370 protein-coding genes, 1 tRNA gene and 1 riboswitch (1 of these 372 cut by a window edge) are annotated in these 413,342 nt (G+C 70.8%); of the genes, 201 read left to right on the forward strand and 170 right to left on the reverse strand.

Going from position 1 to position 413,342, the window contains the following annotated elements; genetic code table 11:
• The 4 genes from ybaK to ACFPQ9_RS12460 all read right to left on the reverse strand — a co-directional run.
• A protein-coding gene (gene ybaK / locus ACFPQ9_RS12445) for a Cys-tRNA(Pro) deacylase (RefSeq protein ID WP_380851351.1) crosses the window boundary here: on the reverse strand, positions 1-166 show its start. Its footprint begins 341 nt before the window's first position; 166 of the gene's 507 nt are visible here — the first part of the coding sequence; its start codon is at positions 164-166; the stop codon falls past the left edge of the window.
• Positions 167-193: 27 nt separating this feature from the next.
• A complete protein-coding gene (locus ACFPQ9_RS12450) occupies positions 194-931 on the reverse strand; it encodes an LON peptidase substrate-binding domain-containing protein (protein ID WP_380851354.1) in 738 nt (245 codons plus the stop codon).
• Positions 932-942: 11 nt separating this feature from the next.
• Positions 943-1,989, reverse strand: a complete 1,047-nt coding sequence (locus ACFPQ9_RS12455; RefSeq protein ID WP_380851357.1) for a hypothetical protein — start codon at positions 1,987-1,989, stop codon at positions 943-945.
• Positions 1,990-2,165: 176 nt separating this feature from the next.
• Positions 2,166-3,755, reverse strand: a complete 1,590-nt coding sequence (locus ACFPQ9_RS12460) for an oxidoreductase (RefSeq protein WP_380851360.1) — start codon at positions 3,753-3,755, stop codon at positions 2,166-2,168.
• 202 nt (positions 3,756-3,957) lie between these two features.
• Between ACFPQ9_RS12460 and hisD the strand changes: the two genes are divergently transcribed.
• Genes hisD through hisF form a run of 8 tightly spaced genes read left to right on the forward strand, consistent with a single transcriptional unit; the run spans position 3,958 to position 9,696 of the window.
• Positions 3,958-5,307 (forward strand): histidinol dehydrogenase, encoded by a 1,350-nt coding sequence (hisD, locus tag ACFPQ9_RS12465; RefSeq protein ID WP_380851363.1) that lies wholly within the window; start codon positions 3,958-3,960, stop codon positions 5,305-5,307.
• The gene (locus ACFPQ9_RS12470) at positions 5,304-6,410 is read left to right on the forward strand and encodes a histidinol-phosphate transaminase (protein ID WP_380851366.1); all 1,107 of its coding nucleotides are present in this window, start codon (positions 5,304-5,306) and stop codon (positions 6,408-6,410) included. The genes hisD and ACFPQ9_RS12470 overlap by 4 nt, the downstream gene beginning before the upstream one ends.
• On the forward strand, positions 6,407-7,000 hold the full coding sequence (gene hisB, locus ACFPQ9_RS12475) for an imidazoleglycerol-phosphate dehydratase HisB (protein WP_380851369.1): 594 nt from the start codon (positions 6,407-6,409) through the stop codon (positions 6,998-7,000). The genes ACFPQ9_RS12470 and hisB overlap by 4 nt, the downstream gene beginning before the upstream one ends.
• Positions 6,997-7,161, forward strand: coding sequence for a hypothetical protein (locus tag ACFPQ9_RS12480; protein WP_030951297.1), 165 nt, complete (start codon positions 6,997-6,999; stop codon positions 7,159-7,161). The genes hisB and ACFPQ9_RS12480 overlap by 4 nt, the downstream gene beginning before the upstream one ends.
• The gene (gene hisH, locus ACFPQ9_RS12485) at positions 7,152-7,796 is read left to right on the forward strand and encodes an imidazole glycerol phosphate synthase subunit HisH (protein WP_380851372.1); all 645 of its coding nucleotides are present in this window, start codon (positions 7,152-7,154) and stop codon (positions 7,794-7,796) included. Before ACFPQ9_RS12480 ends, hisH begins: the two co-directional genes overlap by 10 nt.
• Positions 7,797-7,800: 4 nt before the next feature.
• A complete protein-coding gene (gene priA / locus ACFPQ9_RS12490; RefSeq protein ID WP_380851375.1) occupies positions 7,801-8,523 on the forward strand; it encodes a bifunctional 1-(5-phosphoribosyl)-5-((5-phosphoribosylamino)methylideneamino)imidazole-4-carboxamide isomerase/phosphoribosylanthranilate isomerase PriA in 723 nt (240 codons plus the stop codon).
• Between the two features lie 16 nt (positions 8,524-8,539).
• A complete protein-coding gene (locus ACFPQ9_RS12495) occupies positions 8,540-8,944 on the forward strand; it encodes a RidA family protein (protein ID WP_380851378.1) in 405 nt (134 codons plus the stop codon).
• The gene (hisF, locus tag ACFPQ9_RS12500) at positions 8,941-9,696 is read left to right on the forward strand and encodes an imidazole glycerol phosphate synthase subunit HisF (RefSeq protein ID WP_380851381.1); all 756 of its coding nucleotides are present in this window, start codon (positions 8,941-8,943) and stop codon (positions 9,694-9,696) included. Before ACFPQ9_RS12495 ends, hisF begins: the two co-directional genes overlap by 4 nt.
• Before the next feature lie 2 nt (positions 9,697-9,698).
• Here hisF and ACFPQ9_RS12505 read toward each other — a convergent pair whose 3' ends face one another.
• Entirely contained in the window at positions 9,699-10,334 is a 636-nt protein-coding gene (locus ACFPQ9_RS12505; RefSeq protein ID WP_380851385.1) for a TIGR03085 family metal-binding protein, read from the reverse strand.
• Positions 10,335-10,417: 83 nt separating this feature from the next.
• Between ACFPQ9_RS12505 and hisI the strand changes: the two genes are divergently transcribed.
• The 11 genes from hisI (at position 10,418) to lgt (ending at position 19,233) form a co-directional block, all read left to right on the forward strand.
• Complete coding sequence (hisI, locus tag ACFPQ9_RS12510; RefSeq protein WP_380851388.1) at positions 10,418-10,834, forward strand: phosphoribosyl-AMP cyclohydrolase; 417 nt, start codon at positions 10,418-10,420, stop codon at positions 10,832-10,834.
• Between the two features lie 11 nt (positions 10,835-10,845).
• On the forward strand, positions 10,846-12,333 hold the full coding sequence (locus ACFPQ9_RS12515; protein ID WP_380851391.1) for an anthranilate synthase component I: 1,488 nt from the start codon (positions 10,846-10,848) through the stop codon (positions 12,331-12,333).
• A gap of 70 nt (positions 12,334-12,403) precedes the next feature.
• Positions 12,404-13,042 carry a TIGR02234 family membrane protein gene (locus ACFPQ9_RS12520; RefSeq protein WP_380851394.1) on the forward strand — a complete coding sequence of 213 codons (639 nt, stop codon included), beginning with the start codon at positions 12,404-12,406 and terminating at the stop codon, positions 13,040-13,042.
• A 139-nt stretch (positions 13,043-13,181) separates the two neighbouring features.
• On the forward strand, positions 13,182-13,433 hold the full coding sequence (locus tag ACFPQ9_RS12525; protein WP_380851397.1) for an HGxxPAAW family protein: 252 nt from the start codon (positions 13,182-13,184) through the stop codon (positions 13,431-13,433).
• Between the two features lie 78 nt (positions 13,434-13,511).
• Complete coding sequence (locus tag ACFPQ9_RS12530) at positions 13,512-13,958, forward strand: DUF2752 domain-containing protein (protein ID WP_380851400.1); 447 nt, start codon at positions 13,512-13,514, stop codon at positions 13,956-13,958.
• 135 nt (positions 13,959-14,093) lie between these two features.
• Entirely contained in the window at positions 14,094-14,903 is an 810-nt protein-coding gene (gene trpC / locus ACFPQ9_RS12535) for an indole-3-glycerol phosphate synthase TrpC (RefSeq protein ID WP_380851403.1), read from the forward strand.
• Positions 14,904-14,924: 21 nt separating this feature from the next.
• The gene (gene trpM / locus ACFPQ9_RS12540) at positions 14,925-15,092 is read left to right on the forward strand and encodes a tryptophan biosynthesis modulator TrpM (RefSeq protein WP_351926813.1); all 168 of its coding nucleotides are present in this window, start codon (positions 14,925-14,927) and stop codon (positions 15,090-15,092) included.
• Between the two features lie 108 nt (positions 15,093-15,200).
• Positions 15,201-16,484 carry a tryptophan synthase subunit beta gene (gene trpB, locus ACFPQ9_RS12545; protein WP_380851407.1) on the forward strand — a complete coding sequence of 428 codons (1,284 nt, stop codon included), beginning with the start codon at positions 15,201-15,203 and terminating at the stop codon, positions 16,482-16,484.
• Positions 16,481-17,299 carry a tryptophan synthase subunit alpha gene (gene trpA, locus ACFPQ9_RS12550; RefSeq protein ID WP_380851410.1) on the forward strand — a complete coding sequence of 273 codons (819 nt, stop codon included), beginning with the start codon at positions 16,481-16,483 and terminating at the stop codon, positions 17,297-17,299. Before trpB ends, trpA begins: the two co-directional genes overlap by 4 nt.
• A gap of 127 nt (positions 17,300-17,426) precedes the next feature.
• Entirely contained in the window at positions 17,427-18,200 is a 774-nt protein-coding gene (locus tag ACFPQ9_RS12555; RefSeq protein ID WP_380851413.1) for a DsbA family protein, read from the forward strand.
• 76 nt (positions 18,201-18,276) lie between these two features.
• The gene (gene lgt, locus ACFPQ9_RS12560; protein WP_380851416.1) at positions 18,277-19,233 is read left to right on the forward strand and encodes a prolipoprotein diacylglyceryl transferase; all 957 of its coding nucleotides are present in this window, start codon (positions 18,277-18,279) and stop codon (positions 19,231-19,233) included.
• A gap of 67 nt (positions 19,234-19,300) precedes the next feature.
• Here the strand turns inward: lgt and ACFPQ9_RS12565 are convergent, their stop codons facing one another.
• The 7 genes from ACFPQ9_RS12565 to ACFPQ9_RS12595 are packed head-to-tail and all read right to left on the reverse strand — an operon-like array spanning position 19,301 to position 27,478.
• A complete protein-coding gene (locus tag ACFPQ9_RS12565) occupies positions 19,301-20,155 on the reverse strand; it encodes an HpcH/HpaI aldolase/citrate lyase family protein (RefSeq protein WP_380851419.1) in 855 nt (284 codons plus the stop codon).
• On the reverse strand, positions 20,152-21,354 hold the full coding sequence (locus tag ACFPQ9_RS12570) for a CaiB/BaiF CoA transferase family protein (protein WP_380851422.1): 1,203 nt from the start codon (positions 21,352-21,354) through the stop codon (positions 20,152-20,154). The genes ACFPQ9_RS12565 and ACFPQ9_RS12570 overlap by 4 nt, the downstream gene beginning before the upstream one ends.
• The gene (rbsK, locus tag ACFPQ9_RS12575) at positions 21,351-22,244 is read right to left on the reverse strand and encodes a ribokinase (RefSeq protein ID WP_380851425.1); all 894 of its coding nucleotides are present in this window, start codon (positions 22,242-22,244) and stop codon (positions 21,351-21,353) included. Before rbsK ends, ACFPQ9_RS12570 begins: the two co-directional genes overlap by 4 nt.
• Entirely contained in the window at positions 22,241-23,743 is a 1,503-nt protein-coding gene (locus tag ACFPQ9_RS12580) for an ADP-ribosylglycohydrolase family protein (RefSeq protein ID WP_380851428.1), read from the reverse strand. The genes rbsK and ACFPQ9_RS12580 overlap by 4 nt, the downstream gene beginning before the upstream one ends.
• Positions 23,731-24,906 carry an ADP-ribosylglycohydrolase family protein gene (locus ACFPQ9_RS12585; RefSeq protein ID WP_380851431.1) on the reverse strand — a complete coding sequence of 392 codons (1,176 nt, stop codon included), beginning with the start codon at positions 24,904-24,906 and terminating at the stop codon, positions 23,731-23,733. The genes ACFPQ9_RS12580 and ACFPQ9_RS12585 overlap by 13 nt, the downstream gene beginning before the upstream one ends.
• A gap of 8 nt (positions 24,907-24,914) precedes the next feature.
• The gene (locus ACFPQ9_RS12590) at positions 24,915-26,414 is read right to left on the reverse strand and encodes an ADP-ribosylglycohydrolase family protein (RefSeq protein ID WP_380851434.1); all 1,500 of its coding nucleotides are present in this window, start codon (positions 26,412-26,414) and stop codon (positions 24,915-24,917) included.
• Positions 26,411-27,478 carry an ADP-ribosylglycohydrolase family protein gene (locus ACFPQ9_RS12595; RefSeq protein WP_380851437.1) on the reverse strand — a complete coding sequence of 356 codons (1,068 nt, stop codon included), beginning with the start codon at positions 27,476-27,478 and terminating at the stop codon, positions 26,411-26,413. The genes ACFPQ9_RS12590 and ACFPQ9_RS12595 overlap by 4 nt, the downstream gene beginning before the upstream one ends.
• Before the next feature lie 271 nt (positions 27,479-27,749).
• Here ACFPQ9_RS12595 and ACFPQ9_RS12600 point away from each other — a divergent pair, with 271 nt between their 5' ends.
• The 3 genes from ACFPQ9_RS12600 (at position 27,750) to ACFPQ9_RS12610 (ending at position 34,929) form a co-directional block, all read left to right on the forward strand.
• Entirely contained in the window at positions 27,750-28,481 is a 732-nt protein-coding gene (locus ACFPQ9_RS12600) for a VIT1/CCC1 transporter family protein (RefSeq protein ID WP_380851440.1), read from the forward strand.
• 402 nt (positions 28,482-28,883) lie between these two features.
• Positions 28,884-33,476, forward strand: a complete 4,593-nt coding sequence (gltB, locus tag ACFPQ9_RS12605; protein WP_380852362.1) for a glutamate synthase large subunit — start codon at positions 28,884-28,886, stop codon at positions 33,474-33,476.
• On the forward strand, positions 33,469-34,929 hold the full coding sequence (locus tag ACFPQ9_RS12610) for a glutamate synthase subunit beta (protein WP_126901498.1): 1,461 nt from the start codon (positions 33,469-33,471) through the stop codon (positions 34,927-34,929). Before gltB ends, ACFPQ9_RS12610 begins: the two co-directional genes overlap by 8 nt.
• 114 nt (positions 34,930-35,043) lie before the next feature.
• Here ACFPQ9_RS12610 and ACFPQ9_RS12615 read toward each other — a convergent pair whose 3' ends face one another.
• Together ACFPQ9_RS12615 and ACFPQ9_RS12620 are read right to left on the reverse strand one after the other, a co-directional pair.
• On the reverse strand, positions 35,044-35,952 hold the full coding sequence (locus ACFPQ9_RS12615) for a chitosanase (protein WP_380851443.1): 909 nt from the start codon (positions 35,950-35,952) through the stop codon (positions 35,044-35,046).
• Complete coding sequence (locus ACFPQ9_RS12620) at positions 35,949-36,902, reverse strand: rhomboid family intramembrane serine protease (RefSeq protein ID WP_380852365.1); 954 nt, start codon at positions 36,900-36,902, stop codon at positions 35,949-35,951. Before ACFPQ9_RS12620 ends, ACFPQ9_RS12615 begins: the two co-directional genes overlap by 4 nt.
• A gap of 145 nt (positions 36,903-37,047) precedes the next feature.
• On the opposite strand from ACFPQ9_RS12620, the gene ACFPQ9_RS12625 reads away from it, so the two are divergent.
• Entirely contained in the window at positions 37,048-37,770 is a 723-nt protein-coding gene (locus ACFPQ9_RS12625) for a vWA domain-containing protein (RefSeq protein WP_380851446.1), read from the forward strand.
• A 90-nt stretch (positions 37,771-37,860) separates the two neighbouring features.
• On the forward strand, positions 37,861-39,513 hold the full coding sequence (qcrB, locus tag ACFPQ9_RS12630; protein WP_380851448.1) for a cytochrome bc1 complex cytochrome b subunit: 1,653 nt from the start codon (positions 37,861-37,863) through the stop codon (positions 39,511-39,513).
• On the opposite strand, the gene ACFPQ9_RS12635 is transcribed toward qcrB, so the two are convergent.
• Together ACFPQ9_RS12635 and ACFPQ9_RS12640 are read right to left on the reverse strand one after the other, a co-directional pair.
• On the reverse strand, positions 39,488-40,456 hold the full coding sequence (locus ACFPQ9_RS12635) for an acyl-CoA dehydrogenase family protein (protein WP_380851451.1): 969 nt from the start codon (positions 40,454-40,456) through the stop codon (positions 39,488-39,490). The genes qcrB and ACFPQ9_RS12635 overlap by 26 nt on opposite strands.
• A 136-nt stretch (positions 40,457-40,592) precedes the next feature.
• Positions 40,593-41,732, reverse strand: a complete 1,140-nt coding sequence (locus tag ACFPQ9_RS12640; protein WP_380851454.1) for an acyl-CoA dehydrogenase family protein — start codon at positions 41,730-41,732, stop codon at positions 40,593-40,595.
• Positions 41,733-41,800: 68 nt separating this feature from the next.
• Between ACFPQ9_RS12640 and ACFPQ9_RS12645 the strand changes: the two genes are divergently transcribed.
• From ACFPQ9_RS12645 to ACFPQ9_RS12655, 3 genes are read left to right on the forward strand one after another with little or no spacing between them, the layout of a single operon-like run.
• Positions 41,801-42,586 carry an SDR family oxidoreductase gene (locus ACFPQ9_RS12645; protein ID WP_380851457.1) on the forward strand — a complete coding sequence of 262 codons (786 nt, stop codon included), beginning with the start codon at positions 41,801-41,803 and terminating at the stop codon, positions 42,584-42,586.
• 15 nt (positions 42,587-42,601) lie between these two features.
• Positions 42,602-43,213 carry a TetR/AcrR family transcriptional regulator gene (locus ACFPQ9_RS12650; RefSeq protein ID WP_380851460.1) on the forward strand — a complete coding sequence of 204 codons (612 nt, stop codon included), beginning with the start codon at positions 42,602-42,604 and terminating at the stop codon, positions 43,211-43,213.
• A gap of 26 nt (positions 43,214-43,239) precedes the next feature.
• Positions 43,240-44,397 carry an acetyl-CoA C-acetyltransferase gene (locus ACFPQ9_RS12655; protein WP_380851463.1) on the forward strand — a complete coding sequence of 386 codons (1,158 nt, stop codon included), beginning with the start codon at positions 43,240-43,242 and terminating at the stop codon, positions 44,395-44,397.
• A 99-nt stretch (positions 44,398-44,496) separates the two neighbouring features.
• Here ACFPQ9_RS12655 and ACFPQ9_RS12660 read toward each other — a convergent pair whose 3' ends face one another.
• From ACFPQ9_RS12660 to ACFPQ9_RS12675, 4 genes are read right to left on the reverse strand one after another with little or no spacing between them, the layout of a single operon-like run.
• Complete coding sequence (locus ACFPQ9_RS12660) at positions 44,497-45,543, reverse strand: NAD(P)H-dependent flavin oxidoreductase (protein ID WP_380852368.1); 1,047 nt, start codon at positions 45,541-45,543, stop codon at positions 44,497-44,499.
• Positions 45,543-46,289 carry a CoA-transferase subunit beta gene (locus tag ACFPQ9_RS12665; protein ID WP_380852371.1) on the reverse strand — a complete coding sequence of 249 codons (747 nt, stop codon included), beginning with the start codon at positions 46,287-46,289 and terminating at the stop codon, positions 45,543-45,545. The genes ACFPQ9_RS12660 and ACFPQ9_RS12665 overlap by 1 nt, the downstream gene beginning before the upstream one ends.
• Positions 46,286-47,131, reverse strand: a complete 846-nt coding sequence (locus tag ACFPQ9_RS12670) for a CoA transferase subunit A (protein WP_380851466.1) — start codon at positions 47,129-47,131, stop codon at positions 46,286-46,288. Before ACFPQ9_RS12670 ends, ACFPQ9_RS12665 begins: the two co-directional genes overlap by 4 nt.
• A complete protein-coding gene (locus ACFPQ9_RS12675; protein ID WP_380851469.1) occupies positions 47,132-47,890 on the reverse strand; it encodes an enoyl-CoA hydratase family protein in 759 nt (252 codons plus the stop codon).
• A gap of 55 nt (positions 47,891-47,945) precedes the next feature.
• Between ACFPQ9_RS12675 and ACFPQ9_RS12680 the strand changes: the two genes are divergently transcribed.
• Together ACFPQ9_RS12680 and ACFPQ9_RS12685 are read left to right on the forward strand one after the other, a co-directional pair.
• Positions 47,946-48,686, forward strand: a complete 741-nt coding sequence (locus tag ACFPQ9_RS12680) for an SDR family oxidoreductase (RefSeq protein ID WP_380851472.1) — start codon at positions 47,946-47,948, stop codon at positions 48,684-48,686.
• Position 48,687: 1 nt separating this feature from the next.
• A complete protein-coding gene (locus ACFPQ9_RS12685) occupies positions 48,688-49,593 on the forward strand; it encodes an SDR family oxidoreductase (protein WP_380851475.1) in 906 nt (301 codons plus the stop codon).
• Positions 49,594-49,690: 97 nt separating this feature from the next.
• Here the strand turns inward: ACFPQ9_RS12685 and ACFPQ9_RS12690 are convergent, their stop codons facing one another.
• Positions 49,691-50,587: a hypothetical protein gene (locus ACFPQ9_RS12690; protein ID WP_380851478.1), complete on the reverse strand. Its 897-nt coding sequence runs from the start codon at positions 50,585-50,587 to the stop codon at positions 49,691-49,693.
• Positions 50,588-50,747: 160 nt separating this feature from the next.
• Here ACFPQ9_RS12690 and ACFPQ9_RS12695 point away from each other — a divergent pair, with 160 nt between their 5' ends.
• On the forward strand, positions 50,748-51,545 hold the full coding sequence (locus tag ACFPQ9_RS12695) for a S1 family peptidase (protein WP_380851481.1): 798 nt from the start codon (positions 50,748-50,750) through the stop codon (positions 51,543-51,545).
• A gap of 21 nt (positions 51,546-51,566) precedes the next feature.
• Here the strand turns inward: ACFPQ9_RS12695 and ACFPQ9_RS12700 are convergent, their stop codons facing one another.
• Entirely contained in the window at positions 51,567-53,345 is a 1,779-nt protein-coding gene (locus ACFPQ9_RS12700; RefSeq protein WP_380851484.1) for a glycoside hydrolase family 35 protein, read from the reverse strand.
• A 132-nt stretch (positions 53,346-53,477) separates the two neighbouring features.
• Between ACFPQ9_RS12700 and ACFPQ9_RS12705 the strand changes: the two genes are divergently transcribed.
• From ACFPQ9_RS12705 to ACFPQ9_RS12740, 8 genes are all read left to right on the forward strand, one after another.
• Positions 53,478-54,377 carry a helix-turn-helix domain-containing protein gene (locus tag ACFPQ9_RS12705; protein ID WP_380851487.1) on the forward strand — a complete coding sequence of 300 codons (900 nt, stop codon included), beginning with the start codon at positions 53,478-53,480 and terminating at the stop codon, positions 54,375-54,377.
• An 11-nt stretch (positions 54,378-54,388) separates the two neighbouring features.
• Positions 54,389-54,736, forward strand: coding sequence for a chorismate mutase (locus ACFPQ9_RS12710; protein WP_380851490.1), 348 nt, complete (start codon positions 54,389-54,391; stop codon positions 54,734-54,736).
• Positions 54,737-54,874: 138 nt separating this feature from the next.
• On the forward strand, positions 54,875-55,411 hold the full coding sequence (locus tag ACFPQ9_RS12715; RefSeq protein ID WP_380851493.1) for a response regulator: 537 nt from the start codon (positions 54,875-54,877) through the stop codon (positions 55,409-55,411).
• 56 nt (positions 55,412-55,467) lie between these two features.
• Positions 55,468-57,975, forward strand: a complete 2,508-nt coding sequence (pepN, locus tag ACFPQ9_RS12720; RefSeq protein ID WP_380851496.1) for an aminopeptidase N — start codon at positions 55,468-55,470, stop codon at positions 57,973-57,975.
• A 192-nt stretch (positions 57,976-58,167) separates the two neighbouring features.
• Complete coding sequence (locus ACFPQ9_RS12725; protein WP_380851499.1) at positions 58,168-59,700, forward strand: pyridoxal phosphate-dependent decarboxylase family protein; 1,533 nt, start codon at positions 58,168-58,170, stop codon at positions 59,698-59,700.
• A complete protein-coding gene (locus ACFPQ9_RS12730; protein WP_380851502.1) occupies positions 59,697-61,157 on the forward strand; it encodes a lysine N(6)-hydroxylase/L-ornithine N(5)-oxygenase family protein in 1,461 nt (486 codons plus the stop codon). The genes ACFPQ9_RS12725 and ACFPQ9_RS12730 overlap by 4 nt, the downstream gene beginning before the upstream one ends.
• Before the next feature lie 336 nt (positions 61,158-61,493).
• Entirely contained in the window at positions 61,494-63,152 is a 1,659-nt protein-coding gene (locus ACFPQ9_RS12735) for a hypothetical protein (RefSeq protein WP_380851505.1), read from the forward strand.
• 4 nt (positions 63,153-63,156) lie between these two features.
• Positions 63,157-63,537 (forward strand): hypothetical protein, encoded by a 381-nt coding sequence (locus tag ACFPQ9_RS12740; protein ID WP_380851507.1) that lies wholly within the window; start codon positions 63,157-63,159, stop codon positions 63,535-63,537.
• 56 nt (positions 63,538-63,593) lie between these two features.
• Here ACFPQ9_RS12740 and ACFPQ9_RS12745 read toward each other — a convergent pair whose 3' ends face one another.
• Positions 63,594-65,402 carry a bifunctional metallophosphatase/5'-nucleotidase gene (locus tag ACFPQ9_RS12745; protein ID WP_380851510.1) on the reverse strand — a complete coding sequence of 603 codons (1,809 nt, stop codon included), beginning with the start codon at positions 65,400-65,402 and terminating at the stop codon, positions 63,594-63,596.
• Positions 65,403-65,540: 138 nt separating this feature from the next.
• Here ACFPQ9_RS12745 and ACFPQ9_RS12750 point away from each other — a divergent pair, with 138 nt between their 5' ends.
• Both ACFPQ9_RS12750 and pyk read left to right on the forward strand, forming a co-directional pair.
• A complete protein-coding gene (locus ACFPQ9_RS12750; RefSeq protein WP_380851513.1) occupies positions 65,541-66,257 on the forward strand; it encodes an SIMPL domain-containing protein in 717 nt (238 codons plus the stop codon).
• Positions 66,258-66,400: 143 nt separating this feature from the next.
• Positions 66,401-67,837, forward strand: coding sequence for a pyruvate kinase (gene pyk, locus ACFPQ9_RS12755; RefSeq protein ID WP_380851516.1), 1,437 nt, complete (start codon positions 66,401-66,403; stop codon positions 67,835-67,837).
• 73 nt (positions 67,838-67,910) lie between these two features.
• Here the strand turns inward: pyk and ACFPQ9_RS12760 are convergent.
• Positions 67,911-67,985, reverse strand: a tRNA-Leu gene (locus ACFPQ9_RS12760).
• A gap of 101 nt (positions 67,986-68,086) precedes the next feature.
• Here ACFPQ9_RS12760 and ACFPQ9_RS12765 point away from each other — a divergent pair.
• Complete coding sequence (locus ACFPQ9_RS12765) at positions 68,087-68,743, forward strand: ANTAR domain-containing response regulator (RefSeq protein WP_030949406.1); 657 nt, start codon at positions 68,087-68,089, stop codon at positions 68,741-68,743.
• 67 nt (positions 68,744-68,810) lie between these two features.
• Here the strand turns inward: ACFPQ9_RS12765 and ACFPQ9_RS12770 are convergent, their stop codons facing one another.
• The 8 genes from ACFPQ9_RS12770 to ACFPQ9_RS12805 form a co-directional block, all read right to left on the reverse strand.
• On the reverse strand, positions 68,811-69,527 hold the full coding sequence (locus ACFPQ9_RS12770) for an ABC transporter ATP-binding protein (RefSeq protein ID WP_380851519.1): 717 nt from the start codon (positions 69,525-69,527) through the stop codon (positions 68,811-68,813).
• Positions 69,524-70,396, reverse strand: a complete 873-nt coding sequence (locus ACFPQ9_RS12775; protein WP_380851522.1) for an ABC transporter ATP-binding protein — start codon at positions 70,394-70,396, stop codon at positions 69,524-69,526. The genes ACFPQ9_RS12770 and ACFPQ9_RS12775 overlap by 4 nt, the downstream gene beginning before the upstream one ends.
• A gap of 5 nt (positions 70,397-70,401) precedes the next feature.
• On the reverse strand, positions 70,402-72,213 hold the full coding sequence (locus ACFPQ9_RS12780) for a branched-chain amino acid ABC transporter permease (protein ID WP_380852374.1): 1,812 nt from the start codon (positions 72,211-72,213) through the stop codon (positions 70,402-70,404).
• 23 nt (positions 72,214-72,236) lie between these two features.
• On the reverse strand, positions 72,237-73,166 hold the full coding sequence (locus ACFPQ9_RS12785) for a branched-chain amino acid ABC transporter permease (protein ID WP_380851525.1): 930 nt from the start codon (positions 73,164-73,166) through the stop codon (positions 72,237-72,239).
• A gap of 113 nt (positions 73,167-73,279) precedes the next feature.
• Entirely contained in the window at positions 73,280-74,509 is a 1,230-nt protein-coding gene (locus ACFPQ9_RS12790; RefSeq protein ID WP_380851528.1) for a branched-chain amino acid ABC transporter substrate-binding protein, read from the reverse strand.
• A gap of 481 nt (positions 74,510-74,990) precedes the next feature.
• Entirely contained in the window at positions 74,991-75,395 is a 405-nt protein-coding gene (locus tag ACFPQ9_RS12795) for a hypothetical protein (protein ID WP_380851531.1), read from the reverse strand.
• A 92-nt stretch (positions 75,396-75,487) separates the two neighbouring features.
• The gene (locus tag ACFPQ9_RS12800; RefSeq protein ID WP_380851534.1) at positions 75,488-75,976 is read right to left on the reverse strand and encodes a hotdog fold thioesterase; all 489 of its coding nucleotides are present in this window, start codon (positions 75,974-75,976) and stop codon (positions 75,488-75,490) included.
• 52 nt (positions 75,977-76,028) lie between these two features.
• Positions 76,029-78,308, reverse strand: a complete 2,280-nt coding sequence (locus ACFPQ9_RS12805) for an FdhF/YdeP family oxidoreductase (protein WP_380851537.1) — start codon at positions 78,306-78,308, stop codon at positions 76,029-76,031.
• 181 nt (positions 78,309-78,489) lie between these two features.
• On the opposite strand from ACFPQ9_RS12805, the gene polA reads away from it, so the two are divergent.
• The gene (gene polA / locus ACFPQ9_RS12810; RefSeq protein ID WP_380851540.1) at positions 78,490-81,216 is read left to right on the forward strand and encodes a DNA polymerase I; all 2,727 of its coding nucleotides are present in this window, start codon (positions 78,490-78,492) and stop codon (positions 81,214-81,216) included.
• A gap of 803 nt (positions 81,217-82,019) precedes the next feature.
• Here the strand turns inward: polA and ACFPQ9_RS12815 are convergent.
• Entirely contained in the window at positions 82,020-82,910 is an 891-nt protein-coding gene (locus ACFPQ9_RS12815; protein ID WP_380851543.1) for a DUF4184 family protein, read from the reverse strand.
• A 317-nt stretch (positions 82,911-83,227) separates the two neighbouring features.
• Between ACFPQ9_RS12815 and ACFPQ9_RS12820 the strand changes: the two genes are divergently transcribed.
• From ACFPQ9_RS12820 to pgfA, 3 genes are all read left to right on the forward strand, one after another.
• Positions 83,228-84,961: a lytic transglycosylase domain-containing protein gene (locus ACFPQ9_RS12820; RefSeq protein WP_380851546.1), complete on the forward strand. Its 1,734-nt coding sequence runs from the start codon at positions 83,228-83,230 to the stop codon at positions 84,959-84,961.
• Positions 84,962-85,109: 148 nt separating this feature from the next.
• Positions 85,110-85,244, forward strand: a complete 135-nt coding sequence (locus tag ACFPQ9_RS12825; RefSeq protein WP_107438846.1) for an SPW_0924 family protein — start codon at positions 85,110-85,112, stop codon at positions 85,242-85,244.
• A 28-nt stretch (positions 85,245-85,272) separates the two neighbouring features.
• Positions 85,273-86,265 carry a cell envelope lipid trafficking protein PgfA gene (gene pgfA, locus ACFPQ9_RS12830; protein WP_380851550.1) on the forward strand — a complete coding sequence of 331 codons (993 nt, stop codon included), beginning with the start codon at positions 85,273-85,275 and terminating at the stop codon, positions 86,263-86,265.
• Here the strand turns inward: pgfA and hrpB are convergent.
• Positions 86,255-88,819 (reverse strand): ATP-dependent helicase HrpB, encoded by a 2,565-nt coding sequence (hrpB, locus tag ACFPQ9_RS12835; protein WP_380851553.1) that lies wholly within the window; start codon positions 88,817-88,819, stop codon positions 86,255-86,257. The two genes, pgfA and hrpB, sit on opposite strands and share 11 nt — an antisense overlap.
• A gap of 4 nt (positions 88,820-88,823) precedes the next feature.
• Positions 88,824-89,651: a class I SAM-dependent methyltransferase gene (locus tag ACFPQ9_RS12840; RefSeq protein WP_380852377.1), complete on the reverse strand. Its 828-nt coding sequence runs from the start codon at positions 89,649-89,651 to the stop codon at positions 88,824-88,826.
• A gap of 373 nt (positions 89,652-90,024) precedes the next feature.
• Between ACFPQ9_RS12840 and rpsA the strand changes: the two genes are divergently transcribed.
• The 4 genes from rpsA to ACFPQ9_RS12860 all read left to right on the forward strand — a co-directional run bounded on the left by rpsA (position 90,025) and on the right by ACFPQ9_RS12860 (position 93,822).
• Positions 90,025-91,521: a 30S ribosomal protein S1 gene (rpsA, locus tag ACFPQ9_RS12845; protein WP_380851556.1), complete on the forward strand. Its 1,497-nt coding sequence runs from the start codon at positions 90,025-90,027 to the stop codon at positions 91,519-91,521.
• 237 nt (positions 91,522-91,758) lie between these two features.
• Positions 91,759-92,697, forward strand: coding sequence for a PAC2 family protein (locus tag ACFPQ9_RS12850; RefSeq protein WP_380851559.1), 939 nt, complete (start codon positions 91,759-91,761; stop codon positions 92,695-92,697).
• A gap of 58 nt (positions 92,698-92,755) precedes the next feature.
• A complete protein-coding gene (gene coaE, locus ACFPQ9_RS12855; RefSeq protein ID WP_380851562.1) occupies positions 92,756-93,391 on the forward strand; it encodes a dephospho-CoA kinase in 636 nt (211 codons plus the stop codon).
• Positions 93,392-93,441: 50 nt separating this feature from the next.
• Positions 93,442-93,822, forward strand: a complete 381-nt coding sequence (locus tag ACFPQ9_RS12860) for a tetratricopeptide repeat protein (protein ID WP_380851565.1) — start codon at positions 93,442-93,444, stop codon at positions 93,820-93,822.
• Positions 93,823-93,900: 78 nt separating this feature from the next.
• On the opposite strand, the gene ACFPQ9_RS12865 is transcribed toward ACFPQ9_RS12860, so the two are convergent.
• On the reverse strand, positions 93,901-94,239 hold the full coding sequence (locus tag ACFPQ9_RS12865; RefSeq protein ID WP_380851568.1) for a DUF6343 family protein: 339 nt from the start codon (positions 94,237-94,239) through the stop codon (positions 93,901-93,903).
• Positions 94,240-94,289: 50 nt separating this feature from the next.
• Here ACFPQ9_RS12865 and ACFPQ9_RS12870 point away from each other — a divergent pair, with 50 nt between their 5' ends.
• Entirely contained in the window at positions 94,290-95,201 is a 912-nt protein-coding gene (locus ACFPQ9_RS12870; RefSeq protein WP_380852380.1) for an acyltransferase domain-containing protein, read from the forward strand.
• A gap of 88 nt (positions 95,202-95,289) precedes the next feature.
• A complete protein-coding gene (locus ACFPQ9_RS12875) occupies positions 95,290-95,751 on the forward strand; it encodes a DoxX family protein (protein ID WP_380851571.1) in 462 nt (153 codons plus the stop codon).
• A gap of 166 nt (positions 95,752-95,917) precedes the next feature.
• On the opposite strand, the gene ACFPQ9_RS12880 is transcribed toward ACFPQ9_RS12875, so the two are convergent.
• Positions 95,918-96,493, reverse strand: a complete 576-nt coding sequence (locus ACFPQ9_RS12880; RefSeq protein WP_380851574.1) for an RNA-binding S4 domain-containing protein — start codon at positions 96,491-96,493, stop codon at positions 95,918-95,920.
• Between the two features lie 50 nt (positions 96,494-96,543).
• On the opposite strand from ACFPQ9_RS12880, the gene ACFPQ9_RS12885 reads away from it, so the two are divergent.
• Complete coding sequence (locus ACFPQ9_RS12885; RefSeq protein WP_380851577.1) at positions 96,544-97,233, forward strand: uracil-DNA glycosylase; 690 nt, start codon at positions 96,544-96,546, stop codon at positions 97,231-97,233.
• A 27-nt stretch (positions 97,234-97,260) separates the two neighbouring features.
• Here ACFPQ9_RS12885 and ACFPQ9_RS12890 read toward each other — a convergent pair whose 3' ends face one another.
• Entirely contained in the window at positions 97,261-97,953 is a 693-nt protein-coding gene (locus tag ACFPQ9_RS12890) for a GntR family transcriptional regulator (RefSeq protein WP_380851580.1), read from the reverse strand.
• A 184-nt stretch (positions 97,954-98,137) separates the two neighbouring features.
• Between ACFPQ9_RS12890 and ACFPQ9_RS12895 the strand changes: the two genes are divergently transcribed.
• Both ACFPQ9_RS12895 and ACFPQ9_RS12900 read left to right on the forward strand, forming a co-directional pair.
• Positions 98,138-99,628: an NCS1 family nucleobase:cation symporter-1 gene (locus tag ACFPQ9_RS12895; protein WP_380851583.1), complete on the forward strand. Its 1,491-nt coding sequence runs from the start codon at positions 98,138-98,140 to the stop codon at positions 99,626-99,628.
• A 5-nt stretch (positions 99,629-99,633) separates the two neighbouring features.
• Entirely contained in the window at positions 99,634-100,368 is a 735-nt protein-coding gene (locus ACFPQ9_RS12900) for an aspartate/glutamate racemase family protein (protein ID WP_380851586.1), read from the forward strand.
• Here the strand turns inward: ACFPQ9_RS12900 and ACFPQ9_RS12905 are convergent.
• The 4 genes from ACFPQ9_RS12905 to ACFPQ9_RS12920 all read right to left on the reverse strand — a co-directional run bounded on the left by ACFPQ9_RS12905 (position 100,356) and on the right by ACFPQ9_RS12920 (position 110,644).
• Complete coding sequence (locus ACFPQ9_RS12905) at positions 100,356-100,823, reverse strand: GNAT family N-acetyltransferase (protein WP_380851589.1); 468 nt, start codon at positions 100,821-100,823, stop codon at positions 100,356-100,358. The genes ACFPQ9_RS12900 and ACFPQ9_RS12905 overlap by 13 nt on opposite strands.
• On the reverse strand, positions 100,820-101,248 hold the full coding sequence (locus ACFPQ9_RS12910) for a RidA family protein (RefSeq protein ID WP_380851592.1): 429 nt from the start codon (positions 101,246-101,248) through the stop codon (positions 100,820-100,822). Before ACFPQ9_RS12910 ends, ACFPQ9_RS12905 begins: the two co-directional genes overlap by 4 nt.
• Before the next feature lie 388 nt (positions 101,249-101,636).
• The gene (locus ACFPQ9_RS12915) at positions 101,637-103,865 is read right to left on the reverse strand and encodes a UvrD-helicase domain-containing protein (protein ID WP_380851595.1); all 2,229 of its coding nucleotides are present in this window, start codon (positions 103,863-103,865) and stop codon (positions 101,637-101,639) included.
• Positions 103,862-110,644, reverse strand: coding sequence for a DEAD/DEAH box helicase (locus ACFPQ9_RS12920; protein ID WP_380851598.1), 6,783 nt, complete (start codon positions 110,642-110,644; stop codon positions 103,862-103,864). Before ACFPQ9_RS12920 ends, ACFPQ9_RS12915 begins: the two co-directional genes overlap by 4 nt.
• A gap of 208 nt (positions 110,645-110,852) precedes the next feature.
• Between ACFPQ9_RS12920 and ACFPQ9_RS12925 the strand changes: the two genes are divergently transcribed.
• Both ACFPQ9_RS12925 and ACFPQ9_RS12930 read left to right on the forward strand, forming a co-directional pair.
• A complete protein-coding gene (locus ACFPQ9_RS12925) occupies positions 110,853-111,947 on the forward strand; it encodes a beta family protein (protein ID WP_380851601.1) in 1,095 nt (364 codons plus the stop codon).
• 39 nt (positions 111,948-111,986) lie between these two features.
• On the forward strand, positions 111,987-113,549 hold the full coding sequence (locus ACFPQ9_RS12930) for an NnrS multi-domain protein (RefSeq protein WP_380851604.1): 1,563 nt from the start codon (positions 111,987-111,989) through the stop codon (positions 113,547-113,549).
• Here ACFPQ9_RS12930 and ACFPQ9_RS12935 read toward each other — a convergent pair.
• The 5 genes from ACFPQ9_RS12935 to ACFPQ9_RS12955 are packed head-to-tail and all read right to left on the reverse strand — an operon-like array spanning position 113,546 to position 121,321.
• Positions 113,546-117,355 carry a DEAD/DEAH box helicase gene (locus ACFPQ9_RS12935; RefSeq protein WP_380851607.1) on the reverse strand — a complete coding sequence of 1,270 codons (3,810 nt, stop codon included), beginning with the start codon at positions 117,353-117,355 and terminating at the stop codon, positions 113,546-113,548. The genes ACFPQ9_RS12930 and ACFPQ9_RS12935 overlap by 4 nt on opposite strands.
• Before the next feature lie 2 nt (positions 117,356-117,357).
• Positions 117,358-118,305, reverse strand: a complete 948-nt coding sequence (locus ACFPQ9_RS12940) for a hypothetical protein (protein ID WP_380851610.1) — start codon at positions 118,303-118,305, stop codon at positions 117,358-117,360.
• A 43-nt stretch (positions 118,306-118,348) separates the two neighbouring features.
• Entirely contained in the window at positions 118,349-119,473 is a 1,125-nt protein-coding gene (locus ACFPQ9_RS12945; protein WP_380851613.1) for an AAA family ATPase, read from the reverse strand.
• Positions 119,470-120,777 (reverse strand): DUF262 domain-containing protein, encoded by a 1,308-nt coding sequence (locus ACFPQ9_RS12950; protein ID WP_380851616.1) that lies wholly within the window; start codon positions 120,775-120,777, stop codon positions 119,470-119,472. The genes ACFPQ9_RS12945 and ACFPQ9_RS12950 overlap by 4 nt, the downstream gene beginning before the upstream one ends.
• A gap of 40 nt (positions 120,778-120,817) precedes the next feature.
• Entirely contained in the window at positions 120,818-121,321 is a 504-nt protein-coding gene (locus ACFPQ9_RS12955; RefSeq protein WP_380851618.1) for an ATP-binding protein, read from the reverse strand.
• Between the two features lie 169 nt (positions 121,322-121,490).
• On the opposite strand from ACFPQ9_RS12955, the gene ACFPQ9_RS12960 reads away from it, so the two are divergent.
• On the forward strand, positions 121,491-122,321 hold the full coding sequence (locus tag ACFPQ9_RS12960; RefSeq protein WP_380851621.1) for a helix-turn-helix domain-containing protein: 831 nt from the start codon (positions 121,491-121,493) through the stop codon (positions 122,319-122,321).
• The gene (locus ACFPQ9_RS12965) at positions 122,318-122,524 is read left to right on the forward strand and encodes a DUF397 domain-containing protein (protein WP_380851624.1); all 207 of its coding nucleotides are present in this window, start codon (positions 122,318-122,320) and stop codon (positions 122,522-122,524) included. The genes ACFPQ9_RS12960 and ACFPQ9_RS12965 overlap by 4 nt, the downstream gene beginning before the upstream one ends.
• Before the next feature lie 50 nt (positions 122,525-122,574).
• Here the strand turns inward: ACFPQ9_RS12965 and ACFPQ9_RS12970 are convergent, their stop codons facing one another.
• From ACFPQ9_RS12970 to ACFPQ9_RS12990, 5 genes are read right to left on the reverse strand one after another with little or no spacing between them, the layout of a single operon-like run.
• Positions 122,575-123,192 (reverse strand): hypothetical protein, encoded by a 618-nt coding sequence (locus tag ACFPQ9_RS12970; protein WP_380851627.1) that lies wholly within the window; start codon positions 123,190-123,192, stop codon positions 122,575-122,577.
• 14 nt (positions 123,193-123,206) lie between these two features.
• Complete coding sequence (locus ACFPQ9_RS12975) at positions 123,207-124,433, reverse strand: AAA family ATPase (RefSeq protein WP_380851630.1); 1,227 nt, start codon at positions 124,431-124,433, stop codon at positions 123,207-123,209.
• A 10-nt stretch (positions 124,434-124,443) separates the two neighbouring features.
• A complete protein-coding gene (locus ACFPQ9_RS12980) occupies positions 124,444-129,546 on the reverse strand; it encodes a DNA methyltransferase family protein (RefSeq protein WP_380851633.1) in 5,103 nt (1,700 codons plus the stop codon).
• A gap of 28 nt (positions 129,547-129,574) precedes the next feature.
• Positions 129,575-132,409 carry a helicase-related protein gene (locus ACFPQ9_RS12985; RefSeq protein ID WP_380851636.1) on the reverse strand — a complete coding sequence of 945 codons (2,835 nt, stop codon included), beginning with the start codon at positions 132,407-132,409 and terminating at the stop codon, positions 129,575-129,577.
• Positions 132,410-132,467: 58 nt separating this feature from the next.
• Positions 132,468-133,580: a serine/threonine-protein kinase gene (locus ACFPQ9_RS12990; protein ID WP_380851639.1), complete on the reverse strand. Its 1,113-nt coding sequence runs from the start codon at positions 133,578-133,580 to the stop codon at positions 132,468-132,470.
• A 729-nt stretch (positions 133,581-134,309) separates the two neighbouring features.
• Here ACFPQ9_RS12990 and ACFPQ9_RS12995 point away from each other — a divergent pair.
• Both ACFPQ9_RS12995 and ACFPQ9_RS13000 read left to right on the forward strand, forming a co-directional pair.
• A complete protein-coding gene (locus ACFPQ9_RS12995) occupies positions 134,310-135,089 on the forward strand; it encodes a nucleotidyltransferase domain-containing protein (protein WP_380851642.1) in 780 nt (259 codons plus the stop codon).
• Between the two features lie 194 nt (positions 135,090-135,283).
• A complete protein-coding gene (locus tag ACFPQ9_RS13000; protein WP_380851645.1) occupies positions 135,284-137,182 on the forward strand; it encodes an FUSC family protein in 1,899 nt (632 codons plus the stop codon).
• A 50-nt stretch (positions 137,183-137,232) separates the two neighbouring features.
• Here ACFPQ9_RS13000 and ACFPQ9_RS13005 read toward each other — a convergent pair whose 3' ends face one another.
• Positions 137,233-138,195: an endonuclease/exonuclease/phosphatase family protein gene (locus tag ACFPQ9_RS13005; RefSeq protein WP_380851648.1), complete on the reverse strand. Its 963-nt coding sequence runs from the start codon at positions 138,193-138,195 to the stop codon at positions 137,233-137,235.
• A 173-nt stretch (positions 138,196-138,368) separates the two neighbouring features.
• On the opposite strand from ACFPQ9_RS13005, the gene ACFPQ9_RS13010 reads away from it, so the two are divergent.
• From ACFPQ9_RS13010 to ACFPQ9_RS13020, 3 genes are all read left to right on the forward strand, one after another.
• Positions 138,369-139,733, forward strand: a complete 1,365-nt coding sequence (locus tag ACFPQ9_RS13010; protein ID WP_380851651.1) for an amidohydrolase — start codon at positions 138,369-138,371, stop codon at positions 139,731-139,733.
• A 43-nt stretch (positions 139,734-139,776) separates the two neighbouring features.
• Positions 139,777-140,964 carry a cytochrome P450 family protein gene (locus ACFPQ9_RS13015; protein WP_380851654.1) on the forward strand — a complete coding sequence of 396 codons (1,188 nt, stop codon included), beginning with the start codon at positions 139,777-139,779 and terminating at the stop codon, positions 140,962-140,964.
• Positions 140,965-141,061: 97 nt separating this feature from the next.
• A complete protein-coding gene (locus ACFPQ9_RS13020) occupies positions 141,062-141,247 on the forward strand; it encodes a hypothetical protein (RefSeq protein ID WP_030948256.1) in 186 nt (61 codons plus the stop codon).
• Positions 141,248-141,269: 22 nt separating this feature from the next.
• Here ACFPQ9_RS13020 and ACFPQ9_RS13025 read toward each other — a convergent pair whose 3' ends face one another.
• From ACFPQ9_RS13025 to ACFPQ9_RS13035, 3 genes are all read right to left on the reverse strand, one after another.
• On the reverse strand, positions 141,270-143,132 hold the full coding sequence (locus ACFPQ9_RS13025) for an ABC transporter ATP-binding protein (RefSeq protein ID WP_380852383.1): 1,863 nt from the start codon (positions 143,130-143,132) through the stop codon (positions 141,270-141,272).
• Between the two features lie 189 nt (positions 143,133-143,321).
• Positions 143,322-143,756 carry a hypothetical protein gene (locus ACFPQ9_RS13030; RefSeq protein WP_380851657.1) on the reverse strand — a complete coding sequence of 145 codons (435 nt, stop codon included), beginning with the start codon at positions 143,754-143,756 and terminating at the stop codon, positions 143,322-143,324.
• Entirely contained in the window at positions 143,747-144,322 is a 576-nt protein-coding gene (locus ACFPQ9_RS13035; RefSeq protein ID WP_380851660.1) for an ATP-binding protein, read from the reverse strand. Before ACFPQ9_RS13035 ends, ACFPQ9_RS13030 begins: the two co-directional genes overlap by 10 nt.
• Before the next feature lie 292 nt (positions 144,323-144,614).
• Here ACFPQ9_RS13035 and ACFPQ9_RS13040 point away from each other — a divergent pair, with 292 nt between their 5' ends.
• From ACFPQ9_RS13040 to ACFPQ9_RS13050, 3 genes are all read left to right on the forward strand, one after another.
• Positions 144,615-145,475 carry a helix-turn-helix domain-containing protein gene (locus ACFPQ9_RS13040; protein WP_380851663.1) on the forward strand — a complete coding sequence of 287 codons (861 nt, stop codon included), beginning with the start codon at positions 144,615-144,617 and terminating at the stop codon, positions 145,473-145,475.
• Entirely contained in the window at positions 145,476-145,730 is a 255-nt protein-coding gene (locus ACFPQ9_RS13045) for a DUF397 domain-containing protein (protein ID WP_019757219.1), read from the forward strand.
• 101 nt (positions 145,731-145,831) lie between these two features.
• Complete coding sequence (locus ACFPQ9_RS13050) at positions 145,832-146,620, forward strand: SAM-dependent methyltransferase (RefSeq protein ID WP_380851667.1); 789 nt, start codon at positions 145,832-145,834, stop codon at positions 146,618-146,620.
• 43 nt (positions 146,621-146,663) lie between these two features.
• Here ACFPQ9_RS13050 and ACFPQ9_RS13055 read toward each other — a convergent pair whose 3' ends face one another.
• The 4 genes from ACFPQ9_RS13055 to pdxR all read right to left on the reverse strand — a co-directional run bounded on the left by ACFPQ9_RS13055 (position 146,664) and on the right by pdxR (position 152,672).
• The gene (locus ACFPQ9_RS13055; RefSeq protein ID WP_380851670.1) at positions 146,664-147,368 is read right to left on the reverse strand and encodes a fused DSP-PTPase phosphatase/NAD kinase-like protein; all 705 of its coding nucleotides are present in this window, start codon (positions 147,366-147,368) and stop codon (positions 146,664-146,666) included.
• Positions 147,369-147,503: 135 nt separating this feature from the next.
• Positions 147,504-148,424: a hypothetical protein gene (locus tag ACFPQ9_RS13060; RefSeq protein ID WP_380851673.1), complete on the reverse strand. Its 921-nt coding sequence runs from the start codon at positions 148,422-148,424 to the stop codon at positions 147,504-147,506.
• Entirely contained in the window at positions 148,421-150,763 is a 2,343-nt protein-coding gene (locus tag ACFPQ9_RS13065) for a PEP/pyruvate-binding domain-containing protein (RefSeq protein ID WP_380851676.1), read from the reverse strand. The genes ACFPQ9_RS13060 and ACFPQ9_RS13065 overlap by 4 nt, the downstream gene beginning before the upstream one ends.
• Before the next feature lie 385 nt (positions 150,764-151,148).
• A complete protein-coding gene (gene pdxR / locus ACFPQ9_RS13070; RefSeq protein ID WP_380851679.1) occupies positions 151,149-152,672 on the reverse strand; it encodes a MocR-like pyridoxine biosynthesis transcription factor PdxR in 1,524 nt (507 codons plus the stop codon).
• A 47-nt stretch (positions 152,673-152,719) separates the two neighbouring features.
• On the opposite strand from pdxR, the gene ACFPQ9_RS13075 reads away from it, so the two are divergent.
• Complete coding sequence (locus ACFPQ9_RS13075) at positions 152,720-153,253, forward strand: carboxymuconolactone decarboxylase family protein (protein WP_380851682.1); 534 nt, start codon at positions 152,720-152,722, stop codon at positions 153,251-153,253.
• Positions 153,254-153,478: 225 nt separating this feature from the next.
• Here the strand turns inward: ACFPQ9_RS13075 and ACFPQ9_RS13080 are convergent, their stop codons facing one another.
• From ACFPQ9_RS13080 to ACFPQ9_RS13090, 3 genes are all read right to left on the reverse strand, one after another.
• Entirely contained in the window at positions 153,479-154,966 is a 1,488-nt protein-coding gene (locus ACFPQ9_RS13080; protein ID WP_380851685.1) for a glutamate synthase subunit beta, read from the reverse strand.
• Between the two features lie 104 nt (positions 154,967-155,070).
• Positions 155,071-155,550 (reverse strand): anthrone oxygenase family protein, encoded by a 480-nt coding sequence (locus tag ACFPQ9_RS13085; protein WP_380851688.1) that lies wholly within the window; start codon positions 155,548-155,550, stop codon positions 155,071-155,073.
• 541 nt (positions 155,551-156,091) lie between these two features.
• Positions 156,092-156,787 (reverse strand): DUF2293 domain-containing protein, encoded by a 696-nt coding sequence (locus tag ACFPQ9_RS13090; RefSeq protein ID WP_380851691.1) that lies wholly within the window; start codon positions 156,785-156,787, stop codon positions 156,092-156,094.
• Between the two features lie 300 nt (positions 156,788-157,087).
• Here ACFPQ9_RS13090 and ACFPQ9_RS13095 point away from each other — a divergent pair, with 300 nt between their 5' ends.
• The 3 genes from ACFPQ9_RS13095 to ACFPQ9_RS13105 all read left to right on the forward strand — a co-directional run bounded on the left by ACFPQ9_RS13095 (position 157,088) and on the right by ACFPQ9_RS13105 (position 158,781).
• On the forward strand, positions 157,088-157,729 hold the full coding sequence (locus tag ACFPQ9_RS13095; RefSeq protein ID WP_380851694.1) for a nucleoside/nucleotide kinase family protein: 642 nt from the start codon (positions 157,088-157,090) through the stop codon (positions 157,727-157,729).
• A gap of 58 nt (positions 157,730-157,787) precedes the next feature.
• Positions 157,788-158,201 carry a PPOX class F420-dependent oxidoreductase gene (locus tag ACFPQ9_RS13100; protein ID WP_380851697.1) on the forward strand — a complete coding sequence of 138 codons (414 nt, stop codon included), beginning with the start codon at positions 157,788-157,790 and terminating at the stop codon, positions 158,199-158,201.
• Between the two features lie 142 nt (positions 158,202-158,343).
• Complete coding sequence (locus ACFPQ9_RS13105) at positions 158,344-158,781, forward strand: CBS domain-containing protein (protein ID WP_380851700.1); 438 nt, start codon at positions 158,344-158,346, stop codon at positions 158,779-158,781.
• Between the two features lie 84 nt (positions 158,782-158,865).
• On the opposite strand, the gene ACFPQ9_RS13110 is transcribed toward ACFPQ9_RS13105, so the two are convergent.
• Both ACFPQ9_RS13110 and ACFPQ9_RS13115 read right to left on the reverse strand, forming a co-directional pair.
• On the reverse strand, positions 158,866-158,997 hold the full coding sequence (locus ACFPQ9_RS13110) for a hypothetical protein (RefSeq protein ID WP_380851703.1): 132 nt from the start codon (positions 158,995-158,997) through the stop codon (positions 158,866-158,868).
• Complete coding sequence (locus ACFPQ9_RS13115) at positions 158,988-160,115, reverse strand: magnesium and cobalt transport protein CorA (RefSeq protein ID WP_380851706.1); 1,128 nt, start codon at positions 160,113-160,115, stop codon at positions 158,988-158,990. The genes ACFPQ9_RS13110 and ACFPQ9_RS13115 overlap by 10 nt, the downstream gene beginning before the upstream one ends.
• A gap of 348 nt (positions 160,116-160,463) precedes the next feature.
• Between ACFPQ9_RS13115 and ACFPQ9_RS13120 the strand changes: the two genes are divergently transcribed.
• Positions 160,464-161,258: a methyltransferase gene (locus ACFPQ9_RS13120; protein WP_380851709.1), complete on the forward strand. Its 795-nt coding sequence runs from the start codon at positions 160,464-160,466 to the stop codon at positions 161,256-161,258.
• Positions 161,259-161,550: 292 nt separating this feature from the next.
• On the opposite strand, the gene ACFPQ9_RS13125 is transcribed toward ACFPQ9_RS13120, so the two are convergent.
• Positions 161,551-162,495: a carbohydrate kinase family protein gene (locus ACFPQ9_RS13125; RefSeq protein WP_380851712.1), complete on the reverse strand. Its 945-nt coding sequence runs from the start codon at positions 162,493-162,495 to the stop codon at positions 161,551-161,553.
• A complete protein-coding gene (locus ACFPQ9_RS13130; protein WP_380851715.1) occupies positions 162,492-163,400 on the reverse strand; it encodes a pseudouridine-5'-phosphate glycosidase in 909 nt (302 codons plus the stop codon). The genes ACFPQ9_RS13125 and ACFPQ9_RS13130 overlap by 4 nt, the downstream gene beginning before the upstream one ends.
• A 100-nt stretch (positions 163,401-163,500) precedes the next feature.
• On the opposite strand from ACFPQ9_RS13130, the gene ACFPQ9_RS13135 reads away from it, so the two are divergent.
• Positions 163,501-163,929 (forward strand): VOC family protein, encoded by a 429-nt coding sequence (locus tag ACFPQ9_RS13135; protein WP_380851718.1) that lies wholly within the window; start codon positions 163,501-163,503, stop codon positions 163,927-163,929.
• A 63-nt stretch (positions 163,930-163,992) separates the two neighbouring features.
• Here the strand turns inward: ACFPQ9_RS13135 and fdhA are convergent, their stop codons facing one another.
• The 4 genes from fdhA to ACFPQ9_RS13155 form a co-directional block, all read right to left on the reverse strand.
• On the reverse strand, positions 163,993-165,219 hold the full coding sequence (gene fdhA, locus ACFPQ9_RS13140) for a formaldehyde dehydrogenase, glutathione-independent (protein ID WP_380851721.1): 1,227 nt from the start codon (positions 165,217-165,219) through the stop codon (positions 163,993-163,995).
• A gap of 162 nt (positions 165,220-165,381) precedes the next feature.
• Positions 165,382-166,677, reverse strand: a complete 1,296-nt coding sequence (locus ACFPQ9_RS13145) for an MFS transporter (RefSeq protein WP_380852386.1) — start codon at positions 166,675-166,677, stop codon at positions 165,382-165,384.
• 105 nt (positions 166,678-166,782) lie between these two features.
• On the reverse strand, positions 166,783-167,337 hold the full coding sequence (locus tag ACFPQ9_RS13150; RefSeq protein WP_380851724.1) for a methylated-DNA--[protein]-cysteine S-methyltransferase: 555 nt from the start codon (positions 167,335-167,337) through the stop codon (positions 166,783-166,785).
• A 56-nt stretch (positions 167,338-167,393) separates the two neighbouring features.
• Complete coding sequence (locus ACFPQ9_RS13155) at positions 167,394-168,263, reverse strand: glycerophosphodiester phosphodiesterase (protein WP_380851727.1); 870 nt, start codon at positions 168,261-168,263, stop codon at positions 167,394-167,396.
• A 278-nt stretch (positions 168,264-168,541) separates the two neighbouring features.
• Between ACFPQ9_RS13155 and ACFPQ9_RS13160 the strand changes: the two genes are divergently transcribed.
• The 7 genes from ACFPQ9_RS13160 to ACFPQ9_RS13190 all read left to right on the forward strand — a co-directional run bounded on the left by ACFPQ9_RS13160 (position 168,542) and on the right by ACFPQ9_RS13190 (position 177,301).
• Positions 168,542-169,408, forward strand: a complete 867-nt coding sequence (locus tag ACFPQ9_RS13160) for an MHYT domain-containing protein (protein ID WP_380851730.1) — start codon at positions 168,542-168,544, stop codon at positions 169,406-169,408.
• A gap of 39 nt (positions 169,409-169,447) precedes the next feature.
• A complete protein-coding gene (gene uvrB, locus ACFPQ9_RS13165; protein WP_380851733.1) occupies positions 169,448-171,595 on the forward strand; it encodes an excinuclease ABC subunit UvrB in 2,148 nt (715 codons plus the stop codon).
• A gap of 154 nt (positions 171,596-171,749) precedes the next feature.
• Positions 171,750-172,328, forward strand: a complete 579-nt coding sequence (locus ACFPQ9_RS13170; RefSeq protein ID WP_380851736.1) for a TerD family protein — start codon at positions 171,750-171,752, stop codon at positions 172,326-172,328.
• 64 nt (positions 172,329-172,392) lie between these two features.
• Entirely contained in the window at positions 172,393-174,414 is a 2,022-nt protein-coding gene (locus ACFPQ9_RS13175) for a TerD family protein (protein WP_380851739.1), read from the forward strand.
• Positions 174,415-174,639: 225 nt separating this feature from the next.
• Positions 174,640-175,641: a TerC family protein gene (locus ACFPQ9_RS13180; protein WP_380851742.1), complete on the forward strand. Its 1,002-nt coding sequence runs from the start codon at positions 174,640-174,642 to the stop codon at positions 175,639-175,641.
• 141 nt (positions 175,642-175,782) lie between these two features.
• Positions 175,783-176,085, forward strand: coding sequence for a hypothetical protein (locus ACFPQ9_RS13185; protein ID WP_380851745.1), 303 nt, complete (start codon positions 175,783-175,785; stop codon positions 176,083-176,085).
• 115 nt (positions 176,086-176,200) lie between these two features.
• On the forward strand, positions 176,201-177,301 hold the full coding sequence (locus tag ACFPQ9_RS13190; RefSeq protein ID WP_380851748.1) for a calcium:cation antiporter: 1,101 nt from the start codon (positions 176,201-176,203) through the stop codon (positions 177,299-177,301).
• Between the two features lie 23 nt (positions 177,302-177,324).
• On the opposite strand, the gene ACFPQ9_RS13195 is transcribed toward ACFPQ9_RS13190, so the two are convergent.
• Positions 177,325-178,599 carry an MFS transporter gene (locus ACFPQ9_RS13195; RefSeq protein WP_380851750.1) on the reverse strand — a complete coding sequence of 425 codons (1,275 nt, stop codon included), beginning with the start codon at positions 178,597-178,599 and terminating at the stop codon, positions 177,325-177,327.
• A gap of 98 nt (positions 178,600-178,697) precedes the next feature.
• Positions 178,698-179,744, reverse strand: coding sequence for a S66 family peptidase (locus ACFPQ9_RS13200; protein ID WP_380851753.1), 1,047 nt, complete (start codon positions 179,742-179,744; stop codon positions 178,698-178,700).
• Between the two features lie 103 nt (positions 179,745-179,847).
• Here ACFPQ9_RS13200 and aroQ point away from each other — a divergent pair, with 103 nt between their 5' ends.
• Positions 179,848-180,321, forward strand: coding sequence for a type II 3-dehydroquinate dehydratase (gene aroQ / locus ACFPQ9_RS13205; protein ID WP_380851756.1), 474 nt, complete (start codon positions 179,848-179,850; stop codon positions 180,319-180,321).
• A gap of 50 nt (positions 180,322-180,371) precedes the next feature.
• Here aroQ and ACFPQ9_RS13210 read toward each other — a convergent pair whose 3' ends face one another.
• From ACFPQ9_RS13210 to ACFPQ9_RS13230, 5 genes are all read right to left on the reverse strand, one after another.
• Positions 180,372-181,100, reverse strand: coding sequence for an amino acid ABC transporter ATP-binding protein (locus ACFPQ9_RS13210; RefSeq protein WP_380852389.1), 729 nt, complete (start codon positions 181,098-181,100; stop codon positions 180,372-180,374).
• Between the two features lie 50 nt (positions 181,101-181,150).
• Positions 181,151-182,068 (reverse strand): amino acid ABC transporter permease, encoded by a 918-nt coding sequence (locus tag ACFPQ9_RS13215; RefSeq protein ID WP_380851759.1) that lies wholly within the window; start codon positions 182,066-182,068, stop codon positions 181,151-181,153.
• Positions 182,065-182,949, reverse strand: coding sequence for an ABC transporter substrate-binding protein (locus ACFPQ9_RS13220; protein ID WP_380851762.1), 885 nt, complete (start codon positions 182,947-182,949; stop codon positions 182,065-182,067). Before ACFPQ9_RS13220 ends, ACFPQ9_RS13215 begins: the two co-directional genes overlap by 4 nt.
• Before the next feature lie 341 nt (positions 182,950-183,290).
• Complete coding sequence (locus tag ACFPQ9_RS13225; protein ID WP_380851765.1) at positions 183,291-183,947, reverse strand: MBL fold metallo-hydrolase; 657 nt, start codon at positions 183,945-183,947, stop codon at positions 183,291-183,293.
• A gap of 43 nt (positions 183,948-183,990) precedes the next feature.
• Positions 183,991-184,677, reverse strand: a complete 687-nt coding sequence (locus tag ACFPQ9_RS13230) for a maleylpyruvate isomerase family mycothiol-dependent enzyme (RefSeq protein ID WP_380851768.1) — start codon at positions 184,675-184,677, stop codon at positions 183,991-183,993.
• Positions 184,678-184,928: 251 nt separating this feature from the next.
• Here ACFPQ9_RS13230 and uvrA point away from each other — a divergent pair, with 251 nt between their 5' ends.
• Positions 184,929-187,985, forward strand: coding sequence for an excinuclease ABC subunit UvrA (gene uvrA, locus ACFPQ9_RS13235; protein WP_380851771.1), 3,057 nt, complete (start codon positions 184,929-184,931; stop codon positions 187,983-187,985).
• Between the two features lie 177 nt (positions 187,986-188,162).
• On the opposite strand, the gene ACFPQ9_RS13240 is transcribed toward uvrA, so the two are convergent.
• From ACFPQ9_RS13240 to ACFPQ9_RS13250, 3 genes are all read right to left on the reverse strand, one after another.
• Positions 188,163-189,074: a carbohydrate kinase family protein gene (locus tag ACFPQ9_RS13240; protein WP_380851774.1), complete on the reverse strand. Its 912-nt coding sequence runs from the start codon at positions 189,072-189,074 to the stop codon at positions 188,163-188,165.
• Complete coding sequence (locus ACFPQ9_RS13245; RefSeq protein ID WP_380851777.1) at positions 189,071-190,120, reverse strand: LacI family DNA-binding transcriptional regulator; 1,050 nt, start codon at positions 190,118-190,120, stop codon at positions 189,071-189,073. Before ACFPQ9_RS13245 ends, ACFPQ9_RS13240 begins: the two co-directional genes overlap by 4 nt.
• Positions 190,121-190,501: 381 nt before the next feature.
• On the reverse strand, positions 190,502-191,458 hold the full coding sequence (locus ACFPQ9_RS13250; RefSeq protein ID WP_380851780.1) for a hypothetical protein: 957 nt from the start codon (positions 191,456-191,458) through the stop codon (positions 190,502-190,504).
• A gap of 592 nt (positions 191,459-192,050) precedes the next feature.
• On the opposite strand from ACFPQ9_RS13250, the gene uvrC reads away from it, so the two are divergent.
• The 13 genes from uvrC to ACFPQ9_RS13315 all read left to right on the forward strand — a co-directional run bounded on the left by uvrC (position 192,051) and on the right by ACFPQ9_RS13315 (position 208,898).
• The gene (gene uvrC / locus ACFPQ9_RS13255) at positions 192,051-194,267 is read left to right on the forward strand and encodes an excinuclease ABC subunit UvrC (protein WP_380851783.1); all 2,217 of its coding nucleotides are present in this window, start codon (positions 192,051-192,053) and stop codon (positions 194,265-194,267) included.
• Positions 194,264-195,280 carry an RNase adapter RapZ gene (gene rapZ / locus ACFPQ9_RS13260; protein ID WP_380851786.1) on the forward strand — a complete coding sequence of 339 codons (1,017 nt, stop codon included), beginning with the start codon at positions 194,264-194,266 and terminating at the stop codon, positions 195,278-195,280. Before uvrC ends, rapZ begins: the two co-directional genes overlap by 4 nt.
• Complete coding sequence (locus tag ACFPQ9_RS13265; protein ID WP_380851788.1) at positions 195,277-196,344, forward strand: gluconeogenesis factor YvcK family protein; 1,068 nt, start codon at positions 195,277-195,279, stop codon at positions 196,342-196,344. Before rapZ ends, ACFPQ9_RS13265 begins: the two co-directional genes overlap by 4 nt.
• Positions 196,335-197,324: a DNA-binding protein WhiA gene (gene whiA, locus ACFPQ9_RS13270; RefSeq protein ID WP_062719176.1), complete on the forward strand. Its 990-nt coding sequence runs from the start codon at positions 196,335-196,337 to the stop codon at positions 197,322-197,324. The genes ACFPQ9_RS13265 and whiA overlap by 10 nt, the downstream gene beginning before the upstream one ends.
• Positions 197,325-197,475: 151 nt before the next feature.
• Entirely contained in the window at positions 197,476-200,430 is a 2,955-nt protein-coding gene (locus ACFPQ9_RS13275) for a M14 family metallopeptidase (protein ID WP_380851792.1), read from the forward strand.
• Positions 200,431-200,659: 229 nt separating this feature from the next.
• Entirely contained in the window at positions 200,660-201,667 is a 1,008-nt protein-coding gene (gene gap / locus ACFPQ9_RS13280; protein ID WP_190070618.1) for a type I glyceraldehyde-3-phosphate dehydrogenase, read from the forward strand.
• Positions 201,668-201,809: 142 nt separating this feature from the next.
• Complete coding sequence (locus ACFPQ9_RS13285) at positions 201,810-203,021, forward strand: phosphoglycerate kinase (protein ID WP_380851795.1); 1,212 nt, start codon at positions 201,810-201,812, stop codon at positions 203,019-203,021.
• Between the two features lie 4 nt (positions 203,022-203,025).
• A complete protein-coding gene (tpiA, locus tag ACFPQ9_RS13290; RefSeq protein WP_380851798.1) occupies positions 203,026-203,802 on the forward strand; it encodes a triose-phosphate isomerase in 777 nt (258 codons plus the stop codon).
• A 129-nt stretch (positions 203,803-203,931) separates the two neighbouring features.
• The gene (gene secG, locus ACFPQ9_RS13295) at positions 203,932-204,162 is read left to right on the forward strand and encodes a preprotein translocase subunit SecG (RefSeq protein WP_380851801.1); all 231 of its coding nucleotides are present in this window, start codon (positions 203,932-203,934) and stop codon (positions 204,160-204,162) included.
• A gap of 201 nt (positions 204,163-204,363) precedes the next feature.
• Positions 204,364-204,699 (forward strand): RNA polymerase-binding protein RbpA, encoded by a 336-nt coding sequence (locus ACFPQ9_RS13300; RefSeq protein WP_003976875.1) that lies wholly within the window; start codon positions 204,364-204,366, stop codon positions 204,697-204,699.
• A 183-nt stretch (positions 204,700-204,882) separates the two neighbouring features.
• The gene (locus tag ACFPQ9_RS13305) at positions 204,883-206,151 is read left to right on the forward strand and encodes an MFS transporter (protein ID WP_380851811.1); all 1,269 of its coding nucleotides are present in this window, start codon (positions 204,883-204,885) and stop codon (positions 206,149-206,151) included.
• A gap of 52 nt (positions 206,152-206,203) precedes the next feature.
• Positions 206,204-207,859 (forward strand): glucose-6-phosphate isomerase, encoded by a 1,656-nt coding sequence (gene pgi, locus ACFPQ9_RS13310; RefSeq protein ID WP_380851814.1) that lies wholly within the window; start codon positions 206,204-206,206, stop codon positions 207,857-207,859.
• Positions 207,860-207,950: 91 nt separating this feature from the next.
• On the forward strand, positions 207,951-208,898 hold the full coding sequence (locus ACFPQ9_RS13315; RefSeq protein WP_380851817.1) for a hypothetical protein: 948 nt from the start codon (positions 207,951-207,953) through the stop codon (positions 208,896-208,898).
• A 53-nt stretch (positions 208,899-208,951) separates the two neighbouring features.
• On the opposite strand, the gene ACFPQ9_RS13320 is transcribed toward ACFPQ9_RS13315, so the two are convergent.
• Genes ACFPQ9_RS13320 through ACFPQ9_RS13330 form a run of 3 tightly spaced genes read right to left on the reverse strand, consistent with a single transcriptional unit; the run spans position 208,952 to position 212,598 of the window.
• A complete protein-coding gene (locus ACFPQ9_RS13320; protein WP_380851819.1) occupies positions 208,952-211,234 on the reverse strand; it encodes an ABC transporter permease in 2,283 nt (760 codons plus the stop codon).
• Between the two features lie 51 nt (positions 211,235-211,285).
• Positions 211,286-212,086 carry an ABC transporter ATP-binding protein gene (locus tag ACFPQ9_RS13325; RefSeq protein ID WP_380851822.1) on the reverse strand — a complete coding sequence of 267 codons (801 nt, stop codon included), beginning with the start codon at positions 212,084-212,086 and terminating at the stop codon, positions 211,286-211,288.
• A complete protein-coding gene (locus tag ACFPQ9_RS13330) occupies positions 212,083-212,598 on the reverse strand; it encodes a PadR family transcriptional regulator (RefSeq protein WP_380851825.1) in 516 nt (171 codons plus the stop codon). The genes ACFPQ9_RS13325 and ACFPQ9_RS13330 overlap by 4 nt, the downstream gene beginning before the upstream one ends.
• A gap of 126 nt (positions 212,599-212,724) precedes the next feature.
• Here ACFPQ9_RS13330 and ACFPQ9_RS13335 point away from each other — a divergent pair, with 126 nt between their 5' ends.
• The 5 genes from ACFPQ9_RS13335 to ACFPQ9_RS13355 all read left to right on the forward strand — a co-directional run bounded on the left by ACFPQ9_RS13335 (position 212,725) and on the right by ACFPQ9_RS13355 (position 219,369).
• Positions 212,725-213,993, forward strand: a complete 1,269-nt coding sequence (locus ACFPQ9_RS13335) for an ABC transporter substrate-binding protein (RefSeq protein WP_380851827.1) — start codon at positions 212,725-212,727, stop codon at positions 213,991-213,993.
• Between the two features lie 156 nt (positions 213,994-214,149).
• Positions 214,150-215,775 carry a glycoside hydrolase family 13 protein gene (locus tag ACFPQ9_RS13340; RefSeq protein ID WP_380851829.1) on the forward strand — a complete coding sequence of 542 codons (1,626 nt, stop codon included), beginning with the start codon at positions 214,150-214,152 and terminating at the stop codon, positions 215,773-215,775.
• Between the two features lie 49 nt (positions 215,776-215,824).
• Positions 215,825-217,162 carry an ABC transporter substrate-binding protein gene (locus tag ACFPQ9_RS13345; protein WP_380851831.1) on the forward strand — a complete coding sequence of 446 codons (1,338 nt, stop codon included), beginning with the start codon at positions 215,825-215,827 and terminating at the stop codon, positions 217,160-217,162.
• 6 nt (positions 217,163-217,168) lie between these two features.
• Complete coding sequence (locus ACFPQ9_RS13350; protein WP_380851834.1) at positions 217,169-218,533, forward strand: ABC transporter permease subunit; 1,365 nt, start codon at positions 217,169-217,171, stop codon at positions 218,531-218,533.
• Positions 218,530-219,369 (forward strand): carbohydrate ABC transporter permease, encoded by an 840-nt coding sequence (locus tag ACFPQ9_RS13355; RefSeq protein ID WP_380851837.1) that lies wholly within the window; start codon positions 218,530-218,532, stop codon positions 219,367-219,369. The genes ACFPQ9_RS13350 and ACFPQ9_RS13355 overlap by 4 nt, the downstream gene beginning before the upstream one ends.
• Positions 219,370-219,421: 52 nt before the next feature.
• On the opposite strand, the gene pgl is transcribed toward ACFPQ9_RS13355, so the two are convergent.
• The 5 genes from pgl to tkt are packed head-to-tail and all read right to left on the reverse strand — an operon-like array spanning position 219,422 to position 226,174.
• Positions 219,422-220,204, reverse strand: a complete 783-nt coding sequence (gene pgl, locus ACFPQ9_RS13360) for a 6-phosphogluconolactonase (RefSeq protein ID WP_380851840.1) — start codon at positions 220,202-220,204, stop codon at positions 219,422-219,424.
• Complete coding sequence (gene opcA / locus ACFPQ9_RS13365; RefSeq protein ID WP_380851843.1) at positions 220,201-221,394, reverse strand: glucose-6-phosphate dehydrogenase assembly protein OpcA; 1,194 nt, start codon at positions 221,392-221,394, stop codon at positions 220,201-220,203. The genes pgl and opcA overlap by 4 nt, the downstream gene beginning before the upstream one ends.
• On the reverse strand, positions 221,391-222,929 hold the full coding sequence (gene zwf / locus ACFPQ9_RS13370; RefSeq protein ID WP_380851846.1) for a glucose-6-phosphate dehydrogenase: 1,539 nt from the start codon (positions 222,927-222,929) through the stop codon (positions 221,391-221,393). Before zwf ends, opcA begins: the two co-directional genes overlap by 4 nt.
• A gap of 4 nt (positions 222,930-222,933) precedes the next feature.
• A complete protein-coding gene (tal, locus tag ACFPQ9_RS13375; RefSeq protein WP_380851849.1) occupies positions 222,934-224,052 on the reverse strand; it encodes a transaldolase in 1,119 nt (372 codons plus the stop codon).
• Between the two features lie 34 nt (positions 224,053-224,086).
• Positions 224,087-226,174 (reverse strand): transketolase, encoded by a 2,088-nt coding sequence (gene tkt / locus ACFPQ9_RS13380; RefSeq protein ID WP_380851852.1) that lies wholly within the window; start codon positions 226,172-226,174, stop codon positions 224,087-224,089.
• Between the two features lie 376 nt (positions 226,175-226,550).
• Here tkt and ACFPQ9_RS13385 point away from each other — a divergent pair, with 376 nt between their 5' ends.
• From ACFPQ9_RS13385 to ACFPQ9_RS13395, 3 genes are all read left to right on the forward strand, one after another.
• Positions 226,551-227,519 carry a heme o synthase gene (locus tag ACFPQ9_RS13385; protein ID WP_380851855.1) on the forward strand — a complete coding sequence of 323 codons (969 nt, stop codon included), beginning with the start codon at positions 226,551-226,553 and terminating at the stop codon, positions 227,517-227,519.
• Positions 227,520-227,577: 58 nt separating this feature from the next.
• Positions 227,578-227,868 carry a hypothetical protein gene (locus ACFPQ9_RS13390; protein WP_190070636.1) on the forward strand — a complete coding sequence of 97 codons (291 nt, stop codon included), beginning with the start codon at positions 227,578-227,580 and terminating at the stop codon, positions 227,866-227,868.
• An 80-nt stretch (positions 227,869-227,948) separates the two neighbouring features.
• Complete coding sequence (locus ACFPQ9_RS13395) at positions 227,949-229,055, forward strand: amidohydrolase family protein (protein WP_380851858.1); 1,107 nt, start codon at positions 227,949-227,951, stop codon at positions 229,053-229,055.
• A 13-nt stretch (positions 229,056-229,068) separates the two neighbouring features.
• Here the strand turns inward: ACFPQ9_RS13395 and ACFPQ9_RS13400 are convergent, their stop codons facing one another.
• From ACFPQ9_RS13400 to ACFPQ9_RS13415, 4 genes are all read right to left on the reverse strand, one after another.
• On the reverse strand, positions 229,069-230,070 hold the full coding sequence (locus tag ACFPQ9_RS13400) for a COX15/CtaA family protein (protein ID WP_380851861.1): 1,002 nt from the start codon (positions 230,068-230,070) through the stop codon (positions 229,069-229,071).
• Between the two features lie 64 nt (positions 230,071-230,134).
• On the reverse strand, positions 230,135-230,851 hold the full coding sequence (locus ACFPQ9_RS13405; protein WP_380852392.1) for an ABC transporter permease: 717 nt from the start codon (positions 230,849-230,851) through the stop codon (positions 230,135-230,137).
• Between the two features lie 68 nt (positions 230,852-230,919).
• Positions 230,920-231,843 (reverse strand): ABC transporter ATP-binding protein, encoded by a 924-nt coding sequence (locus ACFPQ9_RS13410; protein ID WP_380851864.1) that lies wholly within the window; start codon positions 231,841-231,843, stop codon positions 230,920-230,922.
• Between the two features lie 69 nt (positions 231,844-231,912).
• Positions 231,913-232,710 carry an AAC(3) family N-acetyltransferase gene (locus ACFPQ9_RS13415; protein ID WP_380851867.1) on the reverse strand — a complete coding sequence of 266 codons (798 nt, stop codon included), beginning with the start codon at positions 232,708-232,710 and terminating at the stop codon, positions 231,913-231,915.
• A gap of 161 nt (positions 232,711-232,871) precedes the next feature.
• Here ACFPQ9_RS13415 and ACFPQ9_RS13420 point away from each other — a divergent pair, with 161 nt between their 5' ends.
• From ACFPQ9_RS13420 to ACFPQ9_RS13455, 8 genes are all read left to right on the forward strand, one after another.
• The gene (locus tag ACFPQ9_RS13420; RefSeq protein ID WP_380851870.1) at positions 232,872-233,624 is read left to right on the forward strand and encodes a helix-turn-helix transcriptional regulator; all 753 of its coding nucleotides are present in this window, start codon (positions 232,872-232,874) and stop codon (positions 233,622-233,624) included.
• Positions 233,621-235,045, forward strand: coding sequence for a Fe-S cluster assembly protein SufB (sufB, locus tag ACFPQ9_RS13425; RefSeq protein ID WP_107907192.1), 1,425 nt, complete (start codon positions 233,621-233,623; stop codon positions 235,043-235,045). Before ACFPQ9_RS13420 ends, sufB begins: the two co-directional genes overlap by 4 nt.
• Positions 235,046-235,131: 86 nt before the next feature.
• A complete protein-coding gene (sufD, locus tag ACFPQ9_RS13430) occupies positions 235,132-236,316 on the forward strand; it encodes a Fe-S cluster assembly protein SufD (RefSeq protein ID WP_380851873.1) in 1,185 nt (394 codons plus the stop codon).
• Positions 236,313-236,630, forward strand: a complete 318-nt coding sequence (locus ACFPQ9_RS13435) for a bifunctional 3-phenylpropionate/cinnamic acid dioxygenase ferredoxin subunit (RefSeq protein WP_363158301.1) — start codon at positions 236,313-236,315, stop codon at positions 236,628-236,630. Before sufD ends, ACFPQ9_RS13435 begins: the two co-directional genes overlap by 4 nt.
• Positions 236,631-236,637: 7 nt before the next feature.
• Complete coding sequence (gene sufC / locus ACFPQ9_RS13440) at positions 236,638-237,402, forward strand: Fe-S cluster assembly ATPase SufC (protein WP_380851876.1); 765 nt, start codon at positions 236,638-236,640, stop codon at positions 237,400-237,402.
• Positions 237,399-238,655 (forward strand): cysteine desulfurase, encoded by a 1,257-nt coding sequence (locus ACFPQ9_RS13445; RefSeq protein ID WP_380851879.1) that lies wholly within the window; start codon positions 237,399-237,401, stop codon positions 238,653-238,655. Before sufC ends, ACFPQ9_RS13445 begins: the two co-directional genes overlap by 4 nt.
• Before the next feature lie 20 nt (positions 238,656-238,675).
• Complete coding sequence (sufU, locus tag ACFPQ9_RS13450; RefSeq protein ID WP_380851882.1) at positions 238,676-239,143, forward strand: Fe-S cluster assembly sulfur transfer protein SufU; 468 nt, start codon at positions 238,676-238,678, stop codon at positions 239,141-239,143.
• Positions 239,140-239,472, forward strand: a complete 333-nt coding sequence (locus ACFPQ9_RS13455) for a metal-sulfur cluster assembly factor (protein ID WP_380851885.1) — start codon at positions 239,140-239,142, stop codon at positions 239,470-239,472. The genes sufU and ACFPQ9_RS13455 overlap by 4 nt, the downstream gene beginning before the upstream one ends.
• Before the next feature lie 68 nt (positions 239,473-239,540).
• Here ACFPQ9_RS13455 and ACFPQ9_RS13460 read toward each other — a convergent pair whose 3' ends face one another.
• Positions 239,541-240,377 carry an AbfB domain-containing protein gene (locus tag ACFPQ9_RS13460; protein ID WP_380851888.1) on the reverse strand — a complete coding sequence of 279 codons (837 nt, stop codon included), beginning with the start codon at positions 240,375-240,377 and terminating at the stop codon, positions 239,541-239,543.
• A 158-nt stretch (positions 240,378-240,535) separates the two neighbouring features.
• Positions 240,536-241,387 (reverse strand): LysR family transcriptional regulator, encoded by an 852-nt coding sequence (locus ACFPQ9_RS13465; protein WP_380851891.1) that lies wholly within the window; start codon positions 241,385-241,387, stop codon positions 240,536-240,538.
• A gap of 97 nt (positions 241,388-241,484) precedes the next feature.
• Here ACFPQ9_RS13465 and ACFPQ9_RS13470 point away from each other — a divergent pair, with 97 nt between their 5' ends.
• Positions 241,485-242,384 carry an MBL fold metallo-hydrolase gene (locus tag ACFPQ9_RS13470; RefSeq protein ID WP_380851894.1) on the forward strand — a complete coding sequence of 300 codons (900 nt, stop codon included), beginning with the start codon at positions 241,485-241,487 and terminating at the stop codon, positions 242,382-242,384.
• 88 nt (positions 242,385-242,472) lie between these two features.
• Positions 242,473-243,357, forward strand: coding sequence for an endo alpha-1,4 polygalactosaminidase (locus ACFPQ9_RS13475; protein ID WP_380851897.1), 885 nt, complete (start codon positions 242,473-242,475; stop codon positions 243,355-243,357).
• A 19-nt stretch (positions 243,358-243,376) separates the two neighbouring features.
• Here the strand turns inward: ACFPQ9_RS13475 and ACFPQ9_RS13480 are convergent, their stop codons facing one another.
• Positions 243,377-243,784 (reverse strand): RidA family protein, encoded by a 408-nt coding sequence (locus ACFPQ9_RS13480; RefSeq protein WP_380851900.1) that lies wholly within the window; start codon positions 243,782-243,784, stop codon positions 243,377-243,379.
• A gap of 131 nt (positions 243,785-243,915) precedes the next feature.
• Between ACFPQ9_RS13480 and ACFPQ9_RS13485 the strand changes: the two genes are divergently transcribed.
• The 7 genes from ACFPQ9_RS13485 (at position 243,916) to ACFPQ9_RS13515 (ending at position 248,803) form a co-directional block, all read left to right on the forward strand.
• Entirely contained in the window at positions 243,916-244,305 is a 390-nt protein-coding gene (locus tag ACFPQ9_RS13485) for a winged helix-turn-helix transcriptional regulator (RefSeq protein WP_380851903.1), read from the forward strand.
• 54 nt (positions 244,306-244,359) lie between these two features.
• Positions 244,360-244,680, forward strand: coding sequence for a DMT family transporter (locus tag ACFPQ9_RS13490; protein ID WP_380851906.1), 321 nt, complete (start codon positions 244,360-244,362; stop codon positions 244,678-244,680).
• Entirely contained in the window at positions 244,680-245,216 is a 537-nt protein-coding gene (locus ACFPQ9_RS13495; RefSeq protein WP_380851909.1) for a TetR/AcrR family transcriptional regulator, read from the forward strand. The genes ACFPQ9_RS13490 and ACFPQ9_RS13495 overlap by 1 nt, the downstream gene beginning before the upstream one ends.
• A gap of 100 nt (positions 245,217-245,316) precedes the next feature.
• Positions 245,317-245,910 carry an RNA polymerase sigma factor gene (locus ACFPQ9_RS13500; protein WP_380851912.1) on the forward strand — a complete coding sequence of 198 codons (594 nt, stop codon included), beginning with the start codon at positions 245,317-245,319 and terminating at the stop codon, positions 245,908-245,910.
• A gap of 11 nt (positions 245,911-245,921) precedes the next feature.
• Complete coding sequence (locus ACFPQ9_RS13505; protein ID WP_380852395.1) at positions 245,922-246,878, forward strand: CU044_5270 family protein; 957 nt, start codon at positions 245,922-245,924, stop codon at positions 246,876-246,878.
• 480 nt (positions 246,879-247,358) lie between these two features.
• A complete protein-coding gene (gene dapD / locus ACFPQ9_RS13510; protein ID WP_380851915.1) occupies positions 247,359-248,348 on the forward strand; it encodes a 2,3,4,5-tetrahydropyridine-2,6-dicarboxylate N-succinyltransferase in 990 nt (329 codons plus the stop codon).
• 215 nt (positions 248,349-248,563) lie between these two features.
• Complete coding sequence (locus ACFPQ9_RS13515) at positions 248,564-248,803, forward strand: hypothetical protein (protein ID WP_380851918.1); 240 nt, start codon at positions 248,564-248,566, stop codon at positions 248,801-248,803.
• 22 nt (positions 248,804-248,825) lie between these two features.
• On the opposite strand, the gene dapA is transcribed toward ACFPQ9_RS13515, so the two are convergent.
• Positions 248,826-249,740: a 4-hydroxy-tetrahydrodipicolinate synthase gene (gene dapA / locus ACFPQ9_RS13520; RefSeq protein WP_380851921.1), complete on the reverse strand. Its 915-nt coding sequence runs from the start codon at positions 249,738-249,740 to the stop codon at positions 248,826-248,828.
• Between the two features lie 166 nt (positions 249,741-249,906).
• Between dapA and ACFPQ9_RS13525 the strand changes: the two genes are divergently transcribed.
• From ACFPQ9_RS13525 to ACFPQ9_RS13550, 6 genes are all read left to right on the forward strand, one after another.
• A complete protein-coding gene (locus ACFPQ9_RS13525; protein ID WP_380851924.1) occupies positions 249,907-250,047 on the forward strand; it encodes a hypothetical protein in 141 nt (46 codons plus the stop codon).
• Entirely contained in the window at positions 250,044-250,736 is a 693-nt protein-coding gene (locus ACFPQ9_RS13530; RefSeq protein WP_380851927.1) for a hypothetical protein, read from the forward strand. The genes ACFPQ9_RS13525 and ACFPQ9_RS13530 overlap by 4 nt, the downstream gene beginning before the upstream one ends.
• Before the next feature lie 53 nt (positions 250,737-250,789).
• Positions 250,790-251,209, forward strand: a complete 420-nt coding sequence (locus ACFPQ9_RS13535) for a phage holin family protein (protein WP_380851930.1) — start codon at positions 250,790-250,792, stop codon at positions 251,207-251,209.
• Positions 251,206-251,688 carry a DUF3618 domain-containing protein gene (locus tag ACFPQ9_RS13540; protein ID WP_380851933.1) on the forward strand — a complete coding sequence of 161 codons (483 nt, stop codon included), beginning with the start codon at positions 251,206-251,208 and terminating at the stop codon, positions 251,686-251,688. Before ACFPQ9_RS13535 ends, ACFPQ9_RS13540 begins: the two co-directional genes overlap by 4 nt.
• Before the next feature lie 186 nt (positions 251,689-251,874).
• The gene (locus tag ACFPQ9_RS13545) at positions 251,875-252,486 is read left to right on the forward strand and encodes an ArsR/SmtB family transcription factor (RefSeq protein ID WP_380851936.1); all 612 of its coding nucleotides are present in this window, start codon (positions 251,875-251,877) and stop codon (positions 252,484-252,486) included.
• Between the two features lie 16 nt (positions 252,487-252,502).
• Positions 252,503-253,246 (forward strand): SRPBCC family protein, encoded by a 744-nt coding sequence (locus tag ACFPQ9_RS13550; protein WP_380851939.1) that lies wholly within the window; start codon positions 252,503-252,505, stop codon positions 253,244-253,246.
• A gap of 13 nt (positions 253,247-253,259) precedes the next feature.
• Here the strand turns inward: ACFPQ9_RS13550 and ACFPQ9_RS13555 are convergent, their stop codons facing one another.
• A complete protein-coding gene (locus ACFPQ9_RS13555; protein WP_380851942.1) occupies positions 253,260-255,086 on the reverse strand; it encodes an endonuclease/exonuclease/phosphatase family protein in 1,827 nt (608 codons plus the stop codon).
• Between the two features lie 323 nt (positions 255,087-255,409).
• On the opposite strand from ACFPQ9_RS13555, the gene ACFPQ9_RS13560 reads away from it, so the two are divergent.
• From ACFPQ9_RS13560 to ACFPQ9_RS13585, 6 genes are all read left to right on the forward strand, one after another.
• The gene (locus ACFPQ9_RS13560) at positions 255,410-256,843 is read left to right on the forward strand and encodes a hypothetical protein (RefSeq protein WP_380851945.1); all 1,434 of its coding nucleotides are present in this window, start codon (positions 255,410-255,412) and stop codon (positions 256,841-256,843) included.
• A 155-nt stretch (positions 256,844-256,998) separates the two neighbouring features.
• Complete coding sequence (locus ACFPQ9_RS13565; protein WP_380851948.1) at positions 256,999-258,447, forward strand: alkaline phosphatase PhoX; 1,449 nt, start codon at positions 256,999-257,001, stop codon at positions 258,445-258,447.
• Positions 258,448-258,804: 357 nt separating this feature from the next.
• On the forward strand, positions 258,805-260,421 hold the full coding sequence (locus tag ACFPQ9_RS13570; protein WP_380851951.1) for a TROVE domain-containing protein: 1,617 nt from the start codon (positions 258,805-258,807) through the stop codon (positions 260,419-260,421).
• A gap of 209 nt (positions 260,422-260,630) precedes the next feature.
• The gene (locus ACFPQ9_RS13575) at positions 260,631-261,224 is read left to right on the forward strand and encodes an endonuclease domain-containing protein (RefSeq protein WP_380851954.1); all 594 of its coding nucleotides are present in this window, start codon (positions 260,631-260,633) and stop codon (positions 261,222-261,224) included.
• Between the two features lie 12 nt (positions 261,225-261,236).
• Positions 261,237-262,253, forward strand: a complete 1,017-nt coding sequence (locus ACFPQ9_RS13580) for a 1-aminocyclopropane-1-carboxylate deaminase (protein ID WP_380851957.1) — start codon at positions 261,237-261,239, stop codon at positions 262,251-262,253.
• A 120-nt stretch (positions 262,254-262,373) separates the two neighbouring features.
• Positions 262,374-263,420, forward strand: coding sequence for a LacI family DNA-binding transcriptional regulator (locus ACFPQ9_RS13585; RefSeq protein WP_380851960.1), 1,047 nt, complete (start codon positions 262,374-262,376; stop codon positions 263,418-263,420).
• A gap of 103 nt (positions 263,421-263,523) precedes the next feature.
• On the opposite strand, the gene ACFPQ9_RS13590 is transcribed toward ACFPQ9_RS13585, so the two are convergent.
• The 7 genes from ACFPQ9_RS13590 to ACFPQ9_RS13620 form a co-directional block, all read right to left on the reverse strand.
• Entirely contained in the window at positions 263,524-264,723 is a 1,200-nt protein-coding gene (locus tag ACFPQ9_RS13590) for a TerD family protein (RefSeq protein ID WP_380852398.1), read from the reverse strand.
• Positions 264,724-264,814: 91 nt separating this feature from the next.
• Positions 264,815-265,804: a zinc-dependent alcohol dehydrogenase family protein gene (locus ACFPQ9_RS13595; protein ID WP_380851963.1), complete on the reverse strand. Its 990-nt coding sequence runs from the start codon at positions 265,802-265,804 to the stop codon at positions 264,815-264,817.
• A complete protein-coding gene (locus ACFPQ9_RS13600) occupies positions 265,801-266,649 on the reverse strand; it encodes a carbohydrate ABC transporter permease (RefSeq protein ID WP_380851966.1) in 849 nt (282 codons plus the stop codon). Before ACFPQ9_RS13600 ends, ACFPQ9_RS13595 begins: the two co-directional genes overlap by 4 nt.
• Positions 266,646-267,584 (reverse strand): carbohydrate ABC transporter permease, encoded by a 939-nt coding sequence (locus ACFPQ9_RS13605; RefSeq protein ID WP_380851969.1) that lies wholly within the window; start codon positions 267,582-267,584, stop codon positions 266,646-266,648. Before ACFPQ9_RS13605 ends, ACFPQ9_RS13600 begins: the two co-directional genes overlap by 4 nt.
• Positions 267,581-268,951 carry an ABC transporter substrate-binding protein gene (locus ACFPQ9_RS13610; protein WP_380851972.1) on the reverse strand — a complete coding sequence of 457 codons (1,371 nt, stop codon included), beginning with the start codon at positions 268,949-268,951 and terminating at the stop codon, positions 267,581-267,583. Before ACFPQ9_RS13610 ends, ACFPQ9_RS13605 begins: the two co-directional genes overlap by 4 nt.
• Before the next feature lie 118 nt (positions 268,952-269,069).
• Complete coding sequence (locus ACFPQ9_RS13615; protein WP_380851975.1) at positions 269,070-269,840, reverse strand: DeoR/GlpR family DNA-binding transcription regulator; 771 nt, start codon at positions 269,838-269,840, stop codon at positions 269,070-269,072.
• 261 nt (positions 269,841-270,101) lie between these two features.
• Positions 270,102-270,911, reverse strand: a complete 810-nt coding sequence (locus ACFPQ9_RS13620; protein WP_380851978.1) for an NAD-dependent epimerase/dehydratase family protein — start codon at positions 270,909-270,911, stop codon at positions 270,102-270,104.
• Between the two features lie 170 nt (positions 270,912-271,081).
• Here ACFPQ9_RS13620 and ACFPQ9_RS13625 point away from each other — a divergent pair, with 170 nt between their 5' ends.
• Together ACFPQ9_RS13625 and ACFPQ9_RS13630 are read left to right on the forward strand one after the other, a co-directional pair.
• The gene (locus ACFPQ9_RS13625) at positions 271,082-272,035 is read left to right on the forward strand and encodes a 5-dehydro-4-deoxyglucarate dehydratase (protein WP_380851981.1); all 954 of its coding nucleotides are present in this window, start codon (positions 271,082-271,084) and stop codon (positions 272,033-272,035) included.
• On the forward strand, positions 272,032-273,195 hold the full coding sequence (locus ACFPQ9_RS13630) for a hypothetical protein (protein ID WP_380851984.1): 1,164 nt from the start codon (positions 272,032-272,034) through the stop codon (positions 273,193-273,195). Before ACFPQ9_RS13625 ends, ACFPQ9_RS13630 begins: the two co-directional genes overlap by 4 nt.
• On the opposite strand, the gene ACFPQ9_RS13635 is transcribed toward ACFPQ9_RS13630, so the two are convergent.
• Positions 273,132-274,370: an MFS transporter gene (locus ACFPQ9_RS13635; protein ID WP_380851987.1), complete on the reverse strand. Its 1,239-nt coding sequence runs from the start codon at positions 274,368-274,370 to the stop codon at positions 273,132-273,134. The two genes, ACFPQ9_RS13630 and ACFPQ9_RS13635, sit on opposite strands and share 64 nt — an antisense overlap.
• Positions 274,371-274,571: 201 nt before the next feature.
• Here ACFPQ9_RS13635 and ACFPQ9_RS13640 point away from each other — a divergent pair, with 201 nt between their 5' ends.
• The 16 genes from ACFPQ9_RS13640 to ACFPQ9_RS13715 all read left to right on the forward strand — a co-directional run bounded on the left by ACFPQ9_RS13640 (position 274,572) and on the right by ACFPQ9_RS13715 (position 291,659).
• Complete coding sequence (locus ACFPQ9_RS13640) at positions 274,572-275,024, forward strand: DUF6010 family protein (protein ID WP_380851990.1); 453 nt, start codon at positions 274,572-274,574, stop codon at positions 275,022-275,024.
• 220 nt (positions 275,025-275,244) lie between these two features.
• Positions 275,245-275,838 carry a TIGR03086 family metal-binding protein gene (locus ACFPQ9_RS13645; RefSeq protein ID WP_380851993.1) on the forward strand — a complete coding sequence of 198 codons (594 nt, stop codon included), beginning with the start codon at positions 275,245-275,247 and terminating at the stop codon, positions 275,836-275,838.
• Positions 275,839-275,932: 94 nt separating this feature from the next.
• Positions 275,933-276,136 (forward strand): DUF6368 family protein, encoded by a 204-nt coding sequence (locus ACFPQ9_RS13650; RefSeq protein ID WP_380851996.1) that lies wholly within the window; start codon positions 275,933-275,935, stop codon positions 276,134-276,136.
• Between the two features lie 214 nt (positions 276,137-276,350).
• The gene (locus ACFPQ9_RS13655) at positions 276,351-277,019 is read left to right on the forward strand and encodes a GntR family transcriptional regulator (RefSeq protein WP_380851999.1); all 669 of its coding nucleotides are present in this window, start codon (positions 276,351-276,353) and stop codon (positions 277,017-277,019) included.
• Positions 277,016-277,924: a dihydrodipicolinate synthase family protein gene (locus ACFPQ9_RS13660; RefSeq protein WP_380852002.1), complete on the forward strand. Its 909-nt coding sequence runs from the start codon at positions 277,016-277,018 to the stop codon at positions 277,922-277,924. Before ACFPQ9_RS13655 ends, ACFPQ9_RS13660 begins: the two co-directional genes overlap by 4 nt.
• Complete coding sequence (gene araD, locus ACFPQ9_RS13665; protein ID WP_380852004.1) at positions 277,921-279,651, forward strand: L-arabinonate dehydratase; 1,731 nt, start codon at positions 277,921-277,923, stop codon at positions 279,649-279,651. The genes ACFPQ9_RS13660 and araD overlap by 4 nt, the downstream gene beginning before the upstream one ends.
• Positions 279,652-279,732: 81 nt before the next feature.
• On the forward strand, positions 279,733-280,668 hold the full coding sequence (locus tag ACFPQ9_RS13670; RefSeq protein WP_380852007.1) for a carbohydrate ABC transporter permease: 936 nt from the start codon (positions 279,733-279,735) through the stop codon (positions 280,666-280,668).
• Positions 280,665-281,561, forward strand: coding sequence for a carbohydrate ABC transporter permease (locus ACFPQ9_RS13675; RefSeq protein ID WP_380852010.1), 897 nt, complete (start codon positions 280,665-280,667; stop codon positions 281,559-281,561). The genes ACFPQ9_RS13670 and ACFPQ9_RS13675 overlap by 4 nt, the downstream gene beginning before the upstream one ends.
• A 50-nt stretch (positions 281,562-281,611) precedes the next feature.
• The gene (locus ACFPQ9_RS13680) at positions 281,612-282,772 is read left to right on the forward strand and encodes a Gfo/Idh/MocA family protein (protein WP_380852013.1); all 1,161 of its coding nucleotides are present in this window, start codon (positions 281,612-281,614) and stop codon (positions 282,770-282,772) included.
• A complete protein-coding gene (locus ACFPQ9_RS13685) occupies positions 282,772-283,617 on the forward strand; it encodes a DUF6807 domain-containing protein (RefSeq protein WP_380852016.1) in 846 nt (281 codons plus the stop codon). The genes ACFPQ9_RS13680 and ACFPQ9_RS13685 overlap by 1 nt, the downstream gene beginning before the upstream one ends.
• Positions 283,614-285,122, forward strand: a complete 1,509-nt coding sequence (locus ACFPQ9_RS13690) for a glycoside hydrolase family 43 protein (protein ID WP_380852019.1) — start codon at positions 283,614-283,616, stop codon at positions 285,120-285,122. The genes ACFPQ9_RS13685 and ACFPQ9_RS13690 overlap by 4 nt, the downstream gene beginning before the upstream one ends.
• A 105-nt stretch (positions 285,123-285,227) precedes the next feature.
• Positions 285,228-286,577: an ABC transporter substrate-binding protein gene (locus tag ACFPQ9_RS13695; RefSeq protein ID WP_380852022.1), complete on the forward strand. Its 1,350-nt coding sequence runs from the start codon at positions 285,228-285,230 to the stop codon at positions 286,575-286,577.
• Positions 286,578-286,711: 134 nt separating this feature from the next.
• Positions 286,712-287,512, forward strand: a complete 801-nt coding sequence (locus ACFPQ9_RS13700; RefSeq protein ID WP_380852025.1) for a rhamnogalacturonan acetylesterase — start codon at positions 286,712-286,714, stop codon at positions 287,510-287,512.
• Between the two features lie 28 nt (positions 287,513-287,540).
• Positions 287,541-288,854: a pectate lyase family protein gene (locus tag ACFPQ9_RS13705; protein WP_380852027.1), complete on the forward strand. Its 1,314-nt coding sequence runs from the start codon at positions 287,541-287,543 to the stop codon at positions 288,852-288,854.
• Positions 288,855-289,034: 180 nt separating this feature from the next.
• On the forward strand, positions 289,035-290,168 hold the full coding sequence (locus ACFPQ9_RS13710; protein WP_380852030.1) for a pectinesterase family protein: 1,134 nt from the start codon (positions 289,035-289,037) through the stop codon (positions 290,166-290,168).
• A 321-nt stretch (positions 290,169-290,489) separates the two neighbouring features.
• The gene (locus ACFPQ9_RS13715; protein ID WP_380852033.1) at positions 290,490-291,659 is read left to right on the forward strand and encodes a DUF6777 domain-containing protein; all 1,170 of its coding nucleotides are present in this window, start codon (positions 290,490-290,492) and stop codon (positions 291,657-291,659) included.
• Positions 291,660-291,698: 39 nt separating this feature from the next.
• On the opposite strand, the gene ACFPQ9_RS13720 is transcribed toward ACFPQ9_RS13715, so the two are convergent.
• Positions 291,699-293,867, reverse strand: coding sequence for a sensor histidine kinase (locus tag ACFPQ9_RS13720; protein ID WP_380852036.1), 2,169 nt, complete (start codon positions 293,865-293,867; stop codon positions 291,699-291,701).
• Positions 293,864-294,538 carry a response regulator gene (locus ACFPQ9_RS13725; protein WP_380852039.1) on the reverse strand — a complete coding sequence of 225 codons (675 nt, stop codon included), beginning with the start codon at positions 294,536-294,538 and terminating at the stop codon, positions 293,864-293,866. The genes ACFPQ9_RS13720 and ACFPQ9_RS13725 overlap by 4 nt, the downstream gene beginning before the upstream one ends.
• A 181-nt stretch (positions 294,539-294,719) precedes the next feature.
• Here ACFPQ9_RS13725 and ACFPQ9_RS13730 point away from each other — a divergent pair, with 181 nt between their 5' ends.
• Together ACFPQ9_RS13730 and ACFPQ9_RS13735 are read left to right on the forward strand one after the other, a co-directional pair.
• Entirely contained in the window at positions 294,720-295,118 is a 399-nt protein-coding gene (locus tag ACFPQ9_RS13730) for a hypothetical protein (protein ID WP_380852042.1), read from the forward strand.
• A gap of 59 nt (positions 295,119-295,177) precedes the next feature.
• Entirely contained in the window at positions 295,178-295,759 is a 582-nt protein-coding gene (locus tag ACFPQ9_RS13735; protein WP_380852045.1) for an RICIN domain-containing protein, read from the forward strand.
• Between the two features lie 97 nt (positions 295,760-295,856).
• Here ACFPQ9_RS13735 and ACFPQ9_RS13740 read toward each other — a convergent pair whose 3' ends face one another.
• The 3 genes from ACFPQ9_RS13740 to ACFPQ9_RS13750 all read right to left on the reverse strand — a co-directional run bounded on the left by ACFPQ9_RS13740 (position 295,857) and on the right by ACFPQ9_RS13750 (position 298,197).
• Positions 295,857-296,687 (reverse strand): pectate lyase, encoded by an 831-nt coding sequence (locus tag ACFPQ9_RS13740; protein ID WP_380852048.1) that lies wholly within the window; start codon positions 296,685-296,687, stop codon positions 295,857-295,859.
• An 86-nt stretch (positions 296,688-296,773) separates the two neighbouring features.
• Entirely contained in the window at positions 296,774-297,631 is an 858-nt protein-coding gene (locus ACFPQ9_RS13745) for a hypothetical protein (protein WP_380852051.1), read from the reverse strand.
• Positions 297,628-298,197, reverse strand: a complete 570-nt coding sequence (locus tag ACFPQ9_RS13750) for a SigE family RNA polymerase sigma factor (RefSeq protein ID WP_380852054.1) — start codon at positions 298,195-298,197, stop codon at positions 297,628-297,630. Before ACFPQ9_RS13750 ends, ACFPQ9_RS13745 begins: the two co-directional genes overlap by 4 nt.
• A gap of 259 nt (positions 298,198-298,456) precedes the next feature.
• Between ACFPQ9_RS13750 and ACFPQ9_RS13755 the strand changes: the two genes are divergently transcribed.
• The gene (locus ACFPQ9_RS13755) at positions 298,457-299,908 is read left to right on the forward strand and encodes an NCS2 family permease (protein WP_380852057.1); all 1,452 of its coding nucleotides are present in this window, start codon (positions 298,457-298,459) and stop codon (positions 299,906-299,908) included.
• Positions 299,909-299,977: 69 nt separating this feature from the next.
• Here the strand turns inward: ACFPQ9_RS13755 and ACFPQ9_RS13760 are convergent, their stop codons facing one another.
• From ACFPQ9_RS13760 to ACFPQ9_RS13785, 6 genes are all read right to left on the reverse strand, one after another.
• Positions 299,978-301,420 carry a peptidoglycan D,D-transpeptidase FtsI family protein gene (locus ACFPQ9_RS13760; protein ID WP_380852060.1) on the reverse strand — a complete coding sequence of 481 codons (1,443 nt, stop codon included), beginning with the start codon at positions 301,418-301,420 and terminating at the stop codon, positions 299,978-299,980.
• A 55-nt stretch (positions 301,421-301,475) separates the two neighbouring features.
• Positions 301,476-302,138: a response regulator transcription factor gene (locus ACFPQ9_RS13765; RefSeq protein WP_380852063.1), complete on the reverse strand. Its 663-nt coding sequence runs from the start codon at positions 302,136-302,138 to the stop codon at positions 301,476-301,478.
• Positions 302,135-303,391, reverse strand: coding sequence for a sensor histidine kinase (locus tag ACFPQ9_RS13770; RefSeq protein ID WP_380852066.1), 1,257 nt, complete (start codon positions 303,389-303,391; stop codon positions 302,135-302,137). Before ACFPQ9_RS13770 ends, ACFPQ9_RS13765 begins: the two co-directional genes overlap by 4 nt.
• Positions 303,388-304,392, reverse strand: coding sequence for a hypothetical protein (locus tag ACFPQ9_RS13775; protein ID WP_380852069.1), 1,005 nt, complete (start codon positions 304,390-304,392; stop codon positions 303,388-303,390). Before ACFPQ9_RS13775 ends, ACFPQ9_RS13770 begins: the two co-directional genes overlap by 4 nt.
• 80 nt (positions 304,393-304,472) lie before the next feature.
• Positions 304,473-304,943, reverse strand: coding sequence for a GNAT family N-acetyltransferase (locus tag ACFPQ9_RS13780; RefSeq protein ID WP_380852072.1), 471 nt, complete (start codon positions 304,941-304,943; stop codon positions 304,473-304,475).
• Positions 304,944-304,947: 4 nt separating this feature from the next.
• A complete protein-coding gene (locus ACFPQ9_RS13785) occupies positions 304,948-305,721 on the reverse strand; it encodes an IclR family transcriptional regulator (protein ID WP_030956770.1) in 774 nt (257 codons plus the stop codon).
• A 140-nt stretch (positions 305,722-305,861) separates the two neighbouring features.
• On the opposite strand from ACFPQ9_RS13785, the gene ACFPQ9_RS13790 reads away from it, so the two are divergent.
• A complete protein-coding gene (locus ACFPQ9_RS13790; protein WP_380852077.1) occupies positions 305,862-307,391 on the forward strand; it encodes an aldehyde dehydrogenase (NADP(+)) in 1,530 nt (509 codons plus the stop codon).
• Positions 307,392-307,535: 144 nt separating this feature from the next.
• Here ACFPQ9_RS13790 and ACFPQ9_RS13795 read toward each other — a convergent pair whose 3' ends face one another.
• Positions 307,536-308,198 (reverse strand): response regulator transcription factor, encoded by a 663-nt coding sequence (locus tag ACFPQ9_RS13795; protein WP_380852080.1) that lies wholly within the window; start codon positions 308,196-308,198, stop codon positions 307,536-307,538.
• A gap of 92 nt (positions 308,199-308,290) precedes the next feature.
• On the reverse strand, positions 308,291-310,012 hold the full coding sequence (locus ACFPQ9_RS13800; RefSeq protein ID WP_380852083.1) for a sensor histidine kinase: 1,722 nt from the start codon (positions 310,010-310,012) through the stop codon (positions 308,291-308,293).
• A gap of 218 nt (positions 310,013-310,230) precedes the next feature.
• Here ACFPQ9_RS13800 and ACFPQ9_RS13805 point away from each other — a divergent pair, with 218 nt between their 5' ends.
• Together ACFPQ9_RS13805 and ACFPQ9_RS13810 are read left to right on the forward strand one after the other, a co-directional pair.
• Positions 310,231-310,824, forward strand: a complete 594-nt coding sequence (locus tag ACFPQ9_RS13805; protein WP_380852086.1) for an LURP-one-related family protein — start codon at positions 310,231-310,233, stop codon at positions 310,822-310,824.
• Between the two features lie 52 nt (positions 310,825-310,876).
• Positions 310,877-311,488: a DUF1349 domain-containing protein gene (locus ACFPQ9_RS13810; RefSeq protein ID WP_380852089.1), complete on the forward strand. Its 612-nt coding sequence runs from the start codon at positions 310,877-310,879 to the stop codon at positions 311,486-311,488.
• On the opposite strand, the gene ACFPQ9_RS13815 is transcribed toward ACFPQ9_RS13810, so the two are convergent.
• Positions 311,448-312,851 (reverse strand): MFS transporter, encoded by a 1,404-nt coding sequence (locus ACFPQ9_RS13815; RefSeq protein ID WP_380852092.1) that lies wholly within the window; start codon positions 312,849-312,851, stop codon positions 311,448-311,450. The two genes, ACFPQ9_RS13810 and ACFPQ9_RS13815, sit on opposite strands and share 41 nt — an antisense overlap.
• 70 nt (positions 312,852-312,921) lie before the next feature.
• Between ACFPQ9_RS13815 and ACFPQ9_RS13820 the strand changes: the two genes are divergently transcribed.
• The 6 genes from ACFPQ9_RS13820 (at position 312,922) to ACFPQ9_RS13845 (ending at position 318,105) form a co-directional block, all read left to right on the forward strand.
• Complete coding sequence (locus ACFPQ9_RS13820) at positions 312,922-313,917, forward strand: GlxA family transcriptional regulator (protein WP_380852095.1); 996 nt, start codon at positions 312,922-312,924, stop codon at positions 313,915-313,917.
• Entirely contained in the window at positions 313,914-314,432 is a 519-nt protein-coding gene (locus ACFPQ9_RS13825) for a GNAT family N-acetyltransferase (protein WP_380852097.1), read from the forward strand. The genes ACFPQ9_RS13820 and ACFPQ9_RS13825 overlap by 4 nt, the downstream gene beginning before the upstream one ends.
• A 91-nt stretch (positions 314,433-314,523) precedes the next feature.
• On the forward strand, positions 314,524-315,240 hold the full coding sequence (locus ACFPQ9_RS13830) for a DsbA family oxidoreductase (RefSeq protein WP_380852100.1): 717 nt from the start codon (positions 314,524-314,526) through the stop codon (positions 315,238-315,240).
• A gap of 95 nt (positions 315,241-315,335) precedes the next feature.
• On the forward strand, positions 315,336-316,385 hold the full coding sequence (locus ACFPQ9_RS13835) for an aminotransferase class V-fold PLP-dependent enzyme (RefSeq protein ID WP_380852102.1): 1,050 nt from the start codon (positions 315,336-315,338) through the stop codon (positions 316,383-316,385).
• 40 nt (positions 316,386-316,425) lie between these two features.
• The gene (locus tag ACFPQ9_RS13840; protein WP_380852105.1) at positions 316,426-317,031 is read left to right on the forward strand and encodes an RNA polymerase sigma factor; all 606 of its coding nucleotides are present in this window, start codon (positions 316,426-316,428) and stop codon (positions 317,029-317,031) included.
• Positions 317,032-317,103: 72 nt separating this feature from the next.
• The gene (locus ACFPQ9_RS13845) at positions 317,104-318,105 is read left to right on the forward strand and encodes a maleylpyruvate isomerase family mycothiol-dependent enzyme (protein WP_380852108.1); all 1,002 of its coding nucleotides are present in this window, start codon (positions 317,104-317,106) and stop codon (positions 318,103-318,105) included.
• An 18-nt stretch (positions 318,106-318,123) separates the two neighbouring features.
• Here ACFPQ9_RS13845 and thpD read toward each other — a convergent pair whose 3' ends face one another.
• From thpD to ACFPQ9_RS13875, 6 genes are all read right to left on the reverse strand, one after another.
• Positions 318,124-319,026 (reverse strand): ectoine hydroxylase, encoded by a 903-nt coding sequence (thpD, locus tag ACFPQ9_RS13850; RefSeq protein WP_380852111.1) that lies wholly within the window; start codon positions 319,024-319,026, stop codon positions 318,124-318,126.
• 7 nt (positions 319,027-319,033) lie between these two features.
• Positions 319,034-319,438: an ectoine synthase gene (locus ACFPQ9_RS13855; protein ID WP_380852114.1), complete on the reverse strand. Its 405-nt coding sequence runs from the start codon at positions 319,436-319,438 to the stop codon at positions 319,034-319,036.
• A gap of 101 nt (positions 319,439-319,539) precedes the next feature.
• The gene (gene ectB, locus ACFPQ9_RS13860; RefSeq protein WP_380852117.1) at positions 319,540-320,811 is read right to left on the reverse strand and encodes a diaminobutyrate--2-oxoglutarate transaminase; all 1,272 of its coding nucleotides are present in this window, start codon (positions 320,809-320,811) and stop codon (positions 319,540-319,542) included.
• Positions 320,812-320,841: 30 nt separating this feature from the next.
• The gene (ectA, locus tag ACFPQ9_RS13865) at positions 320,842-321,348 is read right to left on the reverse strand and encodes a diaminobutyrate acetyltransferase (protein WP_380852120.1); all 507 of its coding nucleotides are present in this window, start codon (positions 321,346-321,348) and stop codon (positions 320,842-320,844) included.
• A 305-nt stretch (positions 321,349-321,653) separates the two neighbouring features.
• Positions 321,654-322,208, reverse strand: a complete 555-nt coding sequence (locus tag ACFPQ9_RS13870; protein ID WP_380852123.1) for a DinB family protein — start codon at positions 322,206-322,208, stop codon at positions 321,654-321,656.
• A gap of 308 nt (positions 322,209-322,516) precedes the next feature.
• Positions 322,517-323,620: a pyridoxal-phosphate-dependent aminotransferase family protein gene (locus ACFPQ9_RS13875; protein WP_380852126.1), complete on the reverse strand. Its 1,104-nt coding sequence runs from the start codon at positions 323,618-323,620 to the stop codon at positions 322,517-322,519.
• Between the two features lie 204 nt (positions 323,621-323,824).
• On the opposite strand from ACFPQ9_RS13875, the gene ACFPQ9_RS13880 reads away from it, so the two are divergent.
• From ACFPQ9_RS13880 to ACFPQ9_RS13900, 5 genes are all read left to right on the forward strand, one after another.
• Positions 323,825-324,673 (forward strand): transporter substrate-binding domain-containing protein, encoded by an 849-nt coding sequence (locus tag ACFPQ9_RS13880; protein ID WP_380852129.1) that lies wholly within the window; start codon positions 323,825-323,827, stop codon positions 324,671-324,673.
• Positions 324,674-324,678: 5 nt separating this feature from the next.
• The gene (locus tag ACFPQ9_RS13885) at positions 324,679-325,512 is read left to right on the forward strand and encodes an amino acid ABC transporter permease (protein WP_346183037.1); all 834 of its coding nucleotides are present in this window, start codon (positions 324,679-324,681) and stop codon (positions 325,510-325,512) included.
• On the forward strand, positions 325,509-326,303 hold the full coding sequence (locus ACFPQ9_RS13890) for an amino acid ABC transporter ATP-binding protein (protein WP_380852132.1): 795 nt from the start codon (positions 325,509-325,511) through the stop codon (positions 326,301-326,303). Before ACFPQ9_RS13885 ends, ACFPQ9_RS13890 begins: the two co-directional genes overlap by 4 nt.
• A gap of 21 nt (positions 326,304-326,324) precedes the next feature.
• Entirely contained in the window at positions 326,325-327,416 is a 1,092-nt protein-coding gene (locus ACFPQ9_RS13895) for an amidohydrolase family protein (RefSeq protein WP_380852135.1), read from the forward strand.
• 255 nt (positions 327,417-327,671) lie between these two features.
• Positions 327,672-328,580, forward strand: a complete 909-nt coding sequence (locus ACFPQ9_RS13900) for an SCO1860 family LAETG-anchored protein (protein WP_380852138.1) — start codon at positions 327,672-327,674, stop codon at positions 328,578-328,580.
• A gap of 180 nt (positions 328,581-328,760) precedes the next feature.
• On the opposite strand, the gene cobC is transcribed toward ACFPQ9_RS13900, so the two are convergent.
• From cobC to ACFPQ9_RS13965, 13 genes are all read right to left on the reverse strand, one after another.
• Positions 328,761-329,822, reverse strand: coding sequence for an Rv2231c family pyridoxal phosphate-dependent protein CobC (gene cobC, locus ACFPQ9_RS13905; protein WP_380852141.1), 1,062 nt, complete (start codon positions 329,820-329,822; stop codon positions 328,761-328,763).
• Positions 329,812-330,732, reverse strand: a complete 921-nt coding sequence (locus ACFPQ9_RS13910; RefSeq protein ID WP_380852144.1) for a sirohydrochlorin chelatase — start codon at positions 330,730-330,732, stop codon at positions 329,812-329,814. Before ACFPQ9_RS13910 ends, cobC begins: the two co-directional genes overlap by 11 nt.
• Complete coding sequence (locus tag ACFPQ9_RS13915; RefSeq protein ID WP_380852146.1) at positions 330,729-331,319, reverse strand: precorrin-8X methylmutase; 591 nt, start codon at positions 331,317-331,319, stop codon at positions 330,729-330,731. The genes ACFPQ9_RS13910 and ACFPQ9_RS13915 overlap by 4 nt, the downstream gene beginning before the upstream one ends.
• The gene (cobJ, locus tag ACFPQ9_RS13920) at positions 331,316-333,007 is read right to left on the reverse strand and encodes a precorrin-3B C(17)-methyltransferase (RefSeq protein WP_380852148.1); all 1,692 of its coding nucleotides are present in this window, start codon (positions 333,005-333,007) and stop codon (positions 331,316-331,318) included. The genes ACFPQ9_RS13915 and cobJ overlap by 4 nt, the downstream gene beginning before the upstream one ends.
• Positions 333,004-334,242 carry a precorrin-6y C5,15-methyltransferase (decarboxylating) subunit CbiE gene (cbiE, locus tag ACFPQ9_RS13925; RefSeq protein WP_380852150.1) on the reverse strand — a complete coding sequence of 413 codons (1,239 nt, stop codon included), beginning with the start codon at positions 334,240-334,242 and terminating at the stop codon, positions 333,004-333,006. The genes cobJ and cbiE overlap by 4 nt, the downstream gene beginning before the upstream one ends.
• Positions 334,239-335,057, reverse strand: coding sequence for a precorrin-4 C(11)-methyltransferase (gene cobM, locus ACFPQ9_RS13930; protein ID WP_380852152.1), 819 nt, complete (start codon positions 335,055-335,057; stop codon positions 334,239-334,241). The genes cbiE and cobM overlap by 4 nt, the downstream gene beginning before the upstream one ends.
• Before the next feature lie 77 nt (positions 335,058-335,134).
• Positions 335,135-335,866 carry a precorrin-2 C(20)-methyltransferase gene (cobI, locus tag ACFPQ9_RS13935; RefSeq protein ID WP_380852154.1) on the reverse strand — a complete coding sequence of 244 codons (732 nt, stop codon included), beginning with the start codon at positions 335,864-335,866 and terminating at the stop codon, positions 335,135-335,137.
• Entirely contained in the window at positions 335,863-337,338 is a 1,476-nt protein-coding gene (locus ACFPQ9_RS13940; RefSeq protein WP_380852156.1) for a cobyrinate a,c-diamide synthase, read from the reverse strand. Before ACFPQ9_RS13940 ends, cobI begins: the two co-directional genes overlap by 4 nt.
• Complete coding sequence (gene cobO / locus ACFPQ9_RS13945; RefSeq protein WP_380852159.1) at positions 337,338-337,937, reverse strand: cob(I)yrinic acid a,c-diamide adenosyltransferase; 600 nt, start codon at positions 337,935-337,937, stop codon at positions 337,338-337,340. The genes ACFPQ9_RS13940 and cobO overlap by 1 nt, the downstream gene beginning before the upstream one ends.
• Complete coding sequence (locus ACFPQ9_RS13950; protein WP_380852162.1) at positions 337,937-339,925, reverse strand: putative cobaltochelatase; 1,989 nt, start codon at positions 339,923-339,925, stop codon at positions 337,937-337,939. The genes cobO and ACFPQ9_RS13950 overlap by 1 nt, the downstream gene beginning before the upstream one ends.
• Entirely contained in the window at positions 339,922-343,578 is a 3,657-nt protein-coding gene (gene cobN / locus ACFPQ9_RS13955) for a cobaltochelatase subunit CobN (protein WP_380852165.1), read from the reverse strand. The genes ACFPQ9_RS13950 and cobN overlap by 4 nt, the downstream gene beginning before the upstream one ends.
• Positions 343,575-345,086, reverse strand: a complete 1,512-nt coding sequence (locus tag ACFPQ9_RS13960; RefSeq protein WP_380852168.1) for a cobyric acid synthase — start codon at positions 345,084-345,086, stop codon at positions 343,575-343,577. The genes cobN and ACFPQ9_RS13960 overlap by 4 nt, the downstream gene beginning before the upstream one ends.
• On the reverse strand, positions 345,083-346,024 hold the full coding sequence (locus ACFPQ9_RS13965; RefSeq protein WP_380852170.1) for a cobalamin biosynthesis protein: 942 nt from the start codon (positions 346,022-346,024) through the stop codon (positions 345,083-345,085). The genes ACFPQ9_RS13960 and ACFPQ9_RS13965 overlap by 4 nt, the downstream gene beginning before the upstream one ends.
• 99 nt (positions 346,025-346,123) lie before the next feature.
• Positions 346,124-346,269: riboswitch (cobalamin riboswitch) on the reverse strand.
• 195 nt (positions 346,270-346,464) lie between these two features.
• On the opposite strand from ACFPQ9_RS13965, the gene ACFPQ9_RS13970 reads away from it, so the two are divergent.
• Positions 346,465-346,821 carry a CU044_2847 family protein gene (locus ACFPQ9_RS13970; protein ID WP_380852173.1) on the forward strand — a complete coding sequence of 119 codons (357 nt, stop codon included), beginning with the start codon at positions 346,465-346,467 and terminating at the stop codon, positions 346,819-346,821.
• Positions 346,790-351,091: an nSTAND1 domain-containing NTPase gene (locus ACFPQ9_RS13975; RefSeq protein ID WP_380852176.1), complete on the forward strand. Its 4,302-nt coding sequence runs from the start codon at positions 346,790-346,792 to the stop codon at positions 351,089-351,091. Before ACFPQ9_RS13970 ends, ACFPQ9_RS13975 begins: the two co-directional genes overlap by 32 nt.
• 39 nt (positions 351,092-351,130) lie before the next feature.
• Here ACFPQ9_RS13975 and ACFPQ9_RS13980 read toward each other — a convergent pair whose 3' ends face one another.
• The 3 genes from ACFPQ9_RS13980 to ACFPQ9_RS13990 form a co-directional block, all read right to left on the reverse strand.
• Entirely contained in the window at positions 351,131-351,352 is a 222-nt protein-coding gene (locus ACFPQ9_RS13980; RefSeq protein ID WP_380852179.1) for a hypothetical protein, read from the reverse strand.
• A gap of 35 nt (positions 351,353-351,387) precedes the next feature.
• On the reverse strand, positions 351,388-352,623 hold the full coding sequence (locus tag ACFPQ9_RS13985; protein WP_380852182.1) for an inorganic phosphate transporter: 1,236 nt from the start codon (positions 352,621-352,623) through the stop codon (positions 351,388-351,390).
• Positions 352,624-352,776: 153 nt separating this feature from the next.
• The gene (locus tag ACFPQ9_RS13990) at positions 352,777-353,523 is read right to left on the reverse strand and encodes a lysozyme (RefSeq protein WP_380852184.1); all 747 of its coding nucleotides are present in this window, start codon (positions 353,521-353,523) and stop codon (positions 352,777-352,779) included.
• Positions 353,524-353,729: 206 nt separating this feature from the next.
• On the opposite strand from ACFPQ9_RS13990, the gene ACFPQ9_RS13995 reads away from it, so the two are divergent.
• The 3 genes from ACFPQ9_RS13995 to ACFPQ9_RS14005 all read left to right on the forward strand — a co-directional run bounded on the left by ACFPQ9_RS13995 (position 353,730) and on the right by ACFPQ9_RS14005 (position 357,824).
• Positions 353,730-354,458: a class II aldolase/adducin family protein gene (locus ACFPQ9_RS13995; RefSeq protein WP_380852187.1), complete on the forward strand. Its 729-nt coding sequence runs from the start codon at positions 353,730-353,732 to the stop codon at positions 354,456-354,458.
• Positions 354,459-354,831: 373 nt separating this feature from the next.
• A complete protein-coding gene (locus ACFPQ9_RS14000; protein WP_380852190.1) occupies positions 354,832-355,947 on the forward strand; it encodes an alpha/beta hydrolase in 1,116 nt (371 codons plus the stop codon).
• A gap of 473 nt (positions 355,948-356,420) precedes the next feature.
• Positions 356,421-357,824 carry a hypothetical protein gene (locus ACFPQ9_RS14005; RefSeq protein WP_380852193.1) on the forward strand — a complete coding sequence of 468 codons (1,404 nt, stop codon included), beginning with the start codon at positions 356,421-356,423 and terminating at the stop codon, positions 357,822-357,824.
• A 13-nt stretch (positions 357,825-357,837) separates the two neighbouring features.
• Here the strand turns inward: ACFPQ9_RS14005 and ACFPQ9_RS14010 are convergent, their stop codons facing one another.
• Entirely contained in the window at positions 357,838-358,251 is a 414-nt protein-coding gene (locus tag ACFPQ9_RS14010) for a VOC family protein (RefSeq protein WP_380852196.1), read from the reverse strand.
• A 258-nt stretch (positions 358,252-358,509) separates the two neighbouring features.
• Between ACFPQ9_RS14010 and ACFPQ9_RS14015 the strand changes: the two genes are divergently transcribed.
• From ACFPQ9_RS14015 to ACFPQ9_RS14025, 3 genes are all read left to right on the forward strand, one after another.
• Positions 358,510-360,108 carry an ABC-F family ATP-binding cassette domain-containing protein gene (locus ACFPQ9_RS14015; RefSeq protein ID WP_380852199.1) on the forward strand — a complete coding sequence of 533 codons (1,599 nt, stop codon included), beginning with the start codon at positions 358,510-358,512 and terminating at the stop codon, positions 360,106-360,108.
• Between the two features lie 335 nt (positions 360,109-360,443).
• Complete coding sequence (locus ACFPQ9_RS14020) at positions 360,444-360,665, forward strand: helix-turn-helix domain-containing protein (protein WP_004002281.1); 222 nt, start codon at positions 360,444-360,446, stop codon at positions 360,663-360,665.
• A 131-nt stretch (positions 360,666-360,796) separates the two neighbouring features.
• Positions 360,797-361,600, forward strand: coding sequence for an enoyl-CoA hydratase/isomerase family protein (locus ACFPQ9_RS14025; RefSeq protein ID WP_380852207.1), 804 nt, complete (start codon positions 360,797-360,799; stop codon positions 361,598-361,600).
• Positions 361,601-361,610: 10 nt separating this feature from the next.
• Here ACFPQ9_RS14025 and ACFPQ9_RS14030 read toward each other — a convergent pair whose 3' ends face one another.
• Positions 361,611-362,333 (reverse strand): nucleopolyhedrovirus P10 family protein, encoded by a 723-nt coding sequence (locus ACFPQ9_RS14030; RefSeq protein ID WP_380852210.1) that lies wholly within the window; start codon positions 362,331-362,333, stop codon positions 361,611-361,613.
• 88 nt (positions 362,334-362,421) lie between these two features.
• Between ACFPQ9_RS14030 and ACFPQ9_RS14035 the strand changes: the two genes are divergently transcribed.
• Genes ACFPQ9_RS14035 through amaP form a run of 5 tightly spaced genes read left to right on the forward strand, consistent with a single transcriptional unit; the run spans position 362,422 to position 364,800 of the window.
• Positions 362,422-362,898 (forward strand): Asp23/Gls24 family envelope stress response protein, encoded by a 477-nt coding sequence (locus ACFPQ9_RS14035; protein WP_380852213.1) that lies wholly within the window; start codon positions 362,422-362,424, stop codon positions 362,896-362,898.
• Between the two features lie 45 nt (positions 362,899-362,943).
• The gene (locus ACFPQ9_RS14040; RefSeq protein ID WP_380852216.1) at positions 362,944-363,135 is read left to right on the forward strand and encodes a hypothetical protein; all 192 of its coding nucleotides are present in this window, start codon (positions 362,944-362,946) and stop codon (positions 363,133-363,135) included.
• Positions 363,132-363,539: an Asp23/Gls24 family envelope stress response protein gene (locus tag ACFPQ9_RS14045; protein WP_380852219.1), complete on the forward strand. Its 408-nt coding sequence runs from the start codon at positions 363,132-363,134 to the stop codon at positions 363,537-363,539. Before ACFPQ9_RS14040 ends, ACFPQ9_RS14045 begins: the two co-directional genes overlap by 4 nt.
• Positions 363,536-364,216 (forward strand): DUF6286 domain-containing protein, encoded by a 681-nt coding sequence (locus tag ACFPQ9_RS14050; RefSeq protein ID WP_380852222.1) that lies wholly within the window; start codon positions 363,536-363,538, stop codon positions 364,214-364,216. Before ACFPQ9_RS14045 ends, ACFPQ9_RS14050 begins: the two co-directional genes overlap by 4 nt.
• Complete coding sequence (amaP, locus tag ACFPQ9_RS14055) at positions 364,213-364,800, forward strand: alkaline shock response membrane anchor protein AmaP (protein ID WP_380852225.1); 588 nt, start codon at positions 364,213-364,215, stop codon at positions 364,798-364,800. The genes ACFPQ9_RS14050 and amaP overlap by 4 nt, the downstream gene beginning before the upstream one ends.
• A 12-nt stretch (positions 364,801-364,812) precedes the next feature.
• On the opposite strand, the gene ACFPQ9_RS14060 is transcribed toward amaP, so the two are convergent.
• From ACFPQ9_RS14060 to ACFPQ9_RS14080, 5 genes are read right to left on the reverse strand one after another with little or no spacing between them, the layout of a single operon-like run.
• Complete coding sequence (locus ACFPQ9_RS14060; protein WP_380852228.1) at positions 364,813-365,568, reverse strand: SDR family oxidoreductase; 756 nt, start codon at positions 365,566-365,568, stop codon at positions 364,813-364,815.
• Between the two features lie 5 nt (positions 365,569-365,573).
• A complete protein-coding gene (locus ACFPQ9_RS14065; RefSeq protein ID WP_380852231.1) occupies positions 365,574-367,361 on the reverse strand; it encodes a glycoside hydrolase family 15 protein in 1,788 nt (595 codons plus the stop codon).
• A 34-nt stretch (positions 367,362-367,395) separates the two neighbouring features.
• Complete coding sequence (locus tag ACFPQ9_RS14070) at positions 367,396-367,710, reverse strand: hypothetical protein (RefSeq protein WP_380852234.1); 315 nt, start codon at positions 367,708-367,710, stop codon at positions 367,396-367,398.
• Positions 367,707-368,267 (reverse strand): sigma-70 family RNA polymerase sigma factor, encoded by a 561-nt coding sequence (locus ACFPQ9_RS14075; RefSeq protein WP_380852237.1) that lies wholly within the window; start codon positions 368,265-368,267, stop codon positions 367,707-367,709. The genes ACFPQ9_RS14070 and ACFPQ9_RS14075 overlap by 4 nt, the downstream gene beginning before the upstream one ends.
• Positions 368,264-369,802 (reverse strand): sodium:solute symporter family protein, encoded by a 1,539-nt coding sequence (locus ACFPQ9_RS14080; RefSeq protein ID WP_380852240.1) that lies wholly within the window; start codon positions 369,800-369,802, stop codon positions 368,264-368,266. The genes ACFPQ9_RS14075 and ACFPQ9_RS14080 overlap by 4 nt, the downstream gene beginning before the upstream one ends.
• A 169-nt stretch (positions 369,803-369,971) precedes the next feature.
• On the opposite strand from ACFPQ9_RS14080, the gene ACFPQ9_RS14085 reads away from it, so the two are divergent.
• Positions 369,972-370,190 carry a DUF3311 domain-containing protein gene (locus ACFPQ9_RS14085; RefSeq protein ID WP_380852243.1) on the forward strand — a complete coding sequence of 73 codons (219 nt, stop codon included), beginning with the start codon at positions 369,972-369,974 and terminating at the stop codon, positions 370,188-370,190.
• Positions 370,191-370,237: 47 nt separating this feature from the next.
• Positions 370,238-372,364, forward strand: a complete 2,127-nt coding sequence (locus tag ACFPQ9_RS14090) for a carbon starvation CstA family protein (RefSeq protein ID WP_380852246.1) — start codon at positions 370,238-370,240, stop codon at positions 372,362-372,364.
• Positions 372,365-372,622: 258 nt separating this feature from the next.
• On the opposite strand, the gene ACFPQ9_RS14095 is transcribed toward ACFPQ9_RS14090, so the two are convergent.
• The 3 genes from ACFPQ9_RS14095 to ACFPQ9_RS14105 all read right to left on the reverse strand — a co-directional run bounded on the left by ACFPQ9_RS14095 (position 372,623) and on the right by ACFPQ9_RS14105 (position 374,779).
• On the reverse strand, positions 372,623-373,411 hold the full coding sequence (locus tag ACFPQ9_RS14095) for an SURF1 family cytochrome oxidase biogenesis protein (protein WP_380852249.1): 789 nt from the start codon (positions 373,409-373,411) through the stop codon (positions 372,623-372,625).
• Between the two features lie 49 nt (positions 373,412-373,460).
• Positions 373,461-373,694 carry a hypothetical protein gene (locus tag ACFPQ9_RS14100; protein WP_037873332.1) on the reverse strand — a complete coding sequence of 78 codons (234 nt, stop codon included), beginning with the start codon at positions 373,692-373,694 and terminating at the stop codon, positions 373,461-373,463.
• 80 nt (positions 373,695-373,774) lie between these two features.
• A complete protein-coding gene (locus ACFPQ9_RS14105) occupies positions 373,775-374,779 on the reverse strand; it encodes a DEDDh family exonuclease (RefSeq protein WP_380852252.1) in 1,005 nt (334 codons plus the stop codon).
• Positions 374,780-374,975: 196 nt separating this feature from the next.
• Here ACFPQ9_RS14105 and ACFPQ9_RS14110 point away from each other — a divergent pair, with 196 nt between their 5' ends.
• Entirely contained in the window at positions 374,976-375,686 is a 711-nt protein-coding gene (locus ACFPQ9_RS14110; RefSeq protein WP_380852255.1) for a VIT1/CCC1 transporter family protein, read from the forward strand.
• 112 nt (positions 375,687-375,798) lie between these two features.
• On the opposite strand, the gene ACFPQ9_RS14115 is transcribed toward ACFPQ9_RS14110, so the two are convergent.
• The 3 genes from ACFPQ9_RS14115 to ACFPQ9_RS14125 all read right to left on the reverse strand — a co-directional run bounded on the left by ACFPQ9_RS14115 (position 375,799) and on the right by ACFPQ9_RS14125 (position 379,880).
• On the reverse strand, positions 375,799-376,743 hold the full coding sequence (locus tag ACFPQ9_RS14115; protein ID WP_380852401.1) for a CopD family protein: 945 nt from the start codon (positions 376,741-376,743) through the stop codon (positions 375,799-375,801).
• Between the two features lie 216 nt (positions 376,744-376,959).
• On the reverse strand, positions 376,960-378,327 hold the full coding sequence (locus tag ACFPQ9_RS14120) for a CoA transferase (protein WP_380852258.1): 1,368 nt from the start codon (positions 378,325-378,327) through the stop codon (positions 376,960-376,962).
• 23 nt (positions 378,328-378,350) lie between these two features.
• Positions 378,351-379,880, reverse strand: coding sequence for a S8 family peptidase (locus ACFPQ9_RS14125; RefSeq protein WP_380852261.1), 1,530 nt, complete (start codon positions 379,878-379,880; stop codon positions 378,351-378,353).
• A 387-nt stretch (positions 379,881-380,267) separates the two neighbouring features.
• Here ACFPQ9_RS14125 and ACFPQ9_RS14130 point away from each other — a divergent pair, with 387 nt between their 5' ends.
• The 3 genes from ACFPQ9_RS14130 to moaA all read left to right on the forward strand — a co-directional run bounded on the left by ACFPQ9_RS14130 (position 380,268) and on the right by moaA (position 383,378).
• Positions 380,268-380,624 carry a DUF485 domain-containing protein gene (locus ACFPQ9_RS14130; RefSeq protein ID WP_380852264.1) on the forward strand — a complete coding sequence of 119 codons (357 nt, stop codon included), beginning with the start codon at positions 380,268-380,270 and terminating at the stop codon, positions 380,622-380,624.
• Positions 380,621-382,240 (forward strand): solute symporter family protein, encoded by a 1,620-nt coding sequence (locus tag ACFPQ9_RS14135; protein WP_380852267.1) that lies wholly within the window; start codon positions 380,621-380,623, stop codon positions 382,238-382,240. The genes ACFPQ9_RS14130 and ACFPQ9_RS14135 overlap by 4 nt, the downstream gene beginning before the upstream one ends.
• Positions 382,241-382,388: 148 nt before the next feature.
• A complete protein-coding gene (moaA, locus tag ACFPQ9_RS14140; protein ID WP_380852270.1) occupies positions 382,389-383,378 on the forward strand; it encodes a GTP 3',8-cyclase MoaA in 990 nt (329 codons plus the stop codon).
• Here the strand turns inward: moaA and ACFPQ9_RS14145 are convergent.
• Together ACFPQ9_RS14145 and ACFPQ9_RS14150 are read right to left on the reverse strand one after the other, a co-directional pair.
• Positions 383,361-383,585: a hypothetical protein gene (locus tag ACFPQ9_RS14145; RefSeq protein WP_380852273.1), complete on the reverse strand. Its 225-nt coding sequence runs from the start codon at positions 383,583-383,585 to the stop codon at positions 383,361-383,363. The two genes, moaA and ACFPQ9_RS14145, sit on opposite strands and share 18 nt — an antisense overlap.
• 213 nt (positions 383,586-383,798) lie before the next feature.
• A complete protein-coding gene (locus ACFPQ9_RS14150; RefSeq protein WP_380852276.1) occupies positions 383,799-384,197 on the reverse strand; it encodes a DUF3099 domain-containing protein in 399 nt (132 codons plus the stop codon).
• Between the two features lie 245 nt (positions 384,198-384,442).
• Here ACFPQ9_RS14150 and ACFPQ9_RS14155 point away from each other — a divergent pair, with 245 nt between their 5' ends.
• Positions 384,443-384,724 (forward strand): GlsB/YeaQ/YmgE family stress response membrane protein, encoded by a 282-nt coding sequence (locus ACFPQ9_RS14155; RefSeq protein WP_380852404.1) that lies wholly within the window; start codon positions 384,443-384,445, stop codon positions 384,722-384,724.
• A 139-nt stretch (positions 384,725-384,863) separates the two neighbouring features.
• Here ACFPQ9_RS14155 and tyrS read toward each other — a convergent pair whose 3' ends face one another.
• The 3 genes from tyrS to ACFPQ9_RS14170 are packed head-to-tail and all read right to left on the reverse strand — an operon-like array spanning position 384,864 to position 389,102.
• Positions 384,864-386,132 carry a tyrosine--tRNA ligase gene (tyrS, locus tag ACFPQ9_RS14160; RefSeq protein WP_380852279.1) on the reverse strand — a complete coding sequence of 423 codons (1,269 nt, stop codon included), beginning with the start codon at positions 386,130-386,132 and terminating at the stop codon, positions 384,864-384,866.
• A gap of 55 nt (positions 386,133-386,187) precedes the next feature.
• Entirely contained in the window at positions 386,188-387,582 is a 1,395-nt protein-coding gene (locus ACFPQ9_RS14165; RefSeq protein ID WP_380852282.1) for a metallopeptidase TldD-related protein, read from the reverse strand.
• Positions 387,579-389,102 carry a TldD/PmbA family protein gene (locus ACFPQ9_RS14170; RefSeq protein WP_380852285.1) on the reverse strand — a complete coding sequence of 508 codons (1,524 nt, stop codon included), beginning with the start codon at positions 389,100-389,102 and terminating at the stop codon, positions 387,579-387,581. Before ACFPQ9_RS14170 ends, ACFPQ9_RS14165 begins: the two co-directional genes overlap by 4 nt.
• 241 nt (positions 389,103-389,343) lie before the next feature.
• On the opposite strand from ACFPQ9_RS14170, the gene fabG reads away from it, so the two are divergent.
• The 3 genes from fabG to ACFPQ9_RS14185 all read left to right on the forward strand — a co-directional run bounded on the left by fabG (position 389,344) and on the right by ACFPQ9_RS14185 (position 391,346).
• Positions 389,344-390,048 carry a 3-oxoacyl-[acyl-carrier-protein] reductase gene (gene fabG / locus ACFPQ9_RS14175; RefSeq protein ID WP_380852288.1) on the forward strand — a complete coding sequence of 235 codons (705 nt, stop codon included), beginning with the start codon at positions 389,344-389,346 and terminating at the stop codon, positions 390,046-390,048.
• A gap of 5 nt (positions 390,049-390,053) precedes the next feature.
• Entirely contained in the window at positions 390,054-390,821 is a 768-nt protein-coding gene (gene fabI / locus ACFPQ9_RS14180) for an enoyl-ACP reductase FabI (protein ID WP_380852291.1), read from the forward strand.
• A gap of 162 nt (positions 390,822-390,983) precedes the next feature.
• Positions 390,984-391,346 (forward strand): hypothetical protein, encoded by a 363-nt coding sequence (locus tag ACFPQ9_RS14185; protein ID WP_380852294.1) that lies wholly within the window; start codon positions 390,984-390,986, stop codon positions 391,344-391,346.
• On the opposite strand, the gene ACFPQ9_RS14190 is transcribed toward ACFPQ9_RS14185, so the two are convergent.
• Entirely contained in the window at positions 391,324-392,016 is a 693-nt protein-coding gene (locus ACFPQ9_RS14190; RefSeq protein WP_380852297.1) for a FadR/GntR family transcriptional regulator, read from the reverse strand. The genes ACFPQ9_RS14185 and ACFPQ9_RS14190 overlap by 23 nt on opposite strands.
• A gap of 70 nt (positions 392,017-392,086) precedes the next feature.
• Between ACFPQ9_RS14190 and ACFPQ9_RS14195 the strand changes: the two genes are divergently transcribed.
• The 4 genes from ACFPQ9_RS14195 (at position 392,087) to ACFPQ9_RS14210 (ending at position 394,537) form a co-directional block, all read left to right on the forward strand.
• A complete protein-coding gene (locus ACFPQ9_RS14195; RefSeq protein WP_380852300.1) occupies positions 392,087-393,388 on the forward strand; it encodes a CynX/NimT family MFS transporter in 1,302 nt (433 codons plus the stop codon).
• Between the two features lie 48 nt (positions 393,389-393,436).
• Positions 393,437-393,553, forward strand: a complete 117-nt coding sequence (locus ACFPQ9_RS14200) for an SGM_5486 family transporter-associated protein (RefSeq protein WP_380852303.1) — start codon at positions 393,437-393,439, stop codon at positions 393,551-393,553.
• A 192-nt stretch (positions 393,554-393,745) separates the two neighbouring features.
• Positions 393,746-393,952, forward strand: coding sequence for a hypothetical protein (locus tag ACFPQ9_RS14205; RefSeq protein WP_380852306.1), 207 nt, complete (start codon positions 393,746-393,748; stop codon positions 393,950-393,952).
• Between the two features lie 66 nt (positions 393,953-394,018).
• The gene (locus ACFPQ9_RS14210; protein WP_380852309.1) at positions 394,019-394,537 is read left to right on the forward strand and encodes a SixA phosphatase family protein; all 519 of its coding nucleotides are present in this window, start codon (positions 394,019-394,021) and stop codon (positions 394,535-394,537) included.
• Between the two features lie 94 nt (positions 394,538-394,631).
• On the opposite strand, the gene serB is transcribed toward ACFPQ9_RS14210, so the two are convergent.
• The gene (serB, locus tag ACFPQ9_RS14215; protein ID WP_380852311.1) at positions 394,632-395,843 is read right to left on the reverse strand and encodes a phosphoserine phosphatase SerB; all 1,212 of its coding nucleotides are present in this window, start codon (positions 395,841-395,843) and stop codon (positions 394,632-394,634) included.
• A 224-nt stretch (positions 395,844-396,067) separates the two neighbouring features.
• Positions 396,068-397,984: a streptophobe family protein gene (locus ACFPQ9_RS14220; protein ID WP_380852314.1), complete on the reverse strand. Its 1,917-nt coding sequence runs from the start codon at positions 397,982-397,984 to the stop codon at positions 396,068-396,070.
• Positions 397,985-398,223: 239 nt separating this feature from the next.
• On the opposite strand from ACFPQ9_RS14220, the gene ACFPQ9_RS14225 reads away from it, so the two are divergent.
• Positions 398,224-400,755 (forward strand): ABC transporter ATP-binding protein/permease, encoded by a 2,532-nt coding sequence (locus ACFPQ9_RS14225; protein ID WP_380852318.1) that lies wholly within the window; start codon positions 398,224-398,226, stop codon positions 400,753-400,755.
• A gap of 87 nt (positions 400,756-400,842) precedes the next feature.
• On the opposite strand, the gene ACFPQ9_RS14230 is transcribed toward ACFPQ9_RS14225, so the two are convergent.
• The 3 genes from ACFPQ9_RS14230 to ACFPQ9_RS14240 all read right to left on the reverse strand — a co-directional run bounded on the left by ACFPQ9_RS14230 (position 400,843) and on the right by ACFPQ9_RS14240 (position 404,089).
• Entirely contained in the window at positions 400,843-401,619 is a 777-nt protein-coding gene (locus tag ACFPQ9_RS14230; RefSeq protein WP_380852321.1) for a transglycosylase SLT domain-containing protein, read from the reverse strand.
• Positions 401,620-401,918: 299 nt separating this feature from the next.
• Positions 401,919-403,391, reverse strand: coding sequence for an S-adenosylmethionine:tRNA ribosyltransferase-isomerase (locus tag ACFPQ9_RS14235; RefSeq protein ID WP_380852324.1), 1,473 nt, complete (start codon positions 403,389-403,391; stop codon positions 401,919-401,921).
• The gene (locus ACFPQ9_RS14240; RefSeq protein WP_380852327.1) at positions 403,388-404,089 is read right to left on the reverse strand and encodes an SDR family NAD(P)-dependent oxidoreductase; all 702 of its coding nucleotides are present in this window, start codon (positions 404,087-404,089) and stop codon (positions 403,388-403,390) included. The genes ACFPQ9_RS14235 and ACFPQ9_RS14240 overlap by 4 nt, the downstream gene beginning before the upstream one ends.
• A gap of 240 nt (positions 404,090-404,329) precedes the next feature.
• Here ACFPQ9_RS14240 and ACFPQ9_RS14245 point away from each other — a divergent pair, with 240 nt between their 5' ends.
• From ACFPQ9_RS14245 to chpE, 3 genes are all read left to right on the forward strand, one after another.
• Positions 404,330-405,475: a GAF domain-containing sensor histidine kinase gene (locus tag ACFPQ9_RS14245; protein WP_380852330.1), complete on the forward strand. Its 1,146-nt coding sequence runs from the start codon at positions 404,330-404,332 to the stop codon at positions 405,473-405,475.
• Entirely contained in the window at positions 405,468-406,109 is a 642-nt protein-coding gene (locus ACFPQ9_RS14250) for a response regulator (RefSeq protein ID WP_126390802.1), read from the forward strand. Before ACFPQ9_RS14245 ends, ACFPQ9_RS14250 begins: the two co-directional genes overlap by 8 nt.
• A 168-nt stretch (positions 406,110-406,277) precedes the next feature.
• Positions 406,278-406,523 (forward strand): chaplin ChpE, encoded by a 246-nt coding sequence (gene chpE / locus ACFPQ9_RS14255; protein ID WP_380852333.1) that lies wholly within the window; start codon positions 406,278-406,280, stop codon positions 406,521-406,523.
• A gap of 197 nt (positions 406,524-406,720) precedes the next feature.
• On the opposite strand, the gene ACFPQ9_RS14260 is transcribed toward chpE, so the two are convergent.
• Positions 406,721-407,509: a hypothetical protein gene (locus tag ACFPQ9_RS14260; RefSeq protein ID WP_380852336.1), complete on the reverse strand. Its 789-nt coding sequence runs from the start codon at positions 407,507-407,509 to the stop codon at positions 406,721-406,723.
• A 146-nt stretch (positions 407,510-407,655) separates the two neighbouring features.
• Between ACFPQ9_RS14260 and ACFPQ9_RS14265 the strand changes: the two genes are divergently transcribed.
• The 3 genes from ACFPQ9_RS14265 (at position 407,656) to ACFPQ9_RS14275 (ending at position 410,079) form a co-directional block, all read left to right on the forward strand.
• Positions 407,656-408,453 carry an ABC transporter ATP-binding protein gene (locus ACFPQ9_RS14265; RefSeq protein ID WP_380852339.1) on the forward strand — a complete coding sequence of 266 codons (798 nt, stop codon included), beginning with the start codon at positions 407,656-407,658 and terminating at the stop codon, positions 408,451-408,453.
• Positions 408,454-408,545: 92 nt separating this feature from the next.
• Complete coding sequence (locus ACFPQ9_RS14270) at positions 408,546-408,977, forward strand: NfeD family protein (protein ID WP_126903003.1); 432 nt, start codon at positions 408,546-408,548, stop codon at positions 408,975-408,977.
• A 145-nt stretch (positions 408,978-409,122) separates the two neighbouring features.
• Positions 409,123-410,079, forward strand: coding sequence for an SPFH domain-containing protein (locus ACFPQ9_RS14275; RefSeq protein ID WP_062725676.1), 957 nt, complete (start codon positions 409,123-409,125; stop codon positions 410,077-410,079).
• 132 nt (positions 410,080-410,211) lie between these two features.
• Here the strand turns inward: ACFPQ9_RS14275 and ACFPQ9_RS14280 are convergent, their stop codons facing one another.
• The 3 genes from ACFPQ9_RS14280 to ACFPQ9_RS14290 form a co-directional block, all read right to left on the reverse strand.
• The gene (locus ACFPQ9_RS14280) at positions 410,212-410,718 is read right to left on the reverse strand and encodes an HNH endonuclease (protein ID WP_107907322.1); all 507 of its coding nucleotides are present in this window, start codon (positions 410,716-410,718) and stop codon (positions 410,212-410,214) included.
• 145 nt (positions 410,719-410,863) lie between these two features.
• Entirely contained in the window at positions 410,864-411,403 is a 540-nt protein-coding gene (locus ACFPQ9_RS14285; RefSeq protein WP_380852344.1) for a YbhB/YbcL family Raf kinase inhibitor-like protein, read from the reverse strand.
• Positions 411,404-411,446: 43 nt separating this feature from the next.
• Positions 411,447-412,229, reverse strand: coding sequence for a sporulation protein (locus tag ACFPQ9_RS14290; RefSeq protein ID WP_380852347.1), 783 nt, complete (start codon positions 412,227-412,229; stop codon positions 411,447-411,449).
• A 139-nt stretch (positions 412,230-412,368) separates the two neighbouring features.
• On the opposite strand from ACFPQ9_RS14290, the gene ACFPQ9_RS14295 reads away from it, so the two are divergent.
• Positions 412,369-413,019 carry a DNA-3-methyladenine glycosylase gene (locus tag ACFPQ9_RS14295; protein ID WP_380852350.1) on the forward strand — a complete coding sequence of 217 codons (651 nt, stop codon included), beginning with the start codon at positions 412,369-412,371 and terminating at the stop codon, positions 413,017-413,019.
• Positions 413,020-413,342: the final 323 nt, after the last annotated feature.

Raw genomic sequence — 413,342 nt, forward strand, 5'->3', positions numbered from 1 at the left:
GGTCGGGGGACACGCCCATCGCCTCGGCGGCCTCCTCGCCGTACGAGGGGTGCGCGGGGTCGTGGTCGTAGGAGTGGACGGTGTAGGCGACGCCCGCGGCCGTCAGGGCGACCGTCGCGGGAGTGCCGCCCGCTTGCTGCTGGTTCTTCTTCGACTTCTTCGCCATGGTGGCCGGTTCCCCAGTGGTCGTGCGTCAGTTGAGGCTCGTCGGGCCGCGCGTCAGGTCCGACGACGGCAGCGACGGCAGGCTACGGATGATCGAGGTCTCGGTGCGAAGGAGTTTCAGCTCGTCGCGCAGCCGGGACGCGGTGTCCGGGGCCTGGAGCAGGCGCTGCTTCGTGGGGGTGTCCAGCATCATCGCGGCCGCCACCAGGTAGGACACCACCGAGGGCTGGTCGGGCAGCTCGGCCCCCGTGGACAGGGAACGTTCACGGGCGCCCGCCAGCCGCTTCTGGTACTGCCGGAACGCGCGTAGCACGCCCTCAGCCAGCGCCCCCGCCTCGTCGCCGGGCTCCTCCTCCAGCTCTTCCAGCTCCGCCGTCAGGAAGGGGCCCGAGGCGTCCACCGACGTCAGCCGCACCCGCGTCGTGCCCGTCGCCAGCACCTCGAAGGTGCCGTCGGCCCGCTCCCGGATCGTCGCCGCGTCCGCCACACAGCCCACCCCGTGGAAGGACTTGACCGGGTCCGGGCCGAAGCCCGCGGCGGGCCCGCGGTCGGGCAGCGCCGTGGGGTCGGGCATACCGGGAGCGCTCGGGGCCACCTCGTGGCCGTCGCGGATCGCCACGACGGCGAAACGGCGCGGCTCCTCCTCGGGGGTCTTCAGCAGCTCGCGCATCATGGCGCGGTACCGCTCCTCGAAGACGTTGAGCGGCAGCACGAGTCCCGGGAACAGCACCGAGTTCAGGGGAAACAGCGGAAGGCGGACGGTCACGGCGCCAAAGCCTAGTGGTCGCCGGAGTGAACGCGTCCTGCGTGCCCACTCCGTGGATGTCCGCCGACGGCGCCCCGCGCGGCGGAGCCGGCCGCCCGGCGCCGTACCTCGTCGCGCATCTCCAGGAACCGGCCCAGTGGATCCTCCGAGAGCCTGCTCCACGGGAACGAGGTGGCGTACGGCCCGATCAGGGTGAGCTGCTCCAGGGCGTCCTGCCAGCGGCCCAGCCGTACCAGCACGTACGTCAGCTTGTTGCGGATCGCGGCCGGCCACAGATCGGCCGCCGGGAACCGGGCGGACAGCGCGACGGCCCGGTCGGCCGCCTCGTCCAGCCGCTCGCGCGGCACGCCCGGACCGCAGTCGTCGTCCAGGTAGGCGAGGACGGCCCGCGTCGGCAGCGCCTGTACGAGGGAGTCGGCGGGGGCGTCCTGCGCGGCCCGGTCGGCGAAGTCCAGGCACTCGCGGTGGGAGCCGTGCCAGGAGGAGGCCAGATAGCGCAGGGCGGCCACATGACAGCCGTAGTGGCGCGGGGCGCGGCGCAGCGCCGCCTCCCACAGCTCCCCGAAGTAGGTGTGGCCGGCGCGGGAGCCGCGGGCGTGGTCCAGGGCGATCCGCCAGGGCACCGGGTCGCGGTCGTCGGTGCGCGCGGCGGCGGTGATCAGCGGGCTCACCCCGCGCAGCACCTCGGCCCTGGCCGGCGAGCCCCAGGCGTGGTCCACCGCGAGCTGTGCCCTGATCAGCAGCGCGTCCGGGTCCTGCGGGGCGGCCGCGTACCAGGTCTGAAGCCACTCCGGGCGCGAGCGCGCGAAGGCCGCCAGGTGCAGCGTGTAGCGGTCGCGGTGCTCCCACGCGGTGTGCCGCCGCGTGTGGGCGAGCAGGTCCGCGGCGGGTTCGTACTCGCCGCGCCCGGCCGCGACCAGGGCGGGACCGAGGCGGTCGTCGGGCGCGTCGAGCAGCACCTCGTCGTCGGCGGGCAGTGCGACGGCGGGGTGCTCTGCGGTCTTTGTCGTCCGGGACGCACGGCCGAACGGAAGCATCAGAGCCATGGTGTCGACCATTGAAAGACCGCTGGTCACGCCGCGCCAGAGGGAACGGCCAACATGTCGAAAGTTGTACGCCGAGAGGTCAAGAACGGGTAAAGGTCAACAGTTCAACAACTGTCCGACATCTGCTTCTTCGCCTCAGCGGTCCCACAGGTCCCACAGGTTCCACCGGCCCCAGCGGACCCGGCGGGTCAGTTGCGCCGCAGCATGCGCGTGGCTCCCGTGGCCACGGTCGTCGCCAGGATCCAGCCGAGCAGGATCATCGCCGCGGCCAGCCACTGCCAGGCCCCGCTCAGCTGCCAGAACCCGACCTGGCCCAGATCGATCACGGGAAGCAGCAGGTCGAGAGCGAACAGCGGCGGATTCCAGGTCGGATGCTCGCCGCCCTTGATCGGCGGATGGTCGGCGTGCGCGAACGCCACCGAACTCGCCGCCCACAGCACCGCCATCCACACGGCGGCCCGGCCGGGCCGATATCCGTAGGCGACCATCCAGTCCTGGGCGTAGCCCCACAGCTTGGCCGCCGGCGGCAGCGTCTCGCGGCGGCGGCGCTGCTTGGCGAGCAGCACCTCGCGCGCGTCCTCGTCCTCGCCGCCGGCCCGCAGCACGGCGGCGAGCCGCTCGTACGGCTCCGGGTTGTACTCCGCGGTCGCCGCGGCCACCCACTCCAGCCGCCGCTCCAGCGGGAACGGCCCGCGCGGCACGAGGTTCTCGTAGGTGAAGCCGCTCATGTGCAGCAGCCCGGGGTCCGGCCAGGCGTCCGCGCGGTCCATCAGATTGACGATCCGCGCCCCCGACAGCACCACCCCGCCGCGCTCCGGCCGCTCCCCGAGGAAGCGCAGCTCGGGCGTCTGGATGCGGCGCAGCGACAGCTCCTGCTCGTCGGTGAAGGTGAACCGGGCCCGCTCCAGGTCCACCGCGTCCCCGAACCGCCCGTCGTCGAGGCGCACCCCGCCCTGGCACGCGAACCGCTGGATGCGCGTCCCGCGCGCGGGAGTACGGCCGCTCAGCAGCGAACTGCCGACGCCGGCCGGGGTCATGTACAGCGTGCGCCCGACGGTCAGCTGCGGCGCGTTCAGTGCGAGCCTGGTGTACGGGTTGACCAGCCGGGCGCCGCGCAGGCTCAGCGACACGCCGATGCTCGCGCCGCGCAGGCTCAGCTCGCCGTGCGACTCCAGCATCTCGGCCTGGAGGTCCTGGCCGACGCTGATGCCGTCCGCGGCGATCGAGCGCCCGCTGCGGTCGCGGTAGACGATCGCCTGGTTCAGCAGCAGATCCGTGCCGATATGGGCGTCGGTGAGCCGTACGCCGTTGTGGAACCGGCAGCGCGGCAGATGCAGATCGCCCTCGGTGTGCACCCGGGCCGCCTCCAGACGCGGCACCGAGCAGTCCACCAGCCGTACGGTCGTGAAGCGGGCCTCCGGCAGCCGGACCTCCCGGTCGAAGCGGCAGCCGCGCAGCTCGACGTACGGCACCACCGTGCCGCCCGCGAGGTCCATCGGGTCGCTTATCCGCACGCCGACCAGCTTCAGCGAGGACACCCGGCCCGCGAGGGCGGGCGGCCCGTCCAGCAGCAGCCAGCAGATGATCCGCGCGCGCACGGTCCGCTCCGGGCCCCAGGGATGCCCGCCGTGCGGGTCGTCGACGACCGTGTCGCCGCTGCTCAGGTCGTACACGCTGCCGTTGCGGAAGGCCTGCCACATGCCGAGCTCCGCGGCGGTCAGGTCGTTCGGCAGGTCGTCCGGCAGGTCCCCGTCGCGGAGACCGCCCCGTTCGGTCACGTTGCGCCCATCCCCCTCAGCTACTCGCGGGTTTAGTACAACCGTTCATGCCCGCTGGGTGACGTCCCGAACGCTGGACGTGCTGTGCTTTGTGGGGGGACACCCCCCACACCCCCCTGATCTTCCGGGTTCCGGCAGTGTTCTGTATCAGCCATTGATACGCGCGGACGACGCCGGACCCGGGTCTGAGAGAATTGCACCCGTGATCTCCCGAATCGATCTGCGCGGCGACGCCCTCCCCGAGGGCCCCGCCCTGCGCGACCTGCTGCCCCGAGCCGACTTCGACGTCTCGGCCGCCCTGGAGAAGGTGCGTCCGATCTGCGAGGCCGTGCATCATCGGGGCGACGCGGCGCTGATCGACTTCGCGGAGAAGTTCGACGGGGTCAGGCTCGACCAGGTGCGGGTGCCCGCCGAGGCGCTCACCAAGGCGCTCGACGAGCTCGACCCGGCCGTGCGCGCGGCCCTGGAGGAGTCCATCCGCCGCGCCCGTCTCGTGCACCGCGCCCAGCGCCGTGAGACCCACACGACCCAGGTCGTGCCGGGCGGCTCGGTGACCGAGAAGTGGGTGCCGGTCGACCGCGTCGGGCTGTACGCGCCCGGCGGACGCTCCGTCTACCCGTCGTCCGTGATCATGAACGTCGTCCCGGCCCAGGAGGCCGGCGTCGAGTCCGTCGCGCTCGCCTCGCCCGCGCAGGCCGAGTTCGGTGGCCTCCCGCACCCGACGATCCTCGCCGCCTGCGCGCTGCTCGGCGTCGACGAGGTGTACGCCGCCGGCGGCGCCACGGCCGTCGCGATGTTCGCGTACGGCACCGAGTCCTGCCCGCCCGCGAACATGGTCACCGGCCCCGGCAACATCTGGGTCGCCGCCGCCAAGCGCTACTTCACCGGCAAGATCGGCATCGACGCCGAGGCCGGCCCGACCGAGATCGCGATCCTGGCCGACGCCACCGCCGACCCGGTGCACGTCGCCTCCGACCTGATCAGCCAGGCCGAGCACGACCCGCTGGCCGCCGCGGTCCTCGTCACCGACTCCGTCGAGCTCGCCGACGCCGTCGAGAAGGAGCTGGAGCCGCAGGTCGCGGCCACCAAGCACATCGACGACCGGATCGTCCCGGCGCTCAAGGGCAGGCAGTCCGCGATCGTCCTGGTCGACGGCGTCGACGAGGGCCTGAAGGTCGTGGACGCGTACGGCGCCGAGCACCTGGAGATCCAGACGGCCGACGCCGCCGCCGTGGCGGACCGCGTCCGCAACGCCGGCGCGATCTTCATCGGCCCCTGGGCGCCGGTCTCGCTCGGCGACTACGCCGCCGGCTCCAACCACGTCCTGCCCACCGGCGGCTGCGCCTGCCACTCCTCGGGCCTGTCCGTCCAGTCCTTCCTGCGCGGCATCCACATCGTCGACTACACGAAGGACGCGCTGGCCGAGGTCGCGCATCACGTGGTCACGCTGGCGGAGGCGGAGGACCTGCCGGCACACGGCGCGGCGGTCAAGGCGAGGTTCGTCGGAGACGAACAAATGTCGCGTGGCTGGAAGGTACCCGGAAGCAAGTGACTGGCATCGACGATCTCCCCGTACGGGACGAGCTGCGCGGCAAGTCCCCCTACGGCGCGCCCCAGTTGGACGTCCCCGTACGGCTGAACACCAACGAGAACCCTTACCCGCTGCCCGAGCCGCTGGTCGAGCGGATCGCCGAGCGCGTCCGCGAGGCGGCCCGCGACCTCAACCGCTACCCGGACCGGGACGCGGTCGAGCTGCGCACACAGCTCGCCAAGTACCTCACCGACACCTCCGGCCACGAGGTCGGCCTGGCCAACGTCTGGGCGGCCAACGGTTCCAACGAGGTCATCCAGCAGCTGCTGCAGACCTTCGGCGGTCCCGGCCGCACGGCGATCGGCTTCGAGCCGTCGTACTCGATGCACGGGCTCATCTCCCGCGGCACCGGCACGGGCTGGATCTCAGGGCCGCGGCGCGACGACTTCACGATCGACGTCGAAGCCGCCACGAAGGCGATCACCGAGCACCGCCCCGACGTCGTGTTCATCACGACGCCCAACAACCCCACGGGCAACGCGGTCCCGCGCGAGACCGTCCTCGCGCTGTACGAGGCCGCGCAGGCCGCGAAGCCGTCGATGGTCGTGGTCGACGAGGCGTACATCGAGTTCAGCCACGGCGACTCGCTGCTGCCGCTCATCGAAGGCCGGCCGAATCTCGTCGTCTCCCGGACGATGTCGAAGGCCTTCGGCGCGGCGGGGCTCAGGCTCGGCTATCTCGCGGCGCACCCCGCCGTCGTGGACGCCGTCCAGCTCGTACGGCTGCCGTACCACCTGTCGGCCGTCACGCAGGCGACCGCCCTGGCCGCCCTGGAGCACACCGACACGCTGCTGAAGTACGTCGAGCAGCTGAAGTCCGAGCGGGACCGGCTGGTCGCCGAACTGCGGGCCACCGGATACGAGGTCGTCGAGTCGGACGCGAACTTCGTGCAGTTCGGACGGTTCGAGGACTCGCACACGACCTGGCAGAAGATCCTCGACCGGGGCGTCCTGGTCCGGGACAACGGCATCCCGGGATGGCTGCGGGTGTCCGCAGGAACTCCCGAAGAGAACGACGCGTTCCTCGACGCGGTACGTGAACTGAAGAAGGAGCAGAGCACATGAACCGCGTAGGACGCGTGGAACGCGTGACGAAGGAGACCTCGGTCCTCGTCGAGATCAACCTCGACGGCACGGGCCAGGTCGATGTGGCGACCGGCGTCGGCTTCTACGACCACATGCTCGACCAGCTCGGCCGGCACGGTCTGTTCGACCTGACCGTGAAGACCGAGGGCGATCTGCACATCGACTCCCACCACACCATCGAGGACACCGCCCTCGCGCTGGGCGCCGCCTTCAAGCAGGCCCTCGGCGACAAGGTGGGGATCTACCGCTTCGGCAACTGCACGGTCCCGCTGGACGAGTCCCTCGCCCAGGTCACCGTCGACCTGTCAGGACGCCCCTACCTCGTGCACACCGAGCCCGAGAACATGGCGCCGATGATCGGCGAGTACGACACCACGATGACCCGGCACATCCTGGAGTCCTTCGTCGCCCAGGCCCAGATCGCGCTGCACGTGCACGTGCCGTACGGGCGCAACGCCCACCACATCGTGGAATGCCAGTTCAAGGCGCTCGCGCGGGCGCTGCGGTACGCGAGCGAGAAGGACCCGCGCGCGGCCGGCATCCTGCCTTCCACGAAGGGCGCGCTGTGAACGGGCTGTCCACCGTCCTGATCGTCGTCGGCCTCTTCCTCGTCGGCGGCATCATCTCCTTCGCCAAGCAGGGGATGCCCAAGAGCCTCATCACACTGCTCTCGATAGGCGCCGCGATGTGTCTCCTCGCGGGCGTCCTGAGGCTGGAGGTGTGGAATTGAGCGGCAAGAAGGTCGTCGTCTTCGACTACGGCTTCGGCAATGTGAGGTCGGCCGAACGCGCCCTCGCGCGCGCGGGCGCCGACGTCGAGATCACCCGTGACTTCGACAGGGCCATGAACGCCGACGGGCTGCTGGTGCCGGGCGTCGGCGCCTTCGCGGCCTGTATGAAGGGGCTCACCGAGGCCCGCGGCGACTGGATCATCGACCGTCGGCTGTCCGGCGGACGCCCCGTGATGGGCATCTGCGTCGGCATGCAGATCCTCTTCGCGCGCGGCATCGAGCACGGCGTCGAGACCGAGGGCCTCGGCGAGTGGCCGGGCTCGGTGGAGCCGCTGCAGGCCGACATCGTGCCCCACATGGGCTGGAACACCGTCGAGGCCCCGGGCGACTCCGAGCTGTTCGCCGGCCTGGACGCCGACGCGCGCTTCTACTTCGTGCACTCCTACGCCGTCCACGACTGGGCGCTGGAGGTCCACAACCCGACGATGACCGCGCCCAGGGTCACCTTCTCGACGCACGGCAAGCCCTTCGTGGCCGCCGTGGAGAACGGCGCCCTGTGGGCCACGCAGTTCCACCCCGAGAAGTCCGGCGACGCCGGAGCGCAGCTGCTCACCAACTGGATCGGAACCCTGTAGAGACATGGCCAAGCTCGAACTCCTCCCCGCCGTCGACGTCCGCGACGGCCAGGCCGTGCGCCTCGTGCACGGCGAGTCCGGCACCGAGACCTCCTACGGCTCCCCGCTGGAGGCCGCGCTGGCCTGGCAGCGCTCCGGCGCCGAGTGGCTGCACCTGGTCGACCTGGACGCCGCGTTCGGCACCGGCGACAACCGCGAGCTGATCGCCGAGGTCGCGCAGGCCATGGACATCAAGGTCGAGCTGTCCGGCGGCATCCGCGACGACGCCTCGCTGGCCGCCGCCCTCGCCACCGGCTGTACCCGCGTGAACCTCGGCACGGCCGCCCTGGAGACCCCGGAGTGGGTCGCCAAGGTCATCGCCGAGCACGGCGACAAGATCGCGGTGGGCCTGGACGTACGGGGCACCACGCTCCGCGGCCGCGGCTGGACCCGCGACGGCGGCGACCTCTACGAGACGCTGGAGCGCCTCAACAGCGAGGGCTGCGCCCGCTACGTCGTCACCGACATCGCCAAGGACGGCACGCTCCAGGGCCCGAACCTGGAGCTGCTGAAGAACGTCTGCGCGGCGACCGACCGCCCGGTCGTGGCCTCCGGCGGTGTCTCGTCGCTGGACGACCTGCGGGCCATCGCCGAGCTGGTACCGCTCGGTGTCGAGGGCTCCATCGTCGGGAAGGCCCTGTACGCGAAGGCGTTCACCCTGGAAGAGGCCCTGGAGGCCACGTCTTGAAAAGGGACACAGTGTCATGACGTCCGATGCCGTACGGCGTGTGCAGAGCGGTAGCCCCTGGGAAGAGTCCTTCGGGTTCGCACGCGCCGTGGCGGCGGGCGACCGCGTCCTGGTGGCGGGCACCACGTCCTTCAAGGGGCAGGTGCTGTACGGGGAGGGCGACCCGTACGAGCAGGCCAAGGTGGCCTTCACCAGCGCGCTGGAGGCGATCGCCGGGTTCGGGCTCGGTATCGAGTCGGTGATACGGACCCGGATGTACCTGAGCCATCAGCGGGACGTGGACGAGGTGGGCCGGGCCCACAAGGAGATCTTCGACGCGGTGCGACCGGTGTCCACCCTGCTGGTCGTGGAGGGTTTCGTCGACCCGCGCATCCTGGTCGAAGTAGAGCTAGAGGCATACAGAGGAGCCGTGGATTCATGACCCTGGCGGTCCGAGTCATCCCCTGCCTGGACGTGGACAACGGCCGGGTCGTCAAGGGCGTCAACTTCCAGAACCTGCGCGACGCGGGCGACCCCGTCGAGATGGCCAAGGTGTACGACGCCGAGGGCGCCGACGAGCTGACGTTCCTGGACATCACCGCCTCGTCGGGCAACCGCGAGACGACGTACGACGTGGTGCGCCGCACGGCCGAGCAGGTGTTCATCCCGCTGACGGTCGGCGGCGGCGTCCGTGCGGCCGAGGACGTGGACAAGCTGCTGCGCGCGGGCGCGGACAAGGTGGGCGTCAACACCGCGGCCATCGCCCGCCCCGACCTGATCCGTGAGATCGCCGAGCGCTTCGGACGGCAGGTGCTGGTCCTCTCGGTCGACGCGCGGCGCACTCCCGAGGGCACCTTCGAGGTCACCACCCACGGCGGCCGCAAGGGCACCGGCATCGACGCCGTCGAGTGGGCCCACCGGGCGGCGGAGCTGGGCGCGGGCGAGATCCTGCTGAACTCGATGGACGCCGACGGCACCAAGGACGGCTACGACCTGGAGATGATCCAGGCCGTACGCAAGCACGTGACGGTTCCGGTGATCGCGTCCGGCGGCGCCGGGAAGCTCGCGGACTTCTCCCCGGCCATCGAGGCGGGGGCGGACGCGGTCCTGGCCGCGTCGGTGTTCCACTTCGGCGATCTGCGGATCGGAGAGGTGAAGGACGCGCTGCGCGGAGCGGGCCACCCCGTCCGCTGACCTCAGATGCCGAGCTGCTTCGACTCGTGCAGCTTGGCGATCGCGTTCTCGTCGCCGTCCAGCTCGACCTTGGCGGCGTTCTGCCGGCCGTAGGCGAACATCAGCAGCTCGGACGGCTCGCCGGTCACCGTGACGACCGGCGTGCCCTTGTGGGCCACCGCCGTCTGGCCGTCGGGACGCCGCAGCACCAGGCCCGTCGGCGCGGTACGGCCCACCAGACGCGCGGAGCGCTCCAGACGGGACCACAGGGCGTCCTGGAAGACCGGGTCGAGCTCGCGCGGCGTCCAGTCCGGCTGGGCACGGCGGACGTCCTCGGTGTGGACGTAGAACTCGATCGTGTTCGACGCCTCGTCGATCTGCTTGAGCTGGAAGGGCGAGAAGCGCGGCGGGCCGGTGCGGATGAGCTGGATCAGCTCCTCGTACGGCTTCGCCGCGAACTCCTCCATCGCCTTGTCCAGGCGCGGGGCGAGCGGCTTGATCAGCAGACCGGCGGCGGCGTCGGGGCGGCGCTCACGCACCACCACGTGCGCGGCCAGCTCACGGGTCTGCCAGCCCTCGCAGAGGGTGGGGGCCTCGGGGCCCTCGGCCTCCAAGAGGTCGGCGAGCAGAAGTCGTTCACGCTGGGCGAAGGTCGACATACAGTCAGCCTACGACCACCCCCCAGGTCCGCCCAGTGGACAGCGGACGGTCGCTGTCAGTCGCGCGCGGCACAATGGCAGGTATGACCACGAGCACGCCCCGTCGGCCCAGCCGGCTGGACCCCGAGATCGCCGCGCGCCTCAAGCGCAGCGCGGACGGGCTCCTGCCCGCCATCGCCCAGCAGTACGACACCCAAGAGGTGCTGATGCTCGGCTGGATGGACGACGAGGCGCTGCATCGCACGCTCACCACCGGCCGCTGCACCTACTGGTCCCGCAGCCGCCAGGAGTACTGGGTCAAGGGCGACACCTCAGGTCACTTCCAGTGGGTGAAGTCCGTCGCCCTGGACTGCGACGCCGACACCCTCCTCGTCCAGGTCGACCAGGTGGGCGCCGCCTGCCACACGGGCGCGCGTACCTGCTTCGACGAGGACGTACTGCTCAAGGACGGCGCCGATTCCGGCACACCGGCCTCGGGTCAGCCGGCCTCGGATCAGTAGGGTCAGCCGCCATGGACCTTGAGACGTTCCGCAAGCTCGCCACCGACCGCCGGGTCATCCCGGTCACCCGCAAGCTCCTCGCCGACGGCGACACCCCGGTCGCCCTCTACCGCAAGCTCGCCGCCGAGCGCTCCGGCACCTTCCTGCTGGAGTCCGCGGAGAACGGCCGCTCCTGGTCTCGCTACTCCTTCGTGGGCGTCCGCTCGGCCGCCACGCTCACCGCGCGCGACGGCCAGGCCCACTGGCTCGGCACCCCGCCCGTCGGCGTCCCCGTCGAGGGCGACCCGCTGGCCGCCCTGCGCGCCACCATCGAGGCCCTCCACACCCCGCGCGACCTCGCCCACGACCTGGGCCTGCCGCCCTTCACCGGCGGCATGGTCGGCTACCTCGGCTACGACATCGTGCGCCGCCTGGAGAAGATCGGCCCCGGCGAGCGCGACGACCTGAAGCTGCCCGAGCTGACCATGCTGCTCACCAGTGACCTCGCCGTCATGGACCACTGGGAGGGCTCGGTCTGGCTGATCGCCAACGCGATCAACCACAACGACCTCGACACCGGCGTCGACGAGGCCTACGCCGACGCCGTCGCCCGTCTGGACGCCATGCAGGCCGACCTGACCCGCCCGGTCGCCCAGCCCCCGGCAGTCCTCCCGCCCTCCGAGCTGCCCGAGTACTCCGCGCTGTGGGGCGGCGAGGACTTCCAGGAGGCCGTCGAGGACATCAAGGAGCGCATCCGGGCCGGTGAGGCGTTCCAGGTGGTCCCCTCCCAGCGCTTCGAGACGCCGTGCACGGCGAGCGCGCTGGACGTCTACCGGGTCCTGCGGGCGACCAACCCCTCGCCGTACATGTACCTGTTCCGCTTCGACGGCTTCGACGTCGTCGGCTCCTCGCCGGAAGCGCTGGTGAAGGTCGAGGACGGCCGGGCCATGGTCCACCCCATCGCCGGCACCCGCTGGCGCGGCGCCACCCCGCAGGAGGACCAGGCCCTCGCCGACGAACTGCTCGCCGACCCCAAGGAGCGCGCGGAGCACCTGATGCTGGTCGACCTGGGCCGCAACGACCTGGGACGGGTCTGCGAGCCCGGCTCGGTGGAGGTCGTCGACTTCATGTCCATCGAGCGGTACTCCCACGTGATGCACATCGTCTCCACGGTGACCGGCCGCGTCGCCCCGGGCCGCACGGCCTTCGACGTCCTCACGGCCTGCTTCCCGGCCGGCACCCTCTCCGGCGCCCCCAAGCCCCGCGCGATGCAGATCATCGACGAGCTCGAACCCTCCCGGCGCGGGCTGTACGGCGGCTGTGTCGGCTACCTCGACTTCGCGGGCGACTCCGACACCGCCATCGCCATCCGTACGGCCCTCCTGCGGGACGGCACCGCCTACGTCCAGGCGGGCGCGGGCATCGTCGCCGACTCCGACCCGGTCGCCGAGGACACCGAGTGCCGCAACAAGGCGGCGGCGGTCCTGCGCGCGGTGCACACGGCGAACCGGCTCGGGTGAACCCGCGCGGGACTTCGTAGTCCGTCTCACATGAACCCCGGGTGACTGATCGCCCGGGGTTCGGGCGATAGTGGAGTACGTGACTGCCGTACCGCACCCCCGTTCCGAAGCCCCCGGCTCCGCCCGGGCCGGCCGTATGAGCCTCGCCGTAGCCCTGCTGTGCGGGGCGGTCGGCGCGGCCGTAGCGCTGCTCGCCACCCGGCAGCGCTGGTCGGAGGGCACCGCCACGGTGGCCGGCGGCCCGTTCCCCCTGACCGTCAAGGGCAGTGACGTCACCGGCGTCCCCGCGGCCCTGGCCATAGTGGGGCTCGCCGCGCTCGTCGCCGTCTTCGCCGTCCGCCGCGCGGGCCGCTTCATGGTCGCCGGTCTGCTCGCGCTCTCCGGCGCCGGCACCGTCGCCGCCGCCCTGCTCGGCGCCTCCGACAGCACCGCGCTCGACGAGAAGGCCGCGCAGGCGTCCGGCGACACCTCGGCCAGTGTCGAGGCCCTCACCCACACCGCCTGGCCCTACGTCGCGGCCGTGGGCGGGGCCCTGCTCCTGCTCGCCGGACTGCTGGCCCTGCGCTACGGCCGGCTGTGGCCCGGTATGTCCGGCCGCTACGAGCGAAACGGCACACCCCGGCCGCGCCGCAGGGCCGAGGCCGCCGGTGACCCCGACCGCCCCGAGGAACTCTGGAAGGCACTGGACCGGGGTGAGGACCCGACGTAGCGCTCCGCGCCCCTTTGGGGCGCGGCCCCACTCGGCGTCGAACCACTCGGGCTACCCCCGATCACCGCAGCCGTACGCGTGCGGGACAATGACTGCGAGCGTCCGGCTCGACACGTACTTCAGCAACGAGGAGCAAGCAATGGCGGGCAGCAGCCACGGTCACACCCCGGCCGCCTGGACCGGTGTCACGATCGCCTTCATCGGTTTCTGCGTGGCGGGCGCCTTCATGGTGATGGACCAGCCCGCGGGCTTCTGGGCCGGCATGGGCGTCGTGGTCCTCGGCGGCATCATCGCCTGGATCATGAGCGCGATGGGCATGGGCCAGCCCAAGGACGCTCACAAGGCGCTGCTCACCACGCAGCAGAGCGAGGCGGCGAGCGCCAAGGGCTGAGTCCCGTACGACTTCGCTGAGGGGCGACCCGGCACCGATGGGTGCCAGGGGGCGCCCCTCACGCGTGTGCGGGGCACAATGCATGACGTGAACGCCGACAGTCAGAGGGTGACACAGCCCCCTCCCGGCACCCTGTGGGGGCGCCTTGCCGTCCCGGCGGGCCTGCTCGCGGCCGTGGCCGGTGCCTTCGCCTACGTCGGCGCCGTGGACCCGAACGAACCCGGCCACTACCCGGCCTGCCCCCTCCTCCAGTACACCGGCATCTACTGCCCCGGCTGCGGTGGACTGCGCAGCGCGCACGCCGTCGTGCACGGGGACTTCGCGGCGGCGCTCCAGGACAACGCGCTCGCCGTCGCCGGCTACGCGGTCTTCGCCGTGGTGTGGACCGTCTGGGTGGTCCGCACGGTGCGCGGCCGGCCGCTGCGGATCGATCTCGGGCCGGTGCAGCTGTGGGCCGCGGGCTTGTTGCTGCTGGTCTTCACCGTCGTCCGGAACCTGCCGTTCGGTGGCTGGCTGCACCCTTGATCGACTGAGGAACGTCCAGGTATTGGGACCGGCGTCAACCGGATGTGAGGCCTACGCCCTGCTCCGGATACCATCGCAGTGACCACCGGTTTCGTACCGCTTTCACAGTCAACCGTCTGAAAGGGGGCCGCTCGCGTGAGTGTGCTCGACGAGATCATCGACGGAGTCCGTGCCGACCTCGCGGAGCGGCAGGCGCGCGTCAGCCTCGACGAGCTCAAGGAGCGCGCGGCGAAGGCTCCCGCGGCCAAGGACGGAGTGGCCGCGCTCAAGGGCGACGGCGTCAAGGTCATCTGCGAGGTCAAGCGCTCCAGCCCCTCCAAGGGCGCGCTGGCCGCGATCGCCGACCCGGCCGGGCTCGCCGCGGACTACGAGGCGGGCGGCGCGGCCGTCATCTCCGTCCTCACCGAGCAGCGCCGCTTCGGCGGCTCGCTGGCCGACCTGGAGGCCGTCCGCGCCCGCGTGGACATCCCGGTCCTGCGCAAGGACTTCATCGTCACGTCGTACCAGCTGTGGGAGGCCCGCGCGTACGGCGCCGACCTCGCGCTGCTGATCGTGGCGGCCCTGGACCAGCCCGCTCTGGAGTCCCTCATCGAGCGCGCGGTGTCCATCGGTCTGACCCCGCTGGTCGAGGTGCACGACGAGGACGAGGTCGAGCGCGCCGTGGACGCGGGCGCGAAGATCATCGGCGTCAACGCGCGCAACCTGAAGACCCTGGAAGTCGACCGCGGCACGTTCGAGCGGGTGGCCCCGGAGATCCCCGACACCCTCGTCAAGGTGGCCGAGTCCGGCGTCCGCGGCCCGCACGACCTCATCGCCTACGCCAACGCCGGCGCCGACGCGGTCCTGGTCGGCGAGTCCCTGGTGACGGGCAAGGACCCGAAGTCCGCCGTCTCCGACCTGGTCGCGGCGGGCGAACACCCCGCACTGCGGCACGGCCGCGGCTGATCACCCGATAGGGTTGACCCGATGACGCTCACGACGACGACCACGGACAGGTACGCCCGCCTCGCGCGCGGCTGCCGCCCCCGTGGCTGCCGCGCGCCCGCACGCCGGGTGCACGGCCGTCGAGTCCGTTACGTCATCGGAGACGAACCCGGGCAGGTCAACGGCCGCCGATGGCAGCGCGCCCCTTAGGGGCGCGGGGAACTGCGCGAGCAACCACACACGGCCCGCAGCCAGGCGATAACCCCCCGCCCCACGGCGAATAGTGTCTTTTCCACGCACTCACCGTGAGGTACACGCATGCCCAGCGACTTCTTCATCCCCGACCCGGAGGGTCAAGTCCCCAGCGCCGAGGGCTACTTCGGCGCGTTCGGCGGCAAGTTCATCCCGGAGGCCCTCGTCGCCGCCGTGGACGAGGTGGCCGTCGAGTACGACAAGGCCAAGCACGACCCCGAGTTCGCCCGCGAGCTCGACGACCTGCTGGTGAACTACACCGGCCGCCCCAGCTCCCTCACCGAGGTGCCCCGCTTCGCCGAACACGCTGGCGGCGCCCGCGTGTTCCTCAAGCGCGAGGACCTCAACCACACCGGCTCGCACAAGATCAACAACGTGCTCGGCCAGGCCCTGCTCACCAAGCGCATGGGCAAGACCCGCGTGATCGCCGAGACCGGCGCAGGCCAGCACGGCGTCGCGACGGCCACGGCCTGCGCCCTGTTCGGCCTCGAATGCACCATCTACATGGGCGAGATCGACACCCAGCGCCAAGCCCTCAACGTGGCCCGGATGCGCATGCTCGGCGCCGAGGTCATCGCCGTGAAGTCGGGCAGCCGCACCCTGAAGGACGCCATCAACGAGGCGTTCCGCGACTGGGTGGCCAACGTCGACCACACCCACTACCTCTTCGGTACGGTCGCGGGACCGCACCCCTTCCCCGCCATGGTCCGCGACTTCCACCGCGTGATCGGCGTCGAGGCCCGCCGCCAGCTCCTGGAGCGCGCCGGCCGCCTCCCCGACGCCGCCGTGGCCTGTGTCGGCGGCGGCTCCAACGCCATCGGCCTCTTCCACGCCTTCATCCCCGACACGGACGTACGCCTCATCGGCTGCGAGCCGGCGGGCCACGGCGTGGAGACCGGCGAGCACGCGGCGACCCTGACCGCCGGTGAGCCCGGCATCCTGCACGGCTCCCGCTCCTACGTCCTGCAGGACGAGGAGGGCCAGATCACCGAGCCGTACTCGATCTCGGCCGGTCTGGACTACCCGGGCATCGGACCCGAGCACTCCTACCTCAAGGACAGCGGCCGCGGCGAGTACCGCGCGGTCACCGACGACGCGGCCATGCAGGCCCTGCGCCTGCTGTCGCGCACCGAGGGCATCATCCCGGCGATCGAGAGCGCCCACGCGCTCGCCGGAGCCCTGGAGGTCGGCAAGGAACTGGGCAAGGACGGCCTGATCGTCGTCAACCTGTCCGGCCGCGGTGACAAGGACATGGACACGGCCGCGCGCTACTTCGGCTTGTACGACACCGACGCCGAGGTCGCCGCCGATGCGAACGGCGCCGCGGAGATCCAGGGGGACGCCAAGTGAGCGGCAACATCCAGCTGTTGACGGACACCCTCAAGGCCGCCAGGGCCGAGGGCCGCTCCGCGCTCATCGCCTACCTCCCGGCCGGGTTCCCGACCGTGGACGGCGGCATCGAGGCGATCAAGGCCGCCCTCGACGGCGGCGCGGATGTCGTGGAGGTCGGGCTGCCGCACAGCGACCCCGTCCTCGACGGCCCGGTCATCCAGACCGCCGACGACATCGCCCTGCGCGGCGGCGTCAAGATCGCGGACGTCATGCGCACGGTCCGCGAGGCGCACGAGGCCACCGGCAAGCCGATCCTCGTGATGACGTACTGGAACCCCATCGACCGCTACGGCGTCGAGCGCTTCACCGCCGAGCTGGCGGAAGCGGGCGGCGCGGGCTGCATCCTGCCCGACCTGCCCGTCCAGGAGTCGGCGCTGTGGCGGGAGCACGCCGAGAAGCACGGCCTCGCGACGGTCTTCGTCGTGGCGCCGAGCAGCAAGGACGAGCGGCTCGGCCAGATCACCGCGGCCGGCAGCGGCTTCGTCTACGCCGCCTCGCTGATGGGCGTCACCGGCACCCGTGAGTCCGTGGGCGCACAGGCCCAGGACCTGGTGGAGCGCACCCGGGCCACCGGCACCGACCTGCCCGTCTGCGTCGGCCTCGGTGTCTCCAACGCCGACCAGGCCGCCGAGGTGGCCGGCTTCGCCGACGGCGTGATCGTCGGCTCGGCCTTCGTCAAGCGGATGCTGGACGCGCCGGACGACGCGGCCGGGGTCGAAGCCGTGCGCGCGCTCGCCGGTGAGCTGGCGAAGGGCGTGCGCCGCCAGGCGTAGCTCTGACCTGCTATGACCCCCCTGAGCAGGGACATCTTCAGAAGAAGGGCCTTCCGTACGAGTCGCTCGAACGGGTGGACCTGAGGCCGGGGAGGCGCGCTGCGCCTCCCCGGTTCGTTCTGCGGGTGTGAGCGAAAAGAATCGTGAGGGAAAGCGGACCGCCCGTGAGCGGCTGGCGGTCGAGCGTGAGAAGCAGAAGGCCGCCGACAAGCGGCGTCGTGCGCTGATCGTGGGCGCGAGCGTCGTCTGCGTCCTCGGACTCGCGGCGGTGATCGGAGTCGTCGCGGCCAACGCCGGCAAGGACAGCGGCAGCGACGCCGGGCCCGTCGTGGGGCCCTCGGGGGCACAGGGCAAGGACGGTCTCGCGATCCCGGTCGGCCAGGAGAGCGCCAAGTCGACACTCACGGTCTGGGAGGACTTCCGCTGCCCGGCCTGCAAGTCCTTCGAGGACGCGTACCGGTCGACGATCCACGAGCTGACGGACGCCGGCAGCCTCAGGGTGGAGTACCACCTGGCGACGATCATCGACGGCAACATGGGCGGCACCGGCTCGCGCAACGCCGCGAACGCGGCGGCCTGCGCCCAGGACGCCGGGAAGTTCACGCAGTACCACGACGTGCTGTACGAGAACCAGCCGCCGGAGGTCGACGACGCCTTCGCCAAGAACAGCAAGCTCTTCGAGCTCGCCGGCAAGGTCAAGGGCCTGGACACACCCGCCTTCCGCAAGTGCGTCGAGGACGGCACGCACAACAGCTGGGTGGAGAAGTCCAACGACGCGTTCAAGAGCGGCGGCTTCACCGGTACGCCGACGGTCCTGCTCAACGGCAAGAACATCTACCAGGACCAGACGATGACTCCGGCCAAACTGAAGCAGATGGTGGAGGAAGCCGCCAAGGGCTGAGTCCGGCGCCTGTTATGGACCCGTAGCCGGGCTGCCCGACATCGGTAGCGCCCGGCAGGGTAGCGTCGACCTTGCCATGGAACTTGCCTACATTCCCAGCCCGTCGCGCGGGGTCATCAACCTCGGGCCCATTCCGCTGCGCGGCTACGCCTTCTGCATCATCATCGGTGTCTTCGTAGCCGTCTGGCTCGGCAACAAGCGCTGGATCGCCCGGGGCGGGCGGTCCGGCACGGTGGCCGACATCGCGGTCTGGGCCGTCCCGTTCGGACTGGTCGGCGGGCGCCTCTATCACGTGATCACGGACTACGAGCTGTACTTCAGCGAGGGCCGTGACTGGGTGGACGCCTTCAAGATCTGGGAGGGCGGCCTCGGCATCTGGGGCGCCATCGCGCTCGGCGCGCTGGGCGCATGGATCGGCTGCCGCCGCCGCGGCATCCCGATGCCCGCGTACGCCGACGCCGTCGCCCCCGGTATCGCCCTGGCCCAGGCGATCGGACGCTGGGGCAACTGGTTCAACCAGGAGCTCTACGGCCGCGAGACCGATCTGCCGTGGGCGCTGAAGATCACCTCCTCGACGGACGGCCGGATGCCGGGCACGTACCACCCGACGTTCCTGTACGAGTCGCTGTGGTGCATCGGTGTCGCGGTGCTGGTGATCTGGGCCGACCGCCGCTTCAAGCTGGGACACGGGCGCGCGTTCGCGCTGTACGTCGCCTCGTACTGCGTGGGCCGGTTCTGGGTCGAGTACATGCGGGTCGACGAGGCCCATCACTTCCTCGGGCTGCGGCTGAACAACTGGACCGCGCTGATCGTGTTCCTGCTCGCGGTGGCCTACATCGTGATCTCGGCGAAGAAGCGGCCGGGGCGGGAGGCCGTGGTCGAGCCGGGCGCGAGTGCCTCCGGCGGTGAAGCCGACGACGAGACGGATGCCGACTCCGACGCCGACGCGGAGGCGAAGGACGAGGACGGCACCAAGGCCGAGGCCGAGGAAGACATCAAGGACGAGGCCGGGTCGGCGACGAAGAAGACCTGAGGTTCGGCTCTACGACGACGAGGGCGCCCGGATTTCCGGGCGCCCTCTGTTGTGGGAAGGCCCGGGGTCAGGTGCGGCGGGCCAGTGCCAGGGTCCGTTGTGCCGCCGTCACCACCGCCGCGTCGATGAACGTGCCGTCCTGGAGGGCCTGGGCGCCCTGTTCCGTGGAGGCCGCCTTGATGATCGTCTCCGCCTGTTCCAGTTCCTCCTCCGTGGGGAGGTAGGCCCGTTCGATCACCGGGAGCTGGCGCGGGTGGATGGCGGCCCGGCCCAGGAGGCCGAGAGTACGGCCGTGGGCGCAGGAGGCCGCCAGGCCCTCCAGGTCGCGGATGTCGGGGTGGATCGACTGCGCGGGCGGGGGCAGGCCCGCCGCACGTGCGGCCACGACGACACGCGAGCGGCACCAGTCGAGGCCGGCGTCGCCTCGTACGCCCAGGTCGGTCCGTAGATCCGCCTCGCCGAGGGAGATGCCGCGCAGGGCGGGGTGGGCGGTAGCGATGGCGTGGGCGCGTTCGATGCCCAGGGCAGATTCCAGCAGGGCGTGCAGCGGGGTGGTGCCCGGAGCGGTAGGTGGGGTGGTCTGGGCGAGGCGGATGATCTGCTCGGCCGAGGTCACCTTCGGCAGGCGCAGCGCGGCCAGACCGGGGAGGGCGGCCAGGACCGCGAGGTCCTTCGCGGCGGGCGGGGTGTCCAGGGCGTTCACCCGGACATGGACGGGGACGGGGTGCTCCGGGTCCGCGAGCAGGTCGGCCGTGGCCGCCCGGGCGTAGTCCTTGCGGTCCGGGGCGACGGCGTCCTCCAGGTCGACGATGACGACGTCGGCGCCGGACAGGAGGGCCTTGGCCACCACGTGCGGGCGGTCGCCGGGGGCGTACAGCCAGGTCAGGGGGTAGGAGGCGGCGGTCCTCGCCCGGACGGTCACAGGGCGCCTTCCTCGCGCAGGGCCGCCAGGTCGGCGGCCGTCAGACCCAGGCCGGTGAGGATCTCCTCGGTGTCCGCGCCGTGCGGGCGGCCGGTCCAGCGGATCGTGCCGGGGGTGGCGGAGAGGCGGAACAGGACGTTCTGCATGCGCAGCGGGCCGAGTTCCGGGTCGTCGACGGTGGTGAAGGTGTCCAGGGCCGCGTACTGCGGGTCCGTCATCACCTCCCGTACGTCCTGGATCGGCGCCACCGCCGCCTCCGCCTTCTCGAAGGCCGCGAGGACGTCGGCGCGGGTGTGGCGGGCGATCCAGCCGCCGACCGCCCGGTCGAGGACGTCGGCGTGCCGGGCCCGGTCGGCGCCGGTCGCGAACCACGGCTCGTCGATCAGATCCGGGCGTCCCACCAGGTGCATCACGCGCTCGGCGATGGACTGGGCGGACGTGGAGACGGCGACCCAGGTGCCGTCCGCGGTGCGGTAGGTGTTGCGCGGGGCGTTGTTCGCGGAGCGGTTGCCGGTGCGTTCCTGCACATAGCCGAGCTGGTCGTACCAGGTGGCCTGGGGACCGAGGGCCAGCAGCATCGGCTCGATCAGGGCCAGGTCGACGACCTGGCCCTCGCCGGTGCGCTCGCGCGCGGCCAGGGCCGTCATCACCGCGTAGGCCGTCGCGAGGGCCGCGATCGAGTCGGCCAGGCCGAACGGAGGCAGCGTCGGGGGCGCGTCCGGTTCGCCGGTGAGCGCGGCGAAGCCGCTCATCGCCTCGGCGAGCGTGCCGAAGCCGGGGCGGTGGGCGTAGGGGCCGAACTGGCCGAAGCCGGTGACCCGGGTGAGGATCAGACGGGGGTTGGCGGCGGAGAGCTCCGGCCAGCCGAGGTCCCATTTCTCCAGCGTGCCGGGGCGGAAGTTCTCGATGACGACGTCCGCGGTCGTGGCCAGGCGCAGCAGGGTGGCGCGGCCGCCGGGCTTGGACAGGTTCAGGGTGATCGTGCGTTTGTTGCGGCCGAGGACCTTCCACCACAGGCCCACGCCGTCCTTTGATGGGCCGTGGCCGCGCGACGGGTCGGGCCGGTCGGGGTGCTCGACCTTGACGACCTCGGCGCCGTAGTCGCCGAGCATCGTGGCGGCGAGAGGGCCCGCGAAGAGGGTGGCCAGGTCGAGGACGCGCAGGCCGGTCAGGGGCGCTGCCCGGTCGGTCCCGGTCATGACGCGTACGCCTCCTCGATCTCGGGGCGGTACGGCATCGCCACCGAGGCGCCCTCCCGCTGGACCGACAGCGCGGCCGCCGCGGCCGCCCATTTCAGGGCGTCCGGCATGGGGCGTCCCTCGCCGAGCGCCACCGCGAGCGCGCCGACGAAGGTGTCGCCGGCGCCGGTGGAGTCGACGGCGGTGACCTTCGGGGCGGGCACCGTCAGGGGTTCGGCGCCGCGGGAGACGTACAGACTGCCGGCGGCGCCCAGGGTGACGACCACCTCGGGCACCAGGTCAAGGAGCGCGGTGGCCGCCTCCAGCGGATCGGTGCGGCCGGTGAGGGCGGTGGCCTCCAGCTCGTTGGGGACCAACAGGTCGACGGTGGCGAGGAGTTCGTGCGGGAGCGACTGGGCGGGGGACGGGGTGAGGACCGTACGGACGTCGTGGCGGTGGGCCGCCGTGGCGCCGGCGAGGACCGCGGGGAGCGGGATCTCCAGCTGGAGCAGCAGGGTGCCGGCGGCCGCGATGACGCCCTCGTCGCCGGGGCTGAGGTGGTCGAGCGTGCCGTTCGCGCCGGGGATCACCACGATCGCGTTGCCGCCCTCGTCGTCCACGACGATGTGCGCGGTGCCGGACGCGCCCTCGGCGGTGCGCAGGTCGTCGGTGTCGACGCCGGAGTGTTCGAGGTTGGCGCGCAGCCGGGTGCCGAAGGCGTCGTTGCCGACCGCGCCGATCATCGAGACCATGCCGCCCGCGCGGGCCGCCGCGATGGCCTGGTTGGCGCCCTTGCCGCCGGGGATCGTGCGGAACTCCCGGCCCGTCACGGTCTCCCCGAGCTGCGGGGCCTTCTCGACGTAGGTGACGAGGTCCATGTTCGTGCTGCCGAGCACGACGATGTCGGTCATGGGCGAGCTGCCTCCCGGGGGGTGTGCTGGTGGGTGAGGTCGTGGGTGAGCCGGGCCAGCGCGTCGAAGCCGGTGCCGTTGAAGTCGGCGACGGACGTGGCGAGGCGGTTCTTCAGGGGCGCCGTCCAGCGGTCGGGGAGCGCGGCCGGGGTGCCGGCGAGGAGGGCGGCGACGCTGCCCGCCGTCGCGCCGGCCGAGTCGGTGTCCCAGCCGCCCGACACGGCACGGCAGATGGAGCCGGTGAAGTCGCCGTCCGCGTGGGTGAGGGCGGCGGCGATCAGGGCCGTGTTGGGGATGGCGTGGACCCAGTGGTGGGTGTCCGCGTGGGTGGCGTGGAGTTCGTCGACGACCGTGTCGAAGTCCTCGTGGACACGGGCCAGTCGGATCGCGTGCATGACGGCTTCCGCCAGCCGGGACCTCGGCGGGATCACCGTGAGGCCGGTGCGCAGACACGTGTGGATGTCGTCGGGGGCCGTCGCCACCGCCGCCTGTGCGATGACCGCGGCCGTGAACATCGCCGCGTAGACGCCGTTGGCGGTGTGCGTGAGGGTGGCGTCGCGATGGGCCTGCTCGGCCGCGGCGCCGGGGTCGCCCGGGTTGGTCCAGCCGTGCACGTCCGCGCGGATCAGGGCGCCGATCCACTCGCGGAAGGGGTTGCGGTGGCGGGCCGTGTGCGGAGGCTCGATGCCGAGGAGGAGGTTGCGGTACGCGACCCGCTCGGCGGTGAAGGTGCGGCCGGCCGGGAGCTCGTCCAGCCACAGGCGGGCCACGTCGGTCGTGGTGAAGTCCCGGCCGTGGCGCTGGAGCAGGAGCAGGTCGAGCAGGGGGTAGTTGAGGTCGTCGTCCTCCGGCATGCCGTCGATGTTCTCGGCGAGGGAGGTAAGGGCGGAGCGACGGTTCCAGGGGTGGGCCGCGAGGAGTTCCGGGGGGACGCCCCTGGCCGTGAAGTACGTGTTCAGGGGCCGGTTGCCGGTGGCCGCGGCGAGCCTGCGGATCGCTTCCAGGGGGAGCTTCTCGACGGGCTTGCCGAGCAGACACCCGACAGCCCGGCCGAGCCAGGCGGCCTCGTAGCGGGATACGGGCGGCGCGGCGGGGCGTGGGGCGGGTCGGGATGCGGGCGGTTCGGCCGGGGGTGGAGCCGGTCGGGATGCGGGCGGTTCGGCCGGGGGTGGGGCCTGTCGGGATGCGGGCGGTTCGGCCGTAGACGGGGGCGGTGCGGGCCAGGACGGGCAGCTCGCCTTGATTCTCGCGAGGTCGGTGGGCTCGCTGTCCGCCAACCTGCTCGGCAGGTCCGCCAGTTCGTCCAGCAGGTCCTCGGCGAGGGTCCGCAGATAGCGCGACGTCGGCTCCGGTGACGCCCCCGCGCGCAGCGGTGCCTCCCGGCCGCCGGCCGCCCGCCATCTCGCCGCGATCCTCGACGGCTCCCGGCCGTCCAGGGCCGCCTGGCGCAGCTCGTGGCCGATCAGGTCCTCCGGCTGGACCCAGGTCAGTCGGAGCACGGTCGGCCCTCCAGCGCTGCGAACGCCGCCTCCTGGGCGCGGCGCCGGCCTACGTCCCGGGCGTGGATCTCCCGTGTGACCTCGGTCAGGGTTCGGGGCGGTTCCCACAGGTCCAGGCGGCTGGCCTCCGCGACCGCCTTCGACCAGTCCTCGGGGACCGGGGAGCCGAGGGCGCCCGCCAGGGCACCGGCCATCGTCGCGATCGAGTCGCAGTCACGGCCGTAGTTCACCGCGCCCAGGACCGCCCGACGGTAGTCGCCTTCGGCGATCAGCAGCATGGCGAGCGCGATGGGGAGTTCCTCGATGGCGTGCAGGCGGGAGGGACGGCGCGCGCCGAGGGAGGGACGACGGTAGTCCGGGCCGACGGTGTCGTACGGGGCGACCGCCTCCCGGAGGGGGACCAGCGCCGACTCGAAGTCCCGGTGGGCGCCCGCGACTTCGCAGACCTTCTCGATCGCCGTCCGCGTGCCGTCCTTCGCCGGAGACAGACAGGCCGCGACGACCGAGTCCGGTGACGCGCCCGGTGCGCAGGCCGCCGCGACCGCCGCCGCGAAGACGCCCGCCGCCTCACGGCCGTACGACGACTGGTGGGCGCCCGCGATGTCCAGGGCCTCCGTGTACGCGGCCCTCGGGTCGGCCGCGTTGACCAGGCCGACCGGGGCCATGTACATCGCGGCACCGCAGTTGACGATGTTGCCGACGCCGGCCTCACGAGGGTCCACATGCCCGTAGTGCAGGCGGGCCACGAGCCATTTCTCCGCCAGGAAGACCCGGTGCAGGGGCAGCGCCTCCGCCTCCAGCTCCGGGATCCAGCGCGGGTTCGTCATCAGGTCCGGGACCAGGTGGTCGGCGATCGCGTACGCGTCGAGGTGGTCGCGGACGGATCCGTAGACCCGGACCAGGGCGTGCGTCAGCAAGGTGTCGTCGGTGACGTGCCCGTCGCCCTTGTGGTACGGCGCGATGGGGCGGGCCGTGCGCCAGGCGTCGCCGTTCCAGGGGCCGACGATGCCGTGGACCCGGCCGCCGTGGCGCTGAAGGATCTGGTCGGGGGAGTAGCCCTCCACCGGGCCGCCGAGGGCGTCGCCGACCGCCGCGCCGACCAGGGCGCCGGTGATCCGCTCGTCCAGACGCGGGCCGCTGCTTTCTTCTGCTTTGGGCGTCATGCCCCGAATCATCCTCCTGGTCGGGCCGGTTGTGTGGCTTCCAGGAGTTCGGCGAGTTCCACCAGGTCGGTGCCGGTGAGGCGGGGGAGTACGCAGCCGGAGAGGATGCGGCAGGTGTCGCGCCAGGACGCGGGGATCGACGTACCGCCGCCGAGTGCGCCGGTCAGCGCGCCCGCCAGCGCCGGGGCCGAGTCGGCGACCCGCGAGAGGCACGCGGCGGCGGGGACCGCCTCGGCGATACGGCCGTCCGCGGCGACCGTGAGGGCGAGGGCGACCGGGACCGTCTCGGCGGCGGCGATGCCGTAGCTGTAGACGTGGTCGACGATCTGGTGTTCCAGGAGGGGGATCAGGGCGAAGGCGCTGTCGGCTGCGTGGGCGAGGTGCAGGGCGTGCCGGGCGTTGCGGCCGATCTCCGTCTCCTCGGGGAGTTCGGCGAGGGCGGCCGTCACGCAGGCGGTGGCGTTCGCGCCGGCCAGGGCGAGGGCCACGGCCGCGGCCATCGCCCTCGCGCCGTGCACGCCGTCGCCGTCCTGGGTGTAGCGGGCGTCGAACTCGGCGAGGTCGGCGGCGCGGTGGGGGTCGCCGGGGTGGGCCACGGCGAGGACGCAGGCGCGGACGCAGGCGGCGTCGTCGAAGTAGTGCGGGTTGTCGTGGCCGGTGGCGGGTGGGCGCAGGCCGGTGGCGAGGTTGCCGAGTCCGGCGCGGACGGAGATACGGGCGCGCAGGGGGAGGATGGCCGACTCGATCTCAGGGGCGCGGTCGGCTGCGGCGGCGACCTCGCTGGCGACGGCGTTCCAGGTGAGGTCGATGGCGGCTCGGGTACGGCGTTCTCTGCTGAGGTCGCCGAGGGCGGTGTCGTCGCCGGCGCGTAGTACGGCTTCTGCCGCGAAGGTCGCCCATTCCGCGTCGTCGGAGGGGCCGAGGCGGAGGGGTTCGGGGGGTTGGTTGAGGGCGATGGGGACGGGGAGGGTGGTGGTCGCGTTCTGCTCGGCGAAGGTGTCGAGTTCGCGGGTGAGGCGGCGGGTCCATTCCGGCATGCGGGCGGCTCGGTGACGGGCGGCGGGCCAGCCGGCGGCGTCGCCTGCGGCGAGGCCGAGGAGGAGGCCGAGGACGCGTTGACCGGCCTCGGCTCCGCCTTCGGCCTGCTGTCTCCCACCCGCACCACGCGTGCGACTTTCGTCGTCGACCGCGGGTGGCCCCACCGGCACTCCCTCGCCGTCGGCGGCTGCGGGTGCGTTCGGGGGCGTGAGCGGCTTGGTTTCGGTTGCCGTGGGGTGGTTCGGGGCGGCGGGTGGCGGGGGCGCGATGTCCGTGGGGTCGTGCGGCGCGGTGCGTGGCATGGGGCCGCCGTCCGCGGGGCCGGGTGATTGTGTGCGCGGAGTCGGGGCGGTGTCGGCAGGTGCGTTCGGGGCCGCCGTGGGGTCGGGGGAGTCGGTGAGGAGCGTTGGGTCGGGGGGTGGTGGGGGTGGGGTCGGGGATTCCTCGGTCCAGGGGGTCGGGGGGGTCATCGGGTCGCTCCTTCGCGTGGTGTCGGTGGCTCGGGTGGGGTGAGGCCGCCCGTGACCCACTTTCTGTCCTCGCCGGGGACCAGTAGTTCCGCCACGTCCAGTACGTGATGGCCGGCCATCGACGGCAGGCAGCTTCCGCGGGCCGGGCCGATCGCCGCCGCCCAGTCCGCCGGGATCGCCGACTCGCCCTGGGTCGCGCCCGCCAGTGCCCCCGCCACCGCGGCCGTCGTATCGGCGTCGCGGCCCATGTTCACCGCCGTGAGGACCGCCTGGACGACGTCGCCGTCCGCCGCCGCGTACGCCCCGAAGGCCAGCGCGACCGCCTCGGGGGCCAGGTCGGTCCACGGGTAGCCGCCGATCACGACCGCGGAGCGGACCGCGCGTTCGCCCCGGTGGGCCACCGCCACCGCCCGGCGCAGGGAGCGGGCCGTCCAGGAGTCGTCCGGGACCACCGCCAGGGCGGAAGCGACCACCGCGATCGTCGGCGCTCCCGCCATCGCCGCCGCCACCCCGGCCGCCACCGCCTGACCGCCGTAGATGCCCTCGCCGTCATGGCTCACCGAGCCGTCGATCGCCACCAGGCGGGCCGCTTCGGCGGGGCGCCCGGCCGCGAAGACCCCGAACGGCGCCGCCCGCATGGCGAGACCGTCGCTCCAGGCGTGCCGGTGCTGCGCGGAGATGGGGGCAGCCAGGCCCCGGCGGAGGTTCTCCAGCGTGCCGCGCTCGCTGAAGCCCGCGCCCCTGAAGGGGCCCTCGGCCCGGTCCGCGATCCACTCGTGCCAGGCGGCCTCCACATGGCCCGGTGTGAGGGCCGAGCCGTGCCGGGCGAGGAGGAGGCCCGAGAAGATCGCGTACTCGGTGTCGTCCGTGCCGCAGGGGTTGTCGGTGACGAACCCCGTGACACGACCCCAGCGGGCGCGGATCTCGGAGGGCTTCATGTTCTCCGCGGGGGCGCCGAGCGCGTCGCCGACCGCCAGGCCCAGCAGCGCGCCGCGCGCCCGTCGGCGCAGTTCGGCGGCGTCCCCGGGCGCCGGAACCGAGGGGATGCAGGCGATCGATGCCATACGCGGCCTCTCCTCCGGGGGCTCCACCCAGGGCGCGGAGCCCTTTGCGGATGTGTCCCACCGTCGGCGGTTGACCTGAGCCTCGGAAGCCTCAGAGTCACCCGGTCGACATCTGTGCGCACCCTTACACGAATGAGCGTTCTAGGTAAAACCGCAGGTTAGACGAGCCTTTCCTTGCTGGCGGGAGGGAATGTCACGGCGTAGATTTGGCGTTGTCGAAGAGTAGAACGTGTCTAAAGACAGCCTTACCTGAGTCAGCTGGGGGACCTTCATGGCCATCATCGAAACCGAGGCCGCGCTCCACGAGGCGCACCGTGACAATCACACGCACCGCGATGTCAACGGCGGCTGGCTGCGCCCCGCGGTCTTCGGCGCGATGGACGGTCTGGTCTCCAACCTCGCTCTGATGACCGGTGTCGCGGGTGGTGCGGTGGGTCAGCAGACCATCGTGCTGAGCGGGCTCGCGGGCCTTGCCGCCGGCGCCTTCTCCATGGCCGCCGGCGAGTACACCTCCGTCGCCTCGCAGCGCGAGCTCGTCGAGGCCGAACTGGACGTCGAGCGCCGGGAGCTGCGCAAGCACCCGAAGGACGAGGAGGCAGAGCTCGCGGCACTGTACGAGGCCCGAGGCGTCGAGCCCGAGCTCGCGAAGGCCGTCGCCGAGCAGCTCTCCCGTGATCCCGAGCTGGCCCTGGAGATACATGCCCGCGAGGAACTCGGCATCGACCCCGGCGATCTGCCGTCGCCGCTGATCGCGGCCGTCTCGTCGTTCGGCTCGTTCGCGCTGGGCGCCCTGCTGCCCGTACTGCCGTATCTGCTCGGTGCGACCACGCTGTGGCCGGCCCTGCTGCTGGCGCTCCTCGGGCTGTTCCTGTGCGGTGCGGTCGTGGCCAAGGTGACCGCGCGGAGCTGGTGGTACAGCGGATTGCGGCAGCTCGCGCTGGGTGGTGCCGCCGCCGGTGTGACGTACGCCCTGGGCAGTTTGTTCGGAACGGCCGTAGGATAGCTCGGCTGGAACTTATGCGATGGGCCGCATAAGTAGCCGTTACTCGCTGGTTTCGGATGCGTGACCACCGGGCATGAGCCGTAAGCGCTGTGGGCAATGACGCCTGGGGCGCACTCGCGGGGTCGGCGACGACGCCTCCTCCGCCCCCTGGATCGTCGGACATGGACCTGTCCTGCTCGGTCCCCACATACTTTGAGCCACGTGCGCGGAACCCTGCCGCAGCCCGTGGTGTCCGCATGGTGGAACGGATTATCCCGCTTCCCGAGAACCGCCCCATCATGTAACCTGCACGAAATTTTGCACTCACGCAGAGGGCCAACGTCGTCCCTCGGCAATTTGCTCCCCCAGAGCCTTAAGGGCCTGGGAGGTGCCCCCAGCCAAATGACGACGACGGGAGAGCCGATGCGTACACCGCGCCAGCCGTCCCAGCACTCCGCGAATGGCCAGAACTGGTCGTTCATGGATGCTCGCCCTGCTGCGCAGGGTATGTACGACCCCCGCAACGAGCACGACGCCTGTGGCGTCGGCTTCGTGGCCACCCTCACCGGTGAGGCGAGCCACACGCTGGTCGACCAGGCGCTCACCGTTCTGCGCAATCTCGAACACCGCGGCGCCACGGGCTCCGAGCCCGACTCGGGCGACGGCGCGGGCATCCTTTCCCAGGTGCCGGACGCCTTCCTGCGTGAGGTGGCCGGATTCGAGTTGCCCGAGGCCGGTGCGTACGCCGTCGGTATCGCCTTCCTGCCGGAGGACGGGACCCAGGACGCCGTCTCGAAGATCGAGACGATCGCTTCCGCCGAGGGCCTGACCGTCCTCGGCTGGCGAGAGGTCCCCGTCGCCCCTGAACTGCTCGGTGCCACCGCCCGGTCGACCATGCCGGTCTTCCGTCAGGTCTTCGTCGCGGACGGTTCCTCGAAGGACATCGCCCTCGACCGCAAGGCCTTCGTGCTGCGCAAGCGCGCCGAGCGCGAGGCCGGGGTCTACTTCCCGTCGCTGTCGGCCCGCACCATCGTCTACAAGGGCATGCTGACCACCGGCCAGCTGGAGCCCTTCTTCCCGGACCTGTCCGACCGCCGCTTCGCCTCGGCCGTCGCCCTCGTCCACTCGCGCTTCTCGACGAACACCTTCCCGTCGTGGCCGCTGGCGCACCCGTACCGCTTCGTCGCGCACAACGGTGAGATCAACACCGTCAAGGGCAACCGCAACTGGATGCGGGCGCGTGAGTCGCAGCTGGTGTCCGACCTGTTCGGCAGCAAGGACCTGGAGCGCATCTTCCCGGTGTGCACGCCGGACGCGTCCGACTCCGCCTCCTTCGACGAGGTGCTGGAGCTGCTCCACCTCGGTGGCCGCTCGCTGCCGCACTCCGTGCTGATGATGATCCCGGAGGCGTGGGAGAACCACGACTCCATGGACCCGGCCCGGCGCGCCTTCTACCAGTTCCACTCCACGATGATGGAGCCCTGGGACGGCCCGGCCTGTGTCACCTTCACCGACGGCACCCAGGTCGGCGCCGTGCTCGACCGCAACGGCCTGCGCCCCGGCCGCTACTGGGTCACCGACGACGGCCTCGTCGTCCTCGGCTCCGAGGTCGGCGTCCTCGACATCGACCCCGCCAAGGTCGTCCGCAAGGGCCGCCTGCAGCCCGGCCGTATGTTCCTCGTGGACACCGCCGAGCACCGCATCATCGAGGACGACGAGATCAAGGCCCAGCTCGCCGCCGAGCAGCCCTACGCGGAGTGGCTGGAAGCCGGCGAGATCGAGCTCTCCGACCTGCCCGAGCGTGAGCACATCGTGCACACCCACGCCTCGGTCACCCGCCGCCAGCAGACCTTCGGCTACACCGAGGAGGAGCTGCGCGTCATCCTCGCGCCGATGGCCAAGGCCGGTGCCGAGCCGATCGGTTCGATGGGCACCGACTCGCCGATCGCCGCGCTCAGCGAGCGCCCGCGTCTGCTCTTCGACTACTTCACCCAGCTGTTCGCGCAGGTCACCAACCCGCCGCTGGACGCCATCCGCGAGGAGCTCGTCACCTCGCTGAACTCCTCGCTGGGCCCGCAGGGCAACCTGCTCGACCCGACGGCCGCCTCCTGTCGCAGCGTCACCCTGCCCTTCCCGGTGATCGACAACGACGAGCTGGCCAAGCTCATCCACATCAACGCCGACGGCGACATGCCCGGCTTCAAGGCCGCGACCCTGTCCGGTCTGTACCGGGTGCACGGCGGCGGTGACGCGCTGGCCGCGCGCATAGAGGAGATCTGCGCCGAGGCCGACGCCGCCATCGAGAACGGCGCCCGGCTGATCGTCCTGTCGGACCGCCACTCCGACGCCGAGCACGCGCCGATCCCGTCGCTGCTGCTCACCGCGGCCGTCCACCACCACCTCATCCGCACCAAGCAGCGCACCCACGTGGGCCTGCTGGTCGAGGCCGGCGACGTCCGCGAGGTCCACCACGTCGCCCTGCTCATCGGCTTCGGCGCCGCGGCCGTCAACCCGTACCTGGCCATGGAGTCCGTCGAGGACCTGGTCCGCGCGGGCACCTTCCTCTCGGACATCGAGGCCGAGAAGGCCATCCGCAACCTGATCTACGCCCTCGGCAAGGGCGTCCTGAAGGTCATGTCCAAGATGGGCATCTCGACCGTCGCCTCCTACCGCGGCGCGCAGGTCTTCGAGGCCGTCGGTCTCGACGACGCCTTCGTGGAGAAGTACTTCAACGGCACGGCCACCAAGATCGGCGGCGTCGGCATCGACGTCATCGCCAAGGAGGTCGCCGCCCGGCACGCCAAGGCGTACCCGGCGAGTGGCATCGCGCCCGCCCACCGCGCCCTCGAGATCGGCGGCGAGTACCAGTGGCGTCGCGAGGGCGAGCCGCACCTGTTCGACCCGGAGACGGTCTTCCGCCTCCAGCACTCGACGCGTGCCAACCGCTACGACATCTTCAAGAAGTACACGGACCGGGTGAACGAGCAGTCCGAGCGTCTGATGACGCTGCGCGGCCTGTTCGGCTTCAAGTCCGACCGCCCCTCGATCTCCATCGACGAGGTCGAGCCGGCGTCCGAGATCGTCAAGCGCTTCTCCACCGGCGCCATGTCGTACGGCTCCATCTCCAAGGAGGCGCACGAGACCCTCGCCATCGCCATGAACCAGCTGGGCGGCAAGTCCAACACCGGTGAGGGCGGCGAGGACCCGGAGCGCCTGTACGACCCGGCCCGCCGGTCGTCCATCAAGCAGGTCGCCTCCGGCCGCTTCGGTGTCACGTCCGAGTACCTGGTCAACGCCGACGACATCCAGATCAAGATGGCTCAGGGCGCCAAGCCCGGCGAGGGCGGCCAGCTGCCCGGCCACAAGGTCTACCCGTGGGTCGCGAAGACCCGTCACTCGACCCCGGGCGTCGGTCTGATCTCGCCCCCGCCGCACCACGACATCTACTCCATCGAGGACCTGGCTCAGCTGATCCACGACCTCAAGAACGCCAACCCGCAGGCCCGCATCCACGTGAAGCTGGTCTCCGAGGTCGGCGTCGGCACGGTCGCGGCCGGTGTGTCCAAGGCCCACGCGGACGTGGTGCTCATCTCCGGCCACGACGGCGGTACGGGCGCCTCCCCGCTCACCTCGCTGAAGCACGCGGGCGGCCCCTGGGAGCTCGGCCTCGCCGAGACCCAGCAGACCCTGCTGCTCAACGGCCTGCGCGACCGCATCGTCGTGCAGACCGACGGCCAGCTGAAGACCGGCCGTGACGTCGTCATCGCCGCGCTGCTCGGCGCCGAGGAGTTCGGTTTCGCGACCGCGCCGCTCGTCGTCTCCGGCTGCGTCATGATGCGCGTCTGCCACCTGGACACCTGCCCGGTCGGCATCGCCACCCAGAACCCGACGCTGCGCGACCGGTTCACGGGCAAGGCCGAATACGTCGTGAACTTCTTCCAGTTCATCGCCGAGGAGGTCCGCGAGATCCTCGCCGAGCTGGGCTTCCGCACCATCGAGGACGCCGTCGGCCACGCCGAGACGCTGGACGTCACGCGTGCCGTCGACCACTGGAAGGCGCAGGGCCTGGACCTGGAGCCGCTGTTCCACGTGCCCGAGCTGCCCGAGGGCGCGGTGCGCCACCAGCTGATCGAGCAGGACCACGGCCTGGAGAAGGCGCTCGACAACGAGCTCATCAAGCTCGCCGCCGACGCGCTGGCCGCGGACTCCGCGACCGACGCCCAGCCGGTGCGCGCCCAGATCAAGGTCCGCAACATCAACCGCACGGTCGGCACCATGCTCGGCCACGAGGTGACGAAGAAGTTCGGCGGTGCCGGTCTGCCCGACGACACCATCGACATCACCTTCACCGGCAGCGCGGGCCAGTCCTTCGGCGCCTTCCTCCCGCGCGGTGTCACGCTCCGCCTGGAGGGCGACGCCAACGACTACGTCGGCAAGGGCCTCTCCGGCGGCCGTGTGATCGTCCGCCCGGACCGGGCCGCCGACCACCTCGCCGAGTACTCGACGATCGCGGGCAACACCATCGCCTACGGCGCGACCGGTGGCGAGCTGTTCCTGCGCGGTCGCACGGGCGAGCGGTTCTGTGTCCGCAACTCCGGCGCGACGGTCGTCTCCGAGGGCGTGGGCGACCACGGCTGCGAGTACATGACCGGTGGCCACGCGGTGGTCCTGGGCGAGACGGGCCGTAACTTCGCGGCCGGTATGTCCGGCGGCATCGCCTACGTCATCGACCTCGACCGCGACAACGTCAACGTCGGCAACATCGGTGCCGTCGAGGCCCTCGACGACACCGACAAGCAGTGGCTGCACGACGTGGTCCGCCGCCACCAGGAGGAGACCGGCTCCACGGTCGCCGAGAAGCTCCTGGCCGAGTGGGACACCGCCGTCGAGCGCTTCAGCAAGATCATCCCCAGCACGTACAAGGCAGTGCTCGCCGCCAAGGACGCCGCCGAGCGAGCCGGTCTCTCCGAGACCGAGATCACCGAGAAGATGATGGAGGCGGCGATCAATGGCTGACCCGAAGGGCTTCCTCAACCACGGGCGCGAGGTCGCCAAGTCCCGCCCCGTCGACGTACGCCTGAAGGACTGGAACGAGGTCTACGTCCCCGGCTCCCTGCTGCCGATCATCAGCAAGCAGGCCAGCCGCTGCATGGACTGCGGCATCCCGTTCTGCCACAACGGCTGTCCGCTCGGGAACCTCATCCCCGAGTGGAACGACTACGCCTACCGCGAGGACTGGGCCGCCGCCAGCGAGCGGCTGCACGCGACCAACAACTTCCCGGAGTTCACCGGTCGCCTCTGCCCCGCTCCCTGTGAGTCGGCGTGTGTGCTCGGCATCAACCAGCCGGCCGTCACCATCAAGAACGTCGAGGTCTCCATCATCGACAAGGCGTGGGACAGCGGCGATGTCGAGCCGCAGGCCCCGGAGCGTCTGTCCGGCAAGACCGTCGCCGTCATCGGCTCGGGCCCCGCGGGCCTGGCCGCCGCCCAGCAGCTCACCCGGGCCGGCCACACGGTCGCCGTCTACGAGCGCGCGGACCGCATCGGAGGCCTTCTCCGCTACGGCATCCCCGAGTTCAAGATGGAGAAGCGGCACATCAACCGCCGTATCGAGCAGATGCGCGCGGAGGGCACCCGCTTCCGTACCGGCATCGAGATCGGCCGCGACCTCAAGGCGACCGACCTGAAGAAGCGGTACGACGCCGTCGTCATCGCCGCCGGTGCCACCACCGCCCGTGATCTCCCCGTCCCCGGGCGGGAGCTCAAGGGCGTCCACCAGGCGATGGAGTACCTGCCGCTGGCCAACAAGGTCCAGGAGGGCGACTACGTCACCTCCCCGATCTCGGCCGAGGGCAAGCACGTCGTCGTCATCGGCGGCGGCGACACCGGCGCCGACTGCGTGGGCACCGCCCACCGCCAGGGCGCGGCCTCCGTGACGCAGCTGGAGATCATGCCCCGTCCGGGCGAGGACCGTGCGCCGCACCAGCCGTGGCCGACCTTCCCGATGCTCTACAAGGTCACCTCGGCGCACGAGGAGGGCGGTGAACGGGTCTACTCCGTCTCCACCACCCACTTCGAGGGCGACGAGGACGGCAACGTCCAGTGGCTGCACCTCACCGAGGTGGAGTTCATCGACGGCAAGCTGACCCCGAAGCCGGGCACCGAGCGCAAGATCCCGGCCCAGCTGGTCACCCTCGCCATGGGCTTCACCGGCACCGACCGGGAGAACGGCGTGGTCGAGCAGTTCGGCCTGGACCTGGACGAGCGCGGTAACATCGCCCGTGACGCCGACTTCCAGACCAACGTCCCCGGTGTGTTCGTCGCCGGTGACGCGGGCCGTGGCCAGTCGCTGATCGTGTGGGCCATCGCGGAGGGCCGCTCGGCCGCCCGCGGCTGCGACCGCTTCCTGACCGGCGCCAGCGACCTGCCGGCCCCGATCAAGCCGACGGACCGCTCGCTGATGGTCTGATCCGGAGGATCACCGAAAACGTCCCGTACAACGGCGTACGGAACACTGACGGCGCCTGCCCCTTGTCCCCGACCGGACGAATGGGCGGGCGCCGTCGCCTTTCCCGGAGGCCGCTCAGGGCACCTGGTACGTCTCCCCGTACACCTGCCACCGCAGCGGTGTCCTCAGCTGGAGATTCCCGTCGTACAGGAACTGCCGCTGGGCCGTGTCGATGCGGCTGGTGTCGGTGCCGGGACGCTTCTCCTTCATGGCCTTGCGGCGGATGTCGAGGAAGATGTCCAGGTACGCCTTCTCGGAGCCGCCCTGGGACGGGGAGTCCGCCTCGCGCAGGGCACGCTCGCGCAGGACGTAGAAGCCGTCGTCGTCGATGCCGGGGCCGTGGAAGACCATCGCGTCGAAGTAGATGAACTGCCCCAGCGTGCCGAGGCCGTCGAGCTTGGCGAGGCGGACCGCCGGTTCGAAGTAGGAGCGGTCCCGCTCGGCGAGCTGGGCCTCCTGGAACGCGGGCCGCTCGGCCTCCGCCTTCCACGCGGCCGTGAAGCCGGGGTCGAGGCCCTCGTGGGAGTCGGTGCCGTCGACCGCGCGCAGGGCGGGCAGGTACTTGGCGAGCCCGTTGTCCGGATGCTGGTCGGTGTAGCGCTCGACCAGCGTGCGCAGGTCGTTCGTGCCGGTGCAGAAGCCGATGACGCCGGCCGTGTAGCCCTGCCCGTCGCCGATGTCCTCGATGTAGCCGAAGGTGTCACGCCAGTTCAGGGTCGAGTTCTCGGCGCTGGACACCAGTTGCTGGGCCAGCGTCCGCATCGCCGGGGTGGCCAGGCCCGGCGGCCGGCTCGCGATCAGCTTGTCGTCGGCCGCCCGCTCCTGCTCGGCACGGCTCTTGGCCTCCTGGCGGGAGGAATGCTCCGTGGTGACGACGGACGGCTCGGCCGGGCTGTCGGCGGAGTCGGTGGGGACGAGGAAGTAGGCGGCCGCGGTGATCGCCACGGGGACGGCCGCGAACAGCAGGATGCCGGTACGTCTCACTGGGCCACGCCTCCACCGGTCAGCTCGGACACCTTGGCGAACGCGACCGCCGCCAGCAGCACCAGCACGCCCACACAGGCGGCCGTCTGGATCAGGGCCTGCCGCGGTCCGCGCGGGGCGTACGCGTAGGCGAACGTCACGGCCGCACCGGTCAGCAGGCCGCCGAGGTGCCCCTGCCAGGAGGTCAGCCCCGCCGACAGCAGCAGCCACAGCAGCAGGAAGACCATGAACCGGTTGACGGACCGCATGTCGGCGCCGATCCGGCGGGCGAGCACGTAGTACGCGGCGCCGAGGCCGAAGATCGCGCCCGAGGCACCGACCGACTCCACGTTCACCTCGGTGAGCAGCAGCTCGAACACCGAGCCGCCCAGGGTCGCCAGCAGATACAGGGCGACATAGCGGATCCGGCCCAGCATGGGCTCCACGACCCGGCCGAGCTGCCACAGCGAGAGCATGTTCATCACGATGTGCAGCAGCCCGAACGTGCCCTCCGTCGGCGGCAGATGAAGGAAACCGCCGGTGAGCAACCGCTCCCACTGCCCGGCGACGAGGCCCTCGGCGTGGAAGTCCGACGGGTACCCGGGCTGGTAGAGGTAGAAGCCGCCGTCCGGCCCGACCAGCCGGGCGCTGAGCATCGAGAACCGGTCCAGGATCTCCGGGCGCACGACCTCGGCCAGATAGGCGAGGACGTTCAGCCCGATGAGCACCGAGGTCACCAGCGGTGTCGCGGCGATCCGGCCACCGACGAGGGTCCGCGCCTGCCGCACCGACCGGGCACCTTCCCGCACGCACTCCACGCACTGGTGGCCGACGGCTGCCTCACGCATGCAGTCCGGGCAGATGTACCGGTCGCAGCGGGTACAGCGGACGTGCGACTCGACCTTGGGATGGCGATAGCAGGTCGTGACGGTGGGCTGGGCGGACTCGGACTGGGTGGGCTCGGGCTCCACAGCCGGCTCCTCGGTGGACTGGACGAACGGTGAGCCGGTGGGGGCGGCGGCGAACAAAATATCGAACACCTGTGGACGGAGGGAGAGGCGGGGCCCATGGTGTCGTAATCTCGGCAGCCAGTGTGACGCGCGAGGGGGAAAGCATATGGCGGCGATCAGTCTCAGCAAGGTGGAGGAGACCGCGCCCGCGCTGGTCAGCCTTTACAAGAGCGCCGGGGTGTCGCTCCACAAGCACGGGCTCGACGGGGTGCGGGCCGCGGTCTATCTGGTGGTCGACTACTCCGGTTCGATGAAGCCGTACTACAAGGACGGCAGCGTGCAGGCGCTCGCCGACCGGGTGCTCGGGATGTCGGCGCACTTCGACGACGACGGCACGGTTCCGGTCGTCTTCTTCTCCACCGACGTCGACGCCGTCACCGACATCGCGCTGAGCGACCACCGCGGCCGGATCGAACGGATCGTGGCCGGGCTCGGGCACATGGGCAAGACCAGCTACCACCTGGCCATGGACGCCGTCATCGACCACTACCTGGACAGCGGCTCCACGGACCCGGCCCTGGTCGTGTTCCAGACCGACGGCGGCCCCATCAACAAGCTCGCCGCGGAACGCTATCTGTGCAAGGCCGCCCGGCTCCCGCTGTTCTGGCAGTTCGTCGGCTTCGGGGACCCGACCAGCAAGCAGTTCGACTTCCTGCGCAAGCTCGACGACCTCGCCGTACCGCAGAAGCGGGTGGTCGACAACGCCGGCTTCTTCCACGCGGGCGCCGACCCGGGCAAGGTCTCCGAGGCCGAGCTGTACGACCGCCTGGTCGGGGAGTTCCCGAAGTGGCTGGTGGCCGCGCGGGCGCAGGGGATCGTACGGCCGTAGGGAGCGGACTTTCCGGCCTGTCCGCACCGTTGGCCGCGCCCGTACCGCCGTGTCACCCTGTGAGGTGATCCGACGGGAGGGCGACGATCTATGGACGGCGCGGGATCGGGGAACGGTGCGGCGGCCGGGGCTCGACGGGCCGCGCCGCCGGGGAAGGGCGAGCGGGTCGCGGACTGGGCGGACGGGCGGCTCGGGCTGTACGCGCTGGCCAAGGCCAATATGCGCAAGGTCTTTCCGGACCACTGGTCGTTCATGCTGGGCGAGGTCTGCCTCTACAGCTTCCTGGTGCTGATCCTCACCGGCGTCTACCTCACCCTGTTCTTCGAGCCGAGCACCGCCGAGGTCGTGTACAACGGCACCTACGAGCCGCTCAACGGCGTCCTGATGACCCGGGCCTACGAGTCCACGCTAGACATCAGCTTCGATGTGCGCGGCGGCCTGCTCATCCGGCAGATCCACCACTGGGCGGCACTGGTCTTCGTCACCGGCATGCTCGTGCACATGATGCGGGTGTTCTTCACCGGCGCCTTCCGCAAGCCGCGCGAGCTGAACTGGGTGTTCGGCTGGACCCTGCTGATGCTCGGCATCATCACCGGCCTGACCGGCTACTCGCTGCCCGACGACCTGCTCTCCGGCACCGGACTGCGGTTCGCGTACGGCGCGATCCTGTCGGTGCCGATCGTGGGGACGTATCTGGCGTTCTTCCTCTTCGGCGGGGAGTTCCCCGGCGAGGACTTCATCGCCCGGCTGTACCCGGTCCACATCCTGCTGCTGCCCGGGATCATGCTGGGCCTGGTCGTCGCCCATCTGATCCTGGTCTTCTACCACAAGCACACGCAGTACCCGGGTCCCGGCCGCGACCAGAAGTCGGTCGTCGGCATGCCCTTCCTGCCGGTGTACATGGCCAAGGCGGGCGGCTTCTTCTTCCTCGTGTTCGGTGTGCTGGCGCTCATGGGCGGCGTCGCCAGCATCAACCCCGTGTGGGCGTTCGGGCCCTACCGGCCCGACCTGGTGACCACCGGCGCCCAGCCGGACTGGTACCTCGGCTTCTCCGAGGGACTGATCCGGGTGATGCCGGGATGGGAGCTCAACGCCTGGGGCCACACCCTGGAACTGGGCGTCTTCATCCCCTTCTCGCTCTTCCCGCTGATCCTGCTCGCCCTCGGTCTGTATCCCTTCCTGGAGGCGTGGGTCACCGGCGACAGACGGGAGCACCACATCCTCGACCGGCCGCGCAACGTACCGGTGCGCACCGGGCTGGGCGCCGCCTGGCTGAGCCTTTACGTGGTGCTGCTGATCGGCGGCGGCAACGACATCGTCGCCACGCATCTGCATCTGTCCATCAACGTGATCACCTGGTTCGTGCGGATCGCGGTGTTCGTGGTGCCGGTCCTGACCTATGTCGTGACCAAGCGGATCTGTCTCGGACTGCAGCGCCGGGACCGGGACAAGGTGCTGCACGGCCGGGAGACGGGCACCGTCAAACGGCTGCCGCACGGCGAGTACATCGAGGTCCACGAGCCGCTCACCCAGGGCCAGCTGTTCACCCTCACCCAGCACGAGCAGCATCCGCCGTACGAGATCGGGCCGACGGTCGACGCGAACGGCGTCCGGCGCCGGGTCACTCCCGCCCAGCGGATGAGGGCCGGGCTGGCGCGCGTGATGTTCGGGTCGGCGGCGCGGATCGAGAAGCCGACGGTGGCGGAGTACCGCGAGGTCACCAGCGGCGATCACCACCACTGAGCACCGCGGCTCGGCACTCCTGCGGGCTGCCCCACGCGGTGCGCAGGACGCGGGCCTTGGTCAGCCACAGCGACAGGTCGTACTCCGCCGTGTAGCCGATCGCGCCATGCAGCTGGAGCGCGGTCCGGGCGGTGGCGTACGCGGCCTCGCAGGCGGTGACCTTGGCGGCGGCGACGTCGGCAGCGTCCATGGTGAGGGCGGCGCCGAAGAGGAGGGGCCGGGCGAACTCCAGACCCACCTTCGCGTCCGCGAGGCGATGCTTGACGGCCTGGAAGGAGCCCACGGGGACGCCGAACTGAGTGCGCTGCTTGACGTACCCGACGGTCCTGTCGAGAAGGGCGAGACCGACGCCGAGGGCCTGGGCGGCCGTGGCCAGACGGGCCCATATGAGGGCCTCGGCGGTGGGCGGGTCGGGGCTGAGGAGTTCACCGCCGGCTTCCAGCGGGGTGAGACGGCGGGCCGGGTCCAGGGAGAGGCGCACCGGGCCATGGCCGGGGGAGAGGTACAGGCCCTCGGGGGTGAGCGCGAGGCGGGTCGTGGCCACGTCGCCGTCCAGGGCGTACGGCGTCCGCCACGCCAGCGTCGCCATGGCGTCCCCCGCCGCCAGCGCCGGCAGGAGCCGCTTGGCCGGGCCGGGGTCCGGCAGGCCGGCGAGCAGCGCCGCCGCCGCGACCGTCTCCACCAGCGGCCCCGGCACCGCGTGGCGGCCCAACTCCACGAACGCGACGGCGAGTTCGACGGGCCGCAGGCCCAGCCCCTCGTGGGCCTCGGGAACCGCCAGCGCGAGCACCCCCGCTTCGGCGACCCGGGACCACAGCGCCCGGCCCCTCGTCTGCTCGCCCCGGCTCCACGCCCGTACCACCGACGGTGTGTCCGCCGCCGTCAGCATCGCGTCCAGCGAGCCGGCGAAGGCACGCTGCTCGGCGTCGAGGAGGAACCTCATCGGCGAGGTCCCTTCGGAAGCGGCGCGGTTGCCGTCGGCGTCCGAGTCGGTCCTGCGGACGGGGCCGGCGCTCGCTCCGGCATGAGTACGGCCCTCCCTGCAGCCGAGGCATTCCCGTCGGCGGAGCCCTTGCGCATCAGCGGCGCCCCTTCGGCAGGCCGAGCAGCCGCTCGGCGATGATGTCGCGCTGGATCTCGTTCGTCCCGGCGTAGATGGGTCCGGCCAGCGAGAAGACATAGCGCTCGGACCAGTCGGTGTCGGCGGCCTCGCCTTCGGCGCCCAGGAGGTCGAGGGCCGTCTCGTGCAGCGCGATGTCGTACTCCGACCAGAAGACCTTGTTCAGGCTGGACTCGGGGCCGATCGACTCGCCGTCGAGGAAGCGGGAGGCGGCGGCGTAGGTGAACAGCTGGTAGGCGCGGGCGCCGATCAGGGCGTCGGCCACGGCGTCGCGCGCGCTCTGCGGGCATCCCTGGGCCTGCCACAGGCCGTGCAGACGGTCGGCGCTCGCGAGGAATCGGCCGGGGGAGCGCAGCATCAGACCGCGTTCGTTGCCCGCCGTCGACATCGCGATCCGCCAGCCCTGGCCGGGCCCGCCGATCACGTCCTCGTCGGGCACGAACACCTCGTCCAGGAACAGCTCGGCGAAGGCGGGCTTGCCGTCGAGGCGGGCGACGGGGCGGACCGTGACCCCGGGGGCCCGCAGGTCGAACATCAGATAGGTCAGGCCCTCGTGGGGTCTGGGGGTGTCCGGGTCGGTGCGGAACAGGCCGAACGCGCGGTCGGCGAAGGCGGCGCGCGAGGACCAGGTCTTCTGACCGCTGAGCAGCCAGCCGCCGTCCGTGCGCACGCCCCTGGACCGCAGCGATGCCAGGTCCGAGCCCGCCTCCGGCTCCGACCACGCCTGCGCCCAGATCACCTCGCCGGTGGCCATGGACGGGAGCACGCGCGCGCGTTGCTCCGCGGTGCCGTGGTCGAAGAGGGTCGGGGCCAGGAGACTGACGCCGTTCTGATTCACGCGGCCCGGCGCACCCGCCGCGTAGTACTCCTCCTCGAACAGCAGCCAGCGCGGCAGCGAGGCGTCCCGGCCGCCGTACTCGGCCGGCCAGCTCACCACCGACCAGCGGTCCGCGGCGAGTTCGGCCTCCCAGGCCCGGTGCGCCGCGAAACCCTCCTCGGTCTCCAGGGAAGGGAGCGGATCGGGCGGCACACGCGCGTCCAGCCAGGCACGGGCCTCGGCGCGGAACGCCTCGTCGGCGGCCGAGTGACGAAGATCCACGGTCGCGCTCCCTCCCTACGGGCCTTACCGTCTTCCCTAACAAGTGTTTGGTAGGTTAGCGTGCTGCTATGACAAACGTCGAGGCGCCGACGTACGTTCCCGGGCACGGACTGCTCCGCGGGCGCACGGCCGTCATCACCGCGGCGGCCGGTGCCGGCATCGGCGGGGCGACCGCGCGCCGCTTCCTCGAAGAGGGCGCGCAGGTACTGATCAGCGACGCGCATGCGCGTCGGCTGAAGGAACACGAGGCCGAGCTGGCGCGGGAGTTCGAGGGCGCGGTGAGCTCCGCGGTCTGCGACGTCACCGACGAGGCACAGGTGCGCGCACTGTTCGACACCGCCGTGCGGGAGCACGGCCGGCTCGACGTCGTCGTCAACAACGCCGGTCTCGGCGGGACTTCTCCCCTCGCCGACATGACCGACGAGCAGTGGTCGAGGGTCCTCGACGTCACCTTGAACGGCACCTTCAGATGCACCCGTGCCGCCCTGCGCCGGATGCGGGAGACCGGCGGCGGCGTGATCGTCAACAACGCCTCCGTCGTCGGCTGGCGCGCCCAGGCCGGGCAGGCGCACTACGCGGCCGCCAAGGCGGGCGTGATGGCGCTGACCCGGTGCGCGGCGATCGAGGCCGCCGGGTACGGCGTGCGGGTCAACGCGGTCTCGCCGTCCCTCGCCATGCACCCGCACCTCGCGAAGGTGACGACCCCCGAACTGCTCGGCGAACTGACCGCGCGCGAGGCGTTCGGACGGCACGCCGAGCCCTGGGAGGTGGCCAACGTGATCGTCTTCCTGGCCTCGCCCTACTCCTCGTACATGACCGGAGAGATCGTCTCCGTCAGCAGCCAGCACGCCTAGGACGACAATGGACCCGTGCCGACCAAGAAGAAGCCCCAGGTGACCGCCGCGGCCGCGCGGCGCCGTGAACTCCTCGAAACAGCCGCCGAGGTCTTCGCCGAGCAGGGCTACAACGCCACCACCGTACGCAAGATCGCCGACCACGCGGGCATGCTCGCGGGCAGCCTCTACTACCACTTCGACTCCAAGGAGTCGATGCTCGAAGAGATCCTGCGGTCGTTCCTCGACGAGCTGTGGAGCGGCTACGACTCCGTCCTGGAGGCCGAGCTGGGCCCACGCGAGACGCTGGAGGCCCTGGTCACCGAGTCGTTCCGGGAGATCGACCGGCACCGGGCCGCCGTCGCGATCTACCAGAAGGAGAACCGCCAGCTCGTCGCGCAGGAGCGGTTCGCGTTCCTCGCCGAGTCGCAGCGCAAGTTCGAGAAGGCGTGGCTGTCCACGCTGGAGCGCGGGGTCGCCGCCGGGGCCTTCCGGTCCGACCTCGACGTCCGGCTCACCTACCGGTTCGTGCGCGACACGGTGTGGGTCGCCGCGTCCTGGTACCGGCCCGGCGGACAGCACAGCCCCGAGGAGATCGCCCGGCAGTACCTGTCGATGGTGCTGGACGGGATCGCCGTACGCACATAACCCACTGTTCCCACCGGGGAGTTGCCATGGCCGAGGCCTACATCGTCGAAGCGGTCCGTACGCCTGTCGGGCGGCGCGGAGGAGGGCTCAGCGGGGTCCATCCGGCCGATCTGGGCGCGCATGTGCTCAAGGCGCTCGTGGAGCGGGCGGGCATGGATCCGGCGGCCGTCGAGGACGTCGTCTTCGGCTGTCTGGACGCCGTCGGACCCCAGGCCGGGGACATCGCCCGGACCTGCTGGCTGGCGGCCGGGCTGCCCGAAGAGGTGCCGGGCGTGACGGTGGACCGGCAGTGCGGGTCCTCGCAGCAGGCCGTGCACTTCGCCGCGCAGGGCGTGCTCTCCGGCACCCAGGACCTGGTGGTCGCGGGCGGTGTGCAGAACATGTCGATGATCCCCATCGCCTTCGCCACCCGGCAGGCCGCCGAGCCGCTCGGACTGACCGCGGGGCCTTTCGCGGGGAGCGAGGGCTGGCGGGCGCGGTACGGGGAGAAGCCGGTCAATCAGTTCGTCGGTGCCGAGATGATCGCCGGCAAGTGGGGGATCACCCGGCAGGACCAGGAGGAGTTCGCCCTGCGCTCGCACCGGCGGGCGCTGCGCGCGATCGACGAGGGCCGATTCCAGCGGGAGACCGTGGCGTACGGCCAGGTCGGCGTCGACGAAGGGCCGCGCCGGGACACCTCGCTGGAGAAGATGGCCGGGCTGAAACCGGTCGTCGACGGCGGCACGATCACCGCCGCGTGCTCCTCACAGGTCTCCGACGGCGCGGCGGCGATGCTGCTGGCCTCGGAGCGGGCGGTGCGCGAGCATGGGCTCACGCCCCGGGCCCGGGTGCACCACCTCTCGGTGCGCGGTGAGGATCCCATCCGCATGCTCACCGCCCCGATACCCGCCACCGCCCATGCCCTGAAGAAGACCGGGCTGTCGATGGACGACATCGACCTCGTCGAGATCAATGAGGCGTTCGCGCCGGTCGTGCTGGCGTGGCTGAAGGAGACCGGGGCGGATCCTGACAGGGTCAATGTGAATGGTGGGGCTATTGCGCTGGGGCATCCGTTGGGGGCGACGGGGGTGAAGCTGATGACCACGTTGCTGCATGAACTGGAGCGGACGGGCGGTCGGTTCGGGCTTCAGACGATGTGTGAGGGCGGGGGACAGGCCAACGTGACGATCATTGAGAGGGTTTGAGGGCCGGTGCGGCGCCGTTGTGGCTGGTCGCGCCCACGCGGCGGAGCCGCATATCGATACAGCCCCGCGCCCCTTGAGCCGGCTGCCGAACCCTGAATGCTAGAGGCACCCGAGTCGCTCTCGTGTCTCCTCCGCCTCCTTCATGATCCGTTCCACCAGTTCCGCGCACGACGGCAGGTCGTCGATCACCCCGGCGACCTGCCCGGAGGCCATCACGCCCAGGTCCGTACGGCCGTCCACCATCGACGCCTTGAGCAGCATCGGTGTGTTCGCGGCGAGCAGGACCTGGCTCCAGGTCAGGTCCTTGCCGTGCCGCAGAGCCCGGCCGTCGAGGAGCATGCGCAGCCGGCTCGTGCCGGACAGCTTCCGGTAGTCCGCCGCCCGGCGGACCGCTTGCAGGAGGGTCCTCGCTCGGCCCGAGCGCTCCAGGGACTCCACCAGGTCCGTGCGCAGCATGCGGTGGGGCAGCCCGTCCACGGCCGTGGTGACCGTGACGTCCCGTACGGTCGCCGCCAGATACCGCGCCTTCACCGCGTCCGGCACCGTCGAGTCCGACGTCAGCAGGAAACGGGTGCCCATGGCGACACCGGCGGCCCCGTAGGACAGCGCCGCGACCAGTCCGCGCCCGTCGAAGAAGCCGCCCGCCGCCACGACCGGTATGTCCACGGCGTCCACGACCTGCGGCAACAGCACCGTCGTCGCCACCTCGCCGGTGTGCCCGCCGCCCTCCGCGCCCTGCACGATCACCGCGTCCGCACCCCAGGCCGCGACCTTCTCGGCATGCCGCCGGGCGCCGATCGAGGGGATCACGACCACGCCCGCGTCCTTGAGACCGATCATCAGCTCACGGGACGGCGCGAGTGCGAAGGACGCGACCCGCACCCCCTCGTCGATCATGACGCGGACCCGGTCGCCGGCGTCCGAGGCGTCCGCCCGCAGATTCACGCCGAACGGCGCGTCCGTACGGGACTTCACCTCCCGGATCGCCTCCCGCAGCCGGTCGACGGTCATCGTCGCGGAGGCCAGGATGCCGAGCGCCCCCGCGTTCGCGGTCGCCGACACCAGCCGGGGCCCCGCCACCCAGCCCATCCCCGTCTGCACGACCGGGTGGCGCACCCCGACCAGCCGGGTCAGCGGTGTCTCCATCACGCGGCGACCTCCCTGGCGCGGGTGTTCCCCGGGTCGATCACCTCACGGATGAGCCGCAGCTCCTCGGCGGTGGGCGGACGGGTCGTCGGTACGTCGTCCGGGACGGCCAGGTCGAAGGACGTCGCCTCCATTACCTGCTCCACGGTGACGCCCGGGTGCAGGGAGGCGAGCCGCATCGAGTGGTCGGGCGTGGCGAAGTCGAAGACGCCCAGGTCGGAGACGACACGCGGGATGCGGTGGTGGCGGGCGTCGGCCGCATGGTCGTATCCGACCCCGCACACCATGTCGACCTTCTCCACGAAAACCCGCCGGGAGTGGCGCGGGATCCAGTAACTGGTCGGGTTGTTGAGGGTGTTGACGGGCGCGCCCCGCACCCCGAGCAACTGCCTCTTCGGCTTGGCCCAGTCACCGATGCAGGAGATGTTCTGGTTGCCGTACCGGTCGATCTGGCTCGCGCCCATCATCACGTGTCGACGGCCGCTGGTCACCAGGGTCAGGTGTTGGCGGTACGGCAGCCATCCTTCGACCGTGCCGTCCGGGGCGACGATCATCGCCTCGCCGTCGGTCAGCAGCAGGTCCGGCGAGAAGGTGCGGCGGGCGAGCCGGGCGCCGATGGACGGGATCAGGCCCATGGGGCTCGCCAGGATCTCCCCCGCGTCCCGCCATGCCTCGGCGCAGGCGATCACGCAGGTCTCGGCGCGGGTGGCCACCGCCGACTCGGTGCTGCCGCCTGTCTCCGTCATCCCTGCCACGTCCCCTCCCTGACCGCCGACTGGTACGCCTGCTCGTCCCCGCCCAGGAACCGCGCCGCGAAGTCCGCCCAGGGCGTGGTCGCGTACGCCTTCTGTACGCCCTCGTCCCGGCCGTAGTCGGGGGCGCAGGACGTGAAGTGCGCGCCGTTCGGCGCTTCGATGACTCCCGTCACCGTGTGCCGCTTGATCAGCAGCGACTGCGGGGGCGCCTCCTTCGTCAACTCGGCGGTGTCGACTACCCGTTCGCACGAGACGTACGCCGTGTCCGCGGCCTCGCAGAACAGGTCGTCGAAGTAGGGGTCGGGGCCGAGATACTGCCCGTTGCCCAGCCGGTCCGCGCGGTTCACATGCACCAGGGCGGCATCAAGCCGCAGCGCGGGCATGGCCACGAATGTCTCCCCGTCGTCGTACGGCGAAGTCACCGTCCGCAGTCCCGGGTTGACCCGCATGACGTCCGAGCCGAGCCCCGCCCGCACCGGCAGGAACGGCAGCCGGTTCCCGGCGGCGTGCAGTCCCCACATGAACATCGCCTCGTCGATCTCCATGAGCTCGAAGGCGCCGCGCTCACGGGCCGCGCGGTAGTGCGGTTCCAGCGGGATCGAGTCGAGGGTGACGAAGGGGGCGATCAGTTTCCGTATCCGCCCGGCTGCGGCCAGCATGCCGACGTCCGGGCCGCCGTACGAGACGATCGTGAGGTCCGTGACGTCGGAGCGCAGCAGCGCGCGCACCAGGGCCATCGGCTTGCGGCGCGAGCCCCAGCCGCCGATGCCGAGCGTCATGCCACTGCTCAGTCGCGCCGCGACCTCGTCCGCGGTCGTGGTCTTGTCGCTCACTCAGCCACCGTCCCTTCCGAAGGTGTCCCGGACCCGGTCGGCCACCCCGCTGAGGCCGGCCTCGAAGGTGAAGCCCTGCTCGAAGCGGTAGCTACGGCGGACGTCGACCGGGTCGATGCCGTTGATCGCGGCCTTGGCCAGGCGCAGCAGCCGCCCGTCCTTCGCGGCGATCTCACGCGCCAACTCCAGGGCGGCGGCGCGTAGTTCCACGCGTGGCACCACCCGCCACACCGAGCCGTGCGCGTGCAGCTCGGCCGCGGTCGCCGTACGCGAGGTGTAGTACAGCGCTCGCATCAGGTGCTGGGGGACCAGGCGGGCCAGATGGGTGGCCGCGCCCAGGGCGCCCCGGTCCAGCTCGGGCAGCCCGAAGGTGGCGTCCTCGCTCGCCACGATCGCGTCCGCGTTGCCCACCAGGCCGATGCCGCCGCCCAGACAGAAGCCGTGCACCGCCGCCACGACGGGCACCTCGCAGTCGTAGACCGCCGCGAAGGCGTCCGCGCAGCCGTGGTTGACGCCGATCAGCGCGTCGTTCCCGCCCCGCTGGAGCTCCTTGATGTCCACGCCGGCGTTGAACCCGCGCCCCTCCGCCGCGAGGACCACACACCGGACCTCCGGGTCGCGGCCCGCCGCCCGCACCGCGTCGGCCAGGGCGAACCAGCCGTCCACCGGCAGGGCGTTCACCGGTGGGAAGTCGACCGTGACGACGGCGATTCCCTCTTCTTCGGACCCCTTTTCCGGGGACGAGGTGGAGACACCCATGGCCGCATCAGCTACCTTTCCACCAAACGTTTGTTAGGTGGAAGGGTAGCCGCCAATGGGGCTGGACGGGAAGGTCGTTGTCGTCACGGGGGGTACGCGCGGCGTCGGCGCGGGGGTGACGAGGGCCTTCGCCGAGGCCGGCGCGCAGGTCGTGGTCTGTGCCCGCAGACCCCCCGAACTCCCGCTCCCCGGTGTCGAGTTCAGGTCTCTGGACGTGCGTGACCCGGATGCCGTACGGGCCTTCTTCGGCGCTCTGCCCCGGCTGGACGTGCTCGTCAACAACGCGGGTGGCACACCGTACCGGCGGTTGACGGACGCGGACGCCGAGCGGCACGCGCGCGTGATCGAACTGAACCTCGTCGCCCCGCTGACGGCGTCCCTGGCCGCGTACGAGCACCTGGAGCGGTCGCGGGGGTCCGTCGTGATGATCGGCAGCGTCAGCGGCGGGCGGCCCTCGCCCGGGTCGGCGGCGTACGGCGCGGCCAAGGCGGGGCTGGAGAACCTGGCCCGCTCGATGGCGGTGGAGTGGGCGCCGCGGGTGCGCGTCAACACGCTCGTCGTCGGCATGGTCCGCACCGAACTGTCCCACCTGCACTACGGGGGCGAGGACGGCATCGCCGCCGTCTCGGGCACCGTCCCGCTCGGCCGCCTCGCCGAACCGGCCGACATCGGCGCGGCCGCCGTCTTCCTCGCCTCCGACGCCGCCGCCTACATCAGCGGGGCGAGCCTTCATGTGCACGGCGGGGGCGAGAAGCCCGCGTTCCTGGACGCCGCAACGGTCAACAAGGAGGCCTGACATGAGCCGGATGTGTGAAGGACGGGTCGTCGTCGTCACCGGTGCGGGCCGGGGACTCGGCCGCGCGCACGCGCTCGCGTTCGCCGCCGAGGGGGCGAAGGTCGTCGTCAACGACCTCGGCGTCGGCCTCGACGGCACACCGGGCGCCGACGGCCCCTCCCTGCGCGTGGTCGAGGAGATCCGCGCGCACGGCGGCGAGGCGATCGCGCACGGCGGTGACGTGGCGACGAGCGCCGGGGCCGCCTCCCTGGTCGCGGCCGCCCTGGAGACCTACGGCCGGCTCGACACCCTCGTCAACAACGCCGGGTTCCTGCGCGACCGGATGCTGGTCAACCTGGACGAGGACGACTGGGACGCCGTCGTACGCGTCCACCTCAAGGGACACTTCCTCCCCCTGAAGCACGCCGCCGCGCACTGGCGGGCGGAGACGAAGGCGGGCCGCACCCCGGCCGCCCGGATCGTCAACACCAGCAGCGGGGCCGGGCTGCTGGGCTCCGTCGGGCAGTCGAACTACAGCGCCGCGAAGGCCGGGATCGTCGGCCTCACCCTGGTCGCGGCCGCCGAACTCGCCCGCTACGGCGTCCAGGTCAACGCGATCGCCCCGGCCGCCCGCACCCGCATGACGGAGCACACCTTCGCCGACACGATGACCGCCCCCGAGTCCGGCTTCGACACCATGGCCCCCGAGAACGTCTCCCCCCTGGTCGTCTGGCTGGGCGCGGAAGCGAGCGCCGGCGTCACGGGCCGCGTCTTCGAGACGGAGGGCGGCAGGATCACGGTGATGGAGGGCTGGAGGGCAGGGCCGACGGCGAACAGGGGGGCACGATGGACACCGGAGGAGGCGGGACAGACGGCAAGGAAGTTGCTGGGAGAGGCGGAGGCGCCGGGTCCGATCTACGGGGCCTAGCGTCGACGCCCCTCGTTCAGGGGCGCGGGGAACTGCGCGACAAGCCACAACGAACCCGCAGCCGCCCACGGACCGAACCCCCCACCCCATTGGGCGCTCAGGTATCACATTCGAGCACCGTCCGGCACAACCCACACCGCGCCCGAACCCGCCCCTTAACCGGCACCCGAATCCGCTGCTGACACGTAGGACACGGGAACGACACCCGCAACGGCCCACGCCCGTCAGGCGTGAACGCATACCCCACCCCGGCCTCAGAACCGCCCCCGTGCCGCTCCTGCGCATGCCGCCGATCGCGGGCGTACCGGCGCCGCCCCGCCCAGCCGGCCGCCGTCAGCGGAGGCTGCTGCTCGTCGCGCCGGGCCTGCGCCACGCCCTTCCCGTACGCCGTGTACGCCTGCGGGCTGGTGAACCAGATCGACGGGTCCTCGTCGAAGACCTGCGCCCGCTTGGCGAGGACGTACCCGAACTCCTCCGGGGTCAGATACCCCAGCTTCTGCGAGGACGCCGCGTCCTCCCGGTACGCGTCGAGCAGCAGCCAGCCCGCACCCAGATAGGTGGTCACCGTGTCCGTGAGGATCTCGTTGTCGCGGGTGCCCGGGAAGGACAGGTCGAGGCGGTGCAGATACACATGCGTCACCTCGTGGGCGAGCGCCGCGCCGACGTCCCGGCGATGGGTGCGGAAGCGGTCGTTCAGCTCGACGAAGTACTCGGGCCCGGCGGCGAGTTCGACGTTCGCCGCGTGGGTCATCTCGCGGAACCCGACGATCAGCCGGGCGTCCGGCAGCCGGAAGTGCCGCACCAGTTCGCGGGCCACCCGCTGTGCGCCCAGATGCAGATCGTCCGTGTCGCAGAAGGCCACGTCGGCCGGGGCCACGCTGGCCGCGAAGGTCCGCACGGTGTCGTACGACAGCCGTCTGTAGAGCGCGGTGATCGAGGCCCGCACCGTCTCCAGGTGCGGGAAGCCGTGCTGGACCGGTCCGCCGTTCGCCACGCCCGTACCCCCAAGACGCCTGGAAACCGATTCCACTCTACGGGGATGTGAGGGGATTTTCCCTGGTGAGGTTCCATCGCCGGGACGTGAGATCCGTCCTTGTCATGGACGCCCCTCGATCTTCATACTCCGGGTCGCTCAACCCCCCACGAAAGGACGAATGTTGAGCCATCACATATCCCGGAGAACCGGCATCTCCCTGGTGAAGAGAGCCGCCGCGGCCGGCGCCGTCGCGCTCGCCGTCGCCTCCCTCCAGCCGGTCAGCGCGCATGCCGCGTCCACCCGTATCGTCGGTGGAACGCCTGCCGCGCAGAACGAGTTCCCGTTCATGGTCCACCTCTCCATGGGCTGCGGCGGGGCGCTCTACAAGAAGGACGTCGTGCTGACCGCGGCCCACTGCATGGAGGGCTCCGGCAACAACACCAGCATCACCGTCACCGCGGGTGTCAACGACCTCAACTCTTCGGCCGCGATCAAGGTGAAGTCGAAGAAGGTCAAGGTCGCCCCGGGCTACAACGGCACCGGCAAGGACTGGGCGCTGATCAAGCTCGCCCGGCCCATCGACAAGCCGACGCTGAAGATCGCCACGACGGACCAGTACAACCGCGGCACGTTCACGATCGCGGGCTGGGGCGACACCGAGGAGGGGGCCGGCACGGGCACGACCAAGCTCCGCAAGGCCAACGTTCCCTTCGTCGCCGACCGCGTGTGCAAGCGCCACTACGGCAACCGGCTGGTGTCGAAGGAGGAACTGTGCGCCGGCTACCAGAGCGGCGGCATCGACACCTGTCAGGGCGACTCCGGCGGTCCCATGTTCCGCAAGGACGACGCGGGCAAGTGGATCCAGGTCGGCATCGTCAGCTGGGGCGACGGCTGCGCCCGTGCCGGGGTGCCCGGTGTCTACACGGAGGTCAGCCACTTCGCGAGCGACATCGCCCGCGCGGCGTCCGCGCTGTAGGCAGCCGCCGCGGCACGGTCGTCAGACGGCCCGCAGGATCGGGGTTCCGGCCTCGCCGGACCCGGCCCTGCGGGCCGTCCCTTCCAGCTCCAGCACCCACAGCTCGTTGCCGCCCTCGCGCAGTACGGGCCCCGGCACGAACAGAGTGCGCTGCGGGCCCGCGGACCAGTAGCGGCCCAGACCGAAGCCGTTGATCCAGACGAACCCGCGGGTCAGGCCCGGCAGCTCCAGCCGGGCGTCACCGGCGCCCCGCACCGTGACCGTGCCCCGGTAGAGCCCCGGGGCACCGTCCTCGGGCAGCTCCCGCGACGCCACCGCCCGCACCGCCTCCACGTCGTCCAGCGCCTCCAGCCGCAGTCCACGCGCGCGTACGCCGTGCAGGAACTGCCGCTCGTGCAGGACGCCCCCGGTGATCCCCTTGGACTCGCCCAGCCGCGGCCCGTAGTTGACCCGGCCCAGGGACTCCACCCACAGCTCCACGCGTGCGTGCCCGGCGACGGGCTCCTTCAGGCACGGGTCCTCCTCGGTGAGCACCCCGGCCGGCACCCCGTCGACGTACACCACGGCGTGGTCCCGCAGCCCGCGCACCGTCAGCGGATACGGCCCGCGCGGCCCCGGCACCGTCACCTCGTAGCGCACCAGGCCCCGCTCGACGCCCAGTTCCTCGAAGGTCGGCGGGACGGGACCGCAGGCCCCCGCCCCGCCCAGCGACTCCAGTACGTCCGTCAGGGGCGCCCAGCCGGTCAGAGCCGCCTCGGCCGGGGCCGCCAACGCCACGGGCGGGGGCGGGACTTCGGGCAGCGGGCCGTCGGCGTACTCGGCGAGGATCTCGCGGAAGGCCCGGAACTTCGCGGTGGGGCGGCCGTACTCGTCGATCGGGGCGTCGTAGTCGTACGACGTCACATCGGGCTCCAGCGGCCCGTCGTGCAGCGCTCCGCCGCCCCGGTTGGCGCCCGCCCAGCCGGCGAAGCTCGTGCCGCCGTGGGCCATGTACAGGTTGACCGAGGCTCCGCAAGCGAGGATCTCGCGCAGGGCCTCCGCCGCGTCCCCGGCGTCCCGTACGGCGTGCTCGCCGCCCCAGTGGTCGAACCAGCCGCACCAGAACTCCATGCACATCAGCGGCCCTTCGGGGCGGTGCCGGCGCAGCGCATCGAACGCCACACGCGCGTGGGAGCCGAAGTTCACCGTCACCAGGACCCCTGGGACCGAGCCGGCGGAGAGCATGTGGTCCTCGGGGCCGTCGGAGGTGAACAGCGGGACCGTGACACCCAGTTCGCGCAACAGATCGGCCAAACTGCGCAGATACTCCGCGTCCGAGCCGTAGCTGCCGTACTCGTTCTCGACCTGCACCATGATCACCGGTCCGCCACGGTCGATCTGCCGGGGCACGATCTCCGGCAGCAGCCGCCCGAACCAGTCCGACACGTGCCCCATATAGCGCTCGTCACGGGTACGCGCGCGTGCGCCCACCTCGGCCGTCAGCCAGTACGGCAGCCCGCCGTTCTCCCACTCGGCGCAGATGTACGGCCCCGGGCGCACGATCGCCCACAGGCCCGCCTCCCGGGCCGCGTCCAGGAACCGGCCCAGCGCGGCCACGTCCCGGGTCCGCCCCGGCGCGGGCTGGTGCAGGTTCCACGGCACGTACGTCTCCACGCAGTTCAGGCCCATCGCCCGCAGCATCGCCAGGCGGTGCCCCCACTGCGCCTCGTGCACCCGGAAGTAGTGCAGCGCGCCGGACAGCAGCCGTACCGGCCGCCCGTCCAGCAGAAAGTCCTCGTCCCCCACCCCGAACTCGCTCATGCGCCCACCCTCGCCTCTGGCGAAGGTCAGGGTCCATGGACAAAGATCGGCGCTGCTTGGACCGAAGCGACCGGAGCGACCGAAACAACCGGAGCGATCGAAACAGCCGGAGCGACCGACGGGAGGTACGGGATGTACCGCACCTGGATGCGGTTCTTCACGCCCGGCCCCGCCCACCACCGCCTCGGCCTCGTCTGCCTCGGCGTCGGCCTCCAGTACGGCGCCCTGCCCACCGTCGGACCCCGGGTCCTGGACCACCACGTCGCCGTCGTCATCAGCACCGGCACCGGCTGGTACGCCGACCCCGACGGCCGCCGCACGCCCGTCACCGCGCCCGCGCTGCTCTGGCTCACCCCCGGCGTCCCGCACCACTACGCGCCCGACCCGGGCACCGGCTGGGACGAGGGCTTCGTCGACTTCGCAGGGCACGCAGCCGCCTCGTACACCGAACTCGGCTACATCCAGCCGGACCGCCCCGTCGTGCCCCTCTCCGACGCCGCCGGGCCACGCGCCGTCATCGGGCGCATGGCCCGCGCCGCACGCCCCGACAACCCCCTCCTGGAGGTCGAGACCGGCGCCGCCGTCCACGAGCTCCTCGTCGCCCTGCGCCGCGCCCGCGCCGACCTCGCCCCCGACGGCGAGGCGGTCCTCAAGGCCCTCGCCCGCGACGCCTGTCTGCCGCTGAGCGTCGCCGACCACGCCGCCCGGCACGGCATGACCCCGGCCGAACTGCGCACCGCCGTCCGCAGGGGCGCCGGATGCAGCCCCAAGGACTATCTGCTCGGCATCCGCCTCGGCCGCGCCAAGGAACTCCTCGCCGCCACCGACCTGCCGGTGGCCGCCGTCGCCCGCCGCGTCGGCTACGACGACCCCGCCTACTTCTCCCGCCTGTTCACCCGGCGGGTCGGCATGCCACCGGTCCGCTTCCGCGGCCGGCAGAGCCGCACCGTCCCCGGCGGCTGGAGCGACCAGGTACCCGATCCCGCCGATCCACCCGTGATCGGCCGAACGACGACCTGGAGGGCCCCGTAGGCTGAGCGCCCATGACCAGCAACACGTCCCCAGGCGACATCGACCCCGCCGTCCGCGAGGAGCTCGCCCGGCTGCGCGACAGCATCGACAACATCGACGCGGCGGTCGTCCACATGCTCGCCGAACGCTTCAAGTGCACCCAGCAGGTCGGCCACCTCAAGGCCCGCCACCGGCTCCCGCCGGCCGACCCGGCCCGGGAGACCCGCCAGATCGCCCGGCTGCGCACCCTCGCCGAGAACGCCAAGCTCGACCCGGCGTTCGCCGAGAAGTTCCTCAACTTCATCATCGCCGAGGTGATCAGGCACCACGAGAGCATCGCCGAGGACGCCGTCAACGGCGCTGCGCCGACGGCGAACTGACGCCTGCCGGCCGGCCGGGGGGTGACACGGCGGCCCGCGCGGGGCATGCTGCGCTGTGCACCGCATGCCAGCTGACGAACACGCTCCGTCAGCACCCCCGGACATACCTGTATGTCCACGCGGGAGGGACGTCGGGCCATGCCGTCGGATGCCAAGATCCTCATCGTCGACGACCACGAGGAGACGCTGTACGCCCTGGAGAGCGCCCTGGCCCCGCTGGGCTACCGGCTCGCCCGCGCCACCAGCGGGGACGAGGCGCTCAAGCAGGTGCTCCGCGGCCAGGTCGGCCTGCTGCTCCTGGACGTCCGTATGCCGGGCGTCAGCGGACTGGACGTGGTGCGGTACATGCGGCGGGTGGAACAGACCCAGAACATACCGGTCATCCTCCTCACGGGCTTCGGCGCGGACCAGGAACTGACCGCCACCGCCTTCGGGCTCGGCGTGGCCGACCTCGTGATGAAGCCCACCGACCCCTGGGCACTGCGCACCAAGGTCCGCTACCTGTACGACGCCTACCAGCGCCACCGTGCCCTGGAGGAGGAGGTCCGTGAGTTGCGCGCCCTGGTCAAGGGCCACACCGACGCCCCGAGGCCCCCCGCACGCCCGGCTCGGCCCCACTCCGACACACGCGTCCCGCCCCAACGCGACAGCCCCGCCGCAAAGAATCGGACATAACGTACGTAGCGATCCGCCCCTGTGCCTGGTCAGCGGCATCAGGCAGCATGTCGTGCATGTCCGTACTCACGCGCGACGAAGCGCAGACTCGTGCCCAGCTCCTCGACGTCCACCGCTACACGATCGAACTCGACCTGACGACCGGGGACGAGACCTTCGACTCCCGTACCGTCATCGCGTTCACCGCGCGCACCGGCGCGGACACTTTCGTCGAGGTCAAGCCGGCCGAGCTGCGCTCCGTGACGCTGGACGGCCGTCCCCTGGACCCGGGGACCCTGGACGGCAACCGACTGCCCCTGAAGGATCTGGCCGCCGGTGAGCACGAGCTGCGTATCGACGCGGCCATGCGCTACTCCCGCACCGGCGAGGGCATGCACCGCTTCACCGACCCCACCGACGGCGAGACCTACCTGTACACCCAGCTGTTCATGGAGGACGTCCAGCGCGTCTTCGCCGCCTTCGACCAGCCCGACCTCAAGGCCGTCTTCGAGCTGTCCGTGACCGCCCCCGAGGGCTGGACCGTCCTCGCCAACGGCCGCACCGAGCACACCGGCGACGGCCGCTGGCAGGCCGCGCCCACCCCGCTGATCTCCACCTACCTCGTCGCGGTCGCGGCCGGCCCCTGGCACTCGGTGCGCACCGAGCACCGCGGCCTGCCCTTCGGCATCCACTGCCGCCGCTCCCTGGCCCCCTACCTGGACGCGGACGCCGACGAACTCTTCGAGGTCACCCGGCAGTGCTACGACCGCTACCACGAGAAGTTCGACGAGCCCTACCCCTTCGACTCCTACGACCAGGCGTTCGTCCCCGAGTTCAACGCCGGCGCCATGGAGAACCCCGGCCTTGTCACCTTCCGCGACGAGTTCATCTACCGCTCCGCCGTCACCGACACCGAGCGGCAGACCCGCGCCATGGTCATCGCCCACGAGATGGCCCACATGTGGTTCGGCGACCTCGTCACCCTGCGCTGGTGGGACGACATCTGGCTGAACGAGTCGTTCGCCGAGTACATGGGCTACCAGACCCTCGTCGAGGCCACCCGCTTCACCGACACCTGGACCGACTTCGGCGTCGCCCGCAAGTCCTGGGGCTACGACGCCGACCAGCGGCCCTCCACCCACCCCGTGGCCCCCGAGGCCGTCGACGACACGGCCTCCGCCATGCTCAACTTCGACGGCATCTCCTACGCCAAGGGCGCCTCCGCACTGCGCCAACTGGTGGCCTGGCTCGGCGAGAAGGACTTCCTCGCCGGCATCAACACCCACTTCGCCCGGCACAAGTTCGCCAACGCCACCCTCGCCGACTTCATCGACTCCCTCGCCTCCGCCACCGACCGCGACGTCCACGCCTGGGCCGACAGCTGGCTGCGCACCACCGGCGTCGACACCCTCACCCCGCACGTCGCACGCGGCGACAACGGCACCTACAGCCTCACCGTCGACCGCGCGGGCAGCCGCCCGCACCGCGTCGCCGTCGGCCTGTACGACCTGGACCTGGGCGACGACGAAGGCCGCCACCTCACCCTGCGCGACCGCCTGGAGATCGACGTCCCGCAGAGCGACCCGCGGCCCATCGGCAAGCGACCGGCGCTGCTGCTGCTCAACGACGGAGACCTGACCTACGCCAAGGTCCGCTTCGACGCCGAGTCCTTCGCGACCCTGAGTGAGCGGCTCTCCGGCCTGCCGGACCCGCTCACCCGCGCGGTCGTCTGGAACGCCCTGCGCGACGCGGTCCGCGACGGCGAACTGGCCGCCACCGCCTATCTGGAGGCGGCCCGCGCACACCTGCCCCGGGAGACCGATCTCGCCATCGTGCAGGGCGTCCTGGCCTTCGCCGCCGGCCAGATCGCCGACCGTTACCTGCCCGCCGAGGAGCGGCCCGCCGCCCTGGCCACCCTGTCCGCCCTGTGCCGCGACCTGATCCGCCGCACCGAGGACGGCGACAACCCCGGCCTGCGGCTGATCGCCGTACGCCACTTCATCTCCGTGGCCGCCCACCCCGACACGATCGCCGCCTGGCTCGCCGACGGCACGGTGCCCGGCGGACCCGAGCTCGACCCCGAGCTGCGCTGGCGGGTCCTGGGCCGCCTCGCCGTCCTCGGGGCCGTCGACGAGGCCGCCATCGCCGCCGAGCTGGAGCGCGACCCGAGCGCCACCGGCCAGGAGGGCGCCGCCCGCTGCCGGGCCGCCCTGCCCGACGAGGACGCCAAGGCGCGGGCGTGGGAGGCGCTGTTCGCCACCGACGAGAGCAGCGACCTGTCCAACTACCTCTTCACCGCGACCGCCCAGGGCTTCTGGCAGCCCGAACAGGCCGACCTCGTGAGCCCGTACGTGGCGCGCTTCTACAAGGACGCGGTCGCCCTCGCCGCCCGCCGCGGCCCCGCCATCGCCGAAGCCGCCGGCCGCTACGCCTTCCCGGTGCACGCGGTGGACGCCGAGGCCCTGCGACTGGGGGAGGAGTGTCTGCGCGACGGCGAGCCGATCCCGGCGCTGCGCCGTAAGCTGGCCGACCAACTCGACGACCTGGCGCGGGCGTTGAGGGTGCGCGAGGGCCAGAAGTCCTAGTACGTACGACGTAGGGGGCGCCCGTTCACCCGGCCGCCCCTTACTCCGCCGAAGTCCGCACACCGCATCCGACACGCTTTCCTCGCACGGAAGTACCCCCTTTCGGGTTCCGGTCATTGGGCTTTTCGGGCGCCGTCGTCCATCCGGGTACAAGCTGGAAGTCCTTCTTCGCCCAGCGCCCGGGAGGACACGATGAGCACGCCTGCGTCGCTCGCGTCAGGCCCCGAAGGTCCGCACGCCCTGCGGCCGTTGCTGGACACCGTGCTCGACGCGCTGGACGAGGGCGCGCTGCTGCGCCGGGGGCCACTGCCCGCGGGCGGGCCGGACGCGGTGGCCGCGCGGATGCGGGCCGCGGTCGGGGACGTCCTGCCGGACCGCGGCGACCCGAACGCCCTGCACACCGTCGTCCGGGCGCTCGCGGAGACCGCCGCCGACCCCGCCGACCCCTTCTGCACCGCACACCTGCACTGCCCGCCCCTCGCCCTGGCCACCGCCGCCGACCTCGCCGTCTGCGCCCTCAACCCCTCCCTCGACTCCTGGGACCAGGCCCCGGGGGCGTCGGAGCTGGAGGCACTGGTCACGGGCGCACTCGCGCGCGAGGTCTTCGACGTGCGGGCCGGCTCCCCGCGGGAGGCAGCCGATGCCGCGGGGCGCCCCGCGCGGGAGGCCGTGGGCGATCGGGCGGCGCCGGAGGCCTTCGACGGCGCCGGCGCACTGGTGCCGAAGGCGTTCGCCGGGGGTGCGGCCAGGAGGCGAGACGGTGATACGGCCCGGCAGGCACCCGCCGCCCTCATCACCACCGGCGGTACCGAGTCCAACCAGGTCGCCCTGCTGCTCGCCCGCGAGGCGCGCGGGGCCGGGGTGCGCCTGGTGCACGGGGCCAACGCCCACCACTCGCTGCAGCGGGCCGCGTGGCTGCTCGGGCTGGCCGAACCCGTCGTCGTGCCCGCCCCGGCCGGTGCCCTCGACCCCGCCGCCCTCGACGAGGCCCTCACCGCGCTGCCCGGCCCGCACCTCGTCGCCGCCACCGCCGGCACCACCGACGCCGGGATCGTCGACCCCCTCCCCGAGATCGTGGCCGTGTGCGCGGCGCACGGCGCCCGGCTCCACGTGGACGCCGCCTACGCCGGTGGCCTGCTCTTCAGCGACCGCTACCGCGACCTGCTGGCCGGCCTGGACGCCGCCGACACCGTCACCCTCGACCTGCACAAACTCGGCTGGCAGCCCGTCGCCGCGGGCCTCCTCGCCGTCCGTGCCGCGGCCGATCTCACCGTGCTCCACCACCGCGCCGACTACCTCAACGCCGACGACGACACCGAAGCGGGCCTGCCCGATCTGCTCGGCCGCTCCCTGCGCACCAGCCGCAGGCCCGACGCCCTCAAGATCGCCGTCACCCTCAAGACCCTCGGCCGCAGCGGACTCGGCCGGCTGGTCGAGCAGGTCTGCGACGGCGCCCGCGGGTTCGCCGCCCTCGTCCACGACCACCCCGGATTCGAACTCCACGACCGGCCCACCCTCAGCACGGTCCTGTTCCGGCCCGCGCACGCCGCCGACGACGCCGTCGCGGCCGTACGCCGAACACTCCTCACCGACGGCCGAGCCGTCCTCGGCCGGGCCCGCATGGACGGGCGCCTGTGGTTGAAGGTGACCCTCCTCAACCCCCGTACGCGCCCGGACGACCTGGCCGCCCTCCTGACACTGGTGGAAGGAAACACCCCCCGATGAGCCCGCAGTCGAACCCACCTGCCGACCCGCACCCCAACCTCCCGGGCCAGGACCCCGACACGCCCCGAGACCTCGTCGGCATCGGCATCGGCCCCTTCAACCTCTCGCTGGCCGCCCTCGCCCAGCCGCTCGCCGAACTCGACGCCGTCTTCTACGAACAGCGCACCGCCTTCTCCTGGCACCCGGGGCTGCTCATCGACGGCTCCCGGCTCCAAGTGCCCTTCCTCGCCGACCTGGTGACGCTCGCCGACCCCGCCAGCCCCTGGTCGTTCCTGAACTACCTCAGGCACCGCGACCGGCTCTTCCCCTTCTACTTCGCCGAGCGCTTCCACATCCAGCGCGCCGAGTACGACGCCTACTGCCGCTGGGTCTGCGAGAACCTCACCGGGCTGCGCTTCGGCCACCAGGTCGACGCGGTCCGCTTCAACCCCGAACGCGATGTCTTCGAGGTCGACTTCACCCAGATCGCGCCCGACGGCGAGGCCGAGGCGCTCGGACGCACCTACGCCCGCAACATCGTCCTCGGCATCGGCACCGAGCCGTACGTCCCCGACCCGCTGCGGCCCCTGGTCGAGGCGCCCGCCGTGCCCGTCATCCACGCCGCCGACTATCTCGACCACCGCGAGAGACTGCTCGCCGCCGAGCACATCACCGTCATCGGCTCCGGACAGTCGGGTGCCGAGATCTTCCTGGACCTGCTCCGGCACCGCCCCGCCGGCCGGGAGAAGCTGCACTGGCTCGGCCGCACCGAGGCCTTCGCGCCGATGGAGTACTCCAAGCTCGGCCTGGAGCACTTCACCCCCGACTACACCCGCTACTTCCACGCCCTCGCCGAACCGGTCCGCGACCGGCTCCTCGACTCCCAGTGGCAGCTCCACAAGGGCATCGACGCCGCCACCCTCGCCGCGATCCACGACGAGCTCTACCGCCGCACCACGCTCGGCGGCTGGCCCGACACCGTCCTCACCCCGGGCGTCCGGGTGCGCACCGCCGGCCGGATCGCCACTACCAAGGTCGAGCTCCATCTGGAGCACGTCCAGCAGAACACCCGCTCGCGCATGACCACCGACGCGGTCGTCCTGGCCACCGGCTACCGCGAGCGTTCCCTCGACCGCATCCTCGCAGGACTCGACCCCTACATGCGCCGCGACAGCCGGGAGCGCCCCCGGATCGACGACCGGTACCGCCTGGTCCTGGACCCGTCCGTCACCGGCGCCGGCTGCCATGTCTACGTCCAGAACGCCGAGCGCCACACCCACGGCATCGGCACCCCGGACCTCGGTCTCGCGGCCTGGCGCAGCGCCGGCATCCTCAACTCCGTCACCGGCAAGGAGACCTACGCCCTGCCCGGCCGCACCGCGTTCACCACTTTCGGCCTCGAACAGCAGCCGCGTATCCCGGCCGCACGCCAGGCGCCGGTGCTCACGCCGCTGGTCGAGAGGCGGACCCACGCATAGTCCCGAAGTGTCACTCCCGTCGCTTCCACAACAGGCTGGCGGGTAACTGTGCGACCGGGGTGAAGAATTGCGGAAGGGGGCGCGGAAAAGGCACCCGGATATCCCCGTTCCCTCCCGCCCGCCCGGGCGCGCTGATACCTTCGGCCCCGGCAACCCCGCTGCTCCACGCATCGCGCCCCACCTCGGAAGCGTCCCTCGCCGTCTTTTCCGCGAGCGGATGTCCGACCACCGGAAATGGCCGATTTCCATCGCCGTCGGAAATCCGAATGACGCCGCCGCTCTCGAAACGGACGTGCACCACCAGAGCCCGAAAACCGAGAGGAGGAAGAAAAAGCCATGACCACTCCCACCCTCAAATGCCCGCGCTGCCAAACGGACAACGACCGCGACTACACCACCTGCGTCAACTGCGGCCTCTTACGCGGCGCCGACCCGGCCAAGGGCCCGAGCCCGACGCCGCCCACCATCCCCGCCGTACCGGCACAGCCCCCGGCGGACGCCAAACGCGCCGCCCCCGCCCCGGACGCGCCCCCGAGCACCCGCTTCGCCCCCGACATCACCCGGTACCTGTGCACGGCCGTCCACACGGACACCAAGTTCGCCCGCCGGGCCGTCGAGCAGATCGTGGAGGAGCCGCGCCGCGCGGTCGCCTCCTCGCCCGGCGTCGACCTCGGCTGTGTGCTCCGGCACGCGCTGGCCGCCCGGCGCCGCCAGGTGGGGCGGGACGTCCTTCTCGCCGTGCTGCTGCTGATCGTGGTGATCATGCTGCCGAGTGCCTTCGGCTCGGCGGTCGTCCTGGGCTGGCTGGTGGCCTGGATCATCGTCGCCGTCGAGTCCCTCACGGTGCACTACGGCGTGGTCGCCAAACAGCTCAGCCGGGAGAACTTCGCCCCGGACAAGGCCCCTGAGCCGGCCCGCCCGGAGAACCGGCGGCGCATCCAGGAGATCGAGCGGCGCGACCGCGGCAACGTCGTCGTCTCCTCGATGTACGCGCCCTTCGTCGGGTACGGAGAGACGACGAGCACCTGGTCGTTCGCGCTCGACACGGCACGCCCCGCCGAGGGCAAGCAGGTCGTGCCGTTCACGGTGCACGAGCTCAACGCCCATCTCGCCGCCCGGGTCGGGGACCTGAAGCTGCCCGGCGTCCACGTCGAGGACCTGCTGCTGGTCAACGGCAAGGACCTGCAGTACGCGGTGGACGACCGCAGCCGCTCCGAACTGCTGCCGAACTCCGCCGGACCGCCCAGCGCGAGAGTCTCGCCGGAGCTCCTCGACACGCTGCGCGAGGACGGCAAGGGCCGGGCCCGCCCCTATCTCGCCATCCGGGTCACGGGCTGGAGCGGCGAACTGGCCATCACCTTCTTCCTGCGGTGCGCGCTGCTGTCCGACCGCAAGATGCTCTTCATCGAGGGCAGCAGTTCCCTGCTCGCCCCGGTGCGCGAGCGCTACCGCATCGCGGACCAACTGCTCGACTCGCCGACCTTCCGCCAGTGGTGGGCCCTGGTGGCCCAGGCCGGCCTGCGCGCGCCGCTGCTGCTGGTCGGTTCGCCCTTCTCCGTCGCCGCCGGCCTGCTCGGGCCGTTCAACCAGCACGGCAAGCAGCGTCGCCAGGCACAGGAGATCCGCCACCGCACCTTCGACTACGGGGCGTCCTTCAGCATCAGGGACGCGGCCAGCGACCGGCTCTACTACCGCTACTTCCAGCAGCTCGACCGGGAGTTGTACGCCAAGACCGTCGAACACCGCGTACTGGACGCCCTGGTGGAGTTCCTGGAGGACCACGACATCGACACCAACGAACTGATCCAGCGTCAGACCACCATCTACAACACCGGTTTGTACGCGGGCGGCGACGTGACCCTCAACGGCTCCGCCGTCGGAGTCGGCGGCAGTGTCGCCGGTGTCTTCCGGCGCGGCCAGGCCACGGGGGCGGCAGGGCAACCGGCGCCCGCCCCATCTCCGGGCGCCGCCCCGCCCGCCAACCGAGGAAGGTGACGACATGACAGGGACCGGCGCCGGCGACAACAGCGGCATCCGGGCCGGCGGCGACATCCGCATCGACAGCAGCGCGGTCGCCGTCAACCGCTCTACCGCGACCACCGGAGCCCCGGCCGCGGCCGACCGCGAGGCGGCCGTCGCCGAACTGCGCGCCGCCGCACGGCTGCTGCTCGAACAGGTACGTACCCACCAGGACGAGTACGAGGACGGCGAGGAACTGGTCGAGGCCGCCGAGCGCGTCGAGGCAGAGCTCGCCCAGGACGAGCCCCGCCGGGGCGTCCTGCTGCGTTGGCTCGGCTTCCTCGCCCCCGGCGTGGCGGCCACGGCCGCCGTCGCGGGCGATGTGGCGGCCATCCAGGACAGCGTGGCAAGCCTGTTCTGAACGGAGGGGAAGGCCACGGCCGTTCGAGCCGTCGGTCTTCCCTGCCCGGCTCGGCTCTAGAAGACGGGCGTGCCGTTGCGCGTCAGCTTCCAGTCCACGGACGCGAAGTCCTTCGGGTCCAGCACGCCCTTCGCGGTCACCCACTCCGCGATCCGGGTGCGGATCTCCGTCGACTCCGACCACAGCTCCTGGGCCGCCGCCACATGCGGGAACGCGCCACCGCCGTTGGCCCGGTAGTTGTTCACGGCGAACACGAACTTCTGCGCGTCGTCGAGAGCGGCACCGTTGTACGTCACGTTCTTGATCCGCGAACCGGCCGCCTGCGCGATGTCGATGTCGTACGACAGCCCGGAGACGTAGTCGTAGTTGTAGTCGGGGCGGTTGCCCGCGTTCGTCAGCTTCTCGACGTCGACGGCTGCGTCGGGGGCGGTCTGCACGAAGTACTCGGCCGAGTACTCCAGGTACGCCTTGAGCTGAGCGCCCGTCATCAGCTTCGCGACCAGCGTGTTGTCGTACACGTACAGGCTCGACAGATCCCGGATCGTCACCTCGCCGGCCGGGATCTCCGAGGTCCGAGAGAACGGCGACGCCTGCGCGATGACCGGCAGCGAGGCGTGCTCCGTGCCCGCAAGGGCCGCCTTGACGACGTCCTCCTGGACCTTGGTGATCAGGTCGATGATCGGGGCGTCCTTGTAGCGGGCGTCGACCGTGGTCAGGGTCGCGGTCGCGGTGCCGACGACCTGGTTGACGTACGCGACGACCTTCTCGTGCTCGTCGGAGAGCAGCTTGGTGATCTTCGGGTCGTCCTCGACCGTGTTGGAGTTGAGGACCGACGCGGCGACCTTCTCGACCGTCCAGCGGCCCTTGGCGAAGGTCAGCTCGATGTCGAACAGCGACAGCCGCTCGGCGAAGCACAGCGGCTCCGAGAGCACGACCGTCCTGCCGGTCTTCTCGTTGACGACCTTCAGCTCCGGGATCTCCACGTGCGCGTGGCCGACCAGGATCGCGTCGATGTCCGGCACCTGCTGCGCCACCAGTGCCGCCGAGTTCTCGACGTAGGGCAGCTGGTCACCGTAGGACGAGGTGCCCGAGGAGCCGGAGTGCGCCGAGACGATCACCACGTCCGCGCCCATCGCCTTCAGCTTCGGCACCCACTTGGCCGCCTGCTCCTCCAGGCCGGGGAAGGTCAGCTTGCCCTGCACATAGGCCTTGTCCCAGATCGCGATGCCGGGGTTGGTCAGACCGAGCACGGCGACCTTCACGGGCGGGGCGCCCGGCACCCGGAAGCTCTTGATGAAGTACGGCGGGAAGGCGGGCTTCAGCGTCTTCGCGTCCAGCGCGTTCGCGCCGAGGAGCGGGAAGTGGCACTGCTCCTCGAACTTGCGCAGTGTCTCGATGCCGTAGTTGAACTCGTGATTGCCGAGCGCCACCGCGTCGAAGCCGATGGCGTTCATCGCCTGCGCCATCGGGTGCACCGGGCCGCCCTTGGCGGTGATCGGGTCCACCTTGGCGTAGTAGTACGTCAGCGGGGTGCCCTGGATCGTGTCGCCCGCGTCGATCAGCAGCGTGTTGCGCCGGCCGCGCTCCGCCCGGATCCGGTTCACCAGCGTCGACACGCGCGCGAGGCCCTGCGCGTTGCCCTTGGCGTCGGTGTACTCCGCGTTCTTGAAGTAGTCCCAGTTGAAGACGTGACCGTGCAGATCGGTCGTCCCCAGCACCGTCAGCGCGTACCGCTTCTCGCACTTCTTCGCCGTCATGGCCTCTGCTTCCGCCGCCTGTGCCGTCGGCGCCGCCGCGCCGGCCAGTGCCACCCCCGCCCCGGTCACGGCGGACTTCTTCAGGAACTTCCGGCGGTTCAACGGCATGAGTGCTTCTCCCGTGGGAATGGTCGACAACGCGCGTAGATTCTGACCTGCTCATGGCGAGCGGCAACAGACCTGTGAGGTTTCGATCTGGTGACCCGCGGGGGCCGTAACCCAGCAAGCGATGACAGAGTGGGACGTATGACCGTGCCCTCAGAGGAACTTCAGCCGGCCGTCCCCTACGGCACCCCCGACGCCCCGCGGATCGCCGTGCGCGGCGAGGCCCGTCTGGAGGTCGACCCCGAGATCGCCCGCATCGGCATCACCGTCGCCTCCCGCGGCAAGGACCGCCGCGCCGCGCTCGACGACCTCACCCGCCGCAACGCCACCGTGCTCGACCTCGTCAAGACCTACGGCGACGCGGTCGAACGCCTGGAGACCGGCGCCTTCTCCATCAGCCCGGAGCTCAAGGACAAGGGCCGCGGTGAACGCGTCCACGCCTACCACGGCCGCGTCCACATCACCGCCGTCCTCACGGACTTCACCGCGCTCGGCGAACTGACCACCCGTCTGGCCGACTTGGATCTCACCCGCGTGGACGGACCCTGGTGGGCCCTGCGGCCCGACTCGCCGGCCCACCGCCAGGCGCGTCAGCAGGCGGTACGGGAGGCCGTGCAGCGCGCGCGGGAGTACGCGGAGGCGCTGGGGGCGTCCCTGGCGGCGCTGGTGGAGCTCGCCGACATCGGCGCGGAGAACGCCGCGCCGCCCTATCCGCAGGCGCCCGGCGGACGGATGCGCTCGATGGCCTACGGCGCCGCGGAGGACGCGGCGGCGGCCCCGCTCGATCTGGAGCCCCAGCGCCAGCACGTCCACGCCCAGGTCAATGCCCGCTTCACCATGACGCCGCCGCAGCTGTGAATTGCCGCGGCGGGGTGTTTCGAACGCTCATCGGAGCGCCCCGCCGCACAATTCAACACTTGTCAATAGCCCTTCACGCAAAGGTTGTTGAGTAGTCACGCTGGGCCAATTCTCTACCCGCCGGTAAGTCATAGAGTCGAAACATGCGCCGAGCGAAGATCGTCTGCACCCTGGGCCCCGCCACCGACTCGTACGACCGGATAAAGGCACTGGTCGACGCCGGAATGGACGTCGCCCGATTCAACCTCAGCCACGGCGGTTACGCCGATCACGAGGAGCGCTACCAGCGCGTGCGAAAGGCCTCCGACGAGACCGGCCGCAGCGTCGGCGTGCTCGCCGACCTTCAAGGCCCGAAGATCCGCCTCGGCCGTTTCACCGAAGGACCTGTACTCCTTGAACGCGGCGATTCCTTCGTCATCACCGTCGAGGAGGGCGCGGAAGGCGACCGGCAGCAGTGCGGCACCACCTACTCGGGCCTCGCCGCCGACGTCACCGCCGGTGAGCGCATCCTCGTCGACGACGGCAAGGTCTGTCTGGAGGTCACCTCCGTCGACGGCCCCCGTGTGCACACCGCCGTCGTCGAGGGCGGCATGGTCTCCGACAACAAGGGCCTGAACCTCCCCGGCGTCGCCGTCTCCGTCCCCGCTCTCTCCGAGAAGGACGAGGCGGACCTGCGCTGGGCGCTGCGCACCGGCTTCGACGTCATCGCCCTGTCGTTCGTCAGGAGCGGCCGCGACATCGAGGACGTGCACCGGATCATGGACGAGGAGGGCCGCAGGCTCCCCGTCATCGCCAAGGTGGAGAAGCCGCAGGCCGTGGACGCGATCGACGACATCGTGGCCGCCTTCGACGGCATCATGGTGGCCCGCGGCGACCTGGGCGTGGAGATGCCGCTCGAGCAGGTCCCGATCGTCCAGAAGCGCGCCGTCAAGCTGGCCAAGCGCAACGCCAAGCCGGTGATCGTGGCGACGCAGATGCTCGACTCGATGATCGACAACTCCCGCCCGACGCGCGCGGAGGCCTCGGACGTCGCCAACGCCGTCATCGACGGCACCGACGCGGTGATGCTGTCCGGCGAGACCAGCGTCGGCAAGTACCCCATCGAGACCGTCCGGACGATGGCGAAGATCGTGGAAGCGGCCGAGGAGGACATCCTCGCCAAGGGCCTGCCGCCCCTGACCGAGCGCAACAAGCCCCGCACCCAGGGCGGCGCGATCACCCGCGCGGCGGCCGAGATCGGCGACTTCCTGGGCGCGAAGTTCCTGGTCGCCTTCACCCAGTCCGGCGACACGGCCCGCCGGCTGTCCCGCTACCGCTCGCCCATCCCGCTGCTGGCCTTCACCCCGGAGCCGGCCACGCGCTCGCAGCTGAACCTCACGTGGGGCGTGGAGACGTTCCTGGGCCCGCACGTCGATTCGACGGACGCGATGGTCGACCAGGTGGACGAGCTGTTGCTGAAGTACGGCCGTTGCAAGAAGGGCGACGTCGTCGTCATCACCGCCGGATCACCGCCCGGCGTTTCCGGCTCGACGAACATGGTCCGCGTCCACCACATCGGCGAGGACGACAGCCCCCGGTAGAAAATCCCGGAAAAGCTTTAGGGCCCCTCATACCGGAGGGGCCCTCATTGCGACCTTGAAATCCAAGGAAAAGTGCCCCGGGTCGGACTCGAACCGACACTGTACGGGTTTTGAATCCGTTGCCTGCTGCCAATTGGGCTACCGGGGCTCGAAGAATCCAAGGTTTCCCCTGACCCTCCGCGCGTCCACCATACCGTAGCTAGGTAGGCTCTTGTCAGCAGCACCCCTGCCCCTGAACGAGGAGCCTTCGTGACCGCCCCCGAGTCGCCCCAGCCCGTAGACGCGCCCGACGACGACAAGTCGCACGTGCCTCCGCTGACGACCCGCGTCGTCATTGCCGAGGACGAGGCGTTGATCCGGCTCGATCTCAAAGAGATGCTCGAAGAAGAGGGGTACACCGTCGTCGGTGAGGCCGGTGACGGTGAGCAGGCCGTGGAACTGGCCCGTGAGCACCGGCCCGACCTCGTCATTCTCGATGTCAAGATGCCCAAGCTGGACGGCATTTCGGCGGCCGAGAAGATCGCCGAGGAGAGCATCGCCCCGGTGCTGATGCTGACGGCGTTCTCGCAGCGCGACCTCGTCGAGCGGGCCCGGGACGCCGGTGCGATGGCCTATCTGGTCAAGCCGTTCAGCAAGAGCGACGTCGTACCGGCGATCGAGATGGCCGTCTCGCGGTTCACCGAGCTGAAGGAACTGGAGAAGGAGGTCGCCGACCTCACTCTGCGCCTGGAGACCCGCAAGCTGGTCGACCGGGCGAAGTCCATCCTCCAGACCGAGTACGGACTGACGGAGCCGGCCGCGTTCCGGTGGATCCAGAAGACCTCCATGGACCGCCGTATGTCGATGCAGCAGGTCGCCGAGGCCGTCATCCAGGACGCCGACGAGAAGAAGGCCGCCAAGGGCTGACGTACCCGGGAACACGAACGAGGCCCGTGCCCCTGACCGGGGGGCACGGGCCTCGTCGTTGAGGTGATCAGTCCTCGCCGAGGTAGGCCTTGCGTACCGACTCGTCGTGCAGGAGGTCCTGCCCGGAGCCGGAGAGGACGATCTTGCCGACCTCCATCACATGGCCGTGGTCGGCCAGCGAGAGCGCGGCCTGGGCGTTCTGCTCGATGAGCAGAATGGTGGTGCCCGCGGCCTTGAGCTCCTGGATGGTCGCCATGATCTTCTGCATCATGATCGGCGACAGACCCATGGAGGGCTCGTCGAGCATGAGCAGCTTCGGCCGGGACATCAGCGCCCGTCCCATGGCGAGCATCTGCTGCTCACCGCCGGAGAGGGTGCCCGCGGCTTGCTTGCGGCGCTCTCCGAGGATGGGGAAGAGGTCGTAGGCGCGCTGGATGTCCTTCTCGATGCCTTCCTTGTCGGAGCGCAGGAACGCTCCGAGGCGGAGGTTGTCCTCGATCGTCATGCGGGGGAAGATGTGCCGCCCCTCGGGGGAGTGGGCGAGCCCCAGCGAGACGACCTTGTGGGCGGGGATCTTCTTCAGCGACTTGCCGTCGAACCTGATCTGGCCGGACAGCGGCTGGAGCAGACCCGACAGCGTGCGCAGGGTCGTGGTCTTGCCGGCGCCGTTGGTGCCGATGAGGGTGACGACCTCGCCCGCGTTCACCTTGAACGAGATGCCCTTGACGGCCTCGATCTTGCCGTAAGCGACCCTGAGGTCCTCGACCTCGAGCAGTGCGGTCACTTGTCATCCCCTTCCGTGGTGCTCTGCGCCTCGGCCTCGGCGGCCTCGACCTCGGCCGCCTCCGCCGCGCCGGGCGCACCCTCGAAGGGCGTGCCCAGGTAGGCGGCGATGACGCGCTCGTCGGCCTGGACGACCTCGGCGGGGCCCTCGACGATCTTCTCGCCCTGGACCAGCACGGCGACCCGGTCGCAGAGGTTCATGATGAACCGGATGTCGTGCTCGATGACGAGGACGGCGATGCCCTGGTCCCGGATGGCGAAGATGAGCTCCTCGGCCGCCCGGGTCTCCTGCGGGTTCATACCGGCGGTCGGCTCGTCGAGGAGGAGCAGACCGGGCTCGCTCGCCAGCGCCCGGGCGATCTCCAGCTTGCGCTGCTCGCCGTAGGGCAGGTTGCGGGCGAGGTGGTCGGCCTTGGCGGCCAGACCGGTGAACTCCAGGAGTTCCATGGCGCGGGCCCGGGACGCGTCCTCGGCCTTCTTGAAGCCGGGCAGGCGCAGGAGCGCCGACCAGAGGCCCTCCTTGGTCCGGGTGTGCCGTCCGACCAGCACGTTCTCCAGAACGGTCATATTGGCGAAGAGCCGGATGTTCTGGAACGTACGGGCGATGCCGGCCTGGGTGACCAGGTGCGGCTTGGGCGGCAGGACCGTGCCCTTGTAGGCGACCTTGCCCTCGGTCGGCACGTACAGGCCGGTGAGGCAGTTGAAGAAGGTCGTCTTGCCGGCGCCGTTGGGGCCGATGAGGCCGACGATCTCGCCGGAGTTCACGGTGAGGTCCACGTCGCGTACGGCGGTCAGACCGCCGAAGCGCATGGTGACACCGCTCGCGTCGAGCACCGTGGTCGTGCTGGGTGCGGTTGTGGTGGTGGTCATGGCGGTCACGCCCCTGCCTTCGCGACGCCGGTCGCGCCTTCGGGCAATGGCTTGTCCTCCGGTACGTCGAGCTGTCCGGTCTCGTGGAATTCGAGCTGCTTCCTGCGGTCGGCGACCAGGCCCTCGGGACGGAAGCGCATCAGCAGCATCAGCGCGATGCCGAAGAGCAGCAGCTGGTACTCCGCCATGAACTGGAGCTTGGCCGGGATCAGGTAGAGCAGCGCGGCGCCGATCAGCGGGCCGCTGATGGTGCCCATGCCGCCGAGGATGACGGCGGCGAGCAGGAAGGCCGAGTTGGGCGGCACGGAGCCGGCGAACTGGTACTGCTCGGGGGTGACGCTGTAGGACACATGCGCCTGGACGGTGCCCGCGAGACCGGCGAGGGAGGCGCCGAGTGCGAAGGCGAGGAGCTTCAGGCGGAAGCCGTTGATGCCCATCGCGGTCGCGGCGGTCTCGTCCTCGCGGATGGCGACCCATGCGCGGCCGATACGGGACTCCGCCGAGCGGCGGAAGACCATCACGACGACCGCCGTGAACACCAGCATCAGCAGGTAGTAGTTGGCCGAGCGGGTCAGCTCGTGGCCGAGGACGTTGTGCGGGACTCCGAGGTTGAACCCGAAGATCTCCAGGTCGGGGATCTGCGGGATGCCGTTGGAGCCGTTGGTGACGTCCGGGCCGCTGTTGCCGTTCAGGTTGTTCATCGTGATGCGGAAGATCTCACCGAAGCCGAGCGTCACGATGGCGAGGTAGTCGCCGCGCAGCCGCAGGGTCGGGGCACCGATCACCACGCCGAAGATCAGCGAGGCGCCGGCGCCGGTGAGAACGGCCGCCCAGAACGGGAACTGCACGCCGATGGTCGACGACGGCGAGCCGGAGACCAGGGCGGCGGCATAGGCGCCGACGCCGAGGAAGGCGACGTAGCCGAGGTCGAGCAGGCCGGCGAGGCCGACGACGACGTTGAGACCCAGGGCGACCGTGGCGAAGATCAGGATGTTCGCGCCGATGAGGGCGAACTGGTCGTTGGTCTGGGTGAAGGGGAAGCAGATCGCCGCCGCGAACGCCGCACCGAGGGTGACGTTGCGGTGCTTGGCGGTCAGGGCCGACAGCCGCTTGAGCAGACCGGCGCGGGTGACGGCGGTGAAGCCGAACGCCGCGATGATCAGGAAGCCGATGAACAGCTCGGAGTACTCGGTGGCGATGCCGTAGGTGAAGACGTACAGACCGATGCCGAAGCCCGCCGCGATGATCAGGATCTCCGCCCAGGAGGGCAGTTCCTCGGCCCGGCCGGGGTCGGGCGCGGTGAGCGAGTGGCGGATACGGCCCCACAGATTGGGGGTCGGGTCGCCCGCGTCGTAGGGCTGGTCGACGGGGAGGCCGAGGGCACCGATCACGGCGACGAGGGCGCCGATGCCGGAGACCCAGGCGCCGGGCTCCAGGTTGACCAGGCCGCCGAGCTCCTGGGTGATCGCGCCGATGGCGTAGCCCGTGGTGGCGAACACGCCGAGGGAGGCGAGCAGCACGGGGCTGTTCTTGCCACCGGGGGTGAGCCAGCCCAGGCCGCGGATGCCGTAGCCGGAGAGGGCGAACAGCAGCGTCAGCAGGGAGCCGAAGAGGGTGAGGACCTGAAGGCCGCCGGGGTAGCCGGTGACGGTCAGGTTGCCCGGGAAGTCCTCGGTCCAGGTCCAGGCGAGGAACGTGCCCACGAGGGCGACGGCGGAGCCGGCGACCGTCACTCCACGGGCCAGGGCCTGCGGCAGCGGGACGATCGGGGTGGCTTCGGCCGGGGACACCTTGGCGGTGTCGGTGGTCTTGTCCATGGGGATCTCGGTGGTCATGGGTATCACGCCCGATCCGCGACGCGTTCGCCGAGCAGACCCTGTGGCCTGAACAGCAGGACGAGGATGAGGAGGGCGAAGGCCCACACGTCCTTCCAGGCGCCGCCGCCGAAGAGGTCCATGCCCGGGATCTCACCGATGTAGCCGGTGGCGAGGGACTCGGCGACACCGAGGACCACACCGCCGAGCATGGCGCCGTAGATGTTGCCGATGCCGCCGAGGACGGCCGCGGTGAAGGCCTTGAGGCCCATCAGGAAGCCCATACGGAAGCCGACCTGGCCGTTCTTCAGGCCGTAGGCGACGGCTGCGATGGCGGCGAACGCGGCACCGATGGCGAACGCCATGACGATGATGCGGTCGGTGTTGATGCCCATCAGCTTGGCGGTGTCGGGGTCCTGGGCGGTGGCCTGCATGCCGCGGCCGGAGCGCGTCTTGGTGACGAACAGGCCGAGGGCGATCATGCACAGCGGGGCGGCTATGAGGACGAAGAGGTCACCGCGCTGGACGTTGGCGCCGAGGATGTCGATGGGGCCGCCGTGGAACTGGGGGAAGGGGACGTCCTTCTTGGCGTCCGGGAACCACATCCACACGGCCTGCTGGAGGACGATGGACAGACCGATGGCGGTGATGAGTGGCGCCAGTCGTGGCGCGCTGCGCAGCGGGCGGTAGGCGAACCGTTCCGCCGCCGTTCCGACGGCGACCGAGACGAGGACGCCACCGATGATCATGAGGGGTACTGCGGCCCCGAGGCCGAAGCCGTCGGGGAGGACCAACCAGACGGTGAGGGCCCCGAAGCCCCCGACCATGAAAATCTCGCCGTGGGCGAAGTTGATGAGCTGGACGATGCCGTAGACCATCGTGTAGCCGATCGCGATGAGTCCGTACATCGCGCCGAGGATGAGTCCATTGGCCAGCTGTTGCGGCAGTTCGTTCACCGCAGGGCCTCCGTGGAGTGGTTCGGATATGGCGCCGCGCGGGGAGCGCTGGTGGGCGCTTCCCGCGCGGCCTGGATCAATGTGTGAGGTGGGGAGTCTCTACTCGTCCTTCGTCAGCCGAGCTTGGGTTCGCCGCTGAACTCCGGCGCCCACGCGTTGCTCTTGACCTTGTACGCGGTCATCGTGTGGTTCGTGGTGTCACCGAACTCGTCGAACGAGATGGTGCCGGTGACGCCGTCGAACTTGACCTTGGCCATGGCGTCCAGGACCGCCTTGCGGCCGTCGGACGGAACCTTGCCGTCGTTGCCCTCGACCGCCAGCTTCACGGCCTCGATGATCGACCAGGTGGCGTCGTAGGTGAGGCCGCCGTAGGCCTCGTAGTCGTCCTCGTAGCCCCCGGCCTTGTAGTTCTTGATGAACGTCTGGGCGGAGTCGAGCTTCTCGACGGGCTCGCCGACGGAGGTCGCGAGGTCGCCCTCGGCCTTCTTGTTCAGCTTCGGGAACTCACCGGAGTAGATGCCGTCGCCGCCCATGAGCGGGATGTTCTGGCCGCTGTCCTTGAGCTGCTGGCTCAGCGGACCGGCGGCCGGGTACTCGCCGCCGTAGTAGAGGGCCTGGGCACCGGTCTTCTTGATCTTGGCGACCACGGCGTTGAAGTCACGGTCGTCGGGGTTGATGTGGTCCGTGCCCACGATCTGACCACCGAACTTCGTGAAGTTCGCCTTGAAGGAGGCGGCGAGACCGGCTCCGTAGGTCTTCTGGTCGTCGATCAGGTAGACCTTCTTCAGCTTCGCCTGGTTGTACAGGTAGTCCGCTGCGAAGGCGCCCTGGATCTCGTCCGTGGTGGCCGTACGGAAGAAGGTCTTGAACTGGCGGACCGAGTTGCCGGTCTTCCAGCCGTCGCCCTGGGTCAGCTCCGTACCGGTGTTGGCCGGGGAGACCTGGGTGAGGCCGGCGTCGTTGAACGGCTTCTGCATCTGCTGCGAGACGCTGGAGTTCAGCGGGCCGACGACGCCGAGGACGTCCTTGTTGTTGATGAACTTGACGGCGTTCTGCTGGCCCACGGTGGGCTGCGCCTGGTCGTCGAGGGCTTCGATCTTGAACTCGACGCCCTTGACGTACTCCTGCTTGTTGGCCGTCTTGGCGGCCAGGTCGGCGGAGTTCTTGATGCCGAGGCCGAGGGCCGACAGGTCGCCGGTCAGCGGGGCGTCGACACCGATCACAACAGTGGTCTTGTCGCCGTTGCTGCTGCCGCCGTCGTCGTCACGCGACCCACAAGCCGTGAGTGTCAGCGATCCCGCCGCGAGCGCGGCGGTTATGGCGATGATCGAACGTTGACGCACGAATCAGGTCCTTTCCCTGGCACGGCGGCTCCCCATGGAACTCGCCGAGTCGAGCGCTGGGCCGAAGTGACTTCGAATCCGATGGCGCGGTGACTGGCGGTGACTCTAAGCGCGGGTGGGGAACATGGAGGAGGCTCTGACCAAGGCTGTGACGCTCTTGTTATGACACGGGGTAACACAGAGCGGTACTCCGTGGGGGGAAGAGCGGATTTCCGGCCGATTCGCCCTGTCCGCATTGTGAGAACTCGCAGCGTTCGCGCGTAGCTTCTTCACGAGTGTTCACGCGTTTCGGTCATTACCGAGGTCGTTGCTGGAGGCTGCCGGAGGGTCTCGGGTGCCTTGTGCGAATGTCGATCACCACAGGGGGAGCGTTGGTTCGCATTGCACCCGTATTACACAGAGTTACGAATGTGAAAGGTGTTCGGCGCCCCGGCCTTTTCCGTGCATAGGGCAACGAAAATGGAATTGCGGAATGCGGCCCTCAGCCCCATGGGCCCCCGGTCGGTTCGCCTTCGCGGTACCGCGCCGCGCACAACTCCCGTGCCCTGCGGTCGATCAGCCGCTCCGCCGCCCGTTCGTCCGCGCGCTCGGCCCGCGCGGCATCGACGACCTCGCGCAGGATCTCGTACTGGCCGTCGGACAGGCCCATCGACTGGTAGTCCCCGTAGGTGTCGCCCGTCAGGGACCGGCGCGCCCAGTAGCCGATGAGGTGCGCGCACAGCTGGGCGGGCGGAGTCGCCGGCGGGGAAGGGGAGTTGGCGCTCACCCGGGGCTCGGCCGTCTCGCCCCCGGCGCCGGGGGCGGCCCCGCAGCCGGCCGTCGATACGGCGGCCAGCAGCGCCAGTCCGAGCGCGGCCCCCTTGCGGCGGTGCCCTCCCGTCGTCATGCCCCTGACGTTATGCCGTCGGGAGCCGGTGTTTCAACGGTCGGCGGGCGCAAGGGGGTTGTGGTCACATCGTTGTCGTCGAGGCGTCGGCGTCAGTTCGCCGACCGGAGGTGCTCCCCGTCGCCCGGGTTCACGTCCCGCAGCAGACAGGTGAGCCGCGCGGTGCACACCCGCCGCCCCTGCTCGTCACTGATCGCGATCTCGTACGTCGCCGTCGAGCGGCCCTGGTGCAGCGGCGTGGCCACGCCCGTCACAAGTCCGGAGCGCGCACCCCGGTGATGGGTGCAGTTGAGATCGACGCCGACCGCGATCTTGGAGCTCCCGCCGTGCAGCATCGACCCCACCGACCCCAGCGTCTCGGCGAGCACCGCCGAGGCACCGCCGTGCAGCAGCCCGTAGGGCTGGGTGTTCCCCTCCACCGGCATGGTCCCGACGACCCGCTCGGCGGACGCCTCCACGATCTGCACGCCCATGCGCGTGCCGAGGTGCCCGGCGGAGAACAGGGCGGGCAGGTCGACGCCGAGCGCGGCGTACTCGTCTATGACCTCTTGCGGGAACTTCACGTGCTGCTGCTCGCCCATGGGGTCGGCTCCGTTCGGGGTGCTCGGTCGCTGGGGACGACTGAGCAAACGCTCAGTCGGTCGCCGATTGTTCCAGACGGACGACGACGGACTTGCTGGCCGGGGTGTTGCTGGTGTCCGCGGTGGCGTCCAGCGGGACCAGCACGTTGGTCTCCGGGTAGTACGCGGCCGCGCAGCCGCGGGCCGTCGGGTAGTGCACCACCCGGAAGCCGGGCGCCCGCCGCTCGACGCCGTCCTTCCACTCGCCGACCAGGTCGACGTACGAGCCGTCGGCGATCTTCAGGCGCTGTGCGTCCTCCGGGTTGATCATGACCACCCGGCGGCCGTTGCGGATACCCCGGTAACGGTCGTCGAGGCCGTAGATCGTGGTGTTGTACTGGTCGTGCGAGCGCAGCGTCTGCAGCAGCAGCCGCCCCTCGGGGACCTCCGGGTACTCGACCGGGGCCGCCGTGAAGTTGGCCTTGCCCGTCGCCGTCGGGAAGCGGCGCTCGTCGCGCGGGCCGTGCGGGAGCGTGAAGCCGCCGGGGCGGGCCACGCGCGCGTTGAAGTCCTCGAAACCGGGGACCACGCGCGCGATACGGTCGCGGACCGTCGCGTAGTCCTTCTCGAACTCCTCCCACGGCGTGACGCTGCCCTCGCCCAGCACCCGCCGCGCCAGACGGCATACGATCGCCGGCTCCGACAGCAGCTGTGTGCTCGCCGGCTCCAGCCGGCCGCGGGAGGCGTGCACCATGCCCATCGAGTCCTCGACGGTCACGAACTGCTCGCCGCTGCCCTGCAGATCGCGCTCGGTGCGGCCCAGCGTCGGCAGGATCAGCGCGCGGGCGCCCGTGACGGCATGGCTGCGATTGAGCTTCGTCGACACATGCACGGTCAGCCGGACCCGTCGCATCGCCGCCTCGGTGACATCCGTGTCGGGCGTGGCCGCCACGAAGTTGCCGCCCATCGCGAAGAAGACCTTCGCCTCGCCGTCGCGCATGGCCCGGATGGCCCGTACGACGTCGAAGCCGTGCTCACGCGGGGGCGCGAAGCCGAACTCCTTCTCCAGGGCGTCCAGGAAGGCCGGGGCCGGCCGCTCGAAGATGCCCATCGTGCGGTCGCCCTGCACGTTGGAGTGACCGCGCACCGGGCACACGCCCGAGCCCGGACGGCCGATGTCGCCCCGCAGCAGAAGGAAGTTGACGACCTCGCGGATCGTCGGCACCGAGTGCTTGTGCTGGGTCAGGCCCATCGCCCAGCACACGATGGTGCGCCGCGAGGCGAGGATCATCGACATGGCCTTGTCGATGTCCTCGCGCGTGAGGCCGGTCGCCGTCAGCGTCTCGTCCCAGTCGGCGGCGCGGGCGGCCTCGGCGAACTCCTCGTAGCCATGGGTGTGTTCGCGCACGAACTCCTCGTCGACCGCGTCCTCGGTCTCGAGGATCAGCTTGTTGAGGAGACGGAACAGGGCCTGGTCGCCGCCGATGCGGATCTGGAGGAACAGGTCCGTGAGCGCGGCGCCCTTGAGCATGCCCTGCGGGGTCTGCGGGTTCTTGAAGCGCTCCAGGCCCGCCTCGGGCAGCGGGTTGACGGTGATGATCTTCGCGCCGTTCGCCTTGGCCTTCTCCAGGGCGGACAGCATGCGCGGGTGGTTCGTGCCCGGGTTCTGCCCGGCGACGATGATCAGCTCGGCCTTGTACAGGTCGTCGAGCAGGACGCTGCCCTTGCCGATGCCGATGGTCTCGGAGAGGGCCGACCCGGACGACTCGTGGCACATGTTGGAGCAGTCCGGCAGGTTGTTCGTGCCGAGCTCGCGTGCGAAGAGCTGATAGAGGAACGCGGCCTCGTTGCTGGTGCGGCCGGAGGTGTAGAAGACGGCCTCGTCGGGGGAGCCGAGGGCGGCGATGTCCTCGGCGACGATGTCGAAGGCCCGCTCCCAGGTGACCGGCTCGTAGTGCGTGCCGCCCTCCGGGAGGTACATGGGGTGAGTCAGCCGGCCCTGCTGTCCCAGCCAGTAGCCGCTGCGGGTCGCGAGGTCGGCCACGGAGTGCGCGGCGAAGAACTCCGGGGTGACCCGGCGCAGGGTCGCCTCCTCGGCCACCGCCTTCGCGCCGTTCTCACAGAACTCCGCCTTGTGCCGGTGGTCCGGCTCCGGCCAGGCGCAGCCCGGGCAGTCGAAGCCGCTCTTCTGGTTGACGCTGAGCAGCGTCAGCATCGTCCGCTTCACGCCCATCTGCTGCTGCGCGATACGCAGGGTGTGCCCGATGGCAGGCAGCCCCGCCGCCGCATGCTTCGGCTCGGCGACCTGCGGCGCGTCCTGAACCGGATCACCCTTGGGCGGCTTGGTGGCCATCGCGCACTCCTCTTCACGTACACGTGTGAGCTACATCTCCGATCCTCGCATGCGGGACCGACAACGCGGTGGGGGGTCCCGGCACCTGAGATCTCCCGCCCCACGGGCCCGCACAGCCCCTCCACAGGGCCGCACCCCCGATGGGGACCGACTGTCAGTGGGGCGTGGCAGGATCGGGGGCGTGGCAGAGACAGCATCGAAGAAGACCGAGACCACCCCCGGCGGCAGCCGGCCCCGCCTGATGCTCATGGACGGGCACTCGCTGGCCTACCGCGCGTTCTTCGCGCTCCCCGCGGAGAACTTCACGACCGCGACGGGCCAGCCGACGAACGCGATCTACGGCTTCGCGTCGATGCTGGCCAACACGCTGCGCGACGAAGCGCCCACGCACTTCGCCGTGGCCTTCGACGTGTCCCGCAAGACCTGGCGCTCCGCGGAGTTCACCGAGTACAAGGCGAACCGCTCCAAGACACCCGACGAGTTCAAGGGCCAGGTCGAGCTGATCGGCGAGCTCCTCGACGCGATGCACGTCTCGCGCTTCGCGGTCGACGGCTTCGAGGCCGACGACGTGATCGCCACCCTCGCCACCCAGGCCGAGGCCGACGGTTTCGACGTGCTGATCGTCACCGGCGACCGTGACTCCTTCCAGCTGGTCAGCGACCACACCACGGTGCTGTACCCGACGAAGGGCGTCTCCGAGCTGACCCGCTTCACCCCGGAGAAGGTCTTCGAGAAGTACGGACTGACGCCCGCCCAGTACCCCGACTTCGCGGCCCTGCGCGGCGACCCGTCCGACAACCTGCCGGGCATCCCGGGCGTCGGCGAGAAGACCGCCGCGAAGTGGATCAACCAGTTCGGTTCGTTCGCGGAGCTGGTCGAGCGCGTCGAGGAGGTCAAGGGCAAGGCCGGCCAGAACCTCCGCGACCACCTGGAGGCGGTCAAGCTCAACCGCCGCCTCACCGAGCTGGAGCGCCGGGTCGAGCTGCCCAAGACCGTCACCGACCTCGCGCGCGAGCCGTACGACCGCAAGGCCGTCTCGATGGTCCTGGACACCCTGGAGATCAGGAACCCGTCCCTGCGCGAGCGGCTCTTCGGCGTCGACCCGGGCGCCGAGGAGGCCGAGGCCACGCCGATCGCGACCGACGGCGTGGAGATCGACGGCGCGGTGCTCGGCACCGGCGAGCTGGCGCCCTGGCTGGCGGAGCACGCGGGCGAGGTCCTCGGCGTCGCCACCGTCGACACCTGGGGGCTGGGCACCGGCTCGGTCGCCGAGGTGGCGCTCGCGGCGGGCGACGGCGCGGCGGGCTGGTTCGACCCGTCGCAGCTGGACGAGGCCGACGAGCAGGCGTTCGCGGCCTGGCTGGCCGACGCCGCCAAGCCGAAGGTCTTCCACAACGCCAAGGGCGCGATGCGCGTCTTCGCCGAGCACGGCTGGAGCATCGAGGGCGTCCGCATGGACACCGCGCTCGCCGCCTACCTGGTCAAGCCGGGCCGCCGCTCCTTCGACCTGGACGCGCTGTCCCTGGAGTACCTCCACCGCGAGCTGGCCCCGGCCGCCGCGGCCGACGGCCAGCTGGCCTTCGGTGCGGACGACGGCGCCGAGGCCGAGGCGCTGATGATCCAGGCCCGCGCGGTCCTGGACCTGGGCGAGGCGTTCGAGAGCCGTCTGGAGGAGGTCGGCGCCGCTGACCTGCTCCGGGACATGGAGCTGCCGACGTCCGCCCTGCTGGCCCGCATGGAGCGGCACGGCATCGCGGCGGACCGGGCCCACCTGGAGGCCATGGAGCAGATGTTCGCGGGCGCCGTCCAGCAGGCCGTGAAGGAGGCGCACGCCGCGGCCGGGCACGAGTTCAACCTGGGTTCGCCCAAGCAGCTCCAGGAGGTCCTCTTCGGCGAGCTCGCGCTGCCCAAGACGAAGAAGACGAAGACCGGCTACACCACGGACGCCGACGCCCTGGCCTGGCTGGCCGGCCAGACCGAGAACGAACTGCCGGTCATCATGCTGCGCCACCGCGAGCAGGCGAAGCTGCGGGTGACCGTCGAGGGCCTGATCAAGACGATCGCGGCGGACGGCCGTATCCACACGACGTTCAACCAGACCGTCGCGGCAACCGGTCGCCTCTCCTCCACGGACCCCAACCTCCAGAACATCCCGGTCCGCACCGACGAGGGCCGGGCGATCCGCAGGGGCTTCGTGGTCGGCGAGGGCTTCGAGTCCCTGATGACCGCCGACTACAGCCAGATCGAGCTGCGCGTGATGGCCCACCTCTCCGAGGACGAGGGCCTGATCGAGGCGTTCACCTCGGGCGAGGACCTGCACACCACGGCCGCCTCACAGGTCTTCGCCGTGGAGCCGGCCGCGGTGGACGCGGAGATGCGCCGCAAGATCAAGGCGATGTCGTACGGCCTGGCATACGGCCTCTCGGCCTTCGGCCTCTCCCAGCAGCTGAACATCGACGCGGGCGAGGCGCGTGCCCTGATGGACGCGTACTTCGAGCGCTTCGGCGGCGTACGCGACTACCTCCGCCGCGCGGTCGACGAGGCGCGGGCGACCGGCTACACGGCGACGCTCTTCGGCCGCCGCCGCTACCTCCCCGACCTCAACAGCGACAACCGCCAGCGCCGCGAGGCGGCCGAGCGCATGGCTCTCAACGCGCCCATCCAGGGCACGGCGGCGGACATCGTCAAGATCGCCATGCTGAACGTGGACCGGGCCCTGCGCGAGGAGAACCTCACCTCCCGCATGCTCCTCCAGGTCCACGACGAAATCGTCCTGGAAATCGCCCCCGGCGAACGCGAGGCGGCCGAGACCCTGGTCCGCCGCGAGATGTCCGACGCCGTCCACCTCAACGTCCCCCTGGGCGTCTCGGTGGGCGACGGCACGGACTGGGAATCGGCAGCGCACTAGCGCCTCCGGCGTCACAGCCATGCGATGTGCCGGGGTCGGGCTGTCACCCGCCCCCGGCACACCGCGCCCCACCAGGGGCGCGGGGAACTGCACGACGAGCGACGACGCACCCGCGGCCGTGAACGAGGTCGCAACCCGGCAGACGCAGCGCCCTTCAGGGGCGCGGGGAACTGCGCGACCAGCCACAACGCACCCGTGGCCGCGGACGAGGGCGCAACCCGGCAGACGCAGCGGGCTTCTCAGGGGCGCGGGGAACTGCGCGACCAGCCACAACGCACCCGTGGCCGCGGACGAGGGCGTAACCCGGCAGACGCAGCGGGCTTCTCAGGGGCGCGGGGAACTGCGCGACCAGCCACAACGCACCCGTGGCCGCGGACGAGGGCGCAACCCGGCAGACGCAGCGGGCTTCTCAGGGGCGCGGGGAACTGCGCGACCAGCCACAACGCACCCGCAGCCCCGGACGAAAGCGCAACCCGGCACACGCAGCGGCCCCGGCCCACCCCCGGAGGGACCCGTCACTCGCGTGGCCCCCGCAAACACGCTCCCGCCACCCACCGCCCGTAAGGATGCGGGCATGGGTATACACACGCTCCACCGCCGGACGGCCCCGGCACCGGCGAACGTGAACAGCGAGGACGCCCCCTCCACAAAGCCGCCCTCGGCCCCGCCCTTCGCCGCCGACGCCGGCACCGCCCGCCTCCCGGCCGACCTCACGGCACCCCTGCGGCGGACGGCGGCAGCCCTGAGCGGCCGACTGGCCCTCGCCCGCGCCGCGCTCCTGCGCTACCGCCCCGTCCGTGTCATCACGATGTTCCTCGCGACCGCCCGAGCTCTGAGCGAGCAGCTGGACGGCTCGGCTCCCGCTCGGCCCCACCGGCACCCGCACTGCCCGGGCGCGGAACCGGACGCCACACCCTGACCCCGAGGGCGTACAGCACCAGCCCGAGGACGAGCCCCGCGCCCGCGCCGAAGCACAGCGTGGGAATCAGCTCCCAGTACTTCGCGGTCGACCCCCAGTACGCCCACCACCGCGACGCCCGCTGCACGGCGGCCACCGCGGCCAGGCCGCCGATCACCGCGCCGGCCAGCCACCGGTCCCGCACCGAGAGGGCCGCAACCCCGACCGACGCGGCCGGAACCGTCCGCCGCAGGGCCACCACCACGAACGCGGCGATGACGACCGCCGCCACCGCCGAACCGCCGTACTGGAGGTACCAGTACAGCGGCGACCCCGCGATCTCCTCGCCCAGCACGGGAAACAGCCGCATCCCCCAGCGGTCGAGATGCGTGAACGCGTCCCACACGACATGCGTCAGAGCTCCGATCACGGCCGAGACGTACCAGCGCGCCGCCACCGACGGCCGGACACGCGCGCGTGGCGCCCCGCAGCGCAGCAGCGTCGCCACCCGCGCCTGCCGCCGCACCGGCAGCAGTGCCACGAGCGGTTCGCGCAGCAGGAGCCACAGCCCCACCAGCGCCCAGGCGACCACCACATCGACCGTGAACACACCCGCGAACGAGTGCGTGACGTCGCCGAACTCCATCGCCCCGGGCAGGACACCAGCCGCGTAATAGGTCATGTCGGGAGCGAAGGAACCTGCCACCAGCACGGCCGGTACGAGCGTGCCGCGGCCGGATCCGTCGGTGCGGACGGCCGGCAGTACGGCCGCCGCGTGGCTGAGCGTGAACGGCAACGGGGCTCCTCGTGCGGGGTGTTGCGGGACCGGTCCATCCAGGCCGTCAAAGTAGCCGGTATGGCGGGCGTACGACGAACAGCTCTCACATGACCAAGGGGTAAAAATCGGGCACCAACGGGTGACCCTGCAAAGGAAGTTGTCGTAGGGTCGCCTGGGTCGCCGCCGCAAGGGTATGCGGTCGAACAGATGAACAGCGAAGAAGGCGCGCGGCGGGGGCAACTGTCGCGGCCGGTCGATCGTCACTACAAGGGCGAGCACGGCGGCTCGACAGACAGAGATGGGCGCGCAAGGCGTCCGCGGGAGGGGTCCAATCCATGGCGGCGCAATTCGGCAGGCTCCGCAAGGGCGCGGTGAACACCACGGTCGCCGCGGTCGTGGTCGCGGCACTGGCCGCGTCCCAGGCTCCGGGAGTGACGACCGACGACGCCGGCAGAAAGGTCACCACCGGCACCCAGCCCTCCCCGGACACGCCCGCCGAGGACAGCGCGACCGGCAACTCCCCGTACTACACGGACCTGCCGCCCCTCAACAGCCCCAACCCCTCGCCCACCACCGGCACCCCCGCCAACCAGGGCGCCGGCGAGGCGGGCATCCCCGCGACCGTTCTCGACGCCTACAAGAAGGCCGCGACCGCCCTCCAGGACGCCAAGCCCGGCTGCAACCTCCCCTGGGAGCTGCTCGCCGCCATCGGCAAGGTCGAGTCGGGCCAGGCCCGCGGCGGCCGGGTCGACGCGAACGGCAACACGCTCTCCAAGATTCTCGGCCCGCAGCTCAACGGCAACGGCTTCGCGAGCATCAGCGACACCGACGGCGGCGCCTACGACGGCGACAGCGCCTACGACCGTGCCGTCGGGCCCATGCAGTTCATCCCGTCCACCTGGGAGTGGGCCGGCCGCGACGGCAACGGCGACGGCAAGAAGGACCCCAACAACGTCTACGACGCCGCGCTCGCCGCCGGCCACTATCTGTGCCGCTTCGGCTGGGACCTGTCCACCAAGGCGGACCTCGACAGCGCGATCCTCAGCTACAACAACTCGCAGGACTATCTGAACCTCGTCCTGAGGTGGCTGGAGTTCTACCGCAAGGGCACCCACGAGATCCCGGACGGCACGGGCACCCTCCCGTCGGACCGCAGCGACGACACGGCGGGCGCGAGCCCCACGCCGACGAGTCCCGGCACACCGACGACACCCGCGTCGCCGAGCACCCCCAGGCCCGGCGGCGGCAACGACGGTTCCACGAGCCCCCGGCCGACCCCGCCGCCGAGCACGACGCCGCCCGCCACGCCGTCGCCCACGCCGACCCCCACCCCCACCGACACCGTGCACCACCTGGAGGACGCGGGGACCGCCAAGCTCAGCGCGATGGCGGGCGACACCTTCACCGAGAAGATCACCGCCCGCGCCGAGACCGAGGCCGGCAAGGCCGTCGCCAAGGTCCGGATCCGCTTCACGATCATCGGCGACACCGACGCCGCCTTCAGCACCGGCGAGAAGTACGCCACCGTTCTCACCGACACGGCCGGCAAGGCGCTGGCGCCCGCGCTCAAGGCGGGCGAGGACACCGGCGAGTTCGTCGTACGGGCCACCGTGGTCGGCCGCATAATCGCCGGCCTCGACTACACGGCCACCGTCACCGAGCGCGCCGCCGACACCCTCGCCCGTACCGCCGACACCGCGCTGACCTGCATCCCGGGCGGCGAGTTCGCGGACCAGGTCGAGGTGAAGGCCACCTACAAGGGCGCCGTGGCGGACAAGGTCGCGGCCACCGCCACCCTCATCAAGTCGGCGGACGACGCGACCGAGAACGACAAGGGCCCGTACTTCAAGGACGCCGACGGCAAGACGGTGCGCACCCTGAGCGGCCTGACGACTGACGCCGACGGCCTGCTCAAGCTGCCCAAGCTGTACGCGGACGACACCACCGGCACGTTCCTGCTCCGCATCAACACCGCGGGCGGCGCGACCCTCACCGTCGAGCTGAAGGTGGCGCCGGCCGAGACGTCGCCCGGCGCGACCCCCTCGGACTCCGCGAGCCCGTCCGCCTGAACCCCGCACGATCCGACGAGGGGCGCCCCTCCGCCACGGCGGACCGGTCGCCCCTCGTCCGTGTGCGCAACGTGTTCTCATCTCGCCCGCCCGTTGCTACGGTGCCGGACCTGACGATGTATCAGTTCCCATTGGCAGGGAGGCAGGCATGCGCGCCCTGATCGCCGCCGCGACCGGTCTCGCCGTCGCGCTCGCCCTGGTCCTCGCGCTCACCGCGATGGGCTCACCGGCGGGCGAGACCTCCCCGAAGCCGCTGCTGACGACGGTGCCCGCACACCCGTAGAACCGCCCCGTCCGGGAGGGAGGCCGAGATGCGCCGCAAGGCCAGTCTGATCCTGCTCGCCCTTGCCGTGTTCTTCGCGGCCCTGTCCCCGCTGCTGCGCTGGTACGCCTTCCCGCGCCTGGCGAAGATCCCCGCGAACCAGTACCAGGACATGGTCCTGGAGGCGAAGGACGCGACACTCCTCGACTACGGCACGATGAAGGCCCGCAAGGTCCCCAAGGTCACCATCGTGCAGACGCTGAAGGGCAACGTCGAGGAGTCGGAGAAGATCGAGAGGACGGCCGGCAAGGACGTCGTCGTCTGGGACGGCCTCTCCTACGTCGTGGGCCCCGACGGCAAGATGGTCTCCAGGATCCCCGAGCGCTACATCTTCGACGCCCACTCCCAGGAACCCGTCCACGCCACGGGCGAGATGGTCGACGGGGATCCGGTGAAACGGCAGGGCATCGAGTTCAAGTGGCCCTTCCTTACGGAGAAACGGGACTACGAGTACTTCGACGCCCAGGCGCGGATCACCGCCCCCATCCACTACAAGGGCACCCAGGACTTCCGCGGGGTCGAGGTCTACTACTTCGAACAGACCATCCCGTGGACCAAGGTGAAGTTCCCCCGGACGATGCCCGTCGAAGGCATCACACCGGAGTCGGTCGCCAAGACCGGCACGACCCGCTGGTACACCACCGTCCGCAAGTTCTGGGTCGAACCCCTCACCGGCGCCCCGGTCTACGGCGAGGAGATCCACAAGGAGGAACTGCGCGGCGGTACCCTGCTCGGCGACCGCGACAAGGTGACGGCGTTCGCGGGCCACGTGAAGATGCGCGAGGACTACATCGACTACACGGTCGACCTCGTCAGCTCCAACCGCACCCTGGTCCTGCTGCTGACGTCGTACCTGCCCTGGGGCTTCCTCACCCTGGGCGTCCTCCTCCTCGCGCTCTCCCTCTACCTGGAGGCCCGCAGCCGCCGCCCCGGCGACCCGGAACCGACGAAGGACGCCGAGCCCGAACCGGTCACCGCCTGAGCCGGGCGTTCGTGTGCCGGGTCGGCTCGGCGCTCGCCGGATCCTCCGGCCAGGGATGCTTCGGATACCGCCCGCGCAACTCCGCCCGTACGCCCCTGTAGCCGTCCTTCCAGAAGGAGGCGAGGTCCGCGGTGACGGCCGCGGGCCGCCCGGCGGGGGAGAGCAGATGGACGAGCAGCGGCACCCCGGCCACGGCCGGCGACTCCTGCAGGCCGAACATCTCCTGCAACTTCACGGCGAGAACGGGCTGCTCCGGATTGCCGTAGTCGATCCGGATTCTGGACCCACTCGGTACGGTGATCCGCTCCGGCGCCAGCTCGTCCAGCCGCCCGGCATCTCCGGACGCCCACGGCAACAGCCGCCCGAGCGCCTCCCCGGCATTGATCCGGGCCAGGTCACTCCTTCGCCTCGCCCGCCCCAGCTCGGGCTCCAGCCACTCGTCCACGCGCGCGTGCAGCGCGTCGTCGGAGACATCGGGCCAGGGCTCCCCGACCTGCAGCCGCAGAAAGGCGAGCCGCTGCCGCAGTAGGCCGGCATCGGCCGACCAGCGCAACAGGCCGAGCCCTTCCTGCCGCAGCCCTTCGAGCAACGCGTCGCGTACGAGGCCGGCGTCGGCGTCCTTCAGGGGCCGCACCGCCAGCTCGATCGCCCCGAGCCGCTCGACCCGCCGCGCGACGACGTCCCCGTCGGCCCAGTGCACCTCCTGGCCCGAGTGATACAGCGAGGCCGCCGCCGAACGAGCCGTGTCCTCGTCCACCACGGCGGCGAGCTGCACACGCGCGTGCCCCTTGCCCACCGGCCGGTCCGCCACAGCGACAGCGATCCACGGCGCCCCCCGCAACGGACTGCCCTCCCGCAACTCGGCCCGCGTCCCGGAGGCCATGAGACAGGACCCACCGTCGACTTTGGCAACACGCTCGGGGAAGGCAAGGGCGGCGACCAGCCCCGCAGCGCGCTCATCTCCGAGGTGCGCCGCACTGCGGTCACCCCTGCCGCCGGCCTTCGTGCGCTCGTCCCCGCCCTGCGCCGCGCGGCCGGCGCCGTCACCGTCGCCCGGCCTCTGTCCGCTCACGCTGTTCGCTCGCAGGCGTCGTACCTCCGCGCGCCAGCGTCCCGCGTAGGCGTCGGTGCCGTGCCGGGCCGCTCGTAGTGCCGCGGTCAGGTCGTCGCCGTAGTCCCTCGGGGGTTCCTCGCTCAGCAGGGCCACTGCCTCGGCGCCCTCGCCGGACGTGTCCAGCAGGGCCCGGCCCAGTCGGGGATGCAGGCCCAGGCGGGCCAGGTCGGTGCCGCGGGGTGTGGCCCGTCCTGCGGTGTCCACCGCTCCGATGGCCGTCAGGACGCTTCTCGCCGCCGCCATCGCGCCGCCCGGCGGCGGGTCCAGCAGGGCCAGCCCGGTGGCCTCCGGGTCGCCCCAGCACGCCGCCTGCAGGGCGAAGGCCGTCAGGTCGGCCACCTTGATCTCCGGCGACGGGAACCGCGGCAGCCGCGCGTCCTCGGCCTCCGCCCAGCAGCGGTACACCGCGCCCGGCGCCTCACGCCCGGCACGACCCGCCCGCTGCCGCCCGGCGGCCTGCGAGGCCCGTACGGTCGTGAGCGCGCTCAGCCCGCGTGCGTGGTCGACGCGCGGCTCCCGCGCCAGCCCGGAGTCGACGACCACCCGCACCCCGGGGACGGTCAGCGAGGACTCGGCCACGGAGGTCGCCAGAACCACCCGGCGCCCCGCCCCGGGCGCCAGCACCGCGTCCTGCACGGCCGCCGGAGCCCGCCCGTGCACCTGGAGCACCTCGACGTCCCCGAGATCCCCCAGCTGCCCGGCCACCCGCGCGATCTCGCCCGCGCCGGGCAGGAAACAGAGCACATCGCCGGCCCGCTCGGCCAGCGCCCGCCGCACCACCGACGCCACATGCGTCAGCAGCGCCGGGTCGACCCGCATGCCGTGCGGCGGCCGTACGGGACGCGTCGGCGGCGCCCAGACCACCTCCACGGGGTGCGCGGCGCCCTCGGCCTCGACGACCGGCGCGTCGCCCAGCAGCCGCGCCCAGCCCTGCGCGTCCGTCGTCGCCGACGCGGCCACCAGCCGCAGCTCCGGCCGCAGGGCCTGCCGTACGTCCCACAGGAAGGCGGCGGTCGTGTCCGCGTCCAGGTGCCGTTCGTGGCACTCGTCGAGGATCACGACGTCCACACCCGCGAGCTCCTGGTCGCGCTGCAAGCGCTGGAGCAGCACACCGGTCGTGACGACCTCCACGCGTGCGTGCCGCCCGACGACCCGTTCACCGCGCACGGTGTAGCCGACGCTCCCGCCGACCTTCTCGCCCAGCAGCCACGCCATCCGCCGGGCAGCCGCCCGCGCGGCGATCCGCCGGGGCTCGGCGACGACGACCCGCCGCGCCGACCCCTCACCGAGCAGCCCCGCCAGGGCCAGCGGCACCAGCGTCGTCTTGCCGGTGCCGGGCGGCGCGACCAGCACCGCCGTGCCGTGCCCGTCCAGGGCGTCGGTCAGACCGGGCAGGGCGGCGCGTACGGGCAGCGCGTCCAGGGCGTCGTAACGGATCACGCTCTCAGTCTCGTACGCATACGAAGATCGCCGTCCCCGGGATCAGGTTCCCGCGCAGCGGCGACCAGCCGCCCCACTCGGAGGTGTTCCAGGACGGCCACTCCGGCTCGACGAGGTCCACCAGCCGGAACCCGCCGGCGACGATGTCCCGCACCCGGTCGCCGACCGTGCGGTGGTGTTCGACGTAGACCGCGCGGCCTTCCTCGTCCTGCTCGACGTACGGCGTCCGGTCGAAATAGGAGGCGGCGACGGACAGACCCGCCGGGCCCGGCTCGTCGGGGAAGGCCCAGCGGATCGGATGGGTGACCGAGAAGACGAAGCGGCCGCCCGGCCGCAGCACACGGCGCACCTCCTTGAGGACCAGCACCGGGTCGGCGACGAACGGCAGCGCGCCGTACGCCGAGCACGCCAGGTCGAAGGAACCGTCGGCGAAGGGAAGGGCGCCCGCGTCGGCGCACACCAGCGGGAACGCGCCCCCGATGCGCAACGAGTGCTGAAGCTGCCGGTGGGAGAGGTCCAGGGCGACCGGACGGGCCCCCTGCGCGGCCAGCCAGCGCGAGCACTGCGCGGCGCCGGCGCCGATCTCCAGGACGTCCTTGCCCTTGAGGTCCTCCGGCGGTCCGAGCAGCTCGGCCTCCACCTCGTCCAGTCCCTCGGGGCCCCACACGAAGCGGTCGTCGCCGAGGAAGGTGCCGTGCTCGATCTGGTACTCGTCCGCGTTGCGGTCCCACCAGCCCCGGTTGGCCCGGGAACTCTCGGCGACGTCGGCCTGCCGCCGCGTGGCCTCCGGCTCGGCGGACTCGATCTCGGGCGATACGGGCTCTTGGATGATCGGCTCCCTCGTCGTACTCTTCCGTCACCTGAATGGCGCGGCCCCTCCCGGCGGTGTCACGAAAGGGACTGCCCAAGGCCCACGTGGCCTCAAGAGACAGGTTTTGTGCCGGGTATGGGGCGATCCGCCCCGGGTGTGCGGCTTCGCGCATTGACCCTGTCCGGCTGCCCCCGTATGCTACAAGTTGCGCTGCGGGCCTGCGCACCTCAGACGTAGCAGGCTGCGCTCGCATCTGTTGTATGTCCCCTCGGTTGTCGAGGCGCCACCGGAATTCTGTGGCGCTTCCTTGGCTGTCCGGCTTCTTCAGAGCGATACGGGCTCCCGGCGTAGCAGTACCTACGACTTCAATGTCCGTACCGGAGCCCTTTCCCACATGACGAGCAGCACCGAGACCACCGCCACCACCCCGCAGGTTGCGGTCAACGACATCGGTAACGAGGAAGCCTTCCTCGCCGCGATCGACGAGACGATCAAGTACTTCAACGACGGCGACATCGTCGACGGCGTCATCGTGAAGGTCGACCGGGACGAGGTCCTGCTCGACATCGGTTACAAGACCGAAGGTGTCATCCCGAGCCGCGAGCTCTCGATCAAGCACGACGTCGACCCCAACGAGGTCGTCGCCGTCGGTGACGAGATCGAGGCCCTTGTTCTCCAGAAGGAGGACAAGGAAGGCCGCCTGATCCTCTCGAAGAAGCGCGCCCAGTACGAGCGTGCCTGGGGCACCATCGAGAAGATCAAGGAAGAGGACGGCATCGTCACCGGTACCGTCATCGAGGTCGTCAAGGGTGGTCTCATCCTCGACATCGGCCTCCGCGGCTTCCTCCCGGCCTCCCTGGTCGAGATGCGCCGTGTCCGCGACCTCCAGCCGTACGTCGGCAAGGAGCTCGAGGCCAAGATCATCGAGCTGGACAAGAACCGCAACAACGTGGTCCTGTCCCGCCGTGCCTGGCTGGAGCAGACCCAGTCCGAGGTCCGCCAGACGTTCCTCACCACCCTCCAGAAGGGTCAGGTCCGTTCCGGCGTCGTCTCCTCGATCGTCAACTTCGGTGCCTTCGTGGACCTGGGTGGCGTCGACGGTCTGGTCCACGTCTCCGAGCTGTCCTGGAAGCACATCGACCACCCGTCCGAGGTTGTCGAGGTCGGCCAGGAAGTCACCGTCGAGGTCCTCGACGTGGACATGGACCGCGAGCGTGTCTCCCTGTCGCTGAAGGCGACCCAGGAAGACCCGTGGCAGCAGTTCGCCCGCACCCACCAGATCGGCCAGGTCGTGCCCGGCAAGGTCACGAAGCTGGTTCCGTTCGGTGCGTTCGTCCGCGTGGACGAGGGCATCGAGGGTCTGGTCCACATCTCCGAGCTGGCCGAGCGCCACGTGGAGATCCCGGAGCAGGTCGTCCAGGTCAACGACGAGATCTTCGTCAAGGTCATCGACATCGACCTCGAGCGCCGTCGCATCAGCCTCTCGCTGAAGCAGGCCAACGAGGCCTTCGGTGCCGACCCGGCCACGGTCGAGTTCGACCCGACCCTGTACGGCATGGCCGCGTCCTACGACGACCAGGGCAACTACATCTACCCCGAGGGCTTCGACCCCGAGACCAACGACTGGCTCGAGGGCTTCGAGGCTCAGCGCGAGGTGTGGGAGAACCAGTACGCCGAGGCGCAGCAGCGCTTCGAGCAGCACCAGCAGCAGGTCATCAAGAGCCGCGAGGCCGACGCCGCTGCCGCCGCCGAGGGTGGCGACGCCGCGGGTGCGGCTCCGGCCGCGTCCGGTGGCTCGTACTCCTCCGAGGGTGCGGACAACAGCGGTGCGCTCGCCTCGGACGAGGCGCTGGCCGCTCTGCGGGAGAAGCTGGCGGGTGGGCAGAGCTGAACGCTCGCCGCTGAGGCTTAGCCATTGACTGAGGGGCCGTACCTTTCGAGGTGCGGTCCCTCAGCCGTTTCCGGTCGTTCTCCGGCCGCGGGCCGGTGGGGGCTGGTCGCGCAGTTCCCCGCGCCCCTAAAAGCGGGGCGTTGTCCGTGCCGTTCTCATGATCTTGGCCTCCTCCTTCGGGAATGCCGCCGCCCGTAAGGGTGTTGTCACCAACGGACACGAGGAGGAGCGGTCACAGTGCTTGATCCGCAGGGTTTGTACGCATGGGAGCCGAAGGGCCTCGCCGTGGTGGACATGGCGCTCGCCCAGGAGTCGGCCGGTCTTGTCATGCTCTACCACTTCGACGGATACATCGACGCGGGTGAGACCGGCGACCAGATCGTCGACGGGCTCCTCGACTCACTGCCCCACCAGGTCGTCGCCCGCTTCGACCACGACCGGCTGGTCGACTACCGCGCCCGCCGGCCGCTGCTGACGTTCAAGCGCGACCGCTGGGCCGACTACGAGGTGCCCTCCATCGAGGTGCGGCTCGTCCAGGACGCCACCGGAGCGCCCTTCCTGCTGCTGTCCGGGCCCGAGCCCGACGTGGAGTGGGAGCGCTTCGCCGCGGCCGTCAAGGAGATCGTGGAGCGGCTCGGGGTGCGTCTGTCGGTGAACTTCCACGGCATCCCCATGGGCGTCCCGCACACCCGCCCGGTCGGCCTCACCCCGCACGGCAACCGCACCGACCTCGTCCCGGGCCACAGCAGCCCCTTCGACGAGGCACAGGTGCCCGGCAGCGCCGAGTCCCTCATCGAGTACCGGCTGATGGAGGCCGGGCACGACGTCCTGGGCGTCGCCGCGCACGTTCCGCACTACATCGCCCGCTCCCCGTACCCGGACGCGGCCCTGACCGTCCTGGAGGCCGTCACGGCGGCGACCGGGCTGGTCCTGCCCGGCATCGCGCACTCCCTGCGCACCGACGCCCACCGCACGCAGAACGAGATCGACCGCCAGATCCGCGAGGGCGACGAGGAGCTCACCAACCTGGTCGAGGGCCTTGAGCACCAGTACGACGCCGTCGCCGGCGCCGAGAGCCGCGGCAACATGCTCGCCGAGCCGGTGGACATCCCGTCGGCGGACGAGATCGGCCGGGAGTTCGAGAAGTTCCTCGCAGAGCGGGAAGGCGACGGCTGACGGGGCAGGTGCGGTCCTGCCCGGTGCGCTGTCGGTGGCAGGACCTAAGCTGTCGGTCATGCTGAAGGTGGGCCTGACCGGCGGTATCGGCGCCGGAAAGAGCGAGGTGTCACGGCTGCTCGTGGAGCACGGGGCCGTGCTGATCGACGCGGACCGGATCGCCCGGGAGGTCGTCGCGCCGGGCACGCCCGGGCTCGCCGCCGTCGTGGAGGCGTTCGGCGAGGAGGTGCTCGCCGCGGACGGCAGCCTGGACCGGCCCAAGCTGGGCTCGATCGTCTTCGCGGACGCCGACAGGCTCGCCGCGCTCAATGCGATCGTGCACCCCTTGGTCGGCGCCCGCTCACGCGAGCTGGAGGAGGCCGCCGCCGAGGACGCCGTCGTCGTCCACGACGTCCCGCTCCTCACGGAGAACGGCCTGGCGCCGCTGTACGACGTCGTGGTCGTCGTGGACGCCGGTCAGGACACCCAGCTCGACCGGCTGGTCCGGCTGCGCGGGATGACCGCGGAGGACGCACGCGCGCGCATGGCCGCGCAGGCGACGCGTGAGCAGCGCCGGGAGATCGCGGACATCGTCATCGACAACGACGTACCACTGGAGGAGCTTCAGCGGCGCGTGAAGGACGTATGGGACGAGCTCGTGCGGCGAGCGCACGAGGCTCATGAGGAGCAGTCGTCCCGCTCGGCACAGGAATAGCCCTGTTGCGTTCGCGCGTTGAACCCTCGCAGTGAGGGAAGGACTCTGCCGTGCCCGAGACCAGCGGTTCGACCGGACGTACTCCGGAGACGCATGTCATCGACTTCCGTGCCGCCGAGCAACTGCTCGCCGCGCGGGACCCGCGGGGCGCGGTGAAGCTGCTCGACGAGGTCATCGCCGCGCACCCGGAGAACACCGCCGCCCGGCTGCTGCGCGCGCGTGCCTTCTTCGCCGCCGCACAACTGCGGCCCGCAGAGCTGGAGTTCACGATCGTCCTGGAGCGCGAGCCGGACAACGCGTTCGCGCACTTCGCGCTCGCCCGCACCTACGAGCGCCGGGGCCGGGCCGGCCAGGCCAAGCGCCATTTCCGGCTGGCGGCCGCACTCGACCCGAACCCGCAGTATCTGAAGGCGGCGCGGTTCGACGGGTGAGCGTCGGCGACCGGGTGACCTTGCCCGGCGCGGCCGAGGGCGACGATTCTCCGCCGGCGACCGCCGTTCCGCTTGGATCTACGGCGGCGGGCGGTCCGGGTACCTCTGCGTCGGCGGTGCCGGAGGTGTTCCCGGTGGGGGCCGCGGTGGGCGGTAGGGGCGGTTCTCGGGCGGGCGGTACGGCGGAATGTCGTGGCCCGGCTGGTAGTGCGGCCCCTGCCGGATGTGCCGCAGGATCATGGTCATGTCGATCGTGATCACCAGCCACAGCACCCCGCAGGCCACGGCCCAGCCGGGGCGCCCCGCCAGGGCGAACGCGGCGGTGCCGAAGATCGCCCAGAGCACGCCCCACACGCACAGCCAGAAACGGACCCGCAGTGCACTGCGTGCCGTCGTAGGCTCACTGCCCGTACGCATCGGATCACCACTCCTTCTTGAAACGTACTCCTTTTGCAGGGGGCTCAGTGCTGCTGCCGGACACCGATGAACTCGCCGAGGTGCTCCTCGACCTCTCCGTACCCCACGAGGACGTCAACGACCTCGTCCGGATGGGCCGACGGGTGACGGACGACCCGGAGCTGCGGCGGTTCCTTCAGCGGTCCGTCGACGAGCTCGTCCGGGGAATGGGCGAGGTCGGCGGCCCGGTCGACCTGCCCGACCTCGACTGGCCCGCGGGGCCCCTGCAGCGCTGCTTCTCCGTGTACGTGTTCGTCGCCGCGCTGCCGTACACCCGCGCCTACCACCGTGAGCGCGGCATACCGGCCGACGTCTCCCGGCGTACCCTCGCCGACCTCGGGCGGAACATGGCCGTGCACCGAAGGCGGCACGGCCGGGCGGGGGTGCAGGCGCCGTGGTGGCTCATCCATCACTTCCGGGGCGAGCTGTACCAGCTCGGCCGGCTGCAGTTCGAGCGGGCGCGGCTCGGGCAGCGCGCCGGGACACGGCTGGCGGCGACGGGCATCGACGTGGGCCCGGACTCGCTCTGCCTCAATGTGCACATACCCGACTTCCGCGGGCCGATGTCCCCGGCCGTGGTCGACCGTTCGCTGGCGCTGGCCCGGCAGTTCTTCGCACAGCACTTCCCGCAGGAGCGGTACCGGGTGGCGACCTGTCACTCCTGGCTGCTGGACGAGCAGCTCAGGAAGTACCTGCCCGGCGACTCCAACATCGTCCGCTTCCAGGAGCGATTCCACCTGGCCCGCGAGGACCGGGAGCCGGCCGACACCGAGCCGGTCCAATTCGTCTTCGGCGACCCGGAGTTGCCGATCGAGAGCCTGCCGCGCGGTACGGCCGTGGAGCGGGCCGTCGGGGATCATCTGCGGGCGGGCGGACACTGGTACATCGGGCACGGCTGGCTGCCGTTCGAGGAGAACGGCTGAAATTCCCTTCGTACGGCGATGAGTTCGCGAGGGAGCGCCGGTCTACCTCTGTGACAGCAACACGGACCGCTGAACACAGGAGACCCCCATGTCCGAGGCCACCGCTTCCGTCACCACCACCGCATCCGTCGACTCCCGCCCCGTCATCGCCGAGTCCGCGACCCCGCGCGGGCGCCGCGCCCGGATCGCCCTGCGCGGCCTGCAGATCCTGCTCGCCCTCTTCTACGCCGTCGCCAGCGCCCTGCCCAAGCTGATCGCGCACCCTTCGGCCGCCGAGGGCTTCGACGAGCTCGGCTGGGGCAGTGCGGGGATGTACACCATCGGCGCGCTCGAACTGGCCGGTGCGATCGCCCTGTTGATCCCGGTGCTCCAGTCGGTGGCGGCGATGGCGCTCAGCGCGCTGATGGTCGGCGCGTTCGTCGTCACGATCACCGCCTTCGGCGGCGAGAACGCGGCGACGCCGCTCATCCTCATCGTGCCGCTCGCCCTGATCGCCTGGGCCCGGCGGAGTTCGAACGCGGACCTGCTGCGGCTGGTGCGACGCGCTTGAGCCGACGGTGGGGTGCGGCCCGGTGGGGGCCGTTCGCGCAGTTCCCCGCGCCCCTGAGTAGGCCTCACGGCCGCCGACTCAGGGGCGCGGGGAACTGCGCGATCAGCCACGTGCGGCCCGCACCCGCCGGCGCACCCGGGAGCCCCGAGCTCTCGGGCGACGCAGGTCAGCGCTCGCGCGGCCGTCCCGCGCCGCCGCCCATCATGCCGCGCAGGCGTTCCATGTCGCGGCGGTCCCGCTTGGTCGGGCGGCCGGTTCCGCGGTCCCGGACGCCGGCCGGGGCGACGGCCTCGCGCGGCGGGGGAGGGGGCGAGTTGTCGACGTAGCACTGGGCCGCGACCGGCGCGCCGACCCGCTTGCGGATGAGCCGCTTGACGACGACGATCCGCTCCCGGTTCTCGTGCCGTACCCGGACCTCGTCGCCGATGCGCAGGCTGTGCGAGGGCTTCACGTTGTGGCCGTTCACGCGCACGTGCCCGCCCTTGCAGGCGGTGGCTCCCATGGAACGGGTCTTCACCAGGCGTACGGCCCAGATCCAGCTGTCGACGCGCACGGATTCGCCGTTGTGGGCACCGGCGGCCTCTGCCGCCGCCACGGCGTCGGCGATCTTGGGGTCGGAGATCTTCGGGTCGACGGGCTGCTCGGCGCTCGGTGAGCCGGCGGCCTGCTCGGGAGCCGTCGCGTCCGGGTGCCGTCCCTCGGCCGCGTGGCCGCCTCGCTGCTCGTCATACTCCGCTGCCATGCCTCGACCTTAGTCCCCGTACGGACCGGCCAAGGCCGTACGGTGGAGCTGTGGACGCCCTCGACGATCTCGACCTGCGGGTTTCGGGCTGCCGGGCCTGTCCGCGGCTGGTCGACTGGCGCGAGGAGGTGGCCCGCACCAAGCGTGCCGCCTTCGCCGGCCAGACGTACTGGGGCCGCCCGGTACCCGGCTTCGGCCCGCCGGACGCCCGACTGCTCATCGTCGGGCTCGCGCCGGCCGCGCACGGCGGCAACCGCACCGGACGGATGTTCACCGGCGACCGCTCCGGCGACGTGCTGTACCAGGCCCTGTACGACATCGGCCTCGCCTCGCAGCCCACGTCGGTCGCCCTCGACGACGGCCTGGAGCTGTACGGCGTCCGGGTCACGGCCCCCGTGCACTGCGCCCCGCCCGCCAACAAGCCGACCCCCGGCGAACGGGAGACCTGCCGGCCCTGGCTGGTCCAGGAGCTGAGACTGCTGCGGCCGACGGTGCGGGCGGTCGTCGTACTCGGCGCCTTCGGCTGGCAGGCGACACTGCCGGCGTTGGCGGAGGCGGGGTGGCGGGTGCCGAGGCCGCGGCCCGCGTTCGGGCACGGGGTCCGGGTCGAGCTCGATGGGCTCGAACTCTTGGGGTGCTTTCACGTCAGCCAGCGCAACACCTTCACCGGGAAGCTCACGCCCGCGATGCTGCGCGAGGTGTTGAGCACAGCCGCACAGGCGGCGGGCCTCGGAAGGTGATGGGACGCCGTCGACGTGGCGGCTTCCTCACGCCTTGCCGCCCTCACCTGCGCCACCGACGTTGTTCTCGTCCTCGTCCTCGCCGAAGAGGTGGCGGACCGTCGAGCGGTAGTTGGCCTGCACGTGGGTGAGCGTGTGGGTGCGGGCGCGATCGGGGTCGCCGGAGGCGATGGCCTCGTACAGGTCCTGGTGTTCGGTGAGGAGTTGGGGCCACTCCTCGTTCTGCCGGGTGAGCCAGCGCAGGCGGCCGTCGACCGGTTCCATGACCGAGGTCAGCAGGCTGTTGCCGGCCATGGCCAGGATCCGGTCGTGGAACCGGGTGTTGATGTCGGTGATCTTCTCGGCGTCCCCGGCCTCGGTCGCGCTCGCCGCCGCCCGCAGCAGCTCCCGGAGGTCGGCCAGGTCTTCCGGCGTCGCCCGTGACGCGGCGAGGCCGGCCGCGTAGACCTCCAGCGCCTCGCGCAGCTCGAAGAGTTCCTTGACGTCGGCGGGGCTCAGTCGCCGTACGACGGTCCGGCGGGGCGTCTCGAAGTGGACGAACCCCTCGGCCACCAGCGCGCGGATCGCCTCGCGGACCGGCACCCGGGAGACCCCGAAGCGGTCGGCCAGCTCGCGCTCGACCAGGCGATCGCCCGGAAGCAGACGGCCCGCGATGATGTCCTGCCGCAGCGTGGCCAGGACGCGCTCGCGGATCGCCCCGAGCGGTTCGATCTTCGTCATGGGGCCATCTTCGCCGACTCCGGGTGTGTTTTACGGAGCGTTAACAGCAGCGATATCTGTCAGAACGGTTGACGGGAGGACCATGGGCGCAGTTTGGTATACCAAACTTGTTGCTCAGTGACCGGAAAATAGCCAAGCGACCGGAAAGCAGCCCTCCTTTCGTCCCCTCCCTCCTGGAGGCCCCGTGTCCCTCGCCGACCGTGCCGAAGCCACCACCGGCACATCAGCGTTCGTCCCCGATCCCCGGCTCACCAACGAAGACCTCGCGCCTGCGGACAAGCGCAACTGGAAGGTCTTCGACCTCTTCGCCCTGTGGATGTCCGACGTCCACAACCTCGGCAACTACACGTTCGCGGCCGGCCTGCTCGTCCTCGGCATGAACGTGTGGCAGGTCTTCACCTCCCTGCTCGTCGGCTTCGTGCTCATCTACGTCGGCATGAACTGGATGGGGAAGATCGGCCAGCGCCACGGCGTGCCGTTCCCCGTCGTCAGCCGCATCAGCTTCGGCGTCTGGGGCGCCAACATCCCGGCGCTGATCAGGGCGGTCATCGCCATCATGTGGTACGGCATCCAGACGTATCTGGCGTCGGTCGCCGTGAACGTGATGCTGCTGGCCGCCTGGCCGGGCCTGGAGTCCTGGACCCACAGTTCCTTCCTCGGCCTGCACGCGCTCGGCTGGGTCTCCTTCCTCTCCCTCTGGCTCATCCAGGCGCTGATCATCAGCCAGGGCATGGAGTCGGTGCGCAAGTTCCAGGACTTCTGCGGCCCGGCGATCTGGGTGGTGATGATCGCGCTGGCGGTCTGGATCCTCGCCAAGGCCGGCTGGACGATCTCGCTCACGTCCACCCCGCACCCCGTGTCCGCCGGTGAGCAGTGGCGTCAGTGGTTCGGCGCGATCGGCCTGATCCTCGCCACGTACGGCACGCTGATGCTCAACTTCTGCGACTTCTCGCGCTTCGCGCCCGACTACCGGACCGTCCGCAAGGGCAACTTCTGGGGCCTGCCCATCAACTCGACGGCGTTCGTGGTCGTGTCTGTGATCGTCACGGCCGGTTCGCTGGAGGTGTTCGGCGAGGCCATCACGGATCCGGCGGAACTGGTGGCCAAGGTCGGCAACACGTGGGTCCTGGTGCTGGCGGCGCTCACCTTCGCCATCGCCACCATGGGCGTCAACATCGTCGCCAACTTCGTCTCACCGGCGTACGACCTGGCCAACGTCTGGCCGCAGAAGATCACCTTCAAGGTCGGCGGCATGATCAGCACGGTCGCGGCGCTGGTGGTGACACCGTGGAACCTCTTCTCGAACCCGACGGTCGTCAACTACTTCCTCGGCGGCCTCGGCGCCTTCCTGGGCCCGCTGTTCGGCGTGATCATGGTCGACTACTACCTGGTCAAGCGGGGCCGGGTGGACGTGAGCGAGCTGTTCGACGCCACCCCCGGTTCCCGCTACTACTACCGCAAGGGCGTCAACCCCAAGGCGCTGTGGGCGTTCCTGCCGGCGGCGGGGGTCGCGGCGGTGCTGGCGCTGGTGAAGACCTTCGGTGCTGTGGCGCCGTACTCGTGGTTCATCGGGACGGCGATGGCGGCGGGTGTGTATCTGGTGCTGTGCCGCGAGGAGCGGGCGGCCGGGTCCGCCGCTGCCACCACATCTGCCTCTTCGGCACGGGAGGTCTGAAGGACGTGCGGATCGTCGTCACCAACTGCAACACCACGCAGGAGATGACCGAGGAGATCGTACGAGGTGCCCGGGCCGCCGCAGGCCCGGGCACCACCGTGCTCGGGCTGACCCCGGGGTGGGGGCCGGAATCGGCGGAGGGCTGGCTCGACAGCTACCTCTCGGCGGCGGCGGTCATGGACGCGCTGCGCACCTACGAGGGCCCGGCGTACGACGCGGTCGTCATGGCCGGCTTCGGCGAGCACGGACGGGAGGGCGTCCGGGAGCTGGTGGACGTACCGGTCGTCGACATCACGGAGGCCGCCGCACATCTGGCCTGCCTCCTCGGTCGGCGCTACGGCGTGGTGACCACACTGGAGCGCTCGTGCGGACAGATCGAGGACAGCCTGGAGCTGGCGGGGGTCGCGCGGAACTGTGCCGCCGTGATCGGCACCGGGCTCGGCGTGCTGGAGCTGGAGGACGCCGAGCGCACGGAGGCCGCCTTCCTGACGGCCGCCGAACGGGCCCGGGACGCGGGCGCCGAGGTCCTCGTGCTGGGGTGTGCCGGGATGACCGGTCTGCAGCAGGCCGTGTCGGAGAAGCTGGGGGTTCCGGTGGTCGACGGGGTCGGCGCGGCCGTCAAACTCGCCGAGTCGCTGGTGGGGTTGGGGCTGCGGACGAGTCGGGTCGCGGGGTACGCGACGCCGTTGCCGAAGCGGCGGGGATGGGGCCGCTCCGGCGGGGGCGCTCAGGCCGATTGAGCGGGCCCCGGCTGCCAGACGTAGCGCACGTCCGGCTCCCGCTCCTCGTTCCCGCTCCCGTCGGTGTGCTCGACGGCGACGAAGCCGTGGCGCTCGTAGAAGCCGTGGGCGGGCCTGTTGACCTGGAAGGTCCACAGGCTCAGCCCGCCCGGGCGTCGCCGCTTGGCGAGGTCGACGAACCGGTCACCGATACCGCGCCCGCGCCAGTCGGGGTCGAGATAGAGCTGCGAGAGCAGCTCGCCGTCGAGCACCATGACCCCGACGACCCGGTCGGCGGCCTCGGCCACCCAGGTCTCCCGCAACAGCACCACGACCTCGCGGAAATACGTCCGCACCTCGTCGTCGGAACGCGGCCGGACGACGGTCGGCAGCGCGGCGGCGAAGGACCGCAGCCAGACGTCGGCGACGGCACCGGCGTCGGTGGGCAGGGCGCGGCGCAGCGCTACGGCGGTCACGCCCTCTCCGCACTCTCGCCACTCTCGTCGGGAACGACGGCGGTGGCCGTGATCTCCACCAACTGGCCCGTGTATCCGAGGCACGCCACCCCGAGCAGCGTCGACGAGTGAGGCCCGACGCTGAGCCCGGACGCCTCGACGACCTCCCAGACGGCGGACAGCACGGCGGTGTCACCGCTCACGACGTACACGTCGGTCGACAGCACATGCGCCAAGTCACTGCCGATCGCGCCCAGTTGTACTTTGAGGTTGGCGATGACCTGCCGGGCCTGCCGTACGGGATCCCCCTCCCCGACGAGATTCCCGTCGCCGTCGAGCGGCACGGAACCGGCGAGAAAGGCGACCCTCGTGCCGGCCTCCACGACCGAGGCGTGGGAGTAGGTCGGGGGAGGGAAGAGGGCGGGGGAGGTGACGCGACGGATCATGCGGGCTCCTGACGGGTGAGCGGACAACCAGCCGATCATCCGAGCCCCCGCCCACGCCCGCATCCGATTTTTCCTGCCCCGGCTCCGTCAACCTCTTCAAAATGGCGCCGATCTTGTATGCGTTTCCGGCGACGAGGAGCGGGATCATCGGCCCCTCGGCGATGGCCGCGCTGACCCGGTGTCGCAGCGGCTCCCGCGCCGCCGCGTGACCGGTACGGCCGGACAACCGTCGAGGACCTCGTAGGAGCAGGTCAGCCGATGGTGCAGGTAGTCGACGCTCCAGCGGCGGAGTGTCCGGAGTCCGGCCGCGGAGAGTTGCGTACGCGATTTATCCGGTCGCTCTCCGCGTCGCCTCTGGGACTGTTCTCAACGCGACGCAGCAGCAGCGTCATGCGGCAATCAGTGGAACGAGGAATCGGCTGGGCTTCCCGTGCCAGAAGATGGCGAGCGCGTCGCGGGAGCGCGTCGCGGCGACGAAGAGCAGGGAGCGAGCGCGTTGGAGTTCGCGTCGGTACCGCAGGGCGTCGCTGTGCTGCAGCCCGATCACGGTGTTGCGTGGTACCAGGCCTTCGCTGACACCGGCGATGATCATGCGCTGGTATTCGAGCCCTTTGAAGCGGAACATCGTCCCGATGTGGACGCCCTCGTCGCCCCGTGGTCCGTCCGGACCGATTTCGACGGCCCTGATCCCCGACTGGGCCAGGGTGAACGCCACCTCCTGCGCCATGGCATTTGTGGGGACACAGATCGCGATCTGCTCAAGGGGAATGTCGTTCCAATCGGAGATCAGCTCGGCGATCTCCTCGCGTTCGGATTCCCAGTCCGGGCTCGAGTGGAGGGCCGGCGGCGCGCCGGTGAGCACGGACCGGTAGCCGGCCAGGGTTTCCTGGTTGCCGTCCAGGTCGTCGAAGGACTCGCCTTCGAGCACGCCGAGCGCTGAGCCGAGGATCTGACGCGTGGTGCGGTAGCTGAGGGTGAGCCTGGCGGACCGGCCTCGGATGTTGACGCCGAGGCTGCCCAACGTCACCTGGTTGTTGTAGATCCGCTGATGTGTGTCACCTACCAGGAAGATGTCGTTCCGGTCGCGGTCGACCATGGCTCGCAGCATCTTCCAGTGACCCGGCCGAAGGTCCTGAGCCTCGTCCACCACGATGTGCCGGTAGCGGTGGCGCAGCCACCCGGCGGAGCCGTCCTGGAGATGGATGTTGTCCAGGCCGCCGGCCTCTTCGCGCTGTCGCTCGACGGCACGGATGCGTTCTTCCCGCTCCATTTCCAGTCGGGCGGCCCGCTCGGCCACCTGGGCCCACGTCTGGCGCCCCAGCCGGTCCAGTCGCTGCGTGAACTTCTCCGCCAGCTGCCAGATCTCGGCCCGCTCGGCTCGCGCGATGTTGCGCCCCCGGCCGGCTCGGCGTGCGCGGAAGTACTCCGTGCGGGAGGCGACCGCCTGGCCGAGGATGACCTGCGTCCACTCGTCATGGAGGAAGTCCGCGTCCCAGGTCGTTTCGCCTAGCTCATCCAGCATCGCGCGCCACTCGCGCAGTACCTGGTTGTCATCAGCGGTCTGCTTGGCGTTGCCGGGTTCGGCCTCCCGCACCACTCGCAGGGCCAGCTGGTCGACGTGGCTGATCTCCACGCGGGACAGGAGTTCCTCGCCTCCCAGCTCCAGAAGACGAGTCCGGAGGTCGGCCGCGAGGTTCTTGTTGTACGTCGTGAGGAGCACGGGCTTGTTGCGCCCCGGCGGAAGCCTTTCGACCAGGTGCTTGACCCGGTGGAGGGCGACGATCGTCTTGCCTGTGCCTGGGCCACCGCCCACTCGGGCGGGACCGGAGTAGTCGCGCTCCACGAGCTTGGACTGTGTGGGATGCAGGAAGACCTTCCAACGCCCGAAGTCCTCACCTTCCAGCGCCTCACGAAGTGCTTCGTCCGTGGTCGTCACCATGGTCGCCGGACGTTCGGCGGCAGCCTGGAAGTCCTCCGTGTCGACGGGTTCGGGCGCGGCGACCGGAGCGGTCACCTGCTCCAGGACCTCGTCGTAGGACTTGCCGTCGAACAGCGAGAGCAGGATCTCGCCGGTGAGCTGCGGGGCGTACTCCACGAGCCCGAGCAGCTGCTCCTCCGTGGTGAGGGTCCGGACCACCGGGATCAGTGGTTCCGCCACACCGAGGTCGGTGAGCTGCTCGTCCGTGAAGCGCGTGAACAGACGTTCCGTCCGTGGCCGGGGCTGCTCCGGCACAGCTGGGCGGGCGGGCGAGACGCGCCGCAGCACGCTCTCCTCGACCACCTGGAGGTCGACGTACTCGATGGCTCCGGTGACCTGGTTGATGCCGTAGGAGAGCCGGTCGAGGTTCTCGTAGACCTCCTTGCGGTGCTTGAGCGAGACGATCAGCCAGTCGGTGTCGGCCAGGCGCAGCAGCAGCGCGCGGTACTCGTCGTTGACGCGTGCGGACCAGAGCCTGCTGTCTCCTTTGAGCTGCTTCAGCTGAAGACCGGTGGCCTGCGGGTTGGTCTTGAACTTGTGCTGGAAGTCGTAGAGGGCGCCCTTGACCGCGCGAGGGAGCTTGAGGATCTCCTTGTCGGCCTTGTCCAGCAGACGCAGAGTCACACTCGCGTTGTTCATCGGTGGGGCTCCCCCTGAGTCGTTCCGTCGTTCTTCACCTGTGCGTCGAGCCGATGGGCCAGCTCTTCCGCGGTCCAGGCGCTCGCGGGCCGTACGTCCCATCCGGCGGCGGCGAAGGCCCGGTCCCGGTCCTGAGCCTCGTAGTCGGGTTCCGGTTCCGCGGACCCGGGTGCGAGAACCACACCCACCTTCTGGTCCGGCCAGGCGAGCTCGGCCATCCAACCGTTCTCGTCGAGTTCGAACCCGTCGACGGGAGCGGGTACGCCACGAGTCGCCAGGGACACCGCCAGGAGCTGGAGGCCGGGTTCGTCGGGATCCAGGTACTCGAGTACGGCGTTCCAGTCCCCGCCCTGCGCGACAGGGGTCTCGACGACGGGCTCCGCGTCCTCTTCCTGCCCCACCGCCTCCAGGTCGACACGTGTGGACGCGAGCCACCCCGACCCACCCGTGACCGCGAGCGTCTCCGGCGAAAAGGCGTCGAGCTGACTGGTTGTCAACTGTGCGCTGTCCCCGCCCCCACGCTCCAGGAACTGCAGCAGATTGCTCCAGTACAGCCAGGCACGCCACCGCTCCTTGTGCGATGCGGAGTCAGTGACGGCGGCCGTGCTGTCGTCCAGGACGGTGAGAGCCGTCCACGCGGGAGGCTTCTGCCGTCCGTCGGCGACCGCGACCACACGGCACCCCGATCGGTCCGTTGCGTCGAGAATCCGAACAGGACCGCTCTGCCCGGTCAACGGTGTTCCGCGCAGGGCTGCCGCGAGTTGCGCACTCACGGCATCTCCCGGGACCGCCGCAGACCGCGGCCGCGTCCCGGTGAGCCCCGCGACGGCCGCCTCCGCACGGGCCAGCCACCGGTCCGCGTCCGGGGAACGGAGATGGGCGAGCAGCGTGTCGGCCGGATTGACCCAGACGCTTTCGGCGAGTTCGCCGGGCAGAGCGCCCCTCACCTTGGTGTAGTAGTCGCGTGCCTGTCGTCGGCCCTGGTCGTCGTAGGGCTGCCACACCGGATCGGCCGGGCCGGCCGCCGCATAGCCGGTGTCACGCACGCGCGTGCGCCACTCCTTGACGTCGTAGTACGTGAGTTGGAACACCCTGAGTCCCTCGGCCCGGAGCCGTGTGCGCTTGGCGGCGTCGTCGGCGAGACGGTTGTGCCGAGCCGAGGCATGGAACTCGTACCCGTCGAGATAGAGCGCCAGACGCGGTCCGGGCGCGTCGAGCCGTTCGAAGAGCACGTCCGGACGCGTGCCGTCGAGAACGCGCTGTTGGGACACCCGCCAGCTCAGCGTCTTTCCGGACGGGTTCGTCAGCCGAAGGTCGAGGGAGTAGGTGCCCGCGGTGGTGGTGTACGCGTCCGCGCTGGCCAGCGCCGCGGGCTGGCGCGCCCACTCCTTGAGCGTGTCGATGAACATGACCTCGAGGTCGCTCTCGGCCTGGCGCTCCATGGGAATGGCCTGCGTCGCGGCGACGGGTGAGGTCTTCCAGGCCTCACCGCCCTTGCCGAGCAGCTCGTCCAGCATCTGCCGCACTTCGTTGCGGCTGACCTTGTCGTAGTCGGTCGCCGGGACGCGGCGCAGCAGGCAGCGGTGGCAGCCGTCAAGACCCTTCTCGATGCAGGGGCAGCTCTCGATGGCCTCCCTGGCCCTGAGCAGCACCTCCCGGAAGCCGTCCGCGGAAGCGAGGCGGTGCAGATACCCGGTGCCGCCCGGCAGCCGGTCGTACACCACGAGGAAGCGCCGTGGCCAGTTGGCGTCCCCTCCGTCGGGCATGGAGGCGGCGGCGATGTCGATGTGGTCCGGGTCTCCGCCGTAGCGGGCCGCGATACCGACGAACAGGGCCGCGGTGAAGGAGGCGAGTCGCTCCTTGGCGCGGGCGACGGACGCCGGGAGCAGAATGCGCACCGCCTCCGTGACCAGCTCGTGGGCGAGCAGCAGCGGAATGTCCTGGCCCTTGCCCTGTCCGTCACCGGTCGACCGTGTCTTACGGCGGGGGCACCACAGCAGATGGTGGGCACTGGCCCTGGTGGAAGCGGCGAGCGATTCGGTGAGGCCGTCCTGGGCCTGGTCCACGACAGGACGCCCGTCGGCGGTCGCGCCACCGCAACTGGTGCACACGTAGAAGGGGTTGAGGCGAACGTCCTCACCGGCGACGGGCGCGGTGCTGCTGCCGTCCTGCCGGTCGAGCCCCAGGTTCAGGGTTCTGATGACGGCACGCCGGGTGAAGTCGACGCCGAACACGGCGGTGTCGTGCCGCCAGGAACCGGGCGCGAGCTGCGCGGGGTCGATGTCGACCGTGGTGAGCATGGAGTAGCGGCGACGGTCCCGCTCGTCCTTGTCGTCCCGGACGCGGGCGTCGTCGCGCTTGTCGCGGGCGATCACCCGCCGGGGCTCGAGCACATGCTGGACACACCCGGCGTCGGCGATCTCCCGGCTGCCGCAGCGCGGACAGGGCGAGGTGTCCGCCTTGGCGTTCTCCGCGCGGGTGTAGCCGCACGCCGGGCACAGCCGCCACACCGACCAGGCGCGGCGGTCGGGGCTGCCGATGTCCAGGGCGCGCACGACGTGCTTGTAGCCGTTGACGTAGAAACTGTTGCCCGGGGCGAGTTCGGCGAGCGAGAGCCGGCGCGAACGCTCGTAGTCGCGTACCTCGCTGCGATAGGTCTTCTTCGCACCCTCGTCGCCGGAGTCCTGCTCCTCCGTCCAGTAGAGCGTGGCCTCCAGCTGGGTCGTCGTGTCCGTGAGGCTGTAGTTCGGCAGCAGACCCAGATCGACCAGCGCGCCGTGTGCGCTGGTCTGGCTGAGCTCGCGCAGCAGATCCCCGGTCGTGCGGCGCTCCGCCAGCAACTCCCGGTGCTCCCGGTCCTGTTCGGGGTCGGAGCGCACCAGGCCGTCCATCGCCGTGTCGATGGCCGCGATCCGTCGGCGCAGCTCCTCGCGCCGCGCCATCCAGTCCTCCTCTGCTTCCTGGAGAGTGCGCACGATCCCGCCGGTCGCGTACGCCCGCAGCTCCGCGGCGGCATGGTCGGTGACCCCCGCGAAGAGGGCCAGGAAGTCCTCGACCAGGCGCGCGCCATGGGTGAGTGCCGCGTCCGCGAGGTCCTGGCACCAGCCCGTGGTGCCGAAGAGCGCGGACACCAGCCGGGGCGCGGGCTGGAGCCGCTCGCCGTCCGCGGTGGCCAGCGCTCCCCGGGCCGCGAGATCGAGCAGATGCGCCGTGTACTGGCGACGCAGGATCTCGACCGCGGACAGATAGCAACCCGGCGGGACGATGTCCCCCGCGATCATCTCGCGTGGCTCGTCCAGGTAGTACAGGTCACGGGCGCGCCGCCCGCCGAAGGCCACCACCAGCGCGTTCCCGGTCCTGCGTCCGGCGCGGCCGGCCCGCTGCACGTAGTTCGCCGGTCCCTTCGGCAGCGAGCCGAGGAGCACGGCCGACAAGTCACCGATGTCGATGCCGAGTTCGAGCGTGGGTGTGCACGACAGCACGTTCGGGTCGGTGTAGTGGGTGCCGTCGCGGAACGTGCGCTCGACGCGCTCGCGCTGTGGCCGCGTGAGCATGCCCGTGTGCTCGGCCGTCACCACGCGGAAGGTGCCACCGGTCAGATACAGCCGCCGGTAGTAGTCGCCGACGTAGTCACGCTCGCGTGACCCGCCGAAGCTCCCGGACGTGCTGGTGACACTCACCGAGACGTCGTCCTGAGGCGGCCGCAGCACCCCCTGGCAGCGGTAGCGCGGACACGGATGCCCGTACCAGCGGGTACGGCGCTCCGGCAGGACGACCTGCTCCCATCCGCAGTCCGGGCAGCTGACGAACGCCTTGTTGACCGATGTGTCGTCCAGCAACCGCACTTCGACGTGCCCCGGCTGCAGCCCGTACACCTTCGTCGTCCGGTCCTGTGCCGCGCGGACCGCCAGCACATGCTCCTCCGCGAGCACCGGCAGCAGCCGCCGCAGATACTCGTTGGCGCCCGCGCCATCGAGGCCGAGGCAACGCCGGGTCCAGTCCTGGTACCAGCCGAGCCGGCCGGTGGCCGCGTCGAACGTCGACTTCTCCTTGGGGGCGTCCAGCAGGAACCGCGGCGCGGGAACTCCGTCGGGGAACGCGGGCATACCGTCGGGCCGTCCGCCCCACACCTTGAATCGCGTGACTCCGGCGTCCCGCATCCACGGCTCCAGCCACCGGTGCCGTACGCCACCACGCAGCCTGATGCGCTCCAACAGCCCGCGTACGAACGCCAGATAGCGGTCCGGCGTGGGCAACTCGCCCACCGCCACCAGTTGGCCCGGCAGCGACAGATGCAGATCGCGGGCGAGCGCAGTGACGCGGTCCGGCTCGCGCAGGGCGACCTCGGCCGCCACGGTGCGGGTGAGCTCCAGCGTGCGCCCCTGCCGGGATCGCAGGCCGAACTCCATCACCGTGGCGAACGCAAGCCGCTCACCGATCAGCTTCCAGCTACGGGCATCCCCCGTGCCCCGCCCGGACAGCAGGCGGTCCACGCCGGGCTCGTCATGCAGGTCGGGCGGTACCACGGCCGCCAGGGCCTGAGTGTCGTCGATGGAGTCGAGGACATTGCCGATCAGGTCGTTGAGCGGCAGCGGTTCCGGCGAGTCGGTGAGGGCGTGGGCGAGGAGCGAGCGTAGCGAGAACTTGTACGAGGCGTTGGCGACGTACCCCGCACGGTGCGCGGCGTCCTGCGTCGAGTCATTGAACAGCAGCGTCTTGCGCTCTTCCGGTACGAGCGCGATGTCCCCGCCCGTGAACAACTGCGTGACGGTCGCCGAGGCCAGGGCCGCCAGCGCCGTACCGAGGAAGCGGATGCCGTTGTCGGTGTTGCAGGCCGGGCAGCGGTCGTCGACGGCCGCCCGGTCGGCCGACTTCTTGTCGGTGATGGCCAGCGCGAACCATCCGTCCTGCAGTTCCTCGCGGTCGGCGGGCGTCGGCAGGCGGTAGGTGCCCTGCGCGCCGTCGAGGACGACCACGGAGAGCGGATCGACGCCGCTGCCCTTGCCCGAGGACGGCTTGGCGCCGGTCAGCGCGTTCAGCGCCTCGTCCCGCTCTGCCGCGGTGGCGGCGATGAAGTACCGGATCCGCCGCTTGTCTCGCCCCACGCCCGCGCGCCAGACCCGGTCCTGGGCCATGACGAGCTGCTGCGGGTCGGCTTCCGGGGACAGTGCGGCCCAGCCCGACCGTCCGCAGGTGCGGCAGTAGACGGCGGGCAGATGTACGGCGGCGGGCCGGACCGCGGTGTCCGCCCCCGGCTGTGCCTGGGCGCGCCGGGCATCACCGGACGGCCATCCCCCGGACGAACGCTCACCGTCGGCGCCCTCGAAAACCTCCGCATCGGCGGGCGGCGCGGCGAGCGCGGAACGACGTGCGGCGGTGCGGTCGTCCTCGTACCACCGGAACTCGGGGTTCGGGCTCACCCCGCGCAGCACGCGTGTGACGGGCCGCACCCACAGATGAGCCTCGATATGCAGCAGCGGCCGGGGCCGCTTCGCCTCCGACTCAGGGTCCCGGGCGGCGGACAGCAGCGCCACGAAACGCGAGAGTGCCTGAAGCACGAGCCGCGGGTTCTCGCGTGCGGTACGCCCCCATGCATACCCGAACCGGCTCATACGGTCCCGCAGTTCCCACTCGCTCAGCGGCTCGCCGTCGAGCAGCGACAGGACGCCGTGTGTGAAGTCGTGTCGCTTCAGCAGCCTGCCGATCCGGAACGCGTCCAGCCCTCTGCGCCCGAGCAGCCGCTCCGCTAGCCCGTCGAGATCGAGCAGGTCGGGCCGGGCCTCGATACCGGGACCGCCGGAGCAGTCGATGACCTCTTTCGGTGTCGGCGGCTCGGGCAGCTCGTAGTCGATCTCGCCGGTGAACTGCTCCGCGGACATCCGCTCCTCGCCGATCACCGTGTCGGCCGGGAAGGGCATGCCGAAGACCTGCTCGGCCACCTCCAGGATCCCGCCGTCGGGAGTGGCGCCCTCGCCCAAGGTTGCGGACGTGGCAACGGGACAGATCGCCCCTAGCGGTCGCCCCGGCCGGCTCTTGCCCGTCGCCGCCGCGAGCCGCCGCAGCAGCATCGCGACGTCGGTCCCCTGCGCCCCGTCGTACGTGTGGAACTCGTCGAGCACCACGTACGTGATGTCGGCACCGTCCCACAGGGGCTGGTCCTCGCCTCGCTGCAACAGCAGGTCGAGCATCTTGTAGTTGGTGATCAGCACGTCCGGCGGGGAGACCCGCATCTCCTCGCGGCGGGTCATGACGCGCCGGAAGTCGGTGTCGGGGCGGTCACCGATGTAGAGCCCCGCGGTGACCTGGGCAAGCTCCGGCTGTGCCAGAAACTCGCCGATACGCCCCGCCTGGTCGGTGGCGAGAGCGTTCATGGGGTAGAGGAGCACGGCCTTGACGCCGGCCCGCCCGGCAGCCCTCTCCCGTCGGCAGTGGTCGAGCACAGGCACGAGGAAGGACTCCGTCTTGCCGGACCCGGTGCCGGTGGTGATCAGCGTCGGCCGCGCGGGCCCTCGCAGGGTGCTGAGCCGCTCCCACGCCTTCGCCTGATGCCGGTACGGAGGAAAGCCGGGAGTCCATTCGAGGTGCTGCCGCCAGCCGTCGTCGGCGGTGTGGAACGGCGTCCGGATGCGTAGATACGGCCCCCGGAAGATCCCGGTCTCGGGGTGATTGAGAAACCGCTCCAGGGCGAGGCGGGTGTCGGAGTCGGTCAGTGCGTACGTCGTCGTGAGGTACTGGGTCAGACTGCCGCGCACCTGCGCGGCGGCCAGGGTGGGCCGCACGACGTACTCCTTCGTCCCAGGTCAGTGTAGGGATCAACCGTTCAGCCCAACCGTATAGGGGCGAACCGACCGCGTCCCCCGAATCACGACTCGCACCAGTCGTTTCAGGTTCGAATCTGGCCGGAATTGCGTTCTTTCGCAATGAAGGATGCCCACTCACCCTGTGACCAGGGCTGATGGGTGATTCGGCGGGCGAGGGGGAGCCGCGATGACCGAGCCGATGTATGTACCCGTACTGCCGACACGACCGCGTGCCTGGGACGCCTACGGGCTGCTGGATTCCCGATTACGGAGACGCGTCGCACCACTGTGGACGATCGTCCCGCGCACCGGCACGGAGCGGACCCGAGGGGAACGGGCCGTCCCGGAGCCGGACGACGAAGGGACATTGACGGAGCGCTGGCTCACCCCGCTCGTGGACCGACTGATCAAGGTCATGGACGGCGCGCCCGGTTGGGTCGACGCCGCCCATGCGGAGAGCCATGTCCGGGGATCCGCCGCGGCCCTGTGGCGGTTGGCGACCAGGAGCGCTCTGAGGCTGGTCACCGGCCCGGAACGGGACCACACGCTGCAGCGCCACACGGCCGATCTCGCGTTCCTCAGCGGCCGGGGGCTCGGCTTACGGCTCCTCGTCGACGAGCAACCGGACGAGCGGTGCTCGATCGAGCTGCTGGCAATGGTCGCCCGCCTCTGCCTGGTGCCGTCACGGACCGACCTCATCCTGGACATGGGCGCGGCCACGGAAGGCGACGAGACGGCAAAGAGGGCGATCACCGCGCTGGATCTGCTCGGCACCCTGTTGCCCTGGCGCACGGTCGTGCTCGCGTCCGGAGCCTTTCCGCGTTTCCACGACCAGCCGGGCGGGCCGTTCGAGTACAGCGTGCGGCGCTATGACCGCCGGCTCCACCAGACGGTTCGTATGGCCCGGCCCGCGTTCCCCAGGGCGCTGGTTTACGGCGACTACTCCTCGGAGCACGTCGCCGCAGCCAACATTCCTCCCGGCAACGGTCGGTACGGTCCACCGTGGGGCCTGCTGCGCTACACCACACCGGACCGGTTTCTCATCGCCCGTGTACCGACCCGGGGGAGCGGGCACGTCGACCGGGTCCGTGCCATGGCCCGTTGGATCCAGGAGTCCGAGGACTTCCGTGGCGCCGACTGCAGCGAGGGCGAACGCTGGCTGCACGAGTGCGCGGCGGGAGAGGGGGCCAAGGGCTCCGGCACGCCCGAGACGTGGATCAAGATGGGGCACGTCCAGCACATGAATTTCGTCGTGAGCCGGCTCATGGGCGCTGTGGAATGATCCATCGGCAGTCAGCACACGCCTATGGGGGAGGCACGCGTGCCTGTCCGGTACGACCAGCGAGCACTGGCACTTGTCGAGGTGCGCGGTGGGCCCAGGGACTGGGAAAAGGCCGAGAGCGAGTTCACGCAGCGCGACTGGCCGATCGTCACCTCTTTCGCCCGGGGCGAGGGTCCTTCGGCGGGAGTACTGACGCCGGACGGTGACTCGCGGTTGTACGGCGTGGAAGTGCACCTCTTCGGTGCGCGCAACAACAGGACCGAGCAGGCGGCGGCATGGCGGGTTCAGCGTCTCGCACAGGCAGCCAAGCTCGAAATGTACGTCAGGCGCTGTGACGTACTGGACCGAGACCGGGAACAGCTCACCGAGTGGCGGACCCACACCGTCGCGCACCGGCCACCTCTGCGCCCGCCCCTGCGCGCGTTGCCCCCTGTCGCGAAACTGCGCCGGATCTGGGCCGTCCTGCGTACCCGTGCCGCCGAGCGACGAGGCCACCACGACACCGGAACGTACGTGACGGGCACGGCCTCGGAAGCCAGGAGGCTCGCCCGCATGGGCATGCCGACGGGAGCACCGGCCCGGAGCGATGTCGACGTAAGGGCCCTGCAGGGACGGGACCGCGGTCACATCGTCCCCAGGCGTGAGGAGGACGGCAGCCGTCAGCGCAACCGGCTCGTAGGTTGGTTGCTGGCGATGTCGTTCTGCGCGGTCGTCGCCAATCACCAGTCCGGCCCCAGCGTGTGGTTCTGGGGGATCCTCGCGGTGGCCTGCTTCGCCGGGGCGCTGCGCAGCGGTACCAAGATCTTCCTCTCCGGCGGGCGCGGGCTGAGTGTCTTCATCGTCTGCGCGGCGGCGTTGATCCTTGTGGCGGGACCCCTTGGTCGGATCGGTTCCGAGAGCGATCCCGTGACGCCGCGGCAGATGCTCATATGGCTGGCCGTCCTGTTCACCTTGAGGGGCATCTGGCTCCTGGTACGGCAGTGGACCTGGGGCGAGTGGCTGGCCTGGATGGCCCCGCTGGTGTTCACCGTGGGGGTGTCCTTCGTGGTGGCCTCCGGGTCGGTGCTCCACGCTCTTTACGCCGATGCGCTCGGCCTTGATCCCGAGGATCTGGATGTGCCGGGGATCTGGCAGGTGATGGCCGCGGGCAAGCTGTTGGCTTTCCTGAGCCTGGCGCTGTTCGTACCGGCGGCCTGGGGCATGGCCAAGCATGCGCATTCGTCCTTCGTCCGCCCGGGCGAGACCATGAACGGGACGCTGTACGCGGCGGCGCAGGTCATGGTGATCGGGCTGGTCACGCTCCTGGCCATCGACTCGGCGGACGACGCCGTCAGAGCTGTGAGGACGGCCGCCGAGGAACGGAAGACCGCGCCGCCCTACTTCGGCGTCGCCCCCGAATGGACCTGCGTCGAGCCGACGATCGCCATAAACCGGGTAAACGTTCAGGGCGCCGAGCTCCACCCCACGCGCCCCTACCTGTCGTTCGGCGTGTCCGGTGACGACGTCGTGCTGTGGGACACGGCCACCGCGGCACCGTTCAAGGTGCCCACCGGTCAGGTCCGTCTGCTCCCGGCGAAGGACCCGCGCAAGGCGTGCGACTAGAGGGCTTGGCGCGCGGCCCACACCCGCCGCGGCAGCCGCGCGGGGTCCGCGAGCAGGTCGAAGTAGGGCTCCTTGCGCCAGCTCTCCTGATGCCCGATGACGAACAGCCGCCGCTTGGCCCTGCTCACGGCCACGTTGAGGAGGTTCGGTTTCTCGGCGGCCCAGGCACGGGCGTGCGCACCTTCCCGCGGATGGGTGCCCAGGACCAGGATGACCACGTCCGACTCCTTGCCCTGCATGGTGTGAACGGTGCCGATGTGGTCCTTCACGAAGGCGGAGACCTGTTTGCGGTAGGACTCCGCAGTCACGCCCGCCGGTACGGCCTCGCCCAGGCGCATGCCGCGCACCGTCCTGACGCAGCCGGCGACCACCTCGCGGAACGGGCTGAGAACGCGTACCCGGTCCAGCTCGATGCCCCACTGCCGATGCAGCACGGTGAGCATCCGTTCCAGGGCCGCGCCCTCCTCCGGAACCCATTTGCCGGCGGTCTCGCCCGCGACCACGTCCACCCAGCAGCTGAGGGGATAGGCACAGGAGAGGCAGCCGCGCCTGTCCTCGGTCACGCACTCCGGGCAGAACTCCGGCCCGGGGAACGGCTTCTCCGCCGTTCCGTAGACCATCAACCCTTCGTACGCGATGTCGTTGCTGAGCTCGAACATCGTGTGCTCGCACCGCCGGTGCACACGCAGCGGCGCGCCCACCCAGACCGGATCGATCTCGCCGTCCGGCTGACGGGACTCCACCGTCGTACCCCAGCGGTTGGTCCGGTCCGCGACCCGCTGGGCGGAAGTCGCAGAGGGGAGCCACGCCTCGTCGACGCCGTACGCCTCCCGCAGCCGCTCCTGCACGGACATCGGGAGCGGGACGACGGGCTCCAGCTGCAGCGGATCCCCGACCAGTACGGCGCGCCGGGCCCGCCACAGGGCTCCGACCGCCGCCTGGGGCGCTGCCTGGCCGGCCTCGTCTATCAGCACCCAGCCCAATGCGTCCTGACCGAGCGGCCCGAAGAGGCGCCCGCAGGACGAGAAGGTGGTGGACACCACCGGCATCGCCAGGAACAGCGACTGCCAGACCGCCAGCGCCGCGTCCTGTGGCGCGACTCCGGCGAACACCTCTTTGAGCAGCAGCAGGTTCAGGCGCAGGGTACGGGCATTGGCGACGATGAAGGCACGGTGCAGATTCAGCGCGGCGAGGAACACTTGGGTACGCGCGGTACTGAACTCCTCGTCGGACCACGGTGCGGACAACTCGCGCCGTGTGTCGCCGAGTTGATCCCAGTCCTCAGGAACGCGCTCGCCCCAGTCGGCGCGCGCCTGTTCCAGAACGCGCCGCGCTTCATCGGCGGCGTCACGCGCAAGCCCCAGCCGATCGAGCGCGTGCCTGCGGATCTCGACACGTTCGTCCAGCGCACGTTCCGCGGCGAGTGCGTGATTCCGGGCCGCCCCGCACCCGAGGTACGTCCGCTCCACCTCCGCCTGGAACCAGCGCTCCCGTTCCTGCCACTCCACGTACGTGCTCCCGGTGCCCAGCATGCCCCGCAGACCGCCGGGCCGGCCTTGCGCATGGCTCTCGGCTCCTTCGCGCGCGTCCTGGTACGCCGCAGACGCCTCCCGCAGCGCGGTGTACGCGGACTCGACCGCTTCCGCGGCCTGCTCCTCGTCCTGGCGCGCCCGCCGCTCCGCCGACCGAGCGGACACCACGTCCATGCCGAGCCGCTCTACGTCGCGCAGCGCACGTGCCGCGGCCGCCCGCGCGGCACGCAGGCTCTCCGCGTGCCGTAGCACACGGTTGAACTCGGCCTTGGCGGCGGCCCAGCCGTCCACGGCGGCGGTGCCCGCCGGTACCGGGGCAGGCCCGTTCGCCTCGCGGCCGGCCTGGTGGGGAAAGCGCACGTCGGCAGGAGGGTCGTACAGCGACTCACCGCGTTCCAGGCGTTGCAGCAGCGCCTGCATGCCGTTCGACGGCGGAGGACCGTCGGCACCCTCCCGCCGGTTTCCCGCGCGGCTCCGGGAGTCCCGCTTGGGCCTCTCGCCCCACCACCAGCGCTCCATGAAGTCCTTGCGCTTCTCGGCCTTGCCCAGCGGCGCGGCGACGGCGCCCCAGGCCGGAGCGCCGCCCAGCAGTGACACGGCCTGGTCGAGAAAGTACGACGCCTCCGATCGCCACTCCTCACCCAGCGCCTCCAGCGCGGGCAGCTCGGTGGTGATGTTCTGCACGGCCCCGTTGTTCGAGGAGGCCACGACGATCTCATGACCGGTGAGCTCGGGCCGGAGCAGGGTCACCGTGCGGCGGGAACCTTCCGAGATCCACTCGAACCGTCCGCTGAACCCGTCCGATGCCCGCGTGAGCGCGGTCAGACGCACGGCTCGTTCCACCACGATCGCGGCGATCAGGTCACGGAGCATCGTCGTCTTCCCGGTCCCGGGCGGCCCGTTGACGGAGAACAGCCCGCTACCGCCGGACAGCTCGGCCGTGATGGCGTTGACCGCGAACTGCTGGCTCAGCGCGAGCGGATGCCCGACCGGAGCCGGCCACCGCCCCAGCGGCGTCACGTCCGGTGCCACACCTTCCAGAACCGCTTCCGGCCGGTCGCGTACGTCGATCCGGTCCCACGCCCGTACGGCCGCGGGGCCGGTCAGGTAGGCGGTCAGCGCAGCCCCGTGCCCGTCCGCCTCCGCGACCCGCTCCAGATCCTCCGGCAGCAGGCTGTTGAGGAACGCGGGATCCGGGTCGGGAAGCGAGCCGTCCTTCCGCCTGCGAACCCGCTGACTGTGGATGCGGATGCTCGCCGGGGACAGCAGATCGCCCACCCCGCACAGATCGGCCACGTGCGCGGCGAACGCCACCAGGTCGGGCAGCTCCAGCGGTCGCCCGGGCTGCGACTCGGGCTCGACCGCCTCGTCCGGAGTGCCCTCCGGCGCCACCTGCGGCTGAACGGTGCCGTCCCCGTGGTCGGGTGTCACCTCAGCACGCCCGACAGGAGGCGGATGACCCGTCCCGGTACCGTCGTCCGTACGCCGCCGGCCCTGCCCGACCCGCCGCACGACGGGCCGCAGGGCCCCCGCGACGGCACCGGCCCCGAAATCCCCGATCAACGCGCCGAGTGCGCCGACCGCGGCCGAGCCGAGAATCTCCCGCACCAGGCCGCGCCAGTCACGCGAGCGGGCACGCGCGGCGCCGCCGGTCGTCGTGACCTCATCCGGGACCAGCGGGACAGGATCGGGGACAGGACCTGGAACGGGATCCGTGGGTGCGGGGATTCGGAGATAAGGAATGTGATGCCGGGTGAGCATGCTGATGGCCTGCAGGCACGCGGACTCGGTCTCCTCGAATCCGTCGAGCCAGCCCGGTGCGTACGGCCCCGGATCACGGACGCGCCCGGTCGCCCACGCACACGTCGAGAAGGCCGACCCGCCGTCCAGCAGGATGCCATCGGCGTCCACGGTGATGGAGAAGACCGCGGTCTCGCCCTTCTGCCGCCGGACACCGGCGTGGTCCTCGCCGTCCGCCCCGAAGTGCAGCTCAAGAGCGTCGCGGACGGCGGACAGCGGGAAGACACCGCCGTAGACCGTGTGGCGCCACACTTCCTTGCGGGTGTCGATCCGCTCGCGCCGCAGCGGATGAGCCGCCTCCCACGGCAACGCGGGCCACGGCTCTCCGGGACGGACGTCCACCTGCTGGATCCACTCGCGCTCCGACACCCGGGCCGCGCGCCGGGGAGGGGACGGCAGCTGAGGCGGGCTGAAGAGCTCCACTGCCCGCCAGTACTTGACGACTTCGGCGCGCCGCCGCTGCTCCGATCGCATCGTCAGTTGGACAATCGGTCGCTGCCGGGCTTGTCACCGACGTAGCCCAGACGGAAGGACTTCCGCTCGGGTACCAGCCGGAAGTAGAGCCTTCCCTTGCCCGGTGTCATGCGGCCGTGCCAGGAGAAGCACGCGTCCTTGCCGTCGAGATCCGGGTCCGCGAACGTGCACAGGTGACGCCGGGACTGCGACTCGGGCGTGATGTGCGGGTTCTGCCAGTCGGGCTCGGGGGAGCGCGCGAGGTCCCAGTGGTCGGCGGCCGTGGACTGGAGGTCGGCGAGGAGGTCGCGGACGGGCAGGAACCACTTCGGGTCGAGGGAACGCAGGTCCCGGTCGAAGCGAGGGAGGCGCTCCAGCCTCGGGAAGAACTCGTCCCAGGCGTCGAGGAGTTGGGACGAGCGGGTGAGGGAGCTGAGCCCGGTGCCGCGCGCCCACGTCTCGTGCTCGTCGGCGTTCTGCGGGGTGGAGCAGTGCCTGACCTTGTCCTGGAACGTCTCGATGTCGTCCTCGCCGACGCGGTTGATGTCGACGTCGAGCCAGGAGGCCGCCCACTTCGGGCTGACCGGGAGGCTGATGGCCATGCCGTCCACCAGGTGGGCGGCGCCGATGCCGATGGCGCGGCGGCCGTCGTGGAAGTGCTCGACGTCGGCCGGGGCGTGCCCGGCCGCTTCGAGTACGCCGCGCAGGGCGCCCGGCGTGCGGTCGCGCAGCCTGAGGATGTAGCGGTGCCGCTCCCTGTTGCGGGGCGTGGCGTTCACCCATTGCTGGTAGACGTAGCCGCGGGCGAGTTCGGCCGGCTGGAGCGGGCTTTCGGTGACGAGCTCGACGTTCTGCCCCCAGCTCTTGAGGTGCTTCAGGGTGGCCACGAACGTGGCCATGGCTTCGTCGACGTGTCTCGGACCGGCGTCGGACTGGCAGGAGAGTTCGTTCAGGAATAAGGACAGCGGCACTACGGCCCCCCAATCGTGGTACGCGACGGTCGACGGACGACGGTCAGTCGAGGAGCTGTTCGAGGGAGTTCTCCCACTCGTCGAAGAAGCCCTCCGGCCAGTCGGAGAGGGAACCGTCCTCGTGGATGCGCGGGGTGATGATCTCCGCCTGCAGCCCACGCCGGCGGAAGTAGTGGACGGCGGTGTCCGAGGCGGGGATGGCGCCGTTCTTGACCGCCAGGCGCAGGCCGTTCAGTACGTGGTCGGAGTGCGTCTCCACGATCAGCTGAGCCCCGGCCGACGCGGCGGCGGCCAGCAGCGCGGCCATACGGGACTGGCCGCGCGGGTGGAGGTGGGCCTCCGGGTTCTCCAGCAGGATCAGGCTCCCCGGCCCCGCCGACAGGCACGCCACGACGATCGGCAGGGCATAGGTGAGACCGAAGCCGACGTTCGTGGGGCGGCGGCGGGCGGAGGAGTCAAGGCCGGCGGTGCCGTCGAAGCCGTAGCTGAGGCGGACTGCGTCGATGCCGGGGATCTCCGTCGCTTCCAGGTTGACCCCCGGACACAACTCCTGCATCCATGCCACGACATGGTCGAGGAGGTTGTTCGTGGACACATCCGGGTGCCGCAGGGCCTTGCCGCCCAATGGGCGCTGAGCGTGGTGCCGGAGGTAGTTGACGGTGTGTTCGCCGCGCGAGCCGAGGAAACCGAGGCCGATCGCCTGGTGATGGGACTTGGGGTAGCTGGTGGCGGGGGCGATGCGGTCCGCTTTGAGGTACTGGAAGCGGCGGCGGCTGAAGACCGCTTTCGTCCGGTCGGCGTCCGAGGCGGCGTGCAGGGTCAGCACGTCCTGCTCGGCGGCGAACAGCGCGGACCAGGTGAAGGTCTGCCCCTCGCGCGTGCGCAGCGCGATGCCGATGAGCGGAGCGGGTGCCTCAGGTGTCTGCAGGACGTCCTCATGCAGGACGTCCAGTCCCGTTCCGAGCTCCACCAGATCACCGTTCAGGAGAAGTCCGCCGTCCGAGGAGTACAGGGTGGACGAGTCATACGACTGCCGCAGGAGGACGAACGCCTGGAGGACCGAGCTCTTGCCGGACGAGTTCAGTCCGGTCAGCAGCGTGACCGGGGCGAGCGGGATGTCGGCCGACCTGAACGCCTTGAAGTTGGTCAGCGACAACTGGTCGATCACTGCGCACTGCCCCCGTTGCTGTCCAGAATGGTGCGGAAGAGGTCACGGACTCTGGCGAACCGAATCTGGACCCTTGCCCGGTCGCCGGTGCTGACGGACACCGCGGTCTCGAAGTACGGGTCGTGCATGAGCTGTTGGTACCCCTCCACCACTTTCTGGCGGGACGCTACCAGCGTGGCTCGCTGGGAGTGCGTGAGATCGGCCAGGTTGACTGTCACTGTCTCGAAGAGGGCCTTGTTGACGGGATTCCGCCACTCCTGCCCCGGATACAGCTTGCGGAAGGCGTGTTTGTCGAAGATCGCCTCCGCTGTGGTCATAGCCCGCTTGAAGTGAGTGGCAAGCGCGACCCGTGCCTCGTCCGGCAGCCGGTTGATCTGCCGCATGGTGTGGGCGAGGAACTGATCGAAGTCCGGGGCCTTGAAGGACTCGGGGTCGGTGAGCATGAAGGCCAGGGCACGCAGCACCATCTCCCGGTCGGCCATGCGCGAGACGCCGACGCTGCGGGTGGTCGCCGAGAGGAACTCCGGTGACTCGGCCAGCGAGGACAGCAGGGCGCGGGCAGGTCCCGGAATGAGCGCGTGCCGGATCTCCTGCCGGGTCAGGGGCAGCCCGCCGGTGTTGATACGGGCGAAGATGTTGAACTTGACCTCGTCCGGAGTGCCGGGCCGGATGACATGGACGACGACCTGCGTCTCGTTCAGCCGGATCTGCAACCGCCCCGTGAGGTCCTCGTACCGCTTCCCCTCAAAGTCGTTCTTCAGATACTCCAGCCCGCGCAGCCGCAGCGGCCCCGCCTTGATCCCCGCCACGTCGGCCAGTGCCTCGGGCGCGATGAAGCGGGCGATGGCGGTGAGCCGCTGGATGCCGTCGACGATGGCCCATGAGCTGTCGGTCGCCCAGTCGCTGTCGTCGAGTTCGGCCGCGTAGAAGGACGGGATCGGGATGCGAAGCAGCAGCGACTCGATCAGCCGGCTCTGCTGTTCGTCCGACCAGATACCGGCACGCCGCTGGAAATCCGGCGCGAGGTCGATCATCCCGTTGCTCAGCCGGGACATGAGCAGGTTGATGGTCGGGTTGCTGGTCTGGATCTCGATCTTGGAGGGGTCGTACGGCGCGGTGATGCGGTCCGCGGAGTCCTCGCCCTCGCCGTCCCCGACCTCCAGTTCCACATCGATCGCCCGCCCGTCGGCACCGACCTCGACCCGGAACGCGCCGCTGTCCTCGGCGTCGTCCATATAGCGGCTGAACAGTGACGCCTGTTCCCGCGCCGCCTTGCGACTGCCGATGCTGTCCTCCTGCGACATGTGCCCTCGCGTCCCGTTCCGTGGCCGAATTGACTGCGTATCACGTCGGTGTCGATTCTGCCTGACTTCGTACGGCGACGGGCGGCGGCGGTTCGAGCAGCTCCGCCCATACGGTCTTGCCGGGAGCCGCTCGGCGAGGGGTGACGCCCCAGTCGTCCGCGAGGGTGGCGACCAGGAGGAGGCCGCGGCCGGATTCGGCGTCGGGGGCGGCGAGGGCCGGGGGTGTGGGGGAGGGGCGCCTCTCGGCCCGGGTGTCGGTCACCTCGATGCGGAACGTGTGCGCCGTCAGGGAGAGTTGGAGGTGGAAGTCGCGGCCGGGGACGTGGCCGTGGCGTACGGCGTTGGCGGTGAGTTCCGCCGCGATGAGGGTGAGCGTCTCGTTGGTGGGGGTCGTGTACGGGTGGCCCCACTCGTTCAGGCGGTGCGAGACGAGGCGGCGGGCGAGGCGGGCGCCGCGGGGCGTTGAGGTGAACCGCATGGCGAACTCGCGTTCGGGTGCGGTGGGCTGCGGCATATGCCCGTTCGTGGGAGTTGCTGACTTCATGAGGTGAACGGTTGCGGACTGTGCGTAGCGTTGAACAGGAGTGATGCGCTGACGGGTGTGGGCTGTACGCGTCGGCGGTGAGCTTGTGTGCGGTGTGGGGCGTGACCGGTTCCCGGGCCGTGCGTTGGGTGGAATCCGGTGGCTGGGGCGGTACGGGAGGAGCGGCGGCGTGAGTGACGAGGTTCAGCAGCCGGAGTACGAGTTCGGGGCAGGGATTCTCTGTGTGTTCGGGCGGCAGTTGAAGCTGTTCCGGGAACGGGCGGGGATGGACCGGGCGAAGTTCGGGTCGCTGACGGGGTATTCGGCCTCGACCATTGCGTCGTTCGAGCAGGGGAGGCGGATTCCGCCGCCGAAATTCATTGACGGGGCGGATGAAGTGCTGGGTGCGGGTGGGGTGTTGAGCGCGAGTAAGAAGGAGGTGGCTCGGGCTCAGTATCCGGCGTTCTTCCAGGATGCGGCGCGGTTGGAGGCCAAGGCGACAGCCCTGCATGTGTACGCGACCAAGGCTGTACCAGGGCTGTTGCAGACGGAAGAGTACGCACGGGCGGTGTTCTCCATGTGGCGCCCGCTGCTGGATGAGGAGGTCATCACTCAACGGGTCGCCGCTCGCCTGGCACGCCAGGAGATCTTCTCCCGGACACCGCTGCCCACGATCAGCTTTGTCATCGAGGAGTTCGTGCTGCGGCGGCCCCTTGGTGGACGGGCCTCGATGCAGGGACAGTTGGAGCAGATCCTGCTTCACGGCCACCGACGCAACGTGGAAATCCAGGTGATGCCGATCGAACGGGAGGAGCACGCTGGGTTGGATGGCCCCTTCACCTTGATCGAGACCAAGGAAGGGCAGAGGATCGCGTACGTGGAGGCGTACAAGGACAGCCGTCTCTACACGGAGCGGAAGCAGGTGCGGGAGATTGAGGAGCAGTACAGCATCCTCCGGGCCCAGGCTCTCACTCCGCGCGAGTCGCTGGCCCTCATCGAGAAGTTGCTTGGAGAGAGATGAACGCCCAACAGCCCATAGCGCCGGTGCCTGAGTCGGCCTGGTTCAAGAGCAGTTACAGCACGGGCTCCGGCGGCGAGTGCGTCGAAGTCGCCGCATGCCCCGGCAGGGTTCACGTCCGTGACTCCAAGGACACGACCCGTTCCGCACTGGCCGTGGAGCCCACGGCGTGGACCTCGTTCGTCGGGTTCGCGGCTCGCGGCTGACGCCCGGTGCCCTGCGGTCTACGTGAGGTGGACCGCAGGGCACCGACGTGTCACGCGCGAGGGGTCCAGCGTCCGAAGTCGGTGAGTAAGTCGGTGTGTGAGCGGTTGTGGCCCACGGGGGCGGTGAGCAGGCCGTGCTTGGCAGCCGCTGCCGCGATCAGCGGGCCGTCGCTCTCGCGGAATGACGGCGACTTGAGCTCTCGCTTCAGCTTGCCCTTCGGGTCGTCTATCAGCCCCGTGTCCTTGCCGCGCAGCTGTGCGGGGATCTTCCACTTAGGGCGGACGTGCGGAAACGCCTCCGGGAAGAGGAGCAGCCACCCCTCGGACTCCCACGCGGCGAGAGCGTACGCGGAGTCGGCCGGGCACTGGCGGTTCAGCTCGGCGGCTATGGTCTTGCGAACGGCCCGATAGCGCTGGTCGGTATAGCCGTCCAAGTCCTCGTGGACGGCGAAGGCGGCAAGCGGTCCTTTCTGCTGGAGCGCTTTGCCCTTTGCCTTGCCGACCAGGGCGCGCACGCTGCTCGCCAGGTCCCCGCCGGTCTTCTTCTTCAAGCGGACCGGATCGTTGATCCGTACGATCCTGGAGTTTCCGAGGCCCGGATGGTGGGCTCGGACTAACTCGGCGAGGATCTTGCAGTCGTTCTCGTCCTCACCGGCCAGAACGATCACTCCGCGTCCCGGCCTCACATCTCACCTCCGGTGAGGTCGCCGCCGAGAACGCCGGAGAACCACAGATCACCCAAGGGCTGGTCCCCGCTCTCTTCGACAATCGCCTTGACCTCGTCGACGGTCAGCGCGGGAATGAGGGACGCGCCCTCGTCATCGCGCTCACAGATGACGATCTCCTCGGGCAGGAGTCGGTCCACGAGGGCCGGGGAGTGCGTGGCGACCAGGAACTGGCTACGGCTCGACGCCTCGCGCAGGCGTTTCACGATGAGGGCGAGAGCCTGGGGGTGCAGTCCGTGGTCGATCTCCTCGATGCAGGTGAGCGCCGGGGGATTCGGGTCGTAGAGGAGGGCCAGCAGACCAAGGAGGCGGACGGTGCCGTACGAGGCGAAGGCGAGCGGCGTCGGCCGGCGCAGACCGCTCTCGCTGAGCAGGACGGTGACCTGGTCGGAGGCGCCGCCAAGGTTGGCGAGCTCGATGTCCTCCAATTGCGGCAGGACGGTCCGCGCATCGGCGACGAGGGACTCCCAGACCTCTTCGTCCATGTGGAGGTGCATCAGGAACTCGGCGAGGTTGTCCGCGTGCGGGGACAGATCGACAGTGCCGTGTCGGGCTCGACGCACTCGGGAAGGCAGGCGGGCCGCCGCCACGTCCACGTCGAAGACTCGGAAGGAGGACAGTTGTTGGGCGAACCGTGAGACCTCCTCGCCGCCGTCGGAGGTCCCCAGGCGGGGGAGTGTCGACAGTCCGCTGCTCAGCCGTTGGATGCCGAAGCTGCCGCTGTCGTCCTCCATCCCCGTCTTCGTCGTGTCGACAACCTCAGCGGACTCACCGGTGATGGTGATGCGCCGCCCTTTCCCCTGGGTTCGCTTGAAACTGAAGGACTCGCTGCGCGAGAGACTGTCGTCTCCGGACTTCAACACCCGCCGACGGATGGTCAGTTCGTATTCGTCGGGTGTCTTCTCGTTCGCGTGCGTGGTCCACGTCGCCTTGAGGCCGATCTTCAGCGTGGTGGGTGGCTTGGGGCCGCCCCAGAACGCGATTTCCGTGAAACCGTCGCGGGAGTCCAGCGCGGGTTGGAGATCCGTACGGATGACGTCGGCGAGGAAGTCGAACACTTCGAGGAAGTTCGATTTGCCGGTCGCGTTCGGCCCGACGAGCACGGTCAGTGGGCCTAGGGGGACGGTCACTTCGCGCAGGCTGCGGAAGTTCTCCACGTGGAGTTCGAGCAGGCGGCCAGGCATGCGGGGCAACCTATCGGTCGGTGCGGGGTGGGAGGGCGGGGGGCGTCCACCGGCCGAGGGCGATCTCCTCGTCCAGACGGGCCTGGAAGTGGGCGTGCGCTGCGCGCATCTCGGCTTCGCGGTCCGCCTTGTAGAAGGGGGCCTCGTAGCCGGCCGGGGGTGTGTGCGCCGAGTCTTCGAGGTGGGCCATGAGGTCGAGGTAGTCCTGCTTGGTCTGGCCGTGGCCATAGGTGTTGAAGTCGGCGGCGATCTTGCGGCCGTTGGCGTCGAACCAGGTTGCGGATTCGTAGTCGTACAGCTGGGGGTAGCGGGACTTGAAGATCGCGGCGAGTTGGTCGGCGGTGATGCCGAGCCATACGGCGACCAAGGCGTCGAGTTCTACGAGGGCGGCTCGGCGTTCGTGTTCTGTGCGGAGGGGGGTGGTGTATTCCCAGGTGGGGGTGAGGTTGGCGGCGAGGGGGTTCAGGGCGGGCCAGTCGGGGTTGGCCCAGTCTTCGTAGGCTGCCCAGCGGGGGTCGAAGAGTTCTGACCAGAGGGGGGCGTAGTGGGTGGTTAGAGCGTTTAGGCGGAGGGTGCGGAGGAGTAGGGCGGGGGCCAGGGGGTGCTTCGGGTCGGGGGCGGGCATCTGGCGGGCCTCAGACGGTTGGAGATGAGAGCGTCCGGTGATGCGCAGCAGGTAGTCGAGAGGAAGGGTTGACCAGAAGCCTGCGTTTAGGGTCGTCAGACGCTCATTTGCCAGGGCCATCGAGTGCACGTTGTGGATGTGTGCGGGGCCGGGCGGGATGAGTGCGGCGTGCAAGCTCCGGCTGCCATGGAAGGGGATCATGACTCGCCAGGCCAGCCGGAAGAACGAGGTAAATTTCTTGCCGGACCAAGAGTCCTGCGCTGCCAGGTACGTTGCTTCGTCCGTGGCTCGTACGTAGTTGGTTACGGGGATGCATGCCTCGGCCAATTCCGTCGGCGCCAGTGAGTTCCAGTCTCTATTGCTTCTGCACGGAATCCTTGGCTCCTTCGAGAAGGGTAGGGCCGAAGCGAAGTGTGGCCCTTGGAGGATGACATCCGCGAGTTCGGAGACAGCTTGGTTGCCCCAGCGAATCAGGCCGTCCTTCTTAGCGTTAGTCTCGTTGTATCCACCCGAGATAAGCGGGTGGAAATCGACGAGGCCGCAATCAAAAGCGGCAAGCGCCTCGATCGCCCCTTGCTCGCCCACAAGGACCGGGTATAGCAGCGGGGTCTCTGCTACCCCACCTGTTGAAGTTGTCAATGCATGCCAACTGGACAGCAAAGCTGTGTCCACATGCACTACGCGCTCACTGTGCGGCCGGATGTCCCACGAACCGTTGTGCTTGATGCCGGGCGCTGGGCCTCGTCCATCGTGAGCTAGCGAATCCGGCAGGATTTCGGCGTCTCGGAGCTCGCTGAGGTGCAGGAAGTTGGGCTCCCGCGATGGGCCGTAGATGTGCATTCCGAATTCCTGGGCACGGTCCAGGTCTTCAAATGCCCAGTTTGCTGAGTTCACAAAGTGTGCGTGAATCCGGAGATGCCGGTACGTGGCGGCTCGGATGGCACCCTCGCGTACACCGCCGAAGTGCGTGTCCGGGTGGATCAGCCCTGCGCTGCCGTGAGGTGCGATGTGCTGCCAGACCCGAGCCATGAAGGCACGGTACAGATCACCTCGGGTACCGACGAGCAGCGGATAGGCGGCCGAGCTAGTCAAGACGGCAACGGCTCCTGCGACCCTGGTTAGCTCGCCGAGGACGAAGTTCGAGCCGTCGACACCGTGGTTGAGCAAGTCCTCCTTGCGGAGTCGCCACTCTGACGCACTCGGTTTCTCGGCCAGCATGAACCAAGGTTCCAACTCCGCCAGAACCTGATCCTCCTGCCACTGGGGCCTCACCCAAGGCGGATTCCCCACCTGCAAATCAAACCCACCCGCCCGCGCAAACACCTGCGCGAACTCCAACTCCCAATGAAAGAAACCCTGCTGCCCCGCAATATCCCGAGCAACCCCCGCCCACGGATACCGCCCCTCCAAATGATGAGCCAGATCCATCCCCATCAAATCCGGCAACGCATCCTCATACGGCTCAAGCTCATCCAGCCGCTCAAACTCAGACACCAACGAGTCCGCCGGAACATCCCGCCGCCCCAGCAACGACTCCGCGAAGTCCAGCCAGTCATCCAGCTCGGCCAAGGCCACAACCGCCCGCCGCTGCTCGCTCACTGCCTCCTTCCGCCGCCCGGTCCGCCGCTTGTCCAAGTTCTCCCGAGTCAGCGAAAGCTGCTTCGCCTCAACCCCGAACCCAGGCAGCGCATCGGCCTCCCAGGCCATGAGCACACCGTCGTCCTCAGCCCCGACAGCGCCTTCCGCCAGACCGGCGAACGCCCCGGACTCCTCAACCACCGCAGCAGCCCGCCGATACCCCTCATCACTCCCGTCCAGCAGCCCAGCCCGCTGCACAGGCCAGAACCACAACGCACACCACGCATCCATCAGCGTCTTGAGCCGCCAATAAGGCGTGTCAACGGCCTCAAGATCCGCCAGCACGTCATCCCGCTGCACGGCAACCTCAGGCGCCCGCAGCCACCCATCCTCCGCACCCCAGACCTCGATCCGCCGCGAGATGTCCCGCTCGGAGATCTCAAGACGCCGTACGACAAGCCCCCACAGGTACTCCACCCGCCGAGCCAGCCCCTGCAACCGATCCGTCTGCTTCTTCGACGGCGACTTGGTGACGGCCTTCCGCCAGGCGGCCAGCGCCTTCGCCGCCTCCGGAGCCAGCGCCTTCGCCTCCTTCTCCCCGGCGACCGCACCCCACTCCTTCGCGGGCAGCAGGAAGTGATGCACCGCCCCCTCCGGAAGCCCCCGCCCCGGCGCCCCCGCCACCACCTCCGTCAGGGGAAAACGCTCAGGCGTGGCCCCCAGCCAGCCACCCTTCTTCAGCCTCTCGGCGGCATAGACCTCCCGCCGCCCCCCGATCAGCGAATTACCCCGCCGCAGATGCAGCCCGAACCACGGCGCCTCCATCCCCGGATGCATCGTGTTCAGCCACAGCGACACCTCCGCCAACTCCACGGCCGTCGAATTGAGGTCGACGCCATAGGAGTTGTGCAGCGCGATGTACGCCTTGACCTTCTGCAACTCGACGGCGTACTTCTCGGTGTCGACGGGAGCGCCCAGCTCGACGCCCCGCCGCCGCAGATACTCCGCCGCCACCTGATTGATGGCCTCGTTCAAGAACGCGCCCGACCCGAGCGCGGGCTCGCAGATCTTCCAGTCCAGCAGTTCCCGGGCCGGCGTAATCTCACCGTCCTGGTCCAGCCGCTGCTGAAGCGCCAGCTGCACGGTCACCTTGGTCAGCGACTCGGGCGTGTAGTACGACGCCGACGTCTGCCGGTCACGCCCCGACAGCCGGTACACGAACGACCCCGGCCGATACCGGACCCGTACCTCCTCGCCCGTCTCCTCGTCCTTCCGCCGGACGAACACCGCGTCCGGGTACTCGTCCGCCTTCGACGCCGGAACCAGCCACGACCCGTCCTTCGAGTACCCGCCCTTGGCGACCTCGTACAGCTCCTCGCCCGCCACGAAGCCCGAGTAGGACATCAATCCCTCGTACACGGCGCCGAGTTGGTTGATGCCGAGCTGCGCATAGGAGATGAATCCTCCGCGCTCGCCCTTCCTGCCCCGCGTGAGCATCAGCAGCCGCAGCACGCGGTACAGGGTCGCGTTGCGCAGCCGCGTGTCCACGTACCGCGCCTCGCCGGTCTCGTCCTCGTCGAAGCGCGGATCCGCCACCGACCGCCGTCCGATCAGCCGGATCGACCCCGCCTCGAACAGCTTGGAGTGCAGCGGCTCGAAGCGCAGACCGATGTCCTCCGACCCAACAGGCTCCGCCGGCTCGCCGTGGGTCCGGCGCGGCCGGTAGCCCTCCTGGACCATCCGGAACAGCAGGTCCAGCGAGTCGTACAGGTACGTACCCTCACGTGCCTTCTCGCCCACCAGGTCCCGCTCCGCCACCAGCTCGCCGAGCCGTCCGAGGCCGTAGCCCTGGTGGTACTCGGGGTAGTCCGACGGCAGGATGCCCAGCTCGGGGCGGGCCTCCGCGTACAGCAGGAACAGGATCCGGTACAGGTAGCGCAGTGACTCCCGCGTCAACTGCCGTGACAGTTCCGGGAGTTCGGCGACCTCGTCCGGGCGGACGCCCGCGGCCCGGATCCGGTCGAGGACCTCGTTCGCGATCAGCTCCACCGACAGGCGCAGGCCGTCCCGCAGATCGCTCGACACGCCCACCGCGTGCTTCGTCGACTTGTCGACCAGCCCGGCGAGGGGGTTCTCGCCGCCCTCCTCCGGCGTGCGGAGCGAGTCCGCACCGAACAGGGCCGCCAGCGTGTCCAGTTCGCCGCCCGCGCGGGTGTCGTTGCGCTCCAGGGCCGCGTCCAGAGCGGCAGCGAGGTAGCGGCCCTCCCCCCACGCCGCGTGGTCGGCCAGCACGACCACGCCGCCGACCAGCAGCAGCACATATCGCGGAGCGTCCTCGCAGGCGAACAGGAACGACGCCAGCTTCGAGCCCGTCGTCACCTCGTTCGAGCCGTCGAGCGGCAGGCGGTGGAGGAGACGGCCGGGGCCGGACGGGTCCAGCGCCGCGTCCGGTTCGGCCGCCCAGCCGCAGTCCAGGGCCACCAGGCCTGGCTCGGCGTGGGCGACCTGGACCTCGTAGGTGTGGTCGGCGCGTTCGACGGTCAGGGTCTGCGGCTTGGCGTCGTAGCCGAGGGCCCGCAGGACGTGCGCGTTCAGCGCAGCCGCCCGCTCACGCCAGGCCGGCGCCTCGTACGTCGTCGCGTCGTCCGGCTCGGCCGCCGCCTCCGCGAAGAACGCGCGCGCCTTGAAGTACGGGCGCCGCAGCTCACGCAGCCCCACCCGCGGGGTCACCGGCAACGCGTCCGCGGAATCCCCGGCGTCCCCGAGGTCCTCGCTGTCCGTGCCGCGTACCGCCTCCTCCCGCTCCTTCCAGGCCGCGAGCAGTCCCGACTTGAGGTCCTTGGGGAAGACCTCGGCCAAGTAGTGCGCGGAGAAGTAGTCGCCGCGGTTGACGAGAGAGTCGTACGACATGACGGAAGGACCTCGGGGATCGGCGGGATCAGCGGGTGTGGTCGAGGACGGCGAGCACCCGGAGCATCGGGCGGCCGGTGGTGAGGAGCGAGTCGGCCAGGTCGGCGAGATCGGACTTGGTGCGTTCGCCCGCCAGGGTCGGCTGTTCCCAGTCGCCCAGGCGGCGCTTGTAGTCGTCGATCGGTCCGGCCAGCGCCTGGTCCCACTCGCTGCTGTGGCGGCGCAGGAAGCGTTCGGCCGCCTCCAGGGCGCCGGGGATGCCCGAACTCAGCAGGTCGAGGTCGTGGCGGTGCAGCGGGTTGGCCATGGTGGGGCCGACGCCCGCGCGGCGCAGTATGCCGACCATGTCGTCGGTGACCTCGCCTCCGCTCACGGCCATCCACTTCACCACGGTGGGGCGGCCCAGCGCGTTGGAGTAGATGCCCTGGACCAGGTACGTCGGCGCTTCGACGTCCGCCGTGATCACGGGCGCCTCCTGACGGCCCAGACGCACCAGCACCTTGTCCGTCAGCCACTCCACGACCGGGTGCAGGTCGGTGAGGAGCGAGATCTCCGGCCAGCTGGACGAGGACGACTCCCTGGCGCGTACGAGGGAGAGGTCGGCGAGCTTGCGGTTCAGCGTCACCAACAGGCGCTCGTGCAGGCGCTGTTCACGCCGGTAGTCCGGCGGCAGGGACTTCATGCGGTGGGTGAGGTCGGACGGCGGCTTGAAGGAGATCAGGCCCGTCTCGGGGTCCTGGTCCAGCTCCAGCTGCCGTTGCGGGTCCGGGAAGACCTCGCGGATCGCCTCGTCGATGAACTCCCGGGTTCCGGTGAAGAGGCGCGGCACGTCGGCGGGGGCGGGCGGGGCGTCGGCGTCTGCGTCTTCCGGGTCGGTGCCGGACGCGTCCACCGCGCCGAAGAAGTCCGCCAGGAAGTCCGTGCCGGAGTCCTCGGTGGCGGCCGCCCGGGCTGTGCCCTCCAGGGACTCGTCGACCGTACGGCCGCGCAGCAGATCCTGGATCAGGGACTTCTCCTCCGCCTCCGCGCGATAGAGGCCGGAGACCGCCTCCGCCGTACCCAGGCTGCGGTGCGCCTCGTCCTCGCGCTCCAGCAGCCGCTCGGCCACCGTACGGTCGTCCTTCGCCCCGTCGACCTCGCTGGTCAGGATCAGCGCGCGGAACTGGGGCCGGTGTGCCTGGCCGTAGCGGTCGATGCGGCCGTTGCGCTGCTCGATGCGGATCAGGGACCAGGGCACGTCGTAGTGGATGAGCTGGTGGCACTGGCGGTGCAGGTTGACGCCCTCGGAGGCCACGTCGCCCGTGAACAGCAGGCGTACGGATGTGTCGGCCAGACCGAAGTCCTCGACGCACTGCATCTGTTGTTCGTCGGAGAGGCCGCCGTGCATGACGCGAGCGGCCTCCTGGAGCGCCTTGCCCTTGAAGCCGAGGGCCGCCGGGACCGCCTTGCGCAGCCACTCCAGGGTCTGGACACGTTCGGAGAACACGACCACGCGGGTGTCGCTCTTCGGGCCGACGCCGATCGCGCGCAGCTGCTCCACCAGGGCCTGGAACTTCGCCGAGTCCGTCTCGGACATCACGAAGGTGAGGTCGTTCAGGCGCCGGAGCGCGGCCAGCTCGGCCTCCGCCCCCGCGTCGTCCTTCGCCTTCAGGGTCCTGATGCGGGTATCGACCGTCGAGGCGAGGGCCATGTGTGAGGACAGGAAGGACTTGAGGAGGGTGTAAGGGAACAGGCGGCTCTCGCTCACGGACGACTTGTCCGGGTTCTGCGGGAGCCACACCTGCGCCAGCTCCTCGAAGATCTTCTCCTCGGCGGGGGTCGCGGCACAGTGGACGGATGTGCTCGGGCCCCGGTCCGCCCACTGGCCCTTCATCTGTTCGTGGACCTCGGGGCTGACCTTCGTACGCCTGATGAAGAGATGCTTGATGTCGTCCGCCGCGTACCGCTCGGGGTCGCGGATCGCGGCCGGGTCGAGGAGGGAGATCAACTCGGCGAAGGAACGGGCGTCGCCGTTGTGCGGGGTCGCGGAGGCAAGGATGAGTGCGTCGGTCTGCGGGGCGAGGAGCCGGGCCAGCTGGTTGCGCAGGGAACCGCGGTTGATGAGGTTGTGGGACTCGTCGATGACGACCGCGTCCCAGGTGATGCGCTCCAGGTGGTGCTTGTACTGGTCGGTGTTCTTGAGCGTGTCGATGGAGACGATGACGCGCTTGAAGTAGGTGAACGGGTTGCGGCCTGCCGGAATCTCACGCTGGATGCGCTCGATGCCGACCGAGTCGAGGCGGATCAGCGGAATCGCGAAACGGGTCCACAGCTCGTGCTGGAACTGTTCCAGGACATGCTGCGGGGTGACCACCAGGATGCGCTCGCCCCGGCCGCGGCGGATCAACTCGGCGAGGGTCAGGCCGATTTCGAGGGTCTTGCCGAGACCGACCACATCCGCGATGAGCATGCGCGGGCGAAGGTTTCTGCCCGAGAGCGCCAATTGCGCGGGCCGGTGCTGGTACGGCAGCGAGTCGAGCAGGAAGCTGTCCGCCAGGGCCAGACCGCGCTCCGACTGGGGGAGGGGGGTCTTACGGAGGATGGCTTCGAGGAACAGGCGGCTGCGCCGGAAATTAGCGGAGTCGTCGCACGTCAGCTTGGTCCGGCGTGGGTCCATCAGCTGGACGTCGTCCAGCTTCGTGAAGAAGACGGCTTCCTGGTCCCGTACGAACTCGGACACACCGACCGCCTCGATGCGGTCACCGTCGTGTTTGGTACGTCCCACGTTCCGTACGAGCCATTCCTCGTCGCGGACCTCGATCTGCGAGCCGGGCGGGTACTTGGCGTCCCCCGGGTTGGTGGTGCCGGCTTGCTCGACGGTCACGGGGGCTGCCTCCTGTAGGGCGGAACCCGGGTGTCCCGGGACATTACGGTGGTTCGGGTCAGAACTTCGCACGCTGAGCGTAGGTCTCCCGCAGCTGTTGGGCCACACGCCTGGCCTGGGCGGAATGCCTGACCTGAGGAGTGCGTGCCGGTCGCCGCACGGGTACCGCGGGGTCGGCCTTCACGGTCGTCGGCGTGTGCGTGGCCGGGGGTGGGTCCGCCGCAGGACCGGGGGAGAGGGCTGGAGCCTTCGGTGCCGGCGTCACATCCTGAGGTGCCGGCTCCTGTGGTGCGGTCGCCGCCGTGTGGGACGTGAGCCGGCGGCGGGCCTGGGCGACCTTGAGGCCCTGCCCCTCGATCACGGCGCGGCACTGCTGGACGACGCTCTGCAGCGTGGGGCGGGTGGCGGCGTCATACGCGAGCATCGCCGTCAGCAGGGGTACCAGCTGCTCCGGGGCACCGGTCAGGTCCGGTTGGGCCTCGGGCTTGGTGATCAGGTGGAAGAGGGCGTGGATGTTCTCGGCCTGGAACGGATAGTGGCCGGTCGCCGCGAACAGAAGGACGGCACCAAGTGCGTAGACGTCGACGGGCGCCAGGAGCGGTTTGATGCCGTTCGCCTGCTCCGGGGCCATGCAGGCCGGAGTGCCCAGAACCGTGTTCGGGGCGGTGAGGGAGGCACTGGACTCCGTGAACACGGCAAGGCCGAAGTCGATGATCTTCGGACCGTTCGGGCCGAGGAGGATGTTGGCGGGCTTGAGGTCGCGGTGCAGCAACCCCTGCTTGTGCACTCCGGAGAGAGCCTCGGCGAGTGTCGCGCCGAGCGAGGCCACGAGGACGGTCGGCAGCGGTCCGCAGGTGTTCACCTGCTTGCGCAGATCCGGGCCGTCGACGTACTCCGTCGCCAGCCAAGGCTGGATCGCATCCGGGTCCGCGTCCATGAAGGCGGCTATGCGCGGGCCCCAGACCGTCTTGAGGACCTCGATCTCCTGGGCGAAGCGCAGCCGGGTCTCCGAGTCCACCACCGACGGCTTGATGACCTTGACCGCGGCGGGCTCGCCGCCTGGTGACTCGCCGAGATAGACCTGCCCCATCCCGCCGTGGCCGATCCGGCCGAGCAGCTCGAAGTCGCCGAGTTCGGTCGGATCCTCAGGGCTCAGAGGCGCCGCGTTCACCTGGGTCTCGTCCCTTCGCCCTGGTCATCCGGTATGTGCAAGGCGTAACGGTAGTCGACTGAGGGCGGGGTCGTGACGGGTCGGGCAGAAGTGCTCAACCTGTACTGGCCGACCGCCCGGTCTGCGTCGCCTGCGCTGCCTGCCCCATGATCGGGTCCGTCCGCTCGCGCGGGCGTTGCGCGACGGCCGGCTGCAGGTGTTCGGCGACGGGTCATGGTGGTCAACCCGGAGGCCCATGATGCCCACCGATTCCGGTGTACGACGCCGACCGCTGGCCGCCCCGCAGCCGCGCCCCGACTTCCTGGGCCGTCTCTCCGAGCCGCCGAAGGCGACGTCAAGGACCCCGTCGTACAGGAGGTGGACTCGGCGGAGGAGGACCCATGGCAGCGGTCAGCGGGTCGGACGCATGGCCGCCTACGGCAGTCACGTCGAATGCACGTACACCGTCGGACTGGAGCGTGGGGCGGGGAAGAGGAAAGGGTGCCGACGCTCCAGAGTCTGGAGTACATGCTGATCAACGACACCATCCGCCCCTGAGCGTTGTTGGCTGAGGCGGATGCGATGAGGGGAAACCGGCGGCCCTGCGTGAGCCATTGCTGCGGGTCGCCGAGGCGCTGGGCGGAATCTCGGGAGCGGTCTTCGGGACTGCGGCGACGGGGTGGTGAGGCCGCCGGGCGGCCGACCGTAATTGCGTAGAGCCGTACCCCACCCTTCCGTACGCTGCCCCGCATGCCCACCCCCGACGACGCCGCCTTCCTCGCCACCACCGCCGACCGCCTGGCCGCCCTCCCCACCGTCCGGGCCGTCGCCCTCGGCGGTTCCCGGGCCCAGGGCACGCACCGGCCCGACAGCGACTGGGATCTCGCCGTCTACTACCGCGGCCCCTTCGACCCGTCCGACCTGCGTGCCCTCGGCTGGGAGGGCGAGGTGTCGGAGGTCGGCGGGTGGGGCGGTGGCGTCTTCAACGGGGGAGCGTGGCTGACGATCGAGGGGCGACGGGTGGACGTCCACTACCGCGATCTCGACGTGGTGGAACGGGAGTTGGCGGAGGCGGAGGAAGGACGGTTCCGGGTGGAGCCGTTGCTGTTCCATCTCGCCGGCATTCCCACCTACCTGGTCGTCGCGGAACTGGCGATCAACCAGGTGCTGCGGGGCGAACTGCCCGGGCCCGCCCATTACCCGGCGAAGCTGCGCCGCACGGCGAGCGAACGCTGGCACGGCACCGCGCGGGCCACCCTCGCCTACGCGAAGACCAACCACGCCCCCGCCGGCCGCGTCACCGAGGTCGCCGGCGCCGTCGCCACGGCCGCCGTGCAGGCCGGACACGGAGTGCTGGCGGCGCGTGGGGAGTGGGTGACCAATGAGAAGCGGTTGCTGGAGCGCGCGGGGCTGCGGGGTGTGGACGGGATCGTCGAGAGACTGCGGCCGCAGCCGGCGGCCCTGCGGGAAGCGATCACCGACGCGGAGACGCTGATCGACAAGAGCCACGCGGATCAATTGCGTTCATAAAGCACGCGGATCAATTGCGTTCATAAAGAACGTGCCGTTTTCAAGCATCGTCACTTCCCCGAAACCCGAACGTCCCGTCCTCACCGCGATCCCGCTCTACCGTGGACACCGCAGGCCGCACCCGTGACGGCCGCTCCATCGCCCGGCCACCGTCGCCCGAAGGCCCCCCTTGCCCTCGTTTCGACAGGAGCCCCGTGTCCCGCCCCGCACGTCCGGTCCTCGCCCTTCCGCCCTGGCTCGCCCACGCTCTCCGCGCCCAGCGCGGTCCGGTTCCCTGGAGTGCGGTCACGCGCGGGGCGTTGGCCGCCGGGCCGTTGCTTCTCGTCGCCGTGCTCGCCGACCGCACCTCCCTCGGTGTGGTCGCCGCGATCGGCGCCATGTTCGCCGGCATCAACGACAGCCCCGGAAGCCGTCGTTCCGCCATCCGTCGGCTCGGGATGCCCGCGCTGGCCGGTGCGGCCGGGATGTTCGTCGGGACATACGCCGGAGATCACCTCGGGGCCGTACCGCTCACCGTCCTGCTGACCTGCCTCGGACTGGTCGCCGGTGCCATCAGCGCCGTCGGGTCGGTCGCCTCCGGGGCCGGGACGCAGTTGCTGGTCGCCGCTGCCGTCGGGGCGGGGATGCCGTTGCCGGAGAGCGGGTGGCTGCGGGCGGTCGCCTATCTCGCGGGTGCGGTCTGGTTGCTGGGGCTTCGCCTCGTGCTTCCCACGCCCGGGTCCCTCGTCGGCGACTTCCGGTTCGACGGGGAGCGGGACGCGGTGGCGAGGGTGTACGACGCCGTCGCCGAGTTGCTCGACGCCGTCGGGACCGACCGGGCCACCGCCCGGCGTGCCGCTCTCACCGCCGCCCTCGATCACGCGCAGGACAGCCTCACCGGGCCCCGGCTGCGGCGGTACGCCTCCTCGTCCGCCGAGCGGCGGCTGCACGCGCAGTACGCCGCCGCCCTGCCGCTCGGCGAGGCCGCCACCGCGATCGCCTGGGCCGGGGAGGCGGTGCCGGAGCGGGCCTCCGAAGGGCCCCGGCTGCTTGCCGCCGCCGTGCGCGGCAACACCCACACCGGACCGCTGCCCGCGCCCTCCCGATCCGCGCCCGCCCTGCGCGCCCTCGACGACGCCCTGCTGCACGCCGCCGAGGCCTTCGACCGGGGCAGGGCGAACAGGGACCTGCACACCCGGCGTCGTACCGGCAGGCATGTGATGAGTGCCGTGTTCGGGGCCGGCGGCAGGGAGTACGGGCTGCGGGTCGCCCTCTGCTTCGGGGCCGCCGCCGCCCTCGCGCAAGGGCTGTACAGCGCCCAGTGGTACGGCCGGCACGAGCACTGGTACTGGCTCCCGGCCACCGCCGTCTTCCTGGTCAAGCCCGACCTCGGGCCGCTCGTCTCCCGGGTGCTGTGCCGGGCCGCCGGCACCGTGCTGGGAGCCCTGCTGTTCGCCGGGTTCGCGGCCGTGCTGCCCCGGCCGGAAGGGCTCATCGCGCTGGTGGCTCTGAGCGGCGCCCTCATTCCGGTCGCCACGCGGCACTTCGCCGCCCAGACCGCCGTCGTCACCGTCCTCGTGCTCGCCCTGGTGATGGTGGGCGGCGAGCCGCAGGCCTCCGTGAGCAGGATCGGGGAGACGTTGCTCGCGTGCGCGATCGTGCTCGTCGTGGGGCATCTGCCGATGCCGGGGCAGCGGGGTGGGGGTGTGCGGGCCCGGCTGGGGGCGGCGGGGCGGGCCGCGTACGGCTACCTCGATCATGTTCTTCGCGAGGCCGACGGAGCCGCGCAACGCGGGGCCGACACCCGTGCCCTGCGCTGGACCCTCCGTCGCGAGGCCTACCGTGCGCTCGCCGAGGCCCGTACCGCCATCGCCCTCGCCGCCGCCGAACTGCCCGCGCTCGCCCGGCACACCCAGGGCGCGGACGACGTCGTCGCCACCCTCGAACGGCTCGTCGACACGACGACCGCGTGCGCCGTCCACCTGGACGACTCGGGGCGGCTCACGCCCTGGCACCTCGCCCAGCTCAACGAGCTGCTCGACGAACTCGCCGAGGAACGTGACCGGGTGGGGCTACGGATACCCGACGCCCCCGAGGTGCCCGTCGCCGGGTGATGCCGGAGCCGGGGCACCACGGGGGCCCGACGGGAGCCCCTCGGCACCTCCTAGTCCCCGACCCGCACCCAGACCGGCGCGTGGTCCGAGCCCGCCTCACCCCGCCGTTGCTGCGGATCCGGCCCTATCGACGGCAGTTCCGGCGCACCGGCCGCTCCGGGCACCCCTGTCCCCGCCGCCGTCACCCGGCGGACCATGCGGTGGCTGCACAGTATGTGGTCGATCAGCTCGCGCCGACCGGAGTTGACGCGCGAGAAGCGGTGCTCGGCCGGGATCAGCGGCGCCACGTTCCACAGGCGGCCCGCGTCGCCCTTGTCCTTCACCTCGAAGCCGGGCGTGCCGATCTCCGAGCCGGGCGGGCCCAGCAGGATCTGGGTGGTCGCCGCCTGCACCTCGTCGTTCAGATCGCCGACGACCGCCACGTCCCGCGCGCGTCCGTCACCCGCCAGAAGTACGTCCGCCAGTGCGCGCAGCGCCGTCGCCTCGGCCGCCCGCCGGTAGAGGGCGTAGGCGCCGTAGCGGGCGCGTTCGCCCTCGTCGCGCGGGTTGAAGCGGCCCCCGGGGTACGACAGCAGTTTCGACTTGAGGTGGGCGACCGCCACCCGCAGCGGCCCGCCACCCGCCTCCGGTTCCGTCTCCACCGCGACAAAGCCCCGGCCGGAGCCCGAGACGGTGTCGCCGTCGTCGTCCGTCTGCACCGGCCTCAGCCCCTGCGGGAAGGCGGTCGTGTCGTGCAGGACACGGAGCGGGGTGCGGCTGAGGAAGCCGACCCTTATGCCCCGGCCGTCCGGGTGCTCGGAGAGCGCGATGTGCCAGTCGCCGGCCAGCATCCCGGCCAGGTCGCTCAAGCCCTCCGGGTCCCCGACCTCCTGCACGCCGAGCAGTGCCGGGTCGAGTTCGGTGACGACCGCCGCCAGGGCCGCGAGCTTCGTCTCGTACGCCGTCTTGTCCTTGGGGCCGAACTCGCCGCCGGGCCGGTAGAGGTTCTCGAGGTTCCAGGTGCCGAGGAGCATGCCGGGCTCCTTCCAGAAGCCGTGGGCCGCGATGCCGCCGGAGGGCCGTGGTGCGGCCGTCGGGCAGGCCGTGACGGGGCCAGCCTGCCCGCGCGCCGGTCCGTGCGACAGACCCCCGACCGGATGCGCGGTTCACCTCACGCGGCCCGACGACGGCGTCGTACGTTGGCATGATGACGCCTTCTCCCGCAGAAGCTCCCGCCGACCTCATCATCACCGGATGCACCGTCCTCGTGCACGACGATCAAGAGCGGATCGGGTTCGAGGAGGACGCCGCGATCGTCGTCTGTGACGGAGTCGTCGATTCCGTCACGTCCGCCGAATCCGTGCGCGGGCGGGACGCCGTCGAGCGGATCGACGCAGCCGGGCAGGTCGCCCTTCCCGGTCTCGTCAACTGCCATACCCACGCCCCGATGGTCGCCCTGCGCGGTGTCGCCGAGGACCTGCCGATCGAGGAGTGGTTCAACGACGTCGTATGGCCGATCGAGTCCAACCTCACGGAGAGGGACGTGGAGTTGGGGGCGCGGCTCGCCTGTGCCGAGATGATCCGTGGCGGGGTGACCTGCTTCGCCGACCACTACTTCTCGATGGACGCCGTCGCCGCCGTCGTCGAGGAGTGCGGGATCAGGGCGCACCTCGGCGAGGGGTACTTCTCCTCCCAGGGTCCCCAAGGGCGGGAGAAGTCGCTGGAGTTCGCGCTGCGGCACCGCGGCGGCGCCGGCGGCCGTATCACCACCGCCCTCGCCCCGCACGCCCCCTACACCGTCGACGACGCCGACCTCGCCGCCACCGCCGACCTCGCCCGCGAGCACGGCCTGCCGGTCCATCTCCACGCCGCCGAGAACCGCGACCAGGCCGAGACCAGCCTCGCCCGGCACGGCGTCACCCCCATCGAGGTGCTCCGGCGCACCGGCATCCTCGACACCGACGTCCTCATCGCCCACGGCACCGGCATCCTCGACAGCGACCTGCCGCTCCTCGAAGCCGCCGAGGGCAGTACGGCCGTCGCCACCGCCCCGCGTGGCTATCTGAAGTTCGCCTGGCCGACCACGACACCCGTGCGCGCCCTGCACGACATCGGCATTCCCGTCGGCCTCGCCACGGACGGCGCCGCGTCCAACAACTCCCTGGACGTATGGGAGGCGATGGCCCTGACCGCGCTCATCCAGAAGTCGAGCACCGGCGACCCACGCTGGCTGACGGCACGTCAAGCCCTGCACCATGCCACGCTCCAGAGCGCCCGCGCGATCGGACTCGGCGACCGCCTCGGCACCCTCGCACCCGGCCGACGCGCCGACATCGTCCTGGTCGACCTGAGCGGCCCGCACACCCAGCCGGTGCACGACCTCGCCGCGACCCTCGTGCACAGCGCCCGCTCCTCCGACGTGCGCACGACCATCGTCGACGGGCGGATCCTGATGCGCGACCGTGAGCTGCTGACCATCGATGTGCCCGCGGTGGTAAGGGAGTTGGGGGAGCGCATGCCCGCCCTCCTCGACCGCGGCCACGGCAGGCGGATCCAGGACTACGACACCTGAGACGGCCCCTGGGCTGATCCCCACGGCCCCTAGGCTGATCCCCATGGATCCCGCCGACGGCCTCATCGACCACCCCCACGACGTGTACCGGCGCCTGCGCGACACCGCGCCGGTGCACCGCATCGCCGGCACCGACGGCAACCCGGCCTGGGTCGTCACCCGGTACCAGGACGTGCGCGACGCACTGACCGACCCACGGCTCTCGGTGGACAAGCGGCATGCGAAGGAAGGCAATTACCAGGGCTTCTCGCTGCCGCCCGCCCTGGACGCCAACCTCCTCAACATGGAGGCGCCCGACCACACCCGCATCCGCCGACTCGTCGTGCGGGCCTTCACCGCGCGCCGCGTGGAGCAGCTGCGCGCGCCCATCCGCGAGACCGCCGACCGGCTGCTCGACACGCTCGGCCCGCACGGCACCACCGATCTGATCGCCTCCTACGCCGCGCCCCTGCCCATCACGGTCATCTGCGACCTGCTCGGCGTCCCGGACCGGCACCGGCGCGACTTCCGGGTCTGGACCGACACCCTGGTCGCCCCCGACCCGGCCCGCCCGCAGGACGCGAAGGCGGCGGTCGTCGCCATGCTCGGCTTCTTCGGCGAACTCCTCGCCGACAAGCGCAAGGAGCCCGCCGACGACCTGCTCTCCGACCTGATCACGGTCCGCGACGAGGGCGACCGGCTCAGCGAGGACGAGCTGATGTCCCTCGCCTTCCTCATCCTGTTCGCCGGCTACGAGAACACCGTGCAGCTCATCGGGAACGCGGTGCTGGCACTGCTCCAGCACCCCGAACAGCTCGACGCCCTGCGCCAGGACCTCACGCGCGTCCCGGCCGCCGTGGAGGAGTTCCACCGCTTCGAGGGGCCCGCGCTGCTCGCCATCCGCCGCTTCCCCACCGAGGACATGACCATCGGCGGTGTCACCGTGCCGGCCGGCGAGACCGTCCTGCTGTCACTCGCCGCCGCCAACCGCGACCCCGCCCGCTTCCCGGACCCCGACCGCCTCGACCTCGCCCGCGACGCCTCCGGGCACCTCGCCCTCGGCCACGGCGTCCACCACTGCCTGGGCGCGCCGCTGGCCCGCGCCGAGACCGAGATCGCCCTGACCGCACTGCTGGAGCGGTTCCCCGAACTCGCCCTCGCGGACGAGGACCCGCGGTGGCGCCGCTCCCTGCGCGCGCGTGGCCTGCTCGCGCTACCGGTTTCGTACACGAGTGCTCACACAGAGCGGTGAACGAGTGTCAACTACGTCTCAGTCCCGTCACTGAGCGAGGCGATTGACCCCCGGCAGGCGTTTACTCCTACAAGTACGACGCTTATCGGAGGTCAGGATGGTGAACGGGCGAACCGTGCTCGAACGCTTTCCCGCGGGCGGGCCGCGAGGATCGTGGCCGGCGGAGGAGTTCGCGCACGCGCGGCGCATGGAGGGGCTGCCCGCCGAGGTCGTGATGGACCTCGCGACGGACGCGTTCCTGGTGATCGTCCGCGGCGACGGAGCGGTGGACGCCGCCGCCTGAGCCCCGGGCAGGGGCGTGCCGGTCAGCCCGCCTTCGGTGCGGGCACCCGCGTCGTGAACTGCTCGGCCTGGAGCGAGTACAGCTCCGCGTAGACACCGCCGGTGGCCAGCAATTCGTCCGGAGTGCCGGATTCCACGAGCCGGCCCTGGTCGAGGACGTGCACCAGATCGGCATGGCGGACGGACGCCAGCCGGTGGGTGATGAGGACGACCGTCTGGCCGGTGGAGGCCAGGGCACGGATCTTCTCGAACACCTCCAGCTCGGCCCGGGCGTCCAGGGCCGCCGTCGGCTCGTCCACGATCAGGATGCGGCCCCGCCGGTAGGCCGCCCGCGCGATCCCGAGCCGCTGCCACTGCCCGCCGGACAGCTCGTGCCCGCCGTTGAACTGGCGGGCCAGCAGGGTGTCCAGGCCGCGCGGCAGATCCGCCACCACCTCCTCCGCGCCGGCCTCGGCGACCGACGTGGCCAGGCGTTCCTCGGTGAGCGGCGCGGAGGAGCGGCCCACGGCCACATTGACCCGGGCGGTGAACGGCCAGCGCTTGAAGTCCTGGGCCACCATCGCGATGCGCTCGGCGAGTTGGTGCCGGTCGGCGCCGGCCGCGTCCACGTCGTCCCACAGGATGCGGCCCCGGTCCGGCGTGTAGAGCCCGGCGAGCAGCTTGACCAGGGTGGTCTTGCCGGAGCCGTTCTCGCCGACCAGCGCGATGATCCGGCCGAGGGGGAGGGTGAGCGTGACGTCGTCGAGGGCGGGGCGGGCGGACTCGCCGGGATAGCTGAAGCTGACGTTCTCGAAGCGGATCTCGCGGGGGTCCTCGGGCAGGGCGGCGCCGCCGACCGGGATCGCCCGTTCGGCCGCCTCGACGTAGAGCCGTTGCAGATCGCCCACGAACAGCGCCTCCTCATGGAGCGCGTTGACCTCCAGGACGAGGCTGTCCAGGCTCGACGACCCGGTGCGGATGGCGATCACGGCCGTACCCGCCACGGACAGCGCCATCGCGCCGGCCAGCAGCAGCCCGCCCAGCGTCGCGTACGTCGCGACGGTCGCGAGCCCGGTCCAGGCGGCCGCGATGAGCCCGGTGCGTGCGGCGAGCCGGGCGAGGCGGGCCTGCTCCGCCTCCGCCGTCTCCGACATCGCCCGGTAGTGGCGCAGCAGGAAGGGCCCGACGCCGTGCACCCGGATCTCGGGCGCGGCGGCGGGCTCGGTCAGCAGCCCGCTGATCAGATGGCCGGCCCGGGCGTGCTGCACCCAGGTGTGGAAGGACTCGTAGCGGCGCCGGGCGTTGGTCAGGGCGCTCCAGGCGCTGGGCAGCGTCATGGTGGCGAGGAGGGGCAGCAGGGCGGGGTGCAGCACCGCGAGCACACCGGCCGCGGCGATCAGCGAGATGGCCGCGTTCACCACGCGGGCGCTGTAGGAGATCATGCGGCGGGCGGACGAGGCGCCGTACTGCGCGGTGTCCAGCAGTTTGTGGAAGGCGTGGTCCTCGATCGCGGCCAGCTCCACGGCCGCCGCCCGCTCCAGATACAGCTCGGTCGCCACCCGCTCCACCTTGGGCTCCAGGCGCCCGGTCGCGTACGTCGACGCGGCCCGCAGCAGCGTCGAGACCACCATCACGGCGGCCATGGCGAGCAGCGCGGGAACGGCGCCTCGCAACCGCTCCGCCAGCTCCCCGGGCTCGATCAGCCGCCCCAGCACGCTGTTGACGGCGAGCAGCCCGACCGCCTGCGCCAGACCCCGGCCCACCTCGGCCGCCAGCACGGTCCGCGCGGCCCGTCGGTCGGCCTGCCAGGCGAGCCGGAAGCTCGACCCCAGCAGGGACGGCAGCCGCGTCACCATGGCCCGCAGGCTCAGCTCCAGGAACGCGTCATGGTGCTGGTTCCAGCCCATGTCGTACCGCAGCGGACCCCCGAAGAGCAGCCGCTCCGACTCCGAGACCCGGGCCTCACCGGCGCCCTGTTTCTTCCCCACCGCACATCCTCCCCCGGCCGCCCTCGACGACGGAGGGCCACTATGGCGGGGCGGGCGCGTTCGGGGGAGGGCGTAGGTGCCGGTGCGGGGTGCACGCGGGCGTGCGCCTCACGCGGTGATGTGCCTGGACCAGGTCGGGGTGGTCCCCATGACCCTGCACAGCGTCAGATACAGCGGAATCGGCGGGGTGTACGGCACCGTCCCGTCCGGGCGGTGGATCAGCCGCGGGGTGTCCATGACGACCGCCCCCGTGCTGTAGCGCACCGACGGCGGCCACTCCAGCGCGTAGTCGGAGTCGGACGGCACGATCCACCACCAGTGCACGTCGTCGGCGTACACGCACCCCACGCGCGGCAGCCGGGGCAGGACCAGGGGACCGAAGCGGGCGGGAACCGCCACCGCGTCGCAGCCCAGGGGAGCCGTCATCCCCTCCGGAACGGGCAGGCGGCGCGGGGCGGCGGATGTGCGCATGCCGCGGCGGAAGCGGACCAGCGAATCCAGGTTCAGCACCTGACCGCCGCCGGACACGCCGCTCACAGCCATGCGGATCCCGTTCCCCTGTCGTGTCGCGCCTCGGCCTCGTCGTCACCCGGTACGCCGGGCGGGCCCGGCTTGGGCCGGGACCCCCAGCCGAGGTCGTTGCGGGGTGCGCGGTCGGCGCGCGGCAGATCGGCCCAGACCACCAGTCCGGACCCGTGTTCCAGTGCCCCCCAGGCGTGGGACAGGGCGTCTATGAGAAGCAGTCCTCGCCCGTGCTCGTCCTCTGGACGTGCCGCCGACGGGTGGGGCTCACCCGGCGCGCATCCCTCGTCGCGCACGGCTATGCGCACCAGATCGGTGCCGTCGTGCAGCTCGCACACTATGTGCTCGCTCGCGGTGTGCACGATCGCGTTGGTGACCAGTTCGGACACGACGAGAGCCGCCGTGTCGCAGGTGTCCTCGCACACCGACCAGCCGTTCAGCCGCGCCCTGGTCAGGCGTCTGGCCTGGGCGGGAGAACCCGGATGCGCGGCCAGCTCGAAACGGAACCGGCGCTCGGCGCCGACGCCCCGCTGGGGGACCACAGTGGCGTCTGTTCCTAAGGGCGGGGACGGAATCACGCTTGCCACTATCGCCCCGCCGTGAACACTTGGCAAGAGTCACTCTGAAAAATGCAGAGTGCTGTGTGACTCTCTGGAAGGCCGTGGCACACTGCTCGCAACAGCATGTCGAACGGCGCCAGTTGGGATCACCGAAGATCCACCGCGATCTTCGAATAGGTCTTCGAATGGCGCCGTCGTCCTGTCGGCGTTCAGTTGATCTGCCGAGAGTCGGTCCGTCTGTCTATATTCAGTCGGTCCGACCCGGTCGGTCTGTAGGGATGCGTACGGATTCATTCGTGTTCATTCGTGGAGGTGGAGCGTGAGCGAGCCGCGGTCCGCGCCGACGGTCGGCCAGGTCGTCCTGGGTCGGCGCTTGCTGGACCTGCGGGAGCGTGCCGGGCTCAAGCGCGAGGAGGCCGCCCGCGTCCTCCGTGTCGCCCCCGCGACGGTCCGCCGTATGGAGATGGCCGAGGTCGCCCTCAAGATCCCGTACCTTCAGCTGCTCCTGAAGGCCTACGGCATCTCCGAGGAGGAGGCCGAAGCCTTCGTGCTGCTGGCCGAGGAGGCCAACAAGCCCGGCTGGTGGCAGCGGTTCCACGACATCCTGCCCGGCTGGTTCTCCATGTACGTCAGCCTGGAGGGCGCCGCAGCCCTCATCCGGTCGTACGAACCCCACTTCGTGCCCGGTCTGCTGCAGACCGAGGACTATGCGCGCGGAGTGCTGAGGTCGGGTGCCATCGGCCAGACCAGCCCCGACGAGATCGAGGGCCATGTCGCCCTGCGCATGCAACGCCAGCAACTGCTCACCCGTGAGGATGCGCCCCGGCTGTGGGTCGTGATGGACGAGACCGTGCTGCGCCGCCAGGTGGGCGGTCCGGAGGTGATGCGGGCCCAGATCGACAAACTGCTCGAAGCCACGAAGCTGCCCAACGTCACGTTGCAGGTGGCCCCGTTCGCGAACGGACCGCACCCCGGCACGTACGGGCCCTTCGTGCTGTTCCGATTTGCCATGTCAGAACTGCCGGACATGGTCTACAGCGAGTACCTGACCGGCGCCGTCTACCTGGACGCGCGCGCCGAGGTGGCGACCCATCTCGAGGTCATGGACCGCATGGCGGCGCAGGCCGCTACGGCACATCGCACGAAGGAGATCCTACGGGATCTCCGCAAGGAGCTGTGAATGGATCGCATCAAACCGCGCATACGCGTCTACAACGGCATGCCCGCGCGGGACTTGGGCAGTGAGGGCTGGCACAAGCCGTGGAGCGGGGGCAACGGCGGCAACTGTCTGGAGGCGATGAAGCTCGCCGACGGCCGTATCGCCGTGCGCCAGTCGACCGACCCGGACGGGCCGGCGCTGATCTACACCACCGACGAGATGACGGCGTTCATCGAGGGCGCCAAGGCGGGGGAGGCCGACTTCCTGCTGTCCTGAACCATTTGTCTGCCTCTTCCTCTTCCTTCTTCCCTCTTTCTCGCACAACTCCCTTGATTTGGTGCTTAGTTGATAATCCATTGCGTGTTACGGAGTGCCGTATGACCGAGATCGACACCAGCAAGCCGCATCCCGCGCGGATGTACGACTGGTATCTCGGCGGGAAGGACAACTACCCCGTCGACGAGGCCATGGGGCAGCAGATGCTCGCCCTCGACCCACGCGTCCCCGTGATGGCGCGGGTCAACCGGGCGTTCATGCACCGGTCCACCCGCTGGCTCGCCCGGCAGGGCGTACGCCAGTTCCTGGACGTCGGCACCGGTATCCCGACCGAGCCGAACCTCCACCAGATCGCGCAGCGGATCGCCCCCGACGCGCGTGTCGTCTACTGCGACAACGATCCCATCGTGCTGGCCCACGCGGCGGCCCTGCTGCGCGGCACGGAGGAGGGCGTCACCGAGTATCTGCAGGCCGATGTGCGCGATCCGGACGCCATCGTCGAAGGTGCCCGGAAGATCCTGGACTTCAGCCGTCCGGTGGCCCTCTCGCTCGTCGCGCTGCTGCACTTCGTCTCCGACGAGGACGGCGCGCACGAACTGGTCGGCCGGCTGCTGTCCGAACTCCCCTCGGGCAGCTATCTGGTGGTGACCCACGCGACCGCCGACTTCACCCCCGAGGAGTCGAAGGCGGCGACCGAGAAACTCAAGGCGGCGGGCGTGACGCTGGCCCTGCGCTCCCGCGCCGAGTTCACCCGCTTCTTCGACGGCCTCGAACTGGTCCCGCCGGGCGTGGAGGTGCCGCACCAATGGCACCCCGACCTGGGGGACCCCGTACCGGGGCAGGACGACGGGGTCATTCCCGGGTACGGAGCCGTGGGGCGCAAGCCGTAGAGCGGCTACAGCCGCGAACAGGGGCTACAGGTACGAACAGGGGCTACAGGTACGACATGATGCGCCGCGGCGCGTCCACCAGGCGGCTGATGATCGTCACCGGCAGCGGCGCCTGCTCCGCCCTGGCCGGGCTCAGGTTCAGCCCGTACCAGATCTGCTCGATCGACGGCGGTCCGACCGCGAGGTTGCGCCGGACCGCTGCCGACGGCGACTCCTCACCGGTGTTCACGAGGTACGCGGCGGACATCGCGCCGGTACGGCCGACACCCGCGCCGCAGTGCACGAACACCGGGCCGGACGCCGCCGCGACGACGTCGAGGAAGCGCTGGACCTGCTGCGGCGACGGCGTCTGACCGTCACGGATCGGCAGACGTACGACCTTCAGCCCCGCCTCGCCCGGTTCGGCCAGCTCGGCCGCGCTCATGTCCTCGGCGCGCAGGTCGACGACGGTGGTGATGCCCCTGCCCTCCAGGGCCCGGTAACCGGCCGGGGAGGGGGCGGAACCGCGCCACAGCCGGCCCTCGGAGTCCACCGGCTGGAAGTGGTTCACGCCCTGGACGGTACGCGTTCCGGCGGGTGCGGCGGTCTCCGCACGGGTCAGGTAGGACAGGCCCAGGATGCCGCCGGCGCCTGCTGCCCACAGCACGAGGTAACCGATCAGGATGCCGACGACGACCCGCAGCGCGCGCTGGGAGAGGGGGCGCTTGCGGAGGGCAGGGCGGGGCAGGGTGGCGGAGAGGACAGCCATGGGCGACCCGGGGGACTAGGGGACGGTGGGCGCCTAGGCAGGGTACCCCGGGGGTTGCGATCAATGGGTGGTAAGTCCGATTTTGTGTAGTACATCTCACTTGTCATGTCCGGTTGACCGCACGGTCCCATCCGGTCAGCGTGAGTCGTCGCCGGACTCGACGTCGTTGACGGCCACCACCGTGAGGTGCGCGCGCTCCAGGGTCGCGTCCTCCAGGCAGCCGCGCAGCCGCATGAGGTCATGGTCGCTGAGGGCGGGGCGTACGACCCCGGCGAACATGCCGTTCCCCAGGTCGCCGAGGGGCGCGTGCCGCAGTGGCACGGAGGTGGAAGCCCGGCAGCCCTCCCAGATCTGCTGCGCGGCCAGCGCCCGCCGGCCGGTCGACAGGTCCGTGCCCCGCAGATCGACCTGGACGAGGACCGAGGTCGCCTCGTGCTCGTTGGTCTCCTCCGCGCGGGTCTGCGTGAGGTCGGCGAGGGCCACGATCAGCACGGCGAGCAGCGCGACGGAGAGGGCGCCGAGGGTGGCCACGCGGGCGGTACGACGACCGGAACCCGTGCCCGGCGCCGGCAGGTCCTCCAGATCGCCGGAGGTCGCCGGATCGGGTGCGGAGAGGACGGCCAGCCGTCCGGCCAGACGCCGCTCGGCGGGCCCGGCCGTGCTCGACGCGACCTTCTGCACCACCCAGGCCAGCCCGGACAGCACCACCCCGGCGACCATCAGGACCGGCACGAAGACGTACGACCGGTCGGCCGGGTCCTCCAGCCAGCGGAACCGCCTGTCCTCCCGTGTCGTGGCCGGCTCGCGCAGCCGGGTCAGCACATCCTCCTGGCGGGCGTCCAGTTCCCGCTGCCGCCGGTCGGTGTCGCGCAGCCGCTCCTCGATCCGGTTCAGCCGCCCCAGCGTCACCAGGCCGAACAGCATGATCTCGACGACCAGCAGCAGCACGCCGCAGATCATCGCGCGCTGCCACTGCCACCGGTAGAGATAGACGATCAGGTAGGTACCCGCGCCCGTCGCGGCGAGCGCAGCGAAGACGTAGGCGATCTTCCTCATGGTGCGTCCCCCGGTCGTGCGTCCGGTCGTGGATCCAGGGGTACGTCCGGTCGTACATCCGGTCGTAGAGCCAGTGGTACGTCCGGTCGTGCTTGCGGTCGTCCGTCCGGTTGCGCAGCCGCTCGCGCGTCCAGCCGTACGTCACCGGCGGTCCCGTCGACCGCGAGCCGTGAGCCGGGCGGGAAGCGGCGGACGGCGTCCACCGCGCCGACGACCGCAGGAAGCCCGAACTCCCGCGCCAGGACGGCCAGATGCGACAACGGGCTGCCGGTCTGCGCCACCAGGCCGGTCAGGCCGGGCAGCAGCGGGGCGAGCGCGGGGTCCAGGGTGCGTACGACCAGCACGGCGTCCGCGGGCCTGGGCCCGGACCCGTCCCACACGGTTCCGACGGCACGTCCCGCGGACACGCCCCGTACCCCGTCGTCGCCCCGGCGGCGGACGTCGCGTTCGGCGGGGACGACCTGACCGTCCGCGAGCCGGAACTCGTCCGGCAGCGGGGGAGAGGCCGGTTGCGGCACGCGCGCGTGGAGGTCGGCGGGCAGGGGGCCGCCGTCCAGTACATGCGCCAGTTCCGCCCACCGCAGCAGGCCGATGCGCTCGGCGTCGATGTCCAGTCGCAGGGCCACCTCGCGGACGAGCCGTACCTGGAGTTCCTGCACCCAGCGGATGCGCAGGCGCAGGGCCTCTCGGGGCGGGAGGGTGGCTACGAGGGGGTGTGCGGGTGGGGTGGCTCTGCGGGTGGCGGTGCGGGTGCGCGTGGGAGTGGGGGTTGTGCGGGTGCGGGTGGAAGTGGGGGTTGTGCGGGTGGCGGGGGTGGTGCGGGGGCGTGCGGCGGGCACGGAGACATCCGGCAGCGGTCCGTGGCCGCGCAGGCTCGGTGCGGTGAGGGCCAGGACGACGGGGTCCGAGGCGATCACCTCATCGTCGGGAACGCCCCGGGCGCGGGCCTCGGCCAGGGCGGTGAGGGCCGTGCCGGCCGCCGTACGGCTCTTGGGCGGTTCGCGCAGGAGGGCACCCGCCAGGGCCTCCTGGGCGTGCAGCGAGACCAAGACCCGGCGGGTCCAGCGGAGCTCGGCGGCCAGGGCGGTGCCGGAAAGGGCCGCGGGGGACGGGATCTCGGCGAGCCGGCGGTCGGCGTCGGCGACCAGGTCGGTCGCCAGACCCGGCAGGGAGGCGATGAGACGGCCCATCCGCCAGGCCGCGCCGAGCCTGCGCGCTCCGGGCGCCGGATTGAGCAGCGCCAGCCAGCGGTGGCGCGGCGGCACCGTACCGAGGAGGCGCAGATCGGCGGCCGCGCGCCCGCCGACCGTCATGACCACCGGCACCGATTTGAGCAGCCGGCGCGGCGCGGTGCCCCCGATGTCGAGCGAGGTGGCGAGGCCACGGGCCATCGGTGCCACCCACAGGTCCTCCTCCAGCGGCACCAGCTGCTCGGGCAGCGTCTCCGCCACCGGACCGGGCCCGAGCAGTCGTGCCCCGCGCTCCGGCCGGGCCGCCATCGCGGTGATGGGCCTGCTCTGGAACAGCCACAGCCGCCCGGCGTCGTCGAACCCGAACTCGACGTCCTGCGGCCCGCCGAAGACCTTCCGTACCCGCCGTGCGAGCCGCGTCAGCCGGAACAGTTCGGCATGCGTGAGCAGCGGGTCGGCCGGGTCCGACGCCGACGCCGAGGCCAAGGGGGTGCCCGCCGCGGATTCAGTCCGCGCCTCCTCGGCCGCCTCAGTCCGCAGCAGCCGTCCATGTGTGCTGAGCCAGTAGCCGGTGCCGGTCCGCGTGCCGTCGACCAGGCTGTCCGGCCCGCCGCGCACCGCGCTGACCAGCACCCGGTCGGACCGCCCCGCCACCGGGTCGGCACCGAACATCACCCCGCCGACCCGGGCAGCCAGCATGGGCTGCACCAGCACCGCCATCGGCGCCGTGGACCCGTCGGGCCGCTCGGCCGAGTCGAGCACGCTCTGTACGGCCGCGAGGAAGTCCCGCCAGCCGCGCACGTCCAGCACCGAGGTGAACCGGCCCGCCAGCGACGACTCCTCGGTGTCCTCCTGCGGCGAGGAGGACCGTACGACGAGGGGGAGAGTGCCGCCGTCGGAGAGCTCGTCCCAGGCGCGCCGCAGGGCGACCATGTCGAGCATGTCGTCGCCGGTGCGGTGCGGGATCACGAACCCGGGGAGTACGGGCAGCCCGGCGCCGGCCGCGCGGGCGAGGTTCGCGGCCTTGGAGCCCATGAGCCGGCGGAGTTCGGTGCCGGGCCGGTCCAGCGGGACCACGGCCGTCGGGACCGGCGCAGGGCCGGGTGTCTCGCGGGCACCTTCTCCATGACGTTCATCCAGCGTCGTCATCGAACACCCTCCAGGACCGGCCGCCAACAGGGGGGACGCGCTGGGGTGGCCCTGCGCCTGACGACGGAACGAAGGATCTCCTGCTCCGATGATCCCACTCCTGTTTGGCCGTATGTAGCCCGGAAGCCACTTTTCGGACAGATAGAAGAACAAATCCGAATGCGGCAGTATGCCGGGCCCGGCCGACTCGTCCGGCGGCAGCAGACCGCGGCTCGTTCGCGGGCAGGAGACGGCGTGCGCGACTCCTTCGTGGGCAGGAGGCGGGTCGGCTCCCTCAGGCGTCCGGTGTCGGTTCCGGTGTCGGCTTCGGTGTCGGCTTCGGTGTCGGTTCGGGTGTCAGTGCCGGTGCCGGTTCGGGTGTCGGTTCCGGTGTAGGCCCCTCCGTTTACTCGTCCGGTGCCCGCCCAGGGGGCAGCACCCCGCACAGTGCTTCCAGCGCCGCCCCGTACGCGTGCTCCGAGGGCGTGGCATAGCCGACGACGACGCCGTCGCGGGCCGGCATCTCCCGCTCGGTCGCGTCCGGGTGCCGGAACTCGGCCAGGCCGTCCAGGGCGACGCCCTGCCAGGTGGCCGCCTTCACCGTGGACCGCTCGGTGCCGGGCGGCAGCCGCAGCACCGCGTGCAGCCCGGCGGCGACACCCGTCACCTCGACGTGCGGCGCATGCTCGGCGAGCGCGGCCACCAGGCGGTCGCGGCGGCTCCGGTAGCGCTGCCGCATACGCCGTACATGGCGGTCGTACGCCCCGGAGACGATGAAGTCGGCGAGGCTCAGCTGATCGAGGACGCTCGCCCAGGCCTCGCGCTCGCCCTTGGCCGCGAGCACGTCGCCGACGTACCGCTCCGGCAGCACCATCCACCCCAGCCGCAGCGCCGGCGACAGGCTCTTGCTGACCGAGCCGATGAAGATCACCCGCTCCGGATCAAGTCCCTGGACGGCTCCGACGGGCTTGCGGTCGTAGCGGAACTCGCCGTCGTAGTCGTCCTCCAGGACCACGCCGCCACGCGCGCGTGCCCAGTCGATCACGGCGGCCCGCCGCTCGTGGTGCAGCGGGCCGCCGGTCGGGAACTGGTGCGCGGGCGTGAGCAGCACGGCCCGCTCGCGCGCCAGCCGGTCTACGCGCGCGCCGTCCTCGTCGAGGGGGAGCGGTACGGTCCGTACGCCCGCGGCGGCGAGCAGTTCCCGGTGGAAGCCGAGCCCGTACGCCTCCACGGCCAGCGGCCCGCGCAGCACGCCGCCGCCTCCGCCTTTGTCCTGGCTGAACAGCAGCCGCAGGGCGTGCGCGAAGCCGGAGCAGATCACGATTCGGTTCGGCTCGGTGCGTACGCCACGCGCGCGTGCCAGGTACTCGACGAGCGCCTCGCGCAGTTCGACGCGTCCGGCGGGGTCGCCCGGCCCGAAGACCTCGTTCGGCGCCTGCTGAAGGGCCCGCCGATAGGAGGCCAGCCAGGCGGCCCGTGGGAACGCCGACGCATCCGGCGTGCCCTGCCGCAGGTCGTGCCGAGGGCCACGCGCGCGTGGCGGCGCCTTGCGGGGCACCCGCTCGGCGCGCCGCAGCGGCTCGGCACGCTCGGCCACCCTCGTCCCCGACCCCTGCCGGGCGGTGAGCCAGCCCTCGGCGACCAGTTCCGCGTACGCGTCGGCCACGGTGTTGCGGGCGACCCCGAGGTCAGCGGCGAGTGAACGGTACGGCGGCAGCCGGGTTCCCGGCGCGAGCCGTCCACCGCGCACGGCGTCGCGCAGCGCGCGGGTCAACATGGCCCGCCGTCCGCCGGGCCCGGACGACTCCGAGAGGTCCAGGTGCAGGTCGGCGCCGACCACCCGCGCCTCGTCGACCCATGCATCGAACCCTGGGCCGCCCGCTGGGTCGTCCCCTGAATCGACTGCTGAATTGACCCATGAATCCGCCATGGAAATGCACCCTACAGCCGGTCTTTATGGCCCGTAGGTTGGTCCACATGACGACGAACACGATCGAGAACAACACCGGCCTCGGCATCGGCATCGACCTCGCCGGGGCCATCACCGAGGCCGAGGCCGCCCGCACCCGACTGGACTTCGCGAAGTTCGCCCCCAAGGTCTTCCGCGCGATCGTCGGCTTCGACGCCGCCGCCCGGGAGGGCCTCGACCCGGCTCTCGTCGAACTGATCCAGATCCGCGCCTCGCTCCTCAACCAGTGCGCCTACTGCCTCCACATGCACACCAACGACGCCCGCAAGGCCGGCGAGAGCGAGGACCGGCTGCACCTGGTCGCCGTCTGGCGCGAGGCCCGCCACTTCTTCACCGAGCGCGAGCAGGCGGCCCTGGCCCTCACGGAGGCGGTGACCCTGGTCGCCGACGGAGGCGTTCCGGACGAGGTCTACGCACAGGCCGCGGCCCACTTCGACGACACGGAACTGGCCCATGTACTGGCCCTGATCATGACGATCAACACATGGAACAGGGTGGCGCTGGCCACGGCGAAGGTGGCGGGGACGGACGAACGCCGCTGACGAGCCATCGCCCTCGGCGTCAACCGGAGCCATCGGGCCCCCGACATCAAGCGGAGCCATCGGGCCCCCGACATCAAGCGGAGCCATCGGCCCTCGGCATCTAGCGGAGCCATCGGCCCTCGGCATCTAGCGGAGCCATCGGCCCCGGCCTCAAGCGGAGCCATCGGCCCCGGCCTCAAGCGGAGCCATCGGCCCCGGCGCCAGGTGAAGCCATCACTTCCGGCGTCAAACGGCCATGGGTCGGTCGAACGGCGAGATCGGTGCCGGCAGCCTCGAACTCCCGGTCAGGTGATGATCGACGGCCGCCGCCACCGCTCGCCCTTCGGCGATCGCCCACACGATGAGCGACTGCCCCCGGGCGGCGTCCCCGGCGGCGAACACGCCCGGCACGTTCGTCGCGAACCCGGCGTCCCGCGTGATCGTGCCGCGCGGCTGCATCTCCAGCCCCAACTGCTCGATCAGCCCGTCGGTCCGGTCGGGCCCGGAGAAGCCGAGGGCGAGCAGCACCAGGTCGGCAGGCAGCGTCCGCCCGGTGTCCGGCATCGGACGGCGCTGCGCGTCCACCTCGACCAGGTGCAGCGACCGTACGTTCCCGTCGGCGTCGCCCGTGAAGCGGAGCGTGGACGCCGCGAACAGGCGCGCGTCCGCGTCCGCCGCCGGCGCGGTCTCCAGGTCGCGCGCCTCCTCGTGCGCGGCCGAGAGCCGGTAGATCTTCGGGTACGTCGGCCAGGGCTCGGCGTCGTCGTCCCGTTCGGCGCCCGGCTGGGCGTAGATGTCCAGCTGGGTCACCGACGCGGCACCCTCGCGCACGGCGGTGCCCAGGCAGTCGGCGCCCGTGTCCCCGCCGCCGACGATGACGACATGCTTCCCGGCCGCGGACATGGGGGACGACTCCAAGTCACCCTCGCACACCCGATTGGCCAGCGGCAGATACTCCATGGCCTGCTGGATTCCGCTCAACTCCCGCCCAGGCACGGACAGTTCACGCCACGCCGTCGCACCGGTGGCGATCACGACCGCGTCGTAGCGCGACCGCAGCTCCGCCGCCCCGATGTCCCGCCCGACCGCCGTCGACGTACGGAACTTCGTCCCCTCGGCCCGCATCTGCTCGATCCGTCGCTCCAGATGGTGCTTCTCCATCTTGAACTCGGGGATGCCGTACCGCATCAGGCCGCCGATCCGGTCGTCCTTCTCGTACACCGCGACCGTGTGCCCCGCCCGGGTCAGCTGCTGCGCCGCCGCGAGCCCCGTGGGCCCCGAGCCGATGACCGCCACCGTCCGCCCCGACAGCCGGTCCGGCGGCCGGGGCGGAGCGAACCCCTCCTCCCACGCCCGGTCGCCGATGGCGCACTCGACGTTCTTGATGGTGACGGCCGGCTGATTGATCGCCAGCACACACCCCGCCTCGCACGGCGCCGGGCACAACCGCCCCGTGAACTCGGGGAAGTTGTTCGTCGCGTGCAGCCGGTCCGCCGCCGCCCGCCAGTCCTCCCGTGACACCAGGTCGTTCCACTCGGGGATCAGATTCCCCAGCGGACAGGCGTCGTGGCAGAACGGGATGCCGCAGTCCATGCAGCGATCGGCCTGCTTGCTGATAATCGGCAGCAGAGCCCCCGGGACGTACACCTCGTCCCAGTCCCCGACCCGCTCCTCGACGGGCCGGCGTGGCCAGTCCTGGCGGGGGGTGGTCATGAAACCCTTGGGATCGGCCATGGCCGTCTTCCTCGCGTGCGCGTGCGGCACTCTCCCGGCCACGATACGTCTCACCGGTCACGTGCGCAGAGTGGAGGGACAGCGCTTTCTCGGGGGTATCGCCGTCAACTGACCGCCAGCACGTACGACACCGTCGCGGCGGCCGAGGCGACTGTCCGGACGTGGTTCCACGCCGTCCACTCCCGCACGTACGTCGACCAGTAGGCGGCCGCCTCCTGGGTGCCCGCGTCCAGCTTCATCAGCGCGTCGTTGCGGGGCACGTTCGCCACCATGGTCACCCCGAACGAGCCGAACAGATACAGCGCGCTGCCCAGCAGCAGCTCCACGGTTCCCTCGTCCGGCCAGAGCACGAACGTCACCACGGCGATCACCGCGCACAGCACCGCGGTCCCGATGAACACCAGCATGAACGCCGGCATCAGCGCGGTCACATTGATCGCCTTCATCGCGGCGACGCCCTGCGCGGGCGGCAGCGAGGCGAGCCCGCGCATCACGAAGGTCGAGAAGGCGCAGAAAACGCCGGCCACGAGGCCGGTGCCGACCACCCCGATCACGATCAGTACGAAGTACGGCCCATCGATCATGTCAACATCAACTCCCGCATCCCGCCGGGATCCTGCCCGGCGCCCGTCCGTCACTTCAAGTGAAATCCTGTACGAGATCAGTGACCATGGCCGAACGACGCGACCGCATGCGCGAACGTCCAAGGTGGGTGGTGCTGGCGCTGGGTGGTGCCGGGGTGGTGTGGGGAGGCGGGCGGAGGCGAGAGAGGCGGGGGGTGTGGGAGACGGGGGAGGCGGGGGTGTGGGAGACGGGGGAGGCGGGGGGTGTGGGAGGCGGGGGAGATGTGAGCCCGTCGCGCGCCTCTGGGACCGAGCGCGTCGCCTGCCGGGTGCGCGAGGTTGTCGTGGGTGGGGAGTGGGAGCTTCGGCTGGGAGCGGGGGTTGCGGGGTGGGGGGCGTTGGGGATGCGAGCTCGGTCGGTGTCGGGAGGCGAGTTCGTCGGGAGCCGGGCGCGGGAGCTTTGTGGGTCGGGGCGCCTGCCGGGAATCACGAGCTTTCGCGTCCCGGGAACATGACCCCTCGCGTGCCGCGAAACCGCCCCGCGCATGCCGACGCTCCACCGTCAGCCGGCCTCGGACACCCCCGCCCGCCACGCCCCCAACGTCGTCTCCACCACGGCCCCGATCCGTCGCCGTGCCTCGTGCCGCGGCACACCGCCCATGAGCAACCGGTCATACGGCGTGTCCATGTGCCGCACGGATGCCACGACCGCCGACGTCACCGCCACCTCCGTCAACGCCCGCCCCGCCGCGCTCCGCCCCACCCGACCACTGCCCCGAACCGACGCATGCCCGGCGATGTCCCGCGCCCGGTCCGCCGGGCACCCCGGGAACAGCCTCCGTATCTCCGCCGCGAACACCTCCGCAAACCGCACGTCCTCCTGAGCCCGACGCCGCGCGTCCCGCATCCGTCGCCGTCGCCGGGCCTCCGCGTCGGCCAGGCACCGTTCCTCGGCCCGGGCCAGCCCCGCCTCCTCGACGAGAACACCCTGCCGCTCATAGCGCCCCTTGCGCCGGTTGAACCGCACCACCACCGCCGACAGGGCGCTCTCCTCCCGCGACCGACGCGTCAACGCCGTGTCGCCGCGCGGCAGGAACACCAGGTGCCCGAGATCGGCACAGTCCAGACACCGTGGCGCACCGTCCTCCAACACAAGCATCTGCAACGGCCCCGCATGACACTCCCCGCAGTGCCGCCGCTTGAGGGGTTGAATCACGAGAAGTCCGGTGCGGTGCGGGGGAGTTGTGAGGGGTGCCATACCGGGTTCATTCCCCTCGTATCGAGGTCGAGGAACTCGCCGACGGCCGTCGGGGCCGCCCGACGGGGCCGCCTGATCGCCGGGGATGTCGCGTTCGGCCGGGAGTAACCAGCTGACCGGGCCGAACACGCGGTGCGGCCGACCTTCCACCTTTCTTGGGCTCACCCCCCCCGCCCGGCCGAACGGTCCTGCCCCCGAACGGTCCTGCCCCCAACCCCACCGCGCCCGTGCCCGCCTCACCTTCGCAACGGATCTCTTCACCCCGGACCGCAACGCACCCCGCCCGCCTCCTGTCGCATCATGGGCCGTGTGCGACTGGAAGCGATCACCTGGGACCGGCTCGGCGAGCATCTGGCCGAGCGGCTGCTCGATCTGAAGCCGGCCGACGGCAGCCCTTGGCCGCGCATCGCCTTCGACGGTGCCCCGGCTGCCCGTCCCGGCGACCTCGCCGAGCGCGTGGGCGAGGCGCTGCACATACGCGGCCGTCCCTCGCTCACCGTCGGCACGGAGGGTTTCCTGCGCCCCGCCTCGGTCCGCCTGGAGTACGGCCACCGGGACGTCGAGGCGTACTACGACGGCTGGGTCGACACCGGCGCCCTGTGGCGCGAGGTCTTCGGCCCTCTCGAACCCGGCGGCGACGGCCGCGCCCTGCCCGACCTGTGGGACCCGGTGATCGACCGAGCCACCCGCAGTCCTCACGTCCAACTCCCGCCCGGCGGCTTCCTGTTGCTGCACGGCCCCCTCCTGCTGCGCCACTGGTTCCCCTTCGACCTGACCGTCCACGTCCTCCTCTCACCCGGCGCCCTGCGCCGCCGTACCCCCGAAGCCGAGCACTGGACCCTCCCCGCGTTCGAGCGCTACGCCCAGGAGACCGACCCGGCCGCCACCGCGGACGTCCTGGTGCGTGCCGACGACCCACGGCACCCGGCGTGGAGCGGATGAGGAGATCGGAATCGCTAAAGGACTTCTATATGCACGTGCATTTAAATATCCTGTTGGCATGACGACCTCCGCACATGATCCGATCTCCTTCGACGACTCCGTCCGCACGCTGCTCGACGGCAAGAACTTCGCCAGCGTGGCCACCCTCGGCCCCGACGGCGCTCCTCAGAACTCGGTGGTCTGGATCAAGCGCGAGGGCGACAGCGTGCTCTTCTCCTCGGTCGACGCCCGTCAGAAGGTGCGCAACCTCCGTCGTGACCCCCGCATCAGCGTCTCCGTCTACGACCTCACCAACCCCTACTCCTCCGTCGAGATCCGCGGCATCGCCGAGATCGTCCCTGACGAGGCCAAGCGGCTCCCGTTCGAGCTCTCGCACAAGTACCTCGGCATCGACCCGCCCGCCGAGAAGGACGACGAGACCCGCGTGATCATCCGCGTCGTCCCGCGGAAACTCATGCGCTTCTCGGCCTGATCGCCGCCCCTTCGCCCGCCGCCGATGGCCGTTACCACTCGGTTCCGGGTGCATGGGCCGGACGCCACGGCGAGAATGAAGGGCGCCGGGACTAGCGGTGCGTCCCGCGCCGCGCCGGCCGTCCGGCATCGGGAGGTAGTCCATGACCACTGCCGGAGACATCATGCACCGAGGCGCCCAGTGGATCCCGGCCCACGAGACCCTGGACCGCGCCGCCCAGCTGATGCGTGAGCTGGGTGTCGGAGCCCTGCCCATCAGCGATCAGAACGAACGGCTCTGCGGCATCCTCACCGACCGCGACATCGTCATCGGCTGCGTGGCCATGGGCCACGACCCGAGCACGATCACCGCCGGCGAGATGGCACAGGGCACCCCGCGCTGGATCGACGCGAGCGCCGACATCAGCGACGTGCTCCGGGAGATGAAGGATCACCAGATCCGCCGGCTCCCCGTCATCGAGAACAAGCGCCTCGTCGGCATGATCAGCGAAGCCGATCTGGCCCGGAGCCTGCCGGAGGACGAGATCGGTCCATGGGCCGAGAGCGTCTATGCCATGAGCGGGCCGCCCAGGACGCGTTGACCCAACGCCGCCGTGAGAAGGCGACGCCCTGACAAGACAGCACACCCGACAACGCGACTCGCTGACTCGGCGAACCCCCGCACCTCACGGGTCGTCCTCGTTCGGCCGGCCGTGCTGGCCGTGCTGGCCGTGCCGGACGAGGGCGCGTCGGAGTTCGAGGGCGATACCGCGGGCAGCACGCCGGTCGGTGACCGGTGTTCCCCGTGTCAGAGCCACCCGTTGCGCCGGAAGCCGCGGTACAGCACCACGCACGCGACCGATATGACGCCGATGACCAGCGGATAACCGAACGTCCAGCGCAGTTCCGGCATGTAGTCGAAGTTCATGCCGTAGACACCGCACACCATCGTCGGGATGGCGATGATCGCGGCCCAGGCGGTGATCTTCCGCATGTCCTCGTTCTGCGCGACGGTGACCTGTGCCAGATGCGCCTGGAGGATCGAGTTGAGCAACTCGTCGAAGGCGAATATCTGTTCCTTGGCCCGCAGCAGATGGTCGGAGACGTCGCGGAAGTAGGCCTGTATCTCCGGCTCGACCACCCGTATGGGGCCCGTGGCGAGCTCCTCCAGCGGACGGCTCAGCGGAACCACGGCTCGCTTCAACTCCAGCAGCTCTCGCTTGAGCTGGTAGATCCGCCCCGGGTCGGCCCGCGCCCCGTTCTCCGCGAACACGTCCGTCTCGACCTCGTCGATGTCCTCCTGCACCGAGTCGGTGACGCTCAGATAGTCGTCGACCACGTGGTCCGCGATGGCGTGCAGCACCGCCGCCGGGCCCTTGGCGAGCTGGTCGGGGTCGGACTCCAGCTCCTCGCGCAACGGTCCCAATGAGCCGTGCCGTCCATGGCGCACCGTGATCACGAAGTCCCGGCCGACGAACACCATGATCTCGCCGGTGTTCACCACTTCGCTCGTCGCCGTGAGCTTCTCGTGCTCGACGTAGCAGACGGTCTTGAACACCGCGAACAGCGTCTCGTCGTAGCGCTCCAGCTTCGGCCGCTGATGTGCCTCGACCGCGTCCTCGACCGCCAGCGGGTGCAGGTCGAAGAGTTCGGCGATGCCCGCGAACTCCCCGTCCGTCGGCTCGTGCAGGCCGAGCCAGACGAATCCGCCGCCCCGCTTGCGCACTCTCTGCACGACGTCGACCAGATCACCGGTCTCCGGGACCCTCGCCCCGTCCCGGTATGTCACGCAGTTCACCACGGAGGAGCCCAGCGGGGACCTGGCGGGGTGGCTGAGGTCGACGCGGGGGCGCCGTCGAGCCAGCCGTGCCACCTTGCGCAGGCCGCCGACCCTGTCCAGGCCCGTGACCTTCCGCAGATTCCCTGCCATGGACATCTGGATCTCCTCGTGTGGTTCCTTCGCGCCACATCTCTGCGCCTTGGCCTGCCAGTTTGCCAGCCGTCGGTGAGTGCCGGGTAAGCCTGTGGGCATCACCGATTCCGCTTTGTTCCCGCCTGTGGACAACGGGCCTGCCCAGGTAGGACGCAGCCTTCCCCGGGCTGGATGCACCACTCCGCCTCGGTGTGGGCCCCGCTCCCACCGTTTCCCACCGATTCCCCTGTCATGCCGACCCGCCTGCCATCGGCCACGAACCCCGCCCTCGCCGGGCCCGGCGTCCGCCATCTCGTCGTAGGCGCCGCGTCGCCCCCTCAAGACGAGTGGCGCAACTGGAATGATCGCTGCATGACGCGAAACGACGGATATCTCCTCGACAATCGGCAGACCGAGGCGGGCGAACGTTTCGACGCTTTCGCCACCCTCTTCGACCCCACGACCCTCCGGCACATCGAAGGATTCGGCATCGGACCCGGCTGGCGCTGCTGGGAGGTCGGCGCCGGCGGTACGTCCGTGGTGTCCTGGATCGCCAAGAAGGTCGGCCCGACCGGCAGGATCGTCGCGACCGACATCGACACCTCGCAACTCGCCTCCGCCGCCCGGCCGCCCGTGGAGGTCCGGGTCCACGACGTGAGCGCCGACGAACCGCCGGGGGAGGGGTTCGACCTGGTGCATGCCCGGCTCGTCCTGGTCCATGTGCCGGACCGGGAACGGGCGTTGCGCACGATGATCGAGTCCCTGCGTCCTGGCGGGCGGCTCCTGATCGAGGACGCCGACCCCACCCTCCAGCCCCTCATCTGCCCCGACGAGTACGGCCCCGAGCAGCAGCTGGCCAACCGCCTGCGCCACGGCTTCCGCAAGCTCCTCGCCGACCGCGGCGCCGACCTCTCCTACGGCCGCAGACTCCCGCGGCTGCTCCGCGAGGCAGGTCTGAACCACGTGACGGCCGATGCGTACTTCCCGATCACCTCGCCCGCCTGCGCCGCCCTGGAGTCCGCCACGGTCCGCCAGATCCGCGACCAATTGGTCGCGGAGGGCATCGCCACGGACGAGGACATCGACCGCCACCTCGCGAACGTCGCCTCCGGCACGATGGATCTGGCCACGGCCCCGCTGATCTCGGCATGGGGCCGCAAGCCATAGCGAAGAGCCCGCGATCCCCTCACCCCATCTCATCGGCGACGCCACCCGCCAGCGCCGGCCTCCCGCCCCACCCGTTTCCCGTCCCGTCGGTGACGCTTCTCGCCCACGGTGGCCTGCCCGCGATCCCTCATCCCGTCGGCGACGCCCCGCGCCCCGTCGGCTTCCCCACCACCCACACCCTCGTCCCGTCGGTCACGTCCCCCACCGCCAGTGCGCTCCCCGCCGGCCTGTTCCCGTCCCGTCGGCGACGCCGCTCGCCCGTCGGCCTCCCCACCACCCGTCCCCCGCCCCGTCACCCACCCCTCGACGGCCTCCCGCCCACCCGTTCCACCGCCAGTGCCCCCGCACGGCACCCCTCCATTGCCGCCTTCTCCGGGGTGGCGCCGGTGAGCAGGGTGGTGAGGAAGGCGCCCGTGAAGGCGTCGCCCGCACCGGTGGTGTCCCTCGGCTCGGCCGGCACGGCGGGGACGTGGGCGATGACCGTGCCGGACCGGGCCACCAGCGCGCCGTCGGCGCCCTGCTTGGCGACCACCAGCGGGACATGGCGGCTCAACTTGGCGGCCGCGTCCGCAGCGTCCGGCAACCCAGTGAGCAGGCATGCCTCGTCACGGCTGGGCAGCAGGACGTCCACGCCCTCCACCAACGCCAGGAATCGGTCCACGCCCAGTTCCACGAGGAAGCCTGCCGACGCAGGATCCAGGCTCACCTGCACGCCACGCGCGCGTGCAGAAGAGAGAGCCTTCGTCACCAGCACTCGGCTCGACGCGGAGAACAGCAGGTAGCCCGACAGGTGCAGCCAGGCGACACCGTCGAGGAGCGCGTCCGACCAGTCGCGTGGCTCCAGCCGCAGGGACGCGCCGCTGTCGGTCAGGAACGTCCGCTCGGCAGCCGCACCCGTGTCGACCAGGCAGATCACCGTCCCCGTCGGCGCCTGCGGATCGACGACGAGACAGGGCCGCACCCCGCTCGCCGTCAGCTCCCGCTCGTGCCACTCGACGGCGTCCGCGCCCACCCGCCCCAGCAGCCGTACCTCACGAGCGCCCCGATGCGCGGCCCAGCAGGCCACATTGGCGCCCGCGCCACCCGGCATCGTCCGGATGGCCGCGGTTGTGTCCGTGCCCGAGGCGAGCGGCCCCCGATGCCGGGCGATGACGTCCGTCACCACATCCCCGACGACCAGCAGCGCGCCGTCCCGAGGGCTCAGGACGCCCGGAGCGCCGGACGGCGTCGCGCTCACGCCCCCGCCCAGGCCGCCGCGATCCGGGCCGCCAGTCGTACGTTGCCGCGCACTGCCGCCAGGTTCGCGCTCAACGAGGCCCCGTCGGTGTGCCGTACCAGGTAGTCCAGCAGGAACGGCGTGACTGCCTGCCCGGTGACGCCGTGCTCCTCGCATGCGTGCAGCGCGTCGGCGAGCACACGCGCGTGCAGCTCCGGATCCAACTGTTCCGCCTCAGGCACAGGGTTGGCGACGATCAACGCCGACTCGGGCCCGTCGAGCCGGTCCTGAGCGCGCATCACCTCGGCCGCCTCCTCCGGTGACCGGAGCGTCCAGTCCACGGGGTGACCCGAGTCGGAGAGGTAGAAGCCGGGGAAGCGCTCCGTGCGATAGCCGGCCACCGCGACACCCAGCGTCTCCAGCCGCTGCAGGGTCGCCGGGACGTCCAGGATCGACTTCACCCCGGCGCACACCACCGTGATCCGGGTACGCGCGAGCAGCCCCAGGTCGGCCGACTCGTCCTGCGTCACCGTCCACTCCCGATGCACACCGCCGAGCCCGCCCGTCGCGAACACCCGCACGCCCGCCAGGGCCGCCAGCAGCGCCGTCGCAGACACCGTGGTGGCCCCGCTCGCCCCGGTGGCCACCGCGAGCGGCAGGTCCCGGTGCCCCAGCTTGCGGATTCCGTCCTCGTTCGCGACCCGCTCCAGCTGATCCTTGTCCAGGCCGACATGAGGGCGCCCGTCCAGCACGGCGATCGTCGCCGGAACGGCGCCCTCCCGCCGTACGACGGCCTCCAGCTCCAGCGCCACCTGAAGATTGCGCGGGCGCGGCAGCCCGTGCGCGATGATCGTGGACTCCAGGGCCACCACGGGTCGACGCGCGTCAATCGCTTCCCGTACCTCTTCCGACACCACCAGCACCACGCGCCCGCCTCCTGTCCGTCGGTACTCCCTCATCTCTGGCGGGCGCCGTGCCCGATCAAACCCCTTGCGGCCTGTGGTGCACGACACCAGCCTTGGCTGCATGAACGATCACACTGCACGTCTCGACCACGTCGTCCTCTGGGTACGCGACCCCGAGGCGTCGGCCGACTTCTTCGAGAAGGCGGTCGGCATGGAGCCGGTCAGGCTCTCGGAGTTCTCCGCCGGGGCGGCTCCGTTCCCCTCCGTACGTCTCAACGAGGAGACCATCCTCGACCTCATGCCGCTCACCATGGCGGAGCGCATGAAGATGCTGCCGGGCGCCACCGAGAGCTCCGGGCACCCGGTCAACCACGTCTGCGTGGCGCTGCCCGGCGACGACTTCGACACCCTGCGCGCCCGCCTGGAGGAGCACGGCGCACCGATGTCGGACATCTCCCGCGACTCCTTCGGCGCGCGCGGAAAGGCCACACGCAGCTTCTACTTCCGCGACCCCGACGGCAACGTCTTCGAGGCCCGCCACTACGACTGACGGCCGCGAATGGGGGCCACGCGTGCGTGGCCCCCTCGCAGGCGCCTGCGCGCGTCGTTGACGTCAGACCGGCTGGAGCCCGTCCAGCACCCCGTGCGGGTTCAGCACGTACTTGCGGCTGACGCCCTGATCGAACTCGGCGTAGCCCCGCGGCGCGTCCTCGATCCCGATCACGGTCGCGTTGACCGCCTTGGCGATATGCACCCGCTCGTGCAGGATCGCCATCATCAGGCCCCGGTGGTACTGCATCACCGGGCACTGTCCGGTCGTGAAGCGGTGACTCTTGGCCCAGCCGAGGCCGAGCCGCACCTTCAGCGTCCCGGACTTCGCGTCCTCGTCGATCCCTCCGGGGTCGTCCGTGACGTACAGGCCGGGGATGCCGAGCGCGCCGCCCGCGCGCGTGATGCTCATCAGCGAGTTCAGGACCGTCGCGGGCGCCTCCTCGGCGTTGCGGCCGTGTCCGCGCGCCTCGAAGCCGACCGCGTCGACCGCGGCGTCCACCTCGGGCTCCCCGAGGATCTGCGCGATCTGCTCGCCCACATCGCCCTGAGAGACATCGACGGTCTCGCAGCCGAAGCTGCGCGCCTGGGCGAGACGCTCGGCGTTCAGATCGCCGACGATGACGACCGCGGCCCCCAGCAGATGCGCCGAGGCCGCCGCCGCGAGCCCGACCGGCCCCGCCCCCGCGACGTACACCGTCGAGCCGACGCCCGCACCGGAGCTGACCACACCGTGGAAGCCGGTGGGGAAGATGTCCGACAGCATCGTCAGGTCGAGCAGCTTCGCGCGCGCCTGGTCCCGGTCGGGGAACTTCAGCAGATTGAAGTCCGCGTACGGGATCATGGCGAACTCGGCCTGCCCGCCGACCCAGCCGCCCATGTCGACATAGCCGTACGCCGCCCCCGGCCGCGCCGGGTTCACGTTCAGGCAGATGCCGGTCTTGCGTTCCTTGCAGTTACGACACCGCCCGCAGGCGATGTTGAACGGTACGGAGACGATGTCGCCCACCTCGATGGTCTCGACGTCCGGCCCCCGCTCGACGACCTCTCCGGTGATCTCGTGTCCGAGGACCAGCCCTTCCGGCGCGGTCGTACGCCCGCGCACCATGTGCTGGTCACTACCACAGATGTTGCTCGCCAGGACCTTGAGGATCACCCCGTGCCGGCACTTGCGGCCGACGTTGTCGCGGGCGACTCCCGGTCCGTCCTGAAGCTCGAGCGTCGGAAAGTCGATGGTCCTGACCTCGACCGTGCCCGGCTTGAGATACGCCACTGCCCTGTTTCCGCTCATGCGTGATCGCCGTCCCTTCGGCTCCGTGTCTTCCGGATGCCAGTCGGATGCCAGCGGCTGTGCGCACGGCGGAGTCTGCTACCGGCGCCCCCTTCCGGCCACCCTTCGCGCGGCTACCGGAGACCACGGCCTCCGGCTTCCCCGGCGGAGCGGGACGTAACGTCAGTCGGCCGCCGGAACGTCCTGCGCCCGCCTGACCCGCGTGAACAGCGCCAACGCCGCCAGCGGGAGCAGCAGGCACGCGGCGGTGAGGTTCAGCCAGCCGTAGCTCGCCTTGGCGACCACGAGCCCGGCGACCGCTCCGCCGACGCCGGCGGACGCGTTCATGATGAGGTCGGACAGGCCCTGCGCGGCGGCCCGCGCGGGCTGCGGCACCGAGTCCGTGAGCAGCGCGGAACCGGAGACCAGTCCCGCCGACCAGCCGAGACCCAGCACGAACAGACCGACGGCCGTCTGCCCGTGACTGCCGCCCGCCGTACCGGCGAGGAACACCGCACCCGCCAGCAGCCCGACGGCGAGTCCGATCCCGGACAACCGCCCCAGCCGGTCCGACAACCGCCCCATCAGCGGTGCGAACGCGTACATGCCCGCGATGTGCCCGCTGATCACCAGCCCGATCAGATCGATCCCGGCGCCGTGGTGAGCCAGGTCGACCGGGGTCATCGACATCACCGACACCATCGCCGTGTGCGCCACGGCGACCGTCACCACCGCGAGCCGGGCCCGCGGCGAAGCGGCCACGGCGGCCATCCCGGCGCGCAGCGAACGGGCCGCGGGCGACCCTTCCTCGGCCGGCGCCAGCGCACGCGCCGTCAGCAGCGGGTCCGGCCGCAGCAGCACGGCCACCACGAGCGCCGATATCAGGAAGATCCCGGCCGCCCACAGGAACGGCCCCGCGGTCGCCGGTATCCCGAGGCCCGTGACACTGCGACCGGCGGGCGAGGCTATGTTCGGGCCGAGCACGGCCCCGATGGTGGTCGCCCACACGACGAGCGAGATCGCCCGCGCCCGATGCTGCGGCTCGGCCAGATCCGCGGCGGCAAAGCGCGCCTGCAGGTTCGCCGACGACGCCGCTCCGAACGCGGCCATCCCGCACAGCAGCAGCGGAAAGCTCCCGAGGCGGGCCGCGACCACCGTGACGCCGGCGCCCACAGCCCCGATGAGATAGGCCAGGACCAGCCCGGGACGGCGCCCGCGCGCCGTCATCAGCGCGGCCAGCGGCATCGAAAGCACCGCGGTACCGGCGACGGTGGCGGTGGGCGCGAGCCCGGACAGCGACTCGGTGCCGCTGACCTCCTTGGCCAGCACGGCGGCGAGTGCGATGCCGGTGGCGACGCCGAGCCCGCCCAGGATCTGTGTCGTGATCAGTACGGCCGAGATACGGCGCCGCAGGGCCGGCAGCCGGTCGGCCGGGACCGACACGACGACCTGCCGCTCGACGGCCGTCACGCCGCGCATCCGTACGTGGCCGTGCATCCGTACATGTGGGTGAAAGGTGTCGTCACAGGCGCAGTCTTCCCCCTCTTCTCCCGCCTGCCCACCCCGCGAAAATTCGGGGAGCCCTCAGAACAGGGGCTCCGGCAGTACCCCTTCCAACGCGAGCAGCTTCCGCTTGGTCTCCAGACCGCCCCCGAAGCCGCCGATGCCGCCGTCGCTCTCCACGACCCGGTGACAGGGCACGACGACCGGCAGCGGGTTGGCGCCCATCGCCATGCCCACGGCCTGGGCCGCACCCGGCTGCCCGACCCGCCCGGCCAGATCGCCGTACCCGACGACCGTGCCGTACGGGACGCCGGACGCCAGCTCGCGCAGCACCTGCCGGTTGAAGCCGGAGATCAGCGACCAGTCCAGCGGCAGCTCGAAGTCCCGCCGCGCACCCGCGAAGTACTGCTCCATCTGGCGTATCGCCTCGGCCAGCAGCGGGGAGTCGGGCGCCTCGACCGGCTCGGTGCCCAGCCGGGAGGCCAGGCGGTCGAGCATCGTCTCGCGCACCTTCTGCGTGGCGTGGAAGACGACGCTGACCAGGCCTTCGCCGGTCGCGGCAAGCATCAGCGGACCGATGTCGGTGCCGACGACGGCCCACACGACCTGCTGCTCGTACTGCCCATGGCTGTCCATGCGCCCACCGTACGACCCACCACTGACAACGCCCCGGGAGCGGGCGCCTGCGGTCCTCACTCGGTGGGAAAGGCGTCCCGCACCACGTCGGGGGTGTTCGTGATGATGCCGTCGACGCCGTACCCGGCGACCAGTCGGGCGGTGCTCGCGTCGTTCACGGTCCAGGTGAAGACCTCCAGCGGCCTGCCGTGCGCCCCCTCGATCGCGTGGACGGACGCGACGTAGCTCGTGGAGATGGAGCCGTAGGAGGGGTTGATCTGGTCGGTGAAGGCCGCGTAACGACCCAGGTCGGCTACGGCCGGTGTCCCCAGCAGACCGGTCTTCACACCGGGGTTCAGCTCGTGGACGGTCCGCACGCTGTCGGCGCTGAAGCTCTGCACGATCAGCCGGCCATCCAGGTGCGGCCCGTCGAGCCACCCCTCGTTGTCCAGGACCTTGAGGGTCTGCTGCTCGATGCCCGGGTACAGTTCCGGGTTCTTGATCTCCAGCAGCAGTTCCTGGTGGTGCAGCTCCACACGGTCCACGAACTGCTTCAGGGTCGGCACGCGTGCGTCGGCGTACGCGGGGTCGAACCAGCTGCCGGCGTCCAGCCGGGCGATCTCGGCGGCCGTGAAGTCCTTCACCTTCCAGGGCGCGCGGTCGGGGAAGACCTCCTCCACGTCCGTGGTCCTCCTGAGGTTGTCGTCGTGGACGACGACCAGCTCGCCGTCCTTGGTGCGCTGGACGTCGTTCTCGACCCAGTCGACGCCCAGCTCGGCGGCCTTGTCGACGGCGTCCAGCGTGTTCTCGGGGGCATAGGCGGAGGCTCCCCGGTGGGCGATGACCGTGGGCCGGTCCGAGCCGGCCCGGGCGTCGGGGGCGGGGACGAGCAGAGCGGCGGTTCCCAGGAGTGCGGTAGCCGTGGCGGCTACAGCGCGCGCGTGCATGCGTACTCCTCGCGTCGGACGGTCACGAACAGCTCAACTGTGACAGCAGAGGGTCAACGGCGGAGGAGTACAGAATGACCACAGATTGAATGGAGTTGCCTGTGTCCGCTCACCCGTGCGGCACAACTGGGGCAAGGCCGTGTTTCTTTGCCGGAAAATCGTTCGACCATTCCGGTGGGGGTTACCCTCTGCCTCAACCCTGACCGCTCGGGCGGTCCTGGGAGGGGGGCGCATTTCACGGAGTTCCGGGACGTAAATGGGCGGAAGGGCAGCCGCGTATGCAGGGCACGATCGACGGATTCAGCTACGGACTCGTCACACCTCTGGTGGCTTACCTCATGGCCTGCCTCGGCGGTGCGCTCGGCCTTCGCTGCACCACCAGATCGATGCTCGTCTCACGCTCCTGGCGCCCCGGCTGGCTCGCCCTGGGATCGGCGGCCATCGGCTCCGGCATATGGACGATGCACTTCGTCGCGATGATGGGGTTCACCGTCAAGGAGACACCGATCCACTACGACAAGGCCATGACGTTCGCGAGCCTCGCTGTCGCCATCGTCATGGTCGGTGTCGGGATCTTCATAGTCGGCTACCGGGGCGCCCGCGGCGCGGCCCTGTTCACCGGCGGCACCATCACCGGCCTCGGCATAGCGTCGATGCACTACCTCGGCATGGCCGGCATGCGGCTCGACGGCAAGCTCGAATACAACACGTTCACCGTGGCCGTCTCCGTCGTCATAGCCATGGGAGCGGCCACCGCCGCCCTGTGGGCGGCCGGGCAGGTCAGAGGGCTCCTGTGGAGCGTGGGCGCGAGCCTCGTCATGGGCCTGGCCGTCAGCGGGATGCACTACACGGGCATGGCCGCCCTCGACGTCCATCTCCACGGCACGGGAGCGGCCGCCACCGGTGACTCGCCCGCCGCCCTGCTGGCCCCGATGCTGGTCGGCCCGCTCGCCTTTCTGGTCCTGGCAGGCGTCGTCGTGCTTTACGACCCGAAGATGATCATGGGTAGGCCGGCCGGTGCCCCTGTGGAGCACAAGCCGGGCGTCCCGGCCCACCCCACCGTCCCGCACCAGGCCCGCCGCCCCGCACTGCGGACCCGCCGCACCACCGGAAGCCGAGGCCCCAGGACCCCGCAGAACCACTGATCGGACCGCGTTGTCAGTGGGGGGTCGTACGGTGGATCCATGCGGCCCGTTTCCAGCATCGAACGCACGGTGGCGCCCTTCGAGGTCGTCAGCCCCTACCAGCCCAACGGCGACCAGCCGACGGCCATCGCCGAGCTCGCCCGGCGCATCGAAGCCGGTGAGAAGGATGTCGTCCTGCTCGGCGCGACCGGCACAGGCAAGTCCGCGACCACCGCGTGGATGATCGAGAAGCTCCAGCGGCCCACCCTGGTGATGGCGCCGAACAAGACGCTGGCCGCCCAGCTGGCGAACGAGTTCCGCGAGCTCCTGCCGAACAACGCCGTCGAATACTTCGTCTCGTACTACGACTACTACCAGCCCGAGGCCTACGTCCCGCAGTCGGACACCTACATCGAGAAGGACTCCTCGATCAACGAGGAGGTCGAGCGCCTGCGTCACTCCGCGACGAACTCGCTGCTCACCCGCCGTGACGTCGTCGTGGTCGCCTCGGTCTCGTGCATCTACGGCCTCGGTACGCCGCAGGAGTACGTGGACCGCATGGTCCCCCTGAAGGTCGGCGAGGAGATCGACCGGGACCAACTGCTGCGCCGTTTCGTGGACATCCAGTACACGCGCAACGACCTCGCCTTCACCCGCGGCACCTTCCGGGTGCGCGGCGACACCATCGAGATCTTCCCGGTCTACGAGGAGCTCGCCGTCCGTATCGAGATGTTCGGTGACGAGATCGAGGCCCTGTCCACGCTGCACCCGCTGACCGGCGAGATCATCAGCGACGACGAGCAGCTGTACGTGTTCCCGGCCTCCCACTACGTCGCGGGCCCCGAGCGCATGGAGCGGGCCGTCAACGACATCGAGAAGGAGCTCGGCGAGCGCCTCGCCGAACTGGAGAAGCAGGGCAAGCTCCTGGAGGCCCAGCGATTGCGGATGCGAACGACCTACGACCTGGAGATGCTCCGCCAGATCGGCTCCTGCTCCGGCGTCGAGAACTACTCGATGCACTTCGACGGCCGCTCGCCCGGATCCGCGCCGAACACCCTGCTGGACTACTTCCCCGAGGACTTCCTGCTCGTCATCGACGAGTCGCACGTGACGGTGCCGCAGATCGGGGCCATGTACGAGGGCGACGCCTCCCGCAAGCGCACCCTGGTCGACCACGGCTTCCGCCTGCCCTCCGCCCTCGACAACCGACCACTGAAGTGGGAGGAGTTCCAGGGGCGCATCGGGCAGACCGTCTACCTGTCGGCGACCCCCGGCAACTACGAGCTCTCCCGCTCGGACGGCCAGGTCGAGCAGATCATCCGCCCCACCGGCCTCGTCGACCCTGAGGTCGTCGTCAAGCCCACCGAGGGCCAGATCGACGACCTGGTGCACGAGATCCGCACGCGCGTCGAGAAGGACGAGCGCGTCCTGGTCACCACCCTCACCAAGAAGATGGCCGAGGACCTCACGGACTACTTCCTGGAGCTCGGCATCCAGGTGCGCTATCTGCACAGCGACGTCGACACCCTGCGCCGTGTCGAGCTGCTGAGAGAGCTGCGCGCCGGCGAGTTCGACGTCCTCGTCGGCATCAACCTGCTGCGCGAGGGCCTCGACCTGCCCGAGGTGTCCCTGGTGGCGATCCTCGACGCCGACAAGGAGGGCTTCCTGCGCTCCGGGACCTCCCTCATCCAGACCATCGGCCGTGCGGCGCGCAATGTCTCCGGCCAGGTCCACATGTACGCCGACAAGATCACCCCGGCGATGGAGAAGGCCATCGACGAGACCAACCGCCGCCGGGAGAAGCAGGTCGCGTACAACAAGGCGAACGGCATCGACCCCCAGCCGCTGCGCAAGAAGATCAACGACATCGTCGCCCAGATCGCCCGCGAGGACGTCGACACCGAGCAGCTGCTCGGCACGGGCTACCGCGCCAAGAAGGACGGCCGGGGCACCAAGGCCCCCGTGCCCTCCCTCGGCGACAAGGCGGCCAAGGGCGCGAAGACGGCCAAGTCCGCCAAGGGCAAGGCCAAGGAGACGGTGCCGACCGACCGGCCGGCGGCGGATCTCGCCGAGCAGATCGAGGAGTTGACGGAGCGTATGCGCGCCGCCGCCGCGGATCTGCAGTTCGAGATCGCGGCACGGCTGCGCGACGAGGTGTCCGAGATGAAGAAGGAACTGCGTCAGATGAAGGAGGCGGGACTGGCCTGACGGGACCCGTCCGCAGGCTTCCCGCACGCGCTGTGTTGCAAGACCGACACAAAGTGGGGACCGGGGTACGTCACTGTCAGTGCCCCTGCGTAGGGTTCTCGTCATCCGCGGACTCCGCGGCCAACAGGGGACAGTTCGAGAGGGGAATCAGCACGTGACCGTCAACATGACCAAGGGTCAGGCAATCAGTCTGCAGAAGAACGACGGAGGCAGCCTGACCGCGGTGCGCATGGGTCTCGGCTGGCAGGCGGCTCCCCGGCGCGGCCTGTTCGGCTCGCGTACGCGGGAGGTCGACCTCGACGCCTCGGCCGTTCTGTTCGCGGACAAGCAGCCGGTCGATGTCGTCTTCTTCCGCCACCTGGTGAGCGACGACGGCTCGGTGCGTCACACCGGTGACAACCTCGTCGGCGGTGTCGGCCAGGGCGGCGACGACGAGGCGATCCTCGTCGACCTCGCCCGCATCCCGGTCCACATCGACCAGATCGTCTTCACCGTGAACTCCTTCACGGGCCAGACCTTCCAGGAGGTGCAGAACGCGTTCTGCCGCCTGGTCGACGAGACCAACGGCCAGGAGCTCGCCCGCTACACCCTCGCGGGTGGCGGCGCCTACACGGCCCAGATCATGGCGAAGGTGCACCGCAACGGTCCGGGCTGGACGATGACGGCCCTCGGCACGCCGGCCAACGGCCGTACGTTCCAGGACCTGATGCCGGCGATCCTGCCGCACCTGTAGGACACACAAGGCGGCCCGGCGGGCGGCACACGACACGACAACTGACAAGCAGGGGGACGAAGGCATGACGGCCGAGCTGGTGCGGGGGCAGAACCACCCGCTCTCCCAGGCCCGTCTGGAGATCCGGGTCTCGGCCGGCGCTCCGATCGTGGCCGCCGCCACGCTCGGCGACGAGCAGGGCAGGATCCACGGCGTCGATTGGGTGGCCCACCCCGGCACCCCGACCCTGCCCGGCCTCGAGGTCTCCCGGCAGGCGGCCGCCGACCATCGCCTCGCGGTGGACCTGGACGCCATGCCGGAGGCCGTCCACCGTGTCAGTGTGCTGCTCGCCCTTCCGACGGGGGTCGGGGGTCCGACGCGCTTCGGCGCCGTCCCCACCCCGTTCGTCGCGGTCACCGGCCTCGACGGCGCCGAGGTCGCCAGCTACACCGTCGCCGGCCTGGAGTCCGAGTCCGCCGTCGTCGCCCTGGAGCTCTACCGCCGCCAGGGTGCCTGGAAGGTGCGCGCCATCGGCCAGGGGTACGCCGGCGGGCTCGCCGACCTCTTCAACGACCAGGGCCTGGCCCAGGCCCATCAGCTCGCCGGCAGCATCAACGAAGCGGTGGCCCAGGGCGTGGCCCGCTCGATCCCGGCGCCCCCGCCGCGTACGGACGGCGACCGTTCCCGGCAGACGGCCGCGCCCGCCATGGGACCGGACCAGTCGGGCCCGGCCCAGCAGGGCACCTCCGGTGCCACGGCACCGCAGCCGACGTCGCCCTACGGCACCCAGACGCCCGGCATGCCGGGCCAGTCCACGCCGCACCCGTCGTACCAGGGCGGAAACGGCGCGACCGACCCCGCCCAGCCGTCCGCCCCCACATCCGGCGGACCCATCGACTACAGCCACCCGCGTCGGCAGAACGCGGCTCCGCCGCCGCCCCCGCCGACCGCGCCCCCGGCACAGCCCGGACAGCCCGCGCAGCCCGTCGCGGGCGACGCCACCGGCTGGTCCATGGAGGAGCGGCTCTACAACCAGGTGTGGGGCATGTTCGAGGACCTGGCCCGCACGACCGCCGCCTATCGCAGCGCGGTCGACTTCGCCGAATCGCGCATGGAGAAGGAGCTCGACCAGGTCCTGTCGGACCCGCGCAGCCGGATCGGCGGACAGGGCGACGCCGCCCGGGACGCGGCCCAGGCCAAGCACGCGGAGCTCGTCAACCAGGCCAGGGCGACCCTCGACCGGGACCTCGCGCAGCTCACCGCGGAGTCCCAGGTCGTCGAACCGGCGCTGCCGCCCGCCTTCGCCCGCTGGGACAACCCGGTCTGGCACGGCTACCGAGTACCGATGGAGATCCCCATGGCCCTGCGCCTGGGCGAGCTCCACCTCCCCGAGAGCGCCGAGCTGCGCATCCCGATGCTGGTCCGGCTTCCGCTGGAGCGCGGCCTGTGGATCGACAGCGGACGCAGCGGATCGCTCGACGGCTCCTTCACCGACTCCCACGACCTGCGCCGCCTCGCGATGGAGACGGCGGTGGCACACGCGGCCCGGCTGCTCGCCGTCTATCCGGCGGGCGAGTTCACCGTGCACGTCATCGACCCGGCCGGTTCGGGCGCCCAGGCGCTGGCACCCCTGGTGCAGACCGGTGTGCTCGCGGCCCCGCCCGCTGTGGGCGCGGCCGGAGTCGCGGAGGTCCTCGCGCGGCTCACCCAGCGCGTTGATCTGGTGCAGATGGCGCTGCGCGGCGGTGCGCCCGACTCCCTGCCGCCCGGCTTCGACACCTCCCAGCAACTGCTGATCGTCAACGACTTCCCGCACGGCTTCGACGACCGGGCCGTGAACCAGTTGCGCTACCTCGCGGACGAGGGTCCCGCCGTCGGGGTCCACCTGATGATGGTCGCGGACCGCGAGGAGGCGGCCGCTTACGGCCCGCTGCTCGACCCGCTGTGGCGTGCGCTGCTGCGGCTGACCCCGGTGGCCGACGACCACCTCGCCGACCCGTGGGTCGGACATGCCTGGACCTACGAGCCCTCGCCCGTGCCGGCCGGCAGCCAGGTCCTCCAGCAGGTGCTCACACAGGTCGCGGCAGCCCGGGCCAAGCACTGGTAAAGGGCCTCTGACCAGCTAACTTGGTACTTCTTTTGCCAATCGCTTTACCTTTCCTTGGTGATTGGGGTACTGTTTGTCGCACGGAGGGGAGTACTCCCTGTCTGCTGCGACGTACCCGTCAATACGGATCCGGCCAGATCCCGGGGCGTCGGCCCATCGTGGGTGGAAGAGACCTCCGGCGCGCGACGACGCTGACATCTGCCGTTACGTACTGCCGGAGGCGCAGTGGAAGTTTCCACGACCCTGTGGGTCCTGACCATCGTGGGCCTTGCCGCCCTGATCGCGGTCGATTTCTTCATCGGCCGCAAACCGCACGACGTATCCATCAAGGAAGCCGGAATCTGGACGATCGTCTGGATCACCCTGGCGGGCCTCTTCGGGCTCGGCCTGCTGATCTTCGGCGGCGGACAGGCCGGCGGCGAGTTCTTCGCCGGCTTCATCACCGAGAAGTCACTGAGCGTCGACAACCTCTTCGTCTTCGTTCTGATCATGGCGAAGTTCGCCGTGCCGTCCCAGTACCAGCAGCGAGTGCTGCTGGTCGGTGTCCTCATCGCCCTGGTGCTGCGGGCCATCTTCATCGCCGCCGGTGCCGCGATCCTCGCCAGCTTCGCGTGGGTGTTCTACATCTTCGGCGCCTTCCTGATCTGGACCGCCTGGAAGCTCATCCAGGAGGCCCGGGCCGACGGCGACGACGAGGAGTTCGAGGAGAACAAGCTGCTGAAGGCGGCCGAGCGCAGGTTCGGTGTCGCCGACCGCTACCACGGCACCAAGCTGTGGATCCAGGAGAACGGCAAGCGGGTCATGACCCCGATGCTGGTCGTGATGCTCGCGATCGGCACGACGGACGTGCTCTTCGCCCTGGACTCCATCCCGGCGATCTTCGGCCTGACGCAGGACCCGTACATCGTGTTCACGGCCAACGCGTTCGCGCTGATGGGTCTGCGGCAGCTGTACTTCCTCATCGGCGGTCTGCTGAAGAAGCTGGTCCACCTCAGCTACGGCCTGTCGATCATCCTCGGCTTCATCGGCGTGAAGCTGGTACTGCACGCGCTGCACGAGTCCGGGGTCCATGTCCCCGAGATCAGCATTCCGGTCTCGCTCGGCGTGATCTGCTCGGTCCTGGTCGTCACCACGATCACCAGCCTGAGGGCCTCCAAGAAGCAGGCGGCGGCCGAGGCGGCGCAGGAGCGGAGCGATGGCGCTCCGAAGGACAGCATCGACGTCTGACCATGTCGGACGTAGGAAGAACCATCACCGGGGGTGGTGCTCGGCGAATTGCCGAGCACTGCTCCCGGTGCTTCTTTGGGTGCTGGATGTCCTCGCCGGGGGACACCACGGCCGGGGGTGGAGGCACCTGTGGACGCACCCATGAAGTTCGTACAGATCATCGACTTCGAGACCGAACGCATCGATGAGATGCGAGAGCTGGCCCGGGAGACGGAGCAGCGCCTGGCGGACCGCAGCGGCGGCCCCACGCGGCGGCTCGTCATCAAGGACAGGGCGCAGACCAACCGCTACCTCGTGGTGGTCGAGTTCGACTCCCACGAGGACGCGATGCGCAACAGTGACGACCCCGAGACGACCAAGTTCGCGGAGCAGATGGCCGCGCTGTGCACCAGGCCGCCGTCCTTCACGGACTGCGACGTACAGGAGATGACCGATTTCGCGTAGCGACACAAGAAACACAGCGGCCCCGCATCCCGAGGGTGCGGGGCCGCCTGACCACCGTCCCGACAACCACCCGGACCGGAATGCGAACCCCCAACCCCTCTGCGACGATCGCTCCATGATCGACAGGCTCAGGTCGCTCACGACGGGGTGGACGTACTTCGTCCCCGTGCTCGCGGTCGTCCTGCTGGCCTTCACCTGGGGCCGGGATCTGCCCGTCGCGGTCGTCGCGGTCGTGACGCTGGTCCTCGCGGGTTCCGTCCTGGCCGCGGTACACCACGCCGAAGTGGTCGCGCACCGCGTCGGTGAACCCTTCGGCTCACTCGTCCTCGCCGTCGCCGTCACGATCATCGAGGTCGCCCTGATCGTGACCCTGATGGCCGACGGCGGCGACAAGAGCTCCACCCTCGCCCGCGACACCGTCTTCGCGGCCGTGATGATCACGTGCAACGGCATCGTCGGCCTGTGTCTGCTCGTGGCCTCGCTGCGGCACCGTACGGCGGTCTTCAACCCGGAGGGCACCGGTGCCGCCCTGGCGACCGTCGCCACCCTGGCCACACTCAGCCTGGTGCTGCCCACGTTCACCACGAGCAAGCCCGGCCCGGAGTTCTCCTCGGTGCAGCTGACCTTCGCCGCGGTCTCGTCGCTGGTCCTGTACGGCCTCTTCGTGGCAACGCAGACCGTGCGGCACCGTGACTACTTCCTCCCCATCACCCGGCAGGGCGACGTGATCACCGGTGACGACCACGCCGAAGCGCCCTCCGTCCGCACGGCGTTGGTGAGTCTCGGGCTGCTCGGCCTGGCCCTCATCGGCGTGGTCGGCCTGGCCAAGGGGGTGTCGCCCACCATCGAGGACGGAGTGGCGGCCGCCGACCTGCCCCATGCCGTCGTCGGCGTGATCATCGCCCTGCTGGTGCTGCTCCCCGAGACGATCGCCGCGCTGCGCTCCGCCCGCCGTGACCGGGTGCAGACCAGTCTGAATCTCGCGCTCGGCTCGGCGATGGCCAGCATCGGACTGACCATCCCGGCGGTCGCCCTGGCCTCCGTCTGGCTCACGGGCCCACTGGTCCTCGGCCTCGGGGCCACGCACATGGTGCTGCTGGCCCTGACGGTGGTGGTGAGCTCGCTGACGGTCGTACCCGGGCGGGCGACGCCGCTCCAGGGCGGCGTCCACCTGGTGCTGTTCGCGGCGTACCTGGAGCTCGCGCTCAATCCGTGAGCGCGCCACGGCTGCGGAGCCCGTCACCCGGTGGCGGGCTCCGCAGCCGTGGCAGGCACCGGACGCGTCTCGGGCAGCAGTGCGAAACACCCCAGACTCAGCAGTGCGACCCCGGTCAGATAGGCCCCCACACCCCACGGCACCCGGCCGCCGCTCTGCTCGACCAGCGCTGTCGCCACGATCGGCGTGAGCGCGCCCCCGATGACACCACCGAGGTTGTAGCCCACCGCGGCACCCGTGCAGCGCACCCGGGGTTCGTACAGCTCCGGCAGATAGGCGGCGATCACCGCGAACATGGTGATGAAGGCGAGCATCGCCCCGAGGAAGCCCAGGAACATCAGCAGCGGCTGACCCGTGGCGAGCAACGCGACCAGCGGGAACATCCACAGAGCGGACGCCGCGCACCCGATGAGGCACAGGGGACGCCGTCCGTACCGGTCGCCGAGGATCGCCACCACCGGTGTCAGCGAGCCCTTCACCACCACCGCGCCCATGATGCAGGTGAGCATCACGCCACGGCTCACACCGAGCCGTTCGGTGGCGTAGGCGAGGGACCAGGTCGTCACGGCGTAGAAGATCGCGTACCCGATCGCGAGCGCTCCGGCCGTCAGCAGCACGAGCCGCCAGTGGCCGCGTACGACCTCGGTGAGCGGCACGCGCGCGTGGTCGTCGATCTCGAGGAACCGGGGACTCTCGGCGAGCGACGACCGCAGCCACAGCCCGACCAGCGCGAGCACTCCCGCCGCCCAGAACGGCACGCGCCAGCCCCACGAGGCGAACTGCGCGTCCGACAGCGTCGCCGACAGCCCCAGCACCACACCGTTGGCGAGCAGGAAGCCCAGCGCGGGCCCGACCTGCGGAAAGCTCGACCACAGACCGCGCCGGCCGGGCGGTGCGTGCTCGACGGTCAGCAGGACGGCCCCGCCCCACTCGCCGCCCAGCCCCAGCCCCTGGAGAAAGCGCAGCACGAGCAGCAGCAGGGGAGCGGCCACCCCGATGGACTCGTACGTCGGTACGCAGCCGACCGCGACCGTGGACGCGCCGGTCAGCAGCAGTGAGGCGACGAGGACCGGCCGGCGTCCGTGCCGGTCCCCGATGTGCCCGAACAGCACCGACCCCAGGGGACGTGCCACGAAGCCCACCCCGAACGTGGCGAAGGCGGCCAGGGTTCCCGCCACCGGCGAGAACGTCGGGAAGAACAGCGGCCCCAGGACGAGCGCCGCCGCGGTCCCGTAGACGAAGAAGTCGTAGAACTCGATGGCCGTCCCGGCGAGCGAGGCGACCGCGAGCCGCAGCATGGACGGGGGTCCCTTTACGGTGCGTACATCGTGCATGCTGCGTCAACTACCCACGGTGATCGCGGGTTACGGGGGCGTACGGGGGCGCTCGGCCCTCGTCAGTACGTGACGGTGATGCGCCGGGCGGGGCCGTCGACGCGGACGAAGCCGCCGTAGGGGATCACGAGTTGTGGATCGGTGTGGCCGAAGTCCACGTCGAAGACGATCGGTGTGTTGGGGGCATATACACGCATGGCTCGCAGCACGGCTTCGCGCTGCTCGGTGGCATAACGAGCGGCCTCCTCGGGGCCGTTGGGGCGCTCGAAGGACCAGGTCTTCGCCCGGCCCATCAGCAGTGCGGAGAAACGCTGGAGCAGCCCGCGCTCGCCCATGTTCCGTAGGGTCCAGAAGACCTCGCTCGCGCTCGGCATCTCCTCCGACGTCTCCAGCAACAGCACACCGCCGTCGTACTCCGAGAGGTCGCGCGCGATCTCCCGGTCGGCCATCAGCAGCCAGCCGACGATCTCCAGACAGCCGCCCCAGGTGCGGCCCTCCACCACCCGGTCGGCGTTCACCCAGGTCCATCCGTTGCCGGGCCTCGTCTCGGGCTCCGCGTCGAAAGTCGCGGGGTCGGCCCAGTCACGGTTGACGTCGTTCCAGCGCTCGGCGGGAGCGAGTTCGTACTCGCCGGAGGTGAACAGCGCGGCCCGCAGCGAGTCGGCGGTCCGCGGGTGCATCGCACCGGGGCGGCCCAGCTCGCACATCACGGTGGCGCCGTGATAGCCGACGATCCCCGTGTTGCGCAGGAACATCAGCAGGTTCGTGTTGTCGCTCATCCCGAAGAACGGCTTCGGGTTTGCTCGGATCAACTCACGGTCCAGCAGCGGCAGCACGGTGATCTGGTCGTCGCCGCCGATCGAGGCGATGACCGCCTTGATGTCCGGGTCGGCGAAGGCGGCGTGGATGTCGTCGGCCCGCTCCTGAGGCGTCGAGCCCATCTTGCGGGTCGCCGCGTACTCGACCGGTTCGAGCCCGTACTCCTTGCGCAGCCGCTCCAGGCCCAGTTCAAAGGGGCGCGGGAGGAGTCCGGGCAGGCCCGCGCCGGGCGAGATGACGGCGACGCGGTCGCCGGGGGACGGCTTGGGAGGGTACGAGAGAGTGGTCATGCCCGGAGGCTATGGCGAGTCACGTGGTCCACGCACCGTGATAAACCGGGTCTGAGCAGCGGTCATCGACGGACCGCCCCACCCCGAACGGACCGGAGGAACCGTGCCCCGCACCCTGGCCAACGCCCCGATCATGATCCTCAACGGCCCCAATCTGAACCTGCTCGGCCAGCGCCAGCCGGAGATCTACGGCTCCGAGACCCTCGACGATGTCAGGGCCCTGTGCGCCAAGGCGGCGGCCGCGCACGGCGGCACGATCGACTTCCGGCAGTCCAACCACGAGGGCGAGCTGGTCGACTGGATCCACGAGGCGCGGCAGAACCACTGCGGGATCGTGATCAACCCCGGCGCCTATTCACACACGTCGGTCGCGATTCTGGACGCACTCAACACCTGTGACGGACTGCCCGTGTTGGAGGTGCACATCTCCAACATCCACAAGCGCGAGTCGTTCCGGCACCACTCCTACGTCTCGCTGCGTGCCGACGGGGTCATCGCGGGGTGTGGTGTCCAGGGGTACGTCTTCGGTGTCGAGCGGGTCGTGGCGCTGGTGGGGGCGGGACAGGCGGACACGTGACGTCGGCAGGCGGGGCGGTTGTAAGTGGCGCCGTCCATGGCGGGCGGTCCTTACAACCGACCGGCCTCCACGATCCGCCGCAGAAAGCGCCGCGTACGCTCCTGCTGCGGATCACCGAAGATCTGCTCTGCCGTGCCGCGCTCCAGCACCACCCCTCCGTCCAGAAAACAAACCTGGTCGGCGACCTCGCGGGCGAACCCCATCTCGTGCGTGGCCAGCACCATGGTCATCCCGTCCGCCTTCAAGTCACGGACGACGGCGAGGACTTCGCCCACCAGCTCGGGGTCGAGGGCGGCGGTGATCTCGTCCAGCAGCAGCAGTCGCGGACGTACGGCCAACGCGCGGACGATCGCGACCCGCTGCTGCTGCCCGCCGCTCAGCCGGTCCGGGTACTCGCCCGCCCGGTCGGCGAGCCCCAGCCGCTCCAGCAGCTCACGCGCGTGTGCCTCGGCCTCGGTGCGCGACTGCCCGTGCACCCGGCGCGGGGCGAGGGTGATGTTCTCCAGCACCGTCATGTGCGGGAAGAGGTTGTACGCCTGGAACACCACGCCGATACGGCGGCGTACGGTGTCCTGGTCCACCCGTGGATCGGTGATCTCCTCGCCGTCCAGCCAGATCGCGCCGTCGTCGATCTCCTCCAGCAGATTCGCGCACCGCAGCAGCGTGGACTTGCCGGAGCCGGAGGCCCCGATCAGAGCGGTCACCGTGTGCGGGGCGACCTCCAGGTCGACGTCACGCAGCACCACCGAACCGCCGAAGGTCTTGCGTACGGACTCCATGCGCAGCACAGGTGCGTCGCTCAGAGGCTCGTCATGCACAGACGCGTCGCTCACAGGGCACCTCCTTGGGCGCGCCGGCGGTCCATCCGGGCCGTCACCCAGTCCGTGAAGCGTGTCATCGGAATGGTCAGCGCCACGAAGATCAGTCCGGCCACGATGTAGGGCGTGTAGTTGAGGCTGCGGCCCACGATGATGTCGGCGGCCCGTACGGCGTCCACCGCGCCGCCGATCGACACGAGCCCGGTGTCCTTCTGCAACGACACCAGGTCGTTGAGCAGGGGCGGCACCTGACGGCGTACCGCCTGGGGCAGGACGACGTGGCGCAGCGCCTGCCGGTTGGTGAGCCCGAGCGAGCGTGCCGCGGCGCGCTGCGAGGGGTGCACGGACTCGATGCCGGCCCGGAACACCTCGGCCACGTAGGCCGAATACGTCAGCGTCAGAGCCGTGCCGCCCAGCAGCACCGGATCGACCGTCACGCCCTGGAGCCGCAGCGCGGGGACGCCGAGGACGACGATCATGAGGTTAATGATGAGCGGAAGGCCACGGAAGAAGTCCGTGTAGGCGGCCGCCAGCACCCGCAGCGGGAAGAACACCGGGCCGCGCAGCGTGCGGGCCACGGCGATGAGCATCCCGAGGACCAGTACGCAGGCGCCGCAGATCAGCAGCAGCCGGACGTTGAGCCACAGTCCTTCGACGACCTTGGGGAACGCCTCGCGCGCGTACTCCCAGTCGAAGAATGTCTCCTTGGTACGCGGCCAGCCCGGGGCGTTGACCACGACCAGATAGAGGACGACACCGGTGACCAGGGTGGAGAGGGCGCCGATGGCCGTGGCGCGGCGGGCGCGGGCACGCTTGTAGCGCTCGCGGTCGAGCCGCCGCTGCGAAGGGACGTAACCGTCACCCGCGGCGGACATGCCGCCGTCGCCGTCCGCGCCCTCCTGGCCGGACTCCTGCTTCGTCAAGGTCACTTGAGCACCGGGGCGTCGACGGCGTCGGACAACCACTGCTGTTCGAGCTTGTCCAGGGTGCCGTCCTCGCGCAGGGCGTCCACGGCGTCCGTCACGCACGACGTCAGCGCGCTGCCCTTGTCGAGCACGAGGCCGAACTGCTCGGGCGTACCGCCCTGGTTCTCGAACTGGCCGACGATCGTCGCGTCCGTCACCTCGGCCGCGGTGATGTAGAAGGCGGTGGGCAGGTCGACCACGATGGCGTCCACCTGCCCGTTCTTCAGCGCCGACTTGGCCTGGTCGTTCTTGGCGTACGCGGCGGGCTCCTGGGTCGGCTGCACCACGTCGTCGATGTAGTCGAGGCTGGTGGTGCCGACCTGTGCGCCCAGCTTGAGGCCCTTCAGATCGGCGACGCTCTTCGCCTTGGCGGCCTTTCCGTCCTTGAGCGCGATGACGGCCTGGCGGACGTCGTAGTAGCCGGAGGAGAAGTCCACGGCCTTCTTGCGCTCGTTGCTGATCGACACCTGGTTGATGACGAAGTCGAAGGTCTTCTCGCCGGGCGCGAAAGCCTTGTTGAACGGAACGCTCTGCCAGACGACGGCACTCTTGTCGTAGCCGAGCTGCTTCGCCACGGCGTACGCGACCGCCGACTCGAAGCCTTCACCGTTGGCGGGCTTGTCGTCCTTGAACCAGGGCTCGTACGCCGGCTCGTCGGTGGCGACGGTCAGTTTGCCGACGGTCTCGGTGGCCAACTTGCCCTTGGCGCAGGTGTTCCCGGCCGAACCCGACGGCGCGTCGGCGGCCTTCTCGTCCGGCTGCGGGGCGCAGCCCAGAGCGGTGGCGAGCAGGGCGGTCGTTGCGACGGCGACGGCGCGGCGCAGCGCGCGGGGGGCAGGGTGCATGGCGCGAGATTGACAGTACATCGTCGACTTTGTCGAGATCGCAACGCCGGAAGTCCGCATATTGGGAACGGGTGTTGCGTTCTTGTGAACACATCCGGCGAGAGATCGCCGGGGCCGCCGGTCGAGGGCGGGGATTGAGGGACCGGCGGCCCTTTCCGCTCAGGAGCCGTCATCCTTCGCGGGGCTGCTTCCAGTTGACTGCGCAACAACGCGCGACGGGAGCGCGCGCAGGACTCCGGCGTGTGTGAACGGTTCACACGGGGCGCGTGCGCGGGGGCGCGTAGTCATTGATCTCGCGCCCTTACCTGCTCTCGGTCACCGGCCACACAACCGGTTCCCGCTCACCAGCCCCGCGCGTGCCACTCCGGCAGATGCGGCCGCTCGGCCCCCAGGGTCGTGTCGTTGCCGTGTCCGGGGTAGACCCATGTCTCGTCGGGCAGCGTGCCGAAGATCTTCGTCTCCACGTCGTGGATCAGGCTGGCGAACGCCTTCGGATCCTTACGGGTGTTGCCCACGCCGCCGGGAAAGAGGCAGTCCCCGGTGAACACATGCGGATGCCCGTGCGGGTCGTCGTAGACGAGGGCGATCGAACCCGGCGTGTGCCCCACCAGGTGGCGCGCGGTGAGCTCCACGCGCCCCACCCGGATGGTGTCGCCGTCGTCGACCAGGACGTCGGTCGGCACCGGGATGCCGTCGGCGTCGTCCCGCCCGGCGTACGTGCGCGCGCCGGTGCCCTCGACGACCGCGGCGAGCGCCTGCCAATGGTCGCCGTGCTGGTGCGTGGTGACGACGGACGCGATGCCGTCGTCACCGATCATCCCGAGCAGCGTGTCCGCGTCGTTGGCGGCGTCGATCAGCAGCTGCTCGTCCGTGGCCCGGCAGCGCAGCAGATAGGCGTTGTTGTCCATCGTGCCGACCGCGATCTTGGTGATCATCAGGTCCTTGAGCTCATGCACGTCGGCGGGGCCGCCGACCGTCACCTGTCCGCTGTACGTCATGTCGGCAGCCTATAGCGGCAGGGCGGCCGGTGGCCCCCTGGCGCTACAGCGGGGGAAGCGACGGCAACGCGCCGCCCTCCGCGGTCAGCCCGGCCCCGTCGCGGCGCCCGGCGAGCCACCCGAGCAGGTCGGGTGCGCTGCCTCGGACGGTGACCTCGGGGGCGTCCGCCTCCCGGCCCGTGCTCCACGCGTGCGTGCCGTCCGTGAGCCGCGTCGGCGGCACGTCGGCGTGCCCGGTGAACCGGTCCGCGAGGAAGTCGATCTCCCGCTCCACGAACTCCGCCGGCAGGTCCTCCAGCTCGTACCCGATCCCGAGATCGACGTGGTGCAGCTCCACCTCGACCCACCGCCGGAACGGCACCCGGGCCGCCACGTCGGTGACCCCGTTGCGCAGCTCCACCGTGCGCGCCCAGTCCGCGGGCACGGCGCCCGCTTCCTGGAAGCGGCTGCCGCTCTCACGCACATCCGTCAGCTGGGCGTCGAGGGGGCGCGGGGCGTCGCGGTCGATGTCCGCGTCCCGGGCGGTGGCGGAGACGTACATGGGGCGCCCTTCGAGGACGTTCACGAGGGCGTCCGCGTTGCGGGCGATGTGGGCGAGGACGTGGCCGCGGCTCCAGCCGGGGAGCCGTGACGGCTCGGCCACCGACGCGTTGTCCAGTTTTGCCGCTGCGGTGAGCAGCCGATCGGTCGCTTCACGTACAGACACCAGGTCACGAGCGTGATCAATCATGGTGCTGACACTAGCCCCGCCACACCTTTGGGTGAAGGTGGTGAACGAGTGCCGTAAATCGAATGCGCGTGCTATAGGGTCGGTCGTGGCGTCGGGCATGCTGGATGGCCGGGGTTTGTTGACGCATCCGGGAATCCGACCGGCGTTGTCAGTGGCGCCCCCTAGTCTGAAAAAGCACGGGGGACTCGACTCCGAGAACACACGGGGGCCTCGCCCCCATGTCACTTCTCTCAAGAAAGGTGCGGACCGGCGTGGCCGACCGTCTCATCGTCCGTGGCGCGCGCGAGCACAATCTGAAGAATGTCTCGCTCGACCTGCCGCGCGACTCGCTCATCGTCTTCACGGGCCTGTCGGGGTCGGGCAAGTCCTCGCTGGCCTTCGACACCATCTTCGCCGAGGGACAGCGGCGCTACGTGGAGTCGCTGTCGTCGTACGCCCGGCAGTTCCTCGGCCAGATGGACAAGCCGGACGTCGACTTCATCGAGGGTCTGTCCCCGGCCGTCTCCATCGACCAGAAGTCGACCTCGCGCAACCCGCGCTCGACGGTCGGCACCATCACCGAGGTCTACGACTACCTGCGTCTGCTCTTCGCGCGCATCGGCAAGCCGCACTGCCCCGAGTGCGGCCGGCCGATCTCCCGCCAGTCGCCGCAGGCCATCGTCGACAAGGTCCTGGAGCTGCCGGAGGGGAGCCGCTTCCAGGTGCTGTCGCCGCTGGTGCGCGAGCGCAAGGGCGAGTTCGTCGACCTCTTCTCCGACCTCCAGACCAAGGGCTACTCCCGCGCGCGGGTGGACGGCGAGACCATCCAGCTCTCCAGCCCGCCCACGCTGAAGAAGCAGGAGAAGCACACCATCGAGGTGGTCGTCGACCGCCTCACGGTGAAGGACTCCGCCAAGCGCCGGCTCACCGACTCGGTGGAGACCGCCCTCGGCCTGTCCGGCGGCATGGTCGTGCTCGACTTCGTCGACCTCCCCGAGGACGACCCCGAGCGCGAGCGCATGTACTCGGAGCACCTGTACTGCCCGTACGACGACCTCTCCTTCGAGGAGCTGGAGCCGCGCTCCTTCTCCTTCAACTCGCCGTTCGGCGCCTGCCCCGAGTGCACCGGCATCGGCACGCGCATGGAGGTCGACCCGGAGCTGATCGTCCCCGACGAGGACAAGTCCCTCGACGAGGGCGCCATCCACCCCTGGTCGCACGGCCACACCAAGGACTACTTCGGTCGTCTGATCGGTGCCCTCGCGGACGCGCTGGGCTTCCGGACCGACATCCCCTTCGCGGGCCTGCCGCAGCGCGCCAAGAAGGCCCTGCTCCACGGTCACAAGACGCAGATCGAGGTCCGGTACCGCAACAGATACGGCCGTGAGCGCGTCTACACGACGCCCTTCGAAGGCGCCGTCCCCTTCGTCAAGCGCCGGCACAGCGAGGCCGAGAGCGACGCCAGCCGGGAGCGCTTCGAGGGCTATATGCGCGAGGTGCCCTGCCCCACCTGTGAGGGCACGCGACTGAAGCCGATCGTCCTCGCGGTCACGATCATGGAGAAGTCGATCGCCGAGGTCTCCGCGATGTCGATCAGCGACTGCGCGGAGTTCCTGGGCGAGCTGCGGCTCAACGCCCGCGACAAGAAGATCGCCGAGCGCGTGCTGAAGGAGGTCAACGAGCGGCTGCGGTTCCTGGTCGACGTCGGCCTGGACTACCTCTCGCTCAACCGCGCGGCCGGCACGCTCTCCGGCGGCGAGGCCCAGCGCATCCGCCTGGCCACCCAGATCGGCTCCGGACTCGTCGGAGTGCTGTACGTCCTCGACGAGCCGTCCATCGGTCTGCACCAGCGCGACAACCACCGGCTGATCGAGACCCTCGTCCGGCTGCGCGACATGGGCAACACGCTCATCGTCGTCGAGCACGACGAGGACACCATCAAGACCGCCGACTGGATCGTCGACATCGGCCCCGGCGCCGGTGAGCACGGCGGCAAGGTCGTGCACAGCGGCTCCCTGAAGGAACTGCTCGCCAACGCCGAGTCGCAGACCGGCCTGTACCTGGCCGGCAAGAAGGCGATCCCGGTGCCCGACATCCGGCGACCGCACGACCCGTCGCGGCTGCTCACGGTGCACGGCGCCCGGGAGAACAACCTCCAGGACATCGACGTCTCGTTCCCGCTGGGCGTGTTCACCGCGGTCACGGGCGTGTCCGGCTCCGGCAAGTCGACGCTGGTCAACGACATCCTGTACACGCACCTGGCCCGCGAGCTCAACGGCGCCCGCAACGTCCCCGGGCGGCACACGCGCGTGGACGGCGACGACCTCGTCGACAAGGTCGTGCACGTCGACCAGTCGCCCATCGGCCGCACCCCGCGCTCGAACCCGGCGACGTACACCGGCGTCTTCGATCACATCCGCAGGCTGTTCGCCGAGACCACCGAGGCGAAGGTCCGCGGCTATCAGCCCGGCCGCTTCTCCTTCAACGTCAAGGGCGGCCGCTGCGAGAACTGCGCGGGCGACGGCACCATCAAGATCGAGATGAACTTCCTCCCGGACGTGTACGTCCCGTGCGAGGTCTGCCACGGCGCCCGGTACAACCGGGAGACCCTGGAGGTCCACTACAAGGGCAAGTCCATCTCCGAGGTCCTGAACATGCCGATCGAAGAGGCCATGGACTTCTTCGAGGCCGTCCCGGCGATCAACCGTCACCTGAAGACGCTGAACGACGTCGGTCTCGGCTACGTCCGGCTCGGCCAGTCGGCGACCACTCTGTCCGGCGGTGAGGCACAGCGCGTGAAACTCGCCAGCGAGCTCCAGAAGCGCTCCACCGGCCGCACGGTCTACGTCCTCGACGAGCCGACCACCGGTCTGCACTTCGAGGACATCAGCAAGCTGCTGAAGGTCCTCTCCGGCCTGGTCGACAAGGGCAACACGGTCATCGTCATCGAGCACAACCTCGACGTGATCAAGACCGCCGACTGGCTAGTGGACATGGGCCCCGAGGGCGGCGCCGGCGGTGGCCTGGTCATCGCCGAGGGCACGCCAGAGGAGGTCGCCGCGGTGCCCGCCAGCCACACCGGCAAGTTCCTGCGCGAGGTCCTCGGCGCCGACCGCATCAGCGACGCGGCCTCGGTGAAGGCCCCGCGCAAGGCTGCGGCCAAGAAGACGGTCGCGGCGAGGACGGCAGCGAAGAAGACGGCGACGGCCAGGACCACGAAGGCGGCCAACAACAAGGCCACCGACAAAGCGGCCGGGGCCACGAAGAAGGCGGCCGCCGCGAAGAAGACGACTCCCGCCAAGAAGACGACGCGGGCCCGCAAGGCCTGAGCCGGGCGATCGGCGAGTCCGACCAAATCCTGAAAACGGGCGGCGCCCCGCGGGAACTCCCCGCGGGGCGCCGCCCGTTGGATCATCAGCGGCCCGAGCCGGGCGGCCGCGAGGAACCTTGACTCCTCAACAGTGGAATGCCTCGCCAGTGGAATGAAGGAGCGCACGAAACGCCTCCTAGAAGTCCCCCAGTTCGGAGGCGAACGGCGGTTCGGCACCCGCCCGGGAGCAGGTGATCGCGGCAGCCCGCGCCGCGAATCGCAGCAGCCGTGTCCAGCCGTCGGCATCGAGCCCCACGAGGGCCTCGGCGGACAGGGCGTCCTGGGCCGCCAGCCCGTGCAACAGGGCCGCGTTCACGGTGTCGCCCGCACCGATCGTGTCCACGACGTCGACCTCTTCACCGGGTACGGAGTACACCGCGCCGCTCCGCGTGAAGACAGTCAGCCCGTCGCCGCCCTGGGTGATCACGACGGCCGCAGGTCCCGCGTCCAGCCACTCACGCGGTGTGCCGCCCAGCCACTGCGCGTCCTCCTCGGAGAGCTTGAGCAGCGACACCGACGGCAGCCAGCTCTTGAACCGGGCCCGGTAGCCATCCGGGTCGGGGATCAGTCCGGCCCTGATGTTCGGGTCGAGCGCCGTGAACACCCCTTGCGCGGCCGCACTCCGCATCAGCTCCTCATACGCGCTCGCCCCAGGTTCCAGGACGAGCGAGCAGGTGCCGAAGGAGATCGCGCGAACCTGTGCGGGCAGCTCCGAAGGCGCCGTGAAGAGCCGGTCGGCGGTGCCCTCGACATAGAAGGAGTAGGCGGCCGACCCCTTCTCGTCGATGGTCGCGACCGCGAGTGTCGTCGGCTCGATCCCGCGCTGCACGGCCGACACGTCCACCCCGGCCGCCCGCAGCCCGTCGAGCAGGGCCTCACCGAACGCGTCGGAGGAGGTACGGGAACAGAAGGCGGTGGGGGAGCCGAGCCGGCCGAGGGACACGGCGGTGTTGTACGGGCCGCCGCCGAGGGCCGGCTGCAGACCCGCGAGGGCGCCCGTGCCCTGCGGTACCAGGTCGATCAGGGCCTCACCGGCGACGACGATCACGAGGCGGTTCCTTTCACGGACATCAGGGACTGTTCGGGACAGCCGCACGAGGTGCGGTGCACGAAATCGCAGGGGAGACGCACCGTCCGGGCAGGCCGGTCAGGTGAGGCGAGACGGTCCAGCAGCACACTCACCGCCTGGGCGCCGATGTCCCTGCTGGGCTGGGCGATCGCGGTCAGCCTGGGTGAGAACAGATCGGCCCAGGCGAAGTCGTCGAAGCAGCACAGCGCGATGTCATCGGGCACGGACAGCCCGTGGTCGCGCAGACTGCGCAGGGCGCCCATGGTCATCGCGTTGTTGGCGGTCACGAGCGCGGTGGGCGGCTCGGTGAGCGACAACAGTGTCGCGGTGGCCTGTTCGGCGCCGGGGGACTCGGAGTTGCCGTGCACGACGAGCCCGTCGTCGTACGCGAGCCCGGCGGCCACCAGACCGTCCCGGTATCCGGTGAGCCGCTCGCTGGTGGTGCTGAGTCCCGGGAGCCCGGCGACGAGGCCGATCCGCCGATGGCCGAGGCCTGCGAGATGGGTGACCAGCTGTGCCATGGGCTCGGCGCTGTCGGCGCAGACCTGGTCGAACCCCGTCGCCCCGTCCGCCGGGGTGCCCACCACGCGATCGAGGAGGACGGTCGGCACCTTGTGGCGCCCCAGATAGGCGAGGAGCTCCCGCGGGTCGGCGGAGGGCGCGACGATCATGCCGTCCACACGGCGCTCGTGCAGAAGCTGTACGACCTTGCGTTCATGCTCCGGATCGTCGTGGGGGTCGGCGATGAGCAGGCCGTAGCCGTGCTCCAGGGCCGCGGTCTCGACACCCTGGAGGATCTCCGTGAAGTACGGGTTGCTGATGGCGGACACAGCCAGCCCGATCGACCGGGTGCGCGAGGTCACCAGGGAGCGGGCGAGCGTGTTGGGCGTGTAGCCGAGCTCCTCCATGGCATCGAGCACCGCCTGCCGGGTGTGGGGCAGCACGGGCCGGGTCTCGTTCAGCACATGCGAGACGGTCGCCACGGACACGCCGGCGCGCCGCGCGACGTCGGTCATGGTCGCCATCGGATCCCGACCCCTCTCTGTCCCTCCCGCTGTGCCTCGTCCCCGGCCGCTGCGGTCTCCTCTGGCCGGGAAGGTATCTCATCCGAAGCCAGACGTAAACGCTTGCGCAATCGCTTACGTCTCGCGGTCTGTCCTCCGGGGCGAATCGCACGCGCCCAGGGAACCTTCGGAGCGGCGAGTGCGCAGGCGCGCCAAGGCGTCCCGGGGTCAGAAGCCGACGCCGGCGGCCGAAGGCCGGCCAGGCTGAGGGCTGAACCAGGCTGAGGGCTGAACCAGGCTGAGGACTGACCAGGCTGAGGACTGATCAGGCTGAGGACTGACCAGGCTGACGGCCCGACCGGGCTGAGGCTGATCAGGCCGAGGGCAGGCCGACGCGGGCGTTCACTCCCATTCCCACCCGATGCCCACGATCCCGGTCCGCACCCGTGGCTCGACGAGGTGGACGGACCGGTGGAGTCCGCTGATGGCCAGTCCCTGGCGGCCGCTGCGAGGTGCCGCCGCCGAGTGCTGGGCGAATCGGTGGCAGCGCGCCGGGAGGGCGTTCTCGGCGAAGCGGACCTGGAGCGCGTACTGGCCACCCGCGAGGGGGAAGCCGCGGGCGTACTCGCGGGACACGTCGGCCGTGCCGTCCTCGACGCCGTACCGGAAGAGATAGGTGTCGCCGGCCCGCAGGCGCGTGCCGAAGAGCAGCTCGGCGACGAGGACACCGGTGTCGTGGTGCCAACGGACCCGGCCCGTGCGGCAGTTCTCCAGAGCGTGCACCGTCATGCGCTCCGGCGTGCACCCCGGGTCGCCGTGGTGGACGGCCACAAAGCGGTCCACGCCGTCCTTGTGGGCGCGCACGATGTGGTGCGACTCGCGTCCCGCCAGTTCACGGCGCGCCCCGATTCGAACCTGCTCATGGTGGGCGAGGGTGTGCAGGCCGCCGTCGACCGGGCAGTCCAGTTCGGCCAGCAGCCGCTCCAGCACGCCCGAGGCCTCCACCAGGGAGCGATAGGAGCGGGCGGCGGGCTGCTGGAGGACGGAGTGGTCGTCGGCCTCGGACAACAGCCTGATCAGGGACTCCTCAGGCAACTGGAGGATCTCCTCCAGCGCCCGCACCGCCCGCAGTGACTCGGGGCGCTGGGGCCGCCGTGCCCCCTGCTGCCAGTAGCTCAGGCTGGTGACGCCGACCTTCACACCGCGACGGGACAGATGGTGCTGCACACGCTGCAGAGGCAGTCCCCGGGCGGCTATCGCTGCGCGCAGGGCGGCATGGAAGGGGCCGCCTCGCAGGGCCGTGTCCAGTTCCGCGGAGGCGACGGCGGCGATGTCCGCGTGCTGTGTGGCGTGCGGCATGCAGGGGCCTTTCTGTGGTTGTTTCACAACGGCTGGTCAGACCGTTCACGCGGCTGATCGGGGCCACCCCGTCGGGGCGTCGGGGGTGTTCACATCCGTACGCCGCGGTTCAGTTCCCCGAGTTCCCCCGCATTGAAGCGTGTTGACCAAGTCCCGACAACACCTGATGCCCAACAGCAGCCCACTCCTGGCCGAGTCGCGATACGTCCACATCAAGTCGCCGTGCCCATCTCGGTGTTGCCGAGCACGCCACTGACGGCATGCGACGGCAGGACCGACTACTGCGGGAGAACACGCCGGAGTGCGGCGACGGGCACCTGGTGGATTGTGGAGATCGACCTACGGCTCCCGGCGCAGTCCGCCCGTCCACGCCCGCGACCCCAGGGTGCGGGCCCAGGGCGCCCGCACCCGGGAGCCCCCGCCGCGAGGGTGAGGCCATTCCTCCCCGTGCACAGTCCGACGCCGCAGGTCACCGAGGGGGAGGCGGATCCCCGGTGCGGGTCGTGCTCCCCTTCCCGGGGATCCGCCGACCGTGGCGGAGGTTATCCACAGCCTCGCCGGACTGTCACCGGGCGCAAGTAGGGTGTGAGACATGGCCGACCCCTCCAGCTACCGCCCCAAGCCGGGACAGATCCCCGACTCTCCCGGGGTGTACAGGTTCCGTGACGAGCACCGCCGGGTGATCTACGTCGGAAAGGCGAAGAGCCTGCGTCAGCGCCTGGCGAACTACTTCCAGGACCTGGCGGGCCTCCACCCGCGCACCCGCACGATGGTGACCACGGCCGCGTCCGTGGAGTGGACGGTGGTGTCCACGGAGGTCGAGGCCCTTCAGCTGGAGTACTCCTGGATCAAGGAGTACGACCCCCGGTTCAACGTCAAGTACCGCGACGACAAGAGCTACCCCTATCTCGCGGTGACGATGAACGAGGAGTTCCCGCGGGTGCAGGTGATGCGCGGTCACAAGAAGAAGGGCGTCAGGTATTTCGGCCCGTACGCGCACGCGTGGGCCATCCGGGACACCGTCGACCTCCTGCTGCGCGTCTTCCCGGTCCGCACCTGCTCGGCCGGCGTGTTCAAGAACGCCTCCCGCACCGGCCGCCCCTGCCTCCTCGGCTACATCGGCAAGTGCTCGGCCCCCTGCGTGGGGCGCGTCTCCGCCGAGGACCACCGTGAACTCGCCGACGAGTTCTGCGACTTCATGACCGGCCGCACCGGCACCTATCTGCGCCGCCTGGAGAAGCAGATGATGGAGGCGGCCGAGGAGATGGAGTACGAGCGGGCCGCCCGCCTGCGCGACGACATCGAGGCCCTGAAGAAGGCCATGGAGAAGAGCGCGGTCGTGCTCGCCGACGCGACCGACGCCGACCTCATCGCTGTCGCCGAGGACGAGCTGGAGGCGGCCGTGCAGATCTTCCACGTCCGCGGCGGACGTGTACGCGGCCAGCGCGGCTGGGTCACCGACAAGGTCGAGGAGATCACCACCGGTGCCCTCGTCGAGCATGCCCTCCAACAGCTCTACGGCGAGGAGACCGGGGACGCGGTGCCCAAGGAGGTGCTCGTCCCGGCGCTGCCCGACCCGCTGGAGCCCGTGCAGGAGTGGCTGTCCGGGCGCCGCGGCTCCAATGTCTCGCTGCGCATCCCCCAGCGCGGCGACAAGCGCGCCCTGATGGAGACGGTGGAGCGCAACGCCCAGCAGGCCCTCGTCCTGCACAAGACCAAGCGCGCCTCCGACCTGACCACCCGCTCCCGCGCGCTGGAGGAGATCGCCGACGCCCTCGACCTGGACAGCGCCCCGCTCAGGATCGAGTGCTACGACATCTCCCACCTCCAGGGCGACGACGTCGTGGCCTCCATGGTCGTCTTCGAGGACGGCCTGGCCCGCAAGAGCGAGTACCGCCGCTTCCAGATCAAGGGCTTCGAGGGCCAGGACGACGTCCGCTCCATGCACGAGGTGATCACCCGCCGCTTCAAGCGTTACCTCGCGGAGAAGGAGCGCACCGGGGAGTGGGCCGACGGTGAGAACACCCTCACCGACACGTCGACCGACTCTCTCGCCGCCACGTCCTCCGACTCTCTCGACGACGCGTCGCCCACCCCGCCCGGCGAGCCGTCGCCCACGCCGCCCGGCGAGCCGTCCGCCACCCCACCCGGCGCCACGTCGGCCGACCCCCTCACCACCACCTCCCCCGACGCCCTGACCAACGGCCTCAAGGACGACGACGGCCGTCCCAAGCGTTTCGCCTACCCGCCCCAGCTCGTCGTCGTGGACGGCGGGCAGCCGCAGGTCGCGGCCGCCAAGCGGGCCCTGGACGAGCTCGGTATCGACGACATCGCCGTCTGTGGCCTCGCCAAGCGCCTCGAGGAGGTCTGGTTGCCCGGCGACGACGACCCGGTCGTCCTGCCGCGCACCAGCGAGGGCCTGTATCTGCTCCAGCGCGTCCGTGACGAGGCCCACCGCTTCGCGATCACCTACCAGCGCACCAAGCGCGCCAAGCGCTTCCGGGCGAGCCCCCTGGACGACGTCCCCGGCCTCGGTGAGACCCGCAAGCAGGCGCTGATCAAGCACTTCGGTTCGGTGAAGAAGCTGCGAGCTGCGACCATCGACCAGATCTGCGAGGTCCCCGGCATAGGCCGCAAGACGGCCGAGACCATTGCCGCGGCCTTCGCCCAGGCGGCCCCGGCCGCGCCCGCCGTGAACACGGCGACTGGAGAGATCATGGATGACGAGGAATCCGAAACGACGGCGGAGACCTCGGGGGAGCCCGTGTCCGCGGGCGCCCCGGACGAACGACGGGGGCAGGAGAGATGAGCGAGCACCACACACAGCCCACAGGCGAGCGAGATCAGCAGGCCCAGGAAGAGCACAAGAAGACCGGCGAGGATCTCACCCGGCAGGACGCACTCCAGAAAGACGGAGCACAGGTGAGTACGGGTAGCGACACGGCCGGGGCCCCCGAGGCGGCCATCCCCGAGCTGGTGATCATCTCCGGCATGTCCGGGGCCGGCCGCTCGACGGCGGCCAAATGTCTGGAGGACCTCGGCTGGTTCGTCGTCGACAACCTCCCGCCCGCGCTGATCCCCACCATGGTGGAGCTCGGTGCCCGTTCCCAGGGCAACGTGGCGCGGATCGCGGTGGTCGTCGACGTTCGCGGCCGTCGCTTCTTCGACAACCTCCGCGACTCCCTCTCCGACCTCGACACCCGGGGTGTCACCCGCCGGATCGTCTTCCTGGAGTCCTCCGACGACGCCCTGGTGCGCCGTTTCGAGTCGGTGCGCCGCCCGCACCCCCTCCAGGGCGACGGCCGGATCGTCGACGGCATCGCCGCCGAGCGGGAGCTGCTGCGGGAGCTGCGCGGGGACGCCGACCTGGTGATCGACACCTCCAGCCTCAACGTGCACGAGCTGCGGGCCAAGATGGACGCCCAGTTCGCCGGCGAGGAGGAGCCCGAGCTGCGGGCCACGGTCATGTCCTTCGGCTTCAAGTACGGCCTCCCGGTCGACGCCGACCTGGTCGTGGACATGCGCTTCCTGCCCAACCCGCACTGGGTCCCGGAGCTGCGCCCCTACACCGGCCTCAACGAGGAGGTGTCGGCGTATGTCTTCAACCAGCCCGGCGCGAAGGAGTTCATCGACCGCTACTCCGAGCTGCTCCAGCTCGTCGCGGCCGGATACCGTCGCGAGGGCAAGCGGTACGTGACCATCGCGGTCGGCTGCACCGGCGGTAAGCACCGCTCGGTCGCCACCTCCGAAAAGCTCGCCGCCCGCCTCGCCTCCCAGGGCGTGGAGACGGTGGTCGTACACCGGGACATGGGACGGGAATGACGGCACGTACACCGCGGCTGAGCAGGTTGCGCCGGGCGATGCCCGAGTCACGCGCGAGCCGGCCCGCCGAGGCCCGCGGCGGCCGACCACGGCGCCGGGGCACCCAGCCCAAGGTCGTTGCCCTGGGCGGCGGCATGGGTCTGTCCGCCTCGCTCGCCGCGCTGCGCCGGATCACCGGCGACCTCACCGCCGTCGTCACCGTGGCCGACGACGGCGGCTCCAGCGGGCGGCTGCGCGACGAGCTGGGCGTGCTGCCGCCCGGTGACCTGCGCAAGGCCCTGGCCGCGCTGTGCGGCGACGACGACTGGGGCCAGACCTGGTCCCGCGTCATCCAGCACCGCTTCCACTCCCAGGGCGACCTGCACGACCACGCGGTCGGCAATCTGCTGATCGTCGCCCTGTGGGAGCAGCTGGGCGATCACGTCCAGGCCCTCGACCTGGTCGGCAAGCTGCTCGGCGCACACGGGCGGGTGCTGCCCATGTCCGCCGTGCCCCTGGAGCTCCAGGCCCTGGTCAAGGGCCACGACCCGGAGCGGCCCGAGGACGTCGACACCGTCCGCGGCCAGGCCACCGTCGCCCTCACTCCCGGCGAGGTGCAGTCGGTGCACGTCGTGCCGGCGGACCCGCCGGCCGTCCCGGAGGCCGTCGCCGCCGTCCGGGACGCGGACTGGGTGGTGCTCGGCCCCGGGTCCTGGTTCTCCTCGGTCATCCCGCATCTGCTCGTGCCGGAACTCCTGGACGCGCTGACCGAGACGAAGGCACGCCGGGTACTCTCCCTGAACCTCGCCCCGCAGCCCGGAGAAACCGAGGGGTTCTCCCCGCAGCGTCATTTGGAGGTTTTGGGACGACACGCCCCTAAACTCGCCCTGGACGTGGTGCTGGCCGACGAGGCCGCCGTGCCCGACCGCGATGTGCTCACCGAGGCCGCGAAGCGGCTCGGTGCGGCGGTCGAGCTGGCCCCGGTGGCCCGGACGGACGGGACGCCCCGGCACGACCCGGAGCTCCTCGCCGCCGCGTACGACCGTATTTTTCGGATGCATGGAAGGATCGGCCCATGGCGATGACGGCAGCGGTGAAGGACGAGATCTCCCGACTCCCCGTCACCCGGACCTGCTGCAGGAAGGCGGAGGTCTCCGCCATTCTGCGGTTCGCCGGCGGCCTCCACCTGGTCAGCGGGCGCATCGTGATCGAGGCGGAGCTGGACACCGCCATGGCGGCCCGCCGCCTCAAGCGGGACATCCTGGAGATCTTCGGCCATAGTTCCGAGCTGATCGTGATGGCCCCGGGCGGGCTGCGCCGCGGCTCGCGTTACGTCGTACGGGTGGTCGCGGGCGGTGACCAGCTGGCCCGCCAGACCGGTCTGGTCGACGGGCGGGGCCGCCCGATCCGCGGCCTGCCCCCGCAGGTCGTGTCCGGGGCCACCTGTGACGCCGAGGCCGCGTGGCGCGGCGCGTTCCTGGCGCACGGCTCGCTCACCGAGCCCGGTCGCTCGTCCTCCCTGGAGGTGACCTGCCCGGGCCCCGAGGCCGCGCTGGCGCTGGTCGGCGCCGCCCGCAGGCTGTCGATCGCCGCGAAGGCCCGCGAGGTGCGCGGGGTCGACCGGGTCGTCGTCCGGGACGGTGACGCCATCGGCGCCCTGCTCACCCGCCTGGGCGCGCACGAGTCCGTGCTCGCCTGGGAGGAGCGCCGGATGCGCCGCGAGGTGCGCGCCACGGCGAACCGTCTCGCCAACTTCGACGACGCCAACCTGCGCCGCTCCGCCCGCGCGGCCGTCGCCGCCGGTGCTCGGGTCCAGCGCGCCCTGGAGATCCTCGGCGAGGAGGTCCCCGAGCACCTCGCCGCCGCCGGACGTCTGCGCATGGAGCACAAGCAGGCCTCCCTGGAGGAGCTGGGCGCGCTCGCCGACCCGCCGCTGACCAAGGACGCCGTCGCCGGCCGTATCCGCAGGCTGCTGGCCATGGCCGACAAGCGGGCGCAGGACCTCGGCATCCCGGGCACCGAGGCCAACCTCAGCGAGGAGCTGGCGGACAACCTCGTCGGGTGACGTGACTGATCGTCAACGTCTCGGTGCCGACGTCCACTTGGGACGTCGGCACCGGTATTTGTCGGTCTTTGCGGCACTCTTGACTGGAACATGAAGTGGCATGAGCCTGGCAGTCATTCGTCACTGTGGCGAAACACTGCTAGGGGGGTACATGAGACCCAGAGCGAGATCGATCCTCGCTGTCGGCGCTCTCCTCATAGGTGGAGCGAGTATCGCACCCATCGCCCAGGCACAACCGGGCAGTTCACAGGATTCGGACCCGAGCGAAGTGAAGGTCTTCCGGGCCGAGGTCACCAAGAAGCAGGTACCCCTGCTGCTGGCGGCCGGTCAGGACGGCCATGAACTCAGTGAGCAGGCGCCCGCGAAGGGCACGGCCACCGTCGAGGTCTACCTCACCGACGACCAGGCCGCGAAGCTGAAGAAGCAGGGCGTCGAGCTCAGCGAGCACGACCTCTCCGCCAAGGCGGAGGCCCGTACCGAGAAGGCCGCGGAGGGCGTCTTCCGCCCCTACAGCGGCGCTGGGGGGCTCAAGGAGGAGATCGTCCGGACCGCGCAGGAGAACCCGGGCCTCACCAAGGTCGTCTCCATCGGCAAGACGATCAAGGGCCAGGACATCCTCGCGCTCAAGCTCAGCAAGAACGCCAGGAACACGAAGGACGGCGCCAAGCCCTCCGTCCTCTACATGTCCAACCAGCACGCACGCGAGTGGATCACGCCGGAGATGACCCGGCGTCTGATGCACCACTACCTGGACAACTACAAGACGGACAAGCGCGTCAAGAAGATCGTCGATTCGACCGAGCTGTGGTTCGTCCTCTCGGCCAACCCCGACGGCTACGACTACACCTTCCAGGACGCCGCCAACCGTCTGTGGCGCAAGAACCTGCGCGACATCAACGCCGACGGTGTCATCAGCACCGGCGACGGCGTCGACCTCAACCGCAACTTCTCCTACAAGTGGGGCTACGACGACGAGGGTTCGTCACCCAACCCCACCAGCGAGACCTACCGCGGCGCGGCACCGGCCTCCGAGCCCGAGACCAAGGCGATCGACGCCTTCCAGAAGCGCATCGGCTTCACCTACGGCATCAACTACCACTCCGCCGCCGAACTCCTCCTCTACGGAGTCGGCTGGCAGGTGGCCACCAACACCCCCGACGACGTCCTGTACAAGGCACTCGCCGGCACCCCGGACAACTCCGCGATCCCCGGCTACCGCCCGCAGGTCTCCTCGGAGCTGTACACGACCAACGGCGAGGCGGACGGTCACGCCTCGAACGTCAACGGCCTGGCGATGTACACCCCCGAGATGTCGACCTGCCAGACTGCGTCGAACATCGACCCGAACGACCAGTGGAACGCGGCCGACTGCCAGTCGGTGTTCAACTTCCCGGACGACGAGAAGCTGATCCAGGACGAGTTCGCCAAGAACGTGCCGTTCGCGCTGTCCGTCGCCGAGAGCGCCGAGCGTCCCGACCAGCCCGTCTCCTCGCTCGGCCTGAAGGCCGCCGACTTCACCCCGGCGCCGTTCACCACGTCGTACTCCCGTGGCGCGGACCAGGAGGTCTCCGTCGTCGTACGCAAGTCGGTGCGCGACAAGGAGCTCAAGTACCGCGTCAACGGCGGCCGTACGCACGACATGGCGCTGCGGCCCTGGAAGGGCGGCGAGACGTACGGCGGTGAGGACAACCTCTACTTCGACGAGTACCGCGCCAAGGTCGCCGACGGCGACCGGGGCGACAAGGTCGAGGTGTGGTTCACCGGCGAGACCCGCAGCGGGAAGAAGGTCTCCAGCGAGCACTTCACGTACACCGTGGCCGAACGGCCGCGCGCGGACGTGCTCGTGGTCGCCGAGGAGGGTGCCGGCGCCGCCCACGCGCAGAAGTACGTCGACGCGCTGAAGGCCAACGGCCACCGGGCGATCGTCTGGGACGTCGCCGTGCAGGGCGCGCCCGACGCGCTCGGCGTGCTGGGCCACTTCGACACCGTCGTCCACTACACGGGCGCGAACGTCCCGGGCAACGCCACCCAGCTCCAGCTGCGCGCCTATCTCAACGAGGGCGGCAGGCTGATCGAGGCGGGCGAGCAGGCAGGCGGCAACGTCGACCTCGGCGACGGCACCCTGTCGAACGACTTCAGCCAGTACTACCTGGGCGCCTACTCCCGTACGTCGCTGCCCGGCGCCACCGGCTTCACCGGCTCGGGCAGGCTCGGCGGCTTCACCGGAGCGCTCGGTGACGCCACCGGCAACCCGCTGGACAAGGCAGGGAGTTACAGCGTCACCTCGGACCAGCTGGCCGTCGACAAGTACCCGCAGTTCGCCAGCGCGGGTGCGGGACAGTTCGCCGGAACGGTCAACCCGTACGGCCCCTACGCCGGTTCGTGGATGGCGGCCGCCGTGCACAACGACGACGCCTACAAGCGGCTCACCAGGACCGTCGACCTCTCCGGCGTGACCGCGGCACAGCAGCCGACCCTGCGCAGCCAGCTGCTGTGGGACGTCGAGCCCGGCTACGACAACGTCCTGATCGAGGCCCACACCACCGGGGCCGAGGACTGGACGACACTCCCCGAGAAGGGCGGCGCCACCAGCACGGCCGTCCCGGCGGAGTGCGAGGCCGGCTTCTACATGGCCGAGCACCCCTGGCTCGCGCACTACCTGACGCACTCGACCGCCGGCTGCACCGCGACCGGCACCAGCGGCCAGTGGAACGCTCTCACCGGTGCGTCCGCGGGCTGGAAGCAGGTCGAGTTCGACCTGAGCGCGTACGCCGGCAAGTCGGTCGAGATCTCGATCAGTTATGTCACCGACCCGGGCTTCGGCGGTCGCGGCGTCCTCGCCGACCAGACCTCGCTCGTCGTCGGCGGCACGGCCACCGAGACCGAGGGCTTCGAGACGTCGCTCGGCGCCTGGAGCGTGACCGGACCGCCCGCGGGCAGTCCGGCCGTGCTCAAGGACTGGGCGCGCACCGGAGCACTGTTCCAGACGTACGGCGCGATCACCACGCACGACACGGTGCTCCTCGGCTTCGGCCTGGAACACGTCACCGCGGCGGCCGACCGTACGGCGCTCATCGGAAAGGCCCTTTCCTCACTTGAGAACTGACACGCCGAGGTCAACCGCGCACAACGCACGGTGACCAAAACGAGTGATCCGGGCTTCCCGGCGGGGCGGTCCGTACCCCTACTGGCGGGTACGGACCGCCGTGCCGTCTATGAGGCATCTGGATGTCACCACCGAGGCCACAGAGAGGTAGGGTCGTAGGCGGTCGGGGACATCCCAAATAGAGCTCGCCGGCACCGCATGGCCGGCGTACCAACGAGGAGATCGGTTCGTGACGATCCGCGTAGGCATCAACGGCTTCGGTCGTATCGGTCGCAACTACTTCCGCGCGCTGCTGGAGCAGGGTGCAGACATCGAGATCGTGGCTGTCAACGACCTGGGTGACACCGCGACCACCGCCCACCTGCTCAAGTACGACACCATCCTGGGCCGTCTCAAGGCCGAGGTGTCGCACACCGCCGACACGATCACCGTCGACGGCAAGACCATCAAGGTTCTGTCCGAGCGCAACCCCGCCGACATCCCGTGGGGTCAGCTGGGCGTCGACATCGTCATCGAGTCGACCGGCATCTTCACCAAGAAGGAAGACGCCGCCAAGCACCTCGCCGGTGGCGCGAAGAAGGTCCTCATCTCGGCTCCGGCCAAGGACGAGGACATCACCATCGTCATGGGTGTCAACCAGGACAAGTACGACCCGGCGAACCACCACGTCATCTCCAACGCCTCCTGCACCACCAACTGTGTGGCGCCGATGGCGAAGGTCCTCGACGAGAACTTCGGCATCGTCAAGGGTCTGATGACCACGGTGCACGCGTACACCAACGACCAGCGCATCCTGGACTTCCCGCACAAGGACCTGCGCCGCGCCCGTGCCGCCGCCGAGAACATCATCCCGACCACCACGGGTGCCGCGAAGGCCACCGCGCTGGTCCTGCCGCAGCTCAAGGGCAAGCTGGACGGCATCGCCATGCGCGTCCCGGTCCCGACCGGCTCGGCCACCGACCTCGTCGTGGAGCTCTCGCGCGAGGTCACCAAGGACGAGGTCAACGCCGCCTTCAAGAAGGCCTCCGAGGGCGAGCTCCAGGGCTTCCTGACCTACACCGAGGACGAGATCGTCTCCTCGGACATCGTCAGCGACCCGTCGTCCTGCACCTTCGACTCCTCCCTGACCATGGTCCAGGAGGGCACGTCGGTGAAGATCCTCGGCTGGTACGACAACGAGTGGGGCTACTCCAACCGCCTCGTCGACCTGACGGTCTTCGTCGGCAACCAGCTCTGATCGGCAGAGCGGCACCTTGATGTGAGGGCAGGGCCCGTGCGGCGCAGGGACGCGCCGCCCGGGCCCTGACTCACGTGCAGACCAGGCCTTTTAGGATCACTGGCGATCCGAGCATACGAACCCTCCTCGGGAGTCCCCTTCCATGAAGACGATCGACGAACTCCTCGCTGAGTCAGTCGCGGGCCGGCGGGTCTTCGTCCGCGCCGACCTGAACGTGCCGCTGGACGGCACCACCATCACCGACGACGGCCGCATCCGCGCCGTGTTGCCCACCGTCAAGGCCCTGGCCGAGGCGGGCGCGCGCGTGGTCGTCGCCTCGCACCTGGGCCGTCCCAAGGGCGCCCCGGACCCCGCGTTCTCCCTCGCGCCCGCCGCCGCGCGCCTCGGTGAACTGCTCGGCGCCGACGTGGCTTTCGCGACCGACACGGTCGGCGAGTCCGCCCAGGCGGTCGTAGCCGGGCTGGCCGACGGCCAGGTCGCCGTCGTCGAGAACCTGCGCTTCAACGCCGGCGAGACCAGCAAGGACGACGCCGAGCGCGCCGCCTTCGCCGACCAGCTCGCCGCCCTCGCCGACGTCTACGTCGGTGACGGCTTCGGTGCGGTGCACCGGGGGCACGCGTCCGTGTACGACCTGCCGGCCCGCCTGCCGCACTACGCCGGCTACCTCATCGCGACCGAGGTCGGCGTCCTCAAGAAGCTCACCGAGGACGTCAAGCGGCCCTACGTCGTCGCGCTCGGCGGCGCCAAGGTGTCCGACAAGCTCGCCGTCATCGACCAGCTGCTCGCCAAGGCGGACCGGCTGCTCATCGGCGGCGGCATGGCGTACACCTTCCTCAAGGCCAAGGGCCACGAGGTCGGCATCTCCCTCCTCCAGGAGGACCAGATCCCGGCCGTCACCGAGTACCTGGAGCGCGCCGAGAAGAGCGGCGTCGAGATCGTCCTGCCCGTGGACGTCCTGGTCGCCGGCGAGTTCCCGGACCTGAAGACCAAGGCCCCGGCCAACCCCACGACCGTCGCCGCGGACGCCATCCCCGCCGACCAGGAGGGTCTGGACATCGGTCCCGAGACCCGCAAGCTGTACGCCTCGAAGCTCGCCGACGCCGGCACCGTCTTCTGGAACGGCCCCATGGGCGTCTTCGAGCACCCCGACTACGCCGAGGGCACCAGGGCGGTCGCCCAGGCCCTCATCGACTCCCCGGGCTTCACCGTGGTGGGCGGCGGCGACTCCGCCGCGGCCGTCCGTACCCTGGGCTTCGACGAGACCGCATTCGGCCACATCTCGACCGGTGGCGGCGCCTCCCTCGAATACCTCGAGGGCAAGACGCTCCCCGGCCTCGCCGCACTGGAGGACTGACCCGATGAGCACGCGCACGCCGCTGATGGCGGGCAACTGGAAGATGAACCTCAACCACCTCGAGGCCATCGCGCACGTCCAGAAGCTCGCCTTCGCCCTGGCCGACAAGGACTACGACGCCGTCGAGGTCGCCGTCCTGCCGCCCTTCACCGACCTGCGCTCCGTGCAGACCCTGGTCGACGGCGACAAGCTGAAGATCAAGTACGGCGCCCAGGACATCTCGGAGCACGACTCCGGTGCCTACACCGGCGAGATCTCCGGCCCGATGCTGGCCAAGCTGAAGTGCACGTACGTGGCGATCGGCCACTCCGAGCGCCGCCAGTACCACGCGGAGACCGACGAGATCGTCAACGCCAAGGTCAAGGCCGCCTACAAGCACGGTCTGACCCCGATCCTGTGCGTCGGCGAGGAGCTGGAGGTCCGCGAGGCGGGCAACCACGTCTCGCACACCCTCGCCCAGGTCGAGGGCGGTCTGAAGGACCTCACGGCCGAGCAGGCCGAGACGATCGTGATCGCCTACGAGCCCGTGTGGGCCATCGGCACCGGCAAGGTCTGCGGCGCCGACGACGCCCAGGAGGTCTGCGCCGCGATCCGCGCCAAGATCGCCGAGCTGTACACGCAGGAGCTGGCCGACCAGGTCCGCATCCAGTACGGCGGCTCCGTGAAGTCGGGCAATGTCGCCGAGATCATGGCGAAGGCCGACATCGACGGCGCCCTGGTCGGCGGTGCCTCGCTGGACGCCGACGAGTTCGTCAAGATCGTACGCTTCCGCGACCAGTGAGTAGGTCGTAGCGGCGATCCGTCGTACCCTTGCGGGGGCATGGTAACTGCATCGATATGCGGCTCCGCCGCGCGGCTACCGTGCCCCCGTCGTCCATCCGAGTCCGAGAGAGTTGGTCCAGCCGTGGTTTTGGGGTTCTCGATCGCCCTGATCGTCTTCAGCGGGTTGCTGATGCTGCTGGTGCTGATGCACAAGGGGAAGGGCGGCGGCCTCTCCGACATGTTCGGCGGTGGCATGCAGTCTTCCGTCGGCGGCTCCTCCGTCGCCGAGCGCAACCTCGACCGGATCACTGTTGTGGTCGGTTTGCTCTGGTTCGCGTGCATTGTCGTGCTCGGCATCCTGATGAAGGTCAGCAACTGACGAGCACGCACATTCCGCACGCAAGGCCCCATGTTCGGTACGCGCAGCTGAGCGCGGCCTATCATGGGGCTTGCGTCTTGGTGGAGGGGCTCTGTAACTCGAATCACTGGACGCGCGTTGGGCCTTACGTAGACTGAGGCGCTCGCAGCGAAGCGAAACGCCGACTCGCTTTGCGGCACCATCACGCAGGGAGTTACGACCGTGGCAAGTGGCAACGCGATCCGAGGAAGCCGGGTCGGGGCGGGGCCGATGGGCGAGGCCGAGCGGGGCGAGTCCGCGCCCCGGCTGCGCATCTCCTTCTGGTGCTCCAACGGGCACGAAACGCAGCCCAGCTTCGCCAGCGACGCGCAGGTTCCCGAAACCTGGGACTGCCCGCGCTGCGGCTTTCCCGCCGGACAGGACCGGGACAACCCCCCGGACCCGCCGCGCACCGAGCCCTACAAGACGCACCTCGCGTATGTACGGGAGCGGCGCAGTGACGCGGACGGCGAGGCGATCCTCGCCGAGGCGCTCGCCAAACTGCGGGGCGAGATCTAGGAATTGAGGACCGGCCGGGTACCCATGGGTGCCTGGCCGGACCTGTCTGACGCGCTGCCCGGACCTGTCCGACGGCGCGCTGCCCGGACTCCGCTCCGAGCCGGTTGTCAGTGGTGCCCTCTACGGTTTGTGTATCGATCTTTCGCATCGGATCGAGGCATCGACGGGCCGGGAGGGGGAGCTGTGGCGACGGCTGAGACGGTGGGCGTGCGCGCGCCGGCATGGCGCGGTGCGTTCGGGCGGCTGTGGAGCGCCGCCGTGCTCTCCAGCGTCGGAGACTCCCTGCGTACGGCCGCCCTGCCGCTCCTCGCCGTCACGCTGACGGACCGGCCGCTGCTGATCGCCGCGGTCACCGCCTGCGGCACTCTGCCGTGGATCGTCTTCGGGCTGCTCGGCGGCGCCGTCGCCGATCGGGTGGACCAGCGGCGCGCGATGTGGACGGTGGACGCGTTACGCGGACTCCTGGTCGCCGCGTTCGCTGTGGCCGTGGCGCTGGGGCACGCCTCGATCGGCCTGCTCATCGCGCTGGCCTTCACCCTGACCACGCTCCAGACCCTGTTCGACAACGCCTCCACCGCCCTGCTCCCCGCCCTGGTCGGCCGCGACGCACTCGGCAGCGCGAACGCCCGGCTGATGACCGGGCAGCGCATCGCGGGTGGACTGATGGGCGGGCCGCTCGTGCCGCTCCTGCTGGCCGCGGGGGCCGCCGTCCCCTTCGCCGCCGATGCCGCCACCTTCCTGGTCGCGGCCGCGCTGGTGGCCTCCCTGCGGATCAAGGCACCCGAGCGGACGCCGGCCCCGGCGGGCAGCACCCTGCGGCGGGAGATCGGGCAGGGGCTGCGCACCCTGTGGCGCGACCGGGCCCTGAGAGGGCTGTGCGCCGCCACCGCCCTGTGCAACATCGGCATGGGCGCCCAGCTCGCCACCTTGGTTCTCCTGGTCACCGGGTGGCTGGACGCCGGGGCCACGGGGTACGCGGCGGCGGGAGCGGCGTTCACCGTCGGGGGTCTGGCCGGGGGAGTGGCCAACGGCTGGATCGTGAAGCGGCTGGGCCGGGTGCGGGCCGTGCTGGTCGCGGGCGCCGTGCAGACCGGGGCCCTGATCGTCATGGGCACCGTGCGCAGCCTGGCCGTGCTGATGGCGGCACTGATCGTCTTCGGGATCATGGGCATGGTGTGGAACGTCAACACGACGACGCTCATGCAGCAGCGCAGCCCCGTCGAGCTGCTGGGCCGGGTGGCCTCGGCCTTCCGGACCCTGGCCTTCGCCGGGGTGCCGCTCGGCGCCCTGCTGGGCGGTGCCGTCGCCACCGTCTGGGGCCTGAACACTCCGCCCCTGCTCACGGCGGCCTTCTTCGTACTCGCCCTCATCGCGCTGATACCCGCGGGCAAGCAGGACGTACCTGTTGTTGCGCCGGACGACGACGCCAGGACAGCTCGTGTCCCGCGCTGATCAATTAGGTTGGAACCGCTGGGACAGGCACGAAAGAAGGCTGAAGTCGGACATGAACGCAGACGGCCGTACCAGGCTCAACCAGACGCCCGAGTGGACCGCGCTGGCAAAGCACCGCGAGGAGCTCGGCGAAGTGCGGCTGCGGGAGCTGTTCGCCGCCGACGCGGGCCGCGGAGCCAGGTACACCCTGCAGGTCGGCGACCTGCACATCGACTACTCCAAGCACCTGGTCACCGATGAGACGCTACGGCTGCTGCGCGAGCTGGCCGCCGCGACGGACGTGTTCGGACTGCGGGACGCCATGTTCCGCGGCGAGAAGATCAACACCACCGAGGACCGTGCGGTGCTGCACACCGCGCTGCGCGCCCCGCGCGAGGCGGTCGTCGAGGTCGACGGGGAGAACGTCGTCCCGGGTGTGCACGCCGTCCTCGACAAGATGGCCGGCTTCGCCGAGCGGGTCCGCTCCGGCGCCTGGACCGGCCACACCGGCAAGCGGATCAAGAACGTCGTCAACATCGGCATCGGCGGCTCCGACCTCGGCCCGGCGATGGCCTACGAGGTGCTGCGCAGCTTCACCGACCGCGACCTCACCGTCCGCTTCGTGTCGAACGTCGACGGCGCCGACCTGCACGAGGCCACCCGGGACCTGGACGCGGCCGAGACGCTGTTCATCATCGCCTCCAAGACGTTCACCACGATCGAGACGATCACCAACGCCACGTCCGCGCGGAACTGGCTGCTGGGTGAGCTGAAAGCCGATCAGGACGCCGTCGCCAAGCACTTTGTCGCCTTGTCGACGAACGCCGAGAAGGTCGCCGACTTCGGCATCGACACGGCCAACATGTTCGAGTTCTGGGACTGGGTCGGCGGGCGGTATTCGTACGACTCGGCGATCGGGCTGTCCCTGATGATCGCCATCGGCCCGGACCGCTTCCGGGAGATGCTCGACGGTTTCCGGATCGTCGACGAGCACTTCCGCACCGCGCCCGCCGAGGCCAATGTGCCGCTGCTGCTGGGCCTGTTGGGCATCTGGTACGGCAACTTCCACGATGCCCAGTCGCACGCGGTGCTGCCGTACAGCCACTACCTGTCCAAGTTCACCGCGTATCTCCAGCAGTTGGACATGGAGTCCAACGGGAAGTACGTCGGCCGGGACGGGCGGGAGGTCGACTGGCAGACCGGGCCGGTGGTGTGGGGCACGCCGGGCACCAACGGTCAGCACGCGTACTACCAGCTCATCCACCAGGGCACCAAGCTGATCCCGGCGGACTTCATCGGCTTCGTGGAGCCGGTCGCCGAGATGAGCGACGGGCTCAAGGCGCAGCACGACCTGCTCATGGCGAACTTCTTCGCGCAGACACAGGCGCTGGCGTTCGGCAAGACGCCGGAGGAGGTGCGCGCCGAGGGAGTGCCCGAGGAGCTGGTGGCCCACAAGACGTTCAAGGGCGACCACCCGACGACCACGATCCTCGCGCGCGAGCTGACGCCGTCCGTGCTGGGCCAGCTGATCGCGCTGTACGAGCACAAGGTGTTCGTACAGGGCGCGGTGTGGAACATCGACTCCTTCGACCAGTGGGGCGTGGAGCTCGGCAAGGTCCTCGCCAAGCGGGTCGAGCCCGCGCTGACCGACGGTGCCGAGGTCCCGGGTCTTGACGCGTCGACGAAGGCGCTCGTCACCAAGTACCGGGAGCTGCGCGGCCGGCAGTGACCACGGACACGGAAAGCGGGCGGCGCGTGGCCGTCCGCTTCCCGTAGACTCCCTCGGTGATCATGACAACGATCACTCGGGGGAGTGTAAGTTGACGTATCCACAAGGGAGTTGGACCGGCGGCACACTGACCGCGCGGTCGTTCCTGAGGCCTCATCACGTGGCCCGGGCGGTGTTCCACCCGACGTGGATCCCGCAGTCGCTGGATCCTTCGGTGGACGCCCTCAAGAAGGCGCGGGTCATCGCCGGCGCGGTCGCGGCGTTCGGTGTCTACACCTTCGTGGAGGGCGGGTTCGCCTTCGACGAGATGCTGGACAACGCGGCGACCGCCTGTCTGGTGCTGCTGTTCATCACACCGCTCACGGTCGGTGTGATGCTCTACTTCTGGCAGCGTTCCGGCGCCGGAACGGTGGCGCAGCTGAAGGAGCCGCTCGTCCGGTCGCTGAAGTTGCTGCTGCTGTTCATCGGCTCGGCGCTCGGGACGGTGCTGATCTTCCAGTTGGGCGGCTCCCTCGGGGCCCTCGGGAGCATGCTGGTCAGCCTTGTGGGGCTCTGGATGGCGTTCTTCGTGATCGCCGGCGCCTACCGGATCTCGGGGAACTTCTTCGGCACCGCCGTCGTGCACCGCTGTCTGCCGCCGCTGCTGGCCACGGTGACGACATGGCTGATGGCCGTTCCCGATCTCGTCACCGGTGACCTGCACGGCCTCAGCCTCGCCATGGGCGTCTTCTTCATCCTGGGTGCTCCGGTGACGGTCACGGCCATCGCGATGCTGGAGATGGGCCGCCTCAAGAGCCGCTACGGCATCCGGCTGGCGGACCACCCGGCAGTCCTGCCGCCGGTGCCGGCACCCGCGCCCGGTCCGACGCCGACCCCGCCGCCACCGTCGTACGCCCCGAACGGCTTCGTGCGGCCGCAGGGCAACCCGTACGCCCCGCAGCCGCCGCAGAATCCGTACGCCCCGCAGCCGCCGCAGAATCCGTACGCCCCGCAGCCGCCGTACAACCCGCCGGTGCCGCCCCCGTACAACCCGCAGTAGCTCCGCGGGCACCGGTCGGGCGACCGCCTCGGGCGCCCCCCTCAGGCGAGCGCTCAGGCGACCGCGCTAAGGGTGTCCGCCAGGCGGTGGCGGGCCGCGCGGTGGGCGGGGAGGGCGGCGAGGGCGGCCGCGCCCGTGACCGCCGCCGTGCCGAGCAGGAGCAGCAGCGCGGGGGACGGGCTCTGGGCGATCCCGGCGCCGATGCCGCTCGACCGGCCCTGGGTGTCGATCAGCCAGTGCGCGAGGGGTGCGCCCAGGGCCGTGCCGATGACGACCGCGGCCAGCGCGGTGCAGGCGGTGGACGTGACGGTGATCGCGGTGATCTGCCGTGGTGAGAGGCCGATGGCCTTCAGGGCCAGCAGGTCGCGCTCGCCCTCGCGGACGGTGCCGCCGATCGCGGTCAGCAGCTCGATGAGCCCGATGAGGGCCAGGACGGCGATCAGGCCCACGACGACTCCGCGCAGGGGCGAGAGCCCGTCGGCCGGGTTCGGCACGGCGTGTATGTCCAGGCGTCCCTGCCCGGCGTCGGACAGCCGGCCGGCGACCTCGGCGGCGTCCGCGCCGGGGCGCAGCCGCAGCTCGTAGAGGGTCGGGCCGAGGCCGGGGTCGTTCTCGCGCAGAGTGTCGAGAGAGGTGGAGATCACCCGGCCGGCGTTCTCCGGTTCGATGCTGCGGCCCACGATGTGCAGGATCTGCGGCTGGTCGCCGACGGTCATCCGCACCCAGTCGCCGACCTTCGCGTTCAGCAGATCCAGCAGCCCCTGACCGGCGACCGCCTCGTCGCGGCCCTGGGCGGCGCGGCCCTCCGCCAGGGCGTACGGGTAGGGGTCCTGGTCGGAGCCGAGGCCGCGCAGGGCGATCGTGGCCGTCTGGCCGGGGACCAGGGCGGCCACCTCCACGCCCGGGTAGGCGGCGGCGACCTGCGGGTCGCGTTCCAGCAGCGTACGGGCGTCGCCGTCGGCCAGGCCGGAGTCGGCGTGGACGGTCAGGGAGGTCGGCAGGCCGATCTGCTCGGGCCGGCTGTCGAAGCGGTCGATGGTCGTCCACGCGCTCATGGCCACCACGATCAGCAGCAGCGGCAGCGCCAGCCGTGCGACCGTGGCCAGTGACCGGGGGCGCCGATTGAACGCCCGGTGCCAGCCCAGGACCAGCGCGGGCGGCAGCCGCAGCCCCAGCGCCTGCCGGGCCGCACCCGAGAGCCGCCCGCCCAGCGGAGCCGCACGACGCGGCACCGGCACCGGCGGCACCCGGCCCGCCCGCCAGGCCGCGAGCCCCGTGGTCGCGCCCATGAACAGCACCGCCCCCACCGGCACCACGAACAGCGCCACCGTGTGCCCGGGCAGCCCCTGCCACACGCCGACCGCGTCCCCGAGCCGACCCGGTATACGGCTGCCCAGGGCCTGGATGAGGGACGCGGCGGCCACGGCGCCCAGCAGCGCGAAGGCGAGATGCTGGAACAGGAAGACGCGGACCACCTGAGCCGGGGTGAAGCCGATCGCCTTCAGCACCGAGATGTCCCGCAGATGGCCGCGGATACGGGTGCCGATCGCCCCGTGCACGGCGAGCCCGGCGGCGACCAGCGCGCCGAGACCGAACAGCCCCAGCACCTGCCCGAGCAGCCGGTAGTCGCCCTGTGCCTCGGCGCGGGCCTGCTTCCAGGTGGAGACCTCGCTGACCGCACCGGCACCCAGCACCGTCACGGCGCGCTGGACGGCGTAGTCCGTGTCGTCGGGGTCGGTCAGACGCAGCCCGATCACCTGCCCGCCCGGGTTGCGCACGGCGGACGGCGGCGCCCAGACCAGGCCCGCCTGCTCGCCCGCCCGGTAGCGCGGCTCGGCGCTGTCGGCGATGCCGAGGACGGTCAGGGTCCGGCCGGTGCCGGGCAGGGTGAGGGTGTCGCCGGGGGCGGCCAGCAGGGCGCGGGCCAGTCGGCTCTCCAGGACCACGCCGTCGGGGTTCGCCGGGTCCAGCCAGTGGCCCGAGGCCAGCAGCGGGCGGCCGACGGTGGGGCGCTCGGGCGTGCCGCGCAGCTCGACGGAGGCGCGGGTGCCGCGGGAGGCGAGTGTGGTGGACGCGGTGGGGTAGGGGCCCGCGACGGATTCGACGCCGTCGAGTGCGGCCAGCTTCGCGGAGTCGGCCGCGGCACCGGTGTGCAGCCAGACGTGGGCGCCGCGCGCCTGGGTGAAGACGCGCTGCCAGGGGTTGGTGGCGTAGCCGAAGAGGGCCGTGGCCAGCAGCAGCGAGACGACGATGCCGGCCGTGGCCAGGACGAGGAACAGCGCCTCGCCGCGGTGCGTGCGCAGATCGGAGTGCGCCCAGCGCAGGGTGGCTCGCACGGGCCTCAGCCCCTCGGCCCGGGATCGGGGACGTGCTCGGACGTGCGCATCTCAGTCCCTGAGCTCCAGCTCCAGCACACCGGAGGTGCCGGCCCGGCGCGGCGGCGGGCCGCCGTCCAGCTCGGCGTCGTCGGCTATTCGGCCGTCGAAGAAGCTGATCACCCGGTCCGCGGCGCTCGCCAGCCGGGCGTCATGCGTGACCAGCACGATCGTCTGGCCCCGCTGGTGGAAGCGGGACAGCAGCCGCATCACCTCGCGGGTGCCCTTGCTGTCCAGGCTGCCGGCGGGTTCGTCGGCCAGCAGCAGCGGCGGCCGGTTCACCAACGCCCGGGCCAGCGCGACCCGCTGCTGCTCACCGCCGGACAGCTCGCCCGGCATGCTGCGCTCCTTCTCGGCGAGTCCGAGCTCCTCGAGCAGTTCGGTCCGCTCGACGCGGGCCCGCTTCGGCGGGACGCCGGCCAGCAGGGCGGGCAGCTCGACGTTGTCGGCGACGGACAGGTTGGAGACCAGGTTGAAGAACTGGAAGACGATCCCGATGCGTTTCCTGCGCTCCACCGACCAGCGGGCCTCGCTCCACCGGTCCGCGCACTCGCCGTCCAGCCAGACGGCGCCGGCGTCCGGCCGCTGCAACCCGCCCAGCAGATGCAGCAGGGTCGACTTGCCGGCACCGGACGGACCGGTGACGGCCACGAACTCGCCGCGTCGCACGGAGAGATCGACGCCGCGCACGGCATGCGCCGGGGCACCCTCGCCGTAGTGCGTCTTGGTCAGGGCCTCGGCACGCAGGACGGGACGCTCGTCGGCCTCCGCGGGGCCGTCGGCGCGCGGCACAGGAGCGGAATCGTCGCTCACTCCAGCTCCTCCAGCTCTTCCTGGCACCGCTCCAGCCAGTCGAGGTCGGCTTGAAGGTGCAGCATCGCGCCCTCGATCAGCAGATGGGCGATGCGGTTGTCCCGGTTCTCGGCGGCGGCCAGCTTCGACAGTTGACGCATGGTGTTCAGATACTGGCGCCGCTGTTTGTTGATGAGGGCGATCCGGTCGGCGAGACCGGTCTGCGGGGCGACGGCCAGTTTCATGAAGAACTCGTCCCGCACCCGCGGCTCGTCCTCGGTCTCCTCGAACCAGGCGCGCAGCGCCTCACGCCCGGCTTCGGTGAGGTGGTAGACCTTCTTGTTGGGCCGACTCGACTGCTCGACGTCCTCGCCCTCTATCAGCCCCGATTTCTCGAGGCGGCCGAGGGTCACATAGATCTGGCCGACGTTCGGCTGAGGGTACGCGGAGCCCAGCATCTGCTCAAGGTCCTGCTTCAGCTCGTATCCGTGGGCCGGGCCACGCGCCAGCAGGGCCAGGAGAGACAGCCGCACTCGTGCTCTCCTCCCGTATCCCGAGCTAATGTGCCGCAGGCTCTAGTATCCCGCATACCTAACAGGTATACATGGCCTCTGACCCCGGGCAAAGATGCCCGGTGCCAGCTGTACAGGGAGGAACCTATGCGGTGGATCCACACCGCCGGTAGGGGCCTTCTCGTCCTCGTCGTGATCCTGACCGGCTATGTCGCCTCCGGCGCCCGTGCCGACGAGGGGACCGCGGGTGGCAGGGGGCCGTTGACCCTCGCCACCGCCGGAGACCTCACCGGCTATCTCGGCTCCGTGCTGGAGGGCTGGAACCGCACTCACCCCGACGAGAAGGTCACCCTCGTCGAGCTGCCCGACTCCGCCGACGAGACACACGCGCAGATGACCACGGATCTGCGCGGCGGCGACCGCAGCCGCTTCGACATCCTCAACATCGACGTCAACTGGACCTCGGAGTTCGCGGCGCACGGCTGGATCCGCCCGCTCGCGCGCGACCGGTTCCCGCTGGACACATTCCTGCCGCCGGTCGTGGACACGGCGACCTACGACGGACGGCTGTACGCGGTCCCGTACGTCACCAACGCCGGCCTGCTCCTGTACCGCAAGGACATCCTCGCCAAGGAGGGCCTCGACCCGCCGCGCACCTGGGCCGAGCTGGAGAAACAGGCCAAGACCGTCGCGCCTGAGTACGGCCTCGACGGCTACGCGGGCCAGTTCCTGCCGTACGAGGGCCTCACCGTCAACGCCGCCGAGTCCGTCTACTCGGCGGGCGGCTCGATCCTCGGCGACGAGGGCGAGCGGGTCACCGTGAACTCGACGGCGGCCCGCGACGGCATCGACTTCCTCGCCCGGGGTGTGCGCGAGGGCTGGATCCCGAAGCAGGCGCTCACCTACAAGGAGGAGGAGTCCAAGCAGGCTTTTCAGGACGGGCGTCTGCTGTTCCTCCGCAACTGGCCGTACGCCTACGTCGGCGCGTCGGCCAAGGGGTCGCCGGTCGCCGGGAAGATCGGCGCCGTGCCGCTGCCGGGGCCGGACGGGCCCGGGACGAGTGTGCTGGGCGGTTCCAACCTTGCCGTCAGCAGCCACGCCGAACACCCCGACTCGGCCGCGCGGCTGCTCGCGTATCTGACCAGTGAGCGCGTCCAGCGACAGGTCCTCACACGCGGCGCCCTGCCGCCCGTACGGGCCGACCTGTACGAGGATCCGGATCTGATCCGGGAGTTCCCGTATCTGCCCACCCTGCGCGAGAGCGTGCGCACGGCCGCGCCGCGTCCCAAGAGCCCGCGCTACGACCAGGTGAGCCTGGTGGTGCAGGCGGTCGTGCACGACGCGATGACCGGGCGCCAGACGCCCGAGGCTGCGGTGCGCCGGCTGGCGCGCGAACTCGACGCCGTCGCGCGCTGAGCATTCACTCCGGCTGACTAGTTACTTGTTAGGTAACGGCAGCGTCTCATCCTCTCCCTTCTCGCCCCATTATGTCCGAGTTCGTCGGGCCAACTGTTCGGTAGCTTGCGTCCAGTTCATTGACACCCTCCGGAAACGGCTACTTAACATGCATGCATGCTGAGTAAGTACCACTGGTGGCGTGACGCGGTGATCTACCAGGTCTACGTCCGCAGCTTCCTCGACAGCACCGGCGACGGTGTCGGCGATCTCGCCGGGGTCCGCGCGGGGCTGCCGTACCTCAAGAAGCTCGGGGTCGACGGGATCTGGCTGAGCCCCTTCTATCCCTCCCCGCAGGCCGACCACGGCTACGACGTGGCCGACTACTGCGATGTCGACCCGCTCTTCGGCGACCTCGCCGAGTTCGATCTGCTGGTCGCCGCCGCCCGGCGACTCGGGATCAAGGTGCTGCTCGACATCGTCCCCAACCACTGCTCCAGCGAGCACCGCTGGTTCGAGGAGGCGCTGACCGCCGAGCCCGGCAGCGCGGCCCGCGCTCGCTTCCACTTCGCGGACGGCCGGGGCGCCGACGGCTCCGAGCCGCCCAACAACTGGCACGCCATGTTCGGCGGCCCGGCCTGGAGCCGGGTGACCGAGGCGGACGGGCAGGACGGCCAGTGGTACCTGCACATGTTCACGCCCGAGCAGCCCGACTGGAACTGGCGCAACCCGGAGGTCGGCGCCGAGTTCGACCGGGTCCTGCGGTTCTGGCTCGACCGGGGTGTCGACGGCTTCCGTATCGACGTCGCCGCCGGCCTCTACAAGCACCCGGAGCTGCCCGACTCCGACGACCCGGAGGTCGACGCCCGCACCCGCGACTCGGTCAACCCGCTCGCCTGGAACCAGCCCGAGGTGCACGCGGTGTGGCGCCAGTGGCGCTCCATATGCGAGGAGTACACCGCCCGCGACGGCCAGGAGCGCCTTCTGGTGGGCGAGGTCTCCGTCCCGACCGCCCGCGAACACGCGCTGTACGTCCGCTCCGACGAACTCCACCAGGCCTTCTTCTTCGACCTGCTCAGCGCCCCCTGGGAGGCCGGCGCCTTCCGCAAGGTCATCTCCGAGGCCATGCAGGACATAGCCGGCACGGGCTCGACGGTCACCTGGGTGCTCAACAACCACGACCAGGTCCGCACCGTCACCCGCTACGGCGAACCCGCCACCGAGGGCAGCGGCCTCGGCGCCGCCCGCGCCCGCGCCGCCGCGCTGCTGATGCTGGCGCTGCCCGGAGCCGCGTACATCTACCAGGGCGAGGAGCTCGGTCTGCCCGAGGTCGTCGATCTGCCCGACGACGTGCTCACCGACCCGATCTTCCGCCGCACCGGAAGCCGGGCCCGGATCCGCGACGGCTGCCGGGTGCCGCTGCCGTGGTCGGGCCAGGCCTCGCCCTTCGGCTTCACCTCCGGCGCCGAGAGCGCCAAGCCGTGGCTGCCGCAGCCGGAGTACTTCGCCGAGTACGCCACCGACCGGGCGCTGGCCGACACCCGCTCCTTCTGGCACCTGTACCGCGACGGCCTCCAACTGCGCGCCGGACTCCCGCAGTTGGGCGAGGGCTCGCTGCGCTGGCTGGACAGCGCGCCCGGCGTTCTGGCCTTCGAGCGCGGCGACGGCGTGGTCTGCGCCGTCAACTTCGGCACGGCGCCCACCCCCGCGCCGGTCTCCGGCACCCCCCTGTTGTCCAGCGGTCCCTGCCCGGCCGGGGTACTGCCCGGCTCCACCGCCGCCTGGTGGATCAACGACCGCTGACTTTTCCCCCGACCTCCGTCAACTCCCCATCCCCGAAGGGACATCAACGATGATGCGACGACGTACCACCCTGCTCACCGGCTGCACCGCACTCGTCCTGGCGCTCGGCGCGACCGCCTGCGGTGGCGGCGACGTCTCCGCCGGCGGCGGCGACAAGGCGCTGAGCGGCCAGACGGTCACCGTGGCCGGTGTCTGGTCCGGCAGCGAGCAGAAGAACTTCCAGAAGGTGCTCGACGCCTTCACCGAGAAGACCGGCGCCAAGACCCAGTTCACCTCCACCGGCGACAACGTCTCCACCGTCGTCGGCAGCAAGATCGAGGGCGGCAACGCCCCCGACGTCGTGATGGTCCCGCAGGTCGGCGTGCTCAAGCAGTTCGCGCAGAGCGGCTGGCTCAAGCCGCTGTCCGGCGCCGCCCAGAAGTCCGTGGACACCAACTTCGCCCCCGTGTGGAAGAACTACGGCAGCGTCGACGGCACCCTCTACGGCCTCTACTTCAAGGCCGCCCACAAGTCGACCGTCTGGTACAGCCCCGACGCCCTCGCCCAGGCCGGCGTCGAGGCGCCGAAGACGTACGACGAGATGCTGAAGGCGGGGCAGACCGTCTCCGACTCCGGCCTCGCCGCCTTCTCGGTCGCCGGACAGGACGGCTGGACGCTCACCGACTGGTTCGAGAACGTCTACCTCTCCCAGGCGGGACCCGAGAAGTACGACGCGCTCGCCGCGCACGAGCTGAAGTGGACCGACGCCTCCGTGGTCGAGGCGCTCACCACCCTCGGCAAGCTGTTCAAGGACAAGCAGCTGATCGCGGGCGGCCAGAAGGGCGCCCTGAACACCGACTTCCCGGGCTCGGTGGAGAAGGTGTTCGGGCCGAAGCCCGAGGCGGGCATGGTCTACGAGGGCGACTTCGTCGCGGGCGTCGCCAAGGACCAGTTCGGCAAGAAGATCGGCGAGGACGCCAACTTCTTCCCGTTCCCGGAGGTCGGCGGCGGCAAGGAGCCGGTGGTCAGCGGCGGTGACGCGGCCGTCGTCCTGAAGGACGGCAAGAACCAGAAGGCCGGCATGGCGCTCCTGGAGTACCTGGCGACGCCGGAGGCCGCGGCGGTGTGGGCGGAGGCCGGCGGCTTCCTGTCCCCGAACAAGAACGTCGACCTCGCCTCGTACGGCGACGACGTCACCCGTGCGACCGCCAAGTCCCTTGTCGCGGCGGGTGCTTCCGATTCGGTCCGCTTCGACATGTCCGACCAGGCCCCGGCGGCGTTCGGCGGCACCAAGGGCGCGGGCGAGTGGAAGCTCCTCCAGGACTTCCTGCGCGACCCGTCCGACCCGAAGGGGACGGCGGCGAAGCTGGAGGCCGCGGCGGCCAAGGCGTACCAGGGCCAGGGCTGACCCGATATGACCGCCACTCTCCTCAAGGAGGCGGGCCGGGGGGCCGCCGTGAGCCCGGGCAGGGAACGTGCCCGGCGCTCGCGGCGCCGCGCGCGGATCGTCGCCCTCCTCTTCGTCTTCCCGGCGCTGCTCCTGCTCGGCGCGCTGGTTGTGTATCCGGTGCTGTTCTCGATCGGCCGTAGCTTCTTCGACGCCTCCGGAAGCCGGTTCGTCGGCGGCGAGAACTACACGGAGATGTTCCGCGACCCGGCCACCCTCAAGGCCATCCGCAACACCACGATCTGGGTCGTCGTGGCCCCGGCCCTGCTCACCGGCCTGGGTCTGATCCTGGCCGTGCTGGTGGAAAAGGTCCGCTGGGCGACGGCCTTCAAACTGCTGCTGTTCATGCCGATGGCGGTGTCCTTCCTCGCCGCGGGCATCATCTTCCGTCTCGCCTACGACGAGGACCCCGACAAGGGCGTGCTGAACGCGGCCGTCGTCTCCGTGCACGACGCCTTCCAGGGCACGTCGACCTATCCCACGGCCCGGGCACGCGACGGGCAGGGACTGACGAAGGACCCGGACGGCTCGTACCGCACCAGCGCGAGCGTGTCCCCGGGTGACGCGCTCACCCTCGGCCTGGTCGGTGTCCTCCCCGACGACCTGCCCGGCGGCACCGAACCTGCGTACCCGGCGGCGGGACAGAAGGCCGGCCCCGGTGAGCTGCGCGGTGTCGTGTACCTCGACTTCACGCCCGGCGGGGGAGGGGAGCAGGGCAAGGTCGACCGGCGCGAGAACGGGCTGCCGGAGATGACGGTCGAGGCGTCGCGCGCCGGGGAGACCGTCGCCACGGCGACCACCGCGTCCGACGGCTCCTTCCGCTTCGAGGGACTGGACGACGGCTCGTACACGGTGAAGCTGCCGGCCTCGAACTTCGCCGCCCCCTACGAGGGCATCTCCTGGCTCGGGCCGACGCTCGTCACACCGGCGATCATCGGGGCGTACCTGTGGATCTGGACCGGCTTCGCGATGGTCCTGATCGGCGCGGGACTGTCGACGCTGCCACGGGACGCGCTGGAGGCGGCGCGGATGGACGGCGCGAACGAGTGGCAGATCTTCCGGAAGATCACGGTGCCGCTGCTGGCGCCGGTCCTCACGGTCGTCTTCGTCACCCTCGTCATCAACGTCATGAAGGTCTTCGACCTCGTCTACATCATCGCGCCCGGTCCCGTGCAGGAGGACGCGACCGTGCTCGCGACGCAGATGTGGCTGGTGTCGTTCGGCGGCGGCAACAACCAGGGGCTCGGCAGCGCGCTGGGCGTGCTGCTCCTGCTGCTGGTCATCCCGGCGATGGTCTTCAACGTCCGCCGCTTCCGAAGGAGTCAGCGATGAACGCGGTCAGGCGGGGCCTGGGCAATGGAGTGGTCCAGGCGTTCCTCGTGGTGATCGGGCTGGTGTGGCTGACCCCGCTGGCCGGGTTGTTCCTCTCCTCCCTGCGCTCCGCCGAGGAAACGGCGAGCGGCGGCTGGTGGACGGTGTTCACCAGCCCCGGCCAGCTGTCCTTCGACAACTACTCGGCGCTGCTGGGGAACGCCGGGATCAGCCAGGCCTTCTGGAACACCGTGCTGATCTCGGTGCCGGCGACCCTGCTCGTGGTCGTCCTCGCCGCCCTCGCCGGATACGCCTTCGCCTGGCTGGACTTCCCCGGCCGGGAGGCGCTCTTCCTGGTCGTCGTGGCGCTGCTCGTGGTGCCGGTGCAGATCGGTCTGCTTCCGGTCGCCAAACTCTTCGGCCAGCTGGGGCTGTTCGGCACGATTCCCGGCGTTGTCCTCTTCCATGTGGCGTACGGGCTGCCGTTCGCGGTGTTCCTGCTGCGGAACTACTTCGCCGAGATGCCGAAGGAGATGCTGGAGGCGGCGCGGATGGACGGGGGGAGCGAGTGGCGGATCTTCACGCGGCTGGTGCTGCCGGTGGGGCGTCCCGCCATCGCCTCGCTGGCCATCTTCCAGTTCCTGTGGGTGTGGAACGACATGCTGGTGGCGCTGCTGTTCGCCGACAGTTCCGCGCAGCCGCTGACGGTTGAACTCCAGTCGCAGATACGGCAGTTCGGCAGCAATATCGATGTGCTGGCGCCCGGGGCGTTCGTGTCGCTGGTGGTGCCGGTGGTCGTGTTCTTCGCGTTCCAGCGGCACTTCGTGCAGGGGGTCATGGCGGGTTCGGTGAAGTAGCGCATACGTTTCGGGCCCTCACTTCGCGGTGAAGTGAGGGCCCGAACGGCGTTCAGGGTGACGCCGGTGGATACAGCGACCGCGGCAGCTGTGACGCCGCCGCCGCGTCCAGCAGCCACAGGGTCCTGGAGCGCCCACGCGCCCCGGCCGCCGGCGCCTGGATCTCACCCGCGCCCGACAGCGCGATCGCCGCGGCCTGGGCCTTGTCCTCGCCCGCCGCCAGCAGCCACACCTCACGCGCCGCCCGGATCGCGGGAAGCGTGAGAGTGACCCGGGTCGGCGGCGGCTTGGGCGCGCCGTGCACTCCGACGACCGTGCGCTGGGTCTCCCGAACCGCGGGCAGTTCCGGGAACAGGGAGGCGACATGGGTGTCAGGACCCACGCCCAGCATCAGCACGTCGAACGTGGGGACCGAGCCATGGTTCTCGGGACCCGCCGCCTTCGCCAGCTCCTCCGCGTAGGCGGCGGCCGCCGCCTCCACGTCCGAGCCGAACGGCCCGTCCGAGGCGGGCATGGCGTGCACCCGCTTCGGATCCAGCGGCACCGAGTCCAGCAGAGCGTCGCGGGCCTGCGTGACATTGCGGTCGGGGTCGCCCTCGGGGAGGAACCGCTCGTCGCCCCACCACAGGTCGAGGCGGCCCCAGTCGATCGCGTCCCGCGCGGGGGCCGCCGACAGCGCGGCCAGCAGGCCGTTGCCGTTGCGGCCGCCCGTGAGGACCACGGACGCCGAGCCCCGGGAGGCCTGTGCGTCCACGATCTTCGTGATCAGGCGGGCCGCCGCGGCCTGGGCCATCAGCTCCTTGTCGTGGTGCACGACGAGCTGCGGAGTACTCACTTCGCCGCCGCCTTCTTCGCGTCCTGCGCCGTCACTTCCTGCGCCGCCGCTTCCTTCCCGGATGCTTTCGCAGCTTCCTGGGCGGGCTCTCCGGCCGGTTCTCCTTTGGCCGGGGACACCCTCTCGGCCTGCTCGGCCCCGGCTGTTTCCCCCTCAGCCGCCTCTGTCGGCTCCCCGGCCCGGGCCACGGCGGCCTGGGCCAGTGCCACGGCCTGCTCCGCCTTGGCCACGGCCGCCTCGGCGCCCCTGACCGCGGAGACCGGTACCGAGCTGAGCCGGTCCACGCCGAACCGCAGTGCCGACGCGTAGGTGTCGTCCGGGTCGAGCCGGCGCAGCTCCTCCGCGATCAGCTCGGCCGTCTCGCGCCGCTTCAGCGCCACCGCACGGTCCGGCTGGCCCTGGATGGAGAGGGTCGCCAGGGAACCGTCCGCACGGTCCAGGACTATCGGGCCGCAGTCCGTGTCCATGCGGACCGCCGTCAGGCCGGGGCCCGACGACAGCGACCGTTTCACGGGGACGTCCAGCCGGTCCGCGAGCCACATCGCCAGCAGCTCACAGCTCGGGTTGAACTCCTCGCCCTCCACCTCGACGGCCTTCACCTCGCAGACCACCTGGTCCAGCGCCGCCGCGAGCATCGAGCGCCACGGCGTGATCCTGGTCCAGGACAGGTCGGTGTCGCCCGGCGTGTAGGCGTCGGCGCGGGACGACAGCTCCCGCACCGGCTGCTCCGAGGCATAGGTGTCGGTCACCCGGCGCTGGGCCAGCGCGCCCAGCGGGTCGTTCGCCGGGTCGAGCGGCGCGTTCACCGGCCACCAGACCACCACCGGGGCGTCCGGCAGCAGCAGCGGGAGGACGACGGACTGGGCGTGCTCGGACACCTCGCCGTACAGCCGCAGGATCACCGTCTCACCGGTGCCGGCGTCCGCGCCCACCCGTACCTCGGCGTCCAGCCGGGACGTCGTACGGTCACGGGGTGAGCGCGAGACCCGCTTGATGACCACCAGCGTGCGCGAGGGGTGCTCGCGCGAGGCGTCGCTGGCGGCCTTGAGCGCGTCGTACGCGTTCTCCTCGTCCGTGACGATGACCAGCGTGAGCACCATGCCGACGGCCGGTGTGCCGATGGCCCGCCGCCCCTGCACCAGCGCCTTGTTGATCTTGCTGGCCGTGGTGTCCGTGAGGTCTATCTTCATGGCCGGCGCCAGCTCCGTCCCTCTCGTGCGAGCATTTCGTCCGCCTCGACGGGCCCCCAGGTACCGGACGGGTACTGGGCGGGCTTGCCGTGCGTGTCCCAGTACTCCTCGATCGGGTCGAGGATCTTCCAGGACAGCTCGACCTCCTCGGTGCGCGGGAAGAGGTTGGAGTCGCCGAGCAGGACGTCGAGGATCAGGCGCTCGTACGCCTCGGGGCTGGACTCCGTGAAGGACTCGCCGTAGGCGAAGTCCATCGACACGTCCCGGATCTCCATGGAGGTGCCGGGCACCTTGGAGCCGAAGCGGACCGTGACGCCCTCGTCGGGCTGGACGCGGATCACGATCGCGTTCTGGCCCAGCTCCTCGGTGGCCGTCGTGTCGAAGGGGGAGTGGGGAGCGCGCTGGAAGACCACCGCGATCTCCGTCACCCGGCGGCCGAGGCGCTTGCCGGTGCGCAGATAGAAGGGGACACCCGCCCAGCGGCGGTTGTCGATCGACAGCTTGACCGCGGCATACGTGTCGGTCTTCGACTTGGGGTCGATGCCCTCCTCCTGGAGGTACCCGACCGCCTTCTCGCCGCCCTGCCAACCGGCCGCGTACTGCCCGAACACCGTGTCGCGGCCCAGGTCCTTGGGGAGTCTGACCGCCCCGAGCACCTTGGTCTTCTCCGCCGCCAGCGCGTCCGCGTCGAAGGAGGCGGGCTCCTCCATGGCGGTCAGCGCCATCAGCTGGAGCAGGTGGTTCTGGATGACGTCACGGGCGGCGCCGATGCCGTCGTAGTAGCCGGCCCGGCCGCCGATGCCGATGTCCTCGGCCATGGTGATCTGCACATGGTCCACGAAGGACCGGTTCCAGATCGGCTCGAACATCGTGTTGGCGAAGCGCAGCGCCAGGATGTTCTGCACGGTCTCCTTGCCCAGGTAGTGGTCGATGCGGAAGACCTGGTCCGGGGCGAAGACCTCGTGCACGACCTTGTTGAGCTCCTCGGCGGAGGCCAGGTCGTGGCCGAACGGCTTCTCGATGACCGCGCGGCGCCAGGAGCTCGGCGTCTGGTCGGCGAGGCCGTGCTTCTTCAGCTGCTGGATGACCACCGGGAAGGAACGCGGCGGCACCGAGAGATAGAAGGCGAAGTTGCCGCCCGTGCCCTGGGCCTTGTCCAGCTCCTCGATCGTCGAGCGCAGCCGCTCGAAGGCATCGTCGTCGTCGAAGGTGCCCTGCACGAAGCGCATCCCCTGGATGAGCTGCTGCCAGACCTCCTCGCGGAAGGGCGTGCGGGCATGTGCCTTGACCGCGTCGTGGACCTCCTGGGCGAAGTCCTCGTTCGCCCACTCGCGGCGGGCGAACCCGACCAGCGAGAAGCCCGGCGGCAGCAGACCCCGGTTGGCGAGGTCGTACACGGCAGGCATCAGCTTTTTCCGTGACAAATCGCCCGTAACGCCGAAGATCACCAGGCCCGACGGCCCCGCGATACGCGGGAGCCGTCGGTCGGCGGCGTCACGAAGCGGGTTCGCTTCAGTGACGTTGAAGGGTGGCAAGGGATCAGCCCTCCGAGGGGGCGAGGCGCTCCAGCTCCGCCTCGGTCGACTTGAGCAGGTCGTTCCAGGACGCCGCGAACTTCTCGACGCCCTCGTCCTCCAGCAGCTGCACCACGTCGTCGTACGAGATCCCGAGCTTCTCGACCGCGTCGAGGTCGGCGCGGGCCTGCTCGTAGGTGCCGGCCACGGTGTTGCCGGTGATCTCGCCCTTCTCCTCCGTGGCCTGGAGGGTGGCCTCGGGCATGGTGTTGACCGTGTTCGGGGCGACCAGGTCGTCGACGTACAGGGTCGGCTTGTAGGCCGGGTCCTTCACACCGGTCGACGCCCACAGCGGACGCTGCTTGTTGGCGCCCGCGTTCTCCAGCGCGCTCCAGCGGTCGGAGGAGAAGACCTCCTCGTACGCCTGGTAGGCGAGGCGCGCGTTGGCCACACCGGCCTTGCCGCGCGCGGCCTTGGCCTCGTCGGTGCCGAGGGCGTCGAGCCGCTTGTCGATCTCGGTGTCCACCCGGGACACGAAGAAGGACGCGACGGAGCGGATGAGCGAGAGGTCCAGCCCGCGCTCCTTGGCCTTCTCCAGACCGGCCAGGTAGGCGTTCATGACCTCGCGGTAGCGCTCCAGCGAGAAGATCAGCGTGACGTTGACGCTGATGCCGAGGCCGATGACCTCGGTGATCGCCGGGAGACCCGCCTTGGTGGCCGGGATCTTGATCAGGGTGTTGGGGCGGTCGACCAGCCAGGCCAGCTGCTTGGCCTCGGCGACGGTCGCACGGGTGTTGTGCGCGAGCCGCGGGTCGACCTCGATGGAGACCCGGCCGTCCTGGCCGCCGGTGGCGTCGAAGACCGGGCGCAGGATGTCGGCGGCGTCCCGGACGTCCGCCGTGGTGATCATGCGGATCGCCTCTTCGACCGTCACCTTGCGGGCGGCGAGGTCGGCGACCTGCGTCTCGTACCCGTCACCACTGCTGATCGCCTTCTGGAAGATCGTCGGGTTGGTGGTGACACCGACGACGTGCTGCTGGTCGATCAGCTCGGCGAGGTTGCCGGACGTGATGCGCTGGCGCGACAGGTCGTCCAGCCAGATCGCGACGCCTTCCTCGGAGAGGCGCTTCAGTGCGTCTGTCATGGAAAATCAAACTCCTACGTCTCGTATATGAGCGTCAGCGCTGGGCCGCGGCGAGGGATTCCCGCGCGACGGCCGCCACGTTCTCGGCAGTGAAGCCGTACTCCCGGAAAAGGACCTTGCCGTCCGCCGAAGCACCGAAGTGCTCCAGGGAAACGATGCGACCCGCATCCCCGACGTACTTGTGCCAGGTCAGACCGATACCGGCCTCGACCGCCACCCGCGCCTTGACGGCCGGCGGCAGAACGCTGTCCCGGTACCCCTGGTCCTGCTCCTCGAACCACTCCACCGAGGGCATGGACACGACCCGCGTCGGAACCCCGGACGCCTGGAGCTGCTCGCGCGCCTCGACGGCGATGTGCACCTCGGAGCCGGTCGCGATGAGGACGACCTGCGGCTCGCCGCCGTCGGCCTCGAACATCACGTAACCACCGCGGACGGTGTCCTCGTTGGCCTCGTACGTCGGCACACCCTGACGGGTCAGCGCGAGCCCGTGCGGGGCGCCCTTGCCGAACTCCTTCGTGTAGCGCTTGAGGATCTCGCGCCAGGCGATCGCGGTCTCGTTGGCGTCCGCCGGGCGGACCACGTTGAGACCGGGGATGGCGCGCAGGGACGCCAGGTGCTCGACCGGCTGGTGGGTGGGGCCGTCCTCACCCAGACCGATGGAGTCGTGCGTCCAGACGTACGTCACCGGCAGGTGCATCAGCGCCGACAGCCGGACGGCGTTGCGCATGTAGTCGGAGAAGACGAGGAACGTACCGCCGTAGACACGGGTGTTGCCGTGCAGGGTGATGCCGTTCATCTCCGCGGCCATGGAGTGCTCGCGGATACCGAAGTGGATCGTGCGGCCGTACGGGTCCGCCTCCGGCAGCGGGTTGTCCGCCGGCAGGAACGACGACGTCTTGTCGATCGTCGTGTTGTTGGAGCCGGCCAGGTCGGCCGAGCCGCCCCACAGCTCCGGGATGACCGCGCCGAGCGCCTGGAGCACCTTGCCGGACGCGGCACGCGTCGCGACGCCCTTGCCGGGCTCGAAGACCGGGAGCTTCTCCTCCCAGCCCGTGGGCAGCTCGCCCTTGCTGATGCGGTCGAACTCGGCGGCGCGCTCGGGGTTGTTGTCCCGCCACAGCTGGAAGGACTTCTCCCACTCGGCCTTCGCCTGGGCGCCCCGCTCAAGGGCAGCCCGGGTGTGGGCGATGACCTCGTCGGCCACCTCGAAGGACTGCTCCGGGTCGAAGCCGAGGACGCGCTTGGTGGCCGCGACCTCGTCGTCGCCGAGCGCCGAGCCGTGGGCGGCCTCGGTGTTCTGCGCGTTCGGGGCGGGCCAGGCGATGATCGAGCGCATCGCGATGAAGGACGGCTTGTCCGTCACCTTCTTCGCGGCCTCGATCGCGTTGTAGATGGCGTGCGGGTCGAGGTCGCCGTCCGGCTTCGGGGCGATCCGCTGCACATGCCAGCCGTACGCCTCGTACCGCTTGCAGACGTCCTCGGAGACGGCGGTCTCGGTGTCGCCCTCGATCGAGATGTGGTTGTCGTCCCACAGCAGGACCAGGTTGCCGAGCTGCTGGTGACCGGCCAGCGAGGACGCCTCCGCGGAGATGCCCTCCTGGAGGCAGCCGTCACCGGCGATGGCGAAGACGAAGTGGTCGAAGGGGGAGGTGCCCGCGGCGGCCTCCGGGTCGAACAGACCGCGCTCGTAGCGCGCGGCCATCGCCATACCGACCGCGTTGGCGACACCCTGGCCCAGCGGGCCGGTCGTCGTCTCGACGCCCGTGGTGTGGCCGTACTCCGGGTGGCCCGGGGTCTTCGAACCCCACGTCCGGAACGCCTTCAGGTCGTCCAGCTCCAGACCGAAGCCGGCCAGGTACAGCTGGGTGTAGAGGGTCAGGGACGAGTGGCCGGCGGACAGCACGAAGCGGTCGCGACCGACCCACTCGGCGTCCGCGGGGTCGTGCCGCATCACCTTCTGGAAGAGGGTGTAGGCGGCGGGGGCCAGGCTCATCGCCGTACCCGGATGGCCGTTTCCGACCTTCTGTACGGCGTCGGCGGCCAGGACGCGGGCGGTGTCGACGGCCCGCTGGTCCAGCTCGGTCCACTCGAGGTCTGTGGTGGTCGGCTTGGTGCTCACCCTGGGTCAGGGCTCCTCTCCACATGTCGGTTGCCGGTGTCACGGGCGCATACGCCCACCGGCTGCCGGCGTACTCGGCGTCGGCCGGCCGTTGTCGAGCCTACCCCCGGAAGTACGTGCGTTTTTTCGACTCATTCCAGACTGCCGGGCGTCGCCGGGATGTGCCTCCCGACTGGGTCGTTCCACATTCGACACGTGAATACGGAGCCGCTCATCCGGGTGCTCAATCGAGCTTCCGCGCGCCCGTCGGACGGCCCCTCGGACCACCCCCTCCAACACGACCCCACCCCCGCGAATGTCCGGGTCTGGGCAACGTCTACAGTGGCGTGGTACGCGCGAGCCTTTACCGGGACTTCACACGGGGAGGCTTGCTGGGATGTCTCTGTCAGGGGTGTGCGTGACGGCCGTTGAATCCCGTCCAGCGGGGATTGTCGGGGCGAGCCAGAGCCCGATCCGGCGGCCGGTCAGGGCCCGGGTCCTGGGGTTCGTGGCGCTTACCAAGCCGCGGATCATCGAGCTGCTGCTCATCACCACCGTGCCGGTGATGTTCCTGGCCGAGCGGGGCGTGCCCGACCTCGGTCTGGTGCTGCTCACCTGCGTCGGCGGCTACCTCTCCGCCGGTGGCGCCAACGCGCTGAACATGTACATCGACCGTGACATCGACGCGCTCATGGACCGCACCTCGCAGCGCCCGCTGGTCACCGGGATGGTCAGCCCGCGCGAGTGCCTGGCCTTCGGCATCACCCTGGCGGTCGCCTCGACGCTGCTGTTCGGTCTGACCGTCAACTGGCTGAGCGCCTGGCTCTCCCTCGGCGCACTCCTCTTCTACGTCGTCGTCTACACGATGATCCTCAAGCGCCGTACGTCGCAGAACATCGTGTGGGGCGGCATCGCGGGCTGCATGCCGGTGCTGATCGGCTGGTCCGCGGTCACGAACTCGCTCTCCTGGGCGCCGCTCATCCTCTTCATGGTGATCTTCTTCTGGACGCCGCCGCACTACTGGCCGCTGTCCATGAAGGTGAAGGACGACTACGCGCGCGTGGGCGTGCCCATGCTCCCGGTCATCGCCTCGAACAAGGTCGTCGCCAAACAGATCGTCATCTACAGCTGGGTGATGGTCGCGGTGTCGCTGCTGTTGACGCCGCTCGGCTACACGGGCTGGTTCTACACCGCGGTCGCGCTGGGCGCGGGCGGCTGGTGGCTGTGGGAGGCACACGCCCTGCAGAACCGCGCGAAGGCGGAGGTGACGGGCGGCAAGCTCAAGGAGATGCGCCTGTTCCACTGGTCCATCACCTATGTGTCGCTGCTGTTCGTCGCAGTCGCGGTGGACCCCTTCCTGCGCTGACGTAGGTCACACGGCCCTGCTCTCGCCAGCTGATCTACCCGCGAGTAGCATCCTGGCCATGGCAGACAAGGTGGCCAAGCTGGCCAAGCAGATCAACTCCTTCGCGAAGTCGCACGGCGGCGCTGAGGCCCAGGTCGCGTACATCGGACAGCGCGGCGCCCGCATCGTGCTCGTGGGCGAGGACGGCGGCTGGGGCGACCTGGTCGCACCGTCGTACGAGCTCGCCGAGCAGGCGGTGGAGAAGGCCGGGATCACCCGCCACGAGTCCTTCGACGGCGAGTTCGCGGCGAAGGTGGAGACCGGGCCCTACGAGTGGAAGCGCATGGCCGGCATCCAAATCGGCGGCTGATCGGTCCCCTTTTCGCAACACCAAGTCCCCGGTTCACCCGTTAGGACGTGTAGGACACGTCCACTCACGGGGAGAGCCGGATGATCGACACGCCGTCCCTGGTGGACCAGTACTGCCACGGCGTACTGCGCACCGAGCTGGGCCTCGGCACCTTCGAGGCCCAGCTGGCCCGTACCGAGGGCCCGCCCGCGCCCGGCACCACCCTCTTCGACACCCAGACGGGCTTCGCCGTACGACGCTGGTGCCCCCCTCTGCTGGGCCTGGAACCGCACTGCCCGCCCGCCCGCTATCTGGCCCGGCGCCGTGAACTCGGCGTACTGGAGGCGGCCCGGCGTCTGCTGCGGGGCAGCGGCATCACGACCTACCTCATCGACACCGGCCTGCCCGGCGACCTCACCGGGCCCCCGGAGATGGCGTCCACCGCCTCCGCCCGCGCCCACGAGATCGTGCGCCTGGAGCTCCTCGCCGAACAGGTCGCCGACACCTCGGGCACCGTCGAGTCCTTCCTCGCCAACCTCGCCGAGTCGGTGCACGGCGCGGCCGTGAACGCGGTGGCCTTCACCTCGGTCGCGGGCGTACGGCACGGTCTCGCCCTCGCGCCCGAACCGCCGGGGCCCGGGGAGGTGCGCGGCGCGGCGGGGCGCTGGCTCGCGGGACGCAGGGTCGGCGGCGAGCTGAGCGACCCCGTGCTGCTACGGCATCTGCTGTGGATCGCGGTCGCGTCGGGACTGCCGCTGCAACTGCACGCGGGACTGGGGGCGCCGGGCCTGCGCATCGACCGCACCGACCCGGTGCTGCTCACGGACTTCGTGCGCGCCACGGCCGGCCTCGGCACCGACCTGGTCCTGCTGCACGGCTACCCGTACCACCGCCACGCCGCCCATCTGGCCGGCGTCTTCCCGCACGTCTACGCCGACTCCGGCGCCGCCCTCGTGCGCACCGGCGCCCGCGCCGCCACGATCCTCGCCGAGATCCTGGAACTCGCCCCCTTCGGCAAGATCCTCTTCTCCAGCGGCGCCCAGGGCCTGCCCGAACTGCACGTCGTGGGCGCCCGCCTCTTCCGCGAGGCTCTCGCCAGGGTGCTGGGCGGCTGGGTCGCGGAGGGGGCGTGGTCGCTGACGGACGCACAGCGGGTGGCGGGGATGGTGGCGTCGGGCAACGCCAGGCGGGTGTACGGGCTGGACTGAGCGGCCCGGACGACTATGCGCGTGTGCCGACCGTGGCCTCGGCGACCGGCTCCGGGATGCCGATCTCGTCGTGCGGCCGCTCCCGAAGGGCGAGCAGCACCCGCAGTGTGGCGATCCACACCAGGGCCGAGCCCAGCATGTGTGCGCCGACCAGGAGCTCCGGGAGGTCCGTGAAGTACTGGACGTAGCCGATGGCGCCCTGGGCGAGGAGGATCAGGAAGAGGTCGCGGGTGCGGTTCAGGGGGCCCTTCGGGGCGTCGACCGCCTTGAGGACGAACCAGAGCGCGAAGGTCAGGGTGACCACGACCCACGCCAGCACGGCGTGCAGCTTGGTGACGTTCTCCCAGTCCAGCGGCATCCGCTCGACCTCGCTGGAGTCGCCCGCGTGCGGGCCCGCGCCGGTGACGACGGTGCCGACCAGGATCAGCAGCACCGAGGCCGCGACCAGCACCCACACCAGCTGCTGTACGGCCTTGCCCACCAAAGGGCGGGCCGCGCTGTCGCCCTCCCGGGTGCGCTGCCACATCACCGTGGCGACGGCGATGAGCGCGGACGTCGCCACGAAGTGCGCCGCGACCGTGTACGGGTTGAGGCCGACGAGCACGACGATGCCGCCGAGCACGGCGTTGCTCATCACGATCCAGAACTGCGCCCAGCCCAGGCGGGTGAGGTCCCGCCGGTACGGCTTAGTGGCGCGCGCGGCGATGATCGCCCAGCCGACCGCGGCGCACAGCACATACGTCAGCATGCGGTTGCCGAACTCGATGGCGCCGTGCAGGCCCATCTCGCTGGTGGCGGTGAGCGAGTCGTCGGTGCACTTGGGCCAGGTCGGGCAGCCGAGCCCGGACCCGGTCAGGCGTACCGCGCCGCCGGTGACCACGATGATCACCGACATCACGAGCGCGGCGAGCGCCGCCCGTCGGACCGTCCTCGGAGTGGGAGTCCAGCGTGCGGCGATGAAGGCGAGCGGGTTGCGCACGGCCGCTACGGCGTCGGCGCGGGTCACGTTTGGCACGGGCCCTATCGTAGGCGGCCGCTTGTGCACGCTTTCACGAGGGTCCGCCCGAGGGCCTGGAGCCCTACTCCCAGCGGAAGAACCTGCCGGCCGCCGCCAGCCCGAGGACCGCCCATACGGCCAGGATCCCCAGGTCGCCCCAGGGCATCCCGGCCCCGTGCCGGAGGACGTCCCGCAGGCCGTCGGAGAGCGCGGAGATGGGCAGCAGACCGAGCACGTCCTGGGCGGCGTCCGGGAACTTGTCCAGCGGCACGATGACCCCGCCGCCGACGAGCAGCAGCAGGAACACGAGGTTGGCGGCGGCCAGGGTCGCCTCGGCCTTGAGCGTGCCGGCCATCAGCAGGCCGAGCCCGGAGAAGGCGGCCGTGCCGAGGATCAGCAGGAGCAGGACGGCGAGCGGGTTGCCGTGCGGCGACCAGCCGAGCGCGAAGGCGATCACCGTCAGCAGAACGATCTGCAGCACCTCGGTGACCAGCACCGACACCGTCTTCGCCGTCATCAGGCCCCAGCGGGGCAGCGGCGAGGAGGCCAGTCGCTTCAGCACGCCGTACCGGCGCTCGAAGCCCGTGGCGATGGCCTGCCCCGTGAACGCCGTCGACATCACGGCGAGCGCGAGGATGCCGGGGGCGAGGAAGTCGACGGCCTTTCCGGCGCCGGTGTCGACGATGTCCACCGCGCTGAAGAGCACGAGCAGCAGGGTGGGGATCACCACCGTCAGGAGCAGCTGCTCGCCGTTGCGCAGCAGCATCTTCGTCTCCAGGGCCGCCTGCGCCCCGATCATGCGGGGGAGGGGGGCGGCTCCCGGCTTCGGGGCGTACGTACCCGTACCCGTGCCTGTACCTACGGCGGTCACGCGCGCAGCTCCTTACCGGTCAGCTCCAAGAAGACGTCCTCCAGGGTGTGCCGCTCGACCGAGATCCGGTCCGGCATCACCCCGTGCTGCGCACACCACGACGTCACCGTCGCGAGCAGTTGGGGGTTGACCTTGCCGACGACTCGGTACGAGCCCGGCGTCAGCTCCGCGGCCGAGCAGTCGGCGGGCAGCGCCTTGAGCAGGGACCCCACGTCGAGGCCGGGGCGGCCGGTGAAGCGGAGGGTGTTCTCGGCGCCGCCGCGGCACAGGTCCTCGGGGGAGCCATGGGCGATGACGCGGCCGGCGTCGATGATCGCGACGTCGTCGGCGAGCTGCTCGGCCTCGTCCATGTAGTGGGTCGTGAGGATCACGGAGACGCCGTCGGCGCGCAGATCGCGGATCAGATCCCAGGTGGCCCGGCGGGCCTGCGGGTCCAGACCCGCGGTCGGCTCGTCCAGGAACACCAGCTCCGGGCGCCCGACCACGGCCATGGCGAGCGCGAGCCGCTGCTGCTGGCCGCCTGAGAGGCGGCGGTAGCCGGTCCGGCCGCAGCTGCCGAGACCGAGCCGCTCGATGAGCGCGTCGACGTCCAGGGGGTGGGCGTGCAGCTTCGCGACATGGCGCAGCATCTCGTCCGCCCGCGCGCCCGAGTAGACGCCGCCGGACTGGAGCATCACGCCGATCCGGGGCCGCAGCGCGCCGGACTGCCGTATGGGGTCGAGGCCCAGGACGCGCACCGTGCCGGCGTCCGGCTTCCGGTATCCCTCGCAGGTCTCCACCGTCGTCGTCTTGCCCGCGCCGTTGGGTCCGAGTACGGCGGTGACACCGGCCCGGGCCACCAGGTCGAGGCCGTTGACCGCGGTTTTGCCGCCGTACCGCTTCACCAGGGCCTGGACCTGGAGCACGGGCTCAGTTCGCATGGCTCCAGAGTCTAGGTAGGCGATCCGTCCCCCATACGGCCGGGTTCACATCTCCTCATACGGCCGCCCTCATATCTCCTCCGCGCGGGGCCGGTGGATGCCCAGCCACCGCACCGCGTACGCCACCGCGTCCACCACCGGAAACAGCCGTACGTCGGCCGCGCCCACCTTTCCCCGTACGACAGGACGGTCCCGCTCGAAGTCATGACCGAGCTCGTCGAACCGGTCCGAGGTGATGGACACCTCGGTCACCACCTCCCACCCCGTGGGCCCCGGTCGCCCCACCTTCACCAGGGGTGACGGGATCCGGTACTCGGCCAGATGGAAGCCGGTGCAGGCGTCGTAGCCGGCGCCGAGCAGCAGCACGCGCGCGTGGAGTGCCTCCAGGCGGGCCAGCGGGCTGCGCTCGCCGAGCCGGCAGTCGAGGGCGTGGCCTGCGACGATCTCGCCCGCGCGGGGGCCGACAGCGGCGAAGGACGTCTGGGGGTGCGCGCTGCGCAGGGCGCCCGGCCAGGTCCGTACGGTCTCCGGGATCACGCCGACCCCGCGCGTGGGCGTGACGGCCGGGTCGTAGGCGGGCATGGTCGCCCGAATGGTCTCCCACCACTCCTCGGGAACGGGCGGGTCGCTCCACACCGCAGGATCCGAGAGATCGCCGGTCTGGGTGGGGACCACCAGCGTGCCCTCCGGGCCGAGGGCGTCGAGCAGTCCCTGGACCACCGCGACGGGACCTCCACAGACCCAGCCGAGAGAGCTGAGTGAGGAGTGCACCAGGAGCGTCTCACCGGTTCGGACGCCTAGCTCGCGCAGTTGTGCGGCGAGGGTGCCGCGAGTGACAAGAGGGCCGGTCGGAGGGGGTGTGGGCATGGTTCGGGAGTGTTCCGGAAGGCGCCAGGGGACGCCACCGAATTGATCGATCAATGATCGTTTCCGCAGGTCAGATTAGGTATGCCTAAGTGACGCAGGGCACCGTCGAGGGAGTCGGACGCGGCTTGCCCGGTCCTGAGGAATTACGCAACAATGGCGTTGTGAAAAACGTCGGCGAGGCTCGGGAGACCCCCACGGGGGCCCCTCAGGAGGAGCTCGCGACCGGGGAGCGCTCCACGCGCAACCGGGTCGCGCGGTCCATCCTGGACCACGGCCCGTCGACCGTCGCCGAGCTGGCCGGCCGACTGGGGCTCACCCAGGCAGCCGTACGCAGGCATCTGGACGCGCTGGTCGCCGATGACGTCGTGGAGCCCCGGGAACAGCGGGTGTACGGCACGCGCACGCGTGGCCGACCCGCCAAGGTCTTCGCGCTCACCGACTGCGGCCGCGACGCCTTCGACCAGTCGTACGACAAGCTCGCCGCGGACGCCCTGAAGTGGATCGCCGAGCGCGAGGGCGGGAGCGAGGCGGTCGCCGCCTTCGCCCGCGCCCGGATCGCCGCCCAGGCGAGCGCCTACCGCAAGGCGATCGAGGCCGTCGGCCCCGGTGAGCGGACCGAAGCCCTGGCCAAGGCCTTGAGCGTCGACGGGTACGCTGCTACGGCGCGCAGCGCGCCCCTCCCTCAAAAGGGCGAGCAGCTCTGCCAGCACCACTGCCCGGTCGCCCATGTCGCGGAGCAGTTCCCCCAGCTGTGCGAGGCGGAGACGGAGATCTTCGCCGAGCTGCTCGGAACGCACGTCCAGAGACTGGCGACGATCGCGCACGGCGACGGCGTCTGCACGACGTTCATCCCCAAGATTTCCCAGAACACCGATAACGCATCTGCAAGCACGGCCGGGAGGAACCCCGCATGACTCTCCCCATCGAGGAGACTGCCCACCCTGAGCTCGAGGGCCTGGGCAAGTACGAATACGGCTGGGCCGACTCCGACGAAGCCGGCGCCTCTGCGAAGCGCGGTCTGAGCGAGGACGTCGTCCGTGACATCTCCGCGAAGAAGAGCGAGCCGGAGTGGATGACCAAGCTCCGTCTCAAGGGTCTGCGGCTGTTCGACAAGAAGCCCATGCCGAACTGGGGCTCGGACCTCTCCGGCATCGACTTCGACAACATCAAGTACTTCGTGCGCTCCACGGAGAAGCAGGCGGAGTCCTGGGAGGACCTGCCCGAGGACATCAAGAACACGTACGACAAGCTCGGCATCCCCGAGGCGGAGAAGCAGCGCCTCGTCGCCGGTGTCGCGGCCCAGTACGAGTCCGAGGTCGTCTACCACCAGATCCGCGAGGACCTGGAGGAGCAGGGCGTCATCTTCCTGGACACCGACACCGCCCTGAAGGAGCACCCGGAGCTCTTCAAGGAGTACTTCGGCACCGTCATCCCCGTCGGTGACAACAAGTTCGCCTCCCTGAACACCGCCGTGTGGTCGGGCGGCTCCTTCATCTACGTGCCGAAGGGCGTGCACGTCGAGATCCCGCTCCAGGCCTACTTCCGGATCAACACCGAGAACATGGGCCAGTTCGAGCGGACGCTGATCATCGTCGACGAGGACGCCTACGTCCACTACGTCGAGGGCTGCACGGCCCCGATCTACAAGTCGGACTCCCTGCACTCCGCGGTCGTCGAGATCATCGTGAAGAAGGGCGCCCGCTGCCGCTACACGACCATCCAGAACTGGTCGAACAACGTCTACAACCTGGTCACCAAGCGCGCCGTCGCCTACGAGGGCGCGACCATGGAGTGGGTCGACGGCAACATCGGCTCCAAGGTGACCATGAAGTACCCGGCCGTCTACCTGATGGGCGAGCACGCCAAGGGCGAGACCCTGTCCATCGCCTTCGCGGGCGAGGGCCAGCACCAGGACGCCGGCGCCAAGATGGTCCACATGGCCCCGAACACCTCGTCCAACATCGTCTCGAAGTCGGTGGCGCGCGGCGGTGGCCGTACCTCCTACCGCGGTCTGATCGAGATCGGCGAGGGCGCCCCGGGTGCGAAGTCCAACGTGCTCTGTGACGCTCTGCTCGTCGACACGATCTCCCGCTCGGACACCTACCCGTACGTCGACGTCCGCGAGGACGACGTCTCCATGGGCCACGAGGCGACCGTCTCCAAGGTCTCCGAGGACCAGCTCTTCTACCTGATGAGCCGCGGTCTCTCCGAGGACGAGGCGATGGCGATGATCGTGCGCGGCTTCGTCGAGCCGATCGCCAAGGAGCTGCCGATGGAGTACGCCCTTGAGCTCAACCGGCTGATCGAGCTGCAGATGGAAGGTGCGGTCGGCTAACGCCCCCACCACCGAAGCAGCAGGCGGCCCGCCTCTCCGGGGCGGGCCGAAGATCGCAAACGTAGGAAGAGAGCAGACCCACAGCCATGGCTGAGGCCCAGAACATCCCGGTGGGCAGCACCACCGCCGGCTCGATCGCGGTGGCCGCCGAGTCGACCGTCGCCACGCGCATGAGCGCGCCCCCGTCCTTCGACGTGGCGGACTTCCCGGTACCGCACGGCCGCGAGGAGGAGTGGCGGTTCACCCCGCTGGAGCGCCTGCGCGGGCTGTACGACGGCACCGCGACCGCCACCGGCGACGGCGTGAAGGTCGACGTCCAGGCCCCCGAGGGCGTCACCGTCGAGACCGTCGGCCGTGACGACGCCCGGCTCGGCAAGGCCGGCACCCCGGTGGACCGTGTCGCCGCCCAGGCGTACTCCGCCTTCGAGAAGGCCGGCGTGGTCACCGTCCCCAAGGAGACGGTCCTCACCGAGCCGATCCGCATCGCCGTGCACGGCGAGGGCGGCACCCGCTTCGGCCACCAGGTCATCGAGCTGGGCGCCTTCGCCGAGGCCGTCGTCGTCATCGACCACACCGGTGACGCGGTACTCGCCTCCAACGTCGACTACATCCTCGGTGACGGCGCCAAGCTGACCGTCGTCTCCGTCCAGGACTGGGACGACAAGGCCGTGCACGTGGCCCAGCACAACGCCCTCGTCGGCCGCGACGCCTCCTTCAAGTCCGTGGTCGTGACCTTCGGCGGCGACCTCGTACGGCTGCACCCGCGCGTCTCCTACGCCGGCACCGGCGGCGAGGCCGAGCTGTACGGCCTGTACTTCACGGACGCCGGCCAGCACCAGGAGCACCGCCTGCTGGTCGACCACAACACCCCGCACTGCAAGTCGAACGTCGCCTACAAGGGCGCGCTCCAGGGCGACGACGCGCACGCGGTGTGGATCGGTGACGTGCTGATCGAGGCCAAGGCCGAGGGCACCGACACCTACGAGATGAACCGCAACCTGGTTCTGACCGACGGCGCCCGCGTCGACTCCGTGCCGAACCTGGAGATCGAGACCGGCGAGATCGTCGGCGCCGGCCACGCCTCGGCCACCGGTCGCTTCGACGACGAGCAGCTCTTCTACCTGATGGCCCGCGGCATCCCGGAGCACGAGGCCCGCCGCCTCGTCGTCCGTGGCTTCTTCGCCGAGCTGGTCCAGCAGATCGGTGTCGCGGACATCGAGGAGCGCCTCATCGCCAAGATCGAAGAGGAGCTGGAGGCGTCCGTCGCATGACGTACGTACGCGCCTGTGGGCTGAGCGAGCTGGAGGAGGACACCCCGAAGCGGGTGGAACTCGACGGCACGCCGGTCTCGGTCGTGCAGACCGAGGGCGAGGTGTTCGCGATCCACGACATCTGCTCCCACGCGAACGTCTCGCTCTCCGAGGGCGAGGTGGAGGACTGCCAGATCGAGTGCTGGCTGCACGGCTCCAGCTTCGACCTGCGCACCGGTAAGCCGTCCGGCCTCCCCGCGACGCGCCCCGTCCCCGTATACCCCGTAAAGATCGAAGGGGACGATGTTCTCGTCTCCCTCACCCAGGAGTCCTGAGGCACCCATGGCAACGCTTGAAATCCGAGACCTGCACGTCACCGTCGAGGCCGACAACGCCACGAAGGAGATCCTCAAGGGCGTCGACCTCACCGTGAAGCAGGGCGAGACGCACGCCATCATGGGCCCCAACGGCTCCGGCAAGTCGACCCTCGCCTACTCCCTGGCGGGTCACCCGAAGTACACGATCACCTCCGGCACCGTCACCCTCGACGGCGAGGACGTCCTGGAGATGTCCGTCGACGAGCGCGCCCGCGCCGGCCTGTTCCTCGCGATGCAGTACCCGGTCGAGGTCCCCGGCGTCTCGGTCTCCAACTTCCTGCGCACCTCCGCCACCGCCATCCGCGGCGAGGCCCCCAAGCTGCGCACCTGGGTGAAGGAGGTCAAGGAGGCCATGGCCCGCCTCAACATGGACCCCGCCTTCGCCGAGCGCAATGTCAACGAGGGCTTCTCCGGCGGTGAGAAGAAGCGCCACGAGATCCTTCAGCTGGAGCTGCTCAAGCCGAAGGTCGCGATCCTCGACGAGACCGACTCCGGTCTGGACGTCGACGCCCTGCGCGTCGTCTCCGAGGGCGTGAACCGGGTCCGTGAGACCGGCGAGGTCGGCACCCTGCTGATCACCCACTACACGCGCATCCTGCGCTACATCAAGCCCGACCACGTGCACGTGTTCGCGAACGGCCGTATCGCCGAGTCCGGCGGAGCGGAGCTCGCGGACCAGCTGGAGGCCGAGGGTTACGACAAGTACGTGAAGGGTGGCGCATCCGCGTGACACAGCTGCCGGGCCTCCTCGACACCGAGGCGCTCCGCAAGGACTTCCCGATCCTGGACCGTGTCGTCCACGACGGCAAGAAGCTCGTGTACCTGGACAACGCGGCGACCTCGCAGACGCCGCGCCAGGTCCTCGACGTGCTCTCCGAGTACTACGAGCAGCACAACGCCAACGTCCACCGTGGCGTGCACGTCCTCGCCGAGGAGGCCACGGCGCTGTACGAGGGCGCGCGCGACAAGGTCGCGGAGTTCATCAACGCGCCCTCGCGCGACGAGGTGATCTTCACCAAGAACGCCTCCGAGTCGCTGAACCTCGTGGCCAACATGCTCGGCTGGGCCGACGAGCCCTACCGCGTGGACCACGAGACCGAGATCGTCATCACGGAGATGGAGCACCACTCCAACATCGTGCCGTGGCAGCTGCTCGCGCAGCGCACGGGCGCGAAGCTGAAGTGGTTCGGCCTCACCGACGACGGCCGTCTCGACCTGTCCAACATCGACGAGATCATCACGGAGAAGACGAAGATCGTCTCCTTCGTGCTGGTGTCGAACATCCTGGGCACGCTCAACCCGGTCGAGGCGATAGTGCGCCGCGCGCAGGAGGTCGGTGCGCTGGTCTGCATCGACGCCTCGCAGGCGGCGCCGCACATGCCGATGGACGTGCAGTCCCTCCAGGCCGACTTCGTGGCCTTCACCGGCCACAAGATGTGCGGCCCGACCGGCATCGGCGTGCTCTGGGGCCGCCAGGAGCTGCTCGAGGACCTGCCTCCGTTCCTCGGCGGCGGCGAGATGATCGAGACCGTGTCGATGCACTCGTCGACCTACGCTCCCGCCCCGCACAAGTTCGAGGCGGGCACGCCCCCGATCTCCCAGGCGATCGGGCTGGGCGCGGCGATCGACTACCTCAACTCGATCGGCATGGACAAGATCCTCGCCCATGAGCACGCGCTGACGGAGTACGCGGTCAAGCGTCTCGGCGAGGTCCCCGACCTGCGGATCATCGGCCCGACCACGGCCGAGGACCGGGGCGCCGCGATCTCCTTCACGCTCGGCGACATCCACCCGCACGACGTGGGCCAGGTCCTCGACGAGCAGGGCATCGCGGTCCGGGTCGGCCACCACTGCGCGCGGCCGGTCTGCCTCCGCTATGGAATTCCTGCGACCACGCGAGCGTCGTTCTATCTGTACTCCACGCCGGCCGAGATCGACGCTCTGGTGGACGGCCTGGAGCACGTCCGGAACTTCTTCGGCTGACGGGACGGGACGAGCGACGCATGAAGCTGGATTCGATGTACCAGGAAGTCATCCTGGACCACTACAAGAACCCGCACGGGCGGGGCTTGCGGGATGGCGACGCCGAGGTGCACCACGTGAACCCGACGTGCGGCGATGAGATCACCCTGCGTGTGAAGTACGACGGCACGAAGATCGAGGACGTCTCGTACGAGGGCCAGGGCTGTTCCATCAGCCAGGCGAGCGCGTCCGTGCTGAACGAACTCCTCGTCGGCAAGGACCTCTCCGACGCGCAGAAGATCCAGGAGACCTTCCTGGAGCTGATGCAGTCCAAGGGGAAGATCGAGCCGGACGACGCGATGGAGGACGTACTGGAGGACGCGGTCGCGTTCGCCGGTGTCTCCAAGTACCCGGCCCGGGTGAAGTGCGCCCTCCTCAGCTGGATGGCGTGGAAGGACGCGACGGCCCAGGCCCTGGGCGGAGCCGACGCCGAAAGGAAGACGGCATGAGCGAGACCGTTGAGATGAAGCCGGCCTCGGAGGAAGAGGTCCGTGAGGCGCTGTACGACGTCGTCGACCCCGAGCTGGGTATCGACGTCGTCAACCTCGGCCTGATCTACGGCATCCACATCGACGACGCGAACAACGCGACGCTCGACATGACCCTGACCTCGGCGGCCTGCCCGCTGACCGACGTCATCGAGGACCAGGCCAAGTCCGCCACGGACGGTCTCGTCAACGAGCTGCGCATCAACTGGGTCTGGATGCCGCCGTGGGGCCCGGACAAGATCACGGACGACGGCCGCGAGCAGCTTCGGGCGCTGGGGTTCAACGTCTGAGACACCCCGCTCACACAGAAGCGGCGGCACCCGTCGGGTGCCGCCGCTTTCCGGTACCCGGGCCGGGCTCAGGCCAGCCCGGATACGAGCCGGAACGACGAGTCCGCAAGATACAGGGAGCTGTGCTCGTAGCGTTCGAGGCGGACGACGAAGTTCTTGTGGCGGAGGTAGAAGCCCGGGTAGTTCACCGACTCCAGCATGGTCGCGTCGGAGGAGTGGGCCGAGTCGCGCGGGCAGAACGTGGCGTCCTGGGTGAACAGGGCGGAGCCGTCGTTGCGTTCGGCGCGCAGGACGAAGTCGCGGTGGCGCAGGTACCGTCCGTCGCGCGTCGCGAAGGAGTAGCAGGAGCTGTTGGCCAGGCCCCTGACCTGCTGGAAGGTGGAGTCCTCGCGGGACTCGGAGCCACGGACCCTGTCGAGGCCCACCCGGCCGTCGCTCATATGCCAGTAGCGGTCGGGGTAGTTGACCGAGCGGATGGAGCGCCAAGTGGTTCCGGCGGCCGGGGGCTTCGGGGCCTTCGTCGGTGAACCGGCCTCGTCGGCGGGGGACTTGGAAGGATCCGGTGCCGGCTCAGGCGTGCCGGCGTTCTGCCTTCGGGGCGCCTCGGTCGTCGGCTTCTCGCTCGACAGGCCGCTCTTGCCCTTCGGGGGAGCCGTCCCCGAGGGGGAGGCGAAGGAGATCAGACCGGGGACCGTCGCGTCCGCCGCGGGAGTCGACGCTGCGGCTGAATCGCCGTCAGATTCCCTTTCCGACAGGGCTATCGCCGTGACACAGGCGATGATCGTCGCCATCGCCATCCCGCCCGCGAGCCACAGGCGGCGCGTACCCGGCGCCCGTGAGGTGTCCGGGGCCCAGCCGTTCTCCCAGGGTTGGTCCTGAGGCGGCCGGGACTTGTTTTCAGGCATGCGGTGTTCCTCCAGCGGCGTCATGAGACGACCGCCGCGGCTGCGAAGGACCGGTATGTGAACGGTAAAACACTAGTGGACCCAGTGGTGCGCGAGCAGCTGTTTGGAACGAGCCGTATCCAGATCGATTCGCGGTGCGCCCCGGCGGCCGGACACCGTCAGACGCGGTACGCGGCCGTCGCGATCCCGACCAGTGATCTGATGAGAGGGTTCGTGTCGCCCTCCTGCCACACCACCAGCACACGGCTCGGCGCCATGTCGACGACCGGGACGACGGCCAGCTCCTCGGGCATCTCGTGCCCGAGCGGTGCCATCCCGACCGTGCCGTTCCACAGCACGGCCTGCACACACTCCTGGACGCCGCGCACCACGGGACCCTCGCGGCGCTCACCGCCGTTCCAGTACGCCTGCCAGAGCGGGTCGGTGCCCGCCGGGAACCGGAACCAGCGCCGGCCGGCCAGGTCGGACAGCGTCAGCCGGTCGCGGCGGGCCAGCGGATCGTCGGTGCGCAGTACGGCGCCCACCGGGTCGGCGCGCAACTCGTGCACCGTCAGACCCGCCTCGTCGAACGGCCCGCGGGTCAGGGCGACATCGACAAGTCCGGCGCGCAGCCCGCAGGTCGGATCCGTCAGGTCGGTCTCGCGGACGCGCACCTCCACGCCGGGGTGACGTCCCCGGTACGCGGCGGCCAGCCGCCGCGCGCCCCGGTCGGTGCTGTCGCCCAGGAAGCCGACGGTGAGGGTGGTGGCACCGGCCGCCGTCGCCACGCGTACCCGTACCCGGTCGGCCTGGTCGAGCAGGGCACGTGCCTCGTCCAGCAGCGCCGCCCCGGCCGCGGTGAGCGTGACGCCCGCGGAGGAGCGGTGCAGCAGGGCGGCACCGACGTCGGACTCCAGCTGCTTGATCGCCCGGCTCAGGGGCGGCTGGCTCATGTGCAGACGGGCGGCGGCCCGGCCGAAGTGGAGTTCCTCGGCGACGGCCACGAAATAGCGCAGGGTGCGCAGCTCCATGAACAGCGACGATACCCGTACGGTATCGAGTGCACCGAATGGGTCTTGGACGGTCGGTGCACATCGGCGTTGGACTCGGAACATGACCGGGAAATCGATGTCCGAAGAGCCCCTGCCCGACCCCGCCGTGCGTACGGCGGGCGCCGAGGAGATCGCCGCCGATGTGCTGGTGATCCCGAACCGAGGGGTCCCGCTGGTGCCCAACATCGGTGTCATCGGCGGAACCCGGGCCGTGCTCGTCGTCGACACGGGCCTCGGCACCGCCAACGCCGAGCAGGTTCTCGCGTTCGCCACCGAGGTCGCCAACGGCCGGCGGCTCTACCTGACCACGACCCACTTCCACCCGGAACACGCCTTCGGCGCCCATGTCTTCGCCGACGAGGCCACCTACCTCGTCAACCGCGCACAGGCCGACGACCTCGGCGCCAAGGGAACGGGCTACCTGGAGATGTTCCGGGCCTTCGGCGGGGAGATCGCCCGCCGCCTCGAAGGCGTCCGGCCGCCCGGCCCCGACGTGGTCCACGACGGCGGTCACGACCTGGACCTGGGCGGCCGGATCGTACGGCTGCGGGCCACCGGACCGGGCCACACGAAGGGCGACCAGGTGGTCGAAGTGCCGGACGCCGGGGTGCTGTTCACCGGTGACCTGGCCGAGACCGGGCAGTTCGCCATCTTCCCGTGGTTCCCGCCGTACGACACGGATGTCTCCGGCGTGCGCTGGCTGGCGGTGCTGGACCGGCTGGTCGCGGGCCGGGCCCGGGTGGTGGTCCCCGGGCACGGCGACATCGGCGGTCCGCGGGTGCTCACCGACGTCCGGGACTATCTGCGCGAGCTGCGCGACGAGACCTGGCGGCGACGGGACTCCGCGATGGGCGAGGACGAGATCGCCGCCGAGGTGAAGGCGCTGCTGATCGAGCGGCATCCGGAGTGGGCCGGCCGGGAGTGGATCGAGCGGGGCGTGGGGTGTCTGTGCGCCGAGCACCGCGGGGAGCCGTAGAGCAGGCTCCTGCGAACTCGGGCCCTTCGAACAGGGCATCATGGCCGGGCAGCACCGCGGTTCACGCACCGACAGGAGCCCCCGGATCATGGTCCACCGCGTCACCCGTGCCCTTCGCCGAGCGCCGGCGGTCGTGGCGCTGTGCGGTGCGCTCGCCCTCGCCGTCGGCGGTTGCACGGCGTCCGACGGGGAGGACGGCGCCGCGCCGGACCGTCCCGCCGCACCCTCGACCACGGCCCCTGGCGGCGAGGGCGAGGTGCAACTGCCCGATCCGGGCATCGACTTCGACTACCAGATCGGCGGCGCCTACCGGCCGCCGAACGGTGTGGAGGCGGTCTCCCGCGACCGCACCGTCAAGCCCGCGCCCGGCGTCTACAACATCTGCTACGTCAACGCCTTCCAGGCCCAGCCGGACGCGGCCCAGTGGTGGGAGGAGCACGCCCCCGACCTGCTGCTGCGTGCCGACGACGGCACCCCGGTCGTCGACCGGGACTGGGACGAGATCCTGCTGGACATCTCCACGCCCGCCAAGCGCGAACGGCTCGCCGGGATCGTGGGGAAGTGGATCGACGGCTGCGCGGACGCCGGCTTCCAGGCCGTCGAGGCGGACAACCTCGACTCCAACGAGCGGTCCGACGGGCTGCTGACCGCCGCCGACAACGTGGCCTTCGGCAAGCTGCTCGCCGCCCGCGCCCACGCCGCCGGTCTGGCGATCGGCCAGAAGAACGCCGCCTCCCTGGCCCGGCGGGGCCGCGACCTGGGCTTCGACTTCGCGGTCGCCGAGGAGTGCGGCCAGTACGAGGAGTGCGGCGCCTACGCGGACGCCTACGACGACCGGGTCTTCGTCATCGAGTACCGCGCGGACGGCCTGGCCGCCGCCTGCGAGGAGTGGGGCGACCAGCTGTCCGTGGTCCTGCGCGACCTCGACGTCGTGCCCGTGGGGGAGGCCGGCTACCGCCGCCGCACCTGCTGACCCCGCTCGGCGGGCCGGGTCAGTCGAGTACGGCCGTGGCCTCGATCTCGACCAGGTGCTCGGGCACGTCGAGGGCCGCGACGCCCAGCAGCGTGGCCGGCGGGACGGGGGCGCCACCCAGCCTGGCGGCGGCCCGGGTGATGCCCTCCATCAGCAGGGGCATCTTGTCGGGAGTCCAGTCGACGACATGGACGTTCAGCTTCGCCACGTCCTCGAAGGAGGCTCCGGCCGCGGCCAGGGCGGTGCCGACGTTGAGGTAGCACTGTTCGACCTGTGCGGCGAGGTCGCCCGGACCGACCGTGACACCGTCCGCGTCCCAGGAGACCTGCCCGGCGACGAAGACCAGCTTCGAGCCGCCGGCGATCGCCACCTGGTGGTAGGCGTCGACCTCCACGAGTCCGGCCGGGTTGATCAGGGTGATGGCCATGGTGTCCGCTCCTTGCGCGCGGGGCCCGAGCATCGCGCTCCGAGCTCCGTAGTCACTTGTGGTTACTCAGGAACCATAGGAGAGTGAGTGCTGACGTGGAAGAACGCACTTTTCAGTGACTGGGGAACCTCATGGGTACCAAGCAGCTCAGCGACTCGGTCGACCCGGCGGACGTGACGCGCGCCGATTCCCTGGCCCGGGAGATCTTCACGGACATCGCCAACAAATGGGCGCTGCTGATCATCGAGGCGATCGGGGAACGCACCCTGCGCTTCAGCGAACTGCGCGACGAGGTCGACGGCATCAGCCACAAGATGCTCACCCAGAACCTGCGCATGCTGGAGCGCAACGGCCTGATCGAGCGCACCGTGCACCCCACGGTGCCGCCGCGCGTCGAGTACACCCTCACCGAGCCGGGCCGGGCCCTGCGGGTGACCATCGACGGCATGTGCGACTGGACCCACCGCTACATCGGACACATCGAGCAGGCCCGCGACCGATTCGAGGCGGCCAGGCCGTAGCACGCGGGACGGTTTTGTGTACGACCGTACGCATCGTTGTGTACGCTTGTACACATGGGATACCTGCTGCTCGCCGGAGCCATAGCGGCCGAGGTGGCCGCCACGACCGCGATGAAGTACAGCGAGGGCTTCAGCCGACTCCTGCCCTCGCTGCTGACCGCCATCGGTTATCTGCTCTCCTTCACGCTGCTCGCCCAGACGCTGAAGAGCGTCTCGGTGGGTACGGCCTACGCGATCTGGGCCGGCGTCGGCACCGCGGCCATCGCCACCATCGGGATCCTGTTCATGGGGGAGGGGATGACGGTCACCAAGGCCGCCGGCATCGCGCTGATCATCGTCGGCGTGGTCGTGCTGAACCTGGGCGGTGCGCACTGATGGCCCGGCGCTACGACCCCGAGCGGCGACAGCGGATCATCGACGCCGCGATCCGGGTCGTTGGGGAGAAGGGCATCGCCGGACTGAGCCACCGCACCGTCGCCGCCGAGGCGGACGTGCCGCTCGGCTCGACGACGTACCACTTCAAGACCCTCGACGACCTCCTGGTCGCCGCGCTGCGCCAGGCCAACGAGGGCTTCGCCAAGGTCATCGCCTCACGCGGCGGCCTGGAGGACCCGGCGACCGACCTCGCCGCCGAACTCGCCGGCTGGATGGGCGAGTGGCTCGCGGGCGACCGCACGGGCGTGGAGCTGGAGTACGAGCTGTACCTGGCCGCCCTGCGCCGCCCCGCCCTGCGCCCGGTCGCCGCCGAGTGGGCCCATGACCTCGCCGACCGCCTGTCCCGGTGCACCGACCCGGTCACGGCACGGGCGCTGGTGGCGCTGATGGACGGAATCTGCCTGCAGGTGCTGCTCACGGAGACGCCGTACGACGAGGGATACGCGCGTGATGTCCTGCGCCGTGTGATTCCCTGACGGACCCGGATGTCCGATGCCCGACCTGTCGTGAACTCTTTGCCGCCCTGCGGGGAACAGGGGGTGACACGCTCAGTACGACACGACAGGGGGAGGCCTTGTGAGCGGACCACCGCCGCCGGCGGCAACGGTGGCGAACGACGCCGAGGTCGTGGCCGGATCGCTGGAACAGCCCGAGCTGTTCGCCCGGCTCTACGACCGCTACGCGCCCGACATCCACCGGTACGCGGCCCGGCGACTCGGGGAGACGGCGGCCGACGACATCACCGCCGACACCTTCCTGACCGCCTTCCGCATCCGCGCCCGCTACGACCGCACCCGCCCCAGCGCACGCCCCTGGCTCTACGGCATCGCAGCCAACCTCATCGGCAAGCAGCGCCGCGCCGAGGTACGGGCACTGCGGGCGCTGGCCCGCACGGGGCACGATCCGGTCGCCGCCTCCTGGGTGGAGGACACCGACAGCCGCGTCGCCGCGCAGGGCCCGCTCGCCGACGCCCTCGCCTCGCTCTCGGCGGGCGACCGGCATGTGCTGCTCCTCGTGGCCTGGGCCGACCTCACCTACCAGGAGGTCGCCGAGGCGCTGGACCTCCCGGTGGGGACGGTCCGCTCCCGGCTCAACAGAGCCCGGCGCAAGGTACGTACGGCGCTGGGCGCCGATCCGGCATTCGTGAGCGACACGGCGGAGGTGGCTTGACCGTGGACGAGATGACCCAGGTACGGGAACTGCGCGCCGACGCCCCCGTCGCCGACCGGGCGCGGCTGGCCCCGGGGCGGGCCCGGCTGGTCGAGGCGGCCGTGACGGCACGGCGGAGCCGGGTGACATGGGGACGGCGCCCGCTGGTGATCGCCGCCGTCTTCGCCGCCGTGACGGCGGTCGTCGTCACCGCGACCCTGCTGGTCCAGGCGCACCGGGGGGAACGCGAGGGCACGCCCGCCGTGGCGCCGGGCCTCGATCTGAAGGGGATGAGCGTGCGAGAGTTCCTGGAGTTCGCGGCGCGGACGGTGGAGGAGCAGCCGCCGGTCGCCGAACCGCGCGCCGAACAGTGGATCTACGCCAAGGAGACCCAGGAGGGGGACGACGACGCGGACTTCGCGCTGGAGAAATGGCTCCGCTACGACGGCGCCGAGCTCGCCTCCTACCCCAGGCCCGGGGCCGAGGACCCCGGGGACCTGGAGACCACTGAGCTGAACCTCGAAGGCCTCGGCGACGAGTACGACGACCGTTCGCCCCGCCAGATGTACCGCTTCCTGTCCACCCTGCCGTCCGACGGGGAAGGCGCGCTCAAGGCGCTGCGCGAGGAGAACGCCCTCGTCGACGACAAGAACCTGACCCAGGCCGGGAACGACTACACCGAGATCTCGGTCCTGCTCGACGCCTATGTCCAGCCCCCCGACGGCCTGGCCGGCCTGTACCGCGCCCTGGCCACGATGCCGGGCGGCAAGCTGGTCGACCACCTGGTCCAGGACGAGGCCGGCCAGTACGCCGTGGCCATCAGGTTCCCCGAGCCCGGCGGCGAGGGCGCCGAGCGCGCCGACGAGTGGCTGCTCGATCCCGTGACCTTCGAGGTCGTCGGCGAGCGCACGGTCGAGGACGGCGAAGTGGTCGGCGGCAACGCGTACGTGGTGAAGGCGGTGGTGAACGAGGCGGGCAGGCGGCCCTGACACCCGGACGACCACGCCGGCCCGCGCCACGGGGGTGCGAGGGCCGGCGTGGTCGGGCAGGGCGCCCGTGTCTTCGCAGCACACGAAGGAACCCGGCACCGTACGCGCCCGCCCCGTACGCGCCCCCTCCGCAGCGCCGCGCCGTACCGCCGCTTCCGTATGGCCGCTTCCGTACCGCCCCTTCCGCAGCGCCGCTTCCGTAGGGCTGCTTCCGTACCGCCCCCTCCGCAGCGCCGCTTCCGTATGGCCGCTTCCGTACCGCCTCCTCCGCAGCGCCGCTTCCGTACCGCCCCTTCCGCAGCGCCGCTTCCGTAGGGCTGCTTCCGTACCGCCCCCTCCGCAGCGCCGCTTCCGTACCGCCGCTTCCGTACCGCCCCTTCCGTACGGCCCCGCACCGCCCCTCCACCCCTGCGGCTCGCACCCTGAGACGCCCCCTGCCCGAGTTCGCCCCGACGTGCCCCGGCCGGTTAGGTTGCCCTCATGACCGACACGACTGCTCCTCGCACCACCGGCGCCGCGGCCGCCGGCCTCGCCACGATCGCCGCCGACGGCACTGTTCTCGACACCTGGTTCCCCGCGCCCGAGCTCATCGCCGAGCCCGGCCCCTCCGGCAGTGAGCGGCTCTCCGCCGAGAGGGCCGTCGAGCTGCTCGGCGAAGGCGCCGCGAAGGCGATCGGTCCGGACGCCCGCCGAGGCGTCGAGGTCGTCGCGGTCCGCACGGTCATCGCCTCGATCGACGACAAGCCGATCGACGCGCACGACGTCTATCTGCGCCTGCACCTGCTCTCGCACCGCCTGGTCAAGCCGCACGGCCTGAGCCTGGAGGGCCAGTTCGGCTTCCTCGCCAACGTGGCCTGGACCTCGCTCGGCCCGGTCGCCGTGGACGACGTCGAGAAGGTCCGGCTGAACGCCCGCGCCGAGGGCCTGCACCTCCAGGTGACGTCGGTCGACAAGTTCCCCCGCATGACGGACTACGTGGCGCCGAAGGGCGTCCGTATCGCCGACGCCGACCGGGTCCGCCTGGGCGCGCACCTCTCCGAGGGCACCACGGTCATGCACGAGGGCTTCGTCAACTTCAACGCCGGCACCCTCGGCACGTCCATGGTCGAGGGCCGTATCTCCGCGGGCGTCGTGGTCGGCAACGGCTCCGACATCGGTGGCGGCGCCTCGACGATGGGCACGCTGTCCGGCGGCGGCAACGTGATCATCTCCATCGGCGAGCGGTGCCTGATCGGTGCCGAGGCCGGCGTCGGCATCGCGCTGGGCGACGAGTGCGTCGTCGAGGCGGGCCTGTACATCACGGCCGGCACCCGCGTCACCATGCCCGACGGCCAGATCGTCAAGGCCCGCGAGCTGTCCGGCGCGTCCCACATCCTCTTCCGCCGCAACTCCGTCACCGGCACCGTCGAGGCCCGCCCGAACAACGCGGTGTGGGGCGGCCTGAACGAGGTCCTCCACAGCCACAACTGACCGACTCCGACAGCCGTAAGGCACCGGTCATGACCGAGCGCCCTCCCGCGACCCGCACAGGTCCGTGGGAGGGCGCTCGCGTGATCGTGGATCGTGCGGCGCGCCACGCTCACGTACGGGTTACACGTCGTGACCTCCCGGCGGTCCGGGCAGATGAACCGGTGGACGCAGTTTCCGATCACACGCCGAAACGACGAGATGAGGGCCGAGGGCTGATGACGGGTCGAGTGGAGACGAGCGAGCGGGGCCGGACCGCGCTGCGACTGGTGGTCGGGGTGCTGGCAGCGGGGGCGGCCTGCTGGCTGCCGGCCGGGAACGCGTACGCCGACGAGACCAACACGGGCTCGCACAACGGGCCGCGGATCGGGCTGGTCAACGTGGGGCAGGTGGACGATCCCATGGAGGATGTGCTGGAGCACTTCCTGCTCGTCGGCGACGGGTACACCTGGGGCTGAGCACACCCGGATCAGGGGGTGATCAGTCGGCGGTGACGGCCTCGTACGCCGTCAGCAGCCCGTCGACCGCCTCGCGGCCGGCGGGCCGCAGCGGTGCGCGGACCGGGCCCGCGGGCAGACCGAGTTCGCCCAGGACGGCCTTGGCGGTGACCGCGCCGGGCAGGCCCGCCGACATCATCGACTCGATCAGGGGCGTGGCCCGCTGCTGCAGCCGGGCCGCGCCCGCGGTGTCCCCCGCGTCGAACGCGTCGAGCACGGACCGCAGATGACGGGGGATCACATTGGCGACGGTGCTGACGTACCCCGCCCCGCCCACCGCGTACAGCGCGAGATTGTGCTCGTCGCAGCCCGCGTAGAACGCCAACTCCGTACGGCCCAGCACCTTCTGGGCGCCGAGGAAGTCGTACGAGCAGTCCTTCACCGCGACGATCCGGGGGTGCTCGGCGAGCCGGATCAAGGTCTCCGGTTCGATCCGGGTGCCGGTGCGGCCCGGGATGTCGTACAGCGCGATCGGCAGCCCCGCCGCGTCGGCGATCTCGCGGAAGTGCGCCTCCACGGCGTCCTGTGGAGGCCTGCTGTAGTAGGGCGAGACCACCAACAGGCCGTCGGCGCCCGCCTTTTCGGCCGCCAGGGCCAGTTCGACGGTGTGCCGGGTGTCGAAGGTGCCCACGCCCGCGACGATCGACGCCCGCTCGTCCACGGCCTCCCGGACGGCCCGGATCAGATCCGACTTCTCCGTGTCCGTCGTGGTCGGCGACTCGCCCGTGGTGCCGGAGAGCACCAGACCGTCGCAGCCCTCGTCCACCAGCCGGGCGGCGAGCCGCTGCGCGCCGTCGAGGTCCAGCGACCCCGCCTGCGTGAAGGGCGTGATCATGGCGCACAGGGCGCGGCCGAACGGCGGGCGCGAGGGGGTGGCGGAGGCGTCGGCAGTCGTCATGATAATAGTCTCGGCACGGCGACCTTGTAGCTCCACTTAATTCTTCTACGAGGTATTGGTTAGGAGTGCTGCGACATGGTGGGGCGTGTAGGCCCTATGTCCAAATCCGGGCGTCATGGGTCACCATGGCCAGGACGGTCAACGACCCCTGGTCATGGGAGGCGTCATGAAGCTCGGCAAGGCACTCGCCACCGGCGTCGCTGAAGAGCGGCCGCAGACTCACGACGACGAAGCCGAACTCGCCGACAGGATCGAGGACATCGAGACACCCGCGTCCGCATCCGAAGAGGTCCCGGCCGCCCGATGAGGCTGCGGCTGCCCGAGGAACGCCCGACGGAGCCGCCGACCGGATACAAGATCGCCCACCCGATGCTGTCCCAGGACGGCACCCGGGCCGGGTTCACCGGTGTGTCGCTGGGCGGCGCGCTGCCGTACGGAGTCCTGGCCGAGGCGTCCTGCGTCTACGGCCTGCGGCACCGGGCGCCGAACCGCCACTGCGACTGCGGCTTCCACTGTGTGCACGACCGCACGGCGGCCGAGGCGCTGCTGTGCACCGCCGAACACCGGGCGGCCGTACTGCTCGACGTGACCGTGCTCGGCCGCTACATCCGTTTCGAACGCGGCTACCGTTACGCCCGTCAGCGGGTGCGTACCGCAACGGTCGGCCCGTGCGTCTGCGGCACGGTCGCCGCGGCGCTGGCCGACACCGGCTGGGGCCGCCCCGGCTGGCGGGCACTCGCCCCGTCCTGCGGGGGCTGTCTGCGCGGCCGTACGTCCGTCTCGCTCGCGGGATTCGCCCGGCTGGCGGGGGAGGGGCTGCGGGTGGTCGCGGGCAGGGCGGTGTCCGTGCCGCCGGGCGATCTCGGGACCGCCGAGGAGCTAGGGGTGCCCGAACTCACCGCGGAGGCGGCACTGTTGCAGGCCCGCCTCGACTGGTTCCAGGCCCAGCTGGCCCGGCTGGGCGAGCGCGGACCGGGCGGCCGACGGGAGGGATAGCGGGGGCAGGTCCGGGTACCCGGGGTTTCCGAACCGAGAGGAGGCGGAACACCGTGACCGGGACCATGGCCCCCGAACCGGTGCGCGAGGAGCACCACTCCGTGGGCGAACTCGTCGCACAGGCAGGCGAACAGCTCTCCCGACTCGTACGACAGGAAGTCGCCCTCGCCAAGGAGGAGCTGGCCGAGAAGGGCCGGCGGGCCGGTCGCGGCGGCGGCCTGCTGGGCGCGGCGGGCGCCGTCGCGTACGCCGGGCTGCTCTTCCTGGCCGCGGCCGCCACCGCCGCCCTCTCGCTGACGCTGTCCCTGTGGGCCGCCGCGCTCATCGTGACCGGGGTGCTGTTCGCGATCGCGGCCGTGCTGGCGGCGACCGGCCGCTCCCAGTTGCGCCGGGCCGCACCGCCCACGCCCGAAGAGGCTCTCGGCAGTGTCAGGACGGACGTCGAGGAGATCAAAGGAAGGGCGCACCGATGACGGACAGGACTGCGGGGGAGACACACGGCGCGGCCGCGAAGGAGGCCGCCGAGGGGGCCGAGGTGCTGCGTGACCGGATCGAGCGGACGCGCGGCGAACTCGGCGACACCGTGGCCGAGTTGGTGGAGAAGGCCGATCTGAAGGGCCGTGCCATGGCCCGCGCCGCCGACCTGCGGGACAAGGCGGGCGCGATGACCGTGCAACTGCGCAGCAGCGCCGCCCAGGCCGGCCATGCGATGCAGGACGGCGCGACACGGGCGGGGCATGTCGTCCAGGACAAGGCGACGCGGGCCGGTCACAGGGTCCAGGACAAGGCGACCGAAGCGGGCCGCACGGTGGAGCACGGCGCGCCGCGCCCCGTCCGCACGGTCGTGCTGGCCGGCCTGCGGCACCCCCGACCGGTGCTCGTGGCCGGCGCGGCGGTCGGAGCGCTGGTCGCGGCCGGGATGCTGCGGCGCCGGCGCGGCGGGCGCCGCTGAGACGGCGGCTCCGCCGGGTCCGGTCGGGACGCCGGCCCGGCGGGGTCGCGATCGTGCGGGAGCGGTGGCACGCGGCAGGGCCACCGCTCCCGCACTGCTGTGTGCCGGCCCGGCCCCCCGGCCGACCCGGCCACCGAAAACTTCAGCCTCCTGGACAAAAAAAGTTTTCGGTGGGAGGGTGGACCCATGCTGGACGTCACCGTGATCGAGGACCCCGAGGCCGCAGCCGTCTCCCTGGACCCCATAAGGGCCCGGCTGCTCGCCGAGCTGGCGGCCGGGCCCGCGTCGGCCGCCATGCTGGCCGGCAAGGTCGGGCTGCCCAGGCAGAAGGTGAACTACCACCTCAAGGCCCTGGAACGGCACGGCCTGGTCGAGCTGGCCGGCGAGCGCCGCAAGGGCAACGTCACCGAGCGGCTGATGCGGGCGACCGCCGCGTCGTACGTGATCTCACCGCTCGCGCTCGCCTCGGTGCAGCCGGACCCGGACCGCTTCCGTGACCAGCTCTCGGCCCGCTGGCTGCTCGCGCTCGGCGCCCGCCTCGTGCGGGACGTCGGCTCGCTGATCACCGGCGCGACCAAGGCCCGCAAGCGACTGGCGACCTACGCGCTGGACGGCGAGGTCCGCTTCGCCTCGGCCGCCGAACGGGCGGCGTTCATCGAGGAGTTGACGGTCGGCGTGAGCGCGCTGATCCGCAAGTACGACGCGCCCGGTGCCGAGGGCGGCCGCGATCACCGGATCGTCGTCGCCGTACACCCCACGGTCAAGAACCAGCAGCCCGCCCCCGAACCGAACCAGTAGGACCCAGGAGCCCACCATGTCCAAGGAATTCGAGATCGCCCAGGAGTTCGAGGTCGACGCCACGCCCGAGGAGGTGTGGGAGGCCGTGACCGCCGGCACCGGCGGCTGGCTGTGGCCGATGGAGGCGCCCGAGCCGCACGTGGGCGGGAAGGGCCCCTTCGGTTCCGAGGTGACCGCCTGGGACCCGCCGCACCACTACACCAACCGCGTCGAGGACGTCGACGGCATCTCCGAGCAGACCCTCAACCAGCTCGACTACACCATCGAGCCGCGCGACGAGGGCCGCCGCGCCTGGGTGCGCTATGTGCACAGCGGCATCTTCGTCGACGACTGGGACAACCAGTACGACGGCGCCAACCGGCACACCGAGTTCTATCTGCACACCCTGCGCCAGTACCTCACCCGCTTCCGCGGCCGCCCGGTCACCGCGTTCGCCACCTTCGACGGCCCCGAGGCGTCCAAGGCCTCCGACGCGTTCGTCACCGTGGGCCGGGCGCTCGGCCTCGCCGACGACACCGAGCAGGGCGCGCGGGTGCAGGTGCGCGGTCCCCAGGGGCAGGTCCTGGACGCCGTCGTCGACTTCCGCAACCCCTACTTCCTCGGGCTGCGCACGGACGACGCGCTCATCCGCTTCTTCGGCCGCAACCACTGGGGCCACATGGTCGGCATGTCGGTGCACGACTTCGCGCCGGGCGCCGACGCCGCGGCGGACGAGGAGATGTGGAAGGGCTGGCTGAACGGCGTGTTCAGCCAGCCCTGAGCCGCACCGGAGGTTACGGGCGGAAGCGCAGCACCTGCGGGTCGTGGTCGCTGATCTGGTCGTTGAACTCCGAGTTGATGTGCACGCTGTCGTACTCGAAGTCGCAGCCGCGCCGGATCGACGGGCTGACCAGGATCTGGTCCAGCGTCTGGGCGTTGCCCTGGTAGACGTAGGAGTAACGCTCGCTCCTCGGCAGCGACTTGATCGCCGACCACAGCTCGCCGTCACCTTCGAGGATCTTCACCGTGTCGGAGAACTCGAAGTCGTTGATGTCGCCGAGGGCGATGACGTCCGCGTTCTTCTGGGTGTCGAGGATGTCCTTGACGAAGCCGTGGATCGCCGTGGCCTGCGCATGGCGCTGGACCTCGGAGCTGCGGCTCGGCGGCTGGTACTGCGCCGTCAGACCCTGGTCGCCACCCTTGGAGTTGAGGTGGTTGGCGATCACGAAGACGGTCTTGCCGCGGAAGACGAACTCGCCGGCCAGCGGCTTGCGGCTGTTGCCGAAGGCCGCGTTCGCCGGGTCGATCCGGCCCGGGGAGACCGTGAGGGCCGCCTTGCCGCGCACCTTCGTCACACCGGCGGCGGTCGTGGCGTCGCCGCCCGCACGATCGGTGAAGGACACCCGCTCCGGGTTGAACAGGAAGACCTGGCGGATGTTGCCGCCCGGCTCGCCGCCGTCGGCGTTGTTCACCGGGTCGATCGAGCGCCAGTCGTACTTGGGGCCGCCGGCCGCGACGATCGCGTCGGTCAGCTTGGCCAGCGTCTGGTCGGCGGCGACCGTGCCGTCGTTCGTCGCGCCGTTGTTGTCCTGGATCTCCTCCAGGGACACGATGTCGGGCGACTGGAGGCTGTTCACGATCGCGGACGCGTGCTCCGCGAACGTGCCGTCGGACGGGTCCAGGTTCTCCACGTTGTACGTGGCGACCGCCAGCTCGCCGCGTGACTGTTTCCGCGTGGCCTCCTTCTTCAGACCGGCGCTCTTCAGGGTGCCGAGCTGGTTGGCGACCAAGGTGTAGCCACCGAACTGGTTGTAGTCCAACGGGCCCGCGGTGGCGCCCTGGAGGACGTCGCCGACGTTCGCGGTGGGGAAGTCGGCCGTCTTGCCAAGGGACTGGATCTGGAGCCGGCCGGTGTTCTGGGAGTCGTAGGAGCCGTAGACCGTGCCGCCGCGGCGGTTGCGGTTCTCCCACGGCTTCACCGTCACCCACAGCTCGGTGTACGGGTCGGTGGCGCCGACCACGCGGGTGTCGGCGACCTGGACGTTCTCGCCCTCCAGGGACTCGTAGTAGTCCAGGGCGTACTGCTCCGGCCGCAGGGCCAGGCCGTTGACCGAGCCGCCGGCGGCGGTGTCGCCCTCGGGGCTGTAGGTGCCCGGCACCGACTTCGCGTCGATCACCTTGGCGGCCGGGACCGCGTTGCCGCTGGAGACGACGGTGATCACCGGCTTGGTGATCTCGGTCAGCGACTGGTTGCCGGAGGAGGCGCCGCCCGGGACGTACTCGGAGACCGTGCCCGAGACCAGGACCGAGTCGCCGACGGCGACCTTCGGGTTGGAGCTGGTGAAGACGAAGACGCCCTCGCTGGTGGCCGGGTTGTCGTCCGGGGTCGGGTCCTGGATCCAGAAGCCTCTGGAGGACCCGTAGGTGCGTACGCCGGTGACGATTCCGGCCACGTCCGTGACCTGCTTGCCGGCGTACGGGGATATTCGGGTACTGCCCTGGACGTCATGGATGCGCACGGAGTCGGCGTGCGCCGGCGCGGTCAGTACGACGGTGGACGCCGCGGAACAGACGGCGGCGACGGTGAGCGCGGCGAGACGCGCGGACTTCTTGCTCGGCAACGGGATCCCTCCGGGGACATGCGTGGGTGCCGGGACGAGGGTGAAAAGCGGGATGGAGCGTGCGACCGGTCGGTCGGTGGCCGGTCAGACTGCAACGCGCGTAGAAAATACAGTGAACAGATGTCCGCCAAATTTCTACGCGCGTAATCTCCTGCGTGGTCACGCCACTTGTCAAGGTTTCGGCCATGTACACCGGCCGACAGGGAGATGAACCGGGCGGCATGGGTGGAAATCCGTCTAGGCTGAGCGACTGAGCCGCGATGTGCAGCGGCTGATGAGCCGTGCTGCGTACGGCCGTGCAAAGCGTCTAGGAGAACCATCCGATGTCAGACAGCGCCCCCTTGCCGCCGGTACGGCTGCACCCCGAAGCGGAGCTGGCGCGGGACGCGCTGTCCACGCCGTTGCTCTCCCGCGCCGCGCGGCTGGCCCGCTGGGCCGGGCCCGACACCCGCATCGACGCCGGGGGCGGCCTCGTCGACGAGCAGGTGCCGGCCGCCGCCGCGGAACTCGGCCTCGGCGGGGACGACGCCGCCGCGTACGCGAGTGAGGCCTGGCGGGTCGCCGTCGACACCGGTCTGGTCGAGGTCGTCGACGAGGACGAGGGCACCGTCACGGCCGGCGCGGATCTGGCGCTGCTGACCGGCGGTGCGCCACAGGACGTGCTCGCCGTGTGGCTGGCCGCGCTGGAGACGGTGCTCGCGGACGCGAGCGTGCCCGACCTCGACGACCTGGTCGACGCCATGGACGAGGGCGGCGAGGTCGACCTCTCCCAGCTGGACTGGGACCCCGACGCCGAGGCGGAGTTCCTCGACGGCGTGCTCGGCAACCTCTATCTGCTGACGGTCAGTGAGGACGGTCCTGGCGACGGGCCCGTACCGCTGCCCGCCCTCGCCGCGTCGATGATCGTCCCCAGCGACATGGGCGAGCCCACCAACGACGTACTGGAGCAGGTCTCCGACGCCATGATGCGCCTGGACGACCAGTTCCGGCTGCTGGACCCGGTCGGCCTCGTCGAGTACCAGCCCGTGGACGAGGCGCTGATGGCCGACGCCGAGTCCGCCGACGAACTGCCGGGCGGCATCGACGACACCGACGTCTCGCGCTACGGCATGGTGCGGCTGACCCCGCTCGGGCTGTACGGCATGCGGGCGCGGCTGCTGGAGGCCGGGTTCGAGGCACCCGCGGTCGGCGACCTCGTGGACAAGGGCGCCGACGCACTGCTCGACGGGACGGCGCTGTTCCCGCAGGCCGCCGCCCGGATCGAGACCGAGCAGTGGCTGGCCCGGCGCGAATCCCTCGCCGCGGCACGGGAGTTGCTGGCGGCGGCACGTGGCGGCGACCCCGGGGCACCACTGCGGCGGCTGCGCTGCCAGCAGGCGCTGTCGCTGGTGGGCGCGGAGGCCGAACCGGCCCTGCGGGAGGTCCTCGACGACCCCGAACTGGGCGGGCTGGCACGCGTGTGGCTGACCGAGGCCGGGTTCTCGGACGTGCCCGCGCCCTCCCAGGACCTGGTGTTCTGGCTGACCGTCGACACGGTTGCCGCGCAGCTGGCGGCCGAAGGGAACTCCGAGGAGCTGGAGGCCTTGGTCGAGGGGCTTGCCGCGCAGCACAGCGGGTTCTTCGCGGCGGCCTGGCGGGTGGATCATCCGGACACGGCGGATGTGCTGGAGGCGATGGGGCGGTTGCATCCGGACAAGAAGGTGGCGAAAGAAGCGCGGAAGGCGGCGTTCAAGGCGCGGTCGCAGCAGGGGGGCTGAGCGCCATCGGCGGGTGCGGGCTCGTCGTGGTTGCTCGCGCAGTTCCCCGCGCCCCTTAGGGGGTTGTTCAACTGGCGTTCAGACATGGGCGGAATTGTGGCGGCGTCGCGCAGTCCGCCACCCTCCACGGCACTCCCTCTGTCACAGGAGACACCATGTCGCTCACCCGCAGGGACTTCGCCAGAACATCCGCGGTCACCGGTGTCGCGCTGGCAGGCAGCGCCGGCGTTCTCGCCACCGCACCGAACGCGCTCGCCTCCACCGAGTCCGAGATCGCGAGCGAGGAGTCCGCGGACGCCCGCCATGGCGACGGTGTCGGGTACGGACCGCTCATCGCGGACCCCAAGGGCCTGCTCGCGCTGCCCGCCGGATTCAAGTACCGCGTCATCACCTACAGCGGCAGGACCAAGCTGGAGTCGGGCGAGTTCACCCCCTCCAACCACGACGGCACGGCCGCCTTCGACGGACCGCGGGGCACCACCCTCCTGGTCAACAACCACGAGCTCGGCGGCCCCCGCGCCCAGTGGCCCCACCCGGTTCCGCTGACCGAGGGCCTCGTCTACGACCCCGCCGCGTCCGGCGGCTGCACGGTCGTCGAGGTACGCCCCGACGGCCGCGTCGCCGAATGGGTCGGCATCGCCGGCACCGCCACCAACTGCGCCGGCGGCAGCACCCCTTGGGACACCTGGCTCACCTGCGAGGAGACCGAGGACAGGGCCGGCGCCAACGGCATGACCAAGGACCACGGCTACGTCTTCGAGGTCGACCCCGCCGACCGCCGCGCCAACAAGAACCCCAAGCCCATCAAGGCGTTCGGCCGCTACGCCCACGAGGCCGTAGTCATCGACCCCAAGCGCGGCCACGCCTACCTCACCGAGGACGCCTCCAACCCCAACGGACTGCTCTTCCGCTGGACCCCGCCCGAGCACTTCCACCACGGCCGCGGCAAGCTGCGCACCCTCGCCGACGACGCCGGCACGCTCCAGGCGTTCAAGTGCTTCGACTCCGGCGGCAAGTTCGTCGACGACCTCTCCCGCGCCACGAAGATCGGCACGGTGTACGGGGTCGACTGGATCGACGTGCCCGACCGTGACGCCAGGACGACGGCCGTGCGCAAGCAGTTCACCGCCGGCCAGGTCACCCGCGCCCGCAAGCTCGAAGGCATGTGGTGGGGCGACGGCGGCGTGTACATCGTCTCCTCCTACGCCCGCGCGGAGAGCCCCGGGCAGCCGCACGACGGCTCGGTCTGGTTCTACGACCCCAAGCGCCGCACCCTGACCCTGAAGGTCCTGATCGGCGTCAACCCCGACCCGTCCAAGGATGGCGCCTTCGACGGCCCCGACAACATCACCGTCTCCCCCTACGGCGGCCTCGTCATCGCCGAGGACGGCGAGGGCATCCAGCACCTGTTCGGCGCCACCGACAGCGGCCGCACCTACCCCATCGCCCGCAACGAACTGAACATCGGCAGCGACGAGGAGCCGGAGTACAGCGAGTTCACCGGCGTCACCTTCTCCTGCGACGGCCGCACCCTCTACGCCAACATCCAGACGCCCGGAATCATGCTCGCCATCACCGGGCCGTGGAAGCGGCAGCGCCGGTAATACACCTACACCGGCCATTAATTCGATAGCCCGGCCGGAGCTGCGCCTCCTACAGTGAGATCACAACGTCACGCACCTCCCGGTGCGATGGCAGCGGCTACTTCTTTCCAAGAGAATCCCTTGCCGCGGCCGACTTGATCTCGGGAGGCGCAGCTCATGGTGGGTGCCCGGTGCGCAGGCAACGGTTACTTCATTGGATCTGGCGGTTGCGGGTTCGAATCCCGTCATCGACTTCGGGTCGGTGTAGCTCAATTCGGTAGAGCACCAGGCTAAGTCCGTCGCCGACTCCTGATCTCGGGCACCCATCTTCTGCTGCGCCTTCCTCCGAAACACGAACGAATTCGGGGGGAATTCATCATGGCGCGATTCAACACGCGCGCCGCCAAGGCGCGTCCCACCTCGCGGGTCACCTCGACGGGGCGGGTTCTGCGTACGTACGAGGGCGGCCGCGGCCGTGAGCGCGACGCGCGCTCCGAGCTCTTCCTGCTGTCCGTCTCCAACTTCGTCTCCCAGCAGACCTTCTACGAGACCGGCGCCGACCGCGACGACCGCTTCGCGCGGCTCGTGCGCGAGCTCGCCGTCACCGACCCCGAGTGGACGGCCGGCCTGCTCGGCTGGCTGCGCGGCGAGGGCAACCTCCGTACGGCGTCGATCGTGGGCGCCGCCGAGTACGTCAAGGCCCGTCTGGACGCCGGCGCCACCGACGGCCCGTCCAACCGGCAGGTCATCGCCTCCGTGCTCCAGCGGCCGGACGAGCCCGGCGAGCTGCTCGCGTACTGGACGGCGCTGTACGGCCGTAACGTCCCCAAGCCCGTCAAGCGCGGTGTCGCCGACGCCGTACGGCGTCTGTACAGCGGTAAGTCGCTGCTGAAGTACGACACCGCGGCCAAGGGCTACCGCTTCGGCGACATCCTCAACCTGGTGCACGCGGCCCCGGACCCGGACAAGCCGTGGCAGGGCGAGCTCTTCCGGTACGCCCTCGACCGCCGGCACAACCCGGACACCGCGGTCCCGCCCGCGTCGAGCGACGTCCTGACCGCACACCGCGAGCTGATGGCGCTGCCCGCCGAGCAGCGGCGAGCGGTCGTCACGTCGGACGGCGGTGCCGAGCGGCTGGCGGCGGCCGGTATGACGTGGGAGGCGCTGGCGGGCTGGCTCCAGGGGCCGATGGACAAGGACGCCTGGGAGGCCGTGATTCCGTCGATGGGCCCCATGGCGCTGGTGCGGAATCTGCGGAACTTCGACGAGGCCGGTGTCTCCGACGAGGTCGCCGCCCAGGTCGCCGCGCGGATCAGCGACCCGGCTCAGGTCGCGCGCTCGCGGCAGTTCCCCTTCCGGTACCTCGCCGCGTACCAGCACGCGCCCTCGCTGCGCTGGTCGTACCCGCTGGAGCAGGCGCTCGGCCACTCGCTGGCCCATGTGCCCCGGCTGCCGGGCCGCACGCTGGTGCTCGTCGACCGCTCCGGCTCGATGTTCTGGTCGCGGCTGTCCGACCGCTCGCAGCTCAACCGGGCCGACGCGGCGGCGATCTTCGGCACGGCGCTCGCGCTGCGGGCGGCGGACGCGGACCTCGTGCAGTTCGGCTCCGACAGCCGCGGGATCGGCTTCCGCAAGGGCGAGTCGGTGCTGAGGATCCTGGAGCGCTTCGGGGACCTCGGCGGCACCAACACCACCGAGGCCGTGCGCCGCCACTACCGCAGGCACGACCGGGTGCTGATCGTCACCGACGAGCAGTACGCCCCCAGCCACCACGGCGACCCGACCGAGCAGGTCCCGGCCGACGTACCGGTCTACACCTGGAACCTCGCCGGCTACCGGGCGGGCCACGGCCCGTCGGGCAAGGGCAACAGGCACACCTTCGGCGGCCTCTCCGACGCGGCTTTCCGGATGGTGCCTTTGCTGGAGCAGGGGAACTCTGGCCATTGGCCATGGCTTGAGCAGCATCTCGAGTCACCTTATGTTCGTCCGTCATGAGTGATATCTGTTCCATCGCCGGTTGTAGCCGTCCCCGAAAGGCGCGGGGCTGGTGCAGTGCCCACTACCGGCGATGGAGCATCTACGGCGACCCGAACAAGAAGGTGAAAGCCTGGACGCCGAGAGGAACGCCGTGCGGCTTCGATGGTTGTGAGAGAGATCGCAGAGGGGGAGCGCGGGGGTATTGCCGCAAGCACTACGCTTTGCTGATGCGTCGAGGCGAACTGACCGCCATCCAGGGACGCCACGGGGGCGGCGGGGAGATGCGGTTGTGCAAGCGCGATGACTGTGGAAAACGCTTCAATGTTCCCGCTTCCTCGAACAAGCGCTACTGCTCTCCCGGCTGCAGATGGGCTTGTCCGGAGCTGCGGAAACTGCTCAAGCCGACTTCAGCGAAGCATCGGCTGTCGGATGTCGACGAGGTGGCGCGCACGGCGAACTGCGCCATCTGTGGCCCTACGCCAATCCGGCGCCGCAAGAGTTCGTCCGGACGCTCTGACGCGCAGATGGGGTGGCGTTGTCGCACCGCTGAAAGGGCCAGGGAATGGGCTCGGCAATACGGGCTGGATGCGGCGACGGTGCTGGAGATGCTGGAAGGGCAACAACGTGCCTGCGCAATCTGTGGGCGGCACATCGCAGAGCGGTTCTACATCGATCACTGCCACGCAACGGGCGTGGTCCGTGGGATCCTTTGCTCAAACTGCAACACCGCGCTGGGCCTTCTCGGTGAGGATGTGACGCGCATGGAAGCCGCGATCGCCTACCTGAACCGTACACGTGCGACCTGGTCGGACGTGCAGTGAGTGGGAGGACCCATGTCCCTTTCCTCGTACGAGCGTTACCCCCTGCTCTTCGGCCCCTCACCGGTCCACCCCCTGGAGCGCCTCGCCGCCCACCTCGGCGGTGCGTCCCTCTGGGCCAAGCGTGAGGACTGCAACTCCGGTGTCGCGTACGGCGGCAACAAGACCCGCAAGCTGGAGTATCTGGTCGCCGACGCGCTCGCGCAGGGCTGTGACACGCTCGTCTCGATCGGTGGCGTGCAGTCCAACCACACCCGCCAGGTCGCGGCCGTCGCCGCCCGCGCCGGGCTCAAGTGCGTGCTGATCCAGGAGAGCTGGGTCGACTGGCCCGACTCCGTCTACGACAAGGTCGGCAACATCCTCCTCAGCCGCCTCGCCGGAGCCGACGTACGGCTCGTGCGGGCCGGGTTCGGGATCGGCTTCAAGGAGAGCTGGGAGCAGGCGCTGCGCGAGGTCGAGGAGTCGGGCGGCAAGCCGTACGCCATCCCGGCCGGCGCCTCCGACCACCCGCTCGGCGGGCTCGGCTTCGCCGGATGGGCGTACGAAGTCGCCGAGCAGGAGCGGGAGTCGGGCGTCTTCTTCGACACGGTGATCGTCTGCTCGGTGACCGGCTCCACCCAGGCCGGCATGGTCGCCGGTTTCGCAGCACTGGAGGAGGCGGGCGGCCGACCTCGCCGTGTACTCGGCATCGACGCCTCGGCCAAGCCCGCCACCACCCGCGAACAGATCGCCCGGATCGCCCACAACACCGGCCAACTCATCGGTGTCAAGCGCGAGTTGACTCAGGACGACATCGAACTCGACGAGCGCTACCACGGGGGCATATACGGCATCCCGGACGAGACGACCCTGGAGGCGATGCGCCTTGCGGCCCGGACGGAGGGGATGATCACGGACCCGGTGTACGAGGGCAAGTCGATGGCCGGGATGATCGACCTGGTGAGGCGGGGGGAGATCGGGAGCGACTCGACGGTGCTCTACGCCCACCTCGGCGGCCAGCCGGCCCTGAACGCGTACAGCGCCCTCTTTTAAGGGGCGCGGGTTCGACAGCGCCCTTCTTTGAGGGGCGCGGGGAACTGCGCGACCAGCCCCCGCTGAGCCGCAGCCGAAGAACTACACGGTGTGGCACTTCTGTAGCGGCGGCCGGATAGGGTGCTCTGCGTGTTGGCCGACGATCAGCCGCGGCAGCCGAGTGCCGCCCACCCCGGCGACGCCTCCCGCCGGGCCACGATCCACGACGTCGCCAAGCTGGCCGGGGTGTCACGTCAGACGGTCTCGCGTGCGGTGAACGACAAGGGCGAGATCGACCCGGGAACCAAGGAGCGCGTCCTGGAGGCGGCGCGGCTGCTGGACTACCGGCCCAGCCGGTTCGCGCGCGGCCTGGTGCGCAAGGGGACCGTGACGGCCGGGCTGGTGATACCGGACCTGATGAACCCCTTCTTCCCGGAGGTGGCCGCCGGTGTGCTGGAGGCCGCCGAGCAGCGCGGCTGGCAGGTGGTCGTGTGGGACTCGCGCACCGACGAGGCCAGGGAGCGGGAGGCGCTCGACGTGCTCTCCCACCAGGCGGACGCGGTCGTGGGCTACTTCAGGAGCCCGGACGAGGAACTGGCCCGCCACCTCGGCGGCGTACCGCTGGTGCTGCTGGAACGCGGCCCGCAGCAGACCCGGTTCGCGGCCGTGGGCATCGACGCCGCGGCCGGTCTGGAGCAGGGCATGGCCCATCTGGTCGGTGCGGGACATCGCCGTATCGGCATGCTGGACGGCGTGCACGGGCCCGTCCCCAGGCGGCAGGCCTTCCTCGCGGAGGCCCGGCGCCATGGGCTGTCCGTGGGCGACGGCTGGATCGCCATGTGCGCCGAGCACAGTGTGGCGGGCGGCGAGGAGGGCATGGAGCGGTTGCTCGACGCACAGCCCGAGCTCACGGCGGTGTTCGGCTTCAACGATCTGATAGCGGTGGGCGCGATGCGGGCGGCCCGGCGCCGGGGCCGTCGGGTGCCGGACGAGCTGGCCGTGATGGGTTTCGACGGACTGTCGCTGGGCGAGTTGGTCGATCCGGGTCTCACCACCCTGCACATCGACAAGCGTCGGCTGGGCCGGCTGGCCGTGGAGCAGGTGGCGCGGCTGCGGGCGGGGGAGGAGCCGATGAACGGGGCCGATGCCTGGGTCGTTCCCGAACTGGTGGTGCGGGCCTCGGCCTGACGCGCCCCTGCCGGTCCGCTGACGGCCCTCGGCGGGCGCCAGGAGGATCTGACGTCGCCGGGCGCCCCCTGGAGTGGGGGCGCCCCGCACGTCGTACGGCCGGCTACAGCGCCTGTGCCGCCGGCTTCACCATCCCTCGCACGGTCCGGGACTTCACGAAGTCGCCCATCGCCGTCATCTCCCATTCGCCGGAGAACTGGCGGATGAGCTTCGCCATCAGCACGCCCGTCTGCGGCTCGGCGCTGGTGAGGTCGAAGCGGACGAGCTCCTCGCCGGACAGGGCGTCGATCAGCCGGCAGTAGGCCTTGGCGACCTCGGTGAACTTCTGGCCGGAGAACGAGTTGACCGTGAAGACCAGGCCGGTGACGTCCTGCGGCAGCCGGCCGAGGTCGACGGTGATGACCTCGTCGTCCCCGCCGCCCTCGCCGGTGAGGTTGTCGCCGGAGTGGCGGATGGCGCCGTTCACGATCTGGAGCTTGCCGAAGTAGCAGCTGTCGATGTGGTTGCGCTGCGGGCCGTAGGCGATGACCGAGGCGTCCAGGTCGATGTCCTTGCCGCGGTACGCCGGCTCCCACCCGAGGCCCATCTGGACCTGCGAGAGCAGCGGACGGCCGCCCTTCATCAGGGAGACGGTCTGGTTCTTCTGGAGGCTGACGCGGCCCTTGTCGAGGTTGATCTTGCCGGCGCCGGGTGCGGGCGGGGCGGGCGGCGCCGCGGGGGCCGGGGGAGCGGCGGGAGCGGACACCGGCGGGGCGACCGGCGGCGCCATGGTGGGCTGCGGCGGGGCCACGGGTGCGGCCGGGGCGGCGGGTTCCTCGACCGTGACACCGAAGTCGGTGGCGATGCCGGCCAGGCCGTTGGCGTAGCCCTGGCCCACCGCGCGGGCCTTCCAGGCGCCGTTGCGCAGATAGATCTCGACGACCACGAGTGCCGTCTCGGCGCCGAGCTGCGGGGGTGTGAAGGTGGCCAGGACGCTGTTGTCGTCGGCGCTGCGGATGGTCGCCGTCGGTTCGATGCCCTGGAAGGTCTGCCCGGCGGCGTCCGGGCTGGCGGTGACCACGATCTTCTCGATGCCGGGGGGTACGGCCGTCGTGTCGACCGTGATCGCGTCGGGGGAGGTGCCGCCGCCCGAGCGGTAGGTCACGCCCGGGCCGCTGGGCTGGTTGTAGAAGATGAAGTCGTCGTCGGAGCGCACTTTGCCGTCGGCGGTGAGCAGCAGGCCCGATACGTCGAGCCGCACCGGGGCGGCGACGTCCACCGTCACGCGCGCGGTGGAGAGAGGGATGTTCGAGCCGGGGGTCATAGCTGTCATGCCCGGTGAACGAGCGGGGGCGCTTTACCGTTCCCTTACCCGGCAAACGGGTGGCACGGGTGCGGCGCCCCCGCCCGTCGGCCTACGGCACGACCACGATCTTGCGGCCCACGCCGGACGCGAACTGCTCCAGGGCCTGCGGATACCGCTCCAGCGGGATGCGGTCGCTGATGAAGATCTCGGGGTCGAGGACACCGTTCGCGAACAGCTCCGCCGCCCGCTCGAAGCTGTGCAGGACGGCCATCGAGCCGGTGATGGTGATCTCCTGGTTGTAGATGCGGTACGGGTCGATCGTCACCCGCGTCGCGTAGTCCGCCACACCGAACTGCAGGAAGGTGCCCGCTTTCGCCACCCGGTCCAGGCCGTCCTGGATGGCCGCCGCGTTGCCGGTGGCGTCGACGACCAGGTCCCAGCCCTGGGGGCGGTCGAGCTCGTCGGGGTTCGCGGCCGACGCCGAGACGCCGAGCCGGCGGGCCGTCTCCAGGCGCTGCGGGTTGACGTCCACGACGTCGACGCTGGCCGCGCCGGTCCGCTTGGCGAGCTCCAGCATCATCAGGCCCATCGTGCCGGAGCCGTAGATCAGGACGTGGGCGCCGAGGCGGGACTTCAGGACGTCGTAGCCGCGCACCGCGCAGGACAGGGGCTCCACCAGGGCCGCGTCCTGGGTGCTGACATGCTCGGGGAGCTTCACGCAGTTCGCCACCGGGGCGACGGCGAACTGCGCGGCGCCGCCGGCCGTGGTGACGCCGATCGCCGCCCAGCGTTCGCAGAGGTTGTTGTGGCCGGTACGGCAGTAGCGGCACTCGTAGCAGTACAGGGACGGGTCGACCGCGACCCGGTCGCCGACCGCCACCTCGGTGACCTGGGTGCCGACCCCGACCACCTCGCCGGCGAACTCGTGCCCGGGCACGATCGGCAGCTTCGGCGCGAACTCGCCCTGGAGGATGTGCAGATCGGTGCCGCACAGCCCGCAGGCCGCCACTTCGACGACGACCTCGCGCGGCCCTGGCGTCGGGTCCGGGACCTCGGCGACGACGGCCCTGCCCACGGACTCGATGACGGCGGCCTTCATTTCACGGCTCCCAACGACAGGCCCTGGACCAGCTTGTCCTGGGCGGCGAACCCCGCGGCGAGCACCGGCAGGGAGATGACGAGCGACGCGGCGCACACCTTCGCCAGGAACAGGCCCTGGCTGGTGATGAAGCCGGTCAGGAAGACGGGCGCGGTCTCGGCCACCACGCCGGTCAGGACTCGGGCGAACAACAGCTCGTTCCAGCTGAAGATGAAGCAGATCAGGGAGGTCGCGGCGATGCCGGGCAGCGCGATGGGGGCCACCACGCGCGTGAGGATCGTCGGCAGTTTCGCGCCGTCCACCCGTGCGGCCTCGATGATCGCGACCGGGATCTCGGAGAGGAAGGAGTGCATCATCCACACCGCGATCGGCAGGTTCATGGAGGTGTAGAGGATGACCAGCAGCCAGATGTTGTCGAGCATGTCCGTGTTCTTCGCGAACAGGTATAGCGGCAGCAGGCCCGCCACGGCCGGCAGCATCTTCGTCGACAGGAAGAAGAACAGGACGTCGGTCCACTTCTTCACCGGGCGGATCGACAGGGCGTAGGCCGCCGGAAGGGCGAGGACCAGGACGAACAGCGTCGAGGCGACCGAGGCCACTGCCGAGTTGATCAGCGCAGGCCAGGGGCTCGCGCCGCCGGCCGCGCCGAAGAACTCGCGGTAGCCGTCCAGTGTCAGGGACGCGGCGAAGGACGGCGGATTGGTCGCCGCGTCCGCCTCGGAGTGGAAGGACGTCAGCGCCATCCACGCGATGGGCAGGAAGAACGCGATGCCGAGCAGCCAGGCCACCAGGCCGAGGCCGGCTCCCTTGCGGCGGCTGCGAAGTCGTACGGCCACGGCACTCATGCGCGCGACACCTCCTCGCGGAACAGGGACGACACCACGCGCAGCGCGAAGGTCGCGATGATGATCGAGCCGATGACCACCAGGACGCCCGCGGCCGAGGCGAGGCCGTTCTCATGGGCCTGGTAGAAGCTCTGGTAGACGGTGTAGGGGAGGTTGGCGGTGCCGAGGCCGCCGGATGTGATCGTGAAGACCGCGTCGAAGTTCTGGACGATGTAGATCGAGCCGAGCAGGGCGCCGAGTTCGAGGTAGCGGCGCAGGTGCGGGAGCGTGAGGTGGCGGAAGATCTGCCAGTCGCTCGCGCCGTCGACGCGGGCCGCCTCGATCTGCTCGTGGTCGCGGCTCTGCAGGCCGGCCAGCAGGATCAGCATCATGAACGGCGTCCACTGCCACACCAGGGAGGCTTCCACCGCGAGCAGCGGGGTGTTGGAGATCCAGTCGGGCTGTGGACCGCCCACATAGTGCAACAACCCATTGAACAGGCCGTACTCGGGGTTGTAGAGCACATGCTTCCAGAGCAGGGCCGCGGCCACCGGGACCACCAGGAACGGTGCGATCAGCAGGGTGCGGACCACTCCGCGGCCCTTGAACTTCCGGTCGAGCAGCAGCGCGAGCACCAGGCCGATGACCAGGCTGGCCAGCACCACCGCGACCGTCAGGAGCACGGTCGTCCACACCGAGTGGCGCAGGTCCGCGTCGGTGAGGACCTCCCGGTAGTTGTCGATGCCGGCGAACTGGCGGGCGTCCGGGTAGAGGGCGTTCCAGTCGAAGAACGAGATCACCAGCGTGGCCACGAACGGCAGCTGGGTCACCACGATCATGAAGACCAGCGCGGGCAGCAGGGGGGCCCGGGTCGCCCAGGCGCGCAGCCGGGCGGAGGGCGGACGGGTCGTACGCACGGGAGTAGTGGCCACGGGGGCCGTTGTAGTCGCTGTCATCGCCCCTCGTACTCCTCGGAGATCTCTTCGGCGAGTTGCTGGGACTTCTTCAGGGCCGAGTCGACGGACTGGCGCCCGGCGATGGCCGCGCTGATCTCCTGGGAGACCTTGGTGCCGAGGTCGGTGAACTCGGGGATGCCGACGAACTGGATGCCGGGCGCGGGGCGCGGCTGCACGCCGGGGTCGTTCGGGCGGGCGCCCTCGATGGCTTCCTTCGTCATCTCCTGGAAGGCGGCGGCCTCCTGGCGGTACGCCGGGTTGGCGTAGGTGGAGGCACGCTTGCCGGCCGGCACGTTGGACCAGCCGATCTCGTCGCCGACCAGCTGCTCGTACTGCTTGCTCGACGCCCAGGACACGAACTTCCAGGCGTTGTCCGGGTTCCGGGAGGCGTTCTGGATGCCCCAGGCCCAGGTGTAGAGCCAGCCCGAGGACTCCGTCTTCTCGACGGGGGCGGGCGCGTAGCCGACCTTGCCCTTGACCGGGCTGTTCGCCGCCTCCAGGGAACCGGCCGCGGAGGTGGCGTCGTACCACATGGCGACCTTGCCCTGGGTCATGTTGTTCAAGCACTCGGCGAAGCCGGACTGGGCCGCTCCCGACTCACCGTGGTCGCGGACCAGGTCGACATAGAACTTCGTCGCCTTCTCCCACTCGGGGGAGTTCAGGCGGGCCGTCCAGTCCTTGTCGAACCAGGTGCCGCCGAAGGTGTTCACCACGGTGGTGAGCGGGGCCATCACCTCGCCCCAGCCCGGCAGACCGCGCAGGCAGATGCCCTTCATGCCCGACTCGGCGCCGTCCGCCTTCGCGGCGAGGTCCGCCACCTGCTGCCAGGTGGGGTGCGCGGGCATCGTCAGGCCCTCCTTCTCGAAGATGTCCTTGCGGTACATCAGGAAGGACGACTCGCCGTAGAAGGGCTGGCCATAGAGCTTGCCGTCGTCGCCCGTCAGGGACTGGCGCATCGGCTTGAGGACGTCCTGCTCGTCGTACGACGGGTCCTTGGCGACGTAGGAGTTCATCTCCTTCAGCCAGCCGTTGCGGGCGTAGATCGGGATCTCGTAGTTGGAGAGCGTGGCGACGTCGTACTGGCCGGCCTGGTTGGCGAAGTCCTGGCTGATCTTGTCGCGGACGTCGTTCTCGGGCAGGACGGTGAAGTTGACCTTGATGCCGGTCTCTTCGGTGAAGCGGGGGGCGAGCTTTTGCAGCTCGGTCATCTGGGGGTTGTTGACCATGAGGACGTTGATCGAGTTGCCGCCCGACCCCGCCCCGCCTGCGCCGACCCAACAGCCGGAGAGCAGCGGGGCGAGCAGCGTCCCTGCGGCGGCCATGGCGAGCGTGGCTCGCTGGGGCCGTCGTCGGCTCGGGAATCGCATGGATCGCTCCTGGACGTATGGGGGGATGAAAAGGGAGGAGATGGATGTGGAGGTGATGTATGCGGAGATAAGGGGCACTGAAGGGCGTGTGTGTGCCCCGCAGAGGTGGGTTCGGCTGTCAGACGCGGATGACCTGGGGTCCCAGGAGGGAGTAGCGGTGTGCCTCGGCCGCCGGGAGCAGGGTGCTCGTCACGATCGTCTCCAGCGTGCCGATGTCCGCGAACCGGCAGAAGCTGACCGCGCCGAACTTGGTGTGCACGCCGGCGAACACCGTGCGGCGCGCGGCCCGGATGGCCTGCGCCTTGACCTCGCTGACGGCCGGGTCGGGGGTGGTCAGGCCGTGTTCGCGGGAGATGCCGTTGGCGCCGATGAACGCCAGGTCGATGACGAAGCCGGCGAGCATCTTCGTCGTCCAGTGGTCGACGGTGGCGAGGGTTCCGGGGCGGACCCGGCCGCCGAGCAGCAGCACGGAGGCGTTCTCGGACTCGGCCAGCGCGCCCGCGACCGGCAGGGACGCGGTGACCACGGTCAGCGGCCGGTCCAGGGGCAGGGCCTCGGCGATGAGCTGCGGGGTGAAGCCCTCGTCGACGAAGACCGTCTCGGCGTCCCCCAGCAGCTCGGCCGCGGCGGTCCCGATCCGGCGCTTCTCGGGGACATGGCTGGTGGCGCGGAAGGCGAGCGTCGTCTCGAAGCCGGCGCTCTCCACGGGGTAGGCGCCGCCATGGGTGCGGCGGAGCAGTCCGTGGTCCTCCAGGACGCGCAGATCCCGCCGTACGGTCTCCTTCGCCACGCCCAGCTCGATGGCGAGCGCGGTGACGTCCACCGAGCCGTCACGGCGTGCGGCCAGCACGATCTCGCGTTGACGTTCTTCCGCCGTTCTCGTGCTCATGCCGACACCTGCCTTCCGCTTCGCTGCCCGTTCGGGCCCGATGGGACCCATGCAGGAAGTTCTACAGCGGGTGTCCGGCACTGACCAGCCCTGTTATGGGTTCGATGCTGCCCGTGTATGCCCGTTCGCAGTGCGGTGTGCCCGTCTCGGACCTGCGTGGTTGTGGTAGGAGAGGTGAGATCGGGCGCGCATGGTGCCCGAATGTAAGGGCGGGTGAGCCCGTTCGGTGCCCGTCTGCCCTTTTGTGGGAATCCGTTTCGGTCAGTACGGCCAGATCGGCGGGTCGCTCACGAAGTGGCCGCCCAGGTAGGCGTGCGCGATGTTCTCCGGGTCGAGCTCGCCCTGCTCGGCGATCAGCTTCTCGGCGTACGGCTCGGAGTCGTCCTGGGGGACGTAGCCGAGGGAGCGGGCGGAGGTCAGGTCCCACCACAGGCGGGTGTTCGCGGAGGAGCCGTGGACGACCGTGTGCTCGACGTTCTCCGCGGTCAGGGCCGCGTGGAAGAGGCGGGCGCCGTCGGCCGGGCTCATCCACACCGAGAGCATGCGCACGCTGGTCGGCTCGGGGAAGCACGAGCCGATACGGACGGACACCGTCTCCAGGCCGTGCTTGTCCCAGTAGAACTGCGCGAGGTCCTCGCCGAAGGACTTGGACAGGCCGTAGAAGGTGTCGGGGCGGCGCGGGGTGTCGATGGGGATGAGGGGGTCGTCGCCCTGAGGGCGGGGCGTGAAGCCGACCGCGTGGTTGGACGAGGCGAAGACGATCCGCTCGACGCCCTCCTGGCGGGCGGCCTCGTACAGGTTGTACGTGCCCTCGATGTTGGCCCGGAGGATGTTCTCGAACGGGGCTTCCAGGGAGATGCCGGCGAGGTGGATGATCGCGTCGACGCCCCGCACGGCCTCGCGCAGCGCCTCCCGGTCGGCGAGATCGGCGACGATCGCGTCCGGCGCGCCGTCGATCGGGCGCAGGTCGAGCAGCCGCAGCTCGTAGCCGTACGCCGGGAGCAGGTCCCGCATCAGGGTGCCGAGGCCGCCGGCGGCGCCGGTGAGCAGAACGGTGCGGGGGGCTGGCATCCTCGGTTCTCCTTGAGTCCAGGGCCGTATGCATGCACGGTATTCACATTCATGGACAAGCTAAGGATCAACGACCTTACCCGTCAAGGGTGGTGCGACGTGCGTTCATAAACGTAAACTCTGATCAGGATCCTGTATGTGGTCGTCCTCGTTCGATCTAGGGAGAGCCCGTGACGCCAGCCCCTCTCGCCGCACGCCTGAGCATCCCCGGCGGGCCGCTGTTCTTCCCCGTCACCGCCTACGGCGCCGACGGCTCGCTCGACCTCGACACCTACCGCACCCATGTGCGCCGCGGCGTCGAGGCCGGGGCCGCCGCCGTGTTCGCCTGCTGCGGCACCGGCGAGTTCCACGCCCTGACGCCCGAGGAGTACGAGGCATGCGTGCGGGCGGCCGTCGAGGCGGCGCGGGGCAGGGTACCGGTCGTCGCCGGCGCCGGGTACGGCACCGCCCTCGCCGTGCGGTACGCGCACCTCGCCGAGGGCGCCGGCGCGGACGGGCTGCTCGCCATGCCGCCGTATCTCGTCGTCGCCGGGCAGGAGGGGCTGCTGCGGCACTACCGGGAGGTCGCCGCGGCCGCCGCGCTCCCCGTGATCGTCTACCAGCGCGACAACGCCGTGTTCACCCCGGAGACCGTCGTCGAACTGGCCCGCACGGATGGTGTCATCGGCCTCAAGGACGGCCTCGGCGACCTGGACCTCATGCAGCGCGTCATCAGCGCCGTACGCACCGAATTCCCCGGCGAGTTCCTCTACTTCAACGGACTGCCGACCGCCGAACAGACCCAGGTCGCCTACCGCGCCCTCGGCGTCACGCTGTACTCCTCCGCGGTGTTCTGCTTCGCCCCGGAGATCGCCCTCGCCTTCTACCGGGCGCTGGAAGCGGGTGACGACGCCACCGTCCACCGCCTCCTGGACGGCTTCTACCGCCCGTTCGTCGAACTGCGCGCCCAGGGCCGCGGATACGCCGTCGCCCTGGTCAAGGCGGGCGTACGGCTGCGCGGACTGGACGTGGGGGAGGTCCGGCCCCCGCTGCACGAGCCGAGCGAGGACCATGTCAAGCAGCTCGCGCAGGTGATCGAGCGCGGTTACGCGCTGCTGGAGCAGGACCCGGAGGACGCCAAGTGAAGGCGTCGGCGTTCGTCTACCCCTGGGACGTCAACGGAGATCCCGAGGCAGCCGGCAGGATCGCCGCCCTCGGTGTGCGGCAGGTGACGCTCGCCGCCGCCTACCACTCCACCCGCGCCCTCACCCCCCGCCACCCGCGCCACCGCATCGTCACCGCCGAACACGCCGCCGTGCTGTACCCGACGGACGGCCGGTGGGAGGGGCGGGCGCTGCGCCCGTACCCCGCCGGGGACTGGGCGCCCGGCGACGCCTACGGCGAGGCCGCCGCCGCGCTCGCCGACGCCGGTCTGGAGGTGCACACCTGGGTCGTCCTCGCGCACAACTCCCGTATGGGCGCCGACCATCCGGACACCTCCGTCGTCAACGCCTACGGCGACCGCTACCCGTGGGCGCCCTGCATCGCGCAGCCCGCCACGCGCGCGTACCTCGTCGACCTGGCCGCCGAGGCCGCCGTACGGCCCGGGGCGCGCGGCACCGAGCTGGAGTCCCTCGGCTGGTACGGCCTCCAGCACCTGCACGCCCACGACAAGACCGCCGGGGTCCCGCTCGGCGACGCCGGGCACTACCTGATGGCGCTCTGCTTCTGCCCCGTCTGCAAGGAGGGCTACGGCTCCCAGGACCTGGACCCCGACGAGCTGGCGGCCGACGTACGGGACGCCCTGGAGCCGCTGTGGCGGGGGGCGCCGGACGACGGGGGCTGGGCCGGCGTCGAGAAGCTGCTCGGGGCGCGGACGGCGGCGGCCACGCGCGCGTGGCGGGACGAAACCGCCCGGACGCTCCAGGAGGCGGCCGTCCGCGCGGTCCGCGAAGCCGCCCCCGACGGCTTCCAGGTTCTGCTGCACGCGGATCCCGTGAGCTACCACGTCGGCGCCAACGCCGGCGTCGACCCCGCGCACATCCTGTCCGTCGCGGACGGCGTGGTCGTGCCCTGCGCGGCCGGCCCCGGTCTGCTGACACCCTTCGCGGAACAGGGGCGCGCGGACACGGTCGTCGCCGCCAACCTCGGCGTGGTCTCCGGGATGGGCGGCAGCCCGGGCACGCTCGCCTCGGACGCGGCACGCGCGCGTGAGCGGGGCGCCACCGAGATACGGCTCTATCACGCGGGGTTGGCGTCGGACGGCGACTTGGCGGCGGTACGGGAGGGCCTCGCCGAACTCTGAAGCAGCGGTACGGCGGTCAGCAGCCACGCCGGACCCAGCACGGCCAACAGCAGCCGGACGTCAAGCAGTTCGACGAGCGCCGCGCCCGCCGCGAGGCCGACGACGTTCGGCGTGAAGACGAGCGTGTTGGCCGTCGCAGCCGTACGCCCGAGGACCGCGTGGGGTGTCTCGCGCTGCACGGCCGTGAGCGCGGCGATCAGGACGCAGGGCAGGCCCACGCCGCTTGCCGCGCTGCAGACCAGGGCCACCGGGTCGGACGGGATCGCGCGCAGGCCCGCCGCGACGGCCGTCAGGGCGATGCCGCACCCGGCGAAACGGCGTTCGCCCAGGCGACGCAGGGCCGGCCCCGACAGCAGCCCGATCGCGACCGAACCGGCGCCCTGGACGGCGTACAGCACACCGGCGTACGCGGGGGTGTGCCCGAGGCCGTCGATGACGGCGTAGATCAGCGCCCCGCTGAACCCGGCGCACAGCATGGTGGTGCCGCCGGCCAGGACCAGGGGACGCAGCCGGGGGTGCGCCCACAGGAAGCGGGCGCCCTGAGCGGTCTGCTCGCGCCAGCCGCCCGCCGGGGGCTCCGGCCTGCTCTCCCGCACCCGCAGGCAGGCGTACAGGCCGGTGGCGAGCAGGAACGTGACCGCGTCGAGCAGGGCGACGCCCGGTCCGCCGTACGCCGCGTAGAGGCCGGCGCCGGCCAGCGGGGCGAGGAGTTTCATGCCCTCGTTGGCCGTCATCCGCAGCCCGTTGAAGTCGCCGAGCAGGGGCGTGGGGACGGCGCTCGCGACCAGGGCGGACTCGGCGGCGTCATGGACGACGCCCGCGGCGCCGTAGACGAACAGCACCGCGAACACCAGCCAGACCCGGTCCGCCGAGTCGACTGCGAACAGGGTGGGCAGCAGCGCGGCAAGAAGCAGGTTCACGCCGATCAGCAGCGGCTTGCGGCGGGTCCGGTCGGCGAGCGTGCCGAGAACCGGACCGGCCAGGGTGGGCGCCCACATGGCGAGCATGCACAGCGCGGCCAGACCGTCGGAGCCGGTGAGGTCCTTGACCCACACGCCGGAGACCAGCCACAACGCCGAAGTACCAAAGCCGGAAACCACGACTCCGGCGAGATAGAGCCCGGAGTCGCGGTCACGCAGGACGGGCGGGAACGGCCAAGTGGTGGAGGTGGTCATGTCGGGCCACCGTGGGGCTGAGGCGGGGGTGCGGGCATCGGGGAAGTGCCTTAGCGGGCGCCCTTCTTGTGCCGTGCGACTAGGGACGGTCAGGCCCCGGCGGGAATCCGTCGGAAGCTGTCGATTCAGCTTCTGGGGCGGTCGATGGCCTGGTCATAGCGTGGTGTGTGTCCAAGTCGTTCGTTGGAAAAGGCACTTCGCATGCAATACGTCGCGCCCATCGGCGTCGGTCTCCTCTACGCCTTTTTGATGTCCCTCATCCGAGAGCCGCACCGGCGGCGTTTCAACGCGGTCATGGTCGCCGGGGCGGGCGCCGCCTATCTGAGCGGGGGTGGGCTCGGTGGCTGGGAATTCGTGTTCACCGCGGTGGTCACTTATGTCGCCTATCGCGGGCTGGATTCGTGGAACTTCATCGGCGTCGCCTGGCTGCTGCACACCGCCTGGGACATCGTCCACCACATCAAGGGGAACCCGATCATCCCCTTCGCCCACACCTCCTCACTGGGGTGTGCGATCTGTGACCCGGTGATCGCGCTGTGGTGCTTCGCGGGCGGGAAGACGCCGAGGGAGCTGCTCGCGTGGGTGCGGGGGGCCAGGGGGCGCAAGGGTGCGGCGCCGGGGGAGAGGGCTCGGGTCGGGGCGGTCGGCGGATAGGGCGGGTCCCGGCTGGCGCGTAGGGCGGTTCCGGCTGGTGCATGGGGCAGGCCCGGTCGGCGCATAGGGCAGGTCCCCTCGGCGCCTGGGACAGGTCCGGTCAGTGTGTGGGGCGGGTTCGGTCGGGTGGCACTGTCGATGGATCGTCTCCTCGTCGGCGATGAGTTTCGCCGCCCCGGCCGGTCCACCCTTCAGGAACAGATCCGTGAGGAGCCCGCCCATGACCGACCCGACCATCGACCTCGGACCGCAGACCCGTGTCGTCGCCCGTCTCGCCGAGGCCGTCACCGACGAGCAGCTGTCCGCGCCGACGCCCTGCCCCGAGATGGCTGTGCGCAATCTGCTGGGCCACCTGCTCGGCCTGTCCGTCGCCTTCCGTGACGCCGCTCGCAAGGACCTGGGCAGCACGACCGACACCGACCCGGGCTCCACCGTCCCGGACATCGGCCCGGGCTGGCGCGAGGAGCTGCCCAAGGTGCTCGACGAACTGGGCGAGGTGTGGCGCGAGCCGGACGCCTGGACCGGCATGACCCGCGCGGGCGGCGTCGACCTGCCCGGTGCCGTCGCCGGCGCGGTGGCCGTGGACGAGCTGGTGATCCACGCCTGGGACCTGGCCGTCGCCACAGGACAGCCGTACACCCCGGACCCGTCCGCCCTCCAGATGTCCCACGACTTCCTGCGCGCCGCGGCCGACGCCGGCGACCGCGGCGGCGGCATCTTCGGCCCGGTCGTCCCGGTACCGGACGAGGCTCCCCTGCTGGACCGCGCGGTGGGGCTGAGCGGGCGGGATCCGGGCTGGAAGCGGGGATCATAGGGGGGCGGAAGTCGACTACCGGGTCCGTGCTCCGACCTGTTGCAACCACCCTGCGGAAGCGGGAGGTCGGAGTGATGGGGCCGACGGTGGGGCTGTGGCTGCTCGCCCACACGGTCGCCCGCGACGAGTCACGGGACGCCACCGACCTCCACCGCGCCAGGGCCCTGGGGTCGGCCTCCCCGGGACCATCACGGAGGTCTCGTACGACACGGGCGGCGGCGGACGATGGATGCGGCACGTTGGTGACGCCGAGTTCCTCGCGGCCTGGCTGCGCCATCCGCAGTTCCGTCTGCCGTAGCAAGCCGGGTTCCTGACCTGCGCGGATCTGTTCCCGTGCCTTCCACACGCCTTCAACTCCCCTCCTGCTTCCCCAACTTCCTCTGTCAGAAGCGTTGACGAATCATGCGCCCCCTCCTACCTTCATCGCGTCGTACTTCGTACGTCATATATGAGACGCGATACGTGAGATCCGATACGTGAGATCCGATCCCGCGAAGATCCGAGAGGCGCGCATGACCTCTGTGCCCACGCCGATCCCGTCCCGCACGCAGTTCGTTTTGGAGGAGATCAAACGCCGCATCCTCACCGGGCAGTTGACACCCGGTCAGGCCCTGGTCGAGACCGAGCTCGCCGCGCAGTTCGGGGTGTCGAAGACCCCGGTGCGCGAGGCGCTCAAGACGCTGGCCGGGACCGGTCTGGTCGTGATGAGCCAGTACAAGGGCGTCACGGTGCGCATGGTGGACGCGGACATGGCGCGCGAGGTCTACGACGTACGGCTGCTGCTGGAGCCCGAAGCGCTCAAGCGGGCCGTGCGGCGCGGGGCCTCCCTCGACGCCGCCCGCGACGCGCTGACCCGCGCCGACGAAGCCGCCGACACCGCCGAACGCTCCCTCGCCAACCGGGAGTTCCACCGCGCCCTGTACCTGCCGTGCGGCAATCCGCTGCTCGGCCGGATGCTCGATGAAGTGCGGGACCAGGCCGCTCTCGTCTCGGCCGTCGCCTGGGCCGCCTCCCCCTCCTGGGAGCGCGAGGCCGGCGAGCACCGCGAGATCCTGCGGCTGGCGCTCGACGGGGACGCGGACGGCGCCGCGCGCGCCCTGCACGCCCACATCGCGTCGTTCGTGCGACGGGCCTTCCCGGACGCGGGAGTCGAGGCCCAGGGAGAGGACGGTCCGGCATGACCACGACGTTCGAGCCCCAGCGGACGGCCCTGGCCGACGTGGTGGCGATCCCGGTGACCCCGTTCGCCGAGGACGGCCGCGTGGACCAGTACGCCCACCGGGCCCTGCTGCGTCGTCTGCTCGACGGGGGCGTCACCACGCTCACCCCCAACGGCAACACCGGCGAGTACTACACCCTCACCCCCGAAGAGCGCCGCCTCGTCACCGAGTTGACGGTGGAGGAGGTCGGGGACCGCGCCGCAGTCCTCGTCGGCGTCGGCCACGACGTCGCCACCGCCGTCGCCTCCGCACGGCACGCCCGTGAGCTCGGCGCCGCGATGGTGATGGTCCACCAGCCCGTCCACCCGTACGTCTCTCAGGCCGGCTGGGTCGACTACCACCGCGCCATCGCCGAGGCCGTGCCCGAGCTCGGCGTCGTCCCTTACATCCGCAACGCCCAGCTGACCGGCGCCCGCCTCGCCGAACTCGGGGCCGCCTGCCCGAACGTCATCGGAGTGAAGTACGCCGTCCCGGACGCCGCCAGGTTCGCCGCCTTCGCACGGGACGCGGGAGGCGACCGCTTCGTCTGGGTCGCCGGACTCGCCGAGCCGTACGCCCCCTCGTACTTCTCCGCGGGCGCCACCGGCTTCACCTCGGGCCTGGTGAACGTCGCCCCGTCCGTCTCGCTGACCATGTTGGAAGCGCTTCGATCCGGTGACTACCCGGCCGCCATGAAGGTCTGGGAACAGATCCGCCGCTTCGAGGAGCTGCGGGCCGCCAACGGCTCCGCCAACAACGTCACCGTCGTCAAGGAGGCCCTCGCCTCCCTCGGCCTGTGCCGCCGCGACGTCCGCCCGCCCAGCCGCGAACTGCCCGAGGACGAGCGCGCCGAGGTCGCCGCGATAGCCGCCGGGTGGTCCCTATGAGCGACAGAAGGCGGCCCGAGGAACTCCGAAGCCATCAGTGGTACGGCACCGAGGGCCAGCTGCGCACCTGGTCGCACAACGCCCGCATGCGCCAGCTGGGATACGAGGCGGAGGAGTACCGGGGCCGTCCGGTGATCGCCGTCCTCAACACCTGGTCCGACATCAACCCCTGCCACGTCCATCTGCGTGAGCGTGCCGAGGCGGTCAAGCGGGGGGTGTGGCAGGCCGGGGGTTTCCCGCTCGAATTCCCGGTCGCCACGCTCTCGGAGACCTACCAGAAGCCGACCCCGATGCTCTATCGCAACCTGCTCGCGATGGAGACCGAGGAACTGCTGCGGTCGTACCCGATCGATGCGGCGGTGCTGCTCGGGGGCTGCGACAAGTCGACGCCGGCGCTGCTCATGGGTGCCTCCTCGGCCGACGTGCCGTCGATCTTCGTGCCCGCGGGGCCGATGCTGCCCGGGCACTGGCGCGGGGAGACCCTCGGGTCCGGCACCGACATGTGGAAGTACTGGGACGAGCACCGGGCGGGCAACCTCACGGACTGTGAACTACGGGAACTTCAGGGCGGGTTGGCGCGGTCGCCCGGTCACTGCATGACCATGGGCACCGCGTCCACGATGACCGCGGCGGCCGAGGCCCTCGGCATGACGCTGCCGGGTGCCTCCTCGATCCCCGCCGTCGACTCGGGGCACGAGCGGATGGCCGCCGCTTCCGGGCGCCGGGCCGTGGAGCTCGCCTGGACGGGGCTCAAGCCGTCCGGGATCCTCACCCGCGAGGCCTTCGAGGACGCGGTCACGACGGTGCTCGGACTCGGCGGATCCACCAACGCGGTCATCCATCTGATCGCAATGGCGGGACGCTGCCAAGTCCCGCTCACCCTCGACGACTTCGACCGCATCGCACGGACCGTGCCGGTGCTGGCGAACATACGGCCCGGCGGACGGACGTACCTGATGGAGGACTTCCACTTCGCCGGCGGTCTGCCCGCCTTCCTCTCCCGGATCACCGACCTGCTGCACCTGGACCGGCCGACCGTGAGCGGCACGTTGAGGGAGCAGATCGAGGGCGCCGTCGTCCACAACGACGACGTCATCCGCACGCGCGACAACCCGGTCGCCGCCGAGGGCGGAGTCGCCGTCCTGCGCGGCAACCTCTGCCCCGACGGTGCCGTCATCAAGCACATCTCCGCCGAGCGGCACCTGCTCCGGCACACCGGCCGTGCCGTCGTCTTCGACGACTACAGGACCATGCAGCGGACCATCAACGACCCGTCGCTGAACATCACCGCCGACAGTGTGCTGGTGCTGCGCGACTCCGGGCCCAAGGGAGGCCCGGGTATGCCCGAGTACGGCATGCTGCCGCTGCCCGACCATCTGCTGAAGCAGGGGGTGCGGGACATGGTGCGGATCTCCGACGCCCGGATGAGCGGCACGAGTTACGGCGCCTGTGTGCTGCACGTGGCACCAGAGTCGTACATCGGCGGACCGCTCGCCCTGGTCAGGACCGGGGACCCGATCACCCTGGACGTCGAGGCGCGCACCCTTCAACTCGACGTGGACGAAGCGGAGTTGGAGCGTCGCCGCGCCGAGTGGGTCCAGCCGGCCGCACGGTACGAGCGCGGCTACGGCGCGCTCTACAACGAACAGATCACCCAGGCCGACACCGGCTGCGACTTCGAGTTCCTCGCACGGCCCGGCAAGGTGCGCGACCCGTACGCCGGCTGAACCACCCTCGACCCACGCCCTCTCTTGGTCGAGATCCCGAACGATGATCGGAAAGCGCTTCACCGAGAACGGAGAACAGTCATGGCCCAAGCCGCAGCCGTGGCGAAACCGCCCGCGCCACCCCGGCGACGCCGTGCCTCCGCCACGCCGCGCAGACTCCCGTATCTGCTGATCGCCCCGGCCGCCCTGCTCATGCTGGGCTTCATCGCCTACCCGGTCATCAGCGTCTTCTACTACAGCCTCCAGGAGTACAACCCCACCAAGCCGTGGCGGAACGGCTTCGCGGGTCTCGACAACTTCGTCCACGCCTTCACCGAGGACCCGCTGTTCTGGGACACACTGGTCTTCAGCGCCAAGTGGGTGGTCGTCGAGGTCGGACTCCAGCTGCTGTTCGGGCTCGCGCTCGCGCTGATCGTCAACCAGACCTTCGTGGGGCGGGCGCTCGGCCGTGCGCTGGTGTTCTCCCCGTGGGCCGTCTCCGGCGTGCTGACCTCGGCGATCTGGGTGCTGCTCTACAACTCCCAGACGGGCATCACCCGTTATCTCGCGGACATGGGCATCGGTGCGTACGGCACCAGCTGGCTGTCGGACACCTCCACCGTCTTCCCCGCGGCGATCGTCGCCGACCTCTGGCGGGGTGTCCCCTTCTTCGCGATCCTCATCCTCGCCGACCTCCAGTCCGTCTCGAAGGACCTGTACGAGGCGGCCGAGGTCGACGGGGCGAGCCGGATCAAGCAGTTCTGGCACATCACGCTGCCCCATCTGAAGGACGCGATCGTGCTGTCCACGCTGCTGCGCGCGGTGTGGGAGTTCAACAACGTCGACCTGCTCTACACGCTGACCGGCGGCGGCCCCGCGGGAGTCACCACGACCCTGCCGCTCCACATCGCCAACACCAGCGTCGACGCGCACGACTTCGGCTACGCGTCCGCCCTGACCACGGTCGCGTTCGTGATCCTGCTCTTCTGCTCGGTGGTCTATCTGCGGCTGAGCAAGTTCGGAGGTGAGGACAAGTGAGCGTGAAGGAAGCCACCAAGGCCGTGCCCGCGCCGATGCGCACCACACCCGAGCCGCCGCGTCCGACGAAGAGGAACCGCTCCTGGGACGAGGTCCCGCGCTGGCAGATCTACCTCCCGCTGTCGATCTACCTGCTCTTCACCCTCATCCCCTTCTACTGGATCCTGCTGTTCTCGCTGCGCCCGGCCGGCTCGACCTCGCTGGTGCCCTGGCCGATGACCTTCGACCACTTCGAGAAGGTCTGGACGGAGCGGAGCTTCGGTACCTACTTCCAGAACAGCGTGCTGGTCGGCCTCGTCACCCTGCTGATGACGACCCTCGTCGCCCTGGCCGGCGGCTACGCCCTCGCGCGCTTCAACTTCAGGATCAAGCGGGCGTTCATGCTCGGGCTGCTGTGCTCGCAGTTCGTGCCGGGCGCGCTGCTCCTGGTGCCGCTGTTCGAGATCTTCGCCGAGCTGCAGATGATCAACTCCCTCGGCAGCGTCATCATCGCCGAGACGGTGTTCCAACTGCCGTTGTCGATGATCCTGATCAGCAACTTCATCAAGAACGTGCCGTACTCCCTGGAGGAGGCGGCCTGGGTCGACGGCTGCAACCGGATGACGGCGTTCAGGATCGTCGTGCTGCCCCTGCTGCGGCCCGGTCTGATCGCCGTCGGCTCCTTCGCCTTCGTGCACTCCTGGAACCACTTCCTGTTCGCCCTGATGTTCCTCAACGACCAGGAGAAGCAGACGATCCCGGTCGGCCTCAACACCCTGATGGGCGCGGACAGCGTGGACCTGGGTGCGCTCGCCGCGGGCGGCATCATCGCGGCCGTGCCGGTGGTGATCGTGTTCGCCTTCATTCAGAAGTGGCTGATCACGGGCTTCAGCGCGGGGGCGGTGAAGGGATGAGAGACGGCCGACCGAGCGGTGGCCCGGGGCGCGGGCGCAGGGAGGATCCCATGAGCACGGCCGTACCCCTCGTGCTGGCCGGCGCGCGCGGCCACGGCCGCCGGCACCTCGACAACATCCGCCGGCTCCAGGACAAGGGGATCGTACGGCTGGCGGGGATCTGCGAGCTGACCCCGCTGACGGCTCAGGAGATCCCCGAGGGCCTCGGGGAGCCGGAGCAGTCCGCCGACTTCGGCGCCCTCCTCGACTCCACCGGCGCGCGCATCGCGGTGATCTGCACACCGATCCCGACCCACACCGACCTTGCCCTGACGGCCGCGCGTGGGGGCGTGCACCTGCTGCTGGAGAAGCCGCCCGCCCCGTCGTACGCCGAGTTCCGGCGCATGGCCGACGGGGTCGCCGAGGCCCGGGTCGCCTGCCAGATCGGCTTCCAGTCGCTCGGCTCGCACGCCGTGCCCGCGATCCGGACGCTGATGGCCGAGGGGGCGATCGGCGAGATCGTCGGCATCGGCGGGGCCGGTGCCTGGGCGCGCGCCGAGGCGTACTACCGGCGCGCGCCCTGGGCGGGCAGGCGCAGGCTGAACGGCGTCGACGTCATCGACGGAGCCCTCACCAACCCCCTCGCCCACGCCGTCGCCACCGCGCTCGCCCTCGGCGGCACCACCCGTGCCGAAGACGTCACCGGTATCGAGACCGAGCTCTTCCGCGCCAACGACATCGAGTCCGACGACACCTCCTGCGTCCGCGTCAGCACCGCCCAGGACCGCCCGGACGTCGTCGTCGCCGCGACGCTGTGCGCCGAGGACCCCGACGAGCCGTATGTCGTCGTCCACGGCACACAGGGCCGGATCACCTTCTGGTACAAGCAGGACCGCGTCCTGCTCCAGCGCGCGGGCCGCGGCCCCGAGGAGTCCGAGTACGGCCGCACGGACCTGCTGGAGAACCTGGTCGAGCACCTCACCGACGGCACCGACCTGCTGGTCACACCCGAGGAGACCGGTGCCTTCATGAGGGTCGTTGAAGCGATTCGACAGGCCCCCGACCCGGCGCCGCTGCCCGCAGCCGCCTGGCGCCCGCTTTCCGATGAGCGGCGCCGGGTCGTGCCCGGCATCGACGGCCTGGTCGCGGCCGCCGCCGACACTCTCGCCCTCTACTCCGAGCTGGGCGCCCCCTGGGCCGGCCCGGCGCCATCGAAAGAGGTGAGCACCTGATGACTCCCCACGACACCGCGGTGCTGCGCGTCGCGGGCCGACCGGTCGGCCGGTACGTCACCCGACCCGAACTTCCCGACCGGCTCGCCCCACGCCCGTATCTGCACCCTGTCACCACCCTGGCCGGCACGGCGGTCACCGAGCTCAGTCCCGCCGACCACATCCACCACCTCGGCGTCGGTGTAGCCGTTCCCGACGTCGAGGGGTCCAACTTCTGGGGCGGGCGCACCTACGTCCGCGACCAGGGCCCGGCCGAGCTCGACAACCACGGCGCCCAACGGCACACCGCCTTCCAGCTGCGCGACCCCGACGGCTTCGTCGAGGAACTGCGCTGGGTGGCGTCCGGGGTCGAACTGCTGCGCGAGCGCCGTACGGTCGCCGCCACCGAACTCACCCGGTCCGCCTGGGCGTTGGACTTCACCTTCTCCCTCACCAATGTCACCTCCGGCCCGCTGTCCATCGGCAGCCCCGCCACCAACGGCCGCCCCGGCGCGGCGTACGGCGGCTTCTTCTGGCGGGCCCGCAAGGAGGCGTCGGCGCCGGAGGTGTTCACCGTCGACCGGGAGGGCGAGGAGGAGATCCACGGCACCGTCGCCCCCTGGGTGGCGCTCACCGGCTCCGGCTGGACGCTGATCTTCGCCGGGGCCACCGAACGGACCCGCCGCGACCCGTGGTTCGTGCGCGCCGCAGAGTACCCCGGCGTCGGCTCCTCCCTCGCCGCCGACGAGCGCCTGCCGATCCCGCCCGGCGAGACCGCCGTACGCCGCATCGTCACCGTCGTCGCCGACGGCCGTATCAGCAGGCTGGAAGCGGCGTCCCTGGTCCGCAAGGCGGTGAGTCCATGACGGGCGGGACGTACCGCAACCCCATCCTCGACGCCGACTGGTCCGACCCGGACGTCGTCCGCGTCGGCGACGACTTCTATCTCACCGCCTCCAGCTTCGGCCGCGTCCCCGGCCTGCCCCTGCTGCACTCCCGCGACCTGGTCGGCTGGACCCTGGTCGGCCATGCCCTTCAACGCCTGGAACCGGAGCGGGAGTTCACCGCACCCCGCCACGACTGCGGAGTCTGGGCCCCGTCCCTGCGTCACCACCACGACCGCTTCTGGATCTTCTGGGGCGACCCCGACCAGGGCATCCTCCAGGTCAACGCCCCCGAGATCCGCGGCCCTTGGAGCAAGCCCCGTCTCGTGAAGGCGGGCAAGGGACTGATCGACCCCTGCCCCCTCTGGGACGACGAGACCGGCGAGGCGTACCTCGTACACGCCTGGGCCAAGTCCCGCTCCGGGGTCAAGAACCGGCTCACCGGCCACCGGATGCACCCCGACGGCACCGAACTCCTCGACGACGGCAAGGTCATCGTCGACGGCGACCGGATCCCCGGCTGGTTCACCCTCGAAGGACCGAAGCTGTACCGGCACGACGGCTGGTTCTGGATTTTCGCTCCCGCCGGGGGAGTGGAGACAGGCTGGCAGGGCGCCTTCCGTTCGCGCGGGTTCTTCGGGCCGTACGAGGAGAGGATCGTCCTCGAACAGAAGGACACCGACGTCAACGGGCCGCACCAGGGCGGCTGGGTGCGCACCCCGACCGGCGAGGACTGGTTCCTGCACTTTCAGCAGAAGGGCGCCTACGGCAGGGTCGTGCACCTCCAGCCGATGAGCTGGGGCATGGACGGCTGGCCGGTGATCGGCAACGACGGCGCACCCGTCGCCGTACACCGCAGGCCCGACCTGCCACGGCAGCCGCCCGCCGCGCCCGCCACCGACGACGACTTCCCCGGCGGCCGCTTCGGACGGCAGTGGTCCTGGACCGCAAACCCCCAGGACGGCTGGGCCACCCAGCACTCAGGCGACGGTCTGAAACTGGCCTGTGTCCGCTCGGCCGACGCCCACGACCTGCGCAGACTGCCGAGCATCCTCACCCAGCGACTGCCGGGCACGCCCTGCGCGGTGGAGGTGGAGCTGCGGCTGGACAGCGCGGAGCCGGGGGCGCGGGCGGGGCTCGCGGTGCTCGGGGACGCGTTCGGCTGGATCGGGCTCCAGCGGGGCACGGACGGGGCGGTGCATGTCGTGCACCGGTTCGCGGAGGCGGTGGCGGACCGGGAACGGGACGCCGATCATGCGCGGCTCGCGCCCGAGGGGCGGGTGCGGCTGCGGATCGACATCGGGGCCGGGGCGCGGTGCCGGTTCTCCCACGACGTCGGGGACGGCCCACGTGCGTCGGGGCCGGTGTTCGCCGCCACGCCCTGGCGCTGGGTCGGCGCCCTGCTGGGCCTGTTCGCCCTCGCTCCCACCGGCCAGGGACACGCCGGCGCGGCGACCTTCACGCAGTTCAGGATCAGCGCCTCCTGACGCACCGCATTCCGACATCGACGTGAACCCGCGTGCCACCAGGACACGCCATCCACCCCCCACACCTTCATTTCTCCGCTGGATCCAGAAGAAGAGAGCCGACCAATGAAGATCAGCATCCGCAGAAGCAGGCGCGCCGCACTGGCCGTCGCCCTCGGGTCCGTCCTCGCCCTGACCGCCACCGCCTGCGGCGACGACGGCAGCAGCGCGGGCGGCGACAAGGGCGCCGAGGGCAGCGGCACGGGAAAGATCGTCTTCTGGGACAACAACGGCGGTGTCCGCACCGACATCTGGAAGGAGATCATCGCCGACTTCGAGAAGGCGAACCCGGACATCGAGGTCGAGTACGTCGGGATCCCGGCCACCGACTACCAGTCCAAGGTCGACACCGCCATCCAGGGCGGCGGACTGCCCGACGTCGGCGGTGTCGGCGCGGCGATGCTCGCCGGGTTCGCCGCGCAGAACGCACTGGAGCCGCTGGACGACCGGCTCGCGAAGTCCTCCCTGAACGGCAAGCTCAACAAGGACATGGTCACCTCGCTGACGGCCGCCGGCGGCGGCGACGGCAAGCTGTACTCGATTCCCACCTCCGCGAACAACGGTGTGCTCTACTACCGCACCGATCTGTTCAAGAAGGCCGGGCTGGACGAGCCGACCACCTGGGACAAGTTCTACGCGGCGGCGCAGAAGCTCACGAACTCCGGCAAGAACGAGTTCGGTTACACCATCCGCGGTGGTGCCGGTTCGATCGCGCAGGCGCTGGACGCCATGTACGGGCAGTCCGGGATCACGTCCTTCTGGGACGCCGACGGAGAGAAGACCACCGTCAACGACCCGAAGAACGTGGCGGCGCTGGAGAAGTACGCCGCGCTGTTCAAGAAGGTCACTCCGGCCGCCGACCTCAACAACGACTTCACCAAGATGGTCGCCCAGTGGGACTCCGGCACGATCGGAATGCTGAACCACAACCTGGGGTCCTACCAGGACCATGTGAAGGCGCTCGGGACCGAGAAGTTCCGCGGTATTCCGCAGCCGGTCGGCTCCTCCGGCAAGCGGGTTCAGGTGTCCAACCCCGTGGACGGGATGGGCCTGTTCAAGAGTTCCAAGAACAAGGAGGCCGCCTGGAAGTTCATCGAGTTCGCGACCTCGCACGCGGAGAACTCGAAGTTCAACGAGGCGGCGGGGCAGGTTCCTTCGAACAACGACGCGGCGAAGGACGCGTGGATCTCCGAGGCCGAGCCGACGAAGCTGGCCGCTGCGGCGTTGAGCGATGGGTCCACGACGATCGTGCAGCTGCCGTATTACCTGCCCGACTGGAACACGATCTCCAAGGCCGACAACGAGCCGAACTTCCAGAAGGTGTTGAACGGGGACATGAGTGCGAAGGCGTTTCTCGACACCATGGCCGGTCAGTTGAATGAGGCTCAGGCCGAGTGGGCTTCGCGTAACGGCTGAGAGCCCGGCGGGTTCCTGTGCGTGGCCGGCCGCGGGTCGGTCTGTGGCCGGTCGCGCCCACGCGGCGGAGCCGCAAATTGATACAGCCCCCCGCCCCTAGGTAGGGAAAGTCACCCCTGTTGAAAGGCATCCCTGTGTCTCTTACCCGAAGACAGGTCGGTCTCGCGGCGGTCGCCGCCGTTCCTCTCGCCCTCTTGGGCGTGGGTACCGCCGAAGCGAGCCAGCGCCGTCGGACCCTCTATATCGCCGGTGATTCCACCGCCGCCCAGAAACTCGCCGACGCCGCGCCCGAGACCGGGTGGGGTATGGCGCTCCCCTTCTTTCTGCGCAGGCAACTGCCCGTTTCCAATCACGCGGTGAACGGGCGCAGTTCGAAGAGTTTCGTCGACGAAGGGCGGCTCGACGCCATCCTTGAGGCCATTCGGCCCGGTGACCTCCTGCTGATCCAGTTCGCGCACAACGACGAGAAGGCCGAGGATCCCACCCGGTACACCGAGCCCTGGTCGACGTACCAGGACCATCTGCGGCTGTATGTCGAGGGCGCTCGTGCGCGGGGTGCCCGCCCCGTGCTCGCCACCGCCGTCGAACGGCGGAGGTTCGACACCGGCGGCAACGCCGTGCCGACCCACGGCGATTACCCGGCGGCGATGCGCGCGCTCGCCCGTCAGGAGCGCGTGGCGCTGCTCGACATCCAGGCGCTGTCGCTCGCGGTGTGGCAGGAGCTCGGGGTCGAGGCGACGAAGACGTACTTCAACTGGACCGCCGGCGAGCAGGACAACACGCACTTCAATCCGCCGGGCGCCATCGCCGTGGCGCGGCTCGTCGCGCGGGAGCTGGTGCGCACGCGTGTGCTGGCCGCGCGGGACGTGCGCCGGCTGCACGACGAGATCCCGGAGTCCTGGATCACCTGGCCGCAGGCCACCGTCACCGCATAGGCCCCGACCTGGAAGAGAGAGCCGCACAATGAACGCACAGATATGGCATGGGCATGCCACAAGAAGCGCTGCCGTCCTGGTCGGGTGCACCGCGCTGGTGCTCGGCCTCACCGGGACCGGGGCGGCCCAGGCCGGTGGCCGGGACCTCGGGCGTGAGGTCCTCGCCGCGGGTGACGGCTGGGCCTCGCAGGGCGCCGGCACCACCGGTGGGTCGGCCGCCGACGCCGCGCACGTGTACACCGTCACCACCTGGGCGGAGTTCCGGCAGGCGCTGGCCGACGGCGGCAGCGCGCCGAAGATCATCAAGGTCAAGGGCATGATCGACGCAGTGTCGGAGGGGTGCGCCGCCTTCGCGGCCGAGGGGTACGACTTCCAGCGGTACCTCGCCGACTACGACCCGGCCGTGTGGGGGCACGACACCCCCGTCAGCGGCCCGCAGGAGGATCTGCGCGCCGCGTCCGCCGCCCACCAGGACAAGGCCATCAAGGCGAACGTCCCCGCCAACACCACCATCGTCGGACTCGGCAAGGGCTCCGGCATCCTCGGCGGCAGCCTCCAGATCAAGGGCGTCGACAACGTCATCCTGCGCAACCTCACCGTCGAGGCCCCCGTCGACTGCTTCCCGCAGTGGGACCCGACCGACGACAACAAGACCGGCGCCTGGAACAGCGAGTACGACGGAGTTGTGGTGTACGGCTCCACCCATGTGTGGATCGACCACAACACACTCACCGACGGCCGCTACCCCGACAGTTCCCTGCCCTCGTACTTCGGCAAGGTCTACCAGCAGCACGACGGACTCCTCGACGTCGTACGCGGCGCCAACCATGTGACCGTGTCCTGGAACTCCTTCGAGGACCACGACAAGACCATGCTCATCGGCAACAGTGACAGCGCGGGTGCGGACGACACCGGCAAGCTCAAGGTCACGCTGCACCACAACCGGTTCGAGGGCATCGTCGAGCGGGCGCCGCGTGTGCGGTTCGGGCAGGTCGACTCGTACAACAACCACTTCGTCGTCACCAAGGACCAGAACTTCGGGTACGTCTTCGGCATCGGCGCCTCCTCGCAGCTGTACGCCACGCACAACGCCCTGTCGTCGGCCCCCGGCGTGAGCGTCGGCAAGGCGCTGAAGAAGTGGAACGAGGCACCGCTGACCGCCGAGCACAACTTCGTCAACGGCAAGCTGACGGACCTCATCGCCGTCCACAACGCCGAGATTCCCGGCGAGGTCCTTCAGTCCGGTGCCGGGTGGACGCCGACACTGCGGACGAAGGTCGACAACCCCAGGGCCGTGCCCGGGATCGTCGACCACCGCGCTGGCGCCGGCCGCCTGCGCTGACCCATCCGGCGGGGGAGGGGCCCGCGGCGGGCACCGCCCGCCCCTCCCCGGCAATCCGGCAACCGGCAATCCGGCAACCGGCAATCCGGCAACCGGCAATCCGGCAACCGGCAATTCGGAGACCAACTGGCAATCCCGAAATCCGGCAACCCAGCAGATCGCCCGTGAAGGAGCGTCCACATGCCCTCGCCCCACCGCGCCCGACTCCCGCTGTCCAGAAGGGGATTCCTCACGGCAGGCACCGCCGCGGCGGCAGCCGCCCTCGCGTCCGGAACCGCCTCGGCCACCACCGCACCCGCTTCCCGCCCCTTCGGCCGGTACGGCTCACCCGACGCCCGGCTCACCCCGAAGACCCTGTACGTCCACCCCGCCGGCCGCGGCGACTTCACCTCCGTGCAGGCCGCGGTGAATGCGGCGGACGGTGGTGGCTGGACGCTGGTCATCGCGCCGGGGACCTACCGGGAGACGGTCGCCGTCGACCCGACCCGGACCGACCTGACCTGGATCGGGGCCGGCGACGACCCGCGCGCCGTGGTCGTCGTGTACGACAACGCCGCCGGCACCCCCAAGCCCGGCGGCGGCACCTACGGCACCACCGGCTCCGCCACCACCCTCGTCCAGGCCGACGGATTCACCGCCCACCGCATCACCTTCGCCAACGACTGGCTGCGCGCCGACCACCCCGGCATCAGCGGCACCCAGGCCGTCGCCCTCAAGGTGCAGGGCGACCGGTCCGCCTTCCACCACTGCCGGTTCCTCGGCCACCAGGACACCCTGTACGCCGACTCGATGGCCATCGGCGTCTTCGCCCGCCAGTACTTCGCGCACTGTTACCTGGAGGGCGACGTCGACTTCGTCTTCGGGCGGGCCACGGCCGTGTACGAGCACTGCCACTTCCGGACCCTGACCCGCACCGACCTGTCCTCGGCCCCGTACGGCTTCGTCTTCGCCCCCTCGACCGCCGGCGCCAACCCGCGCGGTTGTCTGGTGACCCGCAGCCGCGTCACCAGCGAGGCCCCGGACGCCTACTACAAGCTCGCCCGCCCCTGGGTGCCCAGCTCCGATCCCACCGCCCACCCGTCACTCACCGTCCGCGACACCCACCTCGGCCCCGGCATCGACGCGGTCGCGCCCTACACCACCATGTCGGCCGGCTTCCCGTGGCAGGACCAGCGCTTCGCCGAGTACCGCAACACCGGCCCCGGCGCCGTGGTCACCATCCCGGAGAACCGGCCACAACTGGGCGCCGCCGAGGCCGAGTCGTACACCCGTGGGGCGTATCTCGGGGACTGGCGGCCGTATGAGCGGCGATGACCGGTGGGGCGTCGCGCGTTCGTGGTGGGCGGTGTCGCAGGTATGGCGATGTCGGTCGGCCAGGCGCTGGACCGGCTCCGCAGCGCCGGGCTGAGCTGAAATACGACCACCCGAACAGGGGGCAGTCGTGGCCAACTCGCTTCTGACCTGGGACCGTTGAGCCGCCGGACCGAGATGGTGCCGGCCTTTCACGGGGGACATCGGGGGCAGATCATGGCGCGTACCGCGCGACATTTCCGTGTGCCGGTCGGCCGGGGATTCCGCACTTTCACACTGAGGACCGCGGGCGCGTTCCTCGCCTTCGCCGTCGTTCTCGGGTCCATGACCGGGCTCGCGTGCGCGGCCCGCGTGGCCGCCGCGGAGGCGGTCGGGTACGTCGCCGAGAACGCCTTCTTCACGGGTGCGCTCGGCGACGGCCTGAACCTCGGGCACAACCTCTCCGACAAGGGCGGCTCACGCAAGGGCAGTGAGCGGGGACTGTACGGCGGCAGCACCAAGGTCGACGTATGCGATCCGGATCTGCTGCTCGACTTCCTCCTTGAGGCGGGCAACAGCAGGAAGAAGGCCGCCTGGGCCAAGGCCCTCGGTATCGGCGCCAAGGACAAGAACGTGAGGAAGTTCGTCAGGTCTCTCACCGAGGTCGTCCTCGCCAACGACACTCTCGTCGCCAACCACGGCTACAAGAAGGGCAAGGCCGACCGCTACGACGCCGTCCTCGAAGCGGGCACCGCCGTACTCGTCGATGTCTTCGGGGTGCCGCGCGTGAAGTGCAACTGCGGCAACCCGTTGGCGGTGAGCGAGTCCGAACCCGGCGATGTCAAGGTCGAGTTCAAGGGCAAGGGCAGGGGCAACAAGGAGTGGAAGGTGAAGAAGGACCAAGTCGTACGGGTCGAGAAGGCCGAGCGGCCTCAGGAGTCCCTCGCCGTCGTGGACGTCGACGACACCGCCGAGGAAATCGAGATCGACCTGCCCGAGGAGCCCGAGCTGACGAGTGGCGGCGACGGTGAGAACGGTGCGTCGCCGGACACGGAGTCGGTCGAGATCCCGCAGACCAGGGGCTTGTCCGTGGCGGAGGCGACCGGGTCGTTGGAGGCCCTGGGCCTCGTCGTCGAGACACGAACGGTGGACGACCCCGATGTCGCCGCGGGGTCCGTCGCCGGCACCGAACCGGAGGGCGGCGGATCCGCGACCGTCGGCTCCACGGTGACGTTGCTGATCGCGGCGGAACCGACGGCCCCGTCGACGGTGACCGTGCCCGACGTGGTGGGCCGGTCCCAGGCGGAGGCGGAACAGGAGGTCACCGCCGCGGGGCTGGTCCCCGAGGTCAGCACCGAGCCCGCCTCCCCCGAGCAGGTCGGCCAAGTCGTCCGACAAGTGCCCGCAGGCGGCGACGTCGCACCGGGCTCCACGGTGACCCTGGTGGTGGGCGAGGAATCGGTGGGTGACGAACTCATCGGTGGCACGGACCCGACCTCGGACGGCGGGGCTTGACGACGTGCGGCACCGACGTGGTCGCCGGGGCCGACGCGTTCACGGTCGACGGACCGGCTCCTGGGGGCCGTCCCGGCGCGGTGTGACGTCCCGCGGGATGGCGAGGGGCAGGTCGGCGGTGACGGTGGCGCCTTGCAGGGTGGCACGGATGGTGAGCCTGCCGCCGATCTGCTCGACGCGCTCGTGCATGGACTCGATGCCTACGCCATGCGTCCACGGTTCGGCGCAGCGGCCGGTGTCCGCGACGGTCACGTGCAGCGAGCCGGCGTCCACGAACTCCAGGGTGAGCGCAGCGGTGGCGGAGTCGGAATGCCGGGCGATGTTGGTCACCGACTCGACCGCCACCCGGTAGGCGACGACCTCCACGGCCGCGGGGAGCGGGGGCAGCCGGTCCGGTGCGGTGATCGTGACGTCCAGAGCTCGCCCGTCGGCGCAGCGCAGGTGCGCGACGCGCTGGCGTACGGCATCGACGAGACCGAGCTCGTCGAGGGCGCCGGGGCGCAGGCCGTACACGATCCGGCGGATCTCGGTGATCGCGTCACCGACGTCGGCGCGCAGCCCGCGCAGCGTCTCCACGGCACCGTGCGGGTCGGTGGCGATGAGGTTGACGGCCGCGTCCGTGTTGTAGGCGATGCCGGTCAGCGTCGGGCCGAGCCCGTCGTGCAGGTCGCGGCGCATCCGGCGGCGCTCCTCCTCCAGCACGGTCACCACCCGGCCGCGGGAGACGCGCAGTTGCTCGCTCAGCCGTGCGGCGTGCAGCGCCTGCGCGAGCGGCGCCGCCACCAGTTCGACCACCGCCGCCGCGGCCCGGGGCAGCCGCAGATGTCCGGGCGGGAGGCACACCACGAGTTCGCCCACCTGCTCGCCGCCGGCCCGCAGAGCGGTGAGCGTGGTGTGGCCGTCATCCATCGTGCCGTCCGTGGCGATGGTGGCGCCGTCCTGGCGCAGGGCGATCCCGGGCACACCGAGGGTGGAGCGCAGGGTGTGCAGCCACAGCGGCGGCGGGGCGCCCGCGGTCAGGTCCGTGCCGAGCCTGGTCAGCGTCTCGACCGGGTCGGCCGACCTGCCGAACAGCATCTCGTCCATGCTCGCCTCGACCCGCTGACGTACGGGCCGGTACCCGGCAGCGATCACGGCCGCCAGCAGCGCCGGCACGCCTTTGCCGGGCGGCGCGCCCACCGCCAGCTCCCACACCGCCGCGACACCCTCGTACACCGCGGCGCTCAGGGCGAGCATGACGATGAGGACGGCGGCGGTGCGTATCACGGCCCGCACATCGGCCTTCAGCGGCGCGACCAGCGCCACCGTGATGGTGAGGGGAAGCGGCAACGAGAGCACCCCGGAGGCGACCACGGTGACGACGGGGCCCATGGGCAGGGAGTTCTCGGCCGCGAAGAACAGCATTCCGCCCAGGGCCGTCACGGCGGCGCCCAGCACCGGCCACAGTACCCGGCGCCGGTCGTCCCCGGAGGTGACTTCGAAGAGCACCCAGATGCCCGCGCACATCGCGGTCCCGGAGGCGATGCCCATGGCGACGACCGCGCCCTGGCCGCCCCATGCCGCAGCCGCCGCGCAGCCGGCCCCGGTGACGACGACCCAGCCGTCCGCCCAACGCAGCAGCCGTGTGGCCGGACGGTTCTCGACCACGCGCAGGGCCGCCAGCGGCACGGTGACCGTCGAGGCGAGCACCGCCAGGGCCACGGCGATGTCGCGGGCCCCGCCGGCGAGCGCGAGTGGAGCGCTCAGCAGCGCGGCGGCGGACACGGCGAGCAGCCGGGCCGCGACCGCACCACCCTCATGCCGGGCCGCGCTCTCATGCCGGGCCGCATCCTCATGGCGGGCGGTGCCTTCATGCCGGGCCGCGCTCTCATGCCGGGCCGCATCCTCATGACGGGCGGTGCCTTCATGCCGGGCCGCATCCTCATGCCGGGCGGTGCCTTCATGCCGGGCCGCATCCTCATGGCGGGCCGTGCCTTCACGCTGTGCCGTATCCTCGCGCCAGGCCGTGGCCTCTCGTCCGGCCGTGATCACGGCGCAAGCCACCGCCAGGCAGCCGCCGACCAGCACCGCCCAGATCACCCACTGATCCGACGGGTGCGGTGGCGCGAACCACAGGGACCCGGCCGCGGTGCCGGTCAGCAGCGCGAGACCGGCGCACAGCAGTGCCGGGCCGTGCCGTACGGCCATGAGCCGCCGCCCCACCGTCATGGGCCGGAGCCCGTGTCGCCGCCCAGCCCCTGCGCCCGGGCCAGAAGGACGGCCTCGGTCCGGCCGCTCACCCGCAGCTTGGTGAAGATGGCGGACAGGTGATTGGCGACGGTCTTGGCGGCCAGCGTCAGGTCGGCAGCGACCCTGGCGTTGCTGTGCCCCCGGGCGACCCGGTCGAGGATTTCACGCTCACGCGCGGTCAGTTCGGGGAAGGGAGGCGGGGCCTGCCGGGGCGCCGGGTCGAGGTACCCGAGCAGACGGGCCGCGATGCCGGGCCCCATCACGAACTGCCCGGTCGCCACCGAGCGGATGGTGGTCAGGATCTCCTCCTGCTGAGCGCCCTTGAGGAGGTAGCCACGGGCGCCCGCGCGCATCGCCGACACCACCGTCTCGTCGTCCTCGAACATCGTGACCACCAGCACCGCCACGTCCGGCAGCAGCGCGGCCAGCCGCCGGGTGGCCTCGACCCCGTCCATCGCGGGCATCTGAATGTCCATCACCACGACGTCCGGCCGGGTCAACTGGGCCTCGCGCAGCGCCTCTTCGCCGGTCGCCGCCTCCGCCACCACTTCCACGCCGTCCAGCGAGGCCAGCAGGGCGGTCATCCCGCGCCGTACGACGGGATGGTCGTCGGCGATGAGCACGCGGACGGGGCGAGCTGCGGCAGTCATGTCCAGATGATGGACGACCGTCGTCCCGGCCGGCAGCACCTTGCTCTCCCCGGCCCCGGGAAAACCTCCCGGGCGACTGGGAACTTCCGACGATGCGCACCGAGGGGCAGGTGCCCGATGCTCGGTTCACCAGGTCGCCGCCGCAGCGGTCGGCCCTCAACTCCCGGACAGGGAAACGGACATGAGCCAGACGCACACCACGAACATCCTCACCCGCAAGAACAAGGTGGGCCTGGGCCTCGCCATGGCCCTGGGCCTGTTCGACATGACCAATTTCCTCAGCATCCCGGCCGAGAAGTCGGACGTCCCGGGGCCGCCGACGGCGATCCTCCTCGCCGACGGCGTTCTCGGCGTGATCACGGTGCTGGCCGTCATCCACGCCTGGCGCAGGGCCGACCGGACCGCCTCCCGCGTGGTCGCGGGGACGCGGATCCTGTCGGCGATCGCCGCGCTCCCGGCCTTGTTCGTCACCGGTGTCCCGGCCTGGGTGGTGGCCGTGGTCGCGCTCTTCGTACTCGTCAGCGTCGTCGTCATCGCTCTCGTCCTGGCCCGGCCGGCACCCGACGTCACCACTGCGTGACAACACCCCAACGTGACAACACCCCTACGTGACACACGACTCGGAAAGAGAGACCACTCATGGGAAACAGCATGACGCGGCGCATGGCGCGTGCCACGGCACTCCTCGGCGCCACGCTGGCCAGTGCCTTCTGGGGACTCACCGGGCCGGCCCACGCAGCCCCGGTTCCGGACAACGCCTACTTCCAGGTCAGGCCCGAGCACAGCGACAAGTGCCTTGATGTCGCCGACATCAGTCATGCCCCGGGCGCGGACGTGATCCAGGGCGACTGCTGGAACGGCTGGAACCAGCAGTGGCGGATCGAGCAGCTCGACGGCGGCTGGTACTTCCAGATCAAGCCGCGACACGCCCCCGAGATGTGCCTCGACGTGGCGAACGTCAGTCATGCCCACGGCGCGGACGTGATCCAGGCCAGGTGCTGGGGCGGCTACAACCAGGCATGGGGCTTCTTCAAGGTGGTGAACGGAAACCCACAGCTTGTGGCGAGGCCTGAGAGCGGGACGTACTACCAGATCCGTCCACGGCACAGCCTCCTGTGCCTCGACGTGGCGAACATCAGCAAGGCCCATGGCGCGGACGTCCTCCAGGCCGACTGCTGGAACGGCCCCAACCAACGCTGGCGCTTCGTGCCGGCGCAGTAGTCGCAGGGACCGAACGCCCCCGCCGGTCGTCACCGGTGGGGGCGTTCCACTGCTGCCCGAAGGGGGGTTCAGGCCAGCAGGCCGGTGGCCAGTGTGCTCACTGGTACGTGATGTCAGATGACGAGAACCTGCAGGAGGTTCCGTCCGCCCCGGTACCGATTTCCTTCGGTTCCTTGCCGCTGCTGTTGCCCTCGAAGCGGGTGCAGGTCTTGATCTTCTTGCCGCTGTCGCCGTGGATACGGATCTTGCGCAGCGCGGCCGTGTCACCGTAGTTGGAGTTGATGCCGACGATCGACTTACCCGGCGCGGTGACGTCCACGTCGTTGATGATGATCGTGCGCTTGTACTGCGTGGAGCAGTTGCCGCAACTGCGCACCAGCTTGCCGAAGTTCTCGACCTGGAACTTGGTCACGACCAGCTTCCCGGCGCCGTTGAACTGGAGGACCTTGTCGTCGGCGTTCTTCGCGCCACCGCCGTGGACCGTGTACACGGCCGACGACGACTTGCCCTTGAAGGTGGCCGCGTCCTCGCCGACATCCAGCCACCACACGTTCTGCAGGGTGCAGGAGCCCTTGCAGTGGACGCCGTCGGCGGCCGGGCTGCCGATGACGACGTTCTTGAGGACCGCGCCGTCGGCCAGTTCGAAGATCGGGTCCTGGCCCTCCTCCTGGCCGCTGCCGCCCAGGTCTCCGGTGCCGTAGAACTTCGCCAGCCCGCCGTCGTAGGTGCCCGACACCGGGATCGTCTTCGACACCGGCTTGCTGCCGTTCGGCGTCGGCCAGGACGTGGCCGCCCCGGCCGTCGACAGGAGCGAGGTCGTGACGACGGCCGCGCCGGTGATGCCGAGTGCGGAGACGCCGGCGATCACGGCCCGCCGCTTGGTGACCTTGCGGCGGTGCCGGACGCGCTGTTCGGTCTGTGCAGTCATGAACCGGTCTTCCTTGCGTGGAGGGGATCCTTGCGTCTCCTGGTCGCCACGCGTGCGGGAAGGGTTGCCGGTCCGGCGGGACTTCCTTACGAATCCTCGTCCGCCGACGGGTCGTTGACGTCGTGCGACGCGAAGTCGCCCGCCACGGAGAGCTGTTCGCCGTCCGCCGTGGCCGTCATCGCGTAGCCGTCGTCCTTCGCGTCCCGGCCGCCGCGCTCATGGTCGTACTGCCCCGCGAACACCCACGCGCCCGCGCGGACCGTACGGCCCTCCTTGAGCACCCAGGTGTAGACGAGGAAGCCGTCCTTCTCCTCGACCCTCAGCGTGAAGTCGTCCTCCGGCAGCGAGCGCCAGGCGCCGGTCGAGGTGACCCCGCCGGTCTGCGCGACCTTCAACCGGACGGTGAGCGCGCTGAGTTGCTCGCTGGTGCGCAGGGTCACATTGCTCTGCGCCCAGAAGTCGTTGCTGTGCGGGTCGACCGATCCGTCCGACCACAGCGGGCCGTCCCTCTCGCCCTCGGCGGCGGGCGGCTCGGGCGTGGCGCTGGGCCGCCGGGTCGGTGCCCGGTCCGTCTCGCGGGACTTCGGCGGCTCCTGAGTCGCCGGATCCGCCGACGGGCCGGGCGGGACCGGGCCGCGGCTCGTGGTGTCCGGGGACGGGGCGGGCGTCGGCGACGTGGCCACCGTCTGCCGCGGGCCGTCCTCCTTCACGGCGGACGCCACCGCGTAGCCGCCGACCGCGAGCACGCCCGCCACCGCGGCCGTCGCGGTCACCACCCGGAACCAGCCGTACACCGGCGGACGCGTCGCCCGGTGGTCGGGGCGGGTCTGCTCGGCCATTCCGCGTTCTACCCGGGCCAGGATCCGCTCGCGGTCGGGCTCGTGCCCCTCGGCCGCCTCGTGCAGCCGGGCACGCAGTTCGTCGTGCACGTCCCGCCGCATCATCGGTTCCTTCCTCCGGCGTCCCCGGTGCGGGCCATCGCCACCGCATGCATCCTGAGGGGAGCGCCCCGTGTGCCGAGCAGCCGTTGCAGCTCGGCCATTCCCTTCGACGTCTGGCTCTTCACCGTACCGACCGATATGCCCAGGGCGAGCGCGGTGTCCTTCTCGGACAGGTCGAACGCGTGCCGTAGCACCACACAGGCACGTTTGCGGAACGGCAGTGCACGCAACGCCTCCTGGACGTCGACGACACCCGCGACGTCCGGGTTCTCCGCCCTCTCCTCGCGCTGCGACCAGAACAGGGCCACCCGCCGGCGCTCCCGGACCGCGCTGCGGATCCTGGTACGGGCCAGGTTGGCCACGACCCCACGGGCGTACGCCACCGGATGATCGGCCGCGCGCACCCGGTCCCAGCGGTGCCACAGAGCGAGCAGCGCGTCCGCCGCCAGGTCGTCGGCGGCGTCCGCCTCGCCCGTCAACAGATGGGCCAGACGCGAGAGTTCGGCGTAGTGGCGCTCGAAGAAGGCGTGGAACTCCACGGCGGCGTCGTCGTCGACGACCGTGCCCACGGGCGACCCCTCCTCCTGCGAAGTGGCGTGTGGATGACGTGTGATCGTCCGGCGATCGTTTCGCGATCATCCGGTCGGGATCCGGAAGCGTAGCAGCGTTCGAAGGCGCTACTTGTGCGAGGTCTCGAACGTCGTGTGGTACCTCGCACGTGAACAGCCCTGATTCCGTAACACGAAGAAAACCTGAAACGCGTTCAACGTGGGAACAATCCAGCCAGCATCCGCACACCGATCCGTCAGGCAACAAGGAGTTACCGCCATGTCCGAACCGCAGAAGGTGGCCGACCGGTCAAGTACCCCACCGCCAGGCGCGAACAGCGTCGACCGGTACTTCAGGATCTCCGAACGGGGGTCCACCTTCGCCCGTGAGATACGGGGCGGCTTCGCCACGTTCTTCACGATGGCCTACATCCTTGTCCTGAATCCCCTCATCCTCGGCAGCGCGAAGGACAAGTTCGGCGACCAGCTCGACGCGGTCCAACTCACCACCGCCACCGCCCTGGTGGCCGCCGTCATGACGATCATCATGGGCGTCGGCGGCAACCTGCCGCTCGCGCTCGCCGCGGGCCTCGGTCTGAACGCCGTCGTCGCCTTCCAGATCGCCCCGCTGATGGCGTGGGACGACGCGATGGGCCTGATCGTCCTCGAGGGCCTGCTGATCTGTGTGCTGGTGGTGACCGGGCTGCGCGAGGCCGTCATGCACGCCATCCCTCAGCCGCTCAAGCAGGCGATCAGCGTGGGCATCGGCCTGTTCATCGCCTTCATCGGCTTCGTCGACGCCGGGTTCGTCAGCCGGATCCCGGACGCCGCGAACACCACCGTGCCGGTTCAGATCGGTGCCACCGGTCAGCTCACCGGGTGGCCGATCCTCGTGTTCTGCCTCGGGGTCCTGCTGACGATCGCGCTGCTCGCCCGCAAGGTGAAGGGCGCGATCCTGATCAGCATCGTGGCGATGACGGTCGTCGCGATGATCATCAACTCGATCGCCGACATAAAGGCCTGGGGCCTGACCACACCCGCGTGGCCGGACAAGATCGTCGACACCCCGGACTTCGGACTCCTCGGCGACTTCAGCCTGTTCGGGGCGTTCGGCGAGACCACCGCCATCACCGTCGTGCTGCTGATCTTCACGCTGGTGCTGTCCGACTTCTTCGACACCATGGGCACGGTCGTCGGCGTCAGCGCGGAGGCCGGTCTCCTCGACGAGGACGGCAAGGTGCCGGGCCTCGGCCGGGTGCTGCTGATCGACGGTGCCGCCGCGGCGGCCGGCGGTGCGGCGTCGGCCTCCTCGGCCACGTCCTACATCGAGTCGGCGGCGGGTGTCGGCGAGGGGGCCCGCACGGGCTTCTCCAACCTGATCACCGGCGGCCTGTTCGCCCTCGCCCTGTTCCTCACGCCGCTGCTCACCATCGTCCCGCTCCAGGCCGCCGCGCCCGCGCTGGTCGCCGTGGGCTTCCTGATGATGACGCAGGTCAAGCACATCGACTGGGACAAGTACGAGATCGCCATCCCGGCGTTCCTGACCATCGTCGTCATGCCGTTCACCTACTCGATAACCAATGGCATCGGCGCCGGTTTCGTCGCCTTCGTGCTGATCAAGACGGTGCTCGGGAAGGCCAAGGAGGTCCACTGGCTGATGTGGGGGACCTCGGTGCTGTTCCTGGTGTACTTCGCGATCAATCCGATCGAGCAGATCCTGGGAGTCAAGTGAGGGGCGCTGCGCGGCCGGTGCGGGTTCGTCGTGGCTGGTCGCGCAGTTCCCCGCGCCCCTGAAGGGGCGCTATCGCAACGCCGCCTCCATGACAGCCTTGGCCACGGGGGCGGCCAACCCATTGCCGCTGACCTCCGAGCGGGCCGCGTCCGACTGTTCGACGAGGACCGCCACGGCGACCTCCTTGCCGTCGGCCTTGCCGTAGGAGGTGAACCAGGCGTACGGCGTCTTGCTGTTGTTCTCGCCGTGCTGGGCGGTGCCCGTCTTGCCGCCCACCGTCGCGCCGGAGATCCGGGCGTTGGTGCCCGTGCCGTCCTCCACGACCGTCTGCATCGCCGACTGGAGCTGCTCGGCGGTCGAGGAGCTGACGATCTCCGTGGTGTCGGCCTGGTCGTCGTAGTTCTCCAGCGCGTTGCCGCCGCTGTCGGTGATCTGGGACACCATGTGCGGCGAGACCAGCTTGCCGTCGTTGGCGATGGCGGCCGACACCATGGCCATCTGCAGCGGCGTCGCGGTGACGTCGAACTGGCCGATGCCGGACAGCGCGGTCTGCGCCTCGTCCATGTCCTCGGGGTAGACGCTTTCGTACGCCCGCACCGGCACGTCCTGCGTCGCGTCGTTGAAGCCGAACTTCTCGGCCGTCGCCCGCACCTTGTCCTGGCCCAGGTCGACGGCCAGGCTGCCGAAGACGTTGTTGCAGGAGTACTGCAGAGCCACCCGGATCGAGGCGTCCTCGCAGGGGGCCGACGGGTTCTCGTTGGTCAGCTTGCTGCTGGAGTCCGGCAGCGGATACGGATCCGGGCTGTCCGTCTTCTCGTCCACCGACGAGTACAGCCCGTCCTCCAGCGCGGCCGCCGCCACGACCAGCTTGAACGTCGAACCCGGCGGCAGCGGCTGGCGCAGCGCCCGGTTCGTCATCGGCTTGTCGGCGTCCTTGGTCAGCTGCTTCCAGGCGTCCGAGTCGCCGGTGGTGATCCGCGACGGGTCGTACGACGGGGTCGAGACGACCGCGAGGATCTTCCCGGTGGCCGGGTCGATCGCGACGGCCGCGCCCTTCTTGTCGCCGAGCGCGTCGTACGCCGCCTTCTGCACCTGCGGGTCGATCGTCGTGATCACGTTGCCCGGCTCGGACCGCTTGTTGGTGACCGTGTCCAGCACGCTCTTCAGCCGGTTGTCGGTGCCGTCGAGCAGGTCCCGGTAGATGCCCTCCAGCTGGGTGGCGCCGAACGCCTGCGAGCTGTATCCGGTCACGGCGGCGTACAGCGAGCCGTCCGTGTACGTCCGCTTGTACGCGAGGTCACCGCTCTTCGTGGGCGCGGAGCCGGTGACCGACTTTCCGCCCACGACGATGTTGCCGAGCGGCTCGCTGTACAGCGCGATCGTGTTCCGTCGGTTGTCCTTGTCGTCCGCGAGTGCCTGGCCGTCGTAGAACTGCACCCAGGTCGCCCTGACCAGCAGAGCCAACACCAGCAGCAGCGTGAAGACGGACGCCCGCCTGATCGTCTTGTTCATCCCACTCCCAAGGACGATCAGCTTGGGGGCAATCGTTCCCTTGCGCCCCGTTTTCTCATCGGGCGTTCATGAAGCCCGCCTCGTACGCGGCGATCACCGCCTGGGTGCGGTCCCGGGTGCCGGTCTTCGCCAGAACCGCCGCCACGTGCGATTTCACGGTCGCCGGACCCACCTCCATCCGCCGCGCGATCTCCGCGTTGGTCAGGCCCTGCGCCATCAGCCGCAGCACATCGCTCTCCCGCCCTGTGAGCCGTGCCACCCAGGGCGGCGGCGCGGCGTACGCGCGCGCGTGCTCGGCCGCCAGGGCGCGTACCGCCGACGGGAACAGCAGCGTGTCGGTGTGCGACACCAGCCGTACGGCCTGCACCAGTGCGTCGGCCTCCGACCGCTTCAGCAGGAACCCGGCGGCACCGGCGCGCAGGGCGTCGTACACGTAGGAGTCGTTCTCGAAAGTGGTGACGACGACAATGCGGGGCGGATCGTCGAGCGTGGCGAGGATCTGCTCGGTGGCCCGGATGCCGTCGATCTCCGGCATCCGGACGTCCATGAGGACGACGTCGGGCCGCCGCTCCCGCACCACCGACACCGCCTCGGCCCCCGTCGACGCCTCGCCGACCACCTCCAGGTCCGGCTCGGCGGACAGGATGGCGCGCAGGGCGGTGCGCACCATGCGTTCGTCGTCGGCCAGGACGATCCGGACGGGCGGTCTCGTCGTCATGCGGGTCCCTTCATGGGCAGTCGTACATGCAGCCGCCAGGCCCCCTGCGCGGGGCCGGCCTCGGTGGTCCCGCCCAGCAGCCGGGCCCGGTCGGCGATACCGCGCAGACCATGACCGCCGCCGGGGCGGCAGGACGGGGCGCGGTCCAGCGGGTTCTCGACGGCGATCTCCAGCTGCCCATCGGTGATCTCGACGCGCAGGGTCACGCTCGTGCCGTCACCGGCGTGCTTGAGGGCGTTGCTCAGCCCCTCCTGCACGATGCGGTACGCCTCGCGGGAGAGGACCGGGGGCAGGGCCTCCGGGTCGATGCCGACGGTGGCGGTCACCCGCAGCCCGCACGCGCGCGTGCGCCGCAGCAGGCCGCTGAGGTCACCGGCGAGGGTGGGCGCGGGGGCCGTACCGGGTGCGTCGCCGTCCCTCAGCACGCCGAGCACGGCGTCGAGTTCGCCGACCGTGCGCCGGGTCGTGTCCTCGATCGCGGCGAGCGCCTCGCGGACGAACTCCGGGTCGGTGTCGAGGACCCGGCGGGCCGCGCTCGCCTGGAGGGTGACGGCACTCAGCGCATGGCCCACGGAGTCGTGCAGTTCGCGCGCGAGCCGGTTGCGCACGGCGAGGTCGGCGGCGCGCGCCTCGGCCGCCGCCAACCGGTCCTCCGGCGCCGGACCGAGCAGGGCGGGAGCCCAGCGGGCCAGAAGCGTGCCGGAGACCGCCGCGCAGCCGGCCAGCGCCAGCATCGTCGCCACACCCGCGACCGGCGCGAGCGCCAGGACCCAGGGGTGGTCGAGGGACGCGGGCAGCTCGACGAGCTCGTCCCCGCCCAGCCACACGAGCAGCGGCAGCGCGGTGAGGAACCCGGCGAACGGCGGCACCGCCAGCGACATCCCCGAGACGATCCCGCCGAACCCTAGATGCAGCGTGAACCAGGCCGCCGCACGCCTCTTCGCCGCCCACGTCCGCGCCGGGCCGTAGGCGAGCCGGTCCCGCTCGACACCGCACAGCGCCCGCACGGCACCCGACTCCAGCGGCCGGGTCAGCGGGAACACGGCGGCGGTGACCGCGGCCAGGGGCAACCCGACGGCGAAGGAGAGGAGTTGGAGGGGCAGGTCGTTGAAGAGGTACCGGGAGTCCATGGCGGGGCCCACGACCAACTGGCCCACGAAGACGTACGGCATGGCGAGCGCGCCGCCGAGGATCAGATGGATCCAGCGCAGCCGCGCCCGCCGCCCGAACAGCCGGCGGACGAAGTCGCTCACGCCGTACGGCACTTGGCCCTCGCCGAACGCTCCGCGAGAAAGTGGACGCCCAGGCTGGCGACGAGGATGCCGACGATCATCTGGCCAGCGTAGGTGAGGTTCATCAGCTGCGTCGGGCGGTCGGCGAGGTCGTCGACGCCGCCCAGCGAGGCCAGCGACAGCCAGCCGCCCCAGCAGGCGACGGCGGCCGAGCCGACCCAGGCGAGGGCGAGCGGCACCAGGACGGGCAGGGTGCGCCCGCGGCGGAAGGCGAGCTGCCAGGCCCCCGCGACGGCGGCGGTGAGGAAGACGACGTACATGACCTCCAGGACCCGGAAGTCGGCGGTCACGTCGTCCGCCCGGCCCTCGCTGAGCCCGGCCGTGCCGCCGCAGGCCCACCACAGGTGCACGGTGAGCGGGAACAGCGCGAGAAGCCCGGCGGCGACCGCGGTCGCCCTCTGGGCCGAGCCGAGCACGCCGACCGGCAGCTCCCACACCCGCCCCCGCCACAACTGCGCCCAGCGGTCCCGGGCGTACAGCGCGAACAGCGCCCCCAGCGCGAGCCCCTGCACGATGAACCCGCTGTACACGACCCCGAACACCCACTCGTCGAGGAAGGGCTCGCCCGCCGGACCGCGGTGGCCGCCCGCGCCGAACGCCCGCACCACGAGCTGGAGCGGAAACCCGGCCATGATCGGTGCGAGCAGCCCGGTGGCCACCCAGGCGGGGAGGACGAGCAGCCACGCGGGCACCCGCAGCCCCCACGGCCGGGTCAGCACCAGCGCGAGCACGATGACGGCACTGTCCAGCAGCACGGAGAGGCTGTTGGCCACCGCCATCGACAGCCGGTGCTCCAGCAGCGCGCTGCCGTCCGGGATCCCCAGGTGACTCCCGGCGATCCAGGCGGCCTTGAGCCCGAGATACGGCACGCAGGAGACGATGGCGACGGCCCGCAGCACCCGACGGGGCCGGCTGAGGACGGCGGTGTCGAGGGCGGGCGCCGGGGAGAGTGTCTGCGTCATGCCCCCACGCTCCCGCGCGACGGCACGGGTCCACCTCCTGCGCGACGCTGATCCCTCTCCGCCGCGCGGGGGAGGCCCGCTCAGCCCGCCAGCGCCAGGACCAGCTCGTCGATCTCCTCGCCGCGCGCGTTCGCGAAGCCCCTCGCCTGTGCGGTCACCCGGAACCCGCATTTGCGCAACACCCGCAGCGAGCCCTCGTTGTCCGCCGCCGCCCGTGCGTACAGCGGGCGTTCGGGCACCTCGGCGAGCAGCCCGCGCAGGGCGGCCGTGGCCACGCCCCGGCCCCAGTACGCGCGGTCGACCCAGTAGGTCACCTCCCGCTCGCCGGGCTCCCCGTACACCGCCGCGCTGCCCACCACATCACCGTCGGCCAGGATCGTGCGCAGCACGTCCGCGGAGGACCGGATCCGGCTCCAGTGTGCGTCGAAGGCGTCCCGGTCGGCCGGGTCCTTGGGGGTGAAGGCCGCCATGTGCAGGGCCTCCGGGTCGTTCATCTGCCGGTAGAACACCGGCAGATCGCTGTCGTGCACCTCGCGCAGTTCCACATCCATGGAGTCAGAGCCTACGAGTGGCCAGTGTCAGTCGGTCCCGCGCGTCGAACAACGCGTCCTTCACCATCTGTTCGTGCGCGGGCGTCAGCCGGGCCACCGGCACCGAGCAGCTGATCGCGTCACGGGCGGGGGTGCGGTACGGGATCGCCACGCCGAAGCAGCGCAGGCCCAGGGTGTTCTCCTCGCGGTCCACGGCGAAGCCCTGCTCGCGGACCTGGTGGAGCTCCTCGATGAGCTTCTCGCGGTCGGTGATCGTGTTCTCGGTCAGCGCGGGCAGCGTCTCCGGGAGCATCTTGCGGACCTGCTCGTCCGAGTAGGTGCTCAGCAGCGCCTTGCCGAGGGAGGTCGAGTGCGCGGGCAGCCGGCGGCCGACCCGGGTGAAGGGGCGCAGATAGTGCTGGGACTGCCGGGTGGCGAGGTAGACGACGTTCGTGCCGTCCAGACGCGCCAGGTGGATCGTCTCCGTGGTGTCGTCCGAGAGCCGGTCCAGGGTCGGGCGGGCCGCCGCGACCACCTCGTCGCCGTCGATGTACGACGTGCCGACCAGCAGCGCCCGTACGCCGATGCCGTAGCGGGTGCCGGTCGCGTCCGTCTCCACCCAGCCCAGCTCGACGAGCGTGCGCAGCAACATGTAGAGGCTGGACTTGGGGTATCCGACGGCCTCCTGGACCGCCGCGAGGGAGTGCATGCCGGGGCGCCCGGCGAAGTATTCGAGCAGTTCAACCGTCCGTACCGCGGACTTGACCTGCGCCCCGCCGCCCGTCTCGCCTGCCGACATCGCCCGTGACCCCTTCGTTCGACGAGAACCCAGAGTTATAGTCTCCGACAGCGTATTCATCATCAGAGACAGTGTTCAGTATATCGAACACCCCTGGTGGATGACCCCGTACTGCGGCATTACATGTGGAGGGACCCGCGGTGGCAGCAGCACCAGTCTGGAGTGTCGACCCCCGAACCGGGAAGCAGCGTGAACAGGTTGCGGTGGAGGCCACAGCCCAGGAGGTGGACACCGCCGTCCGCGCCGCGCACGAGGCCCGCGGCTCCCTCGCCGACCGCACGGTCCGCTCGGCCTTCCTGCGCACCGCCGCCGACCGGCTCCAGGCGGCCAAGGACCAGCTCGTCGAGGCCGCCGACGCCGAGACCGCGCTCGGCCCGGTCCGCCTCACCGGCGAACTCGCCCGCACCTGCTACCAGCTGCGGGCCTTCGCGGACATCGTCGACGAGGGCGCCTTCCTCGACGTCGTCATCAACCACCCCGACGACACCGCGACCCCGCCCGTCCCGGACCTGCGCCGCTACAAGGTGCCCCTCGGCGTCGTGGCCGTCTACTCGGCGTCCAACTTCCCCTTCGCCTTCTCCGTGGCCGGCGGCGACACCGCCAGCGCGCTGGCCGCGGGCTGCCCGGTCGTCGTCAAGGCCCACCCCGACCACCCGGCGCTGTCCGAGCTGGTCGCCAAGGTGCTGCGGATCGCCGCCGCCGAGCACGGCATCCCGGCCGGCGTCGTCGGTCTGGTGCACGGCTTCGAGGCCGGCCTCGAGCTGATCAAGCACCCGCTGGTCACCGCGGCCGGCTTCACCGGTTCCGTACGAGGGGGCCGTGCCCTCTTCGACGCGGCCGCCGCCCGCCCGGTCCCGATCCCCTTCCACGGCGAGCTGGGCTCCCTGAACCCGGTCGTGGTCACCGACGCGGCCGCGACCGAGCGCGGCGAGGAGATCGGCACGGGCCTGGCCGGGTCCATGACGCTGGGCGTCGGACAGTTCTGTGTGAAGCCGGGCCTGGTGCTGGTGCCGTCCGGCGCCGCCGGCGACGGCCTGCTGAAGTCCCTCACGGACGCCGTCAGCGACACAGACGCCGGGGTCCTCCTCGACCACCGGATGCGGGACAACTTCATCGCCGGGGTCGCCGAGCGCACCGAACTGCCGGACGTGCAGTCGCCGGTGACGCCGGGCGCGGGCGGCGAGCACACGGTCAGCGCCGGGTTCCTGACGGTCGCGGCCGGCAAGCTCGCCGAGGAGGGCGCCTACGACCTGCTCCTGGAGGAGTGCTTCGGCCCGGTCACGGTGGTCGCCCGCTACGACGACGACGCGCAGGCGCAGGCCGTGCTGTCCCGGCTGCCCGGCAACCTCACCGCGACGGTCCACCTGTCCGCCGAGGAGGCGGCCGGTGCGGGACGTGGGGCGGAGATCCTCGCGGAGCTGACGCCGCTGGCCGGGCGTGTGCTGGTCAACGGCTGGCCGACGGGTGTCGCCGTCGCGCCGGCCCAGCACCACGGGGGCCCGTATCCGGCGACGACGTCGACCTCCACGTCGGTGGGCGGCACGGCGATCGAGCGGTGGCTGCGGCCGGTGGTGTATCAGGGGGCGCCGGCTGCGCTGCTTCCTGCGGAGCTTCGGGACGAGAATCCGCTGGGGCTGCCTCGGCGGTTCAACGGCGCGTTGGAGCGGTAGGCGTCCGCCGGGGGTGCCGGGGGTCGGCCGTCGTAGGGCTGCGGCGCCGTCGTGGCTGGTCGCGCAGTTCCCCGCGCCCCTTGAGGGCGTTGCCGAACCGTCTGTCGAGAGAGCGCCGCGCCCCTATGGGGCGCGGCAGAACCGTCAGCCCGTGTTCGACTCCAGGCCCGCGTCCCGGGCCAGGAGGGCTGCCTGGACTCGGTTGTCGCAGTCGAGCTTGGTCAGGATGCGGCTGACGTACGTCTTCACCGTGGCCTCGCTCATGTGCAGGCGGGCGCCCGCGTCCGCGTTGGACAGGCCCTCGCCGAGCAGGGCCAGGACCTCGCGTTCGCGGGTGGTCAGGCCGGCCAGTCGGCGGCGGGCCTCCTCGCCGCGGGCGGTGGCGGCGGGGGAGGCGAGGGTGTCCACGACGTGGCGGGTCGCGGCCGGGGAGAGATAGGCGTTGCCGGCCGCCGCCGCACGGACCGCGTGGATCAGCTCCTGCGGCGCGGAGTCCTTCAGCAGGAAGCCCGCACCGCCGTGGCCGAGGGCCCGCAGGACGTTCTCGCGCTCGCCGAACGTGGTCAGGATCAGCACCCGTACGTCCGGTGCGGCCCGGCCCATCTCGGCCAGCGCGGTCAGCCCGTCCATCACCGGCATCTGGATGTCCAGCAGGGCCACGTCGACCGCGGTGCTCCGGGCGGTCTCCACCGCTTCGCGCCCGTCCGCCGCCTCGGCGACGACGTCGATGTCGTCCGCCGAGGTGAGGATCATCCTGATGCCGGCCCTGATGAGCGGCTCGTCGTCGGCGACGAGGACCCGGATCACGCGGCCTCCTGCGCGGTGTCGGTGCGATGAACGGATGGCAGAGCCCCGTCATCATGCCCGATCCGGTCACGGGGGCGACCATGTGCCGCCGGTCAGAGCTTGTCCTTGAAGCTCTCCTTCGCGACCAGCTTCCCGTCGCGGAAGCAGAACCGGTAGACGATGTCCTCGTCGAGGTCCAGATAGTGACGGCACTTCGCGCCCTCGGGCAGCGGCGGGCCCTGCTTCTCCTGGCCGTCGGTGAGCAGCGAACTCCCCTCGGGCAGCTCGGCCTTCACGTCCGCCTCGGCGTCGCCGATCTTCACGGACTTGTACACGTCGGCCGATATCGTGCCGCTCTCCATCTCGTCCCACAGCGCCTTCAGCCCCCATGCCCCGAGGGCGACGACACCGACGACCAGGACGACGGCGGTGACGGCACAGCCGAGTGCGACCTTCTTCTTGCTGCTCATGATGGCGGCGAACTCCCCTTGCGGATCGGTACGGTCGAGGACCGCTCCACCGTCGCTCGCCGCAGCCTCGTGGGGCTGCCCCCGAAAGTCGTCGCCCGCCGAGACGGAGGTCGCGCCCTCGGGACGGGGCAGGGTCTCACCGCCGCCGTAGGGCAGCACCGCGGCCAGCCGGAAACCGCCGTCGGGCGTGGGACCGGTGTGCACCATGCCGCCGACCAGCCGCGCCCGCTCCCGCAGACCTGCCAGGCCCTGACCGCCGCTCACCGCGGGCGGGGACGCGGGGGCCCCGTCCGGCACGGGCCCGTTGGACACCTCGACCACCAGGCTGTCCGGTTCGTAGCGCAGCGCCACCGCGATCGGGGCGCCCGGCGCGTGCTTGTGCGCGTTGGTCAGACCCTCCTGGGCGATGCGGTACGCCGCGTGGTCGGCGGCGGGCGCGAGGGGCCGTACGTTCCCGGAACGCAGCAGCTCGACGGCCGCGCCCGCCGCCCGCGACGACTCCACGAGGCCGTCGACGGCCGCCGCCACCCGGGCCGCCGGGGGCTCGGCGTCGGCCCCGTCCGGTGGCCCGGCAGGCGCACCGGCGTCGTCGCGCAGGATGCCGACCGCCTCCCGCAGCTCCCGCATCGCCGTCCGGGACGCCTCACGCAGGATGCCCACCCCTTCCCGGTGGCGGTCGCCCAGCTCCGGGTCGACCTCCAGCGCGCCGGCGTGCACCGCGATCAGGGCGAGCTGGTGGCCGAGGCTGTCGTGCATGTCCTGGGCGATGCGCTGGCGCTCCAGCAGCCGGGCCTGCCGTGCCACCATCGCCTGTTCGCGCACCAGTTGGGTGTTGTGCCGCCGCAGGGCGTCGAGCAGCGCGTGACGCTGGGCGCGATAGCGGGAGGCGAGGCCCGGCACGATCACGAACGCCAGGAACGAGCCCGCCGCCAGCGAACCGGTGACGATCAGCGAGAGCTGGACCTCCTCGTCGGGCGCCTTGGCGATGCCGACGACGGCGTACAGCACGAACCCGGCGCCGTAAGCGGCGATGGCGCGCGAGGGACGCATGATCCGGCTGCCCGCCGACCAGCTCGCGCACACCAGCAGCGGTACCGCGCCCGCCACCACGCCGGACATGGCCGACGCGATGACCAGCACCGTCGCCGGCAGGGAGCGGCGGGCCAGTGACAGTACGGCGGCGGCCAGGGCCACGGCGACCGTCCACGCGCCGAAGCCGGGCCGTTCGTCGAGGAGGCCCGCCATCCCGGCGAGCACGACGGCGAGCACGCTCTCCCCGATGATCCGCTTGCGCGGCCAGGGGGAGGCGGCGAGGAGCCGGGAGCTGAGCGGCCGGTCCGTGCGGGGTGTCTGGCTGGCGTCCACGCGCAGACGATAGCCAGCCGCCCGGGGCCGCCCGCATCCGCCCTTCGGCGCGGTCCCGAGCGACGAAAGTCGACACCCGCCCGCCGCCGGAGCCGTCATCTTTGGTCGCTGCGGACGTCGACTTACGAGGACTGACCCGGACCGGGTCGCGCGGCGACGATGGCTCCGCCGGACGAGAACGCCGGCGGCCACCCACCACCGGCACGGAGAGCGAAGCGATGGACAGCGCGCGACCGACGAACGAGCGGTTCACCATCCGGCAGAAGACCACCCTCATGATCAACCGGTACGTCGTGACCGAGACGCTGCCGGACGGCTCCGAGGGCAAGGTCGTCGCCTTCGCCGAGCAGAAGCGGATGGCGCTCAAGGAGCAGATGACCTTCTACACCGACGAGTCCAAGGGCCGCGTGCTGTTCACCGCCAAGGCCCGTCAGGTCCTCGACGTCGGCGCCGCCTATGACGTGTGCGACGCGACGGGCAACCCCGTCGGCACGTTCCGCAAGAAGTTCGCCGCCTCCCTGCTGCGCTCGACGTGGGAACTGGAGCAGCCGGGCTCCGTCACCGCCGTCGGGACCGAGCGCAACCGGCTCGTGGCCGTGCTGCGCCGGGTCTGGGAGCTGCTGCCGCTGGACTTCGTGCCGTTCGCGTGGCCGTACCACTTCGACTTCACCTCGGAGGCGAAGCCGGTGATGAAGGTCGACAAGAAGATAGGGCTGCGCGACCGGTATCTGCTCGACGTGGCCTCGCCCGACCTCGACCTGCGCCTCGCCATCGCCCAGGCCGTCGCCCTGGACGCCCTCCAGTCCCGCTGACGGGACCCCCCTCGGGCGAGCGGGAAGGGGGACGGCCTGGAAGAATCCCGCCATGGACCTGGAAATCCCCGAACTCCCCTTCCCACTGCGCACCTACGGCCCCGACGGCCACTGGTCCTACGAGGACGACGGCATCCTCTCCGGATGGGCCGGCCCCCGGCAGGACCGTTTCGTGCCGCCCACCGGCGAGGCCCTGGACGCCGCCTCCGACGCACCGCGGCTGCTGGGCGCGCCCGAGGGCGACTTCCAGCTGATCGCCCGCGTCACCGTCGGCTTCGCCGGCGCCTTCGACGCCGGTGTCCTCTACGTCCATGTCGGCGAGCGGGCCTGGGCGAAGCTGTGCCTGGAGTACTCCCCGGACGTGCCCACCGTGTGCACGGTCGTCACCCGGGGCCACTCCGACGACGCCAACTCCTTCTCGGTGGAGGGAAGCTCGGTGTGGCTGCGGGTGAGCCGCACCGGCCGCGCCTTCGCCTTCCACGCCTCGCGCGACGGCGAGCGCTGGACCTTCGTCCGGCTGTTCACGCTCGGCGACGAGAAGGAGACCGGCGCGGCCCTGGTCGGCTTCATGACGCAGTCGCCGCTGGGGGAGGGGTGCGTGGTGACCTACGACCACCTGGAGTTCAGGCCGCACTGGCCGAAGGACCTGCGAGACGGAAGCTGAGCAGGCCCGTCACCGCGAGCAGCGCCGCGCTGACCACCAGGCTCAGCCGCATCCCGGACACGAAGCCGTCGGAGATCAGCGCCCCGAAGACGGCGATGCCCAGCGCCCCGGCCATCTGCCGGGCCGCGTTGAGGACGCCCGCCGCGAGGCCCGCCCGCTCCGCGGGCACGGCGTCCATCATCGCCGCCGTCAGCGGTGGCACCGTCAGCGCGCAGCCCAGCGCCATCGGGACGAGGAGCAGCGCCACCACGACCGGCGGCGTGCCGGTGTCGACGAACAGCATCACCAGCAGTCCCGCGACGGCGAGGCCCTGGCCCACCACCATGGGCAGCCGGGGGCCGTACCGTCCGGCGAGCTTGCCCGCCACCACGTTCGTCACCGCGATCAGGCCCGTCATCGGCAGGAACATCAGCCCGGCCTGGAGCGCGGAACGCCCTTGGACCTGCTGGAAGAAGAGCGAGAAGACGAACACCATGCTGTAGAAGGCGACGCTGACCGCTGCTCCCGTCGCCACCGTCACCGCGACGGTCCGGTTGCGCAGCAGCCCCAGCGGGACGACCGGGTGCGGCCTGCGCGCCTCGATGCGCAGGAACGCGCCGGCCGTCACCACGGCCACCGCGAGCGCCGCCCAGCCCGCCGTGCCGCCCTCGATCACCGCGAACGTCAGCGCGGTCAGCGCCACCACCGCCGTCACCTGGCCGGGCAGATCGAGCGGTGCCGGACGGCGCTGCGAACGCGGGGCCCGGATCAGCAGCGCGAGAATCAGGACGCCCACCGGAAGGTTGACGAAGAAGATCCCCCGCCAGTCCCAGGCCGTCGTCAGCACACCGCCCACCACCGGACCCAGCGCCACCGCCGCAGAACCCCCGGCCGCCCACACGGCCACCGCCCGAGCGCGCCGCGCCGGATCGGCGTACGCCTGCCGCACCAGCGCCAGCGAGGCCGGCAGCACCACGGCAGCGGCGACACCCTGCACGACGCGCGCGCCGATCAGGGCGGGCAGGTTCGGCGCCAGACCGCAGGCCGCCGAGGCGAGCGTGAAGACGCCGGCGCCCAGCGCGTACGCCCGGGTCGCGCCCGCCCGGTCCGAGAAAGCCCCGGTGGACAGCATCAGCGCGGCGAACGCCAGTGTGTAGGCGTCCACGACCCACTGCAGCCCCGACATCCCGCCGCCGAGGGAGGAGCCCATCGCGGGCAGAGCCACGTTCACGATGGACGCGTCGAGGCAGACCAGCGCGAAGCCGAGCAGGCCGGCGGTGAGGGTGAGAGCGGCGGAGGGCGTCTTGGGTTCCTTGGGCTCCGGCGTCAACTCGCCCTGGATGGAAGTGAGTTGAGTGCCGTCGCGCGTCACGTTCGTCGACATGCCTCCATGCTGCGGAGTGCGGCCGTCGTACAGTAGTGGCCAAAATGCCATGCAGCCGGAGGTTCTGGCCATGTCCCAGCCGCTAGCCCCGCACCGCATCGCGGTCGTCGCGCCCTCGCCCGTGTCGATGTTCAACCTCGCCATCCCGGAGATGCTGTTCGGCAAGGTCGAGGTCGACGGGCGGCCCGGCTACGAGGTGGTCATCTGTGCGGCCGAGCCGGGACCGGTGCCCACCAGCGGCGGGCTCGACCTGTACGTACGGCACGGACTCGACGTCGTGGAGGCCGCGGACACGCTGCTCGTCGCCGGGACCGGGGAGCCCTTCGAGCCGGACGCGCGGATCGTGTCCGCCGTGCGCGAGGCGGCCGCCGCCGGCAAGCGCATCGCCTCCCTGTGCACCGGCGCCTTCCAACTCGCCGAGGCGGGCCTGCTGCACGGGCGCAGGGCGACGACGTACTGGGCGCACGCCGAGGAGCTGCGCCGCCGCTACCCGCAGGTCGACCTGCGCGGAGACGTGCTCTACGTCCAGGACGGGCCCTACGTCACCTCCTCCGGCTACGCCGCCGGCATCGACCTGTGCCTGCACATCATCCGCACCGACTACGGCGCCGCCGTCGCCAACGAGGTCGCCCGACGCGCCCTGGTCGCGCCCGTACGGCCGGGCGGCCAGACCCAGTTCACGCAGACGCCGTTGCCGCCCGAGCGCGGCCACGCCTGCTCCGACACCCGCGGCTGGGCCATGCGCAACCTCGACAAGCCGCTCACCCTCACCGACCTGGCCCGGCACGCCGGCGTCAGCGTGCGCACCCTCACCCGCCGCTTCCACGCGGAGAGCGGGGTGAGCCCCCTGCAGTGGCTGCTGCACCAGCGCATCGAACGCGCCAAGGAACTGCTGGAGACCACGGACCTGCCGATGGACCGGGTGGCCCGCGCCAGCGGTCTGGGCACGGCCGACTCGCTGCGGGGGCATCTGGTCCGCCGTACGGGGCTGACGCCGAGCGCCTACCGGGCGCAGTTCAGCCGGCTCGGAACCGCGGCGGCCGACGTCACGTCCTCCGTTGCATGATCAGTGACCGAGACACCGCGAACCGGATGATCCGTACCGTTGTGTCCGCCGAGGCGGAGACGGTCGCCGCCCTGCACGCGCGCGCCAGGGCGACGTACTACCCGGACGGGATCCCCGACGACGGAACCGACTGGTCCGCCGCCTGGCGCGGCGCCATCGAGCGGCCCGACGGGCATGTGCTGTGCGTGGTGGAGCACGGCCGGATCGTCGGCCTCGCGTCCTTCCGCCGGCCCGAGGGAGGCCCGGCCGACACGGTCAAGCTGTTCCAGTTCCACGTCGACCCCGACCACTGGGGCCGTGGCATCGGTACGGCCCTGCACGCGGCCTGCGTCGAGGAGTGGCGGGCCGACGGCATGCGCACGGCCGTGCTCGACGTCCATGTCGACAACCGGCGGGCACAGGGCTTCTACGCCGGCCGGGGCTGGCACCCGGACCCGGAGAACCCGCCCGCCGACGGGGACCACCACCTGAACCTGCGATTTCTGGTGACGGAGGACGACCCGGTCGGGACATGAGGGCGGGCGGGAATCAAGCACGCTGCTTGAACGTTCATCCAGTCTGCGGAGGGTGTCTCCGTATCCGTCCGACCTGGAGAGAGCCGTAGACATGCGCGTCGAGATCTGGAGCGACATCGCCTGCCCCTGGTGCTACGTGGGCAAGGCCCGCTTCGAGAAGGCGCTGGAGGCCTTCCCGCACCGCGACCAGGTCGAGGTGGTGCACCGCTCCTTCGAGCTGGACCCCGGGCGCGCCAAGGGCGACATCCAGCCCGTGATCACCATGCTCACCAAGAAGTACGGCATGAGCGCCGCGCAGGCACAGGCCGGTGAGGAGAACCTCGGCGCGCAGGCCGCCGCGGAGGGGCTCGCGTACCGCACCGAGGGCCGCGACCACGGCAACACCTTCGACATGCACCGGCTCCTGCACTTCGCCAAGGAGCAGGGCCGCCAGGACGAGCTGATCCAGATCCTGTACCGGGCGAACTTCGCCGAGGAGCGGTCCGTCTTCTCCGAGGGCGACGAGCGGCTCGTGGAACTGGCGGTGGCCGCCGGACTCGACGCCGGCGACGCCCGCAAGGTCCTCGCCGACCAGGGCGCCTACGCCGACGACGTGCGTGCCGACGAGCGCGAGGCCGCCGAGCTCGGCGCGAACGGCGTGCCCTTCTTCGTCCTCGACCGCAAGTACGGCGTCTCCGGCGCCCAGCCCGCCGAGGTCTTCGAACAGGCCCTGACGCAGGCATGGGGCGAGCGGTCCCCGCTTCGGCTCATCGACCAGGGTGACGCGGACGCCTGCGGCCCCGACGGGTGCGCGGTACCGCAGAGGTAAAAGGGCAGGTGACGGCTGATCTATAAGGATCGCTTGGCGAGAGCACGCAAAAATAGGCAATGGACTATGAGGTCTCCCGGGCCCACAGTGGAGCCATGGAGACCTTCGAGAGCCTCGTCGGTGCCGAGTTCGCGCCGAAGAACACCTACCTGAACACGGCCAGCACCGGCCTGCTGCCGGCCCGTACCGTCGCCGCCATGCGGACCGCGACGGAGGCCGCGGCGGCCGGCCGGCCGACCGACATGTTCTCGGACGTCGAGGCGAGCCGCGCCTGCTTCGCGCGGCTCGTCTCGGTGCCCGAGCGCCGGGTGGCGGCCGGGGCGTCCGTCGCGGTCTACAGCGGCCTGATCGCCGCCTCCCTCCCGGCGGGCGCCGAAGTCCTCACCGCCGAGGGCGACTTCAGCTCCGTCGTGAACCCCTTCCACGTCCGCCCCGACCTCAAGGTGCGCAGCGTGCCGCTGGAGCGGATCGCCGAGTCGGTGCGCCCCGGCACCGCCCTGGTCGCCGTCAGCGCAGCCCAGTCCGCGGACGGCCGGGTGGCCGACCTGCCCGCGATCCGGGAGGCGGCGCGCGAGCACGGGGCGCGTACGTACATCGACGCGTCCCAGGCCGCCGGATGGCTGGACCTCGACGCGGACGCCTACGACTACTGCGCCTCCGTCGCCTTCAAGTGGCTGGTCTGCCCGCGGGGCGTGGCCTTCCTGGTCGTCCCGGAGGACCTCGGCGGCCTCACCCCGCTCTTCGCCGGCTGGGTCGCGGGGGAGCACCCCTGGGACGCGTGCTACGGCCCCATCGACGAACTCGCCCACTCCGCACGGCGGTTCGACGAGAGTCCCGCCCTCTTCTCCTACGCCGGCGCCCGCCGCTCCCTGGGACTCCTGGAGGAACTCGGCGTGGACGCCGTGCGCGCCCATGACCTCGCCCTCGCCGACCGCTTCCGCGCGGGCCTGGCCTCCCTCGGCCACGAGCCCGTCCCCTCGCCCGGCTCGCCGATCGTCTCCGTGCCCGGCCTCGGCAGCCGCCAGAGCGATCTGAGCAGCGCCGGAGTGGAGGTCTCCGACCGCGCCGGCAACCTGCGCGCGGCCTTCCACCTCTACAACACACCCACCGATGTCGACCGCCTCCTCGATGTCCTGTCCGCCTGAACCACTGGCGCGGGCCCTGCCGGGACGCTAGGAAGGGCACGTGGAGTCCACGGGCGGTACCTCCGCACCGCCGCCTGCCGACGCGGAGGTGCACCGGCGGCTGGTGTACGGCGACGAGTCCGCGCTGGCCGAGGTGTACACGGCGTACGGCGGGCTGGTGCGGCGGATCGCCGTGCGCGTGACCCGCTCCCCGGCCGCCGCCGAGGACGTGGCGCAGGAGGTCTTCGCCCACCTGTGGAGCCGGCCGTACACCTTCGACGCGGGCCGTGGCTCGCTGCGCACCTGGCTGTCCCTGCTCGCCCACCGACGGGCCGTGGACTGGGTGCGCAGCGAGGCCCGGCACCGCAAGGACGCCGGCGCCGACGACTCCGCGCTCCAGGCCATCCCCGACGCCGGTCCCGGCCCCGACGAGACGGTCGTCGACCGGGAACGCTCCCTCCTGCTGCACTCCGCCCTCGCCGAACTCCCGCAGCCGCAGCGCGAGGTCGTGCACCTCGCCTACTTCGCCGGCCGCACCTACCGGCAGGCCGCCGTGGAGCTGGGCATACCCGAGGGCACCGCCAAGACCCGGCTGCGCAGCGCCCTGCGCTCCTTGGCGGAAACTTTGGCCGAGCCGCCGGACCCCGCGCTGGAAAGGGGCGCATGATGGCGAGGGGGGTACCCGCAGGAGAGCCGAACGAGGCCCTCGCGGACAAGGGGCACGGAGAGGAGGCACGCGATGACCGACGGACACGGGTCCGTACCTGATCTGCTGGCCGCCTGGGCCTTCGGCGCCCTGGACCCGGCCGACGCGGAGACCGTCTCGGCGCATCTGGCCGGCTGCGGGAGCTGCGCCGCGGAGGCGGCGAGACTGAAGGAGACGGTACGGCTGCTCGACGGGCCACCGCTCACCGCCCCCACCCGCTCGTCCGACGGTGTGCTGTCCCTCGCCCTGCGCACCCGGCCGTCCGTCGCCGGTGTCGCCGCGCACGCCGCGCCCTACGCCGCCGCCGTCGCCGGGCTCAAGGCACTGCTGCCGGAACTCTCGGGCCGCTGGGCCACTCCGGTCGTGCACGACTGGGACGCGCATGCCACCGTCGCCCATCTCCTGGCCGCCGACGAGCATCTGGCCGGCCGGCTCGGCGTCGACGCGCGGGTGCCGCCCTCGCACATCGAGGAGGGCACGCACTGGGAGGACGCCTGGAACCGCCGCAGCGCCGATGTCATCGCCCACGAGCACGGCCGTACGCCCGAGGAGACGGTGGCCGACTGGGCCGCACAGGCCGACCAGGTGCTCGGCACACCGGAGGCCGGGGACGCCGAACTCGCCGCGCGGGCCGTGACACTGATGGGGATGCGGCTGCCCGTCGCCGACCACTTCCTGATGCGCGGCTTCGAGACATGGATCCACACCGACGACATCGGCCGCGCCCTCGGCCTCGCCGTCCCGTTGCCGCCGCCGGAGCACCTGGAGCTGCTGGTCCGCCTCGCCGTCCGCGTCCTCGGACTGGCCCTGGGACCCACCGCGCCCCCGGTGCTGTTCTCGGTCACCGGGGGCGAGGAGTGGGTGCTGGGGTCCGCGGACGAGCCCGTACTGGCCGAACTCAGCCTCGATCCGTACGACTTCTGCCTGCTCGTCGGCGGACGGTACGCCCCGGAGACGGTGCCCAGGGGCCAGACCGGCGACGCGGCCGCCGTACGGAACGTACTGGAGCGGGCCGCGTCGCTGGCGTGGCTGTGAACCGCACCTGCGTGAAGCTCACTTCACGGGCGTGAAGTCCCGTGCCCCGATGAAGTCCGGGCGCCGGATCGGAGCCGCGAAGGGCTCCACGGCCGCGTTGTCCACGCTGTTGAAGACGATGAACACGTTGCTGCGCGGGAACGGCGTGATGTTGTCGCCGGAGCCGTGCATGCAGTTGCAGTCGAACCAGGTCGCCGAACCGGCCTTGCCCGTGAAGAGCTTGATGCCGTACTCGGACGCCATCTTCGTCAGCGCCTCGTCCGACGGCGTGCCCGCGTCCTGCATCTGCAGCGACTTCTTGTAGTTGTCCTTCGGCGTGGCCCCCGCGCACCCGAGGAAGGTCCGGTGCGAACCGGGCATGATCATCAGCCCGCCGTTGGTGTCGTGGTTCTCGGTCAGCGCGATCGAGACGGACACCGTCCGCATGTTCGGCAGACCGTCCTCGGCGTGCCAGGTCTCGAAGTCCGAGTGCCAGTAGAAGCCACTGGCCCCGAAGCCCGGCTTGACGTTGATCCGCGACTGGTGGACGTACACGTCCGAGCCGAGGATCTGCCGCGCCCGGCCGACGACGCGCTCGTCGCGCACCAGCGCGGCGAACACCTCGCTGAGCTTGTGCACCTCGAAGACGGACCGGATCTCCTTGGACTTCGGCTCGATGATCGAGCGCTCGTCCGCGCGGATCGCCGGGTCGGCGATCAGCCGCTCCAGCTCACGGTGGTAGACCTCCACCTCGTCCGCGCCGATCAGCTGGTCGATGGCGAGGAAGCCGTCGCGCTCGAACGACTGCAGATCGCCGGCCGTGATCGGGCCCGGCGTGTCGGGAGCGCCCCACACGACGGGGTCCTGGCGCGGCGTCGACACCTCGGTGGCGCCGCGGCTGGGGTAGAGATCGGTGACGTTTCCGGTCATGGCGGTGGTCATGGTGTTCTCACACCTCCTCGGGCTCGGTGAGCAGCGGGTACACCCCGTTCTCGTCGTGGTCCTCGCGGCCGGTCACGGGCGGGTTGAAGACACAGATGCAGCGGAAGTCCTCCTTCACCCGCAGCGTGTGCCTCTCGTGGCCGTCCAGGAGGTACATGGTCCCGGGCGTGATCACATGCGTCCGCCCGGTCTCGTGGTCGGTCAGCTCGGCCTCGCCCTCGACGCAGACGACGGCCTCGATGTGGTTCGCGTACCACATGGACGTCTCCGTACCCGCGTACAGGACCGTCTCGTGCAGCGAGAAGCCGACCTTCTCCTTCGCGAGGACGATGCGCTTGCTCTCCCAGGTCCCGGACGCCGATTTCACATGGCGGTCGGTGCCTTCGATGTCCTTGAACGAACGGACGATCACGGTGCTGCGATGCCTCCTAGGTGGGGGTGTACTCGGTGCTCCCGGCCGGACGGACGGCGCACGGGGCGGCCGTCCGTCGGCAGGGGGTCTTCAGGCGCCCGTCAGGCGGTCTCGGTGACGGCGCGAGCCAGGACGCGGAGCCCCTCGTCGAGCTCGTCCGGGGTGATGGTGAGGGCGGGCAGCAGTTTGATGACCTCGCTCTCCGGGCCGGACGTCTCCACGAGCAGTCCGAGCTCGAAGGCGCGGTGCGCGACCCGGCCGGCCCGCTCCTTGTCGTGGAACTCCATGCCCCAGACCAGCCCGCGGCCCCGGTACTCCTTCACATCGGCGAGGTGCTCCTCGCAGATGGCGATCAGGCCCTGCTCGATCTGCTCACCGCGGGCGCGGGTCTGCTTCTCCATGGCGCTGCCGTCGGCCCAGTAGGACTCCAGGGCGGCGGTGGCCGTGACGAAGGCGGGGTTGTTGCCGCGGAAGGTGCCGTTGTGCTCACCCGGCTCCCAGATGTCCAGCTCGGGCTTGAACAGGCACAGCGACATGGGCAGTCCGTAGCCGCTGATGGACTTGGAGACGGTGACGATGTCCGGGGTGATGCCGGCCTCCTCGAAGGAGAAGAAGGCCCCGGTACGACCGCACCCCATCTGGATGTCGTCGACGATGAGCAGCATGTCCTGCCGCTCGCAGAGCTCGGCGAGCGCCCGCAGCCACTCCGGGCGGGCGACGTTGATGCCGCCCTCGCCCTGCACGGTCTCCACGATCACGGCGGCGGGCTTGTTGAGGCCCGAGCCCTGGTCCTCCAGGAGCCGCTCGAACCACAGGAAGTCCTCGACCGTGCCGTCGAAGTAGTTGTCGAACGGCATCGGGGTGCCGTGCACCAGCGGGATGCCGGCGCCGGCCCGCTTGAAGGCGTTGCCGGTCACGGCGAGCGAACCGAGCGACATCCCGTGGAAGGCGTTGGTGAAGGACACGATGGCCTCGCGGCCCTTCACCTTGCGCGCCAGCTTCAGCGCGGATTCCACGGCGTTGGTGCCGGTCGGGCCCGGGAACATGACCTTGTACGGCAGGTCGCGCGGGCGCAGCACCAGGTCCTGGAAGGTCTGCAGGAACGCGCGCTTGGCGCTGGTGGACATGTCGAGCCCGTGCGTGACGCCGTCACGCTCCAGGTAGTCGATCAACGCCCGTTTCAGGACGGGGTTGTTGTGCCCGTAGTTCAGCGAACCGGCGCCGGCGAAGAAGTCCAGGTACTCGTGGCCGTCCTCGTCGTACATACGGCTGCCCCGCGCGCGGTCGAAGACTGTGGGCCAGCCGCGGCAGTAGCTGCGCACCTCGGACTCGAGGGTCTCGAAGACGCTGAGGTCGGGCTGGGTGATGGTCACGACGAATCGCTCCTCGTTGCGTGGGGGGTGTCAGAGGGAGAGGGGGCCGATGCGGTACAGCACTTCGGGGTCGTGCGGTCCGTCCGGGAACAGGCCGGCGGGGAAGAGCACCTCCCGCTCCAGGGCGGCACCGTGTCGCTCGGCGAAGGAGTCGAACAGCCGATCGGATGCGGTGTTGCCGGGCGTGATGGTGGTCTCGACGCTCGTGATGCCGTACTCGCCACTGACCCGCGCGACGAGTCCGTCGAGCAGCGCGGCGGCGATGCCGCGGCCGCGGTAGGCGTCGTCCACGGCCACCTGCCAGACGAGCAGGGTGCGCGGACGGTCCGGGCGCACGTACCCGGTGATGAAGCCGACCGGCTCCCCACGCTCGTCGCGCGCGACGGCCGACGTGCTCGCGAAGTCGCGGCACCACAGCAGATAGCTGTACGACGAGTTGAGGTCGAGGGCTTCGGAGTCTCTGGCAATACGCCACAGCGCGGCCCCGTCGGCCACCGCCGGACGGTCGATTTGCAGGTCTGCTTGTGCGGCAGTCATGCGAATTGAATTTACCGAGGGAAATTCGAAATTGCATGGCCGTGAGGGGTTACGCGTGGCGCGGTGGTGTGTTATCACGCGGGCGTGAGGGAAGCGCTTGAGGCCCTACAGAACGCACCTTTTGCCCCCTTAATACCGTACAAAACGGGCGCGATGTGGAACGCGTCACAGGCGTGTAACTCTCACGAGACCTGACCGTTTCAGTCCGATTGGTGTTCGCGGAATCTTTGCGTTTAGGTTCGGAGAAAGCGGGCAGAAGACTATGGGAAGCTGCCCTGGAAAAGAATTCGAGAATTACGTCGAATTCAGGCTCCGGTAGCGCCGTCGATGGACTCTCGCAGAATGTCGGCGTGGCCGTTGTGGCGTGCGTACTCCTCGATCATGTGAAGGAGCACCCAGCGCAGACTGACCTCCACTCCGACCAGCGGTCCGTCCCCGATGCGCCCCGTGCCCTCCAGCGGCAGCCCGGCACACACCTCACGACCCCGGGCGACCTCCCGCCGCCACACGGCGAGCGCCTCGTGGATGCCGCGCTCGTCCTCCAGCCGGTACCCGCTCTCGTTCCCCGCCCCGAACACGGGCGGCACCTCGAGCCCGCCCACCGCCCGCTGGAACCAGTTCCGCTCACACTCCGCGAGATGCTGCACCAGCCCGAGCAACGTCAACTCCGACGCCCCGGCGGCCGCGGTCCGCACCTGCGTGTCATCGAGCCCCGCGCACTTCAACTCCAGGGTGGCGCGATGAAAGTCGAGCCAACTCTCGAGCATGGGTCGCTCGTCACCGCTCATGAGGGGGATGGGGCGGCCGTCGGGGAGCGTGTGAGGGGTGCCGGGGAGCGCGTGGGGGGTGTCGGTGGTCATAGGGGGAGCGTGGCACGGCTCGTTGGGGCGGGGCAGGCTTTCGGACCGGTCTTTTCGGCCCTTCCGCGGCGCACGAACGAGACCGGGCTGCAGGGAGGGACGGCGGCTGCGGGCAGTGGGGGCTGGTCGCGCAGTTCCCCGCGCCCCTTGGAGAGGCCTGCGGCCCTCCAACCAGCCCGTCCGGCGCAGGAGGTTTTTCAGCCCGTCCGGCGTTTGAGGACGAGGCCCGTTCAGGGCCCGGAGCGGGGGTCCGGGGGCGGCAGTCCCCGGGGACGGGACGGGTAGGGGCGGCGGGGGCGAGAAACCTCCTACCGCCACCCCCCACCGTCCACGACCCGCAACGCCCCCTCCACCTCCACATCCAGCCCCAGCCCAGCCAGCGCGGCGCCCAGCGCGGCCAACGACCCCCGCACCGCCCCCGCCGTCGCGTCCACCCCGTAGTGATTGACCCGAACCATCTCCTTGGCCAGCGCCCCACCCCCCGCAGCCAGCGGCAACGCCGGATCCGCCGCCAGCGCCCGAGCCACCACCTCCGACGCCACCACCCCCGCCGGCACCCTCAACGTCGTCGCGACGGGAGCCGCGTCCCGCTCCTCGTACACATACGGCTCCAGCCCTCCGCCCAGGGCCACAGCCCCCGCCCGAGTGGCCAGCGCGGCGGCCCGATGGCGGCCCATCACCGCCTCCAGCCCGTCCGCCTCGATCCGCTCCACGCACGCCTCCAGCGCGAGCATCTCCAACTGTGCGGGAGCGTGCAGCAGCGCCGTGCGCCCGCCGTCGATCCACCGCGCCTTCCAGTCGAGCAGCGACAGGTACGACCGTCGCGGCGCCCGCGGATTCGCCGCCATCCGGGCCCAGGCCCGCTCGCTCACCGACACCGCCGACACCCCGGCCGGCCCGCCCATCGCCTTCTGCGCCCCGATGACGCACAGGTCCACGCCCCACGCGTCCGGCAGCACCGGCTCGGCCCCGATCGACGCCACCGCGTCCAGGTAGAACAGCGCCCCGTGCTCCCGCACGACCTCGCCGATCTCCGCGACGGGATTGGTGTTGCCGGTGGCCGCCTCCGCGTGCACCAGGGACACGAAGTCGATCTCCGGATGCTCGGCGAACGCGTCACGGATCTGGTCCGCGGTGACCGCCGTATGGAAGGGCACCGCCAGATCGATCACGGTCGCGCCGCAGTCCCGCAGCCAGTCCCCGAAGGTCTGCCCGTACGGACCCGTGATCACGTTCAGCGCGGTCGTGCCGGGCCCGGCCGTCCCGCGGATCGCCCCCTCCAGCGGCAGCAGCGCCTCACCCTGCATGATCACGACGTCCTGCCGGGTCCCGAGCAGCCGCGCCACCCGGTCCTCGATGGCGGCGAATCGGGCGGCGCTCAGCGGTGTCAGGTCCAGGAAGGGATGGGTCACGACGGGGCTCTCTTCGCTCAAGGGTCGACGTCCCGAGCGTAACCGGGCGGTAACCGGGCGCCCCAACACCCCACCCGGGCGCCCGACAACGCGCCTCGCACCCGACTTCTTAGGTCGAACGGCCACAGAGCCATCGGATTGGTTTGAGGAGCCCAAACGTTTCCTTATAATCGGAACTCAAAGTTCCCTCACAGGAGGCTCCCCGTGAAGACGACCCTCGGGCGCCGGACCCGCATTCTGGCCGCCACCACCGCGACGGCCGGGCTGGTGCTCGTGGCCGGCTGCTCCTCCGACGACGGCGGCGGCAGCGGCACGAAGACCGCGGCCGGCGGTGTCGAGCTCGTCAAGGCGGGCCAGCTCACCACCTGCACCCACCTGCCCTACCCGCCCTTCCAGTCGGAGATCGACGGCAAGGTGCAGGGCTTCGACGTCGCCCTGATCGACCTGCTCGCCAAGAACCTGGGCGTGAAGCAGGAGATCCTCGACACCCCCTTCGAGAACTTCAAGACGGGCGCGTTCCTGAACTCCGGCGAGTGCGACCTCGCCGCCGCCGGCATGACGATCACCGACGAGCGCAAGAAGAACGTCGACTTCTCCGACCCGTACTTCGAGGCCACCCAGGCCGTCCTGGTCGACAAGAAGAGCGGCATCTCCTCCTTCGCCGACCTCAAGGGCAAGAAGGTCGGCGCCCAGGCGCAGACCACCGGCGAGGACTACGCCAAGAGCAAGGGCCTGGACCCGGTCTCCTTCGAGTCCTCCGACGCCGTCCTCAACGGCCTGCGCACCGGCCAGGTCCAGGCCGTCGTCATCGACTACCCGGTCGTCCAGGGCTGGCTGAAGGACAAGGCCAACGCGGACGCGTTCGAGGTCGCCGAGCAGGTCAACACCGGTGAGCAGTACGGCGTCACGGTGAAGAAGGGCAACGACAAGCTCCGCGAGGCCATCAACAAGGCGATCAAGGACGCGAAGGCCGACGGCACGTACAAGAAGCTGTACGAGCAGTGGATCGGCCCGTACGACGAGTCCGCCGCCTCTCCGTCGCCCGCCGCCTGAACCCGATGAGCGGCGCAGAGGTACCACTCCAGCCGAAGAAGAAGGGCCTGACCCGGCGACAGAAGCGCAGCCTGTCGCGCGGCGTCCAGTACGTCGTCTTCGTCGCGGCCGTGATCGCCTTCGCGGTCGCGGCCGACTGGGGACGGCTGAAGAACCAGTTCGCGCAAGGCGCGATCGCCCGGGAGATGTTCCCGGACGTCATCACCCTCGCGCTGAAGAACACCGTGCTGTACACCGTGTCCGGCTTCGTCGTCGGACTGGTCCTCGGCATGGTGATCGCGCTGATGCGGCTGTCGTCCGTGGGCCCGTACCGCTGGCTCGCCGGCATCTACATCGAGATCTTCCGCGGCCTGCCCGCCCTGCTGATCTTCATCTTCATCGGGGTCGCGGTTCCGCTGGCCTTCCCCGGCACGGAAATCCCGGGCGGCACCTACGGCAAGGTCGCGCTCGCACTCGGCCTGGTGGCCGCCGCGTACATGGCCGAGACGATCCGCGCGGGCATCCAGGCGGTGCCCAAGGGACAGATGGAGGCGGCGCGTTCGCTCGGCTTCTCGCCCGCCCGCGCCATGATCTCGATCATCATCCCGCAGGCGTTCCGGATCATCCTCCCGCCGCTCACCAACGAACTCGTCCTGCTGTTCAAGGACTCCTCGCTGGTGCTGTTCCTCGGTGTGACGCTGGAGGAGCGCGAGCTGTCGAAGTTCGGCCGTGACCTGGCCAGCCAGACCGCCAACTCCACGCCGATCCTGGTCGCGGGCCTGTGCTATCTGCTGGTCACGATCCCGCTCGGCTTCGTCGTACGCCGTATGGAGGCCAAGGCACAGGAGGCCGTCAAGTGAGTAACGAGGCAGAGATCGAAGTCCGGGGCCTGCACAAGTCCTTCGGCGACAACGAGGTGCTGCGCGGCATCGACCTGGAGATCCGCCGGGGCGAGGTCGTGTGTGTCATCGGCCCGTCCGGCTCGGGCAAGTCGACGCTGCTGCGGTGCGTCAACCTGCTGGAGGAGCCCACCAAGGGCCAGGTCTTCGTCGGCGGCACCGAACTCACCGACCCGGACGTCGACATCGACGCCGTACGCCGCCGTATCGGCATGGTCTTCCAGCAGTTCAACCTGTTCCCGCACCTCACGGTGACCGAGAACCTCACGCTGCCGCAGCGCCGTGTCCTCGGGCGCGACAAGGCGGCCGCGGCGAAGGTCGCCGCCGAGAACCTGGAGCGGGTCGGCCTGTCCGAGAAGGCGACCGCGTACCCGGCGTCCCTCTCCGGCGGCCAGCAGCAGCGCGTCGCCATCGCCCGCGCCCTCGCCATGGGCCCGCAGGTGATGCTGTTCGACGAGCCGACGTCCGCGCTCGACCCCGAGCTGGTGGGGGACGTCCTGGCCGTCATGCGCATGCTCGCCGATGAAGGCATGACCATGATGGTCGTCACGCACGAGATGACCTTCGCACGCGAGGTCGCCGACCGGGTCGTGTTCATGGACGGCGGAGTGGTCGTCGAGGACGGCACCCCCGACCAGGTCATCGGCAACCCGGCCCACGAACGGACCCGCCACTTCCTGTCCCGGCTGCTGGACCCGGCGATGGCCGAAGTCGAGGAGGAGACCTCCGACCAGGTGGGCAAGGGCGACTAGCCGCTCATTAAGGTGCAGGGCATGAGCGAACGCACGGTGCTGCACGTGAAGGGCCGGATCCTCGTCGGCCCGGACGACGTCCGGGACGAGCTGTGGGTCGTCGGCGGCCGGATCTCCTACGAGCGCCCTGTCGGCGCCCGTGACATCCGTACGGTGGCGGGCTGGGCCCTGCCCGGCCTCGTCGACGCGCACTGCCACGTCGGCCTCGGCGCGCACGGCCCGGTCGGCGACGACGTCGCCGAGAAACAGGCGCTCACCGACCGCGAGGCGGGCACCCTGCTGATCCGTGACGCCGGCTCGCCCTCCGACACCCGCTGGGTCGACGACCGGGACGACCTGCCGAAGATCATCAGGGCCGGCCGGCACATCGCCCGCACCCGCCGCTACATCCGCGGCTACGCCCACGAGATCGAGCCGGAGGACCTGGTCGCCTACGTCGCCCAGGAGGCCCGGCGCGGCGACGGCTGGGTCAAGCTGGTCGGCGACTGGATCGACCGCGACCTCGGGGACCTCGCGCCCACCTGGCCGCGCGAGGCGGTCGAGGCGGGGATCGCGGAGGCCCACCGGCTGGGCGCCCGGGTCACCGCGCACTGCTTCGCCGAGAGCTCGCTGCGCGACCTGGTCGAGGCGGGCATCGACTGCGTCGAGCACGCGACGGGTCTGACGGACGACCTGATCCCGCTGTTCGCCGAGCGCGGGGTGGCCATCGTCCCCACCCTCGTCAACATCGCCACCTTCCCGGCGCTGGCCGACGGCGGCCAGTCCAAGTACCCGCGCTGGTCGGACCACATGCGCCGGCTGTACGACCGCCGCTACGACACGGTCCGCGCCGCCCACGACGCCGGGATCCCGGTCTTCGTCGGCACCGACGCCGGCGGCACCCTGCCGCACGGGCTCGTGGCGGCCGAGGTGGCGGAGCTGGTGACCGCGGGCATCCCCGCGGTGGAGGCCCTCGCGGCGTCGACCTGGAGCGCTCGGACCTGGCTGGGGCGGCCGGGTCTGGAGGAGGGCGCGGCCGCGGACCTCGTGGTGTACGAGACCGACCCGCGCGCGGACGTCCGCGTCCTCGCCGCACCTCGACGGATCGTGCTCAACGGGCGGGTCGTCGGCTAGCGGACCGTTCACTCAGCGTGACGACTGTCGTACCGTGTCATGCGCCCGGCCCCCTGGTGTGCGCCGACGTCGCCACGCGCACGCTCGCACAGAAGGGGGTACGGGGGTGACTTCAAGGAACATCCGTGCCCAGGGATTCGAAAAACTTCACGGGAGAGTCACGTTGGAGTGAACTCCCGCCGGACTGCTGACTCTTCACTCTCAGTGCGCGATTCTTGCCGGGTCCCGAGCAAGTCTCCTCTGGGGGTCCCCACCTTGAACGGCAAGAACTTCCGCCTGCCCGCACGCCGTCTCGCCACCGTCGCGACGGCCACCGCCCTGACCGCGGCCCCCGTGGTCATGGGCGCCGCGGGCCCCGCGCACGCGACCGGCGACGAGGGTCGCGCGAGTGCCGTCGTGCTCCGTACGGGGCTCGACGTCTCCCTGCTCAACAAGACCGTGAACGTCCCGCTCGCGGTCTCCCTGAACGAGGTCCAGGCGCCGCAGAGCGCCGAGAAGGCCACCCTGACGGCCCAGTTGAACGGCGTCGACGGCGGCCGGCCCTTCAGTGTCCTGAACGCCGAGGTCGCCCAGTCCAAGGCGACCGTCGAGGACGGCAAGGCCGAGGGGTACACCAACCTCGCCCACGCCAAGGTCCACGTCCCCGGTCTGCCGCTGCTGTCGCTCATCGAGGTCGGCCAGGTCACCTCCAAGGCGACCTGCGAGGCCGGCAAGGAGCCGACCGCCTCCTCCAACCTGCTCGGCGACGTCACCGTGCTGGGCAAGAAGGTCACGCTGACCGCCGGCGGCACCACGAACGTCGAGGTGCCCGGCGTCGGCGACGTCCGGATCGACTACTCCAAGACGGAGCAGACCTCGCGCACCGCCGCCGCGACCGCCCTCGAACTCAAGGTCTCCATCAACCCGTTGAAGCTGAACGTCGCCGAGGTCGAAGGCACCCTGACCTTGGCGAAGGCGACCTGCGAGACCCCGGCCGAGCCCGCGCAGCAGGCCGAGCCGAGCACGGATCCGGCCGGCGACGTGAAGCCCCAGGGCGAGCCCGCCGACGAGGGCCTCGCCGAGACCGGCGGCAACTCCATGACGCCGTACATCGCGGGCGGCGCGGTGGCCCTGCTCCTCGCGGGCGGCGGCGCGGTGGCGCTGGCCCGACGCAACAAGGGCTGACCCCACGGGCACCCGGGAACCGGGCGGCTCTGGCTCAGCCGACCGCCCGGTCCAGTGCCTGCCGCGTCCAGTGCCTGCCGGATCCAGTGCCCGTCGGCCTCGGCTCAGCCCGTTGCCGGGTCCAGTGCCCGTCGGCCTCGGCTCAGCCCGCTGCCGGGTCCAGTGCCCGTCGGCCCCGGCTCAGCCCGCCGCCGGGTTCGCAGCCCGTTCCAGCGCCCGCAGGAACCCGTTGACGGTCGCCCGGTCCCGTACCGCCAGGCGCAGCCACTCCTCGTCGAGGCCGGGGAAGGTGTCCCCGCGGCGGACCGCGTACCCGAGGTCGCGCAGGCGTCGGCGCACCGCGGCCGCCCCCGGCAGCCGTACGAGGACGAAGGGCCCTTCGGCCGGTTCCACGACCCGTAGTCCGGCCCGCGCGAACTCGGCCAGTCCCGCGACGAGATGGGCCCGGTCCGCGGCGATGCGGTGGGCCGCGTGGGCCGCCTCCGCCAGCGCCCGGGACGACACACATGCCTCGGCGGCTGCCAGCGCCGGCGTGGACACCGGCCACAGCGGCTGGGCGCGCTCCAGATCGGCGACCGTCTCCGGGGCGGCCAGGACGTAGCCGATGCGCAGCCCGGCCAGCCCCCAGGTCTTGGTCAGGCTGCGCAGCACCACAAGGCCCGGCACATCGGTCCGCCCGGCGAGCGCCTCCCGCTCGCCCGGCACCGCGTCCATGAACGCCTCGTCCACCACCAGCGTCCGCCCGGGACGGGCGAGTTCGGCGACGGCCGCGGCAGGGTGCAGCACGGAGGTCGGGTTCGTCGGGTTGCCGATCACCACCAGGTCGGCGTCCTCGGGGACGGCCGCCGGATCGAGGCGGAAGCCGTCCTCGGCGCGCAGCAGCACCCGGTCCACGGTGTGCCCGGCGTCGCGCAGCGCCGCTTCCGGCTCCGTGAACTGCGGGTGCACGACGACCGGCCGGCGCACCTTCAGCGCGCGGGCCAGCAGCACGAACGCCTCCGCCGCCCCGGCCGTCAGCAGCACCCGCTCCGTCGGCAGCCCGTGCCGCGCCGCGACCGCCGCCCGCGCGGCCCGCCCGTCCGGGTAGGCCGCGAGCGAGCCCAGCGACCCGGCGATCCGCTCGCGCAGCCAGGCGGGCGGTGTGTCCGCGCGGACGTTCACCGCCAGGTCGACGAGCGCCGAACCGTCGTCACGGACCTCGGCGTCGCCGTGATGACGCAGGTCGTGCGCCTCAGTGGGCATGGGTGTGGGCGCCGTGGTGGTGATGACCGTGCCCGTGGTGGTGGTCGTCGTCCGGGTGGAAGTGCGGCTGCTGCGGCAGGCCGACCTTGTCCTCGAAGCCGGGCAGTGCGATGCGGTACACGCACGAGTCGCAGTTCATCCGCAGGTCGCCCTTCACCGCCTCCTCGTAGCGCTCCATCACCAGGTCGAGCAGCTCCGGCTCCGGGCCGATGACATCCGCCGAGCGCACGTCGATCTCCGGGTGGGCGGCCGCCCAGCCCTCCGTCTGATGGCGCACCCGGTCCGGCAGGATGCCGGTGAACAGGAAGTACGGCAGGACGACGATCTTCCGCGCCCCCAGCCGCACACACCGGTCCAGGCCGCTCGGCACGTCCGGCGCCGCCAGCGACACGAACGCCGTCTCCACGCCCGCGTAACCGCGTCCCTCCCACAGCAGCCGCGCCGCCTTGTGCACCTCGGCGTTGGCGTCCGGGTCGGTCGAACCGCGCCCCACCAGCAGCACGGTCACGTCCTGCCGGCCCTGCGGGTCACGCCCGCCCAGGGCCTCGTCGAGCCGCCGCTCCAGCACGTTCAGCAGCGCCGGGTGCGGGCCCAGCGGGCGGCCGTAGGTGTAGGAGATCCCGGGGTGGCGCTCCTTCTCACGGGCCAGCGCGGCCGGGATGTCGCCCTTGGCGTGCCCGGCGGACACCAGCATCAGCGGTACCGCGGCGAACCGCCGCACGCCCCGCTCCACCAGCTCGGTGACGGCCTCGCCCAGCGGCGGCGGGGACAGCTCGATGAAGCCGCCCGCGACGGGCAGTTCGGGATGGCGGCGCCCCAGCTCCCGGACGAAGTCGCGGAACGCCTCGGCTCCGGCGTCGTCCCGGGTGCCATGACCGGCGATGAGCAGAGCGGGCGGCGGGGTGGTCACGATTTCTCCTCGGAGTGCGAAACGGGGTGGTACAGCAGGGCGTTGAGCGCGGCGGAGGCCACGGCCGAACCGCCCTTCTCGGACACGTTGCTCACAGCGGGCAGCCCGCTCTCACGCAACGCGGCCTTGGACTCGACCGCGCCGACGAAGCCGACGGGCAGGCCGATGACGAGCGCGGGGGAGACACCGAGGGTCAGCAGCTCCTCCAGGGCGGTCGGCGCGTTGCCGATCACCCAGAGCGCCCCCGGGCCGACCTGCTCGAACGCGAGCCGGATCGCGTGCGCGGAGCGGGTCAGCCCCGGACCGGCCACCGCGTCCCGGAGCCGGCAGACCGTCTCCCGGCGGGTGATCCCGGCGGCCACCATCTCCACGTCGGTGACCACGGGCGCCCCGGCGTGCAGCGCGGCATGCGCCTTCGCCAGCTCGCCCTCGTCCATGACGAGGTCGCTCGCGTAGTCGAGGTCGGCGGCGGAGTGGACGACCCGCTCCACCACCGCCCGGGTCAGCGGCGGGAAGTGCGAGGTGTCCAGCCGGGCGCGCATCCGCCGGTAGGACTCCTCCTCGATCGGATGGACGACTCGGTTCACCTCGGGCCCTCCTGCGCTGCCTGCCAGCGGTAGCCGCGCGGTGTCACCATGCGCCCGGCGATGTCCCGGGTCGCGGTGTTGCCGACGGTCACGACCGTCATCATGTCGACCGTCGCCGGGTCCAGGGAGCCCAGTGTCGTGAGCCGACTGGACTCGTCCGGCCGCGACGCGTTCCGTACGACCCCGACCGGCGTCGTGGGCGTGCGGTGCTCGGCGAGGAGCGCCAGCGCCTTGGGCAGCTGCCAGTCGCGGCCCCGGGAGCGCGGGTTGTAGAAGGTGACCACGATGTCCGCCTCGGCCGCCGCCCGCACCCGCCGCTCGATGACCTCCCACGGGGTGTGCAGGTCGGACAGGCTGATCGACACATGGTCGTGGCCGAGCGGGGCGCCGAGGATCGCGGCGGCGGCGAGCGCGGCCGTCACCCCCGGTACGCCGATCACGTCGATGTCGTCGGACGCCTCGGCGAGCGCGGGGGAGGCCATGGCGTACACGCCCGCGTCCCCGCTGCCGATCAGCGCGACGGCCTGCCCCTTGCGGGCCTCCTCGACGGCCGTGCGCGCCCGCTCCTCCTCGGCGCCGAGCCCCGACTCCAGGATCCGGGTGCCGGGCCGCAGCAGATCGCGGATCTGGTCGACGTACTGGTCGAGGCCGACCAGCACCGACGCCCGCCGCAGCTCCGCCTTCGCGCGCGGCGTGAGCAGATCCCGGGCGCCCGGCCCGAGTCCGACCACCGCGAGCCGGCCGCGCCCCGGGCGCCGTACGACGGCACAGGTCGCCATGGCGGGGGTCGCCGTGGACTTGCGCTTCGGCACGAGGAGTTCGCCGCCGCCGATCAGGGCCGCGGCCTCGGCGACCGAGGGGGTGCCCACGGCGGCCAGCGGCGCGGCGGAGGGGTTGGGGACCTCCACCGCGGCCAGTTCGCCGGCGGAGTGGGTGACGAGGGGGACACCGAGGCGCCCGGCGGCCTCGACGATGCCGGGCTCGTCGGCCTTGGCGTCGACGGTGGCGAGTTCGGCGAGGGAGGCGGGGGCGAGCCCGGCGTCGCGGAGGCTCTCCTCGATGAGCGTCAGCACCTCGTCGGCCGGCGCGCCCTTGGACGCTCCGACGCCGACGACGAGCGACGGCGGCCGCAGCACGACCTCCCTCTCGACGGGCTGCACCAGCCGGTCCGTCACCCGGATCGTGTAAGCGCCCCCGGCACCGGCCCGCAGCGGCGGCAGTGGCCAGGCCACCTCGGCCCGCAGCGCCACCGGCTCCCCGTCGAGCAGCGCCCGCGACACCCCGGCGACATCGCCCTCGACGGGCAGCCCGAGCGTGTCCAGACCGGGCACCCCCACGGCATCGGTGGCCGTCGTCACCACCGGCTCGGCGCCCAGCAACTCGCCCACCTCGCGGGCGAGTTCATTGGCGCCGCCGCCATGCCCGCCGACCAGCGACACGGCGAACCGCCCGCCCTCGTCGACGCACACCACACCCGGGTCGGTGGCCTTGCCGGCCAGCAGCGGGGCGACCAGCCGGACCACCGCGCCGGTCGCCAGGAAGCACACGAGCTGCTCGCACTCCGCGAACGCCCGCCGCACGGCGTCCCCGACGGGTCCGTGGTACACGCGCACCCGGTCCGGCCACGCCGCGGCCAGCCGGTCCCGCGCCGCCGCCCCCGCCGCGGTGGCGGAAATGAGGCCGATCACTGAGCAACTCCCTCACGGTCCAGGGGCTTTCTGACACCCCACAACAGGAACACCGGATTCGTCGACGCGAGCCGCGTCACATCCCCCGGCAGCGGCGCGAGCCGCGAGGAGTGCAGCAGCACCCCGTCGCAGTCGAACCCGGCGCCGGCCAGCGCCTCGCGCGCCGCCGGAACCCGGTCCAGCGCCGCCATCGCGACGACGACCGCACGCCGGGCGCGCCGCGCGCACGCGGTGACGATGGCCGGCAGCTCGCGCCCCCCGCCGCCGATGAACACGGCGTCCGGATCGTCGAGGTCGGACAGGACGGTGGGCGCCGCCCCGTGCACGACATGCACGTCGACGCCGTGCGCGACGGCGTTGGCGCGGATCCGCTCGACCCCGTCCCGGGTCTTCTCGACCGCGGTGACGGCGGCACCCAGCCGCGCGCACTCCACGGCCACCGAGCCCGAGCCCGCGCCGACGTCCCACACCAAGTCGCCCAGTCGCGGCCCGAGACGGGCCAGTGCCAGGGCCCGTACCTCGAACTTGGTGATCATCGAGTCGCGGTGGGCGAACGTGTTCTCGTCCAGCGCCCACGCGGTCGGACCGGCGCCCGCCCCGGCGACCGTACGCACCCCACCGAGCACCCGCGCCGGGTCCAGACACAGCACCACGCTCACGGACGGGCCCCAGTCACGGGCGGCGGCCTCCGCGGGCGTCATCCGCTCCACCCGCTCGTCCTCGGAACCCAGCGCGGAGGCCACGACGAGCACCCTCGTGTCGGCCTTGCGGGCGAGCGCGGCGCCCAGTTCGGCCGGCCCGGAGCCCGGACCGGTCAGCACGGCCACCTTCGGACGGGCCCGGCACACGTTCACGGCCGTACGCAGCTCCCGCCCGTGCGCGCTGACCACGACCGCGTCGTCCCAGGGCAGCCCGATCCGGGCGAACGCGGCGGCGACGGAGGACACACCGGGCCGCACGTCCAGACGCTCCGCCCCGAACCGCTCGGCCAGCGCCCGCACGATCCCGAAGAACCCGGGGTCGCCGGAGGCCAGCACGACCACACGCCGGTCCTTCTCGACGTACTCCGCGATGGTGTCGAGAGCGGGGGCCAACGCCCCGAGCACGACCCGCTCGACGTCGTCCGCAGGTCGCGCGGCGTCCAGATGCCGCCGCCCGCCGACGACCAGTTCGGCCCCGACGAGGACGTCTCCGGGCAGCGGCTCGCCCGTCCCCGTGCCGACGACGGTGATCACGTACCGGCTCCCCGCTCGCGCAGCGCCTTGCGCGCCTGGGGATCGGCCTTGCGGTATCCGTGGAAGTGGCCGGGGTGGTACAGATGCGAGCGCGTGCCGTGGGCGTCGAGGGCCGGGCCGACCAGGAACAGGGTGTGCTTCCAGAGCTTGTGCTCCTTGACGGTCTCCTCCAGCGTCCCGATGGTGCAGCGCACCACCAGCTCCTCCGGCCAGGTCGCCTGGTAGGCGACCACGACCGGCGTGGACGTCGGATACCCGCCCTCCAGCAGCTCCCGCACGAGCTGCCCGCTGCGGGCCGCCGACAGGAAGATCGCCATGGTGGTGCCGTGCTTGGCGAACTCCCGGACCTCCTCACCGGGCGGCATCGGCGTCTTGCCGCCGCCGAGCCGGGTCAGCACCACGGACTGGGCGACCTCGGGGATGGTCAGTTCCCGCTGGGCGAGCGCGGCGACGGCGGAGAAGGCGGAGACGCCGGGCACGATCTCGGTGGCGATGCCGATCGAGGCACACCGGTCGAGCTGCTCCTGCGTGCCGCCCCAGAGCGCCGGGTCGCCCGAGTGGATCCGGGCGACCTTGAGGTTCTCGGCCCACGCCCGCTCGTACACGCCGACCACATCCTCCAGGGACATGGTCGCCGAGTCGAGGATCTCGGCGCCCTCACGGGCGTGCTGGAGGACCTCCGCCTGGACCAGGCTGGCCGCCCAGATCACGATGTCGGCCTCGGCGATGGCGCGCGCGGCACGGAACGTCAGCAGATCGGCGGCGCCGGGGCCGGCACCGACGAAGGTCACTTTGCCGGTGGGGGCATCGGCCATGGGGATCGGTCCTCTCCTACAGGTACAGGGGGTTGGTGGGTGCGAGACCTACCGAACAGCGGGTGCGGGGACGGGCGTCAGAGCTTGCCGCCCCGGCCGCCGTCGCGCCGGGCGGGCGCGATCAGGGTCGAGAGATAGGGCAGCGGGGTGTCGTCCAGCTCGGCGGCCGGCCGGATGGCCTCCTCCGCGAGGCCCAGCGCCGACCCCCACACCGCGTCGTCGAGCCGCCCGGTCTCCCGCAGCGCCTCGGCGACCTCGGCCGCCTGCCGCCCGAACTTGTAGGCGACGACGGTGCCGGGCCCGGCGAGCGCGTCCTTCAGCACGGCGGAGCCGGCGGTGACGGGCACCAGCGTGAGCGGCTCCGTCCCCTCGGTGAGGACCGCGCCCGAGCGCGCGGCGAGGTCCTGCATGGCGGTGATGCCGGGCACGGTCTCCACGACGGTGCCGGGCGCCGGCCCGCCGATGGTCTGGGCGAGATAGGTGAAGGTGGAGTACACGTTGGGGTCGCCGATGGTGGCGAAGGCGACGGCCCGATGCTCGCCGAGCAGCTGGGCGACCCGCTCGCCCGCCGCGTCCCAGGCGGCCTCGCGCCGCGCCCGGTCGGTGCGCTCGTTCAGCGCGAACACGACCCGTACGACCTTCTCCTCGGGCACGTAGTGCAGCACGGTCGCCTCGGCCCGCCCCCGCTCCCCGCTGTCCATGACGGGTACGACGACGACATCGGCGGCGCGCAGCGCGTTGACGCCCTTCACGGTCACCAGCTCCGGATCACCGGGACCGACCCCGACTCCGATCAACCTGCTGCTCATGACGTCCGGCACCTCTCCACGAACCGACGGGCGACACCGGGCTCGGCGGCCCAGTGCGTGTGCAGATAACTCGCGTGCACGCCCTGCTGTACGAAACCTTCGACCAGGCGCCGAGGCGACCTGACCCCCCAGGCGGGCGCCGTCCCCGAGCCGGGCTCGACGACGGTCCGATGAAATTCGTGCGCCCGCATCCGCGTCCCCGCGACCGCGAGCGAGCTGTCGCCGACGGCCACGGCGTCCCGGTACCCGAGCGTGAGCCGCTCGCTCATCCGCGCGCTCGCGTCGAGCACCCCGCACATGGGCCGCCCGTCCAGCTCACGGCACAGATAGAGCAGCCCCGCACACTCGGCGGCGACTGGGGCGCCGCTCCGCGCGAACGCGGCGACGGCCTTGCGCAGCGGCTCGTTGGCGGACAACTCGGCGGCATACACCTCGGGAAACCCACCGCCGATGACCAACCCGTGTGTGTCGTCGGGCAGTTGCTCGTCCCGGAGGGGATCGAAGGGGACGACGGTGGCGCCGGCGGCCGTAAGCAGTTCGGCATGCTCGGCATAGGAGAAGGTGAAGGCAGCGCCGCCGGCCATGGCGATTCTCACCCCCAGTCCCACACCACCCAGCCGGCCCGCACCATCCAGCCCGTCCGGCGTTTGAGGACGAGGCCCTTCGGGTCGAAAGCGGGGGTCTGGGGGCGCAGCCCCCAGGGTCGGGACGGGAAGGGGCGGCGGGGGCGAAGAAGCCACGACCTCAGCCGCATCCCAGGCCGCACACGACAACGTACCCGCACCCCGCGCCAGCCCCAGCAACGCCTCAAGATCGCACCCTGCCTCGACCTGCGCCCCCATCGCCGCCACGGCCTCCACCGCGGCGGTGTGTCGCTCGGCGACCGGCACCAGGCCCAGATGCCGCGAAGGCGTGTCGACCTGAGCCGCCCGCCGCAGCACCCCCAGTACAGGCACCCCGGCCGAGTCCAGCGCCTCCCGCAGCAACTCCTCATGCCGGTCCGAAGCGACCTTGTTCAGGATCACGCCCCCGACCCGCACCTGCGGATCCCAGGACGCGAACCCGTGCACCAGCGCCGCCACGGACCGAGACTGCGACGAGGCGTCCACGACGAGCACGACCGGCGCCCGCAGCAGCTTCGCCACATGGGCGGTGGACGCCAGCTCGCCCTCCTTCGCGGCCCCGTCGTACAGCCCCATCACGCCCTCGACGACGGCGACATCGCACCCGCGCGCCCCGTGCAGGAACAACGGCCCGATCAACTCCGGCCCGCACAGGTACGCGTCGAGATTCCGCCCCACCCGCCCGCTCGCGAGCGTGTGATATCCGGGGTCGATGTAGTCCGGTCCGACCTTGTGCGGGGACACGGCGAGCCCCCGCGCGGCGAACGCGGCCATCAACCCCGTGGCGACGGTGGTCTTGCCGCTGCCGGAGGCCGGCGCGGCGATGACCAGCCGAGGGACGGAAGGCATCACCACTCGATGCCTCTCTGGCCCTTCTGGCCCGCGTCCATCGGGTGCTTGACCTTGGACATGTCGGTCACGAGATCGGCGAAGCCGACCAGCTTCTCGGGCGCGTTCCGCCCGGTGATCACGACATGCTGGGTCCCGGGCCGATTCCGCAGCACATCGATGACCTCGTCGGTGTCGACCCAGCCCCAGTGCATCGGATACGCGAACTCGTCGAGCACGTACAGCTTGTACGTCTCGGCGGCCAGGTCCCGCTTGACCTGCTCCCAGCCCTCCCTGGCCTTCTCCTCGTTGTCCATCTGGGCGTCCCGCTGCACCCAGGACCAGCCCTCGCCCATCTTGTGCCAGTCGACGGATCCGCCCTCGCCGGAGGCACCGAGCACCCGCAGCGCGTTCTCCTCGCCGACCTTCCACTTGGCGGACTTGACGAACTGGAACACCCCGATGGGCCACCCCTGGTTCCAGGCGCGCAGCGCCAGCCCGAACGCGGCGGTCGACTTGCCCTTCCCGATGCCGGTGTGCACGACGACGAGCGGACGATTACGGCGCTGACGGGTCGTCAGTCCGTCGTCCGGTACGACACTCGGCTGTCCCTGCGGCATTAAGCGGCCCTCCTCTGTACGTCCTTCACCAGCCCGGCGATCGAGTCCGCACGCAACTCGTCCAGCGTCACGGCCGTACCGCCCAGCTCACCCGCGAGCTGTCCCGCGAGCCCCAGCCGCACCGGCCCCGACTCACAGTCCACGACCACGGAGGCGACCCCGTCGGCCGCGAACAGGCGGGCTGCCCGTCCCGCGAGCGCCACCGGCTCCGGGCCACCCGTGGCCCGCCCGTCGGTCACCAGGACCACCAGCGCCCGCCGCGCCGGATCCCGCAGCCGCTCGACCCGCAGCACCTCGTGCGCCCTGAGCAACCCCGCCGCGAGCGGCGTACGCCCGCCGGTCGGCAGCGACTCCAGCCGGGCCGCGGCCGCGTCCACCGACGAGGTCGGCGGCAGCGCCACATCGGCGGCCGCCCCCCGGAACGTCACCAGGCCCACCTTGTCCCGCCGCTGATACGCGTCCAGCAGCAGCGACAGCACGGCGCCCTTCACCGCACCCATCCGCTGCCGCGCCGCCATCGACCCGGAGGCGTCCACCACGAACAGCACGAGGTTCCCCTCGCGCCCCTCCCGCACGGCCTGCCGCAGATCGTCCCGGCGCACCACCAGGCCGCGCCCCGCCCGTCCACGGGCCCGCTGATGCGGCGCCGCGGCCTGCACGGTGGCCGCCAGATGCAGCTTGGTCAGCGCGCCCCGGGGCCGCCGGGCCCCCGTGGTCCGCCCGTGCTCGGTCCGCGCCCGCGAACGCCGCCCGGCGGCACCGCCCTCACCGACACCCGGCACGCTCAGCGCCTTCGTCCGGAACGGCTCGGACGCCCGTACGGGAGTCTGCTCCCCGGCCCCGGAGGCCTGCGGCTGCCCGTCCTCACCGCCCTCGGGACGCGCGGCCGTGTCGCCTCCTTGCGGGCCGTCGTCGGACTGCGGCGGCTGCACGCCACCCCCACCGGGCCCATCGGGGTCCGGGTCCTCGTCCCCGTCCCCGGAGAACTCCTCCAGAGTCTCGTCGAGCTTGTCCTCGTCGAGTCCGGGCGCGTCAAAGGGATTACGGCGCCTGCGGTGCGGCAGCGCGAGCAGCGCCGCCTGCCGCACATCCTCCGCCAGCACATCGGTCCGCCCGGCCCACGCGGCCAGAGCGGTCGCCGTACGGGCCATCACGATGTCGGCCCGCATGCCGTCCACCTCGAACGCGGCACAGGTCGCCGCGATCTGCCGCAGCGCCCCGTCACCCAGCCGCACCGACGGCAGCAACTCCCGTGCGGCGACGATGCGTTGACGTACGGCGGCCTCCTCGTCGGCCCACCGCGCGGCGAACCCGGCAGGGTCGTCGTCGTACGCGAGGCGCCGCCGTACGACCTCCACCCGCTGGTCGGGCTCCCGCGAGGCCGCGACCTCGACGGTCAGCCCGAACCGGTCGAGCAGCTGCGGCCGCAGTTCGCCCTCTTCGGGGTTCATGGTGCCGACGAGCAGGAAACGGGCGGCGTGCCGGACCGAGACACCTTCGCGCTCGACGTACGACGCACCCATCGCCGCCGCGTCGAGGAGCAGGTCGACAAGGTGGTCGTGGAGGAGGTTGACCTCGTCGACGTACAGGATGCCCCGGTGGGCGTCGGCGAGGAGGCCCGGCTCGAAGGCCTTCACGCCCTCGGCGAGCGCGCGCTCGATGTCCAGGGCGCCGACGAGCCGGTCCTCGGAGGCGCCGACGGGCAGTTCGACCATGCGGGCGGGCCTCGCCAGGAAGGCCCCCGCCTCGTGCGGGCCGTCCGGGCACGCGGCGTCGGGGGAGCCGGGGTCGCAGGAGAAACGGCAGCCGGGGACGACCGGGACCTCCGGCATCAGCGCCGACAGCGCCCGTACGGCCGTCGACTTGGCGGTGCCCTTCTCGCCGCGCACCAGCACACCGCCGACCGCCGGTGACACGGCGTTCAGCAGCAGCGCGAGCCGCAGGTCGTCCTGGCCCACAACAGCGGTGAAGGGGAAGGGGGTGGTCACTTCTCGTCGCCCTCCAGGTCGCCTTCCAGCTCCAGGTACGTGGCGCGCAGCCGCTCCAGCGTGTCGGCGTCCGGCTCGGCCCACAGCCCGCGGTCGGCGGCCTCCAGGAGCCGCTCGGTGATACCGCGCAGCGCCCACGGGTTGGACTTCTTCATGAAGTCCCGGTTCTCGGCGTCGAAGACGTACTCCGCGCTGAGCTTCTCGTACATCCAGTCGTCGACCACGCCCGCCGTGGCGTCGTAGCCGAACAGGTAGTCCACGGTCGCCGCCATCTCGAAGGCGCCCTTGTAGCCGTGCCGCCGCATGGCCGCCATCCAGCGCGGGTTGACCACCCGGGCCCGGAAGACACGGTGCGTCTCCTCGCCGAGCGTGCGCGTCTTCACCTGGTCGGGGGTGGCGCTGTCGCCCACGTACGCCTCGGGGCTGGCGCCCGTAAGGTGCCGCACCATGGCGACCATGCCGCCGTGGTACTGGAAGTAGTCGTCGGCGTCCACGAGGTCGTGCTCGCGCGTGTCGACGTTCTTCGCGGCGACCGCGATCCGCTTGAACGCCGTCTCCATGTCGCCGCGCGCCGCCCGCCCGTCGAGCCCGCGCCCGTAGGCGTAGCCGCCCCAGACGGCGTACACCTCGGCCAGGTCGGCGTCGCTGCGCCAGTTACGGGCGTCGATCAGCGGCAGCAGGCCCGCGCCGTACGCGCCCGGCTTCGACCCGAAGATACGGGCCGTCGCGCGCCGCCGGTCACCGTGCTCGGCGGTGTCCTCGTCGGCGTGCGCCTTCACGAAGTTGCGGTCGGCCGGCTCGTCCAGCTCGGCGACCTTGCGCACCGCGTCGTCGATCAGGCCGACCACGTGCGGGAACGCGTCCCGGAAGAAGCCGGAGATACGGACGGTGACGTCGATGCGAGGCCGCCCCAGCTCGCTGAGCTCGATGATCTCGAACCCGGTCACCCGCCGCGAGGCGTCGTCCCACACCGGTCGGCAGCCCAGCAGCGCCAGGATCTCGGCGATGTCGTCGCCCTGGGTGCGCATGGCCGAGGTGCCCCAGACCGTCAGGCCGACGGACTTCGGGTACTCACCCGTGTCCTGGAGGTACCGCTGGACGAGGGAGTCGGCGAGTGACTGCCCGACCTCCCAACTGAGCCTGGACGGGATGGCCTTGGGGTCGACGGAGTAGAAGTTCCGGCCGGTCGGGAGGACGTTGACCAGCCCGCGCGTCGGGGAACCGGACGGCCCCGCCGGGACGTAACCGCCGTCGAGCGCCTTGAGGATGTGGCCGATCTCGTCCGTCGTACGGGCGAGACGCGGCACGACCTCGTCGCAGGCGAATTCCAGCACGGCGACGGCTGCGGGGAGTTCGGTGCCGAGGACGTCACGGACGAGGCCGGGCGCTTCGGACGCCGTCCAGCCGTTGGACTCCATCCCCTCCGCGACCCGCCGGCACAGCTGCTCCAGCAGGTCGATCGCGTCGGCGGCCGTACGCGACGGACCCTCGACCAGGTCGCTCAGCTCGACCGGCACCTTCACCGGCGCACCCGGCTCGGCGAGCAACTCCTTTTCGCCGAGCCCGAAGTGCTCGGCCAGCGAAGCCCGGAGCCCGGGGAGGGCATTGGCCTGTCCGCCCCACACCTGCGAGGCGCGCAGCACGGCGAGGACGAGATTCACGCGCGGCTCACCGACCGGGCCGCCGCCCAGGATGTGCAGCCCGTCCCGGATCTGCACGTCCTTGATCTCGCACAGATAGCCGTCGATGTGCATGACGAACTCGTCGAAGTCGCCGTCGTCCGGCTGCTCGTCCACATGCAGGTCGTGGTGGAGCTCGGCCGCCTTGACCAGCGTCCAGATCTGGGCCCTGACCGCCGGTGCCTTCGTCGGGTCGAGGTCCGAGACGAGCGCGTACTCGTCGAGGAGCTGCTCCAGCTTGGCCAGATCGCCGTAGGTGTCGGCGCGCGCCATCGGCGGCACGAGGTGGTCGACGACGGTGGCGTGACCGCGGCGCTTGGCCTGGGTGCCCTCGCCGGGGTCGTTGACGATGAACGGGTAGATCAGCGGCAGGTCCCCGAGGACCGCGTCCGGGGCGCAGCCGCCGCTGAGCCCGAGGCCCTTGCCCGGCAGCCACTCCATCGTGCCGTGCTTGCCCATGTGCACGACGGCATCGGCGCCGAAGCTGTTCTCCAGCCAGCGGTAGGCCGCCATGTAGTGGTGCGACGGCGGCATGTCCGGATCGTGGTAGATCGCGATCGGGTTCTCGCCGAAGCCGCGCGGCGGCTGGATCATCACGACGACGTTCCCGAACTGGAGGGAGGCCAGCACGATGTCGTCCCCGTCGACGTACAGCGAGCCCGGGGGCTCGCCCCACGCCTCGGTCATGGCGTCCCGCAGTTCCGGGTCGAGCTTGTCGAACCACGCCTGATAGTCGGCGAGCGGCACGCGCGCGGGCGCCGACGCCAGCTGGTCCTCGGTCAGCCACTCGACGTCGTGCCCGCCGGCCTCGATGAGCCGGTGGATCAACTCGTCGCCGTTGTCGGGGTATTCGGTCACGCCGTACCCGGCCTGCTTGAGCGCGTCCAGCACCCGCACGGCGGAGGCTGGCGTGTCCAGGCCGACCGCGTTGCCGACGCGCGAGTGCTTGGTCGGGTACGCGGTGAAGACGAGCGCCAGCTTCTTCTCGGCGTTCGGCTTGTGCCTCAGTCGCGCGTGCCGTACGGCGATCCCAGCGACGCGTCCGGACCGCTCCGGGTCGGCGACGTACACCGGAACGTCGTCCGGGCCCTGCTCCTTGAAGGAGAACGGGACGGTGATGAGGCGGCCGTCGAACTCCGGGATCGCGACCTGCATCGCCGCGTCCATGGGGGTCAGGGCGGCGTCGGACTCGTCCCAGGCGCTCTTGGACGAGGTCAGGCACAGCCCCTGCAGCACGGGGACGTTCAGCTCGGCCAGCCTGCCGATGTCCCACGCCTCCTCGTCGCCGCCCGCCGACGCCTGCGAGGCGTTGCTGCCGCCGGCGGCGAGGACGGTGGCGACGAGTGCGTCGGCCCGGCCGAGGATCTCGTACAGCTCCGGATCTGCGCCGCGCAGCGAACCGCAGTACACGGGAAGGGCGTTGGCGCCCTGTGCCTCGATGGCGTCGCACAGGGTGTCCACGAAGGCGGTGTTGCCGCTGAGCTCATGGGCCCGGTAGAAGAGCACGCCGACGGTCGGACGGCCGCTCTCCAGGGGCCGGCTGCCGTGGACGCCGTACTCCGGCATCTTCTGCGGCTCGACGAACCCCTCGCCCGTCAGCAGCACGGTGTCGGAGAGGAAGCGGGCGAGCTCGGTGAGGTTGGCGGGCCCGCCCTCGACCAGGTACTTCAGTGCCTCGGCGACCACACCGGCCGGGACCGACGACTCCGCCATCAGCTCCGCGTCCGGCACGGCCTCGCCGCCCAGCAGCACGGTCGGCACACCCGACGCCTTCAGCTTGGCGAGCCCGTCCTCCCAGGCCCGCTTGCCGCCCAGCAGCCGGACGACGGCGAGGTCCGCGCCGTCGAGCAGCGCGGGCAGCTCGGTCTCGACGTCCACGCGCGTCGGGTTGCCGATCCGGTAGTCGGCACCGGAGGCGGCACGCGCCGCCAGCAGATCCGTGTCGGCGGTCGACAACAACAACACTGTGCTCATGCGGGCGCTCCCGGTGGAATGAAAGGCAGTCCTTGCGGCGCGCCCGACTCGATGAGCCGCCACAGCGCGTCCGTGTCCGCGTGCTGTTCGATGAGGTCGCCGAGCCGGTCGAGCTGCTCCTCGCGCAGCGCGGCGAACGAGGTGTCGGGGGCCGGCACGAAACGGCGGCCCGCGGCGGCGGCCACCTCGCGCAGGAACGCCCGCCGGAAGCCGTCCGACTCCAGCGAGCCGTGCCAGTGGGTGCCCCAGGTCTGGCCGACCCGGATGCCGTCCAGGAAGGGTTCCCCTTCGCGTATGTCGGCGACCCCGTGATGGATCTCATACCCCTCGACGTGCTCGCCCAGGGCTTCTCCGACCGGCCGGGTCAGGGTCTTCTCGCGGGCGAACCGCACCCGCACGGGCAGCACTCCGAGCGCGTCCACATGCCCGCGCCGGCTCTCGACCTCGTCCTCGATGTGCTCGCCGAGGACCTGGAAGCCACCGCAGATGCCGAGGACGGGCCGCTGTTCGGCGGCCCTGCGGACCAGGGCGTCCGCAAGTCCCCGCTCACGCAGCCACTCCAGGGCCTTCACGGTCCCCCGGGTCCCCGGAACGACGACGAGGTCGGCGTCGGCGAGTTCCTCCGGCCGGTCCACGAACCGCACCACGACGCCCGGTTCGGCGGCCAGCGCGTCCACGTCCGTGAAGTTGGACATGAGAGGGATGGCACAGACGGCAACCCGCAGCACGTCCTCACCCACGGACGGCGCGACGTTCGACTCCCGCACGGTCCCCCGGAGGGAGACCCGCAGCCCGTCCTCCTCGTCGATGCCGAGCCCGTGCCGGAACGGCAGGACGCCGTACGTCTGTCGTCCGGTGAGCCCGTGCAGCATGTCGAGCCCCGGCTCCAGGAGGCTGACATCCCCCCGGAACTTGTTGACGAGGAACCCTGCGATCAGTTCCTGGTCCTCGGGCGAGAGCAGGGCGACGGTCCCGAAGAAGGAGGCGAAGACACCGCCGCGGTCGATGTCGCCGACGACGAGCACCGGCAGCCCGGCATTGCGGGCGATGCCCATGTTGACGATGTCGGTCCGCCGCAGATTGATCTCGGCCGGAGAGCCGGCCCCCTCACAGATCACCGCGTCATACGTGCCCCGCAACTCGGCGAGACACTCCAGCACCGTCCCGAGCAACTGCTGCTGCCGCCCGCCGTGGTACCCGCGCGCACTCAGCTCACCCACCGGCCTGCCCAGCAGCACGACCTGACTGCTCTGCTCCCCGCCCGGCTTGAGCAGCACGGGGTTCATCAGCGCGGTCGGCTCGACGCGGCACGCCTGGGCCTGCATGGCCTGCGCCCGCCCGATCTCGGCGCCCTCGCGCGTCACGAACGAGTTCAGGGACATGTTCTGCGCCTTGAACGGCGCGACCTTCACCCCCTGCCGCACCAGCCACCGGCAGATCCCGGCGGTCACGACGCTCTTGCCGGCGTCGGAGGTGGTGCCGGCGACAAGAAGGCCACCGCCCGTCATGAGGTACGTCCCTTCGCGATACGGCGCGCGGCGACGCATACGCCGAGCGCAAGCCAACTGACGCGCTTGGACAGCCGTACGGCCCGTTCGACGTCGTGGACGCCCACGGCCCGTCCGTTCCCGTTCAGTACGGGCCGGTGCTCGACCCGGCCGCCGTAGGAGAGGGTCCCGCCCAGCCGCACCCCGAGGGCTCCCGCGAACGAGGCCTCGACGGGCCCGGCGTTGGGGCTCGGGTGTGCGGCGGCATCGGCACGCCAGGCCCGCACCGCACCCCGGGGGTCGTCTCCGGCGAGGGTGGCGAGTACGGCCGTCAGGCGCGCCCCGGGCCAGCCGGCCACGTCGTCGAGCCGGGCCGAAGCCCAGCCGTAGCGCAGATACTTGGGCGACCTGTGCCCGACCATGGCGTCGAGCGTGTTCACGGCTCGGAAGCCGAGCAGTCCGGGCACCCCGCCGACGGCCCCCCACACGAGGGCCCCCACGACCGCGTCGGAAGTGTTCTCGGCGACGGACTCGACGACCGCCCGTGCGACCCCGTCCGCGTCCAGCGCCTGCGGATCCCGGCCGCACAGATGCGGCAGCCGCGCCCGCGCCCCCTCGACGTCGCCTGCCTCCAGGGCCCGCCCGACGGCACGGGCCTCCCGGGCGAGCGAAGTGCCCCCGACGACCGCCCAGGTGGCGGCGCCGGTCAGCGCGAGTGAGGCGGCCGGAGAGGTACGGACGACACGGGCGGCGACGGCACCCAGGGCCACGGCGCCACCGGCGCACACGGCGGTGTGCAGAGCGCCGCGTGCGCGGTCGTCGCGCCACAACACTCGTTCCACGGCGGCCGCGGCCCGTCCGAACGCGGCGACCGGATGCCCGCGGCGGGGGTCGCCGAGCAGCAGATCACCGAGGAGCCCGGCGGCGGCGCCGTACGCGAAGACGCGATCGGCTCGCATCGGGGTCAGCCGACCGTGAGGTCAGACGTGGGTCTGGTACTACGTGTCGATCGGCAGGCGAGCATCGCGTTGTGTCCTCACTCAGGGTGTCCGCGCCCTGGTTCGACGAGACCGGCGGCGAGAGTTCCTGGCTCCCGGGGATTGCTACCCCGGTGACAGTGGCGGGACCGCGCCGGATTCTCACCGGCTTCCTCTTCTGCCGTCGTACTTGGCCCCGGAAGTCCACCACGGGGTTCCGAGGGGCGTCAACTTGCCGTTGACCTGCGGTGGGGGAGTGTGCAGAACCCCACACCGCCGACCGAACGCGCCCGTTCACACCCCTTCGTCATCGCGCGCTCACCCACACGAGGTGACTCCGGGCGTGTGCCTTGCGGGCATCGTGCGCGACGCCCTGCAATACGGGATCGGAGCTGACACCGCCGAGGGGGAGGGCGCGGGCCGTGGGGTATGTGGGCGAGATGCTGCTGGACGGTGGGCAGGTCGTGTTGCTGGAGGTGGCGGGGGACGGGCCGGCGGGCGTCCAGCGGGTCTCCCGCGGCGGTGTGGTCGCGGGAGCGGCCGAGACACTCCAACAGGCCCTCAACCGGGTGCGCCCAGCCCTCGGCGCGGTCGTCGACGGAGCCCGGGGACTGCCGGCCCCGCCGGAATCGGTGACCGTCGAGTTCGGGATCACCCTCAGCGCCGAGGCCGGAGTCGTGGTGGCGCGTGGCTCGACCGAGGCCCACTTCACCGTGAGCATGGAGTGGACGAACACCGTCGAACCGGATGTTCCGGGGCAGCGTGATGGCGCCCGCTGACGACGAACTCCCGCGGAGCATCGCACGGTTCTGGGGCGATGACGGCCGGGTCACCGGCTGCGGCTTCCTGATCGCGGAGCGGACGCTGTGCACCTGCGCCCATGTCGTGGCGGACGCGCTGGGCGTGGACGTGGCTGAGCCGGCACCGCCGGCCGCCTCCGTGACCGTCGACTTCCCGCTCATGGCGCCGCCCTCGGCCCAGATGCGGGCCACGGTCACCCACTGGCGTGCGGTCACCGAGGACGGGGCCGGCGACATCGCCCTGCTGTCCCTCGCGGAGCCCGTCCCGGGCACCGCCCCGGTGCGCTTCGCCGGTGGTACGGCCATGTGGGACCACCCGTTCCGGGTGCTCGGCTTCCCACGGCGGACCGATGACCACGGCGTCTGGGTGTGCGGCCGACTCCGCGCGCCCGTCGGCAAGGGATGGACCTCCATGGAGGCCCAGGAGACGCCGCACGGCCCGGCGATCGGACAGGGCTTCAGCGGAGCGCCCGTGTGGGACATCGAACAGGGCGGTGTGGTCGGTATGACCGTGGCCGCCGATGTCGGCTCCGGTGCGCGCACCGCGTACCTCATTCCCAGCGCCCTGTTGCTCGGCCTGGAACCGGGCCTGCGGTGCTGTCCGTTCCGAGGCCTGGAACCCTTCCGTGAACAGGACGCCGACCTCTTCTTCGCCCGCCGCGACGACAGCGAACGCATCGCCGCGGCGGTCCTGGCCCATGCCTTCGTCCCGGTGGCCGGTGCGTCCGGGGTGGGCAAGTCGTCACTCGTACGGGCCGGTGTACTGCCGTTGCTGCGCGCGGCGGGCCTGACCGTGACGGACTTCGTCGGCCAGCCGGAGACCGATCCGGTACGGACGCTGGCGGCGGCGCTCGGTGGACAGTTCCCCGGGACACGGCACCTGGCGGGGCAACTGGACGCCGCCGCGGACACCGCCCGCGGCAGGAGCACGGCCGTACTGCTCGGTGCCCGTCTGCTGGAGGAAGCCGGACCCCGAGGACATGTGATCCTTCTCGACCAGTTCGAGGAGACGGTCGGGGCACGCCCCGCCGAAGCCCGTGCCCTGCTGGACGTCCTGCTGCCGATGACCCGAGCCGTCCACTCGGCCGGGCGCCGCCTGCGCATCCTGGCCACCCTGCGCTCGGCCTCCCTGGAAGAACTGGTCACCGACGGCCGGGCGGAGGCACTGAGCGGCACCCTTCAGATGCTCGCGCCCATGACTCCCGCCCAGCTCGACGAGGTGGTGCGGCTCCCCGTCGACGCGGTCCCCGGCGTGGAGTTCGAACCGGGTCTGGCGGAGCTGATCGTCCTTGACGCGGGCGGCGAGACGGGCGCTCTGCCCCTGGTGGAGTTCGCGCTCGCCGAGCTGTGGGAGCGGCGGACGCGGGGCCGCCTCACCCATGCCGCGTACCGGGAGATCGGCCGGGTCGACGGGGCGCTGTCCCGCTATGCCGACCAGCAGGTGGCCCAGGTCTGCAAGGCTCCGGGCGGCCCCGACGAGGCCGTGGCCCGCCGTCTGTTCGAACGCCTCGCCCGGCCCGTCAAGGGCAAGGAGTACGCCCGGGTGGCCCGCGCGTTCGACCATCTCCCGCCCGAACTCCGCACCGCCGCCCAGGCACTGGCCGCGACCCGCCTCGTGGTCGTCGCCCGCGACAGCTCTGGCCGGGAGACGGTGGCCCTGGCCCACGAGGCGCTGGTGCGGCAGTGGCCGACCTTGCGGAAGTGGCTGGATGACTCAAGGGATTTCATCGTCTGGCTGGAGAGGCTGCGCGCACGGATGCGGGAGTGGGAGGAGGGGGGACGGCACCCCGACCTGTTCCTGAGGCAGCAGGAGCTGGCGGCCGCCAGAGCCTGGGGGGCTCAGCGGCCGGACGAAGTGTCCGCCGAGGAGGCGGAGTTCGTGCGCCTCAGCCGGCTGCACCGCAGGCGGTCCGTCCGACGGGGGCGGACAGGGGTGGCGCTGGTCGCCTGCCTGACGCTGCTCGCGGTCGGGCTCTCCCTGGGGCTCTACGCGCTCATCGCCGAGCAGGGCCGGCGGGACAAGGAGACAGCCTCCCGGACGCTCGTCGGCCACGCGGAGGACCGTGAGGAGAGTAACCCGATCGACGCCGCGCTCTTCGCGCTGTCGGCCGACCAGACCAGCAGCAGCGCCGAGTCACGGGCGGTGCTGACCCGCCAGAGCTTCGAGCTCTCCTCGCTGCGCTCCGTGCACCGCGTCTTTCCCCCAGGGGATGTGCTGCAGCTCGCGGCCTCGGCGGACGGCCGCCGGATGGTCGTACGGCACGAAGGGGAACACGGGCGCCAGCAGATGTACGCCGTGATCGGCCTTCTCGGCGATGCTCCCCGAAGGGTGCCACTGCCGAATCCACCTGGCCAGGTCGACGAGGTGGCGGTCAGTGACGACGGGCGCAAGGCCGCGGCCGCGTCGGCGGACGGGACGGTGCGGATCTGGGATCTGTCGGGCCCGCTGGACCCGGACCGCATCCCGGCACAGACCTGGAGCTGGGAGTCCCCACCGACCGCCGAGGACACGCAGGACCTGGACTTCTCGCCCGACGGCGGACGGCTGCTGCACGCCGTCGAACCGGACGGGAGCGATGCTCCCTGCGGATCCGACGATCTGGGGAAGTGGCTGCGCACCGTGTCCCTCACCTCGGGAAAACCGAAGGCCGACGGCGAGCCTCCGGACGGATTGCTGAAGCCGGACGAGTGCCTGAAGCAGGCCGCCCTGCGGAACCGGGGCACCAGCGAAGTGACGGTCGCCGCGTCGGACGAGGACTCCGATGAGGCGATCCGCACAAGCCCGGGCGAGCGCCTCGGAGAGGAGCTGTACACGGCTGCCCTGGGCGCGGGAGGGCGCTCGCTGGGGATGCGAACGGCGAACGGTGACTACTGGCAGCTGCGGCTCGGCGCGTCCGACAGCGGGAAAAGCAGCGGCAAGTGGCCTGCCGACTACTCCTTCGAGACCGACTGCTCCGGTCGGTACCTGGTGGAGGACGAGAGGGTCCATGAGGGCCCACGCCCGGAGCTGGAGGAGCTCCAGACAGGTCTCGTGCAGTTGCACGATCTCGTCACCGGGGACCGCTCCCACCTGCTGCTGCCCAGGATGATGTCGACGGAAGCCCTGTGCGTCGTCGAGGACGACGGAAGAACTGTCGTGTTCAGCGCGTACGGCCGGGACCTCCTCAGATTCCAGCCCCGCCCGACGCCCCTGCCCGCGTGGGACGACGTCCCCGGCATGCTGAGGGCGTCGAACTATGCGTCCGAGCCCGACGTCGCCGCGCACTTGCGTCAAGTGGGGGAGGACACCGACCCGTACGTGCTCCACGCGGTCGTGTCCGACGGCACGCACGGAACACGGCACGGCGACGTGCCCATGAAGCCTTCCGGCGAACTCCCGGAATACATCACGCTCAGCCAGGACGGCAGCCTGCTCCTGGTCTGGCGCGAGGACGCCTGGGAACTGCTCGACACCTCGGAAGTCACCCGTCGAGACGGGGACGCGTCCACCTCAGGCCATCGCTTCGTGATCGAGGACGTGCAGCGCTACGGCGACCGGGATTTCCTCCTCCTGGAGAAGGGCGGCCTTTCGGTACTCCACGGCGAGAGCGGCAAGGTGACCCGGGTTCCCCACGTGGACTGTCCGCGCAGAACCAAACTGAACCTCCGTGCGTGTGTCCTGGCCATCGAGCGCCCCGACCATGACGACGAGGTGTTCGTCCTACGGGCCGGCGGCCGGGCGGAGCTCTGGCAGCCGGGGCAGGCCAAGTCGGAGAGGCGCATCGATTTCAGCCTCGTGTCCGAGACAGCGGCGGGCTCGGAGGCGGTGTTCCGCTCCGACGGCGACGTGGTGGCGGTGAGCACGACCAGAGGCGTCGAGCTATGGACACCGGGGCGCGGGAAACCGCGTCTCCTGGCCGGTGACACGGAAGTGGTCGGTCCGTACGACGCGAGTGGGCGTCTCGTGCTCCTCCCCAAGGGCGGCGGAGCCGGGAACCCGGAGCTGTGGAGCGAGACAGACGGGTCGACCCCGCTGCTGACACTGAACGGGCAGCCCGCCGACTGGAGCCTCACCGGCGACCGGCTGCGCGGCTTCACAGGCACCGGATTCCTGGACCTCGACCTCGGGCTGCTGAAGGCCGGCACCGCCGACCGGCTCTGCGAACACCTGGGAACCCGGTCCTTGGACGTGCGGGAAGCGCTCCGCATGTCGTCCTTGCCCGCCCCCGCGCACGCGGACATGGAACAGCCCTGTCGACGTCGCCGTTAGGCGGGCATCGGCAGGGCCGAGGGAAGAGCGTCGAGGTCGTCAGGCCACGATCAGATAGATCCCGTACCCGACGGCCACCGCACACGCCGCGAAGCACACATACGCCCCGGTGACCGCCAGTGCGGCCGACCCGCCCCGGGCGGAGGCCTTCTCCTGCCGGGACAGGCCGGCGACGCCGAGGGTGAACAGGCCCACCAGGGCCACGGTGACCACGAGGCTGACGCCGAAGACGGAGCCGAGAGCCGCCCAGTCGATCTTCATGCTTCTACTTTCTGGATAGCCGGGATACGGGGCGGTCAGACCGTGGCCTGCGAGGACGCGGGCTCGGAGGACGACGGGGCCGGGATGGTGGCCGAGAGGTCCTCGGCCGGCGTGCCCGCCGGGGGCGGGGTGACGGCGGCGATGGCGGTGGTGACCACGCCGGGCGCCTCGTCGGTCTCGTTGACGTTCGTGTGGTCGACGACCTCGCGGCGGGAGATCTTCCAGATCGCGGCGCTGGAGCCGACCAGGAAGACGGCGACCACGGCCGTGCCCCAGGTGCCGAAGCCCGTCACGTACTCCGCGAGCGCGCCGACCAGGGCGGCGGCCGGCAGGGTCAGACCCCAGGCGACGAACATCCGGGTGGCCGTCGACCAGCGGACGACGCCGCCCTTGCGGCCGAGCCCTGCGCCCATCACCGAGCCGGAGACGGAGTGCGTGGTGGAGAGGGAGAAGCCGAGGTGGGAGGAGGCCAGGATGACGGTGGCCGCGCTGGTCTGGGCGGCGAAGCCCTGCTGCGGCTGAAGGTCGGTCAGGCCCTTGCCCATGGTGCGGATGATGCGCCAGCCGCCGAGGTAGGTGCCGAGCGCGATGGCCAGGCCCGCGGAGAGGATGACCCACATGGGCGGGTCGGAGTCGGGGGCGACGGCGCCGCCGGCGACCAGGGCGAGGGTGATGATGCCCATCGTCTTCTGCGCGTCGTTGGTGCCGTGGGCGAGGGAGACCAGGCCGGCGGAGGCTATCTGGCCGGTGCGGTAGCCCTTGGCGGCGGCCTTGCCGTCGGCCTTCTTGCCGAGGGTGTAGGTCAGCCGGGTGGCCAGCAGCGCGGCGATGCCCGCGACCAGCGGGGCGGCGATCGCCGGGATCAGCACCTTGGTGACGAGCGCGTCGCCGTGGACGGCGCCGACGCCGGCCGAGGCGATGGTGGCGCCGATCAGGCCGCCCATCAGGGCGTGCGAGGAACTGGAGGGCAGGCCCACCAGCCAGGTGAGCAGGTTCCAGAGGATCGCGCCGACCAGGGCGGCGAAGATGACCTCGGGACGGATGCCGGTCTCGTCGACGAGACCTTTGGAGATCGTGTTGGCGACCTCCACGGAGAGGAAGGCGCCGACAAGGTTGAGCGCGGCGGACATGGCCACCGCGACCTTGGGCTTGAGCGCACCGGTCGAGATGGTGGTGGCCATCGCGTTGGCGGTGTCGTGGAAACCGTTCGTGAAATCGAACGCGAGTGCGGTTACTACCACAATCGCGAGGATCAGCGAGAAGTTTTCCATTTACCCAGGCAATCGTTCGAGGTCGTTGGCTGGATGAACGTAGGTAACCTGGGTGAACGAAAGGTGAACTGGGAGGGGTCGCACGGTGTCTGGGAGCGCCGGAATGGGAGACCATCGGTCCGCCGGTCGCCGCACGGCCCAGGCGTGGCCCGGCTAGTGGCCTCGGGCGAACTTCCTCAGCTGGGTCATGGAGCCGTTGAAGAGATTCTGGTCACCCGGCAGGCTGCCGCCGTTGTCGTACTGCCAGAAGGTCCAGAACTGCCATCCGGCCGGCATCGAACCGGCCGTCGAGGAGTTGTAGCGGGCTATCCACAGCGCGTGGTTCGAGGCGAAGGCGCGGCTGGTGCCGGTGCAGGTGTTCCACCAGTGGGTTGTGGTGTAGATCACCGGGCGACGGCCGGTCAGCCGCTTCACCTCGTTGCTGAAGGACTGGATCCAGCCGGCCATCTTCGCCTTGCTCAGTCCGTAGCACTTCTGCTTGCCGTACGGGTTGTACTCGATGTCGAGGGCGGGCGGCAGAGTCCAGCCGTCCGACCGCCAGCCGCCCCCGTTGCGGACGAAGAACGCGGCCTGGGTCTTGCCCGACGACTTGTTCGGCAGCGCGAAATGGTACGCGCCGCGGACCAGGCCCGCGGTGCGGGCGCCGTTGTACTGCTGGCTGTAGTAGGGGTTGCGGTAGGTGTGGGACTCGGTCGCCTTGACGTAGACGAACCTCGCGCCCTTCGCCTTGGAGTTCTGCCAGTTGACGTTCTTCTGGTGGGACGAGACGTCGTGCCCCTTGGGCTTGCTCGCGGCCGCCGCCGGGATCTCGGCGAGAGCGGTTCCGCCGAGGGCGAGGGCCGCCACGGATATCGCTATGAAGCGCGAGCGGTGACGGGACGGTTTGTGATCACGGGCCATGCTTCCCCCCGGAATGGCGACGTGTGCGACAAATCTCCCAGAGGCTACTGGAAGATCGTTGAAAGCTGATCGATCTCTGGCCAAGGCGGGGCGGGGGTGGTGTATCGCCTTGTGCGCCCTCCCGGAGGCCGGACTTTCCCCTTAAAGTGCGCCGCCCCGGTGGCGACTTGACGCCGCGTCGACGCGGCGGCTGGCAGGATCGCCGCATGGTTGAGGAGCGGCGCGATCAGCGGGGCGCACGGGATGCGCGGGAGGGTGCACAGGAAGTGGGGGAGGCATGGGGCAGGAGTGCGCGCCCTGAGGAGGCGGAGGTCTGGGAGGACCTCGTGGCGACCGCACGGCGGACCGTCTCCGAGGGGCTGGTCGTCGGCACGTCCGGCAATGTCTCGGTACGGGTCGGCGACACCGTGCTGGTCACGCCGTCGGGGGTGCCCTACGACCGGCTGTCGCCGGAGGACGTGACGGGCGTCGACCTCGACGGGAACCAGGTGCTGGGGTCGCTGGTGCCGACCAGCGAACTGCCGATGCATCTGGCGATCTACCGCGCCACGGACGCCGGGGCCGTCGTCCACACCCACGCGGTCCATGCGACGGCGGTCTCGACCCTGGTGCCCGAGCTTCCGCTGATCCACTACATGGCCGCCGCGCTCGGTGGCCCGGTGCGGGTCGCCCCATATGCGACGTATGGCACCGGGGAGTTGGCCGAGAACATGCTCCAGGCCCTCACCGACCGCACCGCCTGCCTCCTCCAGAACCACGGCACGATCGCCTTCGGCACGACCCTGGACCAGGCCTACGACCGCACGGCCCAGCTGGAGTGGATGTGCCGGGTCTGGCTGACGGCCTCCTCGGTCCCGGGCCTCGTCCCCGCCCTGCTGTCCGAGGGGCAGGTGGCGGAGGTGGGGGAGCGGTTGCGGGGGTATGGGCAGCGGTGATGCCTGCGGCGGCCCCTTTCGGTGTGTGGGGGTGCGGGTAGCGCCTGCGGCCGGTGGGTGGGTCGGGGCCGTGCCGGGGGGGGTGTCCGTCCCCGGTCGGGCGGTTGCTCTTCTCAGGAGGGGGGCTGTTTCCTGACGCCCGCCGCTGCGGGCGGACACCCCCCGGCACGTCCCCTTGCGCCGTCGGCGGCCGCGGGTGCGTCTCGGCGCGGGGCGGCCGCGACCCCGTAGGGGCGCGGGGAACTGCGCGACCAACCCCTACGGGCCCGCGGTCGTCGTCGGACCCGGTGTGGCAACCTCTGGGCCCGGCGGCCGCTCACTCCACGCCGCCCTCCCACTGGCCGCTCCCCCCGTCCACCCGGACACTGGAGGGGTGCGCACTGTCAAAGCGACGGCCGCCGCCGTCACCGTGGCTCTGGCCGCCGGCGCCGCGAGCGTCGCCGCCGGGCGGTTCGCCAGTGGCGCCGCGCTGACGGCGCCCCCCGGCAGGCCCCTGCCCACCGAACCCCGCCTCACCGTGCATGCCACGGCCGCCGGCCAGATCGCGCTGACCCGCGACCTCGCCTCCCTGCGCCCCGGCACCTACGGTCTGGCCGGCGACGGCTCGCACGCGGTCGTCGGCCCCGTCCTCGCCGCGGCGAAGCACTCCGCCGACACCGTCGTACGGCGTCTCGAACGCGTCACGCACGGCACCTTCCAGCCTGGCGACAGCATCTGGTTCACCCCGAACGTCTACGTCGGCAACCCGAGCGCCGCCCTCGGCCTCGACCATGCCGACATCGACATCCCCGGCGAACTCGGCTCCCTGCCCGCCTGGTTCGTGCCCGGCGCCCGGGACACCTGGGTCATCGCCGTGCACGGCCTCGGCACCACTCGCGAACAAGCCATGAACGTCATGCGGTTCCTGGGCGGGCGGCACTTCCCGGTCCTCGCCCTCGCCTACCGCGGCGACCTGGGCGCACCGCGCGCGCCGGACGGCCTGAACCACCTCGGCGAGACCGAGTGGCGCGACCTGGACGCGGCGATGCGCTACGCCGTGCGGTACGGCGCCCAGCAGCTCGTCCTGCTCGGCTGGTCCACCGGCGCGACCATGGCGCTGCGGGCCGCCGCGCACTCGGGACTGCGCGACCGGGTCTCCGGCCTCGTGCTGGACTCCCCGGTCCTGAGCTGGGAGACCACGCTGCGCGCCCTCGCCACGGCCCGTCACACGCCGAGCGTGCTGCTGCCGCTCGCGGTCCGCGCCGCACAGGGCCGCACCGGCATGAACGCCGACGGCGAGGCCCACGCCCCCCTGACCGTCCCGACCCTGGTCTTCCACGGCCCCGACGACCGGGTCGCCCCCTGGGCCCTGTCCCGCCGCCTGGCCGACACCCACCCCAACCTGGTGACCCTGCAGAGGGTCGACCGGGCCCCGCACGCGGCCATGTGGAACGCCGACCCGGAGTCCTACGAGGAGTCCCTACGGCGCTTCATGACGCCGCTCATGTGAGTCCGGGCCCGTTTCCTGACCCTGCTCATGTGACGTCCCCGGGCCCGTTTCCTGACCCTGCTCATGTGACGTCCCCGGGCCCGTTTCCTGACCCTGCTCATGTGACGCCCACGGGCCCGATTCATCACGCCGCTCATGTGACGCCCACGGGCCCGCTGCATGACGCCGCCCATCAGACCGTCCTCCGTCCCGCGCCGCGCGCCGCCACCGGCCCCCGCCTACCCCGTCCCGGCGCCCCTTCCGTCCGCCGCTCGAACTGCCGTACCCGAACCCCGGTGAGCTGCCCCCGGTATCCGTCTCCATCCCCTCGGCGGTCCCGCTCCGGCAGCGGTCCGAGGGATTCCGTTTAAGGGCGTACCAGTGGCCTGTTATCGGCCCTCAGTGGCTCGCCGGACCCCGTGCGTTGGCCATCCCCGTCGCCCCTCGTGACATTCCGTTTGGGTTTTCGGACCGTCAACCGGAAGACTGCACCCGTGACGTCCCGTATCCCGCGCGACTCCAGGCTTCGACTCGTCCGCCCGCGACCCCTGGCCGCCGCCCCCCGAGCTGTGAACCAGCGGCGCCCACGGCGCCCCGCACCCCGCCCCCCGGAGGGCACACCGGCCCAGGCCGAGCTGGCCAGAATGGCTCGCTCGGGTCTGGCCGCCGCGGCCCGCGTCGCCCACTGGGCCGACACCGCGCTGCGCCCCGGCCACGGCGGCACCCACTCCGACGGCAAGGGCACCCTCTCCGACGCGACCGCCGAACGGGCGGCCACCGACCTGGGCCTGACCGTGGCTCAGGTGCGCGCCGACTGGGACACCGCGCGGCTCGCCGGTCTCGTCGAGGTGCACGGCGACAGCGCCCGCCCCGGCTGGCGGCTGCGCGCCTGGGACCGCGACGACAGCGCCGTACTGCGCGGCTGGGTGGCCCTTTTCGACGCCTGGTCGCTCGCCCACCCGGAACCCGACGACTTCGAGCACGGTGCCGTCGCCGACGTCGTCTCCGCCCTGCCCCAGGTGCTCTCCTTCCTCCAGCTGTCCGCCGGACCCGTCCCCGTGGAACAGCTGCTGGACCTGCTGGAGCAGCGCGTCACCGAACTGCGCACCGAGCGCTGCGAGATCCCCTACGGGCCGCGCCCCGAGCCGGTCACCTCGCCGGTCGCCACCGAGGACACACCCCTCGCCCCGCTCCTCGACTGGGCCCTGCACGCCCTCACCTCCGTCGGCGCCCTCACCTGCGGCGACGGCCAGGCCACGCTCACCCCGCTGGGCAGCTGGGCGGTCTGGGTCAAGCTGGAGCAGATCTGCGTCGCCGCCCAGAGCCCGGCCGGGAACATCGAGCAGGCCGCCGAGGACATGCTGCGTGGCTGCGCCCAGCTCCGCCCGAACGCCGCCCGCGACGAGTACCGCGCCTGGCTCGCCGCCCGCCCCGTCGGCAGCGCCGTCACCGAACTCCTCGTCGCCGCCCGCGGCGACGACGCCCTCCTGCGCGGCCTGGCCTTCGAGGCGCTGCGCGTCGTGGGCGCCCCCGCCGAGCCCGACGTACGCGCCGTCGTCGACGAGCCCGCCCTGCGGCCGTACGCCCTGCTGTGGCTCGCCGAGCACGACGGCGTCGACCCCGAGGACGCCCACGAGGTGCTCACCCGGGAAGAGGCCACCTGGCTGTGGGTCGACACCGCCGCCGCCGTCACCGACCACGGCGAGGCCCCGATGCTCGTGCGGCACCTGGAGTCCGCGCTCCAGCCGACCGTCCCCGCCCTGCTGGACGAGGTGCGCACCGTCGGACACCCCCGCACCGTTCAGGTCCTGGTCGCGCTCGCCGCCGCGCACCCCGACCCCGCCCTCGCCAAGGCCGTACGCCGTGCCGCCTTCCAGGTGCACACCGGGGGGAGCTGAGCCGGAGGGGTGCTCAGCCTCCGGTCTCGGGGGCGTAGGTGCCGAAGCTCCACACATTGCCCTCCAGGTCCCGGGCCATGTAGTCCCGTGAGCCGTAGTCCTGGTCCGTCGGGGGCATCAGGATCTCCGCACCGTGCTCCACGGCCCGCCGGTGGTGTGCGTCGACGTCCGCCACGACGACGTACACCCCGGTCGTGCCCGAGTCCTTCATCACCTTGTCGAAGGCGCTGCCGGTGCCCTTCGAGCCGAGCATCACCGCGCCGTTGCCCTGCGCCAGCTCGGCGTGCCCCACCTTGCCGTCGTCGGTCTCGTAGACGGCCAGCTCGGTGAAGCCGAAGGCCTCCGTGAGCTGCCTGATCGCCGCCTTCGCGTCCGCGTACAGCAGCGTCGGGTAGATGCTCGGACGCCCCTGGCTCGTGTCTGCCATGCCGATCACCCCTTTGTGATCCTGCCTCTGATGCGACTGCGACCAGTCTCGCAGCGCCCACTGACAACGGCCCGCGAACCGGAGCCGCACCCCCCGAAGTGCCGTACGTCACGACAGGGCGCCCGAACACCCGATCCCAGAAAAAGTGGTTGCACCGCCCCGTTAGACTGGCCTCATGGCCATTCTCCTCGCGCATTAGACGGCGGGAACGTCCTCAGCCGCCCATCCCGCCACCTATCCCTGCCCTGGAGCCTGTCCGTGATCTCCGCCTCCGGTATCGAGCTGCGCGCCGGTGCGCGCGTCCTCATCGAGTCCGCGACCTTCCGCGTCGCCAAGGGCGACCGCATCGGCCTGGTCGGTCGCAACGGCGCCGGCAAGACCACCCTCACCAAGTGCCTGGCCGGCGAGGGCATCCCCGCGGGCGGCAACATCACCCGCTCCGGCGAGGTCGGCTACCTCCCCCAGGACCCCCGCACCGGCGACCTCGACGTCCTCGCCCGCGACCGTGTCCTGTCGGCGCGTGGCCTGGACGTCCTGATCCGCAAGATGCGCGAGAACGAACAGCGCATCGCCAACGGCCAGGGCGCCACCCGCGAGAAGGCCCTCAGGCAGTACGAGCGCCAGGAGACGGAGTTCCTCACCAAGGGCGGGTACGCCGCCGAGGCCGAGGCCGCCACCATCGCCGCCGCGCTCAACCTGCCCGACCGGGTGCTCGGCCAGCCGCTGCACACCCTCTCCGGCGGTCAGCGCCGCCGTATCGAGCTCGCCCGGATCCTGTTCTCCGACGCGGACACCCTGCTGCTCGACGAGCCGACCAACCACCTGGACGCTGACTCGATCGTCTGGCTGCGCGACTACCTCAAGACCTACCGCGGCGGCTTCATCGTGATCTCCCACGACGTCGACCTGGTCGAGACGGTCGTGAACAAGGTGTTCTACCTGGACGCCAACCGCGCCCAGATCGACGTCTACAACATGGGCTGGAAGCTCTACCAGCAGCAGCGCGAGGCCGACGAGAAGCGTCGCAAGCGCGAGCGGCAGAACGCCGAGAAGAAGGCCGCCGCGCTCAACGCCCAGGCCGACAAGATGCGCGCCAAGGCCACCAAGACGGTCGCCGCGCAGAACATGGCCCGCCGTGCCGAGCGGCTGCTGTCCGGCCTCGAAGAGGTCCGTCAGTCCGACAAGGTCGCCAAGCTCCGCTTCCCCGAGCCCGCGCCCTGCGGCAAGACGCCGCTGACCGCCGAGGGCCTGTCGAAGTCGTACGGCTCCCTGGAGATCTTCACCGACGTCGACCTGGCCATCGACAAGGGTTCGAGGGTCGTCATCCTCGGGCTCAACGGTGCCGGCAAGACCACCCTGCTCCGGCTCCTCGCGGGCGTGGAGCAGCCGGACACGGGCGCGGTCATCCCCGGTCATGGCCTCAAGATCGGCTACTACGCCCAGGAGCACGAGACCCTCGACCCGGAGCGCTCGGTCCTGGAGAACATGCGCTCGTCCGCCCCCGACCTGGACCTCGTCGAGGTCCGCAAGGTGCTCGGTTCGTTCCTGTTCTCAGGCGACGACGTCGACAAGCCGGCCGGTGTCCTCTCCGGCGGTGAGAAGACCCGTCTCGCCCTCGCCACCCTCGTGGTGTCGTCGGCGAACGTGCTGCTCCTCGACGAGCCCACCAACAACCTCGACCCGGCCAGCCGCGAGGAGATCCTCGGCGCGCTGCGCACCTACAAGGGCGCCGTCGTCCTCGTCACCCACGACGAGGGCGCCGTCGAGGCGCTCCAGCCGGAGCGGATCATTCTGCTGCCGGACGGCGTCGAGGACCTGTGGGGCGCCGATTACGCGGATCTCGTCGCCCTCGCTTGATCGAATGCGTGATCAACAGGCTATGGATCATTCGGCCCATCGGTGATCCATCATCTGTGTGAGATCTCCTCGTACCGAGGTGTGTGCTACATCGAATTTGCGGCCGAGTCCTTTATCGACAAGGGCTCGGCCGTCGTGCAGCCCTGACCTGGGGGTTCGTAAAAGAACCCGTTCGGCCGTACGGACAGGACCTCGTGGAATTCGGAATTCCGCATGTGGGGATGTGCTCCTGTCGTCAAAACCATGTCTCACGGACCTTGCCGAATGGGTGGCCATGAAGGCCCGGAGGGGTGATCATGAGGAGACCAGAGCGCACTTCCCATGAGGAGGCACGGGTGGCCGAGACTCTGAAGAAGGGCAGCCGGGTAACCGGCGCCGCGCGCGACAAGCTCGCGGCAGACCTGAAGAAGAAGTACGACTCCGGTGCGAGCATTCGGGCGCTGGCCGAGGAAACCGGTCGCTCGTATGGCTTCGTTCACCGGATGCTCAGCGAATCGGGCGTCACGCTCCGTGGGCGTGGCGGGGCGACGCGGGGCAAGAAGGCCGCATCGTCCTGAGCCCGGGCGGCCCATCGGCTTCGATGGTGGCCACCCGGTCGGTCAGCTGACTGGCCGGGTGGTTACTGTGCAGTCACTTAGTGGGTGCCTCTCCGGCATCCCCGAATGACCGCACGCATCGGAGGCACCGCATGGCTTCGCCCGACCAGGAACTCGCTCCCCTGCTCGACAAGAACGGCGTACGGCTCACCGTCGACGGCGCGATCGCCACGGTGACCCTGACGAACCCGGCCAAGCGCAATGCGCAGAGCCCCGCCATGTGGCGGACGCTCGCCGAGGCCGGGCAGGTCCTGCCGGGCAACGTGCGGGTCGTGGTGCTGCGCGGCGAGGGCAAGTCCTTCTCCGCCGGACTCGACCGGCAGATGTTCACCCCCGAGGGGATCGAGGGCGAGCCGTCCTTCGTGGAACTCGCGCGCAGCAGCGACGGTGAACTCGACGCTGCCATCGCCGAGTTCCAGGACGGCTTCACCTGGTGGCGGCGTAACGACATCGTGTCCATCGCCGCCGTGCAGGGCCATGCCATCGGTGCGGGTTTCCAGCTCGCGCTCGCCTGTGACGTGCGCGTCGTCGCCGACGACGTGCAGTTCGCCATGCGCGAGACCAGCCTCGGCCTGGTGCCGGACCTGACGGGCACGCATCCGCTCGTCGGTCTGGTCGGCTACGGCCGCGCGCTGGAGATCTGCGTGACGGGACGCTCCGTGCCGGCCGAGGAGGCCGTGAGCAGCGGCCTCGCCAACCTCGCGGTGCCCGCCGACCAGCTCGACGACGCCGTACGGGATCTGGCGGGGGCGATCGTCGCCGCGCCGCGTGACGCGGTCATCGAGACCAAGGCGCTGATTCGTGGCGCCGTGGACCGCACGTACGACGAGCAGCGGGGCGCCGAGCGCGCCGCGCAGGCACGCCGGCTGCGGGATCTGGCCGGCCTCGGCGAGTGACTCGCGGCGGTCAGCCGACGGCTGTCACCAGCACGGCCACCGTCGGATGATCCGCCAGTGCCTCGCGCACCCTCTTGCGGACCTCCCGGGCCACATCCAGGGCCCGGTGGTCCCCGCTCACCGCGATCTCCACGCGCACATGCCGGGCCGGCAGGGCGGCCGTGCCCTGCCGCTTCTCGATGTGCACCGCCTGCCCCAACCCACCCAGGGAGGCCGTCAGCCGGCCCACCCCCGGGACCGCCAGGGCCGCGGCGGCGACACGTTCCTCGTCGGGGTTCGCGGGCTCGGCGGCCCGCGCGGGCTCCGGCGGCCGTACGGAGTCAGGCTCGGCGTCCTCGTCGAGCAGGGCCGTCACCCGTAGATCCACCTCGCTCACCTTCAACCCGAGGCGTTCCGTCGCGGCCGCGGTCAGCAGCGCGCGCAGCCGGTCCGCCGTCGTCGGCAGCGGCTCGGCCGCCGTCGCCGCGAGATCGGCCGTCACCCGCAGCGGCCCCGGGGGCAGCGCGCTCGGCGGCGCCGGTACTGCGGCGTCGTGGACGTCCTCCGGATCACTGAGCGCGATCCGCAGCGCCTCCAGCCGGACCCCGCGCATATCCCCGGCCGCGCGCCGCAGCACCGCCTCGGCCGCCTGCTCGAAGATCCAGGCGCCGTCGCGCGCGCCGCCCAGCGGCAGCAGCCTGCCGAGCCCGACCTGGTATCTCACTGCCTGCGTCCACCGGTCCGCCGTCGTCATTCCTCCAGCCTGCCCCATCCCTGGAGCGCCGTGCGGCAACCGCACTTACGGTGGTCGAAGGAACGACAAACCGAAGGGACGGACGGCGATGACCGAGACGGAGCAGAACCGGACGCAGAACCCTGAGGAGACAGTGGCCTCGTCGCGCAGGACCACCAAGCGCGGCGGCGGTGACCCGGCCGGCCGTGGACGGACCACCATCGCCGACGGCGTCGTGGAGAAGATCGCCGGAATGGCGGCCCGCGACGTGGTCGGCGTGCACGCCATGGGCAGCGGCATCAGCCGCACCTTCGGCGCCGTACGGGAACGCGTGCCCGGCACGTCGAAATCCGTGACCCGTGGCGTCAGCGCCGAGGTCGGCGAGGTGCAGACCGCGCTCGACCTGGAGATCGTCGTCGACTACGGCGTCTCGATCGCCGACGTGGCACGCGCCGTCCGGGAGAACGTCATCGGCGCCGTCGAGCGGATGACGGGCCTGGAGGTCGTCGAGGTCAACATCGCGGTGAGTGATGTGAAGCTTCCCGAGGAAGAGGAAGAAGAGCCGGCACAGCCCCGGATCCAGTGACCAGGGACGACACGAGGCGCCGGCGGCAACCGATCGGAGGGCACCATGAGCATGGCCGTGGTCGGCATGATCGCCGGCATGGCACTGGGCTTCGCCGGATACTTCGGTGGGTTCGGCGCCTTCCTGCTGGTGGCGGCGCTGGGTGCCGTCGGGTTCGGTGTCGGCCGGTTCCTGGAGGGGGACTACGAGCTCGGCGACTTCTTCCGCCAGCGTGACGGCCGCCGCGACCGGCGGTGACGGCGGTGAGCGGCGAGGGCACGGAGACCGGCAGCCCGGCGCCCGTCGTCCCGGCCGGTGAGCGCGGGGCGACGCGGATCGCCGACCGGGTGGTCACGAAGATCGCCTCCCAGGCGGCACGCGAGGCCGTGGGCCGGCTGCCCAAGGACGCCGCCCGGGCCTACGCCCATGTCGTCATCCGCCCCCAGGCCGCGGAGGGGACCACGGTCGACGCCGCCCGGGTCCGCGTCCACGTCGAACTCGAATACCCCACCGACATCGGCTCCCGGTGCGCGGCGGTGCGTCGGCGGGTCGTGGAGCGGGTAGGCGCGTTGGTGGGCATGGAGGTGCCGGAGGTCGCCGTACATGTGGAGCGGCTGCACCCGGCGCCCGGACAGGGCGCGGCACAGGGGAGGACGCGATGAGCGAGTCCCAGGGGTCCGAGGGCGGCACACAACCACTCCCGGTCCTGGAGAAGGAGACCGGCCCCGAGCCACTCGACCAGTCGGCGTCGGCGGCGGACTACGAGCCCCCGCCCGTGCTCGACGGCGAGGGCGGCCGCGAGGGCCGCTTCTGGTCGGCCCGCCGGATCCCGGCCGCGATCACGGCGCTCGTGCTGATGTTCCTCGCGGGCGTCTTCCTGTACGACATCGCCTCGGTCCGCGCCGAGCGGCCCCCGATGGCCTGGCGCCGGGAACTGGCCCGCCAGCTCGCCGAGCGCCCCCTCGACGACGTCTGGGTGCTGGTCGGCGCGGGTGTCGCCGCCGTCCTCGGCCTGTGGCTGCTCGTCCTGGCCGCCACACCCGGTCTGCGTCAGGTGCTGCCGATGCGGCGCACCCACACCGACGTACGCGCCGGACTCCACCGCGACCTGGCCGCCCACGTCCTGCGCGACCGGGCCATGGAGATCTCCGGCGTCCAGTCGGTAAAGGTGCGGATGGGCCGGGCCAAGGCCGACGTCCGCGCGGTCTCGCACTTCCGCGACCTGGACGACGTACGCGCCGACCTGGACGCCACGCTCGCCGACGCGATCAGGGGCCTGGGGCTGTCCCGCCCGCCGGCCCTGTCGGTGCATGTACGCCGGCTCGGACGGAAGGGGTGAGGACCGTGCTCAGGGTCGTCAACCGGGTGCTGATCGGGTTCCTCGGGCTGGTGCTGCTCGTCATCGGCGGCTCGGTGCTCGCCATCGGCCTCGGCGCCCCGGCTCCCTCCTGGTGGATCCACGACGACCGCCATGACGTGCTGCTCAGCGACGCCGAGCGGACACGCTGGCGCGACGACGGCTGGTGGTGGCCGACGGTCATCGCCGTCCTGGTCGTCCTGGTCGTGCTCGCCCTGTGGTGGCTGACCGCGAACCTGCGCCGACGCCGCCTCACGGAGGTCCTGGTGGACACCGGGGACGGCGAGGGCGCACTGCTGCGTGGCCGGGCCCTGGAGAGCGTGCTGGAGAGCGAGGCGGCCGGCCTGGAGGGCGTCCAGCGCGCCCACGTACACCTGACCGGCCGGCGCAGCACTCCGGAGAGCCGGGTACGGCTCCTGCTGGCACCGCACGTCAACCCGGGGACGGCGTTGAACGACCTCACCACCCAGGCCCTGGCCCATGCCCGCACCTCGGCGGGCCTGGCGTCACTGCCGGCGGAGGTCCGTCTCAAGGGCGTCAAGCACGGTGCCGAAAGGGTCAGTTGACGGGCCGGCCCCTCAGAACCCGTGCCGCATGCCGCCGTCCACCGGAAGCATGATCCCGGTCAGATAGGACGCGGCCGGCGACAGCAGGAACGCCGCCGACCGCCCGAACTCCTCCGGGTTGCCGTAGCGCCGCAGCGGAATCCGCGCCTCGCTCGCCGCCCGCGTGGCCTCCGGGTCCGCCGACATCCCGTCCAGGTCGCGCACCCGATCCGTGTCGATCCGGCCCGGCAGCAACCCGACCACCCGGATCCCGCGCGGCCCCAGCTCGTCCGAGAGCGACTTGGCGAACCCGGCGAGCCCCGGCCGCAGCCCGTTCGAAATGGTCAGCCCCGGAATCGGCTCGTGCACCGACCCCGACAGCACGAACCCGATGACCCCGCCCTCGTCGAGCTCCGCCGCCGCCGCCCGGGCGAGCCGGACCGCGCCGAGGAACACCGACTCGAACGCCGACTGCCACTGCTCGTCCGTGGTGTCCGCGACGAACCCGGCCGGCGGCCCGCCCACGCTCACCAGGATGCCGTCGAACCCACCGAAGGCGTCCCGCGCGGCGGCGACGAGCCGGGCCGGAGCGTCCGGCTCGGCGTTGTCGACGGCCACCCCGACCGCGTTCGGCCCCAGTTCGGCCGCCGCGTCGGCGACCCGCTTCTCGTCCCGGCCGGTCACCACGACCTTCGCCCCGTCGGCGACCAGCTCCCGCGCCGCCGCGTTGCCCAGTCCACGGGTGGCCCCCGTGACGACGTACACCCGGTCCTTCAGTCCAAGATCCATGGCCCCTATCCTGCCCCTTCGCCCCCGTACAGGGCGAGGGCGGTGTTCACCAGGCCGATATGGCTGAACGCCTGGGGGAAGTTGCCGAGATGGCGGCCGGAGACCGGGTCGTACTCCTCGGCCAGCAGCCCCACGTCGTTGGTGAGCCCCACCAGCCGGTCGAACAGCTCCCGTGCCTCCTGCTCACGGCCCGTCATGTGCAGGGCCTCGGCCAGCCAGAACGAGCAGGCCAGGAACGTGCCCTCGCTGCCCGGCAGTCCGTCCACCGTCGTCCCGTCGGTGCTGTAACGGCGCAGGAAGCCCTGGTGGCTGAGCTCTGCGCGGATCGCGTCGATGGTGCCGACGACGCGCGGGTCGTCGGGCGGCAGGAAGCCGACGCGCGGGATCAGCAGCAGCGCGGCGTCCAGTTCCCGGGAGCCGTAGGACTGCGTGAAGGTGTTCCGCTCGGCGTCGTAGCCCTTCTCGACCACCTCGCGGTGCACCTCGTCGCGGAACTCCCGCCAGCCGTGCAGGTCGCCCTCCAGCTGCGGGTTCCGCTCCAGGGTGCGTACCGCGCGGTCCGCGGCCACCCACACCATCACCTTCGAGTGCACGAAGTGCCGCCGCCCGCCGCGCACCTCCCACAGCCCCTCGTCGGGCCGGCGCCACTCCGCGCGCAGCCACTCCACCAGGGCGGCCTGGATGGCCCACATGTGCGGCTTGGTCGGCAGTCCCGCCTCCCGTGCCAGCGCCAGCGTGTCCATGACCTCGCCGTACACGTCCAACTGGAGCTGTTCCACGGCCTGGTTGCCGATGCGGACGGGGACGGAGCCGGCGAAGCCGGACAGCCACGGCACCTCGAACTCGGGCAGCCGGCGCTCGCCCGCGAGGCCGTACATGATCTGGAGGTCGGCCGGATCGCCCGCGACCGCGCGCAGCAGCCAGTCGCGCCACGCCTCGGCCTCCATCCGGTAGCCCGCGGACAGGCCCACGTTGAGGGTGAGGGTGGAGTCGCGCAGCCAGCAGTAGCGGTAGTCCCAGTTGCGGACTCCGCCCAGCTCCTCGGGGAGCGAGGTGGTGGGGGCGGCGACGATGCCGCCGGTCGGCCGGTAGGTGAGGGCCTTCAGAGTGATCAGGGAGCGGACGACGGTGTCCCGGTACGGGCCGTCGAAGCGGCAGTGCCCCACCCACTTGCGCCAGTCCCGGACGCTGTTGTGCAGCGCCTTGAACGGGTCGATCAGCGCTGGGCGGGGTTCGTGCGAGGGGTGCCAGGTCAGGACGAACGCGACCTGCTCGCCCTCCTCGACGGTGAACTCCGAGTGTGTGCCGAAGTCCTCGCCCCAGGTGGGCACCGCGGGGGTGCTGCGCAGCCACACCGAGTCAGGACCGGCGACGGCCACCCGCTGACCGTGGGACTTGCGCACCCAGGGCACGATCGAGCCGTAGTCGAAGCGCAGCCGCAGGGTGCTGCGCACGGTGACGCGGCCGCTCAGCCCCTCCACGATGCGCACGAGGTCGGGGGCACGGTCGCGTTGGGGCATCAGATCGGTGACCCGGATCGCGCCGTCCTCGGTCTCCCACTCCGTGTCAAGGACCAGGGTGTCCTGCCGGTAGGCGCGGCGGGTGCAGGGGCCCTCGGCGTGCTTGGGGGCGATGCGCCAGTGGCCGTTGTCCTTGTCGCCGAGGAGTCTGGCGAAGCAGGCGGCCGAGTCGAACCGGGGCAGACACAGCCAGTCGACGGAGCCGTCCTTGCCGATCAGGGCGGCCGTCTGCTCGTCACTGATCAGGGCGTAGTCCTCGATGCGCGGGTGCACGCAATTGCGGGTTCCCCGGGGGCGGGTGGGCCAATCAGGGGTGGGGCCGGGGGAGTGACGCGGCCGCCGGGGACCCGGCGCCGGAGAAGATGACGCCGGGCTCCGCGGGGGCGCGGTTGAGGACCCACAGACCGATCAGGGTGGCCAGCGCGAACACGACCGTGACCAGGACGGCGAGGACGAGCCTGCGCCGGCGTTCCCGGCGCAGCCACTCGCCGCGCGCGGTGCGATAGGCGTCGGGCGTGGCGTCCGGCACTCCGCCGGCCAGCGCCGCGAGCGCCTCGCGCAGCTCCCGCTCGGTGCGGTCCGCGGAGGTGCCGGGCGACGGAGTCGTGTCTCGATGCGTCATCGCCGGGCCTCCATCGCCTGGGTCAGTGCGGCGAGGCCGCGTGCCGTGTGCGTCTTGACGGAGCCGCAGGAGATCCCCATCGCCGCGGCGATCTCGCTCTCCTTCAGCCCGAGCCAGTGCCGCAGCACCAGCGCCTCACGCTGCCGGGCGGGCAGCTGCTGGAGCGCGTCGATCAGGACGCGCTGGTCGTCGCGCAGCAGTGCGGTGCTCTCGGCGGAGGCGACGACCTCGTCCGGTGTCGGCTTCTCGACATGCTTGCGGGCCACTTGGAGGTGCCGTATCCGCATCCGCGTCAGATTGCACACGGTGGAGCGCAGATACGCCTCCGCCGCCTCGGCGTCCCGCAGCCGGCGCCACTTGCGGTAGATCTGGTAGTAGGCCTCCGCGACCACGTTCTCCGGATCGTCGGCGCCGAGCAGGACCGCCAGGCGCAGCATCGAGGAGTAGTGCAGCTCGAACAGGCGGGCAAGACCGGCCTCGCGCTCCAGGTCCGCCGGGTCGCTCACCGCCGGGGTGAGGGCGAGCGCCGGTGCCTGCGGTCTCAGATGCTGTCTCACGGGTTGTTCGCTCCCGTCTCGGGGCGCCGCCCGACGCTCAGGCGCGACGGCAGGTCGGTCAGATCGGCGCCGCGCGGGACGCCCAGGCGGCTCAGCACCGCGGTCCCCGCCACGGCGACGGTCAGATTGAGCAGCAGCGCGGCGAGCCCGGCGTAGATCTCCGGCCCCGGGCCGAGCGGCACGATCGACGAGAAGCCCTCCCGTACGACCATGCAGGTGCCCGCCACCATGCCCACGCCCCACCCGGCGAGCAGCGCCCGCGGATGCAGCCGCGCGGTGAACAGCCCGATCGCGACGGCCGGGAAGATCTGCAGGATCCACACCCCGCCGAGCAGTTGGAGGTTGATGGCGTCCTGGTCGCGCAGTCCGAACACGAAGGCCACCGCGCCCACCTTCGCGGTCAGCGACACCGCCTTGGCGATGCGCACCTGCCGCTTCGGCGTGGCCGTCGGATGCACGTACTCGACATACACGTTGCGTACGAAGCTCGTGGCCGCCGCGATCGACATCACCGCCGCCGGCACCAGCGCCCCCACGGTGATCGCGCCGAACACCAGCCCGGCCAGCGGCGCCGGCATCAGCCGGTCCACGAGCATCGGTACGGCGGCCTCGGCACCGCCCTCCGGAGCACGGACGCCGGTCGCCAGGGCCGCGATGCCGAGGAACCCGAACAGGGCGAGCAGCGCGGTCCATGCGGGCAGCGCCACGGACACCTTGCGCAGCGTGCGGGGACTGTCGGCGGCGAAACCGGCGGTCAGCACATGCGGGTACATCAGCAGGGCGAGCGCGGAGCCGAGGGCGAGGGTGGCGTAGGCGGGCTGCTGCTCCGGGGTGAGGAGCAGCGCCGGGCCGCCGAGGCGTTCGGCAGCGCCGTCGAAGACGGGACCCGGGCCGCCGAGTCGTTCGAGGACCAGCCAGGTCACGGCGGTCAGCGACACGAAGACGGCCACGGCCTTCAGCGCGGAGATGACGGTGGGGGCGCGCAGCCCGTGCCGGTAGGTGGCCACGGCCAGCCCCGCGAACAGCGCGACCATCACCAGATCACCGGCCGCGCCCCGCGGATACAGACCCCCGGCCGCGAGCACCGCCCGGATCCCGAGCAGTTGCAGCGCGAGATACGGCATCGTCGCGAGGATCCCGGTCAGGGCGACCACCAGCGCCAGCGGCGGCGAGCCGTAGCGGCCGCGCACGAAGTCGGCGGCGGTGACATAGCCGTGCCGGCGGGCCACGCTCCACAGCCGGCTCAGCAGCACGAAGGCCAGCGGGCAGACGATCACCGTGTACGGCACCGCGAAGAAGGCGGGCGCGCCGTTGCCGTACGCCAGGCCCGGTATGGCGGCGAAGGTGTACGCGGTGAAGATCGTGCCGCCCAGCAGCAGCCACGTCCACACCGGGCCGAGGGTGCGGTCGGCCAGTGCCCAGCCCTCCAGGGACGGCAGGCGATCGCTCGGACGCAGACGCCGCGCGGTGACGGCGAGCAGCGACGCTCCGCCGATCACGGCGAGAAACGTCGCGGTCATGGCGCCGTCGGCCATGGGTCACCGTCCTTGGTGTGCCTGTGCCCCTGCGCATGAGTTGCGCGAACCGCCGGAACGGAGGACAGGAAACCGGCGGAAATTTTCCCGGAATCTCGCTGTCAACCGGTTCCGGGGGGTGGGCAACTCTTGCACAGACCCACCAGCGAGCGGGAGAGGAGCGCAGGTCATGGCACGGACCGGTCATCACCGGCTACGGCGCGTCGCGATCGCCGTACTGCTCCTCGCGCCCGCCGCGGGTCTGCTGTGGGTCCCCTGGTACGCCGGTGCCGAGCCGCGGCTGGCCGGGACGCCGTTCTTCTACTGGTACCAGCTCGTCTGGGTGCCGGGGTGCGGCCTCTGCCTGCTCGCGGCGTACGCGCTGACGGACCGGGATCGACATCTATAGCGCCGAGCCGTAGATCCTCTTCACGCCTGTTCAGGTCAGGAGCCGCCATGCCCGTATCAGCCATGCCCGAACCCGGTCGTTCGGCGCCGGAAAAGTCACCGATGTCACCGAAGTCCGTCGCGATCTGGAGCGCCGTGGCCCTCGCCGGTGCCCTCGGCTGGGCCGTGCTCGCCCTGTCCCGGGGTGAGGAGATCTCGGCCGTCTGGCTGGTCGTGGCGGCCCTCGGCTCGTACGCGATCGCCTACCGGTTCTACGCGCGCTTCATCGCCCGCCGGGTCCTTCAGGTCGACGACACCCGAGCCACCCCCGCCGAACGACTGGAGGACGGTGTCGACTTCCACCCCACCGACAAGCGGGTGCTGTTCGGCCACCACTTCGCGGCGATCGCCGGCGCCGGCCCGCTGGTCGGCCCGGTCCTGGCCGCGCAGATGGGCTATCTGCCGGGCACGATCTGGATCATCGCCGGCGTGATCTTCGCGGGCGCGGTGCAGGACATGATCGTGCTGTTCCTGTCCATGCGCCGGGACGGCAAGAGCCTGGGGCAGATGGCCCGGGACGAGATCGGCCGGGTCGGCGGCGCCGCCGCGCTCATCGGCGTCTTCGCCATCATGATCATCCTGCTCGCGGTGCTTGCGATGGTCGTCGTCAACGCCCTCGCGGAGTCGGCATGGGGCACCTTCTCGGTCTCCATGACCATCCCGATCGCCCTCTTCATGGGCTTCTACCTGCGCTATCTGCGGCCCGGCCGGGTCGTGGAGACCAGCTTCATCGGCGTGGCCCTGCTGCTGCTCGCCATCCTCGGCGGCGGCTGGATCCAGGACTCCGCGCTAGCCGAGTACTTCGTCTGGAGCCCCGAGACCCTGGTCTTCTGCCTGGTCGGCTACGGCTTCGTCGCCTCCGTGCTGCCGGTGTGGATGCTGCTGGCACCCCGGGACTACCTGTCGACCTTCATGAAGGTCGGCACCATCGCCCTGATGGCGGTCGGCGTGGTGATCGCCGCCCCGCACCTGAGGACCGAGTCGGTGACGGACTTCGCCTCGACCGGCGCGGGACCGGTCTTCGCCGGGTCGTTGTTCCCCTTCCTCTTCATCACCATCGCCTGTGGCGCCCTGTCCGGCTTCCACGCCCTGGTCTCCTCGGGTACGACCCCGAAGCTGATCCAGAAGGAGTCGCAGGTCCGGTTGATCGGCTACGGCTCCATGCTCACGGAGTCCTTCGTCGCCGTCATGGCGCTGATCGCCGCCTGTGTGCTCGAACCCGGCCTGTTCTACGCCATGAACTCCCCGGCCGCCCTGCTCGGCCCGACCGTGGACAGCGCCGCCGAGGCGGTGAAGAACCTCGGCTTCACCATCACCCCGGACCAGCTGACGGCTGCCGCCAAGGCGGTCGAGGAGGAGACCCTCGTCGGCCGCTCCGGCGGCGCGCCCACCCTCGCCGTGGGCATGTCGGAGATCTTCTCCGGGGTGTTCGGCGGTGCCGGGATGAAGGCCTTCTGGTACCACTTCGCGATCATGTTCGAGGCACTGTTCATCCTGACCACGGTGGACGCCGGCACCCGCGTGGGCCGCTTCATGCTCCAGGACATGCTCGGCAACGTCTGGAAGCCGATCGGCCGGGTCACCTGGAAGCCCGGCATCTGGATCACCAGCGCCCTGGTCGTCGGCGCGTGGGGCTACTTCCTCTACGCCGGGGTCACCGACCCGCTCGGCGGCATCAAGCAGCTGTTCCCCCTGTTCGGCATCGCCAACCAGCTCCTTGCCGCCGTCGCCCTGGCCGTCACCACCACCGTCCTGATCAAGTCCGGCAAGCTGCGCTGGGCCTGGGTCACCGGCATCCCGCTCGCCTGGGACGTGGCCGTCACGTTCACCGCCGGCTGGCAGAAGATCTTCTCGGACAACCCGGCGATCGGCTTCTTCGCCCTGCGTGACAAGTACGCGCAGGCCATCGAGGACGGCCGGCTCCTGCCGGGCGCCACGGACATGGACGACATGCACACCATCGTCCTCAACAACACCGTCGACGGTGTACTCATGGCGATCTTCCTGCTCCTGGTCCTCACGGTCCTGGTCAACTGCGCGGTGGTCTGCGTCCGCGCGGTCCGCGCCCCGCAGCCACTGCCGACGACCGAGGCGCCGTACGTCGAGTCCCGGCCGATGGCGGGGGTCGGGTCATGAGGGCGGTGCGATGGGTGCGTTGGTACGTGGGTGAGCTGATGGCCGTACTGAGCCTGCGGCACCGGGAGGGCAGGCCGGAGGGCCGCTGCTGCTGATGCCGGCCCGGTGGGCGGCTGCGGGTCGTCTGTGGCCGCTCGCGCAGTTCCCCGCGCCCCTTGAGGTGGGCCCGCTGCACGCTTTTAAGGGGCGCGGGGAACTGCGCGACCAGCCACGAACCACCTGCAGCCGCCCGGAGCGGAAACCCCTACGGCGAAACCGCTACACCGCAGCCGGCGTCGACTCCTCCGGCACCGCCGCGGCAGCACCCCGCTCCCGAGCCTCCCGACGAGCCAGAATCACCCACCCGATGGGCACCCCGGCCGCGAACAACCACCACTGCAGGGCATACGCGTAATTCAGCGGAGCGTTCTCGTTGCCGGGCTTCCCGATCAGCTCCGGCGCGCCCCCCTTCGGCTCGGGCGCCGTCAGCACGACGTACCCGCCGAGCACCCGCGCGTCCAGCCGCCCGGCCTCCTGCTCACTGTTGATCAGCATGACCTGCCGGTCGGGCAGCCCCTTGAGGTTCTTGATGCCGCTCGCCTCGGTCGTCTCGTCCGGCATCAGCCGCCCGGTGACCGTGACGGTGCCGCCCGGCGCGGCCGGGACCTTGGGGAAGGCCGTCTGGCTGGGACCGTCGGCGGGGATCCAGCCGCGGTTGACCAGCAGCACCTCGCCGTCCGTCAGCACGAGGGGCGTGAGCACGTGGAAGCCGACTTCCTCGTCGGCGTTGACGCGCCGCCTGACCACGACTTCCCGGTCGGAGTCGAAGCGGCCCTGCGCGGTCACCTTGCGGTACCGCTCCTCGGTGGTGACCGTGTGGCCCGGGGACGTCAGCTTCTCCACCGGTACCGGCTTCGCCTCCAGCGCGTCGGCGACCAGCTGGTTGCGCGCGCTGCGCTCCTCGTAGCGGTGCATCTGCCAGAGGCCCAGCCGGATCATCGTGGGGATGAGGATCAGGGCGACCAGCGTGAGGATCACCCACTGCCGGGACAACAGGAAGCGGTACACCCCACGACCGTACAACTCGGTCGTGGGGTGCTCTCAGCCGGGTACCTGCTCACACCTTGTCGACGATTCCCGCCTTTCCCTCCGCGCGAGCGCAGTGGGCGCCGCAGAACCATTGACCGTCGACCTCGACGCCCTGCCCGATGATCTGTACACGGCAGTGCTCGCAGATGGGTGCCATGCGGTGGATCGCACAGGAGAAGCAGTCGAAGACGTGCACCGCGCCCTGCGCGTGCACCTCGAAGGTCATGCCGTAGTCGTTTCCGCAGACTTCACATGTCGCCATGCGCCACAGGGTGAGCGGTCACCGCGGTGCGGGGCGGGACGGCCCCGGGCGAGTCGCCCGGCAATCACCCGTCCGTACGGTCAATGCTCCGATGCGGGTTCCACGTCCCGCAGGAGCTGTCCGAACGCCGCCTCGTCCACCACCGGCGTCCCGTACTGCCGGGCCTTGACCACCTTCGAGGTGCCCGAGTCCGGGTCGTTCGTGACGAGCAGGCTGGTCAGCCGGGACAGGCTCGTCGCCACATGCAGCCCGGCCTCGATCGCTCGGTCCTCCAGCAGGTCGCGCTCGATCGACGTGTCCCCGGAGAAAGCCACCCGCATGCCCTGTTTGAGCCTCTTGCCGTCTTCGTACCGTCCTGGGTTGGGATGGGGGCACGCGGGCCTTTTGCGGGACGGGCGCCAACTGGTCGGCCGATAGCCGCCGCTGTAGCCGCCGTAGCCCCCTGCCTGCTGTCCGACCCGGGGCGCGGCGGTGTCCCGCCACTCGGTCAGCGGCCGGCACTCCTGCAGCGGCAGCCGCACGCTGTCCGCCGCCGCGGCCCGCAGGCTCGGCCGGAACGCCTCCGCCAGCACGCGTGCGTCGTCCAGTGCGTGGTGCGCCCGCTGCTGGACGACGCCGAAGTGGGCCGCGAGCGACTCCAGCTTGTGGTTGGGCAGCGGCAGCGCCAGCTCCTTGGACAGCGCGATGGTGCACAGCCGCTGCCGCACCGGGGCCTCGCGCTCCGCGCGCGCGTACTCCCGCGCGATCATCTGCCAGTCGAAGACGGCGTTGTGCGCGACGAGCACCCGGCCGTCGAGCCGGTTCGAGAACTCCTCGGCGATGTCCTGGAAGAGGGGCGCCGACTCCAGTACGTCACTCGTCAGACCGTGGATCCAGACCGGGCCCGGGTCGCGCTCCGGGTTGACCAGCGTGTACCAGTGGTCCTCGACCTCGCCGCGCGCGTCCAGCCGGTAGACGGCCGCGGAGATTATCCGGTCGTCCCGGGCCAGCCCTGTGGTCTCCACGTCAACGACCGCGTATCCCTGGGGATACGCGGCCGGCCACGCTGTGGGGGAGGGCGCTGCGGTCGTGCGGTCTTCGAGCATGGTCACTGAGGATACGGGCCGCCACTGACAGTCCTCGCCGTCAGGTGCCTTGCCCCGCCCGCCTGTTCGAGCCCGGCGAACGCGGGATCGTCAACCGCGCGGCGGGCGCCGGACGTTGCCGTACGCCGGTGAGCCCGCGGCCCGCCGTGGAGCGTCGGTACGTCCGCGATGCCCCGCTCGGTGCGATCCTCCGCATATGACCGAACCAACGCATGGCGAGGCGCACGGCGGCGCGCTGGGGGAGCGGCTGAACTGGCTGCGGGCGGCCGTCCTCGGGGCGAACGACGGCATCGTGTCGACCGCGGGCCTCGTCGTCGGCGTGGCGGGTGCGACGGACGACCGCGAGGCCCTTCTCACGGCCGGGCTGGCCGGGCTGCTCGCCGGGTCGATGTCGATGGCGGCGGGGGAGTACGTCTCGGTCTCCACACAGCTCGACTCGGAGAAGGCCGCGCTCGCCCAGGAGAAGCGGGAGTTGCGGGAGCAGCCGGAGGCGGAGCTGGAGGAGCTGACGCAACTGCTGGAGCGTCGGGGGCTGTCCCGGGACGTGGCCGGGGAGGCGGCCATCCAGCTGACGGAACGTGACGCGCTGAGGGCGCACGCGCGCGTGGAGCTCGGCATCGACCCCGACCGGCTGACCAACCCGTGGCACGCGGCGTGGGCCAGTTTTTTGGCGTTCACGGCCGGGGCGCTGCTGCCGCTGCTGGCCATGGTGCTGCCGCCGGCGGAGTGGCGGCTCGGGGTCACCGTCGTCTCGGTCCTGGCCGCGCTCACCCTGACGGGCTGGAGCAGCGCCCGCCTCGGCGCCGCCGCCCCGGCCCGGGCGATGCTGCGCAACGTGGCGGGCGGCGCGCTCGCCATGGGGGTCACCTATGCGGCGGGGTCGCTGCTGGATGTGGCGGGGGCGTAGGTCTCGGCCACCCGCGCCCCGTGTTTCCGCAGCTCGGCGACGCTCCCGGCATCCTCGAAGCGCGCCGGGCACCAACTGATCCCGGGCACGGGTCGGCTGACGGTGTAACGGTTCACCAGCGGATCGGCACCGGCAGTGCCGTCAGCAGACCCGACAGCGCGACCACCACTGCCAGGGCGACGACCTCCGCCCGGGCCGGGGAGCAGGCGGTCAGCGGGTCGGCGGCGCGACTCAGCCGGATCCGGGCCCACAGCGCGAGCGCCGCCACGGCGGCCACCAGCAGCACCTTGGCCAGCAGGGCCCGCCCGTACGCCGTCCCGGTCAGCTGGTCGAGGATCGTGTGCGACGGCATCCGGCGCAGCGAACTCCACACCCCTGTCGCGGTGATGGCGGCCAGCAGTACGGCCGCCACGCGCGCGTACAGCCCCAGCAGCGCCGCGCCCGCCTCGCCCGCGCCCCACCCGCGCAGGGTCCGCAGGGCGTACAGCAGTCCGCCCACCCACAGCGACGCGCAGGTCAGATGCACCAGCGTCAGACCCGAGCCGAGCAGCGGGCTGTACTCGGTCGTGGGGTGCGCGCGCAGCGCCTCGGCGACCAGCACCGCGGCCAGCGGCCAGATCTGGGAGGCCGGCCGACGGGAGAGGGCGCACAGGCCGGCCGCGGCGAAGGCGTTGACCTCAAGGAGCGCGAGCTTGCCGTCGCGCGTGGCGTACAGGCCGCCGATGTCGAGGTCGGCGGGGCTGTGCGGCACGAGGTTGCCGGTGGAGACGACCGAGGCGAGCCCCAGCGCGGCGACGAAGCCGACGCCCGCCGCATACGGCGCCCAGTTGCGCGGCCGGGCCGCGGGAGCGCCGGGCACGGACCGGGCCAGCCGGTCCACGAACAGTTCCCCCAGCGGCACGCACAGCGCCGCGAACAGCACCGTACGCAGCAGCGCGATACCGCCGGTGCCGGGCGCGGCGGCCTCCCCGGTGCCGTGCAGCGCGGCCGACGGGCCGAGCAGCGGGATCAGCGCCGCGAGCGCCACCAGGGCGACCACGGCGACGGCCCGCGCCATGCCGGGGCGCGGTTCGGGCGCGCTCCCCTCGGACACGCCGGTGGAGGATCTTGTCAACGTCACCTCAAGATCTTCACAAATCAACGCAGAGTCGGGCAAGCACCGGAAAACAAGTGGGGGCGGAGTATTCCGCCCCTGGGTACGGCCGGGGCCCTCCCGGGCACTCAGTCCCACCGCGTTCCCGGCACCCGCTCCCCGCGCCCTGTGCCCTGTGCCTCAGTCCCACCGCGCCGGATCCGCGCCCCACGCCCCGGGCGGCCGTGCCCAGTCGCGGGGTCCGTCCTCGAACGACACCGGCGGCAGGGCGTACCGCAGTCGCCCGAGCGCGCTGTCCCGCTCGCCGAGCCAGGCGTCCGGCGCCTCGTACGCCACGTCCCCCCGCGGGCCCGGCCGGATCCCCGTCGTCAGCCAGTGAGCCGTACGCGCCAGGGCCAACCGTACGCAATGCCCGCCCCCTTGCTCCGTCCGCTCGGTCAGCGCCCGCAGGACGGCCGCCGCCAGCAGATAGCCGGTGCCGTGGTCGAGGGCCTGCGCGGGCAGTGCACCGGGCCGCTCGGCCGACCCCTCGGTCGCCGCGATCCCGGTGGCGACCTGTACCAGGCTGTCGAAGCCGCGCCGCCCGCTCCACGGCCCGTACGCGCCCCACGCCGAGAGCTGCGCCACGACCAGCCCGGGCCGGCGCTCGGCCAGCGCCCGCGCAGACAGCCCGAACCGGTCCAGGGCGCCCGGCCGGTAGCCGGTGACGACGACGTCCGCCGCCGCGAGCAGTTCCTCGAAGGCGCGCCGGTCGGCCGCCAGGTCCAGCATCGCCGAGCGCTTCCCGAAGCCGGTGTCGGTGTGCTGGTCGAGCAGTTCGGGCAGCCGCGGCGCGTCCAGGCGCAGCACGTCCGCACCGAGCAGCGCGAGCGTACGGGTGGCGACCGGCCCCGCGATGACCCGCGTCAGGTCCAGCACGCGGACCCCGGCGGCGGGCAGCAGGGGAGTGCCGTCGAGGCGCGGGAGCGCACGCGCGCGTGCCGTGTCCAGCCGCTCGTGCTCGACGAGCGGCCGCCGGGCCACCTCGGCCGCCTGTTCGTGCGCCGCCCACTCCTCGGGCGTACGCAGCGCGACGGCCAGCCCGCCGGCCGCGTACACGGCCTGTTCCACCTCGTGCGAGGAGCGCCCGGCGAGCGCCGCCGCGACGGCGTCCGGATCCTCCTGCGTCACCCCCAGCCCGGCCAGCAGCCCGGCCCGGTGATGCGGATAGTTCGCGTGCGTGCGCACCCAGCCGTCCGCCGTACGCCAGAACCGGGACAGCGGCGCGAACCAGACCGGGGCGCGTCCGTCGACCAGCAGATGCCGCTCACTGACGAACGCCGTGGCGACGGCCCCGTCGTCCAGCCGCACCTCGGGCACCTCGGCCCGCCCGGCCCGCCGCGCGCCCAGCTCGGCGGCGGCCAGCGCGCACGCGCCCACGCACGCGCGCGCCAACTCCCGTACGGGAAGGCGCGCATCGAGCGCACCCTCCCGCACCACGGTCGAAACCCGCGGCAGCAGGGCGGCGTCGCCGCCCACCGCGGACCAGGCAGTACCGAGTGCAGTCATGACCGCACTATGCAGTACGTGCCTCAGTCGACGGCGTCCAGGGCGTCGACGATGCCGAACCCGTAGAAGCCGTTGACCCGCTTGCCGCCCACGCACACCGCGTCCGGTGTGCCGTCGCCGTTCTGGTCGTACGACTCCGGGCAGCCCGGGTTGTCCGCCTGGCCCTTGAGCAGCGCCTGCAGCTGGGCCGGAGTCGCCTTCGGGTGACGGGACTTCAGCAGCGCGGCGACGCCCGCGGCGTGCGGGGAGGCCATCGACGTGCCCTGGAGGTAGCCGTACTGGTTGTTCGGCAGGGTGGCCAGGATGCGGCCGTTCTTCGACGGTGTGTCGGGGATCTGGTAGAGCCGGTCGCCGCCGGGGGCCGCGATGTCGATCACGCCGTAACCGTACGTGGAGTAGTACGACTTGAGGTTCTGCACGCCCGTCGCGCTGACCGTGACGATGCCCGGCAGCTGGGTCGGCACGTCGAAGCACTGGTGCGGGTCGACGGTGCGCTCGACCGGCGTGGAGTCGTCGGGGCTGGTGCCGTCGACGATCGCGTCGGAGTCGAGGTCGTGGTTGGAGTTGCCGGCCGACGCCAGATTGAGGGTGCCCTTGCGCTGGGCGTAAAGCTGGGCCCGGTTGACGGCGTCCACGATCGCCCGCTGGTCGGGGTCGGCCACGCAGTTGTAGAGCCAGGGATCGACGTAGTAGCTGTTGTTCGTGATCTCCACCCCGTGGTCGGCGGCGAACACGAAGGCGCACACGACACTTTCGGGGTAGTAGAGGCCGTTGACGGGGTCGCTCACCTTGATGGCGGACACCTTCACACCGGGGGCGACGCCCGCGATGCCGATGCCGTTGCGGGGAGCCGCGATCTCACCGGCCACGTGCGTGCCGTGGGAGTCGGCGGTGGTGTACGGCCGCCAGGCGCCGGCGCCGGTGTCCGCCTTGCCGCCGACACAGTTCGCCGACTGGGCGGCGGAGAAGTTCGGCGCGAGGTCGGGGTGGGTGTCGTCGACGCCGTTGTCGATCACGGCGACGGTCACCTTGGGGCTGCCCGGGTTGATCTCGGCGGCCTTGTCGGCGCCGATGGCGCGCAGGTTCCACTGGTCGGCCTCCAGCGGCTCGGAGTCGCCCGCCGCGTCCGACGCCCTGGCGGTCCTCGTGGCCTGCTGCTCCGTCAGGACCTGGACGGGTCCCTCGTCCGTCGTCCCGGCGGCGGTCAGCGGCGTCGTACGCGTCACGCCCGCCGACTGCACCCCGCGCACCTCGCGCATCACCCGGGCGAAGTCGGGGTGCGCCGAATGGACGACGATCACGCCTATCCGGTCGTACGCGATCACGATGGTCCCCCCGGCCGCCTCGATCGCCCTGCGCACCGATTCCACCGTGCGGCGGTCCGGTCTGGTGTTGACGACGTAGGCCAGTGTGGGCCCGTCCACGGCCCGTGCGACGGACTCGGTGGGCGGTGCCGCCGAGGCCGCCGTCGGCAGGAAGCCGAGCGAGGCGGTCAGCGACAGGACGAGCGGGACGGCGAGAGCGAGTCGCCGTCCGGACCGCAGATGAGCCATGGGATCTCCACATCATCCGGAACCGGAACCGCCCGAGCCGCGTGTCGCGCTCGGGCAGGTACATGACGAGTGGTGCTGGGGCGAAGCTATCCCCGAACCTCCTGGCCAGCAATCCGGCCCAGGCGACTTCGGAAAGACGGCTCAGGAGTTGAACCGGTCCTCGCGTGGCGCCGTGACCTTGGACAGGAGGCGCGAGCACGATCGAGCCCCCTGTCGGATCACGCGCCGCGGCCCTAACATCGCCAGCCGGCTCAAGTGATCCATGTCACTGCGAAGAACAGAGCCGCCATGTCCGCACCCGAACCGTCCCCGACTCCGGATCCGCCCTCAACCCCCCAAATGTCCCCGTCCAACGTCGCAACAGCGCCCGCAACGCGAGGAGACTCCGTGGCCACCGACGCACCGCCCCCCTCGAAAGAGCAACACAAACTCCCCTCCACCGAGGAGTTCGCCGAGGAGCAGCAGAGCGCGGAGTTCGGTGAACTGCGCCGCTCCTACCGCTCCTTCGCCTTCCCGCTGACCGTCGCCTTCATCGCCTGGTACCTGCTGTACGTCCTGCTCTCCAACTACGCGGGCGACTTCATGGGCACCAAGCTGTTCGGCAACATCAACGTCGCGTTCGTCCTCGGTATCGCCCAGTTCGTCACCACGTTCCTCATCGCCTGGTGGTACTCGCGCCACGCCGGCGCCAAGCTCGACCCCAAGGCCGAGGCCATCAAGACACGTATGGAGGGCGGCGCATGAGCCCCGCGATGACCCTTGCCGCGAACGAGGCCAGCGAGCACCGGCCGCTGATCATCACCCTGTTCGCCTGTTTCGTGGTGGCGACCCTGTTCATCACGGTCTGGGCGGGCCGCCAGACCAAGGACGCCGCCGACTTCTACGCGGGCGGCCGGTCCTTCAGCGCCTTCCAGAACGGCCTCGCCGTCTCCGGCGACTACATGTCCGCCGCGTCGTTCCTCGGCATCGCGGGCGCCATCGCCCTCTTCGGTTACGACGGCTTCCTGTACTCCATCGGCTTCCTGGTCGCCTGGCTGGTCGCCCTGCTCCTGGTGGCCGAGCCGCTGCGGAACTCCGGCCGCTACACGATGGGCGACGTGCTCGCCTACCGCATGCGCCAGCGCCCGGTGCGCACCGCGGCCGGCACCTCGACGATCGTCGTGTCGATCTTCTACCTCCTGGCCCAGATGGCCGGTGCCGGTGTCCTGGTCTCGCTGCTGCTCGGCATCACCTCCGACGCCGGCAAGATCCTGATCGTCGGCCTCGTCGGCGTCCTGATGATCGTGTACGTCTCCATCGGCGGTATGAAGGGCACCACCTGGGTCCAGATGGTCAAGGCCGTGCTGCTCATCGGTGGCACGATCCTCATTACGTTCCTGGTGCTGCTGAAGTTCAACTTCAACATCTCGGACCTGCTGGGCAAGGCCGCCGAGAACAGCGGCAAGGGCGCCGCCTTCCTGGAGCCCGGCCTGCAGTACGGCGCCACCGGCACCTCCAAGCTGGACTTCATCTCCCTGGGCATCGCCCTGGTCCTGGGCACCGCCGGTCTGCCGCACATCCTGATCCGCTTCTACACCGTGCCCAACGCCAAGGCCGCACGTAAGTCCGTGAACTGGGCCATCGGCATCATCGGCGGCTTCTACCTGATGACCATCGCCCTCGGCTTCGGCGCCGCCGCGCTGATCTCCCAGGACGAGATCATCGCCTCCAACCCGTCCGGCAACACCGCGGCGCCCCTGCTCGCCCTGCATCTCGGCGGCGTCGATTCGGCCTGGGGCGCGATCCTGCTCGCCACCATCTCGGCCGTCGCCTTCGCCACGATTCTCGCAGTCGTCGCCGGTCTGACGCTGGCCTCGTCCTCGTCGTTCGCCCACGACATCTACGCGAACGTCATCAGGAAGGGCCAGGCCACCGAGAAGGAGGAGGTCAGGGCGGCCCGCCTCGCCACCATCGGCATCGGCGCCGTCTCCATCCTCCTCGGCGCCCTCGCCCGCGACCTGAACGTCGCCGGCCTGGTCGCCCTGGCCTTCGCGGTCGCGGCCTCCGCCAACCTGCCGACGATCCTCTACAGCCTGTTCTGGAAGCGGTTCACCACCCAGGGCGCCCTGTGGTCGATCTACGGCGGTCTGATCGTCGCCGTCGGGCTGGTGCTGTTCTCGCCGGTCGTCTCCGGCGACCCGAAGGCGATGTTCCCGGACGTCGACTTCGCCTGGTTCCCGCTGAAGAACCCGGGCATCATCTCCATCCCGTTCGGCTTCCTCATGGGCTGGCTCGGCACGGTCCTGTCCAAGGAGGAGCCCGACGCCGGCAAGTACGCGGAGCTGGAGGTCCGGTCCCTGACCGGCACCGGAGCCCACTAGCCGGGCATCCCGAGCGGCCGCGTCGTAGATCCCTACGACGCGGCCGCGTCTTACGTCGTGGGATCGGGCCTGTGTCACTGTCAGTGCGGTCACGTAGGCTCGCAGGAGACGGAAGTTGAAACTGGTTGCGTCGAGGGAGGGGGCCCACGTGCTCATCGACACCTACGGCCGAGTGGCCACCGACCTGAGAGTGTCGCTGACCGACCGCTGCAACCTGCGGTGTACGTACTGCATGCCCGAGGAGGGCCTGCAGTGGCTGGCCAAGCCCGACCTGCTCACGGACGACGAGATCGTCCGCCTGATCGACATCGCCGTCACTTCGCTGGGTATCGAGGAGGTCCGCTTCACCGGCGGCGAGCCCCTGCTGCGCCCCGGCCTGGTCGGCATAGTGGAGCGGGTCGCCGCGCTGGCCCCGCGCCCCCAGATGTCCCTGACGACGAACGGCATCGGCCTCAAGCGCACCGCGGCCGCCCTGAAGGCCGCCGGCCTGGACCGGGTCAACGTCTCCCTGGACACCCTGCGCCCCGATGTCTTCAAGACCCTGACCCGTCGCGACCGCCACAAGGACGTCATCGAGGGCCTGGACGCCGCCCGCGACGCCGGTCTCACCCCGGTCAAGGTCAACTCGGTGCTGATGCCGGGCCTGAACGGGGACGAGGCCCCCGACCTGCTGGCCTGGGCCGTCGAGCACGACTACGAGCTGCGGTTCATCGAGCAGATGCCCCTGGACGCCCAGCACGGCTGGAAGCGCGACGGCATGATCACCGCCGGTGACATCCTGACGTCCCTGCGTACCCGCTTCGAGCTGACCCCCGAGGGTGAGGAGAAGCGCGGCTCGGCCCCGGCGGAGCGCTGGCTGGTGGACGGCGGCCCGCATGTCGTGGGCGTGATCGCCTCCGTCACCCGCCCGTTCTGCGCGGCCTGCGACCGCACCCGCCTGACCGCCGACGGTCAGATACGCACCTGCCTGTTCGCCACCGAGGAGACCGACCTCCGCGCGGCCCTGCGCTCCGGCGCCCCCGACGAGGAGATCGCCCGCATCTGGCGCCTGGCGATGTGGGGCAAGAAGGCGGGCGCGGGCCTGGACGACCCGTCGTTCGTCCAGCCGGACAGGCCGATGTCAGCCATCGGTGGCTGAAGAGGCCTCTTCCCATTCCTTGAGCAGGACGACGTCCTTCAAGAACCCCCGCACGCCGAGAAACTGCGACAGATGCTCGCGATGCTCTTCACAGGCGAGCCATGTCTTGCGCCGCTCAGGCGTATGAATCTTCGGGTTGTTCCAGGCCAGCACCCACAGGGCGTCGGCCCGGCAGCCCTTGGCAGAACAGATGGGAGTGTCACTCACAGATACGTCTCACAAGTCGCGGACAAAAAGGCGACGCCGAGCAGCCACGGGGGGAGCTGCCCGGCGTCGGTCCGTCGCTCCGACGGGGGATGCGGAGCGCCTACGAAGTATGTCATGGGTAACCCGTCGCCCGGCACCGGAACAACACTATTGATCTGAGGTTTTCCTGAGCTTGGCGCGGAGTCGTCTTTCGGAACCTAGGGGTCCGGTGCATCACGCCCCGTCGCGCGGTTTGCTTTGTGCGCCAGGTCCCGGGTCGTTCGCCACATCTTCCGGGGACGATTCCGCGTAACCGTCGTTCGTCCGCGGCGGCGCGATCATCGTCCGCATCGGCGTGCTCACGAAGGTCGACGGCAGGGACGGCGCATTTTCCCGCCCGGCGTTGGCGATCACCACCGCGATGTACGGCAGGACCGCGCCCAGCACCAACGCCACGATCGCGACATGCCGTTCGACGTTCCACAGCGAGGCCGCGAGGATGACCGAAAGCGTACGGATCGACATCGAGATGACGTACCTACGCTGCCTGCCGCGCACATCGTCCTGGAGACCCGCGCGGGCTCCGGTGATCCGGAACACCTCGGTGTTGCCGCTCGCGTGCAGCTTCCGCATCACATTCCACCATCCGCCCGCATCGGACTCCGCCCCTGCCCGTACCCCTCCGTCCCCGGTCGGGGGCCCGGGCCGGGACACTCTCCACGGTACGCCTCACCTCCGCCGCCTACGAGACCGGGTCCCCTGCCACCTGGGGGAACGCGATGGGCCGTAACGCGTACGGCGGTACCCGGCATGCGGCGTACCAGGGCCGCACCAAGACTGGGCGTACTGCTCACCCCGAGCCGTACGAGGAGGCAGCCATGGGCTGGTTGTGGGCGATCATCGTGGGATTCGTGCTCGGCCTGCTGGCCAAGCTGATCATCCCCGGCAAGCAGCACAGCCCCCTCTGGCTGACCACGATCTTCGGCATCCTCGGCGCCATCGTCGGCAACTCCATCGCCCGCGCCTTCGGCGTCGAGTCGACCCGCGGCATCGACTGGAGCCGGCACATCTTCCAGATCGTCGCCGCGGTGATCATCGTGTACCTGGGCGACATGCTGTATGTGGCGACGCTGGGCAAGAAGAAGACGCAACGGACGTGAGCGGACAACGCCCTGAGCGGAAGCGCCCCGAAGGGGCGCGGGGCTGTATCGGTTTGCGGCTCCGCCGCGGGGCGCGATCAACCACAACGTGGCCGCACCCCGCAGCTCACCGCACCCCAACGGCGAACTCCGAAAACCGCTAGGCCCCTGTGACTTCTACAGCCGCCAGGTTCTTCTTCCCGCGCCGCAGCACCAGCCACCGCCCGTGCAGCAGGTCTTCCTTCGAGGGCACCGCGTCCTCCCCGGCGACCTTCACGTTGTTCACGTACGCCCCGCCCTCCTTCACGGTGCGCCGCGCAGCCGACTTGCTGGCCACCAGCCCGACCTCCGCGAACAGATCGACCACCGCACCGAGCTCGGCGACCTGCACATGCGGCACCTCGGACAGCGCCGCAGCCAGCGTCGCGGCATCCAGCTCCGCCAGCTCGCCCTGCCCGAACAGCGCACGGGACGCGGCGATCACCGCGGCCGTCTGGTCGGCGCCGTGCACCAGCGTCGTCAGCTCCTCGGCCAGCGCCCGCTGCGCGGCCCGCGCCTGCGGACGCTCCTGCGTCTGCTTCTCCAGCTCCTCCAGCTCCGCACGGGACTTGAAGGACAGGATGCGCATGTAGGTCGAGATGTCCCGGTCGTCCGCGTTCAGCCAGAACTGGTAGAACGCGTACGGCGTCGTCATCTCCGGGTCGAGCCAGATGGCGCCGCCCTCGGTCTTGCCGAACTTGGTGCCGTCCGCCTTGGTCATCAGCGGTGTCGCCAGAGCGTGCACATTGGCGTGCGGCTCCAGCCGGTGGATCAGGTCCAGACCGGCCGTGAGGTTGCCCCACTGGTCGCTGCCGCCCTGCTGGAGGGTGCAGCCGTGCCGCCGGTACAGCTCAAGGAAGTCCATGCCCTGGAGCAGCTGGTAGCTGAACTCGGTGTAGCTGATGCCCTCTTCGGACTGAAGTCGCCGGGCGACGGAGTCCTTGGTCAGCATCTTGTTGACGCGGAAGTGCTTGCCGATGTCCCGCAGGAACTCGATGGCCGACAGGCCGGCCGTCCAGTCCAGGTTGTTCACCATCACCGCGGCGTTGTCGCCCTCGAAGGAGAGGAAGGGCTCGATCTGCCCGCGCAGCCGGTTCACCCAGTTCGCGACCGTCTCCGGGTCGTTCAGCGTGCGCTCGGCCGTCGGGCGCGGGTCGCCGATCTGGCCGGTCGCCCCGCCGACCAGCGCCAGCGGGCGCAGGCCCGCCTGCTGGAGGCGGCGCATGGTGAGGACCTGGACGAGGTGGCCGACGTGCAGGCTGGCCGCGGTCGGGTCGAAACCGCAATAGAACGTGACGGGACCGTCCGCGAGCGCCTTGCGCAATGCGTCCTCGTCAGTGGACAGGGCGATCACGCCACGCCACTTCAGCTCGTCGACGATGTCCGTCACGGTTCTCGTGTCTCCTTGATGATCTCGGGCAGTCGGGTGACAGCCGACTACGAGGTTATACGCCCTGACTGACAGAGCTCATGTTGAAATCGGGGACGCGCAGCGCCGGCATCGCGGCCCTGGTGAACCAGTCGCCCCACTCCCTGGGCAGGGTCTTCTCCGTACGGCCGGCCTCGCTCGCCCGCCCCAGCAGATCCACCGGCGACTCGTTGAACCGGAAGTTGTTGACCTCGCCGGTCACCTCGCCGTTCTCGACCAGGTACACGCCGTCCCGGGTCAGGCCCGTGAGCAGCAGCGTCGCCGGGTCGACCTCCCGGATGTACCACAGGCAGGTCAGCAGCAGCCCGCGCTCGGTGTTCGCGACCATCTCCTCGATCGAGCGGTCATTGCCGCCGTCCAGGATCAGATTGTCGATCGCCGGTGCCAGGGACAGACCGGTCAGGCCCGCGCTGTGCCGGCTGGTCGTGAGGTGGCTCAGCTCGCCCTCGCGCAGCCAGTCGGTGGCCGTCAGCGGCAGGCCGTTGTCGAACACCGACTGGTCGCCCCCGGAGGAGTGCGCGATCACGAACGGCGCGGACTCAAGGCCCGGCTCGTTCGGATCGCTGCGCAGCGTCAGCGGCAGCTCGCTCAGCTTCTCGCCGAGACGCGTCGCGCCGCCCGGCTTGGAGAACACGGTCCGGCCCTCGGCCGCGTCCCGGCCCGACGCCGACCAGAGCTGGTAGATCAGCAGGTCGGCCACGGCGGTCGGCGGCAGCAGCGTCTCGTACCGGCCGGCCGGCAGCTCAAGGCGTCGCTCCGCCCAGCCGAGACGTACGGCCAGCTCGGCGTCGAGCGCCGTCGGGTCCACGTCCTTGAAGTCCCGGGTGGCCCGCCCCGCCCAGGCCGAGCGGGTACGGTCCGGCGACTTGGCGTTCAGCTCCAGCGTCCCGTTGGGCTGGTCGTGCCGCAGCCGCAGCCCGGTGGACGTGCCCACATACGTCGACACCATCTCGTGGTTGGCGAAGCCGTACAGCTCACGTCCGCCCGCACGCGCGCGTGCGAACGCCTCGCCCAGCGCCGGGGCGAAGTCGGCGAACACCGTCGACGACGTCTCGGCCGGGGCGTCCGTGAAGTCCTGGGACACCGGTACGTCCGCCACCAGCGGCTGCGCGTCCTCGGCGGGTCCCGCGGAGCGCGCGGCGGCCTCGGCGGCCCGCACCAGCGGCTCCAGCTCGTCCAGGGTCACGGCGGAGCGGGACACGACACCGGAGGCCGTGCCCTCCTTGCCGTCGACGGTCGCGACGACGGTGAGCGTCCGCCCGCGCGTGACGCCGTTCGTGGTCAGCGCATTTCCCGCCCAGCGCAGATTGGCGGTCGACTGCTCGTCGGCGATGACGACACACCCGTCGGCCCGCGACAGCTCCAGGGCCCGCTCGACGATCTCGTGCGGCTTGTTGGTACGGGCGCTCATCGACCGGCCTCCTGCGTGGTGTTCAGAATGTTGACGCCCTTGAAGAGGGCCGACGGGCAGCCGTGCGAGACCGCCGCGACCTGGCCCGGCTGAGCCTTGCCGCAGTTGAAGGCGCCGCCGAGGACATACGTCTGCGGACCGCCCACCGCCGCCATCGAGCCCCAGAAGTCGGTGGTCGTCGCCTGGTAGGCCACGTCCCGCAGCTGGCCGGTGATCCGCCCGTTCTCGATCTTGAAGAACCGCTGGCCGGTGAACTGGAAGTTGTAGCGCTGCATGTCGATCGACCAGGACCGGTCCCCGACGACGTAGATCCCGCGGTCCACGCTGCCGATCAGATCCTCCGTCGACATCCCGGCCGGATCCGGCTGGAGCGAGACGTTGGCCATGCGCTGCACCGGCACATGGCCGGGGGAGTCGGCGAACGCGCACCCGTTGGAGCGCTCGAACCCGGTCAGCTTCGCGATGCGCCGGTCGAGCTGGTAGCCGACCAGGGTGCCGTCCTTCACCAGGTCCCAGGACTGGCCCGCGACGCCCTCGTCGTCGTACCCGATGGTCGCGAGGCCGTGCTCGGCGGTGCGGTCACCGGTGACGTTCATCAGGTCCGAGCCGTACCGGAGCTTGCCGAGCTGGTCGAAGGTGGCGAAGGAGGTGCCGGCGTAGGCGGCCTCGTAGCCGAGGGCGCGGTCCAGCTCGGTGGCGTGCCCGATGGACTCGTGGATCGTCAGCCACAGGTTGGAGGGGTCCACGACGAGGTCGTAGGGCCCCGCCTCCACGCTCGGCGCCCGCATCTTCTCGGCGAGCAGCCCGGGGATCTGCTCCAGCTCGCTCTCCCAGTCCCAGCCGGTGCCCGTCAGGTACTCCCAGCCGCGGCCGACCGGCGGCGCGATCGTGCGCATGGAGTCGAACTCGCCGCTCGACTCGTCGACCGACACGGCGGTCAGCTGCGGGTGCAGCCGGACCCGCTGCTGGGTGGTCACGGTCCCGGCGGTGTCGGCGTAGAACTTGTTCTCGTGGACCGTCAGCAGCGAGGCGTCCACGTGGTTGACGCCCTCCGCCGCCAGCAGCCGCGCGCTCCAGTCCGCCAGCAGCCCCGACTTCTCCTCGTCGGGCACGGTGAACGGGTCGATCTCGTACGACGAGATCCACGTCTTCTCGGCGTGCACGGGCTCGGCGGCGAGCTCCACCCGCTCGTCCGACCCGGCGGCCTTGATCACCTGGGCGGACAGCTTCGCCATGGCCACCGCCTGCGACGCGACCTTGGCGGCGGCGTCCAGCGTCAGATCGACCCCGGAGGCGAAGCCCCAGGTGCCGCCGTGCACCACGCGTACCGCGTAGCCGAGGTCGGTGGTGTCCGACGAACCGGCGAGCCGGGCGTCCCGCAGCCGCCAGGACGCGCTGCGCACCCGCTCGAACCGGAAGTCCGCGTGCTCCGCGCCGAGCGCACGCGCGCGTGCCAGCGCCGCGTCGGCCAGGGCGCGTAGCGGAAGCGCCGTGAAGGCTTCATCGATCGTATGAGGCACGGAGGTCTCCCTGCTGTCGTGGCCTGTCGGCACCGATCATGTCGCGCGGGCGGGCCCGTGGACCACACGTTTCCGGCTGGAGTCGGCATCTTTCTGTAGAGACCCGACAGTGACTCCCGTACGCCACTGTCGGTGCCCGAATGTCCGCCGCCGGGACGCGACCGATAGGTTTTCGGTGAAGCCGCCTGTCACCCAGCTGTTCGGGCGGGTGTGTTCAGACCCCTATCGAAAGGGTGATCCGTTGAGCCGCTCGGTTCTCGTCACCGGAGGCAACCGGGGCATCGGCCTCGCCATCGCCCGCGCTTTCGCCGACGCCGGCGACAAGGTCGCGATCACTTACCGCTCGGGTGAGCCGCCGGCCGGCTTCCTGGCCGTCAAGTGCGACATCACCGACACCGAGCAGGTGGAGCAGGCCTACAAGGAGATCGAGGCCGAGCACGGCCCGGTCGAGGTGCTGATCGCCAACGCCGGCGTCACCAAGGACCAGCTCCTGATGCGCATGTCCGAGGAGGACTTCACCTCGGTCATCGACACCAACCTCACCGGCACCTTCCGTGTGGTCAAGCGCGCCAACCGCGCCATGCTGCGCGCCAAGAAGGGCCGCGTGGTGCTGATCTCCTCGGTCGTCGGGCTGTACGGCGGTCCCGGCCAGGCCAATTACGCCGCCTCCAAGGCCGGCCTCGTCGGCTTCGCGCGCTCCCTCGCCCGTGAGCTGGGCTCGCGCAACATCACCTTCAACGTCGTCGCGCCCGGCTTCGTCGACACCGACATGACCAAGGTGCTCACCGACGAGCAGCGTGAGGGCATCGTGAAGCAGGTGCCGCTCGGTCGTTACGCGCAGCCGGAGGAGATCGCCGCGACAGTGCGGTTCCTCGCCTCGGACGACGCCTCGTACATCACTGGAGCCGTCATCCCCGTTGACGGCGGACTGGGAATGGGTCACTGATCACCATGAGCGGAATTCTCGAGGGCAAGCGCGTCCTGATCACCGGTGTGCTGATGGAGTCCTCCATCGCCTTCCACACCGCCAAGCTGGCCCAGGAGCAGGGTGCCGAGATCATCCTGACCGCCTTCCCGCGGCCCACGCTGACCGAGCGCATCGCCAAGAAGCTCCCCAAGCCCACCAAGGTCATCGAGCTCGATGTCACCAACGACGAGCACCTCGGCCGGCTGGCCGACATCGTGGGCGAGGAGCTCGGCGGCCTCGACGGAGTCGTGCACTCCATCGGCTTCGCCCCGCAGGACGCCCTCGGCGGCAACTTCCTGAACACGCCGTTCGAGTCCGTCGCCACGGCCATGCACGTCTCGGCGTACTCCCTGAAGTCGCTGACCATGGCCTGCCTGCCGCTGATGCAGAACGGCGGCTCGGTCGTCGGCCTCACCTTCGACGCGCAGTACGCCTGGCCCCAGTACGACTGGATGGGCCCGGCCAAGGCCGCCCTGGAGGCCACCAGCCGCTACATGGCGCGTGACCTGGGCAAGCAGAACATCCGCTGCAACCTCGTCTCGGCGGGCCCGATCGGTTCGATGGCCGCCAAGTCCATCCCGGGCTTCGCGGAGCTGGCCTCCGTGTGGGACAGCCGCGCCCCGCTGGAGTGGGACCTGAAGGACCCGGAGCCGGCCGGCAAGGGTGTCGTTGCCCTGCTGAGCGACTGGTTCCCGAAGACCACGGGCGAGATCATCCACGTGGACGGCGGCCTGCACGCCATCGGCGCCTGATCCTCCGTACGCCGTCGACGCCCCGTTTCCCGCCGCCGCGCGGGGAGCGGGGCGTCACCCGTTCGGCTCATCCGGCGAGGCGGCCGGGGCCGCCGGGCGCGCACCCTTGAGTACGCGTTCCTCACGCGAACCCCTCTCCCGTACGGCCGAGGAGGTCCCGTTGTGCGCTTGTCCCGCCGCTTGGCCTCAACGACCGTCGCCGTCGCACTCGTACTGCCCGTCTCCTGCGCGGCGATAGCCCACGCGCGTGTGCACTCCGCCGAAGCCGTCGCCGAAACGGAGCCCGAGGAGCCGTTCGGCGCCGCGTGCCGGATCGACGTCGCCGGTTCCCGGGTGACCGCGTTCTGCCACAACCCCTATCCGGAGACCGACAGCGTGAGCCTGCATGTCGAGTGTCTGCGCTGGTGGGACCTGGACAGCGACGGCTCCGCGGTGGACGCCGAGCCCGCGCAGACCGTACGGCTGACGGCCCGCTGCTGGAAGGAGATCGACTCGGCGTGGGTCAGTCACCGTCGGGAGGGCTGACGCGCCCCGGCCGGCAGTGGAACGGATATCCCGCCGCCTCGTCCGCGGCGGCGGACGCGTCGCCCGCGCGGATCGCGTCGACAAGTCGCGCGTGGTCCAGATACGACTCCGGCGTCAGCTCCGTGCCGACGTCGTCGCGCAGCCAGTCCACCAGGACCTCGCCCAGATCCGCGTACATCGCGGTCATCACGTCGTTGTGGGAGGCCGCGACCACCGCCAGGTGGAAGGTCGCGTCCGCTGCCACGAACGCCTCCGTGTCCCCCGACTCCCAGGCCTCCTCGCGCCGCGCCAGCAGCGTGTCCAGCTGCTTGAGGTCCTTCTCCGTGCGCCGCACGGCGGCCAGCTTGGCGGCGCCCGACTCCAGCGTGGAGCGCAGCTCGGCGATGTGCCGGGGGTCGGTGTCGGTGAAGCGGCGGTGCATGACACCGGCCAGCTCGCTGGTCGCCACCACATAGGTGCCGGAGCCCTGGCGGATGTCCAGCAGGCCGTTGTGCGCGAGGGCACGGACCGCCTCTCGGACCGTGTTGCGGGCCACACCGAGCTGCTCGACCAGCTCGGGCTCGGTCGGGATGCGGGAGCCGACGGGCCATTCGCCGGAGGCGATCTGGTTCCGCAAGGCCGCGATGACCTGCTCGGACAGCGCCGAGCGGCGGGGGTGGCTCAGGGGCATGGCAGACCTTCGCACGTGAGGACCGGGACCGGGCGGCCCGGGGGTGGACAACCAATCATCCCATGATTCTATGATGGGTGGCATGGCAAGCGAGGAAACCCGGACGGTGACGTCCATGCGTATACGCAACCCTGAGACAGACACCCTCTCGGAACCCGCCACGCGCGCGTGGACGATGCGGCTGCTCGTGGTCGGCATCGTGCTGACCGCGCTGAACCTCCGCCCCGCCATCACCAGCCTCGGCGCCCTCCTCGAAGAGGTCCGCGACGCGCTCGGCATGAGCGGCAGCGTGGCCGGACTCCTCACCTCCGTGCCCCCGCTGTGCTTCGCCGTCTTCGGCGTCGCCGCCCCGCGCCTGGCCCGCCGCTTCGGCCCCGGCGCCGTGGTGTGCGCCGGCATGGTCGCCATCACCACGGGCCTGCTCGTACGACCGTACGTGGGCAGCACGGCCGGCTTCCTGGCCGCCACCGCGCTCGCCCTCATGGGCATCGCGGTCAGCAACGTCCTGATGCCGGTCATCGTCAAGCGCTGGTTCCCCGACCGGGTCGGCTCCATGACCGGCCTGTACTCGATGGCCCTGGCCCTGGGCACCGCGTCCGCCGCGGCCGTGACGGTCCCGATGACCGAGGTGCTGGGCGGGAACTGGCACAGCGGACTCGCGGTGTGGGCGGGCCTCGCGGTGGCCGCCGTGGTGCCGTGGATCCCCTTCGTGCGGGACCGGGGGGACCGGGGAGCGGCGCCCGGCACGGCCGCCGAGCAGAAGCACGCGCGCGTGGACGCGCCCCCCGTGCGCATCACCCGCAGCCGCACCGCCTGGGCCCTCGCCGTCTACTTCGGGCTCCAGGCCACCGGCGCCTACATCACGATGGGCTGGATGGCGCAGATCTTCCGGGACTCCGGGGTGCACGCCGGCACGGCGGGTCTGCTGCTCGCCGTCACCATGGTGATGGGCGTGCCACTGGCCTTCGTCATCCCGCGCCTCGCCACCAGGCTGCCCCACCAGGGGCCCATCGTGCTCGCCCTGGGCGCCTGCGGCCTCGTCGGCTACGCCGGCCTGTACCTCGCCCCGGTCTCCGGCGCCTGGGTCTGGGCCGTGCTGCTGGGCATCTCCAACTGCTCGTTCCCGCTGGCCCTCACCATGGTCGGCATGCGGGCCCGGTCCAGCGCGGGCGTGGCCCAGCTGTCGGGCTTCGCGCAGAGCACCGGCTATCTGATCTCCATCCCCGGCCCGCTCCTGGTCGGCGTGCTCTACCAGCACAGCGGCGGCTGGGGGCTGCCGATCGCCCTCATGGCCGGCCTGATGATCCCGCAGATGGCGGTGGGCGTCCTCGCGGGCCGCAACCGCGTCGTGGAGGACGAAGCGGCCCGCTGACCGTACCCCCGCGGGGCGGGCCCGGACGGCGGGTGGGACACTTCCCGTATGCCAGTGCTCGACCCGAACCCCCAGAACGGCCAGAAGAAGCTGCTGCTCGTCTTCGGCGCGTTCTTCGCCATCTTCGTGATCATCGGCGTCATCGCGACGATCGCCTCACCCTGAACCGGGCCCCCGCCGGACGTCCCGCGACACAGCCCGGCAGCCGATGGTGGGGCTAGCCCCCCATCCCCTAGGGGGTGAGTGTCAGGGTCAACTGGGTGGATCACCGGATGGGTTGGGGGCCGATCGGTCCGTAACTTCGAGATGTGGCCGCGACAGGCGGACACCGACCACTCGAAGATCCGCGGAGGCATCATGTCGGCCCGTACGCACACCTCGCCCCAGCCGGCGTCCACGGGCCGTGCCGAGATCCGGCTGCCCTGGTGGGCCCTGGCCCTGCCGACGCTCGCGTTCATCACGCTGCTGACGCTGATTCTCAACCCGGCGGACGCGCAGGCCGCCACCGCCGAGCCGGCGATCACCCAGCTCCTCGAGCGCATACAGCAGCTGATCACGCACTGAGCGCCCCCGGAGGCGCCCCGTCAACTACCTGCGCCCCATGGCCTGTTTCATGCGAAGCTGGATCTCATGAGCGTCGCAGAATCCCGCAGGATTGTCCTCTTCCGGCATGCGAAAGCCGACTGGCCACAGGTGACCGACCATGAGCGGCCGCTCGCCGAGCGGGGCCGAATGGACGCGGCGGAGGCCGGCCGCAGGCTCGCCGACACCGCCATCCCCTTCGACCTGGCCCTGTGCTCCACCGCGACCCGGACCCGGGAAACCTGGAAGCTCGCCGTCCACGAGTTCCAGCACCGGCCGAAAACCGTCTACGAAGAGCGGGTCTACGAGGCCTCGCCCGGCGAGCTGATCGCCCTGCTCAACGAAACCCCGGACGACGCACAGAACGTCCTGCTGATCGGCCACAACCCCGGCGTACAAGGCCTCGCCGACATCCTGTCCGGCTCCGCCGACGATGACGCGCGCGAGCGGATGAGCCGCCGCGGCTTCCCGGCCTCCGCCTTCGCCGTCCTGTCCTTCAGCGGCACCTGGAAGACGCTGGAGCCCGGCGTGGCCACGCTGCTGGACTACTGGGCTCCGTCCGAGTGACCGACCCGCACGAAGGGGCCCGGCACCGTCTTGGCGCCGGGCCCCTTCGCGCTTGGGCCGTCCGGGTGTCTCACGGTCCGGCCGTTTCAGGTCGTCATTCCTCGTCGTCGTGCATGTCCGCGGCCTCGACCTCTTCGCGGGTGACCCCGAGCAGATAGAGGACCGTGTCCAGGAACGGCACGTTCACCGCCGTGTGCGCGGCCTCCCGCACCACCGGCTTGGCGTTGAAGGCGACACCGAGGCCGGCCGCGTTCAGCATGTCGAGGTCGTTGGCGCCGTCACCGATCGCCACCGTCTGCGACAGCGGCACCCCCGCCTCGGCGGCGAACCGGCGCAGCAGCCGCGCCTTGCCCGCCCGGTCGACGATCTCGCCGGTCACCTTGCCGGTGAGCTTCCCGTCGACGATCTCCAGCGTGTTCGCCTGGGCGAAGTCGAGCCCGAGCCGCTCCTTCAGATCATCCGTGACCTGCGTGAACCCGCCCGAGACGACTCCCACTTGAAAGCCGAGCCGCTTCATCGTGCGGATCAGCGTGCGCGCGCCCGGCGTCAGCCGCACCTCGCTGCGCACCTTGTCCACCACCGAGGCGTCCAGCCCCGCCAGCAGCGCCACGCGTGCGTGCAGCGACTGTTCGAAGTCCAGCTCCCCGCGCATCGCGGCCGCCGTCACCTCGGCCACCTTGTCCTCGCAGCCGGCGTGCGCCGCGAAGAGCTCGATCACCTCGTCCTGGATGAGCGTGGAGTCCACGTCCATGACGACCAGACGCTGGGCACGGCGGTGCAGTCCGGCCGCGACGACCGCGATGTCGACACCCAGTGCCGCGGACTCCGTCACCAGGGCGGTGCGCAGCGGCTCGGTCTCCGCGCCGGAGACCGCGAACTCCACCGCCGTCACCGGGTACTTGGCGAGCCGGAAGATACGGTCGATGTTGGCGCCGGACTTGGTGATCCTGGCGGCGATGGCGGCCGTCGCCTCCGCGGTGAGGGGGTGCCCCAGCACGGTCACCAGGGAGCGTCCGAGGCCACGCGGGCGGTTGTCGCCGAGGCCGGAGATGATCTCCGCCTGCATCTTCATCGACTCCGCCCAGCTGTGGACGGTCGCCCGCAGATCTCCTTCCTGGCCGGCCGGCGGCTGCGTCACGAGCGCGCACAGCGTGATCCGGCCACGGGTGACGACCTGCTCGATGTCGACCACGTCGACCGAGTAGGCGGCCAGCGTGTCGAAGAGGCCGGCGGTGATACCCGGCCTGTCCTTCCCGAAGATCTTGACGAGAAGGGTGGGGAACTCAGAGGTCTGCGAAGCGCTCATGGTGCTTCCACCGTATCCGGCACCCAGTGCCTGCCGCCCCTGAGGTCCGTCTAGCGGACACGGAACACTGGGTGTCGACCCGGTGGCGAAGGCCTTACGTTCCGGACACCTCTGCACCAGTGGCCGTGCACCACCCCAGGATCACCTGTGGCCCGACACCTCACGGCCGCACTCCGATTGACTCCCGGCCTCTTGCAGCCGCGCTCCGATTGCCTTCCGGACCTTCACGGCCGTCCCTTCGGCCTCCTCGGTGGTGCCGGCGGAGGAGGGGGCGGCGGAGGCGGCGGCCCGTCGCCCGTCCCGGACGACGACCCGTTCTCACGCCGCCGCGGAGTCCGGGGCGACCTCGGCGGCGGTGTGAACGGCCGCACGACCGTGGGCGCGCCGTACATGTCGTCGCCCCTGTCGGGCGGCGGCTCGTCGGGCTTGCCGTCACCGCCCGGCGGCGCGGCCCCCAGCGGCCGGGCGTCCTCCGGCTCGCGCATCTCGTCCGGAATCCGCAGATACGGGTTCGTGGCGGGGTTCGGCGGCCGGTACGGAGTGCCGGGCGTGTACGGCCCGGAGTGGCTCGCGTGGCCCGAAGCACCGGGGCCCTCGGTGGCCGTACCCGCGCCGCCGCCGGTGCCGGAATCACCGACCGTGCCCACGGTCGCCCCCCGGGTCAATGGCGCCGCCCGCTGCCCCGCGGCCCCCGTCGCGCGGGCCAGCAGCGCACCCACGGCACCCGCCCCCGCACCCCAGGCCGCCCCGAGGACCAGCGCCATGCCGAGGTTCCCCCGCAGCTCCACCCCGGCGCCGAACGCGTCGAACCCCAGCACCGACAGTGAGGCGTCCACGGACACCTTCGCCAGCCACGCCAGCAGCGGCAGCGCCAACGCCGTGGCGACCCCGAGCCGCAACGCACACCGCCCGGCGAAACGCAGGGTCCCCGGATCCCGTACGCCCTCGCGATCACCCGAGCCGCCCATGCGCCCGGCCCCTGGCCCACCCACGGCCCCGGCGCCTGAACCACCCACGGCCACGGCCCCAGACCCACCCCCGAACACCACCGGCGTCCGCACAGCCGTCAGCACCCCCGCGAGCAGCATCATCACGGCGGCCGCGACGCCCAGCATCCACACCCGGCTGTCCAGGTCGGCCAGTCGGCTCAGGGTCACGGACTGGTCGTCGCCGCTGTTCAGGAGGTCGTCCAGGGGGTCCGGGAGCAGGCCGACCAGGACTCCCGTCGCCCGGCCGTCGAACGGCACGAACAACCCGATGGGGATGCCGAGCCACACGCCGTTCGGGGCGCCGAGCAGCGCGGCACCGGCGATCCGCTCGGGGTGGTCGTCGCCGATCGCCGCGTACGCCGCCGCCGCGAGCCCGGCCAGGACCGCCACCAGCAGCACCGTGACGAGGGCGGACACGGCGGGCCGTACGACACGGTGCACGGCCTCCCAGGCACGGGGGAGCGGAGTACGGCGCGAGGCCAGCAGCGCGATGAGCAGGATGCCGGCGGACCAGCCGAGCCCGCCGAGCAGCGTCGGCGCCGTGTCCACGGTGAAGCCGACCGCCGCCTTGGCGTCGACGAGATCGCCGATCTGATCGGGCAGCAGTCCGCCGATGTCGCCGACGCCGGGGATCTCGAGACCGCCGCCGCCACCCCCGCCCGGCAGATCGTCCAGCCCCAGCGAACTCCCGTCGATCGTGATGACGTCGTGCCCGGCCCACGCCAGGCCGCCCAGCGTCGCGACGAACAGCGCGACCACCGCACCCGCGCGCGCGAGGAGTTCGGCCGGCGCGATCACAACTCCCGCGCCCCGCAACGACCGTAAGAAGAACCACGACAGCAGGACGGCACCGACCAGGCTCACCCCGAGTGGCGTGATCTCGATGGCGGTCGCCGCCTCCGCGCCGGTCAATCCGAAAGCGGACACATCCCCGGACGGTGTGATGGAACCACCCGCCCCAAGGGCCACCACAGCCGCGGTCATCGGGCCCAGGGAGCTCGCCGAGTCCGCCTCCAGCAGATGCAGTCCGAGCGCGGCCGTGCCCGCCATCCCGATCAACGCCCAGCTCACCGCGGCGATCGCGGACAGCAGGATGTCTCCCCACGGCAGCCTCGAGCCCTTCGAGGTCCCGACGTACGTGGACGCACTCATGGCAGACCCCCCGATCCGCGGCGCGGCCGTTCGCCGCGCATGTCCCCCTCGCGTGGATTACCACTCTCCGGGCTGGTTTCAACCCCGTCAACGGAACCATTCGAAGCGCGTGGGCGTGGTGCACACAAGGCCCGGCTTTCGGTCAGGGGGCGGAGCCTGAAATAGTTCCCGACGATGTTCGACATCCCTAGACTCCCTGTGATGGGGGTAACTCGGGGGACTACTCAGTGGGGCATGGAGTGCCGGAACTCGTACTGGAATTGAATGGAAGGACCTGGACGCTCGACCCGTCCAGGCCCTACACCCTCGGACGCGATCCGCAGGGTGACATCGTGCTCGACGACGCCAGGGTGTCGTGGCGGCATGCCACGATCAGCTGGGGCGGCCGCAGTTGGGTCATCGAGGACCACGGCAGCACCAACGGCACGTTCGTGCAGGGTCAGCGGATCCACCACCTGGAGATCGGCCCGGGCTCGGCCGTGCACCTGGGCAACGCGACCGACGGACCGCGCCTGAACGTCTCCGGCACCGCGGCCTCCGTCGCCACGCCGCAGGCCCAGCCGCAGCAGCAGCCGTACGCCGCGCAGGGCGCCCAGGCGGGCTGGGCCCAGCAGGCCCCGGCCCAGCAGCCGACGCCGCAGCAGCAGCCGCAGGCCCAGCAGGCCGGCTGGCAGCAGCCGCAGCAGGCCGCGCACATCCCGCAACAGCAGGGCCCCGGCGGTGGCGCGGGCGTGCCGCCGGTCTACGGCGACCGCAGCCCCACCACGTTCCACCAGTTCTCCATCGGCCGCGTGATGCGCATCGGCCGCGCCCTGGAGAACGAGCTGGTCGTCTCCGACCTCCAGGTCTCCCGGCACCACGCCGAGTTCCACTCGACGCCCGACGGCCGCATGGAGATCCGCGACCTCGGCTCCCACAACGGCACGTACGTCAACGGCCAGCCGATCGCCAAGGGCGGCTCGCAGATGCTCGGCCCCGCCGACATCGTCGGCGTCGGCCACTCCACCTTCCGGATCGTCGGCGACCGCCTCGAAGAGTTCGTCGACACCGGTGAGGTCTCCTTCTCGGCCCGCCATCTCACCGTCACGGTCGACGGCGGCAAGCAGATCCTCAAGGACGTCTCCTTCGGCGTCCCGGAGAAGTCGCTCATCGCGGTCATCGGACCCTCCGGTTCCGGCAAGTCCACCCTGCTCAAGGCGCTCACCGGCTACCGCCCCGCCAACCAGGGCGATGTCCTCTACGACAACCGGAACCTCTACAAGCAGTTCGCCGAGCTGCGTCAGCGCATCGGTCTGGTCCCGCAGGACGACATCCTGCACAAGGAGCTGACCGTCAAGAAGGCCCTCAAGTACGCGGCCAAGCTCCGCTTCCCCGCCGACACCACGGCGGCCGAGCGCGAGGCCCGGATAGACGAGGTGCTGCGCGAGCTGAAGCTGGACATCCACCGGGACAAGAAGGTCACGTCCCTCTCCGGCGGCCAGCGCAAGCGCGTCTCGGTGGCCCTGGAGCTGCTGACCAAGCCGTCGCTGATCTTCCTGGACGAGCCCACCTCGGGCCTCGACCCGGGCATGGACCGCGACGTCATGCAGCTGCTGCGCGGCCTCGCCGACGACGGCCGTACGGTCCTCGTCGTGACCCACTCGGTGGCCGAGCTGGCGCTGTGCGACAAGCTCCTGGTGATGGCGCCGGGCGGCGCGGTCGCCTACTTCGGCCCGCCCGAGGAGGCGCTGAACTTCTTCGGCTACGACACCTGGGCCGATGTCTTCTCCGCCTTCGAGAACTACCGCGACTACGACTGGGCGGGACGCTGGAAGGGCTCGCAGCACTACCAGATGTACGCCGCGGACATCGACGCGATTGCTCCGCAGTCCGTACAGATGCCGCCGATGCAGGCGATGAAGCCGCCGAAGCCGCAGGGCTGGATGTCGCAGTTCGTCACGCTGGTGCGCCGATACATCTCGGTGATCGTCTCCGACAAGGGCTTCCTGGCCCTGATGGTGATCCTGCCGGGCGTCCTGGGCGCGGTGAGCCTGCTGATCGACTCGGGCAAGGGCCTGCTGCCCAACCCGGCCAATCCGCAGACGGGCCGGATCATCCCGAACGGCACGGCCACCACCGTGCTGCTGATCCTCGCGGTGGGTGCCTGCTTCGCCGGCGCCGCGAACTCCGTGCGTGAGCTGATCAAGGAACGGGTCATCTACGAGCGGGAGCGCGCGACCGGCCTGTCCCGCTCGGCGTACCTGATGTCCAAGGTCTTCGTGCTCGGCTTCATCACCGTGCTGCAGGGCCTGATGGTCGGCGTCATCGGCTTCGCCGGCCGGGAGATCCCGGAGGAGGGCCTGGTCTTCGGCAATCTGACGCTGCTGGAGCTGTCGGTGCCGATCATGGCGCTCGGGTTCACCTCGATGATGTTCGGCCTGATCATCTCGGCGCTGGTGAAGACCGCCGAGAAGACCATGCCGCTGCTGGTCATGTTCGCGATCATCCAGGTCGTGTTCACCGGCTGCCTCTTCGCCCTCAACGGCTCGATCGGCGCCAACCAGATCTCGTATCTGATGCCGTCGCGCTGGGCGGTGGCCGCCGCGGGCGCCACGCTGGACTTCAACAAGATCAGCCCGCCCGGCCAGGGCGAGAGCAACGACCCGCTGTGGGAGCACACCGTCGGGGTCTGGGCCATGGACATGATCGCCCTGATCGTCCTGGGCGTGATCTGCGGCATCTTCGTGGCGCGCTTCCTGCGCCGCCACGAGCCCGAGGTCATGCGCAAGTAGCGGCCGCCTGGAACGCCCGAAGGGCGGCACCCCGTCAGGAGGGTGCCGCCCTTCGGCGTACGGATCAGAGGCCCGCGCCTACCTCGCTCAGTACGCGCTGTTGACGTTGTCGATCGAGCCGTACCGGTCGGCCGCGTAGTTGGCGGCGGCGGTGAGGTTCGCGACCGGGTCGTACTGGCTGTGCGCGGTGCCCGGCACGTGGTACGCGTCGAAGGTCGGCTTGATGACCTGGAGCAGACCGATCGACGGGACGCCGTTCTGGGCGTTGATGTCCCAGTTGTTGATCGCGTTCGGGTTGCCCGAGGACTCCCGCATGATGTTCTTGTGCAGGCCGTGGTAGGTGCCCGGGATGTCGTGCTTCTTCATGATGTCCAGGGCCTCACGGATCCAACCGTCGAGGTTGTTCGCGTAGGCCTTCTTGGCGGCGACGGGCTTGACCGCGGCGCGCTTGGCGGACCGGCTGGCGGCCTCCTTCGCCTCGCGCTCGGCGGCGGCCTTCTTCGCGGCGGCGGCCTTGGCGGCCCGCTGCTTGGCGGCGGCCTGGGCGGCCACGTGCTTGTCGTGGGCCACGGCGGCCCGGTGCTTGGCGCTGGCCACGGCGGCCTTGTGCTTGGCCGCCAGCTCCTCGGCCTTCACCTTCTCGGCGGCGAGCTGGTCCGTGACCTTGCCCTTGACGTCCTTGATCTGCTCGTTGCTGTAGGCCACCTTGCCCGTGGGGGCTTCGGCCGTGGTCGTCTGGGCGTTTCCGGGTACGGCGGAGATGGCCAGGGCGGCGGCACCGAGCGTGGTGACACCAGCGATCGCGATCTTCTGACGCTTGTTGATGGAACGACTCAGACCACGGTTCTTGGCGTTCTTGAGCATGGCAGTGGGACCTCTTCGAATAGCGCGGAGGTCGCTCGCTGTCCGACGTGGGACACGGGTGCTTCCTGCACAAACGCCGCGGGCTGAACCCACGGCGCTGAGCGACGAGAGCAATTCTTAGCGGCCGCAAAATTGCCTGGCAAAGGTGTGACGTACGATCCTCGATAGTGGAGCCGGGAAGGGCAAAACGGGACAGACAGGACCGTCTGTCCCGCTCAAAAGGGACGTCATTGCCTACTACGGACTTTCGTACGTGATGTGGACCCTATGCGCGGGCTCACATCGGGCGTGTATCAGTCTCACCAACAGTTGCTGGAGCAACGCTCTGTGTGAGGGCTCTCCGCCGGGAGGATGAGGTGCACGTCGCCGAACTCGTGCCACAGGTAGAGCCCGCGCAGCGCCTCGTCGTAACTGCGGCTGATCGCGGCCCGCCCGGCGACCGCCTCCAGCATCAGAAGGTGCGACGCCTCCGGCTCGTGCAGCCCGGTCAGCAGCCCGTCCACCACCCGCACCCCGCGCTCCGGCGTCACCACGAGGTCCGTCCACCCCTCACGCGCGCGTACGACCCCGTCGGCGTCCGTTGCCGACTCCACCGCCCGCACGGCCGTCGTCCCGACGGCGACGACCCGGCCGTCCCCGGCCTTCACCGCGTTGATCAGCCGGGCGGACGCCTCCGGCACCGCGAACCGCTCCGGATACGGCGGCTCGTGCGCCTCCGCCGAGGCCACCCCCGTGTGCAGACTGATCGGTGCGATCTGCACGCCCCTGCTGACCAGCTCCGTCACCAGCCCGACCGTGAAGGGCCGCGCCGCACTCGGCATCTCCGCACTGCCCGCACCGTCGGCCGACGGCAGCGCGAACACCGTCTGATACACGGACAGCGGCTGATCACGCTCGGTATAGGAGTAGCGGATCGGCCGCCCGCGCTCCCGCATGAGCCCGAGAAGCCCGCTGTCCGGGCCGGCCGCGGACCCGCTGTCCGGGCCGGCCACGGAGGGCTCCGCCGTGCCGCCCGCGTCCGCGCTTGCGGATGCCTCCGTCGTGCCTTTCGCGGACGCACCTGTGGATGCCCCTGTCGTGCCTTCCGCGACGGCGCCTGTGGATGCCCCTGTCGTGCCTTCCGCGACGGCGCCTGTGGATGCCCCTGTCGTGCCTTCCGCGACGGCGTCGGCGGATGCCCCCGTCACGCCCTCCGCGTCCGCGCCCCCTGCGCAGGGCTCTGCCCCGCTCTCCGTGTCAGGCCCGTCCACCGAGAGATCCAACGCACCCACCGCCTGGTGACGGTCCGCACACCCGCTCCCCAGGGGCCCGCCGACCCGCGCCCACCACAGCCGCCCGCTCCCCGGGCTCAGCGGCTCCTCCATGACCAGCCGCAGCCCGCCCGGCAGCCGCACCTCACTACCCGCGGGCCCGCCCGCACGCGCGCGCGTAGTGCCCCGCTCGTCCGGATCCCGCAGCTCGACGGCCCACCGCCCGTCGTCCCCGCGCGTGGAGAAGTGCACCACCACGCGCGCGTGCCCGATCCGCCCGTCCACAGCGGCGGCCAGCGTCTCCGACGTGTTGACGACCAGCAGATCCCCGGCCCGCAGCAGCCGCGGCAGCTCACGGAAGGTGTGATGCGACACCTCGGTGCCCCGCGACACCAGCAGCCGTACGTCGTCCCGGCCCCGCCCCGCCCCGCGCTGCTCGGCCGGCACCCGCGCCGACAACTCCTCCGGCACTTTCCACGCTCGAACCGGCTCGCGCGAGGAAACCCCCGTCGCCGGCGTCATCGCCGCCCCTCCAGCAGAGCCGGAGCCCCGTAGCGGCCGCTCGCCGGCCGCTCGTCCAGGAGCCGCAGGAACGCCGGCACGACACTCGCCGGCGCCGGCCGCGGATCGTCGTCGTCCGGTACGGCCGCCGCGTACAGGTCCGTGGCCATGTCCCCGGGGTCGACCGCCCACACCCGCAGCCCGGGTTCCTCCTCGCCGAGCACCGCCGCGAGATGGTCCAGCGCCGCCTTGGAGGCCCCGTACCCGCCCCATGTCTCGTACGCCTCGGCGGCCGCGTCCGAGCTGACCGTGACCACGGCGCCCGTCCTGGCCGCCCGCAGCAGCGTCAGCGCCTCCTGCACCAGGGCCAGCGCGGCGACCACGTTCACCTCCAGCGCCCGCCGCAGCCCTTCCAGCGGCAACGATTCCAGCCGTAGCAGCGGCTCGGCACCCAGCGCGCTTGCGTTGCTCACCAGCAGATCGACGCCCCCCAGTTTCCAGGCGGCGGCCACCAGCTCGGCCCGGTGCCCGGCGTCCGTGACGTCCCCCGGAACGGCCGTCACGCGCGTGCCGTGCGTGTCCCGGAGCCCGGACGCCGTCTCCTGGAGGACCTCCGGCGTCCTTGCGTCCAGCACCAGATCCCAGCCGCGCGCGGCCAGCGCCTCGGCGAGCGCCCGCCCCAGCCCCTTCGAAGCCCCCGTGATGATCGCTACCGGCATGACAACCGTCCCCTCGTCCCAGCCGCCTCGGATCGGCGGTGCCCTCAACGTAGGAACGGGCCCGTCCGCCCCGCCTCGGACGCGGGCCGCAACGTCGCGGGGCACTTCGTCCTAAGTCGCGCATCCGGGCCGTTCGCCCTAAGCCGCTGGTCGGGGGACCAAAGGACTAGGACCGCCGCCCTAGCCGGCCGCCTCCACAGGTCCGATCCGACTGTCACACCCCGCCGGTACCGTGAGGGCATGAGTCACGCCCCCAGGTCCGGCCTCGCCGCGGTGAGCTCCGCGCTGCTGGCCATGAGCAGGCATCTGGAGGTGCGCGACGTCCTCAAGACGATCGTCGCCTCCGCCCGCGAGCTGCTCGACGCGCAATACGCCGCACTCGGCGTGCCGGACGACCACGGAGGCTTCGCCCAGTTCGTCGTCGACGGCGTCAGCGACCGGCAGTGGAAGGCCATCGGCCCGCTCCCCCGCCAGCACGGCATCCTCGCCGCGATGCTCCAGGAGGCCAAGGTCGAGCGCCTCGCCGACGTCCGCAAGGACCCCCGCTTCGAGGGCTGGCCGTCGGCGCACCCCGACATGTCCGACTTCCTCGGCCTGCCGATCCGCGACGGCGACGAGGTCATCGGCGCCTTGTTCCTCGCGAACAAGAACTGCCCCAAGCCCGAGGGCAGCTGCGGCTTCACCGAGGAGGACGAGGAACTGCTCGGGATCCTCGCCCAGCACGCCGCGATCGCCCTCACCAACGCCCGCCTGTACGAGCGCAGCCGCGAGCTGACCATCGCCGAGGAACGCTCACGCCTGGCCCACGAACTGCACGACGCGGTCAGCCAGAAGCTGTTCTCCCTGCGCCTGACGGCCCAGGCCGCCGCCGCACTGATCGACCGCGACCCGGCCCGCGCCAAGGGCGAGTTGCACCAGGTCGCCGCCCTCGCCGCCGAGGCTGCCGACGAACTGCGCGCCGCGGTCGTGGAGTTGCGCCCCGCCGCCCTCGACGAGGACGGCCTCGTCGCCACCCTGCGCACCCAGATCCAGGTCCTCGACCGCGCCCACACCGCCCGCGTCACCTTCGCCGGCCGCGGCGTGAAGGCCCTGCCCTCCGCCCAGGAGGAGGCCCTGCTGCGCGTCGCCCAGGAGGCCCTGCACAACGCGCTGCGGCACTCCGGGGGCGAGCACGTCGACGTGACCCTCGACCGGCGCGCCGGCGGAGCGGTCCTGCGGATCACGGACGACGGCAGCGGCTTCGACCCGAAGACGGTACGCCGCGCGGGACGCCACCTCGGCCTGGTCTCCATGCGGGACCGGGCGAGCGGCGTCGGCGGCACGCTGACCGTGGAATCGGCGCCCGGCAAGGGCACCGTGATCGAGATGGAGGTCCCCGGTGGCTGACGCAATCAAGGTGCTGCTCGTCGACGACCACCAGGTGGTCCGCCGGGGCCTGCGCACGTTCCTCGAAGTACAGGACGACATCGAGGTCGTGGGGGAGGCCGCGGACGGCGCCGAGGGAGTGGCCCGCGCCGAGGAGCTGAAGCCGGACGTCGTCCTGATGGACGTCAAGATGCCGGGGATGGACGGCGTCGACGCCCTGCGCAAGCTCCGCGAGCTGGACAACCCCGCGCGCGTGCTCATCGTCACCAGCTTCACCGAACAGCGCACGGTGATCCCGGCTCTGCGCGCGGGCGCCGCCGGGTACGTCTACAAGGACGTCGACCCGGACGCGCTGGCCGGAGCCATCCGCTCCGTCCACGCCGGCCACATCCTGCTCCAGCCCGAGGTCGCGGGCGCCCTGCTGTCGCAGGAGGAGGCCAACTCCGGGCAGGGCAGAGCCGGCTCCCTGACGGAGCGCGAACGCGAGGTCCTCGGCCTGATCGCGGACGGCCGCTCGAACCGCGAGATAGCCAGAGCCCTGGTCCTGTCCGAGAAGACCGTCAAGACACACGTCTCGAACATCCTGATGAAACTCGACCTCGCGGACCGCACACAGGCCGCCCTGTGGGCCGTACGCCATGGCGTGACCGGCTGAAACGCTCTCCGCAAGGCGTGACGGACGGCAATGCGGAGGGTTCCGCTCCGGACTGAGATTCATACCGTCGTGGGAATGTCCCCCAGATGGCGCATCCTCCGCGGATCTCCACCGTTCTCCAGTGCGTGCTGCGGCGACTGCCGCGGCGATCGCAAGGAGGGCTTAGAAGTGAAGAACCTGAAGAAGGCAGCGGCCGTGACGATGGTGGCGGGTGGCCTGCTGGCCGCCGGTGCCGGAATGGCCTCCGCCACCACCGGGGCGCACGCCGACGGCAATGCCGTGGGCTCCCCGGGCATCGCCTCGGGCAACCTCGTCCAGGCCCCGATCCACATCCCGGTCAACGATTCGGGCAACAGCGTGAACGTCGTCGGCATCCTGAACCCCGCCTTCGGCAACCTGGCCGTCAACAAGTGACGACCCCCCAGAACAGGCAGTGACCTCCGGCCCCCCGGGTTTCCCGGGGGGCCGGTCTGCCCTTCTTTCAGCCAGCCCGGGCTTCAATCAGCCCGTCCGGCGTTTGAGGACGAGGCCCGTTCAGGGCCGATACGGGGGTCTGGGGGCAGAGCCCCCAGGTACGCCCACCCCAACGCCACCCACCTAGCGACCGACGCTCACCGAACCCCCCGCTCCCGGTCCTCCACAACGGAGTTGTACGCGGCCACCTGCGCCCGCCGAGCCACCCGCTCCACCGGCCGCAACGCCTCCGCCCGAGCCCCCATCTCCGCCGAGCTCACCGCACCCCCGTGCCCGTTCTCCCGCGCCAGCGACACCAGCAGCCCCACCCGCCGAGCCATCTCCAGCACGCGCACCGCCCGCGGCGGATACCCCGGCGCCAGCACCTCCCGCCCCCGCTCGGCCCGTGCCCGGTACGCGTCGATCGCCGCCTCGGCCACCGGCCCCGATCCGGCCACATCCAGCCGGGACAACACCTCGGTCGCCTCCCGCAGGCCCTCCGCCAGCTCCCGCTCGGCCTCACCCAGCGACGGCACGTCCGCCGGCGGCGCCTCGCGCACCGGCAGCACCTGCCAGACGACCTCGGCATGCACATCACCGTCGGGCCCGGCCTCGTACACCTCCGGCACCAGCCCGAACGCGGCCCCGTGGCAGATCACCGCCTCCTCGGCATCCATCGCCCGCGCGTTGAACTCCGGCGGCCCGCTCAGCCCCAGCGGATGCCCCGGCGCGGGCAGCGCGACCCGCAGCCCGCTCACCCCGAGCGTCCGCAGCCGCCCCAGCGCCAGAGTGAGCCCCACGGGCGCCGACTCGCCGGGCAACCCCTCCACCCGGTGCACGACGTCCTCGCCGACGATCTCGTGCACAGCGTCATCCGGTGAGACAAATCCGGCCAAAAGGGCATTTCCCCAAGCGGCCAGTCGTCCTGAACGTGGTTCCGAGAGCATGCCCCCACCCTAAGGACCGGACCGATGGAATGAACGGGTGGACCGGTGGCGTAGATTTCGTTGAGGGCTGCGCCCACAGGCGCACGCGACCACCGAGACGCCGAGACGCCGAGACCGGTCACACTGCAAGGGGAGACAACGCGCTCATGAGCGATGTTCTGGAGCTTCAGGACGTATCCGTGGTCCGTGAGGGCCGGGCTCTGGTGGACCAGGTCTCCTGGTCGGTCAAGGAGGGCGAGCGCTGGGTCATCCTCGGCCCGAACGGAGCAGGCAAGACCACCCTCCTCAACGTCGCGTCCAGCTACCTCTACCCCAGCAAGGGCACCGCCACCATCCTCGGCGAGACCCTCGGCAAGCCCGGCACCGACGTCTTCGAGCTGCGCCCGCGCATCGGCGTGGCGGGCATCGCCCTGGCCGAGAAGCTCCCCAAGCGCCAGACCGTCCTGCAGACGGTCCTGACCGCCGCGTACGGCATGACCGCCACCTGGAACGAGGACTACGAGGACGTCGACGAGCAGCGCGCCCGTGCCTTCCTCGACCGCCTTGGCATGAGCGACTACCTCGACCGGAAGTTCGGCACCCTCTCCGAGGGCGAGCGCAAGCGCACCCTGATCTCCCGCGCCCTGATGGCCGACCCCGAGCTGCTCCTCCTCGACGAGCCCGCCGCGGGCCTCGACCTCGGCGGCCGCGAGGACCTCGTCCGCCGCCTCGGCCGCCTCGCCCGCGACCCGATCGCCCCCTCGATGCTCATGGTCACCCACCACGTCGAGGAGATCCCGCCGGGCTTCACCCACGTGCTGATGATCCGCCAGGGCAAGGTGCTCGCCGCCGGCCCGATGGAGCTCGAACTCACCTCCCGCAACCTCTCCCTCTGTTTTGGCCTCCCGCTCGTCGTCGAGCAGGTCGGCGACCGCTGGACGGCGCAGGGCCTCCCGCTCTCCTGACCCCTTCCTTCACCGAAGAACCCCGGTAAGAAGGGCCTTTCAAACGATCGGCGCCCTGTCGGCGACAGGGCCCGCAGTCCTACCATGACCATGTGGAAATCGACGCGTGGGTTTGGTGGTTGATCGGCGCGGCAGCGCTCGGCATCGGGCTCGTGATCACCGCGATGCCCGAACTCGGCATGCTGGCGGTCGGCGCCGTCGCGGCCGCGGTGGCCGCCGGCATCTTCGGCGGTGACGCCGTCGTCCAGGTCGTGGCCTTCGTCGTCGTCTCGACCGCACTCATCGCCGTCGTACGGCCCATCGCCAACCGTCATCGCGCACAACGGCCCCAACTCGCCACCGGCATCGAGGCGTTGAAGGGCAAACAGGCCGTCGTTCTGGAGCGCGTGGACGCCTCGGGCGGCCGCATCAAGCTCGCCGGAGAGATCTGGTCGGCACGCGCCCTCGACACCGACCGCGCCTACGAAGTAGGCCAGGAAGTGGACGTCGTGGACATCGAGGGGGCCACGGCGATCGTCATGTGAGCCCGCACCGTGACCTCGCACGACGTATCTGGCGCGAACGCGCCACGGGGTACGCGACGGTCTGTCAGACTCGACCAGCAAGATCTTCAACAAGCATAAGATCTGCCGAAGTTGCCGCAGCGGAGAAGGGGTACGGGGAACGACGATGGAACCGGTCATCATCGTCCTGATCATTCTGGTGGTGTTGGTCTTCATCGCCCTGATCAAGACGATCCAGGTCATCCCGCAGGCGAGCGCGGCCATCGTCGAGCGCTTCGGCCGCTACACGCGGACACTCAACGCGGGCCTCAACATCGTGGTCCCGTTCATCGACACGATCCGCAACCGCATCGACCTGCGTGAACAGGTCGTGCCGTTCCCGCCGCAGCCGGTGATCACCCAGGACAACCTGGTCGTGAACATCGACACCGTCATCTACTACCAGGTGACCGACGCCCGCGCGGCCACCTACGAGGTCGCCAGCTACATCCAGGCCATCGAGCAGCTCACCGTCACCACGCTCCGCAACATCATCGGCGGCATGGACCTGGAGCGCACCCTGACCTCCCGCGAGGAGATCAACGCCGCCCTGCGCGGCGTCCTCGACGAGGCGACGGGCAAGTGGGGCATCCGCGTCAACCGAGTCGAACTCAAGGCGATCGAGCCCCCCACCTCCATCCAGGACTCGATGGAGAAGCAGATGCGCGCCGACCGTGACAAGCGCGCCGCGATCCTCACCGCCGAAGGTACGCGCCAGGCAGCCATCCTCACCGCGGAAGGTGAGAAGCAGTCCCAGATCCTCCGCGCCGAAGGTGAGGCCAAGGCAGCCGCCCTGCGCGCGGAAGGCGAGGCCCAGGCCGTCCGTACGGTCTTCGAGGCGATCCACGCCGGCGACCCGGACCAGAAGCTCCTCTCCTACCAGTACCTCCAGATGCTCCCGAAGATCGCCGAGGGCGACGCCAACAAGCTCTGGATCGTCCCCAGCGAAATCGGCGACGCCCTCAAGGGCCTCTCCGGCGCCATGGGCAACCTGGGCGGCCTGGGCGGCGGTTCGGGCAACGGCGGCTCGGCCAACATCCCCGGCCAGGCTACGGAACGCCGAGAGAAGCCGTCGATCGACTGACCTGCGGTACGAAAACGGGGCCCGCCTTCAAAACGAAGACGGGCCCCAACTCCTTCAGGGGCGCGGGGAACCGCGCGACAAGCCACGACGAACCCGCAGCCTAAGAACCACCGATGGGCCCACGGCGAATGGTCAGGCCGCGTCCGTCGCCAGCCAATCCGGCAGCGCAGCGAACTCCTCGGCCCCCAGCGTCAGCAACATCGCATCGGCAGGCGTAGGCTCGAACGGCTCCCGAAGCAACGGCATACCCGCCTGCTCAGGCGTCCGGTCGGCCTTCCGGTGATTGTCCTCCGCACACGAGGCGACCGTATTCAGCCACGTGTCCTGCCCACCGTGCGACCGCGGCACCACGTGGTCCACGGTCGTGGCCCGGCGCCCGCAGTACGCGCACCGGTGCCGGTCCCGCACCAGAACACCCCGCCTCGACCACGGCGCTTGTCTTCGGAACGGCACCCGTACGTACCTGCACAGCCTGATCACCCGGGGCGCGGGTATGTCGACCTCGGCTCCACGCATACGCAGTTCGGGGTGGGCCTGCTCGACGACGGCCTTGTCCTGAAGCACCAGAACGACGGCTCGATTCAACGTCACCGTCGACAGCGGCTCGAAGCTCGCGTTCAGTACCAGCGTGTCCCGCATTGCAGCCCACCTCCCGTGCGCACCTGTCCACCCCCTGGCGGACTGGGATCAACTCTGGCCGGGCACGCCGAGATGGACAACGAAATAAAAAATGCCCGCCCCCGATCACTTCCATGACCAGGGACGGGCAAACGTTCCATGAACGTCAGGCTTCGGCGGGCACCTCGTACTCACCGATCACATGCGCACGCGCGATCGCCTTGAACCGCAGATTGAACCCGACGACGGCCGGGCTGGCGTCCGAGTCCGGACCGAGCTTCTCCTGATCCACGGCGTACACCGTGAACACATAGCGATGCGGCCCGTCACCGGGCGGCGGCGCGGCGCCCCCGAAGTCCTTCGACCCGTAGTCGTTCCGCGCCTGTACGGCACCCGCCGGCAGCCCCTCGAACTTGCCGCTGCCCGCACCCGCCGGCAGCTCGGTCACGGAGGCCGGGATGTCGAAGACGACCCAGTGCCAGAACCCGCTCCCCGTGGGGGCGTCCGGGTCGTAGCAGGTCACGGCGAAGCTCTTGGTCCCGGCCGGGAAGCCCTCCCAGCGCAGCTGCGGCGAGGTGTTGCCGGCCGCGTGGACCTGAGCGTCCTTGAGGGTCCCGCCGGCCGCGACGTCCTCACTCGTGACCGTGAAGGACGGCACGGGCGGATGGAAGTCGTGGGGCAGCGGCCGCCGCTTGAGCTCGGTCACTTCGATACCTCCTGACGAAACAGTGGAATCAGCAGTTCCGAGCCTAGAACCAGTTGCGCTTGCTGCCGACCTCGGACAGCCACTGGTTGAGGTATGCCGCCCAGTCGGTCCCATGGAAGTCGTTCAGACCCACCTGGAACGAACGGAAGGTGTCACTGCCCTCGCTGAACAGCCCCGGCTTCTTGTCCATTTCGAGGACGACGTCCATCGCGTTGCCGTCCGCGACGAAGCTCAGCTCGACCTGGTTGATGCCGCGGTACTGCTGCGGCGGGAAGAACTCGATCTCCTGGTAGAACGGCAGCTTCTGCCGCGTACCGCGGATGTGACCGCGCTCCATGTCCGCGTTCTTGAAGCGGAACCCCAGCTGGATGAAGGCGTCGAGGATCGCCTTCTGCGCCGGCAGCGGGTGCACGTTGATCGGGTCCAGGTCGGTGGAGTCCACGGCCCGCGCGATCGCCAGCTCCGTCGTCACACCGATGTTCATGCCGCGCAGCGCCTGACCGTCGATCGTGGTGATCGGCGTCTCCCACGGGATCTCCAGCCCGAACGGCACCGCGTGCACGGCACCCGGCTGCAGCTCGAAGGCACCACCGAGCTGCATCTTCGTGAACTCGATGTCCTGCTTGTACTCCGAGTCCTGGCTCTCGACCTCGACACGCGCCTGCAGACCCACGGACAGGCCCTCGATGTTCTGGCTCACGGACCCGCCCTGAATCCGCACCTCACCCTGGACGACACCGCCCGGAACGACGTTGACCTCGGTCAGCACCGTCTCGACCGAAGCACCGCCGGCCCCCAGGCTCGCGAGCAGCTTCTTGAACGCCATGACTCTCCTCTTCTCAGAGTGGATCCCTGATCCCTACAAACGCGATCCGGCCGTGGCCGGTTCCGCGCCCCACCCTGGCAAGGCGCACGCTTCCTGACCACCCCGTCGCGACCACCCGTCTGCACTACCCTCGGACGGCATGATCGCGACCCCCGACCGTACGCCCCTTCCCCGGAACTTCTTCGACCGCCCCGTCCTGGAAGTCGCCCCCGACCTCCTGGGCCGCATCCTCGTACGCACCACCTCGGACGGTCCGATCGCCCTGCGCCTCACAGAGGTGGAGGCCTACGACGGCCCTGCTGACCCCGGCTCGCACGCCTATCGCGGCCGCACCCCCCGCAACGACGTGATGTTCGGTCCCCCCGGACACGTCTACGTCTACTTCACCTACGGCATGTGGCACTGCATGAACCTGGTGTGCGGTCCCGAAGGCCGGGCGAGCGCGGTCCTGCTGCGCGCCGGCGAGATCGTCGAGGGCGCCGAACTCGCCCGCACACGTCGACTCTCGGCCCGCAACGACAAGGAACTGGCCAAAGGCCCGGCCCGCCTGGCCACCGCCCTGGACGTCGACCGCGCCTTGGACGGTACGGATGCCTGCGCCTCCGGTGAGACCCCACTGAGGATCCTCACCGGCACCCCGGTCCCCTCCGACCAGGTACGGAACGGCCCACGTACCGGAGTGGCAGGTGACGGAGGCAATGGCGACATCCACCCCTGGCGCTACTGGGTCGCCAACGACCCTACGGTCAGCCCCTATCGGGCCCACGTCCCCAAGCGTCGCTCAAGTTGACGCGCCATGACGGGGCGCGTAACGTAGCCCGAGCCGCTGAACCGGGTACTGCGAAGTCAGCAGCCGGAGCGGCCAACCCACTCATTAGCGACAACCCCTCAGCGGGGTCGATTCCGGCGTGCCCGCATGCCCGAATTCGAATCCGCGGAACCCCGATTATGAATCGGGCGGGGGAATCGGCTAACGTAGTGAATGTCGAAAGGCCGACGGGCGAAAGTCCAGAGCCCAAGACAATCCCGCCGACAGGGAATCGGATCGAAAAAGGATCTGATAGAGTCGGAAACGCAAGACCGAAGGGAAACTGCCCGGAGGAAAGCCCGAGA

It is taken from the genome of Streptomyces coerulescens (assembly GCF_042657965.1).
Lineage (GTDB): Bacteria > Actinomycetota > Actinomycetes > Streptomycetales > Streptomycetaceae > Streptomyces > Streptomyces coerulescens.

Bases quoted from the DNA above. Each gene is read 5' to 3' on its own strand.
- ACFPQ9_RS12455 (WP_380851357.1), bottom strand. From the start codon at position 1,989: ATGGTCGACACCATGGCTCTGATGCTTCCGTTCGGCCGTGCGTCCCGG.
- hisB (WP_380851369.1), top strand. From the start codon at position 6,407: ATGAACCGCGTAGGACGCGTGGAACGCGTGACGAAGGAGACCTCGGTC.
- priA (WP_380851375.1), top strand. From the start codon at position 7,801: ATGGCCAAGCTCGAACTCCTCCCCGCCGTCGACGTCCGCGACGGCCAG.
- ACFPQ9_RS12495 (WP_380851378.1), top strand. From the start codon at position 8,540: ATGACGTCCGATGCCGTACGGCGTGTGCAGAGCGGTAGCCCCTGGGAA.
- hisF (WP_380851381.1), top strand. From the start codon at position 8,941: ATGACCCTGGCGGTCCGAGTCATCCCCTGCCTGGACGTGGACAACGGC.
- ACFPQ9_RS12505 (WP_380851385.1), bottom strand. From the start codon at position 10,334: ATGTCGACCTTCGCCCAGCGTGAACGACTTCTGCTCGCCGACCTCTTG.
- hisI (WP_380851388.1), top strand. From the start codon at position 10,418: ATGACCACGAGCACGCCCCGTCGGCCCAGCCGGCTGGACCCCGAGATC.
- ACFPQ9_RS12515 (WP_380851391.1), top strand. From the start codon at position 10,846: ATGGACCTTGAGACGTTCCGCAAGCTCGCCACCGACCGCCGGGTCATC.
- ACFPQ9_RS12525 (WP_380851397.1), top strand. From the start codon at position 13,182: ATGGCGGGCAGCAGCCACGGTCACACCCCGGCCGCCTGGACCGGTGTC.
- ACFPQ9_RS12530 (WP_380851400.1), top strand. From the start codon at position 13,512: ATGCATGACGTGAACGCCGACAGTCAGAGGGTGACACAGCCCCCTCCC.
- trpM (WP_351926813.1), top strand. From the start codon at position 14,925: ATGACGCTCACGACGACGACCACGGACAGGTACGCCCGCCTCGCGCGC.
- trpB (WP_380851407.1), top strand. From the start codon at position 15,201: ATGCCCAGCGACTTCTTCATCCCCGACCCGGAGGGTCAAGTCCCCAGC.
- lgt (WP_380851416.1), top strand. From the start codon at position 18,277: ATGGAACTTGCCTACATTCCCAGCCCGTCGCGCGGGGTCATCAACCTC.
- ACFPQ9_RS12570 (WP_380851422.1), bottom strand. From the start codon at position 21,354: ATGACCGGGACCGACCGGGCAGCGCCCCTGACCGGCCTGCGCGTCCTC.
- rbsK (WP_380851425.1), bottom strand. From the start codon at position 22,244: ATGACCGACATCGTCGTGCTCGGCAGCACGAACATGGACCTCGTCACC.
- ACFPQ9_RS12585 (WP_380851431.1), bottom strand. From the start codon at position 24,906: ATGACGCCCAAAGCAGAAGAAAGCAGCGGCCCGCGTCTGGACGAGCGG.
- ACFPQ9_RS12590 (WP_380851434.1), bottom strand. From the start codon at position 26,414: ATGACCCCCCCGACCCCCTGGACCGAGGAATCCCCGACCCCACCCCCA.
- ACFPQ9_RS12595 (WP_380851437.1), bottom strand. From the start codon at position 27,478: ATGGCATCGATCGCCTGCATCCCCTCGGTTCCGGCGCCCGGGGACGCC.
- ACFPQ9_RS12600 (WP_380851440.1), top strand. From the start codon at position 27,750: ATGGCCATCATCGAAACCGAGGCCGCGCTCCACGAGGCGCACCGTGAC.
- gltB (WP_380852362.1), top strand. From the start codon at position 28,884: ATGCGTACACCGCGCCAGCCGTCCCAGCACTCCGCGAATGGCCAGAAC.
- ACFPQ9_RS12610 (WP_126901498.1), top strand. From the start codon at position 33,469: ATGGCTGACCCGAAGGGCTTCCTCAACCACGGGCGCGAGGTCGCCAAG.
- ACFPQ9_RS12625 (WP_380851446.1), top strand. From the start codon at position 37,048: ATGGCGGCGATCAGTCTCAGCAAGGTGGAGGAGACCGCGCCCGCGCTG.
- qcrB (WP_380851448.1), top strand. From the start codon at position 37,861: ATGGACGGCGCGGGATCGGGGAACGGTGCGGCGGCCGGGGCTCGACGG.
- ACFPQ9_RS12635 (WP_380851451.1), bottom strand. From the start codon at position 40,456: ATGAGGTTCCTCCTCGACGCCGAGCAGCGTGCCTTCGCCGGCTCGCTG.
- ACFPQ9_RS12645 (WP_380851457.1), top strand. From the start codon at position 41,801: ATGACAAACGTCGAGGCGCCGACGTACGTTCCCGGGCACGGACTGCTC.
- ACFPQ9_RS12655 (WP_380851463.1), top strand. From the start codon at position 43,240: ATGGCCGAGGCCTACATCGTCGAAGCGGTCCGTACGCCTGTCGGGCGG.
- ACFPQ9_RS12660 (WP_380852368.1), bottom strand. From the start codon at position 45,543: ATGGAGACACCGCTGACCCGGCTGGTCGGGGTGCGCCACCCGGTCGTG.
- ACFPQ9_RS12665 (WP_380852371.1), bottom strand. From the start codon at position 46,289: ATGACGGAGACAGGCGGCAGCACCGAGTCGGCGGTGGCCACCCGCGCC.
- ACFPQ9_RS12675 (WP_380851469.1), bottom strand. From the start codon at position 47,890: ATGGGTGTCTCCACCTCGTCCCCGGAAAAGGGGTCCGAAGAAGAGGGA.
- ACFPQ9_RS12680 (WP_380851472.1), top strand. From the start codon at position 47,946: ATGGGGCTGGACGGGAAGGTCGTTGTCGTCACGGGGGGTACGCGCGGC.
- ACFPQ9_RS12685 (WP_380851475.1), top strand. From the start codon at position 48,688: ATGAGCCGGATGTGTGAAGGACGGGTCGTCGTCGTCACCGGTGCGGGC.
- ACFPQ9_RS12695 (WP_380851481.1), top strand. From the start codon at position 50,748: ATGTTGAGCCATCACATATCCCGGAGAACCGGCATCTCCCTGGTGAAG.
- ACFPQ9_RS12700 (WP_380851484.1), bottom strand. From the start codon at position 53,345: ATGAGCGAGTTCGGGGTGGGGGACGAGGACTTTCTGCTGGACGGGCGG.
- ACFPQ9_RS12705 (WP_380851487.1), top strand. From the start codon at position 53,478: ATGTACCGCACCTGGATGCGGTTCTTCACGCCCGGCCCCGCCCACCAC.
- ACFPQ9_RS12710 (WP_380851490.1), top strand. From the start codon at position 54,389: ATGACCAGCAACACGTCCCCAGGCGACATCGACCCCGCCGTCCGCGAG.
- ACFPQ9_RS12715 (WP_380851493.1), top strand. From the start codon at position 54,875: ATGCCGTCGGATGCCAAGATCCTCATCGTCGACGACCACGAGGAGACG.
- pepN (WP_380851496.1), top strand. From the start codon at position 55,468: ATGTCCGTACTCACGCGCGACGAAGCGCAGACTCGTGCCCAGCTCCTC.
- ACFPQ9_RS12725 (WP_380851499.1), top strand. From the start codon at position 58,168: ATGAGCACGCCTGCGTCGCTCGCGTCAGGCCCCGAAGGTCCGCACGCC.
- ACFPQ9_RS12730 (WP_380851502.1), top strand. From the start codon at position 59,697: ATGAGCCCGCAGTCGAACCCACCTGCCGACCCGCACCCCAACCTCCCG.
- ACFPQ9_RS12735 (WP_380851505.1), top strand. From the start codon at position 61,494: ATGACCACTCCCACCCTCAAATGCCCGCGCTGCCAAACGGACAACGAC.
- ACFPQ9_RS12740 (WP_380851507.1), top strand. From the start codon at position 63,157: ATGACAGGGACCGGCGCCGGCGACAACAGCGGCATCCGGGCCGGCGGC.
- ACFPQ9_RS12745 (WP_380851510.1), bottom strand. From the start codon at position 65,402: ATGCCGTTGAACCGCCGGAAGTTCCTGAAGAAGTCCGCCGTGACCGGG.
- ACFPQ9_RS12750 (WP_380851513.1), top strand. From the start codon at position 65,541: ATGACCGTGCCCTCAGAGGAACTTCAGCCGGCCGTCCCCTACGGCACC.
- pyk (WP_380851516.1), top strand. From the start codon at position 66,401: ATGCGCCGAGCGAAGATCGTCTGCACCCTGGGCCCCGCCACCGACTCG.
- ACFPQ9_RS12775 (WP_380851522.1), bottom strand. From the start codon at position 70,396: ATGACCACCACCACAACCGCACCCAGCACGACCACGGTGCTCGACGCG.
- ACFPQ9_RS12780 (WP_380852374.1), bottom strand. From the start codon at position 72,213: ATGGACAAGACCACCGACACCGCCAAGGTGTCCCCGGCCGAAGCCACC.
- ACFPQ9_RS12795 (WP_380851531.1), bottom strand. From the start codon at position 75,395: ATGACGACGGGAGGGCACCGCCGCAAGGGGGCCGCGCTCGGACTGGCG.
- ACFPQ9_RS12800 (WP_380851534.1), bottom strand. From the start codon at position 75,976: ATGGGCGAGCAGCAGCACGTGAAGTTCCCGCAAGAGGTCATAGACGAG.
- ACFPQ9_RS12805 (WP_380851537.1), bottom strand. From the start codon at position 78,308: ATGGCCACCAAGCCGCCCAAGGGTGATCCGGTTCAGGACGCGCCGCAG.
- ACFPQ9_RS12820 (WP_380851546.1), top strand. From the start codon at position 83,228: ATGGCGGCGCAATTCGGCAGGCTCCGCAAGGGCGCGGTGAACACCACG.
- ACFPQ9_RS12825 (WP_107438846.1), top strand. From the start codon at position 85,110: ATGCGCGCCCTGATCGCCGCCGCGACCGGTCTCGCCGTCGCGCTCGCC.
- pgfA (WP_380851550.1), top strand. From the start codon at position 85,273: ATGCGCCGCAAGGCCAGTCTGATCCTGCTCGCCCTTGCCGTGTTCTTC.
- rpsA (WP_380851556.1), top strand. From the start codon at position 90,025: ATGACGAGCAGCACCGAGACCACCGCCACCACCCCGCAGGTTGCGGTC.
- coaE (WP_380851562.1), top strand. From the start codon at position 92,756: ATGCTGAAGGTGGGCCTGACCGGCGGTATCGGCGCCGGAAAGAGCGAG.
- ACFPQ9_RS12865 (WP_380851568.1), bottom strand. From the start codon at position 94,239: ATGCGTACGGGCAGTGAGCCTACGACGGCACGCAGTGCACTGCGGGTC.
- ACFPQ9_RS12875 (WP_380851571.1), top strand. From the start codon at position 95,290: ATGTCCGAGGCCACCGCTTCCGTCACCACCACCGCATCCGTCGACTCC.
- ACFPQ9_RS12880 (WP_380851574.1), bottom strand. From the start codon at position 96,493: ATGGCAGCGGAGTATGACGAGCAGCGAGGCGGCCACGCGGCCGAGGGA.
- ACFPQ9_RS12890 (WP_380851580.1), bottom strand. From the start codon at position 97,953: ATGACGAAGATCGAACCGCTCGGGGCGATCCGCGAGCGCGTCCTGGCC.
- ACFPQ9_RS12910 (WP_380851592.1), bottom strand. From the start codon at position 101,248: ATGATCCGTCGCGTCACCTCCCCCGCCCTCTTCCCTCCCCCGACCTAC.
- ACFPQ9_RS12915 (WP_380851595.1), bottom strand. From the start codon at position 103,865: ATGAACAACGCGAGTGTGACTCTGCGTCTGCTGGACAAGGCCGACAAG.
- ACFPQ9_RS12925 (WP_380851601.1), top strand. From the start codon at position 110,853: ATGACCGAGCCGATGTATGTACCCGTACTGCCGACACGACCGCGTGCC.
- ACFPQ9_RS12935 (WP_380851607.1), bottom strand. From the start codon at position 117,355: ATGCGATCGGAGCAGCGGCGGCGCGCCGAAGTCGTCAAGTACTGGCGG.
- ACFPQ9_RS12950 (WP_380851616.1), bottom strand. From the start codon at position 120,777: ATGTCGCAGGAGGACAGCATCGGCAGTCGCAAGGCGGCGCGGGAACAG.
- ACFPQ9_RS12955 (WP_380851618.1), bottom strand. From the start codon at position 121,321: ATGAAGTCAGCAACTCCCACGAACGGGCATATGCCGCAGCCCACCGCA.
- ACFPQ9_RS12965 (WP_380851624.1), top strand. From the start codon at position 122,318: ATGAACGCCCAACAGCCCATAGCGCCGGTGCCTGAGTCGGCCTGGTTC.
- ACFPQ9_RS12975 (WP_380851630.1), bottom strand. From the start codon at position 124,433: ATGCCTGGCCGCCTGCTCGAACTCCACGTGGAGAACTTCCGCAGCCTG.
- ACFPQ9_RS12980 (WP_380851633.1), bottom strand. From the start codon at position 129,546: ATGTCGTACGACTCTCTCGTCAACCGCGGCGACTACTTCTCCGCGCAC.
- ACFPQ9_RS12995 (WP_380851642.1), top strand. From the start codon at position 134,310: ATGCCCACCCCCGACGACGCCGCCTTCCTCGCCACCACCGCCGACCGC.
- ACFPQ9_RS13005 (WP_380851648.1), bottom strand. From the start codon at position 138,195: ATGCTCCTCGGCACCTGGAACCTCGAGAACCTCTACCGGCCCGGCGGC.
- ACFPQ9_RS13010 (WP_380851651.1), top strand. From the start codon at position 138,369: ATGACGCCTTCTCCCGCAGAAGCTCCCGCCGACCTCATCATCACCGGA.
- ACFPQ9_RS13015 (WP_380851654.1), top strand. From the start codon at position 139,777: ATGGATCCCGCCGACGGCCTCATCGACCACCCCCACGACGTGTACCGG.
- ACFPQ9_RS13020 (WP_030948256.1), top strand. From the start codon at position 141,062: ATGGTGAACGGGCGAACCGTGCTCGAACGCTTTCCCGCGGGCGGGCCG.
- ACFPQ9_RS13025 (WP_380852383.1), bottom strand. From the start codon at position 143,132: ATGGGCTGGAACCAGCACCATGACGCGTTCCTGGAGCTGAGCCTGCGG.
- ACFPQ9_RS13030 (WP_380851657.1), bottom strand. From the start codon at position 143,756: ATGGCTGTGAGCGGCGTGTCCGGCGGCGGTCAGGTGCTGAACCTGGAT.
- ACFPQ9_RS13045 (WP_019757219.1), top strand. From the start codon at position 145,476: ATGGATCGCATCAAACCGCGCATACGCGTCTACAACGGCATGCCCGCG.
- ACFPQ9_RS13050 (WP_380851667.1), top strand. From the start codon at position 145,832: ATGACCGAGATCGACACCAGCAAGCCGCATCCCGCGCGGATGTACGAC.
- ACFPQ9_RS13055 (WP_380851670.1), bottom strand. From the start codon at position 147,368: ATGGCTGTCCTCTCCGCCACCCTGCCCCGCCCTGCCCTCCGCAAGCGC.
- ACFPQ9_RS13060 (WP_380851673.1), bottom strand. From the start codon at position 148,424: ATGAGGAAGATCGCCTACGTCTTCGCTGCGCTCGCCGCGACGGGCGCG.
- ACFPQ9_RS13065 (WP_380851676.1), bottom strand. From the start codon at position 150,763: ATGACGACGCTGGATGAACGTCATGGAGAAGGTGCCCGCGAGACACCC.
- pdxR (WP_380851679.1), bottom strand. From the start codon at position 152,672: ATGGCGGATTCATGGGTCAATTCAGCAGTCGATTCAGGGGACGACCCA.
- ACFPQ9_RS13075 (WP_380851682.1), top strand. From the start codon at position 152,720: ATGACGACGAACACGATCGAGAACAACACCGGCCTCGGCATCGGCATC.
- ACFPQ9_RS13080 (WP_380851685.1), bottom strand. From the start codon at position 154,966: ATGGCCGATCCCAAGGGTTTCATGACCACCCCCCGCCAGGACTGGCCA.
- ACFPQ9_RS13085 (WP_380851688.1), bottom strand. From the start codon at position 155,550: ATGATCGATGGGCCGTACTTCGTACTGATCGTGATCGGGGTGGTCGGC.
- ACFPQ9_RS13090 (WP_380851691.1), bottom strand. From the start codon at position 156,787: ATGGCACCCCTCACAACTCCCCCGCACCGCACCGGACTTCTCGTGATT.
- ACFPQ9_RS13095 (WP_380851694.1), top strand. From the start codon at position 157,088: ATGGGCCGTGTGCGACTGGAAGCGATCACCTGGGACCGGCTCGGCGAG.
- ACFPQ9_RS13100 (WP_380851697.1), top strand. From the start codon at position 157,788: ATGACGACCTCCGCACATGATCCGATCTCCTTCGACGACTCCGTCCGC.
- ACFPQ9_RS13105 (WP_380851700.1), top strand. From the start codon at position 158,344: ATGACCACTGCCGGAGACATCATGCACCGAGGCGCCCAGTGGATCCCG.
- ACFPQ9_RS13115 (WP_380851706.1), bottom strand. From the start codon at position 160,115: ATGTCCATGGCAGGGAATCTGCGGAAGGTCACGGGCCTGGACAGGGTC.
- ACFPQ9_RS13120 (WP_380851709.1), top strand. From the start codon at position 160,464: ATGACGCGAAACGACGGATATCTCCTCGACAATCGGCAGACCGAGGCG.
- ACFPQ9_RS13135 (WP_380851718.1), top strand. From the start codon at position 163,501: ATGAACGATCACACTGCACGTCTCGACCACGTCGTCCTCTGGGTACGC.
- fdhA (WP_380851721.1), bottom strand. From the start codon at position 165,219: ATGAGCGGAAACAGGGCAGTGGCGTATCTCAAGCCGGGCACGGTCGAG.
- ACFPQ9_RS13145 (WP_380852386.1), bottom strand. From the start codon at position 166,677: ATGCGCGGCGTGACGGCCGTCGAGCGGCAGGTCGTCGTGTCGGTCCCG.
- ACFPQ9_RS13150 (WP_380851724.1), bottom strand. From the start codon at position 167,337: ATGGACAGCCATGGGCAGTACGAGCAGCAGGTCGTGTGGGCCGTCGTC.
- ACFPQ9_RS13155 (WP_380851727.1), bottom strand. From the start codon at position 168,263: ATGCACGCGCGCGCTGTAGCCGCCACGGCTACCGCACTCCTGGGAACC.
- ACFPQ9_RS13160 (WP_380851730.1), top strand. From the start codon at position 168,542: ATGCAGGGCACGATCGACGGATTCAGCTACGGACTCGTCACACCTCTG.
- uvrB (WP_380851733.1), top strand. From the start codon at position 169,448: ATGCGGCCCGTTTCCAGCATCGAACGCACGGTGGCGCCCTTCGAGGTC.
- ACFPQ9_RS13175 (WP_380851739.1), top strand. From the start codon at position 172,393: ATGACGGCCGAGCTGGTGCGGGGGCAGAACCACCCGCTCTCCCAGGCC.
- ACFPQ9_RS13185 (WP_380851745.1), top strand. From the start codon at position 175,783: ATGAAGTTCGTACAGATCATCGACTTCGAGACCGAACGCATCGATGAG.
- ACFPQ9_RS13190 (WP_380851748.1), top strand. From the start codon at position 176,201: ATGATCGACAGGCTCAGGTCGCTCACGACGGGGTGGACGTACTTCGTC.
- ACFPQ9_RS13195 (WP_380851750.1), bottom strand. From the start codon at position 178,599: ATGCTGCGGCTCGCGGTCGCCTCGCTCGCCGGGACGGCCATCGAGTTC.
- ACFPQ9_RS13200 (WP_380851753.1), bottom strand. From the start codon at position 179,744: ATGACCACTCTCTCGTACCCTCCCAAGCCGTCCCCCGGCGACCGCGTC.
- ACFPQ9_RS13210 (WP_380852389.1), bottom strand. From the start codon at position 181,100: ATGGAGTCCGTACGCAAGACCTTCGGCGGTTCGGTGGTGCTGCGTGAC.
- ACFPQ9_RS13220 (WP_380851762.1), bottom strand. From the start codon at position 182,949: ATGCACCCTGCCCCCCGCGCGCTGCGCCGCGCCGTCGCCGTCGCAACG.
- ACFPQ9_RS13225 (WP_380851765.1), bottom strand. From the start codon at position 183,947: ATGACGTACAGCGGACAGGTGACGGTCGGCGGCCCCGCCGACGTGCAT.
- ACFPQ9_RS13230 (WP_380851768.1), bottom strand. From the start codon at position 184,677: ATGATTGATCACGCTCGTGACCTGGTGTCTGTACGTGAAGCGACCGAT.
- ACFPQ9_RS13245 (WP_380851777.1), bottom strand. From the start codon at position 190,120: ATGGCGACCATGACCGACGTCGCGCGGCGCGCCGGCGTGTCCGTGGCG.
- ACFPQ9_RS13250 (WP_380851780.1), bottom strand. From the start codon at position 191,458: ATGCCGCACGCCACACAGCACGCGGACATCGCCGCCGTCGCCTCCGCG.
- uvrC (WP_380851783.1), top strand. From the start codon at position 192,051: ATGGCCGACCCCTCCAGCTACCGCCCCAAGCCGGGACAGATCCCCGAC.
- rapZ (WP_380851786.1), top strand. From the start codon at position 194,264: ATGAGCGAGCACCACACACAGCCCACAGGCGAGCGAGATCAGCAGGCC.
- ACFPQ9_RS13265 (WP_380851788.1), top strand. From the start codon at position 195,277: ATGACGGCACGTACACCGCGGCTGAGCAGGTTGCGCCGGGCGATGCCC.
- whiA (WP_062719176.1), top strand. From the start codon at position 196,335: ATGGCGATGACGGCAGCGGTGAAGGACGAGATCTCCCGACTCCCCGTC.
- ACFPQ9_RS13275 (WP_380851792.1), top strand. From the start codon at position 197,476: ATGAGACCCAGAGCGAGATCGATCCTCGCTGTCGGCGCTCTCCTCATA.
- ACFPQ9_RS13285 (WP_380851795.1), top strand. From the start codon at position 201,810: ATGAAGACGATCGACGAACTCCTCGCTGAGTCAGTCGCGGGCCGGCGG.
- tpiA (WP_380851798.1), top strand. From the start codon at position 203,026: ATGAGCACGCGCACGCCGCTGATGGCGGGCAACTGGAAGATGAACCTC.
- pgi (WP_380851814.1), top strand. From the start codon at position 206,204: ATGAACGCAGACGGCCGTACCAGGCTCAACCAGACGCCCGAGTGGACC.
- ACFPQ9_RS13335 (WP_380851827.1), top strand. From the start codon at position 212,725: ATGCGGTGGATCCACACCGCCGGTAGGGGCCTTCTCGTCCTCGTCGTG.
- ACFPQ9_RS13340 (WP_380851829.1), top strand. From the start codon at position 214,150: ATGCTGAGTAAGTACCACTGGTGGCGTGACGCGGTGATCTACCAGGTC.
- ACFPQ9_RS13345 (WP_380851831.1), top strand. From the start codon at position 215,825: ATGATGCGACGACGTACCACCCTGCTCACCGGCTGCACCGCACTCGTC.
- ACFPQ9_RS13350 (WP_380851834.1), top strand. From the start codon at position 217,169: ATGACCGCCACTCTCCTCAAGGAGGCGGGCCGGGGGGCCGCCGTGAGC.
- ACFPQ9_RS13355 (WP_380851837.1), top strand. From the start codon at position 218,530: ATGAACGCGGTCAGGCGGGGCCTGGGCAATGGAGTGGTCCAGGCGTTC.
- opcA (WP_380851843.1), bottom strand. From the start codon at position 221,394: ATGAAGATAGACCTCACGGACACCACGGCCAGCAAGATCAACAAGGCG.
- tal (WP_380851849.1), bottom strand. From the start codon at position 224,052: ATGACAGACGCACTGAAGCGCCTCTCCGAGGAAGGCGTCGCGATCTGG.
- ACFPQ9_RS13385 (WP_380851855.1), top strand. From the start codon at position 226,551: ATGTCTCTGTCAGGGGTGTGCGTGACGGCCGTTGAATCCCGTCCAGCG.
- ACFPQ9_RS13390 (WP_190070636.1), top strand. From the start codon at position 227,578: ATGGCAGACAAGGTGGCCAAGCTGGCCAAGCAGATCAACTCCTTCGCG.
- ACFPQ9_RS13395 (WP_380851858.1), top strand. From the start codon at position 227,949: ATGATCGACACGCCGTCCCTGGTGGACCAGTACTGCCACGGCGTACTG.
- ACFPQ9_RS13405 (WP_380852392.1), bottom strand. From the start codon at position 230,851: ATGATCGGGGCGCAGGCGGCCCTGGAGACGAAGATGCTGCTGCGCAAC.
- ACFPQ9_RS13410 (WP_380851864.1), bottom strand. From the start codon at position 231,843: ATGCGAACTGAGCCCGTGCTCCAGGTCCAGGCCCTGGTGAAGCGGTAC.
- ACFPQ9_RS13415 (WP_380851867.1), bottom strand. From the start codon at position 232,710: ATGCCCACACCCCCTCCGACCGGCCCTCTTGTCACTCGCGGCACCCTC.
- sufB (WP_107907192.1), top strand. From the start codon at position 233,621: ATGACTCTCCCCATCGAGGAGACTGCCCACCCTGAGCTCGAGGGCCTG.
- sufD (WP_380851873.1), top strand. From the start codon at position 235,132: ATGGCTGAGGCCCAGAACATCCCGGTGGGCAGCACCACCGCCGGCTCG.
- ACFPQ9_RS13435 (WP_363158301.1), top strand. From the start codon at position 236,313: ATGACGTACGTACGCGCCTGTGGGCTGAGCGAGCTGGAGGAGGACACC.
- sufC (WP_380851876.1), top strand. From the start codon at position 236,638: ATGGCAACGCTTGAAATCCGAGACCTGCACGTCACCGTCGAGGCCGAC.
- sufU (WP_380851882.1), top strand. From the start codon at position 238,676: ATGAAGCTGGATTCGATGTACCAGGAAGTCATCCTGGACCACTACAAG.
- ACFPQ9_RS13455 (WP_380851885.1), top strand. From the start codon at position 239,140: ATGAGCGAGACCGTTGAGATGAAGCCGGCCTCGGAGGAAGAGGTCCGT.
- ACFPQ9_RS13460 (WP_380851888.1), bottom strand. From the start codon at position 240,377: ATGCCTGAAAACAAGTCCCGGCCGCCTCAGGACCAACCCTGGGAGAAC.
- ACFPQ9_RS13465 (WP_380851891.1), bottom strand. From the start codon at position 241,387: ATGGAGCTGCGCACCCTGCGCTATTTCGTGGCCGTCGCCGAGGAACTC.
- ACFPQ9_RS13470 (WP_380851894.1), top strand. From the start codon at position 241,485: ATGTCCGAAGAGCCCCTGCCCGACCCCGCCGTGCGTACGGCGGGCGCC.
- ACFPQ9_RS13475 (WP_380851897.1), top strand. From the start codon at position 242,473: ATGGTCCACCGCGTCACCCGTGCCCTTCGCCGAGCGCCGGCGGTCGTG.
- ACFPQ9_RS13480 (WP_380851900.1), bottom strand. From the start codon at position 243,784: ATGGCCATCACCCTGATCAACCCGGCCGGACTCGTGGAGGTCGACGCC.
- ACFPQ9_RS13485 (WP_380851903.1), top strand. From the start codon at position 243,916: ATGGGTACCAAGCAGCTCAGCGACTCGGTCGACCCGGCGGACGTGACG.
- ACFPQ9_RS13490 (WP_380851906.1), top strand. From the start codon at position 244,360: ATGGGATACCTGCTGCTCGCCGGAGCCATAGCGGCCGAGGTGGCCGCC.
- ACFPQ9_RS13495 (WP_380851909.1), top strand. From the start codon at position 244,680: ATGGCCCGGCGCTACGACCCCGAGCGGCGACAGCGGATCATCGACGCC.
- ACFPQ9_RS13505 (WP_380852395.1), top strand. From the start codon at position 245,922: ATGACCCAGGTACGGGAACTGCGCGCCGACGCCCCCGTCGCCGACCGG.
- dapD (WP_380851915.1), top strand. From the start codon at position 247,359: ATGACCGACACGACTGCTCCTCGCACCACCGGCGCCGCGGCCGCCGGC.
- ACFPQ9_RS13515 (WP_380851918.1), top strand. From the start codon at position 248,564: ATGACGGGTCGAGTGGAGACGAGCGAGCGGGGCCGGACCGCGCTGCGA.
- dapA (WP_380851921.1), bottom strand. From the start codon at position 249,740: ATGACGACTGCCGACGCCTCCGCCACCCCCTCGCGCCCGCCGTTCGGC.
- ACFPQ9_RS13525 (WP_380851924.1), top strand. From the start codon at position 249,907: ATGAAGCTCGGCAAGGCACTCGCCACCGGCGTCGCTGAAGAGCGGCCG.
- ACFPQ9_RS13530 (WP_380851927.1), top strand. From the start codon at position 250,044: ATGAGGCTGCGGCTGCCCGAGGAACGCCCGACGGAGCCGCCGACCGGA.
- ACFPQ9_RS13540 (WP_380851933.1), top strand. From the start codon at position 251,206: ATGACGGACAGGACTGCGGGGGAGACACACGGCGCGGCCGCGAAGGAG.
- ACFPQ9_RS13545 (WP_380851936.1), top strand. From the start codon at position 251,875: ATGCTGGACGTCACCGTGATCGAGGACCCCGAGGCCGCAGCCGTCTCC.
- ACFPQ9_RS13550 (WP_380851939.1), top strand. From the start codon at position 252,503: ATGTCCAAGGAATTCGAGATCGCCCAGGAGTTCGAGGTCGACGCCACG.
- ACFPQ9_RS13560 (WP_380851945.1), top strand. From the start codon at position 255,410: ATGTCAGACAGCGCCCCCTTGCCGCCGGTACGGCTGCACCCCGAAGCG.
- ACFPQ9_RS13565 (WP_380851948.1), top strand. From the start codon at position 256,999: ATGTCGCTCACCCGCAGGGACTTCGCCAGAACATCCGCGGTCACCGGT.
- ACFPQ9_RS13570 (WP_380851951.1), top strand. From the start codon at position 258,805: ATGGCGCGATTCAACACGCGCGCCGCCAAGGCGCGTCCCACCTCGCGG.
- ACFPQ9_RS13575 (WP_380851954.1), top strand. From the start codon at position 260,631: ATGCGTCGAGGCGAACTGACCGCCATCCAGGGACGCCACGGGGGCGGC.
- ACFPQ9_RS13580 (WP_380851957.1), top strand. From the start codon at position 261,237: ATGTCCCTTTCCTCGTACGAGCGTTACCCCCTGCTCTTCGGCCCCTCA.
- ACFPQ9_RS13590 (WP_380852398.1), bottom strand. From the start codon at position 264,723: ATGACCCCCGGCTCGAACATCCCTCTCTCCACCGCGCGCGTGACGGTG.
- ACFPQ9_RS13595 (WP_380851963.1), bottom strand. From the start codon at position 265,804: ATGAAGGCCGCCGTCATCGAGTCCGTGGGCAGGGCCGTCGTCGCCGAG.
- ACFPQ9_RS13600 (WP_380851966.1), bottom strand. From the start codon at position 266,649: ATGAGTGCCGTGGCCGTACGACTTCGCAGCCGCCGCAAGGGAGCCGGC.
- ACFPQ9_RS13605 (WP_380851969.1), bottom strand. From the start codon at position 267,584: ATGACAGCGACTACAACGGCCCCCGTGGCCACTACTCCCGTGCGTACG.
- ACFPQ9_RS13610 (WP_380851972.1), bottom strand. From the start codon at position 268,951: ATGCGATTCCCGAGCCGACGACGGCCCCAGCGAGCCACGCTCGCCATG.
- ACFPQ9_RS13615 (WP_380851975.1), bottom strand. From the start codon at position 269,840: ATGAGCACGAGAACGGCGGAAGAACGTCAACGCGAGATCGTGCTGGCC.
- ACFPQ9_RS13620 (WP_380851978.1), bottom strand. From the start codon at position 270,911: ATGCCAGCCCCCCGCACCGTTCTGCTCACCGGCGCCGCCGGCGGCCTC.
- ACFPQ9_RS13635 (WP_380851987.1), bottom strand. From the start codon at position 274,370: ATGACCACCTCCACCACTTGGCCGTTCCCGCCCGTCCTGCGTGACCGC.
- ACFPQ9_RS13640 (WP_380851990.1), top strand. From the start codon at position 274,572: ATGCAATACGTCGCGCCCATCGGCGTCGGTCTCCTCTACGCCTTTTTG.
- ACFPQ9_RS13645 (WP_380851993.1), top strand. From the start codon at position 275,245: ATGACCGACCCGACCATCGACCTCGGACCGCAGACCCGTGTCGTCGCC.
- ACFPQ9_RS13655 (WP_380851999.1), top strand. From the start codon at position 276,351: ATGACCTCTGTGCCCACGCCGATCCCGTCCCGCACGCAGTTCGTTTTG.
- ACFPQ9_RS13660 (WP_380852002.1), top strand. From the start codon at position 277,016: ATGACCACGACGTTCGAGCCCCAGCGGACGGCCCTGGCCGACGTGGTG.
- araD (WP_380852004.1), top strand. From the start codon at position 277,921: ATGAGCGACAGAAGGCGGCCCGAGGAACTCCGAAGCCATCAGTGGTAC.
- ACFPQ9_RS13670 (WP_380852007.1), top strand. From the start codon at position 279,733: ATGGCCCAAGCCGCAGCCGTGGCGAAACCGCCCGCGCCACCCCGGCGA.
- ACFPQ9_RS13680 (WP_380852013.1), top strand. From the start codon at position 281,612: ATGAGCACGGCCGTACCCCTCGTGCTGGCCGGCGCGCGCGGCCACGGC.
- ACFPQ9_RS13685 (WP_380852016.1), top strand. From the start codon at position 282,772: ATGACTCCCCACGACACCGCGGTGCTGCGCGTCGCGGGCCGACCGGTC.
- ACFPQ9_RS13690 (WP_380852019.1), top strand. From the start codon at position 283,614: ATGACGGGCGGGACGTACCGCAACCCCATCCTCGACGCCGACTGGTCC.
- ACFPQ9_RS13695 (WP_380852022.1), top strand. From the start codon at position 285,228: ATGAAGATCAGCATCCGCAGAAGCAGGCGCGCCGCACTGGCCGTCGCC.
- ACFPQ9_RS13705 (WP_380852027.1), top strand. From the start codon at position 287,541: ATGAACGCACAGATATGGCATGGGCATGCCACAAGAAGCGCTGCCGTC.
- ACFPQ9_RS13710 (WP_380852030.1), top strand. From the start codon at position 289,035: ATGCCCTCGCCCCACCGCGCCCGACTCCCGCTGTCCAGAAGGGGATTC.
- ACFPQ9_RS13715 (WP_380852033.1), top strand. From the start codon at position 290,490: ATGACCGGGCTCGCGTGCGCGGCCCGCGTGGCCGCCGCGGAGGCGGTC.
- ACFPQ9_RS13720 (WP_380852036.1), bottom strand. From the start codon at position 293,867: ATGACGGTGGGGCGGCGGCTCATGGCCGTACGGCACGGCCCGGCACTG.
- ACFPQ9_RS13725 (WP_380852039.1), bottom strand. From the start codon at position 294,538: ATGACTGCCGCAGCTCGCCCCGTCCGCGTGCTCATCGCCGACGACCAT.
- ACFPQ9_RS13730 (WP_380852042.1), top strand. From the start codon at position 294,720: ATGAGCCAGACGCACACCACGAACATCCTCACCCGCAAGAACAAGGTG.
- ACFPQ9_RS13735 (WP_380852045.1), top strand. From the start codon at position 295,178: ATGGGAAACAGCATGACGCGGCGCATGGCGCGTGCCACGGCACTCCTC.
- ACFPQ9_RS13740 (WP_380852048.1), bottom strand. From the start codon at position 296,687: ATGACTGCACAGACCGAACAGCGCGTCCGGCACCGCCGCAAGGTCACC.
- ACFPQ9_RS13745 (WP_380852051.1), bottom strand. From the start codon at position 297,631: ATGATGCGGCGGGACGTGCACGACGAACTGCGTGCCCGGCTGCACGAG.
- ACFPQ9_RS13755 (WP_380852057.1), top strand. From the start codon at position 298,457: ATGTCCGAACCGCAGAAGGTGGCCGACCGGTCAAGTACCCCACCGCCA.
- ACFPQ9_RS13760 (WP_380852060.1), bottom strand. From the start codon at position 301,420: ATGAACAAGACGATCAGGCGGGCGTCCGTCTTCACGCTGCTGCTGGTG.
- ACFPQ9_RS13765 (WP_380852063.1), bottom strand. From the start codon at position 302,138: ATGACGACGAGACCGCCCGTCCGGATCGTCCTGGCCGACGACGAACGC.
- ACFPQ9_RS13775 (WP_380852069.1), bottom strand. From the start codon at position 304,392: ATGACGCAGACACTCTCCCCGGCGCCCGCCCTCGACACCGCCGTCCTC.
- ACFPQ9_RS13780 (WP_380852072.1), bottom strand. From the start codon at position 304,943: ATGGATGTGGAACTGCGCGAGGTGCACGACAGCGATCTGCCGGTGTTC.
- ACFPQ9_RS13785 (WP_030956770.1), bottom strand. From the start codon at position 305,721: ATGTCGGCAGGCGAGACGGGCGGCGGGGCGCAGGTCAAGTCCGCGGTA.
- ACFPQ9_RS13805 (WP_380852086.1), top strand. From the start codon at position 310,231: ATGGACAGCGCGCGACCGACGAACGAGCGGTTCACCATCCGGCAGAAG.
- ACFPQ9_RS13810 (WP_380852089.1), top strand. From the start codon at position 310,877: ATGGACCTGGAAATCCCCGAACTCCCCTTCCCACTGCGCACCTACGGC.
- ACFPQ9_RS13815 (WP_380852092.1), bottom strand. From the start codon at position 312,851: ATGTCGACGAACGTGACGCGCGACGGCACTCAACTCACTTCCATCCAG.
- ACFPQ9_RS13820 (WP_380852095.1), top strand. From the start codon at position 312,922: ATGTCCCAGCCGCTAGCCCCGCACCGCATCGCGGTCGTCGCGCCCTCG.
- ACFPQ9_RS13825 (WP_380852097.1), top strand. From the start codon at position 313,914: ATGATCAGTGACCGAGACACCGCGAACCGGATGATCCGTACCGTTGTG.
- ACFPQ9_RS13830 (WP_380852100.1), top strand. From the start codon at position 314,524: ATGCGCGTCGAGATCTGGAGCGACATCGCCTGCCCCTGGTGCTACGTG.
- ACFPQ9_RS13835 (WP_380852102.1), top strand. From the start codon at position 315,336: ATGGAGACCTTCGAGAGCCTCGTCGGTGCCGAGTTCGCGCCGAAGAAC.
- ACFPQ9_RS13845 (WP_380852108.1), top strand. From the start codon at position 317,104: ATGACCGACGGACACGGGTCCGTACCTGATCTGCTGGCCGCCTGGGCC.
- thpD (WP_380852111.1), bottom strand. From the start codon at position 319,026: ATGACCACCGCCATGACCGGAAACGTCACCGATCTCTACCCCAGCCGC.
- ectA (WP_380852120.1), bottom strand. From the start codon at position 321,348: ATGACTGCCGCACAAGCAGACCTGCAAATCGACCGTCCGGCGGTGGCC.
- ACFPQ9_RS13870 (WP_380852123.1), bottom strand. From the start codon at position 322,208: ATGACCACCGACACCCCCCACGCGCTCCCCGGCACCCCTCACACGCTC.
- ACFPQ9_RS13885 (WP_346183037.1), top strand. From the start codon at position 324,679: ATGAGCGGCGCAGAGGTACCACTCCAGCCGAAGAAGAAGGGCCTGACC.
- ACFPQ9_RS13895 (WP_380852135.1), top strand. From the start codon at position 326,325: ATGAGCGAACGCACGGTGCTGCACGTGAAGGGCCGGATCCTCGTCGGC.
- cobC (WP_380852141.1), bottom strand. From the start codon at position 329,822: ATGCCCACTGAGGCGCACGACCTGCGTCATCACGGCGACGCCGAGGTC.
- cobM (WP_380852152.1), bottom strand. From the start codon at position 335,057: ATGGCCGATGCCCCCACCGGCAAAGTGACCTTCGTCGGTGCCGGCCCC.
- cobI (WP_380852154.1), bottom strand. From the start codon at position 335,866: ATGAGCAGCAGGTTGATCGGAGTCGGGGTCGGTCCCGGTGATCCGGAG.
- ACFPQ9_RS13940 (WP_380852156.1), bottom strand. From the start codon at position 337,338: ATGCCTTCCGTCCCTCGGCTGGTCATCGCCGCGCCGGCCTCCGGCAGC.
- cobO (WP_380852159.1), bottom strand. From the start codon at position 337,937: ATGCCGCAGGGACAGCCGAGTGTCGTACCGGACGACGGACTGACGACC.
- cobN (WP_380852165.1), bottom strand. From the start codon at position 343,578: ATGAGCACAGTGTTGTTGTTGTCGACCGCCGACACGGATCTGCTGGCG.
- ACFPQ9_RS13960 (WP_380852168.1), bottom strand. From the start codon at position 345,086: ATGACGGGCGGTGGCCTTCTTGTCGCCGGCACCACCTCCGACGCCGGC.
- ACFPQ9_RS13965 (WP_380852170.1), bottom strand. From the start codon at position 346,024: ATGCGAGCCGATCGCGTCTTCGCGTACGGCGCCGCCGCCGGGCTCCTC.
- ACFPQ9_RS13975 (WP_380852176.1), top strand. From the start codon at position 346,790: ATGTTCCGGGGCAGCGTGATGGCGCCCGCTGACGACGAACTCCCGCGG.
- ACFPQ9_RS13980 (WP_380852179.1), bottom strand. From the start codon at position 351,352: ATGAAGATCGACTGGGCGGCTCTCGGCTCCGTCTTCGGCGTCAGCCTC.
- ACFPQ9_RS13985 (WP_380852182.1), bottom strand. From the start codon at position 352,623: ATGGAAAACTTCTCGCTGATCCTCGCGATTGTGGTAGTAACCGCACTC.
- ACFPQ9_RS13990 (WP_380852184.1), bottom strand. From the start codon at position 353,523: ATGGCCCGTGATCACAAACCGTCCCGTCACCGCTCGCGCTTCATAGCG.
- ACFPQ9_RS13995 (WP_380852187.1), top strand. From the start codon at position 353,730: ATGGTTGAGGAGCGGCGCGATCAGCGGGGCGCACGGGATGCGCGGGAG.
- ACFPQ9_RS14010 (WP_380852196.1), bottom strand. From the start codon at position 358,251: ATGGCAGACACGAGCCAGGGGCGTCCGAGCATCTACCCGACGCTGCTG.
- ACFPQ9_RS14025 (WP_380852207.1), top strand. From the start codon at position 360,797: ATGGCTTCGCCCGACCAGGAACTCGCTCCCCTGCTCGACAAGAACGGC.
- ACFPQ9_RS14030 (WP_380852210.1), bottom strand. From the start codon at position 362,333: ATGACGACGGCGGACCGGTGGACGCAGGCAGTGAGATACCAGGTCGGG.
- ACFPQ9_RS14035 (WP_380852213.1), top strand. From the start codon at position 362,422: ATGACCGAGACGGAGCAGAACCGGACGCAGAACCCTGAGGAGACAGTG.
- ACFPQ9_RS14040 (WP_380852216.1), top strand. From the start codon at position 362,944: ATGAGCATGGCCGTGGTCGGCATGATCGCCGGCATGGCACTGGGCTTC.
- ACFPQ9_RS14050 (WP_380852222.1), top strand. From the start codon at position 363,536: ATGAGCGAGTCCCAGGGGTCCGAGGGCGGCACACAACCACTCCCGGTC.
- ACFPQ9_RS14060 (WP_380852228.1), bottom strand. From the start codon at position 365,568: ATGGATCTTGGACTGAAGGACCGGGTGTACGTCGTCACGGGGGCCACC.
- ACFPQ9_RS14070 (WP_380852234.1), bottom strand. From the start codon at position 367,710: ATGACGCATCGAGACACGACTCCGTCGCCCGGCACCTCCGCGGACCGC.
- ACFPQ9_RS14080 (WP_380852240.1), bottom strand. From the start codon at position 369,802: ATGGCCGACGGCGCCATGACCGCGACGTTTCTCGCCGTGATCGGCGGA.
- ACFPQ9_RS14085 (WP_380852243.1), top strand. From the start codon at position 369,972: ATGGCACGGACCGGTCATCACCGGCTACGGCGCGTCGCGATCGCCGTA.
- ACFPQ9_RS14090 (WP_380852246.1), top strand. From the start codon at position 370,238: ATGCCCGTATCAGCCATGCCCGAACCCGGTCGTTCGGCGCCGGAAAAG.
- ACFPQ9_RS14100 (WP_037873332.1), bottom strand. From the start codon at position 373,694: ATGGCGACATGTGAAGTCTGCGGAAACGACTACGGCATGACCTTCGAG.
- ACFPQ9_RS14105 (WP_380852252.1), bottom strand. From the start codon at position 374,779: ATGCTCGAAGACCGCACGACCGCAGCGCCCTCCCCCACAGCGTGGCCG.
- ACFPQ9_RS14110 (WP_380852255.1), top strand. From the start codon at position 374,976: ATGACCGAACCAACGCATGGCGAGGCGCACGGCGGCGCGCTGGGGGAG.
- ACFPQ9_RS14115 (WP_380852401.1), bottom strand. From the start codon at position 376,743: ATGGCGCGGGCCGTCGCCGTGGTCGCCCTGGTGGCGCTCGCGGCGCTG.
- ACFPQ9_RS14120 (WP_380852258.1), bottom strand. From the start codon at position 378,327: ATGACTGCACTCGGTACTGCCTGGTCCGCGGTGGGCGGCGACGCCGCC.
- ACFPQ9_RS14125 (WP_380852261.1), bottom strand. From the start codon at position 379,880: ATGGCTCATCTGCGGTCCGGACGGCGACTCGCTCTCGCCGTCCCGCTC.
- ACFPQ9_RS14135 (WP_380852267.1), top strand. From the start codon at position 380,621: ATGAGCCCCGCGATGACCCTTGCCGCGAACGAGGCCAGCGAGCACCGG.
- ACFPQ9_RS14150 (WP_380852276.1), bottom strand. From the start codon at position 384,197: ATGCGGAAGCTGCACGCGAGCGGCAACACCGAGGTGTTCCGGATCACC.
- ACFPQ9_RS14155 (WP_380852404.1), top strand. From the start codon at position 384,443: ATGGGCTGGTTGTGGGCGATCATCGTGGGATTCGTGCTCGGCCTGCTG.
- ACFPQ9_RS14165 (WP_380852282.1), bottom strand. From the start codon at position 387,582: ATGAGCGCCCGTACCAACAAGCCGCACGAGATCGTCGAGCGGGCCCTG.
- fabI (WP_380852291.1), top strand. From the start codon at position 390,054: ATGAGCGGAATTCTCGAGGGCAAGCGCGTCCTGATCACCGGTGTGCTG.
- ACFPQ9_RS14190 (WP_380852297.1), bottom strand. From the start codon at position 392,016: ATGCCCCTGAGCCACCCCCGCCGCTCGGCGCTGTCCGAGCAGGTCATC.
- ACFPQ9_RS14195 (WP_380852300.1), top strand. From the start codon at position 392,087: ATGATGGGTGGCATGGCAAGCGAGGAAACCCGGACGGTGACGTCCATG.
- ACFPQ9_RS14200 (WP_380852303.1), top strand. From the start codon at position 393,437: ATGCCAGTGCTCGACCCGAACCCCCAGAACGGCCAGAAGAAGCTGCTG.
- ACFPQ9_RS14205 (WP_380852306.1), top strand. From the start codon at position 393,746: ATGTCGGCCCGTACGCACACCTCGCCCCAGCCGGCGTCCACGGGCCGT.
- ACFPQ9_RS14210 (WP_380852309.1), top strand. From the start codon at position 394,019: ATGAGCGTCGCAGAATCCCGCAGGATTGTCCTCTTCCGGCATGCGAAA.
- serB (WP_380852311.1), bottom strand. From the start codon at position 395,843: ATGAGCGCTTCGCAGACCTCTGAGTTCCCCACCCTTCTCGTCAAGATC.
- ACFPQ9_RS14220 (WP_380852314.1), bottom strand. From the start codon at position 397,984: ATGAGTGCGTCCACGTACGTCGGGACCTCGAAGGGCTCGAGGCTGCCG.
- ACFPQ9_RS14230 (WP_380852321.1), bottom strand. From the start codon at position 401,619: ATGCTCAAGAACGCCAAGAACCGTGGTCTGAGTCGTTCCATCAACAAG.
- ACFPQ9_RS14235 (WP_380852324.1), bottom strand. From the start codon at position 403,391: ATGACGCCGGCGACGGGGGTTTCCTCGCGCGAGCCGGTTCGAGCGTGG.
- ACFPQ9_RS14240 (WP_380852327.1), bottom strand. From the start codon at position 404,089: ATGCCGGTAGCGATCATCACGGGGGCTTCGAAGGGGCTGGGGCGGGCG.
- ACFPQ9_RS14245 (WP_380852330.1), top strand. From the start codon at position 404,330: ATGAGTCACGCCCCCAGGTCCGGCCTCGCCGCGGTGAGCTCCGCGCTG.
- ACFPQ9_RS14260 (WP_380852336.1), bottom strand. From the start codon at position 407,509: ATGCTCTCGGAACCACGTTCAGGACGACTGGCCGCTTGGGGAAATGCC.
- ACFPQ9_RS14265 (WP_380852339.1), top strand. From the start codon at position 407,656: ATGAGCGATGTTCTGGAGCTTCAGGACGTATCCGTGGTCCGTGAGGGC.
- ACFPQ9_RS14275 (WP_062725676.1), top strand. From the start codon at position 409,123: ATGGAACCGGTCATCATCGTCCTGATCATTCTGGTGGTGTTGGTCTTC.
- ACFPQ9_RS14280 (WP_107907322.1), bottom strand. From the start codon at position 410,718: ATGCGGGACACGCTGGTACTGAACGCGAGCTTCGAGCCGCTGTCGACG.
- ACFPQ9_RS14290 (WP_380852347.1), bottom strand. From the start codon at position 412,229: ATGGCGTTCAAGAAGCTGCTCGCGAGCCTGGGGGCCGGCGGTGCTTCG.
- ACFPQ9_RS14295 (WP_380852350.1), top strand. From the start codon at position 412,369: ATGATCGCGACCCCCGACCGTACGCCCCTTCCCCGGAACTTCTTCGAC.